Below are 461,373 nucleotides of genomic sequence, written 5' to 3' on the forward strand. Positions count from 1 at the left end.
ATGAATAATTTTTGGTTGACATTTATTGCTCAAATGGAGAAGGATTTGCCTCCTCAACAAATAAATGCATGGATTAAACCATTAGAGCCACTTTCTTTTAATGAAGCAGAAAACATCTTGACTATTTTAGTCCCAAATAGGTTTAAGTTAGATTTAGTTAGGAAAAAATTTAGTAATCAAATAGAGAAAATTGCTTATGAATGGTTTAAGAAACCAATAAAAATTATATTTGAATTACCATCCAGTGATAGATCAAAATCTTTTCATGAAAGTGATCCTGTTTCTAAGGACAAAAATGTTAATAGTGATTTAAATAGCATTTATTTAACTGGAGAAACCACAAGTGTTTCACAAATTGATAACAATACATTAAACACAAGAAATGTTTCGGAAAATGTAGGAATTTATTATGAAAAATCAAAGTTAAATTCTATCCTTACATTTGATAATTTTGTTACTGGCAAGGCAAATCAATTAGCTAGAGCTGCCGCATTGCAGGTTTCTGAAAATCCTGGTATATCCTATAATCCTTTGTTTTTGTATGGAGGAGTTGGTCTAGGTAAGACCCATTTGATTCATGCTGTTGGTAATTCAATGATATCTGATAAATATAGTGTGAAAGTTAGATATGTACATGCCGACCAGTATGTTTCAGATGTTGTGAAGGCTTATCAAAGAAAGGCATTTGATGAATTTAAGCGATATTATCATTCCCTTGATTTGTTATTAATAGATGATATACAATTTTTTTCTGGAAAAAATAGGACTCAGGAAGAATTTTTCTATGCATTTGAGGCTATGGTAGCTCAGCATAAGCAGATTATTATCACGAGCGATACTTATCCAAAAGAACTGTCAGGAATAGATAGTAGATTAATTTCTAGATTTGATTCTGGATTAACTGTAGCAATAGAACCTCCTGAACTAGAAATGAGAGTAGCTATTCTTTTACGTAAGGCATCTACGGAAAATATTCCTATGCCAGAAGAAGTAGCTTTTTTTATTGCGAAACATCTTCGTAGTAATGTTCGTGAACTTGAGGGAGCATTAAGAAAAGTATTAGCATATGCACGTTTTCATGGTCGTGATGTATTAACTGTTGATGTTTGTAAAGATGCTCTTAAGGATTTATTATCCGTTTCTAACGGTCAAATTACAGTTGAAAATATTCAGAAGACAGTTGCAGATTTTTATAAAATTAAAGTTGCTGACATGTATTCTAAGAGAAGACCAGCTAATATTGCTATGCCTCGTCAAATTGCTATGTATCTTGCTAAAGAACTTACTCAAAAGAGTTTACCTGAAATAGGTGATTTGTTTGGAGGAAGAGATCATACTACAGTGTTACATGCTGTAAGGAAAATCTCAGAGGCTCGTATAAAACAATCTGACCTCAATCATACCTTACATGTTTTGGAACAAACCCTAAAGGGCTAGAGATGAAATTTTTACAAACAAATCGAGAACATTTAATAAAGACCCTATCTAGTATAGTTGGTATTGTTGAAAGACGAAATACTATGCCCATCTTATCTAATGTTCTTATGAAGAAAAATAGTAATAATTTATCATTTATTACTACAGATATAGATATACAAATGACAACTTATGCTGATTTTGGGGTATCTGGAGATGATGATAAAGCAACTACTGTTGGAGCTCGTAAGTTGCTAGAGATTTTAAAAGCTTTGCCTGAAATGAGCAAAGTCATTATTGAAATGCTTCCTGGAAAAATTAATGTTTTATCAGAGAAGAGTAGGTTTACTTTACAATCTTTGGATGCTAATGATTTTCCTGTTATGTATAGTGATGATAGTTGGGATATTTTTGTAAAGATGTCTCAGGTAGCATTAAAAAGTTTGTTAAATATGGTTTATTTTTCTATGGCTCAACAAGATATAAGATATTATCTTAATGGTATGTTGTTAGTTTTTGATAATGGTAAAATTAGTGCGGTGGCAACTGATGGACATAGACTTTCTTATAATTCTATATTGACAAATTCTTTTAAAGGTTACAAAGAAGTTATCATTCCTAGGAAAACAGTTTTAGAAATACAAAAATTGTTACAGGAAAATGATGAGGAACTGTCAATTGCTGTATCAGGTATGCAGATTAAATTTTGTTTCCGTGATATAGAACTTATATCAAAATTAGTAGAAGGTAAATTTCCAGATTTTGTAAAAGTAATACCCCAAGACTATACTAGACATTTTGAAATAGATAGAGATCTTTTTCATGGATCTTTACAGAGAGCTGCTATATTGACGAATGATAAATTTAAAGGGATTAGATTTCAATTTGCTTTAAATTCTTTCAAAATATCATCTTCTAATGCTGAACATGAAGAGGCTCATGAAGAGTTGGATATAGATTATCCATATGAACCTTTTGATGTCGGTTTTAATGTTAGTTATTTGCTAGATGTCATTTCTAATATTAAGTCAGATAGTTTGGTTTTATCAGTTAATCCTGATAGCAATTCTTCGATTTTGATTACTCTTCGTGGAAATGATAATTTTAAATATGTAGTTATGCCAATGCGTATTTAATTGTGTAATTGTCTATTATTGGATTATTTTAAATATTGGTTAAAGATATACAAATGTCAAAAATAAAAAAAGCTCATTTATCAGAAAATGATACTAGCTATAGTGCTAGCTCGATAAAAGTATTAAAAGGGTTAGATGCTGTTAGAAAAAGACCAGGGATGTATATAGGCGATACTTCTGATGGTACTGGATTACATCATATGGTTTTTGAGGTAGTTGATAATTCTATAGATGAAGCTCTTGCAGGATATTGTAATGAAATTGTTGTAACAATTCATCCTGATAATTCTATATCAGTATCTGATAATGGTCGTGGTATTCCTACTGGAATACATCAGGATGATGAATTCCATCGAAGTGCGGCAGAAATAGTAATGACTGAATTACATGCTGGAGGTAAATTTGATCAAAATTCTTATAAAGTATCTGGTGGATTGCATGGAGTAGGAGTTTCTTGTGTAAATGCATTGTCTGTTTGGTTAAAATTAACAATATATAGAGATCAATCTATACATCGAATAGAATTTGAAAAAGGTATTTGTACCAAACCTCTTAGTGTAATTGGCCATACTGATAAAAGTGGTACTGAAATACATTTTTTGCCTGATGCAGAAATTTTTTCTAATATAGAATTTCATTATGAAATTCTATCTAGGAGATTGAGAGAGTTATCTTTTTTAAATAATGGCGTCAAGATCAAATTAGTAGATTTGATTAAAAATAAAAGTGAAAATTTTGAGTTTTCTGGAGGAGCAAAAGGATTTGTTGGTTATATCAACCGTAACAAAACTGTAATTCATAATGGTATTTTTAGTGCTGTATCTGAGTCGTCTGCTGGTGGTGTTCCTGTTGTTGTTGAAGTAGCTATGCAGTGGAATGATTCTTATTCAGAAAATGTTCTATGTTTTACTAATAATATTCCACAAAGAGATGGAGGATCACATTTAACAGGTCTGAAAGCTGCTATGACTAGGGTATTGAATAAATACATAACAGATAATGAATTAGCAAAGAAAGCTAAGGTAGATACTGTTGGTGATGATATGCGTGAAGGTTTGGTATGTGTATTATCTATAAAAGTTCCAGAGCCAAAATTCAGTAGTCAAACAAAGGATAAACTGGTTTCTAGCGAAGTAAGGCCAGCAGTTGAAGAGGTTATTTATAAAACATTAGAATCATGGCTTTTGGAAAATCCTAGTGAGGCAAAAGCAATTTGTGGAAAGATTATAGAAGCCTCAAGAGCCAGAGAAGCAGCTCGTAAAGCACGTGAAATGACAAGACGCAAGGGTATTTTGGAAGGTAGTGGCCTTCCAGGAAAATTAGCTGATTGTCAAGAACGAGATCCTGCTTTGTCAGAATTATATATTGTAGAAGGTGATTCTGCAGGAGGATCAGCAAAACAAGGTAGAGATAGGAAATTTCAAGCAATTTTGCCATTAAGAGGGAAGGTTCTAAATGTAGAAAAAGCAAGGTTTGATAGATTATTAAATAGTGAACAAATAACAACTTTAATTACGGCCTTGGGCACAAGTATAGGTCCAGATTTTAATATAGAAAAACTCAGATATCATAGGCTTATTATTATGACTGATGCTGATGTTGATGGCGCTCATATTCGTACACTACTATTAACATTTTTATATAGACAGATGCCAGAATTATTAAATAGAGGATATATATATATAGCGCAACCTCCTTTATACAAAGTTAAGGTAGGAAGGGAAGAATTTTACTTGAAAGATGACGAAGAAGAATCCAAACTTATATTGGATCTAGCAATTAAAAACGCTGCAGTTTTTCCAGGGGAACATTCTGATCCGATTGAAGGAGAAAATCTATTAAAATTAGCTAATAAATATTATGAATCAGAAAAAATAATTAAACGTTTATCAAGGACATTTGATATTAATATATTGAATGCTATAGTTGATGGCATTGATTTAAATCTTGATAGTGAAGAAGCAGCTATGATTTCTTCAAAAAATTTATTTGAGAAATTAGATAGTGTAATAACATCAAATAATAATATATCTATAAAAGTTATTAGTGTTGATGGAAATAGTTATGGTCTTGAAATTTCAAGAAAATCATATGGTAATGAAAAAAGTTGTATATTAAATCAAGATTTTCTGAGAAGTAATGATTATATCGTTATGAAAAATACTTTCTATGAATTTAATAATATTTTGAGTGATAGTGCTATTGTGGCACGAGGAATTGGTGATAAAAGAAAATCAGAGAGAATATCTGATTTTAGAGAAGCTGTTAAGTGGTTAATAAAAGAGGCTGAACAATCAGTATCAAAACAACGATATAAAGGTCTGGGTGAGATGAATCCTGACCAGCTTTGGGAAACAACTATGAATCCACAGGCTCGTAGATTGTTGAGAGTCTGTATAGAAGATGCAATTGTTGCTGATCAAGTATTTAGCACTTTAATGGGTGATGAAGTTGCTCCTCGTCGCGAATTTATAGAAGAAAATGCACTTTATGCTAATAATGTTGATTTTTAGATTATATATTGGCTAGTTCTTCAGTCAATTGAATACTTTTAGATATAGTTGCTCCTTGTGCTTCTATTTCTAAAAGAAAGTCTTTTGTTTGTTTTTCGAAACCACTCACTGAGCTCATGCAATCATGTAAAATTACAATTTTTTTTATTTCTTTAGGATTAAGATATTTACAGAAATGTTCCAATGTTTTTTTTATGCAATGACTGCTCGCTTCACCAGCTATTATTAGAATATCGGATTCTTTTACAAATGATAAAACTTGGTTATTATCTATTTCTTTATTTGATAAAGTAGACATAAATATCCCTGATACTGCACTATATTGTTCTATTAATGGGTTTAATCCTTTCATTATGATATTGATATTTTTCAGGTTAGATCTTTCCCATTTCGTGTAGGCTTTGTTTATAGCATAATGAATATTATGTCCCCAAGTGCCTATTTGACAATGGACTGGCCAGGCAATTAGATTCTCTGAATAATGTTTTTCTAGATGTTTTAAATATTTGTAAGAATATTGTTGTAAATTATAATTTTTTGGTATAACAACTCCATTTTCTACATCTTCTGACTTTATAAGTTTAAATGGTTTAATCTCACTTCCATCCTCATTTTTCCAGAAGCTTGTAAGTGAGATATCTATTCCGTAATGACTATCCATAGTAATCATTATATCTGATATATTTCTGATATTATTCTCTATGAATATAGATAATCTTTCCATATCATAATATGCTCCTGGTACAGACAAAGAAGGTTTTTCTTTACTACTATTATAACCAGTTGGCAAAGCACAAAAATCATTTTGAGGATCTATTATTAACAAATGTATTTTTTTCATATAAAGTCCTCAGTTTTTGTTTTTGTTTGATTTCTCAAATTCAAATGCTACTTTATCTTTTTTTATAACGAGAAATGCTTTAAATTTTCTACGGGTTTTTGCGGAAATAAAACCATCTAGTAAATCTGTACGTTTTTCATTAAGCAATTTTATAACTTGATCTTTTGATATTTCTTGTTGAAGAATTTCTTTATTTAATTTGAAACTACAATGATTTACTTCTGATAAATAACCTTCGCATAAATAACTAGATTCATTTTCAAAAACAGGAAGATTACATTTGGGGCATTTTCCTAGAATTTTGCCTTCAGATTTATCAATAATAGAGTTTTCAATTTTTTGTGGTGTATTGTTAAATACGAATTCTAATTTATAATCCTCATTAATTTTTAATATGGCACTAAATGGTTTAAAGTTTTTGCTAATAAAATTATCTAAAGGTCCAATTTTTTTATTTCTTATTAGCTCTTCGACCTCTTCTAATTCAAAAGTTCTTCCACTAGGATATTTACTTATAGAAAAGTCACAACTGAGACATGAATATCTACGATAATTCTCTTTTATTACTCCATTACATTTAGGACAATTACTTTTTAATGTTGCATAATCTCCAGGAATATTATTATTTTCATATTCTTTTGCTTTTTTTACAATATTTTTCGTCATATTGATGATATCTGACATAAATTTTGAACGTTCTAATTTATTTTGTTCTATTTGTTTTAATTTATGTTCCCATTCTCCTGTTAACTCAGGAGATGTTAGTTCTTTAACTTCTAAACCAGATAAAAGAGTCATTAATTGAAATGTTTTTGATGTAGGAATAAGATCCTTACCTTCTCTTCGTAGATAATTTTCTGTTAATAAACCTTCTATAATAGAGGCTCTAGTTGCTGGTGTTCCTAAACCTCTTTCATTTATTGCTTCTCGCAATTCTTCATCGTTTATAAATTTACCAGCTCCCTCCATTGCTGACAATAATGTTGCTTCATTATATCTTGCAGGTGGTTTTGTATATAGCTTATTTAAGTCAATAGAATGAGTTAAAACATTTTCATTTTCTTGAATGGAGATTAATCTTTCTTTAGTTTCATTTTTACTTTTTTCATATATAGATAACCAGCCTGGTTTTGTTAGAATTTTTTCCTCAGTTTTAAAAGTATGCTCATTGACTTTTGTTAACCTTATAATATTTGTATATTCAGCTGGAGGAAAGAATATTGCTAAAAATCTTTTTAAAAGCAGAAAATATAATTTATACTCAAGTTCATTTAATTTATTTGGTATTTGTAGGGTTGGTATTATGGCAAAGTGATCTGATACCTTTTTATTATCAAAAATCCTTTTATTTGGCTGAATCCATTTGTTATTAGTAATTTGTAGAGCGCAATTAGTTAAATGATTTTCTATTAGTTTGGGTTTGTTTTCTACTATAGATTGCATAATATCATTTACAGTTTCTATATAGTCTTCTGGTAAATATCTAGAATCTGTACGTGGATATGTTATTGCTTTATGTTTTTCGTATAATGCCTGAGCTAAGCTGAGAGTTGTTTTTGCTGAAAAGCCGAAATTATGATTAGCTTCTCTTTGTAAAGAAGTTAAATCGTATAAAGAAGGTGGTAATTGTGATATAGATTTAGTTTTTTCATTTGCTACACCTAATTGATTAATGCATTCTTGTTTGATTCTTTCTGCTTCTAATTCAGTCCATATTCTAGATTCTTTATTCTCAGCATTAAATTCATCTTTTTTAAACTTTGTATTTATCCATTTTGCATTATAAAAGCCATTTTTTGTATTAAAAGTAGCTAATATTTCCCAATAATCTTTTGGAATAAATTTTCTAATTATATTTTCACGATTATTAACTATAGCTAACGTAGGAGTTTGCACTCTTCCAACTGTTGTTTTAAAGAAACCACCTTCCTTGCTATTAAAAGCAGTCATTGCTCTAGTGCCATTAATTCCCACTAGCCAATCAGCTTCTGCTCTTGATCTAGCTGCATATTCAAGAGGTTTAAGTAGCTCATCATTTTTCAGATTATTAAATGCTGTGCAAATAGCATTTTTAGTCATTGATTGTAACCATAGTCGAAATATTGGTTTTTTTGTTTTAGAAAACTGAATTATGTATTTGAATATTAATTCACCTTCTCTTCCTGCATCACATGCATTTATGATGGACTCAATATCTTTACGTTTTATGAGTTTAATAAGAGCTTTTAGACGTTCTGATGATTTTTTATCTGTTGGTACTAATTCAAAGCTAGTAGGTATAACAGGTAGATTTGTGAAACTCCATTTTCCTTTAATTGGATCATTAGATGCTGTTAAACTTAATAAATGTCCTATACTGGATGATATTACATAATTTGCATTTTCATATACATCAACATCACGTTTAAAATTTCCAAGCGATTTCGAAATATCAAGTGCAACTGAAGGTTTTTCAGCAATGATCAACTGTTTTTTCATATAAATCCAAATTAGTAAGTATAAATAATGAGCTATTTAACTATTTTAGTAAACAAATTATCGCTTGTTTTTGAGAAATGTCAGTTTACTATAATTTTTTGGAGGGTATAGTTCACTCTATTAATCTTTATTAACAAAATACATTATCTATGTTAACGTAATCTTCTTTTTAGTAAAATTAATTTTTTTATTATTTATTTTATGTAACTATATGTCTAACATTATTATAAATAATTTCAATTAACTATATAGTTACATTTTATAATTTTCAATGAAAATATATTGATTGAATTGTAACTTATTACATTATTAACTTTGTGGTAGAAATATTATGGAATTTAGTAAATTTGATGTTAGTTCTCTTATGGAAATAACTAAACGTCCAGATTTGTTATTTGTTAAGGGATCTGGATCTTGGTTAGAAGACCAAAATGGAAAACGTTACCTAGATTTTATACAAGGATGGGCTGTTAATTGTTTAGGTCATTCTTCTCCAGAAATGGTGCTAGCTTTAAGAAATCAATCGCAATTATTAATTAATCCTTCACCTGCTTTTTATAATATACCATCTATAAATTTAGCTTCTCGTTTAACTCATAATTCTTGTTTTGACAAAGTTTTCTTTGCTAATAGTGGAGCAGAAGCAAATGAAGGAGCTATTAAGCTAGCAAGAAAATGGGGGCAAATTCATAAGAATGGAGCATATAAAATCATTACTATGAAAGATAGCTTTCATGGTCGTACTATAGCTACTATGTCAGCATCAGGAAAGCCAGGATGGGATACAATTTTTGCACCTCAAGTAGATGGTTTTTTAAAGGCCGAAATAAATAATATATCATCTGTTGAATCCTTAATAGATGATAATGTTGTAGCTATTATGTTAGAACCAATACAGGGTGAGGCTGGTGTTATTCCTGCACATATTGAGTTTTTAAAAGATCTGAGAAATCTTGCTGATAAATATAATTTATTACTAATAGTAGATGAGGTACAGACTGGTATGGGTAGAACAGGTAAACTGTTTGCATACCAATATTCTGATATTGAACCAGATATTATGACGCTAGGTAAAGGTATAGGAGGAGGTTTGCCTTTATCAGCTTTACTAGCACGTGAAGAGGTTTGTGTATTTGCTCACGGTGATCAAGGTGGTACATATAATGGTAATCCTTTATGTACAGCAGTTGGATTAGCTGTATTTGATATTATAAGTAAGAAAGAATTTTTGGATTCTGTTTTGAGAAAAGCAGATAGATTATCTAATGGATTAATATATTTATCTCATAAATATTCATTATTAGGAGAAAGAGGTTTTGGTTTATTAAGAGCCTTAGTATTATCTAGTAATGATGCTAATAATATTGTTGAAGAAGCTAGAAATTTAACACCAGAAGGATTATTATTAAATGCTCCAAGACCTAATTTATTACGTTTTATGCCCTCATTAAATGTAACAGATGCAGAAATAGATCTTTTGTTAGAGAAACTAGACTATATTTTTCAAAAAATAATTAAAAAATAAAAAATTTTATTCATTATTTAAGAATCTAATACTTTTTTTAAGAAATAGTATTAGATTCTGAACGGTATTTATTAATTAAGTTGTTTATCTCTTCTATAGTATCAATATAATTATTACCAGCTAGTGTTGGTGATGTTAAATATTTCCCACCTATAATAAAAATAGGTATTTCTTTTACATTGCAAAAATGAAAAAGATTATTCGCTTGTTTCATTTTTATTTCAATTCCGAAAGAATTGAATACTTTATTAAATTTATTAATAGAAATTTGATGTTTTAATAACCAATTTTCTAGGTTCTTTTGTTTTTTAAAGAAAAATCTATCTTTTTTAGTAGTATTAAATATTTCTATATTAAGTTCTGTTCTATTAATAGATTCAATAGTAAAGTAAATTTTTTGTAATTGTTGCGTATAATTATTAGTAGCAATTGGTATTCTTATTATTTTTATATCATTCTGAATGTTTTTAGACCATTCATTTAAATATAGTTCTATTTCATTACAGTGTTTACACATATAAGAAAAAAATTCAATAATCTCTATTGAATTTTCTTGTGATATAGGTATTGTAAAATCTAATATTTCATATTTATTTTTAGCTGCATAGGAAATATTAGAAAAAATAAAACAATATAATACTATTGTTAGTATAATTAATTTTCTAAAAATAGATAATCTATTCATACTTTTGAAGTATTCATTTTAAATATTATTAGATATTTTTATAAATATAAACTTATATTTCAAGTAAATAGTTAGTAACAATTATTACATTTCTTCAGGTATAGATATCCCTAATAAATTTAGACCATTTCTTAATACTTGTAATATAGCGTTTATCAAACGTAGTCTAGCTAGTTTCAAGTTTTCTTGCTCTACGATAACATGTTCTGAGTTATACCATGAGTGACAATCTGCAGCACATTCTTGCATCCAGAATGCGATGAGATGTGGTGATAACTCATCAGCTGCTTGTTTTATTAAAGAAGGAAATTCAGATAAGCGTTTTATCAAATTTATTTCAGAAGAACTTGTTAGGAGATTAGTATCAGATTTTTGAATTAAAGCAAATTTTATATTTGCTTTTTTTAATATCGAATTTAATCTTGCATAGGCATATTGTATATAGTAAACAGGATTTTCTTCTTTTTGAGAAATTGCTAGATCTATATCAAAAATAAATTCTGTATCTGCACGACGTTGTATAAGAAAGTAACGTGCAGCATCACGACCTACCCAATTTATCAGATCTCTCATGGTAACGTATGTACCTGATCTTTTAGAGATTTTTATTTCTTCACCATTACTAATAATTTTTACCATTTTATGTAGAACATATTGAGGATAGTCCTTTGGTATTTTGTTTGATAATGCTTGTAATCCTGCACGCACACGAGAGACTGTTCCGTGATGATCGCTACCTTGTATATTTATTGCTTTATGAAATCCTCTATCCCATTTTGTTTTATGGTAAGCTACATCCGGTACAAAATATGTATAGCCACCATCATTACTTTTACGCATTACCCTATCTTTATCATCACCAGTAAGAGCAGTTGTTTTTAGCCAGAGAGCACCTTCATACTCATAAGTGTAGCCACTATTTATCAGTGCTTGTACAGTTTTTGCTACTTTGCCGGAAGTATATAAAGAACTTTCTAGGTAATAATTATCAAATATCAAACCAAAAGATTTTAGGTCTATATCTTGTTCTTTACGTAAGTAGGCAATAGCGAATGTTTGAATATCATTTAAGGAGTCTATGTTACCAGATGCTATAGTTTTTGAACCATCAATATTATCTATAGATTCTTTATTGATAAAAGCTTTAGCAATATCTATAATATACTCACCATGATATAGGTCTTTATTTTTAGGTTCTGTTATATCAAAATCTATATTTTTGGCTCTTAACTGTACACTTATAGCTAAATTATGTATTTGATTACCTGAGTCATTATAATAAAACTCACTGACGACATTCCATCCTACTGCTTTATAAATCTCGCAAATGGCACTACCTAATGCTGCTTGCCTTGCATGACCAACATGTAATGGTCCTGTAGGATTGGCTGATACAAATTCTACTAATACATTTTTGTCTTTTGAGTTATTTTTAGTGTGACCGTATTTGTCACCATTTAGCTCTATTTCAGCAAATACTTCCATTATGGCTTCTTTGCTAATATAAAAATTAATAAATCCAGGTTTAACAATTTCTATTTTAGAAATAATTTTTTTGCCATCTGGGTATTCATTGAATTTATCTACAATACTTTGTGCTATATCCATAGGATTTTTATTGATTTTTTTTGCTATGCGCATAGCTATATTAGTAGATATATCGCCATATAATTTTATCTTTGGTTTTTCTAAAATTATTTCTATACCACTATTAGGTACCAAATCATTAACTGTGGATTCAATGATATTTTTTAATATTTTTTTTTGATTTGGAAGCATAATCTATATTTTTTAATGCAAATTTATTATATGTATAGTTACATCATATAATATACAATAATCATAAACATCAAAATTTATGATTATTGTTAAAGTTAATTTATAAAGATGATTCAGTTGATTTTATATGTCTATTTATAGCACTTAGGACTGCTCTAAAGGAGGCTGTTACTATATCTCTATCTATACCAACACCAAATCCAGTATTAGAACCATCTATCCGGAGTTCAACATAGCAAGCGGCTTTGGTATTAGTATTAGCTCCTATAGAATGTTCATGATAACTCATGATTCTTGCAGGTATACCTAAAGAAGATATAAAGGCAGATATTGCACCATTGCCTTCCCCTTTTACTAGACGTTTTTCATTATTATACTCTAATTCAGCTTCAATTTTGAAATGCTTGGACTCAACTTCACTAGGATCTCCATCGATACGATGACGTATCAATTTCCATGGATTATCTTGATCTAAATATTCCTCTTTAAATGTTTTATAAACTTCTTCTGCTGTTACTTCTCTTCCTGTTTTATCAGTAATTCTTTGTATGTAACGACTAAATTCAATTTGTAGTCTTCTGGGTAAGGAAAGGCCATATTCACGTTCTAATAGATAAGATACTCCACCTTTGCCAGATTGACTATTAACTCTTATAACAGCATCATAACTACGTCCTAAATCTGCAGGATCTATAGGGAGATATGGCACTTCCCATACTTCATCAGACTGTTGTTTAGCCATTCCTTTTTTAATTGCATCTTGGTGAGATCCAGAAAATGCTGTAAATACCAAATCACCAACATAAGGATGTCTTGGATTTGTAGACATTTGTGTACAGTATTCTACACAACGTCTAACTTCGTCTATATCAGAAAAATCTAAATTGGGATTAATGCCTTGTGTATAAAGATTCAAAGCTAGAGTTAAAAGATCAACATTACCTGTACGTTCTCCGTGACCAAATAAACATCCTTCCACACGGTCAGCGCCAGCCATTAAAGCTAACTCAGCCGCGGCTACAGCTGTTCCTCTATCATTATGAGGGTGTACACTTATAATAACACTTTCTCTGTTGTTTATATTTCTATGCATCCATTCTATTTGATCTGCATATACATTAGGGGTAGATGATTCAATAGTCGCAGGTAGGTTAAGGATCATCTTATTAGTACTTGTTGGCTGATAAATATCAATAACTGTATTTGCTACATCTAAAGCAAAATCTAATTCTGTACTACTAAAAACTTCTATAGAGTATTCGTAACGCCAATTAGTTTGTGGATGTTGACTAAATAAGTCTTTTACAAGTGTTGTGCCATCGACAGCAATTTTCTTAATCTCATCACGGCTCATATTAAAAACTATCTTCCTAAAAGAAGGAGCACATGCATTGTACAGATGGATTATACCATTTTTAGCACCTGCTACAGCCTCTATTGTTCTTTTGATCAAATCTTCACGAGATTGTGTGAGAACTGAAATAGTGACATCTTCAGGAATATATTCATCATCTATTAATTTTCTTACAAAATCAAAATCAGTTTGGGAAGCTGAAGGGAAACCAACTTCTATTTCTTTAAATCCAATTTTGAGTAATTGTTCAAAAAAACTAATTTTTCTTTCAACATTCATAGGCTCTATTAAAGCTTGATTTCCATCGCGTAAATCAGTGCTTAGCCATATAGGTGCTTTTGCAATTGTTTTGCTAGGCCATGTACGATCTGAATAGTCTTTAGTAAATGGGCGAAATGGTACATATTTATTAGCTGGTTTGGCAAGCATAATATTAAAATCCGTAAGTCTTTAAATTGTTTTTACAAAAAATTAAATAATATTTACATATAGACGATTTTTGTGATATTACATATTCTATATGATCAAAATAATAATCATTATTACATTTTGTTATCTATATGTAAAAATAATGTATCTTTAATTTTATCTAAAGTTCTAATTTTACAAATCAAGATTGTATTTTAACATGTATTATAATAAGAGAACTATCTAGAATATAATATATTACTATAGAACCGTTATATTTTATTGTTTTGTTAGATCTAATAGAGGTATTTCAGTAATATTATTAGGATTTATAATCAATCTTTTTATCTCTGTTTCGTTAGTGTTATTTGAGTTACTGGTATTTTCTATATCATTTTCCACTAGAGAAATAGTATTTATTTGTTTTGTATTATTGATCGACAGATCAGGATCACCAAGAGTTCCATTTATTAGTGGTTGAGGAGGTTGCACTATAAATCTTTGACCATTCGCATTTAAAACTTCTTTTTGAGAATTATTATTAATTTTATTAACATTGAAAGTCATATCATGAAATAAGGTTTTCTCAATGAGAATTCCAATAATAATCATTATGGATATGAAAATTAGTATTTTTTTTGTAGCCATGAATTGTAAAAAGTTTTATTATAAATCATTACTAATAGAGAATTGTTTATTATACTCTCTTATTTTGTGGAACACTATTTCTGGATATAATTCCTGTGATATCTTTAATTGTGATTGTGATGTAGCTAGAAAAGTTATGTTTCCTAATGAGTCAAAAGCAATATTAGAAGCATTAGAATCCACAAACTTAGTTAGTGCTTTGTTATTTGTAGATGATATCCATCTTGCCAAGAGAAACTTAACTGGTAAAATATTTACATCAGCATTGTATTCTTGTTTTAAACGATGGGCTACTACTTCAAATTGAAGTTGTCCAATAGCTCCTAGAAGTAATGTATTGCTTCTATACAATTGAAAAACTTGAATTGCTCCTTCTTCTCCTAGTTGTTTTAACCCTGTATGTAATTGCTTGTTTTTTAAGGGATCTTTTATTTCAACAGATCTAAATATTTCTGGAGCAAAAAAAGGAAGACCTGTGAATTGTAAAGTTTCACCTTCTGTAAGCGCATCTCCAAGTTGTAAGACCCCATGATTAGGTATTCCAATGATATCTCCAGCAAATGCTTCATTTATTAAGTCTCTTTTTTGTGATAAAAAAGAAACTACATTATTTGTTTTTATATCTTTTTTAGTTCTAGAAATTTTTAATTTCATACCTCTTTTAAAGACCCCAGAACATATTTTAATAAAAGCTATCCTATCTCTATGGGATGGATCCATATTAGCCTGTATCTTGAATACAAAACCAGTAAATTTTTCTTCATCTGGAAAGACATGTCTTTGTATAGTAGGATGATAAGATGGTGGTGGAAAATATTCTATTAGAGCATTTAAAACTTCTTGTACACCAAAATTATTAATGGCAGAACCAAAAAAAACAGGTGTTTGTTCTCCAGAAATAAATTTCTTTATATCAAATTCTGGGGTTGCTTCTTTTATCAAAGCTACATCTTGTTCTATTTTGCTAAAAAGTTTTTCAAATAATAGATTATTTTTTTTATTTGATCCATTTTTAGTAAGGACATCAGGCATTTGATAACGATCTTGGCCTGCTTTGAATGATAGGATCTTATCTGTTTTTATTTCAAGAACACCTTCGAAAGACTTACCCATTCCTATTGGCCAAGTAAATGGAATGGCATCTATTTTTAAATGATCTTCTATTTCATGTAATAAATTAAAAGGATCTTTAACTTCCCTATCTAATTTATTTATAAAGGTTATTATAGGAGTTTTTCTTTTTCTACAAACTTCTAATAATCTTATGGTTTGTGACTCTATTCCATTGGCCGCATCTATAACCATTAGAGCAGAGTCGACAGCAGTTAATACCCTATATGTATCTTCAGAAAAATCTTGATGTCCAGGTGTATCCAATAAATTAATAATATGATTATTATATTCGATCTGCATAACAGATGAGGCCACAGATATTCCTCTTTGTTTTTCTATTTCCATCCAATCAGACGAGGCATATCTAGAGGCTTTTCTAGATTTTACTGTTCCTGCTATTTGTATAGCTCCAGCAAAAAGTAATATTTTTTCGGTTAAAGTGGTTTTTCCAGCATCTGGATGAGAGATTATTGCAAAAGTTCGTCTTTTTTTTACTTCTTGATGTATATCCATAATTTATTTAACAAATGTTATTTGATAAAATAGTATATATTTCTGTTGTTTTTATAATATAGAAATCAAATAACATTTAATCTACAGCATCAAAATATGAAGAACAGTCTAAGAGAATAGCTTGGCTCCCCGAGCTGGACTCGAACCAGCGACCTGCGGATTAACAGTCCGTCGCTCTACCAACTGAGCTATCAGGGAAAAGTATTATGATAAACAACACTCATTAAATGATATTTAGATTTAACAAATATGTCAATACTTATTAAGAATAAAAATGGTGCCGGCTAGAGGAGTCGAACCCCCGACCTTCGCATTACAAATGCGCTGCTCTACCAACTGAGCTAAGCCGGCTAAAAATATTATTATAACATGTATTGTATACTTATTTAACAATAGAAAAGGCTTTTTTTTCTATTTTAATTGCTTCTGTATTTTCTATCTGGAATTCCATACCATAACCAGTTTCTTTAGAAAAGATATACAATATCCTTTCCATAGGAATAAATATATCTTCTATAATACCGTTAAATCTTGCTTGGAATTTAATAAAATTATTATTTATTTCTATATTATTACATGCTTCTTGACTTATATTTAGTATTATTTTGTGATCTTGTACATAGCTTGTAGGAACTAATGTATTTTTGTCAACACTTACTAATATATGTGGTGAATAGTTGTTATCTGTACACCATTCAAATATAGCTCTTATAAAGTAAGGTTTAGTTGATATTTTATCCATATAATATTCTCATCTATTTACGCATAAGTTTTTCAGCTGGAGACAAGGATTCTATATAGGCAGAACGTGAGAATATTCTTTCAGCATATTTTTGTAACGGAGCTGCACTCTTAGGTAAAGATATTCCATAATGTTCTAAACGCCATAGTAAAGGTGCTATAGCTATATCTAGCATAGAAAAATCATCACCTAGTAGAAATTTATTTTTGGTTAATATTGGTGATAATTGTGTTAGGCGTTCTTTGATATTGTTTCTAGCTTCTAAAATATTTTTTTCATTAATGTTTGTATTTTGAGACTCAAGAATTTTTACTTGAGAAAACAGCTCTTTTTCAAAGGTATATAAGAATAACCGAACTCTTGCTCTGGTTAATGGGTCAGCTGGCATTAATTGTGGATGAGGAAATCTTTCATCGATATATTCGTTTATAATATTGGATTCATAAAGTATCAGTTCTCTTTCAGATAAGATTGGTACTTGGCCATATGAATTCATATCAAAAATTTCTTTTGGTTTGTTTTTCAAGTCTACATTATGAATTTCAAAATCCATCCATTTTTCAAATAAAACAAAACGACATCTATGTGAAAAAGGACAAGTTTCTCCAGAGTAAAGCACCATCATATTTAAATTTACCTTTATAAAAATATATATTGTATTTAAATGGGATTATTTATGTCTATAAAATCAACATCAATATCGAATTCTTTTTTTATAGCCAATCCTAAGGCTTTTATTCCATATCTTTCTGTTGCATGGTGACCTGCAGATATGAATCCAATATTTAATTCTTTAGATATATGAAATACTGGCTCAGAAATCTCACCTGTTATATAAACACTTGCTCCTTCATTATAAGCTTCTATAAATTTATTTTGAGCTCCTCCTGTACACCAAGCTATTTTATCTACAGTTTCATTAGGATTCCCTATTAATAAACTAGTTCTTTTCAGTTTATTGCTTATATGATTATTTAACTCTTGCATTGTGATGTTTTTTTTATATTTTCCAAACATTAGTAAGTAATCTTTGTTTTGTTGTTTTTCGATAGTATCAAAATCTAATATTTTACCTAATTGTACATTATTGCCAATGTTTGGATGAGCATCTAATGGCAAATGATATGCAAATAAACTTAGATCGCTTTGTAAGCATAATTTTATTCTATTCTTTAATATATCGCTTATAACATTATTTCCTTTCCAAAAAATACCATGATGTACAATAACCGCATCAGCTTTTTGATGAACAGCAATATTTAAAAAATCTAGGCTTGATGTAACTCCCACTATTATTTTTCTTATATTTTTTTTACCAGTTATTTGTAAACCATTAGGACAATAATCCACAAATTTTTCTGGCTCTAATAATTCATTTAACCATTGATTCAGGGTCTTTATATTGACAGATTTCATATTTAATTATTGATGTAATATTTAGTAAATTTTACATATAGATTGAATACTCATATATAATAAAAGAATCTGTATTTTAATTATAAATAGAATGATTATTATATCAGGAGTAGTAATTTATTTATGATAGTATGAATATAATTGTCAATATATTTTTTCTAGCAATTCTTAATTGGTTTATAGCAAAAAGAAACCTTTACCATTATTGCAAATCCAAATGCTATTTCTATATATGTTTTTATGTAGTTAGATATATAGAATTGTATTTTTGATAAGGAATGAGAAATGTCTAGTGGAAATAAGCATATTAAAATTATAAAGTCATGGTGTTAGTTAAGTTATAATTATTCATTAGTTTTAAATAGTAGTACACAGTACTTTAATTTCAAAAACACCAGAACAATATTAAATACAGAATTACATAACGATTACAATTATTTATTTGGTTGTAATACATAGTCTTTGAATTAATTTTGTGATGTATCAACTTATTATTTAAGTGTTATATATGTCCAATATTTTTTGTTTATTCTTTAATCTTTTGAATTATCAAAGTCACTTTTTTCCATTTTTAATTTTTTTAAAACAAGACCAAGTTTTTTTTTGATGCAATTCATTTTTTTTGAACCAAATAATATTAATGCCAACAATATTATTACTAACCAATGCCATATTCTAAAATATGCCATCTTAATCTCCATGTTTGCAATTTTTTATAGTTAAGTACCAAAGCCACCTAATATATGAAAATGTAAATGTGGGACCTCTTGTCCTGCAGCAGCTCCACAGTTATTTATTATGCGGAACCCCCCATCAATACCAGATTTACAACCATTAGCAAAAGCTATTTTGGGTATCAACAATAGCATTTTTCCTAACCATATTTCATCATTCTGATGAGTATTTTTGAGAGATTCAATATGTTTTTTTGGTATAATTAATAAATGTATTGGTGCTGCTGGTTTAATATCATGAAATGCCAGAAAATACTCATCTTCATATATTATATTTGCTGGTATTTTTTTCTCTATAATTTTACAAAAAATACAATCTTTCATTTTAAAAAATATTTAAGTTTTATTTAGATTTCTCATGTTTTTTTCTTCAATACCAGAAATTCCTTCTCTTTTTTCTAATTCAAGCATAACATCCTCAGGTCTAAGATTATAATAAGATAGGAGCACTAGACTATGGAACCATAAATCAGCTGTTTCACTTATTATTTTTTGTGGTATGCCATCTTTAGCAGCCATAACTAATTCAGTTGCTTCTTCTCCAATTTTCTTTAAAAAAGAATCTGGTCCTTTGCTAAATAATTCGCTAACATAAGATTTTTTATTTGAGATACCTTCTTTAGGTTTACGAGTTTCTAATATATTTGCTATTCTGCTTAATATTTCAGGATAATTGTGACTATTCATTTTTATACATAATTTTAGGATTTTTTAAAATTTCATCGACTGATGTCCAGATTTTGTTTTCCGAATCATTATTTTTTAGAACACGAAAAAAACAACTTTTTCTACCTGTATGACAAGATATATTTCCTAACTGATTAACCTTTAGTAAGATAACATCCCCGTCACAGTCTAGTCTAATCTCTTGAACTATTTGAGTATGACCAGATTCCTCACCTTTTTCCCATAATTTCTTGCGAGACCTTGACCAGTAAACAGCCTTACCTAATGATATTGTTTTTTGTAAGGCTTCTTTATTCATCCAAGCCATCATAAGAACATCACCATTCTTATAATCCTGAGCTATGACAGGGATTAAACCATCTTTGTCAAATTTTAATTCATCCATCCATGAAATGGTAGGTTTTTTATGATTCATAAATTCATCTTATTGATATGCCCAAATTTGATAAAAAATTTTTACATTCTTTAATAGAATATTCGCCAAAATGAAATATACTTGCTGCTAATACTGCACTAGCATGACCTTCTAAGATACCATCTGCCAAATGCTGTAAATTACCAACTCCTCCAGAAGCTATAACAGGTATAGGTATAGAGTCAGATATAAGTCTTGTTAATTCAATATCAAATCCAGTTTTTGTACCATCTCTATCCATACTAGTTAGTAATATTTCTCCTGCTCCATATGATGAAACTTGTTTTGCCCATTCTATTGCATCTAGACCTGTTGCATTACGTCCGCCTTTAGTGAATACTTCCCATTTATTTAATTCTCCTTTTTTAGATGTTTTACGGGCATCTATGGCTACTACTATACATTGAGATCCATAGTAGGATGAGGCTTCTTGAATTAATTTTGGATTACTGACAGCTGTGCTATTAATACTAATTTTATCTGCCCCAGCATTTAATAATCTTTGAATGTCAGCTAATTTTCGAACTCCTCCACCAACTGTTAAAGGAATAAATACTTGTGAGGCTACTTTTTCGATTACAGGTAATATAAGATCTCGTTCATCACTAGAAGCGGTTATATCTAAGAAGGTTATTTCATCAGCTCCTTGTTCGTCATATTTTTTTGCTATTTCGACAGGATCTCCAGCATCAGATAAATTAACAAAATTTACCCCTTTAACTACACGGCCTCCAGTAACATCTAGGCAAGGTATTATTCTTTTTGTGAGAGAGTTTTTACTTTTCATATTAATTTACTAGTTTTTCAGCTATTTTCAGTGCTTGTTGAAAATCGAGAGTGCCTTCATAAATACTGCGACCAAGAATGGCTCCAGAAATTCCCTCTTCAGCTACTTTACATAATTCTTCTATGTCTTTTATAGTTGCTATGCCACCAGAGGCATATACTGGTATTTTGACATTTTGTGCTAAATTAACAGTAGCTTCTATATTGACTCCGGAAAGCATACCATCTCTTCCAATATCAGTATATATTATTCCGTCACATCCATAATCTTCAAATTTTTTTGCAATATCTATGATATTATGACGTGTAATTTTACTCCATCCATCAGTAGCTATTTTACCATCTTTAGCATCTAATCCTACTATAATATGTCCAGGAAAAGCCACACAAGCTTCATTTAAGAAACCGGGGTTCTTAATAGCTGCAGTTCCAATTATTACATATGAAATGCCAGAGTCTAAATAATATTCAATTGTATTTAAATCACGAATACCTCCACCAATTTGAATTTCTACATCTTGGTTTACTGATTTTAATATACTTTTGATTTGATTATCATTTTTTGGTTTTCCAACTACTGCTCCATTTAGGTCAACTAAATGTATGCGTTTGGCTCCATCATTCACCCATTTTTTAGCTATTGTAGTTGGGTCTTCTGAAAAAACAGTAACATCTTCCAAGTTTCCTTGGCGTAATCTAACACATTTTCCATCTTTAAGGTCGATAGCAGGAATTAACAACATGATATATTATCAATTAATAATTAAAAAAAATCTAACATGAAATGTTAGGGTTTCCAATTTACAAAATTGCGATACAAAATTAAACCATTTTTAGAACTTTTTTCTGGATGAAATTGTACTGCAAATATATTGTTAGATATTATTGCACTAGCAAAAGATATCCCGTAGTCAGTTTCTCCCAATATAAGTCTAGAGTCAACAGGTTTTACGTAATAGCTGTGCACAAAATAAAAATGAGTGTTGTTTGGTATGTCAGTCCATAAATGATGATTTTGACATTGTCTTACTCTATTCCATCCAATATGTGGTACTTTCAGAAGCTGATTATTTGATTGTGAACAAATATTATTTTGTGCAAAAATTTTACCTTTGAATAAATATACATGACCTTTTATTAAAGAAAGACATTTAGTATTATTACCTTCCTCACTAGATTCGAATAGCATTTGTTGGCCAACACATATACCCATTACTGGTTTGTTATTAATAGTTTCTTTAACTATTTCTAGTAATCCAGATTTTTCAAGATTCATCATAGAATCAGACATAGCTCCTTGACCAGGAAGAATTATTCGATCTGCTTCAGATATATCCTTAGCTTTATTACAAATTTTTATGCTAGCTTCTGGAGCGGCATATTGCAAAGCACGAGCTACAGAATGAAGATTACTCATTCCATAATCAATAATAGCAATTTTTGTCACGACATAACCTTTAGTGAGTTATTTTTTGTTTATAAAATACCTTTTGTAGATGGTATTATACCCTTCATTCTTTCGTCTAAAGACGCTGCTTGTCTTAGAGCTCTGCCAAAACCTTTAAAAATTGATTCACATTGATGATGTGTATTTTGGCCTTTGAGATTATCTATATGTAAAGTCATAGACGCATGATTTACTAATCCTTGAAAAAATTCCCTTATTAGATCTATATCAAAATTTCCAACACGCGCTCTGGTATAATTTACATTATATTCTAGATGAGGTCTTCCAGAAAAATCTATCACTATCCTTGATAGGGACTCATCTAATGGAACATATACGTGGCTATAACGAGAGATTCCTATCTTATCTCCTAATGACTCTTTAATAGCCATTCCTAACGTTATTCCTACATCTTCAGCAGAATGATGGTCATCTATATAGTTATCACCTTCAGCTTTGATATACATATCAATAAGGCCATGTCTGGATATTTGTTCTATCATATGGTCAAGGAAAGGCATATTTGTTTTGATAGATTGTTTGCCTGTTCCATCAATATTTATATCTACATTTACCGTTGTTTCGTTTGTTTTACGACATACTTTAGATGTTCTCATAGTCACTACTAATTAATTAGGTTTTTTAGAATGTTTAAAAGAATTAAATTTTCTTCGAATGTTCCTATAGATATTCTCAAACAATTTTTTAACAAATTATGAGAGTTAGATAGGTTTTTGACAAGAACGCCTCCTTTCTTTATTTTTTCATATAAATCAGTTGCATCAAATTTATTGCAAATTTTTATGAGTATAAAATTTGCATGTGATGGAAATACAGTTAAAGTGCTAAATTTTTCTAATTCTGATTTCAAGAATTCTTTGTTTTTTAAAATTTCTTTGGTTTGTTTATCTAAAATATTTTTATTTGAGATAATCTCCAGAATAGCCTGTTCTGTAAGAATGTTTATGTTATAGGGAGGTCTTACTTTATTTATTTGATTTATCCAATCATGAGTTCCTGATAAATAACCAAACCTGAGTCCTGCTAAACCTATTTTTGATACAGTTCTTAAAACAAGAATATTCGGTAATTTAGTAATCATTTGCATCCATGTATGATCTGTAAATGCTTGATATGCTTCGTCAATAATAACTAACCCTGGTGCATTATCTATGATTTTTTGTACTTCATCATTATTCCATAGGCTACCAGTAGGATTGTTTGGCATAGCTAAAAAGATTACTTTGGGTTTATGCTTCTCTATTGCACTAAGCATATCTATAATATTTAGCTGGAAATTATTATTTAATGGTACATCTATAAATTTAGCATGATTAAATTTGGATGCCATTTCAAAATATACAAATGAAGGCGATGGGGATAAAACAACATCTCCTGGTGAGCAACAACTTTGAATAATGAGCTGTATTAATTCATCTGATCCATTACCAAATAAAACATCAGCTTCAAGTGGTATATCAAAAGCATGTTTGATGGTTTGAACTAGTTCTTTTTTATTTATTGAAGGATATCTATTAAATGATAATGAACTTATTCTTTTACTTATTTTTTCGCGCAGTTCATTCGGTAGTTCATATGGTGATTCCATTGCATCTAGTTTAATTAAACCAGATGCATCGTTAATTGGATAAGATGTAGTTTTTTGTATATCTTGTCTTATAGTATGGAAAATAAAGTCACAAGATTTTTGAAGCTTCGCTGCCATAATTATTCTCCATTAATACGATATTGAGCACTTGCTGCATGTGCTTGCAAACCTTCTCCCAATGCAAGATCAACGGCTATTTTCCCTAATTCTATAGCTCCTGTTTTAGATACATTAATTAAGCTAGAGCGTTTTTGGAAGTCATATACTCCAAGAGGAGATGAAAATCGGGCAGTACGTGATGTTGGTAATACATGATTAGGGCCAGCACAGTAATCACCAAGTGATTCCGAAGTAAATTTACCTAGAAATATGGCACCAGCATGTTTAATATTTTTTAAAACTATATTAGGGTTTTCTATAGAAATCTCTAAGTGTTCAGGAGCTATTTTGTTGGCTATATCACAAGCTTCTTCTAGATTTTTTACTTGAATTAGAATTCCTCTATTAGATAAGCTTTTTTTCAAGATTTCTTGTCTAGGCATTTCTGGTAGTAGTTTATTTATAGCTATTTCTACTTTTTTTATAAAAGATGCATCAGGGCATAGTAATATAGATTGTGCTAGCTCATCGTGTTCTGCTTGTGAAAATAAATCCATAGCTATCCATTCTGCTGGAGTTTTTCCATCACATATAATAAGAATCTCACTTGGTCCAGCTATCATATCTATTCCAACAGTACCAAAAACTTTTTTCTTAGCAGCTGCTACATAGGCATTTCCTGGTCCAACTATCTTATCAACTTGAGGTATAGTTTCTGTGCCATATGCTAGAGCACCCACAGCTTGAGCCCCACCAATAGTTAATATCAGGTCCACTTCACATATAGCGGCAGCAGCTAAAACAAGAGGATTCATATAACCATCGGGAGTTGGAGAGGTTATAATTAATTCTGGCACTCCAGCTACTTTGGCTGGTATTGCATTCATAAGAACAGATGATGGATAAGCTGCTTTTCCTCCAGGAACATACAAACCGACTTTATCTATTGCTGATATTTTTTGGCCTAGCGTTGTTCCATCACTTTCTGTGTATTGCCATGTCTCTATTTTTTGATATTCATGATATTTCCTAATTCTGGCTGCCGACAATTCTAAAGATTTTCTTTGATTTTTTGGAATACTATCTAATGCTTCTAGCCATTTGCTTTTAGGTATTTCTAGTTCCGTAGATTGTTTTACATTTATTCTATCTAATTTATTAGTATATTTTATTAATGCTTTATCACCTTGAGTTTTGATGTCTGACAATATAGAATCTACAGTTTGTTCTATAACTTTATCTTCTGTTGAGGTAAAAGATAACAGTTTAGAAAGTTTCATATAAAAATCTTCTTCACATGAATTCAGATAGTTAATTTTAATCATATTCACATATCCATTTATACTAAAGAATTAATATTTTGTAGTTAATTACTAGCTTTATAGAAAGCGTTCATCAATGGTTTTAGCTTATCTCCTCTATTTTTTAAAGAAGCTCTATTAACTACTAATCTTGAAGATATTTGCATTATATCTTCAACAGGAACTAAACCATTAACTCTTAATGTATCGCCTGTAGAGACAACATCAACAATTGCATCCGCTAATCCAACCAATGGAGCTAGTTCCATGGAACCATAAAGTTTAATTATATCTACATATACCCCTTTTGCAGCAAAATATTCTCTGGTAAGTTTAACATATTTTGTTGCTACTCTTAGCCTAGCTCCTTGTTTTACAGCATTTGCATAATTGAAATCTTTGCGAACAGCAACTGATAGTTTACATTTAGCTATATTTAGATCAATCGGTTGATATAAACTACCTGGATGTTGCGCAGAATGCTCTATTAATACATCTTTACCAGCTATTCCTAGATCGGCAGCTCCATATTGCACGTATGTTGGAACATCAGATGCTCTTAGTATCAAAAGTCTCAAGTTAGGGCTGCTAGTTGGTATAATTAGTTTTCTAGATTTCTCTGGATTTTCCATTACTTGTATGCCAGCATCAGCTAACAGAGGCATTGTTTCTTCAAAAATTCTACCCTTAGATAGAGCAAGAGTAATTTGTATATCTGAAGATTCTTTCATTCTTTATTCCTTTCTAGGTTTTCTTAGAATATTGGCTCCCAACATTCTAAGTTTTTCTTCCATTTTTTCATATCCACGATCTAAATGGTATATGGATTCTATTATTGTTGTTCCTTTGGCTCCTAAAGCAGCTATAACCAAACTAGCTGAAGCTCTTAAATCAGTTGCTTTTACAGTTGTACCATAGAGTTTATCAACGCCACGAACTATAGCTTTATTACCATCTATAGTAATGTCAGCCCCCATTCTTCTTAATTCAGGTACATGCATGTACCTATTTTCAAAAATATTTTCTGTTATTAAAGATGTGCCATTAGCTATAGTATTCATTGCCATAAACTGTGCTTGCATATCTGTAGCTAAACCTGGATATTCACTAGTGTAAATATTTACAGCATTAGGTTTTTTATTCATTTTGCATTTTAACCAATCATGTCCAATTTCTATTTCTAATCCGGCTTCTTTTAATTTTTTGAGAGTAGAGTTCATTTCATATGGTTTGACATTTACTAGGTTAATACATCCGCCAGTAGTAGCTAACGCACATAAGAATGTTCCAGCCTCTATTCTATCTGGAGATATTACATATTTAGCGCCATTTAAGTAGTTAACGCCTTCTATTTTTATGCGTCTCGTACCATGGCCAGTAATCTTAGCTCCCATTTGTATCAGAAAATTTGCTAAGTCTATAATTTCAGGTTCACAAGCTGCATTTTCTATTATTGTAGTTCCTTTTGCTAAAGAGGCAGCCATTATAAAATTTTCTGTGCCTGTGACAGTGAGCACATCAGGTTTTATGACGGTTCCTTGCAATTTTTTTGATTTGGCTATTATAAAGCCTTGTTCCATTCTAATTTCAGCACCTAAGGCCGATAAAAACTTAATATGTTGATCAACAGGTCTTTGTCCTATTGAACATCCTCCTGGTAAACTTATTCTTGCTTCTCCATATCTTGTTAGTAAAGGACCTAGAACCAATATGGAGGCTCTCATAGTTTTTACTAGATCGTAAGGAGCTTCAGTATTTTTTATTTTATCTGCTTGAATTTTTATGTGATTGCTTTCTTTTGAAGTTTTTGCACCAAGATGCTCTAAAAGTTTTAGAATAGTTTTTACATCATCTAATTCTGGAACATTTTTTAGAAGAATAGGTTCTTCAGTTAATAGTCCTGCGCATAGTATTGGCAAGGCAGCATTTTTTGCTCCAGATACATAGACTTCTCCATTTAAGAGTGATTCGCCTACTATATGTAGTTCTTCTGTGGAAATCATTTTCGAGTTGACTGCCTTTATAAATAATTATTTACAAAATAATTTAGTTCCTAATTTTATAGCCAATTGATAGTAAATATAAAGCATAAGATGCAAGTATGAAAAGCACAGAAATACTAATAATAAAGCTTTGCCAGGGAGAAACATCAGATATATCAAAGAAGCCAAAACGAAAACCGTCTATAACATAAAACACAGGATTGTATAAAGAGACTTGTTGCCAGAATTTAGGCAAATTATGTATAGAATAAAAGACTCCCGATAGAAATGTAGATGGAACTATTAAAAAGTTCTGGAATACTGATAATTGATCATATTTTTCAGAGTATAGTCCGGCTATTATTCCTAAAGAACCCATAATTCCACATGCAATAATAGAAAATGTTATGACCCATAACATATTGCTTGGAAAGATTGGGAATAGTATTAAAGAAATAATCCATACACTTGCTCCAACAAGTAATCCTCTTGCAACAGCTGCTATTATGTATGCAAAGAAAGTCTCCATAGGTGAAATAGGTGACATTAGCATAAAGATTATGCTGCCTGTCATTCTGCTTTGTACTAGAGAGGATGATGGATTGGAAAAAGCATTTTGTAGCATGCTCATCATCATAAGACCAGGTATGATAAAATGAGTATACGGAATAGCATCGTATGCTATTTTTTCGCCTAGCACCTGAGAAAAAACTAATAAATATAGTATAGCTGTTGTTACTGGAGCTGCAACAGTTTGAAAGAATACTTTGTAAAATCTTAATAACTCTTTATGCATAAGAGTTATAAATCCGGATTTCTTTGAATTTATTATTTTTGTTACAATTTCAAATTGTTTGTTTTTCACCCTATATCCTCTTAAGTGTTGCTATCAATGTTTTTCTCGTTCATTATTTTTACAAAAGCATCTTCTAGTCCTTGTCCTCCTGCCTTGGATAGAATTTCTTTCGTATAATCAAGAGCTACAAGTTTGCCTTCTTTTAATATTGCCAATCTTTTACAAAGAGCTTCAGCTTCCTCTAAGTAGTGAGTTGTTAATAGAATAGTATGTCCATAACTATTTAGGCGAGATATGAATTCCCATAAAGTGTGTCTTAATTCCACATCAACACCAGCTGTTGGTTCATCTAAAATTATAACAGGTGGTTTATGAACTAATGCTTGTGCTACTAAAACTCTTCTTTTCATACCACCAGATAATGTACGCATATTATCATTTGATTTGTCGCTTAGACCTAGGTTATGTAAAACCTCATCTATCCAATCATCATTTTTTCTAAGACCAAAGTAACCTGATTGTATACGTAGAGTTTCTCTTACTGTAAAGAATGGGTCATATAATAATTCTTGAGGAACAACACCTAATATTCTTCTTGTTTTATCGTAATCGCTGATTACATCAAAACCATAAATTTTTGCATGACCTGAACTGGGATAAGAAAGCCCAGATAGTATAGATATAAGAGTGGTTTTCCCTGCACCATTTGGGCCAAGTAGCCCAAAAAATTCACCTGGTTTTATTTGAAGGTCTATATTTTGTAGAGCTGGTTTGTTTATTACTGAATTTTCTTTTTTATTAAAAATAATACAATTTGTAGATTTTTTTTGATATGTTTTTGATATTTTTTCTAGGCTAATGGCTAACATATGCGTTTTTATTAAAAATATTTTGAAGTATTTTAATCAATTATCATTCAATTTTTTGATTAAGTTATCTATACCAGATTTGTTAATTTCTTTATTAAACTGTGATCTATAGTTTTCTACTAACCAAAGTCCTTCTATGCTTACGTCATATATTTTCCATTTGTTTTCAGTCATAGAAAGCCTATAACCTATTTGTATACTTTGTCCATTTGGTTCTTTTATAATAGACTTTGCTATTGTATTACTACAGTCAATCCCTGTCTTATTTACCTGAGTAGACATTGTGGCATTTGGAGAAATTTGTAATAAAGCCATTGAGTAGGTCTTTATTAATTTTTTACGGAACAGATCTATTAATTCTTCTTTTTGCTCGTTTGTAGCCGTTTTCCAATGACGTCCAGCAGTTAGCTTGGTCATTTTTTGAAAGTCTACGTGTGGTAGCATATAAATCTTGACGATTTCATTTAGTTTTAATAAGTCAACCTTAGCTGGATCCAATTCTTTTTTCATAGCAGATATAGCTTCTTCAGAAACTCTTAGTAAGAATTGATCAGGGGGTTCTAGATAACTAGATTGTGCATAAGCGTTGCAGAAAAAAACGACACTTAATAAACTATATAATAAACTTTTCAAGTATTTATCTGTAAACATGTTTGTTATACTCTTTTATATTCAAGTGTTTTATTATTCATCATCATATATAATATCTTCTAAGTTTTCGTGGATCATAATTTCTCTTTTTTTGGAGTAAGCATTTTTTATAAGAGAGTAATGATCAATCGAAATTTCCTTAATAAGATCTGTCATATGCATGATTTTAGCACGATAATTAATTATTGATAAAATTGATAGTAAATTATAGTGTTCTGAGTTATATTTTCTGAGAGGATTAAATATTTGATTAATACCCATACCCATGAGATCACGTGTGTTGCTTGGTCCTATAAAAGGAATAACAAGGTATGGACCAGGAGGTATGCCCCATTTGCCTAGAGTTATACCAAAATCATTTTGTATTTTTTCTGCACCAGACATAGATGCTACATCAAACAATCCAAAAACACCCATTGTTGAATTAAATAAAAATCTTCCAACAGTATTTATTCCATCCACTCCTCTTCCTTGAAGAAAACAATTCATAGCAGATTGTACATCGTCTACATTGCTAAAAAAATTATTTACAGATGATTGAACTGCTTTTGGTGTTATATAATTGTACGATTTTGCTGCAGGTAATAGGATTGCTTCATCTAAAGAAGAATTTATCTTGTGGGCTGTTCTATTTAGTCTTTCAATATTGTTAAGCACAATATTTTTCTGAAAAGAGTTAGTGGTATTACACCCAGATAGCATCAATGATAAGATGACTAACAAAATTTTTGTCATGAATAACTCACAGTAATTTGAGCAATTAATAGCTGTTATTAATATTGATTAGCGAAAATACTATTGGATTTGGTTACATCATCCTTTTCTACAAGAAAGTAAAGTAATTTGCTAACTAAATGTTCTATTGATAAAGCACTTTGAGTATTTATAATTACACCTTTATTTTCTAACATTGTTTCTTCAGCACCTGGAGTTAAGCCTATAAATTGCTCACCTAGAATTCCAGAAGTTAAGATTGAAGCAGTAGTGTCAATAGGAAATGGGATTCTTTTATCAATTTCTATAATAACATCTGCTAAAAGAGTTTTATCATTAAATTGTACCTTTTTTACCCGACCAACTTTGACCCCAGCACTTTTTACTGGAGCATTAGCTTTTAATCCTCCTATGTCTTCAAAATGTGTCGTAATAGTATAGACAGAAGAAAATGAAGTAGATCTGCTATTACTAGCATATAACGCTAGAAAAATAAAAGATATAACTCCTATAATAACAAATAGGCCAACCCATACTTCTATTTTATATTTTTTTGTATGCATAAAATTATTTCGTGAACATTATAATAGTTAATAGAAAATTTATTGCTAATACTGATAAATAACCGTTTACTACTGAATTAGTTATGGATTCAGAAACACCTTCTGGCGTAGAGCGAGATTCCCATCCTTCATATAGTGATATTAATGAAGCAACAATTCCGAAGATAATGCTTTTTATCAATCCATTTAGTATGTCATTTTTTAGACTTATACCATATTGTATTTGAGACCAAAAAACTCCTTGATCAATTCCAGATATAATCACTCCTATTATCCATCCTCCTATAATTCCTGATACAGAAAAAATTAATGATAATAATGGCACCGATATTGTTCCAGCCCAAAACCTAGGAGCTAAGATTATTTTTGCAGGATTTATAGCCATAATTTCCATGGCTATAATTTGTTCTTCTGCTTTCATAAATGCAGTTTCTGCTGCCATAGATGTACCAGCTCTACCTATGAATACCATTGCTGTTACAACTGGAGAAAGTTCACGAACTAGAGCTAGTGCTATTGTGAAACCAAGAACATCTTCTGCTTTATATTTATTGAGTATGCAATAACCTTGTAATCCTAGAATACATCCTATAAATAATCCAGAAATAACTGTGATTAATATGGATTTATTTCCGAGCACAAAAATTTGTTTTATTAATAGTTTAGGCCTTTGAAAAATTACGCTACTACAAGACAATATTTTAATAAAAAAACAAACGAACCTTCCTATGTTTGATGTTGTACGGTAGATCCAGTAAATTATTTTAGATATTGTAATCATATTTTTTTTCTTGCTCTTTTAGCCATTTCTTATATTCTTCTGTTTCTGGATAATGAAAGGCCACTGGCCCATCAATATTGCCCTGTATGAATTGTTGAACATAAGGATTATTTGAGTTCACTAGTTCTAATGGTGTTCCTGAGGCAGCAATCATACCATTATCTATTATATAGACTATATCAGATATTTTGAAAGTTTCTCTTACATTATGAGTTATTAGTAATGATGTACATTCATTTTTTTTTGATAGTGTTTTTATGAGGTCTGCTATTATCCCTGATGAAATAGGATCTAGTCCTGAAAAAGGTTCGTCATATAATACAAGTTTTGGATTTAATATTATTGCTCTCGCAAGAGCAACGCGTTTTGCCATTCCTCCAGATATCTTTGTTATTGGTAAGTGCGCTGCCGCTTTTAATCCAACACTATCAAGTTTTTCCAAGACTATTGTTGTTAATTCGCGATCGGATATAACACTAAGTTCGGTTAAAGGAAGAGCTATGTTTTCAAATATATTCAGGTCCGAGAATAACGCACCATGCTGAAATAACACACCCAAATTTTTCCGTAAATCTTTGAGATCTTTACTGGATATATTACCTAGATCTTTATCAAAAATATGGATACTACCATGTTTTATTGGTAATTGACCTGTTATTGTTTTTAATAAGGTTGTTTTGCCTGAGCCAGACCTACCCATAATTGCTATAATTTTGCCTTTTTCTGCTTTTAGGGAAATATTATTCAATATTATTCTATTTCCATAACCCGCAAATAGATTACTTAAAGTTAGAGCATTGTTAGTTTTATTCATAATATTACATGGTTTTATTATATTTTTTTATTTATAATTACATAATTAATTTATGGTTTCTCTCCATTTTTATTTTTCTAAGTGCTTCTAAATTTAAAGCATTATTTCATAAATTATATAGAGATGCTCATTTATAATGAATTATGTTGTCAAAACATGCTCACAAGAAGATATCATAGTTAATGCGACATATAGGTAAGATAGTACGATAAAGTGTAATATGTATACATTCATTTTGTTGCTCTGTTAATCAATATTGGATATAAAACAGGGAGTGCGATTGTGGATAAAACTAATAAATTTTTAGTTCCTTTTAAGAAAGATGTATCAATTCATGATGAATTTAATTTTGGTAATCTTGGTACTATAGAGGCTTATATATCAGCTGTAAATAAATTACCAATTTTATCTGCTGAAGCAGAGCTAGAATTAGCAAGAAATTTAAGAGATACTGGTAGTTTAGAAGCAGCAAGGAAGCTTGTTTTATCCCATTTGCGCTTAGTTGTTTCTATAGCTAGACAATATTTGGGTTATGGTCTGCCTCATGCTGATTTAATACAAGAAGGTAATATAGGACTTATGAAAGCTATAAGAAGATTTGATCCAGAACGAGGGGTTAGGCTTATGTCATTTGCAGTTCATTGGATTAAAGCTGAAATACATGAGTTTGTGATAAAAAACTGGCGTTTAGTAAAAGTTGCAACAACAAAAGCGCAACGTAAAATATTTTTTAATCTTCGTAGTATGAGTTCTAATAATTCTTCACTTGATTCTAAAAAGGTTAATAATATAGCTAATACTCTGAATGTTCGTGAAGAAGATGTACGTGAAATGGAAACAAGATTATATGGTAGTGATATTCCTCTTGATGGACCAGTACAGCAAGAAGATAATGTTAAAACATTTCCAATATATTATTTATCAGATGATAGACAGTGTCCTGATAATATATTAGATCAAAAATCTATAGACTTAATGCAAACTGAAGGTTTGCAAGGGGCCTTGGATATATTAGATGAGCGCTCTCGCAGAATTGTAGAGTCTAGATGGTTAAAAGATAAAGAAAATTTAACTTTAAGTGATTTGGCTAAAGAATTTGGTGTTTCTGCAGAAAGAATTAGACAAATAGAGTCTGCTGCTATGAAAAAAATGAGAAGTTTCTTGCTAGATTATTCTAAATAGCTAGAATATAAAATTTTAATTTGTTTTTTTAGGAAGTTTTTATGAATGTTGGTTTTATTGTTTTTGGATTAGCTGGTTTATTAACACTAGTCTGTTTTTTATCACCTATTGCTGTTCGCATAAAACTTCCTTATTCTGTATTGTTAGCTATAGTAGGTTTTTTTCTGGGAATAATAGTACATACTCATTCTTGGGCTCCTTTAGTTGTTTCTGATTTTTTAGAATCTTTAGGATCATTAAAGATTTCTTCAGAAACATTTCTAATGGTTTTTCTTCCAGTATTATTATTTGAGACTGCTCTATCAATGAGTGTTCGTAGATTATTAGATGATATTGGGCCTATTCTAATGATGGCTATTGTAGCTGTAGTAGTCTGTACTATAGTTGTAGGTTTTACTTTGAATGAAATTTCATCATATGGATTGGTTTCTTGTTTATTGCTGGGTTCTATTGTTGCAACCACTGATCCTGTCGCTGTAGTTGGTATATTTAGAGAAGTAGGGGCACCAAAACGCTTGACTACCCTAGTTGAGGGAGAAAGCTTATTTAATGATGCTGCATCTATAGCGTTATATACAGTATTACTAGTTGTGTTAGTAGGAAAAGCTGAGTTATCAATGCAAACTGTTATGAATGATTTCATTGCTTTATTTATAGGAGGAGGTATAGCTGGTTATATAATGGGTCGTTTTGCTTGCTTTTTATTTGCTTGGCTTAGAGATTTTCCTGCTGCAGAAATAACTCTGACATTAACTCTAGCATATCTATCATTTTTTATTTCTGAACACTATCTTCATGTTTCTGGTGTCGTTGCTACAGTCATAGCTGGTTTGGTTGTTGGCTCTACTGGAAGAACAAGGATGTCATCTACTACATCTAAATATTTATCAAAATTTTGGGGGCAAATAGGTTTCTGGGCTAACTCATTGATTTTTTTATTTTCTGCAATGTTGATACCTCGTTTCATGGGTACTTTAGATTTGCATATGTTAAAGTTAATTTTGATAGTTTTTGTTGTAACCTTATTAGCTCGTGCAATAGTTATTTTTGGATTTTTGCCAGTTTTAGGTATTACTAAGTTGGGAACAACTGTTAGTCTGCCTTATAAATGTGTAATGTTATGGGGTGGTTTAAGAGGGGCTGTTTCACTTGCTTTAGCTCTTGCTGTAACAGAAAATGCCTTAGTTCCTGAAGAAATAAGACATTTTATTGCAATAGTTACTACAGGTTTTGTTTTAATGACATTATTTGTTAATGGTATAACTCTCAGGCCTTTAATTAGAGTTTTAAAATTGAATGAATTATCTCCTATAGAAACTACAATAAGGAATCAAGTTTTAGGAGTAACTTTAGAAGAACTACAAGAACGTACGGAAGAAATAGCGCAAACAGAGCATATAGGTAAAGAGTCTTTGGAGCGAGTTCAAGCTGTTTTTAGATCTAGTCTTTCTAGATTGCATGATGTTCAATTAGCTCAAATGAACAGAGAAGAGAGAATATCAGCAGGTTTAGCTATTTTATGTCAACGTGAACAAGAGATGTTCCTTGATATATTAAAAGCTAAGTTAGTTGATGAGAAAGTTGCTGATACATTGTTGTCTAGAGCTGAACATTTAGAAGATGTTGTACGTAATAAAGGATTGTGCGGCTTTGAGTCTGCTATTGAGTATGATTTACATTATTCTATTTCTTTTAGAATTTCTTTATGGTTTCAAAGAGTTTTTGGTATTCAGTTTTGGCTTGCAAAGAATTTAGGCTATAGATTTATAACTTTGATGAGTAAAAGATCAGTAGCTCAACGTCTGATTTGTTTTGCTAAAGAGCAAGTTTCTCCAATATTAGGGAAAGAAATAACTGAAATTATTATTAATGCTCATAATAAACGTTTAAATTATATAGAAAATGCATTGCAGGCAATGATTTTACAATATCCTATCTATGCTATGTCTCTGCAAGAAATTTATCTTGGCCGTGCTGCCTTTGAGTTAGAGCGTGTTAGATATCTTGATATGCTAGAGAATTCATTAATAAGTGGAGAAATTTATGATGATTTAATTGCAAAATCTCAAAGTAGATGGAGTCATATAGATAAAAATCCTAAATTAGATATAGAATTAAGTTCTTCCGAGTTAATAAAAAAAGTACCGTTTTTTCATGAGCTAAGTCCCAAATCACTCAAAGCAATTAGTAGATTATTAAAGCCTATACTTGTTTTGCCTGATCAGATTGTTACAACTAAAGAAAAACATAGTGATAATATGTATTTTGTTGCTTCAGGAGCTGTAGCTATGCATTTGCCCGATGGTACTAAGATTGAGTTAGGAAGTGGTGAGTTTTTTGGCGAGTTAAGTTTATTTGGTCAAGCTCATTTAATATCAAAAGTAACTTCTTTAGGCTATAGTAAATTATTATTGTTGAGTGCAAAAGATTTAAAAGCTTTATTATCTAAGGATTTTGCTTTGCGTGAGCGAATAGAAGATGTTGCTAGACAAAGAATTTTAGCCATAGATGTTTGGAAAGAACATGGATCTATAATTCCTGATGAAGACTTAGACCCGTCTTAATTTTCTGTATTAAGTCTTTAATGATCACAAGTGATGATTCTTCAGTGATTTCATTTCTTTCAACTAATCTGATTATTTCTTCGATAGAATGGATTTTAATTATGTCTATTTCTCCATCTTTATTTGAAGGGATCATATTATTTAGTAAACATGAGCTTGAGAACAGTTCTTCGATTTGAAAACCATCACTTGTCAATTTATAGATATCAGTTATTTTTAGTAATTCTGATCGCTGGCTTACTGTTGATATATCTAAGTTGGCCTCTTCTATAGACTCTCTTGTTAATGCTTGGTTTATATCTTCTTTATAACTTACCAATCCCCCTACTAAGGTATTCCACTTACCAGGGTTGATAGCTTTTTTATTAGATCTTTTAGATATCCAGATTGAATTATGAGAATTCCATGCATTCAAATGTACAACTCTAGTTTGGAGTCCCAAAACTCTGGCAGCAGAACGTTCTATGTATCCAATTGTTTTTTGATTATTATCTACAATATCTAACAATTCATTATTCCATTTTTTTGTTAAGCATTTTTTTATTAAATTTGATATTTTATCTATGGAAGGATTAATATTTTTTAATGAAATATCACCAATATAAAGACAATTTCTTGTTATTTTTCCAAGCTTTTGATTTTCAATTTTTTTAGCAAGTTCTATATTTATATAACCATTTGCTTTCATAGCAATTTTTAATGGAATATAATTATTTGGTATTGGTTGATTCAGATGGTTTTTTATTTGTTGAAATACATACTCTAGTTTACTAAGTGTTATAAAAATACTCTTATTATTCATCATATTAATAATTATGCTGCGCATAAGTTGTGTAAGTTGGATTATTTATAACTAAAAGTGCTGTTTTAAAATTGCGCTCTTATAATATAATACTTTAAATTAAATTTATATATGGCTATATTTTATTATGCTTAATGTTGTTATTCTTGCTGCTGGATTAGGTACGCGTATGCAATCTAATATCCCAAAAGTGTTACATAATCTAGCTGGTCGTCCTATGTTAGGGTATGTGTTAGATAGCGCTTTAGCGCTGAATCCTAGTACAATAACTATTGTAGTAGGTAAAGAATCAGAACAAATAAAATCTTTTATTAGAAATTTTTCTAAAAAGATTAATATAGTAATTCAGAATGAACAGTTAGGCACTGGTCATGCATTTAAGCAATCTATTCCAAATTTGTTGGATTGTCCTAATAACTATAGTTCTACTCTAGTGTTATATGGAGATGTTCCATTGGTCAGAACTACAACAATGGATAGACTTCTAAAATCTTGCAAAAATGGATTAAGCATCCTTACTAGTTTTCTAAATGATCCTAGTGGTTATGGTCGTATAATTAGAGACCACAATGGTTGTATTAAAAAGATTGTTGAACATAAAGATGCTAATAATATCGAGCTTAATATTAAGGAAATTAATACAGGCATAATTTCAGCTCCAACTAGTATGTTAATAAAATGGATTAGTAAACTAACCAATAATAATATGCAAGGTGAATACTATCTTACAGATATAGTTGACATGGCTGTTTCAGAGGGTGTTTTTGTAGACTCAAGGTTTCCTGATGATTATTGGGAAATATTAGGTATAAATAATCATATTCAACAGGTAAAGCTTGAGCGTATTTGGCAAGAAGAACAAGCTAGGATTATTATGGATGCAGGGGTTACATTAGCAGATTATAAAAGGATAGATATTAGAGGATCTTTGAAGTGTAGCAAGGATGTTTTTATAGATGTTGGTTGTATTTTTGAGGGCAACATTAGATTAGGTAGTAATGTTAAAATTGGTCCTTATTGTGTACTTAAAGATGTAAACATAGCTGATAATGTGATTATAGAAGCGTATAGCCATTTATCTAGCGTTACTTTAGATAAAGGTGTTCAGGTAGGACCTTTTTCTAGATTATGTAAAGGTGTTAGTATTGGAAGTAATTCTAAAATAGGTAATTTTGTTGAAATTAAAAATAGTATTTTTGGTAAAAATACTAAATCTAATCATCTTACTTATATAGGTGATTCGCATATTGGTTCAAATGTTAATATAGGGGCAGGTACTATTACTTGTAACTATGATGGACTGAATAAACATCAAACAATTATTGAAGATAATGCCTTCATAGGTTCTGGTTCTCAGTTAGTTGCGCCAGTTAAAGTAGGGGCAAGAGCAACATTGGGAGCTGGAACAACTTTAACTAATGATGCTCCTGCAGATCAATTAACATTATCTAGAACACGCCAGTGCTCTATTGCAAATTGGAGAAGGCCAGATAAGGGCTTTTTAAAAAAGAGTTAATTTTTATTAGTTGTTTTTTATAATTTATATTATCCAATATAAATTAGCATTATTTTTCTTGTTGCTCATACTAAATTTTTTGTAACTCTATAAGTCATATGGTTTTATTATTCATTCATTTTATATTTTATAAAATAATGTTGTATAAAAAATTCTGAAACATTAAATTAATAAGGTTGTTTTGAGGGAGTTTGTATGTGTGGTATTGTCAGTGCTATTTCTTATCGTAACATAGCGTTCATACTTACTGAAGGATTATTGCGCTTGGAATATCGTGGTTATGATTCTTGTGGGATAGCTTTATTTAAGGATGGAGAATTAACTAGAGTTAGAAGTATGAAAAGAGTTGCTGATTTAGAAAAACAATTAATAGATTGTCAATTTGATGGATGTATAGGTCTAGCCCATACTCGTTGGGCTACTCATGGTATGCCTTCTCATTATAATGCCCACCCTCATTTTTCGAGAGATAAGTTCGGTAAACCTACTATAGCTTTGGTTCATAATGGTATTATAGAAAATTATGAAGAACTTCGTAATGGTCTAGATAAGGATAGTTATGATTTTGAGAGTCAAACGGATACAGAAGTTTTAGCCCATTTATTAAACGATCTTTACGATGGTGATATTTTTAGAACGGTACATAATGTTACTAAGCTTTTAAAAGGATCATATGCTATTGCTGTTTTTTGCTCGAATGAACCTGATAGGATTATAGGTGCTAGACAAGGATCGCCGTTAATAATAGGAGTAGGAGTTAATGAAAATTATCTTTCTTCAGATTCTTTAGCCATATCAGATAAAATAAAAGATCTAATATATTTAGAGGATGGTGATATAGTTGATTTAAGAAGTAAGTCTATTAATATTATTGATTCTGATGGTAATTATGTAGAAAGACATAGACATTCTGTGAATGATATTATAGCAACTCCGAATCTTGGTAAGTATCGACACTATATGCAAAAAGAAATTTTTGAACAACCAAGAGCTGTTGCAGATACATTACATAATGTTAATAATCTTTCTCACGACTTTTTTGATAAAGATTATTATGATTTATTTAATAAGATAGATTCTGTTTTAATAGTTGCGTGTGGAACTAGTTATTATGCAGGTATGACGGCTAAGTATTGGATAGAATCTTTAGCTAAAATAAGAGTTGATGTCGAAATAGCAAGCGAATATATCTATCGTGATAGTGTGCCTAATCCTAGGACGCTTGTTTTAGCAATTTCTCAATCTGGAGAAACAGCAGATACTTTATCAGCATTAAAGCATGCTAAGGATCTTGGTTTAAAAAATACTATGGCTATTTGTAATATGGATAATAGTGCAATTGTTAGAGCATGTTCTTTTAGCTATATTACGCAGGCTGGAATTGAAATAGGTGTTGCATCTACAAAAGCATTTACTACACAATTAACTGCCTTATTTTTGCTAACTATTGCATTAGCAAGATCTCGTTCTATTTTAGGAAAAGAACAAGAAATGGCTTATTGTAGAGATTTACGTCACTTACCTTCTGCTATTAGTTCTGTGCTTTCTTTGGAGCCTCTTATTATGGAGTGGGCTAAATATTTTGCCCACAAAGGTAATTCACTTTTTTTAGGTAGAGGTCGACATTATCCCATTGCTTTAGAAGGAGCTCTTAAGATGAAAGAGGTTACTTATATTCATGCAGAAGCTTATCCGGCTGGAGAGTTAAAGCATGGTCCATTAGCACTAGTATCTGAGCATATGCCTGTTGTTGTAGTAGCACCTAGTGATAAATTGCTAGAAAAATTAAAATCTAATATGCAGGAAGTAAGAGCTAGGGGTGGTAATTTATATGTTCTTGCTGATAAGGGTAGCGCAATTTCAGATGATTCTGGTATTAGGGTTATTCATATGCCAGAATGTTATGGTGTAATTTCGCCGATCTTATATACTGTTCCATTACAACTTTTGGCTTATCACACAGCATTAATATTAGGAACTGATATAGATAAGCCAAGAAATTTAGCAAAGAGCGTTACAGTTGAATAGATAACTTTCTAATTGGTTGTTGAAAACTAGATATATTTTCTTTTTTCAATATTACTTGATATTAGTGTCTTCAACTGTTTTCCTGGGTTATCCGATTTCATAAAATATTCTCCTATTAAGAAAGCATTAACTTTATTTTCCCTCATAAATTTTAGATCTTCTGGTGAGTTTATGCCACTTTCTGTTATTATAGTTTTGTTTTCTGGTATAAATTTAATGAGGTCTATAGTTGTTTTGATATTAGTTTCGAAATTTCTTAAATTTCTGTTATTAATGCCAATCAAAGGAGTTTTTAAATTTAAGGCTATTTCTAATTCTTTTAAATTATGTGTTTCTACTAAAACATCCATTCCTAGTTCTAGTGCTATATTCTCTAATTCAAAAAGTTCATTTTTTTCTAGTGCGGCTACTATTAGTAATATACAATCTGCTCCCATGGCTCTAGACTCTACTATTTGATACCTATTAATTATAAAGTCTTTTCTAAGTATCGGTAGTGAACAAGCTGATTTAACTTGTTTTAAGTATTCTGAAGATCCTTGAAAAAATTGTTGGTCAGTTAATACTGATATGCAGGCAGCGCCATTTTCTTCATAACTAGTTGCAAATAATGATGGGTTAAAGTTTTTACTTAAAAGGCCTTTAGAAGGAGAAGCTTTTTTAATTTCTGCTATAATAGCTGGATCTCCATTTTGGATTTTTTTATGAATAGCTTTTTCAAAAGATCTTATATCATTATTATTAATTTTTGATAATAGTTCTTGTTCACTACAATTTTTTTTAGATGCTAATATTTCTTCTTTTTTTACATCTATTATCTTTTTAAGAAGGTCACTCATTTTAAAATTTCCTCGTATAACTACAGAATTCTTCTAGTTTTTCTCTTGCTGAATTGTTCTTTATAGCTTCAAATGCCATATGGATACCATGTTTTATGTCGGATGATTTATTGGCAGTATATATAGCCAAACCAGCATTTAAGGCAACTATATCACGGGCAGCTCCTTCTTTATTATTTAGAGCTTCTAAGATTAATTCGCAAGATTCTATACTATTACTTACTTTAATATTCCTATTTGAAATCATTGCCATTCCAAAATCTTCTGGATGTATTTCATATTCTTGTATAGATCCATTTTTTAATTCTCCAACCATAGTAGAACTACCAAGACCAGCTTCATCCATACCTTCTTTTCCATATACAATTAAAACATGTTTCGATCCTAATTTTTGTAATACTCTTACCTGTATTCCTACTAGGTCTGGATGGAATACTCCCATTAATTGATTGCTAGCTCCAGCTGGATTGGTGAGCGGGCCAAGAATATTGAAAATAGTCTTGACTCCTAATTCTTTTCTTATACTCGCTATATTCTTCATGGCCCTTTGATGTAAAGGAGCAAACATAAACCCTATGCCTGTATTTTCTAGACATTCTATGACTTGTTGAGGATTTAATTCTATATTGGCTCCTAATTGTTCTAGAACATCTGCACTACCAGATGAAGAAGAGGCACTTCTATTCCCGTGTTTTGCAATCCTAACTCCAGCAGCAGCAGCTACGAACATTGCAGCAGTAGATATGTTAAAAGTATTACTATTATCTCCTCCAGTGCCACACATATCTAATATGTCATCTTTATTTTCAAAAGGTACCGATAGAGAAAAACTTCTTAGAGCTTGTGCTGCCGCTGTTATTTCATCAATAGTTTCTTTTTTTACACGTAAGCCTATTAGTAACGCACTTGCAATTTGAGGAGAAATTTCTCCTTTTATCATAAGTTGCATGAGATATAACATCTCATCATGAAAAATTTCACGATGTTCTATGCAGCGAACTAATGCTTCATTAATTGAAATAGTCACATTTATCACCAATATTAATTAATTTTAAGAAAATTTTGTAATAGCTCATACCCATATTCACTTAGAATAGATTCGGGGTGATACTGGACACCAAATACAGCTAGTTCTTTGTGGCATACTCCCATAATATCTCCATCATCGCTTCTAGCAGTTATTTCTAGACAATCAGGAAAAGTATTTGGATCTATAGTTAAAGAGTTATATCTTATAGCAGTATATGGTGAAGGAATTTTTTGAAAAATATTTTTCCCATTATGATTAATTTGAACAGTTTTTCCATGCATTACTTTTGGCGCTCTAACAATCGTTCCTCCATATGCCTCTCCAATTGCTTGATGTCCTAGACATACACCAAGTATAGGTATTTTTCCAGCAAATTCTAATATTGATGGAATTGATATGCCAGCTTGAGAAGGAGCACATGGGCCAGGAGAAATGCAAATTTTGCTAGGTTTCAAAGAATGTATTTCTTCTAAAGTAATTTGATCATTTCTAAAGACACAAACTTCTTCTCCTAACTCACCAAAATATTGAACTAGGTTATGAGTAAAAGAATCGTAATTATCAATCATTAATAACATATTTTTTCCATTTAATTAGAAGGGTTCATCTAATCCATTTTGGACTTGTTCAGCAGCGCGTAAAAGAGCACGTGATTTTGCTTCTGTTTCCGCCAATTCAAGTTCTGGATCAGAGTCTGCAACTATACCTGCAGCGGATTGTACATATAAAATTCCATTTTTTATTATTCCTGTTCTTATTGCTATAGCAAGATCCATTTCCCCACCATAGCTTAGATATCCAGCAGCTCCACCGTATATTCCTCTGCGTACAGGTTCCAATTCGTCAATTATTTCCATGGCTCTTATTTTAGGAGCCCCTGTTAATGTCCCTGCTGGGAAAGAAGCTTTTAATACATCCATACTAGTCATTCCAGGTTTTAAATATCCAGATACATTAGATACTAAATGCATAACATGAGAGTATCTTTCGACAGACATTTTATCAGTGACCTTCACAGAGCCAATTTCTGCGATTTTACCTATATCACTTCTTGCAAGATCTATTAGCATTACATGTTCTGCTATTTCTTTAGTATCTAACTTTAGATTTTTCTCTAGTTCAATATCTTGTGCTGGATTTGATCCTCGTTTTCTAGTGCCTGCCAGTGGTCTAATAGTAACTTGCGACTTATTTTTTCCATTACTGTCTGAAACATTTTCTTGTCTTACTAATATTTCTGGTGATGAACCTACTACTTGAAAATCATCAAAATTCCAAAAATACATATAAGGAGATGGATTCAAAGATCTTAGGGCTCTGTATAGAGATAATGGAGCATCTCTATAAGGTTTTGCTATGACTTTTCCTAGAACTATTTGCATAATATCACCTGCAGCAATATATTCTTTTGCTTTCTTGACCATTTCCAAGTATTTTTCTGATCCGAAGTCTCTTTCTTCGGATGTTTGCATACTACAAAGACTGTATGGTATTTCTACGTTTTTCTTAAGTTGTTGTTTTAATTCTTGCAATCTTTTTTGAGCTTTGGAATAACTTTCTGTTTTGTTGGTATCCGCATAGACTATTAGATATATACGACCAGCAATATTGTCTACTACCGCTAATTCGTCAACATGAAGTAGCATTATGTCTGGCGTACCTTCTTCCATTCCTGCTGGGAATGCTTTTGTAGGCATACCTAAACACGGTTCTATATGCCTAACTGTATCGTATCCAAAATATCCTGCTAATCCTCCACAAAAACGCAACATACCAGTTTGCAATGCTACTTTGAATCTAGATTGGTATTGTTCGATAAATTTGAGAGGATCTCCTTCATATGTTTCGACTACTTTGCCATTTGTAACAACCTCTGTAGTAGTTCCTCTAGATCTAATTATTGTTTCTGCAGGTAAGGCTATAAAAGAATATCTACCAAATCTTTCTCCTCCTATAACTGATTCCATAAGACAACTCATTTTTCCTGCTTTAGGTCCAGAATGGGCTAATTTAAGATAAAGAGATAGAGGAGTATCTAAATCTGCATATATTTCTGAAATAAGTGGTATTCTATTAAAGCCTTGGGCAACGAGTGACTTAAATTCTATTTCTGTCATAATTTTCCTTAAAATGAATAAAAAAAAACCCGGACAATTATTTAGTTCCGGGTTTTATATATTTGATAGCGCAAAAATACAGTTCAATTGTCCAAACAAAGACTAACCCGGGGAGTAGTACCACCAGAGCCAATAATTAGGATAGATATTTTGTTTGTGTTTGCAATTCATAATTTTGCTATTAAAGTATTCATAAATTGTAATAATTTAAATTGTTATAACAATGTATCCAATCAGATGTTTTTGTCAAGTCTTCTATTACATCATTTGCACATAATTCTAAAATATTTTTTTTATTATGATAACCATAAGGTACTACTAAAACTGCTGCTAAATTAGCAGCTCTAGCTGCCATGACATCATTACTAGAGTCTCCTATCATAATACATTCTTCTGGTGTAACATTAAGTTGTTTACATGCAAATAATATTTGATCTGGGGCGGGTTTACAACGTTGGCATGTATCACCACAAATTACATAAGAGAATAAATGAGATAGGTTTAGTTTTTGTAAAATTTGGAAAGTAGGTTTACTAGGCTTATTTGTTACTATAGATAGTGATAGCTGTTCTTTTCTTAGTTTATCCAAACCTTCTAAAACTCCTTGATATAAAACAGTTCTATTCCCGTTACAATTACAGTAATATTGGGAAAATAAATCTTTTGCTTTCTTGAAGAGTTTTTCTTTATCTAGCGTATTATTTTTACTGATTATGTAATCATATAATGATTTTTTGATTAAATTGTCAATGCCTTTCCCTATAAATCCTTTTATTATATGTTCAGGTAAACTTATTAAATCTAAATCTTTTCTCATATGATTAATAGAATCAGTTATATCTAATAATGAATCTATCAATGTTCCATCTAGATCTAGTAAAACTGATGAGATTTTATTCATAATTTAATTGTAAAGCATCAGATTTTTGAATTTCCATTCTCATGGCACTAATAGTTTTTTTATAGTTATCAGATTCGAATATCGCAGATCCTGATACAAAAGAATTTGCTCCTGCAGAACGAATTTTTGCTATATTATCAACATTAATTCCTCCATCAACTTGTAGCACGATGGATTTATTGCGATTTTGTAAAGACCATTCATTTATTTTCTTGCGAATATCTTTAATTTTTTGGATAGACATTGGTAGAAACTTTTGTCCACCGAATCCAGGATTTACAGACATAACTAGTATTAAATCAATTTTATCCATTATATAATCTAAAATCTGCAAATTACACGCAGGATTAATAGCTAACCCTACTTTACAGTTACAGTCTTTAATTAGAGACAAGGTTCTGTCTAGGTGTTTTGATGTTTCTGGATGTATTGTGATAATGTCAGCACCTGATTTAGAAAATTCAGGAATAAGTAAATCAACATTTTCTACCATAAGATGTACATCAAGTGGTATTGTTGCAATTTTTTTTATTGCTTTACAAACTATTGGTCCAATTGTTAGATTTGGTACATAATGGTTGTCCATAACATCTATATGGATCCAATCTGCCCCAGCATTTGTGACTTGTTTTATTTCTTCACCTATTGCTGAAAAATCAGCAGATAATATGCTGGGTGCTATCAAAGCAGATAGATTATTTGTATTCATTTAAGTCTCAAAATTATTATTTACAGTTTGCGTATAATGTTATACGGCAATTAGACAATATTTACATACTTGTCTATTATAAATTAATTAGGATTTAATTAATGGTATATTTTTTTAGTATTTGAGTATTTATATGATATATAACAAAAATTATCGAATTCTTGTAATTGTAATATTTTTTATAATTTTTGTAAGCAATGTGTTTGCAAAAGAAGAATTAATTTTAAGTGGTGACGGATATAATGGATCATCAGTCAGTTTTAAATCTGTATCTTGGGATCAAGTACCAAGTTGGTTTGATGATGATTTTATGACTGTTTGGGATGTTTTTTTAAAAAATTGTAGATTTATTATTAAAAACAAAGATTGTAAAGGAATACATAGAGTTGTGTCTTCTGAAGTATGGAGTCCAGTATGTAATGCAGCTTTTGATTATGAAAATTCTTCTAAAAATAAAGACAATAAATCTATTAGGGAATTCTTTCAAAAATACTTAGATCCATGGGCTTTCACCTCTAATAATAAATTGGTTAATTGTAAAATGACCGGTTATTGTGAACCCTTTTTCAAAGGATCTCGTCATAGAACTGATAAGTATCAATGGCCAATATTTGCTGTCCCAGATGACTTAGTAACTATTGATCTAGGACTGTTTAACTTAGATTTAAAAGGTATGATTATTAGAGGCAAATTATCAGGATCCAGGGTTATTCCTTACGATTCTAGAGAGAGTTTAGGAAATAGAAGTGAAGAATTGCCAATAATAGCTTGGTTAGATAATGCCTTTGACAGTGTTTTCCTAGGAACTCAAGGTTCTGGAAGAATTTTTCTGCAAGATGGTCCGGATAAAGGAAAACTTATCAAAGTTGGTTATGCATCTAGTAATGGATATCCATTTGTATCAATTGGTAAATGGTTGTTAGAGAATGAAGGAATTAATCCGTCATATAAGAATATAAAAAAATGGATGCTAGAAAATCCAACAAAGACAAAAGATTTGATTAATAAGAATCCAAGAGTAGTATTTTTCCATGAGGTTAATGAGCTAGATATTGCTGTTGGTCCTATTGGATCTTACGGAATAGAACTTACTCCTATGAGATCAATTGCAGTTGATAGTAATTTTATCCCTTTAGGGACGCCGATATTTTTTTCAACCAATAATTTATTAAATTCTAACGAATTGTTATATGGAACAGTGTTTGCTCAAGATACAGGATCTCTTATTAAAGGTGCAGATAGGTCTGATTTTTTTTGGGGTTCAGGATTTGATGCTACTGAGAAAGCAAATACTACAGACTATTCTTATAGAATGTGGATTTTATGGCCTAAGAACAAATGGTCTTCATTTTTTAATTAGTTTATAGTTCTTTCATTTTTAAGGGTAAGATATTTCTACTCCTATAGAACAATCTTGAAAAGCCATTGGTTTCTCAATTGTAATATTTAATGTTTCTATTTCTGGAAATTCTTTGATTATTCGATCTTTGATTTTATCTAAAAGGGTCTCTACCAATTTGATGTGTTGTTTGCTTGTTTCTTCTATTATTATATTTCTTAGATCTCTATAATCCAAAATAGATTTAATGTTATTGTCATCTAATATATTCTTATGTTTTATACTAAATTTGGCATTTATTACTATAGTTTGCTTTTTATTAATTTCATGTTCCAATATTCCTATATTGGTTTCTATAATTAAATTAGAGATAATAATTTTTCTATATGCCATTTATTGGTTTTCCTGTATTTTTTATCCTATAGAGTTTATCTGTAGTTGATAACCTGACTGTTACAGATGTTAATTCATTAAGATGAAATAAATGAACTAATATTTCATCTCCAATTTTATGTAATTTTACTATATCTATAAGGTCTTGAGTAGAATCTAATCTTAGGTTGTTGATTGCTATCAAGATATCACCAGAAGATATTCCAGCACTATATGCTGCTCCATTATCTATAACATTCTTTACTATAACCTTACCATCTTTATCAAATGTATTCATTTGTAGAGTGGGTTGTAATTTATTTATACATTCTAATTTCAATCCATAGTAATCTAACCATTGAGCGATTGGTATATCATCTATATCTTTTACATATTTATTAATTATATAACTAATATCTATTCCAGTAGCTTCTTTGGTATCTTTCACAAAATCGTCGTTAGATAGTCCTTTTTGTATTGTAATATAAAAATATTTTCCATATTTTTGCCATAAAAATCTCATAAGATCATCTAAGGAATATTTGTTTTCTGATTGTTTCCGAATTTCAGTATCTATTCCAAATGCGATCAAGGATCCTTTTTCATAATAGTTTACAGTTGAGTTTATAGAGTTTTCATTTTGTTTATAAAATTTAATCCATGCATCAAAAGAACTTTCTTCTAGGGTTTGTTTATATTTGCCGGGATAATTTATCGTTTTATTAATTCTTTCTGATAATATATTTAAATAATAATTTTGATTGATTAGTTTGCATCTCAATAGAAATATATACTCGTAATAAGAAGTAAAACCTTCAAATATCCACAATAGATTTGTTAGTGTTGGTTTTCTTAGATCATATTTTATGAAAGAGGCAGGTTTGATTCTCTTAATAAGCCAGGAATGAAAATATTCATGGCTTATTAAGCTTAAGAATTCGCTATATTCTTTTGGTTGTTTTTTGATATTTTCTGTAGGTAGAAATTTTCTTTTTGTGCTAATAACAGTTGATGATCTGTGTTCAATTCCTCCAAAATGTTTATCATTTATGTTTATGATAAAAATAAAAATATTTCCATTATCTATGAATGGGGGTATCTTGGTGTATGGATCAAAGAAAGAAATTTGCTCATCACAAATCTTTTTTATGTCAGTAGATATTCTATTTTTATCTATCTTTGATGAAAAGCCGGAGAAGACTATTTTATGTATTGTTCCAAAGGAAAGAAATTCACAGATGGTTGGAGTTCCAATTTCTACAGGGGAGTCAATCAAAGCATCATAAGAATTTGCAATATAGGTATTATATTCATTATCATTATTTTGTTCTTTGATAGAATTAATTTCTTGTAAGCTTGTGTATATTTGCCATTTTTTTTCTTTGCATTGGGTTGTTAATTGAATATTTATTATGCAAGGCAAGTTTTCTAAGTTATCTATGCATAAAAATACACTGGTTCCATTAAAAAAAGCTCTATTTATGTCAAGATATGCTCCTCTTACAGAATCGTCATAAGCATATACTATATACTCTATCTGGACAGGATCTTGACATTCATCTATTATCCAAGTGCTGTTATCTAATTTAGTTATTTGAATAGATTTTTTCTGAGAATAAGCTTTAATTTGTTCTATATTGCTAGAAAAATCTCTTATAACATAACTTCCAGGTATCCACGTTGGAATATATACGATCTGCTTATTATTTGTATTGTCTAGGTTTATTGTAACTTTGTATCTATGTCCATATAAGTCAAAAATTTCTATGTTGTATAATACAAAATTATCTGGTAATTTTTCATTTTTAATCATTAACATATTTAATTTAGTTTTCTATTTGTTATATACTTTCACAAATAATTTATTCAGAACTTATTAAGTGGAATATTATTGTTTAAAAGATTACTATTAGGTTATTTGTGAAATGAAGTATATAGAAAAATTTTCTATTGAAGAAATAGTTTTATTCCAATTGTTTTTTGCATTTTTTGTTGCTGTAAGTTTTTTTCTTAAAAGTGCTAATCTTGGTTTTTCGTCTATGCTTGGCGGACTGAGCTGTGTTATACCAAGTTTATTCTTTATGCTTTATTGTAACATTGTAAATAATTTTTTTTATATTTATTCTGATTATTTGTTTTTGCTTGGTCTTTTTATAAAAATGTTTTTCTCTGTTTTTTTGGTATGTATGTTTTCATATCTATTTTGTGATTGTTTAGTATGGTATGCTTACATTTTTAGTTTGTGGTGTGTTTCTAAAAGTTTTGTAGTGCAGATACTTTGTAAGTATTTGTATAGTTTATTAATTTAATTTTATCTTTTTAATAAGATTAATTATTTATAGAAATAATAAGGTTAGAATATGCTATCTGAAGGTGATATATCTCCACAATCTTTATATATTCAACATCATTTAGTTCATATGAATAGTATTGGGGAACCGCAGGGTTCTATAGTACAGTTTAATGTAATTAATTTTGATTCATTGTTCTGGTCTATTTTTATGGGTTTATTGGTAGTTGGTTTGTTGCTAGTGGTTGCAAAAAGAGCAACTTCTGGTGTTCCAGGTAGATTACAAGCTTTTGTTGAAATTATTTTAGATATGGTTGATGAGCAAGCGGTTTCTATTCTGCCAGATGAAAGAAGTAGGGCCTTTGTATCTCCGTTGGCTATGACTGTATTTCTTTGGGTTTTGATTATGAACTCTTTAGATTTTCTACCTGTCGATTTGATTTCAAGGATTTTTAATCTGATGGGTCTTGGTCTAAGTGAAAAAGATTTGTTTTATTATCATAGAATATTACCTACAGCAGATATAAATATTCCCATAGGGATGTCAATGGGTGTTATTTTGCTTGTCATATATTATAGTATTAGATTAAAGAGTTTAAGTGGCTTTATTAAAAGTATGTTTACCTCACCATTTCATGCGAGTGGTTTGGGTCTATTGTTTTTAGCTCCGGCAAACTTTTCATTAAATGTGATCGAATATCTCGCAAAGACAGTTTCTCTTGGAATGAGATTGTTTGGTAATATGTTTGCTGGGGAATTAATTTTTATGTTAATAGCTTTGTTAGGTGGTTCTTGGACTGGCTTAAATTTCATGAGTTGTTCTTTAGGTTTCGCTCATATATTAGCAGGTTCTTTATGGGCTATTTTTCACATACTCATAGTTGTTCTGCAGGCTTTTATTTTTATGATGTTGACGCTTGTTTATATAGGTCAAGCGTATGAAAATCATTAATAATGGGTTTGTTGCGTCGTTTTTATTTTTTATGAGTTTATTTTTTTTGTATATTAAAAAGGGGTTATCATGACAAATGGAGCTTTCGTTGCTATTTCTTGTGCTTTTATTATTGGAATGGGTGCTATTGGCGCTTGTATCGGAATTGCTATAATGGGTGGAAAATATCTTGAGGCATCTGCTAGACAACCAGAATTGATGAATGCTTTACAAACAAAGATGTTTTTGCTTGCTGGTCTTATAGATGCTGCATTTTTGATTGGTGTTGGTGTATCTATGTTATTTGCTTTTGCAAATCCATTTGTTTAAGTTTTAATTAAAAATTTTCCATTGCTAGTATTTTTGTTTAGCTATTTTATGTATTGTTTTTGGAGATGAGATAACGTGAATTTAAATGCGACGATTTTTTTCCAAATGGTTGTGTTTTTTATTTTTGGTTGGGTGACAATGCGTTTTGTTTGGCCTCATCTTATTAGTGCTGTTGATGAACGACGTCAAAAGATAGCAGATGGATTATTAGCTGCTGAAAAAGGTGTTAATAGTCTTTCCGCAATTAATGAGAAGGTTAAGCAAATATCTGATGAAGCAAAAAAAGAGGCTCAAACTCGTATTTCTAACGCTGAGAAGCAGGTCGCTAGAATATTAGAACAAGCTCGTAATGATGCTGAGTTAGAAAGAGCTAGGATTTTGTCTCAGGCACAAAATGATGTTGAGACTGTTTTGTGTCATGCTAAAGATGAATTAAGGAAGGATATTGCTCTTCTTTCTATAAAAGGGGTTGAGCAGATTCTGATGCGAGAAGTTAATATTGCAGAGCATAAAGAAATACTAGATAATCTTGAGGCTCGGCTTTAAATTTTAGGTTTTTTATGGCAGATTTTTCAATAACAGCAAAATCCTATGCTGAAGCACTTTTTGTCATAGCGCAAAACGACAATTCGTTAGAAGATTGGCTTGGTTTCCTTGAAGATATTTCTTCATTAATGTCCAATGATTATTTTTTTCTATTTATAGATCATCCTAATTTTGAAAAATCTATAAAACTTGATTTGTTTTTGGAGCTATTGTCACTAGAAAAAACAACGAAAAAAAGTGCTTTTATTAAAGTTCTTTTAGAAAGGAAAAGATTTGTTATTGTTCCTCAGATTCTATGCTTTTTGAAAGAGCTGAAAGACAAACATGAAGGGGTAGCATTAGCAAAAATTTTTACTGCTTTTCAAGTTTCTGATGAGCAAATTAATAATATGATTTCAATTTTTGAGGCAAAATTTAATTTAAAGTTAAGGCCTCAGGTTTTAATAGATAAATCTTTGATAGGTGGCGTGAAAGTTGTCGTTGGAGACAGGATTTTAGACGCATCTATAAAAAATAAGCTAGATGAGCTAAAAAATGTACTTTTAGCTATATAAAATAAATATTGATATATTCCAGGAGTTATTTATGCAGCTCAACCCCTCAGAAATTAGTGAGTTTATTAAAAACAAAATAGAGGGCATGGATGCTTCTATCAGCATCCGTACAAGTGGTACAGTAGTTTCCGTAACAGATGGCATAGCACGTGTTTATGGGTTGTCTGATGTTATGCAAGGTGAAATGATTGAATTTTCTAATAATATAGTTGGGTTAGCTCTTAATCTTGAAAGTGATTCTGTCGGTGCCGTAATTCTTGGTGATTATACCAAAATATCTGAAGGTGATCAGGTTAGAACTACAGGTCGTATCCTAGAAGTTCCAGTTGGTCCTGAACTGAAAGGAAGAGTAGTTAATGCATTGGGCGAGCCAATTGATGGTAAAGGACCCATAAATGCGTCTGAGACAGATGTGATAGAAAAAGTAGCTCCTGGTGTTATTGATAGATATACTGTTTCTCAACCTATGCAAACAGGTATCAAGTCTATAGATTCTATGGTTCCAATAGGTAGAGGACAGCGGGAACTGATTATTGGAGATAGACAAACAGGCAAAACAAGTGTTGCAATCGATGCAATTATAAATCAAAAAGATAAAAATGTTACCTGTGTTTATGTAGCAATTGGCCAGAAAGCATCTTCTATTAATAATGTGGTTCGAAAACTTGAGGAATACGGAGCATTAGAATATACAATTATAGTTGTTGCAACAGCATCAGATTCGGCTGCTATGCAGTATATAGCTCCTTATGCAGGTTGCACTATGGGGGAATATTTTAGAGATAGAGGCGAGGACTCTTTAATAGTTTATGATGATCTGACTAAACAGGCATGGGCTTATAGACAGATATCCCTTCTTTTAAGGCGACCTCCTGGCAGAGAAGCCTATCCTGGTGATGTTTTTTATCTGCATTCTAGATTGCTAGAAAGGGCTTCTAGAGTTAGGCCTGAGTATGTAGAAAAATTTACTAATGGTGTTGTAAAAGGTAAGACAGGTTCGTTGACAGCATTGCCTATAATTGAAACTCAGGCTGGTGATGTATCTGCTTTTGTTCCAACTAATGTTATTTCTATTACAGATGGTCAAATATTTTTAGAAACTGATTTGTTTAATTCTGGTGTAAGGCCTGCTATTAATGCTGGTATATCAGTTTCTAGAGTAGGTGGAGCAGCACAAACTAAGGTAATAAAGAAATTATCAGGTGGTATTAGAACTGATTTAGCGCAGTATAGAGAGCTAGCAGCTTTCTCCCAATTTTCTTCTGATCTTGATGAGGCTACTCGTAGACAATTGGAAAGAGGAAAAAGAGTTGTAGAAATATTGAAACAACAACAATATCAACCTTTTTCAATATGGGAACAGTCTGTTTCGCTATTTTGTGTAACTAAAGGTTTTCTAGATGATGTAGATGTAAATAGAGTTTTAACTTTTGAAAAATTATTGAAGGATTTTTTAAAAACTAACTTTGCTGACCTTATTAATCAAATAGAAAAATCTAGTGAATTGTCTAAGAATGATGAAGATGTTTTGACTGAGGCTATTAAAGAGTTCAAGCAAAATACTGTTTTTTAGCTATAAGAATTTTTTCTTGTAATTTAGTTTATATTTTAGATTGGAAGTTTTTAATGCCTGGAATTAAGGAAATTCGCACTAAGATTAAAAGTGTGCAAAATACTCGTAAGATTACTAGGGCTATGGAAATGGTAGCCGCATCTAAGATGAGAAAAGCTCAAGATAGGATGCTTATATTTAGGCCATATGCGAGTAAATTATGTAGAATTGCTGCTCATTTGATGCAGGCTAACCCAGAATATTCTCATCCATTTTTGTTAAATAGGGATGTTTCCTCTGTTGGTTTAATTTTGATTTCTACTGATAAGGGCTTGTGTGGTGGTTTAAATACAAATGTAGGTCGTTTAGTTTTATCAAAGATTAAAGAATTTAATCAGAAAAATATTGATATATACGCAACAGCTTTTGGTCAGAAAGGTCTTAATTTGTTGACTCGTATCGGAGTTAATCTTTTATCTCAAGAGGTGCAACTTGGAGATACGCCTGATTTAAATAGGTTATTGGGAGCTATTAAGGTACAAATTAGCGCTTATATGGAAGGTAAAATTGATACTTTGTATGTAGCAACTACTAAATTTGTAAATACTATGAGACAAGTTCCTGTATTTCTGAAACTATTGCCTCTAACTAATGATTTAAAAGATCCGTATGAGTTAGATTCGTCATTATATAACAACCAAAATAATAGCATTTATAATTGGGATTATATTTATGAGCCAGATATAAAGACCGTAATAGATGAGCTTTTAAATCGATATGTAGAGGGATTGATTTATAGAGCTGTTGTAGAGAATATGGCATCTGAACAATCTGCTAGAATGGTAGCTATGAAGTCTGCATCTGATAATGGTAAAAGAGTTATAGATGACTTACAGACTATCTATAATAAAACAAGACAAGCGGCTATTACTAAAGAAATATCCGAAATTGTCGGTGGTGCGTCTGCTGTCTAATGTATAAATGTTAAAATTAAGGAAGGATAATGAGCAACGGAATTGTCGTTCAATGTGTGGGAGCAGTGGTTGATGTCCAGTTTCCTAAAAATCAGATACCTGGTATATATGAAGCATTGGTTTTAATAGAAGAAAGTAATACGTTTATAGAAAATAATTTGACTTTAGAGGTGCAACAACAATTGGGTGATGGTATAGTTCGGACTATTGCTCTAGGGTCTAGTGATGGTTTGCGTAGAGGAATGAGATTTTCTAGGACTAACTCGCCTATTTCTGTTCCTGTTGGAGATGGCACATTAGGTCGTATTATGAATGTTCTTGGTGATCCAATTGACCAGGCTGGACCTATATCTCATGTAGAAAGACGCCCTATACATCGTGAAGCTCCTCTTTTTGAAGAATTATCTCCTTCAATAGAATTATTAGAAACAGGTATTAAGGTAATTGATTTGGTTTGTCCATTTGCTAAAGGGGGTAAAGTTGGTCTTTTTGGTGGAGCAGGTGTTGGCAAGACAGTTAATATGATGGAGTTAATTAATAATATAGCAAAACAACATAGTGGTTTATCTGTCTTTGCTGGTGTTGGTGAACGTACGAGAGAAGGTAATGATTTTTATCATGAAATGGAAGAATCTAATGTATTAGATAAAGTATCCATGGTATTTGGTCAGATGAATGAACCGCCTGGTAATAGATTAAGAGTTGCTTTGACTGGTCTTACTATAGCAGAAAAATTTCGTGATGAAGGGCGTGATATTTTGTTTTTTGTAGATAATATATATCGTTATACGCTTGCTGGAACTGAAGTATCAGCTTTGTTAGGTAGAATGCCGTCCGCAGTAGGGTATCAACCTACTCTTGCAGAAGAGATGGGTAGATTGCAAGAAAGAATAACTTCTACAAAAACAGGTTCTATAACATCTATACAAGCTGTTTATGTGCCTGCAGATGATTTAACAGATCCTTCACCTGCGACTACATTTCAGCATTTAGATTCAACAGTTGTATTATCAAGGGATATAGCAGCACTTGGTATTTATCCAGCTGTTGATCCACTTGATTCTACTAGTCGTCAGTTGGATCCTCAGATTGTTGGTGAAGAACATTACTCTGTGGCAAGAAGTGTTCAGCAGACTTTGCAAAGATATAAAGAGTTAAGAGATATTATAGCAATTCTTGGTATGGATGAGTTATCTCAAGAAGATAAAGGTATAGTTGCTAGAGCTAGAAAAATACAGAGATTTTTATCACAACCTTTTCATGTAGCTGAAGTTTTTACAGGTTCTCCTGGTAAATATGTACCTTTATCAGAAACAATAAGGGGTTTTAAAATGATAGTTAGTGGAGAATGTGATGCTTTGCCGGAGCAGGCATTTTATATGATTGGCTCTATTGATGAAGCTATAGAAAAAGCAGATAAATTAGCTAATCAATCTAACAAATAATTATGAGTTCATATTATGGCTAAATTAATGTATGTTGATATAGTTAGTGTTACAGAATCAATGTATGCCGGTCAGGCAAGCTTTGTTCTTTTGCCTGCTAATTCTGGCTCTATCGGAATATTGCCTGGTCATACACCACTAATTTCATTAGTTCGTCCAGGGGTTATCAAAATTGTTGATGAACATGGTAAAGAGCATAATATATTTGTTGCCGGAGGTATATTAGAAATTCAGCCTAATGAAATTACTGTATTGACTGATACGGCTATTAGGGCAAGCAACTTAGATGAAGCCAGAGCTACAGAAGCAAGGAAGAGAGCAGAAGAAACTTTGCGAAATGCTAAAAATAAATCAGATATTGCTGTTGTTGAAGCAGAGCTTAATGTTTTAGTTGCACAAACTCGTGCTGCTCGTATGTATGGTAGTAATAATTCTAACAAATATTGATTATAACATCTGTTCGTTAATTTGTTAATAATTCTTAAGGTATTAGATGATTTTGAAAAATGATTTCTTTTTACGCTCTTTACTGAGAAAATCTGTCCCTTATACTCCAGTTTGGTTTATGCGACAAGCTGGTAGATATTTGCCTGAGTACAGGAAAGTTCGTAAGCAAGTTGGTTCTTTTATGAATTTAGTGACGAATCCAGAGTTTGCTTGTGAAGTGACATTACAGCCTCTAGAGCGTTATCCACTAGATGCTGCTATACTATTTTCAGATATTTTAACTATACCTCATGCTATGGGTTTAGGTTTAAATTTTGTAGAGAATCATGGACCGATATTTTCTCATCCGATTAACAATGAAGAAGATATCATAAAATTGACAGTCCCTGATCTTAATGATTTAAATTATGTTTTTGATACAATAAATTTAGTTAATAAAGAATTAGATGGTAAAGTTCCTCTTATAGGTTTTTCTGGTAGTCCTTGGACTCTTGCTTGCTATATGGTTGAGGGTCAGAGTAGTAAAGAATATAAGACTATAAAAACTATGTTATATTCTAGACCGGACCTATTACATAAAATATTAGAAGTAAATACAGAGTCTATAATTCAATATTTAAATAGACAGATAGAGGCAGGTGTTCAGGCTATCATGTTATTTGATAGTTGGGGTGGGATATTATCTGATGAAGCTTTTAAAGTATTTTCATTAGATTATAATAAAAGAATTTTTTCAAAAATAAAAAAACAATATAATGGTAATATAATTCCAATTATTCATTTTACAAAAGGTGGAGCTGTTTGGATTAAAGAGATATCTAGTAGTGGTTGTGATGCTATTGGTGTTGATTGGACTATAAATTTACAGGAAGCTAGGGCTAAATCACAGGATAAGGTTGCTATACAGGGTAATATGGATCCTATGGTTCTGTTGGGTAGTCATAAGTTTATTATTTCTGAGGCAAGAAGAGTAATAGACTCTTTTGGAATTATTGGTAAATCTGCAGGTCATATATTTAATCTTGGTCATGGTATGAATAAAGATACGCCACATGAATTAGTATTAGATCTTGTTAATGAAATACATTCTTACAGCAGACAATATCATGTTTAATAGTTATAAGTATTTTGGAATTTATCCACAGATTGTTTTGCTTTATATTGCTTCTTTTTGAAATATAGCTTTATATAAAAATATATAACACTATGTTTTTCAATAGTTTTTTTAGAGTTATGTTTTTTGTATTATATATTTCCACATGGTCAACATATTTTCCACAAAGTTATTAACATATTTGTTAACATTGATTGTAATAATATAGGTTTGATCTTAAATAGAGATTTCTATAATAAAAATTAATTATATCTATGCAAAATAGTCAAGACTCTGATATTGGTAGTTATTTTTGGTTGAAAGTAGCTATTAGAGCTCCTATGGGTGGTGTTTTTGAATATAAAAGTAAGGAAAAAATACTATTAGGGTCAAGAGTGATTGTTCCATTTGGAAAGAGAACTGTAATAGGCATAGTATGTAGTTATTTATCAAAACCATCTTTTGAACTATCACAAATGAAGATGGTAATAGAAGTATTAGATGATTTACCTCCATTTAGTAGCGATTGGTTAAGGTTAATAAAATTTACTTCAGAATATTATCAAAGATCTTTAGGTGATGTTATCTATTCTGTCATTCCTGCTCCATTGAGAAATATTTCTGCTTACCAAGGTAAAAAAAAGGTTAAGTTAAGTCCTGTTGTTAGAGCTAACTTAAAAACTACGAAGTATAATGTTTGTTCAAAAGAGTCTACATATGATTTGAATAATCAGCAGCAAGAAGCTATAAATAAAATTATTTCATTAGATAATTTCAGGACTGTTGTATTGCATGGTGTAACTGGTTCAGGTAAAACAGAAGTATATCTTAATAGCGCAAAATCATTTCTTAATACTGAGAAACAAATTCTATTTCTTGTTCCAGAGATAAATCTTACTCCACAATTAGAAAATTCAGTAAGATCATATTTTAATAATTTAATTAAACAAGAAGAAATAGTTGTTATTCATAGCGGTTTATCTATTCAGGAAAGAGTCAAATCATGGTCTAAGATACAAAAATCACAAGCAAGAGTAGTTTTAGGAACGCGTATGGCTATATTTACTCCTATGAATAAGCTTGGATTAATAGTTATAGATGAAGAACACGATATATCATATAAACAGCAAAATGGATTAAAATATTCAGCTAGAGATATTGCTATATGGAGAGCTAAGGATTTAAATATTCCAATAATTTTAGGTTCTGCTACGCCTTCTTTAGAAACATGGAACCATGTTAAGAATAATCATTATTTACTAATATCACTAGACAAAAGAGTAAAAAATATAAAAATGCCTGTTATAAGGTTAGTTGACACTAAGAGCATATCATGTTCTAGTATTCTAACGGACGAGCTTATAGAAGCTATAAAAGTAAGAATGAGCAAAAAAGAACAATCTTTAATATTTATTAATAGAAGAGGTTATGCTCCAGTTTTCTATTGTTATGCCTGTAATTGGATTAGCAATTGTCCTAGATGTAGTGTGTATACTGTTATACATAGTTATTCCAATAACAATTATAAACTACATTGTCATCATTGCGGTTATCATACCCATATTCCTAATATTTGTCCTAGTTGTGGAAATCAAGACTTAAAAACCATAGGTTTCGGTACTCAGAAAATTGTAGAAACTCTTTTTTCAATTTTCCCAGAAGCTAGGATTGTTAGAATAGATTCTGACACAACAAAAAATAAGGGTAGTGCCAATTTATTATTATCAGCTGTTCATGGAGGGGAAGTAGATATTTTAGTAGGTACACAAATGGTTACAAAAGGCCATGATTTTTCTATGGTTAGTCTTGTTGGTGTTATTAATTCTGATTCGATGCTATTTTCACAGGATTTTAGATCGCCAGAACGTTTATTCTCGCAGTTAATGCAGGTTTCAGGAAGGGCAGGTCGTCATATTGATGGTTCTGAAGTTATTATACAAACATCTTTTACAGATCATATAGTATATCAGTCATTAATTAAACATGATTACGTCGGTTTTGCCGATGTTCTTTTAGAGGAAAGAAAGAAAACTTTATTGCCACCATATGTTTTTCAAGCTCTGTTAACTGCTGAATCTAAAAAAATTGATATTTCAATGAGTTTTTTAGAAAAAATCAATTTTTCCATTAAGAATGATATTCTTCAACAATTTAAAAAAAGAAATCAAATTATTTGTTATGAGCCATTGCCAGCAAGAATTGTTAAGCTTTCTAATGTAGAGAGAGCTCAATTATTAATAGAAAGTAGCAGTAGATCTACCTTATTAAGTTTTTTAAGATTATTAATATCTAATATTTCTGTTAATAAAATCAGTAAAATTAGATGGTCTTTAGAAGTTGATCCTTTAGAAATCTAGTTTTTATAAATATATTGATTAAGTATTTCGCGTGCTGCTTCAGCAAGTTCGCTAGCTGTCATTCCGATAGGTCCTTTATTTATAGTAGCTAAATATTCTGCAGCTTTACCATGTAACCATACAGCTCCAGAAATTGCTTGCTGTATATCATCAGTTTGTCCTAAAAAACTTCCTATCATTCCTGCTAAGACATCACCTGTCCCAGCAGATGCCAATCCTGGATTACCACTAGTGTTAATTAATATATTTCCATTTGGACTAGATATAATTGTTTCAAATCCTTTTAATACAGTCCATGATTTATATATTTCACTAATTCTTCTAGCTGATTTTATCCTATTTATTTGGATTTCTTTCGTAGTACATTTTAATAATCTAGCTGCTTCACTAGGATGAGGTGTCATAATTATAGTATTAGAAGAATTTTTGAATATTTTGTTTTGTTTAGCAATAATATTAATGGCATCTGCATCTATAACAATAATTTTATTTTTTATACAATATAGAGCTTTATGAAGAATAATATTGGAAATATTATTTTGCCCCATACCACATCCTATAATCCATATATCAATTTTTGTTAAAAAATATTTTAGTATCTGACTAGCAGTTTGTAGCATAAGTTCTGGTTGAATTAAATCAACAGTTATAGGTATGTTTTCTTGAGTAAAACCTATTAAAACTTTGCCTGACCCTATTTTTATAGCTGTTCGTGCAGCTAATAATACTGATCCTTCCATTCCACGGTTTCCTCCTATTATTGATATAGTTCCAAAATCTCCTTTATGGCTATTTTTTTCTCTTTTTTTTAAAATGCTTTGTAGATTTTTAGGTTCTACATATTTAATAATTATTTCTTTAGAGGAAATATTATTCATAATAGTGATAAAATATAAATAATTTTAAAAAGGCATCCGTAGTTCAAAGGATAGAATGAGGGCCTCCGAAGCTCTTGATACAGGTTCAATTCCTGTCGGATGCGCCATATTGCTTAGAATATAGTTAATTTAGCAAAGCTCCAAGCTATTTAATATATAATTTTCTAGACTTTCAGATTCATTTTTCTCGATATTTTTTTGTAATTCAATTGAATTTTCAGAATGGTAATGATACTCAGCCAGAGTTTCTTTGCTTATCTTATGCTTCATTATATTCTCATAATGTTGTTTGCTTTTATCAAGAGTATAGTCATGTAAGTTTTTCTTATTTTTCTGTATCTGATTTAATATATCGAAAGAAGGAGTTAGTTCTACATTATTAATTTTTTTAAGTTGTGTTTGTAGCGCTTTACTATATGGTTCACCTATATTATTTTTGTCTAATAGCTTAGCATAAGGTTTTATTTTATCTATTATTTCATTTCCCCATTCTACTAATGAAATACTGTTTTTATTGTTTAATAGAAGATTAGGTTTTCTGCCATGTGTAGATACTTTTATAAAATTATCATAGTAATGTTTATAGTCACTATCATTATAAAAATTTGGACTTTCATTTACAGCACAGAATAATAAAAAAGAATCTAGAAATAAACAAGTATCTTTTGATATGCCTATGCTGGAGTTAGGATCTATATCAAGACATCTAATCTCTATATATTCTACACCTCTTTTTTTTAGTGCATTTATTGGTCTTTCGCCATTTTTAACGGTGCATTTTGGTCTAATACTAGAATAATATTCATTTTCTATTTGCAAAATATTAGTATTTAATTGTAACCATTCGTTGTTTTTATATGTTCCTATTAATTCATATTCTGGCCAGGATGTTTTTAAACCATAAGTAATTTTTTCAATAAACGTATCTAGGTCGTTATAACATATTTTTAATTGTTTTTGCACATTGCTTTGATAACCTATATCACTCATTCTTAAACTTGTTGCATAAGGCATATATAGTGTTTCATTATCTAGAATATCTAATTTGCAAGTATGATTTGGTTTAAAAAATGTTTTTGATATTGCTGGTGATGATCCAAAAAGGTATAGTATTAGCCAAGAATATCTTATAAAATTTCTTATTAAAGAAAAATAACCATATGATCTAATAGAATCCATGGTTATTTTAGAACTATCATATATTTCTTGCCAGATATCATCATTAATTGAAAAGTTATAGTGCAAACCAGATATGCATTGCATTGTTTTTCCATAGCGATGAGCTAACCCTTTGCGGTAAATATGTTTTAATAAACCAGCATTAGATTCTCCATAATAGGCTATAGGTATATCTTTTTCATTTGGCATTAGCAATGGAGGCATTGAGTTATGCCATAGTATCTCTTCTTCTAAGGATTCATAGACGAAATGATGAGTATCTAATAATTCTTTGATTAATTTATCTATATTATCATTTGTACCAGTAATAAGTTCTAACATAGATTCAGAATAATCAGTAGTTATTTTATCATTTGTAAGAGGAGAACCTAGTTTTTTAGGATGTTTTTTACAAGATAACTTGCCAGTATTATCTACACGCAATCCCTCTCGTTCAATACCTCTTAGTATTTTATTTGAAATATTAGATATGTTTCTAAGCCTATCTAGTTTATTTAAAAATGGTTCTTTAAAAGATATATTTCTTGAATTATGCATTATTAGATTGTTTTCTTATAATATATTCGTTGTTTATGATTGACTTTAGGAAATTAGGTGATAAAGACAGTAATCCTATAACTTTCTTATCATATAAGACTTGTAATTATATTAATAGTTGTATCTAAGTTATCGAGTTTGAAATTATACAATATACATGTATATTATATTCATAGCAATATTTGAAAGTAATTAATAGAGATTTTAACTTTATTATATTTGATTAATATTTTGCATTAATTATTGATAATAAGTAGTAATTGTAATTGTTTTCTTCAAAGTTCCAAAAGTTATTTTGGTTAGATTATTTGACAATTAGCTTATTATATTTATATTGTATAATAACTCCTTAGTTTATTATGTATATATTGTAAATAGAGCATAATATTTCATTATAAGAATGAATTTCATCATTTTGGGTTTTTAGGATATTTTATGCATAGATTAACTTTAAATAAATTTATGTTTGTAATTATAATTAGTTTGTCAATTTTTTCAATTTCTTTTAATGCTGATGCAAGACGTATAGGTAATGGAGGATCTTATGGTAGACAATTTTCAAATATGAGTAAAATACGGAATAATAATTATTATTCTAATAAATCTAATCATAATAAATCTTCATTAAAGAAAGAAGCTATAAATAAAAAAGATAGAAGTATGTTAGGTGCAGTTTTAAGTGGTTTATGGTTAGCTACTATTTTTTCATTTTTTGGCGTAAATAATTTATTTTTTAATTTTTTCACTAATTTATTTATTTGGTTTTTTATTGTAGGAATTATAATTTATATTATTAGGAAATATGCTTTATCAGAATTTTCTGTAGACTCATTAGGGGTAAATTCTAAGTTTGTAAATAAATATAAATCTCCTTATGGAGAAACAAATAATGAAGATATATCAGAAGCTAAGATTATATCTGAAGATTTTTATAATATTCCAAATGATATTGAATTTAACAAAGATAGTTTTTTAAATGAAGCAAAAAGAATTTTTATTTATATTCAAGAAATATGGAATAAAAGAGATAAGGATAATTTAAAAGAATATTTGACAAAGGAATTATTACTAGAGCTTCAAAATCAATTTGATTCTAATTCAGATATTAATACTAGAGTTTTAGAAGTAGAAGCTCAACTTTTATCAATAAGCAAGTTGGATGATTGTTATTTAGCTAGTATTTGTTTTTCTGGTACTATTGATTATGCTAATAATTCGAGGCCTTTATCTTTTGAAGAAATATGGAATTTTCAGAAATATGATGGTACAGGATGGTTGCTATCAGGAATTCAACAAAAAACCATATAATTATTTTTATTTTACTTCATATATTTAAGTAGTATTTATTAAAGATAATTTATGGTTAAAACCATTTGTGGAAGTGATGTAATGGACCATAACCTTGACCAACTTTTAGTCTGTTCGAGTCTATAATAGAATTAGTTAAAAATAATTTTGCTTTTTCTGCTGCTGATAATACATTTTCTCCTCTAGCTATAAAGGCTGTTAAGGCTGCTGATAAAGTGCATCCGGTACCATGTGTATTATTAGTATGTATTTTTTCTCCAGGTATTTCTATAATATTTTCACCATCAAAAATCATATCAACCATTTCATTTCCTGGTAAATGACCTCCCTTAAGAATTACCCACTTATTATTAGAATTGTTAGAAATCATCTTACTATGTAATTTTTTTATAGTAATTTTCATATCTGCTAAGTTTTGTGCTGGTGGTTCTCCAGTAATTATTGCTGCCTCAGGTATATTAGGAGTTATTACTGTAGATATTGGTAACAGGTGATCTACCAGGGTTTTCGTAGCATTAGACTTGAGTAAATAATCACCATGTTTAGATATCATTACTGGGTCCAATATTATGTGGGCAGGTTTCCATTTTATAAGACTTTCTTTTACAGCCAATGTAATTTCAGAGTTTCCAAGCATTCCTACTTTAACTGCATTGATATTGATATCTTGGAAAATAACATCAATTTGTTTGGAAATAAAATCTGTAGGCATATATGATATCCCATATACACCAGATGTATTTTGTGCTGTAACTGCTGTTATTACAGCACAAGCATAGACGTTTAGAGCACTCATGGTTTTTACATCTGCTAGAGTACCAGCTCCTGCAGATGTATCAAAACCTGCTATACTTAGAGTATTAACTATATCTATCTTATTCATTTAGGTCAGTCGTTTTTACTAGTATGAATTAATCCTTCACGAGGAGAACTAGGAGAACTTTCATATGTTTTTTTAGGCATACGTTTTGCTAAGAAAGCTTCTCTACCAGATTCTACTGATTTTTTCATTGCACTAGCCATCAAAATAGGATTGCCAGCACATGCTATAGCAGTATTCATTAATACACCATCACATCCTAATTCCATTGCAATAGCAGCATCTGATGCTGTTCCAACTCCTGCATCTACTAATACAGGTATTTTCACATTATCAATAACTAACTGTAAATTCCATGGGTTTAGGATTCCCATCCCAGATCCTATAAGTGATGCTAGTGGCATAACGGCAACAACACCTATATCTTCTAAAATTTTACATTGTATTGGATCATCAGTACAGTATGCCATTACTTGAAATCCTTCTTTAACTAAAATTTCAGCAGCTTTAATTGTTTCTGGCATATTTGGGAATAATGTTTTTTCATTTCCTAGAACCTCTAGTTTTACTAAATTGTGACCATTAAGCAATTCTCTAGCTAATCTCAAAGTTCTAATTGCATCTTCTGAGTTATAACATCCTGCTGTGTTAGGTAAGAGCGTAAATTCAGATGAAGGTATGAATTCTAATAGATTAGGAGCTTCTTTATTTTGACCAATATTAGTCCTTCTAATTGCTACAGTTACAATTTCAGCACCACTTGCAACTATCGCTTGTCTTGTCTGTTCAAAATTTTTATATTTGCCAGTACCTACAAGTAGTCTAGATGTAAATTTTCTATCAGCAATACAAAAAACATCTTCATTATTCATATTAATTTCCAGAATTTATATATTAATAAGGTTATATAGTTATTGGATGAGTTATAATAATTAATTATAAGATGATTTTTATGTTATTGATGATTTAGACTACCAATACTATATAACAGATTTATTTATAAGATAATTATAATATTACACCTATTTATGATATATGTGAATTACTCGTTAGGTTTTAATAAATTTATTTTATTTAAGTATATATTAGAGATTAAGGATTATTAATTTTGTGTTTAAAGTTGGTCTAACTGGTGGTATTGGTTCTGGTAAAACTCTAGTTTCTAATTATTTAAAACAAATAGGGGTTTTTATTATAGATACTGATCAAATAGCTAGGGAATTAACTAGTGTTGGTGGAAAAGCTATTCAACATATTAGGAAAGCATTTGGTTCTGAATCTATAAATGATAAAGGGGCATTAAATAGAATATGGATGAGGAATAGAATTTTCTTAGATTATTCAGAAAAAATAAAACTTGAGAATATTTTGCATCCATTGATTATGGAGCTTGCTTTTTTAAAAGCAGCCAGTTTCTATGGAAATTATGTAGTCTTTGTTGTTCCTTTATTAATTGAATCAAAAGATTGGATTAATAAGATTGATCGTATATGTGTAGTTGATTGCAATATTTGTGATCAAATAAAACGGGTTAGGGATCGTGATTGTATTGAAGTAGATTTAATTATGAGGATAATTAAATCTCAGTCACCTAGGTTTATGCGTTTAAAATATGCAGACGATGTTATCTATAATGGTGATAATATTTCTACTGACGAGTTATATAGGCAAGTTTTGATTAAACATAAAAATTGGTGTTTGTTGTCCCAATAATGTTCAGTAATTTTATTGTAATAAATTTTTTAATTTTATAACTGGATTTTTATATAACGTGATTTTTTTTGAACATCCTTTTAATGAGCATATTCGAGCATATTTGCGTTTAGAATATTTGTTTGATAGGTTGCTTTTTGCAATAAATAGCAATGATATTAGATTACATCAGTTAGCAGTCTCTTCATTTTTTGATATTATTGATCTTATTGAGCGGTCAGATATTAAAGGTGCTATTCTGCAAGATTTAGAGAAGCAACGTTTATCTTTTTTACGTTTTCGTGAACATAACGCGGTTAATCAAAAAGCTCTCGAGGGTACACTGACTGAAATAAAAAACATTAGTGCTAGATTAATAACATCAGGCAGACCAGGTAATATTTTGAGAGATAATGAATGGTTAAATAGTGTGAGAAGTAAACTCTTGGTCTATGGATGTGCTGCACAGTCTGATATGCCTTCATATCACTTTTGGCAACATAAACCAGATGAAGAAAGAAGAAATGATTTATTGTCTTGGTTTTCTCATATTAGCCCTTTATTCGATGCTTTGAAAATAGTTCTTGAATTGTTAAGAGAGTCGGGAGAATTTTCAGAATTTTTAGCAGAAAAAGAAGGATATAAACAAATGTTAGGTGGGAAAATATATCAATTATTAAGGGTTGGTGTAGATAGGAAAGCTGGAGTTTTTCCAGAAATAAGTGCTAATAAACATATGATTTGGATAAGGTTTTCTCTTCAAGATGAAAATTTTAAGTCTAAATATGTAAAAGAAAATATTGTATTTGATATGGCTTTATGTAAATAAAATATTTTTATATAAAAGCTCGGATCCCTGCTATTCCATGAGCTCCATGTTGGTATGCTAATTCTCTGCAATTTTCTGATTGACCACCTAGAGAAAATACTGGTAGTTTTGCTTCTTTAACTAATCTTTTAAAATTACTCCATCCTATCCCCAATTCGCCAGGGTGTGTTAGGGTATTATTTACAGGTCCTAGCACAGCGAAATCTGCATTTAATTTGCTAAAGGCAAATTCTAAATCATTGCTATTATGTGTTGATACAGCTGTTAAAAAATTAGATTTAATTTTATTAGACTCATAGGAAAAATTTTCCATATCTATAGAACGTAAATGTACTCCATTTGCTTCTTTCCACCATGACTCTGGATGAGAGCTGTTTATTAATAATCTAGCATTGTATTTTTTGCAGATACTTAATACTAGATTCATTGCTTTATATAAAGATTTTGATGATAGCCCATCTGGCCAATTTGGTTCTCTAAATTGTACAAGAGATAGTCCTTTACTAAGAGCAGCATCTAGTCTAATTAAGAATGACTCGATATTTTTTTCGTTCTGAATTGAAGTTATTCCATATGTATTAGGTATTTTTAACCATTTTATTGGGTAGGAAGCACTTGGAAGCAGATTATCAATTTTGTTAATTTGATTTATATTTGTCCATTGTAGATTTTGTTTTTCTTTACCATAAATATTTCCTTGCCATTGAATTACTCTGTAGAATAATAAGTGATATTTTATATTCTGTTTGTAGAAGATATGATTTACCCATGGATAAGATTTTATTATATCTATGTCTAATTCTTCTTTAAGTTCCCTATTTAGGGTTTCATTCGGAGATTCATTTTTTTCAACTTTGCCGCCAGGAAATCCCCAATAAAATGGATAGGATTCATTTTTAGGCCTTTGTTCTAGCAAAATTTCATTATGTTCATTTAATATTATTCCTATAGATACTTTTATAGTTATATTATTTGCCATTTTTTGATACCCAATGACGTGCAAATTGATTTGCTATTCTTCCAGAACGTGACCCTCTTTCTAATGCCCATTGTAAAGCTTCTAAACGGAATTCATTTTGCTCTATTTGTTTTGTTCCAATTTTGTTTATCCAATATTGAACTATATCTAAGTAAGTGTCTTGATTGAAATTATAAAATGAAATCCAAATTCCAAATCTTTCTGAAAGAGATGTTTTTTCTTCTATAGTTTCTCCTGGATGTATTTCTCCATTAATATCGTTAGTAGTTTGTAAATTTTCTTTAAAATATTCTGGAATTAAATGTTTTCTATTTGAGGTAGCATATATTAATATATTATTTCCAGTCGACAAGATTGAGCCATCTAGGAATGACTTCAGTGCCTTATATCCAATTTCCCCTTCTTCAAATGATAAATCATCACAAAAAATAATAAATTTTTCTGGTCTATCATTTAATAATTCTACTACATCGAATAGGTCTCCTAAATCTGATTTGTCAATTTCAACTAACCTCAGATTTTTTTTGCTATATTTATCAAGCATTGAACGTACTAATGAACTTTTGCCTGTTCCTCGAGCCCCGGTCATCAATACATTGTTAGCAGGACGACCATTTACAAATTGATAAGTATTATCATCTATAATATTCTTTTGTCTTTCTATATGAGATAAATCATCTACACTTATTTTAGAAAAATTAAATATAGAGTGTAAATGGCCTTTAGGACCTAACTTTCTCCATTTGTATGCACTAGCACTCCAGTCTACTTCTTTTGGTACAGGAGGAAGCCAGTTATGGATTTGAAGTAGTACTTTTTCAGCCAAAGCGTATAACTCGTTAATGTCAATATTTTTCATGCTATCTCACTAAGAACGGTAATCTGCATTTATCGTTATGTATTCATGGGAAAGATCACAAGTATAAATAGTTTCATGAGCTTTTCCTTGGTTAAGTGATATTCTGATTATTATTTCTTTTTGTTGTAGTACATATTTCCCATCATATTCTATGTAGTCTGGATTTATTTCTCCATTTTTAACAATAAGAACATCATTAAGCCATATGAATAAATTATTAATTGATATCTTTACATCTGAGTATCCAACTGCAACTAGAATACGTCCTATGTTAGGATCAGATGCATAAAAGGCTGTTTTAACAAGAGGTGAATGAGCAACTGCATATGCTACTTTAAGTGCTTCTTGTGAATTGGTTGCTTTTTCTACATTTATAGTAATGAATTTTGTTGCTCCTTCAGCATCTCTAACAATTTTCTGTGCTAAATCTATTGCGGCCTTTTTTAATAATTCAAAAACTTTTTCATAGCTAGGGTCATTTTCATCGTTAATTTCTAGGCCTGATTTGCCTGTACACATTATTATGAAAGAATCATTTGTTGAAGTATCACCATCTACTGAAATACGATTAAAAGAGAAATCTGCAATTTTTTTAATCATATTATCTAACAATGATTTTTCTATTTGAATATCTGTACCAATAAAACCTAGCATTGTCGCCATGTTAGGGCAGATCATACCAGCCCCTTTGCTTATGCCGGTAACTGTTATTTCTTTCCCATTAATATCTAACTTTTCGGAAAATATTTTTGGTTTTGTATCAGTTGTCATGATACTGTAAGCAGCATCTTTCCATGTATATTTTCCAAAATTACTCAAAGTTTTGGGTAGGGCATTTATTATTTTATCTTCAGGAAGTTGTTCCATTACTACTCCTGTGGAGAAAGTAAGTATTTCCTGTGGATCTATTTGTAAGTGTTTTCCAAGTTCAGTACATATTTTTTGTGTTTTTTCTATTCCCGTGGATCCAGTTCCTGCATTTGCATTGCCAGTATTAATAATTAATGTTTTTATTTGTTTTTTATTTGCTAAATTTTTTTCAGAAATTATAACTGGGGCTGCTTTAAATAAATTCTTTGTAAATATTCCAGCTACATTAGTTCCCGGTGATAATTTAAATATTGTGAGATCTTTTTTGTTATTTTTTTTTATGCCAGCTTCTCCAATTGCTATTTCTATTCCATTAATTGGAAAAATTTTATTGTCATCTGGAATATTTAAATTGACAGCCATATCACTAAACTCCAATATAGGTAAAAGTATAAACTTGTTGATTAAGCAATATACTTAGTAATTGATTACTATAATAACTTTTGTTTTTAGAACTAAAGCTATTATAAGTATAATCGTAATTATAGATATGATTCGTAATATAAATTATTAATAAAGAAATAATTTGCTATTTAATCTTGTGGGATTACTAAATATGTAGATTAAGGAAATTTAAGATTTGATTTAAAAATGGTGGCCTGGGGCGGAATCGAACCACCGACACAAGGATTTTCAGTCCTCTGCTCTACCGACTGAGCTACCGGGCCTTATAATCTAGTAACTATATATAAAAAAATGTAATATAACAATACCAATTGCAAATAATCGGTTGTTAGTTCATCATATATCTTGCAAGACACTGGATCTATGACGATTCTAAAACAATAAATGTTGCTTTTTTAACACTAAATTTTTACAAATGATAATAGTTCCTATTGTTATTGGCTTGAATCATACGTCAGCCCCTCTCGTAATTCGTGAGCAAATTAGCTTGTCTGTTGATGTTATAAGAAAGGCACTATCTGACTTGCCGATGTTGACTGATGATAAGATTAATGAGGCAGTGATTCTTTCGACTTGTAATCGTACAGAATTATATTGTGTTGCTAATCCTAAATTTCTTAATAAATTATTTTTATGGTTTGCAGAAATAGGTAGTATAGATCCAGATGTTTTTAGAAAACATAGTTACTATTATATTGATTTTGAAGCTGTACATCATATTTTTAGAGTGTCTAGTGGTTTGGACTCAATGGTTTTGGGAGAGCCAGAAATTCTTGGTCAAATGAAGAAAGCAGTAGTAATTGCTAATGAGACTAAAAGTATAGGTTTTTTCTTTCACCGTCTGTTCCAGGATGCTTTTTCTGTAGCTAAAACTGTTCGTACTCAAACTGATATAGGTAGAAATTCCGTTTCAATTGCTGCTTCATGTTTAAAATTGGCTAATATTAACATGAATAATGTAATGCAAAATGCCAAAGTTCTATTTATTGGAGCAGGGGAGATGATAGAACTCTGCATAAAACATTTTAGTTCTGTAAATTTTAGAGGGATGGTAATATCAAATAGAACTTTGGCAAAATCTAAAAATCTTGCTGATAAGTTTTCTATTGATCTTATTCCTTTCGAACAAATATATGATTATATATCAGATTTTGATATTGTTATTTCATGTACTGCAAGTAATAAATTCATCATCGATAATTCATATATTGAAAAGATATCTTATGGCACAAATAAATTAATGATAGATTTAGCAGTTCCCAGAGATATAGATCCTATAATAGGCGATTTAAGCAATGTTAACTTATATTCAATTGATGATTTAGCAGGTATTATTCAAAAAGGCTTGGAAGCTAGGAGAGCTTCTATTCCTAAGGCTGAGCATATTATATTGGAAAAAGTAAAGATATTTATGAAGTGGGCTCATCAAAGAGATTTGACCTTAACAATAACTAATCTTATTAATAAAATTGAAAGTATTAAGCTTTTAGAAATAGAAAGAGCTAATAATATGATTCATAAGAATTTTAATAAAGAATATGTTATAAGTGTTATGGCTCATAGGATAACTAAAAAGTTCTTGCATGGGTTAATAATTGCTATGAAAAATAGTGAAGAAGAAGATTTTTCACATATCCATAGATATTTGTCTAAAGTAATAGATAGTCAAGATAAATAATTTATTTAATATAACAGTATTTTTGTAGTGTGATTTTCATGAAGCAATCGATGCGTAAGAGATTGGAAGAGTTATCTGATCGTTTAAAAGAAATTGATCTTATGCTTGCTGAGTCAAGTGTATTTACTAATATTGATGATTTTCGTAAGTTGTCCTGTGAAAGGTCAGAAATAGAACCTGTAGTCAACAAGTTTGCTGAGTTAGTTTCTATTGAAAACTATATTGCTGAAGCATATGAAATGATTTCTGATCCAGAATTAAAGAATCTGGCAGAAGAGGAGATTAAATCAAATAAGCAAATTTTGGAAGAATTGGAAAGTGCATTACATATTTTATTACTACCAAAAGATCCTAATGACGATCGTAGTTTTTTCTTAGAGATAAGGGCAGGAACTGGTGGTGATGAAAGTACTTTATTCGCTGCTGATTTATTGAGAATGTATATTCGTTATGCGGAGCGTAAAGCTTGGAAGACTGAATTGATTTCTGAAAGTCTATCAGATTTTGGGGGTTATAAAGAAGTTATTATCAGAATTGATGGTCGTTCTGCTTATGCTCATTTAAAGTTTGAATCTGGTGGACATAGAGTTCAGAGAGTGCCTGATACAGAGACTCAAGGTAGAATACATACTTCTGCATGTACTGTTGCCGTTATGTTAGAGGCAGATACAGTTAGTGATATTGTGATAAATAATAATGATATAAGAATTGATACTTTTAGAGCTAGTGGAGCTGGTGGGCAACATATTAATAAAACAGATTCTGCTGTTAGAATTACTCATTTGCCTACTGGTCTTGTTGTAGAGTGCCAGGATGACAGATCACAGCATCGTAATAAAGAGAAAGCCATGCGAGTATTGGCTGCAAGGTTAAAAGATAAAGAAATAAGAGATTTGCAAAATAAAGAAGCTGCTGAAAGAAAAAGCCTAGTAGGCTCTGGAGATAGATCGGAACGCATAAGAACTTATAACTATCCTCAAAGCAGAGTTACTGATCATAGAATTAATCTGACTTTATATAAATTATCACAAATTATGGATGGTGATATGGATGAAATAATAGAGAGCTTGCTTGCAGAATTTCAAGCAGAACAGTTAGCTAATATTAGCTTGTAGTTTTATAGGTATAATTATTGATGGTTTCTATTAAGAATTTAATAATTGATAGTGGAATCTCTAGATTAGAAACAATGATTTTGCTAGAAATGATATTACATAAATCTAGGTCATGGATTATTGCTCATGATGATGAAGTTTTATCTGATGAATTTGTAAATTCATATATGGAATTAAATCGAAGGAGGTTGAATGGTGAACCTATAGCTTATATAGTAGGTTATAAAGAATTTATGAATTATATGTTTATGGTGAATAGAAATGTTTTAATACCTAGACCTGAGACAGAATTAATAGTTGAGCATGGTTTGAAATTATTAAGAGATAAATACCTGAATCCTAGGGTTATAGATTTAGGTACTGGTTGTGGAGCTATAGGAATATCAATTGCTCTGAATAGGCCAGATATCAACGTTGTTGGTTGTGACCTGAGTTCTCAAGCGTTAGAAGTAGCTCGTCATAATGTCATTGCTTTGGGAGCTACAGTAGAGCTTATAGAAAGTGACTGGTTCAAGTCCATTAACCCGGAAGAGAAGTTTGATCTTTTATTAGCCAACCCTCCATATATTTCTAGAGAAGATAAACATCTTATGATGGGTGATTTAATTTATGAACCACGACTTGCCCTAACAGACGAATCTATAGATGGCTTGGGAAGCATTAGCAAAATTGTAGAGACATCTCCCGCTTATATGAAAGAGGGGGCATCTTTATGGATAGAACATGCCTGGAATCATGCTTCTAGCGTGAAGAATATAATGGAATCAGCAGGGTTTAAAAATGTTTATAGTTTGAGTGATTTGTCAGGTATTGAAAGAGTAACAGGTGGTTTTATATAGTATCTTTAGAAGAATTTATTATTTTTAATATATAGGTATTTTTATGAAAAGTATAGAGAAAGTTATAGAAGATATAGTAAGTAGTAATCGTGTAGTTTTATTTATGAAGGGAACAAGTAAATTTCCTCTATGTGGTTTTTCAGGTAAAGCTGTAAGAATATTGATTGATTGTGGTATATCAGATATTTTCACCGTCAATGTTTTAGAAGATGAGAATTTACGTCAAGCCATAAAAGATTATTCTAATTGGCCAACAATACCTCAATTGTATATAGATGGTGAGTTTATAGGAGGTGTTGATATTATGAGTGATCTTAACGATACTGGGGAATTAAAGGCTTTGCTTAATAAAAAGAAGTAGTATGAGTTCAATTTTGATTTTATTTCATAGTATTATTATAATTACAATGTAATATTATACTATACAATATATTCATTCAATTTTCATATCAAAAACATCAGTTTTGTAATTTCTTATTAGTAGGTCGCCAGTAGATATTAGGAAGTATGCTCCATGTACTTCTAATGATCCATTGTTTACTTTTGTTTTTATAGAAGGAAATGTTAGTAAATTATTAATGCTCTGTTTTATCACTCCTAGTTCTAATTTTTTGCTATTTTCTTTAGAATATTGGTTATCTATTTTTAGAGAAGAAGATACTGGTGCAATTTGGGACATCCATTTACCTATAAAGTCTACATTACTTAGAGGTTTTTTGTTTTCTATGAATGATTTTATTCCTCCGCATGATTCATGTCCCAGTATCACTATGTATTTTATATTAAGAGCGCTAACAGCATATTCTATAGCTGCACTAGTTCCATGGTAAGAAGAATTAGGATCTTTATCATATGGAGGGACTAAGTTAGCAACATTACGGACTACAAACATTTCTCCTGGTTTTGAGTCGAAAATTAATTCAGGAGATACTCTTGAGTCACAACATCCGATAATCATTATTTCTGGATTTTGACCAGATTTTGCTAATTCTTTATACCTAGTTTTTTCGTTAGCCAATTTTCCATTTCTAAATGAGAAATAGCCATCTAACAGTCTTTTGGGAAACATATTTATTTAAATTCATTTTTTAATTTATACAACAGTTTCTAATGTAGATAATAATTATAAACTGTTGTATTTATTTATAGAATAATTAAGAAATTATTATCCAGAATTTCTTAATCCTGCAGCTATTCCATTAATAGTTAGGTGTATAGCTCGTTGTATTTTCTCTATTTCATTAATTGATAAATAATCTTTTTGTGATCTATATCTTTTAATTAGCTCAATTTGTAGGTAGTTTAATGGATCAATGTATATAAATCTATCATTTAGTCTAGATAGCAAAGTAGGGTTATCTTCTAATAGATCTCTTTGTGTCAGTAATTGGAGCATTTTGATTGTTTTATTATGCTCAGTATTTATTTTATTAAATATACTACTTCTTAAAAATTCATTTTTAACTAGTTTTGAGTAGCAAGAAGCAATTTTAATATTTGATTTTACTAATACCATCTCCATGTTAGATAACAATGTTTTGAATGCTGACCATTCTTTGGTCATGGCTCTTAATTGATCAAGTCGTTCTTGTTTGGACTTTGTTGAGTTGTTACCAACTTCTATGTAATGTTCTATAGCAGACCCTATGCCATACCAGCTAGGTATCATTAGTCTACATTGAGCCCAAGAGAAACTCCAAGGTATTGCTCTTAGATTTTCTATATCTTGGTTTTTGCTACGAGAAGAAGGTCTTGAGCCTATATTAAGAGCTGATATTTCATTTATTGGAGTCGAGGAAAAGAAATATTCTGAGAAACCTGGATTAACATAAACTAAATCACAATATAGTTTTTGTGCATATTCAGACATATCTGACATGATGTCGCCAAATTGTTTAATATGTAAGTCTTCTTTAGAGGCAGTTTTTCTATCTATACATAAGCTTGACTCTAGAGTCGCAGATGTTAGTAGTTCTAAATGCCATTTTCCTACTTCTGCATTATGATATTTTCCTTGTATAACCTCTCCTTGTTCTGTCAACCTAATTTGACCTGATACTGTTCCTGGAGGTTGTGATATTATTGCATCAAAACTGGATCCGCCTCCTCGTCCAACTGATCCTCCTCTTCCATGGAATAGTCTTAGTTTTATGCCTCGAGCATTAAATACATTAACCAAGGATCTTTCTGCTTGATATAAAGACCAATTTGAGGTTAAATATCCTCCATCTTTATTACTATCAGAGTATCCTAGCATTACTTCTTGAGTATTATGTTGTGCATTAGTAATTCTTGTTTTTATTTCTGGGATATCTAACCATGCAGCCATAATTTTAGAGCAGTTTTGTAGGTCATTTATGGTTTCAAATAAAGGGACAATCATTAATCCATTGTCTTGTTCAATATCACTAAATATGGGTGGTATTAACCCAGTTTCTTTTTGTAGCAATAAAACTTCTAATAGGTCACTTAGTGTCTCTGTATGTGATACTACATAGTTTTGTATAGCTTGCTTACCAAACAAAGATCTAATTTCAGCAGCTGTTTTTAAAATGTTTAGTTCTTTGTTTGTTTCTTCGCTATAATTTATCCATGGAGATAATAGAGGTCTTCCTTGATTTAATTCTTTTATGAGAAGTTCTATTTTTAAATTCTCATCTAGTTCTGAGTATTTATTCTTGCCTTCTAGATAAACACCAGCTTTTTGAAAGAGTTCCTCAAGAACTCTTTCGTGTACATCTGAATTCTGTCTAAGATCTATGGTGCTTAGATGGAAGCCGAATACTTTGATGGACTGACGTAATTTTTTTAACCTTAGATCACTAATTGTTTTTCCATGGTTGTTAGCAAGTGATTTATGGATTACAGTTAGATCTTTATAAAACTCCTCGGGATTAGAATAGGGATGTGCTTGCATAATATCCCTTCTAGCAATATTTAATCCAATTAATTTTTTCGAAGTAAAAGCTAATCTTGAGTAAATCCCTATTAAAGCACGGCGATAAGGTTCGTCTATTAGATGACTAGATTCATCCCCGCTTCTATTAGCAAGGAATAAAAGTTCGTCATCTACTTTTATTAATAGGGAACTTATGGATAATTCTTTTTTTAATGCATACACTTCTTTTAAATAATACTCAAGAATGACAGTGGATTGTTTTGTTGCTGCTTGTTTTAATGTTTTTTCATCTACATAAGGATTTCCATCTCTATCTCCACCTATCCAACTACCCATTCTTAGAAAAGGATTAATAGAATCAGGTAGGACTGTTTTATTATATTTTTTGTTAATAATATTTATTAATTCATTGTATAGTTTGGGTATTGCAGACAAGAAAGTACTTTTGTAATAAGACAATGCATTTTCTATCTCGTCTATCACAGTTAGACTTGAATAACGAAGCATCCTTGTTTGCCAGAGCATTGAAATATAACCGTTAAGTTCATAATCTATATCATTTTTCTCTTCGTTTGTTTGAGCTAGGTAACGTTGAGATAGTTTATCTGCAATATGCAAGTGTAAATCTAGGATGCTTCTGCGTTGTATTTCTGTTGGGTGAGCTGTAAGTACAGGCATTATGCAAGAAGATTCTAATATTTCAGAAATTTCTGACGATTCTACATTATTAACTATAAGTTTTTGCACAATATCTTTTAAGCTTCCTCTTTGGATTGTTTTAGAAGAGACATCTATTTCTTTTTGTCTACGATTTTGATCTAAATCCTCAGATATATTCAATAATTGCAGTAAAAAACCAAAAGCTCTCGCAATATAATTTGTATCATTGCTATCTAATTCATTGATTAGTTTTTCTAACTTTTCATTATTAAGAACTGCATCATTTTCTTCTATATTTATAGCAACTTTTCTTATGGTTTCTATTGTATTAAAAAGTCTTTTGCCTTCGCATTCTTGTATAACATTTCCTAGGATCTTTCCTAATAATCTTATTTCAGAGTGTAGATATGATTTTCGAGATTCTTCAGAGTGCATTTTTAATAGTTTCTTTAGTTGTTTAATAAATAAAATACTTGTTTTTTCTTATTGTTTGATAGTACAAGTATAAGTGTTTTTGGTTTTAAAAAACATACAAATAATATTGAAAATAGATATAAGTTATTACATATAAAAAGGTAACCGATAATGAAAGTACATAATAAAGCATTAGTATTGTTTTCAGGAGGTCAAGATTCTACTACTTGTTTGGCTTGGGCTTTAAAAATTTATGATGAAGTTGAAACTATTTCATTTGATTATGGTCAGCGTCATAACGTTGAACTACTTGCTAGATCAAAAGTGTTAGAGTCTATTAGATCATCATTTCCAGATTGGGATAAGAAATTAGGTAGTTGTTATTTAGTTGAAATAGATTTCATAAAAAAAATTTTGGAAACATCTTTAACTAGTAATATTGATATTGACATAAAAGATGGAATACCAAATACTTTTGTACCAGGAAGAAATTTATTATTTTTTAATCTAGCTGCTACATTAGGCTATAAAAAAGGAATTGAAACTATAGTTGGAGGTATGAGTCAGACAGATTTTTCTGGATATCCTGATTGTAGAGATAACAGTATTAAATCACAACAGATAGCATTAAGTCTTGGTTTTGGTAAAGACTTTATCTTGGAAACGCCTTTGATGTGGAAGAATAAAAGTCAAGTATGGGCTTTTGCAAAAGATATAGGTGGTCATAAACTCATAGATATTATTATCAAAGATACTCATACTTGTTATGTTGGAGATCGTTCTAAATTAAACGATTGGGGATATGGTTGCGGAAATTGTCCATCATGTATTTTACGTAAAAGTGGTTGGGAATCGTGGATTAATGTAGAATGATTCCAAGTAACAATTTGTTTATTTTTTTAATATAAATATATTATAGGTTTGAGTCATGCCACATTATCGTTCACGTACTTCTACTTATGGTCGCAATATGGCTGGTGCTCGCGCTTTATGGCGAGCTACTGGGATGAAAGATAGCGATTTTGGAAAACCAATTATTGCTGTCGTAAATTCCTTTTCGCAGTTTGTGCCAGGTCACGTTCATTTGCGTAATTTAGGAATGTTAGTTGCAAAAGAAATTGAATCAAGTGGTGGGGTTGCTAAAGAGTTTAACACTATTGCTATAGATGATGGAATTGCTATGGGTCATGGGGGAATGTTATATTCATTGCCTTCTAGAGAATTAATAGCTGATTCTGTGGAATATGTTGTAAATGCTCATTGTGCTGATGCAATGGTATGCATTTCCAATTGCGATAAAATTACACCTGGAATGTTAATGGCTTCTATGAGGTTAAATATTCCTACAGTTTTTGTTTCTGGTGGTCCTATGGAAGCAGGTAAAATTGTTTCCGTTGTAAATAATGTTATATCTAAAATAGATCTTGTTGATGCTATGATAGTTGCTGGTGATTCGAATATCAGTGATGAAATTGTGGAAGAAACAGAGAGATCTGCTTGTCAAACCTGTGGATCTTGCTCTGGTATGTTTACAGCTAATTCTATGAATTGTTTAACAGAAGTAATTGGATTGGCATTACCTGGAAATGGAACATTATTAGCTACACATGCTAAACGAAAAGACTTGTTTAAGTCAGCTGGCCGTTTAATTGTAGATTTATGTAACCGTTATTATAAGAAAGAAGATTATTCTGTCTTACCAAGAAGTATAGCTACCAAAGAATCTTTTGAAAATGCTATGTCTCTAGATGTTGCTATGGGTGGATCTACTAATACTGTATTGCATTTGTTAGCGGCAGCAAGAGAAGCAGGTGTTGATTTCACAATGGTTGACATAGATAGGATATCTAGAAAAGTTCCATGTTTATGTAAATCTGCACCTGCTACTAGTAAATATCATATAGAAGATGTACATAGAGCCGGTGGTGTTATGGGAATATTAGGTGAGCTTTCCAGAGCAAATCTACTAGACTTATCTACAGTTAATATAAATGGTGGAACATTAGGTGATGTTATAAAAAAATGGGATTTAGCAGATTCTCCTTCTGAAGAAATAAAAACTTTTTATAAGGCTGCTCCTGGCGGTATAAGAACAACTGAAGCTTTTAGTCAGGATTCTTATTTTGATCATTTGGATACTGATCGTGTTTCGGGATGTATACGTAATTTAGAAAATGCATATTCTAAAGATGGAGGTTTAGCTGTTTTATATGGCAATATAGCAGAAAAAGGTTGTATAGTTAAAACAGCTGGTGTTGATGAATCTCAGTTAGTTTTCCAAGGGAGAGCTCGTGTTTTTGAGAGTCAAGATTCTGCAGTTGAAGCTATTTTGGGAGATAAGATCCTAGCGGGTGATATAGTTGTTATAAGATACGAAGGTCCTAAAGGAGGACCAGGAATGCAGGAAATGTTGTATCCAACTTCTTACTTGAAGTCAAAAGGACTGGGTAAAACATGTGCTTTATTTACTGATGGCAGATTTTCAGGAGGTTCATCAGGTTTGGTTATAGGACATGCTTCTCCTGAGGCAGCTGAGGGGGGTGCTATTGCGTTAATTGAAGAAGGTGATAGTATTTCTATAGATATACCTAATAGGAATATTAATCTTTTAGTTACTGATATAGAGTTGATTCGTCGTCGTAATTCAATGCTAGCAAAAGGTGATAAGGCATGGAAACCATTAAATCGTGATCGTTTTGTTTCTAATGCATTGAAAGCATATGCTTTACTTGCTACTTCAGCTGATTGTGGTGCTGTAAGGGATATATCTAAACTTGATAAGTGTTAATTACTCTGAAGTTAATAGCCTTACTTCTTCAAAGAAGTAAGGCATAGTGTTCATATTTTTTTAAGTTACCTTATGTCTCCAGTATTACCCCCATTTTTAATAGTTCGTTGGTTATTGTTATTGATTATAGTAACAGGACTTTATTTTATAAAAAGTTTTCTAATGCCTTCTTTGGCTGCGCTAATTATTGGTTTAGCTAGCTGGCCAATTTATCAGCGTGTTTTGTATATTTTTGGTGGTAGAAATACATTAGCTGCTTCCGTTTCCTTATTGTTTTTTTTATTGGTTTTAGTTATTCCCATTACATGGGCTTTTGCTTATACAGCCCATGAAGCTAGTATTTTCATCAAATGGGCAATTACAGCCAATAGAAATGGAATAGAAATTCCGACATGGATATCTTCTATACCTCTTTTAGGAGATAAATTATCAGATTATTGGAATTTGTATTTTGGTGAATCTTATGCTTTAGGTAAGACAGTACAAATGATAAGTGGAGAACATCTTGGTAATATATATCGTATGTTATTGTCTGCTACAGGAAATGTTTTTCATTCATTATTATCAGTCTTCTTTATGCTAATTACACTGTTTTTTGTATATAGGGATGGTAAGAATATTTTATCCCAGATAGATATTCTTGGGAAAAGCATGTTACCTGATAGATGGATTCAATTATCACGATTAGTGCCAGCAATGATTAGTTCCACAGTGACAGGAATGGCTCTTATTGCAATGGGTGAAGGGGTAATTCTTGGTTTTGCTTATTGGGTTTCTGGTGTGCCTTCATTTGTTTCATTAGGTTTAATCACATGTTTTTTAGCCTTAGTTCCTGGTGGAGCTCCTTTTATATTTACCATGGTTTCATTATATTTGTTAGCATCAGGAAGAGTATTTGCAGCTATAGGTTTATTTATTTGGGGCACTTTAGAATTATTTATTGTTGATAAGACTATTAGGCCTAAATTAGTAGGAGGTCCAGTGAAACTACCTTTCTTACCAACATTTTTCGGTTTGGTAGGGGGGTTAAAAACGCTTGGTTTGATAGGTTTGTTTATAGGTCCTGTGCTAATGGCATTGATAGTTTCTATATGGCGCGAATGGGTTTCAGATACCAAAAACAAAAACCAAAATCAGATAATTAATAATGATTAGAAGAGATATTGGTGCCCGGGGCCGGGTTCGAACCGGCATGCCTTTCGGCGGGGGATTTTGAGTCCCCTGCGTCTACCAATTTCACCACCTGGGCAACTTATGATCGATTATACACTCTCTTGAAAAATTATGCATCATCTCCATACTAAAATTATGGTTTTTTAAATTTTATTCTTTTAATTTAACTTTCATTTCTTAATTATGAATCAAAATAGTCAATCTGTACAATCTGAAAAAATGAGTTTTCAAGCTGAAGTAAAACAATTGCTTCATTTGATGATACATTCTTTATATAGCAATAAAGAAATATTTTTGAGAGAGTTGGTTTCTAATGCATCAGATGCATGTGATAAGTTGCGTTTTGAATCTCTAGATAATCCTGATTTGCTATCAAAAGATTCAAAGCTTAGTATAATTGTTTCTTATGATAAAGATAAACATATCATTACCGTTTCTGATAATGGTATAGGTATGTCTAGAGAAGAAGTTATTAATAATTTAGGAACTATAGCAAAGTCTGGTACTAAAGATTTCTTTAAAAATTTAAGTGGAGATAAACAAAAAGATGCTCAATTAATTGGTCAGTTTGGTGTTGGTTTTTATTCTTCTTTTATTGTTGCTGACAAGGTTAAAGTAACTACTCTTAAAGCTGGATTAGGCAAAGAGTCTTCTATTAGTTGGGAATCTGATGGATTAGGTGAGTTTATCGTATCTGATTCAAATCGCGATACACATGGAACTGATGTGGAATTACATCTAAAAGAGGATTCATTTGATTTATTGAATGGTTGGAAGTTGAGAGAAATTTTACAGAAGTATTCTGACCATATATCTTTGCCTATATACATGTATAAAGAAGAGTGGGATGATAATAAAAAAATACAAATTCAAACGAAAGATTTGGAAATAGTTAACAAATCTAATGCATTATGGGCAAGACAAAAATCTGATATTACTGAAAGTGAATACAAAGAATTTTATAAAGCTTTATTCCATGATTTTGAAGATCCGTTATTTTGGACTCATAATAAGATAGAGGGTCGTAGCGAGTATACTCAATTATTTTTCATTCCTAAACATGCTCCATTAGATATATGGGATAGAGATAGTAGTCATGGCATCAAGCTATATATACAGCGTGTATTTATTATGGATGACTCAGAACAATTACTTCCAAGATATCTACGTTTTGTGAGAGGTATTATAGATACAGCTGATCTTGAATTAAATGTCTCTAGAGAAATTTTACAAGAAAGTAAAGATTTATTTGCTATAAAAGAAGCATCTATTAAACGAATATTAGGTTTGTTAGATGATGCAGCAAAAAATAAAGCAGAAGATTATAAGATATTTTGGAATGAATTTGGTCAGATTCTTAAAGAAGGGATTGGAGAAGATTTTGCTCATAAGGAAAGAATTGCTAAATTGTTAAGATTTACCTCAACTTATGGAGAAGATGATAGTCAATCTACATCTCTTTCTGAATACGTATCTAGAATGAATTCTACGCAAGAAGGTATATACTATATTACAGCTGATTCTTTAATGGCTGCTAAAAATAGTCCTCATTTAGAGATTTTCCGCAAAAATAATATAGAAGTTTTATTATTGCCTGATAGAATAGATGAATGGATGATTTCTAATTTGAGGGATTTTGATGGAAAGCCTCTTATATCTATAGCAAAAGAAGGTTTTGATGTAAGTAAAATTGGTGGAGAAGCAGATATAAAGGATCCTGATGAGCTACCTGAATCTTCAAAATCAATAATAAAGAAAATAGAAAGTGTGTTGAAAGATCGCGTTAAATCAGTTAAAGTTTCTTCTCGTTTAGTAGATTCCCCTGCATGTGTTCTTGTAGAAAAAAATGAACTAAGTCCTCATATGGTTCGTATTTTAAAAGATGCAGGACAGAATCCGCCAGAATCTAAATTTATTTTGGAAATAAATCCTGAGCATGATTTTTTTAAGAAATTAAGTGATTTAGATGAGGCTGCTTTTGAGCAATGGTCAAACTTGTTGCTTGACCAGGCGATTTTGACTAGTGGAGGTAATTTAAAAGATCCAGCTGCTTTCGTGAGATGTTTAAATAGTATCCTTTTAAAAACTTAATAAATAGTTAAAAAGAGTCTGCAATATTATTTGCAGCTCTTGCTAGCTATTTGCTTCATGATTTAATAAATATATACGTATGCTAGATAATTTGACTAAGCGATTTTCAAAAATCATAAAGAAAATAAAAGGAGAGGCTCGTTTAACTGAAGCTAATACTAGTGATATGTTGCGTGAAATACGAATAGCTTTGTTAGAGGCCGATGTTTCTTTTGTTGTTGTTAGAGATTTTATAGATAGTGTTAAGAAAAAATGTCTTGGTGTTGAGGTTATTGATAGCTTAAATCCAGGTCAAGTTTTGGTTAGTGTTGTTCATAAAGAATTAGTTAGAGTTATCGGCGGAGACTTTGGAGAGTACTCGACAGAGATATCCTTAGATTCTAAACCACCTGCCATTATTCTTATGATTGGTCTACAGGGAGTAGGTAAAACTACTACTTCTGGAAAATTAGCATATTGGTTTAAAAATGGGCATCATATTAGAAATGGAAAATTAACAGGAAAGAAAAAGGTACTATTAGTTAGTACTGACATATACCGTCCAGCTGCAATAGAACAATTAAGAATTATAGCTGATCAGATAGATGTAGATTTTTTTGAGGTTAAAACATCTTTAAAACCATGTGATATAGCTATTGAAGCTTTAGATTATTCTCGTCGTCATTATTATGATATTGTTATTTTTGATACGGCTGGTCGTCTTGGTATAGATGATTTTATGATGAATGAAATAAAATCATTGCATAAAATAATTAGTCCTATTGAAACATTATTTGTTGTTGATTCTATGCAAGGTCAAGATGCTATAAATACAGCTAAAGCATTTTCTGAAGTTGTTCCGATCACAGGGATTGTTTTAACAAAGTTAGATGGTGATTCTAGAGGTGGTGTAGCCTTGTCTGTGAGTAAGATAACAGGAAAACCTTTAAAGCTTGTTGGTATATCGGAAAAAATAAATGGGTTAGAACTATTTTATCCAGATCGTATGGCTAGTCGCATACTAGGTATGGGAGATATTCTGTCTCTAGTGGAACAAGCTCAAAAGAATATAGATTTTGATAACAATAAAACTATAAATTTATTAAAATCTAAGGATAAATTTGATTTTAATGATTTTTATGCGCAAATTACTCAAATGAAAAAAATGGGTTCTATGAGTGAATTGTTAGATAAATTACCAGAAGGTTTACAGATTTCTGGCAAAGTTTTAGGAAATAATAATCCTGATAAAATGATCATAAAAACAGAGGCCATCATTAATTCTATGACTTTATTAGAAAGGAGCAAACCAGAAATAATCAAGTCATCTAGGAAACGTAGAATAGCCAAAGGATCAGGAACAACAGTTCAGGATGTTAATAATTTAATTAAACAGTTAGACCAAATGCAGTCAATAGTTAAAAAAATTAAAAAGAATGGTTTTAGTAAAATCTTTCGTTCTATAACCGGGGCTAAAAATTTTTTAAAATAGATTATTAATTAACCACCACCTATAGCTGATACTATTTCTACAATATCTTCGTTTTTTAAGAATGTTTCATGGTATCTATTTTTTTGTATTATATTTCCATTTAATTCTATTGCTATTTTCTTATTATCATGCTGTAAGCTTGATAGCAGTTCTGATATAGAAATATTGTTTTGAACGTCTAATTCTTTGCCATTAAGTTGAATTTTCATTTTTTGTACCTTTTTGTACCATTTAATATATATTATTGCAATTTAAAATTTGATTTTATCAGATGTATAAAATTTATCAAATCTATATTGCCTCCAGTAATTATTATTCCTATTCTTTTATTTTTAATTTCGTTCCTGATATTCTGTATCGCTGCAAATCCTAAACAACCTGTTGGTTCTGCAATAATTTTTAGTTTATTTGCCAGTGTGGACATAGAGTCAATTAGTTGTGAGTCGCTTACTGTTAAAATATCTTTCACATATTTTTGAATAATAAAAAAATTTTTTTCTCCTAGAGATTGGGTTTGTGCTCCATCCGCTATAGTTTGAGGAGTGCCTATTCTGGTTAGAATTCCTGTTCTTAATGATATTTGTGCATCATTAGCATTTATTGGTTCTACACCATATACGTTACAAAGTGGTTTTTTTTCTTTTATATATAATGATGAGCCAGATAATAAACCACCACCTCCTACTCCCATAAATACAGCATCTAAATCATAAACTTCTTCAAATAGTTCTTTTACTACTGTACCTGATCCAGCTATCACATCATTATTATTATATGAAGAAATTGGGATGGCTCCAGTCTTTTTTATTAATTGATCTAATATTTGTTCTCTATCATCATTATACCTGTCATATAGTATTATATTGCAATTGTTATGTTTTTTAGTATTAGATATTTTAATCTTAGGTGCATCTTTAGGCATGAGAATAGTTGATTTTATGCCCAATATTTCAGATGCTTTTGCTATTGCTTGAGCATGATTGCCAGATGAAAAGGTAATAACTCCTAATTTTTTTTCTTGTTCTTTTAAATTTACCAAAGCGTTAAATGCTCCTCTAAATTTAAATGCTCCTGTGATTTGTAAATTCTCACATTTGAAAAAAAAATTAGCATTAAATTTATCATTAATATCTGTAGATACTAAAACTGGTGTTTTACAAACATAACCAGCAATTCTTTTAGATGCTAGCGCAATATCTTCGGCATTTGGTAATGAAAGATTATTTTTCATGTTTGTTTAATAGGTTATATTTTTATTTAAACATTTTGCAGTTCATTGCTAAATCTTTAAGAAATTTAGCTTACTTTCATGCCAGGTAAAGCTCCACTGTTCGGTTCTATTAGATAGATTTTCTTATTTGGGTCTTCTTTATTGCTTGCTGCTAGGATCATCCCTTCTGAAATTCCAAATCTCATTTTTCTAGGCTTCAAATTAGCAACAAAAATTGTTAGCTTCCCAATGAGTTCGTCAGGAGTATACGATGATTTTATTCCTGAAAAAACATTTTTGGTGGAGTTATTATTACCTATATCTAAGGTCAATTGTAGTAGTTTTTCAGAATCTTTTACTTCTTCGCATTTAATAATTTTTGCTACTCTTAGGTCTATTTTCATAAAATCTTCTATGCTAATAGATTGGTTTTCTTGTTTATGGTCCATATTTTCAATTGTAGATTGATTATTTTCAAATAATTTTGTAAGTTGTTCTTTTTCTGCTCGTTGCATAAGATGTTCAAATTCGTTTATAGTTATTGGTAATTTTTGGATATCTTCCCAATTAAAATCTTTTGTCATGCCAAATAGTTCTCTAGCTATTTTTCTAGATGTTTTGGGTAATATAGGGCTTAACATTATGGATAAGGCTTTGAATCTAGCTAATGTGCAAGAGCAAATAAATTGTAGCTTTTTGTAATAACTACAATTATAGGATTCTATTTTCTTTGAGATTTCCCAAGGTTTTTCGTTATCAAAACATTGATTTGTGTAATCAGCATAAGACATTATTTCTTTAACAGCTTTGCTGTATTCCCGGTCTTCTAAGTTTTTTCTAACTGTTTCTGAGCGCAAGTATATTTCTTGTGATATTTCTTTTTCTTTTTCGTAATAGTTAAGTTTACCACCCAGATACTTTGTTGTTAATCGGCATGTACGACTTGCAATGTTAACATATTTACCTATCAAATCACTATTTATCTTCCTTATAAAATCATCAATAGTAAAGTCTATATCCTCTATCTTAGAATTTAATTTTGATGATAGATAATATCTTAGCCATTCTGGATTTAGGCCTAATTTTAAATATGATAACGGTGAGATTCCTGTGCCACGACTCTTAGACATTTTTTCGCCATTTATAGTAATAAAACCATGGACATTAATTTCATCAGGTGTTTTTCTTCCAGAAAATTTTAGCATAGCTGGCCAAAAAAGAGCATGAAAATATATTATGTCTTTGCCAATAAAATGAATTTGTTCTACATTATTATTAGGATCTAAAATTTCATCGAAATTAAGATTATGAGTTTTGCAATATGCTTTCATAGAAGCTAAATAGCCAATAGGTGCATCTAACCAAACGTAAAAATATTTTTTGGGAAAATCTGGTATTTCTATTCCAAAATATGGGGCATCTCTGGAAATATCCCAATCGTTTAGATTGACATTGGAAGGATCTGACCCCAACCATTCTTGTATTTTAGAGAATACTTGATCCTGTAACTTTTTTCTTCCTTGTTTATTTTTGCTCGTAGTCCAATCTATTAAAAAATCAACACATTCTTTGCTAGATAATTTGAAAAATAAATGTTCAGATGATTTGAATATTGGTGTTGCTTTTGTAAGAGAAGAATAAGGATTTATTAGATCTGTTGGTTTATATGTGGACCCACAAGATTCACAAGAATCTCCATATTGATCTTTAGCGTGACATTTAGGACATTCTCCTTTTATATATCTGTCAGCAAGAAACATTTTTTTTAATGGGTCATAGAATTGATTTACACTTCTTAATTCAATTAAATTATTATTTTTGAGGCAGTTATATATTTCTATGGCTAGCTCTTTATTTTCTTCTGAATCTGTTGAGTGCCAATAATCAAAAGCGATATGAAATCCATTCAGGTATAATGGTCTTTCTAATGAATAACGAGCTGTTAGTTCTCTTGGAGATATGCCTTCTGCTTCCGCTTTCAGCATAATAGGTGCTCCATGGGCATCATCTGCTCCAATAAAATATACTTTGTGTCCAGACATTCTCATAGATCTTACCCATATATCAGCTTGTATATATTCCATGATATGTCCAAGATGCAAAGAGCCGTTAGCATAAGGTAAAGCAGTGGTAACAAAGAGAGTACGTTGCATATAATTATTATAAATTTGAAGTGTTTCTTGTATTGCCTATGAATAGCATTCATACTTAATATATGATGATAATATATTTTATATTAGATCCTTTGTATTGTTAAATATTTGTTTGCTTAATCGTAGATATTTATTCTTATTATAATGATTATTTTTTTTTGAAATTGTGAGTTTATTTTAAATGAGTATAACTGCAGAACAAATTAGAGCAATATTACATGGTATAAAAGATCATAATGGTATAGATATTTTAAATAAATACTCTAAGGTTTTTATAGATATAAAAGAAGAATTGGTAATAATAAATTTAGAGTTAAATTATCTAGTTAATGAAGCTATAGATGTATTAATCAGAGAAAAAATTATTCATGCTCTTGGTAATTTAGGTGTTTTAAATACATCTATTAATATTAAATACCAAGTTATTGCACATGTAACTAGTAACTTACTAAAATCATATCCAGATGTTAAGAATATTATTGCAGTTTCTTCGGGTAAAGGAGGTGTTGGAAAGAGCACTGTTGCTGCTAATCTTGCTTATTCATTAAGCTTATTAGGAGCTAGGGTAGGCCTAGTTGATGCTGATATCTATGGTCCTAGTATTCCTATAATTTTAGGAGTTAATGATCAACCTGAAATTGTTGATAGTGATAGAATGCTTCCTATTTTAAAACATGGTATTCAAGTAAATTCATTAGGGTTCTTATTGGATTATGATTCGCCAGCTATATTACGTGGGCCAATGATTACGAAAATATTTGAACAGTTAGTCAGCAAAACCAAATGGTGTGATTTGGACTATCTTATTGTGGATATGCCGCCAGGAACTGGTGATATCGCACTCAGTTTGGCAAAAAATATTCCTACTGTAGGGGTGGTCATAGTTACGACACCACAAGATGTGTCTTTGATGGACGTTAGGCGTTGTATAAAGATGTATAAAAAAGTTGGAACTAAAATACTTGGAATTATAGAAAATATGTCTTCTTATATATGCCCTCATTGTATGAATACCAGTAATCTTTTTGGTAGTGGTGGAGGCAAGCGTATATCTAAGCAGTATGGTATACCATTAATGGGAGAATTGCCGTTTGATAATTATATTCGTAGTCAGTCTGATATTGGAGAATTTTTAATATTTCATAATCCATCAAATAATATTGCTAATAAATATTTAGATATGTCTATTAGACTATCAAGATATATAGCTCTTTTACCAAAGAATGATAGGAATGTTTTTCCACCTATAGTATCCAGATAATTATAAAAATATAAAATGAATCGTTTTATAATCAAAATATTTATAATTCTACAATTTTCAATGATGTTTTTTTCATATGCATTTTGTCATACTGAAATCTTAATTGAATCTGAAGATTTGCCTAGAGAAGTTGTAGATGCAACTTTGAATTCTGTTCGTTCTATTGCTCAGTTAATTGAAGATCAAGATGGAGGAGAGATTAATAGGCTACGACGTAGAGCTTATGATTCTGTTATGACATCTTTAGCATCTGAGGGCTATTTTTGCCCAATAGTAAATTTTGATATTAATAATGAAAGTTGTAATGAGAAATGGAAGATAAGTATTACTTCTGGCAAACGAGCTATAGTTTCAAAATTAAATCTAAGATTTACAGGTCGTATCAGTCATCATGATTATGAAGATCGTATAGAGAAATTAAAGAATAGTTGGGTTCTTCCAGTTGGTAATGTTTTTACAAATAATAACTGGGCTAGTGCTAAAAAAAAATTATTATACTCTATAACATCTAGAGACTTTTTATTAGCTAAAATAACTAATTCTGAAGCTAAAATAAATACAGAAACAGCAGAAGTGGAATTATCATTAGCAATAGATAGTGGCCCACTTGTTTTAACTGGTGCAGTTCACACTCATGGTTTTGTTAAGATTCCACCTAGTATAGTCTATAGGTACACAAATTATCAACAGAATCAACCTTTTAATCAGGATCTATTAGATGATTGGCAGCAGTATCTGCAGTCAACAAAATTTTTTAGTGGTGCATTTATAACTATTGACTCAATGCATGATAACCTTTTTAAGAAAAATATTTTTATTAATAGTCATGAAGATAAATACAGTTTATTTAATTTTGATAATAACCTAACGATCAATTCAAGTCAGCTTAATTTATCTAATTATGATAATAAAGAAGAGGTTACCTTACCAGTTCATGTAATAGTTATTGAATCACCATTAAAACAGATGGTGTCTTCTATTGGCATTGATGATGGTGCGGCAGGATTAAGGTTCGAAAGTGTTTATAAGCAAAACATGGTTAAAGATTTTCCAGTTACTTTGTCTTCTGGAGTTGGAATCGATAGGCTACATAAAAGATTTTTTGTTGATATCAATCTTTTACCACAAGCTAATGGAAAAAGGGATTCTTTTGGAATTTTGTGGGATACTTCTGATGCGCATGGCTTAAAAGTAACTCGTTCTGCTTTTGGTTTTACAAGATCAAATAATGGGTATAATAGCATTTATCAAGATAAAAATAGCATAAGTTATGAAACTAGTTATCACTCTTTATTGGCGTATGATTATATTGAGGTAAAGCATGACTGTAGTTTTTCTTTGCCGACAGTTACTAATACTTTTTCAGTGTCTCGTTTTAATGTAGATAGTAAATATAATCCTAAGCAAGGTAATATTTCAGCTATGAGTCTAGCTATAGGTTTGTCTTTAAATAAAATTAGTCCATATGCACGTATAAAATTTAGGTCTCAATATTGGTGGCCTATTTTTAGTAATGGTATTGCTACTTTGAGAGCTGAATTTGGTAAAATTTGGCCATCTAATAACCAAATATTAATCCCAGACGATTTTGGTTTTCGCATAGGTGGAGCTAGATCTATTAGGGGATATGCTTATCAAAGCATAGGATCTCAAAGAGAATTTGCCGTTGTTGGAGCTAGTATGATGTCTGTTGTAAGTGCTGAGTATAATCATTACTTTAATGAAAGATTTGGATTTAGTTATTTTATTGATTTAGGGGATGCTTTTAATTTTGTTAATCAGATGAGATTAGCTATGGGCTACGGTATTGGGTTGAGAATTCGGACTCCAGCTGGTCCATTATCATTAGATTTAGCTTATAGTCATAGGTATCATGATTTGAAATTACATTTTTCTTTAGGAATTGTATTTTGAGTGTTTTTCGCCAAAAAATCCGTAATTTTTTTAGTTGGATGCTACCGATATTTTCCATTTTTATAGCTGTTATATGTGGTATGGTTTTTTGGGTTGTTTGTTCTAACAGTGGTAGCAAAATGCTAGTCAACGTTGTTGCTAATTATTTTGGAGGTAGAGTATCTATTGTTAACGGTACAGTTGTTGATGGTTTGAATTTAAAAGACCTTCATTTAAATGTTTCAAATTCAGAATTAGAAATAGCAGACCTACATATTAATATAAAATTAGAGTCTTTGTTCAGAGGTATTTTTAAGATTGCTGATTTGTCAATTTCTTCCTTATGCGTAGAAGTATTGGAAGATAGACAAAATACAAGTAGATATAAACATATGTTTACATCAGATAACAAATTTTTTTTTCCTATAGAAGTAGATAATATTAGTATAGAAAATATTTTTTTTAAATATAGCAATCAATCTTTTGGTGATATTAAGTTAAGCAAACTATTTGCTAATTTTAAGATTGATCAAAAGAAATCATTATTTTCTATAAATAATTTAGAGCTTAAGACAAATAGATTTGATAGTGATTTAACTGGATATTTAGTATTTGAAAATCAAAAGTCTACCATATTTAATTCAGAATTTAGATTTAAAAATAAAAATAATAGTATTACGAGTACGGAGGATTATACGTATGGTTTTTTAAATCCTGCTTTATTCGATTCTTCAGTACAAGTGACAGCTAGTGGCTCTTTCGACCAAATTATTATTTCTATCAATGCTGAGAATAATGAGATGGTAGCTAATAGTGCAATTGTTTTACGAAAACAATCAGGTTTTGTAATTAAGAAAGTAAGTATTGATTTATATCAATTTAAGGATTCTGGTTCTGTTTCTTTGGTAGCAAATAATATAAACAATGAATTAGTAAATGTTAATCTTTCTCTATCTAGTTTAGATAGTAGTCTTTTTTTTATAGGAGATATTCCTAGAATCATAATAGGTCTTAATTCTGAGGTCAAAATAGATTTTAATAATAATGAAACAATAGATGTTAGTGTTGATTTTATAATCGATGATTACAGTAAATGGGGTGATAGCCCAATGAAGGGTTATTTCGGAATTGGATTTAAAATTTTTAATAATGTTAATTATCTTAATTTTTTAGATATTTTAGAAAGATATAGTCTTATTAATAAGCTGAAAGGTTCTATAACTATCGGGTCTAATAACGTAGAGATTAATAGTGATACTAAAATTAATAAAAATATTTTGAGTATTAGGGCTTTAATGCCTGATATTAAGAAAATCTGGTACAAGTTTAGTGGTGCTATTGATATGCAAATTAACTTGTCAGGAGACTTATCTAACTATCGTGGAGAAATTAAAGCTTATTTTGATAGAGTAAGATTTAGTGATTTTTATAAATGGAAAGATCTAGAAATACAAACAGATTTTAAAGGTGCTCGTAATAAAGCTAAGAACATAGATTGGGATCTAGATATTTCAAGATTAGATATTAAATTAGATAATGTTAAGGTAACTCTTATAGATGTATTAACTTTCAAGTTGTTTATTAAAAATTATTTAGAGTGGCATTGGTCAGTTGATCAATTCAATATGATTTTTGAATCTATTGGTAATGGCAAAATTCTTTTTAATAGCAAAAATTCTAGAGGTACACAGAATGGTTGGGAAACAATCGGACAATTTAAAAATTCAGTGTTTGATAGTTCTGTGTTTTTAGATCTTGCAAAAATTCTTGGTATAAGTCTCACTTTGCCTAAAATTGAAAGAGATATGCCTGATAATTCAAAGAAAATGTTTATGTATGGCAGTTGGAACGTTCAATATGGGCAGAATTTATCTGGTAGTATTTCTTTAAGGATTTATGAAAATGATGATAAAGAAAAATCAGATCAAGTATTTTTATTGGATATAAATCTAGAACATATCAAAAATATAACGAATAAATTTGATATGTTACTAAAAATACAAGATCCAAACATTGGAATATTTGATGGTTTTTGCTCTATGTTTTTTGATGTTGATTCGAGAGGTTTTCCAATTTTAGATAAAGAAAAAATTTTTGTAAAATTAAATGCTGATATAACAGATTTATCTATATTAAATTATTTTTTGAAAGATAATATAGAAATTGGCGGTGCCACAAAAAGCAATATAGAAATAAATGGTTTTGTTGATAAAGAATTAATTGTTAGTGGTTTTATTAATGGTGAGAAGTTAAAACTAATTAGGGTTGATGATGGAATCAGACTATTAGATGGTAGTTTAGATGCTGATTTATCAAATAGTCAGCTTATCATAAAGCGTCTTTTTTTTCCTGCTAATCATAGAGTGATACCGCAAGATATTCGTTTGCGTGACCATCTAACATTGATAAATAAGAATGTCACAGAAGGTTATATTTCAGCTAGTGGTAATGTAGACTTTTCTTCTAATTATAGTAGAGTAGAATTTGATGTGAAGCAATTTCCTATTTTGCAGCGTTCAGATTGTTATGCTGTTATTTCAGGTAGATTGTTTACAGATTTATTTTATAAAAAAATATATGTTGGTGGAAAGTTGCTAATTGACACAGGATTGGTATGCCTAGATTCTTTTAGAACCTATTCTTATTTAGATGATGATGTAAAATTAGATTCATTCGTAATTGAACCATATAAAGAGAATTCTAGAAATATAGAAGTAAAATCTGATCTAGTTCTTGATTTAGGAAATAGATTTTATTTGACAGGACTGGGGTTTGATACAGGTTTATTAGGTTCACTTAGATTATCTCTTAAAAATGATGGTCGTTTTTCTTGTTTGGGTACAGTTACGGCCTCGGAGAATGGGGTAATAGAAGTTTATGGCCAGAGATTAAGTTTTAATAGAGGAAATCTTACTTTCCAAGGACGCATAGATAATCCATTAATTGATGTTGAGGCTGTTAGATTAGGAAAACAAGTCGAGCCTGGTGTGAAAATATCAGGTACGTTACAACATCCCATTATAGATTTAATTTCTTACCCTAATGTTAGTGATGTTGAGAAAATTTCATGGCTGTTGCTTGGGAGAGGTCCGGATGAACAAACTATGGATATTAGTTTTTTGCTTTCGGTAGGAGCTGCATTTTTGAGTGGAGGGCAACCTTTTTATCGGCAATTTGGATTGAGTGGTTTTGATATCCGTAGCGGTTCAATTGGTAAATCTGGCAGTATTTTACCAGATCACATAGTAGCTGGGGGTATTAATAAAGATAATTATAATGATTTTCCAACACAGTTTGTTGTTCTAAGCAAACAATTTGCTAATGGTATAAATTTAAGTTTAGAACAATCTCTAGTTGCTAGTGAAACAGTTGCTAGGATTAGCTATAGACTTTCTCGTCGTTGGTCTTTTGATATGAAAGGCGGTTCTGTAAATGGAGTTGCTTTTATTTACCGAACTTTTTTTGATGACTAGTGTTCTTATTGTAATTAATACGATAAAGATATTTTGAATATTTTTTCTTGTTCAGATCAATAAGCTCACGAGTGTATAAATATATTTTAATAATTATGAGTATTAAGAGTGATCGTTGGATTCGTGCTGCTGGAAAAGAGGGAATGATTTGTCCATTCGAGCCTTATTTGGTAAACAAAAATCAAGGGCGTCGTATTGTTAGTTATGGCACTAGTAGCTACGGATATGATGTGCGTTGTGCAAAAGAATTTAAGATTTTTACAAATATTAATCATGCTATAGTTGATCCTAATGCTTTTGATGAGAAATCTTTTGTAGATTTTTATGGTGATGTATGTATTATCCCTCCTAATTCATTTGCTTTGGCAAGAACCATAGAGTATTTTCGTATTCCTCGTAACATACTTACTATATGTTTAGGTAAAAGCACTTATGCTCGTTGTGGAATTATCGTTAATGTAACTCCTTTAGAACCTGAATGGGAAGGGCATGTAACACTAGAGTTTTCTAATACTACTCCTTTGCCAGCTAAGATATATGCTGGTGAAGGTTGTGCCCAGATGTTATTTTTAGAAAGTTCTGAAACATGTGAAATATCATATGCTGATCGTAGTGGTAAATATCAGAAACAAACTGGTGTTACTTTACCTAGGTCTTAATTTTTTATTGTTTTTTGTGATTTGATTCATTAGTTAAATTGTTTAGGATATATTCACATGAAGTTCTTGTTTCCAATTTTTATCATAGATGAGGATTATCGGTCAGATAATGCTTCTGGTTTAGGAATCAGAGCATTGGCGGATGCTATTGAAGCACAAGGTATGCAGGTTATTGGCGTAACTGGCTATAATGATATAAGTTCTTTTGCGCAACAACAAAGTAGGGCAAGTGCTTTTATTCTTTCTATAGATGATGAAGAGTTTGATGTCGATTCGCCAGAAGATGTGGCGACTGCTATAAAGAAATTGAGAGTATTTATAGGGGAAGTAAGGTTCCGTAATTCTGATATTCCAATTTATTTATATGGAGAAACAAGAACATCAGAACATATTCCTAACGATATATTGCGAGAGCTACATGGATTTATTCATATGTTTGAAGACACACCAGAATTTGTTGCTCGTCATATTATTAGAGAAGCTAATAGTTATGTAGCTAGTCTTGCTCCTCCATTTTTTAAAGAATTGGTTAAATATGCTCAGGATGGTTCTTATTCTTGGCATTGTCCTGGACATTCTGGTGGTGTAGCTTTCCTGAAAAGTCCTGTAGGCCAGATGTTTCACCAATTTTTTGGTGAAAATATGTTGCGTGCAGATGTTTGTAATGCCGTTGATGAGTTAGGTCAATTACTTGATCATACTGGTCCAATATCTGATTCTGAAATTAATGCTGCTCGTATTTTTAATGCAGATCACTGTTATTTTGTCACTAATGGTACTTCTACATCAAATAAAATAGTATGGCATGCAAATGTTGCAGCAAATGATATAGTGCTAGTTGATCGTAATTGTCATAAATCTATATTACATGCGATAATTATGACTGGTGCAATTCCTGTGTTTTTAAAACCTACTAGGAATAATTTTGGCATTATCGGGCCAATAGCTCTAAGTGAATTTGATCCAGTAAATATTAGAAAGAAAATAGAAGAGAATCCTCTTACTAAAAATCTTAAAAATAAAAATCCAAGAATTTTAACTTTAACTCAAAGCACTTATGATGGTGTGATATACAACGTTGAAATGATTAAAGAGTATTTAGATGGTTATGTTGATACCTTGCATTTTGATGAGGCATGGTTGCCACATGCATCTTTTCATGATTTTTATCGCAATATGCATGCTATAGGACAAGAAAGACCACGTAATGTAAATTCAATTGTTTTTGCTACTCATTCAACACATAAATTATTAGCTGGAATATCGCAAGCTTCTCAAATTATTGTGCAAGAGTCAAAGAATAGTAAATTTGATCATGCTTCTTTTAATGAAGCTTATTTGATGCATACATCTACTTCGCCCCAGTATGCAATTATTGCATCTTGTGATGTTGCTGCTGCCATGATGGAACCGCCAGGAGGAACTGCCTTGGTTGAGGAAAGCATAAGAGAAGCTATGGATTTTAGGCGAGCTATGCGTAAAGTTGAATCAGAGTATGGCAAGGATGATTGGTGGTTTAAAGTATGGGGTCCAAATAAAATAATGCCTGATAGAATAGGTAGTCAGGATGATTGGATGCTCGATTCAGATAATCAGTGGCATGGATTTGGACAGCTAGCTGATAATTTTAATATGCTTGACCCAATTAAAGTTACAATAATTACACCTGGATTAAGTATGTCTGGTAGTTTTGATGCAACAGGTATTCCTGCTTCTCTAGTATCTAAATATCTTACAGGGCATGGTGTTGTAGTAGAAAAAACTGGTCTTTATTCTTTTTTTATTTTATTTACTATTGGAATAACTAAAGGACGTTGGAATACTTTATTAACTGCTTTACAACAATTTAAGGATGATTATGATCGTAATCAACCAATGTGGAGAATATTACCTGAGTTTTGTAAAATAAATAAAAAATATGAAAAACTTGGTTTAAAAGATTTATGTGATCTTATACATGAAGACTACCGTAAATATGATGTAGCAAGATTAACTACTGAAATGTATTTAAGTGATATGGTTCCTGTTATGAAGCCATCTGATGCTTTTGCTAAAATTGCTCATCGTGAGGTAGAAAAGGTTGAGATTTCTCAATTAGATGGTCGAGTTACAGGTGTCTTACTAACCCCATATCCGCCAGGTATTCCATTACTAATTCCTGGGGAAAGGTTTAATAAAATTATTATTAAATATCTAGAGTTTGCTCAGATTTTCAATAATAATTTCCCTGGTTTTGAAAACTATATACATGGTTTAACAATTGATAACAATACTAAACAATACTATATAGATTGTTTAAAATAGTTATTCCATAATAATCCTCTTGCTATTTTTTTATATATTACAAAATCATATTTGAGACCATTTTCTGGTAGTTGATGGTCTCTTTTTTCTTCTAACCATAACTCTTTATTGATCTTTGGGAAGAAGGCATCGCCATGAAATTCATGATGAATTTCAGTAGCTATGATTTTAGAAGATAAAGGCAGGAATTGTTTATATAATTGTTCTCCTCCTATAATAAATACTTTCTGTGTAAAATTACATTTCTGAAGGGCGTCATATAAAGAATATGCTGTTATTCCATCACTGAATGTAATATTAGTATTATTAGTTATAATAATATTTTTTCTATTTGGTAATGGTTTTGTTTTTAGTGATTCCCATGTTTTCCTACCCATTATTATTTGATTATTAATAGTTGTTTTTTTAAAATGTTTCATATCCCCAATTAGATTCCATGGAATGGTATTTTGGTATCCTATAACTCTATTTTGTGAATATGCTACTATTATAATTATTTCCATAAAGTAAATTTTGTTGTTTATTAAACTGCGACTGTAGCTTTTATGTGGGGATGATGTTTGTAATTATTTATTTCAAAGGATTCATACCTATATTGAAATATAGAATCTGGATTTTCCTTAATCTTTAATGTTGGCATAGCTAAAGGCGAACGAGCTATTTGTATTTTTGCTTGTTCAATATGATCTTTGTATATGTGACAATCACCACCAGTCCATATTAACTCAGATGCTTCTAGATTACATTGTTGAGCAATCATATGTGTTAGTAAAGCGTAACTTGCTATATTAAATGGTACTCCTAAAAAAACATCGGCACTTCTTTGATATACCTGGCAGGAAAGTTTATTATGTGCAACATACATTTGGAATAATATATGGCAGGGAGCTAATGCCATTTTATTAATATCAGATACATTCCAGGAAGAGACAATAAGTCTTCTAGAATTAGGGTCATTCTTAATTTGATCAATAAGATTGCTTATCTGGTCTATGTGTCCCCCATCACTAGTAGGCCATGATCTCCATTGGACTCCATAGATAGGGCCTAAATTACCATTGTCATCGGCCCATTCATTCCAAATTCTTACTCCATTTTCTTTTAGCCATGATATATTATTATCTCCATTTAGAAACCAGAGCAATTCTATAATAATACTTTTCATATGTATTTTTTTTGTTGTGACCAGAGGAAATCCTTTCATTAAGTTAAATCTCATCTGATAACCAAAAATTGATATTGTACCGGTTCCAGTTCTGTCTGCTTTTATAGATCCATTATCCAAGATGTACTTTAATAGTTTCGTATATTGATACATATATAGTTTTATTAAATTTGGTGAAAGATATTTTATGAAAATTATTATGTAATTTATATAATACTCTCTGAGTATAAAGTTTTATAAAGAATAAATATTATTGAAATTTTTTAGATTTATTTTTGTTCTAATTTTTAGTAGTAAATTATATTCTATAAATATATTGATTATAATACTATAAACAATTGTGTATTGTAGTAGATCTGAGAATTTATTATTTATGTTCTGTGAGTTTTTTAAACCTATATTTCCATGTCATCATTAATGCAATATAGATTGGATGTTTAATACTAAGATATTATGAAATATTTGGGGAATCTTATAAGAATAATTAAATGAATTACTCGCCCTATAATTAATCTTTAAGAGAAAAGTATACCAATGAGCTTTTTAAACAGTCTAGCATCAATAGTTGGATCTAATTATGTATTGACAGGAGAAAATGCCATACCTTTTTTATCTGATTGGCGTGGTCGTTATAAAGGTGATGCTATAGCAATAGTTCGTCCTAGTAATATTCAGAGTGTTATAAAAATTGTACAATTATGTAAACAATACAATATTGCAATTGTTCCTCAAGGAGGAAATACTGGATTGTGTGGTGGAAGTATACCTAATAGCAATTCGAAAGATTCTATAATAATATCTACTACTAGACTTAATCAAATTAGAGATATAGATCTATCAAACAATTCTATAGTTGTAGAAGCTGGTTGTACCTTACATAAACTACAATGTATATCTTTAGAAAATAATAGGTATTTTCCATTAAGTTTGGCTTCTGAGGGAACTTGTACTATTGGTGGTAATTTGGCAACAAATGCTGGTGGTACACAAGTTCTTAGGTACGGAAACATAAGAGAATTGACTCTCGGTATAGAGGTTGTTAGCCCTGATGGAGATATTATTGATTTGCTAAGAGCACTTAGAAAAGATAATACTGGTTATAGTTTGAGGGATTTGTATATTGGGAGTGAAGGAACTCTTGGTATTATTACTGCAGCAACATTAAAATTATTTCCTATTCGTGATAAAAAATGGGCTATTTTAGTTCCTTTATCTTCTGTAGAGGATGCTATTATATTATTGACGGAGGCTCGTTCTGTTTTCGATGCTTCTCTAACTGCTTTTGAATTAATTAGTCAATTTTGTTTAAGACTATCGTTGAATTTCTTAAATGACAAGAAATATAGATTAGATAGTAATTTTATTCATCATCCATGGTTTGTTTTATTGGAAATATCAGCTATCGGTGATATTAGAGAAGTTGATGATTTTATGTCTAATAGAATTAAATGTTTCTTGGAGAAGTGTATTGATATTGGGTATATAGATGATGCCATTATTTCATTTGATAACTTACATTTTGCATCTTTATGGCATTTAAGAGAAAGTATACCTTTAGCAGAAAAAGATTTTGGTAAAGGAATTAAACATGATATATCTTTGCCTATTTCTTTAATACCAAGTTTTATTAGTGATATGGAAAAATCTCTTGATTTATATTTCAGTGGTGTACAAATAGTTGTCTTTGGCCATCTTGGCGATGGTAATCTACATTATAATGTTTTCAGATCTATTAATCAGTCAGAGGAGGATCTTTTATCTTTACAGTCTCAAATTTATGATTTAGTGCATAGCAAAGTGCATGCCTTGGGTGGATCTATTAGTGCTGAACATGGTATAGGTCAATTAAAAGTTAGTGAGTTACAAAAGTATAAGAACCTTAGCGCTTTGGATCTAATGCTTAGATTGAAGAAATCTATAGATCCAAATAATATAATGAATCCAGGTAAAATATTAGATATCTAAATAATTAGTTTTGACAATTTGGGCAATAATAAGTTGACCTTTTGTTTTGAAAAATTTTTATGATGTAGTTTTTATGACAAGCAACACATTTTTCACCTTCTTTATTATATACACAAGCATGTTGCTCTATATATCTACCAGATATACCATTAGTATTTACAAAGTTTTTTAAAGAACTACCTCCTGAGTCTATCGCAATATAAAGAATATTTTTTATTGCGTTTGCGAGTAAGTCGCATTCTTTGAAAGAAAGTGTTCTAGCTATTTTCATAGGATTGATTTGTGCTTTGAATAAACTTTCGGATGCATAAATATTGCCAGTTCCTACTACAATTTTTCCGCTAAGTAGCGCTTGTTTTATTGAGCAATTACGTTTTTTTAATTGATCGAACAAATATTGTCCATCTAATTCTTTAGAAAATGGTTCTAGCCCTAGGTTTTTTATTAGAGGATGTTCTTCTATGGAACCATCTTCTTTAGAGTGCCATATAACAGCACCGAATCTTCTAGGATCATTTAGCCTAAGAGAAAAATTTTCAAAAAACCATTCTATGTGATCATGTTTTGCTAAAACATCATTCTCTTTGCTAAGTTTTAATGATCCTGACATTCCCAGGTGTATTAACTGTATTCCATGTTCAAAATGAATTAATAAGTATTTGCCTCTTCGTGTGCAATTTATAATTAACTTGTTTTCTAAGATCTTATTTAAATCTTGTCTGACAGGCCAACGAAAACGGTTTTCTCGAACAACAATTTTTTTTAATTGTTTATTTGTAATTTTATTGTGTAATTCTTGTTTTATTATTTCTACTTCTGGTAATTCTGGCATCTTTAATCTACTTGATTTAACATTATAATAATTAATTTACTTAGGAATAATATATGTAATTTATATTATCTTTATTTAAGTAAAAAATAATTAATATTTATATAATTATGAGTTTTTAACATAATCTTATTAATGTTTTATAATGTATTTTGCTATTATAATCTATGGAGTATAATTCCTATATGCTAGATATAACCTATACCTATAGATTTTGCAAATATAAAATATGCCTTTTAGATACTAGAGTTATTCTATGATAAGACAGAAATTATTTGAGATATAGTGATAATGTTATATAAGTATTGTTTCATATTAAAAAATTATATTTAATTTGAAATTCATGTTTATTATGTTTAATATAATTTTTGTAAATTATATTATTTTTTAAGTTATTTGATGTAATAGGAAAAAGCATGGCTAATTTTTTATTGATAAAACTGATTTATGGTATATCCACTAGTTGAGTCAAATATTTACATAAATATAAGAATATTTAGTCAATTTTCTTTGAAAAAAAAATTAAATCAGGTTACAATTATGAAGCTTATGAAGCTTTAAGTTTTTTAGCAAGGATGATTTATGGTATGTCATTCATAATAGTTTTCCTGTAGTCAGAAAAAGAGTCGATTTTGTAAAAAGTGTGGTTTTATTTGGACGTTTGTTCTTGGTCATATATTTGTAAAGTATAATATACTTGGTAATGCCTTTTTGGCAGAAAGGAAAATAAATACTATAATGAATATAGGAAATGGAATCTTAAAGAATTTGAAGTTTATTTTTTTGTAGGTCTTGTTCTAGTCTTGATATTCATTCACTATAAAGAATTGGTTACTATTTAAATTATTGGGGAGTCGCCAAGTTGGTTAAGGCACCGGATTTTGATTCCGGCATTCGAAGGTTCGAATCCTTCCTCCCCAGCCAATAAATAATTGGTTATAGTAGGAGCCATTTTTCAAAAACTATTTCTACGAACTTTGTTATGACAAAACATAATTTTATGGTTTTTACAGGCACAGCTAATAATAAATTGGCTATGGATGTTGTTAATTACTTAGGTTCTTCTTTGGGAAATATGACAATAGGTCGTTTCTCAGATGGAGAAGTTATGGTTGAAGTAGAGGAAAATGTTAGAGGTCAGGATATATTTGTTCTGCAACCTACATGCGCTCCAACTAATGATAATTTGATGGAAATTATGGTTATTGCTGACGCAATGCATAGAGCTTCGGCTGGTCGTATTACAGCGGCTATTCCTTATTTTGGCTATGCTAGACAAGATAGAATTTCTAGATTTGCCAGAGTAGCTATAAGCGCTAAGGTAGTTGCCAATATGTTGCAGAGTGTTGGAGTAAACCGTGTATTGACTATGGACTTACATTCCGAGCAAATTCAAGGTTTTTTTGATATTCCTGTTGATAATATTTATGCTGCTCCTATCTTAATAGAAGATATAAGAAAAAAAGATTTAACTGATATAGTTGTTGTTTCTCCAGATATAGGAGGTGTTGTTAGGGCAAGAGATTTAGCAAAGCATTTAAATGCTGATCTTGCTATTATTGATAAACGTCGTCCTAGTCCAAATGTTTCTGAAGTAATGAATATTATTGGTGAAGTTAATAATAGAAATTGCATTCTTGTGGATGATATGGTAGATACTGCAGGAACTTTATGTAAAGCTGCTTTTGCGCTAAAAGATCATGGGGCGAAATCTGTTTATGCATATTGTACACATCCAGTTTTATCTGGAAATGCTCCATCATTAATAGACTCATCTGTTTTGGATGAGTTGGTAGTTACTGATACAATACCTTTGTCTAAAGAGGCAAAAGATTTTAGCAAAATAAGGCAGTTATCATGTGCTTCTCTTTTAGGTAAGACTATATTGAGAATTTGTAATGCAGAATCTGTTGGTTCTTTGTTTTCGTAGTTAGTTTTATGATTTTACATGTTGGTCGCGATATATAAAATCTTTTAAATTTTTTATAAATATTTATTCGGAGTTTTTTGTGAAATTTGATGCCACATTACGTAGCGTTCATGGTACGAGTGCGAGCCGCCACCTGCGCAATAAAGGACGTATTCCTGCAATAGTTTATGGTAAAAATTCATCGCCATTAAACATAGAACTCGATCATAATTATATATATCATGCATTGCGCAAGGAAGAGTTTCATTCTTCCATTTTGAATATGAATATTCTTAATAATAAGAAAGTTCAACAGGTAATACTGCGCTCTGTCCAATGGCATCCTTATAAACAACAGGTTTTACATGTTGATTTTCAACTTGTAAGTGCAAATCAGAATATTAATACTAAGGTTCCTTTACATTTCTTGAATGCAGAAATATCTCCTGCTGTTAAATTAGGAGGAGCGATAATCAATCATGTTGTGACTGAATTAGAAATTTCCTGTTTGCCTGCGGTATTACCACCATACATAGAAATTGATTTATCAAATATTGAGCTAGGAAATTCTGTCCATTTTTCTGATCTTGTCTTACCTGATGGGGTCTCGTATAATGGTAGTGATCCAGATCCTTTGTTAGCAACAGCATTTGTTAATGAGAATATTGATGATGAAGAACAAAAAGTTGAAGAGAATAAGAGTGAATAACTTTAAATTTGCTTTGAGTTAATTGTTTTTACAAATGAATACAACTTTGCGTTTAATTGTAGGTTTAGGTAATCCTGGTCCTGAGTACCTAAATACTCGTCATAATGCTGGCTTTTGGTTACTAGATATTTTTGCGGAAGCGCTAAAAGTTAATTTTGTTTATGATAAATATTTTGATGGCTTGATTTCTAAGACTTATCATAATAGTAATAGCATTATATTTTTTAAACCTTCTACATATATTAATAATTCTGGGGTTGCTCTTCATAAATTAGTTAATTTTTATAAAATCAATCCAGAAAGTATATTAGTTATCCATGATGAGCTAGACCTTCAGCCTGGTGATATTCGAGTGAAATATAATGGGGGAAGTGCTGGTCATAATGGTCTAAGATCAATACAGAAGGTTATGGGTAGTGAATTTTGGCGTATTCGTATTGGTATAGGTCATCCTAGATCTTCAAATAGTAAACAGTTAGTCTCAGATTTTGTGCTTGATAAGCCGAATTCTTTTGAGAAAAATCAAATAGATATAGCTATGGATTGTTGTCTAAATTGTATGTTTGATATATTGGATGGTAATTTTGAATTAGTAAGGAATAAATTAAAAAACAGTTGATAAATGTTTAATAGGAATAGTGTATTTTTAAAGGAAGTCCTATTATTCTTTGCTTTTTTAAAAAAACCAAAGAATTATTTAAATACTCATAAAGATTATAATTGTGATATAAATATATATAATTTTTTTTGTATCAAGTTTAAAATCTTATCGTTTTGGACTACTTTATTACTGATCGTTAATATTTTTTTATTAGGTCCAATATCTTATAATGTTGCAAAAATTATAGGAGCTCATCACAAAACAGAAGTTATAAATATTCCAATATATATCGGAATATTGTGGGCTCCGTTAATAGAAGAAATGTTATTTAGATATATTCTTTTATGCAATCCTGTTCAGTTTCTTGTAACATTGCCTTTTTTTCTTTTTTTATTATTAACTGGTCCTAGTTATTATAATTTGTTGTTGCTATCTTTATTGATTTTGATTTGTGTATATTTTCGTGTGAGGAATTCATTTTCAATTATATTCAATTGGGATTGCTATGTTTTATATTATCAAATAATTTTTTATCTATCTAGTATTTTGTTTGCATTCATACATGTTTTCAATTTTTCATTTGATAATAATAAATTTAATTTGTTTTTTATTCCATTTTTATTGCTGCCACAGTTATTATCTGGTTTAGTTCTAGGTTGGATAAGGGTCAGTAGTGGAATATTTTCATCGATAATTGTGCACGGATTATTTAATACTGGAGCAATTTTATTAATATGGATTTTGTCTAATAGAACTTGTGTTTGAATTATATTAATTGGAATTAATTATGGCGTTACGTTGTGGTATAGTTGGTTTGCCAAATGTTGGGAAGTCAACATTGTTTAATGCTTTGACTAAAGCTGGGATAGCTGCTGAAAACTATCCTTTTTGTACTATAGAACCTAACATTGGAATAGTAGAAGTTCCTGATTGTCGTTTGCATAACTTAGCAGAAATAGCGAAACCTGAAAAGATTATACCTGCAACTGCAGAATTTGTTGATATAGCTGGATTAGTAGCTGGTGCTAGTAGTGGTGAAGGATTAGGTAATAAGTTCTTATCTCATATACGTGAGACTGATGCCATAATCAATGTTATTCGTTGTTTTGAAAATACTGATATAATCCACTATGCAGGAAAGGTAGATCCTATTCATGATATAGAGGTTATAGAGACAGAGCTAATTTTAGCTGATTTAAGTACTGTTGATAAAGCATTGAGCAAATATAATAAGCTTGCTGTCAATGATAAAAGTAATACTAATATAATAAATGTGCTTAAGTTATGTTTGAGTCATCTTAATAATGGAAAATCTCTAAGAACTTTACAATTATCTGAAGAAGAAATAATAATAATAAAGAAATTTTCTTTTTTAACATATAAACCTATTATGTATGTGGCTAATGTTGATGAAAAAGGTTTTCTTGAAAAAAATAGCTTGTTGACTTCAGTTAGTAATTATGCAGCTGATAATAATATTCCATTAGTATCTATTTGTGCTTCTTTAGAAGAAGAAATAGGAGACTTATCATTAGAAGATAAAAAAATCTTCTTGCATGATTTTGGCGTAGAAGAAGCTGGATTAGATAGGCTAATACGTTCAGCTTTCTTGTTATTAGGATTGCAAACATATTTTACAGTAGGGGTTAAAGAGGTCCATGCTTGGACTATTCCAATAGGAGCTACAGCAGCTCAGGCTGCTGGTGTAATACATACTGATTTTGAAAAAGGCTTTATTAGAGCTCAAACAATTTCTTACGAAGATTTTATATATTTCAGAGGAGAGTTGAAGGCAAAGGAGGCAGGTAAAATGAGGTCAGAAGGCAAGGATTATATTGTTCAAGATGGAGATATAATTAATTTCTTATTTAATGTTTAATATACTAATTTTTTTTGAAAATATTCTTCAACAGCTGGAACTACGAATTTGCTGATATCTCCACCAAGGTATGCTATTTCCTTAACAACAGTGCTAGAGATAAATTTAAATTGATCTGAAGATGCTAAAAAGACTGTTTCTGCACTGTTTATTAATTGTTTATTAATACTTGCCATTTTGCATTCATATTCAAAATCTGAAAATGTTCTGAGACCCCTGATTATTATTCTAGCTTCGTGTTTCTCTACAAAATTTTTAAGTAGTCCATCAAAACTATATATGCTTACATTTTTGTATTTAGCTAATATTTTTTTAGCCATATCGACACGTTCATTAATAGTGAAAAGAGGTTTTTTCTTATTATTATGTGCTATTGCTATAAAAACTTGATCAAATAGATATGAAGCCCTTTTAATTAGATCTTCATGTCCATTGGTTATTGGGTCAAAAGTTCCAGGATATACAGCAATTATCATATGCGTCTTTATACAATACATAGTAGCAGAAAAGCATAACTTGTTATAATATAGCAAGTTATGCTTTTCTTTAAAGCAAATTAAGTAAGGGTTTTTAGAAATCCATACCACCCATACCACCCATACCACCCATACCACCCATACCTCCAGGCATAGATGGTGCTGATGGTTTATCTTCTGGTAATTCTGCTATTGCAGCTTCTGCTGTTAATAACAGACTAGCTACAGAAGCAGCATTTTGCAAAGCAGTTCTAGTAACTTTAGTAGGGTCAAGAACTCCTTGTGCAACTAGATCAGTATACTCACCAGTAGCAGCATTGTATCCATAACTACCTTTGCCATTTAGAACATTATTTACTACTATACTGGCTTCTTCTCCCGCATTGGAGACAATAGTACGTAGAGGTTCTTCTACTGCTCTGAGGATTAACTGTATACCAGCATTTTGGTCTGGAGTATCTCCTTTAAGGTTAGAGATAGCTTGTTTAGCACGAAGTAATGCAACTCCGCCGCCGGCAACAACGCCTTCTTCAACTGCAGCACGAGTAGCATGCAAAGCATCTTCTACACGAGCTTTTTTCTCTTTCATTTCAACTTCTGTTGCAGCTCCAACACGTATGACTGCTACTCCACCGGCCAATTTTGCTACACGTTCTTGAAGTTTTTCCCTATCATAATCTGATGTTGATTCTTCTATTTGAACTCTAATTTGTTTGACTCGAGCTTCTATAGATTTAGTGTCGCCTGCTCCATCTATAATAGTAGTATTTTCTTTTCCTATCTCAACTCGTTTGGCTTGACCAAGATCGTTAAGTGTAGCTTTTTCTAGAGTCATTCCAGTCTCTTCAGATATGACTACACCACCTGTAAGAATTGCAATGTCTTCTAGCATAGCTTTTCGGCGATCACCAAAACCAGGAGCCTTAACAGCAGTTGTTTTTAGTATTCCTCTAATATTATTTACTACTAAAGTAGCTAGAGCTTCTCCTTCTACATCTTCTGCTAGAATTAGTAATGGTTTGCTAGATTTTGCAACTTGTTCTAACAATGGTAATAAATCTCGAATATTACTAATTTTCTTATCATATATGAGAATATATGGGTCATCTAAAGCTGATACCTGTTTGTCTGGATTATTAATAAAATAAGGTGATAAATAACCCCTATCAAATTGCATACCTTCTACAACATCCAACTCATTTTCTAATGATTTTCCATCTTCTACTGTTATTACACCTTCTTTACCAACTTTGTCCATAGCTTTTGCTATTATATCTCCTATAGAGCTATCGCTATTGGCAGAGATGGAGCCTACTTGTGCAATTTCTTTGTTTGTAGTAATAGGTTTCGATTGTTTTTTCAGTTCTTCTACTGCTGCAGCTACTGCTTTATCTATTCCTCTTTTCAAGTCAATAGGATTAAATCCAGAAGCAACATATTTTATACCTTCCTGCACTATGGATTGAGCAAGAACTGTTGCAGTAGTTGTTCCATCTCCAGCGCTATCAGAGGTTTTTGAAGCAACATCTTTTACAAGTTGAGCGCCTATATTTTCTATCTTGTCTTTTAGTTCTATTTCTTTAGCAACCGACACACCATCTTTGGTGACAGTAGGTGCTCCAAATGAACGTTCAATTACAACATTTCTTCCTTTAGGACCTAAAGTTGTTTTTACAGCATTAGCAAGAGTATTGACACCGCGTACAATTCGTACTCGAGCATCATCACCAAATAAAACTTGTTTGGCTGTCATTTTAACCTTCCTTGAATATAAGTTTATCTAATTAAAGTTAACTACTAAATTAATTAATTAATTACTGCTAATACTTCATCTTCACGTATTACTAGTAGTTCTTCTCCATCTACTTTAACTGCTTGGCCGGCATATTTACCGAACAAGATTTTATCTCCAACTTTTAAATCTATTGGTAATATTTTACCATCTTCAGTTTTTTTTCCTGGACCGACAGAAAGTACTTCACCTTGATCAGGTTTTTCTGCTGCGCTTTCTGGAATAACAATGCCAGAAGCGGTTTTTCTTTCATTGTCCAAGCGTTTGACGATTACACGATCGTGCAGAGGACGCAAAGCCATAAGAAACTCCTGTTTTAAATTAGTATAAAAACTATAAAAACTGGTTTATAAAAACAAATTATACCAGCCATCGTGAAAGATATATATGGTCTAAATTTTTCTGTTCAAGAGGGTCTAGAAAAATAATTAATAATAGAAAATATATAATTCACAACAAGATTTTATAAATACATATATCTAAATGTTATGCTATAATGATTTAATGGGTTGTTAGCTCAGTTGGTAGAGCAGCGGACTCTTAATCCGTAGGTCGAGTGTTCGAGTCACTCACAGCCCACCATTCATTGTAAATTATTATAATAGATTGGATCTTATTGAAGTTTATATAGATATGTTACATATATTAATTTTTTAAAACTTTTGGTTAATATAGCATATATTGATTGTGCATAACTGTATGTATACATCAATTTTTGTGAACACCAGATTTTATGGTTGTAGGGTTTGCAATATTGTTGGCGATAGAGGCTGTGTGCAAGTATTTAGTTTTTTTAATATACACATTATTTTCTTTTTATAGTAGCGATGTTCTATCTTTATCGTCTGATGAGGCGATAGCAATTAATTTCTATAGAACCAATATAAGCAAGCATAAGCAATTAGGGCTGAATCTTCCAACAGAATTTCAGAAACTGTCTATTTTAATAGAAGCTGATGATATAGTTATAGATGGTACTTATTTAACTTTAAAGTCCAATGCCAGAATTACTAGTAATAAAAATATTTTTACGGGAGATCTGGTTACTATTAATAGGCTAGAACGTAATTTGTATATATATGGATTTTCAACTATTTTGAATAGAGAGAATTTTTTTATTGGTCGTGATCTTTTTTTTGATTTTAAAAGATCCATAGGTGAATTAAAAGATGCAAAATTATGGATAGAATCAAATAAAAGTTATCTTGAATCTGCTCAGGTTGATTTGCTTGCCTCTTCAAAAATTAAACTAAGTAATCCTATATATACTAGTTGTTCTTGTAATAAAAGAACTTGGTATACCAAGTCTGATTCTATTTATCTAGATTTTCGAAAAAATGAGGCGATATCTAGAAATAGTTTTTTATATTTTTATAATATTCCAATTCTATTTTTTCCTTATCTAAATCTTCCTTTAGAGAAGGAATCAAAATCTGGTTTTTTATTCCCTACATATGGCATTACATCTGTTGATGGATTAGATATTAGTTTGCCGTATTATTTTAGTTTTAGTAATAGATGTGATATGACAATAGGGCCAAGAATTATGTCAAGAAGAGGACTAATGCTTGAGAGTGAATTAAGATATTTACATAAGGATACATCAGGTTATTTTACTGCTAATTATATGCATTATGATAATTTGATTCATAAACATAGATGGTTTTATAGTTGGAAAAGTGATGCTTTTATTTCAGAAGTTGCTAATCTTAGTATTAATTTCTCAAGAGTGTCAGATGCAGATTATTTTAATGATTTTGATTATATATGGTCGAATAGATTTTTTCCAAAAAATTTATTACAAACTTGTCAGTTGAGTTTAGATGCTAATAATTTTAAAGGGAAAATCAGGATTTTAAAAAATCAAATTTTACAAAATCGAGAATTATCTAATACAGATTTATTTGATAAATTGCCAGAAATTGCTTGTTGTGGAAATTTGTGTAGTTATAAACAAAGTAATATTAGAATTTATTCTAATATTACAAATATTAGAAGAGTTAATTCTACTAGAGGGAATTTTGTTACAAGGTTACAAATATATCCTTATGTTTATTGTAATCTACATAAGAACGAATACTATATTAAACCTAAAATTGGAATACATCTTTCTAGATATTGGGTTAATAAGGATGTAGATGTAAGGCATAGAATAATATCTAGAAGTCTTCCTATTATTTCTTTAGATGGAGGTGCTAGTTATTATAGGAATATTTTTTTATTTGGACAGAATAATAAACAAATAATAGAACCTAGATTTTTCTATTTGTATGTGCCATATAAAAACCAATCTAAGATCCCATGTTATGATACTTTCTTGTCAAATTTTGATTTTTCTAGTTTATTCAAAGAAAACATATATTCTGGAGGCTGGGATCGTATATCCAATGCTAATAATATAACAGTTTCTATTACAACAAAGTTCTTAGAATCTCAAAATGATCTAGAGAGAATTTCTCTTTCAGGAGCAAGAATATTTTTTTTTAAACCAAGAAGTATTTCTATTCCTGGTGAACATATTAATAGTGATTATGAGAAAAAATTTTTATCCTCTATGAGAATCTTATTAGCAGAGAATCTTAGATTGGAAGGACAAGTCCAATATAATTATATTAATAATAGATTATGTGAATTGTCGCTTATAACAAATTACTTTCCTAATGCTCTTAAAAATATATATCTATCTTATAATTATAACCTAAATAGAATAGATTATATACCATATATTAATCATAAAAATAATATTAGTTTAGCTCTTCAATGGCCCATAAATGGATCTTTTTATAGTATTTGCAGGTTTGATTATTTACTATTTATTGAGAAAAATAATAAGACTAATTCTCATAAAGTTTCTTCTGAGATGGTACAATCAATACTAGGTATTGAATATAAGAAAGGTAATTGCTGGGTAGGTAGAGTAGTTGCTCATTCTAAAAAACATCCTACTAGGTATAATACAGCTTTATTTTTGCAAATAGAATTTACAGGTCTAGGTTCTTTAGGCGTGAACCCTATTAAGTTATTGAGGGAAAACATACCTGGTTATCATACTACGAGTTAATAAGCTTGGCGATATTTTTGAGATAAATAAATATGCATAAAGTAAAAAAAATGGTCATTTGGTATTTTTCTATAATGTTTATTACATTAGTAAATTATTCTGCTATGGCAATAGATAAAAGTATTGATTGTAAATCTTCTTTTAGCGATAAAATTGCACTTGTTGTTAATGATCAAATTTTTACTTTGAGAGATCTATTAAATGAAGAGCATAATCTTCTTATAGAATTAGAGAAAAAAGGAATTAAGAAAGATAAGAAAAATCTTAGAGAAGATACCATAAATCGGATTATTGAAAAAGCATTGATAGTTCAAGAATCTAATAAAAAAGGTATTTTTGTAAATAATAGCGATCTTAATAGTGTTATAGATAATGTACTTATACGTAATAATCTTAACTTGGATCAGATGCGTTTGCAGTTAGAACGAGAGCATATAAGTTGGGATTCATACTTAGAAATGTTACGTTATGACATATATAAAAACTATTTATGTCAACATATAATGGATGAGAAAAGAGTTATTACTAATAGTGATATAGATATTTTTTTAAAAAAATCAAAATTTGTTAATAAAAAATATTTAGGTATGAGTAATAATAAGAATAATCAAGTTCTTTCTTTAGCTCAAATTTTAATCAGAGTTCCAGAGAATGCTACATCTGAAGATGTTCAGGATCTTTATAATAAAGCTAAATTTTTACGAAACAAATTACTTGTTGGTGATAATTTTTCTGATATTGCTAGAGAATTCTCTGATGGACCTGAATCTTCTATTGGTGGTTTTTTAGGCAAAAAAACATTATATTTTTGGCCTGATTTGTTTATTGAAAATATTAATTTTTTATCTGAAGGTCAGATTAGTGAAATTTTTCGTAGCAAAAATGGATTTCATATCCTAAAAGTTCTTAGTATAGATCTTGATTCTGATATGGAATCAGCTATTTCTGGCAATAACTTAATAGAACAAGTATATCTAAAACAAATACTAGTGAAGAAAAATTTTGCTACAGCTACTGAGGATGCTATTTTATATTTGTCTCGTATTCGTGAGGCAATTGTATCCGGGAATATTAGTTTTAAAGATGCTGCAAAACACTATTCTCAAGATATTAATGCTTCCCAAGGTGGTGATATGGGTTGGGTTGATATCGATAGTTTAATTCCAGAGTTTAAAGAGGCTATTAAGGATTTAGGTAATAATAATCTTACAGATGTAATTAATTCACCTGAAGGTTATTGTTTGTTAAAATTTTGTAAGAGAAGGATATTTGATATTACGGAAAGAAACAAACGTAATTATGCTTATCAGTACTTATTTGATTTACAAGTTGATTCTGTATTTTCAAATTGGTTTGAATTTATAAAATCAAAGTCACAGATAGATATCAAATTTTTATAATTAATACTTAGTTTAAAATATATTATAATTATGGTTTTTCATAAAGCTAGGAAGAGGTTTGGGCAGAATTTTTTGGTGGATAATAATGTAATACACAATATTATATCAGTTTTTAAACCTACTAAACATGATTATGTTGTTGAGATTGGTCCTGGATTATCGGCAATAACAGAACCATTAATTCATTCAGTAGGTAATTTATTGTGTATAGAAATAGATCGTGATTTAGTGAAAATATTAAAACACAAATTTTCTAGATATCATAATATTAGAATAATTGAGTCTGATGTTCTAAATTTTGATTTTAAAACTTTGAGTATAGGAATAAGGCTTATTGGTAACTTGCCTTATAATATTTCGACACAATTTTTATTTAAAATTATGGATTTTAGTGATCAAATTATTGATGCTCATTTTATGTTACAAAGAGAAGTTGTTGACAGGATGATTGCGCAGCCATCTAGTTCAAATTATGGTCGGTTATCTGTGATGCTACAAGAGTGTTATGAAATTGAGAGATTATTTGATATTAAACCTGACTCATTTAATCCTATTCCTAAGGTATTTTCATCATTTGTTCGTATTAAACCTTTGCCTTTGGACAGAGTTAGGCCCAAAAACTATAATATATTTAAACAATTAGTAACTAGAGCTTTTTCACAAAAAAGAAAAATTTTAAAAAATTCTTTAGGAGAATGGTCTAAATACCTTGATTGGGAAATTTTAGATCTTAATTCTCAAATAAGGGCTGAAAATCTTTCTGTAAATAAGTTTATAATGATTTCAGATTTTTTACACGATAAAAATATTATATAATCAACAAGGTATTTTTATATAAGGAAAATAGTTGATAAACCTAAGAATATTAGAAATCCTAGGGAGTCTGTTGCAAAAGTTAAAAGTACTGATGATCCTATTGCAGGATCTTTTCCAAAACGAGATCTTAGTACTGGTACTAAGACTCCAACTAAAGTCCCTATTAACACGTTACATATAATAGCTCCCATCATTACTAAGGCAATCATTATTGATTTAGACATGGCCCATGCAAAAATAGCCGCTACTATTCCTCCACAACTACCTACTAATGAAGCTACTAGCATTTCTCTTTTTAATAATTGCCAAAGATCTCTTTCAGTAATATGACCAGTAGCTATTGCTCTTATTACCATTGTCATTGTTTGATTGCCAGAATTACCACCTATGCCTGCTACTATTGACATAAGGAAAGCTAGTATTACTAGTTTACTCACAGTTCCTTCAAATCTAGACGCTATGAATGAGGAAATAGATGCTGTAAATAAGTTGGCTAGTAACCAAGGAGCTCTATTTATTAATGCTGTAGTTAGATTAGAAAATATATCTTCTTCTTGTAGTCCAGCTCTGGATAGTTCTTGCACTTGTGAGTTTTCTTGTATGACATCGACTACATCTGCAATAGTTACTCTACCAATTAGTTTTCCACTTTCATCTATTACAGGAGCAGATACAAGATCATATCTTTCAAAAGCTCCAGCTGCATCTATATCAGAATCCAATGGGTTTAATGTGAGGAAATCACTACTCATTAATGTTTTTACTTCTGCATCAGGTTCGCTTACTAATATAGTAGTTAGCGCCAAAACACCTTGTAATTTATCTTGTCTATCTACAACAAATATTTGGTCTGTGTGATCTGGTAGTTCTTGTAGTCTGCGTAAATATCGTAAAACAACTTCTAGAGTTATATCTTCTCTAACCTTTATTAATTCAAAATCCATCAAAGCGCCGACGCTTTCTTCTGGATAACCCATAAGTGCTATTAATTGTGAACGCTCATAATCGTTCAGTTTTTTTTGAACTTCAGCAATAGCTTCTGGTGGCAAATCAGGAGATATATAAGCTAATTCATCAGTATCAAGATTACTAATGGCTGCAACAAGTTCACTTATAGACATAGTCTCTATAAGTGAACTTCTAACCCAGCTTTCTACTTCTATAAGAATATTTGCGATATAGTCCTTTCTTACTATAGACCAGATTAGTTGTCTTTTATCGGTAGGCAGTGCTTCTAATATAAATGCAATATCTGCTGGATGCAGATTATTTATAAAATCTTCTAAATTATTTATATAATCTTTTTCTACAGACAGAATTGTTTTGTCTGATTCTATTTCTGATATGAATGAATATTTTTTTAAATACTCCTGAATCTTTAATAAAGCTTTTTGTGCATCTTCTGTATCAAGTCGGCGTAATGATGCATCATTAGGTGTTCTATTTTTTAAATTGTTATTTTGTGTCATTTTGATTTTCAAATGATGGTAATACACGGCTTTTACCATTGTTATCTGTAGCTACAAATGTTAACACGGCTTCGGCTGATTTAATTAGATTATTTTGAAAAGGTCTTTTTTCTGTATAAACGGTTACCGATACTGTCACAGATGTTCTTCCTGTTTTTATAACGCGTGCAAATATATTAACGAGATCGCCAATTTTTATTGCGCTGATGAATTGCATGGAATTTATGGCAACGGTAGATACTCTTCCTGATGCAGCTTGAGTAGCAGGTACGGAAGCGGCTAAATCTATTTGTGACATTATCCATCCTCCGAATACATCACCGTTAACGTTAGCATCAGCAGGCATAGGCATAATTTTTAAGATTAATTCTTTATGATTTATTTGTTCTATTTTTAATGTTTCCATCATCTCAACATATAGTAGTTTGTTTTATTAAAATTACATGATAGTTAACTAGGGTTTATAATGTTTGCATCAATAGACCCTAAAAATCAAGGTATTTAGTTTTTATTTTATCAAATATTGTAATATGATTTATTACAATATTTCTTGCAGTTCTGTTTTGATATTTTTATATAATTTAGGATTGCTTGCTAGAATCCATCCATTACTTGGCCATGGTTTTTGTTGTAATATATCTTCACATATACCATTTGCTTCTCTTAATATAATAGTTCCAGCAGCTGTATCCCAAGGAGATAAATCTAATTCTATATATCCATCATACCTACCACAAGCTACCCATGCTAGGTCTAAAGAAGCGGAACCCATTTTTCTAATGCTACTTGATAGTTTTGTAATTTTCTGAGCTATTTTTGTTTGAATTGTTTGATGAGTATAATTATTAGAAGGTAATCCTATAGCTATTATTGATTTGTTTAAATTATCTTTATTACTACACAATATTTTTTGTTTATTAAGAAAAGAACCAAATCCGAACAATGAAGTGAATAACTCTTGTCGACATGGGTCGTATATTACACCTAAAATTGGAGTTTCTCTTGATAGAACAACATTATTTATAGTAGTTCCTTTTTTAGCCACTAGGGCAATTGAAATTGCATAATGCGGTATTCCATGTAGAAAATTAGTAGTTCCGTCTAATGGGTCTATATACCATGTAACAGATGCTTCATTATATTTTCCAGATTCTTCAGCTAAAAAACCTAAATAATATTCAGTATTTGATTTTAATTTAGTAATTATAGCTATTTCTGATTCATAGTCTGCTTGGGTTACTATACTATTATTCTTCTTAGTGATAATAAGTTTTGTTTTTTTTAGAGAGTAACTTCTTAAAATCTCTGCTCCTGCTAACGCGGCTTCAGTAGCTAGGTTAAGTAGTTTGATAAGATCTATTTCTTGGAAATTTAAGCTTATTTTTTTGGTATGATTATTCATATACAAGGTTTGTTACTTTTAGACATTATTTAAGAGCTTATTTTGAAATTTTTAGATGATTATTAACACTATAAAATAAATATTCAACATAATTATATATTAGATTACGATATAGTAAAGTGAGTGATATGTTAGATCTTAACAAGAAATTATTGTTTGCTTATCATGTGTTTATTGTTGGGAATAGACTTCCATGGAGATGGCAATTTAAGGATTGCTTTACAATATGTCAGACTAATTTCAATTATGGATTAGATTTTTTAGTTACATGGGATACTTGGAAGAATGATGTATATAGATGCTCTCATTTACATTATGTTGTGCTTGAATCAAATAGTTATTGCAAAAAGCATTTGAGAAATATTTATGATAATTTACCAAATAAATTACTTAATTATGCTGATTATTTGTTATGTAAATTGCCTAATTATTGCTCTGGAATTTATAGACTGGAATTTGAACATTGTAATTTAACTTTGACTTTATATTTTGGAGTTAAACATTTGTTTTCTCAACAGATAGTCGCTACGTTTGATGCATATTTTTTAAGTTATCCGACTACAGAAGAGCAAAAATATTTTAAAAGAACAGTCTTAAATCTATCTAAACTAGCAGCTAAAAAAGCTACTATAGCTATAATTAAAAGAGATAATTATGTATTAAATATTCTATATGAAATTGGTTTTGAAGTTTTTATAGAAGATAGTAGTATTAGAGATCTATATAGAATTGTTGGGGTATGGTCACGTCTATGGTTCTCAGAATATAGGCCTTTGGTACAGAGTGATAAAAACATTGTTATTATTGGGGCAGGGCTTTCAGGTATTGGTATAGCTCATGCATTAAGTATTAGAGGTTTAGAATCAAGCATTATAGATATTGATATTACTGGGGATAATCATATAGGTCATTTAGCAGCTTCTTTAAGTCCTTATCTATCAGCTGATGATAACATTTTATCTCGTCTAGTACGATTTGGTATAGAACGAGCCTCGATAAGATGGTCTAATTTAATGCCGAATGTTTTTTTAGATCGCTGCGGTTCATTGCAGTTAGATATAAGATTTAAAAATGATAAGATATTTAATCTTATCAATAATGATCTTTCATTAAGTAATCTATATAGATATGTTGATAGGATAGAAGCAAGTGATATAGCAGGTATGAGAGTTTCCAGTGGTGGTATTTTTTGCAAAAATAGCATGATGGTATCTCCTAGAATTCTCATAAATAGGATATTAAAGTCATCAAAAATTAATGTAATTAAACAATTTATAGAAAAATTAGATAAAAGAGAAAATAAATGGATTCTCTTTGGTAAAGATGGTAAACAATTGATTAGTGCTGATATATTAATACTAGCAAATTCATATAATTCTTTGAGTTTGTTAAATAGTATTAAATCAGAACATTCTCTTAGATATTTGTTCAAGGCAAGAAAAATATTAGGGGAAATAGCATTAATTAAAGATATTTATTTACAAGGTGGTCCTAATTGTATTATAGAAGGGCAATGTTATATTTTACCATCAAAAAATGGATATTGTATTGTAGGAGGTACATATCTAAGTGATTTTAGAAATGATATTATAGTAAATAAATCCAGGTTTAATAATTTGTGCAACTTAACAGAATCAGTGGAGGTTGTACATAATATTTATCATAAATATATATCTTATTGGAATGGAGAAAGAATGGTTTTACCTAGCAGAATGCCCATGATAGGCAATGTTGTTGGTAATGATAATCTTTTTTTAGCTGTTGGATATGCATCTAGAGGTCTATGTTGGTCATCTCTTGGTGGTGACATAATAGCTTCCCAAATTTGTGGTGAGCCATTATTAATAGAGAAACAAATGATGAATATTTTGAAACCAAAGTAAAAATTGTTATTGATATTAATTTATTTAATATGATAGAATAAAATCTATCTTTCAATGATGGGGTGTTAGCTCAGCCGGTAGAGCAGTTGACTTTTAATCAATTGGTCGTGGGTTCGATTCCCGCACACCCCACCAAACATCTATTTAGGAGTTCATTTTATAGGACTCAAAGAATTTGCAAAAATTTTTATTTCTGGTTTTAAATAATAAAATGTAATTCTATACAGATATTTTCAATTATTTGAAAATTAATTCATCTATAAAGCATCGTTGACAGTCAATAGAAGCTAACTAATATTGTTAGCTGTTAGTTGGCGGAGCGGACGGGACTCGAACCCGCGACCCCCGGCGTGACAGGCCGGTATTCTAACCAACTGAACTACCGCTCCGAATTAACAATTCTCTGGCGTCCCCTAGGGGATTCGAACCCCTGTACTCACCGTGAAAGGGTGATGTCCTAGGCCTCTAGACGAAGGGGACAAATAATTTGGTGGAGATAAGCGGGATCGAACCGCTGACCTCTTGCATGCCATGCAAGCGCTCTCCCAGCTGAGCTATACCCCCTACACAAATTTTTGCATATACATCTAAAAATTATCTTCACATTATGACCTATATTTCATCTATATGCAAGCTTATAGATGAAATATTTATTTTTTTATTTAATATTTTTTTAAAAATATATTAAATTATTCTTGAATGCGTTTGACTCTAAGCCATAAAGCTTTTCTTGTGTTTGCTCTGATAACTTCTAATTGTAAATCTCCATATACAGACTTATCACCACATTGTGGTATTTTATTCAATTCTCCTACTAGCCATCCTCCAACGCTATCATAGTCAGTATTTGGTAAATTTGTTTTTATATAATCATTAAAATGATTTATATCTGTAGAAGCCATTACTATCCATTGGTTTGGTCCATCTGCAAATATAGAATTATTTTCAGTATTATCAAATTCATCTTCTATGTTGCCAACTATTTGCTCTAAAACATCTTCCATAGTAACAAGCCCTGATATTCCGCCATGTTCGTCTATGACTATGGCCATATGATTGCGACTTATTCTGAATTCTCTAAGAAGTATATTAAGTTTTTTTGATTCTGGAATAAAAACTGCAGATCTAATTAATGATTTTAATTTTATTTCTGGATCAGAAATGTAACGTAATAATTCTTTTGCTATAACTATTCCTATAACATTATCACGTTCTCCTTCAAATATAGGGAAACGTGAATGGGTGCTTTCTAGTATTAGATTAACCATTTCAGATATTGGTGTTGAAACTTCTAGCATATGCATTTTTGAACGAGGAACCATTATCTCTCCACTTGTTTTATTGGATAATAATAAGCTGCCATCTATTATTGATAATACATCACAATCTATAATTCCTTTTGTATTTGCTGAATTTAGTATTTTTTTTAGATCATCTAAGTTATTAGGTGTATGTCTAAATTTAGACATAAGTAGTTCTATCATAGACTTTATAGAGGGTTTATTAATTTTATATTTTGGTTTTATATAGTCATTCACGTTTATGTTACCAAGTTTTATCTCATAGGATGATAATAAAATCGTAGAAAATTTGGTGGAATCAAAATTTAATAGTTAAATACATAATAACATTGATATGTTATATATATTATAGGAACTTATTGTTCATAAGGATTTTTTATTTTTAGACTTTTAAGTATTGAAATTTCAATGCCTTCCATTTCCAGTGCTTCTAAATGTTTTTTATGATCAAATCCTAACGCATGTAATGCCCCATGTATTACTATGTGGGCTGCATGTTCAATTCTGTCTTTATTTTGTTCTGTTGCTTCTTTATATATTATAGGTAGACAAATAACTATGTCAGCAGTTAATAAATTCTCATTTTCTCCATACTCAAATGTTAAAACATTTGTTGCATAATCTTTTTTCCGAAATAATTTATTTAATAATCTACCTTCTTCTTCTTCTACTATTCTCACTGTCATTATAATTGATTTGATTTCTTTTGATATGAAATTAGTTGTGAATTCAATTGTTCTGCAAATCCATTGTCTTATTTTCCATCTAGGAATTTCACAATCTTTATTAGTATATTGCACAGATAGAGAAAGTTTAGCAGGTGGATCAACTTTTATCATAAGCTTCTACTATTTTTGATACTAAAGGATGCCGCATTATATCTTTTTGTGTAAATCTTGTTATAGAAATTCCATCTATATTATTTAAAATTGATATAGCATGGTTCAGACCACTTTTCTGACCTTTTTGTAAGTCTATTTGTGATGGATCTCCAGTAATAACTGCTTTACTATGGAAACCTATTCTTGTAAGAAACATTTTCATTTGTTCCGGAGTAGTATTTTGAGACTCATCTAGTATTATGAAAGAATTGTTTAATGTTCTACCTCTCATATATGCTAGTGGAGCTATTTCTATAATTTGTTTTTCTACTAGTTTTTGAACTTTTTCTGCTCCAATGAATTCATATAAAATATCATATAATGGTCTAAGATATGGGTCTATTTTTTGTGTTAGATCTCCCGGTAGGAATCCTAATTTTTCTCCTGCTTCTACTGCTGGACGTGTTAATAATATTTTTTTTATTATACCTAGTTCTAGATACCTTATTGCACAAATTATTGCTAGCATTGTTTTTCCAGTGCCTGCAGGTCCAATGCTAAAATTAATGATGTTTTTATAAATATTATCTAAACATTTATATTGTTGAGTGCTTTTAGGTTTAAATTTGTTAAAGTTGAAAAAATCGTTATAGCAATTTTGATCATTTATTTCTGAATTGTTATTTATAGGTTCATTTTCTCTAATTTCTTTTATGCCTAAGAATATGTCTTGTTCCATTATCTCCTGTGTTTTTGCTTGTTCATAGAACGAATATAAAGCTTTCTTTGCTAATAAGAACTCTTGTCCTTGTATTTTGAATATATTTCCAACTCTTGTTATAGAAGTATTTGTGTTATCAGATAATATCTTGATGTTTATGTCTAAAGGACCGCATAGTCTTGAGATAATAAAATTAGCATTTGTTTCTTCAAATATTATTTGATCAAAATCTGTTTGTTGTTTGCTTATATTATTTTGCATTATTTTAATTAACTTGTTGCTATACAGTTAATTTCACCTCTTAATGTATTACTGTTTATTTGTGTTATTTTGATATCTACTAGGTCACCTATATTGTTGTTATTATTATTAGCAAAATTAACAACTCTGTTATTTTCAGTTCGTCCCATTAGTTCATTTATGTTATTTTTTGAAACTCCTTCTATTAAAATTCTTTGTGTAGAATTAAGCATAGATTCGGAGATATCTTTTGCTTGATCATTAATTAATCTTTGCAATCTTTGTAATCGTTGTAATTTTATTTCATGACTATTTATGTCTGGTATATTAGCTGCTGGAGTACCTGGTCTTGGAGAGTATATAAAAGAAAATGATGTATCAAAACCTATATCTTCTATTAATGCTAGAGTCTTTTTAAAATCGTCTTCAGTTTCTCCAGGAAAGCCAATTATAAAATCTGATGATACTTTTAATCCTGGTCTTGCTGTTCTCAAATTTCTAATAATTGATTTATACTCAAGAGACGAATAACCTCTCTTCATTGCAGATAAAATCCTATCACTACCAGATTGAACTGGCAAATGCAAGAATGATACTAATTTTGGCAAATCAACATAAGCGTCATACATTCGTTTTGTCATTTCTCTAGGATGTGATGTTGTATATCTAATCCTTTCTATACCTGGTATTTCATGTATATATTCTAAAAGCATTGCAAGATCTGCTATTTCTTTGCCCTTTCCTATTATTCCTCTATAAGCATTAACATTTTGACCTAACAGAGTAATTTCTTTGATACCATTATTTGCAAGATCTGCTATCTCTAATAATACGTCCTCAAATGGTCTTGATACTTCAGTCCCTCTAGTATAAGGGACAACACAAAAACTACAATATTTGCTACAACCTTCCATTATAGAAACGAATGCTGTTGGTTTAGTGATTTTTGGTAGTGGTATAGAATCAAATTTTTCTATTTCTGGAAAACTTATATCGATTTGTGGTTTCTTATTTAAGATTCTTGAATCTATTAATGTAGATACTTTATGAATGGTTTGTGGTCCAAATACTATATCTACATAAGGAGCTCTTTTTATTATTTCATGGCCTTCTTGACTAGCTACACATCCTCCAACTCCTATAATAATATCTGGATCTTTTTCTTTAAGTTCTTTTATTCTTCCTAAATCTGAAAACACTTTTTCTTGGGCTTTTTCTCTTATTGAGCAAGTATTTAATATGATGATATTAGCATTTTCAGCTTGTTTTACTATTTCAATTTGTTTTTTTGTTCCTAGTATATCAATAATTTTCTCTGAGTCATATTCATTCATTTGACAGCCAAAAGTTTTAATATAAACATTATATTTTTTTGTTTTTTTGTTTTCTAAGTCTTTTTTATCCATTGGTTTTGATTAAAAATTAAAGAATTTAATAATTATATTTTGTTATATTCAGATTAATCATGTAGTTCTGAATGAAATGCTTTTTTTCCAAATCTCATCAGCAAAGCTAGTGAAGATGAAATAAATATAGAAGAATAAATACCAAACCAAATTCCTATAGTGAGAGCAACAGCAAAATAATGCAAAGATGCACCTCCAAATAGTAATATTGATAAAACCATAAATTGGGTTGAGCCATGGGTTATTATTGTTCTAGATATAGTTTGAGTGATTGATTTATTAATCAAAATTTTTATATTTTTTATATTTTTAGGGCCTGTATATTTCAAATAATTTTCTCTTACTCTATCCATTACAATTACTGATTCATTAACAGAATATCCTAGTGCAGCAAGTGTTCCTGCTAACACAGAAAGGGAAAATTCCCATTGAAAAAAAGCAAAAAATCCCAGAATAATTACGACATCATGTAAGTTTGCTAAGACAACAGAGGCAGCAATTATGAATTCAAATCTAATGCTTAAATAAAATATTATTCCTATAACTAACAAAATTAAAGATAGCAACATATCTTGTAGTAATTTTTCTCCTACTTGTGGTCCTATAAATTCTGTTTTGTTTATATTAAATGAGTCATCATATTTTTTCAGTTCATTCAATATATTAGATGTAGTAGTTTCTAGAGATAAACTTTCTAAATTTGGTAATCTTATGATTATTTCTCTAGATGATCCAAGGTATTGAACTTGTATATGTTCTATACCTTGAATATTTAATAGAGATGACTTAATTTCATCAGGGTATAGTATTTTTTCCCCAGAGTAACAGGCTTCTATAACTGATCCACCAGTGAATTCAGTAGATAAATTAAATCCTTTATTACATATAAAGAACAAAGATATAGAAAATGTTACTAAACTTACTATATTTAGTAAAACAGCATATTGCATAAAATGTATAGTTTTACTAATGCGGAACAGTTCCATTGTATATTACCTAATAAATCTTATTAATTGCTAATCTAAATTTTTTGGCTTCCAAATTTGACCAATATATATTTTTTTTATATTTTTTTTATTTCCATAGAATAAATTAATTAAAAATTTAACAAATATTACAGAAGAAAAAATTGACGATAATATGCCAATACAATGTACCACAGCAAATCCTTTTATGGATCCTGATCCTAAGATTAATAAAGATAATCCGACAATAAAGTTAGTTAGGTTTGAATCTAAGATAGTATTCCATGCTTTTTCAAAACCATCTTCTATAGATTTTTTTGGTGAAATTGATCCATTTCGTAATTCTTCCCGTATGCGTTCATTTATTAAAACATTAGCATCTATTGAAATTCCTATTGTTAGTGCAATGGCTGCTATTCCTGGTAATGTAATTGTTGCTTGCAATATTGATAATGCTGAAATTAATAGAATTATGTTCAACGCTAAACCAATGGAAGCAAATATGCCAAAGAGTTGATAATATAACGTCATGAAAATTACAATGGCAGAAAATCCATAAAATATAGATTTGACTCCTTTGTCTATATTGCTGGATCCTAAGCTTGGTCCTATAATTTTTTCTTCGATTATGCTCATAGGAGCAGATAATAATCCTGAACGAAGTACTAAAGATATATCAGCTGCTTCTTGATAGTTCATGGATCCAGTTATTTGTATATTTCCATTAGGAATTTCACTTCTTATTATTGGTGCTGTTATAACTTCTCCTTTTCCTTCTTCGTATATTAATATTGCCAATCTTTTATTTATGTTATCTCTTGTTATGTCTTTGAAGATCCTAGCTCCTTTATTATCCAAGGTCAAATTGACAGATGGTTGACCAGTTTGTGGATCTCTTCCAGGTTGTGCATTATATATATTTGCACTATTAATAATAGGTTGGGCATGTACAATTATTTTAGTATTGTTTTTATCATAAAAAAGTTCTTTACCAATTGGGATTATTCCTTGAGATATTGATAATTGTGTTGATTTTGAGTCATCTACCAACTTGAATTCTATTGTTGCAGTTTTTCCAAGAATTTCTTTGGCTTTCATAATATCTTGTAGACCTGGTAATTGAACTATTATTTCATCAAATCCTTGTCGTTGAATTATAGGTTCAGACACGCCTAAAGCATTTATGCGATTATTTAGTGTTAGTAGGTTTTGTTGAATAGCTTGTTTTTTTATTTCGGATATTTTAGAAGGGTTGAATTTACACTCAAGTTGATTACCTATGATATGAGTAGTAATTCCATGGATAGAAGAGTTTATTTTTTTGTTAAGTTTATTAATATCCTGATTATTTGCTAGACATATATATATGCTTTTGCTGTCGTTGTATATTTTTCTAACATCTAACTTATCTTTCTTTATTATTGTTTTGATATCCATTAATAAATTATCATAATTAGAGGATATAGCTTTATCTAAATCAACCTTAATTAAAATATGAATACCACCTCTTAAATCCAAACCAAGTATGATTGGCTTAGGTGTGAATGGTCCTAATTTTTTCATCCACTTTGGAATATTGGAAACTATATTAGGCGTAACAATATAGGGTTTAGATTTGTATGTATTATTTAGTAAATTTTCTATTATGTTAGTGGATATTATTTGATCATCAGGATGTAACAACAGAATTTCTATAAAAGATAGATCTCCTTTTTTCACAAGTGAACATTTTTTATATGGAATGTTCACTTGTTTCATTGATGTTTCAATTTTTGCTACTAAAGAATTATCAACTTGTATATTTTTTTTTACACTTTTAACCTGGATAGATGGAGACACTCCATATAGGTTAGGTATGAAATACAGTACCCCTATCAAAACTGTTAGTATTATAAGAATGTTTTTCCATCTTGGGTAGCAGTTCATATATATTTATATAAAATTAATAATGAAAAAGAATCAAGCGAGCTTTGTGATTATAATGATTTTATTGTTCCTTTAGGCATTGTACCAATAACAGCATTTTTTTGAACAATTATTTCCACTGGTTGATTATTTGAACGGGAAATTTCAAGAAATATATAATTATCTTGTATTTTGCTAATTATTCCCATTATTCCTCCAGAAGTAGTAATTTCATCACCTTTAGATAAGGACAAAATTAAATTTTTATGCTCTTTTTGGCGTTTTATTTGTGGTCTAATCATTAAAAAATACAAAACTACAAACATTATTATTATAGGAAGCATACCTATTACTGTATTGTTTTCTGCAGAGGTTGCATTTGCAACAATGAAATTTGAAGAGTTTATAAAATTCATTTTTAAATTCCTTTATTTTCTAGATTGCTAATATAACAGTAAATTGTTTATTTTATATTAATTTACTGAGTCTGTTGTTTATAAAATTTGTTCGCCATTTATCAAAATTTTCATTATTTATTTCTTCTCTAATTTCTTGCATCATTTTTAAATAAAAGTATAAATTGTGTATAGTATTCAATCTTGCTCCATTTATTTCTTTTGTTATTTGTAGATGATGCAAATAAGAACGTGAAAAATTTAGACAAGTATAGCATTGGCAAGATTTGTCTAAGGGAGATGAGTCTTTTTTATATTTGCTATTCTTTATTTTGATATCTCCATATCTTGTAAACAACCAACCATTACGAGCATTTCTTGTTGGCATTACACAATCAAACATATCTATGCCATTGGTAACTCCATGTACAATATCTTCAGGAGTTCCTACACCCATTAGATATTTTGGTGTCTTCGATGGTAGTTTACTAGCAGTGTATTCTAATATTCTTTTCATATCATCTTTTGGCTCTCCAACAGATAGTCCTCCTATAGCATATCCATGAAACCCTATTTGGGAGAGTCTATCTATTGATTCCTGTCTTAAATCCTCATGCATTCCTCCTTGTACTATACCAAAAAGCATGTTTTGATTTTTTTGATTATTAAATTCAATAGAAGATCTTTCTGCCCACCTAGCTGACAATAGCATTGAATCCAGTACTTCTTTTTTGCTTATAACTTTTTCTCCAATTTTATAAGGAGTGCATTCATCAAAGACCATAGATATATCAGATTGTAAATAGTTTTGTATTTGAATTGATTTCTCAGGTGTTAAGAATAATTTCTCACCATTTATAGGGGAGGAGAAAGATACTCCGCTTTCCGTAATCTTTCGGTTTTTGCTTAAACTGAATACTTGAAATCCTCCTGAATCTGTTAATATAGGCTTATCCCATTGCATAAAATTATGCAGTCCATCATGGATATTTATTATGTCAACACCTGGTCTTAGCCAAAGATGAAAAGTATTAGAGAGAATTATTTGAGCTCCTATATTCTTAAGCTCATCTGGAAGTATTGATTTAACGCTGGCATATGTCCCAACAGGCATAAAAATTGGAGTTTGGACTACTCCATGTTTAAGTTTTAGATAACCTGTTCTTGCCATATTATCATTTTTAATGATTTTAAATTCTGTTTTGTTCATTATATCGACGGCTCTATAAACATCGCATCACCATAACTAAAAAAACGATATTTTTTTTTAATTGCATGTTGATAAGCTGCATAAATAGTATTTTGTCCAGTTAGTGCTGCTACTAATAAAAGCAAAGTTGATTTTGGTAAGTGGAAATTTGTAATTAAGTTATCAACTATTCGAAATTTATATCCTGGTCTTATATATAATTGTGTTTCACCTTTTGTTTCTTCTAAAATAGTTTTATTTATACAATCATAATTATCATTAACTAACGCTGCTGATTCTAAAGCTCTTGCAGTAGTGGTACCTACTGCAATTATTTTATTTCCATTAGATCTTGCTTTTTTTATTTTTTCTACTGTATCTTGTGGAACATGATATTGTTCTGAATGCATAATATGTTGCTCAATATTACTTGTTCTTATAGGCTGAAATGTTCCAGCACCGACATGTAGTGTTATGAAAGATGTTTCTATACCAAGTATTTTGAAATCATCCATCATGCTATTGTCAAAATGTAGTCCTGCTGTTGGAGCTGCTACAGCTCCTGATAGTTTTGCATATACTGTTTGATACCTTAACTCATCAATTTCATCAATGTTTTTTTTGATATATGGTGGTAAAGGTATTTTGCCATATTGATCTAGTATTGTATGTATATAGGTTGAAAACTTTAACTCAAAAAAATTATCATGACGTTTATCAACAATGGCATATATGTCATTAGAAATAAATATCTTTGTATTGTTCTTTATTGGTTTATTAGATTTTATTTGTACTAAAGCTTTACTGTTATTTAATATACGTTCAATCATTACTTCTACTTTGCCACCACTTTCTTTATTTCCAGATAATCTTGCTTTGATAACTTTTGTATTATTAAATACAACAAGATCTCCTTTCTTAATTAAGTTAACTATATTGTAGAAATATAAATCATGCATCTTTTTATTATGATCTACATATAATAGCCTACTAGAAGATCTTTCTTTAGAAGGATTTTGTGCAATAAGATCTTCTGGTAATGTATATTCGAAGAATTCTTTCTCTAATGATAATGGTTGCATTTTAATGTATATTAAACTAGTAAAATTGACATTATTATATTTTAGCTGTTATTTGATAAATAATTCAAAATTATTAAGTATTTTCTTTTCTACTAATACCAATTCATCAGGCTAATAACAGCTGCTGTTATCGTGATACCTGCTGTTTCTGTACGTAATATCCTATTGCCAAAATTAACAAATTTGATATCATGTATTTTTTTTACTTGAACACATTCTTGATCAGTCCATCCTCCTTCTGGTCCTATCATTATAGATAATTTCTTTATGTCAATTTGTTTTTTTAAAACTTCTGTCAAAGTTTGACTATTAGATAGATGACAAAATAGATGTATTTGGTTTGATATTTTTTCTAAGTACTGATCCAATGATATTGGGTTTTCTATAGTCATAAGTTGGTTGCGACCACATTGTGAACTAGCAGATTCTATGATCTTTTTCCAATGCATTATCTTATTCTGTAATTTTTCATTAGTTAATTGGACTATACTTCTGTTTGTTTTTAATGGAATTATTTTTTGCACTCCTAACTCAACAGCTTTTTCTATTATAAGATCCATTTTATTGTTAGTTGTCAAAGACTGTATAAGTGTAATTGAACCTTGAAGTTCTATTTCCTTAGAATTGAATGATAGTATTTTTGCATAAGCAGATCCTTTAGCGAACGTTATTGTCGCATTATATTCTCCATTTTTTCCATTAAACAATATAATATTATCATTGTTTTGTAGTCGTAGGACTTGTTTAGCGTAATGTGTTATTTCCTTTGGCAATAACACCTCTATGTTTGAGGATAAATAATTTTCTAAAAAGAAACGAGGACGACGCATATTTATTAATTTCTAATCAAGAATTTATTAATTTCTAATCAAGAATGAAATATTCTAATATAAACTTGCTGGTTTTTTTAAGATATTTTAATAAGTTTTATAATAGTAATAGATATTTATTATAAGAATTTTATCTTTATCTTTTTTCTAAGTGTTAGAATTATAATTTTTAATCAATGAAATCAAAGAGCCTTTATATGAACAAAGATATATATAAATCTAAAATTGTTTTGGCTGATGCTATTCGCGTTTTATCAATGGATGCGGTGCAAAAAGCTAATTCTGGGCATCCTGGAGCCCCTATGGGTATGGCAGAGATGGCGCAGGCAATATGGAAAGATAATTTAAAACATAATCCAAATGATCCCAGATGGATTAATAGAGACCGTTTTGTTTTATCAAATGGTCATAGTTCTATGTTGCTTTATGCTGTTTTACATTTAACCGGCTATGATGTTTCTATTGATGACATCAAAAAATTTCGTCAGCTACATTCTAAAACTCCAGGGCATCCTGAGGTTGGAATTACTCCAGGTATAGAAACAACAACAGGTCCTCTTGGTCAGGGTTTAGCAAATGCAGTCGGTATGGCATTAGCAGAATCTTTGTTAGCAGAAGAGTTTAATAAACCAGGTTTTGATATAATAGATCATAACACATATGCAATGGTAGGAGATGGTTGCCTTATGGAAGGTATTTCTCATGAGGTTTGTTCTCTTGCTGGCACTTTAAAATTATCTAAATTAATAGTTTTATATGATGATAATGGCATTTCTATAGATGGAAATGTAAAACATTGGTTTAATGATGATACTGCAGGGCGATTCAGAGGATATGGCTGGAACGTTATTACAGATATCAATGGTCATGATGCTTCTGCTATAAATGCAGCTATCAAGTTAGCTCGTTCTCAATCTCAAAAGCCAACAATAATTATCTGCAAAACGACCATTGGTAAAGGTTCACCAAACATGGCAGGTACTCATAATGTACATGGATCCCCATTAGGTAAAGATGAGATACTAGCATCTAGAGAATTTCTTGGGTGGCCTCATGATCCATTTGTAATTCCTCAAGAAATGTATGATGCTTGGGATGCCAGGGAAACAGGTGAAAAATCACAAGCAATATGGAAATCTAAATTTGATTCATACGCGATTGAATATCCAAGTTTTGCTAATGAGCTTAAACGCAGAATGAATGGTGAATTACCAGGTAATTTTGATGAATTTACTAAAAACTTTATAAAAACAACGGTTGAAAAAGCAGAAACTTTAGCTACTAGAAAAGCTTCTCAGCTTGCAATTGCAGAAATAGCTAAGGCATTGCCGGAGTTCTTAGGAGGCTCTGCTGATTTGACAGGATCTAATTATACAGACTGGAAAGGAGTTGTTCCTGTTAGGGCAGCTAGTGATGATAGAGGTATATCATTTGGAAGGCATATTAATTATGGTGTCCGTGAATTCGGCATGGCTGCTATTATGAATGGTATTGCATTGCATGGAGGTTATTTACCTTTTGGTGGAACATTTTTGACTTTTTCGGACTATTCCCGTAATGCTATTCGTATGGCTGCTTTAATGAGGCAAAGGGTTGTACATGTATTTACCCATGATTCTATAGGATTAGGAGAAGATGGTCCCACACATCAGTCTATTGAGCATGTGGCTAGTTTGCGTCTTATTCCAAATTTATCAGTGTGGAGACCTTGTGATACTGTAGAGACTATGGTTGCTTGGGCATATGCGATTAAAAGACCAGCTAGTGTTGGTATGGATGTTAAGGATGGTGGTCCTACCGCATTATTGCTTTCTAGGCAAAATTTGCCTTTCGTTGAGCGTGATTCTTCTACAATTAGCTCTATAGAAAAAGGTGGTTATATCTTAAAAGATGGTAATAATGCACAAGCTATAATTATCGCTACAGGTTCAGAAATTGCTATAGCTTTGGATGCTCAGAATAAATTAAACGAATTAGGCATTGGAGTTAGGGTAGTTTCTATGCCTAGTACTGATGTTTTTGATAAACAAGATGATAGTTGGAAAAATATGGTTTTGCCAGTAAATATTCCAAAAATTGCGATAGAAGCTGGTGTAACTTCTGGTTGGTATAAGTATGTTGGCTTAGATGGTTTGGTTTTAGGAATAGATCGTTATGGAGAGTCAGCTCCAGCTGGAGAATTATTTAAATTTTTTGGATTGACATCAGATAACGTCGTTATGTCTGTGAAAAAGATTTTATCATTGAAAGGGGTTTAGTTATGTCTATCAGAGTTGCTATTAATGGTTATGGGCGAATAGGTCGAAATATTTTAAGAGCTCATTATGAGGGTGGAAAAAAACATGATATAGAAATTGTTGCTATCAATGATATGGGAAACGTCCAGTCTAGTGCTCATTTAACAAGATTTGATACTGCTCATGGAAAATTCACAGGAACGGTTTCTGTAGAAAAAGATTGTATGGTAGTGAATGGTGACAGAATTAGAATGTTTTCTAATAGGAATCCAGAAGAACTCCCTTGGAGAGAATTAGGTATTGATGTTGTTATGGAGTGTACAGGTATTTTTACATCTAAATCCAAGGCTATGGTACATATTAATAATGGAGCTAAGAAAGTTGTTATATCTGCTCCAGGTGGTAATGATGTGGATGCAACCATTGTTTTTGGGGTTAATGATAATTTACTTAAACCAACTCATACGATTATTTCTAATGCTTCTTGTACTACAAATTGTTTAGTGCCTTTAGTTAAACCTCTGCATGATTCTATTGGTGTAGAAACAGGTCTTATGACAACAGTACACTCATATACCAATGATCAAGTTTTAACAGATGTCTCGCATAATGATTTGCGTAGAGCAAGATCTGCAACCATGAATATGATTCCAACAAAAACTGGAGCAGCAGCTGCAGTAGGTCTGGTACTTCCTGATTTAAAAGGTAAATTGGATGGTTACTCAATAAGAGTACCAACTATTAATGTTTCATTGGTGGATTTGTCTTTTATTGCGAAACGAAATACATCTGTTGATGAGGTTAATGAAACCATTAGGTTAGCCTCTGAAGGTTATCTAAAGGGTGTTTTAGAATTTAATAAAGACTTATTGGTTTCTAGTGATTATAATCATAACCCTGCTTCAAGTATTTTTGATTCTACATTGACAAAGGTTTCTGGGCGACTTGTTAAAGTATTTTCATGGTATGACAATGAATGGGGATTCTCCAATAGAATGTTGGATACTACTATGGCATTAATGCTTGCAAAATAGTTCTATTTTAATTTTTTATGGGCTATTACATCTAGAGTTGATTATAACAACTCTAGATGTGTCCATTTATTATATGTAGGTTATCAAGGAGATTTTTAGATGACCAAAGTAAAAACTCTAAGAGAGTTATCAAAATCAGGTTTTTTGCTAAATAAAAAAGTTTTTATTAGGGCTGATTTGAACGTACCTTTTGATAATGAAGGTCATATAACAGAAGATACTAGGATAAGAGCTTCAGTGCCAGGAATTAGAATGGCTTTGGATGCAGGTGCTGCTGTGATGGTTACATCTCACCTAGGTCGCCCTAAGGAAGGTATGTTCACTAAACAAGATTCTTTGGTAAGGGTTGCACAACGTTTATCAGAAATTTTGGGAATGCAGATTGAGTTAATTAAAGATTGGATTGATGGTGTTAAGGTTGATCCTGGTCAGGTTGTTTTGCTAGAAAATTGCCGTGTAAATATTGGTGAAAAAAACAATGATGAAAATCTATCACGTAAAATGGCTGCGTTATGTGATGTTTATGTAAACGATGCTTTTGGAACAGCTCATAGAATTGAAGCTAGTACTTATGGTATTGCTAAATTTGCTCCTGTAGCTTGTGCGGGCCCATTATTAGAGCAAGAACTAAATGCTCTTGGAAAGGTATTTTCTCAACCTAAAAAACCATTAGTTGCTATTGTAGGCGGATCAAAAGTTTCTACAAAATTATCTGTTTTAAAGTTTCTATCTGAAAAAGTAGATTACTTGATTGTTGGAGGTGGAATAGCTAATACTTTCATGATGGCAACGGGATTATCTATTGGAAAATCATTAGTAGAGTCTTCTGAGTTGGATAATGCTAATATTATAATTAATAGCATGAGAAGTCGAGGAGCTGATGTTCCAATACCAGTGGATGTAGTGTGTGCTAAATCTTTTAGTCCAGAATCTTCAGGTGTTTTAAAAAAGGTAGAAGATGTGGTAGAAGATGATATGATTTTAGATATAGGGCCGGAAACATCTAAGATGTTCGGCTCTATTATAGAAAAAGCTGGTACTATAGTCTGGAATGGACCAGTTGGTGTTTTTGAATTTAAAAATTTTGCTAGTGGTACAGAATTTATATCTAAAAAAATAGCAAAAACTAGCGCTTTTTCAGTTGCTGGGGGTGGAGATACATTGGCAGCCATAGATAAATTTGGAGTTCTCAATGAAATTAATTATATTTCAACAGGTGGCGGAGCTTTTCTGGAATTTCTAGAAGGGAAGAAACTGCCTGCTCTATCTATATTAGAAGAGCGAGCTAATGATTAGAGTTTTGTTACAAATGTTCCAAGTAAGAATAAGATAGCAGATAAAGAAATTGCTGCTGGCAAAGTTAGGATCCATGCCAGCAGTATTTGTTTGACTGTGTTTTTTTGTAGAGTAACTTTATTAGCAACTATTGTTCCAGCTATTCCTGATGATAGTACATGTGTAGTTGAAACAGGTAAATTTAATAAATTAGCTGTTCCTATTGCTAAAACAGCTGTAACTTGGGCAGATGCTCCTTGAGCATAAGTCATTCCTTGAGTACCTATCCTTTCTCCAACTGTCATTACAACTCTTTTCCATCCTATCATTGTTCCACATCCAAGAGCTGTTGCTACCGCGATTACAACCCATAGGGGGGCATACTCGATTGTTGATGTTATGTCAGCTCTAAGTCTTTCTAAATCTTCTGCTTCTGATATTGGTAGTTTTTGTCCTCTCATAATATTTTTAGCTATGTCATCAAGGCAAAGCAGATTTTTTCTCGTGTCTATTCTCTGTTTAACAGATAAAAGTTCGTATTTAGATAGATTTTTTAGAGTTGTATCAATTTCATTAATAGTTTTTTTTGTCATTTTTGGATTACAACTTAATTGTGTATTTATATCAGTGTTAGTAATCTGGTCATTTATATCTAAGTATTTATTTATGTAAATATAATTTCTACTGTAAAAGTCATTTAAATGAAGCGTTGCATTTCTTGTTCTGTCAATTTGATATGAAGTGCTATTTAAGTTGAGAGCATAATTTGCCGGTACTATTCCTATTAATACTAACATTACTAGTCCTATTCCTTTCTGTCCATCATTTGAGCCATGTGCGAAACTAACTCCCATGGCAGATATAACAAGTATTAAACGGTTCCAGAATGGAGGGTGTTTTTTTGCCTCTAAAAGCCGTCTTTGTTTAGGAGTGTAATGCATGTTTGAGTTTGGTCTCCAATTTTTTAATAGGAAAAATATCCATCCTGCTAATATGAAGCCTATAATTGGAGATATTATCATGGATAATCCTACATCTATAGCTTTGTCCCAGTTAACTCCATCTTGGATCGGTATGCTATTTTCCCATGCATTTGCTAGGCCAACACCTAGGATTGATCCAATAAGAGTATGAGAACTAGAGGCTGGTATACCAAAAAACCATGTTCCAAGATTCCAAATTATTGCTGCAGATACCATGGAAAAAATCATTATTAGACCACGTGTACTGTTTACGTTTAATAATAATTCTACTGGAAGCAAGTGTACTATGGTGTAGACTATTCCCACTCCTCCAGTTAGGACTCCTAAAAAATTGAATATTCCTGCGAGTAGAACTGCTAGCCTAGGAGGCATAGCCTTTGTATATATTACTGTAGCAACAGCATTTGCTGTGTCATGAAATCCATTTATAAATTCATAAATGAGCACGAATGCTAGAGCCATAATAAGGCCAAAACAAACCCAAACACTTAAACCAGAGAATATATTTAGCATAGGGGACAATATTTTAAAATAGGCATTTTAAATTTTATTCATAAATAAAGATAACAGACTACTATTTATAATACATAATATGAAATTATGTATTATAAATCTAAACTTTACTAATATAGTTTTTTAGATTACAAAATCATACTAAGCCTGATTAGTATGAAACAAATAATGTTTTTTTTAAAGAATTAAATAAAGTTTTTCACAAAAATAATTTTACCCTATAAAAATGGTAACATTAATATTTTACATATTTCATATATATTTGATTTAATCTTATTGGGGGTTAGCTCTTTATGTCTTTGGTATCTATGCGTCAATTGCTTGATCATGCAGCGGAGAATTGTTATGGCATTCCAGCTTTTAATGTTAACAATTTAGAACAAGTACAGGCTATTATGGAAGCTGCTCATGAAACAAATAGTCCAGTAATAATGCAAGCTTCTGCGGGGGCAAGAAAGTATGCAGGCGAATGTTTTCTGAAAAATCTTATAAAGGCAGCAATTGAGTCTTATCCTCACATACCAGTGGTGATGCATCAAGATCATGGCCAATCTCCCAGTATATGTGAGAGTGCCATAAATATGGGTTTTTCTAGTGTTATGATGGACGGATCTCTTAAAGAAGATGGAAAAACAGTTGCTGATTATGAATATAATGTTAGGGTTACAAAAAAAGTTGTAGAGATGTCACATAAAAGAGGTGTTACTGTCGAGGGAGAGTTAGGATGTTTAGGCTCGTTAGAAACATTAGAAGGTGATAAAGAGGATGGTCATGGAGCAGATGGTAAATTAACTATTGAACAATTATTGACAGACCCTAATCAGGCTGTAGATTTTGTATCTAGAACTCAAATTGATGCTTTGGCTATTGCCATAGGGACTAGTCACGGTGCTTATAAATTTACTAGGAAACCTACTGGAGATATCCTATCTATTAAGCGCGTAAAGGAAATACATTCAAGATTACCTAATACACATTTAGTTATGCATGGTAGCTCTAGTGTTCCTCAAGATATTTTGGCAGAAATAAGACAGTTTGGTGGTGATATAAAGGAAACATATGGGGTGCCAGTAGAGGAGATACAAGAAGCTATAAAATATGGTGTTCGAAAAATTAATATAGATACTGATATTAGGTTAGCTATGACGGCAGCTATACGGAAATTTTTCGTGGAGAATCCAAGTAAATTTGATCCTCGTGAATATTTGAAACCTGCTCGTTCTGCTGCTAAAGAAATATGTATTAAAAGATATATACAATTTGGTTCAGCTGGTTATGCTGATAAAATAATCCCTATAAGTTTGGATAAAATGGCTAGGTATTATATGAACGGAGATTTGGATCAATAATTTGAGTGAGTTTTTTTATTAGAGAGGTTCATTATGAATGCATTATTGCAATCTGGTATAAAATCATTGCCATTAATTTCTAGAGGTAAGGTACGTGATATTTATGCTGTTGATGATGATAAGTTATTAATTGTTGTAACTGATAGAATTTCGGCTTTTGATGTTGTTTTAGATGATCCAATTCCTGGTAAAGGTTTAGTATTAAATAAATTGACGGAATTTTGGCTTAATAAACTACAACATATAGTACCTAATCATTCTACCGGAATTGCTCCAGAAACTGTCGTTTCTATTGATGAGGTAGAGTTTGTTAAAGATAGGGCGGTAGTAGTAAAAAGATTGAAGCCAATAATGATTGAAGCTGTTGTTAGAGGTTATTTAATTGGTTCTGGTTGGCATGAATATCAGAAAACAGGATCTGTGTGTGGAATTAAACTACCTGGTGCCTTAAATAAGGCAAGTAAACTTGAAGAAGCTATTTTTACTCCTGCAGCAAAAGCTGAGCAAGGTTCACATGATGAGAATGTTAGTTTTAGTTATGTTAAAAGTTTGGTTGGTAATGAGTTAGCTAATAAAATTAAAGATATTAGTATACAGCTATATAAAGAAGCTTATGGTTTTGCAATAGCTAGAGGTATTATAATTGCTGATACCAAGTTTGAGTTTGGATTAGACCAGAATGGTGTTTTGTGTTTGATGGATGAAGTACTAACACCTGATTCTTCTCGTTTTTGGCCTCTTGATAGTTATGAGGAAGGATCTAGTCCAGTATCATTTGATAAACAGTTTGTAAGGGACTGGTTGGAGTTGCAAAACTGGAATAAAATTGCTCCTGCTCCTAAGTTGCCTAAGGATATTATTCAGAAAACTTCAGATAAGTATTATGAAGCTCTTGATAGATTCACTAGTTAAATAAATTTTGGTTTTATTTCATCGAGATACTTTATGCAAAAATCAAATATTCCTATTATTGGATTGGTTATGGGCTCATCAAGTGATTGGGAGATTATGAAGCACTCAGCGAAAATTTTGGATGAGTTTAATTTGTGTTATGAGGCTAGAGTGGTTTCTGCTCATAGAATGCCTAAGGAAATGGTGGATTATTCTGTCTCTGCAGTTAGTAGGGGTTTGAAAGGAATAATTGCTGGGGCTGGTGGAGCAGCCCATTTGCCTGGAATGATTGCTGCTTTAACAGAGTTGCCTGTTTTTGGTGTCCCTGTACCATCTAAGTATTTATTAGGAGAGGATTCGTTGCTATCGATTGTTCAGATGCCGAAAGGTATTCCAGTAGCTACATTTGCTATTGGAGAAGCAGGGGCTATAAATGCTTCTCTACATTTAATTGCAAATTTATCTGTGCATGATGAAGCATTAAGGAGTAAATTGAAAAAATATCGCCAACATCAAAATGAATTGGCATGTAGTATGAAGCTCTCTTCTTAAATTGTTCAAATACTTGTAAGTTATTTTTAGGAATAATGTGATATGGTTTTATTTGATTATAATAGTTTTATTAAACCTGGTTCATGGCTTGGTTTGTTGGGTGGTGGTCAATTAGGCAAAATGTTTTGTAATTCAGCACAACAGCTAGGTTATAAAGTAGCTGTTATTGAACCTAGTAATGATAGTCCTGCATCTTCTGTATCTGATTTACATTTGCGGTCATCTTATGATGATGAAGATGCTCTTAATCATTTTGCATCTATATGTAAATCTGTGACTGTAGAGTTTGAAAATGTACCAGTTCATAGTTTGAGTTTTTTAGCTAAAAAAAAAGTTAGAGTTTGTCCATCATACGAGTCAATTGCTATTGCTCAGAATCGCATATTAGAAAAGGAATTTATAGGCTCTTTAGGTATTGATTTAGCCCCCTATAAAGTTTTGTATGATTATGAAGATTGCGATAGTATAAGTGAGAGTTTATTCCCAGGTATTCTAAAAGTTGCTCAATTGGGATATGACGGGAAAGGTCAGATTAGAGTTAAAGATAAAGGACAGTTAAAAAAAGCTTTTGATGATTTAGGTAAAGTACCATCAGTTTTTGAAAAAATGTTATCTTTAGACCAAGAATTGTCTATTGTTGTAGCTAGAGATTTTAATGGAAACATTAAAGAATTTCCTCCATCTATAAATTTCCATAATTTAGGAATTTTGTCTAGTTCTATTATTACTAGTGTCAATCATGAAATATACAGTAATATTGACATTTCTAGAGTTAGTTTTATTGCAAGAAAAATTATCGAATCATTAAAATATAGTGGGGTTTTATGTATCGAGTTTTTTATTATTGGAAATAGGATCATAGTTAATGAAATAGCTCCTAGACCACATAATAGTGGACATTACTCTATAGAGGCTTGTGTTACAAGTCAGTTTGAACAGCAGGTTAGAGCAATGGTTGGATTGCCATTAGGAGATACGTCATTGATGTCTTCTGCCATTATGATTAACTTATTGGGCGATATATGGTTTGATAAATCCAGTGGATTGCAAAGAGAACCAGATTGGATGAAGGCATTAAATATCCTAGGAGCTAAGTTACATCTGTATGGTAAAAATGAAGCAAGGATAGGTCGCAAGATGGGTCATATTACATTGCTAGGCAATGATGTATATGAGTTAAATAAAAGAGCTTATGATCTATGTTCAATAATTGGAATAGATTACGAAAGTGTTTAGTCAAAAAATTATTACAATGGATTATAGAAATTGGATGTTATAGATAGGGCATTACAATATCTTCTAGCTAGCAAGGTTATTGTTTTTCCAACAGAGACTGTATATGGACTTGGCGCTGATGCTGAAAATATAGAAGCTGTTAAACGGATTTACTCAATTAAGAATCGTCCATTGAATCATCCTTTGATTATTCATGTACCTAAAACAGATGATCTTGTTTATTGGGCAGATTATATTCCTGATGAGGCGTATAAATTAGTTGATATTTTTTGGCCAGGGCCTTTAACTTTAGTTTTAGAAAAGTCTTCTAATGTTCCAGATATAGTGACTGGGGGGCAGAATACGGTTGGAATAAGATGTCCATTGCACCCAGTAGCTCAAGAAATTCTTATTGCTTTTGCAAATAGCAAAAACAATAAGAAAGGAGCTTTAGCGGCTCCTTCTGCTAATATGTTTGGTAAGATATCTCCTACTTGCTCTAGTCATACATATAATGAATTCAATAAAAAATCTTTGAACGATATTTTTATTGTAGATGGAGGAGTTTCAGATATAGGTATTGAATCTACAATTATAGATTTATCTGGCATAAAAGAAGGAAAAAAACCATCATTATTGAGACCAGGGCATATAACAGAATTTGATATTGCGAAAATTATAGAATTAGAATCAAGAAATTTATCTAACAATTCAATTATTGTTTCTGGTTCTCTAAAATCACATTATGCTACTAATACTCCCATAACTATTATTGAGGATATATTTTTTTCTAACAACTTGGCAGATTTTGCGCAAAATCTTGATAGATTAGCTGTATTATATTATGGAGATAAACCTATTAATATTCAAGAAAATATAGATTTGTACCATATGTCTTCTGATCCGGTAGTTTATGCAAAACATTTATATTATATTTTGAGGGAAATCGATTCTAAAAAATATTCTAGAATATTTGTTAAAGAATTGCCTTTTTTACCTGAATGGAATGCTATTAGAGATAGATTATATAAAGCGGCTGCGGCTTTTAATTAATATGTTGCCAGATTTTATCGTATGAGTAATCAAACAAATGAGTTGGATGTTTCTTCTTGCTTTATATCGAAGTTTCTAAATTCAATCTGGCTGGAAGAAGGTTTATCTGATAATACAATTATTTCTTATAAAAATGATTTGAATTCATTTGCGGCATGGATAGAAAAAAATACTGCTAAGAATATTATTGATAATATTAGTGTTGAAAGAATTGAAGAATGGTTTGCTCAAGATATTTCAATGATCAAGTCATCTACATCTAATAGACGTTTAGCTTCTTTAAAGCGATTTTATTCATGGGCTACGAGAGAAGGTTTAGTTTCATGTAATCCTTGTTTAAATATAAAAATGGCTAAATCCTATAGGAATATTCCTAGTACGTTATCAGAAGAAGAGGTAGAGAAATTGATTACATCTCCAGATGTGAGTAATGCCAGAGGTCTGAGAGATAGAGCTATGTTAGAGATTTTATACTCAACGGGTCTGAGAGTATCAGAGTTAGTTAGTTTAAAATTAAGAGATATTAACCTTGATGATGGCGTAGTACATGTAGTTCTTGGTAAGGGAGGTAAAGACAGATTAGTTCCTTTAGGGGAAGAGTGTATTTTCTGGGTATCTAAATATTTGCAGGATTCACGTAGTTATATTATAAAGAATAAAACTAGTGAAGTTTTATTCGTTACAAATCAATTGAGATCGATGTCTAGACAGGCCTTTTGGCAATTGGTTAAAAAATATGCTTTGTTAGCACAAATTAACATCCCTATTTCTCCACATGTATTACGTCATGCTTTTGCTACACATCTACTAAATCATGGGGCTGATTTGAGGGTAGTACAATTATTATTAGGTCATTCTGATATTTCTAGCACACAGATTTATACACATGTAGCAAATGAAAGATTGAAGACTCTACATTTAAAACACCATCCTCGCGGCTAAAACATCTTTGTTCAAAGATGTTGATTATATATGGCCTCGCCGAGTGGAATTGAACCACTAACTGACCCTTAGGAGGGGTCTGTTATATCCATTTAACTACGGCGAGTGTATTTTTCTATTCGACTATTAATCGCTTTTATTCGTATTTTTAGTGCTATGCAGAACCCAATTTTCGAAAAAATTAATATTTATGATATTTGTAGTATTCCAGCAAATGAAATACTGATTCTGACTTCTAGTAAGCGTCAAGCTAATCGTTTGAAGAGTGATATTATAAATCAAGTAAGAAAAATGGAAACAACACAAGAACTACCAGAGATTTTGCCATTAAACTCCTGGATTGTAAAGGTTTTTGATGATATATCTTTTCGATTTAATCATAAAAATGACATTGTTTATGTTTTAAATCAAGTCTGTGAGCAAATGCTGTGGGATAAAGTAATTAAGAAGGAAGAGTCTGAGAATTATTTGTTAAATTTTAATCAAACCGCTATTTTGGCTATGGAGGCAAAACAATTAATTAATGAGCTATGTTTGGATATTTCTAGTGCTCAGTCAAATGAAGAATATAGAAGATTTGTATACTGGAAAAATTGTTATTACAATGAATTAGAAAAAATAAATGCAGTAGATTTTGATTATATATATGAATATATAATCAACTCTATTGATCAAAAAGATAATATATTTCCCAAATATGTGGTTTTATTTGGATTTATAGAAATGTCTCCAAGATTATCAAAGTTGGTAAAAAAAATATTACATTTTGGCTCATTTGTAAGATTATTTTCATACCCTGTAGTTCGTCGTAATGATAGTTATATTTGTGCTTGCGATAATGTTCAGGACGAATGGAGACAGTCAGCAATTTGGATTGCAGAAGAAATCATGAAGAATCCTAATGGTAAATATGCAATTGTTACTCCAAGGCTTGAGAAACAAGTACCTATGGCTAAACGTATATTAGAAAATTATTTGAGTATTAACAAACCCTTAAAATTTAATGTCTCATCAGCTAGGTCTTGTATTGATTGGCCTATTACTAGTATTGCTATATCTTGGTTGGATTTTTTTTCTAATGTTTCTTTTTATAAAAATTGTGAATCTGCTCTTTTCAGTTCAGTCTTATTAAGAGGATGTTATATTGATGATGTTAATTTTTCTAACATATATTCTTCTATAGAGCTTGAAATAAGAAGTAAATATTATTTAAATATAACAATGGATAATATTTTAAGAGAATTACAAAACACTAAATTAGGGAAATGTATATCTACTGTATTACCTAGATGGATTAATCAATATTTAAGGATAGAAGCTTGGGTGAGAGTAATCAGATCATCACTTGATGATATTCATTTTCCAGGTGATAAAAAGATAGATAGTGAGACATATCAGACCATAGAAAATCTCGATGATTTATTTGATAAGTTTACTCTACTAGATCCTTTGTTCGGGCATTTAAATGCTATTGAAGTAATAAAATTATTTAAAACTTTTGCTCGAATTAATCGTTTTCAAATAAAAGATAGTTGTGCTTCTGTTTTTGAAGTTCTTGATATACAAGATGCTATTAATGTTCAGTGGGATGCTTTGTGGGTTATAGGAATGGATCAGGAGAATTTCCCTTCAGCTCCAAATCCTAATCCTTTTTTACCTTTATCAGTTTTAAGAATGAATAATGTTCCTAGGGCAACTCCAGAGAGAGAATTTATTTGGGCACAAAAAATATATAGTGGACTTATTACATCAGCTAGTAGGGTTATATTTAGTTATTCAAAAATAATAGATGAACAAATAATGGAGCCTTCATTTTTGATAAGTAAAGACTCTAAAGATAGAGTTCATAGAGGTTATAAAGATATCTCTAAAGTTCATATTGATATGATTGATGATTCAAAAGGTCCTGAGATTGATTCTAATGAGATCAATGTTATTAGTGGAATTGGTTTGCTGGAAGCACAATCACGATGTCCATTATGGGCATTTGCAAAATATAGATTAGGAATTTCTAGTTTGCCTTCTTACGACATAAATAATAGTTATTATAGTCTTAAAAGAGGAATTTTAATACACGATTCATTATCTGAATTTTGGGCAACAGTCAAAGATCAAGTAGTTTTTTTAGAAACTCCTACATACACATTAGAAAAAATATTACTAAAGTGTATTCATAAAGTGTCACGAAAGAGCTTGTTTGTTTATGGGAGTACTTTGCTAAATTTAGAAGTTGAACGAACATTTGCAATAATAAAGAAATTACTAAATCTTGAAAAAGATCGATTGCATTTTAGGATTATGTTTTTAGAACAAGATATTAATTGGCAATATAAGAATATATCTTTAAATGTAAGGCCAGATAGAATTGATCTCTTATCAGAAGATACGATATTAATCATAGATTATAAGACAGGTAATTCAATCTTTTTCCCAGAAAAAGATTGGGTTCGAGTAAGGCCTATAAATTTGCAACTTCCTATATATTCACTAGCTTGTCTTAATACATTACATTTAGATACTCAAGGGTTAGCTATTTATTTTATAAATGCTAAAGAATTATCTATTAAGGGTTTATCTATTAAAAATATTGGGTTGCCAGGGATTACTTTACTTAATGATGTTCTATGGAATGATGTGATTACTAAACTATATAATAAAATTACTTTTATTTTAGATGAATATATAAATGGAATTGCTGATAACCACTATTTTTCTGAGGAAGACCTAAGATTTTGTGATGTCATGCCTTTTTTACGTTTAAATCTTGATGAGTAGTATATATGTCTGAAAATATAAAAGATTTTAAAGTTAGGGAAGAGGCTTTAAATATTCACGAGTCTTTCATCGTGCAGGCTCCTGCTGGATCAGGTAAGACAGAGCTTTTAACAAATCGTTTTTTATCATTATTATCAAATGTTGTTGCTCCAGAAGAAATTGTGGCTATTACATTTACACGTAAAGCAGCTAATGAAATGAGGCGTCGCATTATAGATAGATTACAAATAGCTAGAGACACAGAAATTTATAATGATGATTCTTCTAGCTTAAAATTATCTAGAGAAGTTTTGAAAAAGGACTCTTTGTTTGGGTGGAATATTTTGCAGCATCCAGCAAGGTTAATGATAAAAACATTTGATTCTTTTTGTGCTCAAATTGTTTCAACTTTGCCTTGGTTGTCAAGAATGGGTGGAGTGCCAATCATTTCTAATGATGTGCAGTTTCATTATGATTCTGCTGCTAAATCAACAATAGACCTAATAGATAAATTTGATGAGGTCAAAAACTTATTGTTAAATCTAGATTTAGATATAAATTTTGCTACAAGACTTATATCAGATATGCTAAAAAAACGAGACCAGTGGTTACCAATTTTGCGATATGGTCTTGATAAAGAATTGATAGAAAGAAATTTAAGATTGACAATAGAAAATGATATCTCCAGATTATTGAAAGAAATGCCTGAAAATTGGCAAAATTCTATACAGGAACCCATAAGAATAGCTGCAAAAAATTTGCATAAAATTAATCCAAATAATGTTTTAGAGCCATTGTTGGATTGGGAATATCCTATTAGTAATAAAATTAGTGATTTACGAAAATGGAAGGCTATTGCATCTTTATTTTTAACAGCAAAAAAAACATTACGTAGTGTCAAATCTTTTAATAAGAGTCTTGGTTTTGAGCCCGGATCTTCTTACAAACAAATTTTAATAAATTGGTTGAATTCAATCGATCCAAATTCTTCTTGGGTTTCTCATCTTGCTATGATTAGTTATGCTCCTGATCCTTATTTTACCGATAAACAATGGAGCGATTTAACAATTCAATTAAAAACTTTATCTTTGTCTGTTGCGAATCTTATATTACGGTTTAATAATCTCTCCGAAGTAGATTTTATAGAAATAACACAGAGAGCCTCGATAGCTTTAGGTAGTGATGATTATCCGAATGATCTTTTATTAAAATTAGATAATAAAATTAATCATATACTGATAGATGAGTTTCAAGATACCAGTAGAGTTCATTTTGATATTTTAAAAAAAATAATTTCTGGTTGGCAAAATAATGACGGAAGAACATTATTTCTGGTAGGTGATCCAATGCAATCAATTTATAGCTTTAGAAAAGCTGAAGTTGGTCTTTTTTTACATGTTATAGAATATGGTGTTGGTTGTATTAAACCTAAACATTTAAAGCTTGTAAATAACTTTCGTTCACATCCGACAATTGTTAATTGGATCAATAGAGTTTTTAAAGAAATTTTCCCTAATAAAAATGATGAGGATCTAGGAGCTGTATCTTATACAGATTCAGCCACTTCTCTTCATGATGCACCAGATTCATCTATTAAATTTTATTGTGTTAAAGGAGTAGAAAATAGAGATACTAGGTTAGCGCAGACAACAATAAACATTATCAAAGAAATAATTAATAACTATGGTGTTAATCATACTATTGCAGTATTAGTGAGATCTCGTAGTAATATTAATTATCTAACTTCTTTAATGAGTCAGAATGGCATTGGATTCAGGTCTGTGGATATAGTACCATTATCTAATAAGCCAGTTGTATCTGATTTGTTGCAGCTTATAAGAGCTCTAAAACATCCAGGTGATAGACTTGCCTGGTTGTCAATACTAAGGTCTCCTTTTTTTGGTTTAACATTAGATAGTATGCATAAGTTATTTGGTGCTGATCATAGGACACCGATTCCTTTTATATTAAATAATTTTTTTGGAGAAAATGATTCAGAATTTGAATTGAAAACACAATGTCTTCTTAAGTTTGGGCTAACTGATTTAGATTGTATGCGATTATTTAGATTGAAAGATTTATTATGTTCTTATAGTTATTTTCATAATATGTCATCGGCATTATTTATACAATCTTTGTGGAATAATTTAGGAGGGTCAAGTGTTTATAGTGATAAAGATGCATCAAGTGATGCAGAGCTTGTTTTTGATTTAATAGATGAAGTTTTTCCTTATGGTGAAATAGATATAGAACAGCTGGAACGCAAAGTTAGTAATTTGTATGCCTCATCTAATAATGGATGTAAAGATGCGGTTGTTGATATTATGACTATTCATAAAGCAAAAGGCTTGGAGTTCGATACAGTTTTGTTATATGGCTTGCATCAATCTGCGAAAAGTGATAAAGAGCCTTTAATAAGATTTGAGTCGAATTCAAGTGGAGTGTTATTTTCTCCAGCAAAACCTAAGACGGATCTTGAACTTGATGAAATGTCTAGTTATTTGAAGCACCGTAGTAAGGTTAGGATTTCATATGAATTAGATCGTTTGCTTTATGTCGCTGCTACTAGATCAAAAAAAAATTTGTACTTAATTTTTAACATTGTGGTAGATGATAATGGAAAAATTATACCTCCTGTTTCAGATAGTTTATTAAGTAGATTATGGAATAAAATTGATATGCATAATACTATTATGACTAATGATATTATAGATGATAGCCAAAATTTATTTGTTTCAAAAAATAAATTATTACATAGAGTTTCTATAGAGGGAATTTCTATATTGAATCAAGATAGAAAAGATTTATTTTTTGAATATAATGATGCAGCATATAGTAAAGAATGGAGCCGTAAATATGATTACAGTCCTATTTTAGGAACAGTTATGCATTTTTGGTTGCATAGGATTGGAAGTGATGGCTTGAATTCATGGAATATTGTTAAATTAAAATCTTATAGAGAATTTATACATAGACAGTTAATAAGGAGCGGTATCCCGTATGCTAAGGCTGATGGATATACATGTATAGTTCTCCATGCTTTAGAGAATACAATGACAGATGATAGGGGTATATGGTTGTTATCAAATCATAATAACTCACATAGAGAGTGGTCTTTGGTAGATAGCAATGGAATAATTTCAATTTTAGATCTTGCAATAGATCTAGGAGATAAATGGTTAATTGTTGATTATAAACTATCAGATATAAAAGAAAATGAGACATATAATGGTTTTGTTAATAGAATAAAACAAACTTATACATCCCAGTTAATAAGGTATTGTAAAGCATTAGATAAGTTTGATGGTAGAAAATCTTATGCAGCTATATATTGCCCATTACCTAGAATATGGATTGAATGTAGCTAGATTTTGTTACTTTTTATTACTATTTTATAGCTAATAATTTTGGTTGAACATTTTATTATGTTAAAATTTAGTTGGGCGGTATCATCGTTGCATGATGATGTAGTAAAATTGGTCAGATTGGGAACAAAGCAGCCATAGCTACAGATATTTCAGTGCAAAAGATTTTACCGCCTTATTTTCTTAATTTAATTAGGCATTAGTATTTGATGAGTTATTTAGTTTTAGCTAGAAAATGGCGACCTAAGTCTTTTGATGAGGTTGTTGGACAGGATCATGTTGTAAAAGCTTTAGTAAATTCACTTAATTCTCAGCGTTTGCATCATGCTTGGTTATTTTCAGGGATAAGAGGAGTAGGAAAAACTTCTTTAGCTAGAATATTAGCGAAATCATTAAATTGTGAAAAAGGCATTACATCAAAACCATGTAATAAGTGTTCTTCTTGTAATGAAATTGATTCAGGTGGATCAATAGACTATGTAGAGTTAGATGCTGCTTCTAATAGAGGAGTAGATGAAATGTCTAATCTTCTTGCTCAAGCGAACTATACCCCTGTTGTTGGTAGGTTCAAAGTGTTCCTAGTTGATGAAGTGCATATGCTTACTAACCATGCTTTTAATTCTATATTAAAAACATTAGAAGAACCGCCAGATCATGTGAAATTTATTTTTGCAACAACTGATCTTCATAAGATTCCAATAACAGTGCTTTCTCGTTGTTTATGCTTTAATTTGAGAAAGATGTCAGATAATTATGTAATAAAACAATTGTCGATAATATTATCAAATGAAAAAATATCGGTCGACGCTGCATCATTAGCAATGATCGCGAGGTTAGCGAAAGGTTCTATGCGAGATGCGTTGTCGTTAACTGATCAAGCTATATCTTATGGAGATGGTGTAATCAATATAGTTGCTTTAAGAGAAATGTTCGGTATGGTGGATTCAGCAAAGGTTATTCATCTTTTGCAATCTATTTTATCTAATGATGTGAAGTCATTAATAAATATAGCTGATAATGTAATTGATAGTGGCTTTTCATATGAAATTTTTTTGTCAGATTTAGCAATTTTGTTATCTAAGGTTGCTATTGTGCAACATTTTTCAGAGTCAGAAATTAATGATCAAGATTTAATTTCTTTTAAAGATAATATTCCTCCAGATTTGATTCAACTATTATATACAGTAGTAAATCATAGTTTTCAAGAATTGACACAATCTCCAGATCAATATGCTGGTTTCTTGATGATTTGTTTTAGATTGTTATCTTTAGCATCACAATTTAGTGAAAGTTTTATTAATGAATCATTACCAGAATCGAATAAAAAGGGTGAAATTTATAACAACTCTAGACAAGAATCTTCTAATGATATTTCTATTAATAATCAGAATGATTTGTCTTCATTGAAAAATATTACGGATCTTCAGATTGTTGAAGATAAAAATTCCAGAAAATTAGAAAAAAGAAATATAAATGTTGATTTAACATCATTTACTAATAATGACTGGTTAGATCTTGTTCCTACTTTATCTCTTCATGGTTTTGCTCTTGAGTTGGCTAGACAAAGCGAATTTGTAAAGGCATTTGATAATAATTTTAAAATTAGAGTTTCTATTCCTACATTAGCTAGCCATGAAAATAAATTACGTTTACAGGCAGTTTTAAGTGAATATTTTGATATGTCTATCAAATTAGATATATTGGTTGGTAATACTGGAAATGAAACAGTACATGCTTACTCTCAGGCAAAACAGCTTTATAAAAAAAAACAACTAGAACAACTTGTTAATAATGACTCTTTTGTAAACGAAATAGTTACAACTTTGGATGGTGACATTATTGTTGATTCTATTTCTAAGTTAGATTAACGTTTTTATAATGACAATATTAAATATTAACATGTCAATTTTAAGGTCTATATATTATGAAAAATCAAATTGCAGGATTGATGCGACAGGCACAGCAAGTACAAGAAAATATGAAAAAAGTGCAAGATTCTTTAGCTGAGATAGAAGTTGAAGGATCTTCTGGTGGTGGGTTGGTAACTATTTGTATGACTTGTAAATATGATGTTAAGAAAATTAAAATAGATCCAATTTTGTTGTCTGAAGATAAAGATATGCTCGAAGATTTGTTAGCAGCTGCTTTTAATGATGCTGTACGTAAAGCAGAGCAATTATCGCAAGAAAAAGTTTCTGCTATTACTGCAGGTTTTCCAATGCCAGCTGGTATGAAATTTCCTTTTTAGGATAATTATTTATTAAATAGTCGTATTGGTTTATGAGATATATTTATGGAAGAGCATCAAACAAGTGAACCTGAGCCTTTAATTAATCTAATTAAGGCTTTAAAACGGCTTCCTGGAATAGGAATCAGGTCAGCAAGGAGAATAGCTTACCATTTGATGCAATATGACTTAAAAGGTGCAAATTTACTGAGTATTGCTTTGTCAGAAGCTGCTAGTAATTTACAGCATTGTGTTAGTTGTAATAGTTTTTCTGAAACAGACTTATGTGTTACATGTTCTAGTTCTTTCAGAGATAAAAGTTTATTGTGTATAGTTGAAACTCCGTCTGATCTTATAAATCTAGAAGCAAGTCATGGTTATAAGGGTTTATATTATGTGCTAATGGGTAGAATATCGCCATTGGATGGTATTGGTCCAAAAGAATTAAATTTTCATAAAATTTCTGAAAGAATAAATAAAGGTGGCATAGAAGAAGTTATCATTGCTACTGGATTTACTGCTGAAGGTGAAACCACAGCACAGTTTTTAATTGATATGTTGCTACCTTTTGGTGTCAAGACTAGTCGTTTGGCAAGAGGAGTTCCTGCAGGTAGCGAATTGGAATACATAGATGCAGGAACTATAGCTTGGGCCTTAATGGATCGTAAATCTAATTTATAAATATCTTTTTATTGCAAATTTTTTTGAATTATTTCTTCAAGAGAAAGAACATCTTTGATAAAGATTCTTATTCCTTCTGATAGTTTCTCGGAGGCCATTTGATCTTCATTAATCATCGATCTAAATTCAATTTCAGAAATATATTTTGTATTGAGTGGTTTGATAAGATTATCTGATTTTAGCTGAGGAATAGTATTTCCTGGAGTATTTTCTAATTTTGTAATCAATTCTGGACTTATTGTTAAGAGATCACAACCAGATAAAGCTAAAATTTGATGGATATTTCTAAAACTTGCACCCATTATTTCTGTTTTGATTCCTAGAGATTTATAATAATTATAAATTGTTACAACTGATTTTACTCCAGGATCATTTTGGCCCTGATTTTTTTCTTCATTCCAATTAGATCCAGTATGGTTCTTATACCAATCATAAATCCTACCAACAAAAGGAGATATTAATGTTACTTTTGCTTGTGCACATGCTATTGCTTGTGTTAAAGAAAAAAGTAGCGTTAAATTGCAATGTATGCCTTCTAATTCAAGAATTTCTGCTGCTTTAATACCTTCCCATGTTGCGGCAATTTTTATTAAAACTCTTTCTTTTTTAATACCTGCTTTTTCATATAGATTAATCAAGTAACGAGCTTTTTCTATGGTTGCTTTTGTATTGAAAGATAGTCTTGCATCCACTTCTGTAGATACTCTTCCAGGTATTATTTTTAATATTTCTCTACCAAAAGATACAGTTATGTTGTCAGCTATCTCGGATAAAGACATATGTTTACAATGTTTAATTGTATTTACTAGGACATGATTATATTCTTCTTTTTTTATTGCTTTTAATATTAATGAAGGATTTGTTGTTGCATCAATTGGTTTCAAAGTTTTTATTTCTTCAAAGTTTCCTGTGTCAGCAACAACTACAGTATATTTTCTTAGTGATTCTAGTTGATTATGCATGATAATAAATTTCAAAAAGTAGTTTTTAAATTAAAATTAGAATAATATATAAAGAGATGTTAAAAATTATGTTGTTTTTATAAATATTAAGTGAATGTACAACAGTAATAGCTGATTGTCGATACTAAAAATACTAGGGTTTATCGTGTTTTCTCAACTTTTTAAATATAGAAGTAAGTTTTCACCAGCAATATTGGCTTTATCTTGTGGTGAAGTTTTTAAAGGTATATCTATAGGAGCTCCTGGATATGCAGTTGCAGAAGTTGTTTTTAATACATCTATGACTGGTTATCAAGAGATTCTTACAGATCCTAGCTATAAGGGCCAAATAGTCACTTTAACTTATCCTCACATAGGGAATACTGGAGTTAATAATGAAGATGTTGAATCAAGTCAAATACATGTTTCAGGTTTGATCATACGTAGTTGCCTTAATAGAGTTTCTAACTTTCGATCTAAGCAGTCGTTGCCTGACTATTTGAAAAACAATGGAATTGTTGCTATTTCAGATATTGATACTAGAAAATTAACTCGTATTCTGCGAGATGGAGGTTCTCAGGGTTCATGTATTCTTGTTGGGGATGATGTTGATAAAGCTATCAAATTAGCTAAAAGCTTTTCTGGTATGGAAGGCCAAGACTTGGCTAAAACTGTCTCTAGAAAAACAAAAGAGTCGTGGAATGAAAGTGTTTGGCAGTTAGGAAAAGGTTTTTCTAATATTAGCCAATCAAAATTTCGAATTGTTGCTTATGATTTTGGGGTTAAAAGCAACATTTTAAGACTTTTGGTAGATCGTGGTTGTGATGTTACTATAGTTCCAGCACAAACTAGTGCATCAGATGTCATCAATTTAAACCCAGATGGAATATTCTTATCAAATGGGCCAGGTGATCCAGAGCCTTGTGATTATGCAATAGAGTCAATCAAAGTATTTCTAGACAAAAAGATACCAGTATTTGGTATTTGTTTAGGGCATCAATTAATGGCATTGGCTTTAGGAGCGAAGACTATCAAGATGAAGACAGGGCATCATGGGGCTAACCATCCTGTCCAAGATATTCAGTCAAAGAAAGTTTTTATTACTAGTCAAAATCATGGTTTTGCTGTTGATGCTGATACATTACCAAAAAATGCTAGAGCAACTCATATTTCATTATTTGACGGATCTTTGCAGGGCTTTGAGTTACTAGATCGTCCTGCATTTTGTTTCCAAGGTCATCCAGAGGCTAGTCCTGGACCTGTAGATATTGCTATTTTATTTGATAAATTTATTACTCTAATGTCCTCAAGAAAATAAAGGTTGTAAAATGCCAAAGCGTAAAGACCTAAAAAGCATTCTTATTATTGGAGCTGGCCCTATAGTTATAGGACAAGCTTGTGAATTTGATTATTCTGGAGCGCAAGCTTGTAAAGCGCTTAAAGCTGAAGGATTTCGTACTATTTTAGTTAATAGTAATCCTGCCACTATTATGACAGATCCAGAGACTGCTGATGTAACTTATATAGAACCTATAAATTTTCAAGCTCTAGAAAAAATTATAGAAAAAGAAAGACCTGATGCTTTGCTACCTACTATGGGTGGTCAGACAGCATTGAATTGTGCTTTAGATTTAGCGCATCATGGTATTTTAGATAAATACAATGTTGAGTTAATTGGAGCAAATGCTGCTGCAATTGAAAAAGCTGAAGATCGTCAAAAATTTAAGCAAGCCATGACAAATATAGGGTTAGAATCTGCTAAATCAGGTATGGCCCATAGTATGGAAGAGGCTTGGAATATTCAACGCAATATTGCCTCATCAGGTACTTCTGCTTTTCCTGTTGTAATACGTCCTAGTTTTACAATGGGAGGTTCAGGAGGTGGTATTGCTTACAATGCAGAAGAATTTGAAGATATTTGTCTTAGAGGTCTAGAAGCTTCTCCTACGAATGAACTTTTAATAGAAGAATCTTTGCTTGGTTGGAAAGAATTTGAAATGGAGGTAATTCGTGATAAGGCAGATAATTGTATAATAGTATGTTCCATAGAAAATTTGGACCCAATGGGTGTTCATACTGGTGATTCTATTACAGTGGCTCCTGCACAGACGTTGACAGATAAAGAATACCAAATTATGAGGAGTGCTTCTATCGCGGTTTTGCGTGAAATAGGAGTGGATACAGGTGGATCTAATGTGCAATTCGCTGTAAACCCTAAGAATGGTCGGATGGTTGTTATAGAAATGAATCCTAGAGTTTCAAGATCATCTGCTTTGGCTTCGAAGGCAACAGGTTTCCCTATAGCTAAAATCGCTGCATTGCTAGCTGTTGGGTATACTCTTGATGAGTTGAAGAATGATATAACTGGTGGTTTAACTCCAGCTGCATTCGAGCCTTCTATTGATTATGTTGTAACAAAGGTTCCACGATTTGCTTTTGAGAAGTTTCCAACAGCTAATTCCAGATTGACAACACAGATGAAGTCAGTTGGTGAAGTTATGGCGATTGGTAGAACTTTTCAGGAATCATTCCAAAAAGCTCTTAGAGGTTTAGAGGTTGGTGTAGATGGTCTGAATCAGAAAACAGTCGATTGTGAAACCTTACAAGTAGAACTTGGAGAGCCTGGTCCTGAAAGGATATGGTATGTTGCTGATGCTTTCGCTCAAAAATGGACAGTAGATGAAGTACATAATATCACGAAGATAGATCCATGGTTTTTAGATCAAATAAAAGAAATAGTGGATATAGAACTATCACTAGAAAATTATAATCTAGCTGATTTAGATTATAATACTTTATTTGAATTAAAAAGGCGTGGTTTTTCTGATTCTCGTATAGGTTACTTACTAGATTCATCTGAGTATGAAATAAGAAAATTACGTCATGAATTAGGAATTATTCCTGTATATAAAAGAGTTGATACATGTGCCTCTGAGTTTTCTACAAATACAGCCTACATGTATTCTACTTATGAAGACGAATGTGAATCTAATCCTTCAGTTGATAAACAAAAAGTTATCATTTTAGGAGGTGGTCCTAATAGAATCGGTCAAGGTATTGAATTTGATTATTGTTGTGTACATGCTTCTCTTGCTTTAAGAGAAGATGGTTATGAAACAATAATGATTAATTGTAACCCTGAGACTGTTTCTACAGATTATGACATTTCTGATAGGCTATATTTTGAGCCTTTGACATTAGAAAATGTGTTAGAGATTGTTAGTAAAGAAAATCCTATTGGTGTAATAGTTCATTATGGTGGGCAAACTCCATTAAAATTAGCGAAAGCTTTAGAAGCTAATGGTGTTCCAATAATTGGCACAAGTCCAGAATCTATTGATATAGCAGAAGATAGGGAAAGATTTCAAAAATTGTTAAATAAAATTAACTTAAGGCAACCTCCAAATCGTACTGCTAGAACCGAATCTGAGGCTATAGCTTTAGCTGTAGAAATAGGTTATCCATTAGTTGTTCGTCCTAGTTATGTTCTAGGAGGAAGAGCTATGGAAATTGTGCATGAGCAAAATGATCTTGAGAGATATATGAGAGACGCAGTAAAAGTCAGTAATGATTCTCCAGTATTATTAGATAGGTTTTTAAATCATGCTACAGAAGTAGATGTAGATTGTTTATCTGATGGATCTAATTTTTTTATAGCCGGGGTAATGGAGCATATAGAACAAGCAGGTGTTCATTCTGGTGACTCTGCATGTAGTTTACCTCCTTATTCTCTTTCAGAAGAAATAATTTCTGAGATAAAAGCTCAAACTGGATTAATAGCTAAATCTTTAAATGTTAAAGGATTAATGAATATTCAGTTTGCAGTACAAGATGGTGATGTCTATGTATTAGAAGTAAATCCTAGAGCTTCTCGTACAGTTCCTTATGTATCAAAGTCTACTGGGTTACAATTAGCTAAAGTGGCCGCTAGAGTAAAAGTTGGTAAGAGCTTAGTGGATCAGAATGTTTTAAATGAAATTAGTCCTGATTATTTTTCTGTAAAAGAAGCGGTTTTCCCATTTGCTAAGTTTCCTGGAGTAGATACTATTCTTGGTCCTGAGATGAAGTCAACAGGTGAAGTTATGGGTGTTGGCAAAACATTTGGCGAGGCTTATGTAAAAGCTCAGTTAGGAGCTGGGGTAAAATTACCTAATTCTGGTAGTGCATTTATTAGTGTTAGAGATCAGGATAAAAATATAGTTGTTGAAATCGCTAAGGGTTTATATCAGCTTGGTTTTCAGCTATTAGCTTCTAAGGGTACTGCTCAAAAAATAATTGATGCTGGCCTACCTGTCAAAATCGTAAATAAGGTTAATGAGGGTCGTCCTCATATTGTAGATATGATTAGAAATGGTGAGATTTCTTTAGTTGTTAATACAGTAGAAGAAAGGAGAAATGCTATTGCCGATTCTAGAATGATTCGTATTCAGTCGTTAGCTAATAGAGTTACATGTTTCACAACGGTATCTGGAGCTAGAGCAGCTGTTCAGGGTATGCATTACCTAAGAGGTTCTTCAGGAATGCAAGTTTATTCTTTACAAGAATTACACGCTTCTTTGCTAAAATAGCTATATTTCATATGGACCTATTGTAAACAATTTATTGCAATAATATTTAAAATTGTAGATAATAGTAGGCAAAACCCCGGTTCTTATATGAATCGGGGTTTTGTATTTATGATGATTTATGTTCATAAGTTAATAATTTTATAGGAAAATATATATGTCTACGATTCCTCTTACAGTGAAAGGGGCAGAATCTTTGCGTAAAGAATTACATAAATTGAAAACAGAGGAAAGGCCATCAGTAATTAACGCAATAGCTGAGGCTCGTTCACATGGAGATCTTTCAGAGAATGCAGAATACGATGCAGCTCGTGAACGTCAAGGTTTTATTGAAAGTCGTATTGCTAATTTAGAATCAATTATTTCGAATGCTCAAATCATTGATCCTACAAGCATTATATCAGAAGGAAGAGTGGTTTTTGGAGCTACTGTTTGTATCGAAGATACGGCTTCTCATAAAAGACATTCTTATCAAATAGTTGGTGATGCTGAAGCTGATATTAAATTAAATTTAATATCTATTTCTAGCCCAATGGCTAGAGCAATGATAGGTAAAGAAGAAGGAGACATAATCTATGTAAAAGCGCCATCTGGAGATTATGAATATGAGATTATAGAAATCAATTATGTTTAGATATAAATTTTTCTTGCAAATAAAATTTATATCTAATTTTGAGGCAAAAGTATATTTCTAGTTTTAGAAATTTTTTTGCCATATTTTATATGGAAGATTGTTCTTTTAAGTTATTTTTTTTATAAATAACACAAGTTTTTCCTACTTGTTGAATTAGTTGGCATTGAATATTTTTGCATATGGCATCTATAATTTGGAGCCGTTCTGGTTTTTCTTTCCCATGTATTTTTAATTTTATAAGCTCATGTGCTTTGATTGTAGAGTTAATTTCTTTCAGAACTTCTTGTGTAATTCCTTTGTATCCTATTATTACTGTAGGTTTTAATTTATGGGCAAGATTATTTAATTTGGTTTGTTGAATGTTAATGGAATTTTTATTCATATATGTTTGAGGTCTTATAAAATAATGTCAAAATATAAATCATCTAAGAAATGGGTAAAAGAGCATATTGCAGATCCTTATGTAAAGCTTGCACAAAAATTTGATTATCGAGCACGTTCAGCATTCAAACTAATCGAGATAATAGAAATACTAAAAATAAATTTTGCAAGTAATAAGGTAGTAGTAGATTTAGGCTCTTCTCCAGGCAGTTGGTCTCAGGTAATGCGTAACAAGATGATTCTACCAAATGGTAACATAAATGGAAGAATTATTGCATTAGATATATTGGCAATGGATCCGATTCCTGGTGTTGATTTTGTACAAGGAGATTTTAGAGATATAAAAATCCAAGAAATATTAAAAAATACTTTATATAATCAATTGGTGGATATTGTAATTTCTGATATGGCCCCCAATTTAACAGGTATTGCTAGTGCAGATAGTGCAAGAATTCAAGATATTTGTGAATTGGCTATGAGTTTTTCTTTGGATAATTTAAAAAGTAATGGTCTTATGATAGTCAAAACTTTTCATGGTTCTGGTTTTTCACAAATTGTGTCTTTATACAAGAAGTTTTTTAAAAAAGTTATGGAGTTTAAACCTAAAGCTTCTCGTGATAAGTCATCAGAAACTTTTTTAATAGCACAAAATCTCAAGTAAGCAGATTAATTATTTAAAAAAAACATTAATTTTTAATTAAAACCATTATTCCTATATGTTTTGAATGATATAATCATAACTAGTATAATATATCTGATATGTTTGTTTCTTAATTTTTAGAATTTTTATTTTATATTGAATCTCTCTTAAGAGGTTTAATGTAGCTAATTTTGTAATTGTAAGCAGGAGTTCTACTTTGAATAGTTCTTTTTCAAAAGTTACAGTATGGATAGGAATAGCCCTAGTACTTTTTACTGTATTTAAACATTTTGACGGACGTAGTAGGTTTCAAGAGAACTATACCTATACTCATTTTATGGATGATGTTCGTTCAGGACATATTAAAAAAGTCGAAGTACAAGGAGATATTTTACGTGTGTTGTCTGACAATGGAAGAATATACTCTCTAGTATCTCCTGGAGATTTATGGATGGTCTCTGATTTATTGAAAAATAATGTTCAGGTTGTGGCTAAACCTAGAGAAGAACCTTCATTTCTAGTAAGTGTTTTTGTTTCATGGTTTCCTATGCTTTTATTGATAGGTATTTGGGTATTTTTTATGAGACAAATGCAAGGTGGTGGTAAGGGAGGGGCTTTTAGTTTTGGTAAATCTAGAGCAAAAATGCTAGACGATTCTAATAATAATACTACATTTGCTGATGTGGCTGGATGTGATGAAGCAAAGGAAGAGGTTCAGGAATTAGTTGATTTTTTAAAAGAACCAACTAAGTTTCAAGTTTTAGGAGGACGTATTCCTAAAGGTGTTTTAATGGTTGGTTCTCCTGGAACTGGAAAAACATTATTGGCTAGAGCGATAGCAGGTGAAGCTAAGGTTCCGTTTTTTAGTATTTCTGGATCAGATTTTGTCGAAATGTTTGTTGGTGTTGGTGCTTCTCGTGTAAGAGATATGTTTGAAAATGCGAAAAAGCATGCTCCATGCATAATTTTTATTGATGAAATAGATGCAGTAGGCAGACAACGAGGTGCAGGTGTAGGTGGTGGTAATGATGAAAGAGAACAAACTCTTAACCAAATGTTGGTTGAAATGGATGGATTTGAAACAGGTCAAGGTGTTGTGGTTGTCGCTGCAACTAATAGACCTGATGTTTTAGATCCAGCACTACTTAGACCTGGTCGTTTTGATAGACAGGTAGTTGTTCCTTTGCCTGATATTAGAGGTAGAGAGCAAATATTAAATGTACATATGAAACAAGTTCCTTTATCTGATGATGTAGATTCTTCTATTATAGCTCGTGGAACACCAGGTTTTTCGGGCGCTGATTTAGCTAATTTAGTTAATGAGGCAGCTTTATTTGCAGCTAGAAGAAATGCAAAAAAAGTAGAAATGCAGGATTTTGAAAAAGCCAAAGATAAAATAATTATGGGTTCAGAAAGAAAATCTATTGTTATGCCAGAAGATGAACGTCGCAATACTGCTTATCATGAATCTGGTCATGCTGTTGTAGCAAAATTTTTGCCAAAAACAGATCCCGTCCATAAAGTTACCATCATTCCTAGAGGTCTAGCTTTAGGAGTAACTATGCAATTGCCAGAGCAAGATCGTTATAGTATGGATAAAAATCGTTTGTTGAATATGATTTCAGTATTATTTGGTGGTCGTATTGCTGAGGAAGTATTCATGAATCAAATGACTACAGGAGCATCTAATGATTTTGAAAGAGCCACCTCTATTGCCAGAGATATTGTTACTAGATATGGAATGTCTAAAGAATTAGGCCCAATGATATATGCTGATAATGAAAATGAGGTTTTTTTAGGTCGTAGTGTTACTAAGACAATACATGTTTCTGAAGCTACTATGCAAAAAGTTGATAATGAGATTAGAAAGATTATAGATGAACAATACAATGTTGCAAGAAGTATTATAGAGTCTAATCATGATGTTGTAGAAAATATGGCTTTAGCATTGTTAGATATGGAAACAATTAATGCAGATCAGATTGATGCGATTGTTTCTAGAAAGGTAACCAAGAATGATAGTGGCAAGATTGTATTTATTGATTCTAGTAAAGATAATTCTTGATGTTTTTTATTAATCTATAGTTTTTAGTTTATTTTTATGAGCTTGACTGATAAAAAAATTAGGTGCGGGCGTTTTATTATTGATTATTCAAATCCTGTTGTTATGGGTATCTTAAATGTTACCCCTGATTCTTTTTCTGATGCTGGTAAATATTACTCGTATAAAAATGCTATATCTCATGCTGAAAAAATGATTGATGAAGGGGTAGATATAATAGATATAGGAGCTGAATCGACAAGGCCTGGTTCTTTGCCAGTGCCAAAAGATGAGGAACTAAGACGTTTATTGCCTGTAATTAAGTGTTTGTTGAAATATAATATTCCTTTGTCTATAGATACTTATAAACCAGAAGTTATGCAAGTTGTCTTGGATGAAGGAGTGGATTTAATAAATGACGTATATGGTTTTTGTTCATCCAAGGCTATGGATGTAGTTTCATCTTATGATTGTGGCCTTTGTGTAATGCATATGAAAGGAGATCCTTTTAATATGCAGGACAATCTTCTCAACATTGATATCGTTAGTCATATTTATAACTTTTTTAATAGAATTATTGATAAATTCATTAGTAAAAAAATAAGTTTGGATAGAATAATATTAGATCCAGGCATAGGATTTGGTAAAGATTTTTATCAAAATCTTATCTTGATAAAACAACTAGAGAACGTTCGTTATAATAGTTTACCTATTTTGGTAGGTTTGTCGAGAAAATCATTTATAGGTAGTATTACAGGTCATGACTCATCAAATCGTTTAATCGGTAGTATATCAGCTATGTTAGCATCTATTGTATATGGGGCGAATTTCGTGAGAGTTCATGATGTTGCTGCAACTAGAGAAGCTATTAAAGTGTGGCAAGCTATAAATCAGAGTTCTTGATTTATGTATAAAAATAAATATTTTGGTACAGATGGAATCAGAGGCCTAGTCGGTGGTTCATTGATAAATATTGAGTTTGCTTTTAAACTAGGTTTTGCTGCTGGTATCGTTTTTGCTGATAGGTACAATAATTGTAATAAGGCAGTTGTTATTACTAGAGATACTAGATCTTCTAGTAATATGTTGGAATCTGCTATACAAACTGGTTTTTTAGCTTCAGGTATAGATGTTCTGGTAGCAGATTCAGATCCTATGCCTACTTCTTCTGTATCTTTTCTTGTAAAGTCTTTAAATGTTTTAGCTGGTGTTGTTGTCAGTGCTTCCCATAACCCATATTATTATAATGGATTTAAATTTTTTTCCTATGATGGTTTTAAAATTTCGGAAGAAATAGAGATAGAAATAGAGCGTAGAATAGATGAATGTAAACCAGAACTTAATCAGAATAATAAATTTGGACAATTGAGATTTCTAAAAACTTCTGTAGATCAGTATATTCAATTTTGCCAAGCAAGTTTTCCTGATAATCTAAGTCTTAGAGGATTGAAGATTGTTGTTGATGCTGCAAATGGTTCTGCTTATAAGATAGCGCCAACTATATTTAAAAGTCTTGGTGCTGAAGTTTATTCGGTAGGAGTAGCTCCTAATGGTTTTAATATAAATGATGGAGTAGGCTCTTTATCTACACAACTTCTATCAGATACAGTGATAAAAAATAAAGCAGATTTAGGGATAGCTTTAGATGGTGATTCAGATAGAGTAAAAATTTTGGATTCAAAAGGTACTGAGTTTGCTGGAGATGAACTATTGTATGTAATAGTCAAAGATCGTTTGTTTTTTAATAAAGTTGAAGGTGTAGTTGGAACTTGTATGACTAACTATGGCTTTGAATTACAGATGAAGAAATTAGGTATTGGTTTTGCTAGAGCAAATGTTGGTGATCGCAGTGTTACTGAACAGTTGAAGAAGAGAGGCTGGTTATATGGTGGGGAGAATTCTGGCCATATAGTTTGTTTGGATTGTCATACTACCGGAGATGGGATAATAGCTGCGTTGCAAGTACTGGCTGCTATAGTAAGATCACAGAAAGATTTATCGAATATACTATCCGATTTATATATGTATTCACAAAAAATTATCAATATCCCTTGGGATACTACTCTTGATTGGGAAGAACATAATTCTTTAAAATCTATTTTTGAAATAGTTAAGAAGGAATTAGATGGAAGAGGTCGAATTCTGATAAGGAAATCTGGAACAGAACCGGTTTTGCGTGTTATGGTAGAGGCTGAAGAAATGAATATTGTGGAAGAAAGTATTTCCAAAATTATTTCCTATATCTGATGCTATTTTTAGATATATTCTGATATTAATAATTTTAAATATTATTGTTTAAAGTTTATCAAACGAGCTATACTCGTAAAATTAATCGTAATGATTGTTCTGTAAGAAATATATGCTAAATTCTTTTTCTAAAGATTCTTTATTTTTGAATAGAGATCTATCATTTTTAAAATTTAATTCACGTGTTCTTCATCTTGCAGAAAGCTCAAGTTACCCTCTTCTAGAACGTTTGAAATATGTTTGTATAGTCAGTCTAAATTTGGATGAGTTTTTTGAGATAAGGATAGCCTCATTAAAGGAGCAGCAAAGATTACATTCAGATTTGGATAGTAGTGATGGACTAATGTTATTTGAAGATTTTTTTAGAATACAGCAAGAAATTCATTCTATAGTAGATAAACAATATGATATTCTTCAAAATTATATTGTGCCTGAATTATTATTAAATGATGTCTCTATTCCGTATATTTTTGATTGGAATGAAGATCAAAGAAAATGGGCAAAAGAAGTTTTTATTAAAGAAGTAATGCCTTTATTAACTCCAATAGGTTTGGATCCTGCTCATCCTTTTCCTATGGTTTATAATAAAAGTCTTAATTTTATAGTTTCATTATCAGGGATAGATGCATTTGGTAGGCAAGCTTCTATCGCTATTGTACAAATGCCAAAAGCATTGCCAAGATTAATAAAAATGCCTATAACTATATCTAATTATAAATATAGTTATGTGATGCTGACATCTTTATTGAAAGCGTTTATAGGGGAGTTATTTCCAGGATTGGTAATTAATGGTTGTTACCAATGGAGGGTCACAAGAAATAGTAATTTGTTTGTTGATGAAGAAGAAGTGACTAATCTAAGATTAGCATTACAAGGTGAGTTATCTCAAAGACATTTTGGAGCTGCAGTAAGGTTAGAAATAGATGAGTCAACTCCTGATTTTTTAAAATCTTTTTTACAAAAAGAATTCTCTTTATCTTCATACGACCTTTATAAAGTGAAAGGACCAGTTAATATTTCTAGACTTATTCAAATTTGTAGTATAAAAGAACTACAGCATTTAGCATTTAAAGCGTATGTTCCGTCTATACCTACTCCATTTCGCTTAGCAAAAGATAAACCTAATATATTATTCAATTTTTTGAAAAAACAAGATGTTTTACTTCATCATCCATATCAATCTTTTCAACCCGTTATTGATTTTTTAACAGCAGCTTCCTTAGATCCTGAAGTCGTTGCTATTAAACAAACTATCTATCGTACAGGTGAAGATTCAGAATTAATGAAAATTCTATTATTAGCTGCTCGTATGGGCAAGGAAGTAACAGTAGTGGTGGAGTTGATGGCTAGATTTGATGAGCAGACAAATATTAACTGGGCAGCTAAGTTAGAAGAGGTCGGGGCTCATGTCGTTTATGGTGTTGTTTCTTATAAAACTCATGCTAAAATGGCCCTGGTTTTACGTAGAGAAAAAGGTCTATTGAATAGATACGCTCATTTGAGCACAGGTAACTATCATCCTCATACATCTAATTCATATACAGATTTTGGTATTATTACATCTGATCCTAGATTATGTGAAGATGTTGATAAAGTTTTTTTTCAACTTACAGGACTTGGATCACGTTTGCCAATGAATTATCTTTTATGTTCTCCTTTTACTTTGCATGATGGAATTATTTCGATGATAAGAAAGGAAACTGAAATATCAAATAAAGGTAGAACAGCAAAAATAATGGCTAAAATGAATTCTTTATTGGAGCCAGAGATAATAAAAGAGCTTTATAAAGCTAGTGAATCTGGCGTTCAAATAGATTTAATTGTTAGAGGAGTATGTGCTTTAAGGTCTGGTGTTCCAGGTTTATCTGAAAATATAAGAGTTCGTTCTATTTTAGGAAGATTTTTAGAACATTCTAGGGTTTTTTATTTTTATTCAGATGGTGAGGAAAAGTTATTTTTATCATCTGCAGATTGGATGGAAAGAAATTTTTTCAGAAGAGTAGAAGTTGCATTCCCGATTATGAATGTTAGTATAAAGAAAAGGATTATAGAAGAAGCTTTTTCTTATGGATTAAAGGAGAATGAATTTGCTTGGGAGCAGTGTGATGGTGAGTATTTTAAAGTATTAAATCATGAAAATGAATTAAGCTTTAGCTCTCAAAATTATCTTATGGATATTTTTAGGTCATAAAAATATGTTTTTATAAAAAATTTGACATTTTCATTAAATATTGAGATAATTAAAATTGATGATATTTTCGGGGCGTAGCGCAGCCTGGTAGCGCATCTGCTTTGGGAGCAGAGGGTCGTGAGTTCGAATCCCACCGCCCCGACCATATTTTTAATTTATTAAATCTTTAAATTTTTGGCCGTTTTTGTCTTTTTCTGAAATAATAGGATATTCATTAATTGGCCAACTAATATTTAATGTCTCATCATTCCAAACAATACATCTTTCTAAATTAGGTTGATAAAATTCAGTTGTTTTGTACAGTATTATGGCTTTTTGAGATAGAACTAAAAAGCCATGAGCAAATCCTTCTGGTATCCAAAGTTGTTCTCTGTTTGATGATTTTAATATAGTACTTTCCCATTTTCCAAATGTTGAAGACTTAGTTCTCAAATCAACTACAACATCAAATATTTTGCCATGTAGAACTTGAATAAGTTTCGCTTGTGGTCTTATAGTTTGAAAGTGTAATCCTCTTAAGACATTATGTTTTGATATCGAGCAATTATCTTGAACAAAACTATAATCTTTATTCACAAGTTTTTGAAATTTTAATGAATTAAAACTTTCAAAAAAAGATCCTCTTGTATCTCTAAAAATTTTTGGTTTTATAATTAACAAATTTTTTATAGTTAATGATTTAGTGATCATGTTTTTTACTGTATGAAACTATTTCTTCGACAGTTTCATCTAGACAATTATTAAAGATAGGTAAATGGCTTGATAATTTATTAATATTTTTATTTTCTAATAAATAAGAGTGTTTTGGTCTAAGGACTCCATTATGAAATATGCTTTTTATTGGTATTATTTTGTTGCATTTTATATTAAATAATTTTTGCTTAGCTTTTTTTAAGAAAAGAAAGGCCAAGTCGTATCTATTAATAATATTGTTAATGCTTACATTATAAATTTCTGCTCCGTTTTTTTTATATAACTTCATTATTGCATTTACAGTTATTTCTGCTATTACTTTTGCCGATAATGGTGATCCATATTGATCATTTACTACTTCTATAGATTCTTTAATTTTGGATAACTTTAAAATTTTGTTTAGGAAATTGTTACCTTTTGCAGAAAAAATCCAGCTTGTTCTAAATATTAATGAATTGCAAGAACTATTAAGGATATATAAATCAGCTGCTAGTTTTGAATGTCCATATATATTTAAAGGGTTAGTAGAATCATATTCGCTATATCTTGCATTTTTTCTACCGTCAAAAACATAGTCACTGGAAAAATGAACTAGTAAGGATTTTTTATCTTTTATATATCTAACTATGCTTTTGACAGATTCATAATTTATTTTATATACTAATTCTGCATTTTGTTCTGCTTTATCTACATCTGTATATGCTACAGCATTTATTACTATATCTGGACAGATTGTTAGAAGTTTATAATAAATAGCTTCTGTGTAGATGAAATCTATATCTTTCCTATTCCAGTAAATTAATTCTATATTATCTATATTTATGAATTTCTTAAGTAATTCTTCTCCGAGTTGTCCTTTGCTGCCAATAATTATAACTTTCATATAATTTATTTAAATATGTTTCATTTTTTTTAAGTACCAATTTACAGTTTTATATATTCCAGATTCTGTTTTCTCTATAGGTTTCCATTGCATTGTCGTTTGAATTTTTGTTGAATCAAGCGAGTATCTTGTATCATGTCCTGGACGGTCATTTATAAATCTAATATTTGTTTTATAAGATTTACAATTTTTATTAGGATATATTTTATCTAAAATTTCGCATAATAAAATAGCAAGTTCTAGATTGGTTATTTCGTTATTAGCGCCAATATTATAGCTTTCTCCAGGAATGCCATATTTGATTATTTTGATTAGTGCATTGCAATGGTCTTTTACATATAGCCAATCCCTAATTTGTTGACCATCACCATATATTGGTACAATAGTATTTTGTATTGCTGATTTAATTATTTTTGGTATAAATTTTTCTGTATGTTGATATGGTCCATAATTATTTGTGCTAATAGTTATTATTATTGGAAAGTCGTATGTTTGGAAAAAGGACTGTGCTATATGATTGGCTGATGCTTTGCTGGCTGAATATGGATTGTTTGTTTTGTATCTACTATTTTCTGTAAAAGGTTTTTCATTTTCTTTTAATGATCCATAAATTTCATCTGTAGATATTTGTATAAATCTAAATTTTTCTTTTTTATCTTGGTTAGTATTTTCCCAATAGCATTTACAAGTTTCAATGAAATTGAGAAAATCCATTATATTGTTTTGAGCGAATATTTTTGGATTTGAAATTGATGTGTCCACATGAGTTTCTGCTGCAAAATTGATGATTACATCTGGTTGATATTTGTATAGTATCTTCTTTACCAGATTAATATTACCAATATTACCTTTTATAAATTTATAGTTTTTTGTAGGAAGATTTTGTATATTGTTGGAGGCATAACTTAATTTATCTAGATTTATTATTTTGCGAGTTTTAAAATTATTTATCCATATTTTTATAAAATTAGATCCTATAAATCCAGATCCCCCTGTAATTAATATAGTCATATTATTGATATAATTTATATATTTTTTAGAGTAAATTAAAGAATTTATTTCTACAACACTATCTTTTAGTTTTTTATTTTGTTAAAATTCTAATGTTTTATCAGATTATTGTGTATAGATTAAAGAATTAGCGGTAGTAGCTCAGCAGGATAGAGCACGAGCCTTCTAAGCCCGGGGTCGGGGGTTCGAATCCCTCCTACCGCGCCATATTTTATTATAATTATAAATTAGTTGTATAGGAATAGGTTTCTATAAATTTTTTACTTATATTTTTAATTCTGATAAGTGGTATTTTTGCTATCTATTGTTTTATTCAAGTTGGAATATGCTAATATTTTACTCTTGATGCAGAGGTGGTCGTAGCTCAGTTGGTAGAGTCCCGGATTGTGATTCCGGTTGTCGTGGGTTCGAGCCCCATCGACCACCCCAATTTGTATTAGAAAATTTTGGAGCCTTTGATGATGGCAAACCATGCAAATCCTATTTTTAGTGGTAGTATTGTAGCTTTAGTTACTCCTATGTTGCCTGATGGCACTTTTGATTTTGATTCATATCGTTCTTTGATTGATTGGCATATATCTGAAGGTACTGATGCTCTCGTTGTTGTTGGTACAACTGGAGAGTCTCCTTCTGTGTCTTTTGATGAGCATGCTGAATTGATTAAAGTTGCTGTAGAGCATTCTAATGGTCGCATACCTGTAATCGCTGGAGTCGGTGCTAATTCTACAAGTGAAGCTATTTATTTAACAGAACATGCCAAAAGAGTTGGTGCTCATGCTGGTTTATCGGTTGTTCCTTATTACAATAAACCTTCTCAAGAAGGAATATATAGACATTTTAAGATGATCGCAGAGTCTGTCGATTTACCTATTATTTTATATAATGTACCAGGAAGAACTGTAGCTGATATTAGCAATGAGACTGTTGTTAGATTATCTGAAATACCAGGTATTATTGGATTGAAAGATGCAACTGGGGATATAGCTAGGGGAGTGTTGTTGTTAAGAGAAATCCCTGATGGTTTTCAAGTTTTTAGTGGAGATGATCCTACTGCGGCGGCATTTATTATGTTAGGAGCGGCTGGAAATATTTCTGTTACAGCTAATATTGCTCCTAGACTTGTGCATGATTTATGTGAGGCAGCAAAAGCTGGGAATGTTGCTATGGTACGTCAACTTAATATGAAGTTATCCTTGTTGAATAAGGCTTTGTTTGTAGAGGCTAATCCCATACCTGTTAAATGGGCCTTGAGTGAGCTTGGTCTTACATCTTTAGGTTACCGTTTACCTTTAGTACCTTTGAGTGAATCAAATCATGCCTTTGTCAGAAAAGCAATGAAAGTAGCAGGTCTTATTTAGAAGAAATATCTAATTAATTTAATTGCTTTAGTTCAAAAAACTTATGATGGTCAATAATATCATAAGTTTTTTTGTTTTTTCTTATATGTTTAGTGATATATATTATTATGCTATGTATCACTGGTAATTATTTTTTGTATATTTTTTAGTTTGTTCAAGCTTTCTAATGGAGTTGTTTCATCTATATTTATATTTAAAATGATTTTTTTGAGTTTTTCATATTGCTGTATATCATAGTTAATAGTACTTGAACTTGGTTGTATATTATTTTTAGTGCTTGGTTTTTTTATTGAATTAAGTTTTTCTATAGATTTTCGTATTACTTCTCTTGGTAAGCCTGCTTTTTTTGCGACTTGTATCCCATAACTTTGATTTGCTGGTCCATTTTTCAGCTCATGTAAAAATACTAGGTTATCATCTGTTTCTATAGCACTCATGTGTACATTAGTTGCTTGTTTATAAACATGAGGTATTTTGGTTAATTCAAAGTAATGAGTTGCAAAAACAGTGAAAGATTTATTATGGTTTAATAGATAGTCAGCTATACCCCATGCGAGTGATATGCCTTCATTTGTAGACGTACCTCTACCTATTTCATCTATTAGTACCAAGCTGTTTTTATTGCTAGACGAAAGTATTACTGATGTTTCTGTCATTTCTACCATAAAAGTAGATTTTCCTCCTGATATGTCATCTGAAGCTCCAATTCTTGTAAAGATTCTATCAATTTTGCCAATTCGTGCTTTAGCTGCAGGTACAAAACTTCCTGCTCTTGCAAGAAGAGAGATCAAAGCGATTTGCCTCATATATGTAGATTTGCCGCCCATATTGGGCCCTGTTATTATAAGCATTTTTTGTTCATCATTAAGAACACAATCATTCGGAACAAATGTTTCTATATGAGCTTCTACTATTGGATGTTTTCCTGATTTGATTATTATTTCATTTTCATTACTTATAGTAGGGCATGTCCATTCATATATAAAGGCATGTTCTGCTAGAGCAGACAATACATCAAGCTCAGCAATTGCTTTCGCACATTCTATTAGATCTTTTATGTAGTTATTCAATTTATTTATTATTTCTTCATATAAATACTTTTCTCTAGATAAGGACTTTTCTCTGGCTGATAATATTTTGTCTTCCCATATTTTAAGTTCTGGAATAGTAAATCTTTCCACATTTTTTAGGGTTTGGATTCTTTTATAATGTGATGGAGCTTTTTCAATTTGACCTTTAGTAATTTCTATATAAAAACCATGTATTCGACTGAAAGATAATCTTAAATTATTAATGCCTGTCTTGATTTTTTCCCTTGATTCTAGCTCTTGCAAATATGTGCTTTCATTTTGAGAAATAGATCTTAATGTATCTAGTTCTTGATCAAAACCATCTGCTATTACATTTCCATCTTTTATAGAGTATGCTGGTTCAGGGATTATTGATTCATTTATTAAATCATATATTGATGTATCTATTATCAACTTTTCTTTGAGACTTATAATCTTTGCTGATTTTCTAATTGTAATTAATATGGAATTAATATGTGGTATGATTTTTATAGCATTTTTTATATAGATTAATTCTTTAGGACGAATTGATTTTAATGCTATTCTTGAGGTTATTCTTTCTAAATCTGGTATTTCTTTTAATAGATTATTAATTTTTTGTATAATACTATTATTTTCTGATTTATCTGTATTATTTCCCGATAGTAAACTATTTATACCTTCTTGCCTTAGTTGGATTTCTTTGTTATCAACCAGTGGGTTATGTAACCATTTTTTTAATAGTCGACTACCCATAGAAGTGTTACATCTATCTAAGTGAGAAAAAAGTGTTGGAGATTTTTCTCCATAGATAGTTTGAGTTATTTCTAAATTTTTTCTTGTGAATGGATCTAGAAAAACAAATTGTTTTGAATGTTCTATCTGTATTGTTTGGATATGTGATAAATCGTAAAGAGATTGCGCTTTATAAGCATATCTTAGGATGGCTCCAGCTGCTCCTATATATGATGAATTTGTTGATAAGCCAAAACTATCAAGTGACAATATTTCAAAATGATCTAATAGATGATTTAAGGCGTTTTCATAATCAAAATGCCATTTAGGGACTCTAGTATACGTAGCTTTGAAATCTTGAGTGTCAGTTAAATTATATTCTTCAGGTATAATTATTTCAGTTGGTGATAACCTATGTAATTCTGATTTTAGTTCTTGTAATGATTGACATTCTATTACCTTAAAATCACCATTTGCTAGGTTTAAATAAGAAATCCCTATTTCTTGTTTATTATGTTTATATGGATTAATAGCAACCATGGCGCTATCTGATTTAGATGGTAGTAGAGATTCTTCTGTTATAGTTCCAGGAGTTACAATTCTAACTATTTTTCTTTCAACTAGATTCGTTTTAGAATTGCTAAAATCGTTTATTTGTTCACAAATAGCTACAGATTCTCCTTGTTCTATAAGCTTTCCTAGATATTGCTCTAACGAGTTTGCTGGAATTCCTGCCATGGGTATAGGCATACCATTTATAAACCCCCTTTTTGTTAAATTAAGATTTAATAAAATGGATCCTTTTTCAGCATCTTCGTAAAACATTTCATAAAAATCTCCCATTCTGAAGAAAAGCAACATGTTTCCTGCTTCTTTTTTTATGGAAATATATTGTTGCATTAGTGGGCTTAACCCTTCTATTATGGTCGGCATTTTCATATAATGTATTTCGTAAGTGCTATTTCTGTTTATTTAATAATTTTCTCTTTTCATATAAATTTTTTTAACCAATTAGTATATTGATTAACCCATGATTCTATAAAATTCAAAGTATGTTTTTCATTAACTATGGATAATTCTGGATCAAAGATATTGTCATGGCATTGCAACATTAATTCTGGTGTTGGCATTATGATAACGCCTAATGATGATAGTATCTGTCTTAGATGATATTGTGCACAACATGTTCCAGATTTGCCAATAGATCCTCCAATGATAGCTGCTTTTTTATTTTTCCAAGAGTTTTGACCGTATGGTCTAGATATCCAATCTATTGCGTTTTTTAATGCTGCTGGTATAGATCTATTATGTTCAGGTGTTATAAATAGCACAAAATCTGTATTTATAATTTCATTTTTCAGTTTTGATATTTTTTCTGGAAATTGTTTCTCATAGTCTTCATTATATAAAGGCAAATCAGAAATTTTTATATATTTGAATATTAAATCTTTATATGAAATTTGTTCTACAGTTTTAGCTATTTTAGAATTTATAGAGTCTTTTTTTAAACTTCCTATGAAGACTGCTACTGTTATTTTTTGTGTGGTCATAATTAGTTATTTCATTTGTTTTTAATGATAGTTTATTTGTATAATTTGTAATTTTATCATGACTATAGATATTTCTGATAATACATGAGAAATCGATGATATGTCTTATTATATTGGTAAGAATAATTTTCAGGAGCTTTGTATGCTTATAATCAAATATTTTATGCTTAATTTGTTATTTTCGGCTTTTATTTTAGTTTTCGGTTGGTGGATTTCTTCAGTGATAGGTCGTTGGTTTGAAAGAGCAGTGGATCTATCAACTCATATAGATACTACTGTTGTTCCAATGTTAAAATCTTTGATTGTTTGGAGCATTAGAATATTTACATCAATTGCTGTTCTTTCTAGATTTGGGGTTCAAACTGCTAGTATAATAGCTGTTTTGGGAGCTGCAGGTTTAGCTATAGGACTTGCTTTGCAAGGAACATTACAAAATATAGCAGCAGGTATTATGTTGTTATTGCTTAGACCTATCAGAGTTGGAGAGTATATTTCTTTGAAAACCTCTGAAGAAGGAGTTATTCAAGAAGTAGGTTTATTTTTGACTAAAATTATTCAACCAGATGGTATTCATTTATCTTTGCCAAATAGCATGGTTTGGAACTCAACAATTACTAATTTTAGTCGTAATGCTACACGAAGATTAGATATACCAGTCTTTTTAAGATATGAGGATGATATAGAACTTGCTATTAAACTAATTATGGATGTTGTTTTATCGAATAAATATTTACTAAATGATCCAGAACCTTTAGTTAAAGTTGTCGATTTTAGAGAACTAGTAATTGTTGTTAAAATAAGAGCATGGTCTAATTCTACAACTTATTGGGATTTTCGATGGAGTTTATATAATGAAGTATGGAAAGTTTTAGGAAATAATGGCTTTAAATCGCCAATTGTTATTAAGGAATTAAGTAATTAATGATTTTTGATAATAGACTCCAAAATACCATGTAAAATATTTATTTCATTTTTTTTGATATTCGATCTTAATGCTAACTGTGTTAATTTAAGCATAAGATGTTTTGGTTTTAATGGGTTAAGAAAATTTATTTTTATAAGCACATTTTCTAATTTTTCTAAAAGAGTAATTATTTCTGAAATAGATGCTGGGTCATTATTTTTTTTATATGGAACTTGTTTTGTGATGTTTATATTTTGTTTCATAATTGTGTAATATGTTTCCCATGCAACTATTTGCAATGCATGTGATATATTTAGAGACTGGTATTCTGGATTAGATGGTATAGTACTAATACAATTGCATAGTGATATTTGTTGATTAGTTAACCCATGATTTTCTGATCCGAATACAAATGATATTTCTCTATTTGAGTTTATCAAATGTGAAATAGCTACTTTTATTGCATCTCTAATTTCATAAGAGTATAGATCAATTTTTCTATTATTTCTTGCTGTTAATGCTACTGAAAAAGATGTATTTGAGAGTGCTTCTTTTAGATTTTTACAAATTGCGATGTTTTTTAAAACATCCTGAGCGTTGCTTGCAAATTTAATAGCTTCATTATTTTCTGTAATTTTATAATTGTTAGTTCCTACAATTATTAACTTTTGAAAATTCATGTTTTTTAAAGCTCTTGCGGAAGATCCTATATTACCAGGATGACTAGGGTTAACTAATATGAAATTTATTTTTGAAAACATCTTGATTATTTATGTTATGGCTGGTTTTTTTGCATATACTATCTTATTTATATATGCTTGATAGGTTATTACATATATTATGTTTGTTTATTATAAAATCTATAGATTTTCTATATTAGCATTTATTAATTTAATTATGAATCCAATTTTAAATATTGCAATTAAGGCAGCTAGAAAAGCCGGTGCTATAATAAATCGTTCAAGCTTAGACTTGGAGAGAAATAATGTCTCTTCTAATTTACTTAATGAGTATGTAGCAGAAACTAGTCGTTTATCAGAACAAGCAATATCAGAAGTTTTATTGAATGTTTATCCAGATCATGATTTTATTGGTAAAAATAATAGTTTTGATCTCAATAAAGAGTTTAAATGGATTGTATGTGGATTAGATGGTTTAGAAAATTTTATTCATTGTTTTCCCTTTTATTCAATTTCTATAAGTCTTATGCACTATAGTAATATTGTGCAATCTGTTGTTTATGACCCTATTCGCAATGAACTGTTTACAGCAAGTAGGGGTGCAGGAACATTTTTGAATGATAGACGTGTTAGAGTGTCAGGAAAAAATCGTTTTAGTAAGTCCTTAATTTCTGTTCAAGATAATTTTGTAACTAATGATTCTCTTGGTTTTTTGCATAAAGCAATACAAAACTTATCTATTAGAAAGATAAATTCTTGTTCTTTGGCTCTTGCTTATGTTGCTTGTGGCAGGTTAGAGGCTTTTTTAGGTTCTAATTTAAGTATTTTTGATATGGCTGCTGGTGGATTATTATCCTCTGAATCTGGAGGATTAGTAGCTGATCATTATGGAGAACAAAATTGGTTTTATTCTGGTCAGATGTTGGCAGCAACACCAAAAATATTTGCTAAGATAGTTAATGCTCTACAAACACAAAATATAAATTATGACTAAGCATTTGGTTTCTTGTTTTGTTATATAATCTTATATTTTTAGTTGAAGTTAGAATGTTGATTTTAAGGAGGAAGATCTAATGGATTGGCTGCTGGATCCAACAGCATGGGTCGGCTTGCTTACATTGATAGTACTAGAAATTGTTTTAGGGATAGATAATCTAGTTTTTATTGCAATTTTAGTAGATAAGTTAACGCCTAAAGAACGAGATAAGGCACGTATCATAGGTCTTGGTATGGCCTTGTTTATTAGAATAATCTTTCTATCATGTATGTCATGGTTATTAACTTTAACAAATCCTATATTTCCAAATAGTTCATTTTCGGGTCGTGATTTGATTATGCTCATAGGCGGAATAGTTTTGTTATTTAAAAGTACAATAGAGCTTCATGAACGTATCAATGGCGATAACAATTCCTCTACCTATTCAAAAGAATATGCCAGTTTTTGGGTAATTGTTGCACAGATTGTTGTTTTAGATGCAGTGTTTTCATTAGATTCTGTAATAACAGCTATAAGTATGGTTGATCAGTTGGCTATTATGATGATTGCTGCAATTATAGCTACCTGTGTAATGATGATTGCCTCAAAACCATTGACTACATTTGTAAATAATCATCCAAGTACTGTTGTTCTTTGTTTAGGGTTTTTACTTATTATAGGTTTCTCTTTATTAGCAGAAAGTTTTGGTTACAAAATACCTAAAGGATATTTATATGTTGCCATAGGTTTTTCGATATCTATAGAAGCTTTAAATTATATATCAAGAAGAAATTTTTTGATGATCAATTCCAGAAGACCTATGAGAGAAAGAACAGCAGAGGCAGTTCTCAGAATGTTTGGTAAGTCATACTCTAATGATTCTCCTAAATCTTCAGATAATCAACATGTTAATGTTAAAACATTTGGTATCGAAGAAAGAAACATGGTTAGTGGTGTCTTGGCTTTATCTGATAGATCTATTTTATCTATAATGACACCAAGAACTGATATTTCCTGGATTAGCATTACAGATTCTCCACAAGAAGTACATAGGCAATTAATAGAAGTTCCACATAGTTTTTTTCCAGTTTGTAAAGGTTCACTAGATGAAATTATTGGTATTGGTAGAGCTAAAGACTTAATATCATATCTAACAGAGAATAACGATCTATCGAAAGCTAATTTAAGAGATCCTGTTATTGTTCATGAGTCTATAAGTATTTTGAAATTGATAGAAATTTTAAAAGTCTCAAGAGGACAGTTAGTTTTGGTTGCTGATGAATTTGGTGAAATTGAAGGTCTTGTTACACCTATTGATGTTTTAGAGGCAATTGCTGGCGAGTTTCCTGATGAAGATGAACTACCTGCAATTATTAAGGAAAATGATTCTATATGGAAGATTTATGGGTCTGCTGATCTTCATCATGTAGAACAATCTTTAGAAATTGAAGGTCTTGTAGATGAATCTCAAGATTATTCAACAATGGCTGGATATTTATTATCTAAATTTGGAGAGCTTCCTGAAATAGGAGATATTTGGGATCATTACTATTATGGTAATTTATTTTGTTTTGAAGTTTTAGAATGTGACGGTCGTAGGATCTCTTTAGTTAGAGTGACTAAGAAAATTGTAGATAAAATTGATGTTTCATCTAATGAATAATTATAATTGGATAATATAGTGTTTAGTAATTTTGATTATTTTGTTCAAACTTGCTTTCTAGGCATAGTAGAAGGAATCACCGAATTTATTCCAGTATCAAGTACTGCTCATTTAATATTCCTAGGTAAAATCATAGGATTTCATTCTGAAGAAAGTAGAGTATTCGAAGTTTTTATTCAGGCTGGTGCTATGTTTGCTCTTTTAGTGTTTTTTAGAGAAAAAATAAAAGATTTAGTTTTGGGTATAATATATTTGGATTCTAAACAGATATTGTTTTTACGTAATTTGTTGGTGTCTATTACGCCATCTGTGTTGATAGGTTTTTGTTTTATTAGAACGATAAAAGATATTTTTAATTATGAAATTGTTATTTCTATATCTTTAATATTAGGTGGGTTTATTATAATAATTGTAGAAAACAATTATTATTCTAATAATCATAGAGAAAGTTCAATATATAAAATATCGTTAAAACAAGCTTTGTTTATAGGTTTATTACAGTGTTTGGCTATGATTCCAGGGGTTTCTCGTTCAGGTGCAACAATAGTAGCTGGTATTGTAGTTGGGTTAGATCGTAGAAATGCTACTGAGTTTTCGTTCATGATGGCTATACCTACGATTATTGGTGCAGCTGTGTACGATGTATATAGTAATATAGGTTTATTATCGTCTAAAATTTGTATAGGAATGTCAATAGGTTTTATAGCTTCATATATTAGTGCTATGTTTATAGTGCATTTTGTTGTTGAATTTGTTGCAAATCATTCATACAAAATATTTGGATGGTACAGAATAATTATTGGATTATTAATGTTATTGATGATTATGCAATAAGTGTATGTGCATTATATTAAGAAAACCTTATTCCACTAGAGTCTAGTATTTATTTTCCTTGCTTAGTTACTTTATCATCTAAGTTCCATTCTGGCAAAACCCATCTTTCACAAAGATTTTTTTAAATCGTAAGTTATTTTTGCTTTTTTATGAATATGTCTATGAATCATTATGTTTGCTTTATGACTATCAAAAATTTTCAATAATTCAGATTTATTTACATCCATTATACTATTTTTTTTCAACTTGTTATTCATACATATTTTCTTATATTGGAAGCTAATACTAGACGTTCTGCGATTGGCTTGCAAAGGAATTGTTTTTTTTAATTTTCATTATTAGTTATCATTTTGAATTTTTGATATTCTAGATCATCTGTACATAATTCATCTCCATGAGTAATAATAATTGTTTTAAAATCTGTATTTATAACTGTTTGAGATTCTATTAATTGTATTACTGTAAAGCGTGAAAACTCTTCTCCTAATAGGAAATCTCTATTGCCCCTAACTAGAAAAATAGGAATTTTTCTAGTTGCTTGCTTCGTAGTAAGTAAAATATCTTTTAACAATTCTTGAGCGATATTTATTATATTATCGCCAATCCATATATCAAAAATATCTCCTAATATATGAAGCATCTGAAAAAGAAGATGCTTCATATATTAGTCTTTTGAAGGCTTCTAATGTTGCATAATGATTTCAGAAAGATGAAAATCAGAAGCAAACCATAATCTGCCTTTTAACATTAGATTACTCAACTATTTCTACTTTTTTTATTATTATATCTTCTATGGGAACATTCTGATGAAATCCTTTGTTACCAGTCTTGCTATTTTTTATTTTATTGATTGTTTCTTCTCCTTCAACTACTTTCCCAAATACTGCATATCCCCATCCATTTTGTGTAGGAGATGAGTAATTTAAAAAATCATTATCTGCTACATTTATAAAAAATTGACTAGTTGCAGAATGAGGGTCATTAGTTCTTGCCATTGCAATTGTATATTTATCGTTTTTTAAGCCATTATTTGCTTCATTTTCAATAGGTTTTTTTTCAGAGGTTTTATTTTCCAGATTTTTTGTTAAGCCTCCACCTTGTATCATGAATCCATCAATTACTCTATGAAACAATGTATTATCATAAAATCCTGTATTGACATAGTGTAGAAAGTTATCTACTGTTATTGGTGCTTTATTTTTATCTAAGGCAATAATAATATCTCCGATATTGGTTTGTATTTTTGCTTTGATCATGATGCTTTGTTTAACTCCATTTGATAAATTATAGTTATATAACTTTTATTAAAAATATATAACTATAATGCCATTAAATTCATTTTTTGTTAATTGTTAATCATAACTCTTATTTTTAATAGAACTAATAACTACAGTTGTTAGTTCTGCTGATCTACTGATCTATTTATTTGTTTTGACCTGAAGGTTAAAATCTATATAATTAATATTATTAATCTCATAAACTAGTTTTATTCCCACAGCATTATTAGTTGATGCTAAATTTTGTAAATATTTTTATATAACATAACTATATTTTAGTGATTTATTTAATAAGAACTAAATTGACTCGTAGATTTATCTATTACCTACTCTTTAAGATGCTAGTATTTGTTGGTAATTTTTAATACCTTAAACTTTTGATTTTTTGATATAAATTCTATATGTTGCACATATATAATACTTTGACCCGTACTAAAGAAAAATTTCGACCATATAATAAAGGTTTTGTTAAAATGTATGTTTGCGGTATGACCGTATATGATTTTTGCCATCTTGGTCATGCTCGTGTGATGATTGTATTTGATATTGTTCAGCGCTGGCTACGCAATATTGGTTTCCAAGTAGAGTATGTTAGGAATATAACTGATATAGATGATAAAATAATAAAGCGTTCTTTAGATCTGAAGAAAGAAATTAGTGAAATTACTAATTTTTATATATCAGCTATGCACGCTGATGAGAGGGCGTTGTGGGTAAATAGTCCAAATAAAGAACCCAGAGCTACCCATTACGTAGATCATATGATTGAGATGATACAGCAGTTAGAGAAAAAAGGTCTTGCTTATCAGGCTGATAATGGTGATGTGAATTTTAAAGTCAGATCTTTTTCATCTTATGGAAAGCTTTCTAGAAAAAATTTGGATTTCTTGCGTTCTGGAGAAAGAGTTCCTATTTTATTGGATAAACATGATCCACTAGATTTTGTCTTATGGAAACATTCAAACGATAATGATCCAGATGATAGCAAATGGAATTCTTGTTATGGAATTGGTCGTCCTGGATGGCATATAGAATGTTCTGCAATGAGTCATTCTATATTGGGATTACCGATTGATATTCATGGTGGGGGGCCAGATCTTATTTTTCCTCATCATGAGAATGAGATAGCACAAACTGAAGGGGCGTATGGTGGAGTTTTCTCTAATAATTGGATGCATTGTGGTCCCCTTATGGTTAATGATAATAAGATGTCTAAGTCACTTAATAACTATTGCACAATAAGAGAGGCAATTGGTTATGGTAATTTATCAAATGATGAATATTGTGTGAATAAAAGAGAAGCTGAAATGCTTAGATTTTTTATTATTAGAAATCATTATCGAAGTAAACAAAATTATGTGATATCTAATTTAATAGATGCTCAAAGTTCTTTGGATAAGTTATATTCTGCTATCATTAACTATGATTTTGATAGTAATTGTTGTGTAGATTGGTCAGATCCAAGTGCTATAGAGTTTGCTGCAGCTATGAATGATGATTTTAATACGCCAAAAGCAATTGCTATTTTATTTGACCTGGCATCTAAGACCAATAGAGATAACTGTATTCATAGTGCTAGACAACTTAAGAGTTTGTCTAGTATTTTAGGGTTGTTAAATCAAAATCCTGAGGATTATTTTAAATCGAATACTAGATATGGAAATACTAGTGCTAAATCATCATATTTGTCTGACGAGGAAGTCGAGTTACTAATTTCTAGAAGATTACAAGCTAAAAAAAATCGTGATTATAAAGAATCTGACTATATTAGAAGTTTGTTAAAAGAATCCGGTATAGATTTGGAGGATTTGCCAAATTATTCAACACGTTGGCGTCGTTTCTAATTATTTAAAGGGAAAAGGTTTTTGATGCCTAATAATAAAAACATAGTTCAGCCTGATTATTGGGAAGAAGCGGTTTCTCAATTGAAAAAGAAGGATAGAATTCTAAGAAAAGTAATACCACTTTGTGAAGATAAAGTTTTATTATCTCCGGGTCCTCCATTTTTAACGCTTATTCGCCTAATTTTAGCTCAGCAAATTTCTGTCAAAGCAGCTGCTACTATATGGAATAGATTTATTAATCTAGTAGGAGAGTCTCCTACTCCCAAACTAATTTCTAGTATGTCTGATGATTTGTTAAGAAATATAGGTATTTCAAAAAGAAAAATTGACTATTTAAAAGATTTAGCTAATTATTTTATTACTAACAGTAGTGTTTGCCCTGAGAAATGGCTTAAAATGGATGATGAGTCTATAATTGCTGAATTATCTAAAATTAGAGGGATTGGTCGATGGACAGCAGAAATGTTTTTGATATTGAATTTGCAAAGACCTGACATAATGCCGCTAGATGATTTCGGCTTATTAAAAGCAATATCTACTCATTATTTTAGTGGAGAGCCTGTCTCCCGTTTTGAAGCTAGAGAGGTATCTGTAGCATGGCGTCCCTGGCGTACTGTAGCTACTTGGTATTTATGGCGAAGTATAGAATAGACTGATTACTCTTATTAGAAAACTGGTATAAAAATTATAAACATGAGAAATATTTTTTTAGAATTTGAGCAGCCAATTGCTGAGCTTGAAGAAAAAATAGAACAGCTTAGGTATGTCCAGTCTGATTCTGCTTTAGATATTTCTGATGAGATAGATAGGTTGCAAAAGAAAAGTGAACAGTTAACTAAAAAAATTTATTCTAAATTAACACCTTGGCAAGTGGCTTTAGTAGCAAGACATCCTCAGAGACCTTATACATTGGATTATGTTAATGAGATTTTTACTGACTTCCATGAATTACATGGGGATAGAATGTATGCTGATGACCAATCGATTGTTGGAGGGTTAGCTAGGTTTAATGGTGTGTCTTGTATGATTATAGGTCATCAAAAAGGAAGGGATACGAAAGAAAGAGCTAGGCGTAATTTTGGCATGTCAAAACCAGAAGGATATAGAAAAGCTTTGCGATTAATGCGTTTAGCTGAAAAATTTAACATGCCTATTTTTACTTTTGTAGATACTCCTGGTGCCTATCCTGGAGTAGGAGCAGAAGAAAGAGGCCAATCTGAGGCAATAGGTCGTAATTTATATGCGATGGCTGAGTTAAGGGTTCCTATTATCTGTACAATTATTGGAGAAGGTGGATCTGGAGGAGCTCTTGCTATTGCAGTTGGAAACGATGTTTTGATGTTGCAATATTCTACATATTCTGTGATCTCGCCTGAAGGATGTGCTTCTATATTATGGCGCAGTTCTGGTAAAACTCAAGAGGCAGCAGAAGCACTGGCCATAGTTGCTAGTCGTTTAAAAGAATTAGGTTTAATAAATAAAATAGTTAGTGAGCCATTAGGTGGAGCTCATAGAGAACCTCATGTTATGGCTCAAACTTTAAGAAAATCACTACTAGAATCCTTTAATGAAATCAATAAATTAAATACTGAGCAATTAATAGAACAAAGGGTATCTAATATATTATCGTTTGGTTCTTTTAAAGAGGAGTCTTAGGGATTAAGTTTTATGAATGATTCTTTTGTTATTTTGTATAATAGTTTTGTCAAATCATTGCTTGAGTTGGTGGAAATGCCAAAGACTATTGCTATAGCTGTTAGTGGTGGAGTTGACTCTTCAACTATGTCTTATATAGCTAAAAAAGCAACAGAAAAATTTAATATTTCTATAATACTGTTTCATGTTAATCATGGGCTGCAGGAAACTGCTGATAGTTGGTCTCGACAAGTTCATTTTTTAGCTGAGTTGTTAGATGTGGAAATATATGAAAAGAAAATATTAGTGGATTCTATAAAAAAGAAAGGGACTGAAGGAGCTGCTAGAGATGCAAGATATAGAGCTTTTTATGATTTATCAAAGGAACATGGAGTGCATCATATTTTCTTAGCTCATCATCAAAAAGATCAAGCAGAAACTTTATTATTACGTTTGTTTCGCGGTTCTGGTGTGAAGGGTATGGCTGGCATGAAAAAAGTATCGAAAGTTAATCATATTTTTTATATTAGACCTTGGTTGGATATAGATAAAAGTTATATTGATATTGAAAGTAAGAAATTTTCACTAGAGAATGCCTGGTCACCTATTAATGATCCTACTAATAAAGATCCAGCTTATTCTAGAGGGGTAATAAGATTTTTTTTAGAACCTGTTCTTAATAAATATTGGCCTCAATGGAAGAAAACATTAAGTAGACATGCTCTTAATATGAGAGATGCTGATGATATTATTGAGGTTTTTGCTAGCAACCATTTGAAAATGCTAGATTTTGATAATGATAGTTTCAGTTTTTCATTGTCAAAATGGAGATTGATTACATCTAAACCAATACAAATGCAAATTCTGAGACATTGGATTATGTTGCATAATATCAACTTACCTAGTCATGCAGTATTAAATGAGATTTATAAACAACTTTCTCAATTGCATGCGTTAGGTTATGATCGTTGTATGACTATTCATCATGATAATCATTTGATATTATGTAGAAGAGGCAGAGTATACATAGAACATAGATAAATAATTACTAATGTAATATTGTTTAGTATAAAATAAGACTTGGTGATTATTATGCAATATGGTTAGTATTTTTTTTTTGATATTTTATTAGAGTAAGAAATGTCGTTATTCGTTCATAAATATGGTGGGACATCGATGGGCTCTATTGAGCGCATCAGAAATGTAGCTTGTCGAGTTGCAAAGTGGCATAGGGCTGGTCATCAGGTTGTAGTAGTTCCTTCTGCGATGTCTGGTGAAACTAATCGTTTGTTAGGTCTTGCGAAAGAATTAACTCCTTTTCCTGATACTAGAGAATTAGACATGATAGCAGCTACTGGCGAGCAAGTTAGTAGTGCCTTGCTAGCAATTGCATTGCAATCTGTAGGTATATCTGCTAGAAGTTACGCTGGATGGCAAGTGCCTGTCAAGACAGATTCTTCTTATGGTAAGGCAAGGATTATGTCGATAGATGGAGACCATATTCTTTCTGATTTAAAGCAAGGTCGTGTTGTAGTAATAACAGGTTTCCAAGGTGTTGATCAGGAAAATAATATTACAACTTTAGGTCGTGGAGGGTCTGATACATCAGCAGTTGCTATTGCTGCAGCTTTAAAAGCTGATGAGTGTTTAATCTATACTGATGTAAATGGTGTTTATACAACCGATCCCAGGGTTGTTCCAGAAGCAAGATGTATGCCTAGGGTATCATTCGAAGAAATGTTGGAAATGGCGTCTCTTGGATCTAAAGTTTTACAAATACGTTCTGTTGAGTTTGCTGGCAAATATAGTGTTCCAATAAGAGTCTTATCATCATTAACTGATGCTAATATTTCTTTAGATGAAGAAATGTATTCTGGAACACTAATAAATTTTGAGGAAAATAATAATATGGAAGCTGCTGTAGTGTCTGGTATAGCGTTTAGTAGAGATGAGGCTAAGATTACATTAATAGCAGTACCTGATACTCCAGGTATTGCTCATTCTATACTTGGCCCTGTTGCTGCGGCTAATATAGAAGTTGATATGATTTTGCAAAATCAATCTGTTGCAGGATGTACTGATTTTTCTTTTACTGTGAACCGTTCTGATTTTAAACGCACATTAGATCTTTTGGAAAATGATGTTGTTCCTGCTGTGCAAGCAAGAGAGATAAGCACAGATGATAAGGTAGCTAAAGTATCTATAGTTGGTGTTGGAATGCGTTCTCATGTAGGTGTTGCTAGCTTGATGTTTAAAACATTGTCTCAAGAAGGCATAAACATTAAAATGATAAGTACCAGTGAAATCAAAACTTCTGTTATAATAGATGATAAATATATGGAATTAGCCGTACGTTCTTTGCATAAAGCATTCGGTCTAGAACATGGTTCCGATAGTAGTGTAGCATAGAGTTATTTTGGAGGCGTGCCCGAGTGGCTGAAGGGGCTCCCCTGCTAAGGGAGTGTGTGGCAAAAACTGCACCGTGAGTTCGAATCTCACCGCCTCCGCCAGGTTTTTTTTGATGCTGTTTTTTTTATTGTAATTTATTTAGTTATTATTTATAATATATCATCCGATAGTTATTATACTGTTGGTATAATACAGCTAGTCAAAAGCTAGCTGTATTATATTTGTTTTGCAGATATTTTTTATTAAATGCGCCCGTAGCTCAGTTGGATTAGAGTACTTGGCTACGAACCAAGGGGTCGTGGGTTCAAATCCTGCCGGGCGCACCAGTATTTTTTAAAGTCTAGGAATGTGTCTTTGCCATCCTAGACTTTTTTATATTATTTGGTTTAAAAATTAAACAGTTTATATAAGAACTTGTTATTATTAAACTTTTCCATGATGTTCATTGAATTATTAATAAACTTGTCCACAATTTATGTTAATAAGTTTATTGTAGTAGATCATCGTCAAGAAAACTAGGTATTGGAATAATGTTGATTCCTTCTTCTTCTAGCTCTTTTTTTTCCTCAAGTGATATGTTACCTTTTATTGAAGTTTTTTGAGATTCTCCAGAATGTATCATTCGAGCTTCTTCTGCAAAGTTGTTTCCAACATTTTCTGCTTTATTTATAATTTGACGTAGATTTTCTATAGTTTTAGCTTGCTGTTCTAATGATTTATCACGGATATCATTATTGGATTGTGTTTTTTCTAAAGCAATTGATCCTTTTTTTCCTATATATGGTGTTGATAGTAGTTTTGATATTGTCGATGAAGAACAAATAGGACATGTTATAAGATTTTTGGATATTTGTTCTTCGTATTCATTATGAGAACGAAACCACCCTTCAAACATATGGTCATTATTGCAATGCAAATTAAAAACTTTTATAGTCATTATATGATACTGTTAATTAGTATAGACATAAATGAATTTATGTCTATAAAGTTAATTTACTATTTTTCTATATTCATCTGTTCTAGTGTCAATTTCTATTTTATCACCTATTTTACAGAATAAAGGAACGCTTATTTCAAATCCGGTATTAAGTTTTGCTGGTTTCATAACTTTTCCAGAAGTATCTCCTCTAACTGCAGGTTCTGTATAGACTATTTCTCTTACTACTATTGTAGGTAAATCGACTGATATTGCTTTATTATTGTAAAAAACTACCTCTACCTGCAAATCATCTTGAATGTATTTAAGTACATTTTCCATACACTCTTTTTCTATTTCATATTGGTTAAATTCATTATCCATAAATACATACATAGGGTCACTATAGTACGAATATACACATTCTTTTTTTTCAAGTTGTACTATTTCGAATTTTTCATCGGCTTTATATACTGATTCACTAATGGATCCAACAAGTAAATTTTTGAATTTCATTTTAACAACAGCAGAATTTCTGCCTGATTTGTTATATTCAGTACGTTGTACTACAAGAGGCTCTCCTCCGATCATTACAACATTTCCAGTTCTTAGTTCCTGGGCAGTCTTCATTAAAAAACTCCGATATTATAAATTTATTAATTAAATATTTTCCTTGTTTGAAAAATATAACATTCTATATTTTGTTTGACTAATCTTGAAAAGATTAAATCTTCTTAAAAAGGTTATAAGATTTTAACTTTTTTAAAATGTTTTGTGCAGAATTTTAATAGTCTATAGGATAATGAGCTTTGTTGACTTTGATTATCTGACCAATTTTTAGCATGTTCTTGCCATTTTATCCAGTTTTGGTCTGAAAACGATTCTTGGACGCTTTTAATTAGAGGATTTGAATTATTTTGATTCCAAGAGTATATTAATTGTTTAACAGAAGATGGTGGATTATAAATATCTATCCAGCAATCTAATTTGTTAATATGAATATTATCTTTTTGTTTATATATATTCCAAACCAAAGGGCGACCAGACCATATAGCTCTTATGAAAGAATCTTCTCCTCTAACAAAATTTATATCCATACTCCAAAGTAGTTTATCAAAATCATTTTGGTTAACAAAAGGTATTTTAATAATCTTTATCATTTCATTATTATAGTATTTTGCAAATTCAAGTATAGGATTTCCTAGATTTGCAAGAATAACTATTTCTTTATATAGTTTTTTGAATCCTTTTATTATATCTGTAATTGGTGTTGTATTATAGCAGAATAGATAGCAAAAAATTTTGTTAGATCTTTCTTCTAATAAGCTATTATCTAGCCCCAATGTTTTTAAAAAAGATATTTGAGATGATAAAGATTGTTGAAAAACGTTTCTTGTTTTTATTAGATTAGGTTCTAAAATTAGTCCTCCAGTTTTATTATTAAAGCCAGGGAAGAAGAAAAATTTATCACTGTTGTTTGATGTTTTAGAGGGAAGCAAATGATAATCCTCTATCCAAGATTCAGCTGTTAGATATTCTATAGTTAGCCAACAAGATTTGTTCTTTATAATTTTTTGCATATATGCATCTGGAATATTACAACTAAATGTTTCTATAATTAATTCTGCTGGTTTAATTTTTAATACATGATCACTATTCCAATCTAATATTGTTATGTTATCGATTACCTGATATTTGGAACTCGGGTTTATTTCGGATCTTATTGATGAAAATGTTGTTAAATTATCTACAATTAATCTTACGACGCAGTTATAGTTATTAGCTAAATCATTAGCTAATCTCCAAGAAAATCCTATATCTCCATAGTTATCTATAACTTTACAAAAAATATCTATTTTCATTATTGCATATCTATAATTAATGTTATTATAATATCAAGGATAGTTAGCATACTTTAAGAATATAAATTAGTCTTAATGTTGCTATTGAGATATTTTATTTTTTGATAAAAATGTTGACATTGTCTTCTTTATATTAGACAATAGTCATCTGTTTCGCAAATAATTGAGTTTGTGAATTTAAGTGATCTTTAACAATTGAACAATCGATAATTGTGGGTACTTGATAGTAGTTTTTAGACATATAATATATGTCGTGCTAAAAACAAACAAGTAAGTACTCATTAAATTATAACTTTTTTCTCAGAGAGATCTGAGAGACCTGTTTATTTTTTTGAGTGAATCGTAATTTCAAATTATTTTGAATTTGCGCAATACAGAGATTAAACTGAAGAGTTTGATCCTGGCTCAGATTGAACGCTAGCGGAATGCTTTACACATGCAAGTCGAACGGCAGCACGAACTTCGGTTTGGTGGCGAGTGGCGGACGGGTGAGTAATATATCGGAACGTGCCCAGTAGAGGGGGATAACTACGCGAAAGCGTGGCTAATACCGCATATTCCCTCAGGGGGAAAGCGGGGGATCTTCGGACCTCGCGCTACTGGATCGGCCGATATCGGATTAGCTAGTTGGTGAGGTAATGGCTCACCAAGGCAACGATCCGTAGCTGGTCTGAGAGGACGACCAGCCACACTGGGACTGAGACACGGCCCAGACTCCTACGGGAGGCAGCAGTGGGGAATTTTGGACAATGGGGGAAACCCTGATCCAGCCATTCCGCGTGTGCGATGAAGGCCTTAGGGTTGTAAAGCACTTTTGGCAGGGAAGAAATAGCATCGGCTAATATCTGATGTGAATGACGGTACCTGCAGAATAAGCACCGGCTAACTACGTGCCAGCAGCCGCGGTAATACGTAGGGTGCGAGCGTTAATCGGAATTACTGGGCGTAAAGAGTGCGCAGGCGGTTCGGAAAGAAAGATGTGAAATCCCAGGGCTTAACCTTGGAACTGCATTTTTGACTACCGAACTAGAGTGTACCAGAGGGAGGTAGAATTCCGCATGTAGCAGTGAAATGCGTAGATATGCGGAGGAACACCTATGGCGAAGGCAGCCTCCTGGGGTAACACTGACGCTCAGGCACGAAAGCGTGGGGAGCAAACAGGATTAGATACCCTGGTAGTCCACGCCCTAAACGATGTCAACTAGCTGTTGGGATCTTCGGATCTTAGTAGCGCAGCTAACGCGTGAAGTTGACCGCCTGGGGAGTACGGTCGCAAGATTAAAACTCAAAGGAATTGACGGGGACCCGCACAAGCGGTGGATGATGTGGATTAATTCGATGCAACGCGAAAAACCTTACCTACCCTTGACATGTCTAGAATCCCGAAGAGATTTGGGAGTGCTTGCAAAAGAACTAGAACACAGGTGCTGCATGGCTGTCGTCAGCTCGTGTCGTGAGATGTTGGGTTAAGTCCCGCAACGAGCGCAACCCTTGTCATTAGTTGCTACGAAAGGGCACTCTAATGAGACTGCCGGTGACAAACCGGAGGAAGGTGGGGATGACGTCAAGTCCTCATGGCCCTTATGGGTAGGGCTTCACACGTCATACAATGGTCGGGACAGAGGGCTGCCAACCCGCGAGGGGGAGCTAATCCCACAAACCCGATCGTAGTCCGGATCGTAGTCTGCAACTCGACTACGTGAAGTCGGAATCGCTAGTAATCGCGGATCAGCATGTCGCGGTGAATACGTTCTCGGGTCTTGTACACACCGCCCGTCACACCATGGGAGTGGGTTTTACCAGAAGTAGTTAGCCTAACCGCAAGGAGGGCGATTACCACGGTAGGATTCATGACTGGGGTGAAGTCGTAACAAGGTAGCCGTATCGGAAGGTGCGGCTGGATCACCTCCTTTAAGAGCATATAAACTACATATTAAGTTCCCACAATTATCGATTGTTATTTAGCTGAGATTGGTAGTAAGCAGGGTTGTGACAGATTCTTCATTGGGGTTTGCCCAAAGTTATGCTAACCCTATAAATGCATGGGTCTGTAGCTCAGCTGGTTAGAGCACCGTCTTGATAAGGCGGGGGTCGTTGGTTCAAGTCCAACCAGACCCACCATCTGTTTGAGCGATACCTTTCTGTAGTACTATGGGGGTGTAGCTCAATTGGGAGAGCGCCTGCTTTGCAAGCAGGAGGTCATCGGTTCGATCCCGTTCACCTCCACCAAGTTAGAATTTAATCTTTAGGCTTGTTTCAAGTTTAAAAATTAAGTTTTATTAGCTGATTGTTCTTTAAAAATCTAGAAGAGACGCAACATAAATATGTATATATTATATATTTTGTATAATATATATAATTAGGGTTGTGATTGCATTAATTATAATTATGTTCTTTGAGAGTAAAATCTTTAGAATATTTATGAACAGCACAAACATGTAGTTAACTTTAATTCATATAGCCTTTAGTGTTATAGGATCAAGTGAATAAGTGCATATGGTGGATGCCTTGGCGATCACAGGCGATGAAGGACGTAGTATCTTGCGAAAAGCTGCGGGGAGTTAGAAAACAAACTTTGATCCGCAGATCTCCGAATGGGGAAACCCACCCTCTTAAGAGGGTATCACTGACTGAATATATAGGTCAGTAGAAGCGAACCGGGTGAACTGAAACATCTAAGTAACTCGAGGAAAAGAAATCAACCGAGATTCCGAAAGTAGTGGCGAGCGAAATCGGATCAGCCTTTACGTTATAGCGTTATTGATAGTCGAAAAAGATGGAAATCTTTGCCATAGTAGGTGATAGCCCTGTAGACGAAATCTTTGATGTGGAACTAAGCGTAAGAAAAGTAGGGCGGGACACGCGAAATCCTGTTTGAATATGGGGGGACCATCCTCCAAGGCTAAATACTCGTGATCGACCGATAGTGAACCAGTACCGTGAGGGAAAGGCGAAAAGAACCCCGGGAGGGGAGTGAAATAGATCCTGAAACCGTATGCATACAAACAGTAGGAGCGGATTTATTCCGTGACTGCGTACCTTTTGTATAATGGGTCAGCGACTTACATTCAGTGGCAAGCTTAACCAAATAGGGGAGGCGTAGCGAAAGCGAGTCCGAATAGGGCGATTTAGTCGCTGGGTGTAGACCCGAAACCAGATGATCTATCCATGGCCAGGTTGAAGGCACGGTAACACGTGCTGAAGGACCGAACCCACTAATGTTGAAAAATTAGGGGATGAGCTGTGGATAGGGGTGAAAGGCTAAACAAATCTGGAAATAGCTGGTTCTCTCCGAAAACTATTTAGGTAGTGCCTCACGTATTACTGTATGGGGTAGAGCACTGTTATAGCTAGGGGGTCATGGCGACTTACCAAACTATGGCAAACTCCGAATACGTACAAGTACAGCGTGGGAGACAGAGCACCGGGTGCTAACGTCCGGACTCAAAAGGGAAACAACCCAGACCGCCAGCTAAGGTCCCAAATTATTGCTAAGTGGGAAACGAAGTGGGAAGGCATAGACAGTCAGGAGGTTGGCTTAGAAGCAGCCACCCTTTAAAGAAAGCGTAATAGCTCACTGATCGAGTCGTCCTGCGCGGAAGATGTAACGGGGCTAAGCAATAAACCGAAGCTGCGGGCGTGTTTTATTACACGCGGTAGGAGAGCGTTCTGTAAGCCTGTGAAGGTAGCTTGTAAAGGCTGCTGGAGGTATCAGAAGTGCGAATGCTGACATGAGTAGCGATAAAGGAGGTGAAAAGCCTCCTCGCCGTAAGTCCAAGGTTTCCTGCGCAACGTTCATCGGCGCAGGGTGAGTCGGCCCCTAAGGCGAGGCAGAGATGCGTAGCTGATGGGAAACTGGTTAATATTCCAGTACCATTGTACAGTGCGATGGGGGGACGGATCGTGGAAAATCATCAGGGTGTTGGATATCCCTGTTGCTGCATTATAGATGGTGATTAGGCAAATCCGGTCACGTAATTCAAGGGTGTGGCACGAGCGGATAAATTTCGCGAAGTGATTGGAAGTGGTTCCAAGAAAAGCCTCTAAGCTTCAGCTGTACAAGACCGTACCGCAAACCGACACAGGTGGACGGGATGAATATTCTAAGGCGCTTGAGAGAACTCAGGAGAAGGAACTCGGCAAATTGATACCGTAACTTCGGGAGAAGGTATGCCTCATTATTGTGATGAGCTTGCGCTCAAAGCATGAAGAGGCCGCAGATAATCGGTGGCTGCGACTGTTTATTAAAAACATAGCACTCTGCAAAGACGAAAGTCGACGTATAGGGTGTGACGCCTGCCCGGTGCCGGAAGGTTAAGTGATGGGGTGCAAGCTCTTGATCGAAGCCCCGGTAAACGGCGGCCGTAACTATAACGGTCCTAAGGTAGCGAAATTCCTTGTCGGGTAAGTTCCGACCTGCACGAATGGCGTAACGATGGCCACACTGTCTCCTCCTGAGACTCAGCGAAGTTGAAGTGTTTGTGATGATGCAATCTACCCGCGGCTAGACGGAAAGACCCCATGAACCTTTACTGTAGCTTTGCATTGGGTTGTGAATAATCTTGTGTAGGATAGGTGGGAGGCTTTGAAGCATGACTGCTAGGTTATGTGGAGCCAACCTTGAAATACCACCCTGGATTGTTTGCGATTCTAACCTTGATCCGTTATCCGGATTTGGGACAGTGCATGGTGGGCAGTTTGACTGGGGCGGTCTCCTCCTAAAGAGTAACGGAGGAGTTCTAAGGTACGCTAGGTACGGTCGGAAATCGTGCTGTTAGTGCAATGGCATAAGCGTGCTTAACTGTGAGACTGACACGTCGAACAGATGCGAAAGCAGGACATAGTGATCCGGTGGTTCTGAATGGAAGGGCCATCGCTCAACGGATAAAAGGTACTCTGGGGATAACAGGCTGATACCGCCCAAGAGTTCATATCGACGGCGGTGTTTGGCACCTCGATGTCGGCTCATCTCATCCTGGGGCTGTAGTCGGTCCCAAGGGTATGGCTGTTCGCCATTTAAAGAGGTACGTGAGCTGGGTTTAAAACGTCGTGAGACAGTTTGGTCCCTATCTGCCGTGGGCGTTGGATACTTGACAGAGCCTGCTCCTAGTACGAGAGGACCGGAGTGGACGTACCTCTGGTGTACCGGTTGTCATGCCAATGGCATAGCCGGGTAGCTAAGTACGGAAGAGATAACCGCTGAAGGCATCTAAGCGGGAAACTCGTCTGAAGATAAGGTATCCCGGGGACTAGATCCCCCTAAAGGGTCGTTCAAGACTAGGACGTTGATAGGTCGGGTGTGTAAGTACAGTAATGTATTAAGCTAACCGATACTAATTGCCCGTGAGGCTTGATCCTATAACTCTACAGGTTATTAAGATAATTATATGTTATGTTATTAATTAAGGTTCTTACATCCTAATTTATATTTTTGTTGCTTCTTCTAGATTGTTTTTATGTTTGTTATTTTTTTAGACAAACAGTGTACAGGTTATGCCTGATGACTATAGCAAGGTTGTTCCACTCCTTCCCATCTCGAACAGGACAGTTAAACGCCTTTGCGCCGATGATAGTAGACTTTTAGTCTGTGAAAGTAGGTTATCGTCAGGCTATTATTTAAAACCCTACAGATAAAAGTCTGTAGGGTATTTTTGTATCTAAAATTAATTCTTAATAATTAATCTCTATGATATTTTATATGTGGCTATATTTATGGCTATATTTATGAGTTCTGCCCATAAATTTTTTGAATTTCCTGCTTCATCTATGCCTTTAATCCTTAAATCAATATTATGTAGTTTATTTATTATTGTATATAAGAAATTCTTGTTGATATGTAGACTATAATTTTCGATTAAATTCCTATGATTTCCGAAAATTTTATTATTATTAAAAATATTGTGGATTTGTTCTTTAGGTGCTTCTATTAAAAGACCTATAATTCTGATGTCTTCATAAATTGCCCATAAAATTAAAGCAGGATGTATATTTTCTTCTTGTAAATATAATATTATTTCTAATATTTTAGGTATTTTTTTTTGAAAAATAGATAATCTAAAGTCATATATATTATATTTTGAATTATTAGATACAATGCTATTTTTTATAGACTCTTCATTTATATATCCTTCTCCAAATATTAAACCTAGTTTAGTAATTTCTTGGTTGGCAAGAACTAAATTATTATCAACCTGATTTGCTATCCAAAATAATGAACTGTTATCAATATACTGTTTTTGTAATAATAATCTTTCTTTTATCCAAAATGGTAATTCATTACTCTTGATGTTGGGTATATTAATTGTGATTCCTAATTTTGTTAGAGATTTCATCCAACTGCTATTTTTTGTATTTATATCTTTTTTGGGTACTTGAATAATCAGGATAGTATCTTTTTGTTCTGCTAAAAAATTTGCTATTTTGATTATATATTCAGAACCTATTTTTCCTGGGGATGCATTTGTTATATCTATATTAAATATTCTATATTTTTCAAATAAAGATATTGATTTTATGTTTTCCATGAATTCACTCCAATCACTATGTGAATCCATGGATGAATTATAAAAATATATAAATCCTTGTTTCTTAAACTCGGATATAATATTAAATTTGCATTCATTTACTAAAAGTAATTCATTACCTAATAGTATATAAATCGGTGAAAAATATTCTTCTTTCTTTAAGAATTTAGTTATATCTTTATATTCAATATATTTATGCATTTTTTATAAGTTTAATATTTCAAAAACAATTGAAATATTAAATAATTATTATCTATATAATATTTTAATTATTTTCTAATACTATATTTATTAGTTTATTAGGTACAACAACAATACGTTTAATAACATTACTATTAATATATTTTAAAATATTGGGTTGTGCTAAAACTATTTTTTTGATTTCTTCTTCATCTTGATTATAAGCAACATTTACTGAGCCTCTTAGTTTGCCATTAATTTGTATTACTATTTTTGCATCAGTTGTTACAAGAGCTTCTTTTCGTATCTTAGGCCATGGTGCATCAATTAAATCGCCATGAATATTTTTATATCCAAGTTCATTCCAAATTTTCCATGTTATATGAGGAGCTATTGGATATAATACTCTGAGAATTACACCTAAAGACTCTGATATTGCGATATTATAAGTTGTATCTATAATTGTATTTACTTGCAAAAATTGCTCGATAGAATTCAACATTTTCATGGAGGCAGATACAACGGTATTATATTGCAATCTGTCGTAATCATGATTAATTTGATTTAACAGAGAATATACATTGAAATATAATTCTTTTATAGATTCATTTTTACTTATATCTATATTATTTTTCTCTTTGCAGGAATTTATATAACTAATGTTATCTTTATTGTTGTAACAAACTCTCCATAGTTTACGTAAATAACGATTAGCACCTTCTATCCCTGCATCAGACCATTCTAGTGTTTGCTCTGGTGGGCTCGCAAATATAATAAATAAACGAGCTGTATCTGCACCCCATTTTTCTATAATTAATTGAGGATCAACTCCATTATTTTTTGACTTAGACATTGTACCAATGCCATTATAGGTAACTGAGCTAGAATCTTTTTTTAGCAGGTAATTAGTTGCTATACCATTTTCATTATATATAGTTTCAATATCATCTGGTTTGAAATATTCTATTCCTCCATTTTTTGTCTTTCTAGAAAAAATATGATTCAATACCATACCTTGACATAATAGCTTGGTGATAGGTTCATCAAAGTTGATTAGATGCATATCTCTCATGACTTTGCACCAAAATCTTGTATATAATAGGTGTAGAACAGCATGTTCTATACCACCAATGTACTGATCCATTGGCATCCAGTAGTCATTTCTATTATCTACAGGTAGATTGTTATTATCAAAAGATGTGTAGCGCATAAAATACCAAGAAGAATCTATAAAAGTATCCATGGTATCAGTTTCTCTTTTTGACCTGGCACCACATTTTGGACATATGCAATTTATGAAATCTTCATTTTTATCTAAAGGATTACCATTCCCTTCAGGAGTAAGATTTTCTGGTAAAACTACTGGTAAATTATCATAAGGTACAGGTACTGAGCCACAGTTATTGCAATGAATAATAGGTATAGGTGTTCCCCAGTAGCGTTGTCTAGATATACTCCAGTCTCTTAGTCTCCACATAACTTTGCTTTGACCTAATTTTTCGCTTATGAGTCTGTTACTGATAGTATTTGCCGCTGATTTGCAGTCTAAACCATTATATGGTCCTGAATTAATAATATATCTATCTTTTGTTTCCTTATACCAGTCATACCATATTTTTGAATCAAACTCTTTATTTTTTGGAGATGATACTACTTGTTTAATATTTATTTCATATTTCTTAGCAAAAACAAAATCCCGCTCATCATGAGCTGGCACTCCCATGATTGCTCCATCACCATAGTTTATAAGAACATAATTAGAAATCCATATTGGAATTTCTTCATTTGTAATTGGATGTATAGCATTAAATCCAGAATAAATACCTTGTTTTTCCTTGGTTGATATCTCAGCTTCTGTAGTAGTACCCAATTTATTTGATTTAATAAACTTTTCTATAGAACTATTATTTTTAGAAGCATAAATAGATATTGGATGTTCTGTTGCTATTGCACAAAATGTTGCTCCAATTATAGTTTCTGGACGAGTTGTAAAGACATAAAGATTTCCATCTTGGATTAATTTATTATTTATATCTTTTATTTGATGCTTGAATGCAAAACGTAAACCTTCAGATTTACCAATCCAATTGGATTGCATTGTTTTTACTTTTTCTGGCCACAATTTTAGTTTATCTTCTAAGTCACTCAGTAACTCTTCAGCATAATTTGTTATTGACAAATAATAACCAGGTATTTCTCGTTTTTCGATTAATGCTCCAGAACGCCATCCATGACCATTTATAACTTGTTCATTTGCTAAAACAGTCTGATCTACAGGGTCCCAATTTACTATTTGAGTTTTGCGATAAACTACACCATACTCCAACATTTTTAAAAATAGCCATTGAGTCCATTTATAATAGGAAGGATTGCAAGTACATATTTCTCTTGTCCAATCAATAGATAGACCAATGCTTTTCATTTGATTTTTCATGTAATCAATATTATCATATGTCCATTTTGCTGGAGGTATTTGTGATTTTATAGCTGCATTTTCTGCTGGCATGCCAAAAGCATCCCATCCCATTGGCATAAGTACATTAAATCCATTCATGCGTTTATGGCGAGCCATAACATCATTAATAGTATAGTTGCGAACATGGCCCATATGTAGTTTGCCACTAGGATAAGGCAACATAGAACATGCATAGAATTTAGGTTTTAACGACCCATCTTTATTTTTAGTATTTTCATGTACTAAGTAGGTTTTGTTGGATTGCCAAAATTCTTGAGATTCTGATTCTATAGTTTTGTGATTATAATGTTCTTGCATAATAGGATAGCGCTATTTTAAATTATAGAAACTTTTATAATATTATATTTATAATACACAGTTTTTAACTGATTTATAAAAGACAAGTAGTAAATTTAAAAAAGTGACGTTTATTTAGATAGTAAAATTGAGCTATATATTATATAGCTCTAGGGGCATGATTTTTTGATTAATACCATGCCCTTTATATTAATGATATACTGCTTATACAATAAAGATACTGATTAATATATTGCTTATTTAAGTTTGATTTCTTTATATTCAACATGTTTACGAGCAACTGGATCAAATTTTTTTAGTAACATTTTATCAGGAGTGTTACGTTTGTTTTTTGTTGTTGTATAAAAATGACCAGTGTTAGCAGTTGATTCCAATTTAATCTTTTCTCTCGCTCCTTTTGCCATACTATATTCCTATTTTATTTTGGTTAATGCCATTTTATGATTGTTTTTGATTTAAAACACTTAGTACAGATTCTATTCCATACTTATCTATAGTTCTTATGGCCTTGGTTGAAACTCTTAAACGTATCCATCTATTTTGATCTTCTAACCAAAATCTACGAGATTGTAGATTTGGTAAGAATCTGCGTTTTGTTTTATTATTAGCATGGGATACATTATTTCCCACCATAGGTCCTTTACCAGTTATCTGACACATTTTTGTCATGGAATCACCTTATATAGGAGAATTTATTTTGAAGAATACTATTAATGAAATGATAAAGTTTTTCTATTTATAGGCAAAGCATATCAAATACAGTTCTCTTAAAAAGAAATAAATATTAATTCGAAAAGGAAACATTATATAATGCCTGTATTATAATGCAATATATTTAATGAGAACATAAACGATATTTTAACTTAAAATTTTCTAATATATAAAAATCAAAAATTAATTCTGAATCATTTACACTGTTATTCTAGTTAGTTAATCATATAACGTCAATGTGCTGTTTTTTATTTTTGTTCAATTTATTATGATCTTGGTACTTATTAGTTATTAATAATTAAATTGCGTATGCAATGATCGATTATGTTTATGTTCCATATCATATATAATAACATCTAATTGATGCATATTTTTATAGTAAACATTTTATAAGTAGATAATAACTAATATCTTTTTATGAAAACATACAAATAGAGAAATATTATGATAGAACTGGGTATTAATATTGACCATGTTGCTACTTTAAGACAACAAAGAAATACTTATTATCCTGACCCTTTAGCTGCTGCTTTATTAGCAGAAAAGGCTGGAGCTGATTTGATTACTCTTCATCTAAGAGAGGATAGAAGGCATATACAAGATAAGGATGTTTTTAATATTCGTGCCAATATAGTTGGCAAAATGAATCTGGAGTGTGCCATTACTAAAGAAATGCTAAATATTGCTGTTAAAGCACGACCAGATATAGTTTGTCTTGTTCCGGAAAGAAGGCAAGAGCTAACAACTGAAGGTGGATTAAATATAATAAACTCATCAGAAGTGGTTTTTAATGCAGTTAAATTTCTTCAATCCAATGGAGTAAGAGTTTCTATATTTATTGATCCAGATATTAATCAGATATATGAAGCAAAACGGATAGGAGCTGATGCTGTAGAGCTACATACCGGTAGATATGCTGAAGTTTGTAATTGTAATGAGAGAGATAGGGAAATAGATAGATTGAAAAAGTCTGTAGATATGGCTTTAAGTTTAGGATTAAAAGTTAATGCTGGTCATGGTTTGCATTATGATAATATCAAGAATATTTTAATAATAAATGGAATTAGTGAATTTAATATAGGACATTCAATAATTAGTAGAGCAATTTTTAATGGATTATTTTCTGCTGTTAAAGAGATGAAAGATCTTATAAATACTATTAAATTTTGATTAAATTTATGATTTTAGATTCTAATTATATATCTGGAATTGGTATAGATATTTTATCAGTTAAGAGAGTAAATTCACTTTTTGTGAAATATAAGTATAAATTTTTAGATAAAGTTCTGGGTTCTCTTGAGAGAGATTGTTTCAATAAGCGCTTTGATGCGAATTATCATAGAGGCATAAGATATATTGCAACTAGAATTTCTGCTAAAGAAGCTCTTTCAAAAGCTATGGGTATTGGAATGACCTTTCCTCTATCTTGGTCTAGTATTGAAATACTTAACTCATTTAATGGTAAACCTTATTATTTTTTTTCTTCGGATTTAGATAAATGGATTAAAGAAAGATATGGTGTTATACATATTTCACTAAGTGATGAGCATGATTTGGTTATGTCTAATGTAATCATAGAGAATAAGAAGATTTAATATTTGATATTTTTGTATAGCATATTAGAATATAATGACAGCTTCTTTTAATTTTAGCGCTTTTTCAAAAAATATTCCTCATTTACCTGGTATTTATAAGTATATTGATATTGAAGGTAATGTAATATATGTTGGTAAAGCTCGTGATTTAAAAAAGAGAATTTCTTCATATTTTAGCAAAAACTTACCAAGTATTAGAATAGAGAAGATGGTTTCAAGAATATCAGATATAGAAATTATAGTTACTAAATCTGAAATAGAGGCTTTGATTTTAGAGAACAATCTTATTAAATCTCTAAAGCCAAAATATAATATATTATTTCGTGATGATAAATCGTATCCTTATCTTAAAATATCTTTGCATGAATATCCTCGTTTACATATTGTTAGATTGAAACCAATTGTTGACCATAAAAAACTAGAAGGCCAATATTTTGGGCCATTTCCAGATAGTTATGGGGCTAGAGAAACTATCAAGATTTTGCAAAAAATATTTCGTTTGCGTACTTGTGAAGATTCAGTTTTTTTACATAGGTCTCGTCCATGTTTATTAGGTCAAATTGGTAAATGTTCTGCTCCTTGCACTAATAATATTAGTTTTGAAAATTATGACAAGAATATAAAAGAGGCGTCATTATTTTTAAATGGCAAGGCCACAACGGTTTTATCTGATCTTAAAGAAAAAATGCAAGTAGCTGCCAATACTATGAATTTTGAATTAGCAGCTACATTGAGAGATCAAATAACAGCGCTAAAAAGCGTTCTTCATAAACAAACCATGGAGAATATCGGAGTAAAAGATACTGATATTATATCGGTATTAAGAGAGTCAGGAAAAACATGTATTAATGTTGTTACGATTAGAAATGGTCGTCATATAGGAGATAAGAACTTTCTTATAGAAGTTGGAGAAGAAGAGATAAATTATGTACTAGAATCTTTTGTTACACAGTATTACTCTACTAGAGTTTTGCCTGATATTATTGTTTCTTCACATAGATTTTCTACATTAGATAATATAGATTTAATTAGTTGCCAACAGGGTAAAAAAGTTACTTTGTCTTTTAAACCAAGAGGTCTAAAGGCCTCTTGGTTAAAACAGTCTATAGAGAATTCTAAAATTTTTTTAGCAAAAAATATAGATTCACAATATTTAAGAAAATTTCGGATTAAAAATTTATTAAATGAATTAGATATTTGTGTGGAAAGTTATGAAAAATTATATATAGAATGCTTTGATATTAGTCATTATTCAGGAGAGTCAACCCATGCATCGTGTGTTGTTTTTGATAAGTGCGAAATGCAGCCTTCACTTTATAAACTTTATAAGATAGAAAATATAGCTCCAGGAGATGATTATTCTGCTATGAGTCAGGTATTATATCGTCGTTTTTCTAAATTTGAAAATATAGATATGCCTAATATAGTTCTAATAGATGGTGGTCCTGGTCAGGTTGAGGTAGCAAAAAAAATTTTTATTCAATTAGGATTGGATATAAAATTAATAATTGGAGTCTCTAAGGGAGAGGGGAGAAAAGTTGGGTTGGAGACATTGCATTTTGCTGATGAAAGATTAGCTATTTCTCTTGGTGCTAATTCTCCGGCCCTTATGTTAATTGCTTATATAAGAGATGAAGCTCATAGATTTGCTATAGAAGGGGTAAGAAATAAGATTGCTAAATTAAGAAATACGTCTTTAATAATGAATGTTGAAGGTATTGGCAAAAAAAAATCTCAAGCATTACTAAAGCATTTCGGTAGTTTACAGGATATTTCTTGTGCAACAATAGAGGAAATAATGTCTGTTGAAGGTATATCTAGATCTTTAGCTGAAAAAATATATTATTTTGTAAGGTCGTAATGTAGTATATATATTATAATTTTTTAGAAGCAGCCAGTCATAGTATGTTAATAAATATACCAATTGCCATTACTTGGATTAGAATTCTATTAGTACCATTAATGGTTTGTTTTTTTTATTTTTTTGATTATTATCTTGGAGATTTAGCACGAGATGTTGTATCTTTGATATTATTTATACTTGCTGCATTGACTGATTGGTTAGATGGTTGGTTAGCTCGAAGGTTAAATCAAACAACTTCTTTCGGGGCTTTTTTAGATCCTGTAGCCGACAAACTAATGGTTTGTTCTTCTTTAATCATTCTTTTAAAACTTGGTCGAGTAGATATACTAATAACATTGATTATTATAGGTAGGGAAATAACAGTTTCTGCTTTAAGAGAATGGATGGCAATAATGGGTGCGAGGGCTAGTGTAGCTGTAAACAGAATGGGGAAGATTAAGACACTTTTTCAAATGATAGCCATTCCATGTTTGTTATATGGTAGAGTTTTTTTAGGTATGAATTTTATGTGTATAGGTACTTGGCTAATTATTATGTCGTCAATTTTAACAGTTTGGTCTATGCTTTATTATATAAGACGTTCGTGGTATGTTTTAAAACACGCAAAATAAATTATTTTTATTTGCAAGTTTTGTAGTGTAGGGAATATATTTTAATTAATTTTGTTTAACATAGTGTGATTACAAATGGTTTTTTCTTCACAGAATTTTTTACCTGAAGACAATGAGTCTATCAGAAAAGATTGGATGATTATAAGTTTAATTACTTTTATTCATGCTTTATCACATTTTTTCCAACTAGTTTTGCCTTCATTATATGTGGCGCTTGGGTTGGAATTTGATTTAGATTTTGCTCAACTTGGCTTGTTAGCGACTATATTCTATGTGGTTTCTGGAGTTGGTCAAGTTATTTCTGGAGTTGCTGTAGATCGATTCGGACCTTTCAAGATTCTTTTATTGGGTTTAGTTTGTTTCTTATTATCTAGTTTAATGATTGCTTGTTCTTATGGCTATGTTTTTTTGATGTTCTCGGCTTTTGTTGGAGGCATAGGTAACTCAGTATTCCATCCAGCTGGATATTCAATAATTAATCAAATGGTTAGTCCAAAGAGATTAGGTTATGCTTTCAGTATTCATGCTATTGCTGGTAGTTTTGGATGGGCATTAGCTCCTATTTTTATTACTGTAGTTACTGTATTAACTAGTTGGAGAGTTGCTGCTTTAAGTGTTGCTCTTCTATTTGTTTTATCATTTTTTTTAACAAAGTCATTGAAGGCTTATATTTCAGAGTTCGAGAAAAAGAAGAATGATGAACTGAATGATTCAAATTCACCCAATATATTAAAGAAAGATTATGTTAATTCTATATTAAGACTTCTTGCTAACCCTGTTATGTGGGGTGCGTTTTTATTTTTCACAGTTACTTCATTTTCTACTTCATCTATTCAAAATTATACAATTCCACTGCTAGGTAAATTATATAACTTTAATGAATTGTTTGCTAGTTCTAGGCTTTCTGTTTATATGATAGCATCTGCTTTTGGGATGTTAATAGGAGGATGGTTATTATCAACAGCTAAGTTCAAAGAAAATAATATATTAATTTCACTAGTTATATCGGGTATATCTTTTATATTTATAGCTACCGGTGTTATTTCTGATGGTTTTGTTACATTTTTTATGATAATGGCTGGTTTTTGTTTTGGAGTTGCTGTTCCATCTAGAGATATGTTGGTTAGGAAAATTGCTAATAAACATTCTACTAGTATTGTCTATGGGTTAGTTTACTCTGGAATAGATGTTGGTTCAGCTATCGGTCCTGTCTTATTTGGGGTTATGATTGATGCTAAATTGTATAGCCTGCCATGGATAATAGCAGGACTAATGTTAATTATATCTTCTTATTTAGCAAAATGGTTAGCTGATAAACAGGCAAATAATTAGATTAAAAATCAACATGTTAGTTAGAGTGATATAACTCACTGACGTGTTGATCTAGATAAGTTTCTTATAGGGTTATATTCTGTCAAGTCTGTTGATCTCCATGGATTTATATCTATTCCGCCTCTTCTTGTATATTTACCATATACGCTTAGATACTCCGGTTTACATCGTTCATGTATATCTAGAAAAATTTTTTCTATGCAATTTTCATGATATTCAGCGTGGTTTCTGTAGGATATTATATACTTCAGAATAGATTCATGATTTATTTTAAATCCTCGATACCTTATTTGAATAGAAGCCCAATCTGGTTGCATAGTAATAGGACAATTGGACTTTAATAACCTTGATGTTAAGGTTTCTGTTATTTTTTTTGTATTTATTTTTTCATTTTCTAACAAATTTGGATCAGGATTATATATATCTGTTTTTATTTGTAAATGGTCTATACATAACCCATCTAATTCTTGAATATATATTTTTTTGAAATCTTGTGGCATTATAATATTTACTAGCACATCACTGTTAGTAGCTGATGATAAATCATTGCATATAAAATGTGTTAAATCACTGTGATTATCAAATTTCTTTTGATTAAGAGAGTTTAAGTAAATCTTTAGAGATTTTGATTCTATAATATAGTTGCTATTTGCTGGTATTTGAAATCTGCCAATTGCTATTTCTGGTTTGCCAGTTTTGTTAAGCCATGATATTTCATAGGCATTCCATATATCGAAGCCTTTGAATATTTTGTTATTTTTTAAGTATTTCCTTTTTAAAGGAAATAGTAAATTTGGGTTGTATTCTAATGGGTAGTTAGTTTGTCTACCTAAAGGGTTTTCTATTTTTTTCATTTTATATTCTTTAAATTGTTTTTATAAACATAAGTTCATTAGAGTATATATTGCGAATATGTTATTTATAATAGCTTTTTCTTGCTAATTATGTTTGTATTTTTGAATATATTTTATTGCATTCAACTCATTTTTGAGGGATTATTATGACCTTATTTGAAGGTACTGGAGCGCTACTTTCTTTGATTGCTATGTTTGGTTATATCAATCATAGATTTATAAAGTTGCCTGATATGTTAGGCATAACAGCAGTTGGCTTAGTAGTTTCTGTTTGCTTATTATTATTAAGTCTTTTTTTTCCTGAAATGGCTATAGAAGCACAGTATTTAGTTGGTATGATTGATTTTTCTGAATTAGTATTTCATGGTCTTTTGGGTCTGTTGTTATTTGCAGGAGCTTTACATGTTGATATTTCAAAAATGAGACGTTTGAAGATGCCAGTTTTTTTATTGGCTACTATTGGAGTATTAATATCAACTGCAGTTGTTGGACTTGGTTTCTTTTTAGTTACCAGTTTTTGTAATGTACATATAAGTTTTTTATGGTGTTTAGTGTTTGGTGCACTTATATCACCCACTGATCCTATAGCAGTTCTTGCTGTATTAAAAAATGCTAAGGTATCTCCTGATTTAGAAACTCAAATTGCTGGTGAATCATTGTTTAATGACGGAACGGCTGTTGTAGCTTTTATGACTTTATTAGGATTAGCTACTGGAAATACAGAATTTTCTCTTTTATCTGTTTTAATAACTCTTATACAAGAAATATTTGGTGCTGTTGTATTTGGTTTGGTGATTGGATATGTAGCTTCTTTAATGTTAAAGGATTTGGATAGTTATCCTGTAGAAATATTAATTACTTTAGCTTTGTCTACAGCTGGCTATAGCATAGCTGAACACCTACATGTTTCTGCTCCATTATCAGTAGTCGTTATAGGATTAGTAGTAGGTTATAATAGTAATTTATCAAAGGGTCATAAATCAAAAAATAGAGAATATCTATTTAGTTTTTGGGGATTGCTGGATGAGTTATTAAATCTTATATTATTTGGTTTGATAGGATTAAAAATTGTAGCTTTATCATTTAGTATAAAGAATCTATGGCTTGGTATCATAGCAATTTTTGTTGTTCTAATAGCTAGATATATTAGTGTAGCAGCTCCTATAAATATGCTTCATTACATGAAAGATAATAGGCATGCCGTAAAAATTATGACATGGGGAGGTCTGAGAGGAGGAATATCTATAGCATTATCATTGTTACTACCTTCTTTTGAAGGAAGGGAAATGTTTATTGGTGTTACTTATATTGTTGTTATTTTTAGTTTATTGGTGCAGGCTACTACTTTAGGTCCACTAGTAAAATTTTTAGACAAGAAAAATTAGTTTTTTATTATTAATATAAAAAGATTAATTTCTTAATTCTGGTGCTATTTAAATTATGATTTTTCGTTATCTTTATTTTTCTGTAATATTTATTTATAGTCTAGTTTGTTTTGATATATATGCGTCAGATTTGGAATTGTATAGAGAATTTGAGTCTTTACCTAGTTCTTTATGTGATGATTGTTTAGTTGCTCTAAGGAATAATGCTCCTGCTAATGGAATATCTTTTGAGGATTTTGACAAATTTACTAATGACATTAGACTTTTAAAAAAAACTTTTGTTCTAGCACGAAATCAGAAAGATTTACAAGAAGATTGGAATTCATATATATCAAAAGTAATTAATAAAAAGAAATGTATTGATGGTATAAAAATATTAAATGAATTTAGAGATCAATTGGTAGAAATAGGAAATACTTATCAGGTTGATCCTGAGTTATTAGTTGCTATTTTAGGTATTGAGACAAATTATGGAAAAATTTTAGGAAATACTAATGTTCTCAATGCTTGGTTTACAAGAGCTTGTACAGAAAATAATTTGTTGTGGAAGAAGAATTTTTATGCGTCAATTAAATTGTTGCGAGATGGTATAGTTAAGCCTGATAAATTCTTAGGATCTTGGAGTGGTGCTTTTGGAATGACACAATTTATACCTACATCTTTTTATGAATTAGCTGTTGATGGTGATGGTGATGGTGTTATAGATTTATATAATTCTTTTATTGATGCTATTGCTTCTACTGCAAATCATTTGAATAAACGCAACTTCAGTTGGAAATATAATATTCCAGCTGTTATAGAAGTTTCTTTACCAGAGTATTGGTTGGATAGCATAAATCTTGAAAAAGATAAAACATATTTACATATATCTGAAAAACGCAATCTTCAAGATTGGTCTATTATAGGTGTTTGTAGAATTGGTAATAGAGAATTATGTGACGAATTAACAGATAGTGAGTTGGAAACAGTCGTTTTTGCTCCAAATGGGTCTTCTGGACCATTTTTTTTAGTTACTGAGAATTTTTATTCTATATTAAACTATAATAGGTCGTATAGATATGCTCTGGCTGTTTCATTATTATTTAATTTTTTAAAGTTTGAGAATGATATTTTTAGTTCTTGGGCCATAAATAATTAGATATTATAAATTGTTAATTATTTATACTATTGTTCTGACTATTTTTTAAAGAACATTTCTTTTTTTTTCATAAGAATTATTTTATATTCCATTGTTTGATTTAAAATTCGACTGTCCATTTCTATATTAATATCAAGAATAATTTTATATGAATCTTAATTTTTTAATATCTACTAGATATCTTTAATAAGAATTCTATAACCATTTTTCTGAAATCATAAGATTTTATATCGTAATATTGTTTATTATTTCGTTAAATTATTTTTGTAACTTGTGGTTTATTTTATGAAGAATGATTTCAAACTGTGTTGAATATAGTTAGTTCTTTCTACTTGATTTATTTAATTCAATGTTATCAAAACCTGTTGTAATACATATATAGAAACCAGATATAAGACAGAAAACTTACAATGAGTTGTAAATAATTTTGATTTTTTCATATGGCGTAGATCTTCCATATTAATATATATTTATTGATACTTGATTTATTGCTTACTAAATCATATATATTAGCTAATAATTTAGCTGGCAAATGATGTTTATTGATAACCTAGATAAATTGTATAAGTTTCTAATTCTATAATTAGAGATAATAATAACTCATATTATTATCTCACAATATTGTATGGAGTGTTTTTGATATGAGATTTGATAAACTCACTGCAAAATTTCAACAAATATTTGTTGAAGCTCAAAGTCTAGCAATAGTAAATGAACATCAGTATATAGAACCTATGCATCTATTAAGAGCTTTGTTGAATGATGAGGATGGAACTAGTAAAAGCTTGATTGCTAGGTCAGGAGCATCTATAGATAAGCTTAATAAGCTTTTAGATGAGTCATTAAACTCATTGCCTAAAGTACAAAATATAGACAATATACAAATAGGAAGAGATTTACAGAGTTTGATGATTCGAATGGAAAAAGAATCATATAGATTAAAAGATAGTTATATCTCTAGTGAGATTTTCCTGTTAGTAGCTTCTTCAGATAATGGCGAAATAGGTCGTATTCTGAAAGAATCTGGGTTAAACAAAAATTTATTGGAAACTGCTATTAAGGAACTACGAGGTTCAGAAAATGTAAATAATAGTGATGATGAGTCTAATAGGAAGTCTCTATCTAAATATACTACGGATATTACAGCTAGGGCTATTAATGGAAAATTAGATCCAGTTATAGGAAGAGATGATGAAATCAGAAGGACAATTCAAATTCTACAACGTAGAACTAAAAATAATCCTGTTTTAATTGGTGAGCCAGGTGTCGGTAAAACTGCAATCGTAGAAGGTTTAGCTCAGAGGATAGTAAATGGAGAAGTTCCTGACAACTTAAAAGGTAAAAAGGTATTATCTCTAGATATTGCTTCTTTAATAGCTGGTGCTAAATATCGTGGAGAATTTGAGGAAAGGTTAAAATCTGTTTTAAAAGAATTGTCTATTAACGGTAATGATAATATTTTATTTATTGATGAGCTTCATACTATTATGGGTGCTGGTAAAACTGAGGGTTCAATGGATGCAGGTAATATGTTGAAACCAGCTTTAGCGAGAGGTGAGTTACATTGTATTGGAGCTACGACATTAGATGAGTATAGAAAATATATAGAAAAAGATGCTGCTTTGGAAAGGCGTTTTCAAAAGGTATTAGTAGAGGAACCAGATGTTGAGTCGACTATAGCTATTTTACGGGGCTTACAGGAAAGATATGAAATTCATCATGGGATTGAAATTACTGATCCAGCGATAGTTGCAGCTGCTGAGTTATCTAACAGGTATATTACAGATCGTTTTCTGCCTGATAAGGCAATAGACCTAATAGATGAAGCTGGTGCTCGTATTAGAATGGAAATAGATTCTAAACCAGAAATAATGGATAAGTTAGATAGAAAGATAATTCAATTAAAAATAGAAAAAGAAGCTGTTAAAAAAGAGAAAGATGAAGCATCTAAGAAACGTTTCCTTTTAATAGAAGAAGAATTAGATAAGTTACAAAAAGAGTACCATGATTATGATGAGATTTGGAAGTCTGAGAAAGCAATCATACAAGGGACAAAAGCTATTAAAGAAGAAATAGATAATACAAAAATAAGAATGTCAGAATTACAAAGAACTGGACAATATGATAAGTTAGCAGAAATTCAGTATTCTATTTTACCTGAATTAGAGTCTAGACTAAAATTTGCTGAAGGGAATGTGGATAATGATAGTAAACAACATAAGTTTAAATTATTGCGCACACAGGTAGGTGCTGAAGAAATTGCTGAAGTTGTTTCTAGGAGTACTGGTATACCTGTATCAAAAATGATGCAAGGAGAGAAAGATAAATTATTAAATCTTAGTAATTTTTTGTCATCTCGTGTTATAGGTCAAGAAGAGGCTGTACAAGCTGTTTCTGATGCTATTATACGTTCTAGAGCAGGTCTTTCTGATTCAGCAAGGCCTTATGGTTCTTTCCTATTTTTAGGTTCTACTGGAGTAGGAAAAACAGAATTAGCTAGAGCACTTACTGAGTTCTTATTTGATGCTACTGATCATATGGTTCGTATAGATATGAGTGAATTTATGGAAAAACATTCCGTATCTAGATTGATAGGTGCTCCTCCTGGTTATGTTGGATATGAAGAAGGTGGTTATTTAACTGAAGCTGTTCGTAGAAAACCTTATAGTGTAATTTTGTTAGATGAAATAGAAAAAGCTCATCCTGATGTTTTCAATATATTGTTACAAGTATTAGATGATGGAAGACTAACAGATGGCCAAGGTAGAACTGTTGATTTCAGGAATTCTGTAATTATTATGACATCTAATCTTGGTTCAAGTGAAATTAATAATATGGAAGATAAGCCTTATGACAAAATTAAAGAGATTGTCCTAGGAACGATACGTCAAGTATTAAGGCCAGAATTCCTAAATCGTATTGATGAAATTGTAGTATTTCATAATTTAGAACAAAAACATATGGAATCTATAGTTAAAATTCAGTTAGATAGATTGAATCTTCGTATTCAACAAAAAGATATGAGTATTGATGTAACGAATGCAGCTATTAGTGCATTATCTCATATTGGGTTTGATTCTAATTTTGGAGCTAGGCCTCTTAAGAGATTAATTCAACAAAAAATTGAAAATCCATTAGCTAAATTAATACTAAGAGGTGACTATTCATCAGGTGATACTATTTGTGTAGATTATAGGAATAATGAATTTTCTTTTAACAAGTAAATTCATATATGCAGTTTGTTATTCAAGTAGTTATGGTTATTGTATAAACATCATGACTACTTGAATAATTATGTATCCAATTTAATTTTTCGTAAAAGTTTTCTGCCATGTGTTTTTTTAGATAACCATGAAATCCAAAATTTTCTAAATGGAGATAGAGTGATGTACTGGTCTAATATTAATTGTTTTTTTTTGCTGAGCTCTTCTAGAAGTTCATAATATACAGCTGTGGTTGATATATAGAACTTATTTGGATCTATTTCCGAAGATAATAAAATAGTAGGTATTTGTTTATATAATTGGTATGTTTTTTCTATTTGAACGTTTATTAATTCTAGCATTATGTTTGATTTGGCTGGTTCCAAAAAATCTTTTGCTTCAATATTAAATTGTTTGAGTTCACTAATTGGTATATAGAATCTCCCAATTCTAGCATCTTTTCCTATGTTTCTAATTATTTTTGTCATCATGATAGCAGTGCTAATTTCTATATCTGCTATTGTATATTGATATTCTATGTGATTAATTTCTTGATATATTTTATGTACTAATCTATCTGACTGCCAGTAAACCTTATTAAGTTCATCAAAATTATAAAATTGTGTTTTTTCTATTAAAATTTCATTGTGATTGATAAAATCGATAATTATATTTTGTATTTTTGGATATATATTTATTGCTACTTTTAATACTTGTATTATTGGATGCTGAATAACAATACTATTATCACTCATAATTTCAGTTATTTGATAGCGCCACCATGATAACTGTGCATATGCTGTTATGCTAGTTTTTGATTTTGATACTATAAATTCTATTTTTTTGCTGAAAAGATATATAGCAGACAATATATTTTTTTGATTTTTTTCTAGTGATAGAATGTTATAGTACAAGCTGGAATTACTTTGTTTTAATTGCATAGTGCAATATTCATATGGATTCATACTTTTTTATCAATATAAATTTTTAGTTTCAATAATATTATTATAAATAAAATTATTGTTTCATTTTGGTGATTTGAAAAATTTATAAAATATTTCTTAAATATAAATTATTTATTTTTAAATTTAAATATAGAAAAATGGCTAAATCAAAAAATACATATGTATGTTTGCAATGTGGTATAAAAAGTTTGAAATGGCATGGGAAATGTCTATCGTGCAATTCTTGGAATTCTTTTTCTGAAGAAATTGTTGATGATAATTCCTTTCAAGAATCATGGGCTGTTCCATCCACAGTTAAAAGTCTTGCCGAAATAGATGCGCAGGAAGTTACTAGAATTCCGACTGGTTTTAATGAGTTCGATAGAACTTTAGGAGGAGGTTTGGTTGTAGGATCAGTAATTTTATTGGGAGGAGATCCAGGTATAGGTAAATCAACATTGTTATTGCAATCTTTATCAGTTTTATCAAATCAATATAATGTTTTATATGTTACTGGTGAGGAATCTGCAGAGCAAGTCGCTTTGAGAGCAAATAGGCTCGGATTAACATATGATAATCTAAATTTGTTAGCTGAAACTAAACTTGATGAAATTATAAATGTAATTGTTTCTCATAAGCCATTAGTAGTTGTAATTGATTCTATACAAACAATTTATAGTGCTATATTGAGTTCATCACCAGGGTCATTATCTCAAGTTAAAGAATGTGCTACACAGTTAACTAGAGTTGCTAAGAGGCTAAATATCATTATATTTATGATAGGACATATGACTAAGGATGGATTGATTGCTGGACCTAGGGTTCTAGAACACATGGTAGACACAGTTCTATATTTTGAAGGAGATCATAATTCATCATTTCGTTTAATAAGATCTTTTAAAAATAGATTCGGTGCTGTGAATGAATTAGGTGCTTTTGCTATGACAGATAGAGGATTGCGTTGTGTTCCTAATCCATCAGCATTGTTTTTATCTAATCATAATAATAATGTTTCAGGTTCTTGCGTTATGGCAACGCAGGAGGGATCAAGGACACTGCTTATTGAGATACAGGCTCTGGTCAATAAATCATATGGTTCTACGCGTAGAATATTGTCTGTTGGAATAGATGATAATAGATTAGAAATGCTATTAGCAGTGCTTCATAAACATGCTGGAGTTCCAACTTTTGATAAAGATATATTTGTGAATGTTGTTGGTGGCGTAAAAATATCAGAACCAGCTTCAGATATAGCTGTATTGTTAGCTATATTTTCTTCTTTGTTGAACAAATCAATACCATCAAGATTATTTGCCTTTGGAGAAATAGGTCTTTCAGGTGAAATTAGGCCGTCAATTAAAGGTCAAGAACGTTTAAAGGAAGCAGTTAAATTAGGATTTGAAATTGCTTTGATTCCTAATCAAAATGTACCTAAACAGAAAATATTAGGTCTAAAGACTATCAAGATGTTTAATTTAAAAGATGCTTTAGATGCAGTTAAACAGCTATTCCAACATTCATAGAAAATACCCAAACTATTAAATATATTTATAATAGTTTGGGTATTTGTTTAGAACAGATTATTCAAAATTTCTTTGGAAAGGTATTGCATCTATTATTTTTCTATCAAATTTTTTATAATATTCCGAATAGACTGGAGCCATTGCTGTTGCAAAATCAGCTCTATCTACTTCTGCAATTTGAATTCCACATTCTCTGAGTTTTTCAACGCCATTTTTTTCAACGTTGTCTACAAACTCTCTCATTTTAGTACTAGCTGCTTTTCCTGCTTTATCAAAAAATGTTCTATCTATTTTAGGTAGTTTCTTATAAAGTTTTTCAGATGCAAGTATTAATGCTGGAGCATATACGTGTCCAGAAAGAGATAAATATTTTTGTGTTTGGGATAATTGGGTTAATAAAATAACTGCTAAAGAGTTTTCTTGTCCATCAATTTCTCCTTTTTTAATGGCATCAAAAGCCTCAGTAAGTGTCATTGGGACGGGATCTATTCCTATATATCTAAATCCATCTATATGAATGGAATTTTTAGGTGTTCTTATTCTTAATCCTTTTGCATCTTCTGGTGTTAGTACCGGTCTAACATTATTTGTTAAATGACGGAAACCTTGTTCTCCCCATGCTAGGGCAACTAGTCCTTTTGATGGAAATTTTGCTAATATATTTCTACCTACAGGTCCATCTAGAACATTTCTAGCATGAGTTAAATCATGCATTAAAAATGGAATATCAAACATTCCTACTTCTGGAATGATATCCATAATTGTGCTTGTAGATACAATGGCTAGATCAATTGTACCTTCTTGAAGGCCCTCAATGACATTCCGTTCAGATCCTAATTGATTATTTGGGAATGTAATTACTCTATATTTACCCTTGCTACAGGTTTTTAGAGTTTCAGCAAACGCATTAGCTGCTGTGCCGTAGTGTGATTTGCTGTGAAGAGAGTGAGCCATTCTCAAATGAATATCAGCTGGCGCTGTAATATTCTCAGCCAATGCTGGGACAGATGCTATTATTGCTGATAAGGCTAACGCAATACTGGCAAGCCAAACATTACGCATTCGTCTACTCCTGAAAAATCAAAAGAAATATTCTAAAAATAATCAAATATAATTAGAAGACATATACTAATATTTATACAAATTAGGGTTGCTAACCCAGTTTGCATTCAAAATTATTTATAAATTAACAAATGTATATCCTTAATCCTTAAAATTTTGCTATATGATTTAGAATTTTACAAGTTTTTTTAGAAAGTCTTAAAATCAATGTGGATTTTTAAGAAGATATTTTTAAACATTTGATGATTATAAACTATAAAACGTCGATAATTTTCAATTATTTGTTCACTATGGTATATCGTTATTCTAAAATAGCCAACCAAAAATTCTTATATGTTTGTTTATAATCATATATTAGTTGTTGATTTTAATATTTTTGTAAATAGTATTTACATCAAAACAAGCATATTTAAATAACTATATTTATGATTTAGTTATTATTTTAATATATAAGAAAGAAGCTTAATCCAATTTCATAATATACCTATATTATGTTGTAGGATAGCAATTAGTTGACATTTATCGAGAAATATTGGAAGACGCATATGTTTGATAAAATTGTTGAATTTTAGTAAGAAAATCTTTATTTAATATTATAACTATTGGAATAGTGGAATATTAATAGATGTTTTCTTAAAAGAAATCTTTTTTAGTTTTTAAGCATAATTGATTATTAGTTATAGAAATTTGAATCATCTAAAACATTATATCTGTTACAGCGGCAAGATTTGCTTAAGATAATAATGTTTTATTAATTATTATTAATAAATAAATTTATATTAAGTTATCTTTTTTGGAAAGATAGAGGAATCTTTTGATTCTTTATTCATAATATTTTAAATTTAATTATGAGTTACCAGGAAATGGTTAATGTGATAATTCATTTTTATGATATAAAATATACGAGTTATTATAGGAAATATTGTGTTTATGATTTTGATTTTTGGTTTTCTTTTATCTATTTTTATATTAAACATTTTTATCTTGAATATAATCAGAAAGATTAATCAAGAAGATAACTTTAATTCTTATTTAGATATTTTAAATGAAGCAACATTAAAAATACATAATGATATTATTGAAACTCAAAAGATTCTTCGTAGTGATTTTTTGGAAGCAATTCGTTCATTTCAGATAGAATTAAAAGACTCTCATGATAAATTAAAAGATTCTCTCACTAGAGATTCTTTTAATAACCGTTCTGAACTTGCCTCTTCTCTAGCAAGTTTTTCTAGTGGTTTTAGTGATAAACTACAAGGAATGATCGAGATTAATGATAGAAGATTGTTAGAAATAAGAAATACTTTAGAAAATAGATTAGATATTTTGCAAACTAATAATGCTTCAAAACTAGACGAAATGCGTTGTATGGTTGAAGAAAAGCTACATGCTACCCTAGAGCAAAGATTAGGTGAGTCTTTTAAAATTGTTTCTGAGCGTTTAGAAGCTGTACACAAAGGTTTGGGTGAAATGCAGACCTTAGCAGTTGGTGTGGGGGATTTAAAGAGAGTTTTGAGTAATGTTAAGTCTAGAGGTACATGGGGTGAAGTACAGCTTGCTAGATTAATAGAAGATGTTATGACTGATGATCAGTATGGGAAGAATGTGAAATTAATACCTAATAGCGACTCAATAGTTGAGTTTGCTATTAAATTACCAGGTAGAAGAGATGATAATGATCCTGTATGGTTGCCTATAGATTCTAAATTTCCTAAAGAAGAGTATGAAAGATTAATGGAAGCTAATGATGCAGGTAACATTGAATTGTCGAAAGCTGCTTCCTCATCATTAGCTAAAGCAATAGAGTTACAGGCAAAGATGATATCTTCGAAGTATATATCACCACCGTATACAACTGAGTTTGCTATTATGTTCTTGCCTACAGAAGGACTATATGCAGAGGTTATGAGATATCCGGGTTTATTTGATAAGTTGCATAATTTGCGTATAACTGTTACTGGTCCTAGTAATTTATCTGCCTTACTTAATAGTTTGCAGATTGGTTTTAGAACGATAGCAATTGAGAAGAGATCTTCAGAAGTATGGAATATATTGCGTGCAGTAAAAACTGAATTTTTTAAATTTGGAGAGTCCTTAGCTAGTGTAAAAAAAACATTGGATAATGCTAGTAACAAGTTAGGTCAAACAGAAGTTAGATCTAGAGTTATGTTACGTAATTTAAAATCTTTAGAAGTTCTTCCTGAGCAGGAATTAGAAAAGATCTTGTTAGATGATGAGTAAATAGTATTTGTATCTTAATATATGGTTTTATTATGAAAAAACAAAATGAATTAAAAAAAATGGCAGCTATAGAGGCAATGAGTTTTATAAAAAATATCATGTCGAAGAAAAATATAATAGGAGTTGGAACTGGATCTACAGTTGATTATTTTATAGAAGAGCTATCTAGTTTTAAAGAAAATTTTTTGGGAGCTGTGGCTAGTTCAAAAAGAACAGAGTTTTTGCTGTCTAAACATGGAATAAAACTTTTTGATTTAAACGAATTATCAGAATTAGAATTTTATGTTGATGGTGCTGATGAAGTAGATTATTCTTTATCTATGATTAAAGGAGGAGGAGGAGCATTAACAAGAGAAAAAATTATAGCTTCTGTAGCAAAAGAATTTATATGTATTGCGGATGAATCAAAATTATCTGGCAATAGTTTGGGAAAATTTCCTCTTCCTGTGGAAGTTATACCCATGGCTGCATCAGCTGTTTCTAGGTATTTTATAGAATTAGGGGCTAGTCCTATTTTGAGAAAAGATTTCGTGACAGATAATGGTAATTCGATTTTAGATATTCATAACTTTAAAATTGAGAGCCCTGTAGAGATGGAAAAGAATATAAATAATATACCAGGTGTTGTAACCTGCGGTTTATTCGCTATTAAAGGTGCAAATAAACTTATTGTTGCAACTTCAAAAAATGGCATAAAATATTTTACAAAATAATTTATTCTTTTGTTTTATTAAAGAGAAATAATTCCATTTGTTCTTTTAGATATTTTCTTGCTTTTATATCTGCTAAGTTTAATCTTTTTTCATTGATCAATATAGTTTGATGTTTCATCCAGTCTTCCCAGGCACTTGTAGAGATATTATTCCATATATACATACCTAGATCTCCTGGGAATGGAGGCTTATCTAATTTTGCTAGCTCACGTTTTAGTTTTATGCAATAAATTTTTTCTGACATTTTAAATCCTTTAACAAATAATTATTTTATATTTTTTATAAAAATTAGGCTATTTCGAGATCGGTTATAATTAATTTGTTTTTCTTTTGGTAAGTCTTGAACCTTTCCTCTTACAAATCCTCTTTTTAAAAACCAATGTGACGTTCTTGTTGTTAACGCAAATAGACGATCTATTTTCATATTTTTAGCACGAGATTCTATATGCCTTAAAAGCAATTCTCCTTCACCAGAACTTTGCCATTCGGGATGCACAATCAAACAAGCTAACTCAGCCATATTTTCCATTGGGAAAGGGTATAAAGCAGCACATCCGTATATTACTCCATCATGCTCTAAAACTGTAAATTTTTCCAAGTCTCTTTCTATTAAGCTTTTTGGTCTTGGTACAAGAGTTCCATCAGCTTCGAGGGGTTCTATAAGACTAATTATAGCACCAACATCATCTATAGATGCCTCTCTTAGATCATCTAAATTATCTTCAACAACCATGGTTCCAATGCCACCATGTGTAAATATTTCTAGTAATACGCTTCCATCTATTCTATATGGCAAAATATGAGTTCTAGCTACTCCTTTTTTTACAGCCATTACAGAGTTTTTTAGAAATTTTTTGGTTGTTGTATCAATATTATTATTTTGTAATAAAATTTCAGCTCTGGCTCTAGCTATTTCTGGATTTATTGAGCCATCTATGTTTTTAACACCTTCTGATGTTGAAAGAAATATTAATTTTTCTGCTCCTATAGCAATAGCTGTACTTGTAGCTAATTCTTCCATTTCTAGATGAAAAGCATCCCCTGTTGGGGAGAATCCTATTGGAGATAATAAAACTACTGAGGTTCCTTTTTCTATAGCAAATTTAATGGCTTCTGTATCTATTTTTCTTACTTTTCCTGTTAGTTGGAAATCAATTCCATTTAAGACACCAACAGGGCTAGCGGTAATAAAATTGCCTGATATAACTTTGATTTGAGAGTGAGACATTGGTGTATTAGGTAACCCCTGGCTGAATGATGCCTCTATATCTAATCTTATTTCTCCAGCAGCTTCTTTTGCGCATTCTAGTGCGGCATTATTAGTTGGAACTACTATTCCGTTATTAAAGTTTTGAGGCAATCCTTTCAAACGTAACTGCTCATTAATTTGAGGTTCCGAACTATATACCAGTACTAAGCGAATACCGAGAGCCGATAGTAATGATAGGTCTTGCACTAAAGTATTTAGTATTCCATCTTGGATAAGTTCACCTTCGAAAGCAACTACAAAAGTTTTGCCTCTAAAAGCATGTACATAAGGAGCTACATCACGAAACCATCGCACGAACTGTGATTTTGAATTTTCGTGTTCTTCAACGGAAGATTTGTCTATTTCCATATACTCTATAATTAATAATAAGTTAATAAGACGGTGAATTTAATTATGCTTATTATAACTAAATCTAATCTAACGATTATATATATATTATACTAGTAAGTTAAAGTAATTATTTACAACTATTGGTCATGTATTTTTTGTAATACTAACCGTTCTTTTACTAGGATATATTATCCAAGATATAAAACAAATTTATTATTTATGACAGCAATTTCAAATAATTTTCCGTCTTTTATTAATTTACGTGTTCATTCAGAATTTTCTATAGCTGATGGATTAATAAGAGTTAGAGATCTTGTGGATAATGTTATTAAGCTACAACAGCCTGCTGTAGCTCTAACAGATATGTCTAACCTTTTTGGAATTTTAAAATTTTATAAATATGCTCGTGCTAGTGGTATAAAACCAATTATTGGTTGTGATTTATGGTTATCTAATGATGAGGACCTAGATGATCCATTTAGAATATTAATTTTAGTATGTAATGAAGTTGGATATTTAAATTTATGTGAAATTATTACAAAATCTTATTTGATAAATCAAAGAAATAATAGGCCTGAAATACGTAAGGAATGGTTATTTTCTAAAAAGGGTTTAATAGTATTATCTGGAGGTATAAATGGTGATATTGGTTATGCAATAAAACGTGGCAAGATAGATATTGCTTCATCCTTGGTCAAGGAATGGAAGGAGATGTTTCCAGAATCTTATTACTTGGAAATTCAAAGAGCAGGGTTTGATGGTGAAGAAAATTATATACAAGCTGTATTATCTATCGCTACTGATACAAATACTCCGGTTGTCGCAACTCATCCCGTTCAGTTTCTTAAAAAAGAGCATTTTCAAGCTCATGAAATTAGAGTTTGTATTTCTGAAGGGAAGCATTTAACTGATATTCATAGGAAACATAATTTTACAAAAGAGCAATATTTAATTAGTTCTGAAGAAATGGCAAGTTTATTTGCTGATATACCTTCTGCTTTGTCTAATACTATTGAAATATCAAAACGTTGTAATCTAACCATAAAAACTGGTCAAGCAATGCTTCCAAAGTTTGATGTCCATGAAGGAATTTCTTTAGGAGATTACTTAAGAGAGTTATCAAATAAAGGCCTATATAATAAGATTAATAATCTATATCCTGATTCAACGGAATTATTTAAATCAAAGTATTATGAACGTTTAGAGAAGGAATGTAAGACTATTATACAGATGGGCTTTGCTGGATATTTTCTTATAGTTCAAGATTTTATTAATTGGGGTAAAAACAATGGTGTTCCTGTAGGACCAGGACGTGGTTCTGGTGCTGGTTCATTAGTTGCTTATGCCCTTGGTATAACGGATTTGGATCCAATCAAATATGATCTTCTTTTTGAGAGATTCTTAAATCCAGAACGTGTTTCAATGCCTGACTTTGATATTGATTTTTGTCAAGATAATAGAGATCGTGTTATAGATTATGTAAAGAACAAATATGGTACTGAATCTGTTAGCCAAATAGCAACTTTTGGAACTTTTGGTGCTAAGGCTGTAATTCGTGATGTGGGCAGAGTTTTAGGTTTGCCTTACTCCTTATGTGATTCTTTATCTAAATTGGTTCCTTTTAGTCCTATGGAACAATGGACTCTAGAAAAAGTATTGAATTCTGACCCTATATTTAGATCTCGTTATGAGCAGGAAGAAGAAGTAAAGTTATTAATAGATTTAGCCAGACATTTAGAAGGATTAGTGCGGAATGTTGGTATGCATGCAGGTGGAGTGCTTATTGCTCCAGGAAAACTAACAGATTTTTGTCCTCTTTATTGCCAGCCAGGCCAAGAAAATACATTGATTTCTCAATTTGATAAAGATGATGTTGAGTTAGCTGGTTTAGTAAAATTTGATTTTTTAGGTTTGAGGAATTTAACAGTTCTTGATTGGACTCTACGTTATATTAATTACTCTAGAAACGAAAATGATTTTTTTGATCTTTCTTCTTTACCATTAGAAAATGAAGAAACATTTAAGTTATTGTGTGCTGGTAATACAACTGCAGTTTTCCAGCTAGAATCTAGAGGCATGAAGGAATTGCTAAAAAAATTACAACCTAGTACCTTTGAAGATATTATTGCTGTTCTAGCTTTATATCGTCCTGGTCCTTTAGAGTCTGGAATGGTGAATGATTTTGTGAATCGTAAACATGGTTTATCAAAAATAAATTATTTTCATCCTGTATTAGAAAGTATTTTAAAAAGCACTTATGGAGTAATAGTTTATCAGGAACAAGTAATGTTAATTTCTCAAGTAATTGGAGGCTATTCTTTAGGTAGTGCTGATTTGCTTCGTAGAGCAATGGGAAAAAAAGATCCTGACGAGATGTCTAAGCATAGGGTGTTATTTGAGAAGGGTGCTATTAGCAATGGTTATAGTTCTCAATTAGCTATTAAATTATTTGATTTAATGGAGAAGTTTGCTGGTTATGGGTTTAACAAGTCACACTCTGCTGCTTATGCCTTAATAGCATACCAAACTGCATGGTTAAAAGTTCATTATTGTGCGGAATTTTTTGCTGCAGCTATGTCTTCTGAAATGGATGATACTGATAAAATACAAATTTTATTTAACGATGCTAAATATAATAATGTAAAAATTTTGCCACCAGATATTAATTTGTCTAATTTTAGATTTGAACCTGTGGTTTCTAAAATGAATAATAGTAAATCATACGAAATTAGGTATGGATTAGGAGCTATAAAAGGAACAGGTAAATTTGTTATAGATGAAATAGTAAAGATAAGGAATCAAGGAGGTCCTTTCAAGAGTATTTTTGATTTTTGTTTTAGAGTTTCAAAACTGGTTAATCGAAGAACTATAGAATCACTAATAAAATCAGGTTCTTTTGACTCTATTGAGTTAAATAGAGCTTATTTATTATTTTCTCTAGATAAAGTTATTGATTCTGTTGAACAGAAACAACGAGATATTTACCAAACTTCTTTATTTAGCAATAGTGAAGAATCTTCTTTTTTAGATTTGCCTGTTGGTGATGAAGTTATTCCATCATGGGATTTACATAAAACACTTATAGAAGAAAAATCTGCCCTAGGTTATTGTTTTAGTGGGCATATGTTTTCTTGTTGGGAAGATGAAATTAGAAAATTATTTCCTAAAAAATTAATTGATATAGACCATAATAGCAAATCACAATGGATCTGTGGAGTTTTAGTTCGCCTTCGTAGTTTATTTACTCGTCGAGGAAAGATTACCATCATTTTGCTAGATGATGGCAGCAAACAGCTTGAAGTTGTTGTTTATAATGAGCTTTATACAGAAATAAAAAATCTTTTAAAAGAAGATAATCTACTAATAATCAAAGGAATGGTTAGCAAAGATGACTATTCTGGTAATCTAAAAATTATTTCAGAACAGATATATGATTTGCAATTTATAAGAAAAACAATGGCAAAATCTTTAAGATTATATATAAATAACAGCAATGTTTCTTTATCCTCTTTTAAGGATATATTAGAAAAATTTAAGAATTTTTCTGATGTAAGATTTTCATCAGTGCCATTATTCATCTTCTATAAGAACGAAGATAAAAATTTTTTTTGTAAAATTAAATTAGATGATAAATGGAATATGATAATTACTAATGAATTAATATTAGAATTGCAAAAACTTATAAGCCATAATGGGTCAATAGATATTGGATATTGATACCAACATTTTTACAAAAATTTTTTTCAATTTTTTATTTTAATAATGTTAGGTTACTATGTTGAAACTAAAATTAGACTAATTAATATAGATAGTTTATATAATTTTATATTTGTTGAAAAACAATGCTTAATTAGATGTTTACAACAGTTTATACTTAAAACATTATGAAAATAAAATTTTTTAGATATATATTTTGTGCGTTCATAAAAAAATAAAAATTATCTTCATGATAAGAAACTCTTACTAAGAATTTTTCGTAGTGTAAAAATATATTGGTTGACAATATATTTTGCAGTTACTTTAATGATTTGTGGTACTGCAACGCAACCAGCATTAGCACTTATTATGAAACCTTTATTAGATAATGGTCTTTCTTTGAGTAATGATAATAATAAATTGTCTATACCGTTGATTCTGGTAATGCTAGCTATTCTTAGGAGTTTTTGCTATTTCTTTAGCGATTATCTGTTCGCATTAGTATCAAACACCATTTTAGATACGATATGTATAGGAAATTGTTAGGAGCGCCTGATTTATATTATTTAAATATTGATACTGGGAGATTATTAAATAAATTCACGATAGATGCAAATAACATTACAAATTTGTTTGCTGATGTTATAACAACTTTAATTCGAGAGTCAATAATTGCCATAGCGTTATTGGGAGTATTATTTTATATATCATGGTTATTAACCTTGATTGTTATTATTACCTTATTTTTTTATAAATAAAATAAGGTAATAAGTGAAAATATTTTAAATATGAATTCTGAACTCATAAAATTAGTCAGTAATTCTATAAAGGGTCAGAGAATTATTAAATTATTTAATGGCTATGATATATAAAAAGAACGTTTTGATTTTGTTAATAAGAGTCTTAAGCATTTCAGTATGAAATGCTGCTTTGGCTGATTCTGCGCTTTCCCAGTTAAGTATATTTTTGTATTATTTCAATACTATCTATTATAATAGTAGTGTCTTTAAGAATGAATTGATGTTAACAATAGGTGATTTTGGTGTATTTATAGCAGTGCTAGCGCAGATGCCAGATCCTATAAAAAAGTTGACTAATGCTCTTTGTGAATTACAAAAAATCTTGATTTCAGCAGATAGTGTATTTTCTTTAATTGATGCTGAAGAAGAGTATGATTCTGAATCGATCATAAACAATTATTTAGCAAAAGGAGGTATAGTTTTTTAAATGTGAAATTCAATTTTTCCGGAAATGATAGTCCTATTATAAAAAAATATATCCTTTCGTATAAAAGCGGGAGAAGCTATAGCTTTTGTCGGTCGTTCAGGTAGTGGAAAGACTACTTTAATCAATATGTTATCCAGATTTATAATTCCTGATTCAGGTAATATTTTATTGGATGGTTTTGATATTAATAAAATAACTTTGAAAGCTTTGAGGTTACATATCTTTTGTAGGATATGATCTAATACTTTTTAACGATACAATTATTTCTAATATTTGTTATGGGTTACATAACATCAGTACGGGAATAGTAGAGGAGGCTTTGAAGGCTGTTAATTTATTAGATTTTGTTAATAATTTACCAAATGGTTTATATACTAAAGTAGGTGAAGGTGCTGTGTTTTTATCTAGTGGTCAGTGTCAAAGATTAGTCATAGCAGAGCTTTTATAAAAAATCTCCAATTCATCGTTTATCTGCTGTAAGGAAGGTTAATCAAATTTTTGTTGTAGATTCATGGAAAATTGTAGAATCAGGTTCCTATGACTATTTATTAAGTAAGAAAGGTTTGTATTCTTTTTTCATAACATTCAATTTAGGGATTGATTATAAAAGTGCGATATCATACTGTTCTTGGTAATATCCATTATCTACTATTAATGATATTGGTTTTTTTATTTGATCTTCTATAATGGTCAAATAGTGACTTTCTTCTAGAAACATATCTATTATTTTTTGTGATGCAATTATTCTAAATTCTTTTGGATTAAATTGTTTTGATTCTTTTACTATTTCTCTCAAAATTTCATAGCATATTGTTCTAGATGTTTTAATCATTCCTCTAGATTGACAAACATTACAAGGTTCACACAATTGGTTTGTTAGTGATTCTCTAGTTCTTTTTCTTGTCATTTCAACTAAACCTAACTGGCTAAATTCGCTTAAAGTAATTTTTGTCCTATCTTTTGATATGGATTTTTGTAATTCTTTTAGCACTGCTTTTTTATGATCTTGGTCATCCATATCTATAAAGTCAACTATTATTATGCCTCCTAGATTTCGTAAGCGTAATTGCCTTGCAATAGCCTGTGTTGCTTCAAGATTTGTTCTAAAGATTGTATCTTTAAAATTTTTACCACCAACAAAACCACCTGTGTTAACATCAATGCTAGTTAAAGCTTCTGTTTCTTCTATTATTAGGTATCCACCTGATTTTAGCTCTACTTTTTTTGATAATGCTGTGTTGATTTCTTGATCTATGTTTGCAACTTCAAATATAGACCTTTCTTTGTCATAGTGATGAATTTTTTCTATAATAGAAGGATTAAATATCTTTGCCCAATTCAGTAGATTATCTGCAACTTGACATGAATCAATATTGATTGCTCTTGTTTTTTGGGTCACCATGTCTCTTAATGTTTTGTGAGGTAAATCTAAGTCTTTATATATTAAGGATGGCGACCTATTGCTTTTAGCTATTTCGATTATGTTTTTCCAGAGTTTATTTAAATATTTTAAATCAGCAGATATTTCTTCATTGGTCGCTTCCTCAGCCTGAGTTCTAATTATGAAACCTCCTCTATTATGTATGATTAGAGATTGAACTCTTATTTTTATTTTTTCTCTATCTATTTCTGATTTTATCTTTTGAGATACTCCTAGACAGTTATCAAATGGTAAATATACCAACATTCTTCCAGCTATGCTAATTTGTGTTGATACACGTGCTCCTTTTGTTCCTATCTGATCTTTTATTACTTGTACTAAAATTGTTTCTCCAGGAAAAATAAATTTTTCTATAGAAGGGGTCATAATATTTTCATGTCGATTTTCTCGAAAATCTGATATGTGTATAAATGCAGCTTTATCTAATCCTATATCTATAAAAGCACTTTGTAATCCTGGTAGCACTCTAATTACTTTACCTATAAATATATTCCCAACAATATTTCGTTGCATATTATGTTCGATATGTAATTCTTGTATTACACCATTTTCAAGCACAGCTACTCTTGTTTCAAAACATGTAGTACTTATGAGTATGTCTTCGTATTGTTTAGTGTTATAATCCATGGTGTTTATTATTAAGTAATGATATACTATTTTGATATAGTTACATTATACGAAACATTTTATATATTAGTTGCTATTGAGATATTTTATTTTTTGATAAAAATGTTGACATTGTCTTCTTTATATTAGACAATAGTCATCTGTTTCGCAAATAATTGAGTTTGTGAATTTAAGTGATCTTTAACAATTGAACAATCGATAATTGTGGGTACTTGATAGTAGTTTTTAGACATATAATATATGTCGTGCTAAAAACAAACAAGTAAGTACTCATTAAATTATAACTTTTTTCTCAGAGAGATCTGAGAGACCTGTTTATTTTTTTGAGTGAATCGTAATTTCAAATTATTTTGAATTTGCGCAATACAGAGATTAAACTGAAGAGTTTGATCCTGGCTCAGATTGAACGCTAGCGGAATGCTTTACACATGCAAGTCGAACGGCAGCACGAACTTCGGTTTGGTGGCGAGTGGCGGACGGGTGAGTAATATATCGGAACGTGCCCAGTAGAGGGGGATAACTACGCGAAAGCGTGGCTAATACCGCATATTCCCTCAGGGGGAAAGCGGGGGATCTTCGGACCTCGCGCTACTGGATCGGCCGATATCGGATTAGCTAGTTGGTGAGGTAATGGCTCACCAAGGCAACGATCCGTAGCTGGTCTGAGAGGACGACCAGCCACACTGGGACTGAGACACGGCCCAGACTCCTACGGGAGGCAGCAGTGGGGAATTTTGGACAATGGGGGAAACCCTGATCCAGCCATTCCGCGTGTGCGATGAAGGCCTTAGGGTTGTAAAGCACTTTTGGCAGGGAAGAAATAGCATCGGCTAATATCTGATGTGAATGACGGTACCTGCAGAATAAGCACCGGCTAACTACGTGCCAGCAGCCGCGGTAATACGTAGGGTGCGAGCGTTAATCGGAATTACTGGGCGTAAAGAGTGCGCAGGCGGTTCGGAAAGAAAGATGTGAAATCCCAGGGCTTAACCTTGGAACTGCATTTTTGACTACCGAACTAGAGTGTACCAGAGGGAGGTAGAATTCCGCATGTAGCAGTGAAATGCGTAGATATGCGGAGGAACACCTATGGCGAAGGCAGCCTCCTGGGGTAACACTGACGCTCAGGCACGAAAGCGTGGGGAGCAAACAGGATTAGATACCCTGGTAGTCCACGCCCTAAACGATGTCAACTAGCTGTTGGGATCTTCGGATCTTAGTAGCGCAGCTAACGCGTGAAGTTGACCGCCTGGGGAGTACGGTCGCAAGATTAAAACTCAAAGGAATTGACGGGGACCCGCACAAGCGGTGGATGATGTGGATTAATTCGATGCAACGCGAAAAACCTTACCTACCCTTGACATGTCTAGAATCCCGAAGAGATTTGGGAGTGCTTGCAAAAGAACTAGAACACAGGTGCTGCATGGCTGTCGTCAGCTCGTGTCGTGAGATGTTGGGTTAAGTCCCGCAACGAGCGCAACCCTTGTCATTAGTTGCTACGAAAGGGCACTCTAATGAGACTGCCGGTGACAAACCGGAGGAAGGTGGGGATGACGTCAAGTCCTCATGGCCCTTATGGGTAGGGCTTCACACGTCATACAATGGTCGGGACAGAGGGCTGCCAACCCGCGAGGGGGAGCTAATCCCACAAACCCGATCGTAGTCCGGATCGTAGTCTGCAACTCGACTACGTGAAGTCGGAATCGCTAGTAATCGCGGATCAGCATGTCGCGGTGAATACGTTCTCGGGTCTTGTACACACCGCCCGTCACACCATGGGAGTGGGTTTTACCAGAAGTAGTTAGCCTAACCGCAAGGAGGGCGATTACCACGGTAGGATTCATGACTGGGGTGAAGTCGTAACAAGGTAGCCGTATCGGAAGGTGCGGCTGGATCACCTCCTTTAAGAGCATATAAACTACATATTAAGTTCCCACAATTATCGATTGTTATTTAGCTGAGATTGGTAGTAAGCAGGGTTGTGACAGATTCTTCATTGGGGTTTGCCCAAAGTTATGCTAACCCTATAAATGCATGGGTCTGTAGCTCAGCTGGTTAGAGCACCGTCTTGATAAGGCGGGGGTCGTTGGTTCAAGTCCAACCAGACCCACCATCTGTTTGAGCGATACCTTTCTGTAGTACTATGGGGGTGTAGCTCAATTGGGAGAGCGCCTGCTTTGCAAGCAGGAGGTCATCGGTTCGATCCCGTTCACCTCCACCAAGTTAGAATTTAATCTTTAGGCTTGTTTCAAGTTTAAAAATTAAGTTTTATTAGCTGATTGTTCTTTAAAAATCTAGAAGAGACGCAACATAAATATGTATATATTATATATTTTGTATAATATATATAATTAGGGTTGTGATTGCATTAATTATAATTATGTTCTTTGAGAGTAAAATCTTTAGAATATTTATGAACAGCACAAACATGTAGTTAACTTTAATTCATATAGCCTTTAGTGTTATAGGATCAAGTGAATAAGTGCATATGGTGGATGCCTTGGCGATCACAGGCGATGAAGGACGTAGTATCTTGCGAAAAGCTGCGGGGAGTTAGAAAACAAACTTTGATCCGCAGATCTCCGAATGGGGAAACCCACCCTCTTAAGAGGGTATCACTGACTGAATATATAGGTCAGTAGAAGCGAACCGGGTGAACTGAAACATCTAAGTAACTCGAGGAAAAGAAATCAACCGAGATTCCGAAAGTAGTGGCGAGCGAAATCGGATCAGCCTTTACGTTATAGCGTTATTGATAGTCGAAAAAGATGGAAATCTTTGCCATAGTAGGTGATAGCCCTGTAGACGAAATCTTTGATGTGGAACTAAGCGTAAGAAAAGTAGGGCGGGACACGCGAAATCCTGTTTGAATATGGGGGGACCATCCTCCAAGGCTAAATACTCGTGATCGACCGATAGTGAACCAGTACCGTGAGGGAAAGGCGAAAAGAACCCCGGGAGGGGAGTGAAATAGATCCTGAAACCGTATGCATACAAACAGTAGGAGCGGATTTATTCCGTGACTGCGTACCTTTTGTATAATGGGTCAGCGACTTACATTCAGTGGCAAGCTTAACCAAATAGGGGAGGCGTAGCGAAAGCGAGTCCGAATAGGGCGATTTAGTCGCTGGGTGTAGACCCGAAACCAGATGATCTATCCATGGCCAGGTTGAAGGCACGGTAACACGTGCTGAAGGACCGAACCCACTAATGTTGAAAAATTAGGGGATGAGCTGTGGATAGGGGTGAAAGGCTAAACAAATCTGGAAATAGCTGGTTCTCTCCGAAAACTATTTAGGTAGTGCCTCACGTATTACTGTATGGGGTAGAGCACTGTTATAGCTAGGGGGTCATGGCGACTTACCAAACTATGGCAAACTCCGAATACGTACAAGTACAGCGTGGGAGACAGAGCACCGGGTGCTAACGTCCGGACTCAAAAGGGAAACAACCCAGACCGCCAGCTAAGGTCCCAAATTATTGCTAAGTGGGAAACGAAGTGGGAAGGCATAGACAGTCAGGAGGTTGGCTTAGAAGCAGCCACCCTTTAAAGAAAGCGTAATAGCTCACTGATCGAGTCGTCCTGCGCGGAAGATGTAACGGGGCTAAGCAATAAACCGAAGCTGCGGGCGTGTTTTATTACACGCGGTAGGAGAGCGTTCTGTAAGCCTGTGAAGGTAGCTTGTAAAGGCTGCTGGAGGTATCAGAAGTGCGAATGCTGACATGAGTAGCGATAAAGGAGGTGAAAAGCCTCCTCGCCGTAAGTCCAAGGTTTCCTGCGCAACGTTCATCGGCGCAGGGTGAGTCGGCCCCTAAGGCGAGGCAGAGATGCGTAGCTGATGGGAAACTGGTTAATATTCCAGTACCATTGTACAGTGCGATGGGGGGACGGATCGTGGAAAATCATCAGGGTGTTGGATATCCCTGTTGCTGCATTATAGATGGTGATTAGGCAAATCCGGTCACGTAATTCAAGGGTGTGGCACGAGCGGATAAATTTCGCGAAGTGATTGGAAGTGGTTCCAAGAAAAGCCTCTAAGCTTCAGCTGTACAAGACCGTACCGCAAACCGACACAGGTGGACGGGATGAATATTCTAAGGCGCTTGAGAGAACTCAGGAGAAGGAACTCGGCAAATTGATACCGTAACTTCGGGAGAAGGTATGCCTCATTATTGTGATGAGCTTGCGCTCAAAGCATGAAGAGGCCGCAGATAATCGGTGGCTGCGACTGTTTATTAAAAACATAGCACTCTGCAAAGACGAAAGTCGACGTATAGGGTGTGACGCCTGCCCGGTGCCGGAAGGTTAAGTGATGGGGTGCAAGCTCTTGATCGAAGCCCCGGTAAACGGCGGCCGTAACTATAACGGTCCTAAGGTAGCGAAATTCCTTGTCGGGTAAGTTCCGACCTGCACGAATGGCGTAACGATGGCCACACTGTCTCCTCCTGAGACTCAGCGAAGTTGAAGTGTTTGTGATGATGCAATCTACCCGCGGCTAGACGGAAAGACCCCATGAACCTTTACTGTAGCTTTGCATTGGGTTGTGAATAATCTTGTGTAGGATAGGTGGGAGGCTTTGAAGCATGACTGCTAGGTTATGTGGAGCCAACCTTGAAATACCACCCTGGATTGTTTGCGATTCTAACCTTGATCCGTTATCCGGATTTGGGACAGTGCATGGTGGGCAGTTTGACTGGGGCGGTCTCCTCCTAAAGAGTAACGGAGGAGTTCTAAGGTACGCTAGGTACGGTCGGAAATCGTGCTGTTAGTGCAATGGCATAAGCGTGCTTAACTGTGAGACTGACACGTCGAACAGATGCGAAAGCAGGACATAGTGATCCGGTGGTTCTGAATGGAAGGGCCATCGCTCAACGGATAAAAGGTACTCTGGGGATAACAGGCTGATACCGCCCAAGAGTTCATATCGACGGCGGTGTTTGGCACCTCGATGTCGGCTCATCTCATCCTGGGGCTGTAGTCGGTCCCAAGGGTATGGCTGTTCGCCATTTAAAGAGGTACGTGAGCTGGGTTTAAAACGTCGTGAGACAGTTTGGTCCCTATCTGCCGTGGGCGTTGGATACTTGACAGAGCCTGCTCCTAGTACGAGAGGACCGGAGTGGACGTACCTCTGGTGTACCGGTTGTCATGCCAATGGCATAGCCGGGTAGCTAAGTACGGAAGAGATAACCGCTGAAGGCATCTAAGCGGGAAACTCGTCTGAAGATAAGGTATCCCGGGGACTAGATCCCCCTAAAGGGTCGTTCAAGACTAGGACGTTGATAGGTCGGGTGTGTAAGTACAGTAATGTATTAAGCTAACCGATACTAATTGCCCGTGAGGCTTGATCCTATAACTCTACAGGTTATTAAGATAATTATATGTTATGTTATTAATTAAGGTTCTTACATCCTAATTTATATTTTTGTTGCTTCTTCTAGATTGTTTTTATGTTTGTTATTTTTTTAGACAAACAGTGTACAGGTTATGCCTGATGACTATAGCAAGGTTGTTCCACTCCTTCCCATCTCGAACAGGACAGTTAAACGCCTTTGCGCCGATGATAGTAGACTTTTAGTCTGTGAAAGTAGGTTATCGTCAGGCTATTATTTAAAACCCTACAGATAAAAGTCTGTAGGGTATTTTTGTATCTAAAATTAATTCTTAATAATTAATCTCTATGATATGGATGATTATTTAATATGCTATATACTCTGTATAGTTGTTCTATTAATAGAATTTTTACTATATGATGGGGAAATGTTAGAGAAGATAATTTTATTTTTTTGTTGCATATTTTTTTCACATTGTTATCAAGTCCATCAGTTCCACCTATAATAAATGTTATATCTTGATCAGATATCTTATTAAAGTACATAGCGAATTTTTTCGTATCATAATCCTCACCTTTTTCATCAAGGACAATTATATAAGAGTTAGTAGGTATAGCTAGAATTATTTTTTTGCCTTCTGCTAATATTGATTGGTTAGTAGTTTTATTTTTATTTCTTTGTTCTGGCTTTATTTCTTTGAGTTCGATTTGATAATTTTTATTAATTCGTTTTCTATATTCTTCCCAAATAGAACTAATTGCTTTTGGCATAGTATTGCTTACTGTAATTATTGTAATTTTTGTCATTTATAATTCTATACTATTCCAATAATCTTCTAGATTATAGAAACTTCTGATGCTTGTTTGCATTATATGGACTATTATGTAATTTAAATCAATGATAATCCACTCTCCATTTTCTATTCCTTCAATATGGCCTTTATTTTTTTTATATTTGAATGTTTTTTGTAATTTAGAGATATTTTGTCCTATTGCTCTAGCGTGTGTATTAGAAGTAGCAGTGCTTATTATGATTTTATCAAATAACACTGTTGATTTTGATGTGTCTATGATTTTTATATCTTTAGCTTTTAGATCATTTAATAATGATATAACAGATTTCTCTAAGTTTTTGATTTCGTTCATATTTAAAATAAATAATTATTATTTATATAGATTATTTTCTAGAATATATCTTAATACTTTATGATTTAGCAAATCGCTAACATTGATGGATGTTTTTATGCATTTTCTTATATATGTAGAAGAAATATTACTTAATTTTAATGGTATTATTGTGATTATTTTTTTGTTTTCATTTAATTTATCCAATACTATTTCTGGTATTAGTATTGGATAATTATGCCTTGGTGCTATAGCTAGATTTACTATGTCTAAGATATCTTGCCATTTATTCCAACTGGAAAAATTATTTAATTGGTCAGATCCTAGTATCAGAGTATAAATATTATTATTTGGTATTTTTTTTATTGTTTCTATGGTATAGCTTATTTCATTTTTTTTTATTTCTATTTCATTTATTTTAATTTTATTATTTTTGCAATCATTTACAGCTAGTCTAAGCATATCTAATCTTTCTATTTTTGATGCATAGAAAGATTTTTTCTGTCCAGAGATTCCAGTTGGAATTAAATGTACTTCATCTAGATGTAATGTGTCTAATGCAATATTAGCTATATCAATATGAGAAATATGTATGGGATCAAAGCTTCCGCCTAATAATCCTATTTTTTTCATAACCATTCTCTTGGCTGAAGATATTGATTTAATAGAAATTCTGGGCTTCCTTTAGCTGGAGTGTAGTTATAGTACCATTTAACTGTCGGAGGCATTGATAACAATATTGATTCAGTTCGACCTTCTGATTGCAAACCAAATGACGTTCCCCTATCATAGATTAAATTGAATTCAACATATCTGCTTCTTCTATACAACTGAAAATCTCTTTCTTTTTCGCTGTATTCTATGTTATAACGTTTTTTTACTATTGGTAAATAAGCATTAATAAAGTTATTTCCAACTGATTTTACAAGATTAAATGACGTTGCAAAATCAGGCTCATTCAAATCATCAAAGAAAATACCCCCAATTCCTCTAATTTCGTTTCTATGTTTTATAAAGAAATATTCATCACACCATTTTTTATAATTTTGGTAAAAATTACTTCCAAATGGTTTTAGAGATTGATAGCAAATATTATGAAAATGTTTGGCATCTTCTTCAAAAACATAATATGGAGTTAGATCCATTCCTCCTCCAAACCAAAAAACATCATTGCCTTGATGATTTTTTGCCATAAACAATCTTACATTCATATGAGTTGTTGGAACATAAGGATTTTTAGGATGAATTACAAGAGAGACACCCATCGCTTCCCATTTAGAATCATGTAAATCAGGTTTTTTTTCACTTGCTGTTGGTGGTAATTTCTTTCCTTTCACATTGCTGAATAGAACAGCGGCTCTTTCAAATACTCTGCCATTCTCTATTAAGCAAGATAATCCTTGTCCTTTCTCATTACTCCATGAATCATATAGAAATTTTTGACATTCGATTTCCTCTAAAGAAGAAACTATATTTTTTTGCAAAGAAGTAAAATATTCTTTTGTTTTAAAATTTAGATGAATTGGCATGAATTTCCTTTATCCAGATTTATTAGATGAAGTAGATTTTAAAGATCTCCATCCTATATCAGATCTATATTGCATACCATCAAACTTAATATTTGATATTGCCTTGTACGCAATTTCTCTAGCTATTCTAACAGAATCTCCTAGTGTGGTTATGCATAGTACACGTCCACCGTCAGTTTTATATTTTCCAGAAGAAATTTTGGTCGCAGCATGAAAGACGACACAATCTTCTTTGTCATTAGGTATTCCATTAATAATGTCATTTTTTCTTGGAGATTCTGGGTAATTATAAGATGCAAGAACAACTCCTAATGCAACTCTTCTATCCCATGTAATAGTAGCTTTATCTAATGAGCCATTTAGAGCATGTTCAAGAACATCAACAAAGTCACTTTTTATTCTCATCATAATTGGTTGTGTTTCAGGGTCTCCCATTCTGCAGTTAAATTCTAATGTTTTTATTGGTCGTTCAGGGTCTTCTCCAGGAGATATCATTACACCAGCATAAAGAAATCCAGTGTACGGAATTCCATCTTTTGCCATTCCCTGAATAGTAGGAATAATAATCTCTTTCATAATTCTATTATGTAGATCTGGAGTTACAATATTAGCAGGTGAATAAGCACCCATGCCTCCAGTATTAGGACCTTGATCTCCATCTTTGAGCCTTTTATGATCTTGGCTTGTAGCTAATGGCATAATGTTTATACCATCTGACATTACAATAAAAGAAGCTTCTTCTCCAGTTAAATACTCTTCAATTATGAGTTTAGTAACATTTTTCCTATCCATCATATCAATTACGGCTTCTTTAGCTTGTGCTAAGGTTTCAGCTACAACAACTCCTTTACCAGAAGCTAGTCCATCTGCTTTGATAACTATAGGGGCCCCTTCTTTTTCTAAATAAGAAATAGCTTCTTCTCTATTAGTAAAAGTAGCATATTTAGCTGTAGGTATATTATGTCGAGACATAAAATCTTTAGCAAATTTTTTAGAACTTTCTAGTCTAGCTGCAGATTTTGTGGGACCAAATATTCGTAGATCTTTACTCATAAATTTATCTACTATTCCATCTGCTAAAGGAGCTTCAGGACCAACAACTGTTATTTTTATATTATTTTCTTCGGCAAATTTTGCTAATTCATCTATATTTTCGATTTGGATATTTTTTATGTTGTTTGCATTGGATGTTCCAGCATTTCCGGGAGCTACATATACTTGGGTTATTTTTGAAGATTGAGCTATTTTCCATGCCAAAGCATGTTCACGACCACCAGAACCAATTATTAATATTTTCATTTTTTCGCGCTTTATTAATTAAGGTTGTTTCAAATAATTTATAATAAAAATTATTTGAAAAATCATTATTCTATAACAATATACTATATTGTTTTAAATTGTTAAGATGGCATTAGTATATGTAGATTGTATATCCTCCAAATTTTCTAAATCTAAAAGTAATTTGTTCATTTTTATTGATTCTTCTTGGTTTAGATGAACTAAGCTTAAAGGTTTCATTATTATATCATTACTAAATTTTAGTTCATTAAATGTGCTTTTAAAATAGTTATATAATTCAGTACAATATTCTATATTGCATAGTACTTCTGTAGAAGTATCTTCTAATGTTTCTATTTCTTCTATATTAAAATTTAATGCAGTTTCAAATATTTTTTCTGTATTATGTCCTGGTGGAAAAATAAATCTTCCATATTTTTTGAACATAAAAGATACAGAACCATCTTGTCCTAAACTGCCATTATTCTTTGTAAAAATATGACGAACTTCTGATGCAGTTTTAGTTCTATTGTCAGTCATTGCATGGGCAATAATAGCAGAGCCATTAATTCCATATCCTTCATAATAAATTTCTTCATATTTTACTGTATCAGATTCTTTTGAGCCTTTATAAATTGCTCTGTTTATATTTTCCTTTGGAATATTTGCGTTAGATGCTTTTTCCAAGGAAGATCTTAGTTGTGGGTTTGTATCTGGATCTGGTCCACCATTTTTTGCTGCAATTGTTATTTCTCTGATTATCTTAGTCCATAAACGGCTTTTCCTGTCATCCTGCCGGTTTTTTCTATGTTGAATATTAGCCCACTTACTATGTCCTGCCATAGTTCACCTGTAAAGTTTAATAAACTAAATAAATATATTAAGATATAACATATTTATTTATCTCTTAGCCATAGTAAAAAGCATATAAGATCTAATGGAGCTTTATGCTAATGCTATTTATTGACCATTGTTAATTATTGCCCAAGTTAATTATAACAATTTGAATTTTATTAAATATAAATATTTGTTGCAAAAACAATGTAATATAAAAAATATATTTATTATATTGTATTGTATTAATTACATACAACGTATATAATCAAAAAATCAGTAGCGGGGTGGAGCAGTCTGGAAGCTCGTCGGGCTCATAACCCGAAGGTCGTAGGTTCAAATCCTGCCCCCGCAACCATGATGGTATCTACTATATTCTCAAAATTCATTCTTTATATCTTAAATCTTAATTAATTTTTATATTATTCATTCTTTTTTTATATAATTGATAGACATAAATTTATTTTTCTATTATAGACATATAATTTTCTTTATTATTGTTTTTTGCAAAAGAGATATAAAATCATGTTTTATGTTATTTCTTAAATTTAAATCTTTGATTTAAAGCTATATGTCAATGTTAATGAGGTTATTTGTAATGTCTAATATGTCTCAGCAGATGCTTTTGCAGGAAATGATAGATAAATTTGGTTTGAAGAAAGAAATTCTTGCTGCTTATTTGGGAGTAAATGTTGATATTCTAAATTCTTGGTTTGCTTCTAGTCTAAGTTCAGAATATATACCTATGCCTAATGCTGTGTTTAACTATATATCTGAGTTTATTGAAAAAAATTCTTTTTCTGGGATATACAATCTTCCTTTGCGTAATAGAATTTCTTTTTGCGGTAAAAACCATCTTTTATCAGTAGAACAGTTTGATCGTAATTCAATAGAAGAATTATTCACTATTGCTGATCTAATGGTTCCAATAGCTCGTCGTAAAAAAATTTCTAGAGTTTTGGAGGGAGCTGTATTAGGAAATCTTTTTTTTGAAGCCAGTACTCGTACTAGAGTTAGTTTTGGAACAGCTTTTTGTAGGCTAGGTGGTTCTGTATGTGATACAACTGGTTTTACTTTTTCCTCTATGGCAAAAGGAGAGTCTATCTATGATACCAGTAGGGTAATTGCTGGTTATGTTGATATAATGGTTGTTCGTCACCCTGATCGTGGGTCTGTGTCAGAGTTTGCTAGAGCATCTAATATTCCTGTTATAAATGGTGGTGATGGTCCTGGTGAGCATCCTAGTCAGGCCTTACTTGATTTATATACAATAAAAAACGAATTCAATAGGTTAAATAAATCATTAGATGGATCTCATATATCTTTAATAGGTGATTTAAAATATGGAAGAACTGTGCATTCACTTATTAAACTGTTGTCTTTATATAAAGATATAAAAATTTCTTTAGTTTCTCCTATCGGTTTAGAAATGCCTGAAAGCATCATAAATTATGCTTCTAGAAATGGTAATATTGTGAGTATTGAGCCTTCTGTAAAGAAAGGATTGAGTGGAGCAGACGTTGTATATGCTACTAGAGTGCAAAAAGAAAGATTTGAATCCGAATTTGAATTCCAGTATGAAAGCGATTTTCATATTAATAGCGAAAAGATAAATGCTTTTTGTAAAAAAGATACCATCATAATGCATCCATTACCAAGAGACAGTAGTGTAGGATCGAATGACCTAAGTACAGATTTGAATAATGATTATCGTTTGGCTATTTTTAGGCAATCTGATAATGGCATACCAATTAGGATGGCTATTTTCGCTATTTTGCTTGGCGTTGAAGATATTGTTCATAGGAATTTAAAGGATGTAGAGTGGAGTCGTCCTGTCTATATTAGTTTTGCTGATGCAGCATTTCATAATTTATAAAGTTTTTATCATAAACTTTTTCTAGGTTATAGTAATAGTAATTTTTTATGATTTAAGTTTATTTCTATAGAAATAAACGGTTGGAGAATCAACTAATTATTTGTATTAATTTTCTTGATTGTGCCATGATTGGTGTGTTATAGGATTAGTTATGAGTGAACAAAAGACCAAAGTTGATAAATCTGATAAAGAAAAGGCTTTGTCAGCTGCAATTTCTCAAATTGAAAAACAATTTGGAAAAGGCTCAGTAATGCGTTATGGAGATAATGATGTTCAGAATGATATTCAAGTAGTATCAACCGGTTCATTAGGCCTTGACATAGCTTTAGGTGTTGGAGGTTTACCAAGAGGTCGTGTGATAGAAATTTATGGTCCAGAGTCTTCTGGAAAGACCACTCTTACTTTGCAAGTTATAGCTGAAATGCAAAAAATAGGCGGAACTTGTGCTTTTATCGATGCGGAACATGCTTTAGATGTTCAATATGCGTCTAAACTTGGTATTGTGCTTTCTGACTTATTGATTTCACAACCAGATACCGGTGAGCAGGCTTTAGAGATTGCTGATGCTTTAGTTAGGTCTGGCTCTGTAGACTTAATCGTTATTGACTCAGTGGCTGCTTTGGTTCCTAAGGCCGAAATAGAAGGTGATATGGGTGATTCTCTACCTGGATTACAAGCTAGGTTGATGAGTCAAGCCCTTAGAAAATTGACGGCTACTATTAAAAGAACTAACTGCATGGTTATATTTATCAACCAAATAAGAATGAAAATAGGTGTGATGTTTGGCAGTCCTGAGACAACAACTGGAGGTAATGCCTTAAAATTCTATGCATCTGTTCGTTTGGATATTAGAAGGGTTGGTTCTATTAAAAAGGGTGATGAAGTTATTGGCAGTGAAACAAGAGTTAAAGTAGTAAAAAACAAAGTAGCTCCTCCTTTTAAACAAGCCGAATTCGATATAATGTATGGCAAAGGCATCTCAAGAGCAGGGGAGATTATTGATTTAGGTGTATTAAGTGGATCCATTGAGAAGTCGGGGTCATGGTATAGTTACAAGGGCAATAAAATTGGTCAAGGTAAAGATACTGTTCGAGATTTTTTAAATACAAATGTTGATATATCTAAAGAAATTGAGGATTCTATTAGAGAGAATCTTATTCATGGAAATCATTCTTTTCCTAGGACTTTAGAAAACAAGCAATCAGATTAATATATTTAAAATTTTATCATTGAGATATTTTCTTTGAAGAAAACATTAATTTCAATCGCTATAAAACTCTTGAGTAAAAGAGATTATTCTTGTCATGAGCTTTCTAAAAAATTATTGACATTTTGTGAAAATCGATCAGAGATAGACTATACAATTGCACTTTTAAAAGAAAAGAAATTTCTTTCTGACGATTATTTTTCAGAGCGTTTAGTAGCTAAATATATTAGCAATTATGGAAGTAATTTCATTTTTTTGAAAATGAAATCATATGGTTTAGATATAGAAATTATAGAAAAAAATATTTTTGCAGTTAAAGAGACAGACTTTGATAGAGCTGTTTTATTATGCGAAAAAAAATTTGGAGGCTATTCAAATCAAGAGGTTTCTTATAGTAAAAAAGCTAGATTTTTAGCATCACGTGGTTTTCCTAGTGATATAGTTTATAAAGTTCTAAATGAATCATGATCTATATGAATATATTTCATAATTAGATAATTATATTTTTATATTCATATAGATAATTATTGTATAATTTAGAAGCATCTAACAATTGTTGCAAAAAAGTAGGTTTGTCTCTTTTTATTCTCATGTTAGAATACAATAAATATAGATTTTTTTGTTGCTTATTGTGTGTAGTATTCTTATTGTGTTTATATTTATGGTTTTTAGATTATTTTAAAATCTAGGGGTTTACTAAACTTTTAAGAAGTCAGATAGTAACGTTTTTTCTCATTTAATTAAGTTCAGACAGGTAATACATGAAGATTCACGAGTATCAAGGTAAAGAACTGCTTAGACGGTTTAATGTAACTGTACCACGTGGCATTCCAGCTTTTTCTATTGATGAAGCTGTATCTGCTGCTGAAAAGCTTGGTGGTCCAGTATGGGTTGTTAAGGCTCAAATTCATGCAGGAGGTCGAGGCAAAGGAGGTGGCGTTAAATTAGCACGCTCTTTAGACGAAGTAAAAAAAATATCCTCAGAAATATTGGGTATGCAGCTTGTAACTCACCAGACAGGTCCTCAAGGACAAAAAGTCCGTCGTTTATTAATTGAGGAAGGTGCTGATATAAAAAAAGAATACTATTTTGGCATAGTAACTGATCGAGGAACACAAAAAATTTGTGTCATGGCTTCTAGTGAAGGAGGTATGGACATAGAAGAAGTTGCAGCAAAAAGTCCTGAGAAAATAATAAAGGTATTTGTTGACCCTACGGTTGGTCTATCTAATGAAGAAGCTAAGAGTTTAGCAAGAAGTATAGGTATTCCAGAGCAATCAGTCGAAAAAGCATCTTTGGAATTTATCAAGTTGTATCAAGCCTATTGGGATACTGATGCCTCATTGGTTGAAGTTAACCCTTTGATTTTGACTGGTGATGGAAATATAGTTTCATTAGATGCTAAGTTTAATTTTGACTCTAATGCTCTTTTTCGTCATCCTGATATTGTTGCCTATCGTGATTTGGATGAGGAAGATCCAGCAGAAGTAGAAGCTAGTAAGTTTGATCTTGCTTATATACAACTTGATGGAAATATAGGTTGTTTAGTAAACGGAGCTGGTTTGGCAATGGCTACGATGGATACTATTAAGCTGTTTGGTGGAGAGCCTGCTAACTTTCTTGATGTAGGTGGTGGGGCTACAGCTTCTAAAGTAACAGAAGCATTCAAAATAATGCTTAAGAATAAAGAAGTGAAAGCTATTTTAGTTAATATCTTTGGCGGTATTATGAGGTGTGATGTTATTGCTGAAGGTGTAATATTAGCTTGTAAAGCAGTAGACCTTAAAGTTCCATTAGTTGTTAGAATGAAGGGAACTAATGAAGAGTTAGGCAAGAAAATGTTGTCTGAATCTGGTTTGCCAATTATAAGTGCAGATACTATGGCTGAGGCTGCTACCAAAGTCGTTGCTGCTGTTAAATAATAATTACAATTGCCAAGGATTTATAAATGTCGATTTTGATAAACAAAGATACCAAGGTTATAACTCAAGGTATTACTGGTAAAACTGGCCAGTTCCATACTCGTATGTGTAGAGAGTATGGAAATGGTAAATCTGCTTTTGTGGCTGGAGTTAATCCAAAGAGAGCTGGTGAAGATTTTGAAGGTATTCCAATTTTTGCTTCTGTAAAAGATGCAAAGAAACAGACTGGGGCTACTGTTTCTGTAATTTATGTTCCTCCTGCTGGAGCTGCATCTGCTATTTTAGAAGCAGTTGACGCAGATTTGGATTTGGTAATTTGTATTACAGAAGGTATACCTGTAAAAGATATGTTGGAAGTTAAGAGCAAAATGGCTTCTTGTAAGAGTAGGACATTATTGCTTGGACCTAACTGTCCTGGTTTAATTACTCCTGATGAAATAAAAATAGGTATAATGCCTGGTCATATACATCGTAAGGGTCGTATTGGAGTTGTAAGTAGGTCAGGTACTTTGACTTATGAGGCTGTAGCTCAGGTTACGGAATTAGGATTAGGACAATCTGGTGCAGTTGGTATTGGTGGTGACCCTATTAATGGGTTGAAGCATATAGATGTTTTGAAGTTGTTTAATGATGATCCTAATACAGATGCAGTTATTATGATAGGTGAAATAGGAGGTCCAGATGAGGTAAATGCTGCTTTATGGGCTAAGGACAACATGAAAAAACCAGTTGTTGGGTTTATAGCTGGTGTTACAGCCCCAGCAGGTAAACGTATGGGTCATGCTGGCGCCTTGATTTCAGGTGGTGCTGATACTGCTGATGCCAAACTGGAAATCATGGAGAGTTGTGGAATACGTACTACTCGTGATCCTTCAGAAATGGGCAAGCTTTTAAAATCTGTCTTGTAATAATAATCTTTTATGGTAGAGGCTAGAATCATATGGTTGATATTAGCCTCTTTTTATATATTTAGGTTGATTTATGAAAACGAATAAATGTGCTTACAAAAGAAAACTTCATTGTGGTCGTCCATTATTGAGAATTCTTTTTATTTTAGCTATGTTTGGTATCGCTATTAGAATTATTTTTAAATTTTTTTCATAAAATTTTATAGATGTCTTCATCAAAAAAAATAGTTATTGCAACTCGTGCAAGCAAGCTTGCGCTTTGGCAGGCTGAGTATGTTCGTAATAATTTGTTAATGTTTTATCCAGAATATTCCATAGAGCTTTTAACAATTATTACGAAGGGAGATAGGTTTCTTGATACACCTCTTTCGAAAGTTGGTGGTAAAGGTTTGTTTGTTAAAGAAATTGAAAAATCTTTGTTAGATGGTGTAGCTGATTTAGCAGTACATTCCATGAAAGATGTGCCAGCAGATATACAAGATGATTTAGAAATATGTAGCATAATGCATAGAGAAGATCCAAGAGATGCTTTTGTTTCCAATATTTGTTTTTCTATCGATGAGTTGATGCCTGGATCAGTTATTGGAACATCAAGTTTACGTAGAGAATCTCAAATAAAAAATGTATTTCCTAAGTTGATAGTTAAATCTCTTAGAGGAAATTTAGACACAAGACTAGATAAGTTGGATAGTGGTTATTATGATGCTATCATTTTGGCTTCAGCTGGTTTAAAACGTATAGGCTATGATACCCGTATAAAACAATATATTGATACAGAGGTCATTTTACCTGCTGTTGCCCAAGGAGCCTTGGGTTTACAAATTAGAAGTGATAGGGATGATATACGCACCTTATTAAGTGTTCTATCTTGTAGTGATACTACAGCTTGTGTTTCGGCTGAAAGGTCTTTTCTTAGAATGCTTGGCGGTTCATGTCAATTTCCTATAGCAGCTTATGGGAGTTTGATTGGCAATAATTTGTTATTAAAGGCATTGGTTGCTTCATTGGATGGAGGTAATATTATTAAATCTGAAATTTCTGGTCCAATAAATATTGCTGTTGATTTAGGTAAAAATCTAGCTCAGGAAATTTTATCTAAAGGTGGGGATAAAATATTAAATTCTTTATCTTTCTAAAATTTAACTATCATAGTTGTATATATTGTTTATGATTTTATCTAAATCAGTTATATTGACAAGACCTGATGGTCTAAATGATGCTTTAGAAAAAAAAATAAAAAAAACAGGAATTAATACTTATTCTATTCCTTTGATATCAATTATTCCTTTAGAAAAATTTGATAAAGTTTTTTTGCCTAGCAATTATGATTTTGTGATTTTTGTAAGCGGTAATGCTGTTAGATTATATTTAAAAGAAGTTTTTGAAAAAAAATATGTATCATTCTGGCCTCCAAATTCAGTAGTTGCTACAGTTGGACCTGCCACAGCTAAAGTTTTTAAGTCTTCGAAATATGTTCTTCCTAATATAGATAAAATTCAGATTTTATTTCCAAATGAATTTGGTTGTCTCTATGATTCAGAATCCCTATTCTTGTTGTTAAAAAAGAATTATTCTTTGCTAGGAAAGAGAGTTCTTATAGTGCGAGGTGTTAGTGGAAGAAATTGGTTATTAGATAAATTAAAAGAGTCAGGATGTTTTGTAGAAATATGCTCCATTTATCTTAGAAAAAAAGAATTGCTATTACATAGTCAATTATCTACCATTAGTAAAGTATATAGTGAGTCTAAAGAGGTTATTTGGATTTTTACTAGTAATGAAATTGTTTCATCATTTTTTCTGAATTTAAAATATTTTCAGCATAATGATTTTTTTTCGAAATCTTCTTTTATAGTAATACATTATAAAATTAAAGAGTTTTTAGAAAGATGTTTTTTGGAAATAGGACTGAAAAACTTTAATATTAAAATTTGTGAACCTATAGAAGAATCAATTTTTTTTGCTATTACTAGTGATTAAATATATTATCTAGATTATCTGTATTAATGTTTTTCTGTGCATGTAGAAGAAAGAGATATGCGTTATTTTAAAATAATTTTATATTTATCTGGACTGTCTTTATTATCTTTATTTTTTGTTTTATTAACTATGAAATTAGTTCATCTTTCTAATATGGAAAGAGATTTAGTTGCTAGATTAGAATTGATGGAATCAAAAAATATTAGCTTGAATAGAAAACTAATAACATCAGTTAATAACTCGTTTGATGCTTTAGAGCAAAAATATAATTCAATACATGAATTTATTGCAGCATCATCGAAAAAAGATTTATCATTAGATTCTATAGAAATTTTGGTGAACATGGCTAATCAATATTTGTTGACTACAGGTAATTGTAATAGAGCTATCGTTCTTTTGGAAAAAGCAAGATCATATCTAGATTTAATCGATGAAAATGAGCAAGTGCATGTTTTGAAAACCAGTATTAATAATGATATTAGTAAATTAAGAAAAGTACCGTCACCAGATATTAGTAGTTATTTAATTTCTTTAAATAAATTATATGATTTATCAGAATTATTGAATCATAGTAATAATACTAATGATAGTAATACTATTGATAGTAATGATAGTATTAATTCTTTAAATAAAGATAATATATCTTTCCCATATTTAAATAATTTTATTTCTTATGTAAAGAATACCTCATTAAGTATATATCAAACTCTTAGTAGTTGCATTAGAATTAATAGGATAAAGAATAACTCTTTTTTGAAAGATGATAGTATACATATTATGTTACAGCAACAAATATTAATGGCTAAGTTTGCTTTGGTGACTCATCAATATGAATTGTTATCTTTTAATATTAAAGTGATAAAGGATATTGCATCTAATTATTATGATCCAAACTCAAAGTTTATTTCTGATGTAATAGAGGTAGTTTCTTGTTTTAATGATCTTGTTTTGTTTAATGATTTTTTAGATATTTCTGATACATTGAATAGTATGAAATATTTACGTATTTCTCATTCTCAAGAATGATATTAATTAGGAAATAAATTGAATATGTCTTATTATTTTCGATTATTTTGTATAGTTATCTTTATTATTGTTGCTGCTGTTTTTCTTAAACAGTTCGATACTTCTGAAGTAACATTGATAATAGGCTCTTGGCATTTAAATATGTCTTTAATGACAGCAGTATTTATATTGTTAATATTTATTTTGTCATTATATCTTCTATTTAAGATTCTATCTTTCTTGTTTTCTATAAAAAAGAGAATTAGCAATTGGCGTAGAAATAGAATCCTTGATAAGGAAAATAGGCTTTTTAAAAAAGGTTTATTATTTTTTCTGGAAGATAAATACATGGAATCTAACAAGATATTTTCTAGCTTACTTGCGGATAGTAATACTTATCAAGATAGATTCTTATTATTTATATTGTCAGTAAAAAGTAATTTTTCAATAGGAGACTATGATAGTTGCTTAGGAGATTTAGAAGGTTCTTTAAATTGTTTTGAATCAGATCCTCCTTCATTAGAAGCGTTTCTAGTTCTAAAAATTAAAGTTCTAATTGCAAAAAAAACACCTGAAAAAGCGTTAGTTTTTTTACAAAAACTTAATTCATTAGTTGGAGAAAATAATTTAAATGTATTAGAACTATCTCTTAATATACATGTTATGTTGGAAGAGCATCTAAAAGTAATAAATGTTGCTAGATTGCTTTTAGATAGAAATGGGGAATCTTATTCTAATCTAGATAAAATTATAGATGAAGCAGGATCTAATTTAATAAATGAATATAGTGCAAAAAATGAATCATGTTATCCATTATGGAAATATTTTAAATCACAAGAACGCTTGTTGCCTAAAATATCATTGTATTTTTCTAGATATTTAGTATCTTGCAATCAATATGAAGAAGCATCTAAGGTTTTAGAGAAATCTATAAATAATTCATTAGAACAAAGACTAATATATGAATATGCAAATAATTGTGATGAGCAACAGCTTTCTTCAAGGATAAAAAAAGTTGAATTATGGTTAGAGAAAAATGAAAATAATTGTGATTTGCTTAATGCTTTAGGTATTTTATGTTTGAAGTATAAATTATGGGGTCAGGCGGAATTATATCTTTTGCGTAGCTTAAATATTGAGGATAAACAACCTTATCCTTATTTATTGCTCATTAGCTTATACAGCCATTTATCTAGAACTGAGGATGTTGAGTTGCATTGGGAGAAATATCTTTCAATATCTGATTATGTAGTTCCTACCTTAGAAAAAGAATTATCTTTCGATTCTAATAATATAGATATTAAAAATTTTTCTGACCCAAAAGTGGCTGATTTTTCTAGCAATGCTTTAAGAAATGAAGAAGATGAGTATTTTGATAGTGCTCCTATGCCGTTTTCCATTTTTGGTAATGATATAGAAAATGATCGATCATAGTTTGATATAAAAAAACACTTACTAATTTATTTATAGGAAAATAGTTATGAGTTTAAATAAAGTTGGTTCAGGTGAGAAAAGCCCACAAGAATTTAATGTTGTGGTAGAGATTTCTGCAAATTCTATGCCAGTTAAATATGAGGTTGATAAGGACTCTGGAGTTGTTTTTGTTGATCGTTTTGTTCTAACTTCTATGCATTATCCTTGTAATTATGGTTATGTTCCCAATACTCTATCTCAAGACGGAGATCCAACTGATGTCTTAGTTATAACTCCATTTCCTGTACAAGTAGGTTCTGTTATTAAATGTCGAGCTATAGGAATTCTGGAAATGGAAGATGAATCTGGTTTTGATAATAAAATTTTAGCTCTACCTGTAAATAAAATTTATGCTCCTTATAGTAGGATAAAATCTTATGAGGATATAGGAATAGAAGATTTAAACCGCATAAGACACTTTTTTGAGCATTACAAAGATTTAGAACAGGGCAAATGGGTTAAAGTAATAGGATGGAAAGGAATTGAAGCTGCGCAGGCAGAATTGCTGAGATCTTTGGATGCTTATAATAAGCTTCTTTAATTTATTTCTTGAAAAAATCTAAATACATTGGATATAGACTGGCATAAAAAATTGAGTTACTAATTATTTTTGTAATTAATTCTAAAATAATTGGGTCTATTTCTATTAATAAAATAGTAAATATGAAATTAATTAGAATTTCTATTACAAAAAAGATTGTCACTAATGAAGTTAAATATATTGCTAATGGTTTGATATTATGCAATATACTAATTGATGAGAAAAATAAAGATTTTAATAATGTAGTTTGATTCCAAATAGTAATTGGCATACAGAATATTGATAATATATTAAATACTAGCAGAGCTGTTGTAGTTATAATAGTTGGTATCTTTAGAAGTTTTTCTAGATTAAAAATAGATTCTTTTGATATTCCGAAAGAATCTATTTTTTCTAAAAGAAAGTATATTTCCTTAACAAAAGGAAGCATTGACAATAGACTTATTAGCACACATATTAAACTAACTAAGCATCCTATTATAAGCCCTTTTTTTATGGTTTGAATATTTGTTACATCTTTTAAAAAGATATTTTTATCATTGTGTAGTATTGTTTTGCCTAAAGACATTGCCATAAAAAAATAATATGATTTGATATTATTTTTATCAAAACTCCAAATATAAATAATCTTGCAGTAGAAATAGTGATAAATTGTATGCTTATGCTGAATAAAATTATGATAGTAGGAGCTCGAGTGAAAACGCCAATTCCATCAATTATCCATTTTATTCCACTATTTGCTGGTAGTTCATTTAATTTCATTGTTATCAAATAAAAATTTGGATTGATGAATGTTCATATATTTAAAACATTCATGATATAAGAATGGCATTCTATCATGTATATTAATTAATATTTTTAATTTAGTTATTCAATTACATTTTAGTAGATTTATATATGAAGAAGCAATGTAGGAAATTTAGTGTAGCCCCTATGTTAGGAATTACAGATAGGCATTGTCTTTTTTTCTATAGTTTATTATCGCCTAATGTTAATTTATATAGTGAGATGATAGTTACTTCTGCTTTAATAAATAATGTAGAAAATTTGCATAAATATTTATATTTTAATCATATAAAAAATCATACCGTTTTGCAGTTGGGTGGAAATATTCCAATAGATTTAGCTAGATGTGCAAGTTTTGGTGAGTTTTTTGGTTATAAAGAGATTAATATAAATTGTGGTTGTCCATCTGATAGAGTGTTAAAAGGTTCTTTTGGAGCTTCTCTGATGAATAAACCTTTATTGGTAGCTGATTGTATTAAAGCTATACAAGATACTGTTTCAATACCTGTATCTGTAAAACATAGGCTTGGTCTGAATGATAATGTTTCTTATGGTTTTCTAAGAGATTTTGTAGGTATTATATATGATGTTGGATGTAGAGTTTTTGTAGTACATGCAAGAAATGCTATTTTAGGAAAACTAAATCCTAAAAATAATCGTACTATTCCAGCATTAAATTATGAATATGTTTATCAATTGAAAAAAGATTTTCCTGATGCCGTGATTATTTTAAATGGTGGTATTTTAACTTTAGAAATTGCTAATAGTGTTTTGCAAAAAGTAGACGGGATCATGATTGGACGTGCAGTTATGAATAATCCTTTGATTATTTCAAGTATATCTAGTGTTTTATGGCCTGATTATATTCCATATAAGGTAGATAGAATTATTAATATAATGATTGAATATGCAGAAAAAGAAGTATCTAATGGAGTACCTATTGGATCAATAGTGCGGCCAATGTTAAATATGTTCAAAGGCTTTAAAGGTGCTAAAATATGGAGAAATATGCTATCTGATCAAAGTAAATTAAAAAAAAATAATCCTGAAATAATAATGTCAGCATGGAAAAATATTTCTGTTTTTCTTAATGATAATATTGTTTGATTTTTGATAAAAATTGTAATTTGTTATTAATTGTTAACGTATCTTTTAGGATATGTTAGAATATATGCTCTTTGAGGCATTATAATAATATTTATGTGAAAGATTTTAGTTTATACAGTTGCTTATTTTTATTGGGTCTGTTAAGTAAGATTTTTACATTTATTGAATAATGTCTTTATTAAAATGTTAAATTCAAATTTTGTGATCTTATATGTCTGGTAATTCTGTAGGTAAATTATTTTGTGTTACTAATTTTGGAGAATCACATGGTCCTGCTATTGGTTGCGTGGTAGATGGATGTCCTCCAGGAATGAAATTAGATCGTCTTGATATCCAGTCTGAACTCGATAGAAGAAAACCAGGTACTTCTCGTCATGTTACACAGAGACAAGAAAAAGATGAAGTTGAAATATTATCAGGAGTCTATAATGGAGAAACTACTGGAACTCCAATATCTTTATTAATTCGTAATACTGACGCTCGTAGTAAAGATTATTCAAATATAGCTGAAGCATTTCGTCCTGGACATGCCGATTATTCTTATTGGCATAAATATGGAATCAGAGATCCTAGAGGTGGTGGTAGATCATCAGCTCGTCTAACTGCACCTACAGTGGCTGCAGGTGCGATAGCCAAGAAGTGGCTTTTTGAAAAATATAGTGTATCTATATCTGCTTATATGAGTCAGTTAGGTAAAATTTTTATTCCATTCATTTCTTATGACAATATTGATAAGAATCCTTTTTTTTCTCCAAATATGGAAATAGTTCCAGAACTAGAGAATTATATGGATTTATTGCGTAAAAATGGAGATTCTATAGGTGCTCGTGTTGAAGTTGTTGCTAATAATGTACCTGTTGGCTTAGGAGAACCTATTTATGATAGGTTAGATGCTGATATTGCGCATATAATGATGGGGTTGAATGCAGTTAAAGCAGTATCTATTGGTTCTGGTTTCGAGTCTATAAGTCAATTGGGTTCAGAACATGGTGACGAAATTACACCAGAAGGTTTTAAATCTAATAATTCTGGTGGGATATTAGGAGGTATATCAACAGGACAGCCTATTACTGTATCATTGGCAATTAAACCAACTTCCAGTATCAGAGTTGAAAGAAATTCTGTTAATAAAAATAATGAATCTGTTGTTGTTCAAACCTTTGGTCGTCATGATCCTTGTGTTGGTATAAGAGCTATTCCAATTGTTGAGTCTATGATGGCAATAATTCTTATGGATCATGCCCTTAGATACCGAGGTCAGTGTGGTATTAAATAAGTTGTTTTTTATTAAAATCGTTTCTACTATCTTTTAGTAGTTTAATTTAAATAGTTTTTAAAGAGTTCTTTTATGGCAAAAACCCTATATGATAAACTTTGGGATGCCCATGTCGTACGTCAAGAATCCGATGGGACTTGTTTGATTTACATAGATCGTCATTTGCTTCATGAGGTAACTAGTCCTCAAGCATTTGAAGGATTATCTTTAGCTAATCGTAAACTGTGGCGTATTGGAGCAAACCTAGCTGTAGCAGATCATAATGTTCCTACAGTAGATCGATCAAAAGGTATAGATGATCCAATATCAAAATTGCAAGTCGATACTCTTGATAATAATTGTAAGAATTATGGTGTTTTAGAATTCCGTATGAATGATTTACGTCAAGGTATAGTTCACGTTGTTGGTCCTGAGCAAGGTGCTACTTTGCCAGGAATGACTGTTGTTTGTGGTGACTCTCATACTAGTACTCATGGTGCAATAGGAGCTTTATCTTTTGGAATAGGTACTTCAGAAGTTGAACATGTTCTTGCTACTCAAACATTGCTAATGAAGAAAAATAAGAATATGTTAATCACTGTGGAAGGTCAACTTCCTTACGGATGTACTGCTAAGGATATTATTTTACATATTATTGGTGTTGTAGGGACTGCTGGAGGTACTGGCTACGCTATAGAATTTGCTGGTGAGGCAATACGTTCTCTTTCAGTAGAAGGTAGAATGACGGTTTGTAATATGGCTATAGAGGCAGGTGCCAGATCAGGATTGGTAGCAGTGGATAATAAAACCATCGAATATTTCAAAGGTAGACCATTTTCTCCAAAAGGTGAACTCTGGTCTGAGGCATGTAAATATTGGAATAATCTTCACAGTGATGATGGAGCTGTATTTGATAAGGTTATAAAAATTAATGCTTCTGATATACATCCTCAAGTAACTTGGGGAACATCTCCAGAAATGGTATTGCCTATTAATGCTAGAACGCCTGATCCATCAAAAGAACCAAACCAAGTAAAACGTAATAGTATAGAAAGAGCTTTGTCTTATATGGGGTTGGGTCATAATTTTCCATTAACTGATATTAAATTAGATAAGATATTTATTGGTTCTTGTACTAATTCAAGAATTGAAGATTTGAGAGATGCAGCTAAAGTTTTAAAAGGCAAGCATATTGCTCCTAATATTATTCAAGCAATTGTTGTTCCTGGGTCTGGGTTAGTAAAAAAACAAGCTGAAGAAGAAGGACTTGATCAAATTTTTATTGATGCTGGGTATGAGTGGAGAGAACCCGGTTGTTCTATGTGTTTAGCTATGAATGCTGACAGACTTGAACCTGGAGAAAGATGTGCTTCTACCTCAAATCGTAATTTTGAAGGTCGTCAAGGACAAGGTGGTAGAACTCATTTAGTTAGCCCTGCTATGGCAGCAGCAGCTTCAGTTGCTGGCCATTTTGTAGATATTAGAGATTTTAACTGAGTTATTTAATATGCAACCGTTTACTATTCATAAAGGTCTAGTAGTTCCATTAGACCGAGAAAATGTTGATACAGATCTAATAATACCAAAACAGTTTTTAAAATCGATAAAGAGAACTGGGTTTGGTCCTAATTTATTTGATGAATTAAGGTATTTGGATCATGGTGAACCTGGTATGGATAATAGCAAACGTCCTATAAATCCCGATTTTGTTTTAAACCAAAAGCGTTACGCTGGTGCTTCTATTTTGTTAGCTAGAAAAAATTTTGGTTGTGGTTCCAGTAGAGAACATGCTCCTTGGGCTTTAACACAATATGGTTTCAGGTCAATTATTGCTCCTTCTTTTGCTGATATATTTTTTAATAATAGTTTTAAAAATGGTTTACTTCCAATAGTATTATCTGAATCTGATGTTTCTATGTTGTTTGAAAAGGTAGAAAAAACACCTGGTTATAAAATTACTATAGATTTATATAAACAGAAAATTACTACAGATGATGAATTAACTATTAGTTTTAATATTGAATCTTTTAGGAAGCATTGCTTATTAAATGGATTTGATGATATTAGTTTAACCCTTCAATATTCTAGCGAAATTAAAGAATTCGAAAATAAACATTTGCTTAGTAATCCATGGTTGGAAGCTATTTGAATGTAATTTTATTTTAATTTTTTATTATTTATGTTTTTATAATTGGACAAAAAATGACTAATGTTGTTGCGGTTTTAGCTGGTGATGGTATAGGTCCAGAGATTGTAGAGCAGGCTGTTCGTGTTTTAAAATTTTTAGATAATAATATTATTATCAAAAATGCCTTGGTAGGAGGAGCAGCTTTTGATCAATTTGAACATCCTTTGCCTACTGAAACACTTAATTTAGCAATTGATTCTGATGCTGTTTTATTTGGAGCTGTTGGTGATTGGAAGTATGATAGTTTACCTCGCGAATTACGTCCAGAACAATCGATTTTAGGTCTTCGCAAATCGCTTGGTTTGTTTGCTAATCTTCGTCCTGCTTTTTTATATTCTGACTTAGCAAATGCATCTACTTTAAAGCCTGAAGTTGTTTCTGGCCTAGATTTATTAATAGTTCGAGAATTAACAGGTGATGTATATTTTGGCCAGCCCCGTGGAACTAGAATATCTAAAGATGGTCATTTTATAGGAGAGAAGGAAGGTTTTGATACTATGCGTTATTCTGAATCAGAAATTCGTAGAATAGCTCATATTGCATTTCAGTCTGCACAAAAACGCAATAAAAAACTTTGTAGTGTTGACAAAGCAAATGTTCTGGAAACTTCTCAGTTTTGGCGAGATATTGTTATAGATGTATCTAAAGATTATAAAGATGTTGATTTGACACACATGTATATAGATAATGCAGCTATGCAATTGGTTAAAAACCCATGTCAGTTTGATGTTATTGTTACTGGAAATTTATTTGGTGATATACTGTCTGATGAAGCAGCTATGCTTACAGGATCAATAGGGATGCTTCCTTCTGCATCATTAAATTCTAAAAACCAAGGTTTATACGAACCAAGTCATGGATCTGCACCAGATATAGCTGGTAAAAATATAGCTAATCCTATAGCGACGATTTTATCTGCAGCTATGTTGCTTAGATATTCTTTGAATATGCCTATTCAAGCTGACTTGATTAATACTGCTGTTGAAAATGTTTTATCGCAAGGTTTTCGTACTTCTGATATATTTGAGCAAGGTATGATCAAAGTTAGTACTTCGGAGATGGGCGATGAAATTCTAAAGGAATTGAATAGAAAAATTTAGTTATTAAATTTATTAATACTTATTTTATTAGAGTGACATAATATGATTAAATCAGTAGGTATAGTTGGTTGGAGAGGAATGGTTGGTTCCGTTCTAATGAAAAGAATGCGTGAAGAAAATGATTTTTCTTTGATTAATCCTGTATTTTTTTCTAGTAGCAATGTTGGTGGAGATGCTCCTGATTGGGCTGATGGAGCTGACAAGTTAAGAAATTCTTATGATATCAATGAATTAAAAAAATTACCTATTATTCTGACTGCTCAAGGTGGTGATTATACTACAGAAATTCATACAAAACTTAGACAAATTGGATGGGATGGAATATGGATAGATGCTGCTAGTTCTTTGCGAATGGAAGATAATTCCGTTATAGTTCTTGATCCAGTTAATCGTTCAGTTATTGATAATGCCTTAAGGAAAGGTATTCGTGATTTTATAGGTGGTAATTGTACTGTTAGTTGTATGTTAATGGGGTTAGCTGGATTGTTTAAGCATAATCTTGTAGATTGGATTTCATCTATGACGTATCAGGCTGCCTCTGGTGGTGGAGCTCAGCATATGAGAGAACTGCTTAACCAATTTGGAATAATTAATAATTCCGTAAGTGAGCTTTTACAAGATACAGCATCCGCTATTTTAGAAATTGATAGAGAAGTTTTGAATATTCAAAAATCTTTTGATTTTCCGAGTCCTCATTTTGGAGTCCCTCTAGGAGGTAGTTTAATACCATGGATTGATAAAGATCTTGGTAATGGCATGTCTCGCGAAGAGTGGAAAGCAGAAGTTGAAACTAATAAAATTCTAGGTAATGAAAAAAATAGCAAAGACTCAATACATGTAGATGGTATATGTGTGAGGATAGGTGCTATGAGATGTCATAGTCAAGCTCTTACTATTAAACTAAAAAAAGATATTCCTATCAATGAAATAGAAGAGATTATTGATAGTGGCTCTTCTTGGTCTAAGGTAATACCTAATAATAAAGAGGATAGTGTTAATAAATTAACTCCTATTGCGGTTGCTGGAACACTAGATATACCGGTTGGACGTCTACGTAAATTATCTATGGGTCCTAATTATCTTAGTGCTTTTACCGTTGGGGATCAATTGTTATGGGGTGCAGCTGAACCTTTGCGTCGTATGCTAAGAATAGCTTTGGGTCAAGCCTAGTATTATATTATTTTTCTATAAATTGAGGAGTGTGTAGTATGCACTCCTCAATTTTTTATTACATATTATTAACGATTAACATAGTTGTTTTACTGTTTTAGTAATGAATAGAATAGCTTTGGGCTTATCTTATAATGGCTCTTTTTTTTATGGATGGCAATCACAGCCTAATTGTCATTCTATACAAGATATACTGGAAAGTGCAATATCAAAATTTGCATCTGTTAATGAAAAAATTAAGACTATATGTGCTGGTCGTACTGATCGTGATGTTCATGCTATTTCACAAATTGTTCATTTTGATACTAAATTAGAGAGAAATATGATTTCATGGGTAAGAGGAGTAAATGCTTTTTTACCAAAAAATATTTCAATACATTGGGCTAAGAATATAACAACAGATTTTCATGCTAGATTTAGTGCTATATCTAGAACTTATACTTATGTTTTATACTGCGGTAGTATTAGACCATCTATATACCATGATTTGGTTGGATGGTGTATGTATGATTTAAATATAGATAAAATGATAGAAGCATCTAGTTATCTAATTGGTTTACATGACTTTTCAAGTTTTAGGGCATCTAGATGTCAGTCTAATACATCTGTTAGAGAAATATATCGCTTTGATATAAAGAAAAAGGGTTCTTTTATTATTTTTACAATAGAGGCAAATAGTTTTTTATATCATATGGTTCGCAATATAGTAGGAGTTATGATCGAAATAGGTAGATCTATTAAAAATATAGAATGGATGAAAGAATTATTAGAAATGAAAAATAGATCTTTTGCAGCTCCAACTTTTTCTCCTAATGGATTGTATTTGCTTTCTGTTAAATATCCTGATTATTTTAATTTGTCTTCTGACATTTTCAAAAGTAGCGTAATTTTTCCATTTTGATAGAATAAAGTGAAAGTTGTATGATTAATAAAAGAACTAGAGTAAAGATTTGTGGTTTTACTAGGGTAGAAGATGTTATTTCTGCTATTACTCTTGGAGTTGATGCCATAGGTTTAGTATTTTATAAAAATAGTAAAAGATTTATATCTATAGAACAGGCTATTAATATAAGGAAAGAAATTCCTCCATTTGTGGATTTAGTTGCTTTATTCGTAAATGCTACAAAATCAGAAATTCATCTTGTTCAAGATAAAATTTCACCAGATTTTTTGCAATTTCATGGAGATGAGTCAGAGGATTTTTGTTCTATGTTTAAACAAAAATTTTTAAAAGTATTTAGAGTTGGAGCTCCTGGCTTAGAAAATAGTAATAATCTGGAACGTGCATGTAAATCCTATTCTTCTGCTTCAGGTTGGTTATTTGATAGTTATACAGAAGAATATGGTGGTAGTGGTATCTCTTTTAATCATAATGTTTTAAATTCTTTGTGTAGAAATTTTATCAAGAATCGTGTAATAGTATCAGGTGGAGTGAATGAAACTAATGTTGAAAATATAATTAGATATTTAGATCCATTTGCTTTAGATTTTAGCAGTTGTGTTGAGGTTTCTCCTGGTATTAAATCGTTAGAAAAGATGTCTAATATTTTAAGTATTATAGAAAAAACAAAAAATTGTGTTTCCATAAATACAAAATTATAAATTTACATCATAATAACTATGATTATATTTGCAGATTTTCTAAAGGAGAGTTAAGATATACAATCTATAGGCGGTTAGCTCAGATGGTTAGAGCGCTACGTTGACATCGTAGAGGTCGTTGGTTCGAGTCCAATATCGCCTACCAAATCAATAAATATTGTAATTAATAATTAGTTTATCTCTGTGTTTTTGTGATAATTTCAGCATAATTTATGCTGCTTTCTTTTTTGTCGGTATATCATATTTAGATTTCTAGATATGATTTTTCTGTCTGGAAGAACTAATTTTTTAAATTTAATTAATTGTTTCCATAGTATTTAATGGCATTAAGGATCATTAACGTAAATTTTATTGGTTTTAGTTTGATTTGATAATTCAATATTTATAAAATTTAGGGAATATTAAGTAATGATTTTAGTTACCTTGCCAGATGCTTCTCAATTAAGATATGAAACTAGCATTAGCATTTCAGAAGTTATAAAAGATATTGGCTTGGATAGTAGTATAGCCCTATTTGCATATGTAACCGATAAAAATGGTATTCCTAAGTGCGTAGATTTAGATTTCCTAATCTCTGAAAACATCAGTCTTAAGATAATAACCATATATGATAAAGAGGCATTAGAGGTAATTAGACATTCTACTGCACATTTATTAGCATATGCTGTGAAGGAATTGTATCCTGATTCTAAAATAGCAATAGGTCCAGTTATAGATAATGGTTTTTATTACGATATTAGTTGCAAACATACTATTACTTTGGAAGATTTGGTCGTAATAGAGCAAAAAATGCATGAATTGGCATTAAAAAATGAGCCTATAGTCAGAGAGCATTATAGTAGAGATAATGCAATAGAGTTATTTACGACTTTGGGTGAGGACTATAAAGTAGAAATAATTTCTCAAATACCAGAAGATGAAAATCTGACTTTATATAGAGAAGGGCAGTTTGTTGATTTATGTAGAGGTCCTCATGTACCATCGAATGGTTTTTTGAAACATTTTAAGTTATTAAAAGTATCAGGTGCTTACTGGCGTGGTAATAGTAAAAATGAAATGTTGCAGAGAATATACGGCACAGCATGGTTGACTAAAGAACAACAAGATGATTATTTAAATATGCTGCAAGAAGCAGAGAAAAGAGATCATAGAAGAATATCCAAGGAATTAGATCTATTCCATATTCAAGAAGAAGCTCCTGGATTGGTTTTTTGGCATCCTAAAGGTTGGGTTATATGGCAGGAAATTGAGAAATATATGAGATCTATATATTTAGAAAATGGTTATAAAGAAATAAAAAGTCCGCAAATATTAGATATTTCTCTTTGGAAAAAAACTGGTCATTTGGATAACTATAGTGAGAATATGTTTGTAACACATTCAGAGAATAGAGACTATGCTTTGAAACCAATGAATTGTCCAGGTCATATACAAGTATTTAATTCTGTTTTAAGGTCATACAAAGATTTACCAATTAGATATGGGGAATTTGGTCAGTGTCATCGTAATGAATATTCTGGGTCTTTACATGGATTAATGAGGTTGAGAGGTTTTACTCAGGATGATGGTCATATATTCTGCACAGAAAAAGATTTACAAAATGAGTGTATAGATTTTACAAAATTATTACAAAAAGTATATAATGACTTTGGTTTTAAGGACATTATATATAAAATTTCAACTCGTCCTAAAAAAAGGATTGGTGATGAGGATGCTTGGGATTTAGCTGAGAAAGCTTTGATGAATAGTCTTAGTGAACTTGGTTGTGATTTTGAGATTAGTCCAGGTGATGGAGCTTTTTATGGTCCTAAAATAGAGTATATGTTAAAGGATGCAATAGGAAGAAATTGGCAATGTGGTACTATACAGGTAGATTTTTTTATGCCATCTAGACTAAATGCTGAGTATGTTGATTCATCTGATAAAAGACGTGTTCCTGTTATGTTGCATAGGGCTATTCTAGGTTCTATAGAGCGTTTTATAGGAGTTTTGATCGAACATCATGCCGGTTCTTTGCCAATATGGTTATCTCCTATACAAGTTGTTATTTGTTGTATTTCAGAGCAGTCTGAAGAATATGCAAAATTTGTAATGAATGATCTCAAAGATAGAGGTTTTCGTGCTATTGTTGATTTGCGAAATGAAAAAATCAATCGTAAAATTAGAGAACATAGTTTGCAAAAAATACCGTATGTTTTAGTTGTTGGAGAGAAAGAGAAAAGTAATTTAACTATTTCAGTTCGTAAATTAGGATCAAATCATTCGATTCTTATGAATAATGATGATTTTGTGATGCAATTGAAAAATGAAATTAAATTACATAAAAATATCTCTATTTGATTTTATTTTTTGAGGAGTTGTTAATATCGCTACCGAAAAAACTAGTCGCATTAATAATGAAATTCGTGTTCCCGAAGTGCGTCTTATAGGTATAGAAGGGGAACAGTTAGGAATAATGAAGATTTCTGATGCTTTGCGTTTATCAGAACAGAATGAAGTTGATTTAGTTGAGATAGCTCCTAATGCTGTCCCTCCTGTTTGTAGATTAATGGATTATGGTAAATTCAAGTATAAAGAACAGAAAAGGTTAGCTGAAGCTAGGTCAAAACAAAAAACAATTCAGGTAAAAGAGGTTAAATTTAGGCCATCTACAGACGATGGTGATTATAATGTCAAGTTAAGAAATTTACGTAAATTTTTGGATGATGGAGATAAAGCTAAAGTTTCTTTGCGTTTTCGTGGAAGAGAAATGGCGCATCAAGATTTAGGTATGCGTGTCTTAGAAAGAATACGTAATGATTTGTCCGATCATGCTGTTGTAGAGTCAATGCCAAGGCTAGAAGGAAGACAAATGGTTATGATGCTTTCACCAAAGAAAAAAAGTGCTTAGACTATATTATATTTTTTAATATTTTGCTTTTATAGTAGTTATTTTTTTACAATTTATTTTTAATTTTATGCATGTATTATTCATTATAGATCCATTGACTTCTCTTGTTGCTTATAAAGATACTTCTGTATCTATAATGGCTTCTTTAATTTCACGTGGGTATGATGTTAGTGTTGCTACTCAAACAGATTTATTTATAGATCCTAATGGTGAAGTTAAGGTTAGTGCTAAAAAATTATTCTTAAAAAATCATATGAATCTAAGTAGTACTGATTGGTTTATCACTGATCATGTATGTACAAATATTATTAATATTTTCGATATTGTTTTGGTTAGAAAAGATCCTCCTTTTGATATGGAGTATTTTTATTTAACTCATATATTAGATATAGCTAAGAAAAAAGGTGTAAAGGTTATTAATGATCCTACATCTCTTAGGAATTATTCTGAAAAATTATCTATTTTAAATTTTCCAGAATTTATTATGCCAACCCTGGTATCTAGCAATATTAATGAATTGAAAGATTTTTGTTTTTTCTATAATGATATTATATTAAAACCGTTAGATGGCATGGGAGGATCAGGAATATTTAGATTAAAAAAAGATGATCCTAATTTAAATGTTATATTAGAAAATTCTACTAATAATTCTCAACGTACTGTAATGGTGCAGAAATATATTCCTGAAATATCAAAAGGCGATAAAAGGGTAATTTTAATCAATAGTCGAATAGTTCCTTATTGTCTAGCTAGAATTCCTAAAAAAGGTGAGAGTAGAGGGAATTTAGCTGTTGGTGGTCATGGAATTGCACAACCTGTTTCTGAAACTGATATTAAAATAGCCAAAGCAGTTGGGTCTTTTTTGGAAGATAAAGGATTATCTCTCGTTGGTCTAGATATTATAGGTGATTATCTTACAGAAATTAATGTCACTAGTCCTACATGTTTTGTCGAAATTACTAATAGTACTAAATTTGATGTTGCTGGAATGTTTATAGATTATTTAGAGAATACTTTATAATCTATTTTAATAGATTTAGATGGATTTTAGAATTCAATCTTAACATATGGTAATTTATTTTATGACAATTATTAAAAGCATAGTTCTAAATAAAAAAAATGGTTTAGATGTTTCAGAAGCTTCTAAATTGACAAAAATTGCTAGTCAATTTAGGAGTGAAGTTTTTATTTCTTGTGATGCACGTAAAGTAAATGCAAAAAGCATTATGGGTATAATGATGCTAGCTGCAGGAACAGGAAAACATATTACAATAGAAGTTTCTGGTCCTGATTCTGAAGAAGCTATAAAAGCTTTAGATCTGTTTTTTTGTGATATATAAGAACACATTTAAGTATAATTTATATTCCAGTAGAACCAAAACCTTTATCACCTCTATTATTTTTTTTTGAAAAATTCTCTACTATATTGAAAGTTGGTTTTAATATAGGTAAAAATATCATTTGTGCTATTCTTTCGCCAGGATTTATAAAAATTGAATCATTGGACATAATATTATTTCTGTTATATACACTTACAAATATTGTACCTGAGTAATCTGCATCTATAACGCCAGCAGTATTTCCTAAAACCAATCCTTTCTTATGACCAAGACCAGATCTTGGAAGTATAATAGCCATCATATTTGTATTATTCATATGAATAGCAATACCAGTAGATACTAATATTGCTTTGTCATTTGGTTTTATTTCGATTGATTTTTCTATACATGCATATAAATCAATACCAGCAGCAAGTTCACTCTGATATTTAGGTATATTTAATTTTTCTTTCAAAAAATTATCGGTAATTTTAATTTCTATTGACGGTGATAATAGATTTTTAATCTGATCTAAATATTTATTTTCCATTTGATTGCTTATTATAAAATCTTGTTGAAATTTCTTTTATAAGAATTCTTGATATTTCAAGTTTGCTAGCTTTAGGTATATTATATGAGCCATTTACATCTATTAACATTACTTCAGAGTCATCAGAGCACATGGCATCTGTAGCAATATTTGCTATTATTATATCTAAATTTTTATTAATTAGTTTTTTTTGAGCATTATTTTTTAAATCTTCGGTTTCTGCTGCAAATCCAACACAGAATGGTTTTTTCTCTAAATGAGTAACTTCAGCTAATATATCATAGTTATATTCTAATTGTATTTCTGGTATATATTCACTATTTAATTTTTTGATCTTTTTTTGTTTATAATTTTTTACTTTCCAATCAGAAACAGCAGCAACAGATATAAATATATCTATATCTATATCATTTATTATCTTCATGACCATATTATACATTTCGTCAGCTGTGTTTATGTTATAAACATTTACATAATTTGGTGCTTCTATTTTAGTTGGTCCTGTTATTAAAGTAACATTTGCTCCTGATTCATAGGCAGATCTTGCTATAGCATATCCCATTTTCCCAGAAGATTTATTACTAATAAAACGTACTGGGTCTATTGGTTCTATAGTTGGTCCAGCTGTTATTAGTATATTCTTATCTGCTAATAATTTTTCTTGAAATATTGATGTTATTTCAATTAGCAAATTTTCATTATCTGCTAATTTTCCATAACCTTCTTCGCCACAAGCTTGTATTCCATATGTTGGACTAATAACCTTTATTCCATCATAAATAAGTTGTTTAACATTTCTCTGGATAACAGGATTATTCCACATTTCTTTATTCATTGCAGGAGCGACATATAAAGGACATTTTCTTGCTAAACACATTGTTGATAAAAGGTCATCGGCTATACCAAGTGCTAGTTTTGATATAAAATTAGCACTTGCCGGTATTATAATCAGTAAAGCAGCTTCTCTTGTTAAGTTTATATGATCCATAGCATTATTTGACTGATTATTAGATTCATCAAATACTACTCTTCCGGATAAAGCTTGCATTGTAGTTTTAGTTATAAAATTTTGTGCTGATTTTGTCATTACAATATCAACTAAGATATTTTCCTTTATAAGACTTCTAACCAAATCGGCTACTTTATAACAAGCTATACTACCTGTCATACCTATAATGATTTGTTTTTTAAAAAGTTTAGACATTTGAATATATTTTTTAACAACCTATAATTTTTTTGTCATAGAAAGATTTTTATTTTTTAATGATCTTATCTCAACAAAACAAACTAATATTACTCCAGTTGAAATATAGAGATCTGCTAAATTAAAAACTGGAAAGAAAAAATTATTCCAATACAACAATAAAAAATCAATAACGTATCCATTACAAAAACGATCTATCATATTGCCGATAGTTCCTGCAATGATCATTACAAGAGCTGTGTTATGTGTTTTTGTCATATTATAGGAATTTAATATTGTAAGCATAAAACAAGATACAATAATACCAATTAGGATAAACAAGTATTTTTGATTTCCTTCTGGATTAGATAGAAAACTAAAGGCTGCACCCCAATTGTATGCTAGTGTTAAATTAAAATATGAGGTTATGTATATTCTATGTCCATATTCTATCGTTTTATCTATATATAATTTACTTAATTGGTCTAATAGAATTAATATTAGTATTAATAAAAAATAGATTTTTTTAATATGCATCTTCTTATTATGCGTACAAGAGAAATATACCATAGATTAGGCTTTATTACGTTTTTCACCATTTTCAAATTTGGTCTAATAGAATTAATATTAGTATTAATAAAAAATAGATTTTTTTAATATGCATCTTCTTATTATGCGTACAAGAGAAATATACCATAGATTAGGCTTTATTACGTTTTTCACCATTTTCAAATAGATTTTGAATACATCTATTACAAATAGTTTTATATTTATTATTATTGCCAACCTCTTCTCTCCAGTGCCAACAACGTTCACATTTTTTATGTTTAGATGCATGGACAATTATTTTTGTTTCTTTTTCTAGAGAATCTATAAGATTAGTTTTGGATACAATAAATATAAAATGTAGGTCAGATTCTAAGCTCTCTAATATTTTTTTATCATGATTATTTGCATATATATCTATTTCTGCTTGTAAAGATGATCCTATTTCTCCAGCAGTCCTAGCTTCTTCTAATTTTCTTTGAACATTATCTCTAATTTTTCTTATAGAGAACCATTTGTCATAGAGATAGTTATCTTTTTCTATATTTAATTTTTGAAATAATTGTGTAAATATAGTTGTGGTATTATTTTCATTTCTTAATGAAGGTATTGTTTTTACTAATTCTTGCCATGCTTCTTCAGATGTAAATGAAAGAATTGGTGCTATGACCTTTAGAAGAATTTGTGTAATCTCCAATAATGCCGTTTGAGCTGACCTACGTGCTAAACTATTAACAGGAGTTGTATATAACCTATCTTTCAATATATCTAAATAGAAAGAGCCTAAATCTTCTGAACAAAATTTTTGTATTTTTGAAACTATCTTATGGAATTCATATTTTTCATAATATTGCAAAATTTCCTCTTGAATTTTTGATGTTAGAACTAAGGCATATTTATCTATTTCAAACATATTTGAATATTCTACATAGTTATTCTTATGATCAAAATCAGATATGTTTAATAGTAAGAACCTAATTGTATTTCTTATTCGTCTATAACCTTCTACTGTTCTATCAAGAATTTCTTTAGAAATTGATAATTCGCTAGAGTAATCTGTACTAGCTATCCAAAGCCTTAGTATATCAGCACCTAGTGAATCACATATTTTTTGGGGAGAAACTATATTCCCCAAAGATTTACTCATTTTTTTTCCTTGACCATCTACGACAAATCCATGAGTTAGTAGAGCTTTATAAGGAGCTTGCTTATATAGCATACATCCAATCAATAAGGAAGAATGAAACCATCCTCGATGTTGATCAGATCCTTCTAAATATAGATCAGCTGGCCATTCCAATTCTTGAGAATGAGTTCCATTAAATTCATTTTCCTTACCACCTATAACAGTTAAATGAGTAGATCCAGAATCGAACCAAACATCTAAAGTATCATTGCTTTTTTCATATTGTTCAGCAGTTTTTTTATCAATTAGACTATTGCAAGCAATGTTTTGCCATTCTTCAATTCCACCTTTTTCTATTTTCTGTGCTATTACTTCCAATAATGGTATGGTATCAGGGTGTATGTCCTTAGAATATTTATTTAATAATAAAGCCATAGGTACACCCCATTGTCTTTGTCTTGAAATTGTCCAATCAGGTCTGTTAGTAATCATTGCTTTCAGTCTATCTTTACCCCAAGATGGATAAAAAGTAGTTTTTTCAATGTTATCTAAAGCAATTTCTCTTATAGTCTTGTTATTATCTGATTTGATATCTAGTCCAACGAACCATTGATTAGTAGATTTGAAAATAATCGGTGTTTTGTGACGCCAGCAATGCATATAACTATGTTGATATATTTCTTGTTTTACTAAAGTGCCAGTTTTTAGTAACATTTCAATGATTTTTTTATTTGCATCCCAAATTGATATATCTTCTAGCAAAGGTACTTTAGACATAAAAGCACCAGATTCTGTAATAAGATCGAGAATATCTGAGTTTAAGAATCCATTTTTTTTAAAGACATTAAAATCATCTAAGCCATGTGCAGGCGCAGAATGTACAATACCAGTTCCGGTATCTGTAGTTACATATTTACCCATTAGTATAGGTGATGTTCTATTATAAGAATCATGTAAACTAAAAAAGGGATGTAAAAAAGTGTGTCTTTCTAATTTCACGCCCTTTATTACTGATAATATCTTTCCTTCTAGATTTGTTTGTTCTAGAAAATAGTTAACTCTATCCTTTGCTATTATTATGTTTGATAAAATCTTCTTGTCTGAATTTGTTTTTATTAGTGCGTAATCTATATCAGGATTAACACTGAGAAATTGATTTGCAGGTATTGTCCATGGTGTTGTAGTCCATATTATGGCGGAACATATATTAATATTATAACTAAATATGTTAGATATTTTTTCTGTATCAACAGCTTGAAACGCTACGTATATAGCATCATCTTTCCTATCATAATATTCTATTTCAGCTTCTGCTAAGGCTGATTTACAATCAAAACACCAGTTTATAGGTCTTAAGCCTCGAAAAACAAATCCTGATTCCATTATTTTTTTTAATACACGAACTTCGTTTGCTTCATTTTTGAAATTCATAGTCAAATATGGATTGTCCCAGTTTCCAAGTATTCCTAAACGTTGAAATTCTTGTTTCTGTTTTTCTATCTGTTCTTTGGCGTACAATCGAGCTTTTTTTTGAATATCTTTAGTAGATAGATGTTTGCCAAATTTTTTTTCTATTTGTATTTCTATGGGCATACCATGACAGTCCCAGCCTGGAATATAATGAGCATCATATCCCAACATTGTTTTGCTTTTGATTATTATGTCTTTGAGAACTTTGTTGACAGCGTGCCCTAAATGGATGTTTCCATTTGCATACGGTGGTCCATCGTGCAATGTGAATTTTTGTCTTCCTTGACAAGATTTTCTAATAATATTATATATATTTTGTTCTTCCCATTTTTTTAGCCATTCAGGCTCTTTTTTTGGTAGATTACCACGCATTTGGAAAGATGTATCTAATAGGTTAAGTGTATTTTTGTAGTCCATTGTTAGCAAAGTAAGAACGTGCGTTTTTTATATCATTTGAAATTGCATTTATCAAAGATTGGATTGTAGGAAATTTTTCTTCATCACGAATTTTTTTTAAAAACTCTATATAAATAATTTTTCCATAAGCATCTATATTATCATCTATAAGATGAATTTCTAATAATAAAGATCCATTTATTTCTATGCTTTCTCGTACACCAAGATTTGCAACTCCTGGTAAAATTTTATTTTTTAGGCCATATACTCTGACAATATATACTCCTTTATCTAAGGCATAATTTTGAGGAACAGTTATGTTCATTGTTGGAAATCCTAGTTTTCGTCCTATTTTTTTTCCATGTATCACATGACCACTGATTCCAAATGTCCTGCCTAATAGACTTTTAGCTGCTTCTAGATCAGATTTTCTTAATAAATCCCTTAATTTTGAACTGGATATGATGTTTCCAGTCGTATTATTTACATTTTCAATGTTATATAGTTGAAAACCATATTTTATGGATGCTTTTTTTAATAACTCTAAATCACCTTGACGTTTATAGCCAAATCGAAAGTTTTCTCCTATTATAAGTAGTTTCATATTAAACTTTCGTATTAAAAAATAATCTATAAACAAATCTGCTTCAATATTAATTATATTGTCAAATCTTTGAATCATTATTTGATTCATGCCATGCTTTGTTATAAGCTTTATTTTATCTCTAGTTTTATAGATTCTCGATGTTTGTTTTTGATTAAAATATTCACGAGAATGAGGATGAAATGTAAGCACAGAAGGTATCATATTGCTAATAGAAGCTTTTTGTACTAGTCTCTGAAAAAGTTTTTGATGACCTAAATGAACTCCATCAAAGTTTCCGATTGTAATTGCGCATGCTTGGTTCACGCAGTTACATTGTTTGTTTTTGTAGGTATGCAAGATTATTTTCACAAATAAGAAAGTAATTATTATAGTCTAACTAAATTTTACATTAAATGGGGATGTTATTACCGTGAAAACATATCATAAAAATTGTCGTTTTGTTATTTTAATTTCAGGACGTGGTAGTAATATGCAGAAAATAATTGAGTCATGTGTTGCAGAAAAATGGCCTGCAATTATTTGCGCTGTAATTTCTAATGATCCTAGTGCGAAAGGATTAGAATGGGCTAAATCTAGAGGCATAGATTCTATTTCTTTAAATCATAAAGATTTTCATAGTCGTGAGCTTTTTGATCAATGTTTAATTGATAATATAGATAAATATGATCCTGATTACGTTTTATTAGCTGGCTTTATGAGGGTTTTAACAAAAGATTTTGTTGAACATTATAACGATAGACTAATAAATATCCATCCATCTTTGTTACCTTCTTTTCCAGGATTAAATACTCATTCTAGGGCCCTAGAAAAGGGAGTACTTGTTCATGGTTGTACTATTCATTTTGTTAATGCCAATTTAGATGATGGTCTAATAATAGCACAAGGTTGTCTTCCTGTTTTGTCTGGTGATAATGAGGTTAGTCTATCTGAAAGTGTTTTAAGTATTGAGCATAAGCTTTATCCATTGGTTGTTAAATGGCTTTCTATGGGTAAAATTAATATAGATGAATCAAGAAAGGTAAGTGTTGTAGGAGAGAAACGTTTTATCTTTATTGAAAGATAATTAATTTATAAGAAGATTAGTTGTTTTTTTGCTACACTAGTATTATCATTGACGCGAAGGTTTATAAATCTTTCATTATTAATTAATTAATATTTTAATTAGAATATCTTTTCTGTGGTTTGTTGAATTAACTCAATTATAAATTTCCAATGATTTTTATTGATGGAGTATATCATAGTGGTAAGTTTTTTATTTCTATAAGTAAGAATATATGGACAAAATTATTTCATTTATTGCATCTGGATTTACTCAGGCTTCTGCTTTGCAGATTTTGCTATTTACTCTAATTGTTACTCATATAACAATTATTGGTGTTACTGTTTTTTTGCATAGAAGTCAGACTCACAGAGCTCTAGATCTTCATCCAGTTATAATGCATTTTTTTCGTTTTTGGTTATGGATGACAACTGGAATGATCACAAAGGAATGGGTTGCAATACATAGGAAACATCATGCAAAGTGTGAAAGGGAAGGTGATCCACATTCACCTATGATATATGGGATATGGAAAGTATTTTTTCAGGGAGCTGAATTATATCGCGAAGAGGCCGCTAATATTGATACTTTGTCTCGATTTGGGAGAGGTACTCCTGATGACTGGGTTGAAAGAAATATTTATTCAAAACATAGTAGTTTAGGTATTTTTATTATGTTGATTATAGATATTTTTCTATTTGGAGTTATTGGTTTATCTGTATGGGCCATCCAAATGGCTTGGATACCATTTTGGGCTGCTGGTGTTGTTAATGGAATGGGTCATTATTTTGGCTACCGCAATTTTGCTTCTCCTGATACTAGCACTAATTTATTTCCACTAGGTTTTATAATAGCTGGTGAAGAATTACATAATAATCATCATGCTTTTGCTACCTCAGCAAAGTTTTCTTCCAAGTGGTATGAATTTGATTTGGGCTGGTGTTATATAAATATAATGAGGTTTTTTCGTCTAGCAAAGATAAAAAAAATAGCTCCTAAATTAGTTTTAAGTAATGATGATCGTCATATTGATCTTTCTACACTTCATGGAGTAATAATGCATAGATATGAATTAATGACTCAATATGCCAAGATAATCAAAGATGTTGTTTATCAGGAACTTAAGGAATTAAAAAAATACTCATGCAGCGATCCTCGTTATGATCGTCTAAAAAAGATTAATGGTTACTTATATAAGCATGAATCTATAATGCAGTCTAAACAAATTGCAGAAGTGGATAATGTTATTTCCTCAAGTAAATCTCTATTCGTATTAATACAAATGCGTAGGGACTTGGGTCGTATTTGGGAAGGTTCTTCCTTAACCAGTGATCAACTTGTTTTACATTTAAATTCTTGGTGTGATCGTGCCCAAAATAGTGGGGTTTATGGATTACAAGAATTTGCCTCTAAATTAAACCGATATAGTATTGTATGAATTTAGATGATTTAAATAATGCTCAAAAGAAAGCCGTGACTACAGATAGTTCCCATTCTTTGGTATTGGCTGGTGCAGGTAGTGGTAAAACAAAGGTGCTTTCTTCTAGAATAGCCTGGCTTATTAATACTGGGCAGGTATCTTTTAGCGAGATTCTAGCTGTTACTTTTACTAATAAAGCTGCTCGTGAAATGTTGTCTAGAATATCTATGATGTTGAATAGAGATATGAAAGGTTTCTGGATTGGTACTTTTCATGGCCTATGCCATAAAATGCTTAGATTAAATTGGCGTGAAGCTAATTTAATACAAAATTTTCAGATTATAGATATGTCAGATCAGTTGTCTTTGATAAAACGTTTAATAAAATCTGCAAATGTTAATGAATCGAAGTATTCAGCAAGAGATTTGCAAAAAATTATAAATTCTTATAAGGAAACTGGTCTTAGGTCTAATGAGATAGAGGTGTATGACTCATACAATAAATATATTGCTGAGTTTTATCACCTTTACGAAAATCAATGTATTCGTAATGGTTTGCTTGATTTTGCAGAATTATTGCTGAAATCTTATGACCTTTTAAAAAATAATGAAACAATTAGAAATTATTACCAAGAACGTTTTAAACATATTTTAGTAGATGAATTCCAGGATACTAATAGCTTGCAATATGAATGGTTACGTTTATTGATAGGTAGTTCTACTTCAGTATTTGCGGTAGGTGATGATGACCAATCCATATATGCATTTCGTGGTGCAAATATAGATAATATGTCTTTATTTGATAAGGAATATGCCAAAGGTAATATAGTGCGATTGGAACAGAATTATAGATCAATGGGTCATATATTGGGCGCAGCCAATTCTCTGATTCGATATAATAATGGGCGTTTAGGTAAGAAATTGTGGACACAAGAAGGGGATGGAGAAAAAGTATTAATAGTTGAAAAGCATAATGATTTGTTAGAGTCACAATGGATCGTTGATGAAATTAAAAATCTTGTCAAAAGTGGTATTAAACAAGATGATATAGCTGTGTTGTACAGAAGTAATGCTCAGTCAAGAGTTCTAGAACATGCTTTATTTTTAAGTGGTATTTCTTATAAAGTTTATGGTGGGTTAAGATTTTTTGAAAGACAAGAAGTTAAGAATGTATTAGCCTATTTGAGGCTTATTGTGAATCATAACGATGATTCTGCCTGGCTTAGATCAGTCAATTTTCCAATTAGAGGAATAGGTGCTCGTACTATAGATTCGTTATCGGAAATAGCAAAAAAAAATAATATTAGTTTGTATGATGCTGTTGCACATTATTCTGGCAGAAGTAGAAATAATTTATTAATGTTTAATAATATTATTTCTAGTTTAGAAGAATCTTCAAAAAAATTAACTCTTGTTCAATTAATAGAATACATTTTAGAATTTGCTGGAATCAATGCTTTTTATAAAAATGAAGAAGAAACTGATCGTTTAGATAATTTAAAGGAACTGGTTACAGCTGCTGCTATTTTTTCGACTGAAAATAATTTTTCTGAAAGTCCAGCAAATCTTTTAATTGATATTTTGAAAGAAGACCTAGAGACGAATTTATATAATAATATTTATTTAGAACAAGAAAAAATTACTCCTTTATCATCTTTCTTATCACATGCTTCTTTAGAAGCTGGAGATAATCAATTTGAATCTGAACATCAATCATCTGTGCAATTAATGACAGTTCATGCTGCAAAAGGATTGGAATTTAATGTTGTTTTTATTACAGGTGTTGAGGAAGGATTATTCCCACATGAAAACAGTATGTCTGATAACTCTAGTATTGAGGAAGAGAGACGTTTAATGTATGTTGCTATTACAAGAGCGAGAAAAAGATTGTATATTACAATGGCAAATAGTCGTATGTTAAGAGGCCAAGTAAGGTATTCTGTTAAATCTCGTTTTATTTCTGAAATTGGTGAGGATAATGTAGTTTTTATAAAAAATAAAGAGAAAATATTATCAAGTCACTATTTAAAAAGTAATTCTAAATTTGTTCAAAATACTCATTCAAATAAGTTATCTGCTGTTAATAGTAGTTTTGTTGATATTAATGGAAAGAAATTTGTCATTGGACAAAACGTTAAACATAAAAAATTTGGTATTGGTACGATTATTAAGTTAATTGGTCATGGAGAAGAGTCGCAAGCACAGATAAATTTTGATAACTTTGGTGTAAAGACTATTATGCTAGGAATAGCTAGATTTGAATAAGCTTTTATGAGATATTTTTTTGTAAAAGCAATACACTATTTTCTGTTGTTGCTGTTGTTAGCCAAATTGGGTATAAGTTAGGAAACCTTTGTTTAAAATGTTTATATTCATTTCCTATTTCCATTAAAAGTATTCCGTTATTATTTAAATATTCATTATATTGATTAATAATTATATTTATAAGATCCATGCCGTCACTACCGCCATACAAAGCTATCTTTGGTTCATGTTTGTATTCTTCTGGTAAATTTTCCATAGATATTTTATTTACGTATGGTGGATTACATATAATTAAATCATATTTTTTATTGTTAATTTCTTCAAAAAGATTACTTCTTTTTATAGATATTCTATTTTGCAAGGCATAAGAATCTATATTTTTTTTTGCAATTTGTAAAGCAGAATCTGAAATATCAGATGCTAATATTTGAGCATCTGGGAATATAAATGATGATATTATTGCTAGACAAGCAGATCCAGTACATAAGTCCAATATATTTTTTATGTTTTCAGGTTTTTGTATCCAAGGGTATATTCCATTAATAAGTATTTCTGATATAAAAGATCTTGGTATAATTGCTCTTTTATCAATATAAAAATTATATCCTTGTAACCAAGCTTCGTTAGTTAAATAAGCTGTTGGAATGTGTTTTTTTATCCTTTTTTCTAAAATTTCCAGAAATTTTAGAAAGTTTTCAGTAGATAATGTTGAATTTAAGTAGTTATCTACTCCATCTGGTGTTATTTTTAATATATTGGCTATAATACAAATAGCCTCATCTAAAGAATTATTACTACCATGTCCAAAAAATAAATTTTCTTTATCAAAACAATAAGTAGCATATCTAATTAATTCTTTTATTGTTTTTGATTCAGATATAGCATTGTTAATAGACATAATATTTATTATTTTGTTAACAGTTTTTCTATGATTTTTCTGTAAATATTTTTTAATTTTACTAGATCTGTTATTTTTATACATTCATTTACTTTATGTATAGTGTTATTGCAGGGGCCAAATTCTACTATTTGTTTGCTTATTTTTTTAAGAAATCGACCATCTGAAGTACCTCCAGAAGTGGACATTTTGCTTGTTATGCCAAGTTCTTCTTTTATAGACTCAGACAATGTATTTGTCAAAGTTCCTGCTCTCGTCAAAAAAGGATCTCCATTTAAAATCCATTCTATATTGTAATTTAAATTATGTTTTTCTAATATAGAATGGATTTTTGTTTTCAAAGATTCAGGGGTATTTTCAGTAGAAAAACGTAGGTTAAATTTTATTTCTAATTCCCCTGGAATTACATTTGTAGCTCCATTCCCAGAATGAATATTAGAAATTTGAAAGGTTGTAGGAGGAAAATATTCATTTCCATTGTCCCAATTAGTATTAATAATTTCTAAAAGTACCTTTGGTGCTAAATGTATTGGGTTATTAGCTAGATGAGGATAAGCTACATGGCCTTGTATTCCATTTATTGTTAGGTTGCCTGACAGAGAGCCTCGACGTCCATTCTTAAACACATCACCTAGTTCTCTTTCTGATGTTGGTTCTCCTACAATGCAATAATCTATTTCTATATTTTTGCTCTTAAGATAATCGCATACAATTTTAGTTCCGTAATCTGCGGGTCCTTCTTCATCGGAGGTTATTATAAAAGCTATAGAACCATTATGATAAGGATTTTTTTCTATAAATTCTATAGTAGCTACTAAGAATGCAGCTATAGAACTTTTCATATCAGAAGAGCCTCTACCATACAAGAAACCATCCCTTTCTGTTGGAATGAAAGGATCTGTTTTCCATTGATCTAGGTTTCCTGCTGGAACAACATCTGAATGCCCAGCAAAAGCTAGTAATGGGCCTTGTCGCTCTCTAATCGCAAAGAGATTTGTTACCCCGTTTTTAGAAATGGTTTGAATTTGAAAATCAAATTTTTTTAGTTTTTCTATTAACAAGTTTTGACATCCAGCATCTTCTGGAGTAACTGACTTGCATTCAATAAGTTTTTTTGCAATTTGTAAGGTTGATAGGCTCTTTTCTGACATTATGCTCTCAATAAATCATTAATACTTGTTTTTGACCTAGTTTTTGCATCTACTCTTTTTACAATTACAGCACATGCCAAACTATAAGAGCCATCAGCAGAAGGAATGGAACCTGGTACGACAACTGAACCAGAAGGTATTCTGCCATAGGTGATCTCTTTAGTTGTTCTATCTAGAATCTTTGTGCTTTGTGATAAGAATACCCCCATTGCTAAAACAGAATTTTCCTCTACTATTACACCTTCAACTACTTCTGATCTTGCTCCAATGAAGCAGTTGTCTTCTATAATTGTTGGATTTGCTTGTAATGGTTCTAGTACTCCACCAATACCTACTCCACCTGACAAATGTACGTTTTTACCAATTTGAGCGCAAGAGCCAACGGTAGCCCATGTATCTACCATGGTACCTTCTCCTACATATGCTCCGATATTTACATAAGAGGGCATGAGAACTACATCTTTTCCTATAAATGAGCCTTTTCTTGCAATTGCATGAGGAACAACCCTATAACCGCCATTTTTAAACTCATTACTATCAAATTTACTAAATTTTAAAGGAACTTTGTCATAAAAGACCAAAGGATTTTCTCCAATTATCTGGTTATTTTTTGTTCGGAAGGATAAAAGAACAGCCTTTTTTATCCATTGGTGGGTAATCCATTCACCATTAATTTTTTCAGAGACTCTTAGTTTTCCCGTATCTAGTAGATCTATTGTTGTTTGAATAGCATTATCTAGATCTTTATCTATATTTGATGGGGAGATATTATTCCTATCTTCCCAAGCTTTTTCGATTTTATTTTTTATTTCTGAATTCATAATTTTTAGTTTATAGTTGGTTATTAGTAGTGTGTTTGTACAAATTTAGCAATTCTGTTAGCAGCTTCTATGCATTCCTCTAATGAGGATACTAGAGCAATTCTTATTCTTTTATTTCCAGGATTTACTCCTAGATATTCACGCGCTAGGAAACTACCTGGAAGAACAGTAATTGATTCTTCTTGGTATAATTTTTTCGTGAATTCTATATCTGAACCAGGAGTTTTTGCCCATATATAAAATGATGCTTGAGGTTTAGTTACTTCTAAATATTTATTTATTTTTGAATAGAAAACCTCTATTTTATCATTATATAGTTGACGATTTGCATAAACATGTTTTTCATCGCTCCATGCAGCTATGCTTGCTGCTGATATTAGTGGACTCATTGCACTGCCATTATAAGTTCTATAAAGCAGGAATTTGTTCATTATTTTTGAATCACCAGCAACAAATCCAGATCTTAATCCTGGTACACTAGATCTTTTTGATAAACTAGAAAAGACCACCAGGTTATTATAATCTTTTATTCCCAAAATGTTCGCAGCTTGTAATCCTCCTAATGGTGGGTTAGATTCTTCACGATAAATTTCTGAATAACATTCATCAGATGCAATAACAAAATTATATTTTTGAGATAACTCAAATATTTTTTTCCATTCTTCTAAATCTATAACATTTCCAGCAGGATTTCCAGGAGAACATACGAATACTAGTTGAGTTCTATCCCAGATTTCTGTTGGTACATCATCCCATTTGCAAGAAAAATTATTTTCTGGATCTAGATTAACATAATAAGGCTCAGCTCCAGCTAATATCGATGCTCCTTCATAAATTTGATAAAATGGATTAGGGCATATTACAACAGGATTTCTAAAAGAATTATCTATAACAATTTGTGTGAAAGAAAATAACGCCTCTCTCGATCCTAAAACTGGTAATATTTGAGTATTAGGATCTATTTTTGTTGCAGTGTAACGATTTGATATCCAATTTGCTATCGTCTCTCTTAATAGTTCTTCTCCTTTTGTTGCTGGGTAATGTGATATGCTAGAAATATTGTCTTTTATAGCATCAGCAATAGATTTTGGCGATGGATGTTTTGGTTCACCTATTGATAAATTTATTGGTGTTAATTGTTCTTTTTTATAACTAATTCCTGACAAAAGACTTCGAAGTTTTTCGAAAGGGTAGGGATTTAATTTATTTAGCCTAGGATTCATGGTTTTTTTATAAGTAAAATGATATAATGACAAAACGTTGCGAAGGTGGCGAAATTGGTAGACGCACCAGGTTTAGGTCCTGGCGCCGAAAGGCGTATGGGTTCGAGTCCCCTCCTTCGCACCAATATACGGTTTCAAATTATTTTATACTTTTATTGTAAACATAATTTGTTTTGTCGTATAGTTTATATTGGTTCTATTTTAGTAAATTGAGTTATAGTTTGTTAATTGATATATTTTTATATTAAATATTTGATGTTGCTAAATTGTGAGTTTTCAATAATTACTTTATTTAGAATCATTTTAATTTTTATTTTGGGCTTTTAGTTTGTTATTACGTTAGTATGTTGCTTTGTGTAGCATTACTAACACACGATCTCAGGTGTTGAGATTTTTCGTTCAGTACTTTGTGTCTTTTTTGGATATAGTTATTGTTCTATTGCTCTCTCCTTAAGTGGTTGTGTTTTCGGCTATATGCCTATATCTTTAAGGAAATACAATATGTTGGAAACTGGTGTTGTTAAGTGGTTTAATACTGAAAAAGGATATGGTTTTATTTCTCCAGAGTCTGGAGGCAAAGATCTATTCGTACATTTTTCAGAAATTCAAGGTTCAGGATTTAAGTCACTTGAGGAAAATCAGAGAGTCAGTTTTGTTGTTACTACAGGCCCAAAAGGTTTGCAGGCTACTAAGATTCAGATAATACAATAATTTTTATTTTTGTAAAAAAACCACTCTATAAATGAGTGGTTTTTTATTTTTCATAGTGATTTATGTTTTGTAGAAATACATATATTGATGATTATTTTTTTGTATCAACAACTAGAAAATTTGTATTTTCAAAATTTTAGTTGTCATTTAATGTCAAGATTATTTTAAATAATCAAATTGTTCTATAATCTCTTATAATATTTACAAAATATTAATTTGTTTAACTGTTTATTTGGATATTTTTTAAATGCAACCCATCATTGAATCTCTTTCTAGTTTGAAGCGTCGCGCTGTTTTGAAAATTTCTAATTCTTGTATTGAAAGCGAATTAGAGAAGGAGCTACTGAGTTTATCAAAGAATACTAAAATTTCTGGTTTTAGGCCTGGTAAGGCTCCTATTAGTATTGTTAAACGTACTTATGGACATAATGTTCGTCAAGATATTGTTACCAAAATTCTTAGTAATTCATTTAGTGAATTAGTAAAAGAAAATAATTTATTAGTAGTTGGTTATCCAAATATTAGACCTGATAATTCCATTAGCAATTCTGATGATTTATGCTTTATAGCTGAATTTGAAATATATCCTGAAATTTCTATTCCTCCATTTGAGAGTTTAGAAGTTAAATGTTATAGGCATAATCTTACAGAAGAAGATGTAAAAAAAACATTGCTTATTTTGCAAAAACAGAAGTCTATTTTTGAGAAGAAAGATGGTCATTGCGCTGAGATTGGAGACAAAGTCATCCTTAGTTATGATGCTACTATAGATGGTGTTTCTTTTGAAGGCAGTAATTCTGAGTCTCTTTCTGTTATTCTTGGTAACAATCAATTGTTGCCTGATTTTGAAAACTCTTTAATTGGCATGAAAGAAGGTGATACTAAAGAATTAGATTTAAAATTTCCTGATAATTATCATGATTCTAAAGTTGCAGGTAAAGAAGCTAAATTTTTTATTAAAGTAAAGGAAGTATTTATAGGAACCTTGCCAGATTTAGATGATAATTTTGCCAAATTGTTTAGTAATGAAGATAATTTTAATTTGGAAAAATTATCAGAGAATGTGAAGGCTAGTATAGAAAGAGAGATTAGCAATAGACTAAAAAATTTAAATAAAGATAGTGTAATGGGAGTTTTAATTAAAAATATAGAATTTGAAATTCCCGAGGTATTAGTAAGAAACGAAATGCAATTAAGATTACATTCTTTAAAAAATAGATTGAAAGATGGCAATATAAAAGATATAGAGAGTCTATCTAAGGATATTTTGCTTGAAGAAGAATCTAAAAAGATGGTTAAGTTAGGACTCATTATTTCTGAAATATCTAAGAATAATAATATTAAAGTTGATGACGAACAGATTTTGTCTTATTTAAGTAATTTTGCTAAAAATTATGAAGACCCAGAAAAATTTGTGAGTCATTATATGTCAGACGCTAATAAAAAATCAGAGGTAGCATCATTAATTCTTGAAAATAATATCGTTGATCATATTTTAAGTAGAGCTAATGTTTCAGAGGAAGAACTAACATTTGAAAATTTAATGGGATTAGAATGACTAATAAAAGAATAATTGCAAATTTGAATAATAATCAAACAGCTGATTTTTCATTTAATTATGTTCCGATGGTTGTAGAAAACTCTGGAAAAGGTGAGCGTGCTTATGATATTTATTCTAGATTATTAAAAGAAAGAATTATATTTTTAGTAGGTCCCATTGATGATAATATTGCCAATCTAGTAGTTGCTCAAATGTTGTTCTTAGAGTCAGAAAATCCTAATAAAGATATACATTTATATATAAATTCTCCTGGTGGCTCTGTTTATGCTGGTTTAGCTATTTTTGATACCATGAAATTTATTAAACCTGATGTTTCTACAATGTGCACTGGCATTGCTGCTAGTATGGGTGCTTTTTTATTATCGGCTGGAGAAAAGGGAAAACGTTTTAGCTTGCCTAGTTCATCTATCATGATACATCAGCCATCAGGAGGAGCAAAAGGGCAGTCATCTGATATCCAAATTCATGCAAAAGAGATTCTGAGATTGAGAGATATGCTGAATGCTATTATGTCACATAATACAGGTCAAAGTATAGAAACCATCATTAAAGATACAGATCGTGACTATTTTATGTCTGCCCAGGAGGCTTTGTCTTATGGTTTAGTGGACAAGGTTTTAACAAGTCGTTAAGTTTTTTACAATTTTAAAAATATTTAAGTGATCTTTATGTCTGATAATAATAATTCTAATACTCATGCAGGTAGTGAAAACTGCTCATTTTGTGGCAAAAATAAAAAAGAGGCTATCAGGTTAGTAGCTGGTCCTTCGTTTCTTTTTATCTGTGACAAGTGTATTGAAGAATGCAATAATCTCCTTAAGGAGAATGATTTCTCTGAAGATAAATCCACAGTTGTTTCTAAAAGAATACTCAAACCCAGTGAAATAAAAAAACATTTAGATCAGTATGTTATAGGACAAGATTCTTCTAAAAAAATATTATCTGTTGCTGCCTATAATCATTATAAACGTTTATCTTATTGTAAATTAAATGAAAGCGATATAGAGCTAAATAAAAGCAATATACTGCTTATAGGGCCAACTGGTTCAGGTAAAACTCTTTTGTGTCAGACATTGTCAAAAATTATGGATGTTCCTTTTGTTATAGCTGATGCTACTACATTAACTGAAGCTGGTTATGTCGGTGATGATGTTGAAAACATGCTACATAAATTATTGCAAAGTTGTAATTTTGATATAGATAAAGCTCAAAAAGGTATTATTTTTATTGATGAAATAGATAAAATTTCACGTAAGTCAGAGAACCCTTCTATAACTCGGGATGTTTCTGGGGAAGGAGTCCAACAGGCATTATTGAAAATTATTGAAGGTACAATTGCAAATATTCCAGCCGATGGAGGAAGGAAAAATCCTAGTCAAAAATCAATTCAAATAGATACAAGCAATATATTGTTTATAGTAGGAGGTGCATTTGATGGTATCAAGAAAATTATTATGAATAGAACTAGTAGGAATAGTATTGGTTTTAATGCAAATATTGTTGATATAGAAAGTAATAGTACTGCTAATATATTTTCTGAGGTAGAAGCAGATGACTTGATCAAATATGGCCTCATACCAGAATTGGTTGGTCGAATACCGATTATATCTTCATTAGAAGAATTAAACGAAGATGCTTTGCTAAAAATACTTACTGAGCCAAAAAATGCTATCATAAAACAATTTCAGAGGATTTTCTCTATTGATAATGTAGAACTCAATTTTACAGAAGCATCTTTAAAAGTTATTGCTAGAAAAGCATTAGAATATAAAACAGGAGCACGTGGTTTGCGATCTATCGTAGAGAATCTTTTATTCGATGCGATGTATAGTATTCCAGATGATGAAAATATTTCCAAGGTAATAGCAGATGTTGTTGATAACTCTGATGAAATAAAAATTTCTTATTTTAGAAATTAGTTTTGATAATGGTGATTAGGGATTTAATATTGTAATATTGGACTAAGAATTGATAAAATTCTTTTTATCAATGATATTGAATTGTTGATTATTGATACCAAATATATGTTCATATGAATTTGGATATGCGTATTTTAACTTTGTGCCTATTAAATTGAGGATTTGCTTATGTCTGCAAGCCAGACTGTTCTTTCTGAATCAGTATATTTGCCGTTACTGCCACTGAGGGATATTGTTATATTTCCTTATATGACAGTTCCTTTGTTTGTTGGTAGATCTCGTTCCATTAGAGCGCTTGAGATAGCTATGGAAGGTGATAAAAATGTTGTTCTTGTTACTCAGAAATCAGCTGGTAAAGATGAGCCTGATGCTAGTGATTTATATCATGTTGGTTGTGTGGCTAATATTTTGCAAATGTTAAAATTGCCTGACGGCACTGTGAAAGTATTAGTGGAAGGTGTTGGCAGAGTTGCAATTAATTCTGTGGAAAATTTAGAGTCACATTTTATGTGTTATGTAAATGATATAAAAAATGAACAACAAGATGTTTCTGATATAGAACTAGAAGCATTGAAAAGAGCTCTAATAGAGCAATTTGATCAGTATTTAAAATTAAACAAAAAAATTCCTACAGAGGTTTTAACATCGTTATCAGATATAAATGATATTTATCGATTTGTCGATACTATATCTGCTCATCTACCCATAAAACTTGAATATAAACAAAATATTTTAGAAATGGGATCTATAGTTGAAAGAATGGAATTTTTATTATCTCAAATAGATAGCGAAATAGAAATTTTACAAGTAGAGAAAAAGATCAAAACAAGAATAAAAAAACAGATGGAGAAAAGCCAAAGAGATTATTATCTTAATGAGCAATTTAAAGCTATACAAAAAGAGTTGGGTGAGAATGATGATAATTTAGGTTTAGATGAATTAGAAAACAGAATATCATCTACTTATTTGACAAAGGAAGCTCGTAAGAAGCTAGAGTCAGAATTTTTAAAGTTAAAGATGATGTCTCCTATGTCTGCAGAAGCTAATGTTATAAGAAATTATATTGATACAGTTCTTAGTTTGCCATGGAAGAAAAAAACTAAAATAAACCTAGATATAGGTATGGCTGAAGATGTTTTGGATGCTGATCATTATGGTTTGGATAAAGTAAAAGAGCGTATTTTAGAATATTTAGCGGTTCAAAAAAGAGTTCAGAAGATTAAATCTCCAATTTTATGTTTAGTTGGTCCTCCAGGAGTTGGTAAAACATCATTAGGTCAATCTATTGCTATGGCAACAAATAGAAAATTTGTTAGAATGGCTCTTGGTGGAGTTAGAGATGAAGCTGAAATTCGTGGTCATCGTCGCACTTATATAGGATCTATGCCTGGTAAGATTTTGCAAAATATATCTAAATCTGGTGTTCGTAATCCACTATTTTTGCTTGATGAAATAGATAAAATAGGTATGGATTTTAGAGGTGATCCTGCATCAGCATTGTTAGAAGTTTTAGATCCTGAACAAAATAATTCATTTCAAGATCATTATATCGAAGTTGATTTTGATCTTTCTGATGTTATGTTTGTTGCTACAAGTAATACTATGAATATACCTCCAGCTCTATTGGATCGTATGGAGATTATCAATTTATCTGGATATACTGAACATGAAAAGCTACATATAGCGAAACAACATCTAGTCCCAAAGTTGTTCAAGAATAATGGTTTGCTAAAGAATGAATTAGAAATTACTGAAAATGCTATATTAGATATAATTAGGTATTATACAAGGGAAGCAGGAGTTCGTTCTTTAGAAAGAGAAATTAGTAAAATTTGCAGGAAAGTTGTTAAAAATTCTTTAAAAAATAGTGAAAATGGAAAATATTCTGTTTTATCTTCAATAACTGTTGATAGTGAAAATATAGGTGATTATCTTGGCGTTCGTCGTTATGATTTTGGTTGTGCAGAAAAAGATAACAGAGTTGGGCAAGTTACTGCCTTGGCTTGGACTGAAGTTGGTGGAGATTTATTAACAGTAGAAGTAGCAGATATCCCTGGTAAAGGTAATATTTTACGAACTGGTTCTTTAGGGGATGTTATGAAAGAATCTATAGAAGCGGCTCGTACTGTTGTAAGATCAAAGTCAGAGGATTTTAATTTTTCAGAAGACATGTTTAATAAGAGAGATATGCATATTCATGTCCCAGAAGGAGCTACACCAAAGGATGGTCCTTCAGCTGGTATAGCAATTACAACAGCTATGGTATCAGCATTGTCTAAAATTGCTGTTAGATCTGATGTTGCTATGACAGGAGAGATTACTCTGAGGGGAGAGGTATTGCCAATAGGTGGACTTAAAGAGAAAATATTGGCAGCACATCGTGGTGGCATTAAAACTGTTATTATTCCAGAAACAAATGTTAGAGATTTGACTGATATACCAGATTTTGTTAAGCAAGATATTGAAATAGTCCCCGTTAAATGGATAGACAAAGTATTTGATGTTGCTTTAGAGCACCCTGTTAATTCTTCTAGTAAAAAAATATCAACAAATAAAAAACGCAGTATTAAGAAAAAAAATCAGGATAGTACAGATAGTGGTTTATTAAATCATTAGTTAAAATTAAAGGGATGATATTTTCATCCCTTTAATTTTTTAAAGACTATTTATTTAGAACTTGTGCTATGCTATAAGCTACTGTATCAACATTTCTATTATTCAATGCAGCTACGCATATTCTACCGCTAGAAACTGCATATACTGCAAATTTATCTTTTAAATTTTCTACTTGTTCTTTATTTAGTCCTGAATAAGAGAACATACCTTTCTGATTTAAAACGAAACTAAAATCTTGATTTACGCCATGTTCTTTTATCTTATTTACTAATGTTTGTCTCATGATTTTGATTCTTTGGCGCATAATGGATAGTTCTTCTTCCCATGTTTTGAACAACTCATTTGAATTTAATATAGAGCTTACAATAGTTGCTCCATGTGTTGGTGGGTTAGAATACGTTGTTCTAATAATTCTTTTGATCTGACTTAATACTTTTATTGATTCATCTTTTTCATTGGTAGTTACAGTTAAAGCTCCTATTCTTTCTCCATAAAGAGAGAATGATTTAGAGAATGATGAACTAATAAAGCAAAGAATATTCATCTCAGTAAACATTCTTATTACTTGTGCATCTTCTTCCAATCCATTGCTAAAGCCTTGATAAGCTATATCTAAAAATGGAATTAGGTTTCGATTTTTAATTATTTCTGCAATTTGTTTCCACTGTTCTTGGGTAGGATCAATGCCAGTAGGATTATGACAGCAGGCATGTAATACAATAATTGATTTTTGTTCTGCATTTCTTAATTTTGAAAGCATATTTTCAAAATCTAGTCCATGAGTAATTGGGTCATAATAAGGATAATTTTCAACATCAAACCCAGCTCGTTCGAATAATGCTTTATGGTTTTCCCAACTTGGATTGCTAATAAGAACTTTTGAATTTGGTAATAATTCTTTAAGAAAATCCGCTCCAATTTTAAGAGCTCCAGTTCCACCAAGAGTTTGCACAGTTACACTTCTATTTTCTGACAAAACTTGAGAATTTGATCCTAATAGTAATTTTGCAGCTGCTTTGTTGTAGTTAGCTATTCCGTCTATTGGTAAATATCCTTTTGGCATTACTTTTTCTATATATGATAATTCTGCTTTATATACAGATTGCATCAAAGGAATTTTTCCATTTTCATCATAATAAACGCCTACTCCTAAATTAACTTTTTCTGGTCTGTTATCAGAATTAAATTGTTCGTTAAGACCTAGTATTGGGTCACGAGGAGCTAATTGGACATGTTTAAATAAATCATTCATAATTTTAAGTACCAATAAAAGTATTTATAATATATATTTCGAAGAAATATTCTTTCAAACAGAGTTTAGCATGACATTTTGTAAATTTGTAAATTTTCCAAATAGTCCTTTTAATCTTCATAAGCCTTACGAGCCTGCTGGTGATCAGCCAAAGGCTATTGAAAGTTTGTTGAAAGGTTTGGATCATGGATATAAATATCAAACTCTTTTAGGTGTTACTGGTTCAGGTAAAACTTATACTATGGCCAATGTCATAGCTAGATCTGGAAAACAAACGCTTATTTTAGCTCCTAATAAGACGCTTGCTGCTCAACTATATGCTGAAATGAGAGATTTTTTCCCTAGTAATGCAATAGAATATTTTGTTTCTTATTATGATTATTATCAGCCAGAGGCTTATGTTCCTTCTCGTGATACCTTTATTGAAAAGGATGCACAGATTAATGCTCATATAGAACAAATGAGACTCTCAGCTGTCAAAAGTTTGTTAGAACGAAAGGATACTATAATAGTTAGTACTGTCTCATGTATTTATGGTATTGGAGATATCTCAGTTTATAATGATATTGCTCTTACTCTTAGAATAGGTAACCATATCCTGAGAGATAAGATGTTTGAACAACTAGTTTTGATGCAATATATCAGAAATGACATAGATTTTTCTAGAGGTACTTTTAGAGTTAGAGGAGAATATATTGATATATTCCCAGCTGAGAATTTTGATATGGCATTGCGAGTAGGCTTGTTTGATGATGAGATAGAATCATTAGAAATGTTTGATCCTTTGACTGGAAGTTGTATACAGAAGATTTCACGTTTTGTTGTTTACCCAGTATCTCTTTACGCTGTTCCTAGATCTAAAATCATGAATGCTATTAAAACTATAAAAGAAGAACTGGTAGAACAGTCAAATTTTTTAATAAAAGAAGGAAAAATTTTAGAGTCTCAAAGACTGGAACAACGCACAAGATTTGATCTGGAAATGTTACAAGAAACAGGCTTTTGTAAAGGTATAGAAAACTATAGCAGACATTTAAGTGGTTCTTTGCCAGGTGAGCCTCCAAGTACAATAATAGATTATTTGCCAAATGATTCATTAGTTTTTATTGATGAAAGTCATGTTACTATTGGTCAGTTATCAGGTATGTATTTTGGAGATAGGTCGAGAAAAGAGAATCTAGTGAGTCATGGTTTTCGGTTGCCGTCTGCTTTAGATAATAGACCTTTGCAATTTAATGAATTTGAAAAAAGAATCAAACAATGTATTTTCGTATCTGCAACTCCATCAAATTATGAGATAGCTAATTCTAGTTCTATAGTAGAACAATTAGCAAGGCCTACAGGCTTAGTAGATCCTGAGGTAGAAGTTAAGCCAGCTAGAACACAGATTGATGATCTATTACATCAAATAAAAAATCGTGTTAAGAAAAAAGAAAGAGTTTTAGTAACTACTTTAACAAAACGTATGTCAGAGAATTTAACAGATTTTTTGAGTGAAAATAATATAAAAGTTAAATATCTTCATTCTGATATAGATACTGTTGAGAGATCTGATATATTAAGAGATCTTCGTTTAGGTGTTTTTGATGTCTTGGTTGGTATTAATTTGCTAAGGGAGGGTTTAGATATACCTGAAGTTTCATTGGTTGCTATCCTTGATGCTGATAAGGAAGGTTTTCTGAGATCAGAGCGTAGTTTAATACAAACAATAGGGAGAGCAGCAAGAAATTTAAATGGTCATGCTATCTTATATGCAGATAGAATTACTAATTCCATAAGAAAAGCTATAGATGAAACTTATAGACGCCGTGAAAGACAGATAGAATTTAATAAAATTCATGGTATTGTAGCTAAAGGTATAAAAAAGGATGTTCGTGAATTAATAGATGGTTTATTAGTTAATAATAATTTTAATAGATCAGATAGTTCTTTGGAAAAGATAGATCGTTCTTTATTAAATAATCAGAAAAAATTATCTAAGGAAATTTCTAGGTTAGAAAAATTAATGATTAATTATGCTAATAAATTAGAATTTGAAAAAGCAGCAAATGTTAGAGATTCTTTAAATAATCTAAAACAGATGTTTTTATTTAAAAGTTAAGTTAATAAATAATTTCGTATGGCTAAAAATATATTATTTGTTTGTATGGGAAATATTTGCAGATCTCCTACAGCTGAAATTGTATTTAAACAAATTGTTCATGATTCCGGTATGAATAAGCATATTAATATTGATTCTGCTGGTACTCATGCTGAGAATAATAGGTTAGCTGATCATAGGTCTATCACCGAAGCTAAGAATAGAGGGTTTGATATTTCATCTCATAAATCACGTTCTCTCAATATTAGAGATTTTTCATATTTTGATTTGCTAATTGCTATGGATTTTGAAAATATGAGATTTATGAGAGAAATTTGTCCTCCCAAATATCTTCATAAATTAAGTATGTTGATGTGTTATTCTACAAAATTCATCGCAGATGAAGTTCCTGATCCATATTATGACGACTTGCATGGGTTTAGCATAGTATTTGAATATATAGAAGATGCTTGTAAAGGTTTGTTTAATTTTATATATGAAAATTATTCTAATGAATTCATTTTTGATAAGTGAATATATTTTTAATTGATTCCCTATTAAGTTAGTAGGATTATTGTTATAATGAGTGACCTATATAATTTATGATGGTGTAAAAACGTATGAGGTTGACAACTAGAAGTCGTTTTGCTGTGACTGCTATGCTTGAATTGGCTATAGAGTATGGTTTGTCAGAAAGTGTTAGTTTAAGTTTGATTAGTGAGCGTCATAATCTCTCTGTATCTTATTTAGAACAGTTGTTTTTGAAATTAAGAAAAAAATCTTTAGTTAGTAGTGTACGTGGCTCTAATGGCGGTTATTATTTATCACGATCCCCTAATGAAATAGTTGTAGCTGATATTATTTTTGCTGTAGATGATATTTTAGATGCTACAGCTTGTAAAGGTATGGCTAATTGTAAAAAAGATAATAATGGTAATTTTAGTAAGTGTATCACACATGATTTATGGTCTTCACTAAATCAAAAAATGTTTGAATATTTAAGTTCAATTTCATTACAAAATTTGTTAAATGCTAAGAATTTTAATAATCAAAAACCTGATTCTTTAAATTACTTGAGCCATCGTGATAATTGTATAAATGAAATAGTGTTTTTATAGATTTAAGAATTAGGATATGAGTTATATGTCAAATAAGTTGAAACCCATTTATATGGATTATTCTGCTACTACACCTGTGGATCCGAGAGTTGTGGATAAGATGATTCCATGGTTATATGAAAATCCTGGTAATCCTGCTTCTCGTAGTCATGCATTTGGATGGAAGGCTGAGGAAGCTGTAGAAAATTCTAGAAAGGAAGTAGCTAAGCTTGTTAATGCTGATTATCGTGAGATTATATGGACTTCTGGAGCTACAGAATCTAACAATTTGGCTATAAAGGGAGCCGCCAATTTTTATTCGAATAAAGGCAAGCATATTATTACTATTAAGACAGAGCATAAGGCAGTTTTAGATACTTGTAGAGAATTAGAACGCAAAGGTTTTGAGGTCAGTTATCTAGATGTACAAGAAGATGGTATTTTAGATATAGATTACTTGGGTTCTTGTATAAGAAAGGATACTATTTTAGTATCCGTTATGTTAGTTAATAATGAAATTGGTGTAATACAAGATATTAAATCTATTGGGAATTTATGTAGATCAAAAGGTGTTTTATTGCATGTGGATGCTGCTCAGGCAACTGGTAAAATTGAAATTGATTTGAAAGATTTACCAGTTGATTTAATGTCATTTTCAGCTCATAAAACTTATGGACCTAAAGGCATAGGAGCTTTGTATATATCACGTAAACCAAGAGTTAGGCTTGAGTCTCAAATGCATGGTGGAGGGCATGAGAGAGGTATGAGATCTGGCACTTTGCCAACACATCAAATAGTAGGTATGGGAGAAGCCTTTCGTATAGCTAGGGAAGAAATGTCTTTAGAAAACGAGCGTATTAAATTACTACGTGATAGATTATATCAAGGAATATCTAGTATAGAAGATACTTACATTAATGGAAGTATGGATAAGAGGATTCCTCATAATTTAAATGTAAGTTTTAACTATATAGAAGGAGAATCTTTAATGATGGCTCTGAATGGATTAGCAGTCTCTAGTGGCTCTGCTTGTACATCAGCTAGTTTGGAGCCTTCTTATGTTTTAAGAGCTCTTGGTCGTAGTGATGAATTAGCACATAGTTCTATTCGTTTCAGTTTAGGGAGATTCTCTACTATGGAAGATGTGGAGTATGCTATCGAACTACTAGAAGTAAATGTTGCTAAATTAAGAGAGTTATCTCCTTTATGGGAAATGGCTAAGGAAAATATTGATATTAGCAAAGTTCAATGGTCTGTTAATTAAATTAATTGAGTAGTTATAAAGGTAAATATATGGCTTATAGTGATAAAGTTCTAGATCATTATGAAAATCCTCGTAATGTAGGGTCATTAGATAAAAATGATAAATCTGTAGGAACAGGTATGGTAGGAGCTCCAGCTTGTGGCGATGTGATGAAATTACAAATTAAAGTAAGTAGAGATGGTTTAATAGAAGAAGCAAAATTTAAAACTTATGGTTGTGGATCTGCAATAGCTTCAAGTTCATTAGTTACTGAGTGGATAAAAGGAAAATCTGTTGATCAAGCTTTGACTATACGTAATACTGATATAGCAGAAGAACTTGCTTTACCTCCTGTGAAAATACATTGTTCTATTTTAGCAGAAGATGCTATTAGATCTGCTATAAGAGATTACAAGGAAAAAAATAAAGCATAAATGGAGCCTTATTTCATGTCTATTTCGCTTACTAAGCATGCAGCATTGAGAGTTTCTGATTTGTTATCTCAAAGAAAATCTGGTATAGGTCTTAGAATTAAAGTTAAAACAACTGGTTGTTCTGGTTTATCTTATAAACTTGAGTATGTTGATGAAAGTAGTTTGGAAGATCTTGTTTTTGAGAGTTTTGGAGTTAAAATATTTATCAAAAAAGATCATCTTATATATTTAGACGGAACTGAGATAGATTATGTAAAAGAAGGATTTAAAGAAGGTTTTAAATTCCTTAATCCTAATGAGAAGGCTAGGTGTGGTTGTGGAGAATCTTTTACAATATAAATGAATAATAATGATAGATTATCAGAAAAATTATTTTAGTTTATTTAATCTTAATGTTGCTTTTAGCATAGATGAGAGTTATCTAGATAAGACATGGAGAGAACTGTCAAATTTAGCTCATCCTGATAGACACGTAGGGTTTACTAGGATGGAGCAGTCTGCGTCTGTCAAGCTAATGTCGTTTATTAATGAAGCATATTATACTTTGCGAGATCCGATAAAAAGAGCTCGCTATATCTGTGAGATTAATGACATAGTTTTTAATAATACTAATTCTTTTAATGATTCCAATTTTCTTTTAGAACAGATGGAATTGAGAGATCGTCTTGCGTATATTATTGAACAAAAAGATATTAAAGTTTTGGATATTTTTATCAAAGAGTTACAAAATAAAAAAAATGTTCGTTTTGAATTATTATCATTTTTTTTAGATGAATCTTCGGATTATCTTAAAGCTAGTATTGTTATTAAAGAATTGATGTTTCTTGATAAAATCATGCAAGAAGCTTTGGATTATAAGTAATTGTAGTATTTTAATTTTTTTAAGTATTTATAATGACATTATTACAAATTTTAGAACCGGAAAGTCAAGATGATAAGATCTTGAAAAGAAATTTATCTATAGGTATTGATTTAGGTACAACGAATTCATTGGTTTCTTTTGTAAACGATAATTTAGAGCCAGAAATTATTTGTGATTATAACGGTTATTCTTTAATCCCATCTATCGTCAATTATAGTAGTAAAGAATGTGTTGTGGGACAAGATGCTCTTAAATTACTAGATGATGTAAGTACAATTTCTTCATTTAAAAGATTTATGGGAAGATCAATTGAAGAAATAAATGAGAATTTTCCTAACTATAATTTTGTTAGTGAAAATAATATATTAAAAATACATACTAAAAGTTGTAATATTACTCCTGTAGAGATTTCTGCGGACCTCCTTTCTTACTTAAAAAAATTAGCAGAAAATAGACTACATGAGAAAATTAGTGATGCTGTTATTACGGTTCCTGCTTACTTTGATGAAAGACAACGGCAGGCCACTAGGGATGCAGCAAATTTAGCTGGTCTAAATGTTTTGCGTTTATTAAATGAGCCTACTGCAGCAGCTATTGCTTATGGTTTAGAGAATTCTGCTGATGGCATACATGTAGTTTTTGATTTAGGAGGGGGAACCTTTGATATTTCTATTTTAAAATTGCATGATAGTATTTTTGATGTTTTATCAACATTTGGTGATACTACTCTAGGTGGTAATGATTTTGATGAGATAATAGCTAATTATATTACTGGTTTAACTCTTAATAAGAATATTTCTTTTAAAGACAAAAGAAATATTCTTATTAAATCTAAATCCATTAGAGAATTTCTGACAAATAATGAAAATTGTGAATTTAATATAGTTCTCGAAAATGGACATGTAATTTGTGGTTCTATTGATCATTTTCTTTTTAAAAAAATGTCAGAGTCTTTATTAAATAAAATTAAAATATGTGTATACCAGGCTGTAAAAGATTCAAAATTAGATATTAAAGAAGATATTCTTAATATAGTAATGGTTGGTGGAGCTACGCGTATGCCAATTATCAGAGAATTAGTTATTAATATTTTTGATAAAGAGCCATTAATCAATATTGATCCAGATAAAGTAGTTTCTTTAGGGGCTGCTTTGCAAGCAGATAGATTAGTAAATAACTATGAGAATAATTGGTTATTACTTGATGTAACTCCTTTATCTCTAGGAATTGAAACTATGGGAGGTCTTTTTGAAAAAATTATACCACGAAATAGTAAGATCCCTATATTAGCAAAACAAGAATTTACTACTATGAAAAATAATCAAAGGTCTATGAGTATTCATGTTTTGCAAGGTGAAGGTGATTTAGTTACAGAGTGTCGTTCTCTGGCTTATTTTGAATTGAATGATATTCCGCCAATGTTGTCGGGTATTCCTCGTATTGAGGTTGTATTTCAGATTGATGCAGATGGGTTATTACAAGTTTCTGCAAAAGAAACTACTAAAAATATAGAATCTAGAGTGGTAGTTAAACCATATAATGGTTTAACTACTGAAGAGATAAGGTTAATGATTCAGAAAAAAAATCTATCTAATGATAATGGTTCCAATCGTTTTTTATTAGAAAAACAACTGGAACTGCAAAAACTAATTGCAACGATTGAGGATGCTGTGAACCAAGATCCATTTGTTATTAGTGATGTTGAACTATCAAACATAAAGAATTTATTAATTGAGGCTAAGCAATATATACATGACTCAAATATTAATTTGTTAGAATCAGTTATAAATAATTTATCTACTAAAACTGAAAATTTTGCTATTTTAAGAATGAATTACCACATAAAGAAGTCTTTATTTAAAAAGAATATTATAGATATTTAATATAATACTTATTATGCCTAAAATTACAATACTTCCTCATCCAGATATTTGTCCAAATGGTAAAATTATAGAGAATGTGCCAGAAGGTTCTTCTATTTGTGAAATATTATTATCTAATGATATAGATATCGAACATGCTTGCGGTCTTGTTTGTGCTTGTACTACTTGTCATATTATTATCAAAGAAGGGTTTTCTTCTTTGAATGACATAGATGAAATAGAGGAAGATATGCTAGATAAGGCTTGGGGGTTAACATCTTTTTCTCGTTTGTCTTGTCAAGCTATAATTATGAAAGATGATCTGGTAATAGAGATACCGAAATATAGTATTAATCATGCTAAAGAATGATATTAAAAAAACTAGCACTTTTTTATTCTATTTATGTGCTAGTCTTTTGGTTTTATTCTGGCCTCATGTGAGGGAATAATATTACATCTCTAATGTTATTTTTATTAGTCAATAACATTAGCAATCTATCTATTCCTATTCCACATCCTCCAGTTGGAGGCATACCATACTCTAGTGATTTAACATAATCAAGATCTAAAAATAGTGACTCTTCTTCTATATTTATATTTTTCTTGTTAACCTGATCAAGAAATCTTTGTAATTGTTCTTCTGGATCATTTAATTCTGAAAATCCATTTGCTATTTCACGTCCTGCTATGAATAATTCAAATCTTTCTGCAATATGAGGACGTGAGTTTGACTGTTTGGCAAGAGGTGATGTTTCAGTCGGATAATCAATTATATATGTAGGTTCCCAGATTTTGGCTTCCGTAGTTTCTTCAAATAAATATAATTGTAAATATCCTAATGATATTGTTTGTAGATCTTCTATATTGGTTTTATTATTTAATTTTATTATTTCATTATATAAATAATCTTTATTATTTAGAGAATTATAATTATATTGAGGATTATACTTACATATAGCTTGACATATGCTGATTTTTTCAAATTCTTTAGAAAAATCTAATTGTTTACCTTGGTATTCTATTTTAGATTCTTTATGTATTAAGACAACTGTGCTTTTTATCAAATCTTCAGTAAAATTCATTAGCCAATTATAATCAGTATAAGCAGCATAGAATTCCATCATGGTGAATTCTGGATTATGTCTAGGGCTTACACCTTCATTCCTAAAATTACGATTTAGTTCGAAAACTCTTTCAAAACCACCAATTACTAGTCTTTTTAAGTATAGCTCTGGGGCTATTCTAAGATACATATCCATATTAAGAGAATTATGGTGTGTAACAAAAGGTTTAGCCGCAGCCCCACCTGGTATTATATGTAGCATCGGAGTTTCTACTTCCATGAAGCTACATTTATGCATATGTTGTCTAATATAATTGATGACATCACTACGTATTTTAAAGGTTTTGCGAGTGTCTTCTGATATTATTAAATCAAGATATCTTTGTCTATATTTTATATTTTGATTAGCTATGCCATGAAATTTATCAGGCATAGGTCGTATAGCTTTAGAGATTATTTTTATGGAAGAAACATTCACAGATAATTCATCTTTATTTGTTTTAAACATTATTCCTTCGACATATACTATGTCACCTATGTCAAATTGTTTAAACTCTTGATATATATCGTTACCGATTTTTTTCTTATCTAAGTATAATTGTATTCTAGCAGTGCTATCTTGTAGACTTGCAAAACTGGCTGCTCCCATAATTCTTTTGAGCATTATGCGTCCAGCAATCTGTACTTTAATATTAGATTCTTGAAGTTTTTCTTTGCTTAAATTTTTATATGCATTTATTAATTCTATATTTTTATTGCTTGGTATAAGATTATTCGGATAGTTAAAACCTGCTAACCTATTTTTTTCTAATTTAGAACGTCTTTCATCTATTAGCTTATTGTGCTCTATATCTTCAGAATTATTGTTCGTATGCTCATTCATAGTATTGTTTGTTATATATAAATTATTGATTAATTAATGTAATATTCCGCTATCTTTAATTATTTATAATGTATCTCTTTATATTCCCTGTTTAAGGCTTGATTGAATAAATATATCTAAATCACCATCTAAAACTTTTTGTGTATTAGATACTTCAACATTTGTTCTGTTATCTTTAATTCTACTTTGATCTAATACATATGACCTTATTTGATGCCCCCAGGCAACATCGGTTTTCGAATCTTCTAATAATTTTTTTTCATGTAGACGATTTCTTATTTCTAAGTCGTATAGTTTGGATTTTAATATTTGTAAAGCTTCGGCTTTATTTCGATGTTGGGATCTATCATTTTGACATTGCACTACTATTCCTGTAGGGTTATGCGTTATTCGAACGGCAGAATCAGTTTTATTTATGTGTTGTCCACCAGCACCACTAGCTCTATATGTATCTATTCTTAAATCAGACTGGTTTATTTCTATTTCAAATGAATCATCTATTTCTGGGTAAACAAATATGCTAGCAAAAGATGTGTGTCTACCATTGGAAGAATCAAAAGGGCTTTTTCGTACAAGTCGATGTATTCCTGTCTCAGTTCTTAGATAGCCATATGCATAGCTACCAATTATTTTTAATGTAGCAGATTTTATTCCTGTAATTTCACCTAATGATTCTTCTATAATTTCAATTTTAAATCCCTTTTTTTCCGAATACCTGATGTATTGTCTCATTAACATAGAAGCCCAGTCCTGAGCTTCTGTACCACCAGCACCAGATTGAATATCTAAAAAACAATTGAGAGAATCAGTCTTATTTATGAACATTCTTTTGAATTCTAATGATTCTATTGTTTCTTTGAATAAAATAACATTGGATTCTAAGTCTTTTATTAATTGATTATCATTATCTTTTTGTGCTAAATAGAATATTTCTATAGAGTCTTTAATATCATCATATATTTTAGTTAGTTCAAATACTGTTTCTTCTAATATTTTTTTTTCTTTGCTAATTTTTTGTGCATAATGATGATCATTCCATAGATCAGGATTTTCTAATTCTGCTTCAATAATTTTTAATTTCTCTATTTTTTTATCATATTCAAAGATACCTCCGTAATTCTAGTACTCTTCTTAGAAAATCTTTCATTGTAATTAGTATATTATTTTGGCCTTCTATATTCATATTTTGCTATTCATTAAATTTATATTTTCATTTATTACTAAAATTTTTTGGATATCTTTGACAATTGCAGACATATTAACCATACCAATCAATGTTTTTTTACAATTTTTGTTATTTTTCAATAAAAACTTTGTTATTGATCCCTTTTGCATTAACAAATGAAACGGCATTATTGATTGCTTGATTTATCTCTTCATCGGAGGTTTGATTTAGTAACAATTCGTCGAGAATTAAAATTTCATTTTTTTCTTGTATGAGACTCTAAGTTCTTTGTTTACTTTTGTGGATTCTAGAATTGATTCTAACCTTTTATTGATTCGTTTTTCAATTGTATAAAGTATATCAATATTATTGACTTGTGTCTTTCCTTCTGTTTTTTTCTTTGATTGCTGTAAACACAAGTTTTAAAGTACTTGATTTTTCTGTTTGACGACTTTTCAATAAAGTTATTAATTTATCATGTATAGTATCTTTAGTATTTATTGAGTTCATGAGCTAATCTTAAAAAAGTATAGTATATTTCGATATATTAAATGATTTATAAAATATTTTGTACTATATTAGTGGTCTTATTATTTTTATATTATTATTATTATTATTATTATTATTATTATTATGTCTTATTCTGTAAAAGAAATATTCAAAACATTACAAGGTGAGGGTTTTCATTCTGGAAGGACTGCAGTTTTTTGCAGATTTGCAGGATGTAATTTATGGAATGGTTTGGAAAAAGATAGATTATCGTCAGAATGTAAATTTTGTGATACTGATTTTATTGGAACTAATGGTGTTAATGGAGGTAAATTTAAGGATGTTGATTTATTAGTGCAAAGCATTTCAAAAGAATGGGGTAGTGAGAATTATAAAGATCGTTATGTTGTTTTAACTGGTGGTGAACCATTACTTCAAGTTGATATGAAATTAATTAATGCATTACATAATTCTGGTTTTTTTATTGCTATTGAAACAAATGGTACTATTATTCCTCCTGATGGCATAGATTGGATTTGTGTAAGTCCTAAAGTCTCAAGAGATATAATTTTAAAATCTGGTAATGAAATCAAAGTTGTTTACCCACAGTTAAATATGGATATGGAAAATTTTCTACATATGGATTTCGAACATTTTTTCTTGCAGCCTTTATATGATAAAAACTTAAAAGATAATACTAGACTATCTATTGAATATTGTATTGCACATCCAAAATGGCGTCTTAGTCTCCAAACTCACAAATATATAGGTATTCCATGATTTCAATTACTAGGAAGTTAGAGTTTGACGCAGGTCATAGAATTCCTAATCATAAAGGTCAATGTAAAAATATACATGGTCATAGGTATGTATTAGAAATTACTCTGGAAGGTTTTTTGTCTAAAGTTGATAGTGAATGTGATTATGGTATGGTTATGGATTTTGCTGATGTAAAATCCATTGCTATGGAATATATTGTTTCAAATTGGGATCATGCGTTTTTAGTATATGATCAAGATCTATTGGTCTTAAATTTTTTAAGTACATTACCTAATCATAAAACCGTAGTTTTAGATAGAGTTCCAACAGTAGAAAATTTATCATTAATTGCTTATAACATTTTATTTCCTATTTATAAAAAAGTTTATGATAAAAGTTTAATTTTAAAAAAAATACGTATTTATGAAACTCCTAATTGTTGGGCTGAGTATCATGGAACATGACCATATGATGTTGGAATTAGCATTAAAAGAGGCTGAAAATGCTTATAAAATTGGAGAGGTTCCAGTAGGTGCTGTTATAGTTGATGGTTTTAGAAATCCTATTGGTTATGGATATAATAGGACTATCATCGATAACGATCCTACAGCTCATGCTGAAATAGTGGCCATTCGTTCTGTTGCAAAAAATATAAATAATTATAGATTTCCTGGAATGAGTATATATGTAACTTTAGAGCCTTGTCTTATGTGTTTGGGTGCTATTTTTAGTGCTAGAATAACAAGAGTGATCTTTGGAGCAAAAGATTATAAAACAGGAGTTTGTGGTAGCGTTATTAATTTACCTTCTTTTAGAAAAATAAATCATCACACTAATGTTTTACAATTTAATGGTGATATAGTGTCAAATTGCAGCCATATTTTAAGTAAATTCTTTAAGAGTTTACGTACTACTAACATTTCCTAAAATATTGTTATTTATTATTTTTATTGCAATTATTTAGAAGCTTAAATGTATGAAATCTTTGGTTGGAAATTGTATATATGAATGTTTTATTAAAAAAAGTCGTTTTTTAACTAAGGCCTCGTACGTTGATAGCTGTAAAGAAGCTGAGTTTTTTTTTGAACAACATTTTTCTAGAACAGCAACTCATAATTGTTGGGCATTTAGAGTTGGTAGTATAGCTCGTTTAAATGATGATAAAGAGCCGAGTGGAACAGCAGGAAAATCTATTTTTGATGTTATAGAAATGAACAACTTAGATAGAATAGCTATCCTTGTATCACGTTGGTATGGTGGAGTAAAATTAGGAAGTGGTGGGTTAGTTAGAGCTTATCGTTTTTGTGCTTCTGAATGTGTAAGTACAGGGATACTAGTAGATATTCTCAATTACTCATCTTTAAAATGTAAACTTGAAATTAGATATTTTGCTTTGTTGAATAATAGACTAAGACAAATAGATTATGTTGAGTTGTTATCAGAGGAGTTTTACGGTAAATTTGTCGTTATTAAAATAAAAATACCATCTAATAATACTAATTTAGTTACTAATATAGTGAACGATATTACTAAAGGTAGTGTTATATGGTTATAAATTAGTAATATCGTCTCAATAGTTTACTGTTTTGCTGTATTAATTATTTCTTCTAGTTGTTTTGCTGATAAAGATCCTGGTTTTGAATATACAATTTCTTGATCTTTGTATATTAAAATTGTTGGTATAGATCTGATATTTAACGATGATGCTAACTTAGATTCATTATCTATATTTATTTTGACAAATAAAATATCTTTATATTTTTTTGAAGTTTCTTCAAAAATAGGAGCAAAATTACGACAAGGGCCACACCAGGGGGCCCAAAAATCAACTACAATAATACCATTTTTTTTAATGGTTTCATTAAATGATTCTTGATCTAGATTTAGTAAATTCATTTTTACCTCGTAAATTTATAGAGATTTTTTAGTATTAATTCAATATATTGTTTTCGATAGAAACATTTTTATTTTACCATTAAGTTTATTTTATATTATAAATAATATTACATTATTAGAGATTTTTAATGATTGTTCTAGGATTCGAAAGTTCTTGTGATGATACTGGAGTATCAATATTCTGTAGTGATCGAGGTGTTATTGTAAATTTAGTGAATAACCAATCTACCACCCATAAAGATTATGGAGGGATAGTTCCAGAATTAGCATCTAGAGATCATATAAATAAAATTTCTCTTTTGACGAAAAAAGCTTTTGAAAAAAGTGGTTTATCTTTTTATGATATAGATGCTATTGCCTATACTCTTGGTCCTGGATTGAGTGGCTCACTTTTAATTGGATCTAGTTTTGCACAAACTGCAGCCTGGTCTATGAATATACCTGCTATTCCAGTACATCATTTAGAAGGTCATTTACTGTCCCCATTGATTTCTAATGAAAAGTTAGATTTTCCATTTATTTCTTTATTGGTTTCAGGTGGGCATACTCAATTAATGGTAGTTAATAAAATTGGTGATTATAATATTATAGGGGAGACTTTGGATGATGCAGCTGGTGAAGCTTTTGATAAAACTGCTAGGTTAATGGGCTTAGAATATTGTAATGGAGCTGAAATTGCAAAATTAGCTGTTAATGGTGACTCTGATGCTTTTCAAATTCCAAAACCTATGTTTAATAGTGCTAGTCTAGATTTTAGTTTTAGTGGTCTAAAAACAGCAGCGATGATTAAAATAAAAGAACTACAGTCGAAAGAAATATTTGATAATAAAGCTCAAGCAAATATTGCGGCATCTATTCAAAAATCAATAATAGATATATTGACTCATAAGAGTTATTTAGCTGTAAAGAGAACAGGTATTAAAACAGTAGTAGTTGCCGGTGGTGTAAGTGCTAATAATTTATTACGTACTAGTATGTTAGAGTCATTAAAGTCTTTATCTTGTGAAGTTTATTTCCCACCATTAGAGTTGTCTACTGATAATGCTGCTATGATTTCTTTTGCTGCATATTTAAGAATCAAATATAACTTAATTAATATTGACAATCTTAAATATAATTTTTCAGTGAAACCAAGATGGAATTTAAAAGATGTAAATAATATATACATATGATATATATTATTTACATCTTATTTTCTTTGTTTTCTAGTAGTCTGATGATATTGTTTTTGTGTCTATATAATAAGGTAATACATATTATTAATAATAATATAAAAAAAGGTTTTTTTGTTTCCCATAATATTTTATCAAATATTAAATAATATATTGGTGTTAGTAAGCTAACTATAATTGAAGAAAGAGATGAATATTTATAAATTTTTGCTATTGTTAACCATGTTATAAAAGAGATAAAAGCTAGTATAGGTTCTATATTTATTAAAATTCCAAAGAATGTAGCCACACCTTTACCACCTGTAAATTTTGTAAATATAGGATATATGTGTCCTAATAATATAGCAATTGCACTAAGACATATTATTTCTATTGGTGGGTTATAGCATAATTGTACTATTTTCAAACCTATATATCCTTTTGATATGTCTCCAATAAGAGTTAATATAGCTGCTGATTTATTTCCAGTTCTTAGCATATTAGTAGCACCGGGGTTTTTTGATCCAAATGTTCTCGGATCTTCTAGATGCATAATCTTACTGATTAAAATGGCAGAAGGAATTGATCCAATCAAATATGAAATTAATATTAATGACAAATAGTTTTTATTTAGTATCTCTGTATACATAATACGCCTCCATAACTATGTGGTATAGTTTTAATATTATAATTATTAATTAATTTATATATAGGTTTTTAATGCGTATTCTTCTATCTAATGATGATGGTTATCATGCTAAAGGTTTAAAAAAGTTAGCTTACTCTTTGCAAAACATAGTGGATTTGCAAGTTGTCGTACCTGAATCTAATTGTAGTGGTGTATCCAATTCACTAACTCTTAATAGACCATTGAATGTTCATGTAAATTGTGATGATTTCATGATAGTGAATGGTACTCCAACAGATTGTGTTCATTTATCTTTAACAGGCTTGCTAGATAAAAAACCAGATTTAGTTATATCTGGAATAAATAATGGAGCAAACATGGGTAATGACGTTCTATATTCAGGAACTGTTGCTGCTGCAAGAGAGGCCTTTGTCCTTGGTATTCCTGCTATAGCTTTTTCTTTAGTGGGTAAAGGTTGGAAACATATTGATAGTGCAGTTAAAATAGCTAGTATTTTTACCAAAAGCTATATTGATTATAGAATAAAAGATCTTTTTTTATTAAATATAAATATACCTGATGTTAGTTTAAATTCTATAAAAGGAATTTTGATAACAAAATTAGGTAAAAGGCTGCCTTCTAAAAATATGATGAAAAGTTATAATCCTTATGGAGAACCAGTTTACTGGATAGGTCAATTAGGGCCATCTGTTGATGATATTGAAGGAACTGATTTTTGTGCAATTTCTAAAAATTATATATCAGTTACATTATTATCAAATCTTAATAATGATATTTCATTTCTAGAAGAATGGGTTTCAAAAATAGTTATTTAAATTTTAATTGTTATGAATTTATATAATATTTTTTATGTTTTTCAAATATTATTTTTAGCATATGATTATTTTTGTTTTACTTTTTAGTAAATTGAAACAAAAAATTTATGATTTTTTGTTTCTATTCGTCATAGTTTTGTCTTTTTGTCTATATGGCTGCAATAGTTGTAGTCACAATATGGCTAGAATCACAGATATCTCAGTCGTTAATGATGATTTGCGCTTATTTAATTTCTATATAGTTCAATCAGGCGATAGTTTATTCAAAATAGCTAAACAGTACAATGTTGACATTGGTACTATCAAGGAAATTAATAAAATTAGTAATGATATTATTAAAATTGGTGATACGCTATATATACCATCTTCTGTTCATGATAATACACAGAGAAGATTATCGAATTTAACTATTGGTAAGTCTGTAAAATCTACTAAAAAGATACATAAATTTAGTACAAAAGAAATAAAAAAAACTGTGGATAATGGTTCTTGGATTTGGCCTTGTAATGGAGATATTATAACTAAATTTGATTCTTATAATAGAGGCATAGATATTTCTGGCAATATTGGAGATTCTGTTGTAGCAGTTTCTGATGGGAAAGTTGTATATAGTGGGAACGGAGTTCGTGGTTTTGGCAACTTATTAATTATAAGTCATAATGATGGATTTATAACAGCTTATGCTCATAATAGTAAACTTTTGGTAGTTACTGGTGATATAGTTTCTAAGAATATGAATATTGCTGAAATGGGGAAAAGTGATTCAGATTGTTGTAAATTACATTTTGAAATTAGAAAGAATGGTGTTCCAATAGATCCATTAAAAGTTCTTCCTGTAAGATGAAATCAATATTAGTATTTGACATTGAAACCATACCTGATATAGATGGTTTAAGAAAACTTAATAGTTTTGATAATAGTCTTTCTGATTTTCAATTGCTTGAGATAGTAAAGCAAGAGCGTATAAAAAAAAATGGTCATGATTTTCTACCACTACATTTACATCGAATAGTTTCGATTAGTTGCCTATTTAGAAATAATGATGTAATAAGCATAAAAACATTAGGCCAAGAAGATGATTCAGAACAATCAATGCTGTTATTATTTTTTAAAATTATAGACCGTTATATACCTAGATTAGTTACTTGGAATGGTTCTGGATTTGATTTGCCTGTTATCCATTATCGCAGTTTAATTAATAAAGTTGTTTCTGGTAAATATTGGGATTTAGGTGAGTACAGTAGAGAATTTAAATTCAATAATTATATAAATCGTTATCATAATAGACATATAGATTTGATGGATGTATTGTCAAAGTATAATGCACGTGCTAGTGTCCCTATGGATGAATTAGCAAAATTATGTGATTTCCCTGGCAAGATAGGAATGGATGGCAGTATGGTATGGGAGGCTTGGTGTAATGGCGATATAAAATCTATTAGATCATATTGTGAAACAGACGTTGTAAATACCTGGTTGTTGTATTGTAGATTTTGTTTATTTGAAGGTTCTTTAAATATTGATTCTTATCAAAAAGAAGTTTCCTTTATAAAAAAATATATTTCAAATCTTGAAGATGACCATTGGGTTAGATTTATTGCTTCTTGGAAGGATATATTGAGTGAGTGATGTTTTAGAGATTAATTCTGTTGATTTAAATGCTAGAGGTATATCTCGCTATAATAACAAAGTTATATTTGTTGATGGTGTTTTGCCTGGAGAAAAAGTATTAGTTGATATCGTTAAAAAAACAAAAAAATATGATTTAGCAATATTAAAACAGATATTAATGCAGTCAAATTTTAGAAGAAAACCTTTTTGTGAGTATTTTGGTACATGTGGTGGTTGTATTATGCAACATATAGATACGAGGTCACAGGTATCTATTAAACAACGTATATTAGAAGATAATTTATTTCATTTAGGAAAAACAAATCCGAGTTTTATTCTACAGGCTGTCTATGGATTAGATCATCAATATAGATGTCGGGCTAAATTTTCTGTCAAATTAGGAGCAAAAAAATCATTTGTTTTACTTGGTTTTCGCGCGCGTCATAGTATATTTGTTACTGACATTAATTATTGTCCAATTTTGCATAAAGATATTAGCAAATTAATTTTGCCGTTGAAAGAGGTTGTTTCTCAACTTTCAATTTCGAAAAACATATCTAATATAGAAGTGTCTATAGGAGATAATTTAGTAATTCATTTTTTGATTTGTACTTTTGATCAATTAAGTTATAGTGATAAAATTATTTTATTGAAATTTGAGGAAAAACATAATACCAAATGTTGGATTCAAAGAGCTAGGAATCAAGAAGTCTATCAGATAAGTAATAACTATAGAGAATTATATTACTCACTACCTGAATTTGGATTTCTAATGCATTTTAATGTGAATGATTTTACGCAAATAAATCATTCAGTGAACAGGATAATGGTATCGAGAGTTTTGTCATTGTTAGATATTAAGGCATCAGATGTAATATTAGATTTGTTTTGTGGTTTAGGAAACTTTACTTTGCCATTAGCTACAAAGGCTAAGAAAGTTATAGGTATAGATATAAATAATGATTTGATTGCGAGAGCTTCAAATATATCAATGTTTTATAAATTAGATAAAATTATAAGTTTTAAGGTTTTAAATCTATTTAAAATAGGAATTAATTGGTTTTCTAATATCGAAGCTTTCGATATTTTAATACTAGATCCTCCTCGTGAGGGAGCATTTTCTATAGTTAAATCGTTGTCTGCTTGTAAAAAAAAATTGCCAAGAAGAATTGTATATGTTTCTTGTAATCCTTCTACTTTATCTAGAGATGTTAATGTATTAGTATATGAGTGTGGTTATGTCTTAAAATGTTCAGGAATTATAAATATGTTTACTCATACAGGACATGTTGAATCTATAACAGTACTCGAATTATAGTATTTTTTGATTATCTTTTTATACTACTATTATTATAATAATTATTTTTTATTGCTGCATATTATGTTTGAATTTCTTAGAAAAAAATCTCGGTGGATAGTTTTAATAGCAATAATTTTCATTACACCAGCTATTTTTTTTTCTGGGATAATGATGGGAAACAAGTCCCATAAAGATAAAAAAATAGTTTCTATAGGTAATTCTAATATAACACTTTTTGATTTTGAAAAAACTTATTCTAGTTTTATAAGGAAAACCATTTCAGATACGAAGTATGAGATAGATATATCTTTAGTAGATACACCTAAAATGAGAAAATATTTTTTAGAAGAACTAATAAATTCAAATATTTTAAATCAAACAGCACTTGATCTAAAAATATCTGTATCTGATGATGTTCTTTATAAATATATATCTTCTTTAGATTGGGGCAATGGTTACAATAATTTTTCTAAGTCTAACTATCTAAGTGCTTTGCGTAGTGCAGGAATTACACCAAGAAAATTTGAAGAAGATCAAAGAATATATTTATCAGGACGAAAATTAATAAATTTTATTAGTATATCTCCTATATTTCCTGAAAAATCATTAGACTATTTTATCAAATCTTCTTTACAAAGAAGAACTGCACGTTTCATCTATTATAGATATAAAGAATTTGAAGATAATATATCAGTTCAAGAAGAAGAGACCTCAACATGGTATAAGAATAATAATGAATTGTTAGAAATTCCTTTTAATATAGATCTTGATTATATGATTTTAGATCAAGATAATATTTCTTTTGATATTAATATAACAGATGATGATATTAATAATTTCTACAATAAAAACATTTTGCCTAATAATGAAATGCGTTCTTTCGATTATATTTATATAGAAAAGAAAGATGGTGGATTATTAGATATAGATAAAGCTTCAAATATATTGGAAATTGTAATTAAAGATCCAAATAAATTCAAGTCTTTTGCTATTAGCAAAGTAGATAATAGTCAGATAAATAATTTTTATACTAAAGATCATTTGTTAGATGATTATGGATCTGAGTTTTCTGAGATTGTGTTTAATCTAGAGGAAGGCAAAATATCTAACATAATAGAAACTAATAATGGTTTTTATATCGTTAAACTTATAAAAATAGCTAATAATACTAATTACACTAAAGATCAAATAAAAGATGTTATTTTTAAACAAAAGAAAAATTTAAATTTTTTGGATTTAATATCAAAAATTAGAGATTCTATTTATTATGATAATAAAGATTTAAATGATATTTCTACGGAATTATCTTTAAATATTGAAAGTTTGTATGGATTAACAAGAGATGGTAGTGTAATTAATTCTTATGATAATAAAAATTATTACTTCAAAGATAGAAAAATATTAAATATGCTATTTAATGATTTTCTATACAATGAACGTAATTATAATATTGTCCAGCTTTCCTCTACAAAATTTGTTATTGTTAGAATCAATTCTTCACATGACGCTTATATTCCATCATATGATTTGGTTAGAGATTCTATAAAGAAAATTGTTATATCTGATAAAAGTAGAGATTTAGCAATAAAAAATGCTAAAGAACTTATAGTTTCTTTAAACGATGCTAATTCTTCTAAAAATTTATCAAATAAATTTTCTAAACCAATAGAATTTATGCGTAATAAAGGAAATATTGATATTCCAGTAGAAGTTTCTGATTTTATTATGAAAATGGCTCATTTTAAGTTGCCCTCATATGATTTTATTCCCCTAGATTCTGGTCTTTACATCATTAAATTAGAAAAAATTGATGAATGTAATAATTACGATGATGTAAATAAAGATTTTAGAAAAATATTTTTTGAGAGTTACGGTACATCTGAATCTATGGCATTTATTAGATATTTGAGAGATAAATATAATTTAAAATTATTTAATAGTATTAATGAGATTCTGAATTTTAAAATAGATTAGATCTTATATTCATAAAGATTGAAGTAAACTTGTCCAGCTTTTTTGGTGCGTATTAAATTTAGATAGTTTGGTATTTTTATAATTGAATTTGATTCGATATAAACTATACTATTATTATTTAGTACTCTTGGTAAATAAGGCCATATTTTTTCAAGTTCATTATTTTGAAATGGAGGATCTAATAAAATTAGATCAAATTGTTTTGTTTGTTTTTGTTGAAGAAAATCTATAGCTTTTCCTGAAAATATTTTTACTTGGTCAAGTGATATTTTTTTACATATAAGTTGAATTGATTTTGTAGCTTGTTTATTATACTCTACCATTTGTATGAAACTAGCACCTCTGGAAGCGGCTTCAAATCCTAATGATCCACTGCCAGCAAATAAATCAAGTATGGTTTTATTTGTAAAATTATTGTTCCATTTGTTATTTAACCAATTAAATAATGTTTCTTTAACTCTATTCGGAGTTGGACGTAATCCATTAATTTTAGGAAATGTAATCTTGGTGTTTTTATATATCCCAGAAATAATATAAACAGAGTTATTAGTCATGTTTGATTTTTTTAAAAGTAAATTTAGTAAAAAGATTAATTCTAATAATAGTACATTAGAATCAGAAGAAAAAATATCAAAAGAATATTCTATAAATGAACAGCATCAAGAAAATATTAATTCTGAAAAACATAATGATGATAATAAATATTCTATTTTTAAATTACTTAGGAAAAGTTTATCTAATACAAGTAACAATCTAACCAGATTTTTTAGAAGATCAACAATAGATGAAACTATTTTTGAAGAGTTAGAGTCTATTTTAATAATGTCAGATGTAGGATTTGAAGCATCTAGCGATATAATAAATTTATTAAAATCGAAATTTTTAAAAAGAAATACATTTGAAATTAAAGAAGTAGAAAATGAATTATATACAATATTAACCGATCGTTTAAAAGTTTTAGAAAGTAAAATTCATATTAATTATAAACCTAGTATTTTTCTAATAGTAGGAGCTAATGGAGTAGGAAAGACTACATCAATTGCTAAAATAGCTTCCTATTTCAAGTCTTTAAACTTGACAGTATTATTAGTGGCAGCAGATACATTTCGTGCTGCTGCTGTGGATCAATTGCAGAAATTGGGAGATAATAATAATATAATGGTATACTCTAAAGCAGGGGTACGGGATCCTTCTTCTGTAGTTTTTGATGGTATTAATTTTGGTAAAGCTCAAAATGTTGATGTTATTATTATAGATTCTGCCGGAAGATTGCCTTCAAATATAAATTTGATGAATGAATTAACAAAAGTAAAAAAAGTTATATCTAAAGCAAATAATGGTGAGCCTTATGAAACCATATTAGTTATAGATGCTAACTCAGGTCAGAGTAATATTGCACAAATATCATCTTTTGATAATTATGTAGGTATATCTGGTTTATTTATCGCTAAGTTAGATGGGACGGCTAAAGGTGGCATCCTAGTTTCTGTCGCTTATGGTAAAAATAATATTCGCAAAATTCCTGTTTATTGGATAGGTATAGGAGAAAAGAAGGATGATATGTTATCTTTTGTAGCTGAAGATTTTGTAGAGGCTATGTTAGATAAATAAAAAATATTTTTTATTTGAATTTAAAAATTAACACTATTATTAATAATCTATTATATGTCTAATTCCTCCATTGCAAATATACAAAAATATGGTGTCATATCATCTGTTGATGATATTGTTAATGAACTGAAATCTGGTCGTATGATTATCTTGATTGATGAAGAAGATAGAGAGAATGAGGGTGATTTATTAGTAGCTGCTGATTTTATCTCTTCTGAGAACATCAATTTTATGATAACACATGCTCGTGGGTTAGTATGTCTAACTTTGACAGAAGATCATTGTCAAAAGCTAGGTTTAAGCATGATGACAGAAAATAATAGTTCTCGTTATGGTACTAATTTCACACAATCAATAGAGGCAGCAAGCGGTATAGGAACTGGTATTTCTGCTTTTGATAGGGCGCATACTATAAAAGTAGCTACTGATAAGGATGTCGTTCCAGAAGACTTAGTTCAACCTGGTCATATATTTCCAGTTAGAGCTGTTAAAGGTGGAGTTTTAGCTAGGGCAGGTCATACTGAAGCAGGATGTGACTTAACAAGAATGGCTGGCCTTACTCCTGCTGCAGTCATTTGTGAAATAATAAATAAAGATGGTTCAATGGCTCGATTACCAGATCTATTAGAGTTTTCTAAAGAATTTAATTTAAAAATAGGAACTATAGCTAGTTTAATAAAATATAGAAGTAAGAAAGAAACTCTGATTAAGATGTATAGTAGTTTTATGATAAATACCGTTTATGGTGATTTTAAGGCTCTTTGTTATCAGGATGTTATAAACTCCTCAACTCATATTGCTTTAGTACATGGCAATATTGATTTTTCTAAAGAAACTTTAGTTAGCATACAAACACCTTCTTCTATTTTAGATATAATTAGAACAGATGATAATTTGGGTCTATTGACAATTAATAAGGCTTTAGAGAGAATTGTGAAATCTCCTTCTGGAGTTTTGTTATTAATAAACTGTCATGTTTCTTCTGATGATGTTTTCAGAAACATTAATGAATTTAATAAACTCCAGCCATTCTTAGATAACTGTAATTATAATTTAGCTACGCATGGAGTTATTTCACAGATACTTTGTAATATAGGTATTGGTAATATTATATTACTAAAAGAGAAAAATTCCCCTAATAAGTTTGATTTTGGTCTTTCAATTTCGGGGTATGATTTTATATAGAGTTGTATTTTTATAAGAAAATTATTATGAATATTAATAGTATTAATCAAAATCTAGATGGCAAAGGTCTGAGTATTGGTATAGTTGTATCAAGGTTTAATGATGAGATAGGACAGATAGAATTAGATTATTGTTTAGAGGAGTTATTATCTTTAGGTGTTTCTGAGTCAGATATTATTCTGATGACAGTTCCTGGAGCTTTAGAAATAGGTGTAACTATGTTACATCTTATTGAAAATCGGGAAATTGATGCTTTAATAGCTCTTGGGGCTGTGATTAGAGGTGAAACTTTTCATTTTGATATAGTCAGTAATGAGATGGCTTCTGCAATCTCGACACTATCGCTACAATCTGGTATTCCAATAGCAAACGGTGTTTTAACAGTAGATAGTTACGAACAAGCAAATGTTAGGGCGGCTGAAAAAGGACGTGATTGTGCTGATGCAGCTGTGGAAATGGCTAATTTGATTCAAATGCTTAAATCTTGAATAATTAATATCTGTTTATCTTAGTAAAATATATTACATGACATATATATGAGAAATAATAAAATAACAGCAAGAAGAAAAGCAAGAGAATTCGCTTTGCAATATATTTATTCATGGATAATTACAGGATCTAATCAAGAAGATATTTTTAATGATGTTCTTTATAATTTTTTTGAGATAAATAATTTTAGAGAGGTAGATAAAGATTGGTGTAAAATGCTAATTTCAGGTGTTTTAAAAAATTGTGAAAATCTAAGAAATAATTTTACACCATATTTAGATAGACCACTAAGATCTATTTCTCCGATTGAACATGCTATTTTGCTAATAGGAACTTTTGAATTAATTGAACATATGGAAATTCCTTATAGAGTCATAATTAATGAATCGGTAGAATTGGCTAAATCTTTTGGTGGAACTGATGGTTTTAAATTTATCAATGGTGTTTTAGATAAAATGGCTAATAGTGTTCGTACTAATTAATTATCTTTAATCTTTATAATTTATTATATTCTTATAGTGAATATGTCAGAGTTCGACATTATTAGAAAATATTTCTCCAAATCCATAGTACAAAAAAATATTTTAGGAATTGGTGATGATTGTGCTTTATTTAGAGTTCCTCGTGGAAATGAAGTTGCTATTAGTAAGGATTTATTAATAGAAGGAAAGCATTTTTTTTCCCATGTTAATCCTGTTTCATTGGGACATAAGTCTTTGGCAGTTAATTTATCAGATTTAGCTGCAATGGGAGCTCAGCCTATTGGATGTTTGCTTGGGATTGCAATTCCAACATTAGATCATCAATGGTTATCAAAGTTTTCAAAAGGTTTTTTTAAATTATCTAATGAGCTTTCATGTCCTTTGTTGGGTGGAGATACTGTAAAAAGTTCTTGTGGAATATCAATAAGTATAACGGTTTTTGGGACAGTGCCAGTATCACAAGCTATTCGTAGAAATGGAGCTAAGTTAGATGATGAAATTTGGGTTTCTGGAAATTTAGGAAGTGCTGATATTGCATATCGTATTATTACAAAACAAATTATAGGCAATAAATCTTTATTAAGAAGAACTATAAATGCTTTAGATTGGCCTAATCCAAGAATACATCTAGGTCGTTGTCTATTGGGAGTAGCTAATTCTGCTATTGATATTTCAGATGGGTTTCTACAAGATTTAGGTCATATTACTAGGTCTAGTAATTTAGGGGCTAATATATATTATGATGAAATTCCATTTGATAAATATTTAGAAGGAAGAGTATCACAAGAAGACATTAAAAGAGCTATTTTAAATGGTGGAGATGTATATGAATTATGTTTTACAGCACCAAAAAGCAATCATAATGCTATTAGGGACATATCTGATAAAACCGGTGTTGTGTTACATATGGTAGGTAAGATAGTTAGTGAAAAATCTATAAAAATTCTTTTTCCTGATAGCTCTATGTCATATGATATCAATGGTTTTAATCATTTTTAAAAAATAATATATTTTATAAGAGATATAATTAATGCAAGATCTTTATAATACTAGTTTTCCAAGTTTTTCTTGGATCTGTAAAAGTCATAGTAGATTTTTCGCTTTTGGTTTTGGCAGTGGATTAATAAGACCAGGTTCAGGTACTTGGGGAACATTAATGGCTTGGTTGCTATGGTTTAGTTTTTTAAGATATTTTGATAATTTGACTATGATCTGTCTACTAATTATTGGATTTTTTTATGGTTGTTGGATTTGCCAATCTATGGAGATTGAATTAAATACAAATGACCATATTGGAGTGGTTTTTGATGAGATGCTTTCTTTTATATTTATTTTATGGGTTTTAAAGGGCTCTTTTCTTATAGAGTTATTATCATTTATCATATTTAGGTTTTTTGATATACTAAAACCACCGCCTATTAAGTATATAGATAGAGTATTTAAGAGTGGATTTGGTGTTATGTTGGACGATTTGATGGCTGCTATTTATACTATATTTGTAGTTTTATTAATTAATAGAATTATATAGTTGAATGTTCATGATTTAAAAAACTATTTATCAGATTATTTAATGATTTTGCTGATTCTGTTGCTGCTTCTCTCCAATTATCATGCTTAGATGAGTATAATATCGATCTAGATGAATTTATCATAATACCTTTATTTATTTTATTTATGCCAGATAAAACAGTATTTTCAATATCACCCCCCTGAAATCCTATTCCAGGTATTAGTATTGGCATTCTTTCTCCTACTATTTTACGAACTATAGATAACTCTCTTGGATATGTAGCTCCAACAACTAAACCAAATTGATCATTTGTATTCCATTTTTTTGATACTATTTCAGCTATATATTCATATAGCATCATACCATTCTTTAATTCCAAAAATTGGAGATCTGATCCACTAGGATTTGATGTTTTACATAATATTATTATGCCACGATCTTTCCATTCCATATATGGTAATATAGAGTCTAATCCTAAAAATGGATTAATTGTAACTGCATCTGCATTATATCTTTCAAAAGCTTCAATTGCATATTGTTCGGCTGTAGCTCCTATGTCTCCTCTTTTGGCATCTAATATAATTGGTAGTAATGGATATTTATCTTTTATATATGAACATAATTCCTCTAATTGTTCTTCTGCACGTAATGCAGAAAAATATGCTATTTGAGGTTTAAAACTGCATGCATATTGAGCAGTTGCCTTTACTATTTCAATACAGAATTCCAAAATAGAATTTTTTTTATCTTTTAATTCATAAGGAAAATTCTTAGGATTAGGATCTAATCCTATTTGCAGTAAAGAATTACTTTGTTTCCATGAATTTTCAATTTTTTCTATAAAATTCATTTTGTTTTTATGACACCTTTTTATCTATATATTAAGTTTGATATTTCTTAAATTTGCTAGAAAAAATATATTTAGTTCTAATCTCTCATAATTGTTTGCTTATATATACCATCTATCTATTCTTAAATATATAGCCAAGTTTATAGATTTAACAGGATTGTCATAACTATATCTATTTGTTTTTCAAGTTTATTTCAGTTTATTTTTTCTATAAAATACTATTTATAATAATTTTACCCAAGTTTAAATTTTACGACTTACTATTATTAGCATTAGATTTTACTTTAATTTTTAAATAATTTTAAAATCAATTTAATATGGTCTATGTTTTTAAATTAGAATTTTATTAAAAGTTATCACCACAATTTAACCAGGTACTTTAAGAAGCATTTCTATTCCGGACAATCCTTTGCTGATTTCACGTAAAGCCAAAACTGTAGGTTTATCATTTGATTCAACTTTAGGCATATGGCCTTGAGATAATTCTCTTGCTCTATATGCTGCTGCTAAAGTTAGGTCAAATCGGTTATTAATATTTTTTAAACAATCTTCCACTGTTATACGAGCCATTTTATTCTCAATATCATAAAAGTTATAAATGACTTAATCCTATCATTTATCTATTCAGTTGTAACTCCTAATTTAGTAAAAAGCTCTATATTTCTGCTGGCTTGTACTTCAAATTTTAATTTTGTTGCATTAATAATATTAATTAAATCATTTAGTGCTTTATCAAAATCACTGTTTACAATAATATATTCGCATGTTTTTGCATATTTAATTTCTGTAGTTGCGGCATCTATTCTTCTGGTAATAGTGCTTAAATCATCTTGTGCTCTTTTTATTAGTCTTTTTTTCATTTCTTCAATAGAAGGTGGTAATATAAATATAGTAGTTGCTTCTGGATATTGTAATTTTATTTGTTTTGCTCCTTGCCAGTCTATCTCTACTATTATATCTTTTCCTTTACTAAGTTGATTATTTATAAAATTTTTGGATGTTCCATAGAAATTGCCATGTACATTAGCTGATTCTAAAAAAACTTGATCATCATGCATTTTCTTAAATTCATTTGTTTCTATAAAATGATAGTCAAAACCATTTCTTTCGGTTGGACGAGGCTTTCTAGTTGTATATGATATAGATACAGATATATCTTTATGTAAATTAGTTAATGCTTTTATTAAACTAGATTTGCCAACTCCACTAGGAGCTATTATTATAAATAAATTACCATAATTCATATTATTTTCTTTGAAAAATCGTATTAAAATTAAATTTATAATTTATTATATAATTATTATAGTTTTCAATGAATAAAATAAATTTTCCTTTTTAAAGATAATTTGATTTTTGTATGCTGTAAGGTATAGTTGTTAAAGTTAAATATTTATTAGTATGGCCTTTATTTTTTATGGCTGTCTGTAATTAATAACAAATTAAAATTTGAGGTGAGATGCATGGATTCTACTTTTATTTCAAGAATGGACAGACAAAAGATAAAGACGCCAGAGCCGTTATCTTTTGTTTCTTTTGAAAATGCTGAAAAGGCTGTTGATTATCTAATAGAGATATATGAAAGGAATACAAATTTTTTGCGTTCATCTTTCATGGAAGAAATGAATTATAAAGATCAGGTTGCTAATCATAGATTTAGGGCGTTCTATCCAGCTATAAGAATTGCTGTTTCTACTCACGATGCTATAGATTCAAGAATTTCTTATGGTCATGTTGCAGAACCTGGATTTTATCAAACGACTATTACTAGACCTAAACTCTTCAAATCTTATTTGATTGAACAAATTAGTCAGCTTATGAGGAATCACAATATTCCTGTTTGGATTGGTGAATCTAATTCTTCTATACCAATACATTTTGCTTTTATAGATACTAATATAAAATTTCAAGAAAATGATATTGCTAATACCTTATTAAGAGATATTTTTGATGTGCCTGATTTATCTGTTACAGATGATTCTATAGTTAATGGAACGTGGAAAGCAAAAGATAAGGAACCAAAACCATTAGCTCCTTTTACTGCAGAACGTATAGACTATTCTCTACAAAGACTTCAACATTATACTGCAACAGCACCAGAATTTTTCCAAAACTATGTTTTATTTACAAATTATCAGTTTTATGTTGATGAATTTTGTAATATGGCAAAGAAATTAATTTCTCAAGAGAACGGTGGTTATACAGCCTTGGTTGAACCAGGTAATAATATCTTAACTAAGGATAATTGTAATAATTCTAGAAGTGATGGATTTAAAATTCCTCAAATGCCTGCTTATCATTTAGTCAGGCCTAATCATTCAGGTATTACTTTAGTTAATATAGGTGTTGGACCATCAAATGCAAAGACAATAACTGATCATATTGCTGTTTTAAGACCTCATGTTTGGTTAATGTTAGGCCATTGTGCTGGTTTAAGAGATTCTCAACGTTTAGGTGATTACGTTTTAGCACATGGTTATGTAAGAGATGATCATGTTCTTGATATAGATTTACCAACTTGGGTTCCTGTGCCTGCATTAGCTGAAGTTCAAGTTGCTTTGGAGCGTGCTGTTGAAGAAATATCTGGTCTTGAAGGATGGGAATTAAAACGAATTATGAGAACTGGTACTGTTGTGACTATAGATAACCGTAATTGGGAATTACATAGTCAAGTAGAACTAGTGAAACGTTTTTCTCAATCTCGGGCAATTGCTTTAGATATGGAATCTGGCACAATAGCAGCTAATGGTTTTAGATTTCGTGTGCCTTATGGTACTTTATTATGTGTTTCTGATAAACCATTGCACGGAGAATTAAAATTACCTGGTATGGCTACTGCTTTTTATAGAACTCAAGTTAATAAGCATTTAGAAATTGGCATTAAAACATTGGAAATTCTACGTGGTATGCCATCTGAAAGACTTCATTCAAGGAAATTAAGAACATTTATGGAAACTGCATTTCAATAATATTATTTGGTGGTGGAGCGAGGGAGAATCGAACTCCCGGCCTTCGCATTGCGAACGCGACGCTCTTCCTACTGAGCTACCGCCCCAATATTTGATAATTTTTTATGTGATTTTCAGACCTATTGATACAGGAGCATGGTCTGATGGTCTTTCTTTTTTTCTCATTTCTACGTGTATCTTGAATGATTCACAGATTGATTCAACAGCATTAGATGCTAATATATGATCAATTCTTAAACCATTATTTTTGATAAAACTATAATTTCTATAGTCCCACCATGTAAATGATTTTGGTGGATGATAGAATTTATTGAATAAATCATTTAGTCCAAGATTAATCAAATTATTAAATGCTTTTCGTTCATCTTCAGAGACCAGGATTGTATTTTGCCAAATTTTTTTGTCATATACAGCATCATCATCAGGTGCAATATTATAATCACCTAATAATATTAGATTTTTATGATTTGACAATTCATTATAGATAAATGTGTTTAAATGGAACAACCATTCCATTTTATATTGAAACTTATCACTTTCTAACGATTGCCCATTAGGGCAATAGATACAAATTACTCTTAAATTAGAATTATTCACATTTAAAGATATAGATATTACTCTTTTTTGTGCATCCATGTAATTTTTAATGCCATAAGAAATCTCAATTGCTTTATGCTTACTTATTATTGCAACTCCATTATAAGTTTTTTGACCATAGCAATATGATTGATAACCTAATCTGCCAAACTCTTCATGAGGAAAATTATCATCTACAATTTTTGTTTCTTGTAGACATAATACATCTATATTATTTTCTACGATGAAATCAAGAACTTGATTTAATCTGACCTTAAGAGAATTAACATTCCATGTAGCAATATTCATTGGATATTACATGCTATATAAATCTTAAAATTTAAAACAAATCTATAAAACGAGGAATTAATAGAATTATTACTTGCTTTATAGATTTGTTTATATATCAAATAAAATTTTTATTATTTTTACATTTTTTTTATTGCACTAGAAAGGCGACTTTTATGCCTAGAAGCCTTATTTTTATGAATTATGCCTTTATCAGCTATCCTATCTATAATACTAACAGTTTTTTTAAAAGTTTCTTCCGCAGAAACCTTATCAGTATTTTTAATAGCTTGAATTACTTTCTTTATAGCAGTACGACACATTGATCGTAAGCTAGAATTATGTTTATTACGTTCTACTGACTGCCTAGAACGTTTGCGAGCTTGTGCTGTATTTGCCATCTTACTCCAACTCAATAAAATATTTGATTATAAAATAAAAACTAATGAAGCTAAAAAGCAGCTTGATAATTGCATTTTAAACTATTTAATTTTGCTGTCTAGTATGATTTATATAATTTACGTTTGTGTTTTTGTAAAATTATTAGGTCTCATGCCAAACAAGAATAATACCATTAAATATGAAAGCATTGCTAATAATATTATATGAATAAATATAATAAATCTGTATATAAAATGCTCTTGTAGTCCAATCCAATCTATTCTATTATCGAAGTAATTAAAAATTATTGCAACAACTACAGAGGCGGGTATTATTTTAAATAAAAATTTACCCCAGTTGTTATTCTTATAATCAAAAAAATTTCTTTTTATTAGGATTGTTAACATCAGTAAAGAATTCGTTAATGCTCCCATACTAATACCTAGTGCTAATCCTATATGAGAATATATTGGAACAGCTATAAAGTTTACAATTTGTGATATTACCAGGCCAAATAAAAATATTTTAGTTGGTGTTATTGTATCTTGCATAGCATAGAAAGCTGATGATAATAATTTAGATGACATTAATCCTATCACACCCAATGAATAAGCCATAACTGCATATTTTGTTTGATTAACATCTACGTTATTAAAGGCACCAAAATGAAATAGTGTTGCTACCAAGCCAGTTGGGAAAGTTGCCATACATATTGCGGATGGAATACCGAATATAATTACAAGTTTTAAACCATTATTTAATAATTTGTTGTATTGAATAGTATTTTGAGTTGCAAAATTTTTTGATAACTCTGGTAACATTACTGTACTTAGAGCCATACCTAATAATGAAACTGGAAGTTCCATTATTCTATCTGCAAATGTTAGCCATGTAAGACTTCCATGTTTTAACCATGTTGCTATATTTGTATTTATAAGAAGTGAAACTTGTGAAATAGTCATTCCTATAATGGCCGGAATCATTTTTTTTATTATTTTTTGCACATCTTTATCATTCCATGCTTCCATGAAATTTGTCGACCATTTGGGAGCAAAACCTATTTTTATTATGGCTATCCACTGTATTATTAGTTGAATTATTCCTCCCAATATTACACCTATAGATAATGATAATACAGGTTGTTGTAAATGTTTCGAAAGAAATATACATGAGAATATCATGGATATATTTAGCAATGCTGGCGTAAAGGCTGGTATAGAGAATATTTTCCAAGTATGTAATATGCTGGAAGCAAATGATGTAAGAGATATTAGAACAATATAAGGAAACATAATTCTTGTCATTCTAACAGTACATTCAAATTGTTCTATATTATCAGTTGAATTGCATATCCCACTTGCAATAGTTTTTATAATTAGTGGAGATGTTATGATTCCTAATATGCTTATAACACTTACACTTAATGTAAGTACGATAACTGTTTTATTGATTAAAGATCTTGTTTTTTTGTAATTACTGCAGTCATTATTATATATGTTATTTAGTATAGGAATAAAAGCTTGAGAAAAAGAACCTTCTGCAAATATTTTCCTCAACATATTAGGCACTCGGAATGCAATCCAAAAAGAATCACTGATGTGGTTTGCACCTATAGTTTTTGCAATAAGAACATCACGTGCTAATCCTGTAACTTTGGAAAAAAATGTAAAAATACTTACAGTTAAGATTGAGCGAATAATTCTTTTTAGAATCATATTGTTTCGAGGTTATGTTGATTCATTATTAATATCTTTAATGAATCAACTATTAAAAAATTACGATTGCGACTTCTATATAAGATAAATATTATATAGTTTTTTATATTACAATTATTTATTATACATTGATTCTAAAATTCTATTTTTAATCTCTTCTACAGACCCTAGTCCTGATATTTTTCGATATTTTGGTGCTAAATCTGGTTCTTTTTTTGCCCATGACGAGTAATAATCTACTAATGGTCTAGTTTGTTCTTCATAGATTTTTAGGCGATTACGTACCGTGTTTTCGTGATCATCCTCTCTTTGGATAAGGTCTTCTCCTGTTATATTATCTTTGCCTTCAAGTTTTGGGGGGTTAAATTTTATATGATAAGTACGCCCACTAGGTATATGTATACGACGTCCACTTATTCTTTCTATAATATTTTCTTCTGGCACATCTATTTCTATAATATAATCTAGATTTATATGAGCTGCTTTTAGAGCATTTGCTTGATTAATATTTCTAGGAAATCCATCAAGTAGATATCCATTATGGCAATCATTATGTGCTAATCTGTCACTGACTAGTTTAAGTATGATAATATCGGGAACTAGTTTACCAGCATCCATTATTTTTTGAACCTCAGAACCCAAAGAAGATCCATTTTTAATAGATGTTCTTAACATATCTCCTGTTGAAATTTGAGGTATATTAAAATGCTCAGTTAATAATGAGGCCTGGGTGCCTTTGCCAGCTCCTGGAGGTCCGAGCAAGATTAGACGCATGAGTACTCCTAATTAAAAAATATTTTTGGAAAAATCGAAGTTTTAATGTAATAATTATGTACAGGTTTTTTTATAATTTATCATTGCAATCGGTATATATATTTCTAATTTTTTGATAATCATCAAATATGTCAATTCCTATATTATAACAATTCCTAAAGTTCTTAACTGTTCTATGAACTGCTGATATCTTAATTTACAAAAGATATATGAAAACAATGCATAATGGATATATATATCATAGCCTTTATTATGACTATTAGATTCCTTATCGTTACTATAATATTTTGTTTTTCTAAAATAAATAGGAAAGTATGATATTTTATCAATTAAAATATTTAAGTTTTTTATGATCCTAGTATTTAATACTTTTTTATAACATGTTTTCCAGCTTGAATAGTTTGTATTATCGTAATTTTGATATTTGATAATTGGCGTTCTGCTGGTTATCATTATTACAATTGGAAAATAGGTTATATTAGCTATCATTTTTTGAAAATTATTCTGAGTTAAATTTAATTGAAATTACAGTGATGAAAATCACTTCATTATTCCAATAACATCCGAGTTTTTTATAAATCTTTTTGCTAATCAGTAAGACTTAGAAATTTTTAAATAAAATTTACATAATATATTCTTAATATTTTGATAATAATAAATTTTTTACATATAAATATATTAAGTTAACATTTTTGGTAATATATCATTCATTTTTTGGTCATAATTTGTTTTAATATTTCAATTCATCTTAGCAATCTTAAAAGATAATACAATTTGTTAGAGATATAGGCTAGACAATATTTAACTAAATGTCTTAATAAGATCACTTTTTATTTGTGCTAGAAATTGTATATATTCAAATATTTTTATATAAGTATAATATGAAAATTTTGCTATTAGAGGGTGTTTTCTAAAACACTACACTGATTTAACTAAATTTTTTTGTTACTACATTACAATTTTTATTCTTAGTGCTTCTTATATATTGAAAATATCAAAGGAATAAGTTTTCTTCTTTGATAAAATCTTAGGATGATTTCCACAGGACCTTATTAAGGAAATCCTTTTGATTGATTTTGCATGGTAATTATTCAAATAGTTTGTATTAATCCATTTAATACAAACATAGATTTTAGCAAAATTAATATTATATATAATTTCATTTCTTATAATTTTTGTATTAAATATTATGTTTTTATATATCCACAGAAATTGTGGATAATTGTGTGTGTAACTTCTGAGATATAATGTCTTGCTTAGCCTAAGAGTGGATTGTATAGTTTTTATACAGCTTTATATAAAAGACTTGATTATTCAAATAGTTATGACCATATGTCTTGATCTTATGGGATATTATGGTTTGTTTGCTATGTAAATTACTGATTTTTATAAGTGTTTTAATTCTGTGGATAGTTTTTAATTTTAGCGTTGATTATATGAGTAAAGATAAATTATTTGAATTAAGAGATAGCTTTAATGAAGTGTTGAGTGTTTTTGAATTGAATAAATTTGTAAGTAATTTTTTTGAAAAGGAATTGCCTTTTATTTATGTAAAAGGAGAGATATCTAATTTTATTATTGCTTCGTCTGGGCATTGGTATTTCACATTAAAAGATAATCAAGCATCAGTAAGAGTAGTGATGTTTAAAGGATATTCTTCAACAGTATTATTTGTACCAAAAAATGGTGATCAAGTAAGAGTTTATGCTAAATTATCTTTATATACGCCAAGAGGAGATTATCAATTACAAGCTACTGGTCTCGTTATATCTGGCACAGGAAATCTACATGAACAATATTTGATGATAAAAAATAGATTAGCTCTTGAAGGTCTATTTGAAAAAGCAAGAAAAAAAAATATTAAAACTATTCCTAGTTCAGTTGGAATTATTACTTCATTAAAAGCAGCAGCTTTAAAAGATGTAATTGCAGTTTTTAAAAGAAGGGCCCCTCATGTTAAACTGATAATTTATCCCACGCCAGTACAAGGTGAGCTTTCTTCTTATAAAATTATCGAACAATTGAAAATTGCAAATAAAAGGTCAGAAGTTGATACATTACTTTTGGTTAGAGGTGGTGGTAGTTTAGAGGATATGTGGTGTTTTAATAATGAGGACCTAGCACGTGCTATTAGTGATAGTTTAATTCCAATTATTAGTGGTATTGGACATGATATTGATTTTACAATTGCTGACTTTGTAGTGGATTTACATGCCCCAACACCAACAGCTGCTGCTGAATTAGCTTGTATAGCTAAAAAAGATTTAGAGAGTAAATTATATTGGTATCAAAACAGTATTAGGAAATCTCAAACAAATCTTATGAGAATTTTTGAGCAAAATCTTGATAAACTTTCATTCAGAATAATATCTCCAGAAATAATCTTAAATCGTAAGAAAGATGTAGTTTTATATTTTCTGAAATTATTATCATCAATGGTTAAGGAGCCACAATTTAGATACTCTAAACAAATAACAGTTTTAAAGAATAATTTATTCAATAATAAACCAACTTTAGACAGTTATTTAAATTTTATTGAGTTATCTATTGATAAATTATTTAGAATGCAAAAGTCTATTTTGTTTCTTAAGAAAAAGAATTTAGAACATTTGGAATCTAGATTGGATTTATTAAATCCAGATAATATTTTATTGCGAGGATATTCTTTCGTTAGAAATAATGAAGGCGAAATTGTAAAAAGCTCTAAAGGGTTAGTTTATAAGCAAAGATTGGAAATTCAATTTTCTGATGGTAAAGTAGAAGTATTAGTAGATTCTTGAAATAGAATTAGTTAATTTGTTTTTATTATTATAGGAGTTTAAACCAAAATGATTCATGTTTTGCCAGATTTGCCATATAAAATAGATTCTTTGAGTCCTTATATTTCCAAAGAAACCATAGAATTTCATTATGGGAAACACCATCAAACTTATATTAACAATCTCAATTCTTTAATTCAAAACACAGAATTTCAAGAAATGTCATTGGAGGAGGTAATAAAAAAATCTTCTGGTGCTATATTTAATAATGCAGCACAGGTGTGGAATCATAATTTTTATTGGAATAGTATTTGTCCTGATTCTACAGTAAAACCATTAGGAGGTTTAGCTGAGGCTATTAACCAAAAATGGGGTGGTTTTGAGTCATTTAAAGTAGAATTTAATAAACAAGCTGCAAGTAATTTTGGATCTGGTTGGACTTGGCTAGTAAAGAAAGAAAATGGAGCTCTAGAAATTTTAAATACTAGCAATGCTGGAACTACTGTAAATAGTAATGATAAAGCTATAATTACATGTGATGTTTGGGAACATGCTTACTATATTGATTATAGAAATGCAAGAGTTAAATATTTGGAAAATTATTGGTCAATAGTTAATTGGAAATTTGCTGAGAAAAATTTCTCATTATAAATAGATAATCAACTATGAAGCCCAGTTTATATTAATATAAACTGGGCTTCATAGTAATCTATCTTTCTTAATATAAATACATCTTCTATGTAATAAAAGAATCATCAATATTTATACTATGAAACATAATCATATTTATGGTTTGGTTATATTTAGTGCTTGTTTTCCCTTTGGTCCTTGTGTGAGTTCATATGAAACTTTTTGTCCTTCTTTTAGGGTTCTGAAACCATCCATTTGAATAGAAGAAAAATGTGCAAATATTTCTTCGCCTCCATCATCTGGAGTGATAAATCCAAATCCCTTAGCATCATTAAACCATTTTACTGTGCCAGTTGATTTCATTTTTTGATCATTATTATTCATTTCGTTTATACTAGACATGTATACTGCCTCTTAAAATCACATGCTTGCAGGTAAATTATTAATCATTTCAAAATTGTTATATTCAAGAGTAATAAGAATATTGAACAATTTCTGTTTATAATAATGCTATGCTTTCCTTTCTTTAGTCAAGTAAGCTTTATAATACTTTTATTAATTTATATTTATTTTTATGTTCTAGAGCACAATATCTTTATAAGCTGTTGTTTCATTAACAATAATAATTATATAATTTTGTTGGTTATATTAATAGTTTCTAATTATTTTGAATCTGGTTTTTAGAAATGGGTTATATAAATAGTAGCATTCTGACTCTTTCAGACTAATTTGTATTTAAAATTGCATTTTTTCTTAAGTAATGATCGACAAAATAGTAAAAAAAACACTACAATATGATATACTTCGCAAGTAGTTTTATTATGTGAATTAAAAAAGATCATTGGTTAAAAAGTTTTGTTGGTGTTTTCCAACATTCACCATATATCATCTAAAACAATATATTAATTATTTAGGAAATTATATGCCTAAAATGAAAACTAAAAGAGGTGCTTCTAAGCGTTTCAGGTTTCGTAGTGATGGTTCTGTAAAACGTGCTCATGCCTTTAAAAGGCATATTCTTACTAAAAAAAATACTAAAGTAAAACGTCAATTGCGTGGCTCTACTGTAGTTCATAGTTCTGATATGGCTTTGGTAAGAGCGATGATGCCTTATGCTTAATAATAAAAATAATGGAGAATTATTATGCCTCGTGTAAAACGTGGAGTGACGGCTCATGCTCGTCATAAAAAAATTATCGATTCAGCTAAAGGCTATCTAGGACGTCGTGGTAATGTTTTTAGGATTGCTAAACAAGCTGTCATGCGTGCTGGTCAGTATGCTTATCGTGATCGTAGAAATAAGAAAAGGACTTTTCGTTCTTTATGGATTACTCGTATTAACGCAGCTGTACATGAATATGATTTGAATTATAGTGTTTTTATAGCTGGTCTTAGAAAGGCTATGATTGAGATTGATCGTAAGGTTTTAGCAGATATGGCAGTTCGTGATAAGAATGGATTTGCTTGTATTGTGCAAAAAGTTAAAGAAAGTTTATAACCATATTTTACACGGATACTATTTATAATAGTATCCGTGTTTTTTTATTAAATATATAGATGATTCATTCATTAGACGATATTATTGAAAATGCAGAAAAAGAATTTGCATCTGTAACAGATTTAGCTTCCCTGGATAGAGTAAAGGCGCATTTTATTGGAAAACATGGTGTCTTAACAAAGTTATTTAAACAGTTTTCTGATCTTGATATAGATACAAAACGTCAATATGGAAAATTAATAAATGAAGCCAAGAATAAAATAGAAATTTTATTGGCTAAGAAAAAATCATATTTGCAGGATGTTAATATTTCTTTAAGTATTTCCTCTGGGCTAGTTGATGTTACTCTACCTGGTAGAGGTAAAGCATTTGGTAATATACATCCTATTATTAGAACTCAAGAAAGAATAGAGAAGATTTTTCGCTCTATAGGGTTCGATGTTATAGATGGGCCTGAAATAGAAACAGATTGGAATAATTTTACTGCATTAAATAGTCCGGTTGGTCATCCTGCTCGCTCTATGCAAGATACATTTTATTTAGATCTAAAAGATCAGAATGGTCTACCACTTTTATTAAGAACTCATACAAGCCCTATGCAGGTTCGTTATGCTGCTGCTAATAGTCCTCCTATTAAAATTATAGCTCCTGGTAAGACATATAGAATTGATAATGATGCAACACATTCACCTATGTTTCATCAAGTTGAGGGTTTATGGGTTTCTAAGGATGTTTCATTTGCTGATTTGAAAGGTATATATACAGAATTTTTAAAATGTTTTTTCGAAACTGAAAATCTTTTGCTGCGTTTTAGACCATCTTTCTTTCCATTTACAGAACCATCTGCTGAAATAGATATGATGTTTACAAATGGATCAAATAAGGGTAAATGGTTGGAAATATCAGGGGCTGGTCAAATTCATCCTAATGTTATTAGAAATTTTGGTTTGAATCCAGAAGATTATATGGGTTTTGCTTTCGGTTCTGGATTAGAACGTTTAACTATGTTGAGATATGGTATTACTGACTTACGTCATTTTTATGAAAATGATTTGCGTTTTTTAAATCAAATTAGAAATTAAAGTTGGTTATTTATAATGCAATTTCCTGAATCTTGGCTATTTTCTATGATTGATCCTCAAATTACTTCAGAGGAGCTGTCTGATAAGCTTACAATGTCTGGATTAGAAGTAGAAGAATTATATCCTTTTGTTGAGCCATCTCAATATAAAATGATTGTGATAGAGGTCTTGGATTTAATTTTTTATGATGATTCCAGTGGAATATCTATTTATTCAATAAATAATGGTATTAATGCCAATAGTTGGGCCTACTGTATAGGTTTAAAAACTATTGAATATAGTTCTAAAGCTATAGTTATTAATAACAAGAGTATACCTAGTAATTTTGATACTAATAAAAAATCAAACTTATTTAGCAAAGGTATATGTTTTGGCGAGATTCTTTTATTTAAAGATTTAGTCTTACTAGATTCTTTAAAAAAAGAAATTGAATGCAATTCAAGATTGGGTGATGATATATATAGCAAATTTAATTTAGGAGAGAATATTTTTAATATTAAGTTGACTCCTAATAGAGCGGACTGTTTATCTATCTTAGGTATTGCTCGAGAAGTTGCTGCTTTAACAAAAAAATCTATTTCCATTCCGAAATATAATCATATTCCTGATGTTATTCAAGATACTATAAAACCTAATATAATTGCGGATGATTTATGTGGTCGTTATTCTGGAAGGATAATACGTAACCTAAATGTTAACGTTGAATCTCCTAAATGGATAAGGGATCGTTTAATTAGATCAGGATTAAATTCTATTTCTGTTTTGGTGGATATATCTAATTATGTAATGTTAGAACTTGGTACTCCTTCTCATATCTATGATTTAGACAAAATTTCTGGAAATCCACAAATTAGATGGTCTAAAAAAGGTGAACAGGTAACTTTATTGAATGGTAGTTTAATTAAATTGGATGATCATATAGGTGTTATAAGCGATGATTATGGTATATTAGGATTAGCTGGAATTATGGGTTCTAAAGTTTCTTCAGTTACAGAAGAAACTAAAAACATTTATATAGAATCAGCCTTTTGGAAACCTGATGCTGTATCTGGTTTATCTCGAAAATTGAAATTGAATTCAGAAGCTGCCTATCGTTATGAAAGAGGGGTTGATTATAATGCAACTAAAGAATGTTTAAGCTATATAACTAGTCTAATTGTAGATATTTGCGGTGGTAATGTAGGACCAATCGAAGATGTGATAGTAGACTTACCTGAGTCTAATGTTATATGTATGCGTCTTTCTAGGTGTACAAAAGTTTTGGGAGTAAAGATAGAGCATGAAGACGTTCGTTCTATTTTTAATCAACTGAAAATGAAATTTGAAGAAAATAATGATTGTTTTTATGTTATTCCACCTAGTTATCGTTTTGATTTGAAAATAGAAGAAGATCTAATTGAGGAAGTTGCTAGGTTATACGGTTATGAAAATATTCCATCTACTCCTCCAGTGACACAATTAAATATGTTGATGTTTCCTGAGTCCGTTTTAGATAGACATGATATTAGAAAAATGATGGCTTCTAGGGATTATCAAGAAGTGATTAATTATAGTTTTGTTCATCCTGAATTAGAAGAAAAATATTGTAATAATATAAATCCTATTAAATTAGAGAATCCAATTTCTGCTAATCTATCTGTTATGAGATCTAGTATTATTTCTAGTTTAGTTAGAAATGTTTCTTATAATATTAATAGACAATTTTCTAGAGTAAGACTATTTGAGATTTCACGGGTTTTTTTAAAAGATGATAATATTATTAATGATAATGTAAATGTTTTAGGAATCAATCAGCCTGTTTTGTTATCTGGTATAGCTTATGGTAATCTTTTAGAAGAACAGTGGTCTGAAAAGACGCGTTTGGTAGATTTCTATGATGTGAAAGGTGATATTGAAGCTCTATTTGGTAATAGATATTCAGATCTTGTTTTCGAATCTAAACATCATAAAGCGTTACATCCATCTAGTAGCGCTTGTATAAGCATTTATGGTCGTCAAATTGGATGGATTGGAGAATTAAATCCCAGATTAGTTTTAGATGCAGAATTACCTTATGCACCAATCGTTTTTGAATTGGAATTGGATGCTTTGTTATTTGTGCAAGTACCTGAGGCAAAATTTTTATCAAAACAGCCAATAGTTGTCAGAGATATTTCTTTGTGGATTGATAAAAATATACAATTTCAAATTGTTAAGGATAAAATCAATAATTTTATTAAAATAGATAAGAATTTTTTTATTATAAAAGATTTTAAATTATTTGATGTTTGGTTTAATGAAAAAGTTAATAATGGTTTAGAAGAAAAAAGTATAGCAATGAGATTTTGGTTCCAAGATGAGGTAACTTTAGATGATGATAGGGTAAATGTTTGTCTCAATGCAATTATAGAATACCTTGTAGAATCAATTGGTGCACGTCATCGTATTTAAATTATTTGTATGGATTATTAATGAGTAGTTCTAATACAGTTACTAAATCAGATTTGATTGATTTAATTTTTGAAAGAGTTGGATTAAATAGGTCAATTTCTAAAAATATTGTAGATTCTTTTTTTGAAGAAATTCGTAAGTCGTTAGCTAATGGCCAAGAAGTTAAATTATCTGGTTTTGGTAATTTTAGTTTATTAGATAAAGAACAAAGACCAGGTAGAAATCCTAAAACTGGAATTCCCACTGTTATTTCTGCTCGTAGAGTTGTAACGTTTCGTCCAAGTAAAATATTAAAAAGGAATATAAATATATAAATATTTATAAACAATCTTATTTAATTTATTATGCCGTGTCGTATTTTTAGGATTAATATATTATGTCTAGAAATTTACCTCAATCAATACCTTGCAAAAAATTTTTTGACATATATGAAGTATCTAAACTTTGTAATGTAGAACCTCATGTTATTAGGTATTGGGAAAGAGAGTTTGTGAGGAATAGATTTGGGTTGAAGGCTATAAATCGGAGATATTATAAACATCATGAGGTCTTAGTTCTAAGAAGAATATATTCTTTGATATATGAGAAAGGGTTTACTATTAATGGTGTTCATAGCATCTTAAATGGTATAAAGGATTTCAACTATTTTTATTCAAATAATGTTGTTCAGTTTACTGGAAAAGATGTTAATGAATTAAATAATGAAGTAGAAGAAATTATAAATTATTTTCTTGGAGTTATTAATGATTGATCTTTTTATTAACTTTGATGAGCACAATTTGGTAGGGCGCTTATACATGTGGTACAAGTGGTTGTAAATTCGAATCCCACCGTCCATATCATGGTATTGTTTTTTTATGTTTTAAATAAATAAAATTTATAGTTTTTTATAAAAATATTTAATTGAAATTTATTAATGGGGTAACTTTCTATGCAGTTTTGTGATCAAGAGATTTTAGTAGATGTATCTACAGCTGCAATTGATACTGGTGGGTACGGTGTTTTTTTGACAGTGACTTCCGAAAGTGGTACTGAAGTTGATAACGTTTTTTCTTATCTTGGAGACTGTTCTTCTTTGTTTGAAGCAAGAAATTTAGCAGAGATTTTTGCAAAAAAATGGATAGACGAAAATATATTCCCTTAGATCTATTTCATACACAACCTTCATATTTAAGTATTTAATTTTTACAGATCAATAAATTACAATTTTTATTGATCTGAATTTTTGTACATTGAATTCTATTTATTAAAGCAATGTTCTTTCTGCTGCTTCTACAGCATTTGTTAATAACATAGCTATTGTCATAGGTCCTACTCCACCAGGAACTGGAGTTATAGCACCCGCGATTCCTATCGTTGAATCATAATTTATATCACCACAAATTTTATTATCTTTATTTCTATTAATACCAACATCAATCAATATAGCGCCTTTTTTAATCATAGATCCTTCTACTATGTTTTGTTTGCCTGTAGCAACTATTAGAATATCTGCTTTTTTTGTGTATGATGATAAATCTCTTGTTTTAGAATTGCATATTGTTACTGTCGCACCTGCTTGTAGTAACATGATAGCGATTGGTTTTCCTACTATGTTGCTAGCCCCGATAACTACTGCTTCAGCACCTTTTATGTTTACTTTTTCTGATTCTAACAGTTTCATTATTCCATAAGGAGTACATGGTAAAAACATAGGTTTTCCTATCATTAATAAGCCTGCGTTTATAACATGGAATCCATCAACATCTTTTATAGGATCTATAGTCTTTATAACTTTATAAGTATTTATATGTGAAGGTAGAGGTAGTTGAACTAAAATACCATGAATTTTTTTATTTTCATTCAATTCTTCAATTGTTTTTAAAAGATCATCTTCATTTATATTTTCAGGATATTTTTTTTCAATAGAGAGAATGCCAGTATTTTCGCATGCCTTAATTTTGTTTTTTACATATACCTGAGATGCTGGATTATCTCCAACAAGTATTACAGCCAATCCAGGAACTATGTTTTTTGAACGCAGATTATTTACTCTATTTTTTAAATTGGAATGTATTTCTTTTGATAGTTTAAGTCCATCTATAATCTTTGTATTCATTTATTAAGCCTGTATTAAAAAATTATTTAAATATTTCAATCGACAACAATAATTTTTTATATCATGTTTGATATGTATTTTGATAACATATTATCTTTTTTATAAGTTTGTCAATGATAAATAATATTTAATTATTTAAATTGCAAAAATAAGATAATATTTTTTGTTTGCTTAATGTTAATATTGTTAGCTTGATGATAGTTTTAAAATAATGGTAATAATGGGGGGTACGTTATATGATTTCTTTAGATAGTAGTCCTAGTAATATAGATAATGATGATATACAAGAACAACAAGAATGGTTAGAATCATTAGAAGCTGTTTTTAATAATAAAGGTTCAAATCAGGTTTCATTTTTATTAAAAAGTTTGATAGAAGATGCTCGCCGATTAGGTGTAGAAATACCATTTCCCTTAAATACAGATTATGTTAATACAATACCACTATCATCACAACCGATCCATCCTGGCAATCTAAAGATAGAGTCAAGAATTAATGCGTATGTTAGATGGAATGCTATGGCGATGGTAGTAAAGGCTAATTGTCATAATCCAGATGATGGTGGTAGTTTAGGAGGCCATATTTCCACATTTGCATCTTTAGCTACGATGATAGGGTGTGGTTATAATCATTTTTGGAAAGCTTCTAATGGCGATAATGAGGGCGATTTAGTTTATTTTCAAGGTCATGCTTCTCCAGGTATTTATAGCCGGGCATATTTAGAAGGTTTTTTATCTGAAGAACAGTTGGATAATTTTCGTCAAGAAATTGATGGCAATGGTCTTCCTTCTTATCCTCATCCACGATTAATGCCTGATTTCTGGCAGTTTCCAACTGTTTCTGTTGGACTTGGTCCTATTATGGGCATTTATCAAGCAAGATTTTTAAAATATTTGCATGCTAGGGGTATAGCTGATACTAAAAATAGAAAAGTATGGGTATTTTGTGGTGATGGTGAGATGGATGAAGTCGAGTCTTTAGGTGCTATTTCACTTGCTTCTAGAGAACACTTGGATAATTTAGTATTTGTTGTCAATTGTAATTTGCAGAGATTAGATGGCCCAGTAAGGGGTAATGGCAAAATTATACAAGAATTAGAAAGTATATTTCGTGGATCTGGTTGGAATGTTATAAAATTAATATGGGGTGGTTATTGGGATTCTTTACTATCTAATGATAAAAATGGAATACTAAGACGTATTATGCAAGAAACAGTGGATGGTGAATATCAAGCATATAAGGCTAATGACGGTAAATTTGTTAGAGATAATTTTTTTGCTAAACATCCTCAATTACTAGAGTCTGTTTCACATATGAGTGATAGTGCTATTTGGCGTTTAAATCGTGGTGGTCATGATCCAAACAAAGTTTATGCTGCTTTTGAGGCTGCTAGCAAACATCTTGGACAGCCTAGTGTAATCTTGGCTAAAACAATCAAAGGTTATGGATTAGGGCATTTTAGTCAGTCAAAAAATTCTACACATCAACATAAAAAATTGGATATGGATTCTATTAGGGAATTTAGAGATCGTTTTGGTATACCTATACCAGATGATAAATTAGATTCTTTACCATATTTTAAACCACCTATAGATTCTCCTGAGATGAAATATCTGCATGAACGTAGGCAATCACTAGGTGGTTATTTACCAAGACGCCGTCAAAAGTCTGATGAAATATTTAATATTCCTTCACTAGAAATGTTTAGGTCTATTTTGGAACCTACTTCTAGTGGCAGAGAAATCTCAACTACGCAAGCTTTTGTTAGAATTTTAAATCAAATATTGAGAGATAAGTATATCGGTCCTAGATTAGTACCAATACTAGCCGATGAGTCTAGAACTTTTGGTATGGAAGGTTTATTTAGGCAGATAGGTATATATGCTCCTGACGGACAGAAATATACTCCTGTAGATAAAGATCAAGTCATGTACTATCGTGAGACTGTTGATGGTCAATTATTGCAAGAAGGTATTAATGAAGCTGGTGCAATTAGTTCATGGATTGCAGCTGGTACTTCTTATTCCACAAACAATCGCATTATGATACCTTTTTTTGTCTATTATTCAATGTTTGGGTTTCAAAGAGTTTGTGATTTAGCATGGGCTGCAGCCGATATGAAGGCCAGAGGTTTTCTTATTGGAGGAACATCAGGACGCACAACATTAAATGGAGAAGGCTTGCAACATGAGGATGGTCATAGCCATATACTAGCATCAACTATACCTAGTTGTGTATCTTATGATCCAGCTTTTGCTCATGAATTAGCAGTGATCATACATGATGGTCTAAAAAGAATGATAGAAAATCAAGAAGATATCTATTATTATATTACAGTTATGAATGAAAATTATATACAACCAGGTTTAATAGATGGTGATGAAGAAGGTATAATTAAGGGAATATATAGATTCAGATCAAGTTCTTCGAAGTCTGTAAATCATGTTCAATTATTAGGGTCTGGTGCTATATTGAGAGAAGTTCTTGCAGCACAAGAATTATTGGAATCTGATTGGAAAATATCTTCTGATGTTTGGAGTGTAACAAGCTTTAACGAGCTACGTCGTGATGGTTTAAATGTAGACCGTTATAATCTATTGAATCCAACAAGCGAACAAAAAGTTCCTTATGTAACTGAAAAATTATCATTTTCTGAAGGACCAATCATAGCTTCTACTGACTATATGAAGTCTTATGCGGATCAAATAAGACCTTTTATTCCTAAAAATAGAGAATATCGTGTTTTAGGTACAGATGGATTTGGAAGGTCAGATTTTAGATTTAAATTGCGTAATTATTTTGAAGTAGATCGTAACTTCATAGTATTAGGTGCTTTAAAAGCTTTGGCTGATTCTGGTAAGATTTCTTCAGATATGCCTTCTAAAGCAATTGAAAAGTATAAGATTAATTCAAATAAAACTAATCCTCAGGATATATAGGATAATAAAACATGAATGAAATTATAGAATTTAATATGCCATCAGTTGGAGATTCAAAGGAATTTCGGGTTATAGAAGTTTTAGTTTCTATAGGGGATGAAATAATTGCTGAACAAGGGGTCATTACCATAGAATCAGATAAAGCTTCTATAGAAGTTCCTGCTCCTTGTGGTGGTAAAGTTAAATCAGTTAATGTAAAGGTTGGCGATAAAATTTCTGAAAATTTTCATTTGCTATCTATAGAAAAAAATAATACTGATGTTGTTAGTAGAGTCGAAGAAACATCAAATATAAATAATACTCCTATAAAAGATATTCCTATCAGTAATATAAAGAGTGAAAAAGTATTAGTTAATGATCATGATAATACTGATAGTATTCCATCTTTTAATAATAGAAATGTAGTAAAAAAATTTGCTTATGCTTCTCCATCTATAAGAAAATTTGCTAGAGAATTAGGTGTTGATGTTTCTTTAGTACATGGGACAGGTAAAAAGGGTCGTATTACTGTAGATGATGTTAGTTCTTTTGTTAAAAATAATTTGAATAATCCATCTGTAACTAGTGGTGCTGAATTATTTAACTTACCTCCTTGGCCCAAAGTAGATTTTGCTCAATTTGGTGAAATTGATAGTAAGCCGTTAAGTAGAATTCAGAAAATATCTGGTTCAAATTTGCATCGTAATTGGATGATGATACCTCATGTTACTAATAATGATGAGGCTGATATTACAGATTTAGAAGATTTTAGAATTAAGATAAATCAAGATTTATCTAAAACCAACATAAAAGTTACTATATTGTCTTTTTTAGTTAAGGCGTTAGTTTCTTGCTTAAAAAAATTTCCAGATTTTAATGCTTCTTTGGATGATGATAAATTAATACTTAAAAAATATTATAATATAGGATTTGCTGTAGATACTCCCAATGGATTAATGGTTCCTGTAATACATAATGTTGACAATAAGGGTGTTATTGAAATTGCATCGGAAATAAAAAAATTATCTCAAAAGGCAAGGGAAGGCAAGTTATTTTCTAAAGAAATGCAAGGTGGATGTTTTTCTATTTCCTCTTTAGGAGGAATAGGTGGAGTTTCTTTTACTCCAATAGTTAATGCTCCAGAAGTGGCTATACTAGGAGTATCCAAATCTACCTTTAAACCACTGTGGAATGGTAAAGAATTTATACCAAGATTAATTATGCCGATTTCTCTTTCTTATGATCACAGAGTTATTGATGGAGCAATGGCTGCAAATTTTAACAAATATTTGTGTCAAATTATGAATGATTTTCGTCTTATTTCTTTGTAAGTGATAAATATGATAAATAATGTTTATAAAGTAGCAGTTCCAGATATTGGTGATATAAAAGAAGCTAAAGTTATAGAAATTTTAGTTTCTAATGGTGATTTTGTTAAAAAAGAACAAAGCTTAATTACTGTTGAATCTGAAAAGTCTGTTATGGAAATACCATCAGATATTGATGGGGAAATAATCAATATTTGCGTCAAAGTTGGAGACAGTATATCTTCAGGAACTATTTTAGTCGAGATAAATGCTAGTGATTCATGCTCAGATTCATGTGCATCTTTGAATAATAATGTAGATAACGATATTGTTAATTGTCAAGTAGTTATTCTAGGCTCTGGTCCTGGAGGTTATTCTGCTGCTTTTCGTGCAGCAGATCTAGGATTGGATACTATCCTAATAGAAGAACATTCCAAATTAGGAGGTGTTTGTTTGAATGTTGGATGTATTCCAACAAAAGCTTTATTACATGATGTATCTATCATTGAAAGAGTAAAGAAGTCTTTTAATTGTGGAATAGAATATCAGGAAAAGCCGAAGATAGATTTAAATAAATTAAGAAATTCTATTGACTCTAAAGTTTCTAAACTAACCAATGGTCTGAGTAGTATGGCTAATGCAAGAAAGGTTAGAGTTATTAATGGATTTGCTAAATTTTTAGATAAGAATAGTCTTTCTGTGAAATGTTCTAACAATTTAGAAAAAATTGTTAACTTTAAAAATGCTATCATAGCTACAGGAAGTCATGCTGTGCATCTACCTTTCTTACCTATAGATGATAGAATTGTTGATTCAACTGGAGCTTTAAAATTACCTGTGATACCTAAAAAAATGTTATTAATAGGTGGAGGTATTATAAGTTTAGAAATGGGAACAATATATTCTGCTCTAGGTTCTGAAATAGATATAGTCGAAGTATCCAACGGTTTAATTTCTGGTGCTGATCGTGATTTGGTTAAAATATGGTCTAAATCGAATGAAAATCGCTTTAATAATATAATGCTGGAAACTAGAGTTATTGGTGCCGAGTCTAGAAATGATGGTATATATGTTAGTTTTGATGGAAAAAATGCTCCTAATATACCTCAATGTTATGATATGATTCTGCAGGCTGTAGGTCGTAAACCTAATATTGATAAACTTAATCTGGATAAAGTTGGCATTGTGTTAAGTCATGATGGTTTTATTAAAGTAGATCAACAGATGAGAACAAATATTTCCAATATATTTGCAATTGGTGATGTAAGTGGTAATCCAATGCTTGCTCACAAAGCTGTTCATGAAGCTCATGTCGCTGCTGAAGTCATAAATGGAGAAAAATCTTTCTTTGATGCTGCTGTTATACCGTCAGTAGCTTATACTAATCCAGAAATTGCTTGGGTAGGTATTACTGAATCAGAAGCAAAAAAAAGCAATATTAATATAAAAACTGGGTTATTTCCATGGACTGCTTCAGGGAAAGCTATTGCAACTAATAGTGAGAATGGTTTTACCAAACTTATATTTGATGTTGATAGCAAAAGAATTATTGGTGGTGGTATTGTAGGATCTCATGCTGGCGACTTAATTGGAGAAGTAGCACTTGCTATAGAAATGGGAGCAGATATGTTTGATATAGCAAAAACCATTCATCCTCATCCAACCCTATCAGAATCAATAGGTATGTCTTCAGAGGTAGCTCTGGGAATTTGTACTGATTTACCGTAGTTTAGAATCAATAATGTAATAATATAAAACTTAGGGGGTTAAATGAAGCTTGATGAGATAATTAGAATGGTTGAGTTTTATATTCCTACATTAGGATTAATTAAAGTAATTTCATGTTTTTTTTGTTTAATTATTATTTCATTGTTAGTGCAATGGGTTATATCTCGTTTATTAGTTTGGTTAACAAATAAAGTTATTATTAATATTGATGGTTATGCAGAATGGCATCATGAATTACATAGGTATAATGTATATAAAAATATTTTGCGTTCTGTGCCATTTTTTGTCATTTCTGAAGGAATTAAATTTGTTTACCATATCGGTAATATTGCTGAATATGTTTCTAGATTTGCTAGTGCAATTGTATGGATTTATATATTTGCAGCGCTTATTGGTTTATTAAGTGTTATTCAGAGTATCTATTCTGCTAGAGCTAGGTCTATCAAAGTTTATGTACAGGTAGGTAAATTACTATTAATTGTTATAGGTATAGTGTTAGTATTATCTGTTCTTATAAATCGTTCACCATTATGGATGATTTCTGGATTAGGTGCTTTATCTGCTGTTCTTTTGCTTGTATTTAAAGATACTCTTTTATCTTTAGTAGCAGGTACTCAATTAACAACAAATGATATGCTGAGGATAGGAGATTGGATTGAAATGCCTCAATCTAATGCAGATGGATATGTTAGAGATATAGCTCTACATACTGTAAAAATTCAAAATTGGGATAATACGGTTACTACTGTACCTACATATAAGTTGTTTTCAGAAAGTTATCGTAATTATCGGCAAATGTTTGAATCTGGTGGAAGAAGAATAAAAAGGGTTATGTATATAGATATATCAAGTCTTAAAATTATGAATGAGGTTGAAATTAGTGAACTAATGAAAATAACGTTATTGTCTAATTATTTAGAATTAAATCACAAAGACCAAGATCATTTTATGAATATATCTTTGTTTAGATATTATATAACTGCTTTTTTAAAGAGTCATGATGAGTTACGACAAGACATGCCAATGTTAGTTAGAATGATGGAACAAATAGCTGAAGGTATTCCGATAGAAATATATTGTTTTACTGCATTAACAGCATGGGCCGAACATGGTCGTATACAAGGAGAAATTTTTGATCATATTAATTCTATGATGTATAAATTTCAATTACGTCTTTATCAAAAACCATCAATATATAACTTTATGCAATGTAATTAGAGTTTAATATCATAATGAGATTCTTTAATGAGTAATATTAAAATTGCAATAGCTCAAATAAATTCAGTGGTTGGAGATATAGAAGGTAATACCATTAAACTAATAAAAATTATAAATGAATCCTATAATAATGTTGATTTATTAGTTACTCCAGAACTTGTGATAACAGGTTATCCCCCAGAAGACTTATTATTTCATCATTCATTTATAAAATTACAAAATTTAAATTTGGAAAAACTTCGTCAGGCAACTATTGGTCTTAAGAAAGTATTTATTTTAGTGGGACATGTTTATCAAGAATCCAATAATTTATATAATGTAGCAACATTATATAATAATGGATTAATTATAGGTCGATATTATAAAAATCAATTGCCTAATTACTCTGTCTTTGATGAAAAGAGATATTTTTCTATTAAGAAACAAGCATTTACTTTTAATATTAAAAGTAAAAAATTTGGCATCATGATTTGTGAAGATTTATGGATAGATACATCTGTTGAACTGTATCAAGATTTAGATGTTGATATAATAGTTAGTCTTAATGCTTCTCCTTTTTTTATTGGTAAGGATGAGTTACGTTATTCAATTTGTAAAAAATTAGTAAATAAATTACATTGTGGGTTAGTTTATGTTAATGCTGTAGGAGGGCAAGATGAATTAATATTTGATGGTGGTTCTTTCTTTATGAATTCACGTGGCCTATGTAGCAACAAACTTCTTTCCTGGAAAGAAGATTTAGCTTATTTTGATATAAGCATAAGTGAGAAATCAAATGTTGATTATTTTGTTAATGTACAAAATTCTAATATAGAATTACAGTTATGGAATGCCCTGGTTTTAAGTTTAAGAGATTATGTAAATAAGAATAATTTTCCTGGAGTTATTATTGGGTTGTCTGGTGGTATAGATTCGGCTCTAGCTCTTACATTAGCGGTAGATGCCATTGGCTCTAATAGAGTGCAAGCAATTATGATGTCTACTTGTTATACATCGGAAATATCTATTATAGATGCTGATATTTTATCTAGAAGATTGCATGTTGAATATAACAAAATTGATATAAACACGATAATGTATTCATACAATAGCATTATAAATGAAATTTTAAATACATCTGAAATAGCAAAAGAAAATATTCAAGCTAGAATACGAGGTAATTTATTAATGGCTATTTCAAATACTAATGGTAAATTAGTTGTGACAACAGGGAATAAATCTGAAATATCTATGGGATATTGTACCCTTTATGGAGATATGGTTGGTGGTTTTGCTTTGCTTAAGGATGTAAGCAAAACAATGGTTTATAAACTATCGAAATGGCGAAATGGAATATCTAATATTATTCCTGATCGAATAATTTCGAGAGCTCCTTCAGCTGAATTAAAATTTAATCAGACTGATCAAGATACTTTACCTCCTTATTATTTATTGGACGCGATCTTAGAGTTATATATAGAAAAAAAATTAACAATAGAACAAATTGTAGATCGTGGTTATAATGTTGATATTGTTAATAGAGTATTAGGTCTTTTACATAAAAATGAATATAAAAGATCTCAATCTTCAATAGGTCCTAAAGTTACTTTTTGTTCATTCGGTCGTGATTGGCGTTATCCTATTACTAATTTATTTTGTGAAAAATTATAGTTTAATAGTTTGCTATTATTAATTGTATAATTATCTGTAATGATTTTTTATTGTTCCATAAGTTATTTTCTATTTTATATACAGCCTTAATATTTTTGTATTCTACTTTTTGATGGTTAAAATATATAGCATCGAACACTAATTTCTCACGCTGTAATACTAGTTTTAAATGTTTATTTTTTAGTATTTTTTGAGAAATAATTTCAAATTGATCTATAAATAATGGTTCATCAAATCCTGATCCCCATACTTGTTGATTTAGCAAATCAGCAAATTCTGTATTAGCATACTTTATTTCAAGAGAACCATCAGTTTCTAATGTTTGTCTTATATCATTATTGCCTATTATATTTTTTGATGTTTCTTCAAATGCTGATTTAAATTTAATATAATTGTTTTTCGTAATTGTTAGTCCAGCAGCCATTGCATGACCTCCAAATTGTTGGATTATATTAAATTTTTTTGAAATAGCATCTAATATTTCTTTTATATTTATTCCAGGAATTGATCTTCCTGATCCTCTTAATTCATTATTTTTCGAAGGAGCAAATGCAATAGTTGGTTTCCAATATTTCTCTTTTAATTTAGATGCGATTAATCCTACTATGCCATGATTCCAATTTTCTTGATAAATACATATACTATTGTTTGACTCATACCCATATTTATCAATTTCTAATATAGCTTGTGAATTGCTTTCTTCTTCTATTTTTTTTCTTTTATTATTAATATCATTTAATTGTTGAGCAATATATAACGCTTCTTCATAGTTATCAGTTATAAGACAACGTATTCCTATGCTCATATCAGATAATCTTCCAGCAGCATTGATTTTTGGTGCTATTGAAAAACCTAAGTCATTACTGTTTGCTTTATTCATATCTTTATTAGATATATTAAAAAGTGCTTGTATTCCTACTATTGTTTTGTTAGTTTGTATTCTTTTTAAGCCTTGGGCAACTAATATCCTATTATTAAAATCTAACTGAACGAGATCAGCTACAGTCCCTAGAGCTACTAAATCAACTAATTCATTAAGTTTAGGTCCTTCATTTTCCTTATAAATACCATGGATACGCATTTTTGATCTTAATGCAATCATTAAATAAAATATAACTCCAACACCAGCTAAATTTTTAGATGGAAAATTACAACTAGATTGGTTCGGATTAATAATTGCTAAAGCTCTTGGTAATATTTTACCTGGTAGGTGATGATCTGTTATAATGACTTCTATACCCATTTGCCTAGCATATTCTACTCCTTCAACGCTAGAGATTCCGTTATCTACAGTTATTATTAAATCTGGTTTTTCTATAGATTGTTCATAAGCTTGTTTAATAATATCAACTGACAATCCATAATTATTATGAAATCTATTAGGTACTATAAAATTAACATTAGCTCCCATTGCTTTTAAAGCTCTGATACCTACGGCACATGCTGTTGCTCCATCACAATCATAATCAGCTACAATGAGAATTCTTTTCTTATTAATGATTGATTCTAGTAAATAGTTTGTTGCTTGTTCTATCTGACTAAGATTATTTGGATTAATTAGATTAGGCCATCTGTATTGTATTTGAGATACTTCTGTTACTCCTCTGGAGGAGAGTAATTTAGCTAATAATGGATTTATGCCATGTTTTAATAGGAGATCATAATTTTTTTGTTGTATTTTTCGTATATGTATTTTATAAGAAGAGTTCATTTTTAAAGATATTAAAACGTTTAAATATATTTATATCTTTGTGAATCAGATATTCTTTACATTTCTCAGTACCTAAAAGTACTAGATTTATGTCATTTTTTGGTAATTTATTGCTTTTCGATAAAGTTTTAAATAAATTTTCTAGATTTTTAAATTCATTGATCCACATATCATAGTCCAAGCTTCTAGAAGCTTCATGTAATTTTGTAAATAATATATCCGGTTTTTGTTGTTTCGGACTCCAATATTTTGCACCACCATAAAGCCATAAAAAGTTTATTGGTTTTAATCCTCGACTTTCCCTACATATATTTACCTTATGATTATGGAAGAACATTTGTACTTCATTTAGTAATTTATTTAATTGCAATATTTCTATTTTAATATGTGAAAAAACATTGATTTTTTTTTCAAAGATGAAATAGGGGCTTAGGGAGATTTGATGAAAACTGTCTGGTAAAAATATACGCCATCTTTGTGGTGAAATAAATTCAATTTTAAACTTATAATCATGTAAGATATGTTTTATGCTATCTAATAAACATAAACTTTCTGCATATTCTAAATTTGTATTGTATGGGTTCGATAAGCTAATTCCAGATGTATTAATTTCTATATTTAATAATTCTAGTAGCCATATTGGGTAATTATCTTGTTTTTCAAAATTTGTGAAAAATGGACCTAAAGCAGAACTTATTGTTTGATTATCATTAGGAATAAATCCTGTATTTTTAATTTGCCATGCTTCAAAAGCAGTGCAACCATAGTTTAGTGATTGATCATCTATATAATTTATAGAGGCATGTTGAAGCCATTTAAAAATATATGGAGTTTCTTTTTTTATAATGTTATTAATATTGATATTAAATTTATTTGGAGGAAAAAAACCAGGTATTACAATAAGCATTTTATTCTTTGTATGATATATTTTATTAGTATCTTCGTATTATTATATTTTTAACTTTATTGGTAGTAGATTGTGTTTATGATGCCTTATGAAGTTTGGTTAGCTATTAAGTATAGTGGTTTATTAAATTTTAAGAACAAAAAAAATAAAATAATATCCTTCATTACTACAACTTCTATTTTAGGTATAGCTATTGGAGTAGCTGCTTTAATTGTAATACTGTCTGTAATGAATGGTTTTCAAAAGGAAGTTCGCAATAGAATGTTAGATATAATTCCTCATATGGAAATTTCTGTTCCAGGGGTAGATTATAATACTTTTATGAGTTCTTATAAAAAATTTAAATCATTAATTGATAAAGATTCAAATATAGAATCTAGTGCATCTTTCTCTTTATCACAAGCAATAATAATAAAAGATTCTAATATAGTTGGCGTACAGATTCAAGGAATTGATACTGATTTTATCAATGTGTATAGATTAGATAAAAATCTATTTTGTGGTGACCTAAAATCTTTAAAAGATAATAAATTTGGTGTGATAATAGGTTTGGAATTATCAAAATTAATAAATGCAAACATTGGTGATAGTATTGCGATTTTAGCACCTAATGCATCTTCAAATATTATTGGTTTTACGCCTAGTTTAAAACAATTCATAGTACAGGGTATATTTTCATCAGGGTATTATGAATATGATGCCAATATGGCATTCATTAATATTAATGATGCAAATAATTTTTTCTTAAACAATACGAAGAATGGCATAAGATTCTGTGTCAAGGATATTTACTCTACTCATATAAGTATTAAAAACATAAGAAGTATTTTGCCTGATTATTTTTCTGTAGAGGACTGGTCTAATACTAATAAATTTTGGTTTAACGCAGTGCAAACAGAGAAAAGGATGATGTTTTTAATACTATCTGTTGTTATAGCTATTGCTTCATTTAATTTATTCTCATCTTTAACGATGTTAGTATCTGAAAAAAAATATGATATTGCTATCATGAGGACATTTGGTGTTAGTCACATAAATATTTCTTTAATATTTTTATTAACCGGTTTAATTATAGGTTTAGTTGGAACGATTATTGGTGTTATATCTGGAATTATAATGACACATAACATAGACCTAATTGTTAGATTACTTGAGAAAATATTTATGGTCAATTTTTTTCCAGTAGATTTATATGTTATAGGTAAATTACCATATTATATAAATTATTTTGATATATTAAATATTGCTATTGTATCAATCTCCCTATCTCTTATAGCAACTATATATCCTAGTATTAAATCATCAAAATATATCCCTGCAAGGGTTTTGAACAATGTCAGATAAGAAGAATTATATAATTAAAGCAGATAATATTTGTAAAAATTATTATGATCAAAATGGAAAAATTGAGGTATTAAAAAATATAGACTTTTATCTTAACACTTCTGAAATTGTAGTTATAATGGGATCTTCTGGTTCTGGCAAGAGTACTTTATTACATATACTTGGTTTATTAGATACAGCATCTAGTGGTCAATTAATTATTAATAACCTAAACACTTCTATTTTATCAGAGAATCAGAAATGTAATTTACGTAATAGAAATCTTGGTTTTATATATCAATCACATAATCTTTTACCAGAGTTATCTGTTGTGGATAATGTTTCAATGCCATTAATCATAAGACGATATAGGTATGATCAAGCACGCTTAGAGGCTAATTTGATAATTAATTCTATTGGTTTAAATTCTAAACAAGATAGTATGATTTATAATTTATCAGGAGGTGAGCGTCAAAGAGTCGCTATAGCTAGATCAATTATTACAAATCCTGATTGTATTTTGGCTGATGAACCAACTGGAAATTTAGATAAGAAGAATGCTTATAAAATATTTGATTTATTTATTAAGCTAAAAAATGAATTTAATTCTTCTTTTATAATAGTTACGCACGATGTTGAATTAATGTCTATCGCAGATAGAAAGTTTCTTATGAAAGATGGTGGCTTATTAAGGATCTAATATTATATGTTTTTAGTAGATACACATTGCCATTTGGATGATTATCGATTCGATAAATATAGGTCTTTAATTATTAGAGAAGCCTTTTATAAAGGAATTAAAAAGATTATTGTTCCATCTGTTTCTGTAAATAATTTTGATAAGGTATCTAGTTTATCTATAAACCAAGGATTGTTTTATACACTAGGAATACATCCTATGAGCATTAGTCAAGAAAATTTTGATAATGATTTATTGGTTTTATATAATTATGTAAAGCATTCTAAGAACACTCATACTAATTTCGTTGGCATTGGAGAAATAGGGTTAGATTTTTATTATTCTATGGATGATCGTTATGTTGATCTGCAAAAGAAATTTTTTATAGAGCAGTTACATATTGCAGAAGAATTTTCTTTACCTGTTATTCTTCACGCAAGAAAATCTCATGATGTTATGTTGAAAATATTAAGATCAAGAAAAAAAATATCTGGGGGAATAATTCATGCATTTAATGGCAGTTACCAACAGGCTAATTGTTTTATAAAATTAGGTTTTTTATTAGGGGTAGGAGGTTCAATTACTTATAAAAAACATTCAAAAATTAGACAAAATGCATTAGATATTTCTTTAGAGAATTTAGTTCTTGAAACAGATTCTCCCTATATGGAACCATGTTGGAAATCTTCTTATGATTGGAGTATAAATAGTCCATGCGAATTGTTTAAGATTGCGCTAGAGCTTTCTGATATCAAAAAGTGTAGTATTGATAAAATCATTGGATGTACAACTCAAAATATACTTAGAATAATTCCTCAAATGACCTAAAAAATAACATCTAGTGAATATAAAATTGAATAATAATTTATTGGTTGATCTTCATTGTCATTCGAATGTATCAGATGGTTTATTATCTCCTAAGGATGTGGCGTATGCAGTTCATTATTCTAATATAAGCAAATGGTCATTAACTGATCATGATACTATTGCTGGTTTATCAGAAGCACGGCAGGAATCAAAAAAATTAAGTCTTGATTTTATAAATGGGGTTGAAATTTCTGCTGATTGGAAAGGAAGAACTATACATATAATAGGATTATATGTTGACTATGATAATAATGGTTTACTAGAAGGTTTAAAAAATAATATTAATTTTAGGAAAGCAAGAGCATTTAATATTGTTAAGCATTTGGATAGTTTAGGATTTTATGGATCTGAAAGTGTTCTTTATTCTCGATTAAATAATAAGCTAGGAATAGTAGGCAGACTTCATTTTGCTAGATTTTTAGTTGAAAGTGGTTATTGTCAAAGTATTAATAAAGTTTTTCTAAAATATTTATCTGATGACCTGTTTAATAATTCTGACATGGGGTATGCTCCTTTGCAGGATGTGATCTTATGGATTAAGAATGCAGGAGGTATAGCTGTAATGGCTCATCCTTTAAATTATAAATTCTCAAATCAAGAACTTAATAAACTTATGGAGAGATTTGCCGATTTAGGAGGTGAATGCATTGAAATCCCATTATTTCCAAACCATAGAAACTATGAATTAATTCTCTATTTAATTAAAAAATATAATTTTTATATATCATGTGGATCAGACTTTCATTCATTTAAAGACAATTTAATAACAAAAGAAAAGTTTTCTAAAATACCAAGAGACTTAAAGAAAGTATGGTGTGATTTTTTGTGAAAATTATTATTATGGTATTAATAATTTTCTTGTTAAATTGATTATTTTGCTATATCTTATGAATAAAGTTATCTATTTCAATAAGTAGATAGTCATTCCTACAATTACAATCTTTTGCATGTTTTTGTCAGTAATGATTGTTTAGTTTGCTTTTAGGATATATCGTCGTGCTAATAGTTCAAAATTTTTCAGGTTCGTCTGCTATTTCTGATTTTCGTCGTCAAAATCTATTGGCTAAGCTGGGTGCTTTTGGTATTAAATTATCAAACATAGATGCTTATTATGAACATTTTGTATATTTAGAGCGTTCTTTAGAGGACAGTGAAAATTGTATTTTGTCAAAATTATTGGAATATGGTTCTATAGATTTTTCTAAATCATCTGATAATTATAAAATAGAACTATTGGTAATTCCTCGTCTAGGAACAGTTTCTCCGTGGTCTAGTAAAGCTACAGATATAGCTCATAACTGTGGTTTGAGTGTTGTCAAAAGAATTGAAAGAGGTATCAAATATATTCTTTCTTATAAAGAACCTTTAGTTGATGATCAACTTCCTAAAGAAGCACTAGATACATTATTGGATTTTATACATGATTGTATGACAGAAAGTGTTGTTAATGTTGATTTTGATCCAAAGCTTTTATTTAATAATACAGAAAAAAAAGATCTAAAGACCATCTCTCTTATAAAAGATGGACGTATTGCTTTGGAAAAAGCTAATAAGGACTTAGGTCTAGCATTATCTAATGATGAAATCGAGTATCTAGAAAAATCATTCAAGTCTCTTCAAAGGGATCCTACTGATGTGGAATTGATAATGTTTGCACAAGCTAATAGTGAACATTGTCGTCATAAGATCTTTAATGCTCAATGGATTATAGATGGGAAACAAAAAAAAGATACTCTATTTGATCTAATTAAACAAACGCATTATAGTCAACCAGTTGGTACAATAGTAGCTTATTCTGATAATTCAGCTATTATGGAAGGTAGAATTTCTAATAGTTTTCATACAAACAAATCTTCTATAAATGGTATGTTTGTCTATGGTAGAAATAGTGCTATTTTTCATAATATAATGAAGGTAGAAACTCATAATCATCCAACTGCAATTTCTCCTTTTCAAGGAGCTGCTACTGGTTCCGGAGGAGAAATAAGAGATGAAGGTGCAACTGGTCGTGGTTCTAAACCTAAAGTAGGTCTTACTGGTTTTTCTGTTTCGCATTTGAGATTTGAAGATAATATACGTCAGTGGGAGGATGATTACTATAGTATACCTTCTCGCATGGCATCACCTTTATCTATAATGGTTGATGCTCCATTAGGTAGTGCTTCATTCAATAATGAATTTGGTCGACCTAGTGTTTTAGGTTATTTTAGATCATTTGAGCAAACTATAGATAATATTCATTGGGGTTATCACAAACCAATAATGTTGTCTGGTGGTCTAGGTATTATAGATTCTAGATTAAGTAAGAAAAAAAGTATACCTGAGGGAGCCTTGTTGATCCAATTAGGGGGACCAGGTTTTCGTATAGGAATGGGTGGAGGAGCAGCCTCTAGTATTACTATAGGTAGTAATACAGCAGAGTTAGATTTTGATTCAGTTCAAAGAGGGAACCCAGAAATAGAAAGAAGAGCTCAAGAAGTTATAGATAGATGTTGGCAACAAGGCGATAATAATCCTATATTATCTATTCATGATGTAGGGGCTGGTGGATTATCTAATGCTTTTCCAGAGTTGATAAATGATTCTAAAATGGGAGCTATATTTAATTTAAATAAAATTCCAGTAGAAGAGTATGGGATGTCTCCTGCTGAAATATGGACTAATGAGTCGCAGGAAAGATACGTGTTAGCTATTTTACCTGATAGTCTAAAAAAATTTGATGAGATAGCAGTTAGAGAACGTTGTCCTTATTCAGTTGTAGGAATAGCCATTAATGATAGACATTTATATCTTATAGATGGTAATGATGCTGATTTTGATATGAATGGTTTATTAAATATAGCCAAATCAGAAAATGTCAAAAAACACCCGGTAGATCTGCCTCTTGATATTATTTTAGGAAAATCGCCGCGTTTGATTCGTGATGTTAAAAGTTATAATCATAGAAGTGATGTTGTAAAATTTGATAATATGGTCTTGTCAGATGCTATATCTAGGGTTTTAAGTCACCCTACCGTATCTAGTAAATCATTTCTTATTACAATAGGTGATCGTTCAGTAGGTGCTTTAGTTGCTCGTGACCAAATGGTTGGTCCATGGCAGGTGCCAGTTGCTGATTGTGCGGTGTCATTGGCAAGTTATGATAGTTTTTTTGGTGAGGCAATGTCAATAGGTGAGCGAGCTCCTATTGCAGTAATTAGTCCTGCAGCCTCTGTTCGTTTGGCAGTTTCTGAAGCTTTAACCAATTTAGTAGCTTCTGATGTAGAAAAAATAGAAGATATAAAATTGTCTGCTAATTGGATGGCTGATTGTAGTAGTAGTGGCATTCAAGATGCTAATCTCTACCAGGCTGTTTCGGCTGTTAGTAAATTTTGTAAAGAACTTGGCCTTTCTATACCTGTTGGAAAAGATTCTTTATCTATGAAAACAATTACAGATGATGGAAAATATATTGTTTCACCAATATCTTTGGTTGTTTCTGCTTTTTCTCCTGTTAAAGATGTTCGTAAGACGTTAACACCTCAATTAATCAAAAATATTGATAGTAAATTAATTTATATAGATTTAGGTTTTTCTAAAAATAGGATTGGTGGTTCTATATTAGCGCAAGTTTATGGTCAATTTGGTGACATAGTGCCTGATATGGATGATCCTGATAAATTGCAATGCTTCTTTTATGCGATAAGACATCTTGCTAATGAAGACATGATATTAGCTTATCATGATAGATCAGATGGTGGGTTGTTTACAACTATAGTAGAAATGTCTTTTGCTGGACATATTGGGGTTTCTATAAATTTGGATAATTTAATAACTGGTTCTCTGGATAATGAAAATCTTATAAAAACTTTATTTTCTGAAGAGTTAGGAGCTGTAATTCAAGTTGATAATAAAGTTTATGATTATGTTATTAATTGTTTTGAAAAAAATAATATTTCTAACTATTGCCATACAATAGGTTCAGTAAATACATCTGATATTATCGAAATAAGTCATAATAGTTCTTCTCTATGGAAACAGAATCGTTCCGATTTAGGAATAATATGGAGTGATGTAAGTTATCGAATTTCATCTATAAGAGATAATCCTTCTTGTGCTTCTGAAGAGTTAGATTTATGGAAAGATGTTAATGATCCAGGTCTTAACCCAGTATTATATTTTGATCCAAATATTGATATTTCTGCTCCATATATAAATAAAAATGTCCGTCCTAAAATTGCTATTTTGAGAGAACAGGGATGTAATAGTCATGTGGAAATGGCTTGGGCTTTTGATCAAGCAGGTTTTTCTTCTATAGATGTACATATGACTGATTTATTAAATAAGAGCATAAATCTTTCTGAAATGCAAGGTTTAGTAGCTGTAGGTGGTTTTAGTTATGGCGATGTTTTAGGAGCAGGTGAGGGTTGGGCCCGAACAATTTTATTTAATAGTTTTTTATATGATCAGTTTTCTGATTTCTTTGCCAATAAGAATAGTTTTTCGCTTGGGGTATGTAATGGTTGTCAAATGATGAGTTCATTATCAACTATAATTCCTGGAGCTTTGAATTGGCCTAAATTTACAAGAAATAAATCAGAAAAATATGAGTCTCGTTTATCAACTATTAAGATAATATCTTCTCCATCAATATTTTTCTCAGGAATGGAAAATTCTAGAATTCCTATTGTTGTTGCTCATGGGGAAGGATATGCTGATTTTTCTAAACATGGCAATATCGATCTTGTTAATACGTCAGCTTATTTTGTAAATAATTATGGTGATATGACAGAGTCTTATCCCCTTAATCCAAATGGCAGTCCAAAAGGAATAACAGCTGTTACAACAGATGACGGTAGATGTACTATAATGATGCCTCATCCAGAAAGAGTTTCTCGTAATGTTTTATTTTCTTGGCATCCATCAGAATGGGTAGAAAATTATAGTCCATGGATGCGCATGTTTAGAAATGCACGAGCATGGCTTGGGTAATAATTTTTGCAAAAAAAAACATCATTGATTTATTTCGTTTAATGATGTTTTTTTTATTTTTTATTCTATATTTTGTGATTGTTCTCTTATTTTATCTATTAATAATTTTATTTCGATAGCAAGATGCGATATCTCTGTAGCATTAGTTTTTGACCCTATTGTATTTATTTCTCTATTCATTTCTTGAGTTAAATATTCTATTTTTTTTCCTAAACTGCCTTTTTCCTCGTTTATTGTTTTTCGCATTTCTTTCAAATGTATATTTAGCCTTTCTATTTCTTCTGAAATATCAACTTTTAAAACATTAGAAATTATTTCCTGAATAAACTTATCTTTGATTTCTTGATTATCAAATTTGTTAGATAATATTTCTATAAAATTTTTTTCTATTTTTTTAAATAACTTGTTTTTGAAAAAGTCAATACTGGATTTTGAATTTAGTTCTATATATTTTAGTATTTCTCCAATATCATTTATATAATTTAGAATTATTTTTAAAAGATCTTCTCCTTCTCTTTTTCGATCCTTTTTTAAGTTATTAATAGCTATTATAATTGATTCAAAAATTATATTTTCATTTAAAGAACATGAAGTATTTATTATGTGATCCTTATTTTTATAGAAAAGGTTAATAAGCTCTGCTGATGTAGGAGTTCTAATATCAGGCATTTCTTGTTTTATAAGTAATATTTTATTAGAAATATTACTTATAAATTCCTGGAATGAATAATCTATTATATTTTTGTTTGATTGTTTAATTATTTTTATTTCAATTTTTCCTCTTGATATATTTGTTATTATTAGATTTCTGATATTTTTTTCTAGACTTTTATATTCTTCTAAAATATTCATTTTAATGTCTAAAAATCTATTATTAAAACTTCGTATTTCAATAGATAAGATTTCATCTTCATTAATATCTATTTGTGAACAACCAAAACCTGTCATACTATTCATAGTTATAATCTCATTTATTAAATAAATATTGATAATATGGTTATATTATCAATATTTATTTAAATATAATAAATTTTAGGATGTTATGATAATTGAACGTTTATTCGGAAGGCCTTTTGATCAAATTAGACCTTTCAAGATAGTTAAGCAATTTACTAGTAATTCTGATGCCTCAATTTTGATTAGCATGGGAAATACTATAGTTCTTTGTAATGCTAATGTTTTAGATGGTGTTCCTGACTTTATGAAAGGTACAAATAGTCCTTGGATTACAGCAGAATATAGTATGTTACCAGGTTCAACAAGAACTCGTACAACAAGAGAATCAGTAGTAGGAAGACAATCTGGTAGAACACATGAAATACAAAGATTGATTGGTCGTAGTTTAAGAACAGCTTTCGATATAAGATTTAGTGGTGAATTTACTATTAAATTAGATTGTGATGTGCTACAAGCTGATGGTGGTACAAGATGTGCAAGTATTACAGGATCCTATTTAGCTATTATAGATATTCTTCCTATTTTATATGAAAAATATTCTATTAGATATGATAAAAAAATAGAGAAAGTAGCAGCCATTTCTGTTGGCCTTATTAATAATAATATATTACTTGATATGAACTATGAAGAAGATTCTAATTGTGATGTAGATATGAATGTTGTAATGGATGATAGTGGTAATTTTATCGAAATACAGGTTACAGGAGAAAAAGCAAAATTTAATAAAGAAAAACTTGATTTGATGTTATCTACTGCTAGACATGGTATTTTACAATTAATGTCTTATTATTGATAAATATTTTTTGGATCTTTGTTATGAAGCCTGATATTACAACTTCTTTAAGTGCTTGGTTAGAATATTTAGAAATGATTCATCCAAAAAATATTGATTTAGGACTGGATCGAGTTAATAATATTTTTAGAAGAATGAATCTTAAGATTGATGGAGTTAAATTTATTGTCGGAGGTACTAATGGTAAAGGATCTACCTGTGCTTTTTTAGAATCTTTCTTATTGGAGTCTGGTTATTCAGTTGGTTTATATACATCTCCACATATAATATCTTTTAATGAACGCATTCGTGTTAATGGTAGTAATATTAGTGATCAAGAAATAGTAGATAGTTTTTCTTTTATAGAAAATATTCGTAAAGAAATATCATTAACTTATTTTGAATATGCAACACTAGCAGCATTAAATATTTTTTCTAATAAGAAACTAGATGTTCTCATACTGGAAGTGGGATTAGGAGGAAGACTAGACGCTGTAAATATTATAGATGCTGATTGTTCAATTATTACCAGTATAGGCATTGATCATGTAGAATGGTTAGGTAGTACTAGAGATTCAATAGCTAAAGAAAAGTCATATATTTATAGAAAGCATAAATCAGCCATATGTGGAGATACTAATCCTCCTGATTCATTACTGAAATATGCGTATGGAATAGATGCAAATTTAAAATTAATTAATAAAGACTTTAGTTTTATAGTCAATCAGAAAAATAAATCTTGGTCTTATTTTGGCAAAAATTATAATTTTAGAGATTTACCAATGCCGAAATTATTTGGTAATTGTCAAATAATTAATGCTACTATAGCTTTATCAGCTTTAGATTCGATATATCCAATATTATCAACTAATTATGAGATTATATCATTTGCGATTGAGAAGGTTTTTATACCAGCTAGATTCCAAGTTATCTCAAATAATCCAAGTTTAATAATAGATGTATCACATAACTCACATGCAGCAAGGGTGTTATCTGCTAATTTACAAAAAAGCAATAATTTTCATAAAACATATGCCATTATAGGAATGTTAAAAGATAAGGATATAAGAGAATTTATTAGAGTATTATCAAAAGATATAGATTATTGGTATTGTGCTAGTACATATGGAGCAAGAGGTTTATCTGCTATAGAGTTAGCAAATATTATAAAAATATCAATAAATATTGATGATAGTGCAGTTCATACTTTTCTGAATCCATATTATGCACTAAATGTAGCTTTAAGAAATTGTTCAAAATTAGATAGAATTATAGTATTTGGTTCCTTTGTTACAGTATCGGAGATATATAAAGCATATATAAATAAGTTATGATATTTTATTAATTATAAAATTTGATCAAAAATTCATATTTATTTACTATTAGAATTTCTGATTTATTTTAAACTTGGTGTAGCATCCTTTTCGTAAAAATTTTATTATTTAATTTTTATTTAAAACTGTGAATTATTTTGACTTTCTTGTATTATTTATTTTGATTATTTCTTCTTTTATAGGATTTTATCGTGGTTTTATAAAAGAAGTCATATCTTTATTTACTTATATAATCTCATTCTTAATTACTGATTTAATCGGTGATATTTTATCGCCTTTTTTTGATTGTTATACAGATTCTATTTTACTGAAAGATGGTTTATCTTATTTAATAGTTTTATTTTTATCATTATTATTTTGTTCTTTGATTGCGAATATAGTGTCTTTTTTTATAAATAAAACAGATATTTCAAATATAAATAGAATATTTGGGGCAATATTTGGTTTTTTTAGAGGTCTTTTTCTAGTATTATTAATAGTTGTATTTTTTTGTTTTACCAATTTATCGCAAGAATTATATTGGATTGATAGTATTTTTATAGATACTATTATGATTTTAATTGAGAATATTAAATTATATTTACCTTATTCTTCCAAATTAAAAGAGTTGTTGCCTTAATAATTATCAAGGGAAATAATTATGTGTGGAATTGTTGGTGTTATTGGACGTAGCCAAGTAAATCAGCTTATATATGATAGTCTTTTGCTGCTGCAACATAGAGGTCAAGATGCAGCTGGTATTGCTACATCTAATAATGGTTTATTTAATCTTCATAAATCACATGGACTCGTAAGAGATGTATTTAGATCTCATAACATGCTTTCTTTGCCAGGATGTCAAGGTATAGGGCAGGTACGTTATCCTACTGCAGGTTCTAACAATAGTGAACATGAGGCTCAACCTTTTTATGTTAATGCTCCTTTTGGTATAATGTTTGCTCATAATGGTAATTTAACAAATTGGAAAGAATTAAGAGAATCTTTGTTTAAAGTAGATCAAAGACATATAAATACTAATTCTGATTCAGAAGTTTTATTAAATATATTTGCACATGAACTACATTCAGTTTCAAGTGGAGTTTCTTTGGATGAAAATGCTATTTTTAAAGCAGTAGAAAATCTACATAAACGCGTACGTGGTGCTTATGCTGTAGTTTCATTAATATCAGGCTATGGTTTAGTTGCTTTTCGTGATATATATGGTATTAGACCTTTATGTATAGGTCGTCAAGATACAGATAAAGGTGTTGAGTGGATGATAGCATCTGAATCTGTAGCATTGGAAGGGAATGGATTTAAATTTATAAGAGATGTAGCACCAGGAGAAACTATATTTATAGATTTAGATGGTAATTTTTATAGTAAAGTTTGTTCTGATAAAAGTGTATTGACACCTTGCATATTCGAATATATTTATTTTGCTAGACCTGATTCTTTTATAGATGGAGTATCTGTTTATGATGCTCGTTTGCGTATGGGTGAATATCTAGCAGCAAAAATTGCAAAGGAAATCAAGTCAGGTGATATAGATGTTGTTATTCCAATACCAGATTCATCTCGTCCTGCTGCTATGCAACTTGCTGATTGTTTAAATTTAGATTATAGGGAAGGTCTTATTAAAAATAGGTATGTAGGTAGAACTTTTATAATGCCTGGACAATCTGTACGTAGGAAGTCTGTAAGACAAAAATTAAATACCATTGCTACTGAGTTTAAAAATAAAAATGTACTTTTGGTAGATGATTCAATAGTTAGAGGAACTACAAGCAAGGAAATAGTAGAAATGGCTCGTTCTGTTGGTGCAAGAAAAGTTTATTTTGCATCTGCAGCTGCTCCAATTAGATATCAAAATGTTTATGGTATAGATATGCCTACTCCAAATGAGCTAGTTGCTTCTAATCGTACTGAAGAAGAGGTAGGAAAATTTATAGGAAGTGATTATTTAATATATCAGAATATAGAAGATATGGAACAGTCTGTAAGATGTATAAAGCCATCATTAACTAATTTTGAGGCTTCTTGTTTTAATGGAATTTATATTACAGGAGATGTAAATTCAGAATATTTATCTAATTTGAGTAATACTAGGACTTCTTAACTATAAGAAATAAACAACGCATATGCATATGCGTTGTTTATTATATTTAGTTATTCTTTTTTTAGAAAAATAGAAAGGGATATGAATGTTAATAAAATAAAAATAGATAGACTAAAAATAAAATATTCTATTCCAAATAATGTAACAGGATCATCTGCACATGATGCATATATATTAAATAACCATGGTATAGCAGAATCAAACCCACTGTTACTAATTATTTTATCCGCCGCTGTTGATGTTGTGCATGATAAGTCATCTGAAGAAAATATTTTTTGAAGACAAGCTGCTAAAATACCTAATATTCCAAGAGCCGAAATCGAAAGTGCTGATATCCTGGATATTATTACTTTATTTAGAAAAAAACTAATTAAAGAAATTATGCCTATTAAGAAAAATAATAATCTTTGGATAACACACCATGCACATGGTTGCATATCAAAAAAATGTTGCGATATTAAAGCAATTAGTATTGAAAAAAAACTTAATATAAAAATTATAAGAAAAAGCTTATTTCTAAAATGATTTTGCTTTATTTGCTTGTTCATAGTGCTATTTTCATTCTATGCAAATTAAATTAATTACAAAATCTATTTTTATAAAAAAGTATTAACTAGACCTTGTATGCCAACCCAACATATTTGTACTCCTAGGCATAACATAATGAATGCAGATAATCTCATAAATACAGCAGTGCCACTTTTACCAAGTTTGTTAAGCATTTGAGCAGAGAATTTCATACATATGTAGAGAGCAAAAGTAGCTAATAAAATGGCTGGAATTGCTCCAGATAATCTTAAAAGTATTATTGATGGTTGTTCGTCTATTAATGAAACACCAACAGTTATGGCTCCAGCAATTGCACCAGGACCAAATGTTACAGGAAAAGTTAGAGGATAAAATGACCTGGAATTTGCCATTTCCAAAGACATGGATTTTGTTTGATCAGATTCACCTGAAGAGTTGTCATCATTTGCAGTAACTAAATTCCAGGCACTATACATTATAAGCATACCACCACCTAAACGAACTATAGGTAGTGAAATACCAAATAACATTAATATGCCATTGCCTACCAACATAGTGGATATAAGCATAATAGTAACATTTATGCCAACTTTTTTTGCTAGCATTAATCTAGTTTCTGGAGATGCTCCTTCTGTCATAGAAAGAAATATAGGTGCGATGGCAGGTGGGTTTAGAAAAGGCAATAAAGTAGCCAATGTGAAAAGAAAACTTTTTATTAATGGATCTATCATAATTTTTACAAATAAAAATATAATTGGTTAGTGTTTGTTTATTAAAAACTTACATTTTACTATGTAAGAAAAACATATCATTCTGTGATAAGTTTTTTTCTTAGTGATTATAATTATATACTAAGTTAGTAGTATTGCTCCTTTAGATGCACATATAGACTTCTCCTAATTAAGGTGATAATACATGGCAATATAACAATAACATAATTATTATATTTTAAGAAAATACTTATATAAATACTATTAATATATCTTTTAAAATTCTTTTTTCACAAAAGAAGGAACTTTTTCCATACCTGGTGATTTTGTTAATATTTCATAGCCATCATCTGTGACAAGTATAGTGTGTTCCCATTGTGCCGATAAACTATGGTCTTTTGTCACAACAGTCCATCCGTCTTTGAGATGTTTTATTTCTTTACGACCTGCATTTATCATCGGTTCTATAGTTATCAACATTCCTGTTTTTAGATATTCTCCTGTATTAGGTCTACCATAGTTTAATACTTGTGGATCTTCATGAAAATTTCGTCCTATCCCATGTCCACAATATTCTCTTACAACTGAGAAACCAGATGATTCAGCATGTTTTTGTATTGCATAACCTATATCTCCAAGTCTGGCTTCATTACGAACTTGTTCTATTCCTTTCCACATGCATTCGTGAGTAATATCAGCAAGCCTTTTGCCCAATATATTAGGTTCTCCTACATGATACATTCTACTTGTATCTCCATACCAGCCATCTTTTATTATTGTTACATCTATATTTAGTGAGTCTCCATCCTTTAAAATCTTTTCACCAGGTATTCCATGACATACTTGGTGATTTACTGAAGTACATATTGAACCAGTAAAAGGCGTATATCCTTCTGGAGCATAACCTATAGTTGCTGATTTTACATGTAATTCTTCAGTCATATACGTAAAACATAACTTATCTAATTCCCCAGTAGTTATACCTGGCCTAATATAGGGGTGTATAAAATCAAGTATTTTTGCTGCAGCTTTACATGCAGCACGCATTTTTTCTAGATCATTAATGTTTGTAATTATTCCCATTTTAAACTTTATAGTTATCTTATTTAGTTAGTACAATATGTATGTAAAGTTATTTATTTACAACGTAATAAATATGCTAATTATATAATAATATTAATTATAATTTTTTTTACAAAATAAGCTTTATATATAAAGCTTATTTTTGCATTATACTCTACATAGATTTTTTGATTAATGTATAATTAATAAATATTTTCATAGAATATATTCTATGTAATTAATAATTATATTTGCACAACACATTATCCAGGGTGTCATTTTGATGCTTATGTGTTGTAAGAAACTAACCCTTGGAGTTTTGTATGTCTATAATGCGTGAAATGTTAGAAGCTGGTGTCCACTTTGGCCATCAAACTCGTTATTGGAATCCAAAAATGTCTCAGTATATTTTTGGACAAAGAAATAAAATACATATAATTAATTTAGAAAAAACTGTAGAAAAATATTTAGAAGCTGTTGAATTTGTAAAGAAATCTTCTGCATCTGGTTCTGTAATACTATTTGTTGGAACAAAAAGAGCAGCTCGTGAATTTATTGCTGCGGAATCCATTAGATGTGGAATGCCTTATGTTAATCATAGATGGCTTGGAGGAATGCTTACAAATTTTAAAACTGTTAAGTCTTCTATCAAGCGTCTAAAAGAAATGGAAAACATGCTTGAAAATGGCGATATAGAAAAAATGACTAAAAAGGAATCGCTTTTATTTCATCGTGAACTTGAAAAATTAAATAGAGCTATAGGTGGCATTAAGAATATAGGTGGTTTGCCTGATGTTCTATTCGTCGTTGATGTTGGTTATCATAAAATTGCTATAGCTGAAGCTAAAGCTCTTGGAATAAAAGTAGTTGGGGTTGTTGATACAAATCATTCACCTGATGGTGTTGATTATGTTATTCCTGGTAATGATGATTCAGCAAAAGCCATATCTTTTTATGTTAAGGGTATTGCTGATGCTGTACTGGATGGACGTAAAAAGAAATTAGATAATACTGTAAATGAAATTAGAGATGATTTAGAAGAATTTATAGAAGATAAGTCTTAATTTACTTTATTAATTATATTTTGAGAAATTTTATGACAAAGATTAATGCTTCCCTTGTGAAAGAGTTAAGGGAAAAAACTGATGCTCCTATGATGGAATGTAAAAAGGCTCTCATCGAATCTGAAGGTGATATTACTAGGGCTGAAGAAATATTGAGAGTAAAGTTAGGAAGCAAAGCTAGCAAGGTTGCTTCTAGATTGGCTTCTGATGGATTAATTGGAATATATACATGTATTGAAAATGGTATGAGTATAGGAGCATTAGTAGAAGTCAATTGTGAAACAGATTTTGTTGCTAAAAATTCTGATTTTATTGATTTTGTTGATAATATTGCAAGAATTATTACTAATAAAAATCCAGAAAATATTGATGCCTTGTTAAATTTACAATATAAAAATGATACTGTTGATGCTTTTAGATCAGCATTAGTAGGAAAAATTGGTGAGAATATTTCTATTCGTCGTTTTGATAGAATATGTTCTAGTAATAAGTTATCTAGTTACAATCACAATGGCAAAATTGGTGTTTTGGTTGATTTTGATGGAGAGCCTTCTCTTGGTAAAGATTTGGCCATGCATATAGCTGCTACAAGGCCTAAGGCAATTGATGAGAATGGTATTAGTCAAGAAGATCTTGCAGTTGAAAAATCTATTGCTAAAGAAAAAGCTATAAATTCTGGCAAATCTAAAGAAATAGTGGAAAAAATGATAGAAGGTTCTGTCCAGAAATTTCTTAAAGAAGTTACATTATTATCTCAACATTTTATAAAGAATGATAAGCAGACTGTTAAGCAAATGCTAAAAGAGAATAATAGTAATATTAATAATTTTATCTATTATGCTGTTGGAGAAGGTATAGAGAAAAAAGATGTTGATTTTGCAGCTGAGGTAGCGGCAATGAGATCAAATTAATATCAATTTTTTATGCTTTTGTAATTTCAATAATGTTATTGATTTTTTAAATTTAATTTAAGAATGCGGAATATATTATTATGAATAATAAGCCATACAAAAGAGTTTTATTGAAGCTTTCTGGTGAAGCTTTGATGGGAAACGATTCTTTTGGTATTAATAGATCTACTATATCAAATATAACATCAGAAATTTCTAAGGTCTTTGATTTAGGTATAGAAATAGCTATTGTTATAGGTGGTGGTAATATATTCCGTGGAGTAGCACCAGGTGCGCAAGGAATGGATAGGGCGACAGCTGATTATATGGGTATGATGGCTACAATTATGAATGCCCTTGCTTTACAAGATTCTTTAAAATGCATTGGTTTAGATGCTAGAGTACAATCTGCCTTAAATATAGATCAAGTTGTAGAGCCATATATTAGACCAAAAGCTTTGCGTTATCTTGAAGAAGGAAAAATTGTTATATTTGCAGCTGGAACGGGCAATCCATTTTTTACCACTGATACAGCTGCGGCTTTGCGTGGTGCCGAAATAGGTGCTGAAATAGTTTTAAAAGCTACTAAAGTAGATGGAATATATAGTTCTGATCCTAAAAAAGATCCATCAGCTACTAAATATTCAAATATTTGTTTTGATGAAGTGATTGTTCGTAGAATAGAAGTTATGGATGCTACAGCTTTTGCTTTGTGTCGTGATCATAATTTGCCAATAAATGTTTTTTCAATTTATAAAGAGAACGCATTGAAAAGAGTTGTTAGTGGTGAAAATGAAGGAACTTTAGTGCATATTTAAAAGGGTATTTTATGGACTTAGATAGTGTTTGCAAATCAGCTGAGATAAAAATGAGTAAATCTGTTGATATGCTTAAATCAAATTTAGCAAAAATCCGTACTGGTCGTGCTCATACAGGTATATTAGATCATATAAAAATTGATTATTATGGGTCGCCTTCTTTAATCAATAAAATAGCAAATATAAGTTTAACAGATTCGAGAACTATATCAGTTACTCCTTATGAAAAAAATATGTTTTCCAGTATTGAAAAGGCAATTAGAGAATCTGATTTGGGTTTAAATCCTATATCAATGGGTGGTAATTCAATTAAGGTACCAATGCCTCCTTTAACAGAAGAAAGACGTAAGGATTTAGTAAAAATATCAAAATCAGAAGGAGAAGAGTCTAAAATAGCTGTGCGTAATATACGTCGAGAATGTAATGAAATAGTTAAGAAAATGTTAAAAGAAAAAGAAATATCAGAGAATGATGAAAGAAGAATTCAGGATTCTATACAGAAAATTACTGATGCAAAAATATCTGAAATAGATAAAATAATAACTCAAAAAGAATCAGAGATAATGGTTATTTAATCCAAATTATTTTGATAATAAAATTCGTAAAATTTCAATTATGTCAACTAATTTATCAATACCAAAGCATGTTGCTATTGTTATGGATGGTAATGGTCGTTGGGCTAGTAGTCGCTTTTTGCCAAGAAGTTCAGGTCATTTAAAGGGAATAAAATCAGCTGTTAGTATTATTAATAAAAGTATGCAGTTAGGTACTAAGTATCTAACATTATTTGCTTTTAGTTCTGAAAATTGGAATCGTCCTCCTGAAGAAATATCTAATTTAATAAATTTATTTACTAGAACTTTAGAAAATAAAGTTGATAGATTAATTTCTGAGGGTATTTGTTTTAATGTAATAGGAGATTTAAAAGCTTTTAATTATGATTTGCAAGAATTAATTAATTATGCTGTACAAAAAACTTCTGATAATAAAAGATTTTATCTTACTGTTGCTGTAAATTATGGTGGGCGTTGGGATATTCTGCAGGCAATTAAGTTGATGTTTATTGATAAAGATAATTTCTCTTTTCAAAGAAATCTTCATGATTTAAATATAAATAATTTTAGTCATTATTTATCTATGTCTTGGGCTCCTGACCCTGATCTTCTTATTAGAACAGGAGGTGAGAAACGTATATCTAATTTTTTAATATGGCAATTAGCATATACTGAACTTTATTTTACTGATATATATTGGCCAGATTTTACTCCATTAGACTTAGAAAAAGCTTTTGAATGGTATAAAACAAGAGAAAGAAGGTTTGGTAAGATTAATAGTTAATTATTTGTAAATTTTTTAAGTGATATTGTAGTGTTAGCCAAAAGATTATTAACTGCATTTATTATGCTTTCTATATTTTTATTATCATTATCATTGGATAATAAGATCTATTTTATATCTCTATTCACATTTTGTGTTTCTATGGTTTTTTTAGAATGGATGCAATTTTTTTTAGAAAAAAAATATAACAATTATTTATATATATTTTCTTTAATTATATTTATTTTTTTAATTTTTTTCTCAGATTTTTTATTTCAAAATTTATATATTAAAAATACTAGACTATTTAAATTTTTAATATATTCTGTTGTTCTTGTATGGGTATCATTTGCGGCTATTTCAATAATTTTTTATCGTGATTTTTCTAGTTTAGAAAAGAAGTTTTGGTTATTTTTTTCTATTCCTGCTTGTTTCTCTGCTTGGTGTGCTTTTATTTTTTTTTATAAAATATATGGAGATTGGTTTATTATTTCTTTGTTGATGCCTGTATGGATACTTGATACATCAGGTTATATTTTTGGTAAATATATAGGCAGAACGAAATTAATTCCTAAAGTTAGTCCAGGAAAAACATTAGAAGGAGCTGTATTTGGAATATTTTTTTCTGTATTATTCTATATTGTAAGTAGTTCTTTTAAAGGAAGTTTTGCCAGTCTTATTTTAGAAAAATATAGCATATTTGTTTCATTGTTTTTGTTTTTTTTTCTAAGTATGATTGCTATATTAGGTGATCTTTTTGAATCTTTATTAAAACGTAATTTTGGAATAAAAGATTCTGGTTTTTTACTTCCAGGTCATGGTGGTTTTTTTGATAGGTTAGATTCTCTTATCCCTTTTATTCCGACGGCTATCATATTGTCTGGAGTGATAAATTGAGAGAGATAAGGCGGGTTTTTATATTTGGTTCGACTAGCTCAATTGGAGAAAAATCTTTAGAAGTTATTAGTATAAATAAAGATCGTTTTGAGATATTTGGTCTTAGTGCTAACAGTCAAATAGAGCGTTTAGCAAAACAAGCTATAAGTTTTAATGTAAAAGTAGTAGTAGTGCCTAATAAACAGGCAAAAGAACGTTTTTATAAATCTATACCTATTTGTTATAATTTTCCTAAAGTTTTAATAGGTAACGATGCCTTAATAGATATAGCCTCTTCAGAATTATATGACATAGCAATAATTGCTATGTCTGGAGTAGCAGCGTTATATTCTGCATTAGAAGCAGCTAAAAATGGAAAACGTATTTTATTAGCTAATAAAGAGTTATTAGTTATTGCTGGTCATTTATTTATGGATGCTGTTTCTTTAAATAAAACAGAGATAATACCTATAGATAATGAAAATAATTCTATTTTCCAGTGTCTTCATAGAAACATTTATTTAGATAAAACAAAAAATGAATTGCCAAGTAATTATATAAATAAAATAATTCTTATGGATTATGGAGGACCTTTTAGATGTATATCTGTAGATCAGTTGGAAGATGTTGCTCCTCTTCATATTTATAAGCATCATAATTGGCAAATTAGTCAGAAAATCTCTGTTGATTCAGCAACAATGATAAATAAGGGGTTTGAAATTATACAGACTTTTTGGTTGTTTTCTATGCCAATAGAATCTATAGATATATTAATACAGCCTCAAAGTATAGTGCATTCAATGATAGAGTATTCAGATGGTTCAGTTATAGCTAATCTAAGTAAACCAAATATGGAATTACTTATATCATATGCATTGGGTTTTCCAGAAATTTTAGAAAATAATGTTGGTTTTTTAGATTTTTCCAAAGTATGTTCGTTAGATTTTTTTAAACCTGATTTAGAAAAATTTCCATGCCTTAGTCTAGCTTTTGAAGCTTTAAGTTCTGGTCCAGGTTATTGTGTAGTATTAAATGCAGCTAATGAGGTTGCTGTGGAAGGATTTTTATCAGGTCGTTTAAAATATACATGGATTCCTAGAGTAATTGAAGCCTCTTTTGAATGGTATTCAAGTAAATTATCCAAAAAGTTATTAAGTTTAGATGAAATTATTGATCTTGATATCGAAGCTCGATATTTCGCTGCTAATCTTGGGATAGAATTAGCCTAATTTTATAAATATGAAAGGTTTTTGTAATGTCTTCTATAATTAGTTTATATAAATATTGGAAATATATATTTTTTTTTATATTAATTACAATTTCAAATTTTAGTTATGCTTTTGATTCTTTTACTATAGAAGATATTAAAATAAATGGTATCACTAATGTTGATAAGGTTTGTATCATAAAAGCATTGCAGGTAAAAGCAGGTGATGTTTTTGAAGAGAAAGATATTAAACAGTCTATAAAAAAAATCTATGATTTAGGATTTTTTGAACAGGTTAGTATTGATATAGATAATAATACTATTATTCTAAATGTTGAAGAAAGACCAATAATTCATTCATTTGTTATTAATGGTATGTCAATTTTGAGTTCTAAAGATTTTTTGAAAATTTTAGAAAAATATGGGTTAGTTGTTGGAAATTATTTTAATAAGAATTTATTAGAAAAATCTGTTAATGCAATGAAGGAATGTTATGAATTAAAGAGTTTTTATAATACATACATTAAATATAGTATTAATTATTCTTCTGCAAACTTTATAGATATAGAATTTAATGTGGAAGAATCTAATATATCAAAAATCAAATCAATAAAAATAATTGGAAATGATATTTTGTCTGAAAAACAAATATTACAATTATTCCAGTCGAAATCTTCAAATTTTTTTAGCTGGTATAGTAAGTCTGATTATTTTCTTGTTGGAAAAATTGAGTATGATATTGAACAACTAATATCATATTATATGGATTTGGGTTATTTAGATTTTTCAATTGTAAAGAAGCAGTTCAATTTTTCTAAAGATAATAATGTTGATATAGTAATAGTAGTAAAAGAAGGCGAGAAATATAAAATAAACGATATAAAACTACGTGGAGACCTAAATGGTTTAGATGAACTAATAAGTGAATTATTAAAGACTAGAAAAGATGAATATGTTTCTTTAAGTACCATAAATAGTATTGTAGTTGATATAAAAGAATTTTTAGGAAATTATGGCTATGCGTTTGCACAAGTTTCTCCAACTACAAAAATAGAACATGATACACATACCGTAGATATTATTATTAATATAGATTGTGGTAAGAAAATTTATATTAATAACATAAATATTACTGGTAATAGACGTACTAGTGATTATGTTATAAGACGAGCAATAAAACAATATGAGGCATCTTTATATAATTTTGATAATGTTAATTTATCTAAAAAAAATATAGATAGATTAGGTTTTTTTGAAGAAGTAAATTTTAGCTTAAATAAGCATATGGATCATGCTGATCTAGCAGATCTAGAAGTAGAAGTTATAGATAAACATACTGGTCTTGCAAATTTTGGTATGGGTTATAGTGCCTCTGAAGGTCCAATAATATCAGCTAGTGTTAGTGAAGATAATATTTTTGGTACAGGTAATGATTTATCTCTTGATATAAATGCAAGTAAGATTGGTAAAAATATGACTATTTCCTATCATAATCCATATTTAACTAATGATGCAATAAGCGGTATATTTTCAGCTTTTTATAAAATAAATAACCCTATAAAAGGTTCTAACAAATATGAGATTAATTCTAGTGGATCTAGCATTAATATAGGATTTCCAATTACAAAAGATAATAGAGTTTTTCTAGGTTTATCTTTTGAGAAAAACAAGATATGTTTTCATAAAAATTTACCATATATTTACAATAAATTTGTAAATGAATATGGTAATAATACTAATTCTTTTATTATAAGTACAGGATGGTTTAAAGATACAAGAAATAATAATATTCTTCCTAGTTCTGGTAGTTATTCTAAATTTTCAGTAGATGTATCTACAAATGATTTGCAATATGTTGCTATTAAATGTCAAAGCCAATATTATATCGATTTTATGGATAAATATATTTTATCTTTCAATGGTGCAGTTGATTATGGTTTATCTTATGGAAAAAAATCTTATCCTACTATAAAAAATTTATATGCTGGTGGTGTCGGAACAGTTAGAGGGTACATTGGATCTTCTATAGGTCCAAAGCATGTTATTACTGGAGATTATTTAGGAGGGTCAGTAAGAATTGTAGCAAATGCTCAGGTTTATTTTCCTTTTCCTGAAATGATTAATAATGATAAAAAGATAAATTGGTTTTTATTTAGTGATATAGGCAAAATATTTAGTGATAAAGTAAAATCAAATACTTATAAAAATGATAATCTATTAATAGACAATAATGGTTATTGTTATTCTACTGGTGCTGGCTTGTCTTGGCTGTCTCCCCTTGGGTTAATGCAAATTTCTTATGCAATACCATTAAATATTTCAAGACCTGATGATATTCAAAGATTGCAATTTCATGTTGGTAGTAGTTTTTAGTTTTATAAAAAATTCTTTGTTAGTTTTAAACTAGCTCTTTAAAGGTTAAGTAATATGTTTCCCCACAACTATTTTTTCTTAAAATTTTCTATGAAAAGAAATAATCTTAAATTCATTAGTTTTATTAATTTTTTCCTTATATTTGTATTATTTTCTTCTTTTAGTTTATATGCTCAAGATTTAAAAATTGGTTTTGTTAGTACTGAGCGTATTTTAAAAGATTCTGATATAGGAAAATCTGCTCAATCTAAAATAGAATCTGAATTCACATCCATAAATCATGATTTGCATAACTTAGAATTAGAATTACGATCTCTTGTCAGTAACTTTGAAAAGGATAGCCCTATTTTGTCTGAGAATGATAAATTAAAAAAACAAAGAGATATAGAGGATTTGGATCTTGATCTTAAACGTAAGCGTCGGGTATTTCAAGAAGATTTTAATAGACGTAGAAATGAGGAGTTTTCTATTATTATTTCTAAGGCTAATGAATGTATTAAAAAATTAGCAGAAGAGGAGAATTATGACCTTATTGTTGAAGATGCAGTAGTAGTTAATCCACGTATTGATATCACAGATAAAATTATAAAAAATTTAAATAGGTAAGATTATTCATGCCTGTAATTTTAGATGAACATAATGCAATATCTATTATTAAATTGATGGAATTTATTAATACTAGAGGGATAAAATGGCATATAATTTCAAAATCTGCACATAATACTATATTTGTTAGAGGTATTTCTACTTTACGGTTAGCTTCGTCTTATGATATTAGTTTTTTACAAATTATAAATATCTAAACGATATTCATAATACTACTGATGCACATGTAGTTATTGTAGAAGAGGAGCTTTATAAATATGTGAAAAATATTCAGTGTTTTATTGTAAGTGATAATGCCTATTTATTATATACAAGAATTGCCCAATGGTTTAATAATTTTATTGTCAATAGTTGTAGTATAGAAAGAAATATTGATCATACTTCTATCATTTCTAGTAAAGTATCCATAGGTAAAAATGTTACAATAGGTTCTTATTGTGTAATAGAGGAAAATGTAGAAATAGGGGATAATAATACTATTAGTGCTTTTTCTTTTATAGGATCTGGAGTTCAAATAGGTAACAATGTTGAAATAGGAGCTAATACTACGATAGATAGAGGTTCATTAGACAATACTGTTATCTCAGATGGAGTAAAAATAGATAATCAAGTAATGATAGGACACAATGTTACTATAAATGAATCTACAGCTATTGCAGCTTGTGTAGGTATAGCAAGTTCCACTACAGTTGGAAAAAGATGCACAATAGGGAAGCTGCTATTATATCTGGTCAATATAAATATTGTAGATGATGTTCATATAGCCGTGGTGGTACAGCTGTTATCTCAAATATTACTAAAGCAGGCAGATATGCTGCTATATATCCCTATTCTAGTTATGTTAAATGGCAAAAAATGCTCCAATTATATCGCATTTAGCAAAACTAAGAAAAATGATAAGGTTCCCTCATAGTGATAATTAATTCACTCATTATTTTATTATATAATAGCATTAGAGGAACTTATAAAAATGAATTTAAATATCAAAGAAATAATGGAACGTTTGCCTCATAGATATCCTATGTTATTAGTAGATCGTGTGCTAGAAATGATACCAAGAAAATCTATAGTTGCTATAAAAAATGTTTCTATAAATGAACCTTTCTTTGAGGGCCATTTTCCTCATATACCTATTATGCCTGGGGTTTTAATTGTAGAAGCTTTAGCTCAGGCTGCAGCACTTTTTTCTTTTGTTAGCAATTCTAATGATATCGAATCTAAAAATAATACTGTTTATTATTTAGTAGGAATTGAAAATACTAGATTTAGACGTCCAGTAGTTCCAGGAGATCAGTTGCGTCTTGAGGTTTTCGCTGATCGTTTAGGAAATTCTATATCTAAATATAAAGCAAAAGCTTTGGTTGATAATCAAGTTGTGGCTCAAACAGATTTAATGTGTGCTATGCGTGCTTTAGAAAAAAAATAATGCAACAAAGTATTAAGATATACCCTACATCTATAATAGATGTAGGGTGCTGAAATTGATAGTTCTGTTGTAGTTAGTCCTTATGTAATAATAGGTTCTGGAGTTTCTATAGATTCTGGTACAATAATTGGTCATTATTGTCATATAGATGGAAATACAACTATCGGTAAAGATAATATTTTTTATCTTTTTTGTTCTATTGGTTTTTTGCCTCAAGATAAAAAATATAATGGTAAAAAAAACCTATCTGAAAATAGGTTCGCGTAATACTATTAGAGAATTTACTACTTTTAATTTAGGTACCTCACAAGGTGGATATAATACTTTAGTTGGTAATGATAATTGGATAATGGCTTATGTTCACATAGCTCATGATTGTATTGTAGGAAATAATATGACATTAGCTAATTCCGTACAATTGGGTGGTCATGTTACAGTAGGAGATTGAGTAGTAATAGGTGGTTTAAGCGGAGTTTACCAATTTTCAAAGATTGGTAAGTATACTATGATAGGAGCTAAAAGTTCTCTAAAGCAAGATGTTTCACCGTTTATTCTGTGTAGAGGAAATTCAACTCGTCCCTTTGGTATCAATTCAGAAGGATTAAAACGTAGAGATTTTGCTAAAGATGTAATTTTAGAAATTAAAAGGGCTTATATAATAATTTACCGACAAAGTCTTTCTTTACGAAAAGCTTGTCATTGTTTAAGCAGTTATAGTTATAAGAATAAAGATGCTACAGATTATATAAAATTAATTATTGATTTTTTACAAAATTCTGAACGTGGCATAATTAGATAATGAAATTACATATTGGGATAGTTACTGGAGAACCTTCAGGTGATTTATTATCTAAGCAAATTCTTGAAGGAATCAGAAATAAATATCTTAAAGAAGTAATTTATGATGGTATTGGCGGAACGGAATTATCTAGTATAGGTTTTAATTCTTGGTATTCCATGGATGAATTATCTGTTTTCGGATATTTAGATGCAATACTTGCTTTTCCTAGAATCTTTAACAATATATAAAAATGTAAAGAAAAGATGGCTTGCCAATAAACCTGATGTTTTTTAGGAATTGATTTGCCTGATTTTAATTTGAGATTAGAGTCTAGTTTAAGAAAAAATAATATAACCACCATACATTTTATAAGCCCTTCAATATGGGCATAGAGATTTGAGAGAATTAAAATGATTAAAGAGGCTGTATCTCTCATATGTTAGTAGTTTTTCCTTTTGAAGAAGAAATATATCGTAGGGAAAATATTCCTGTTACCTATGTAGGTCACCCATTAGCAAGTGTTATTCCGTTAAATCCTTCCCAAGAATCTGCTCGTAGATTTTAAATATTGATCCAAAAACTGAATTAATTGCTGTTTTACCAGGCAGCAGGGCATCTGAAATAAGTAATTTAGGTCCTGTATTTTTGCAAACAGGTAAATTGCTAAATAAAATAAGACCTAATTTGCAATTCATAGTACCAATGGTCAATGAATTAATACGTTCTGAGTTTGAAAGTTTATTGTCTTCTATTGAAATATCTAATCTTCGTTGTATTAGTAGAAGTGATTATAAAAATAACATTTTGATCAATAAACCATTATCATGTTATGCTATGAAAACTAGTAATATTGTGTTATTGTCTAGTGGTACAGCAACTTTAGAAGCAGCTCTATTTAAAATGGCCTATGGTAATATCTTATGTATTATCGCCTTTAGTTAAAAAAATCATGATATGGCAATTAGGTCAAAAGGAACTATATTTACCATGGATTTGCCTTCCTAATATTTTAATTAATAGATTTGTAGTTCTTGAATTTGTGCAAGATAATGCTACTCAAAAAAAAATTGGCTGAAGCAATTCTAAATATATTGCTAGATAAAACGTATTGCCAGTCTGTAAGCGATTGTTTTAAAAAAATGCATAAAGATTTGAAATTAGATACTCCAAAATTTGTGGCAGAAACCATTATGGAAATTGTTCGAAAAACTATGTGAGACATCTTGAATTAATATATGAGTTTAGATTTTACAGTTATTTCAGCTGGAGTAGATGAGTCTGGCCGTGGTTCATTAGCTGGTCCAGTATATGCTGCTGCAGTGATATTAGATGATAAATATCCTATAAAGGGATTAGCTGATTCCAAATTATTAAATAAGAATAAAAGAGATCAGTTATCTGTCATTATCAAAGAAAAGTCATTGTCATGGGCTATAGGTATATCTACTGTTGAAGAAATAGATAGTTTAAATATATTACAGGCTACTTTGTTAGCAATGAGAAGAGCTGTGCTAGGATTAAATAAAAAACCTAGTATTGCTTTAGTAGATGGTAATATGTCACCACATTTAGATTGTCTTGTTAAGACAATCGTTAGTGGAGACAGATTAGTACAATCCATATCTGCTGCTTCTATTCTAGCTAAAACAGAAAGAGATGTTGAAATGTTAAGATTACACTCACAATATCCTCTTTATTGTTTTGACCAGCATAAAGGTTATTGTACTTCTCAACATCTAAGATTATTGCGTTTATATGGTCCATGTATTTTTCATAGGCGAAGTTTTTCGCCAGTGAGAGAAGTTATAAGTTTATAGTATGTCTATGCTAGAGTTCTAGATAAACCTATTTCTTGTAAGACAGTAGTCGATATTTCTTCTATTGATTTTGTTGTAGTGGATAGCCATGATATTCCTTCTCTTCTCATCATTTTTTCAGATTCACTAACCTCATATCTGCATTGTTCTAGAGTAGCGTATTTGCTATTTGGACGTCTTTCATTTCTTACTTCTGATAATCTTTCTGGTAATATAGATAATCCAAATAGCTTTGATTTAAATGGAACAATAGTAGCAGGTAATGTATTTCTTTCAAAATCATCTGGAGTTAAAGGAAAATTAGCTGCTTTTATTGCATATTGCATTGCAAGATATAGACTAGTTGGTGTTTTACCACAACGAGAGACTCCTATAAGGATGACATCTGCTTTATTTAGTTGGTTAACAAATTGACCATCATCATGAGACAGGCTAAAATTAATTGCATCTATACGGTTTCTATATTTTTCAGAATCTGAAACCATATGTGATCTTCCTATAGAATTATTTGCTTTATGACCAATTGCTTGTTCTATATGGTTTATAAATGTTCCAAATAAATCTATAAATATGCAGTTAGCAGTTTTTAGTAAATTCATTATATCTATATTTACTAATGTACTAAAAATAATTGGTGGATATCCAGTTTCATTCGCAGTGTTATTGATTTTGACTACAGCTTCTTTGGCTTTTTCTATGGAACAAATAAATGGTAAATGTATTTCTTTAAATCTTACTTGATCAAATTGAGAAAGAACTGCATTACTAAAAGTTTCTACTGTAATTCCAGTTCCGTCTGATACCAAATATACAGTTCTTTCTGCTAGTAATTGATTATTCATATATTAATCCTTTTTCTTAAATTAATTTTGTTTATTAATGATAAATTGTATAATCTTAAAGAGTGTATTATCCATTTTTTTGAATAATTTGATCAATACATTATTTTCGAGTGTATTTATCAAATTGTTTTTTTATTTTTATAAAGGATAGTAATATGTCTTATGTAGTTAGTTTTGAAAAGCTACGAATGTCTGATGTTGATTCTGTGGGTGGCAAAAATGCATCTCTCGGTGAGATGATTAGTCAATTATCCAATGCTGGTGTTAGAGTTCCAGGTGGATTTGCTACAACAGCTCAAGCATTTCGTGATTTTTTACATTATTCTGATTTAGATATAAAAATAGCTAATAGATTAGCGAGTTTAAATCCTGATGATATACAAGAGTTATCTATTGTTGGAGCAGAAATTAGACAATGGATAATGAATGCCCCTTTTTCAGAAAAACTTGAGAAAGAAATTAGGGATGCTTTTTCTATTCTAGATATTGATGGTAATAGTTCATTTGCTGTTAGATCTTCCGCGACAGCAGAAGATCTACCTGATGCTTCTTTTGCAGGACAACAAGAAACATACCTTAATGTTTCTGGTATAGAAAATATTTTAGATAAGATAAGACATGTTTTTGCTTCTCTATACAATGATAGGGCTATTTCTTATAGAGTTCATAAAGGGTATCACAATACTGAAGTAGCTTTATCAGCTGGTATACAAAGAATGGTAAGATCTGATAAAGGTAGTGCTGGTGTTATGTTTACAATAGATACAGAATCTGGGTTTCCAGATGTTGTATTTATTACATCTTCATATGGCTTAGGAGAAACGGTAGTACAGGGTGCTGTAAATCCAGATGAATTTTATGTTTTTAAACCTACTCTTTCTAAGGGGTATGATGCGATAATAAGTCGTCGTATTGGATCTAAACTTATTAAAATGGAATTTAATGAAGATCATAGTTCAGATGAAGCAGTCAAGACAGTTAATGTTGATTTATCAGATCGTAATAAATATTCATTGAATGACTCTGAAGTATTAGAACTAGCAAAATACGCTATGATTATAGAAAACCATTATGGACGCCCTATGGATATAGAATGGGGTAAAGATGGTATAGATGGTAAGCTGTATATACTGCAGGCACGTCCAGAAACTGTAAAATCACAACAAAATCATAAGGAAGTTCAACAAAGATATAAGTTGAAGGCCAGCGGAACTGTTCTCATAACTGGTAGATCTATAGGTCAAAAAATTGGCTCTGGACCTGTTAGAATTGTTGCAGATACATCTGAAATTAATAGAGTAAAACCAGGAGATATTTTGGTAACTGATATGACAGATCCTAATTGGGAACCTGTTATGAAAAAAGCATCTGCTATAGTTACTAATAGGGGAGGGAGAACTTGTCATGCAGCTATAATCGCCAGAGAACTTGGAATTCCTGCAGTTGTTGGTTGTGGTGATGCTACAAGTGTTTTAGTAGAGGAGCAGTATGTGACAGTATCTTGTTCTGAAGGAGATGAAGGTAGAGTCTATAGCGGAATTATAGAAACAGAAATAGAGGATGTTCATCGTGGTGAAATGCCAGAAATAGATATTAAAATTATGATGAATGTTGGTAATCCGCAACTTGCTTTTGATTTTTCACAATTACCAAATTCTGGTGTTGGTTTAGCACGTTTAGAGTTTATTATTAATAATAATATAGGGGTGCATCCTAAAGCAGTATTAGAATATCCAAATATTGATCTCAATTTAAAAAAGGCAGTTGAATCTGCAGCACGTGGTTATGTTAGCCCGCGTTCATTCTTTGTAGAAAAGATGTCTGAAGGAATATCTACAATAGCTGCTGCATTTTGGCCAAAACCAGTAATAGTGCGGTTATCTGATTTTAAATCTAATGAATATAGAAAATTAATTGGAGGTTCTAGGTTCGAGCCAGAAGAAGAAAACCCAATGCTAGGATTTAGAGGGGCATCAAGATATATTTCTAAAGATTTTAGCGAATGTTTTCGTATGGAATGTGATGCCTTTAAAAAAGTTCGTAATGAAATGGGTTTAACTAATGTTGAAATCATGGTTCCTTTTGTTAGAACTATTTCTCAAGCTAAGAAAGTTATTGATTTATTGTCAGAACATGGTTTGAGAAGAGGAGAAAATGGTCTTAGAATTATAATGATGTGTGAAGTTCCTAGTAATGCAATTCTTGCAAAAGAATTTTTGCAATATTTTGATGGGTTTTCTATTGGATCAAATGATATGACTCAATTAACATTAGGTCTTGATAGAGACTCTGGAATGGAACTTTTAGCAGCAGATTTTGATGAAAGAGATCCAGCCGTAAAGTTTATGTTACAAAGAGCAATAAAGGCTTGTTTAGATGAAAATAAATACATAGGTATTTGTGGCCAAGGACCTAGTGACCATCCTGATTTTGCTAAATGGTTACATAAGGAAGGAATTATATCAATTTCCTTGAATCCAGATACAGTAGTAGATACTTGGAAACGTTTGGCTGACTAATATTTTTACAAATCATTGTTTTCATATGTTTCAAAAATTATGTTTGATCATGTGAAAACAATGATTTCTAATCTTTGTTTTGCGAATAGGTTTTTAATTTACTTTTTAAAAATCTTTCTTGTTCTTTTTTATATTCTTTTTCTTTGGAATCATTACGTTTGTCGTACATTTTTTTACCTTTACACAAAGCTATATCTAGTTTAATTAAGTTATTTTTATAATGTAAATTTAGTGGAATTAAAGTAAATCCTTTTTGATCAACCTTCCCAATTAGTTTTTTAATCTCATTTTTATTAAGCAATAATTTTCTTGTTCTATAAGGATCAGGAGTTATATGATTAGAAATAGTTTTCAATGGACTTATATGCATTCCAATTATATATATTTCTCCGTTTTTTATAACTATATATCCTTCTTTTATGCTTACATTTTTACTTCTAATTGCTTTAACTTCCCATCCTTGTAATATAATTCCAGCTTCAAATTTATCTTCTATAAAATAATCATGGTAAGCTTTTCTATTTTCTGTTATTTTCATATAAATTATTGATAATTGTTGTCTTTAATTCTTAAATTATATTTTTATGATTTGTATTAATTATATATAAGAACTATAATTGTTTATTAGTTCTTATATATAATTAATATTATATGCCTCTAGTTTTAAAATTATTTATTTTTTAGTTTTAAAAAATAGTGAATTTTCTATGTCAGATAATCTTATTAATCAAAATATTAATATTACCATAGTGTATATTGATGAATCAGGTTCTTTGTACAATGAAGAAATTATTATGTCAAAAGGATCTACGATAAAAGATGCCTTATATACTTCTAAACATATATTGAATATCAAAGATATTGATTATTTATCAGATAATACAGGAGTATTTGGTAAATTAAAAAAAATAGATAGTGAGTTATATGATAATGATAGAGTGGAAGTATATAGAAAATTATTATGTGATCCTAGAGATTCTAGATTAAGAAGGTTGACAAAACAAAAAAGTAAAAAATTGTTATAATTGATTAGGTTAATTTAGTATATTATTTTATGCCAGCAAAAGAACATCACAAAATTTTTAGATCAGCTTGGTTAAGAGCATCTGTATTAGGAGCTAATGATGGTATTATTTCTACTTCTAGTTTAATAATAGGTATAGCATCAACTAGTTATGATTATTTTACAATTATTAGTGCAGGAATAGTAGGATTAATTGCAGGATCTTTATCTATGGCTGTTGGTGAATATGTATCAGTACAATCTCAAGCAGATATAGAAAATGCTGATTTACAGATGGAGCAATATTCGCTAAAAAAAAACCATGAAGAAGAGTTGGAAGAATTAATATCAATATATGTTGATAGGGGTGTGTCATATGAGCTGGCTACTCAAGTAGCAAGCCAATTAACAGATCATAATGCTTTAGATGCTCATGCTAGAGATGAATTAGGTATATTAATACATAATAGAGCCCGTCCATTACAGGCTGCTTTTGCTTCATCCATATCATTTGCCTTAGGGTCTATACTTCCAATAATGATTTCTGTTATAGTCCCGATAGCATTTCTGATTCCATCAATTATAGTTGGTTCTGTTATCTGTTTAGCTGTTTTAGGGGCTATTTCTGCTATAACAGGAGGTGCAAAAGTTTGGCCAGCTGTAAGAAGAATTTCTATATTAGGCGCTATATCTATGATAATTGCATCTTTTGCTGGAAGCATCTTTGAATTTATTTTATAAAAATTTGTGAAATATTTTGCAAGTCAAAATTTTGACTTGGGTATTTTATATATAGTTCTATATTTTTATTATGAAAATTGATATCTAATTCCAATAGAATGAATATTTTGTTATCTAAAGTTACATGATCTATAATACGTCCGCATTCTATTGAATTATCTTTATTAAAAACATCATGTCCTATCAAATTTTTATCTATTATAGAATCATTTAAATAGCAGAAACCAAGAGTCATTCTATATTTTATTTTATTTTTATAGTGTATTCTTGCAATAACTTCTTGTCCAGGATAACAACCTTTATTAAAGCTAATCGCTCCTATTAAATCTAAATTAATGCTTTGTGCTATAAATAAATTACTATTTTGTATTCCAATAAATGGAAGATTACTGCAGAAATCATTATAGTGCCAAATATTTTGATATAAAACTTCTGTTTTTTTTATTTGAAAAATATCACTTCTGATTAATTTATTACAACTAATATTATTAGTAATTAGCCAAAATCTATTAATATCATTATTGTTAGAAGGTGCAGAAATCCAAGTTCCAAATTCATTATAGGAAATCTCAAATTCTTTATGATTTAAATGAATAGAATTTTTTTCTTCAAATATAGTCCTATCATTTATTGCAAAATAAATTCCTAATAGTTCTTGTTTATGAATTTTTATAGCAACATCAGATTTTAGTATAAATAATTGTAATCTTTTAATAAAATATTGGACAATATCATTTTTTATGATGCAGTAAATATTTTTATTATTTTTATCAAATTCTTTCCATAGTATGGTAGTAAATAAAACTTTTCCATTATGAGAACAATACCCAGAAAAGCAAGCTTTATCTTTTGATAAATTTATAATATCTTGAGTGTATTGTCTTTGTAAAAAAGATTCACTATCTTTACCAGTGATATTGATAATACTAAAATTATTTAAATTTGTGTAAAACGAAAAATCTGTTTTCATGGTTTTTTTATATTGATAACTTCATGATAGTTAAATATTGAAAAATATAGTTAATTTATCAAGAAATTTTTATAATAGGATCAAAGATTGTTTACAAATAAAATTAAAAAACTTATCTATTTGCTATTTATAATTGTAACATTTGTTTTTTATTTTTTATTTATGTTATTTATCTTATGGACTAAGAAACCAATATCATCTTCTAAAAACGACAATGTTAGAATTATCATTAAAAATGGCTATACAACTAAAAAGGTAGCTAAGCTAATTAATGAAAAATTCAATATAAATGTTAGAAATTTTGTTTGGATGACATATATTTATAATAATGATAAATCTTTTAAAGCCGGAGAATATAAATTATCAAGTATTGATACTCCTTTTAATATCATGAATAATTTTGTATTAGGCAAATGCTGCTATAATCAGATAACTTTTTTAGAAGGTTGGAATTTTAATCAATTTCGTGAAACATTAGAGAGTAATATATATGTCAGGAAAACTATAACTAACATTAGTGACTCTGATTTAATGAAATTATTAGGATCTCAAATACTAATACCTGAAGGATTATTTCATCCAGATACATATTTTATATCTTTTGATACTACAGATTTTGATATCTTAAAGATGGCATATGAAAAATCAAATGAAATTGTTAGTAAATTATGGAAAGAAAGAAAAGTTAGTACAACTATAAATACTCCTTATGAAGCTATTATTCTGGCTTCTATTATAGAGAAAGAAGCAAGTAATTATATGGAAAAAGCAACTATTAGTGGGGTACTGAATAATAGATTAAAGTTAGGTATGCGTTTACAGTCAGATCCTACAGTTATATATGGTATTGGTAAGAATTTTTCAGGAAAAATCAGTAAATTTGATTTAAAAAAAGATACTCCATGGAATACATACACTAGATATGGCTTACCTAGATCTCCAATTTCATCAGTTAGTGAATCTTCTTTATGGGCTGCTTTAAATCCAGAATTGCATAATTATATATATTATGTAGCTAGAGGTGATGGAACTACAGTTTTCTCCATAAATTATGAATCTCATAATAGTAAAGTAAAAGAATATTTATTGAAGTCAAAGGAAAATAAATGATTATTCCTGGAAAATTTATAACATTTGATGGGATAGATGGAGCTGGTAAGAGTACTCAAGCTTATTTATTATCTACTTATTTAAAGTCTAAGGGTATTGATTTAATCCTTACTAGAGAGCCTGGAGGAACTAAATTAGGAGAAAAAATAAGGGACTTAATTCTGAGTATCGATATGTTTGTTGAAACAGAAACATTATTATTATTTGCAGCTCGTTTCGAGCATTTTAAAACAATTATAGAGCCATCTTTATTGAGTGGAAAATGGGTTATATGTGACAGATTTATCGATGCTACCTATGCATATCAAGGTTATGGTAAAAAGTTAGATTCAAATCTAATTAAGGACCTAGAATCTTGGGTGAACTTTTCTTTTAAACCAGACATAACTTTTTTATTTGATATTTCTTTTGAGCTTATGAATACAAGATTTGCAAATAATAAAAAATTAGATAAATTTGAAAAAGAAGATAAATTATTTTTTGATAATACAAGGAAAGGTTATATACAAAGAGCTGAAATGGATAGTAACAGAATTAAAATTATAGATGCAACAAATTCTATTGATGATATACAAACAGAAATAATTAATTACATTAATTTTGATAAAAAACTATGATTGAAAATTCGTTCTTTCCTTGGCAAATAGAAATCGCAGATAAATACTTGGGAAAATCTGATAAAATACATCATGCAATTATTTTATATGGCTTAAAAGGTATAGGTAAATTTGAATTTTCTACTGCATTTGCTGCTTCTTTTTTATGTGAAAATCATGATAGTAAATTTGCTTGTAAAAAATGTATTTCTTGCAATCTAATAGAAAAAAATAATCATCCTGATTTTAAGTTATTAATTCCAAATTCAATAGCTGATGAAAAAAAAATTAGTATGTCTTTTGATGAAAAGAAGAATACTTCGTATTCTTCTAATGAAATCCGTGTAAATCAAATAAGAGATATAATTCCATGGGTTAATATCAAGTCATATCGTAATAATAAAAAGATTGTTGTTATATATAAGGCTGATTATTTAAATACTATTTCTTCCAATGCTTTATTAAAAATGTTAGAAGAACCTAGTGATGATATTTTTTTTCTTATAGTATCTGATTGTCTGGATAAATTGTTACCAACAATAGTATCTCGTTGTCAAATTTTGCATTTACCAATTCCTGATTATCAAATTGCTTTAAGTTGGCTTAAAAATAATAATGTAGATAATTCTAATCATTGGTTAAGTTTTTCTAGTAATGCTCCAATAGATGCATTGCATTATAGTATGAGAAGAAAAAATCCTTGTCCATCTTGGGTATATAATTTTTTAGAATTGTTATCTAATAATTTAGATGTTAATGTTTTTTCAATGCTAGATAGTTATCCTGATGATATTTTTATCAATGAATTAATTGATATTTTTCAGAAATTATTTTTTGATTTAATTTTAGTTTCATATAAATTTTATCCCAAATATTTTATTGATATGAAAAATATTTTAGATAAATTAAGTATTAGATCAACTACCGCTATTTTAATAAATAATTTTATTTGGTTAAATAGGAAAAAGAAGTTATCTGATCAGCAAGTTAATAAAAAAATTTTTTTAAATAGTATTTTAAATAAAGTAATCGTATCTTTTACATAATAAAGGATTTCATAATGTTTGTAGATTCACACTGTCATTTAGATTTGCAAGAATTTGATAAAGACATAGATCTTATAATGGAACAAATGTCTAATGCAAGAGTTGATTACGCTTTGGTTGCTGGTATAGATAAAAAAAATTTTAATAATATATTAAAATTAATATCAAATTATGATAATTTATATGCTTCTGTAGGAATGCATCCTGAATGTTCAAATAATGAAGATTTTTCCATAGAAGAGCTATGTTTCTTAGCAAAACATAACAAGAAAATAGTTGCAATAGGAGAAACAGGTTTAGATTATCATAGAAATGATTATAAATGTTTAGATTGGCAAAGAAATCGTTTTCGCAAACATATAAGAGCGGCAAAGATATCTATGCTACCTCTAATAATACATACTAGATCTTCAATTGTAGATGTATTAAATATTTTAAAAGAAGAGGGTGCTAGTGATGTTGGTGGTGTAATGCATTGTTTTACTGAGAACTGGGATGCAGCAAAATTAGCAATGAATTTAAATTTTTATATATCTATATCTGGAATAGTAACTTTTAAAAATGCTAGAATAGTTCATGAATTAGCGAAAAAAGTTCCTTTAGATAGGATTCTTATAGAGACAGATTCACCGTATTTATCGCCAGAGCCATATAGAGGAAAAATTAATAATCCCGCAAATGTTATTTATGTAGCCAATAAAATAGCAGAATTACGTAAGATCACAGTTGAGGAGGTTGCTTATGCATCAAAAAGAAACTTTTTTTCTTTATTTACAAAAATAGGTTTGTAATATTTAAGGAACTATATTTATCCAAGATTCTGTTGAGAATTTTTCTCTAGATATTTTTTTTGCTAAATTTATAGTTTTTTTGTCTAATTCAATTTTTTCAACGTGACACATTTTAGAAAAGTGGTTTATCATATTTTTAATAAACTCTAATCTGGATAATCCTGTACTAGTAAGAGTAGTATTATCTACTCTTTTATTTGCACTTTCTATGCCTTTATCAGATATTTTTTCTTTGCTAATACGTAATACTTTTGCCATTTTTTCCTGATCTATAGAGTAAGCTATAGTAGTATGATGAAGTATTGCTTTAGATAATCTTGCTTGAGCTGATCCTCCTATTTTTTTCCCATTTTCTGATTCTATGTCATTTAGTGGTTTATATTTTACGGGCACACCTAATTCCCTAAAAGAGTCTACTACCCAGCTGTCTAGAAACTTATACGATTCTTGAAATGTTAAATCTAAAATTAATTCTTTAGGAATGCTAAGAGAATATGTAATAGTATTTCCTGGTTCTATAAACATAGCACCACCACCGGTTATTCTTCTCACTATTTTTAAATTATATTTATCAGCATATAGTTTATTCACTTCATTTTTTACCGATTGAAATCGTCCCAACACAACAGCAGATGAATCCCATTCCCATATTCTTAGAGTAGGTAATCTTATGCCTAGATTAACTTCTTCTGTAATTTGTTGATCCAAAGCCATATGTACATTTGGCTCTTGATGAGCACCGTATATCAATTGCCATCTATAATCATTCCATTTTCTTATAGACATAATAAAGCCCTTTTTATTGTCATTACAATATCTGTAGTTGAGAATCCTATAAATTCTGTATTTTCAGGTAAATTTCTTTCTATTATTTTTTTTATAACTTCATCATTTGAGTCAATTGGTAAACCATTTAGAGATTCATTCATAATATTTAATGCTTCAGATGGCTCAAGAAAAAAATCGCCGCTGATTTGTACGTCATATATTGTATTGTTCTTATAATTAATTTCAAAATCTATCATTACTAATTTATTTCCAGGTGCTTTATATTCTCCATGCATTTTATATTAATTTCCTTAAGTAATTATTTATTTGTATAGGATTAAATATTGTAATACTTTACATAATATATATTATGCGTATATTTATTTTATTCCCATTCTATGGTGGATGGAGGTTTATTAGAGATATCATAAACTACTCTATTAATGCCAGGAACTTCATTAATGATTCTAGAAGAAATTCTTGATAATAAAGGTGTAGGTATATCTGACCAATTTGCAGTCATGAAGTCTGAAGTATCTACTGATCTTAATGCTATAACATATTCATATGTACGTCCATCACCCATAACTCCTACAGATTTAATAGGTAAAAATACGGCAAAAGCTTGAGAAACAGAATCATACCAACTTTTATTGGTTAGAGTATTTTTATTATTTTTTAGTTCTTCTATAAAAATATTATCGGCACTTTGTAAAATACTGATAAATTCTTTTTTAATTTCTCCTATTATTCTAACAGCTAAACCAGGCCCAGGAAAAGGATGGCGACATATCATATCATATGGAATTCCAAGTTCTATTCCTATCTTTCTTACTTCATCTTTAAAAAGATATTTTAATGGTTCTAATAAAGAAAGTTTCATTTTTTCAGGAAGACCTCCAACATTATGATGAGATTTTATAATATTAGATATGCCATTTTTCCCTTTTGAAGACTCTATTACATCTGGATATATAGTTCCTTGAGCGAGCCACTTCACATTTCCAATTTTTTCAGCTTCTTCTTGAAAAACATTAATAAATTCATTTCCTATTATTTTTCTTTTCTTTTCAGGATCAGTAACACCATTTAATCTTTTTAAGAATAAATTTGAAGCATCACAATAAATAACATTTATATCCAGTGAGGAAAACATTGCTTTTACTTGCTCTTTCTCATTTAATCTCATCAATCCATGATCTACAAATATACAAGTTAATTTTTTTCCAATTGCTTTATTTATTAAGGCAGCAGCAACAGATGAATCTACTCCACCAGATAGCCCGAGTATTACTTTATCATTACCAACTTTAGATTTAATGTCTATAATTGCTCTTTCAATATAATTTGGCATATCCCAGTTATAGTCGCAATTACAAATATTTATTACAAATGTTTCAAGAATTTTTTTACCAAATTCAGTATGAGTAACTTCTGGGTGAAATTGTAATGCATATAATTTCTTTTCATTGTTCTCCATTCCAGCAATTGCAGAATTTGTATGTGCAATTTTTTTAAAGCCATCTGGTAACTTCGTCACTGTATCACCATGACTCATCCAAACTTTTAAAGAGCTATTATGATTAGCTTTTTGAATATCACCTAATAATTTACTCGTATTCGATATTATAATTTCAGCATTCCCATATTCTCTATTTGTTGAAATACTTACTTCTCCTCCTAACTGAGCAGCCATAGATTGCATGCCATAACAAATGCCGAGAACAGGAATACCTAATTCAAATACATATTTTTTAACTTTATTAGGTAATTCTTTATTAATTGATTCATGACTACCAGATATTATAATTCCAGCTAATCCCTGCTTTATTTGTTCAATTAAAGCATTTTTTTCTACATAACTATGATCAATTACTGTTGTGTATACACCTATTTCTCTTATCCTACGAGCAATCAGTTGAGTAACTTGAGAACCACAGTCAACAATTAGTATGTTTTTATTCATAAATTATTCTGACCTATAATTGGGAGCTTCTTTGGTTATATGTACATCATGAACATGTGATTCACTAACCCCAGCGGAAGTAATTTCGACAAACTCGGTTTTAGTTCGTAAATCATTTATTGTTGCACATCCACAATAACCCATGGCAGCTCTTAAGCCACCTATTAATTGATATATTATCGATATTACACTACCTTTGTAAGGTACTCTTCCTTCTACTCCCTCTGGAACCAATTTATCAGCTGTTTTGTAATGTCCTTGGAAATATCTATCAGCCGACCCTTTTTCCATGGCTCCAATACTTCCCATACCTCTATATGATTTATAGGTTCTTCCCTGAAATAAACTTTCTTCTCCAGGAGCTTCTGATGTTCCAGCAAAAATACTTCCCATCATACAGGAATGAGCACCAGCTGCTATAGCTTTAGCAATATCACCAGAGTATCTGATACCCCCATCGGCTATTACAGCAACATCTGTATTATTTAAAGCTTTTGCAACTTCGCTTATGGCTGTTATTTGAGGGACACCAACACCGGAAATGATTCTAGTTGTGCATATAGAACCTGGACCTATACCTACCTTTACTCCGTCAACTCCATGTTCTGCTAATACCTTAGCTGCTTTTGCAGTAGCAATATTACCTCCTATAATATCAATCTGAGGGTAACTTGATTTTATGCTACTTATAGTTTTTAATACCCCTAGAGAATGACCATGAGCAGTATCTACAACTATAACATCAACACCAGCGCGAACTAATTTTTCAACACGTTCTATTGTTTCGTTACCTATTCCTACAGCTGCTCCCACTCTTAATTGACCACGAGAATCTTTATTAGCTGTTGGATGCTCTGTATTTTTTACTATATCTTTAACAGTAGCCAAGCCCCGTAATTCAAAATCAGAATTTACTATAAGAACTCTTTCTAATCTATGCTTATGCATTAAAGCTTGTGCATCCAATAAAGTTGCACCCTCCTCCATTACCACTAAACGTTCTTTAGGAGTCATGATGTTTTTTAATGGTTGATTCAAATTAGTTTCAAAACGCAAGTCTCTATTAGTTATGATTCCTACAACTTTACCATTTGCAACAACTGGTAAACCAGAAATTCCAAATTTTCGTTGTAAATTTATGGCTTCTGAAACATTCATTTCTGGTGTTACAGTTATAGGATCTATAACAATTCCAAATTCATGCCTTTTGACTTTTGATACTTCATGAGCTTGTTGATCAGGAGTAAGATTCTTATGTATTATTCCAATTCCCCCCTCCTGTGCTAGGGCAATTGCTAATCTAGATTCCGTTACTGTATCCATTGCGGCTGATACAAAAGGTGTTTTTAGTTCAATATTTTTTGTAAGTTTTGTTATAAGAGAAGTGTTTTTAGGTAAAATTTCTGAATATGCAGGAACTAACAACACATCGTCAAATGTGAAAGCCTTTTTCAAAGTAAGCATTGTTAATATCTAATAATTTTATATGAAACATCTATTATACTTTTTTTATAAAAATAAATAATGGTGTTTTGTTAGATAAGCAACATAATTATAATTATTATTTAACAATATTTCATAAAAAAATAGTATTAGAGTTACCAGAAAGCAACCCTAATACTATTATCAGGTTTTATTATTGATACCCTATTTTAACAACATTTAATGTTTCCATTGGCACCATATTTAGAATCTTGGCATGCCTTAAAAAAATCTTCATAACTTAATGGAGATTTATCAGGATGATTTTTTTTCATGTGGTTAATATATTGATCATAGTCTTGTATACCCACCATTAATCTAAGTGTTTGACCTAGATATTTGCTAGCTACAGAAGCTTTTTTGTTTAACATGCTAAATATCATTTTAAAACCCATCCTATAAAAACTATATGCTTAAACAGCATTAAAATCTGATTCGATGCAAGTAGGTTTTGGATTTTTTCTAGCTGCAAATATAGAACGAATTCCATATAAAGCTATGCCTAATACAACAAACATGAATAATGAACATAGAGATGCATTTATATAGTCATTTTTTATGACCATTTGCATTTCAGATATTGTTTTTGCTGGAGAAAGAATAAGTCCCTGTTTAATAGCATCCTTATACATGTTGGCATGTGCTATAAATCCGATATTTGGATTGTTATCAAATAATTTATGATAAGAGGCTGAAAAAGTACATATTAATAACCATATAGTCGGTATTATTGTAACCCATGCATACTTATCTCTTTTCATCTTGAATAATACTACTGTGCTTAGTATTAGTGCTATGGCAGCTAACATTTGATTTGCCATTCCAAATAGAGGCCATAGTGTATTTATACCTCCTAAAGGATCTACTACTCCTTGGTATAGAAAGTATCCCCAGGCAGCTACACACATGCTAGTAGCAATAATACTTGATGCTAATGAATCTATACGTTTAAAAGAAGGTATGAATGCTCCTATAAGATCCTGAAGCATAAATCTACCTGCTCTAGTTCCTGCATCTACAGCTGTTAATATAAAAAGAGCTTCAAATAATATGGCAAAATGATACCAAAAACCCATCATTCCTGAACCACCAACTACTTGATGAAATATATGGGCCATACATACAGCTAATGTTGGAGCTCCTCCAACACGAGAAATAATACTACTTTCTCCAACTTCATCAGCTACTCTTATTAAATCTTCTGGTGTTATAACAAACCCCCAACTTGAAACCACACTAGCTACTTCTTCTGGAGTTGTTCCTATCAATGCCGCTGGACTATTCATAGCGTAATAAATACCTGGATCTATTATGCTTGCAGCTATTAATGCCATAATAGCTACGAATGATTCCATCAACATACTACCATAACCTATATATCTAGTCTGAATTTCATTCTCTATAAGTTTAGGTGTTGTTCCTGAAGCAATAAGAGCATGAAATCCCGATACAGCTCCACATGCTATTGTTATAAAAAGAAATGGAAAAAGTTGCCCAGACCATACAGGACCATTTCCATCTGCAAATTGAGTAACTATTGAAGGCATTTTTATTGTTGGAGCAACTATTATTATACCAACTGCTAAACCTATTATAGTTCCTATTTTTAAAAAAGTAGATAAGTAATCACGAGGTGCTAATAGTAGCCATACAGGTAATACAGATGCTATAAATCCATAACCTATTAAGATCCAGGTTAATTTTTTTCCATCTAAATCAAATAGAAATAATAATATATCATTATTAACAGCTTCTTGACCAAAAACGATAGCTGCCATTAGCAATACAAAACCAATAATAGATATCTCGCCTATTCTGCCTGGTCTTAAATACCTTAGATAAACACCCATGAAAATAGCTATTGGAACTGTTGCCGCAACAGTAAATGTTCCCCATGGAGAATGTGTTAATGCTTTTACAACAATTAAGGCAAGAACTGCTAATATAATTACCATTATCATGAAAGTGCCAAATAATGCTAATAAGCCAGGAGCATCTCCTAGTTCTGATTTTATTATATCTCCAAGAGACCTTCCATCTCTTCTAGTTGAAATAAACAATACAACAAAATCTTGAACAGCTCCTACAAAAACTACTCCAGCTAAAATCCATAACATTCCTGGTAAATAACCAATTTGTGCAGCTAAAACTGGACCAACTAGGGGGCCAGCACCTGCTATAGCTGCAAAATGATGGCCAAATAACACATGTTTATTTGTTGGGACATAATCAATTCCATCATTATGTTTCCAAGCTGGTGTTATTCGTTTAGCATTTAGTTGGAAAACTTTATTTGCTATAAATCTACTATAATAACGATATGCTATAAGGTATACACAAATTGAGGCGACTAGAATCCATAAAGCATTTATGCTTTCTCCCCGATTTAAAGCGATAAAACCAAGAGCAAAAGCTCCGATAATTGATATTAATATCCATATTAGGTGCTGACGACAGCTCCTAGTACTACTTTGCATAATAAGTAACTCCTCTCGTATGAAGTGATTTACGAGCCCGTAATAATTTGAGAATAATAATTCACTAAATACTATTTTTAGAATCTAAATGAAAAAAAATAGCTATAACCCATAATTTCAGCTATGTATGCTGATTTAGCTATATGTCTTTATCTGTTAATTTATGATATTAAATAATCATATAACTACTAAAATGATAATTTGATAATAATTATATTTTTATTAAATATAATTACTTAACATATTATTGCTACCCCCTAAAAACTTATAGTAAATAACGAGCAATTATATGGCACTGTGAACTTGATTGCACGGTTTTTTTAATTTGTTTTCTTGTTGTAGGAAAATAAATTTATCTTTGTATGTATGTATTATACAATTGTTTGAATATTTTAGGATCATTTAATTATTTGTATTCTATTTATAATATTGTGTTAAAAATAATTAATATATAAAACTATACTGTATTATGCGAATTAAAAATATTTTTTTATTAATAGCCCAATTTCTACTGCCTCATCACCTTTTTTCTAAAATTTTTTTCTTTGTTGCAAATAGTCGAGTGGTTTGGTTTAAAAATTGGATAATACGCAGCTTTATAAAAAAATATGATATCGATTTAACAGATTGTAATATAAAAAAATATTATGATTATACTTGTTTCAATGATTTTTTTACACGTTCTATAAAAATACAAAATAGATTATTAGATAAAAAAAATAATCTTAATTCAATACTATCTCCAGCAGATGGTTTTATTAGTCAATTTGGCAAGATATATAATAATTCAATTATTCAAGCTAAAAATCACAACTATAGCATAGTTAATCTTTTAGGAAATGATTTGCTAGACTCAGATCAATTTACTGATGGTAATTTTATAAATATATATTTATCACCGAAAAATTATCATCGTGTTCACATGCCAGTTAATGCGACATTAATAAAAATTAAATATATACCTGGTAAGCTATTTTCTGTTAATCCAGTAATAGTCAAACATATTCCTAATTTATTTGCACGAAATGAAAGAGTTGTTTGTTTATTTGATAGCATAAATGGTCCTATGGCTATAGTATTAGTTGGTTCTATGATAGTATCTTCTATTGAAACTGTATGGACGGGTTTAGTTAAAAATAAGTATTTATTTGCTAAACCATTTATATTTGATATACAAGATTTAATCAAACCTCTTTTTCTAAATAAAGGAGATGAGATGGCTAGGTTCAAATTAGGATCTACTGTAATAGTTCTATTTGGACCAAATGTAAGATGGAATTACTCTCTTTCTAAAAAACAGGAAGTTTTATTTGGTCAAGAAATAGGTAATTTTATTTTTTAATTATTATTAGTATTAAGTTTGAGATTTTTATGAAATGTTACTGTCTTAATAATTTTTTATCATCTCTACAAGAAAAGGATATAGACTTGCCTATTCCTCATAAAAATCAGGTGTTGTTAAAAGTAAAAGCATCTGGAATATGTCATAGTGATATACATTTATGTAATGGTTATTATGATATGGGTATGGGTAAAAGGTTTGAATTAAAGGACAGAGGGATTGAGTTACCTTTAGTTTTGGGTCATGAAATAGTTGGGAATGTTATTGCCAAGGGAGAAGAGGTCCAGGAAATAACAATAGGGGATAATTATATAGTATATCCATGGATAGGTTGTGGAATTTGCGAAAGTTGTAAAGCATCAAATGAAAATTATTGTTTAAATCCTCAATATCTTGGTATAAATAAACCAGGAGGATTTGCAGAATATGTTCTAGTTCCAGATCAGAAGTATCTTGTAAACATCAAAAACATGGATCCTGCTATCGTAGCTCAATATGCTTGTGCTGGATTAACTACATATTCGGCAATTAACAAGATTGAGAAAAATATTTATAAGAATAAGCCTGTAGTAATTTTTGGAGCAGGTGGTTTAGGATTAATGACAATTTCTATTTTGAAAGCTCTTGGTGCTTATGGTAGTGTTGTTATAACAAATGATTTAAATAAAAAAAATGCTGCTTTAGAAGCAGGTGCTTTAGCTGTTTTTGATTATAATGATAAGAATTTAGTAAAAGAATTGCTGAATTATAATTTTAATAATAAGTATTATGCTGTAATTGATCTAGTTGGAAATACTATCACTACAAAAGCATCTTTTGATATCTTAGAAAAATCAGCTTCGTTAATTATAGTGGGTATGTTTGGTGGTTTATCAAATTGGCCATTGGCTTTCATTCCAATGAAAGCTTTAAAAATAATAGGAAGTTATGTTGGTAATTTATCTGAGTTTAATGAATTGATGAAATTGGTTGTTGATCAAAAATTAGAGCCTGTACAAATTACAAAATATAGTTTTGATAAAGTTAATGAAGCATTATCAGATTTAAGAGCAGGCAGAATTGTTGGTAGAGCTGTTATTACTAATGACAATATTTAAAAATTTTGCTTAAAGGTAGTTGTCGTTTTTCTTCCATCTGTTAATATGTGGATTTATACATTCTGGGTTATACTTTTTTATCATTGAAGCAGCTTCTTTCGATTTTTCCAATATATCTTGATCAGTTTCTATGTTTGCAAATCTAAACAAATTAACTCCAGATTGTTTGGTTCCTAAAAAATCTCCTGGACCCCTTATTAATAAATCATATTGTGCTATTTTAAAACCATCTAGTGTTTTAAAGATAGCTCTGAGTCTTTTCTTTGCTATCAAAGACAATGGTTTTTGATAAAGAAGTATGCATATTGATTGGTTAGAGCCTCTGCCAATTCTTCCTCGCAATTGATGTAATTGCGCTAGTCCGAATCTTTCAGAATGTTCTACAACCATTAAAGATGCATTTGGAACATCAACTCCTACTTCTATTACCGTAGTCGCAATTAACAAATTTATATCTCCATTTCTAAAAAATTGCATAATTTCATTTTTTGCAGTATTAGTTAGATTGCTATGGATTAAACCAATTTTTAAGTCAGGGAATCTGTTTTTTATATCTTCAAAAGTATCAACTGCATTTTGTAAATCAATTTTTTCATTTTCTAATATCATTGGGCATACCCAATAAGCTTGGCATCCACTTCTAATAAATTTTACTATTTTTTTCAATACTTCTTCTCTTCTATCATCAGATATCAATTTTGTAATTATTGGTTTTCTATCTTTAGGTAATGATTTTATTGTTGATATATCCATATCATCTAATAAAGTCATAGCTAGTGTTCTAGGTATTGGTGTAGCACTCATGGATAGCAAATGAGGATATATTATAGAATTTTTATCTATGTATACACCTTTATTATAAAGAATTGATCTTTGTTCTACCCCAAAACGATGTTGTTCATCAATAATTAATAGACCTAAGTTATTAAAATAAATATGTTCTTGTATAAGAGATTGAGTTCCTATTATAAAATTTATTTCTCCTGAAACAACTCTTTCTTTAATGCATTTTTTATCTTTTATTGATTTATTACTACTAATATATTCAACAATAATTTCTAATTTTCTACAATATTCTTTTATCTTATAAAAGTGTTGTTCTGTTAAAATTTCTGTTGGGGTCATAAGTGCAACTTGTTTATTAGAACTTATTGCTTGAATAGCAGCAATAATAGCAACAACAGTTTTACCGCATCCAACATCACCTTGTAATAATCTATTCATAGGAAAACTCATGGATAAATCATTCGAAATTTCATTAATTACATTTTTCTGAGAATCAGTAAGGGTAAATTCTAAATTTTCTATGAAAGTGGTTAATTTTTTTATAAAATTAGCATTTTTAGGTAAGGAATAAGCTTTTTTTTGCATCCTATTTTGACGTATTATTCCAATGGAAAGTTCATGAGCTAGTAATTCATCAAATTTTACTCTAGTCCAAGCAGGATTGTTTTTTTCAGGTAATAAGCTTAAAGAGTTATCAGGTGGAGGATAATGTAAATATTTTATGGCTTCATCAAAAGTCATTAGATTGAAATGTTTTACTATATTACTTGGTAAAGTATCAGTTATTTTTTTTGTTATTTCTTCTAAAATTATTCTTCTTATTTTTGTTTGACTTAACCCCTTTATAGTAGAATATATAGGAGTTAAGTTTTTTGGCAATTCAGAATTAATATTGTAAATTTTAGGATGTATAATTTCTAATCCAGATTGTTTTCTTTTTGCTTCTCCCCCTACTCTAATTTTATTACCTATAATAAATTTCGTTATTTGTGAATTATAAAAATGTAGCCACCGAAGTTGAATGCAGCCGGTATCATCTTTAATACTAACAACTAGAACTTTATTTTTAAACCTATTATCCAATATATCAACATTAATGATGGTGCCTTCTGTTAAGATATATTTTGATAACGGTATATCTATAATTTTTGTTAATGTAGTTTCATTTTCATATCTTAACGGTATATGAAATATATAATCATTTGGTGTATATAGCTTTAACTTTATCAGTTTATTTTTAATAGATTTTTCAGTTTTCTTATCCATATAAGAAATTAACTAAAATATAAATAAGAAATCTGAATAGATCTTTATCATTATAAAACTAATATTGCTTCTACTTCAAATTCAGCAGATTTTGGTAAGTTTAATACTCCAACTGTTGATCTTGCAGGAAATGGTTTTGGAAATATTTCAGACATAATTTTATTAACAACATCAAATTTTGTAAGATCTGTTAAAAACAAATTCATCTTCACTACATTAGATAAAGTAGCATTTGAAGCTTCTATAACAGCTTTCATATTATTAAAAGATTGACGAACCTGTAATTCAAAATCACCTTCTACAAGTTTTCCTGTATTAGGATCGAGTCCTATCTGACCTGATAAAAAAACAATTTTATTACCAGAACATACTACTGCTTGTGAATATGGTCCAACAGCTTCTGGAGCTTTGTTTGTATGAATAATTTCCTTGCTCATTGATAATCTCCTAAATTTTTTAATTAATTTACAAAAGCCTTTTCTAAAACGTAATCACCAGGTTTATTAATTCCTAATGATGCTCTAAATCCAATATTATTTAAAATAATACTAATGTCAATTAAAGCTTCAGAATTACCACAGATCATAACACGATCATTCTCTGGATTAATTTTTGGTAGTTTTATATCCAAAAAAAATTCATCTGATAATAGTAGACTAGTAATTCTAGAATTATTATAGAATTTTTCACGAGTTACAGTAGGATAATATATAAGTTGTTTTTCTACTGAACATCCCAGTAATTCATTATTATCTAAATTGTTTTCTATATAGTTTCTATATGCTAAATCACTTTTTTGACGCACACTGTGGACTAGTATAATTTTTTCAAATCTTTCATAGACGGAAAAGTCTTTAATTATGCTCATAAATGGAGCTAAACCTGTACCAGTAGCAAGTAAATATAAATTTTTTCCTTTATTTAAACTATCTAAAACTAGAGTTCCTACAGATTTATTGCTTATTAAAACTTCATCTCCATTTTTTAATTTTTTTAGGTGAGAAGTTAATCTTCCATTAGGTACTTTAATGCTAAAAAATTCTAAATTTTCTTCATAATTAGCACTAACTATGCTATAAGCTCTCATAATAGGTTTGTCTTCTATTTTAATACCTAACATAACAAATTGACCATTTTCAAATCTAAAAGATTTATTTCTTGTTGTTATAAAAGAGAATAAATTTTCATTCCAGTGATATACTTTTAATATTTTTTCTACATTAATGCTTGCCATAATTTGAATTAATCTTTTATAAAAAATTAATTTTATAAAAAAATCTCCTGTAAGTTATTTAGAAACCTCCATCCTAAATCTGTTGCTTTTATAGTATTACAGTTTTCTTCTAGAAGTTTTTTTTCATAAGCTATTTTTAATTGTTTATTTATCGCATTAATAAATAATCCAGTACGTTCTTGAAATAAAGATTTTTTTACACCATTCTTTAATCTTAATGCATTAAGCATGAATTCAAATGGTATTTCATTTATTTGTAATGTTTTTTTATTGATTGATTTTCTTTCATTTTGCATTGTAGTTTTTATCCAAAGATTTGGATTATATATTCTTTTCATTCTTATAATATGATCTTGGAAAGAAATTTTACTATGTGCTCCAGGACCTATTCCTAAATAATCTCCAAAAGTCCAATAATTTGTATTATGAACTGATTGAAAACCATTTTTAGAATATGCTGAAACTTCGTATCTTATAATGTTTTTATCAAATAAACTTTTTTCTATTATATCTTGCATTATAGCGCTATCATCTTCATTTGGAAGATTTGCAGGAGTATGTTTTGCAAATAATGTGTTTTTTTCTATTGTTAGATTATACATGGATATATGATTGACTTCAGATAATATGGGTTCTTTCAGATCTGTTAAACAATCCTCAATATTTTGTCCTGGTAGAGCAAACATTATATCTATATTAATATTATTTATTAATGATTGAGCTGTTTGAATAGTTTTAATAGCATCTGATTTATTATGAATCCTTCCAAGAATTTTTAATTTATTATTATTAAAACTCTGTACTCCGATAGAAATTCTATTTATTCCACTAGAGGTAAATTCTTTGAGTTTATTAGCATCTATGGTCCCAGGATTGATTTCTATAGTTATTTCAACTTGGTAGCTTAAATGAAAAAATGTTCTAATCAATTCAATAATTTTATCTATGGAACTAGCTTTTAGAAGGCTTGGAGTCCCTCCCCCTATATATACTGATATTATTTTTCTACCCCATACCAATGGTAATGATTGCTCTATTTCTAGTTTTAAAGCTTTTATATATTCTTCTTCTGGTATTGAATTAATGTTTTTTATAGAATGTGAATTAAAATCACAGTAAGGACATTTTCTTACACACCATGGTATATGTATGTACAAAGATAATGGTGGAAGTTTTGAAAAAAAAACATTATTTTTTATATTATCTTTATATTCCATATCTAGAATATCTTTTTTTTTATATATATTTATTATTTTTTCATGCGCCATGTTAGTAATTTGTTAATTTTAATTTTTGAATCATTTTTTCAAAAGCTTTTGCTCTATGACTAATTTTATTTTTTTCAGATAATTTAATAGAAGCAAGTGTTTTACCTATACTAGGTATAAAAAAATGAGGGTCATATCCAAAACCATTATTTCCAGATGCTTTTTCTACAATCTCGCCTTGTAATATACCCTCTGTTATCAATGGTCTATTATCATTAGCAGTTCTTAAAATAACAATTATACTAATATAGTATGCTCTTCTATCTTTGACTCCTTTTAAATTTTTTATTAGTAGTTCATTATTTAATTTACTATCAGAATTTTCTTTTTTCGAAGTAGAAGAATATCTAGCAGAAAAAATTCCTGGTGCTCCTGATAAAGCATTTACACATAATCCTGAGTCTTCAGCCAAAGAAGGTAGTCCAGTGAGTCTACTAACATGCCTAGCCTTATTTAGAGCATTTTCAATAAAAGTATTATTACGTTCTTCATTAGTATGTATACCAAAATCGCTCTGCAAAAATATAGATAAATTAAAATTTTTTAAAAAACTTGTAATTTCTATTAGTTTTTCTTTATTGCTAGAGGCAATTACTAATTTGTTATTTATAGGATCAATTTTATTCATAGTATAGCGATAATAATTTTAGTATGAAAGTTTTAAAAATATTTTGTGAATATTTAGTTTCTTTATTAAATTTTCTTTATTAAGTATAATTGACATAGTTTTTTATGCTTTCAAGTATACATGTGATACTCGTATAAAGTAATAATAGTTATTGTTGATAACAATTAATGGAGATATACAAATATGATTAATTCTTCAAGTAATAAACAAACAAACATTCGTCATTTTTTAGAATTAAAAGATTTTAGCAAAGAAGAAATTATTTATGTATTAAATAGGGCTATTTTTATAAAAGATAAATTTAAAAAATATGAACCACATATGCCACTTCATGATAGAACTTTAGCTATGATTTTTGAAAAGGCTAGTACTCGAACAAGGGTATCTTTTGAAGCTGGGATTTATCAAATGGGAGGATGTGCAATTAATTTAACATCTAATGACTCTCAATTAGGAAGATCAGAGCCTATAGAGGATACAGCTAGAGTAATATCTAGGATGGTTGATATTGTAATGATTAGAACATTCGAACAAGAAAGACTAAAGCGTTTTTCTGAACATTCTAGAGTTCCTGTTATTAATGGTTTAACTAATGAATTTCATCCATGTCAGATATTAGCTGATATTCTTACATTTATAGAACATCGAGGTTCTATAGAGAATAAGAAGGTTGCATGGATAGGAGATGCTAATAATATGTCTTATACATGGTTACAAGCAGCAGAAATACTAGGGTTTACTCTTCATATTTCTGCACCTAATGGTTATAAAATGGAAAAAACTCGCATAGGTAATGTCTCTGATAAAATTCTAAGACAGTTTGATGATCCTTATGAAGCTTGTAAAGGAGTAGATCTTGTAACAACTGATGTTTGGACAAGTATGGGATATGAAGAAGAAAACATTATCCGTCATAAAGCTTTTGCTGATTGGTGCGTTAACTCAAAAATGATGTCCTGTTCTAATACAAACGCTTTATTCATGCATTGTTTACCAGCACATCGTGGAGAAGAAGTAACGAATGATGTTTTAGAAGGACCACAAAGCGTAGTATGGGACGAAGCTGAAAACCGTCTACATATTCAAAAAGCTCTAATGGAATTTTTACTTTTAGGAAAGCTATAATTTAAATTAATATAAAAACAGCTTATTAAATCTAATAAGCTGTTTTTATATTAATTGGTGGGTGCTACAGGGATCGAACCTGTGACCTACGCCTTGTAAGGGCGCCGCTCTACCAGCTGAGCTAAGCACCCAGAAATCTAAACTTAGATTTTATAGTAGCATAAATAATATTATATTTGTAATAAATATAATAAATATAATAAGTAACGTTGTTAATTTACAGCTTCTTTTAATGTTTTTCCTGGTCTAAATTTAGGTACTCTAGTTTTTTTGATTTTAATAATTTCTCCAGTTCTGGGATTGCGTCCGTTACGAGCTGCCCTAGTTGATACAGCAAAAGAACCAAATCCAACTAGAGTAAGAGTATCTCCCTTTTTCATGGTTTCCTTGATTACGTTTATGAAAGCATCAATCGCGCGATTTGCTGCGGCCTTAGAAATATCAGCACTAACAGCTATTTGGTCGATAAGCTCGGTTTTATTCATATAAATATCCCCTAAGAATTGTTTCTAATTTTATAAAAAATAAATTGTTTATAACGAATTATATATCAACATTAAGTCTGTTACTAAAGATGTGTAATTAATAAAACTAAAGTGTTGTTTGGATAAACATATAAGCGTACAATTAGTCTATTTGATAAAAGTTTCTTTGACGCACGCTTTCGTATAAACATATAGAACTAGCTACACTTACATTTAAACTTTCTACTGACCCTAACATAGGTATGTTAACTAGATAGTCACATGATTCTCTAGTTAGACGTCGCATACCTTTACCTTCAGACCCTAGTATCCAGGCTATAGACTCTCTAGCATTTACTGTATATATATTATTTACAGCATTTTCATCTGTACCAACTAGAGATACATTCATATCTTTTAAGTCTCTCAAAGTCCTAGCAAGATTAGTTACCATGATGTATGGTGTAATATCTGCTGCTCCAGATGATACTTTATAAACAATATCATTTATACTAGCTGATCTATTACGAGGAGCTATAACAGCATGTACACCAGCTGCATTAGCAGTTCTTAAACAGGCTCCTAAATTATGAGGATCAGTAACTCCATCAAGTATCAACAAAAAAGCAGGCTCTTGAAGATCATCTAGAATTTCTTCTATATCATTAGGTAATTTAACATCATTACATATAGCCACTACCCCTTGATGTCTCATACCACCAGTTATATTATCTAACCTATTTGTTTCAACATAGCAAACTTTACATCCAATAGTATTTATTTTATCTAACAAATTAATACTTCTTTTATCATGACGTTTAGCGTCAATATATACTGTTTTAATAGATTCTGGATAATGATGTAATCTGGCAAGAATAGCATGGAATCCAGATATAGTCTTTGTAGATGACATTAAAAATTGTCCTTATTTATTAATAATATTATTTATAAGCCCAATACAACCTGCCCTTGTTCTATATTTACAAGCTTTATAAGCACCCTAATTTTACCACCTAGCTTATATGATATTTTTGATTCTTTATTATAAAAACTGTTTGCATCTTTATTATATTTAAATTGTTCTTTTTTTAATTCTGATATATGAAGCATTCCATCTATGAATATATCTTCTAGATTTACAAACATACCATAGTTTAGAATATTCGTTATAGTTCCATTGAAAAATTTACCTTCATATTTTTTTAAAAAAGTTAATAATATCCAATTATTAGCATATCTAGAAGCATCATCTGCATAGCGCTCACGAATAGACATATCATTGCCAAACTTTATAAGTTCGTCACTAGAAATTCCATGTAAATTATTTTCACAATTTGAGTTTATTATTTTCTTTATTATCCTATGATTAAATAAATCTGGATATCTTCTGATTGGAGATGTGAAATGAGTATATAATTTATAAGATAATCCGAAATGACCTATATTATGAATACTATAAGATGCTGGCTGCATTGCCTGTAAACAGGCTAATTGTATAATATAAAAGTTATTTCTATCTCTTATGTCATCTAGAAAATTATTTATTCCCTGTGATGTAGAAAAATTATAATTACCTATTTGAAGTTTTTGACTTATTAGAAATTTAGTTAAATTATTAACTGAGTTATTAGAAGGTTTATCATGTATTCTATATAAACAAATATTTTTATTTATATAGATAAAATGTGCTGCGCAACTGTTAGCAGCTAACATACATTCTTCTACTATTTTATTTGCAATAGATCTTTCTTTTTTTACTATTTTTTCAATGCGCCCATTTTCTGCAAAAATTATTTTGTTTTCTAATATTTCAAAAGCTATAGATCCCCTAAGTTTTGAAGCTTTAGATAGAATTTTACATGTCTCGTGAAGATTATTAATATTAATTTTCACATCATTACTAATATTACTATTATCCTCCTTGTAAGATATAAATTTATCTATAATATTATAGCTCATTCTTGCTTTTGATTTAATAATTGCTTGGTAAAATGAGTAATCCTTAACTATATGATCTTTATCTGATAGTATGTTTTCAGATACTATAAATTGACAAATAAGTACTAGTCTTTCTTCTTCTGGTATTAAAGAACAAATATCATTTGATATTTGTTCTGGCAACATAGGTACAACATATTCTGGAAAATATATACTTGTACCTCTTTCTAATGCTTCTTGATTTATTTCAGTATCAGGTTTCACATATTCTGATACATCTGCAATTGCTACAAAAACCTTCCATGAAATGATTCCATTTTCATCAATTATTTTTTTGCAAAATAATGCATCATCAAAATCACGAGCATCTTCATCATCTATTGTAATAAATGGTAAGTTAGTTAAGTTAACTCTATTAGAATAATTTGTATTATTTGTTATGGTTTTTAATTCTTCATATATTTTGTCATTGAAAGAATTTCTAATATGAAATTTTTCTAAAGAAACTTTAGTTCCTATCTTAGGATCATTTATATTACCGATATATTCTTTTATATTTCCTACAGCTAATGAGTAAATTGTTGGTTGTTTTATTATATTAATAATAACTACTTGTCCATCAGATAAATTTTTATCAAGTAATATAATTTTATTATTGTATTTTGGTTCTATAGGTATTAAATAAAAATCATCTTTTATTTTTATAATTTTGCCTATTATATCTTTAGATGAGCGTTCTAAAACTTCTATAATTTTTCCTTCTGAACAATTTAATGTTTTGTTATATTTTATTTTTTTTACTTGCACATAATCGCCATGAAAAACTTTTCGCATTTCTTTATGGCTTATAAATATTTTTTCATAGTTTGTTGACAGAATACCAGTACCATCATTTTTAAGTATGATTTTTCCTTTTAAAAAAATATTGTCTATATTTAGTGATATGTACCCTAACTTGTCAATAATAATCTGTTCATCTTTCTGCATAGCAGCTATACGTTTTTTTAAACTTATAATAGTTTTCTTTTGTTTTATTTGTAATAAGCTTGCTATATCTATTTCATTCAATTTCGTATTATTTTTTCTTATGCAATCAACAATTTCTTCTCTCGAAGGTAAATCATGATCAAACCAATTTGGAATTGATTCATTCAATTTAATATTATTTTTTTCTAATTTTGCCAAAGTAATTATTTCCGTATATAATCCGTAACGTTATGTGTAACATATATCAATATTGATCTAAAATAAATTTTATGCCCAGATGGCGAAATTGGTAGACGCGCATGGTTCAGGTCCATGTACTTACAAGTATGGAGGTTCAAATCCTCTTCTGGGCACCATTATTATGTTAATGTTTGTAATATATAATGTTTCATTATAAGATAATTTTTCAAAAAAAAGTTATCAAAACTATCTTATTTAGCTATATTATCAAATCTTCTATTGATTTTAATATTGTTTTTGCTTAGACTATCTGAAATATCATAAGATGGCGCATTAGCTCAGTCGGTTAGAGCGACGGAATCATAATCCGCAGGTCCCCTGTTCGAGTCAGGGATGCGCCACCATATCTTTTTATTAATTATTCAATACTTTACTAGACACAGTTTCTAAAGATAGTGATTCTGAAAGACCTAGGTATTTTCTTGGTTCAAGTGCTAATAAATATGATTTTTCTGCTTCTGGCAAGTCAAGATTTTTAATAAATTCTCTTAGAGACTCTTTATTAATTCCTTTTCCTCTAGTTAGAGATTTTAATTGTTCATATGGCTTAGGTAAACCATATTTTCTCATTATTGTTTGTATTGGTTCAGCCAATATTTCCCAACAATTATCTATGTCATTGTCAATATTAGTTTTATTAATTTCTAATTTATTTAAACCTCTTATGCATGACTTCCAAGATACTAAACAATACCCTAATGCTACTCCTATATTTCGAAGTACAGTAGAATCCGTCAAATCTCTTTGCCATCTAGATACCGGTAATTTATCTGACATATGTCTTAAAATACAATTTGCCATTCCTATATTACCTTCTGAATTTTCGAAATCAATAGGATTAACTTTATGAGGCATAGTTGATGAGCCAACTTCACCTTCTTTTAAAATTTGTTTAAAATATCCTAAAGATATATAACCCCAAATATCTCTATCTAAATCAAGTATGATGATATTTATTCTGCTAATACTATCAAATAACTCTGCTATCCAATCGTGAGGTTCTATTTGTGTTGTATGAGTGTTTTGTATTAAGCCTAATTTATTTATAACATCACAACTTAAATTAGGCCAATTTATATTGGGATATGATGCTACATGGGCATTATAATTACCAGTAGCTCCATTCAATTTAGCTAATATTTTTACAGATTTTATCTTTGTTAAAGCTATTTTTAATCTTATTACAACGTTTGCAAATTCTTTTCCTATTGTGGTAGGACTTGCTGGTTGTCCATGTGTTCTAGAAAGCATAGGTTGCTTAGAATATTTTTTTGCTAATTTTTCTAAGTTATCTATTAGGTTTTCTAAGACAGGAATTAATATTTTATCTCTAGTTCTTAGTAACATTAAGGCATGAGATGTATTGTTAATATCCTCAGATGTACATGCAAAATGAATAAATTCTGAAATTTTATCAAAATTTGTTATAAAAGATATTTTTTCTTTTAACCAATATTCAACTGCTTTTACATCATGGTTGGTAGTTTTTTCTATTTTTTTTATATCATCAGCATCTTTCACTGAAAAATTTTTTATTAAATCATTCAGTTTTTTATATTCTTCATCTGAAAAGGGCTTTATTTCTGGTAAATTATATTTTGACAAAGCAATTAACCAATTGATTTCTATTTCTACCCTATGTGCCATGAAAGCATATTCAGAAAGAAATGGTCTTAACTCATCTACAGAAGAAGCATATCTTCCATCTAGTGGAGATAAAGCATTAAGTTTTTCTAACATAGTCATTAACTCTCTTATTGAATAACTAAATACATTTAAGAAATACTACAATTATATAACATACAACTTATTAACAAATGATGCCTCCACCTAAGCATACATCATTGTCATACACAACTAAAGACTGCCCATTTGTTATAGCCCATTGTGGTTCATAAAAAGTAATTAATGCCTTTTCATTATTATTAATAAATTCAATTTTGCATTTAGATTCAGATTGTCGATATCTAGATTTTGATGAATAATACTTTTGTTCTATTTTATATGGAGGGAATCCATTTATCCAACTAATATCATTTATTTCTAATATTTTGGAGTAAAGTAATTCATTATCATGATCTTGTACAACATAAATAATATTTTTATCTAAATCTTTTTTTACTACATACCAAGGATTTTCTTGTGAAGAGAATCCTTTTACTCCACCTAATCTTAATCCTTTCCTCTGTCCTATAGTATAAAAATATACGCCTTTATGAGTTCCTATTTCTTTTCCATCAAGCGTTAATATTGGACCTTCTTTTTCTTTTATATATTTACTCAAAAAATCCGAAAATGGCCTTTCTCCAATAAAACAAATACCAGTAGAATCTTTTTTAGAAGCATTATGCAAACCTATTTCTTTTGCTATTTCTCTAACTTGAGTTTTATATAGGTTTCCTATGGGAAAAATAGTATTAGCAAGTTGCTTTTGATTTAATCTATATAAAAAGTAACTTTGATCCTTATTTGAATCAATAGCTTTTAATAATTGAAACTTATTATTTTCATTTTTTATTCTGGCATAATGTCCAGTAGCTATTTTTGTAGCACCAATTTTAAAAGCATGCTCTAAAAAAGCTTTGAATTTTATTTCTGAATTACATAGAATATCTGGATTAGGGGTTCTCCCCATAGAGTATTCCTGAAGAAATATAGAAAAAACTTTTTCTTTATACTCTTTAGCAAAATTTATATATTCAAAATCTATTCCAATTAAATCAGCTACACTTGCTGCGTCTAATAAATCTTGTTTTATATTACAAAAAGAGTCGTTGTTATCATCTTCCCAATTTTGCATAAACAAACCAACTACTTTATAACCTTGTTCTTTCAAAAGAAAAGCAGCAACAGAAGAATCAACTCCGCCAGACATTCCGAGCACAACAAATTCTTTATATGTTTTTTTTACCATAGAGCCTTTAGTTAAAAGCTATTTAAATAATTCGTTTAAAAAACAAAGACATAGAGAATGCCTTTGTTTTTTAAATTATAAAAAACTAATCATGTGCTTGTGATAAGCATTGACGACGAGCACGAACTGCGCTAGCTAATCTATTAAGAACTTCAACAGTAGTATCCCATCCTATACAAGCATCGGTAATACTTTTTCCATAAACTAAATCTTTTCCAGGTATAAAATCTTGACGCCCAGACTCTAAATAACTCTCAATCATAATTCCAAATATTCTTGATTCGCCATTTTCAAGTTGTTTACATATATCTTCAATTACTAATGGTTGATTTTCTGGTTTTTTATTACTGTTTGAGTGACTTGCATCTATCATTAGTCTAGAAGCTAAACCAGATTTTCCCATTTCTTCACTTGCTTTTTGCACACTAACAGCATCATAATTTGGTTTTGTACCTCCTCTCAAGATTATATGACAATTTTCATTGCCATCTGTAGATACTATTGCAGAATGCCCTCCTTTAGTAACCGAAAGAAAGTGATGTGGTTGAGAAGCTGTTTTAATTGCATCAATTGCTATTTTAATATTTCCATCAGTACCATTTTTGAATCCGACTGGACAAGACAATCCAGATGCCAATTCACGATGAACCTGACTTTCAGTGGTTCTTGCTCCTATTGCACCCCAAGAAACTAAGTCTGCTATATATTGTGGTGTAATCATGTCTAGGTATTCACATCCAGCTGGTAAGCCTAAGGAATTTATTTCTAATAATAAAGATCTAGCCAAACGTATACCTTTATTAATGTTAAAACTAGAATCTAAATCAGGATCATTTATCAATCCTTTCCAACCAACTGTAGTACGTGGTTTTTCAAAATAAACTCTCATCACTATTTCAAGTTCTGATTTTAATTTTTTTCTTATTTCACTTAGTTTTTTTGCATATTCAGTGGCAGCTTTTACATCATGAATTGAACAAGGACCTACTACAATAACTAGTCTATCATCAACACCATACAATATCTTATGAATTGCATTTCGTGCAGAATGAACTGTTTCTGAAGCTTCACGAGTACATTCCAGTTCTTTCATTACATTTGCAGGTGGATTTAATTCTTTAATTTCACGTATACGAATATCATCGGTATTATAAGTCACTATGGCTACCTCACAGAACTGTTATATAATTTCAAAGGTCAAATAAATTTTTTATCTAACCGCTAATACAAAAATAATTAAATATTCTTTCTTATATAAATAAAAGTTTTTGATTAAATAAATATTTATGGGATCGATAATAAGCAATATAATTATTTTTTGCAAATCTTTGATGTTAAGAATTACTTGTGCCACCTACTGTTAACTTGTCTATAAGTACAGTTGGCATCCCAACTCCAACAGGAACACTTTGGCCATCTTTACCACAAGTACCAACCCCAGAATCAAGCTTTAAATCATTTCCAATCATCGATATCTTATTCATTACTTCTGGACCACTACCTATTAATGTTGCTCCTTTTATAGGCTTAGTAATTTTTCCATCTTCTATCATATAAGCTTCGGATGCAGAAAAAACAAATTTACCACTAGTTATATCTACTTGACCACCAGAAAAATTAGCAGCATAAACCCCATAATTTACAGATGAAATAATTTCTTCAGGATGAAATGGGCCAGATAACATATAAGTATTTGTCATTCTTGGTAATGGTACATGAGCAAAAGATTCTCTTCTGCCATTACCTGTTGGTTGCATTTTCATCAATTTTGCATTCATTATATCTTGCATATAATTACACAAAATTCCATCATCAATTAAAATATTGCTTTTTGTAGAGTTCCCTTCATCATCAATATTTAAAGAACCTCTTCTGCCTTCGATAGTGCCATTATCTATTATAGTGACTCCTTTACTAGCAACTTTCTCACCAATTTTTCCAGAAAAAACACTTGATCCCTTGCGATTGAAATCTCCTTCTAGTCCATGACCTACTGCTTCATGTAATAAAATACCTGGCCATCCATTTCCTAATACTACTTTCATTTCTCCAGCAGGAGCTTCTTTAGCTTCTAAATTTGTCAAGGATTCTTTTGTTGCTTGATCTACATAAGAACTTAATATTTCATCAGAGAAAAAAGAAAAATCAGATCTGGCACCACCTCCAGCATGTCCTATTTCTCTACGACCATTCTCTTCGGCAATTACATTTAACGATAATCTAACTAATGGTCTTACATCAGCAACAAATTTTCCATCGCTCGCTGATACAAGTATAACTTCATACATAGCTGATAAATTAGCCATAACCTGTGTTATTTTATGGTTACTCTTTTTAGCCATCTTTTCAATTTTTTCTAGAAGATATACTTTATTATCCGCTGTTAATGTATCTAAGGGATTTATGGATTGATATAAAGCATGTTGATATTTATATGGTGAATTTATCTTTTCATGATGCATTGATCCAGATTTAGCAATATTACTAACTATTTTTGATGATTTTATAAGAGAGTCTAGTGAGATTGAATCTGAATATGCAAAAGCAGTTTTTTCTCCACTAATAGCTCTAACGCCAACTCCTTGATTAATCGCAAAATTGCCATTTTTTACAATTCCTTCCTCCAAACTCCAACTTTCTTTGATAACATATTGAAAATATAAATCAGCATAATCAACTTTATGAGAAAGTATAGTCTCCATAGCCTTACTTAAACTTGACTCATTAAGGTCAAATGGATCTAAAAGAGTTTTTTGTGCAATATGTAAATTATTGTTTCGAAGATTATTTATTTTCATATATGATTCTTATCTATGTATTGTATTTGTCACAATTGATAGTTTTATTTTACTATAAAAGACTAGTAAACTATTTTTAGTTTGGCTAGCAAAATTCTAGAATCAAAACTCCGTTCTAAGTTATAAAATTGTGATTATTAAATACTCTTACCTTTAAATAAAGCTAAATAGTTTAAAATTTAATTATTTAATAACTCAATAGATTTACAAAAAGACTAAATTTTCTAACTTAATAGGCTAATCATGTTATTAATTACTTATCAGTAATAACCTAGAATTGTTATTGATAATAATATTTCATTGAAGATTTCACTTTAATTAACGATAAACAAAATAAATATGCTACCAATAAAAAAAATTAAAAAACCAATAACTATAAATCGTTTTGATTACAAAGAATTTCCTTTTTTTTTTAAAAAAGTTGATTTGCAAATAAATCTTGATGAAAATTGTACTATAGTTACAAACACAATGGAAATACAAAGAAAAATAAAATTTCAGGATGATTTTTTATATTTAAATGCAGATTTTAATGAGTTAGTATTAATAGATGTTATTTTGAATAATAAAAAACTAAATAATAATAACTATATAATACAAAAGGATTTTTTGCTTATTAAAAAATTTCCTGATACTGGAATTTTAACCATAGTAACAAAATGTTTTCCATCAAAAAATTTAACTATGATGGGATTGTATTTATCTAATAAAAATTTTATCACTCAGTGTGAACCAGAAGGATTTAGAAAAATAACTTGTTTCCCAGACAGGCCTGATGTAATGTCAAAATATTTAGTTACATTAATTGCAGATGCAAAATATTCTACATTACTTTCTAATGGCAATTTAATAAGCACTAAGATATTAGCTAATGGAAAAAAGGAAAACATTTGGGAAGATCCTTTTCCAAAGCCTAGTTATTTATTTGCATTAGTTGTTGGTGAATTTTCATGTTTAGAAAAGAAAATAAAAACGATAGATGGTAAAATAGCGACTTTACAAATTTATAGCGATCCAAAATTCCAAAATCAAACAGAATGGGCAATGTATTCGCTAATTAAAGCTATCAGATGGGATGAATATAGATATAATTTAAAACTAGATTTAGATCAATATATGATAGTAGCTGTCAATGATTTTAATATGGGAGCCATGGAAAATAAAGGTTTAAATATTTTTAATTCATCATACATATTAGCAGATGAAAATACAGCTACAGATTCTGATTATGAAAATATAATTACTGTAATAGGTCACGAATATTTCCATAATTGGACAGGAAATAGAGTTACATGCAGAGATTGGTTCCAATTAAGTTTAAAAGAAGGTCTTACGGTTTTTCGTGAACAAGAATTTTTTAGCGATGTAATATCTGACTTGGTTACAGACGCAGAAACAAAACTAACGGTAAAAGCTGTAAAACGCATTGATGATACTATTAATTTAAGATCAAATCAATTCCCAGAAGATTCTAGCCCTATGGCACATCCTATACGTCCTGATAATTATCAAGAAATAAGTAATTTTTATACTTCTACTATCTATGAGAAAGGAGCAGAAATAATCAGAATGCTAAATAATGTTTTAGGTGATGAAAATTTTTTAAAAGGTATAAATAAATATTTTAGTCTTTATGATGGTAAAGCTATAACTTGTGACGATTTTTTAGATGTTATGCAACCTATATATTATGAAATGAGCTTTAATTCAATCAATGATAGAGATTGCGATTTTAACATATTCAAGAATTGGTATAAACAAGCAGGAACTCCTATTGTTAGTGTATCTATAAAATATGATCAAAATAAAAACATATGCATAGTTACACTTACACAAGAATGTGATTTTGTCGGTATAGAAAATAATAACCAGTTTTTTTTGAAAGAAAAAAAACCTTTTTATATACCTTTTGCTATTGGTTTTTTAGACTATAATGGAAATAGTATAGATCTAGTAGTAGAAACTGATAATAAAGATTATTATCATGCTAAAGATACTATTATTCTTGAACTATATAAAAAGACTCAAATATGGACTTTTAAATATATAGAGAATCAGCCTATTCCTTCATTATTAAGAAACTTCTCAGCACCAGTTAAAGTAAATTATAGTTATAGTAACAATGAACTATATATACTAGCTAACCATGACAAAGATTATTTTGCTCGATGGGAAGCGCTACAAGAATTAAGTATTCGCCAAATATTAGAAAATGTTAGCAACAAAAGTTCTGTTTTAGAAATAAATGAAGAATATTTTGAAACTTTAAAAAAAATAATATTAAATAAAAATTTAGATAATTCCTATTGTGCAAAACTCTTAACTATTCCTAATGAAAGCACATTATTTAACCATGTAAAAATTATAGATCCTATTTTAATAACAAATACTCGTTGGGCTTTAATTAAAAAAATAGGATCTGAATTGTCAGACTGTTTTTTATCTAAATTCGAACAGCTTAAAAATGCAGAATTAGTTACTTCAGAAATATATAATCCTAGCTTAGCAAATAATCGTTTATTAAGAAATTTAATTTTAAAATATCTTATAGCAGGAGGAAATAATTATATTGAAGATAAAATTGAAAACTACTTCTATAGTTCTAAAAATATGACAGATTCTATTGCTATGCTCTGGAAATTATTAAATTTTGGAGATAAAAATAAAGCAAATAAAGCAAAATTATATTTTTATAACAAATGGAAAAACAATAATTTAGTAATAGATAAGTGGTTTGCAATACAATCCTCCTCTAGATATACTGGACTTAAAGAAATTAAATGCTTGATGGAGCACCCTGATTTTGTTCCCCAAAACCCAAACAGAGTAAGATCATTAGTTTTTCAATTTTGTTTCAAAAATTATTTGCATATGCATAAACATGATGGCTCAGGATATCGATATTGGGCTGAACAAGTCATTAGCCTGGATAGGATAAATCCAGAAGTTGCCGCTAGGCTAGCTAGAGCTTTAGATAATTGGCATTGTTTTGTTCCTGAGTTAAAATCTCAAATGCATGATGCAATTGAGATTGTTTATAAAAATAATAATTTATCAAGAAATACTTTTGAAATTGTTTCAAAAGCCTTGAATATTTTTTAAGGAGAATTATTTGAATAATATAACTCTATCAACTTTTTTAAAAAAACAGCTTGATTGTTATAAGATAGATAGAAATTTATTGATTTTATTAAATACAATTACTAATTCTTGCAAAAAGATTAATTCTATTATTAGAAATGGGAATGAATCTGATATTTTTTCTGAATCCAATACTATTAATATTCAAGGAGAACAACAAAAAAAATTAGATATTATTGCTAATGAATTAATTATAAAAGATGCGGAATGTATATCTTGTTTAGCAGGTATAGCTTCTGAAGAAATAGAAACAATACATGAAATACCAAATTCATATACCAAAGGTAACTATCTGCTATTATTTGATCCTTTAGATGGATCATCAAATATAGATGTAAACATATCTATTGGCACAATATTTTCTATATTAAAAACTGATTACAATGATAATCCTATTACAGAAAAAAATTTTCTACAAAAAGGAAAAAAACAAATTGCAGCAGGTTATATAATATATGGGCCACAAACTAATTTAGTTTTATCTCTTGGAGAAGGAGTTTTATTTTTTATTTTAAATCATGATAATGAGTGGATTCTGAAAGAAGAAAAAATGACTATACCTCCAAATAGTTCAGAATTTTCAATTAATGCCTCTAATATGAAACTCTGGGATTCTAAAATAAAACAATATATAGAAGACTGCCTTACTGGAACTGATGGACCATTAAATAAGAAATATAATATGCGTTGGGTTGGATCAATGGTTGCTGACATTCATAGAATCCTAAAAAGAGGTGGAGTCTTCCTATATCCTAAAGACTTAAATTCAATTAACGGCAAGCTTAGACTTATGTATGAAGTTAACCCAATGAGTTTTTTAATTGAACAAGCCGGAGGATTATCAACCAATGGTATAGAATCTATTTTAGAAATAGAACCAAAGAAATTACATGAAAGAATTGGGGTAATTTTAGGTTCAAGAATAGAAGTGGAAATTATAAAAAAATATTATCTATAATAAAAACAAGTAGCGTGATATTTCACTATATAATATATTAAATATTACACTACTTGCTTGTTATATATAATTAATTAATGCTTTCTATTCTTAATCTAGTCACTTTTGATTGTACTACAGGTAGGGATTCGATTTGTTTAATAGCTTGATTAATATTTCTCTCTATAGATTCATGAGTTATAAATATTATATCTGCTTCATTTTTACTATTAGAGCATATTTCTTGTATCATAGAACCAATAGATATGTTAGAAACAGCTAAGATTTTCGATATTTCAGATAGAACCCCAGGCTGATCTATAACCCTTAGCCTTAGATAATATGATGTAGAAATTAACTCTATTGGTAAAATACGTGCGTCTGATAGAGCATCTGGCTGAAATGCTAAATGAGGAACTCTATTACCTGGGTCTGCTGTTTGAAGACGAGTTACATCTACTAAATCAGCAATAACTGCTGAAGCTGTAGGCTCACCACCTGCTCCTTGACCGTAATATAGTGTTGGTCCAACCGCATCACCTTTTACAAATACTGCATTCATAGCACCTTCTACATTAGCTAATAAACAAGATGATGATATTAAAGCTGGATGTACTCTTAATTCAATACCATCTGCTCTATATTTAGTTATCGCTAATAACTTTATGCGATAACCTAATTTTTCCGCATAAGTTATATCATCTGAAGAAAGTTGAGAAATACCTTCAATATAAGCACTCTGGAATTGAACAGGAATGCCAAAAGATAATGAAGCTAATAATGTTAGTTTATGAGCAGCATCTACTCCTTCGATATCAAAAGTTGGGTCAGCCTCTGCATATCCCAGTTTCTGAGCTTTAGATAATACTTCTTTAAATGGCAATCCTGTATTCCTCATTTCAGATAATATAAAATTAGTAGTGCCATTAATGATACCAGCTATAAATTTTATACGATTAGCAGTTAAACCTTCTCTGATTGCTTTTATAATTGGTATTCCACCAGCAACAGCTGCTTCAAAAGCAACTATTACTCCTTTCGATGAAGCTTTTGCAAATATCTCATTACCATGTTTTGCTAACATGGCTTTATTGGCAGTAACTACATGTTTACCATTATCAATAGCTTCTTTTACTAAATCTAAAGCTATAGTATCACCACCTATCAATTCAACAACTATATCAATATTAGGATCTCTTACTATATCGTAAGCATTTTCAATAACTTCAGTTTTACCATTGACTAAAGAACGAGCATGATCTACATTCAAAGTAGCAATTTTAGAAATTTCTATATTTCTACCAGCACGTCTTGCTATTTCTTTTGCATTTCGGTCTAAAACAGTCCAAGTGCCACTACCTACAACACCCATACCAAGCAGGCCAACTTTTATAGAATCCATTAACACCACCATTTTGTTAAAATATATATAACTACATCAATTTAAATTAAATAATAACATGAGCTTATTCATATTGTAATATACTTATCAAAGACATAATTATTATTTAGCATACATAAAAATACATACTTGTTTAACTTTATAATTAAATTACAGTTTTTATAAAAAATAATTAAAAAAATACTGCTTAATAAAAAAGGATTTGAAGTTGAAGTTGCATTTAGAAAATATGGAATCCGTAAATATAATTGATTCTTATGGTAATGGTTTTATAACTGTTAATAAAGAAAAATATATTGGCTCAATTTTCTTTGGAAAAATAGGAAATATACAAAATTGGGAGGTAGGTAAATATAGTGATATAACATCAGAAAAAATTATGTTGTTATTATATAATTTTTACAACGATGTTGCTAAACAAGGAAAATTAGAAATAGAACGTAAGAGATATTTGCCTGAATTTCTATTAATAGGAACTGGAAATTCCTATGAGGTTATAGATAATGATGCATTATTGCCACTATATAAAAAAGGTATTGGTGTGGAAATCATGAATACTAGATCAGCAATATATACTTATAATATGTCAATATTAAATAATAGAGAGGTCATTTTTGCTGCTATTCCTATGAGTGATGATATTTAATCATGAATAATTTTATTATTAAACCAGCTCCAAAATTTCAAGAATATAGCACAATAGGTTTAATTAGACTAGATGATTATATTCATAAAAAAAATTTAATACTTTTTTTTTATCCTAAAGACAACACACCTGGATGTACTAAGGAGAATCTAGAATTTAAAGATTTATATGAAGAATTTTCGCTAAGAAATACAGAGGTTTTAGGAGTATCCAGAGATAGTATTAAATCACATGAGAATTTTAAATCAAAATTCTCATTACCATTCCCTCTTATATCTGATCAAAACCAAAATATATGTTCTTTGTATAATGTTTTAAAAAAGAAAAATATATGTGGTAAAACTGTACATAGTTTAGAAAGAAGCACTTTTCTAATCAATATTGAAGGTAATATTATAATGGAGTGGCGTAAAATAAAAGTTGATAATCATGCTATACAAGTATTAGATTTTCTAGATAAAACATTTAATAATTAATAGTCTTTATATCATTAATATGAAACTACCAGTTATAGGAATAACTATGGGCGATCCATTTGGAATCGGTCCTGAAATTATTGTAAAAGCATTTCTAGCCAAATTTTTGGTGCCAACAATTGTTTATGGCGACCCTTACATTATTAATAAGGCAGCTAAACTAATAGGAAAAAAAATAAACATTAGATTATTAAATTCTAAAGAAGCATTTTCTAATAATTTCATTGATGATAATTCTTATCTAAATATTATTAATTCTTATGAAATAAAACCAAATGATTTTAAACCATCAATAGTTAGTGAAATAGCAGGAATTTCTTCATATAATTTTATTAAAAATGCAGTTAATGATGCTCTATCTGGGAAAATACAGGCAATAGTAACATGCCCTATAAATAAAGAATCTTTTGCTAAAGCCAATATAAATTTTCCAGGACATACAGAATTATTAGCTAAATTAACTAATAGCAAGAAATTCAATATGATGATGATTAACGATTCCTTAAGAATCATATTGGTTACAATCCATATACCTTTATCTCATGTAAGTAATAACATAAGCATTCTATCAGAATTAAATTCTATAAAAATGGCATATCACGCATGTCAAATGCTTGGCATCAAAAAACCTCGTATAGCTGTATCTGGTCTTAACCCTCATGCTGGAGAAAATGGTAAATTCGGCACTGAAGAAATTAAATTTATTATTCCAGCTATAAATAAAGCAAGAAGTGAAGGCATAAATGTATCTGGTCCATTGCCAGGAGATACAGTCTTTATGCAAGCAAGAGCTGGAAAGTTTGATATAGTAGTTGCGCAATACCACGATCAAGGATTAATTCCAATAAAATATTTAGGCATAGATAGTGGTGTTAATATAACACTAGGATTGCCAATAATTAGAACTAGCGTTGATCATGGAACCGCATTTGATATTGCTTGGAAAAATGGCACAGCAAACCCGGATTCTTTATTAACTGCTATTAATACAGCAATAGATATATTTAAGCATAATATTAAATAGCTGATGCATTAGCAAAATTTAAAAATCTCGTTGTAGGTCCTTGGAATGTTAACTTAATAGTACCAATAGGACCATTTCTTTGTTTTCCTATAATAATTTCTGCTATTCCTTTTTCTTGTGAATCAGGATTATATATTTCATCTCTATATATAAACAAAATCAAATCAGCATCTTGTTCTATTGCACCTGATTCTCTTAGGTCACTCATAACTGGTCTTTTATTTTGTCTTTGTTCTAAACTACGATTTAACTGTGATAAAGCTATCAAAGGACAATTTAATTCTTTTGCTAGACCTTTCAATGAGCGACTAATTTCAGAAATTTCTGTAGCCCTATTCTCTTCTCCATTACCAGACATTAACTGCATATAATCTATTATAACTAAGCCTAGCTGTCCACATTGGCGTGATAATCTTCTAGTTTTTGCTCTTACTTCCATCACATTTAATGCAGGTGATTCATCTATATAAAGTTGAGCATCTTGCATATTTTGTATAGCATTAGTTATCTTTGGCCAATCTTCTTCAGTTAATCTGCCTGTTCTAATTTTATGTTGGTCTATTACTCCAATAGATCCGAGCATTCTCATAGCTAATTGAGTAGCACTCATCTCCATAGAAAAAATAGCTACTGGTAAACCATGTTCTATTGAAACATATTCTCCTATATTCATAGAAAAAGCAGTTTTGCCCATAGAAGGACGACCAGCCACAACAATTAGATCTCCTGGTTGTAAACCAGATGTCATTTTATCTAAATCTATAAAACCAGTAGGAACTCCTGTAATATCAGAATCGCTATCTCGACTATACAATTCGTCTATTCTTTCTACTACTTGAGATAATAAAGGTTGTATTTCTTGAAAACCAATAAAATTAGATATTCTGTCTTGTGCTATTCTAAAAACCTTCGCTTCTGCTTCATCTAATATTTGTTTCGCATCCTTTCCTTTTGTATTTAAAGCATTCTCTGATATTTCTTCTGATATAGTAATTAGTTTTCTTAAAATAGCGTGTTCATGAACTATTTCTGCATATCTACGTATATTTGCGGCAGAAGGTGTATTGTGAGCTAATGCATTAAGATATTCTATACCACCAACATCTTCTGATTTTCCTGAATTTAACAACGAATCATTAATTGTAATAATATCAACTGGGCGATCAGCACCGATTAATTTTTCTATATGCTTCCATATGATTTTATGCTCATTTTTATAAAAATCTTCTTCTTTTATAACATCAGATACTTTATCCCAAGCACTATTATCTATAAATAATCCACCCAACACAGATTGTTCTGCTTCTATTGAATGAGGTGGAGTACGTAGATAATCTAAATCTTTTGATTTATTAATCATCATTATTTCATTGAAATCGTATTACTAATTATGGTTTTTGAATTAAAAATTTCAATGTATAAGAATTTGATTGAAATCAAATTCTTATACAAGAAATAAATTAAGAATTTTCTTTAGAAACTAATATAGTTATTTCAGCAACCACATCAGGATGCAGTTTTATTTTAGCTGAAAATTCACCAATTGTTTTTATATGTTGAACTGATAAAGTTATTTGAGATTTATTAATATTAAAACCAGATTTTTTTAAATTTTCAGCTATATCAAAATTAGTAACAGAACCAAACAGTCTACCGTCAACACTAGATCTTTGATATATAATTAATTGGAAACCAGATAATTTATTACTAATATCCATTGCATTATTAAATTTATCTAATTGTATTTGTTCCAATTCTATTCTTTTATCTTCAAATTCTTTTATAGCATTTTTTGTCGCACGACGCGCTATCTTCTTAGGAATTAAGTAGTTCCTTGCATATCCATCTTTAACACGAACCACATCCCCTAAATTACCTAGCGATGACACTTTTTCTAATAAAATAATTTCCATATTAACTCATATTTATTTATGATTATCTGTATAAGGCAATAAAGCTAAAAAACGAGCTCGTTTAATAGCAATCCCCAATTGACGTTGATATATAGCTTTTGTGCCAGTAAGACGTGCTGGAATTATTTTGCCATTTTCTTGTATAAAATCTTTTAAGATGTCTACATCCTTATAATCTATTTCATCTACTTTAGCAGCTGTAAATCTACAAAATTTACGACGTTTAAATAAAGGATTTTGTTGGACAAATTTGCGTTTTTCCTTAGGTTTTCGATAGAAAGACATTTTAATACCTTTAAATTATTTTGCAAATTATAAATAATTTTACAAATAAAAATTTTAATTATAACTAATATTTAGTTTAGTCGTCACTATTTGTTATTTTTTGCAAGTGAAATCTTAGAATTACTGAGTTTTTGTATATTGGGGCCAAAAAACCAGTTGCATAAAATTCCTTATCATATGGAATTTTATCTAAAGATATCGCTAAGGTTCCCAAAGCAAGAGCCTTAATTGTTAAGCTTATATTACGCTCAACATTAGATTCCAATACTTTAGAAAAGCTACTTAAGGTCATCTCTAATACCGGAATCCCAGTATAATTATACCTTATAGAATCTCGATTTAGAATCCTTGCATTAAGACTAAGAAGATTCATAGTAGATAATAAAAACTACTCTTCTATTACTTCTAATTCTTCTGTTGAAGAATTAGAAGATTCTTCTTTATTAACTGTTTTCATCATAATAGATGCTTCTGTCTCAGAATTTTTCTTTTTAATTATCATATGTCTTAAAATAGCGTCATTATAGCGAAAAGAATTTTCCAATTCATCTAGGATGCTTTGTGAACATTCAATATTTATACAAATATAATGTGCTTTTACTATTTTATTTATTTGATAAGCTAACTGACGTCTACCCCAATCTTCTACTCTATGAATAGTACCATTGGCTTCAGTAATAACAGAACTATATCTCTGTATCATCGCAGGAACCTGTTCACTTTGGTCTGGATGAACTATAAAAACAATTTCGTAGTGTCTCATTAATAAAACTCCTTATGGATGTTTAGAAAGTACCTTATGCAGTAATTCAAAACAGCTAGACAAAAATATCTAGCAAGTAATAACAAACAGATAAAGCAATAAAAATAATAATTATTTAAAAAATATATCTACCTTATATTATACACTTTTTTCAACTACAGCGTATGCTGAATGATTATGTATTGATTCAAAATTTTCGGCCTCTATTCTATATTTTTTTATATTTAAAAATTTACTATTTATGCTAGCAGCTAGATCACGAACTAAATCCTCAACAAATTTAGGGTTTTCATAAGCATATTCTGTTACATATTTTTCATCAGGCCTTTTTAATAAAGACCATAATTCACAAGATGCTTCTTTTTCAGCTAACGTAATAAAATCTGACATCTTAATATCAGAATAATCATTAAAAACAAGTGATATAGTAATATTAGACCTCTGGTTATGAGCTCCATATGAAGAAATAGCTTTTGAACATGGGCATAAACTTGTGACTGGAATTTGAATAATAAGTTCAAATTCAGTGTTTATTTTTTCAGTAACTCTAACTATCCACTCAACCTTATAATTCATTAAACTTTTAGATTTGGATATAGGGGCCGTTTTTTCTATAAAAAAAGGAAATGATAATGATATATCACCGTTAATAGCATTCAATAATGTTAACATTTCCAAAGACATATTACCCAATAGATTGGGAGTCAGTGCTTTAGTTCTATAATTTTCTAATAAAACTAGAAATCTAGACATATGAGTTCCTTTATCATTTTCTGATAATGAAACAGTCATAGTCCAATTAGCTATGGTATTTTGAATTACAGAACTAGCATCTGAAATATTAGTTGGCACACAAATATCACGAATCCCAACACGCTTTATAGGGATTTGTCTAGCATCTATTAAACTTTGTATATCTGGTATCTCAGAATTTGTATTTATTTTTTCCATGTATTTATATAATCAGTTAATTAATTGTTAATATAAAAAAATATCATAATAATTTATGAAAAGCATCTTTAATAGAAGATTCTATTCCATTACGATCTAGCCCTATTTCAGTAATTAATTGTTTAATATCACCATGATCAATAAATCTATCCGGTATACCCAATTGAAGAACTGGAATGTATAAATTATGTTTATGCAAAACTTCTATTACTGCACTACCAGCTCCTCCCATTATAGAGTTATCTTCTAAAGTAACAATAGCGCTATGAGTTTTAGATAAACTAATGATTAAGTCTTTATCAATTGGTTTAACAAATCTCATATCAGCAATAGTCAAATCCATCGAATCTGCAACAATATTTGCAGTATTAAATAAAGTACCAAATACAAGAATAGCAATATTTTTGCCGAATCTTCTTACTATTCCTTTACCTATATCTAAAGAATTTAATTCTTTATCAATATTTGTATCGAACCCTTCACCTCTAGGATATCGAACAATCGCAGGTCCATTATATATATAACATGTAGTTAGTAATAGACGTTGTTCATTTTCATCTGAAGGTGTAGCAATTATTAAATTTGGAATGCATCTTAGAAAAGATATATCATAGTTACCAGCGTGTGTTGCTCCATCAGCTCCCACTAAACCAGCTCTATCAACTGCAAAAGTTACATCTAGATTTTGAATAGCAACATCATGTATTAATTGATCGTAACCTCTTTGTAAAAAAGTAGAATAAATTGCTACTACTGGTTTTAATCCATCACATGCCATCCCAGCAGCAAAAGTAATTGCATGTTGTTCTGAAATTCCAACATCAAAGTATCTACTTGGGAATTTTTTTTCAAATTCTACTAACCCACTACCTTCTCTCATAGCAGGAGTAATTGCTATTAAATTAGCATCATAACTTGCCATATCACAAACCCAATTGCTAAAAACTTGAGTAAAAGTTTTATGGGAAGCTTTTTTTGATGTTAAGATGCCAATATCTAAATCAAATTTACTTGGTCCATGATATAATATTGGGTCTTTTTCAGCTAATTTATAACCTTTGCCCTTCTTTGTTACAATATGCAAAAAATTTAATCCAGATTCTTTTTTTATATCCTGTAAAACATTGGCTAAAGTAGTTACATTATGACCATCAATTGGTCCATAATATTTAAAACCTAACTCTTCAAAAAATGTCAAAGAACCATTTTTATAACTTTTTTGATTAGCAGTATTTGTTATATTGTCAATATTAGCATAAAAAAGACCTTGCATTAAATTATTGAAATATTGATTTAAAGATCCTACTGCTGGCGAAATAGACATGTGATTATCATTCAGAATAACCAAAAGATTAATATCTTTCATTACCCCTGCATTATTTATAGCTTCAAAAGCCATCCCAGCAGAAATCGAACCATCACCAATTACTGCTATATGCTGTCTATTTTTTAATTTTTTTTTGCTAGCTGCATAAGCCATTCCTAATGCAGCAGATATAGAGGTGGAAGAATGAGCAGTACCAAAAGCATCATAACAAGATTCAGATCTATTGGGAAATCCAGATATTCCATATCTCTGACGTAAAGTACCCATTTTTTCTCTTCTTCCAGTTAATATTTTATGGGGATAAGACTGATGTCCTACATCCCAAATAATAATATCATTTGGTGTATCAAATACATAATGTAAAGCTATAGTTAATTCTATAACTCCTAAACTAGATGAAAGATGTCCTCCTGTTTTAGAGACAATTTCTAAAACTTCTTGTCGTAATTCCTCAGATAATTTACTAAGACAATTAAAATCTAATTTTCTAAGATCAGATGGTAAATGAATCTTATCTAATAATTTGGAAGACATAAATTTATTCTATAATAGTTTCTGGATTTTTATTAAAAATATGTTTTAGTGGGAATAAATAAAACAAATATATTATATTTTGAGAAATAAATTCCATTAACTACAACAATATGCAAAGCACAACAATATACAGAATTACTAATCTTTTCAGATATTTTGCAATAAAAAAACAAATTTGTCTTTTTAATAAAATTAATTATATATTATTGCTAATAAGCAAAACAAATTTAATATCTAATTATGAGTCTCTAGATAGGAATCAAAAAGCACTGATAACAATTTAATTATCCATAGTTATAAGATATATATACAAATTTATTCTTCATTCAGTTGATTAATATCTAAGGGCTTAAGTAATTCACCATCTAATACTTTTATAGTCTCTTCAGCTTTAGCTATATAATTTTGACAAAAACGAACTAAATTTACACCACGACGATATAATGATAACGAATCCTCTAGAGTTATATTTTCTTGCTCCATACTAGAAACTAGTGTTTCTAACTCAAGAAGCGCTGTCTCAAAATCTAAATTTTTCATATTTTCTGATAAATTTAATGTATCATTTTTCATAGTAAGATCCATAGTATTTTTAACTTCAATATTTGATTAATATTTTTAAATATTATAAACACTAAAAAAATTATGTAATATAAATAAAATTTTAGAAAAAGAAATACGAATAATTAATTCGAAATTATGAATTTTAGAAGTTCGGCATATAATAAACTGTATCCTATAGTTTTATCTAAACTAAAAGAAGAAATTATCAACCTCTAATAATTCTTAAATCAGCAACGTAGCCGTTTCTTGAAAAGATTAAGAAGTATAACTTAACAAAACTAGAATTATACGATAAGAAAATTATATAAAGATTAAATCTGGTGGGCCCCCCGAGAGTCGAACTCGGCACCAACGGATTATGAGTCCGCTGCTCTAACCAGGCATGAGCTAGAGGCCCAGATACACAACTATAAGGTATTTTTTTTAATTTTGCAATAAAAAATTTAACTTAATTATTATCTAAAAAACTTTTTAATTTTTCAGCTCTACTAGGATGTCTTAATTTTCGTAATGCCTTAGCCTCAATTTGTCTAATTCTCTCTCTTGTAACATCAAACTGTTTGCCTACCTCCTCCAAAGTTTGATCTGTATGCATTTCAATACCAAATCTCATTCTTAAAACCTTAGCCTCCCTAGGGGTTAAAGAATCCAATACTTCTTTAACAATATTCTTCATAGAGCTATGCAAAGCAGCATCAGAAGGTGCTAAAGTGTTAGTATCTTCTATAAAATCACCTAAATGAGAATCATCATCTCCTATTTGAGTTTCCATAGATATAGGTTCTTTAGCTATTTTAAGGATTTTTCTAATTTTATCCTCAGGAATATCCATTTTTTGGGATAAAATCGAAGGATCTGGTTCTAATCCTGTTTCCTGCAAAATTTGACGGCTAATACGATTCATCTTATTTATTGTTTCTATCATATGGACAGGAATTCTAATGGTTCTAGCTTGATCTGCTATAGAACGTGTTATAGCCTGTCTTATCCACCAGGTAGCATATGTAGAGAACTTATATCCTCTACGATATTCAAACTTATCTACTGCCTTCATTAGACCAATATTGCCCTCTTGTATCAAATCTAAAAATTGTAAACCACGGTTCGTATATTTTTTCGCTATAGAAATAACTAAACGTAAATTAGCTTCAGTCATTTCTTTTTTAGCCTTAAGAGATTTATTCTCTCCAGTTGTCATTTGTTTATTAATTTCTTTAAATTCTTGAATTGGTAATACAATTTTTTCTTGAATTTCCAATATTTTTTTTTGCTTATTCTGTATAAGTAAAATCAACGGTTCTAATGATTGGAAATATTTGCTATTAAATATAGGTTCTTCAAACATCCATTGAGGATTAGATTCATTTCCTATAAAACACTGGAGAAACAGTTCTCTTGGCATGCCAGCTTTATCTACACATATATTTATTATAGATTTTTCTATATCCCTTATTTCTTGCATATGATATCTAATTGAATCAGCTAACTTAGCTATCATTTTCGCATTAAATCTTACACCCATTAATTCTTGTTGTATCAAATTTTTTGCTTCCAAGTACTCTTCAGAGTTGTATCCGTTCTCTAAATAAGCTTTTTGCATGTTTTTGAAATAACTAGTAACCGCTGAAAATTTTTCTAAGCTTTTTGTACGTAACTCTTCTAATTGTTTTGGAGACATTATGCCAGATGACATATCTAGCAATTCTTCATTTTCCGAAAAATTAAAATTTATGTTAGGATCATCACAATCTGAATTATCGATAAGCGCATCTACAATTTCATCTATTTGAAGTTGATCATTATTTACTTTTTCTATATCTAATAAAATTTCATTTAATGTTGTAGGACAAGCAGAAATAGCAGATATCATAAGACGCAAACCCTCTTCAATCCTTTTTGCTATTTCTATTTCCCCCTCTCTTGTTAAGAGTTCAACAGTGCCCATCTCACGCATATACATACGTACAGGGTCTGTAGTTCTACCAAAATCAGAGTCAACAGTCGTGAGAGCAGCCTCTGCTTCATCTTCAACATCATCATCATTAGATATTACAGTATTATTTTCACTCATCAATAGTGTATCTATATCTGGGGTTTTATCATAAACAGCAATCCCCATATCACTAAAAGTAGTAACTATTGTATCAAATACGTCATCATCTGCTAAATCATCAGGCAGACTATCATTAATTTCACCAAATGTAAGGTATCCTTTTTCTTTTCCTAATCTAATAAGATTTTTAAGGTTATTACGACGATTTTCATATTCCTCTTGGGAAATTGGTCCTTTTAAAATTAAATCTTTAGGATCATTTTTACTACGTCTACTTCGTTTGCTAGGTTTAGAATAAGTTAACATATCTACATTATTATCAACAGATAAACCATCGAAAAGCTCATCATCACTCTCAATAACATTATCATTAATTACAGTGTTAGATTTTTTAGTTAATTCACTCACTTTGATCGACATTAATAATTCATCTCTATTTATTAAGTTCTCATTATTGATATCTTTATTGGATTTTAATATTTTCTTTTTAACGACCTTCTTAGATTTTTTTAGATTATCTAATTCGTTAAATTCTTCAGAAGATAAAATATCACTACTATCATCACTATGATGATTTAAAGTATTATTTTTATTATTTTTATTTTTTTTTAAAACATTTTTATCTTTTTCTTTAGCCCTTGTAATCATACCTTTCCCACAATATTAAAATTTATTAATAAAGATCTAAAATTATAAAATTAAGAAATAAGAAATAAACATTTAATAAATAAGATATTATATATATAAAAAGCATAATTAATATTACGAATAAACATAACAATTTTAATTTAAATTACCTTTTTTAATTAAAAATAATTTATTAGACAATTCTTTATACTTATTTATATCGTTATCGGAGGTTAAACCTTGCTCAACAAGCAAGTTAATTTCTTTTTTCAAATATTCATTTTCTATTAATAATAAAGCATCTTCCCATTCTTTGACTGGGTCTGGTAGTAAAACTTCTTTTTGATTAGTGTGATTACTAATATTAGAAACCACTTTATACAATTCAGAATCTTTTGGTAAGGATTCTTGTAATGTTTCTAAAGTTTTAATATTTTTTTCTTGAATAATTAAAATTAAATCCTTTATATATTTTAAGTCAGGTTGTTTTTCTAAAATTTCTAATTGTTGAATACCAACCATATCATCAATATATTGTAGATTAAATATTATTAAATTTAGTAAATGTTTAGCAAGAGATGGAACCTTTTGACTATTACTAGTAGAATTATGAGGGTTTGCCTTTTTTTGAATTTGATGAAAATTTGTATTGTTTTTATTCTTAAAATAAAAATTGTTTAAATTTCTATTTTTAATAGAAGATAACAATTTGATATCGTTATTATTAAAATTCAATAAATTCGCAATCTCTTTCTCAAGCTGTATACGAAAAGCATTAAGAGGCATAGAACTTAACAAAGAAAGAGACTCGTTCCAGCAAGATACTCTACCTTCTGCCTCTAAAATATTATGTTTTTTCTGCATTTCATTGATAAAAAATTTTGATAAAGAAATAGAATTATCTATGATTTCTTTAAATTTATTAATTCCGTATTCTAAAATATAAGAGTCAGGATCATGGTTCTCTTTTAAAATTAAGAACCGTATTTCATAATTATCTTTTAATTCTTTTAAACAGATTAATAATGCTTTCCATGCGGCCCTATGACCAGCATCATCTCCATCAAAACTAAAAATTATTTTATTAGTTAGTGAAAATAATTTCGTTATATGGTCAGAACTTATTGAAGTTCCTAGTGTAGCCACTACATTAGGAACACCATATTGAGTTAGAATAATGACATCAAAATATCCTTCAACAACTATTGCAAATCCTTGCTTTTTTATGCTTTTTCTAGATTCCCACAAACCATACAATTCTTTTCTTTTAGAAAATAAGGTGGTTTCTGGAGAATTTAAATATTTTGGAAGCTTTCCATCGATTGCCCTTCCTCCAAAACCGACGACATTACCATAATAATTTCTTATTGGGAACATGACCCTTTGTCTAAATCTATCATATCTTCTTGTTTCATCTATAACAAGACCTACTTCTTTAATACAAGGATCATTATAATTATCAAAACATTTAGATAAAAAATTAGCCTCAAAACCTGACCAACCAATTCCAAAAAAATCTATAGTATCTTTATGAATTTTTCTTTTTGACAAATAATTTAGAGCATTAGATGATTTCGATAGACATGAATGATAATACTCCTGAGCTCTATTCATTATGCTCAATAACTCTCTTTCCTTTTTTTGTTTTTTAGACAAAAAATTAGTATTTTTACCTTCGTCAGGAATCGTTAGACCAACAGATGATGCCAATTGTTTTACGGCATCAGAAAAACTAAGAGCAAGATATTCCATTATAAATGTAATGGAATCACCATGAGCTCCACAACCAAAACAATGATATATTTTTTTTGTCTGACTTACAGTAAAAGAAGGACTTTTTTCAGAATGGAATGGGCAAAGACCAACTAAATTAGACCCCGTTTTTTTCAAAACAACATAAAAACCTATAACTTCTACTATATCTAGTCTAGACAATAAATCTTGGATAAAATATTTTGGAATCAAATAAAAACAATTGCTAGTACATACGAGGAGGTAATTGTTGACTGCGTATACGTTTATAATGACGTTTCACAGCAGCAGCAAGTTTACGTTTTCTTTCAGCTGTTGGTTTTTCATAGAATTCTCTAGAACGTAATTCTGTCAACAGTCCAGTTTTTTCAACTGTGCGTTTAAAACGACGCATAGCTGATTCAAAAGGTTCATTTTCTTTAAGCTTAACAATAGGCATAATCAATATTTTAATTTAAAAGAATATTTATAATCAAATTTCACTCTACAGCAACAAAAAATTAATACCGCGAGTTAACCCACTTAATTCTACATTAAAACAATGCTTTTAGACAACTGTTTTAATCAAGATAAACATATATTTATCTTGATTAAAACACATACAGAATTAGATTATATATAATCTAATTCTGAAGTATTATAATTTCTAAAACAAATGTCTTAAAACTATGGTTTCATTACGATCAGGGCCTGTAGATACTAAATCTATTGGCACACCAGATACTTCAGCTATTCTTCCCAAATAATGTCTAGCTTCTAATGGTAGTTGATCAAATTCTTTGATACCAAAGGTTGAGGACTTCCATCCAGGCATTTCTTCGTATACAGGCTCTAATCTTGAAACAATTTCAGAACCATATGGCAATATATCAAGAAATTCATTACCTAAACGATAGCCAACACAAATCTTTAAATTTTCAATTCCATCTAAAACATCAAGTTTTGTGATGCAAAGACCAGAAACGCCACTTAACCGTACAGATCTTTTAAGTGCAGCTGCATCTAACCAACCGCAACGTCTAGGTCTACCAGTAACAGAACCAAATTCCTTACCAACATTAGCTAAATGAATTCCTAGCTCATCATCTAGCTCAGTAGGAAATGGACCTGAACCGACACGAGTAGTATACGCTTTTGTAATACCTAAAACATAATTTATAGATTGAATACCTACTCCAGAACCAGCAGAAGCTGAACCAGCAATACAATTACTACTAGTTACGTAAGGATATGTGCCGTGGTCAATATCCAATAAAGAACCCTGAGCTCCTTCAAATAAGAGTTTGCCTCCAGATTCTTGCAAAGAATATAAACTGTTAGATACATCAGTAACCATAGGAGATAATACATCTGCTATTTTTAAATAGCTATCTAATATCTCATTAAAGTCCAAAATTGATGCATTAAAGTAATTTTTAAGGATAAAATTATGATATTCTAGCGATTCTGATAATTTTTGAGAAAATAAATTATAATTAAAAATATCTTGAAGCCTTATAGCTCTACGAGCTATTTTATCTTCATAAGCAGGACCAATACCCCTTCCTGTAGTACCAATTTTTTCTTTTCCTTTGCTTTGTTCTCTTGCCTGATCAATTGCCACATGATACGGAAGTATCAAGGGACATATTTCAGAAATTTTTAAACGAGAACGAACATCTATACCAACAGACTCTAACTCACCTATTTCTTTGAGTAAATTTTCTGGAGATAAAACTACACCATTCCCAATAAAACATGATACATGAGGTCTCATTATTCCAGAAGGAATTAACCTCAGGACAGTTTTTTTACCATTTATCCAAAGAGTATGACCTGCATTATGACCACCTTGAAACCTTACTACAGCATCAACAGATTCAGTAAGCCAATCTACAATCTTACCTTTACCTTCATCACCCCATTGAGTGCCTATTATTACTATATTTTTGCTCATATTAATCAACTTAATAATATAAAAATATCAAATCGAATGATAAATAAAATCATTTACTATTAATATTTAATATAAATAATTTTATAAATCATTAACTTGCCATATGCCATCAAACAAAACAAGTTTGCGATCAAAAACAAATTCATCTTGAGATGGATAACCTCCTGGTAACATTTGAATTACTATTTCACCATCTTGACGTAATTTTTTTATACAATTTAATAAATCTTTATCACGGCCCCAAGGAGCTAAAATAGCACTTGGTTTTTCCATTCTAAAAAGACCTCTAGCTAATTTACGTAAATCTAAACTAAAACCTGTCGCAGCTCTAGCACGACCAAATGCAATACCAACATTATCATACCTGCCACCTTTAACCAGTGTATCACGCCAACCTTCAGCATATAAAGAAAAAGTTACTCCAGAATGATAACCATAACCAGAAACATCAGCTAAATCTATTCCTAATTCAACATCATCTAATGAATGAATCAAAATTTGCAACGCATCAAGAGCTCCTATAATACCAGGATTAGATGGTAGAGATTTTCTAGCTAAAGAAATAACATTTTCTGTGTCTCCATATAAAGAAGATACTATCTTTAAAGACTCCAATGTATCACTTCTTATATTTTTAACGAAATTGGATAATTCTAAAATACCAGCGACATCTTTTTCTTTCAATAAAGAAAGAATCAAATCAACATTAGCAGAAGCAGCATGATCTGAGTTTATTATACTACGTATAACACCAGGATGACATAAATCTAGTTTATAACTACTGATGCCAGCTAATTTAATAGTATCAATAGCCAATTGAATTATTTCAAAATCAGCCTCTACTCCAGCATGCCCATATATTTCTGCTCCAATTTGCAATAATTCTCGACTAGACAAAAAATCATTAGGTAAAGCATGAAAAACATTTCCACAATAACATAATCTTGTTATGCCATCTCTGTTTAATGAGTGAGCATCTATTCTACTAATTTGTGGAGTCATATCTGCTCTTATACCTAATGTCCTACCTGATAATTGATCTACAAGTTTACAAGTTTGTAAATTCAAATCACTACCAGTACCTGACAGTAAAGAATCTATATATTCTACTAATGGTGGACAAACAAGCTCAAAACCATAAGTTTTGTATAAATCAAGTAATTTATGACGTAATCCCTCAATATGTCTAGCTTCAATTGGCAAAATATCAGCAAGATTTTCTGGTAGTAACCAATTACTCATTAGCTATATTTCCTAAATAAAATTTATCAAATCTATTTCAAATCATTTTTTTTCATAAACTGAAAAAAATCAGAACTTGTATCTACTACTAATGTATCATCCTTATTAGAAAAAGATTTTTTATAAGCTTCTAGACTCTTGTAAAACTTATAAAAACTATGATTTTTACCAAAAGATGAAGCATAAATTGCACTTGCAATAGCATCACCTTCTCCTTTAATTGCTTCTGCTTGAGCATTGGCTTTAGCTAATATTTCCTCTCGAGATCTATCTGCCTCTGCTCTAATTTTTTCACTTTCCGCTGCCCCTATGGATCTTAATTCATTAGCAACTTTTGTACGTTCAGCTTCCATTCTTCTATATACTGACTTAGAAATTTCAGGTGCAAATTCAATTCTACGTAATCTTACATCAACAATTTCAACACCCAACGGGGCTGCTCTAGATGCTACGTTATTAAGAATTTCCGTCATAATTTCACTTCTTTCTACAGAGACAACTTCTTTTACTGTTCTAACATTGACTGAGGCATTCAAGGCATCTCTAATTTGTGCTTGTAATTTTTCTTGTGCAGCCCTTTCATTACCCTCAAAAGTTACATAAAATAATTTTGGATTAGCTATTCTCCATTTAACAAAAGAATCAATAGACAAATTCTTTTTTTCTGATGTTTGAATTCGCTCTGCATCCTTTGATTCAATTGTAAGTATTCTTTTATCAAGAAACTCAATATTTTGAAATGGCGCTGGTAATTTGAAATATAAACCAGGAGAACTAATTTCCCTACTAATTTCACCAAGTGAGAAAACTAATGCATAACTACGCTCATTTACGACAAACATTGTAGAACAAGCTAATACAAATAAAACAAAACAACTAGATAGTATTAAAAATATACGTTGCATAAAAAATCTTTTCTATTAGTACAATGAACGATCACGCTTTATTTTATCCGATGATTTATTAATAGTTTTAAAATTATTATTTTCATCAATATCATAAAGTTTTTTTTCTACTTTTTCTTCTAATAAATCATTTTTCTTAGTTGTAAAAGAATCATTGATTTTATTATTTAAGGAGTCTAAAGGTAACAACAAAACATTACTATTTTTAGAATCAATCATCAACTTGTTAGATTTAGAAAAAATACTTTCCATAGCCTCTAGATATAAACGAGTTCTTGTTATATCAGGCGCCTTTTCATATTCTTTTAAGATACTACAAAAACGAGATGACTCACCTTTAGCTTCGCCTATTACTGTAGCTTTGTAGGCCTCTGCTTGCTCTAAATATCTAGAGGATTGACCACTAGCTAATGGTATAACCTGATTTGCATAGGCATATCCTTCATTAATTTTTCTTTCCCTATCTTGTCCTGCCTTCACTGCATCATCAAAAGCAGCTTGTACTTGTTCTGGCGGTTGAACATTTTGTATAGCAACTGCAGTTATCTGAATACCAGTACTGTAATTATTTAAAATATTTTGCATAAGCTTTTGAACTTCAAAAGTAACAGCAGTACGACCTTCATACAAAACAAAATCCATATTTTTCTTACCTACTATTTCTCGCATAGCAGTTTCAGCAGCTTGTTTAACAGATTCATCAGGATCTCTTATTTTAAATAAATAATCAACAGCTCCATTTATGCTCAAGCGATATTGAACAACAAATTGCATATCTACAATATTCTCATCTGTTGTAAGCATTAAAGATTCAGATAGAACTTTATTTTGAGAATTCCCACGAAACCCTACCTCAAAAGTACGCAACTGAGATAAGTTTACCATTTCATGATGTTCTATAGGGAATGGTAAATGCCATCTAAAACCTGGTTGCGCTGTTCTATAATATTTTCCAAATCTAGTAATTACAGAAACTTGACCTTCTTTAACAACAAAAAAACTACTAGATAGCCAGATAATAGAACAAAATGCAATGAATAAAAAAAAGAAAAAACCAGAATTTTTAAAATTAAAATATGGCATTTTATCACTATTATTTTTTCCATACTTTCCAAAAACATTAGAAAAACGTTTACTTAAATCATTCCAAACATCATCTAAATCTGGTGGATTATTATTTTTTTTAGACTCATCAGAAAAATCTTTGTTTTTTCCGCGCCCCCAATTAGAATCATCAAAATTAAATATATTAAAAATTCTCAATATCTTGCCCCATTGTATTACAAGCATTAATTATCGCTTCGGTTAAACCATTTATTCCAGTTTTTTTGAGTGCGCTCAAAAAAACACTATCAATAATATTATTTAAACCATATTCTACCCTAGGTTGTACATTAGATAAATCAATCTTATTGTAAATCATAATTACTGGTATATCAGATGCCCCTATTTCTTTAATAACATTATTAACATTATCTATTTGTGCTTGATAATTTTCATTCGAAAAATCAACCACATGAAGTAATAAATCAGCGCTTACAGCTTCGTGTAGTGTTGCGTGAAATGAATCTATCAAATTATGCGGTAAATCTCGTATAAAACCTACTGTATCAGAAATAACAATATCTTTATTAGAATTATTTATCCATATACGGCGAGATGTTGTGTCTAATGTTGCAAATAGTTGATTAGCAACATAAGTTTTTTCTTTTGTTAATAAATTAAATAATGTAGATTTTCCTGAATTTGTATAACCAACTAAAGAAATTGAAAATACCCTATTATGCTCACGAAGAGTTCTTTGTGCCACCCTTCTAGATTTTATTTTCTTTAAACGCTCTTTTAAAAGCTTAACTTTGCTAGATATAATACGTCGATCAATCTCAAGCTGTGACTCACCAGGACCCCTCATACCAATTCCACCACGCTGACGCTCCAAATGAGTCCATAACCTAGTTAATCTTGTAGATAAATATTGTAATTGTGCTAATTCAACTTGAAGCTTACCTTCATGACTTTTAGCTCTTATAGCAAAAATATCTAAAATTAAAGCAACTCTATCAACTACTCTAACCCCCCATCTTAACTCAAGATTTCTTTGTTGTGATGGAGATAATGAAGCATCAAATAAGACTATTTCTATAGAAAGCTCTGTTATTAAATATGATATTTCTTCTACTTTTCCAGAACCTATAAAAAATTTTCTATCAGGAATATCTCTCTTAACAACTATATGATCTGCTATGGAAGCTCCAGATGATTGGGCTAGCATGAAGAACTCTTTTAAATTATCATCAAAAAAAACATCACCTAAATTGACTCCAACTATTAAAGATTTCATACAACAAATTCACCGTGTTAATAAACGACAAAACAGCATAAAAATTATAATATTTTTTAAACTATTCCGCTTCAAAATCTTCCTGAAAACTTATAGCTCTAGAAGGAACCACAGTTGATATGGCATGTTTATATACCATCTGTGTTACTGTATTTCTTAATAAAACAACATATTGATCAAATGCTTCTATTTGCCCTTGCAGTTTTATTCCATTAACCAAATATATAGATATTGGCACATGATCTTTACGCAATTTATTTAAAAATGGATCTTGTAGAGTTTGACCTTTATTATTCATTATTTATGTTCCATATGTTTGTTATAAATATTTGTCTATTACGAGTTCAACTGACATAAAATATGCTAAATCAATAGAAAAGCTAATTCAAATTAGACTATTTCTTATTTAATTTTAATAAAATATTGATTTAAATTATATTTAACACTAATGAAAATTGAATTCTAAATAAAATTAAGTGTAAGTAATATTTTATATAATACAACAACAAATAATTAGTTATGTTTTTTATTGCACTTTAACATATATAAATATTTTATATCTTCATAAAAGATGTTGTGTATATACATACTCAAAGATATCAAAAATCTAAATATATGGATTTTTTGATGACTTAAATTCAATTCTTAACGGCGTACCTTTTAAAGATAATTCTTTTCTGAAAAATGATTCAAGATATCTTATATAAGAACTAGAAATATGTTCAAGAGAATTTCCATGAATTACAATAATTGGAGGATTTTGCCCACCTTGATGAGCATAACGCATTTTTGGTCTAATTATATTTTTTTTAGGAGGAGGTTGTTTAGTAATCGCTAGTTTAAGTAGCTTATTAAGCTTGGGAGTAGATAATTTAGCAAAAGAAGAATCATAAGCCTCATTTACAGATAAGAAAATGTCATTAATATGATGTTTTTTTAATGCTGAAATCATATGTAACTTAGCAAATGACAAAAAATGTATTTTTCTTCTAAAAGATTTTTCTATATTTTTTATTTTTTCTTTTTCTAAAATATCACATTTATTAAAAGCTATGACAATTGCTTTGCCTGATTCTAAAATAAAACCAGCCATGTGAGCATCTTGATCAGAAATATCCTCATTTGCATCTATAACCAATAAAACAACATCACTAGATTCAATTGCCTGAATGGTTTTTATTACTGAAAATTTTTCAATATGATCGATTACCCTACTTTTACGACGCATACCAGCAGTATCTACCAATGTATATTTTCTACCATCAAAATTAAAATCAACATTTATAGAATCTTTAGTTGTACCAGGCATATCAAAAGCTATTAGCCTCTCTTCTCCTAGAAACGAATTAATTAATGTAGATTTTCCAACATTTGGTTTGCCAATTATAGCCAATTTAATAGAAGAGTTAGATTCTACAATATTCTGCCGTTCATCAAAATTATGTTTTGTAAATCCACTTAATGCATCTTCAATTAAATGATAAATACCATCGCCATGAGATGAAGAAATCAAATATGGTTTACCCAATCCTAATTCATAAAAGTCATTACCAAAATTACTTAAATTCATTCCTTCTGATTTATTAATAGCTAGTAATATAATTTTATTAGAAAATCTACGCAACAACTTAGCAATTTCATAATCTTGCGAACATATTCCCGAACGACCGTCAAGCAAAAATATAACAACATCAGATTCCAATATAGCTTGATTGGTTTGAGAAGCAATTTTCAAAGAGAATTGATCTTTAGAATGAATATCAAGACCACCAGTATCAATCACAATAAAATTATATGATGCAAAATGAGCTTCTCCATAATGTCTATCACGAGTGAGACCTGAAAAATCAGCAACTAACGCATTTTTTGTTTTTGTCAAACGATTAAACAAAGTAGACTTACCTACATTTGCTCTTCCTACTATCGAAACTATTGGTTTATAATACACGGTAACAACTTAAAAAATGAAAATTAAATATCTATTATATAAATACCATCTACGGCATTAACTATAATTTTATTATTACTAAAAACAACCGAAGATAATATACTATTCTTGCTAATCTTAACTTTATAAAATGTAGAACCATCATCAGAGGAAATAAAATATAATTGACCAAAAGAATCACCACAAACTATTAACTTATTTACTGCTAAAATAGTTCTAAATTTGCAATTTTTTATAATTATTTTCTTCCAAATAACACTTCCATCTATGGCATCAAACTTAACCAACTCTCCTTCATTACTTAAAGCATAAATAAACCCATCAGACATGCACATAATATTACATGATGAAAACAGTTTACTCCATTTAACATTAACTGTATTTGTTATATTTAGACAAGTAATATAATTTTTACTAGTAGAAAAATAAATATTATCTTTATATATTAAAAAAGCACCATTAATACCTAATAAATGATTGTTTATGTTACCTAAAAAAATTGGAATTTTCCATTCTATAAAACCAGTATTAATATCGATTGATGAAATGCTATTATTTGTGCTATATGTTATGAGAGACTTATTAAAACATAACATGGGAGAATAAATAGAAGAAGATACTGAAAAAAAATAATTATTTAATGACCAAATTACTTCTCCATTATTAATATAAAAAGCATTAATAGATAAATCACAAGTCCTAATTATAAGAATATTTTTATATATAACTGGTGGAGTATCAATTACATTGTTTACTAATGACGACCATTTTTGATTTCCGTTACTATCCAATACTAGGATATCCCCTTTTTCAGAAACAACCACAACATTAGCAGCATCAGCAACTATGGATACTACATGATCAATAGATCTTTTTCTTTGCCATAAACATTTATGATTAACAACATCTAACTTGGCAATATTTCCATCTAAAGAAGCTACATATATGTAATCACCTATTACCTTTGAAATTAAATCAATTGTAAATTCAGAGAATAAATTTTCATAAGACAAATAGCTATTATGATATGTTATTTGTGGCTCATCAGCATCTGTAACTGCAAGAGACTTATTATGAATACTTATAAAAAGCAATAAAAAACAGATTACTTTTTTAAATAAAAAAACAAATTTATAAGAAATCATATAATTCTAATTATAAGAATCAATTTTTAACTGAATTATTTTAAATAAAGGATCATTTTTATCCATATGATTTAAAGATAATTTCCAATTTTCTATAGCTTTACTCAAGTTACCTTGTGCAAAAAAAACATCACCTCTACTATTATCAAATAAACCTTCAAAAGATTTTGGAGAATGCTTCAAACATTCTAATGCCCTATCATATTCACCAATATTTATAAATACATTAGATAAACGCAGTTTCGCAATATGTTGAAACACGTTATTCTTTTCAATATTAGATAACCATATTAATTCAGTTTTTGCTTCATCAAATAACAATTTTTCTTGAAATACATTAGCAGCAATCAGCGAAGATAACTTAGAATAAGAATCATTAGTATTGTTTTTTTTAATTGTATCTAATAATTCTTTCATTTTTTCAATATTAACAGGATTTGTAGTTACCACTTGTTCAAATAATTCAAAATCTCTCATATTATTAATAGTTGTTTTCTTAAAGAAAAAATATTTTATTAAAAATATAGAAAAAAAAACTATCAATAAAAATATTATTTTTTTTCTCGTTATAAGAAATAATTTATTCATAATAAAACCTAAAATTATTTTTTTATTTTATCTTTTAAAAAAGGTATTAATAGTTCTATAGAGATTTTTTCCTGATTAACTTTATAATTATGAGGCACACGTAATAATTTTATGCTTGCAAAATTATTTGCAACCTCATCTTCTCCAAAAACTATAGCTAGTGTAGCGTTACTCAAATCAGCCATTCTAAACTGGCGTTTTAAACTATCATTTAAACCACAATGAACTATTACTTTAAATCCAGCATCACGTAATTTTTCAGCATAATTAAATGATAACTTTTGAGCTATTAAACCACGATGAGTAATATAAATATCACATTCTTCAATTCTAGAAGGATTTTTATAAAAATTCCATAATTCTATTAGTCTTTCAAATCCTATAGCAAAACCAGCAGCAGGAATATCCTTACCTCCAAGCATGCTAAATAAATTATCATACCTACCACCACCACAAACTGTACCTTGAGAACCCAATTTATCTGTAGTCCACTCAAAAACTGTCAAATTGTAATAATCCAATCCTCTTACTAAGCGGTTATTAATATAATATTGAATATTATTAGACTTTAAAAAATCACATACAGAATCAAAATAATTTAATGATTTATCTGATAAAAAATCCAATAAAACTGGAGCTTCCTTCATTAAAGAAGATATAACTGGATTTTTACTATCTAAGATCCTTAATGGATTAGAATATAAACGTTTTTTGCTAATCTCATCTAAATGATCTATATTTTTTTCAAAAAAACTTAATAATACTTCTTTATAATTCAATCTATCTTGATAAGAACCAAGACAATTAACTTCTAATCTAACATTTTTAATACCTAGAATTTCCCATAGCCTAGACACCATAATCATTAATTCAGCATCTAAATCAGGGCCTTCAAAACCAACTGCTTCTACATCAACTTGATGGAATTGTCTATATCTTCCTAACTGTGGACGCTCATGCCTAAAAACTGGCCCAAGAGAATATAATCTACGAGGTCTTTCATACAATATATTATGTTCTATAGTAGCTCTAACTATTCCTGCTGTAATTTCTGGACGCATAGTTAAAGAGTCGTTATTATAACTATCTCTAAAAGAATACATTTCTTTTTCTACTATATCAGTTACCTCACCTATACCTCTTTGAAATAAGCTAGTTTGCTCCAGGATAGGAACTCTGATATTAGAATATCCATAACTATGGAGCCAATCAAATAAAATATTTTCTAAACGAAACCAATCAAAACTTCTTGAAGGAAGGATATCATTCATTCCTCGTATCGCTAAAATTTTTTTAGTATTTTTATTATTTACCATACTTTTTTCTTAAAAAGAATTCTTGTGAGAGCATTAAAAACTAAAATAAATAATATACTTATGAAAATTGAAAAACTACTCTTTTTTTAATGTAATCCCATAACTAGAAAACCGGAATAACATTATCATCATATATCCTAAAAAGCATAAAAAACTCAAGATTTATACAAATACTATTTATCATAAATATACAAGACTAGTTTAACATTTCATAAAACTTATATAGTAAAAATTTTTATGTTATGAAAAATCACTAATAATTTTTCATATTTATAGTTTAATAGATTCATTAACCTTGATCTTAGTAATATTTTTAATACTACCAGCCAATTGACCACATGCTGCATTTATATCATCACCTCTCGTTTTTCTTACCGTAGTAATAATTCCTTGAGAATTTAATATTTTTACAAAAGATAAAATTCTACTTTGTGTAGATCTTTTCAACTTGGAATTAGGAAATGAGTTAAATGGTATTAAATTTATTTTACATTTAATATTTCTTACTAACTCAACCAATTCAAAAGCATGTGTATCTGAATCATTTATATTATCTAGCATACAATATTCAAATGTAATAAAATCTCTAGGTGCATAAGACACATAATTCTTACAAGAACTAATTAGTTCTTGTAGTGGGTATTTTTTATTTATTGGTACTAACCTATCCCTTAGTTCATCATTAGGAGCATGTAAAGAAATAGCCAAAGAAACAGGACAATCATTAACCAATTTATCAATCATAGGAACTATACCTGATGTAGATAAAGTTATTTTTCTTTTTGATAATGCATATGAATTTTCATCTATCATCAAACGTAAAGCAGGAAGAACCTGTCCATAGTTTAATAAAGGCTCTCCCATTCCCATCATTACTATATTAGTTATTTTAGGAGAATTGATAATGGATTTATCTATATTTCCAGAAAAAAAATCATTATTTATATTTTTTTGTGCCCACCATAGCTGACCAATAATTTCACTAGTAGTCAAATTACGATTAAATCCTTGTTGACCAGTAAAACAAAAACTGCAATTTACAGTACAACCTGCCTGACTAGATATACAAAGAGTATTTCGATTGCTATCAGGTATAAAAACTGTCTCAACTGCATTATCAAAACCAACATCAAATAACCATTTTCTAGTTCCATCTATAGAAAAATACTGTGTTTTTAATGGCATTGCTTCTATTTTAGCTACTGCTTTCAAATAATTACGTAGTTTTATAGAAAGATTAGTCATATGATCAAAACAATCAACTTGATCTTTATGAATCCATCTCTTCAATTGAGAAATCCTGTAATTACTATAACAATCACACTCTTCTAGAATTTTTCTTAAAGATAGATCATCCATACCTAGCAGGTTAATAAAAAGATTATCTCCCATAAAAAACTATAATTTACGAGAATGGATTTCCATTTCAGAAAAGAAAAAAGCTATTTCATTCTTTGCATTTTCTTCTGAATCAGAACCATGTACAGCATTAGCATCTATATTATCAGCAAAATCAGCCCTAATTGTTCCTTTCTTTGCTTTTTTTGGATCCGTGTCACCCATAATATTACGATTAATTTGAATAGCATTTTCTCCTTCTAAAACTTGAATAAATACAGGTCCTGAAATCATAAAATTTATTAAATCTCTAAAAAAAGGCCGTTCTTTATGAACAGAATAAAATGACTCTGCCTCATAAGTAGATAATTTATGAAAACGCGAGGCTACTATAAATAAACCATTTTCTTCAAAACGAGATATGATTTTCCCAATACAATTTTTAGACACTGCATCAGGTTTTATTATTGATAAAGTACGTTGAATAGCCATTTAAATTCCTATTTTTTAATTTAGTAAAAGCAATAATATACAATAAAATAACAATCTAATTATTTTTGATTTATCGTTATACTATAAAATAAAAACAAATTAAACCAACCATAATTAAAAGTTATTAAATTAGTAGTTAAACCTATATAATATAAGGTCTAATTTATTATACACATTTTAAGTTGAAATAAGCATTATCGGAATTATATTCAATGATTACAGAATCAAAAAAAATTATTATTAATAATATGCTAAATAAAAGTTTTGAACCATCAGAAATAGAAAACAAATGGTATACAAAATGGTATAGAAATGGATGTTTTGAAGAAAAGAATAATTTAGATAAACTAAATGATACAAAAGATAACTATTCTATACAATTTCCTCCTCCTAATGTAACAGGGACTCTACATATGGGTCATGCTTTTAACCAAACCATAATGGATTGTTTAATAAGATACAATAGAATGTTAGGTAAAAATACTATTTTTGTACCAGGTACAGATCATGCTGGAATAGCAACGCAATTAGTGGTAGAAAGACAATTAGAGAAAGAAAATAAATCCAGATACACTATAGGTAAAGAAAAGTTTATTAAAGAAGTATGGAAATGGAAAGAAAAATCTGGAAACATCATTACCGATCAAATAAAGCGTCTTGGGATTTCTGCAAATTGGGATCGTGAATATTTCACTATGGATGAAGATATGTCCATTGGAGTTATAGAAACTTTTATACGACTTTATGAACAAGGCTTAATATATAGAGGACAAAAACTAGTCAATTGGGATCCAAAACTTCTTACAGCTGTATCAGATTTAGAAGTTGAAATGCAAGAAACAGATTCTTTTATGTGGTATATAAAATATAACATAGTAGAACAAGATATAGATAACCCTACACATTTAGTTATAGCGACAACTCGTCCAGAAACAATATTTGCAGACAATGCTATATGTATTCATCCTGACGACAATAGATATAAACATTTAATAGGAAAAAATGTTTATATACCTATTACTGATAGACAAATTCCGATTATATCAGATAATTTTGTTGATATTAATTTTGGTACTGGTTGTGTAAAAATAACTGCTGCCCATGATTTCAATGATTATCAGTGTGCTATTAGGCATAATTTACCATTAATTTCAATTTTTACCAAAGATGCCCATTTAAACGAGAATGTTCCTGAAGAATTTCAAGGATTAGAACGTTACAAAGCAAGAGAATTAGTAATAAAAAAATTGGATAATACAAATTTTTTGATAAAAACTGAACCACATAAGATTGTCCAACCAGTAGGAGATAGAACTGGGGTTGTTTTAGAACCTATGTTGACTGATCAATGGTTTGTATCTACTACTAAGTTAGCTCCAAATAACAGTATAAATCCTGGTAAAAGTCTTTCAAAAATAGCTCTAGAAGTTATAGAAAAAGAAGAAATAAAATTCTATCCAGATAATTGGAAAAATACTTATAAACAATGGTTGGTAAATATACAAGACTGGTGTATATCTAGACAACTATGGTGGGGGCATCAAATTCCAGCATGGTATTCAGAAGACGGCCAAATATTTGTAGCTCATAATGAAAAAGAGGCCTATAAAAAAGCATCTATAGCTGGAGTTAACGGAATTCTAAAACGAGATGAAGATGTATTAGATACATGGTTTTCTTCTGGGTTGATTCCTTTTACTACTATGGGCTGGCCTAACGAAACAAGTGATATGCAAAAATATCTACCTTCGAATGTATTAATCACTGGTTTTGATATTATATTTTTTTGGGTTGCTAGAATGGTAATGCTTACAAAGCATATGACAGGTAAAATACCATTCAAAAATATATATGTCCATGGATTAATTAGAGATTCCGAAGGCAAAAAAATGAGTAAATCTAAGGGTAATACTTTAGATCCACTCGATTTGATAGATGGGATAGAACTAGAAAATTTGATAAAAAAAAGAACATCAGGTTTATTAAATCCAAAACAGGCTGAAAAAATAAAACAACTTACTAAAAAACAATTCCCACAAGGAATAAAAGGAGTAGGAACAGATGCATTAAGATTTACAATGTCATCTTATGCAACATTAGGACGTGATATAAATTTTGACATAAAAAGATGTGAAGGTTATAGAAATTTCTGTAATAAATTATGGAATGCAACAAGATTCGTATTACTAAATGTAGAAGAAGATTATAAGATCTCAAAAAATGATATCGATGATTCTCAATACCTCTCTTTTGCTGATCACTGGATTATTTCAAGATTACAAAATACTATTATAGAAGTAAAAAAAGCATATGATGAATATCGATTTGACAATGTAGCTAATACTATATACAAATTTTTTTGGGATGAATTTTGTGATTGGTATTTAGAAATAGCCAAAGTACAAATAAAACAATTTTCAGAAAAAGAACAAAATAGCACTAAAAAAACATTATTGATTGTATTAGAAGAAGTGCTGAGATTAGCACATCCAATTATCCCATTTATCACAGAAGAATTATGGCAAAAAGTATCATTATTTTTCAATGATTATGTTAATAATAACTTTATAAGTATTTCTACACAAGAATATCCAAAAGAAAATAGAAATAAAATAAATTTAGCAATAGAAGAAGATTTTATTGAACTCAAATCTCAAATTGAAGCAGTAAGAACACTCAGAGGGGCGATGAATCTATCTCCAGCTGATAAAATTCCTTTATTAGTAAAAGGAAATATTACAAAATTAAAACGTAATTCACCTTACATAATCCACTTTGGAAAGCTAAGAAGTATAGAAATAGTACATGATATTCCTAAATTAGAAGCCCCTGTGCAAATAGTAGGTGAAACATATTTGATGTTAGATATAAAAATAGATATCAACTTAGAATTATTAAGATTAGAAAAAGAACAAAATAAGATAATGGAGGAAATTAATAAATGCAACCTAAAACTTCAAAATAATAATTTTATACAAAATGCTCCAGAAAACATTATAAATCAAGAAAAAAATAGACTAGAAAAATTTCAACTGACCATTACTAATATTAATAGTCAAATTGATAAAATAAAAAAAGCACTATAATATATAAATTAAAAAGGATTATATATCTATTTGATTATAATCCTTTTTTTTTGATAAAAAATCTGACATTGTTTTCTCATCATCATAAGATAGCAAACCCTTATCACGTGCTTTTTCAATTAAATCAGGACGACGCAACATAGTAATTTCTAAAGCTCTTTTTCTGCGCCATATATTTATTTTTTTATGATCTCCATTTATAAGAACATTTGGAACAAAATCACCCTTATAATCATAAGGACGCGTATAACTATATGGCTCCAATAAACCATCATGAGCATCACTAAAAGACTCATATAGAATTGAATCTCTATTATTAAGAGTTCCTGGCAAAAGCCTTATAACAGAATCAATTAAAGCAAGAGCAGCTATTTCGCCACCTGATATTATAAAATCACCGATAGATATTTCATCTGTAACAAATCGATCTATAAACCTTTTATCTATCCCTTCATAACGACCACAAATTATAATAAATCCATCGGTCTTAGAAAGTTTTTCTGCATCTTTTTGAGTAAAAATATTTCCTATCGGAGTTAATAAAATAACTGTTGATGAATCTTGATCTTTCAAATTGCGTTTCTTATTTATAGCATTTAAAGTATTTTCCAACGGAATTGGTTTCATAACCATACCAGGGCCACCACCATATGGTTTGTCATCCACACTCCTTCTTTTACTATCAGAAAAATCCCTAGGATTCCAAGTATGAATATTACATATATTGTTTTTACAAGATCTTCCAACAACACCTGTATTATTTACAATATCAAATATCTCAGGAAATAAAGTTATAATATCTAACCGCATTAATATTCTAATGACCAACTAGTAAAAATTTCGTGATTAAATAAGTCTACTTTATCTATATAAAGTTTCACAAAAGGAATCAGTATTTCTTTATTTTTATCTTCATCAGTATTTAAAACACACAATATAGGATGAGCACCATTTTCAAAAATATCAGTCACCATTCCAATGAAAACAGATTCACAATTTGAAATACCATACAATTTACAACCTATCAAATCAACCCAATAATACTCATCTTCTTTTAGGTTTGGAAATAAATTTCTAGACACATAAATTCTACTATTACGAAATTTATCCGAGTCATCTCTTGTACTCACGCCTAATATATTTATTATAATAAAATTATTATATTCTTTTGAACTAATTATCTTATAATGGTTATATGTAGGGTTACATTGACATTGTTTATATTGGCAATTACAAGAAGAAAACCACCAATCAGAAACAGATAACAAAGTTTCTTTGTTATCTGAATATGGGTAAACCTTTAATGAACCCCTAATGCCATATGAAGATACAACTTTACCAAGCTCTATCAAATCACTAGGAATAGAATCATCAAACATTAATTAACTCTATATTAGAGACTTGAAGTCTGTGTCTTAGAATATTCTTTTACCAATCTTGAAACAACAGAAGATAATTCTGCACCATTATCTTTCCAATACTTAATTCTATCTAATGAAATTCTAATTTTATCAGGACCTTCAACAGCAACAGGATTATAAAATCCTAAGCGTTCTATAAATCTTCCATCTCTACGATTTCTAGAATCAGTAGCGACTAAACTATAAAAAGGCCTTTTTTTTGATCCACCACGAGCCAAACGAATAACTACCATAACAATTTAAATCCTAATTAATTTAACTATAAAAATAGTTTGTAATTTTAACAATCATTCAGGCAAATTTGCAAAATAAAATTTATCTTTTTTGTAAAAAATGCTCTGTAACTTCCAAATTATCTATAAAACTCTTGCGTTGCATAATAATAATATTTCCAGTTTGTTTAGAAAAAATCTTAAAATCATCATTTGCATTAACATCTGTGGTTATTATACGCAAAATTTGCCCACTTTTCATTTCTGATAAAGCTTTTTTTGTCTTTAATATAGGTAATGGACAATTCAAACTTCTTGCATCAATACAAGAATCAAATTCTAACTCTTTATTTTCTTTAGAATTCATAGCATTATTAAATCCTACTCAATATCCATTTTTTTGTATTTTCAATACCATTAGGCAACAATTCAATATAATTAGTGCTTCCAGTAGCAGTATTTGCACGCCCCCCACCTTTGCCTTTAACACAAGATGCAAAAAAATTCATTATCTCACTAGCCTCTATAATTTCTTTAATATTGCTAGAAACACCACAAACCAAAATCCCCTTTCCGCTAGATACCTCATTAGTACTCAGTACAACTATTACTTTTTCAAATCTATTTTTTATAAAATCCATAATATCTAATAATATTGACTTATCAAGATCCGCAAAAAAATAGGAAATAATATTGATATCATCTTTATTATCAATATTATCTATACAAATATATTCTACAATACTAGCAGCCAATTTTTTACGCAAAGAAAGATTTTCTTTTTCCTTATGTTTAACATAATCATTATGTTGGGATATTCGATCTAATAGTTCACCATGACTCGAATTAAACATTTTGGAAATATCATGTAAAAGTAAACTTTGTTTGCTAGCAAAATTTACAGCTTTTAATGCAGTACAAGCTTCAATTCTTCTGACACCATTAGAAATAGAACTTTCAGTAATAATTTTAAAAAAACCAATATCACCAGTTTTAACAACATGTGTTCCACCACATAATTCGACAGAAGGACCAATAGAAACAACTCTTACTTTACTAGAATATTTTTCATTAAATAAAGCTATAGCTCCACTACTTATAGCTTTTTCATATGGAATGATATCAGTAAGCACATCACTATTTAAAATAATATAATAATTAACTATTTCTTCTATTTGAGAAATTTGTGAATAAGAAAGTGCGTAATCATGTGTAAAATCGAATCTAATTCTCTCATGATCTACCAATGAACCTTTTTGCTGAACATGAGAACCTAATATTTCCCTAAGAGCGAAATGCATTAAATGTGTTGCAGAATGGTTTTTAGAAATGTTCAAACGTCTTGTCCTATCAACGCTAGAAGATACTATATCACCAACTTGTAATATACCATTTTCTAAAATACCACTATGAACAAACACATTTTTATTTCCAAGAAATGTATTATTAACTATGAAAACGGCTTCATTGTTTTTTAAGACACCAGAATCGCCTACTTGGCCACCTGATTCTGCATAAAATGGCGTTTTATCCAAAATAATACAAACTTCCTCTTGAATCTTCTCTACCTTCTTTACAAGAATACCATTTACATAAATAGCTAATATTTTTGAATTCTCTAATTTATATTTTTCATAACCGTAAAATTCGGAAACAAAATCACCATAATCCAAACTACTATAAATATTTAATTTAAATTTACCTGATGATCTAGCTTTATTACGTTGAGAATTCATATGTTTATCAAAAGAATTTAAATCGATTGAAATACCTTTTTCTCTACATACATCTGCTGTTAAATCTACAGGAAATCCATAAGTGTCATACAAAGAAAACACAGTATCATCATCTAATTTATTTCCATAACTAATTTTAGAAATAGCAGAATTCAATATCTTCATTCCATGAATAAGTGTATCACTAAAACGATCTTCCTCTTGCAAAATAATTTTAGAGACATAATCAGATTTCTTACTTATCTCAGGATAAGCATCACTCATTTCTAAAATAAGATCAGGAACAAGTTTATATAGAAAAGAACCAGTATGCCCTAATTTATAAGAATGTCTCAAAGCTCTTCTTATAATGCGTCTTAATACATAACCACGACCATCATTGCTTGGTAATACTCCATCAACAATCAAGAAAACAGCTGCACGTAAATGATCAGATATAACCTTCAATGAATTATTAGAATGATCTTTAATTCCAATTTTTGAAGCAGTTGCAGATATCAACTTTCTAAAGGAATCTGTATCATAATTTGAATGAACATTCTGTAGAACAGCTGCAATTCTTTCTAAACCCATACCAGTATCTATACATGGAATCTGTAAACGAGAAATTTTCTGCGCCTTGTCGATATAAAATTGCATGAAAACTAGATTCCATATTTCAACATACCTATCACCTTCTACGTCACTAATACCTGGAGGATCACCATGAAATTTAGGTCCATGATCATAAAAAATTTCTGAACAAGGTCCACAAGGGCCAATATCAGACATTTGCCAAAAATTGTCAGATGCAAATTTTGATCCCTTATTATCACCAATTCTAGATATTAAACTATTAGGAACACCTATTTCACTATGCCAAATATCATAAGCTTCATCATCATCATGATAAACAGTGATAAATAATTTATTAGATGGTAGTTTATATACTTTTGTAAGCAATTCCCATGCATAATGAATTGCTTCACGTTTAAAATAATCACCAAAACTAAAATTACCTAACATCTCAAAAAATGTATGATGTCTAGCTGTATAGCCAACATTTTCAAGGTCATTATGTTTACCCCCTGCTCTAAAACAACGCTGAGCAGTCACTACCCTCTTGTACTTAGTTTTCTCTTTTCCAGAAAAAATATCTTTAAATTGCACCATTCCTGAATTTGTAAACAATAGAGTTGGGTCATCAATAGGTACTAAAGAAGAAGAAGGCAAAATAACATGATTTTTCGATTCGAAAAATTTTAAAAACTTAGTCCTGATTTCTGATGTTTTCATTAAAAAATAAAAATATTAAGAAAATTTAATTAAGCTATAATATATGGCTGAAAAGTCAATTTTTAATAACTTAATAAGAATAATAAAAATAAAATATAAACCAATTTATTTATAATGAATAGATTATTATAAATAAATGGCTCAATATTATAATATTTTTATTGCAAAGTACCATTTTAATTATATTAAATGCCTAAAAATGGAAATTTAAAATTAGGTTTTTTACCATTCACTATATCTGACAAAGCTTTACCTGAACCCATTCCCATAGTCCATCCTAAAGGCCCATGTCCAGAATTTATATACAAATTGTCAATTTTAGTTTTACCTATAATAGGGACATTAGATGGAGTAGCAGGTCTTAATCCTGACCAATAAGATACGTTTTCAAAATCCAATGAATTAGGAAACATCTCCATTGCTTTTTCTAATAAAAAATTGCAATCAATATTATTTAAAGATCTGGAATAACCTGAAAAATCTACTGAACCAGCTATACGCATACGATCACCTAAACGAGAAAATACTAATTTATCAGCATTGTCTATCAAACTAACATATGGAGCTTTTTCTTTATCTATAACAGGGAAAGTAGCAGAATAACCCTTAGCAGGATAAATATTAAGTTTAATTCCTAACGGTTTTAATAAAATTGGACTATAGCTACCTAAAGTAACCACAAATATATCAGCATCTATATTTTTGAAATATCCATCTTGATCTACTAATTCAACGCTAGTTATTCTACCATTATTATATATAAGTCTATTTATATTGTGATTATATTTAAACTGCACTGATCTTTCTGAACACAAATCTGCTAATGATTGTGTAAATTTACGTGCATCACCACTTTCATCATCTTCTGTAAAATAACCACCAACTAGACTATCTTTAATACTAGATAAAGCTGGTTCAATATTAATAATTTCATCAACAGATAATGATTTTCTATGCACCCCCATTTTTTGCATAATATCGGCTGTTTTCTGGGCTTTTTTGAATTCATTTTGATTAGTATAAAAACTCAAAATACCTTTATCAAGATAATCATATTCTATATGTAACTCATCACGAACATTCTTAAGAACATCTCTACTATATTTTGCCAAATTAATCATATATTCCATATTACGAATAACATTATGAGGCATACATTCTTTAATAAAATATAGAAACCATTTCCACTGATTAACATCAAGATTAGGTCGAAAAGTTATAGGGCTACGCTTTCTAAGAATCCATTTTAGCGATATTAATAAATTACTAAAATTTGCCCAAGGCTCTGCATAAGAAACAGAGATTTGACCTCCATTAGCAAAACTAGTATCCAAAGCAGATTTAGAAAGCCTATCAATAACTACTATTTCCTTAGAAATTCCAGACTGAGATATCCACCATGCACTAGACACACCGTGAATCCCACTACCTAATATAGCTACTTTCATACAAAAGAAATTCTCCTAATAAATATTTAGGTTGAAATGAATGCATCTGAATAAAACTCATTTACTGGCAATCTATATTTCATAACAAAATCTTCCTTTGCAGACTCAATCATGATATTAGAACCACATGCATATACTTGAAAATCTGATAAATCTTTAAAATCTTGCATAACATATTTAGAAATATGAGCCATAGATTCCGATTTTTGATCTATGAAGATAGGACTATATTTAAAATTTATAATTGAAGAATCCCAGTATTTTGCCAAATTATGCATATATATCTCTGATAATTTTCTAGCACCCCAATATAAATATATAGATTGAGAAAAAATATTTTCTCTTATGAGATACTCCATCATTGATTTTATTGGAGCAAAACCTGTCCCACTTACTAAAAAAATAATTGGACTCTTCGATTTGTCTTGAAGAATAAAACTTCCAAAAGGCCCCTCTAAACAAATATTATCATCTTCTCTCAAATGACTACTAGTTAATCCAAATAACTGATCAGTAAAAAGACCACCGAAAAAATGTCTTATATGAAACTCTAGATATTTATCTATAAAAGGAGAATTTGCTATAGAATAACTGCGTTTTTCGCCATTCTTTAATATAAAATTTACATATTGTCCTGGTTTAAATAAAAACCGTTCTTCCAATGGAATTTTGATTCTAAGAATTATTACATCAACAGTCTTTTTTTCTATAGAAATCACCTTCCCTACAGTTTTAAAAGATGAAGACTTGTCAATTAGACTATCATATTGTATAACCATATCTGATAATGGATATGTTTTACACGTTAGAATCATGTTGTTTGATTTTTCTTGTTCAGTTAATGCCTTACTTAAATAATTAGATATTTCAAAGGAACCAGATAAAACTTTACACTTGCATCTAGAACATTTTCCATTACTGCAACTATGTGGTAATGTAATTTGTTGCTCCTTAGCTGCATCTAGGATTGATTGATTCTTTTTTACTACCAAATATTCTTTTCCAGGCTTTATCGAAATATAAAAACTCATGCCACAAAACTCACTGTAAAATATACAATAATTATGAAGATATTAAGAATCAATAATTAATGTCAATAAGATTTATTTGAATCTAAAATCATAATCTAAAACAAGCACTAGAATAATATTTTATTAGTAATGCCAACAAAAAAAACAACTATTTAAATAAAAAGAATAGACTATTATGGCAATTTAATAATATTTTACAATTAAATATTATTAACATAAAACAACAGTAATATATATGCCGTGTTTTATCATTATAATAGTCAAACATAGGTTACTTATTAATTGTAATAATCATTCTTTATTATATATAAGTATAGTAGAGCATCAAATAAGTTTTAAAATTTATCATAGTAAATTATTGACTATGAATAAAATACTGATAAAATTTCATTAAACATAAGTAATGTCAAAATATATTGAATTATGTAGTTTTATAGATTTTTATAAAAATCTAAACAAATCAAAAAACTTAATAACCACAAATATTCTTATTAAAAATCAAACTCAGACTCTTTTATTTATTATCAATATTAAAACGTAAAAAATTCAAGTTTTTTATGAAAATACATAGAAAAGCAGAGAAAAACACTCAAATAATCAAAAAAATGCATTTAAATGAACTAAAGACTTTGCATGTATCACAGCTATTAGAAATTGCTTCCAATTTAGAAATTGATAATGCCAATCGTCTACGAAAACAAGAATTAATGTTTGCTATAATGAAAAAAAGAGCAAAACAAGGTGAACAAATTTTTGGAGATGGCGTATTAGAAGTACTTCCAGATGGTTTTGGGTTTCTAAGATCACCAGAAACATCATATTTAGCAAGCACAGATGATATATATATATCACCTTCTCAAATTAGAAGAATGAACTTACATACTGGTGATTCTATAGAAGGTGAAGTAAGAACACCAAAAGAAGGTGAAAGATACTTTGCATTGGTTAAAGTTGAAAAAGTTAATGGTGTATCACCAGAAATTGTAAAACATAGAATTATGTTTGAAAATCTTACTCCACTTCATCCCTGCCAAAATATAAAATTAGAAAGAGAAATAAGAAGTGAAGAAAATCTTACAGGAAGAATATTAGACGTATTCTCACCTATAGGTAAAGGACAAAGAGGATTAATAGTAGCAAGCCCTAAATCTGGAAAAACTATAATGATGCAACATATAGCTCATGCTATTGCATCAAATATGCCAGAAGCAACTTTAATAGTCTTATTAGTAGATGAGCGGCCTGAGGAAGTAACTGAGATGCAACGCACAGTCAGGGGTGAAGTGGTAGCTTCAACTTTTGATGAACCTGCAAATAGACATGTACAAGTAGCAGAAATGGTAATTGAAAAAGCAAAAAGACTTGTAGAAATGAAAAAAGATGTGATTATATTACTAGATTCTATTACTAGATTAGCTAGAGCATACAATACTGTAATTCCTTCTTCGGGAAAAGTTCTTACAGGCGGTATAGATGCCAATGCTCTACACAGACCAAAAAGATTTTTTGGAGCAGCTAGAAATATAGAAGAAGGTGGTTCTTTAACTATACTAGGAACGGCCTTAATAGATACTGGAAGTAGAATGGATGAAGTAATATATGAAGAATTTAAAGGAACTGGTAATGCTGAAATTCATTTAGAAAGAAGAATGGCAGAAAAAAGAGTTTACCCTGCTATCAATCTAAATAAATCAGGAACAAGAAGAGAAGAACTATTAGTTAAACAAGATATACTACAAAAAATATGGGTTCTAAGAAAATTTATTCATGATATGGATGATATAGAAGCAATAGAATTTATTCTAGATAAAATGCGCTCCACAAAAACAAATTTAGATTTTTTTGAAATGATGAAAAGATAAAAAATTAATAATATATAAAATAAAAATTTATGGAATTTATACCAAGACCTATAATAGATTTACCTTTAAACTGTAATAAAGTTTTATTACACTCATGCTGTGCTCCATGTTCATGTGAAATAATGGAGGCAATGATTGAGTCAAATATTAAATATTCGATATTTTTTTATAATCCGAATATACATCCAAAAAAAGAATATGAAATTAGGAAACAAGAAAACATAAGAATAGCTAATAAATATAATATAGAAATTATAGATGCTGACTACGATACAGACAATTGGTTTCTAAGGGTTAAGGGATTAGAACATTGTCCAGAACGAGGTGAGCGTTGTACAGTATGTTTTGATATGCGCTTCGAAAGAACAGCTTTATATGCTTATGAGCATGGATTCGATACTATTACCAGTTCTCTAGGAATTTCTCGTTGGAAGGATTTTAATCAAATAAACAGATCAGGAATAAAAGCTGCTTCTAAATATGATATTACTTATTGGGATTATAATTGGCGAAAAAAAGGTGGATCACAAAGAATGATATTCATAAGTAAAAGAGAACAATTTTACCAACAAGAATATTGTGGTTGTGTATATTCATTAAGAGATACTAACAAAGCGAGAAGAGAACATGGATTTGATAGAATAAAAATAGGTGAGAAATTTTATAAAAATTAAAATAATACATATTTCTAATAAATAGAGTTTTATAAGTTAGCAATGGTAATAATGACTTACTTTTGTTAAGTAAAATATAAATAATATACCTATAAAAATCAATGATAGTTCAATAATATGATTCATAAGGCTTTTTTTATAAGTATGTTCATGCATCTGAGGAATAAGATCAGATATAGCTATATATATAAAACTACTAGCAGCAATTACTAAAGCAAAAGGTGTAAATTGCCTCGCAGAATGCAAAATAAAATATCCAGTAAATCCACCAATTGATGAACAAAAACTAGAAGTTAAAATCATTATTAATGCTTTAGACCTGTTAATTCCAGAATTTCTTAAAACAACAAAATCACATAATTTATGAGGAACCTCATGCACTGTTATTGATAAAGAAGTAATAATGCCAAGTAATGGGTTAGTTAAAAAAGAAGCAGCAATTACTATACCATCAGAAAAATTATGTAATGAACTACCTATCAATATAATAATTCCTCCACTACCAGCCTCATTTTTATCATGACCATTTCCATGAAGGTGACCATCACCTTCATAGTGATGATTATGTCTTAATAATGATACTTTTTCTAAAATTACAAAACATATTATTGATATTAACATAGTAATAAAAATAATATTAGCATCATTATTTAGATGATCATAAGCTTCAGGCAATAAATGCAAAAAAGCTACTGACAAAAAAATACCTACTGATATACTAACAATACTATCAAGATATTTAGAAAAAAAATTATATGTTAACCAATTTGCTATACCAACAGCAATTAAACCACTGGAAAGGGTAGAAATCAAAATATATAAAAATATCATAAATAAATCTTATTAAGATAATTAAGAAATTAGTGAGCTTCTGACCAATTATAACCAATACCTAAATCAACTATTAAAGGAACATCAAATTCAGTAACATTACACATCAAAGTAGGCAACATCTCTTTTACAATTAAAAGTTCTGAGTTTGTAACTTCTAAAATCAATTCATCATGTACTTGCATAACTAATTTAGAAGTTAACTTCTCATAGGATATCCAATCTTGGACTGAAATCATAGCTTTCTTTATCAAGTCTGCTGCTGTACCCTGTATAGGAGCATTAATAGCAGCTCTATCTGTAGCTTTCCTGTTACTAAAAGATTTATTAGATAAAGATGAAAGATATAGTCTTCTTCCAAAAACAGTTTCTACATATCCTAGATCATTATATTTTTCTTTAATTAAATTAATATAATTTAATACTCCAGGATAACGATCAAAATATCTATTAATATAATTCTGTGCCGAGATACGATCAATATTTAGATTAGATGCAAGACCAAAAGCACTCATGCCATAAATTAATCCAAAATTAATAGTTTTGGCTATTCTTCTTTGTTCTTCAGAAACATTATCAACAGAAATACCAAATATCTCAGATGCTGTAAATATGTGAACATCCTTCCCTTCTTGAAAAGCCAATTGTAGATTATAATCCTTTGACACATGAGCCATTACTCTAAGTTCTATTTGAGAATAATCAGCTGAAACTAATATATTATTATTCTCAGCTATAAAAGCCTCCCTAATTAATTTACCTTCTTCTGTACGAATAGGAATATTTTGTAAATTAGGATTGAAAGAAGATAATCTACCAGTAATTACAGAAACTTGAGAATAAGTAGTATGCAACCTACCAGTTTCTCTATTTATCATTTTTGGGAGTTTGTCTGTATATGTTGATTTTAATTTAGCAAGAGTACGATAATCTAAAACTAATCTAGCTAGTCTAAAATCTTTCGAAAGTTTACTAAGAACCTTTTCATCTGTAGAAGGGATTCCTGCATTTGTTTTACTAATAATAGGTAGACCAACAAATTGGAAAAGCACTTCTCCTAATTGTTTAGGAGAATTAATATTAAACTTACATCCAGATAATGAATATATTTCGTTTTCTAAACTTATAATTTTTTTTCCTAAAAAATTACTTTGGTTTTGTAAATTCAAATAGTCTATCTTTACACCATAAGTTTCCATAATTTGCAAAATGACAGCTATTTTTTTTTCTATATCATAAATTTCTTCTAACTTCGAGTCTTGGGATAATTTATGCTTAAATAAAGAATTTAACTGACTAATAGAAGTAACTCTTTGAGAAAAAAAATTAACAGCATCTTCTATTGGAATATCTTCTATTAATTTTAATTTCGAACCTTTACCAAATATTTCATCATAAGTAATACATTTATAATTTAAAAAATTATCTATTAATTTATATAAATTATCATTATTACGTGAATCTAAGACATAAGCTTCTAGCATAACATCATCTACTACACCTTTTAGATGAATATTTTCTTTATATAAAAAATGTAATACTTTTTTTAAATCATATGTCACTTTATATTTATTAGGATCTTCTAAGAAAAATTTTAATTTTGATATAAGATAATCTTTAGTTATACAGCCTGATAATAATTTATATAAAGGTATATAGTAAACTACTGAATTAACTAAAAAACAAATTGTTTGTAATGATGAAATATCATTACCATGAAGGTCAATAGTAATAATTTCTGATTTACTTAATTCTTTTATTAACAAAGATAAATTATTTTCAGAATCCACTATACATTTTTTTAACTCAATTTCTGTATCTTTTAAAGAACTACCTAATAGATTTTCTTTATGCTCCAAATCAGATAACCAATAAACAAAATCAAGACTCTCGTATAACTCTTTTAAAGAATTAGTATCTACATCTTTTTTTTTCAAGTCTTCTATTTTTTCAAAATAAGGATATAAATTACAATCACGTTTTATTGTCAGTAATTTTCTCGTAGTAGTAAAATTAGGGATAAAATCTCTAATATTCTTACCAATAGCACCTGTAATTTTGTCAGCAGAAGCAATAATATTTTCTACAGTACCAAATTCTGATAATAATTTTAATGCAGTTTTGGGACCTATTTTTGCGACCCCAGGTATATTATCAACAGAATCACCTACTAACATTAAATAATCTACAATTAAAGAAGGTTCTACACCAAATTTTTTTAAAACACCTAATTCATCTAGAATCTCTTCATTCATTGTATTAACTAATCGAACTTTTTTATTTACTAATTGAGCTAAATCTTTATCACCGGTAGCAATAATAACTTGACAATCATACTTTTTAGAAAACAAATCTGATATTGTACCAATCACATCATCAGCTTCAACACCTTTTATACTAATAATAGGTAATCCTAGGGATTGAATTATTTGATAAATCTTATCTATTTGACTTATTAAATCTTGAGGCATTAATGGACGATTTGATTTATATGTACTACATATATCATGTCTAAAATTTTTACCCGGAGCATCAAAAACACAAGCAAAATAAGTAGTTTCATATTTTGAAAGCAACTTTTTGAGCATGCTAACTATCCCATATATAGCACCTGTTTGATCTCCTTTAGAATTTCTTAATTCAGGCAAAGCATAAAAGGCCCTATATAAGTAACTAGAACCATCAACTAATAATAAAGATTCACTCATAAATTCTTATAGTCTATTAAGATACAATATCTAATGCTTGATCAAACATTTCTATTACGTCTTCTTTCATGTTCTTGTAAATATCTTTTTCTTAAACGTATAGATTTTGGAGTGATTTCCACTAATTCATCATCTTCTATAAATTCTATTGCATATTCTAAAGTTAGATTAATTGGAGGCACTAGACGTATAGCTTCATCTGTTCCAGAAGCTCTTATGTTAGTTAATTGTTTTTCTCTGACTGGATTTACCACCAAATCATTATCTCTACTATGGATACCTATAATCATACCTTCATATAAAGACTCTCCTGGTTTGATAAACATCCTTCCTCGATCCTGTAATTTCCATAAAGCATAGGCAACAGACTCGCCAGCATATTGGCTAATTAGAACACCATTTCTTCTATTGCTCAAAGAACCTTCATAAAATGGTGCATACTCTCTAAAAACATGACTCATTAAACCACTACCTCTAGTAATGCTCATAAAATCATTCTGAAATCCTATGAGTGAACGAGCTGGAATCACATACTCTAAGCGTGTTCTACCGTGATTATCAGGTATCATATTCTGTAAATCACCTTTGCGCCTTCCTACTTCTTCCATAACAGAACCCTGATAAATATCATCAACATATAATGTTAAATCTTCAAATGGTTCATGTTTTATTCCATCAATATCCTTATAAACAACACGTGGTCTTGAAACTGATAATTCATATCCTTCACGACGCATAGTTTCAAGCAAAATAGTCAAATGTAATTCACCACGCCCAGAAACTTCAAATACAGTATCATCATCGGTTTCACGCACTTTAAGAGCTACGTTAGATTTTAATTCTAAATCTAACCTATCACGTATTTGCCTACTTGTAACAAATTTACCTTCTTTACCAGCTAAAGGAGAAGTATTTACCATAAAATTCATGGTAAGCGTTGGCTCATCTATTTTTAGCACAGGCAAAGCATCTATATTTAAAGGATCAGCAATAGTAATTCCTATTTCTAAATCTTCTATTCCATTTATAAGAACTATATCGCCTGCTTCCGCTTTTTCAACAGCAACTCTATCTAAACCTGAAAATTTTAAAACTTGATTAATACGAGCTTTTATAGCTGATCCAGATTCACCCATTTTAAGAATAACATCCATAGATGGGTATAATACACCTCTATGAATTTTGCCGATCCCAATTTTTCCTACATAAGAATTATAATCCAATGAAGCAATTTGCATTTGTAAAGGCCCATCTGAATCATTGTGAGGTTCTGGTACGTATTTAAAGATAGTTTCAAATAAATATGACATATCACCAGAACGTACATTATGATCACTACTTGAATATCCAGAAAGACCAGAAGCATATACTACTGGAAAATCTAATTGTTCCTCTGTAGCTCCAAGACGATCAAACAACTCAAAAACTTCATTAATCACAAAATCTGGACGAGCTCCTGGTTTATCAATTTTATTTACAACAACTATTGGTTTTAAACCTAAACTTAACGCTTTTCTTGTTACAAATACTGTTTGAGGCATTGGTCCTTCTACAGAATCTACTAAAAGTAAAACCCCTTCTACCATTGACAATACACGTTCTACCTCACCTCCGAAATCAGCATGTCCAGGAGTATCAATAATGTTTACATATGTGTCATTGTATTCAACAGAACAATTTTTAGATAAAATTGTTATTCCTCTTTCTTTTTCAAGAACATTAGAATCCATAACTCGCTTTGTTACAGTCTGGTTATTTCTAAACACACCAGATTGGCGTAACAATTGATCAACTAAAGTTGTTTTTCCATGATCAACATGAGCTATTATGGCAATATTGCGCAAAGCTTTAGCCATACAAAATCCTTATTTATAATTTAAAAAAATGTAGATATTTTATTCTCATCAAGCATAGCATTCTTTGGCTCTTCCATTAATAACAAAGAATTCAAATCAATTGCCTGATTTATGCAAAATGGACCTACAGATAACCTTCTTAATTCTACTAAATGTGCAAAAAAACCAGATTTTCTACCGATATCCTGAGCTAAAGTTCTAATATAAGTTCCTTTGCTGCAAAAAACCTCAATAACTATATAGTTACTTTTTAATGATAATAATTTTATATTATATATATTAATATTTCTTGGTTCTCTATTTATATCAATGCCTTTTCTTGCATATTTATATAATGGAATACCTTTATATTTAATAGCAGAATACATAGGCGGAATTTGTGTAATCTCACCAATAAATGAATTTAAAATATTTATAATAAAATCTTTATTTATTAAAATATCATCTTCAAATCTATACAAAACATTACCGGTAAAATCACTACTATCTGTTTCTTCTCCAAATTTCAAAGTTGCTATATATGATTTGGAAGAATCGATTAATTTAGATGAAAACTTAGTATATTTTCCAAAACAACAAACAAGCAAACCTGTAGCAAAAGGGTCTAATGTACCTGCATGACCTGCCTTAGAAGCTTCAAGAGCATGCCTAACTTTTTGCAATGCAATATTACTTGATAATCCTGATGGTTTATCAAGTAATATAAAACCATCAAGATTACGAAAAACTTTTTTGGACATATTTATTGTAAAAGTAAACTGAATAAAAAACTAAGAATCAATATTAGCTTTTTTTATCAAATCTAATAAATTATTAGCTTTTTCTATATGAGAGTCATGCAAAAATAACAAAGTTGGAACTGTATGTATATGTAGTCTTTTATAAAGATAGGAATGAAACCAACCTGATTTTTTATTCAAGAATTCCTCTACTATCTTAGGATCAACACCAAATACAGTAAAATATATCTTAGCATATGCATAATCAACTGAAAGATCCACCTTCGAAATAGTAACAATGCCAATTTCCTTTATAGTAAATTTTTGGCTAATTATTTTTGATAAATCCTTCTGAATTTGTTTAGAAATACGAGTATTTCTACCTGACACTTTGTCAATATCAATCATTTTCATAAATAGAAAACGTTCCCAATATATTATAATGTTCTAGCTATTTCTTTAATTTCAAAAATTTCTAACTGATCATTAGGAATAATTTCTGGATTTCCTTTCAAGGTAATACCACAATCAAATCCAGATCTTACCTCTTTAACATCATCTTTAAATCTTCGTAAAGAATCTATTTGTCCGGTCCAAACTAATACGTTATCCCTAAATAATCTTACTTTTGAATCTTTTTTTACTATACCTTCAGTTACCATACAACCAGCGACACTACCAATTTTTGATATTACATATACTTCACGAATTTCTACAGTACCAATAATGTCTTCTTTCTTCTCTGGAGCTAACATACCAGACATAGCAGATTTAATATCATTAATTGCATCATAAATAATATTATAATAATTCATTCTAACATTATTTAATTCTGCATTCTTTTTGGCTATTGCATCTGCCTTAACATTAAAACCTATTATAAAAGCATTTGAAGCAATAGCTAAATTAACATCATTATCAGATATTCCACCTACAGCTGCATGAATAATGTTTACCTTTACTTCATCAGTAGATAGTTTTATCAATGAATTAGCTAAAGCTTCTTGAGAACCTTGGACATCTGCTTTTATAATAATAGATAGCACCCTAGATTCTACAGCATCAGCCATATTATCAAACATAGATTCAAAATTTGCAGCATGTTTTTTTGCTAATTTTGAATCTCTAAACTTACCTTGCCTAAATAAAGCTATTTCTCTGGCTTTACGCTCATCAGTTAATGAAACTAGAATATCTCCGGCAGAAGGAACATCAGTAAGACCATGTATTTCCACAGGAGTTGAAGGCCCAGCTTCTTGCAAAGCAATTCCTCTTTCATCCAACATTGCTCTAACACGACCAAATGTAGCTCCCACAAGAACAATATCACCTTTTTTTAAGGTCCCATTTTGGATTAGAACAGTAGAAATAGGACCTTTGCCCTTATCAAGACTTGCCTCTATAACTACACCTTTGGCATTAACATTTGCGGAAGATTTAAGTTCTAAAATTTCTGCTTGTAATAATATATGTTCTAATAAACTATCTATTCCAGAACCAGTTTTAGAAGAAACCATTATAAATGGGATATCACCACCATATTCTTCTGGAACTATACCCTCTGATATTAACTCTTGTCTTACTTTATCTAAATTAGCAGATTGTTTATCAGATTTTGTTAATGCAACAATCATAGGTATAGAAGCTGATTTAACATGACTTATAGCTTCTTTTGTTTGTGGCATAACTCCATCATCTGCAGCAACTACTAAAACAACAATATCTGTAGCCTTTGCTCCTCTAGCCCTCATGGAAGCAAAAGCTTCATGTCCTGGAGTATCAAGAAAAGTTATCGAACCCAAAGCAGTTTTTACATTATAAGCACCTATATGTTGAGTTATACCGCCTGCTTCATTACTTGCAATATTAGCTTTTCTTATATAGTCAAGCAAAGAAGTTTTACCATGATCGACATGACCCATAACAGTAACTACAGGAGCTCTTGTAATATAATCAGATTGATTAATAACCTTAGATTCATCTAAAAAAGTTTCAGGATCATCTGTCTTTGCTGCAATTGCTGTATGACCAAGATCTTCAACGACTATCATAGCTGTCTCTTGATCTAGTACCTGATTAATAGTAACCATTTGACCAAGTTTCATAAGATGTTTTATTACTTCAGCCGCTTTGATAGACATTTTATGAGCTAAATCTGCAACAGTAATAGTCTCAGGGACATGTATTTTTTTAATTATAAACTCTTGTTGCTGGTTAATAGAATCTTTTGAGAAATTATTAAAGTTATGTTTATTATTTTTCGAAGATTTATTAGTTTTTATTCCAGAAACCTTCCATCCATCAACATCATTTAATAATGTCGAACGCTTATCTCTATCTAAATTTTTCCTACGAGAACTCTCTTCACTCCAAGCTGAAGAAACATCAGATGATTTTAGTGACTTTTTTGAAGAAGTATTACTCTTATTATCTTTTTTTACAGAAATATTTTTATTGTTTTTAGAATTGACAGGATTTTCGGTTGTTTTTGCAACTTTACGTGGACGATTCAACATATTTTGCAAAGCAGCAGCTTCAGCTTCAGAAGTTTTTTTTGCGTTTTCCCTATCATTGATAAATTTCTCAGATTTTTTTTCTGTCTTTGTAATTAGATTTTGATTTGCACTACGATTATTTATTACATTCTTAGGATTTTTCATAATTTGAGACTTAGAAGAAGGCTCCATCTTATTTGAATCTTTATTGTAAGATTCAATATTATTATCAATAATATCGATAGATGCCTTTAATGGCATATTAATACCATTTTTTAGTGAATTTTTATGCTCTATATCTTCATTTTGAGATTTTAAAAGATTCTCAGCATCAACTTTTCCAATATTTTCATTAAAATTTACAGAAGAATCTTCCTTAGACAAATGCTCATTCTTAAATAAATCTGTATCTTTAATAGAAATTTTAGATGGAGATTCATCAATATTTTCATTTATTTTATTAATAACATTATTATTAATTCCAACTTTTTCTTTTTCTATATCTTTATTAAAATTTTCATTTTTTTTAACAAAAGTACGTTTTTTCAGAATTTTCACTTGAATAGTTCTAGATCTGCCCCTGGCATCAGCCTGATAAATTTCACTAGTTTCTTTTTTAGTCAAAACTATCTTTTTATCCTTATTATCCATACCATGAGCTTTACGCAAAGATTCTAATAGTTTAATTTTATCGCTATTAGTAACAAAGTCTTTTACTGAACTAACACTAGCACCAGCAGATCTTAATTGATCCAATAACACATCAGCAGACATATTAAGCTCAACAGCAAACTGAGCTACAGTTATAATCGACATCAAGACATATTCCCTGTATAGCTAAAATAAAAAAATAAAAAATAAATAATAAATAATATATAAAAATTCTAATTTAAATAATTATTTAAACCAATCTTCACGTGCTAGCATTATCAATTCACTAGCCTCATTAAAATTTAAACCTGATATCTCAGATAATTCCCCAGCATCCAACTCTGCTAAATCTTTTTTAGTAAAAATATTATTTGATCTTAAAGATTCCAAAATATTACTATCAATATCTCTACTATCTAACATGGATTTTAAACCTAAATTTTCTTCCTTAACTATAGCCTCAGTTAATAAGGCATTTCTAGCAGATAATCTCAAATTATTCACAAAATCTTCACTAAAAGATTTTATATCTAATAACTCTTGCAATGGAACATATGCTATTTCTTCTATACCAGAAAATCCATTTTCTATCAAAATATCAGCCTCACTATTACTGATATTTAATTTATCTACAAAATAAGATGTCAGTCTCAATTTTTCAGTTTCCTGTCTCTTCAAACTTTCATCAGAAGTCATTATGTTTATTTTCCAACCAGTTAAATCTGATGCAAGTCTAACATTTTGGCCTTTAATTCCGATTGCTTTGGGTAAATTATCATCATCGACAACTACATCCATAGAATGATTATTTTCATCGACAACTATAGATTCAACATTTGCAGGAGACAAAGCACCGATTACAAACTGTGCTGGATCTGGTGACCATAAAACTATATCTACTTGTTCCCCACCTAATTCATTCCGAACAGCCGTTACTCGTAAACCTCTCATTCCAACACAAGTTCCAATAGGATCTATACGTTTATCGTTGGCTACTACTGCAATTTTAGCTCTTATTCCTGGATCACGAGCAGCTGCCTTTATTTCTAATAAACCTTGTTCTATTTCTGGAACTTCATTTTCAAACAAATATTTTATAAAATCAGGTGCTGTTCTTGATAATATAACTCTCTGACCACGAATATTACGATCAATTTTTAATACCAAAGCTCTGACTCTGTCACCCATTCTCAAATTTTCCTTAGGAATCATTTCAGAACGCGGTAACCTAGCTTCTATTCTACCTATATCTACTATTGCATCACCTTTATCAATTCTCTTTATTATGCCAGATATTATATTTTCTCCACGACTAAGAAAATCATTCAATATTTGTTCTTTCTCTGCATCTCTTACTCGTTGTAGAATAGCCTGCTTAGCAGCTTGAGCACTAATCCTACCAAATTCAGACTGATCTAGAGGTTCTTCCAAGTAATCTCCGATATCAATATTAGGATCTATATCCCTAGCATCTAACAACATCTCTTGCTTATCAGGATCCTGTAATCCATCTTCATCAGGCACAACAAGCCATCGACGGAAACCTTCATATTTACCCGTATCTCTATCTATAGAGACCCGAATATCAACATCCTCTTTAAATTTTTTCTTCATAGCAAAGGCAAGAGCACCCTCTAAAGCTGAAAAAATAACTTCACGGGTAACATTTTTTTCACGTGCCAATGCATCGACTAACATAAGAATTTCACGACTCATCGCCATTTGCCCTTGAAATCTATAATAGGATCTAATTTTGCTCGATCCACATCATTAAGAACGAAATCAATAGTTTGAATATTTTTTTTATCATCCAAACTATCAATATTTATTCCAAACGTAATATCACAGTAATCTGCTTCATTTACCTTATATTCATAAGGTAAATCACTTTTTAAAAACAAAACACCTCTAAAAATTTTTCTACCATTAAGCGCATTATGAAATTTAATTTCAACTCTTTCACCAATAAAACGCAAAAAATCAGAAAACTTACGCAATGGTCTATCTATTCCTGGAGAACTAACTTCAAGATTACTATAATTAACATTTTCTACAGTGAACACATGAGATAAATGACGAGATACTTTTTCACAATCATCTATACTTATGCCTGATACTTTATCAATGGTAACACGCAAAACACCAGCAGGAAGAATCTCTACATCAACAAGTTCAAAATCACTTGACAATCCTTGTAATGCATTTTCTGCAATAGAAAATAAATCAATCATATGTAAAATTTATAAATGGATAAAATCCAATAAAGATAAAGAATAAAAAAGAGCCTGTTCAGCTCAAAGAAGCTTAATACGAAAATAGAACAACCTCACTCATTCATGGTAAACCAGTGTCCATCTGACAATTTTAACAGACATTTGATCAAAATTATACTATAAGTGTAAAAGTATACAAAAAAATCAATTTAAATGTCTTCTTTTTCTACTAAGAACTCCTAAATTAGATTCATGGGCACTTGGATTACTAGGCTGCCAATCATCATTAGGATTAGTAATTGTATTAACTAAGGCCTTTTTTCTTTTAGAAAAAGTATCTTTATTTTTATTCGAGGAATTTAGATTATTATTTCTTTTAAAAACAACTTTGCTATCATAAGCTTTATGAGAACTAGATCTATTAAGGGAGTCGTTAAGTGAAGGAGAATTTATAGATATTGCATTATTTTCGTTAGTTTTAACATTTATATCATTCTTATTAATTGAATAATTATTAGAATAATTGTTATTGCGCTTAAATGTTTTAGATTCCTTTTGATATGAAGAACGAGAATCGATTTTATTTTTCTTGAATAAATCAATTCTATTAGGTTCTCTAATAGAATTTGAAGGACTAATAAAATCCTTTGTATTTGAAAACCCACTATTAAGCATAATTGCCATTACAGATGAATCATCGAATTCATAATAATTACCACGGCGCAAATTACGTGGTAATGATATATCGCCATATCTTACCCTAATTAACCTACTTACCATAATACCTATACTTTCAAACATTCTTCTAATTTCGCGATTTCTACCTTCTTTTATAACTACCTTATACCAACGATTTGTTGACTCACCGCCTAAAGATTCTAAGGATTCAAAACGAGCAATGCCATCGTCTAAAGATACTCCTTCCTTCAAAGATTTTCTTTGTAGATCTGTAAGTTCACCAACAACTCTTACTGCATACTCACGCTCAAAATTATATCTTGGATGCATAAAGTAATTTGCTAAATCCCCAGAAGTTGTAAAAATGAGTAGACCCTCTGTATTTATATCTAATCTACCAACAGATATCCATCTACCTAATTCTATTTTCGGCAGATGAGCAAAAACACTTTCCCTGCCCTGAGGATCTTTACTGCTTACTATTTCTCCAGAAGGTTTATGATATACCAAAATTCTTGGAGACTTACGAATATTTGCTCTACGAATTAACTTTCCATTTAGACGGATAAGATCGCTTGGTTTTACCCTTTGACCAATATGAGCTGGAGCTCCATTAACAGATATTCTACCAGCAACTATAAGGTCTTCCATCTCCCTTCTAGACCCAATTCCCAATTCCGCAAGAACTTTATGTAATTTAGGATTAAAATCATTATTACTTAAAGTTCTCTTTAATTTATTCGCAATACGGTCTGATTTTTCTAAAAAAGGAAAATCTAGATTATCAACATTATTAACAGATTCATTATTAGCAACATGTATACTAGAATCACTAATATTGTCTCTATGACGCCTAAATGGAGTGCGTAGTTTACATCGTTTATTACGAGATAAATTTACTTTATTTTCGCAATCACAATCTGATTCTGACAACTTATCACCATTACAAATACTGCTTGGTGTAGCTTTATTATTAGTCACCTAAACAACTCCAAACCATAAACTCCTGGAAGGTTTACTAACAGCAGTAGATATTCCCAAATAAATTTTATTTTAAAATATAAAACTAGAAAACTTCAGGATTGAATAAAAGAAAGATATTAAACACAAATAAAATTTGTGACACTGTTATCTAAATAATTCTATTAGAAAACATAAATCATAAGCAAACATAATATATAAAAATGCTTATTTAATTCTACATTATATAAAGAAAATATGTAAATAGGTAATTAAAAATTATTGATTAATTTTAAATAAACATTATTATACAATAATGGTTCTTATAAAGAAACTCGAAATAAAGCCATAAGACATAATAAATAAGCCGGTATAGCTTAGATGGTAGAGCAGCGCATTCGTAATGCGAAGGCCAGAGGTTCGACTCCTCTTATCGGCACCAAAAATTTATTCCTATATACAAATTCGGCTATAATCATATAGATAACCACATAATAATGCAACTTTCGATAGTTTATTATTAACCCTAAGCATATTTTATTAGAATCTGTTTAGAAAAATATAAGTTGTATTCAAACAATCAAATACAAGTTATCTATAATGAAATATGGCATTACAAAAACAATAGCATTACAATGTTATTTTGTTTAATAATTATAACATAATGATTGGAATTCGCTTATTATGAAACCAAATATACACCCAGAATATCGTGATGTTGTTTTTCTAGATATACAAACTGATCATAAACTCATTGTTAGATCAACTGTAAAAACTAGGGAATCTATTAAAATAGAAGGCAATGAGTATCCTTTGTTTAAATGTGATGTTACTTCAAAATCACATCCATTTTACACAGGAGCACAAACTAGACTGGTTGAAACCGGTAGAGTTGAAAAGTTCAGAGCACGCTTTTCTCGCACTGCTACACCTAAAACCAAGCAATAAAATACTATATTTTTACCTAAATTATATCTACAACAATTGAATATTTTAGGTAAAATTTTCTTAATTAGTATTGATATAATTTTTATATTATTTGTTAAAATATTATAAAATCAACATAAAATAGATAAAAAATCATAAAAAATCATAAAAAATCTCAAGATAGTTTCTTTTCCATTAAATAAGAAAATATAGAAATAAATCTTATCCTTGTAAATTATTAACTAAACAAGAAAACATGATTATAGAAAAAAAAAGAACTATATCGAAAGAAATATTAAGTCAATTCTGGCCAATATTAATCACCCAAATTGTATCTGTATCCTATGGTTTAATTGATACAATTATGAGTGGACATTCGAGCAAGGAAGACTTAGCAGTTGTTGCATTATCAAGCTCTATATATATAACAATATTTGTAAGTTTGATAGGAGTCATTAACTCCTTAATACCTATAATAGCGAATAATTTTGGCAAAAAAAAATATGAAGCAATAGGTATCTACTGGTGTCAAGGAGTTTGGATTGCAATTCTCTTATCTTTTATAGGTTCTATCTTTCTATATTTTCCAAATATATGGTTTAGTTTTTTTGAAGATATGGATGAGAATATTTATTCTAATATATCTTCCTATTTAAATATATTAATATTTGCTTTGCCAGCATCCTTAATTTTCAGAACTATATATAATTTATGTGCTTCATTATCTAGGTTTAAAAAGTTAATGATTATAAGCATATTCTCCATAATTCTTAAAATTATATTTAATTGTATATTTATATTTGGATATAAATATATTCCGAAAATGGGCGCAACTGGAGCAGCATTATCAACTGCTATCGTAACTTGGATAAATCTTATAATTGCTTTTTATATTATAAAAACAGATGTTTTTTTCTCTAAATTCCAACTAACCATATATAAACCTAAATTAACAGAAATGAAAGAACTCCTAAAAATTGGTCTACCAATGAGTGGTTCTTATTTAGTAGAAGTAGTAACATTTACATCCATGGCAATATTAGTTGCTCAAGAAGGACTTATAGCCATTGGAGGACATCAGATTATTGCTAATATAGCAGGAGTGACATATGTTTTTCCAATCGCTTTAGGAATAGCAACATCTTCAGCTGTTGCACAAGCAATTGGAGCAGAAGATTATAAAC

The 461,373-nt window shown here is 30.1% G+C and carries 388 protein-coding genes, 30 tRNA genes, 6 rRNA genes, 1 other RNA gene and 8 pseudogenes (1 of these 433 only partly in view); 230 read left to right on the forward strand and 203 right to left on the reverse strand.

Annotated features, from left to right (window positions below):
* The 3 genes from dnaA to gyrB are packed head-to-tail and all read left to right on the forward strand — an operon-like array spanning position 1 to position 5,065.
* Positions 1 to 1,437 carry a chromosomal replication initiator protein DnaA gene (gene dnaA, locus I1N47_00005; protein WBF65558.1) on the forward strand — a complete coding sequence of 479 codons (1,437 nt, stop codon included), beginning with the start codon at positions 1 to 3 and terminating at the stop codon, positions 1,435 to 1,437.
* A gap of 2 nt (positions 1,438 to 1,439) precedes the next feature.
* Entirely contained in the window at positions 1,440 to 2,552 is a 1,113-nt protein-coding gene (locus tag I1N47_00010; protein WBF65559.1) for a DNA polymerase III subunit beta, read from the forward strand.
* A 53-nt stretch (positions 2,553 to 2,605) separates the two neighbouring features.
* Entirely contained in the window at positions 2,606 to 5,065 is a 2,460-nt protein-coding gene (gyrB, locus tag I1N47_00015; GenBank protein WBF65560.1) for a DNA topoisomerase (ATP-hydrolyzing) subunit B, read from the forward strand.
* Between the two features lies 1 nt (position 5,066).
* Here gyrB and I1N47_00020 read toward each other — a convergent pair whose 3' ends face one another.
* On the reverse strand, positions 5,067 to 5,906 hold the full coding sequence (locus tag I1N47_00020) for a nicotinamidase (protein WBF65561.1): 840 nt from the start codon (positions 5,904 to 5,906) through the stop codon (positions 5,067 to 5,069).
* Positions 5,907 to 5,915: 9 nt separating this feature from the next.
* The gene (locus I1N47_00025) at positions 5,916 to 8,384 is read right to left on the reverse strand and encodes a DNA topoisomerase III (protein WBF65562.1); all 2,469 of its coding nucleotides are present in this window, start codon (positions 8,382 to 8,384) and stop codon (positions 5,916 to 5,918) included.
* 331 nt (positions 8,385 to 8,715) lie between these two features.
* Between I1N47_00025 and I1N47_00030 the strand changes: the two genes are divergently transcribed.
* Entirely contained in the window at positions 8,716 to 9,909 is a 1,194-nt protein-coding gene (locus I1N47_00030; protein WBF65563.1) for an acetylornithine transaminase, read from the forward strand.
* Positions 9,910 to 9,946: 37 nt separating this feature from the next.
* Here I1N47_00030 and I1N47_00035 read toward each other — a convergent pair whose 3' ends face one another.
* From I1N47_00035 to I1N47_00175, 29 genes are all read right to left on the reverse strand, one after another.
* Positions 9,947 to 10,594: a thiol:disulfide interchange protein DsbA/DsbL gene (locus tag I1N47_00035; protein WBF65564.1), complete on the reverse strand. Its 648-nt coding sequence runs from the start codon at positions 10,592 to 10,594 to the stop codon at positions 9,947 to 9,949.
* Between the two features lie 84 nt (positions 10,595 to 10,678).
* Positions 10,679 to 12,373: an arginine--tRNA ligase gene (locus I1N47_00040; GenBank protein WBF65565.1), complete on the reverse strand. Its 1,695-nt coding sequence runs from the start codon at positions 12,371 to 12,373 to the stop codon at positions 10,679 to 10,681.
* Between the two features lie 100 nt (positions 12,374 to 12,473).
* Entirely contained in the window at positions 12,474 to 14,156 is a 1,683-nt protein-coding gene (leuA, locus tag I1N47_00045) for a 2-isopropylmalate synthase (protein ID WBF65566.1), read from the reverse strand.
* A gap of 258 nt (positions 14,157 to 14,414) precedes the next feature.
* Positions 14,415 to 14,702, reverse strand: coding sequence for a hypothetical protein (locus I1N47_00050; protein ID WBF65882.1), 288 nt, complete (start codon positions 14,700 to 14,702; stop codon positions 14,415 to 14,417).
* A 99-nt stretch (positions 14,703 to 14,801) separates the two neighbouring features.
* A complete protein-coding gene (locus I1N47_00055) occupies positions 14,802 to 16,409 on the reverse strand; it encodes a peptide chain release factor 3 (GenBank protein WBF65567.1) in 1,608 nt (535 codons plus the stop codon).
* A gap of 122 nt (positions 16,410 to 16,531) precedes the next feature.
* Positions 16,532 to 16,607 (reverse strand) — tRNA-Asn (locus I1N47_00060).
* A gap of 77 nt (positions 16,608 to 16,684) precedes the next feature.
* Positions 16,685 to 16,760, reverse strand: a tRNA-Thr gene (locus I1N47_00065).
* 31 nt (positions 16,761 to 16,791) lie between these two features.
* Positions 16,792 to 17,151, reverse strand: a complete 360-nt coding sequence (locus I1N47_00070; protein WBF65568.1) for a ClpXP protease specificity-enhancing factor — start codon at positions 17,149 to 17,151, stop codon at positions 16,792 to 16,794.
* A 13-nt stretch (positions 17,152 to 17,164) separates the two neighbouring features.
* Positions 17,165 to 17,776: a glutathione S-transferase N-terminal domain-containing protein gene (locus I1N47_00075; protein WBF65569.1), complete on the reverse strand. Its 612-nt coding sequence runs from the start codon at positions 17,774 to 17,776 to the stop codon at positions 17,165 to 17,167.
* A 35-nt stretch (positions 17,777 to 17,811) separates the two neighbouring features.
* Positions 17,812 to 18,567, reverse strand: a complete 756-nt coding sequence (locus tag I1N47_00080) for a Nif3-like dinuclear metal center hexameric protein (protein WBF65570.1) — start codon at positions 18,565 to 18,567, stop codon at positions 17,812 to 17,814.
* A 533-nt stretch (positions 18,568 to 19,100) separates the two neighbouring features.
* Entirely contained in the window at positions 19,101 to 19,268 is a 168-nt protein-coding gene (locus tag I1N47_00085) for a twin-arginine translocase TatA/TatE family subunit (GenBank protein WBF65571.1), read from the reverse strand.
* 18 nt (positions 19,269 to 19,286) lie between these two features.
* A complete protein-coding gene (locus I1N47_00090) occupies positions 19,287 to 19,625 on the reverse strand; it encodes a histidine triad nucleotide-binding protein (protein ID WBF65572.1) in 339 nt (112 codons plus the stop codon).
* Positions 19,626 to 19,637: 12 nt separating this feature from the next.
* Positions 19,638 to 19,988 (reverse strand): phosphoribosyl-ATP diphosphatase, encoded by a 351-nt coding sequence (locus tag I1N47_00095; protein ID WBF65573.1) that lies wholly within the window; start codon positions 19,986 to 19,988, stop codon positions 19,638 to 19,640.
* Positions 19,981 to 20,403 (reverse strand): phosphoribosyl-AMP cyclohydrolase, encoded by a 423-nt coding sequence (gene hisI / locus I1N47_00100; protein WBF65574.1) that lies wholly within the window; start codon positions 20,401 to 20,403, stop codon positions 19,981 to 19,983. Before hisI ends, I1N47_00095 begins: the two co-directional genes overlap by 8 nt.
* A 4-nt stretch (positions 20,404 to 20,407) precedes the next feature.
* Positions 20,408 to 21,190, reverse strand: a complete 783-nt coding sequence (gene hisF, locus I1N47_00105) for an imidazole glycerol phosphate synthase subunit HisF (GenBank protein WBF65575.1) — start codon at positions 21,188 to 21,190, stop codon at positions 20,408 to 20,410.
* Between the two features lies 1 nt (position 21,191).
* Positions 21,192 to 21,932 (reverse strand): 1-(5-phosphoribosyl)-5-[(5-phosphoribosylamino)methylideneamino]imidazole-4-carboxamide isomerase, encoded by a 741-nt coding sequence (hisA, locus tag I1N47_00110; protein ID WBF65576.1) that lies wholly within the window; start codon positions 21,930 to 21,932, stop codon positions 21,192 to 21,194.
* A 44-nt stretch (positions 21,933 to 21,976) separates the two neighbouring features.
* Positions 21,977 to 22,636 carry an imidazole glycerol phosphate synthase subunit HisH gene (gene hisH / locus I1N47_00115; protein ID WBF65577.1) on the reverse strand — a complete coding sequence of 220 codons (660 nt, stop codon included), beginning with the start codon at positions 22,634 to 22,636 and terminating at the stop codon, positions 21,977 to 21,979.
* A gap of 29 nt (positions 22,637 to 22,665) precedes the next feature.
* Entirely contained in the window at positions 22,666 to 23,253 is a 588-nt protein-coding gene (gene hisB / locus I1N47_00120; GenBank protein WBF65578.1) for an imidazoleglycerol-phosphate dehydratase HisB, read from the reverse strand.
* An 8-nt stretch (positions 23,254 to 23,261) separates the two neighbouring features.
* Complete coding sequence (locus I1N47_00125; protein WBF65579.1) at positions 23,262 to 24,362, reverse strand: histidinol-phosphate transaminase; 1,101 nt, start codon at positions 24,360 to 24,362, stop codon at positions 23,262 to 23,264.
* Positions 24,363 to 24,364: 2 nt separating this feature from the next.
* Positions 24,365 to 25,669: a histidinol dehydrogenase gene (gene hisD / locus I1N47_00130; protein WBF65580.1), complete on the reverse strand. Its 1,305-nt coding sequence runs from the start codon at positions 25,667 to 25,669 to the stop codon at positions 24,365 to 24,367.
* A gap of 41 nt (positions 25,670 to 25,710) precedes the next feature.
* Positions 25,711 to 26,376 carry an ATP phosphoribosyltransferase gene (locus tag I1N47_00135; GenBank protein ID WBF65581.1) on the reverse strand — a complete coding sequence of 222 codons (666 nt, stop codon included), beginning with the start codon at positions 26,374 to 26,376 and terminating at the stop codon, positions 25,711 to 25,713.
* 3 nt (positions 26,377 to 26,379) lie between these two features.
* Positions 26,380 to 27,648: a UDP-N-acetylglucosamine 1-carboxyvinyltransferase gene (gene murA / locus I1N47_00140; protein ID WBF65582.1), complete on the reverse strand. Its 1,269-nt coding sequence runs from the start codon at positions 27,646 to 27,648 to the stop codon at positions 26,380 to 26,382.
* 43 nt (positions 27,649 to 27,691) lie between these two features.
* On the reverse strand, positions 27,692 to 28,492 hold the full coding sequence (locus tag I1N47_00145) for an ABC transporter permease (protein WBF65583.1): 801 nt from the start codon (positions 28,490 to 28,492) through the stop codon (positions 27,692 to 27,694).
* Between the two features lie 11 nt (positions 28,493 to 28,503).
* Positions 28,504 to 29,292, reverse strand: coding sequence for an ABC transporter ATP-binding protein (locus tag I1N47_00150; protein WBF65584.1), 789 nt, complete (start codon positions 29,290 to 29,292; stop codon positions 28,504 to 28,506).
* A 36-nt stretch (positions 29,293 to 29,328) separates the two neighbouring features.
* A complete protein-coding gene (locus I1N47_00155; protein ID WBF65585.1) occupies positions 29,329 to 29,943 on the reverse strand; it encodes an ABC transporter substrate-binding protein in 615 nt (204 codons plus the stop codon).
* Positions 29,944 to 29,976: 33 nt separating this feature from the next.
* Entirely contained in the window at positions 29,977 to 30,678 is a 702-nt protein-coding gene (locus tag I1N47_00160; protein ID WBF65586.1) for a VacJ family lipoprotein, read from the reverse strand.
* A gap of 38 nt (positions 30,679 to 30,716) precedes the next feature.
* Positions 30,717 to 31,220: an outer membrane lipid asymmetry maintenance protein MlaD gene (gene mlaD, locus I1N47_00165; protein WBF65587.1), complete on the reverse strand. Its 504-nt coding sequence runs from the start codon at positions 31,218 to 31,220 to the stop codon at positions 30,717 to 30,719.
* A 4-nt stretch (positions 31,221 to 31,224) separates the two neighbouring features.
* Positions 31,225 to 32,001, reverse strand: a complete 777-nt coding sequence (gene mlaE, locus I1N47_00170; protein ID WBF65588.1) for a lipid asymmetry maintenance ABC transporter permease subunit MlaE — start codon at positions 31,999 to 32,001, stop codon at positions 31,225 to 31,227.
* Entirely contained in the window at positions 31,985 to 32,815 is an 831-nt protein-coding gene (locus I1N47_00175; GenBank protein WBF65589.1) for an ATP-binding cassette domain-containing protein, read from the reverse strand. Before I1N47_00175 ends, mlaE begins: the two co-directional genes overlap by 17 nt.
* Before the next feature lie 330 nt (positions 32,816 to 33,145).
* Here I1N47_00175 and rpoH point away from each other — a divergent pair, with 330 nt between their 5' ends.
* Entirely contained in the window at positions 33,146 to 33,997 is an 852-nt protein-coding gene (gene rpoH / locus I1N47_00180) for an RNA polymerase sigma factor RpoH (protein WBF65883.1), read from the forward strand.
* Between the two features lie 41 nt (positions 33,998 to 34,038).
* Complete coding sequence (locus I1N47_00185; protein WBF65590.1) at positions 34,039 to 36,561, forward strand: cation:proton antiporter; 2,523 nt, start codon at positions 34,039 to 34,041, stop codon at positions 36,559 to 36,561.
* On the opposite strand, the gene I1N47_00190 is transcribed toward I1N47_00185, so the two are convergent.
* Positions 36,527 to 37,366: an NUDIX domain-containing protein gene (locus I1N47_00190; protein WBF65591.1), complete on the reverse strand. Its 840-nt coding sequence runs from the start codon at positions 37,364 to 37,366 to the stop codon at positions 36,527 to 36,529. The genes I1N47_00185 and I1N47_00190 overlap by 35 nt on opposite strands.
* Before the next feature lie 124 nt (positions 37,367 to 37,490).
* Here I1N47_00190 and glmU point away from each other — a divergent pair, with 124 nt between their 5' ends.
* Positions 37,491 to 38,879: a bifunctional UDP-N-acetylglucosamine diphosphorylase/glucosamine-1-phosphate N-acetyltransferase GlmU gene (glmU, locus tag I1N47_00195; protein ID WBF65592.1), complete on the forward strand. Its 1,389-nt coding sequence runs from the start codon at positions 37,491 to 37,493 to the stop codon at positions 38,877 to 38,879.
* Positions 38,880 to 39,074: 195 nt separating this feature from the next.
* Complete coding sequence (glmS, locus tag I1N47_00200) at positions 39,075 to 40,907, forward strand: glutamine--fructose-6-phosphate transaminase (isomerizing) (GenBank protein ID WBF65593.1); 1,833 nt, start codon at positions 39,075 to 39,077, stop codon at positions 40,905 to 40,907.
* 26 nt (positions 40,908 to 40,933) lie between these two features.
* On the opposite strand, the gene trpC is transcribed toward glmS, so the two are convergent.
* From trpC to rpe, 6 genes are all read right to left on the reverse strand, one after another.
* The gene (gene trpC / locus I1N47_00205) at positions 40,934 to 41,746 is read right to left on the reverse strand and encodes an indole-3-glycerol phosphate synthase TrpC (GenBank protein WBF65594.1); all 813 of its coding nucleotides are present in this window, start codon (positions 41,744 to 41,746) and stop codon (positions 40,934 to 40,936) included.
* Position 41,747: 1 nt separating this feature from the next.
* Entirely contained in the window at positions 41,748 to 42,773 is a 1,026-nt protein-coding gene (gene trpD / locus I1N47_00210) for an anthranilate phosphoribosyltransferase (protein ID WBF65595.1), read from the reverse strand.
* 14 nt (positions 42,774 to 42,787) lie between these two features.
* Positions 42,788 to 43,354, reverse strand: coding sequence for an aminodeoxychorismate/anthranilate synthase component II (locus I1N47_00215; protein ID WBF65596.1), 567 nt, complete (start codon positions 43,352 to 43,354; stop codon positions 42,788 to 42,790).
* A gap of 15 nt (positions 43,355 to 43,369) precedes the next feature.
* Positions 43,370 to 44,893 carry an anthranilate synthase component I gene (locus I1N47_00220; protein WBF65597.1) on the reverse strand — a complete coding sequence of 508 codons (1,524 nt, stop codon included), beginning with the start codon at positions 44,891 to 44,893 and terminating at the stop codon, positions 43,370 to 43,372.
* 190 nt (positions 44,894 to 45,083) lie between these two features.
* The gene (locus I1N47_00225) at positions 45,084 to 45,794 is read right to left on the reverse strand and encodes an HAD-IA family hydrolase (protein ID WBF65598.1); all 711 of its coding nucleotides are present in this window, start codon (positions 45,792 to 45,794) and stop codon (positions 45,084 to 45,086) included.
* The gene (gene rpe, locus I1N47_00230; GenBank protein WBF65599.1) at positions 45,787 to 46,503 is read right to left on the reverse strand and encodes a ribulose-phosphate 3-epimerase; all 717 of its coding nucleotides are present in this window, start codon (positions 46,501 to 46,503) and stop codon (positions 45,787 to 45,789) included. Before rpe ends, I1N47_00225 begins: the two co-directional genes overlap by 8 nt.
* A gap of 133 nt (positions 46,504 to 46,636) precedes the next feature.
* Here rpe and I1N47_00235 point away from each other — a divergent pair, with 133 nt between their 5' ends.
* The gene (locus tag I1N47_00235) at positions 46,637 to 47,863 is read left to right on the forward strand and encodes a murein transglycosylase A (GenBank protein ID WBF65600.1); all 1,227 of its coding nucleotides are present in this window, start codon (positions 46,637 to 46,639) and stop codon (positions 47,861 to 47,863) included.
* Between the two features lie 18 nt (positions 47,864 to 47,881).
* Here the strand turns inward: I1N47_00235 and I1N47_00240 are convergent, their stop codons facing one another.
* Together I1N47_00240 and I1N47_00245 are read right to left on the reverse strand one after the other, a co-directional pair.
* Positions 47,882 to 48,235, reverse strand: coding sequence for a dihydroneopterin aldolase (locus I1N47_00240; GenBank protein ID WBF65601.1), 354 nt, complete (start codon positions 48,233 to 48,235; stop codon positions 47,882 to 47,884).
* A complete protein-coding gene (locus tag I1N47_00245) occupies positions 48,225 to 50,033 on the reverse strand; it encodes a M61 family metallopeptidase (protein ID WBF65602.1) in 1,809 nt (602 codons plus the stop codon). The genes I1N47_00240 and I1N47_00245 overlap by 11 nt, the downstream gene beginning before the upstream one ends.
* Positions 50,034 to 50,574: 541 nt before the next feature.
* Here I1N47_00245 and atpB point away from each other — a divergent pair.
* The 10 genes from atpB (at position 50,575) to priA (ending at position 60,733) form a co-directional block, all read left to right on the forward strand.
* Positions 50,575 to 51,456, forward strand: coding sequence for a F0F1 ATP synthase subunit A (atpB, locus tag I1N47_00250; protein WBF65603.1), 882 nt, complete (start codon positions 50,575 to 50,577; stop codon positions 51,454 to 51,456).
* 69 nt (positions 51,457 to 51,525) lie between these two features.
* Positions 51,526 to 51,765, forward strand: a complete 240-nt coding sequence (gene atpE, locus I1N47_00255; GenBank protein WBF65604.1) for a F0F1 ATP synthase subunit C — start codon at positions 51,526 to 51,528, stop codon at positions 51,763 to 51,765.
* Between the two features lie 75 nt (positions 51,766 to 51,840).
* Positions 51,841 to 52,311, forward strand: a complete 471-nt coding sequence (locus tag I1N47_00260; GenBank protein ID WBF65605.1) for a F0F1 ATP synthase subunit B — start codon at positions 51,841 to 51,843, stop codon at positions 52,309 to 52,311.
* A 14-nt stretch (positions 52,312 to 52,325) separates the two neighbouring features.
* Positions 52,326 to 52,865, forward strand: coding sequence for a F0F1 ATP synthase subunit delta (locus I1N47_00265; protein WBF65606.1), 540 nt, complete (start codon positions 52,326 to 52,328; stop codon positions 52,863 to 52,865).
* Positions 52,866 to 52,896: 31 nt separating this feature from the next.
* Entirely contained in the window at positions 52,897 to 54,438 is a 1,542-nt protein-coding gene (locus I1N47_00270) for a F0F1 ATP synthase subunit alpha (GenBank protein ID WBF65607.1), read from the forward strand.
* Positions 54,439 to 54,491: 53 nt separating this feature from the next.
* Complete coding sequence (gene atpG, locus I1N47_00275) at positions 54,492 to 55,391, forward strand: F0F1 ATP synthase subunit gamma (protein ID WBF65608.1); 900 nt, start codon at positions 54,492 to 54,494, stop codon at positions 55,389 to 55,391.
* A 29-nt stretch (positions 55,392 to 55,420) separates the two neighbouring features.
* Positions 55,421 to 56,836 carry a F0F1 ATP synthase subunit beta gene (gene atpD / locus I1N47_00280; protein ID WBF65609.1) on the forward strand — a complete coding sequence of 472 codons (1,416 nt, stop codon included), beginning with the start codon at positions 55,421 to 55,423 and terminating at the stop codon, positions 56,834 to 56,836.
* A 15-nt stretch (positions 56,837 to 56,851) separates the two neighbouring features.
* Positions 56,852 to 57,283, forward strand: coding sequence for a F0F1 ATP synthase subunit epsilon (locus I1N47_00285; protein WBF65610.1), 432 nt, complete (start codon positions 56,852 to 56,854; stop codon positions 57,281 to 57,283).
* Positions 57,284 to 57,329: 46 nt separating this feature from the next.
* Positions 57,330 to 58,397 carry a uroporphyrinogen decarboxylase gene (locus I1N47_00290; GenBank protein WBF65611.1) on the forward strand — a complete coding sequence of 356 codons (1,068 nt, stop codon included), beginning with the start codon at positions 57,330 to 57,332 and terminating at the stop codon, positions 58,395 to 58,397.
* Between the two features lie 254 nt (positions 58,398 to 58,651).
* A complete protein-coding gene (gene priA / locus I1N47_00295) occupies positions 58,652 to 60,733 on the forward strand; it encodes a primosomal protein N' (protein ID WBF65612.1) in 2,082 nt (693 codons plus the stop codon).
* Here priA and I1N47_00300 read toward each other — a convergent pair.
* Entirely contained in the window at positions 60,730 to 61,611 is an 882-nt protein-coding gene (locus I1N47_00300) for an NAD(P)H-hydrate dehydratase (protein WBF65613.1), read from the reverse strand. The two genes, priA and I1N47_00300, sit on opposite strands and share 4 nt — an antisense overlap.
* Positions 61,612 to 61,643: 32 nt before the next feature.
* Here I1N47_00300 and I1N47_00305 point away from each other — a divergent pair.
* A tRNA-Arg gene (locus I1N47_00305) sits at positions 61,644 to 61,718 on the forward strand.
* A 22-nt stretch (positions 61,719 to 61,740) separates the two neighbouring features.
* Here the strand turns inward: I1N47_00305 and I1N47_00310 are convergent.
* Positions 61,741 to 63,327 carry a glutamate--cysteine ligase gene (locus tag I1N47_00310; protein ID WBF65614.1) on the reverse strand — a complete coding sequence of 529 codons (1,587 nt, stop codon included), beginning with the start codon at positions 63,325 to 63,327 and terminating at the stop codon, positions 61,741 to 61,743.
* Positions 63,328 to 63,789: 462 nt separating this feature from the next.
* Here I1N47_00310 and I1N47_00315 point away from each other — a divergent pair, with 462 nt between their 5' ends.
* On the forward strand, positions 63,790 to 64,635 hold the full coding sequence (locus I1N47_00315; protein WBF65615.1) for a Tim44 domain-containing protein: 846 nt from the start codon (positions 63,790 to 63,792) through the stop codon (positions 64,633 to 64,635).
* Between the two features lie 55 nt (positions 64,636 to 64,690).
* Here I1N47_00315 and thiD read toward each other — a convergent pair whose 3' ends face one another.
* Together thiD and I1N47_00325 are read right to left on the reverse strand one after the other, a co-directional pair.
* Positions 64,691 to 65,518: a bifunctional hydroxymethylpyrimidine kinase/phosphomethylpyrimidine kinase gene (gene thiD, locus I1N47_00320; GenBank protein WBF65616.1), complete on the reverse strand. Its 828-nt coding sequence runs from the start codon at positions 65,516 to 65,518 to the stop codon at positions 64,691 to 64,693.
* Positions 65,519 to 65,523: 5 nt separating this feature from the next.
* Positions 65,524 to 66,327, reverse strand: a complete 804-nt coding sequence (locus I1N47_00325; GenBank protein ID WBF65617.1) for a thiazole synthase — start codon at positions 66,325 to 66,327, stop codon at positions 65,524 to 65,526.
* Between the two features lie 238 nt (positions 66,328 to 66,565).
* Here I1N47_00325 and I1N47_00330 point away from each other — a divergent pair, with 238 nt between their 5' ends.
* On the forward strand, positions 66,566 to 67,168 hold the full coding sequence (locus I1N47_00330) for a dephospho-CoA kinase (protein WBF65618.1): 603 nt from the start codon (positions 66,566 to 66,568) through the stop codon (positions 67,166 to 67,168).
* Between the two features lie 58 nt (positions 67,169 to 67,226).
* Entirely contained in the window at positions 67,227 to 67,976 is a 750-nt protein-coding gene (gene zapD, locus I1N47_00335) for a cell division protein ZapD (GenBank protein ID WBF65619.1), read from the forward strand.
* Between the two features lie 7 nt (positions 67,977 to 67,983).
* Here the strand turns inward: zapD and I1N47_00340 are convergent, their stop codons facing one another.
* The 4 genes from I1N47_00340 to I1N47_00355 all read right to left on the reverse strand — a co-directional run bounded on the left by I1N47_00340 (position 67,984) and on the right by I1N47_00355 (position 71,352).
* A complete protein-coding gene (locus I1N47_00340) occupies positions 67,984 to 68,955 on the reverse strand; it encodes a Nudix family hydrolase (GenBank protein ID WBF65620.1) in 972 nt (323 codons plus the stop codon).
* Positions 68,945 to 69,814, reverse strand: a complete 870-nt coding sequence (locus tag I1N47_00345) for an ATP-binding protein (GenBank protein WBF65621.1) — start codon at positions 69,812 to 69,814, stop codon at positions 68,945 to 68,947. The genes I1N47_00340 and I1N47_00345 overlap by 11 nt, the downstream gene beginning before the upstream one ends.
* A gap of 9 nt (positions 69,815 to 69,823) precedes the next feature.
* Positions 69,824 to 71,047: a bifunctional glutamate N-acetyltransferase/amino-acid acetyltransferase ArgJ gene (gene argJ / locus I1N47_00350; GenBank protein ID WBF65622.1), complete on the reverse strand. Its 1,224-nt coding sequence runs from the start codon at positions 71,045 to 71,047 to the stop codon at positions 69,824 to 69,826.
* A 229-nt stretch (positions 71,048 to 71,276) separates the two neighbouring features.
* Positions 71,277 to 71,352: transfer RNA gene (locus I1N47_00355), tRNA-Phe, on the reverse strand.
* Between the two features lie 152 nt (positions 71,353 to 71,504).
* Between I1N47_00355 and I1N47_00360 the strand changes: the two genes are divergently transcribed.
* The 4 genes from I1N47_00360 to grxD are packed head-to-tail and all read left to right on the forward strand — an operon-like array spanning position 71,505 to position 75,082.
* Complete coding sequence (locus tag I1N47_00360; protein WBF65623.1) at positions 71,505 to 72,767, forward strand: glutamyl-tRNA reductase; 1,263 nt, start codon at positions 71,505 to 71,507, stop codon at positions 72,765 to 72,767.
* Between the two features lie 38 nt (positions 72,768 to 72,805).
* Entirely contained in the window at positions 72,806 to 73,882 is a 1,077-nt protein-coding gene (prfA, locus tag I1N47_00365; protein WBF65624.1) for a peptide chain release factor 1, read from the forward strand.
* Between the two features lie 20 nt (positions 73,883 to 73,902).
* Entirely contained in the window at positions 73,903 to 74,721 is an 819-nt protein-coding gene (gene prmC, locus I1N47_00370; protein ID WBF65625.1) for a peptide chain release factor N(5)-glutamine methyltransferase, read from the forward strand.
* A 43-nt stretch (positions 74,722 to 74,764) separates the two neighbouring features.
* Positions 74,765 to 75,082 (forward strand): Grx4 family monothiol glutaredoxin, encoded by a 318-nt coding sequence (gene grxD, locus I1N47_00375; GenBank protein ID WBF65626.1) that lies wholly within the window; start codon positions 74,765 to 74,767, stop codon positions 75,080 to 75,082.
* Between the two features lie 72 nt (positions 75,083 to 75,154).
* On the opposite strand, the gene I1N47_00380 is transcribed toward grxD, so the two are convergent.
* Together I1N47_00380 and ppc are read right to left on the reverse strand one after the other, a co-directional pair.
* Positions 75,155 to 75,790 carry a carbonic anhydrase gene (locus tag I1N47_00380; protein WBF65627.1) on the reverse strand — a complete coding sequence of 212 codons (636 nt, stop codon included), beginning with the start codon at positions 75,788 to 75,790 and terminating at the stop codon, positions 75,155 to 75,157.
* 96 nt (positions 75,791 to 75,886) lie between these two features.
* Positions 75,887 to 78,715: a phosphoenolpyruvate carboxylase gene (gene ppc / locus I1N47_00385; protein ID WBF65628.1), complete on the reverse strand. Its 2,829-nt coding sequence runs from the start codon at positions 78,713 to 78,715 to the stop codon at positions 75,887 to 75,889.
* Between the two features lie 150 nt (positions 78,716 to 78,865).
* On the opposite strand from ppc, the gene queC reads away from it, so the two are divergent.
* The 3 genes from queC to I1N47_00400 all read left to right on the forward strand — a co-directional run bounded on the left by queC (position 78,866) and on the right by I1N47_00400 (position 82,637).
* Complete coding sequence (gene queC / locus I1N47_00390) at positions 78,866 to 79,567, forward strand: 7-cyano-7-deazaguanine synthase QueC (GenBank protein WBF65629.1); 702 nt, start codon at positions 78,866 to 78,868, stop codon at positions 79,565 to 79,567.
* Positions 79,568 to 79,622: 55 nt separating this feature from the next.
* Entirely contained in the window at positions 79,623 to 81,482 is a 1,860-nt protein-coding gene (ilvD, locus tag I1N47_00395) for a dihydroxy-acid dehydratase (protein WBF65630.1), read from the forward strand.
* A 72-nt stretch (positions 81,483 to 81,554) separates the two neighbouring features.
* Positions 81,555 to 82,637: an AI-2E family transporter gene (locus I1N47_00400; GenBank protein WBF65631.1), complete on the forward strand. Its 1,083-nt coding sequence runs from the start codon at positions 81,555 to 81,557 to the stop codon at positions 82,635 to 82,637.
* A 9-nt stretch (positions 82,638 to 82,646) separates the two neighbouring features.
* Here the strand turns inward: I1N47_00400 and I1N47_00405 are convergent.
* Positions 82,647 to 82,731: transfer RNA gene (locus tag I1N47_00405), tRNA-Leu, on the reverse strand.
* 107 nt (positions 82,732 to 82,838) lie between these two features.
* On the opposite strand from I1N47_00405, the gene htpG reads away from it, so the two are divergent.
* Together htpG and ffh are read left to right on the forward strand one after the other, a co-directional pair.
* A complete protein-coding gene (htpG, locus tag I1N47_00410; GenBank protein WBF65632.1) occupies positions 82,839 to 84,746 on the forward strand; it encodes a molecular chaperone HtpG in 1,908 nt (635 codons plus the stop codon).
* Between the two features lie 79 nt (positions 84,747 to 84,825).
* A complete protein-coding gene (gene ffh, locus I1N47_00415; GenBank protein WBF65633.1) occupies positions 84,826 to 86,217 on the forward strand; it encodes a signal recognition particle protein in 1,392 nt (463 codons plus the stop codon).
* 8 nt (positions 86,218 to 86,225) lie between these two features.
* On the opposite strand, the gene thiS is transcribed toward ffh, so the two are convergent.
* From thiS to metG, 3 genes are all read right to left on the reverse strand, one after another.
* On the reverse strand, positions 86,226 to 86,426 hold the full coding sequence (thiS, locus tag I1N47_00420; GenBank protein WBF65634.1) for a sulfur carrier protein ThiS: 201 nt from the start codon (positions 86,424 to 86,426) through the stop codon (positions 86,226 to 86,228).
* A gap of 32 nt (positions 86,427 to 86,458) precedes the next feature.
* Positions 86,459 to 87,448 (reverse strand): pyridoxal-phosphate dependent enzyme, encoded by a 990-nt coding sequence (locus I1N47_00425; GenBank protein WBF65635.1) that lies wholly within the window; start codon positions 87,446 to 87,448, stop codon positions 86,459 to 86,461.
* Between the two features lie 65 nt (positions 87,449 to 87,513).
* Complete coding sequence (gene metG, locus I1N47_00430) at positions 87,514 to 89,580, reverse strand: methionine--tRNA ligase (protein WBF65636.1); 2,067 nt, start codon at positions 89,578 to 89,580, stop codon at positions 87,514 to 87,516.
* Between the two features lie 181 nt (positions 89,581 to 89,761).
* On the opposite strand from metG, the gene I1N47_00435 reads away from it, so the two are divergent.
* From I1N47_00435 to I1N47_00455, 5 genes are all read left to right on the forward strand, one after another.
* Positions 89,762 to 90,841 (forward strand): Mrp/NBP35 family ATP-binding protein, encoded by a 1,080-nt coding sequence (locus I1N47_00435; GenBank protein ID WBF65637.1) that lies wholly within the window; start codon positions 89,762 to 89,764, stop codon positions 90,839 to 90,841.
* 63 nt (positions 90,842 to 90,904) lie between these two features.
* Complete coding sequence (locus I1N47_00440; protein ID WBF65884.1) at positions 90,905 to 92,755, forward strand: BamA/TamA family outer membrane protein; 1,851 nt, start codon at positions 90,905 to 90,907, stop codon at positions 92,753 to 92,755.
* A gap of 38 nt (positions 92,756 to 92,793) precedes the next feature.
* A complete protein-coding gene (locus tag I1N47_00445) occupies positions 92,794 to 96,207 on the forward strand; it encodes a translocation/assembly module TamB domain-containing protein (protein WBF65638.1) in 3,414 nt (1,137 codons plus the stop codon).
* 95 nt (positions 96,208 to 96,302) lie between these two features.
* The gene (locus I1N47_00450; protein ID WBF65639.1) at positions 96,303 to 96,866 is read left to right on the forward strand and encodes a dCTP deaminase; all 564 of its coding nucleotides are present in this window, start codon (positions 96,303 to 96,305) and stop codon (positions 96,864 to 96,866) included.
* Between the two features lie 57 nt (positions 96,867 to 96,923).
* A complete protein-coding gene (locus I1N47_00455) occupies positions 96,924 to 99,170 on the forward strand; it encodes an arginine/lysine/ornithine decarboxylase (GenBank protein WBF65640.1) in 2,247 nt (748 codons plus the stop codon).
* Here the strand turns inward: I1N47_00455 and I1N47_00460 are convergent.
* Both I1N47_00460 and I1N47_00465 read right to left on the reverse strand, forming a co-directional pair.
* A complete protein-coding gene (locus I1N47_00460; protein WBF65641.1) occupies positions 99,149 to 99,673 on the reverse strand; it encodes a dihydrofolate reductase in 525 nt (174 codons plus the stop codon). The genes I1N47_00455 and I1N47_00460 overlap by 22 nt on opposite strands.
* 20 nt (positions 99,674 to 99,693) lie before the next feature.
* Positions 99,694 to 100,488, reverse strand: a complete 795-nt coding sequence (locus tag I1N47_00465; GenBank protein WBF65642.1) for a thymidylate synthase — start codon at positions 100,486 to 100,488, stop codon at positions 99,694 to 99,696.
* A 381-nt stretch (positions 100,489 to 100,869) separates the two neighbouring features.
* Between I1N47_00465 and I1N47_00470 the strand changes: the two genes are divergently transcribed.
* Positions 100,870 to 102,300, forward strand: a complete 1,431-nt coding sequence (locus I1N47_00470; GenBank protein ID WBF65643.1) for an FAD-binding oxidoreductase — start codon at positions 100,870 to 100,872, stop codon at positions 102,298 to 102,300.
* Between the two features lie 4 nt (positions 102,301 to 102,304).
* Here the strand turns inward: I1N47_00470 and mutM are convergent, their stop codons facing one another.
* Positions 102,305 to 103,132, reverse strand: coding sequence for a bifunctional DNA-formamidopyrimidine glycosylase/DNA-(apurinic or apyrimidinic site) lyase (gene mutM, locus I1N47_00475; protein WBF65644.1), 828 nt, complete (start codon positions 103,130 to 103,132; stop codon positions 102,305 to 102,307).
* Positions 103,133 to 103,976: 844 nt separating this feature from the next.
* Between mutM and I1N47_00480 the strand changes: the two genes are divergently transcribed.
* The 6 genes from I1N47_00480 (at position 103,977) to ychF (ending at position 108,227) form a co-directional block, all read left to right on the forward strand.
* Positions 103,977 to 104,053: transfer RNA gene (locus I1N47_00480), tRNA-Gln, on the forward strand.
* 58 nt (positions 104,054 to 104,111) lie between these two features.
* Complete coding sequence (locus I1N47_00485) at positions 104,112 to 105,059, forward strand: ribose-phosphate pyrophosphokinase (protein WBF65645.1); 948 nt, start codon at positions 104,112 to 104,114, stop codon at positions 105,057 to 105,059.
* A 79-nt stretch (positions 105,060 to 105,138) separates the two neighbouring features.
* Complete coding sequence (locus tag I1N47_00490; GenBank protein WBF65646.1) at positions 105,139 to 105,747, forward strand: 50S ribosomal protein L25/general stress protein Ctc; 609 nt, start codon at positions 105,139 to 105,141, stop codon at positions 105,745 to 105,747.
* A 34-nt stretch (positions 105,748 to 105,781) separates the two neighbouring features.
* A complete protein-coding gene (pth, locus tag I1N47_00495; protein ID WBF65647.1) occupies positions 105,782 to 106,366 on the forward strand; it encodes an aminoacyl-tRNA hydrolase in 585 nt (194 codons plus the stop codon).
* A 3-nt stretch (positions 106,367 to 106,369) separates the two neighbouring features.
* Positions 106,370 to 107,113 carry a CPBP family intramembrane metalloprotease gene (locus I1N47_00500; protein WBF65648.1) on the forward strand — a complete coding sequence of 248 codons (744 nt, stop codon included), beginning with the start codon at positions 106,370 to 106,372 and terminating at the stop codon, positions 107,111 to 107,113.
* A gap of 22 nt (positions 107,114 to 107,135) precedes the next feature.
* Positions 107,136 to 108,227: a redox-regulated ATPase YchF gene (gene ychF / locus I1N47_00505; GenBank protein WBF65649.1), complete on the forward strand. Its 1,092-nt coding sequence runs from the start codon at positions 107,136 to 107,138 to the stop codon at positions 108,225 to 108,227.
* On the opposite strand, the gene coaD is transcribed toward ychF, so the two are convergent.
* The 3 genes from coaD to I1N47_00520 form a co-directional block, all read right to left on the reverse strand.
* Complete coding sequence (gene coaD / locus I1N47_00510) at positions 108,224 to 108,703, reverse strand: pantetheine-phosphate adenylyltransferase (protein WBF65650.1); 480 nt, start codon at positions 108,701 to 108,703, stop codon at positions 108,224 to 108,226. The genes ychF and coaD overlap by 4 nt on opposite strands.
* Positions 108,704 to 108,797: 94 nt before the next feature.
* A complete protein-coding gene (gene groL / locus I1N47_00515) occupies positions 108,798 to 110,456 on the reverse strand; it encodes a chaperonin GroEL (GenBank protein WBF65651.1) in 1,659 nt (552 codons plus the stop codon).
* Positions 110,457 to 110,509: 53 nt separating this feature from the next.
* A complete protein-coding gene (locus I1N47_00520; protein ID WBF65652.1) occupies positions 110,510 to 110,797 on the reverse strand; it encodes a co-chaperone GroES in 288 nt (95 codons plus the stop codon).
* Positions 110,798 to 111,001: 204 nt separating this feature from the next.
* Here I1N47_00520 and I1N47_00525 point away from each other — a divergent pair.
* The 4 genes and pseudogenes from I1N47_00525 to rsmA all read left to right on the forward strand — a co-directional run bounded on the left by I1N47_00525 (position 111,002) and on the right by rsmA (position 115,772).
* Positions 111,002 to 111,077 (forward strand) — tRNA-Lys (locus I1N47_00525).
* Positions 111,078 to 111,228: 151 nt separating this feature from the next.
* Positions 111,229 to 113,596, forward strand: a pseudogene (locus tag I1N47_00530) (LPS-assembly protein LptD).
* Complete coding sequence (locus I1N47_00535; protein ID WBF65653.1) at positions 113,589 to 114,956, forward strand: peptidylprolyl isomerase; 1,368 nt, start codon at positions 113,589 to 113,591, stop codon at positions 114,954 to 114,956. The pseudogene I1N47_00530 and the gene I1N47_00535 overlap by 8 nt, the downstream one beginning before the upstream one ends.
* Positions 114,957 to 114,986: 30 nt before the next feature.
* Positions 114,987 to 115,772, forward strand: coding sequence for a 16S rRNA (adenine(1518)-N(6)/adenine(1519)-N(6))-dimethyltransferase RsmA (gene rsmA, locus I1N47_00540; GenBank protein ID WBF65654.1), 786 nt, complete (start codon positions 114,987 to 114,989; stop codon positions 115,770 to 115,772).
* Between the two features lie 14 nt (positions 115,773 to 115,786).
* Here rsmA and mgtE read toward each other — a convergent pair whose 3' ends face one another.
* The 3 genes from mgtE to I1N47_00555 all read right to left on the reverse strand — a co-directional run bounded on the left by mgtE (position 115,787) and on the right by I1N47_00555 (position 118,643).
* Entirely contained in the window at positions 115,787 to 117,241 is a 1,455-nt protein-coding gene (gene mgtE / locus I1N47_00545; GenBank protein ID WBF65655.1) for a magnesium transporter, read from the reverse strand.
* Positions 117,228 to 117,647, reverse strand: coding sequence for an acyl-CoA thioesterase (locus I1N47_00550; protein WBF65885.1), 420 nt, complete (start codon positions 117,645 to 117,647; stop codon positions 117,228 to 117,230). The genes mgtE and I1N47_00550 overlap by 14 nt, the downstream gene beginning before the upstream one ends.
* A gap of 132 nt (positions 117,648 to 117,779) precedes the next feature.
* A complete protein-coding gene (locus I1N47_00555; protein ID WBF65656.1) occupies positions 117,780 to 118,643 on the reverse strand; it encodes an inositol monophosphatase in 864 nt (287 codons plus the stop codon).
* Positions 118,644 to 118,741: 98 nt separating this feature from the next.
* Between I1N47_00555 and I1N47_00560 the strand changes: the two genes are divergently transcribed.
* Both I1N47_00560 and I1N47_00565 read left to right on the forward strand, forming a co-directional pair.
* Positions 118,742 to 120,526 (forward strand): FAD-dependent oxidoreductase, encoded by a 1,785-nt coding sequence (locus I1N47_00560; GenBank protein ID WBF65886.1) that lies wholly within the window; start codon positions 118,742 to 118,744, stop codon positions 120,524 to 120,526.
* Between the two features lie 59 nt (positions 120,527 to 120,585).
* Positions 120,586 to 120,661 (forward strand) — tRNA-Lys (locus tag I1N47_00565).
* A 177-nt stretch (positions 120,662 to 120,838) separates the two neighbouring features.
* On the opposite strand, the gene I1N47_00570 is transcribed toward I1N47_00565, so the two are convergent.
* The 13 genes from I1N47_00570 to I1N47_00630 form a co-directional block, all read right to left on the reverse strand.
* Positions 120,839 to 120,915 (reverse strand) — tRNA-Asp (locus I1N47_00570).
* Positions 120,916 to 120,930: 15 nt separating this feature from the next.
* Positions 120,931 to 121,006, reverse strand: a tRNA-Glu gene (locus I1N47_00575).
* 8 nt (positions 121,007 to 121,014) lie between these two features.
* Positions 121,015 to 121,090: transfer RNA gene (locus I1N47_00580), tRNA-Ala, on the reverse strand.
* Positions 121,091 to 121,215: 125 nt separating this feature from the next.
* Positions 121,216 to 122,064, reverse strand: coding sequence for a CBS domain-containing protein (locus tag I1N47_00585; GenBank protein WBF65657.1), 849 nt, complete (start codon positions 122,062 to 122,064; stop codon positions 121,216 to 121,218).
* Between the two features lie 119 nt (positions 122,065 to 122,183).
* On the reverse strand, positions 122,184 to 122,666 hold the full coding sequence (ybeY, locus tag I1N47_00590; GenBank protein ID WBF65658.1) for an rRNA maturation RNase YbeY: 483 nt from the start codon (positions 122,664 to 122,666) through the stop codon (positions 122,184 to 122,186).
* On the reverse strand, positions 122,653 to 123,630 hold the full coding sequence (locus tag I1N47_00595; GenBank protein ID WBF65659.1) for a PhoH family protein: 978 nt from the start codon (positions 123,628 to 123,630) through the stop codon (positions 122,653 to 122,655). Before I1N47_00595 ends, ybeY begins: the two co-directional genes overlap by 14 nt.
* Positions 123,631 to 123,638: 8 nt before the next feature.
* Positions 123,639 to 125,015 (reverse strand): tRNA (N6-isopentenyl adenosine(37)-C2)-methylthiotransferase MiaB, encoded by a 1,377-nt coding sequence (gene miaB / locus I1N47_00600; protein ID WBF65660.1) that lies wholly within the window; start codon positions 125,013 to 125,015, stop codon positions 123,639 to 123,641.
* Between the two features lie 53 nt (positions 125,016 to 125,068).
* Positions 125,069 to 126,001, reverse strand: coding sequence for a protein translocase subunit SecF (gene secF, locus I1N47_00605; protein ID WBF65661.1), 933 nt, complete (start codon positions 125,999 to 126,001; stop codon positions 125,069 to 125,071).
* A gap of 30 nt (positions 126,002 to 126,031) precedes the next feature.
* Entirely contained in the window at positions 126,032 to 127,906 is a 1,875-nt protein-coding gene (secD, locus tag I1N47_00610) for a protein translocase subunit SecD (protein ID WBF65662.1), read from the reverse strand.
* 50 nt (positions 127,907 to 127,956) lie between these two features.
* Entirely contained in the window at positions 127,957 to 128,301 is a 345-nt protein-coding gene (gene yajC / locus I1N47_00615) for a preprotein translocase subunit YajC (GenBank protein ID WBF65663.1), read from the reverse strand.
* A 52-nt stretch (positions 128,302 to 128,353) separates the two neighbouring features.
* The gene (gene tgt / locus I1N47_00620) at positions 128,354 to 129,490 is read right to left on the reverse strand and encodes a tRNA guanosine(34) transglycosylase Tgt (GenBank protein ID WBF65664.1); all 1,137 of its coding nucleotides are present in this window, start codon (positions 129,488 to 129,490) and stop codon (positions 128,354 to 128,356) included.
* Entirely contained in the window at positions 129,490 to 130,551 is a 1,062-nt protein-coding gene (gene queA, locus I1N47_00625) for a tRNA preQ1(34) S-adenosylmethionine ribosyltransferase-isomerase QueA (protein WBF65665.1), read from the reverse strand. The genes tgt and queA overlap by 1 nt, the downstream gene beginning before the upstream one ends.
* 92 nt (positions 130,552 to 130,643) lie before the next feature.
* Complete coding sequence (locus I1N47_00630) at positions 130,644 to 131,381, reverse strand: 16S rRNA (uracil(1498)-N(3))-methyltransferase (protein WBF65666.1); 738 nt, start codon at positions 131,379 to 131,381, stop codon at positions 130,644 to 130,646.
* A gap of 197 nt (positions 131,382 to 131,578) precedes the next feature.
* Here I1N47_00630 and tkt point away from each other — a divergent pair, with 197 nt between their 5' ends.
* The 3 genes from tkt to I1N47_00645 all read left to right on the forward strand — a co-directional run bounded on the left by tkt (position 131,579) and on the right by I1N47_00645 (position 135,948).
* Complete coding sequence (tkt, locus tag I1N47_00635) at positions 131,579 to 133,639, forward strand: transketolase (GenBank protein WBF65667.1); 2,061 nt, start codon at positions 131,579 to 131,581, stop codon at positions 133,637 to 133,639.
* A gap of 2 nt (positions 133,640 to 133,641) precedes the next feature.
* Complete coding sequence (gene gap, locus I1N47_00640; GenBank protein WBF65668.1) at positions 133,642 to 134,652, forward strand: type I glyceraldehyde-3-phosphate dehydrogenase; 1,011 nt, start codon at positions 133,642 to 133,644, stop codon at positions 134,650 to 134,652.
* Positions 134,653 to 134,751: 99 nt separating this feature from the next.
* The gene (locus I1N47_00645) at positions 134,752 to 135,948 is read left to right on the forward strand and encodes a phosphoglycerate kinase (GenBank protein ID WBF65669.1); all 1,197 of its coding nucleotides are present in this window, start codon (positions 134,752 to 134,754) and stop codon (positions 135,946 to 135,948) included.
* On the opposite strand, the gene I1N47_00650 is transcribed toward I1N47_00645, so the two are convergent.
* Positions 135,945 to 137,423, reverse strand: coding sequence for an anion permease (locus I1N47_00650; GenBank protein WBF65670.1), 1,479 nt, complete (start codon positions 137,421 to 137,423; stop codon positions 135,945 to 135,947). The two genes, I1N47_00645 and I1N47_00650, sit on opposite strands and share 4 nt — an antisense overlap.
* Positions 137,424 to 137,716: 293 nt before the next feature.
* On the opposite strand from I1N47_00650, the gene I1N47_00655 reads away from it, so the two are divergent.
* The 6 genes from I1N47_00655 to xerD are packed head-to-tail and all read left to right on the forward strand — an operon-like array spanning position 137,717 to position 143,425.
* Positions 137,717 to 138,772, forward strand: a complete 1,056-nt coding sequence (locus I1N47_00655; protein ID WBF65671.1) for a fructose-bisphosphate aldolase class II — start codon at positions 137,717 to 137,719, stop codon at positions 138,770 to 138,772.
* Between the two features lie 30 nt (positions 138,773 to 138,802).
* Complete coding sequence (locus I1N47_00660; GenBank protein WBF65887.1) at positions 138,803 to 139,684, forward strand: phosphoribosylaminoimidazolesuccinocarboxamide synthase; 882 nt, start codon at positions 138,803 to 138,805, stop codon at positions 139,682 to 139,684.
* A gap of 33 nt (positions 139,685 to 139,717) precedes the next feature.
* Entirely contained in the window at positions 139,718 to 140,215 is a 498-nt protein-coding gene (gene purE / locus I1N47_00665; GenBank protein ID WBF65672.1) for a 5-(carboxyamino)imidazole ribonucleotide mutase, read from the forward strand.
* 42 nt (positions 140,216 to 140,257) lie between these two features.
* Positions 140,258 to 141,451 carry a 5-(carboxyamino)imidazole ribonucleotide synthase gene (locus I1N47_00670; protein WBF65673.1) on the forward strand — a complete coding sequence of 398 codons (1,194 nt, stop codon included), beginning with the start codon at positions 140,258 to 140,260 and terminating at the stop codon, positions 141,449 to 141,451.
* 30 nt (positions 141,452 to 141,481) lie between these two features.
* Positions 141,482 to 142,483: a threonylcarbamoyl-AMP synthase gene (locus I1N47_00675; protein ID WBF65674.1), complete on the forward strand. Its 1,002-nt coding sequence runs from the start codon at positions 141,482 to 141,484 to the stop codon at positions 142,481 to 142,483.
* A gap of 21 nt (positions 142,484 to 142,504) precedes the next feature.
* The gene (gene xerD, locus I1N47_00680; protein ID WBF65675.1) at positions 142,505 to 143,425 is read left to right on the forward strand and encodes a site-specific tyrosine recombinase XerD; all 921 of its coding nucleotides are present in this window, start codon (positions 142,505 to 142,507) and stop codon (positions 143,423 to 143,425) included.
* A gap of 31 nt (positions 143,426 to 143,456) precedes the next feature.
* Here the strand turns inward: xerD and I1N47_00685 are convergent.
* A tRNA-Arg gene (locus I1N47_00685) sits at positions 143,457 to 143,531 on the reverse strand.
* 50 nt (positions 143,532 to 143,581) lie between these two features.
* Between I1N47_00685 and I1N47_00690 the strand changes: the two genes are divergently transcribed.
* From I1N47_00690 to recR, 6 genes are all read left to right on the forward strand, one after another.
* The gene (locus I1N47_00690) at positions 143,582 to 146,200 is read left to right on the forward strand and encodes a PD-(D/E)XK nuclease family protein (GenBank protein ID WBF65888.1); all 2,619 of its coding nucleotides are present in this window, start codon (positions 143,582 to 143,584) and stop codon (positions 146,198 to 146,200) included.
* 5 nt (positions 146,201 to 146,205) lie between these two features.
* Positions 146,206 to 149,547, forward strand: coding sequence for a UvrD-helicase domain-containing protein (locus tag I1N47_00695; protein WBF65676.1), 3,342 nt, complete (start codon positions 146,206 to 146,208; stop codon positions 149,545 to 149,547).
* A 77-nt stretch (positions 149,548 to 149,624) separates the two neighbouring features.
* Positions 149,625 to 149,716: signal recognition particle sRNA small type (ffs, locus tag I1N47_00700), an RNA gene on the forward strand.
* Between the two features lie 37 nt (positions 149,717 to 149,753).
* Complete coding sequence (gene dnaX / locus I1N47_00705) at positions 149,754 to 151,412, forward strand: DNA polymerase III subunit gamma/tau (GenBank protein ID WBF65677.1); 1,659 nt, start codon at positions 149,754 to 149,756, stop codon at positions 151,410 to 151,412.
* A gap of 53 nt (positions 151,413 to 151,465) precedes the next feature.
* Positions 151,466 to 151,792 (forward strand): YbaB/EbfC family nucleoid-associated protein, encoded by a 327-nt coding sequence (locus I1N47_00710; protein ID WBF65889.1) that lies wholly within the window; start codon positions 151,466 to 151,468, stop codon positions 151,790 to 151,792.
* Positions 151,793 to 151,837: 45 nt separating this feature from the next.
* Positions 151,838 to 152,452 carry a recombination protein RecR gene (recR, locus tag I1N47_00715; protein ID WBF65678.1) on the forward strand — a complete coding sequence of 205 codons (615 nt, stop codon included), beginning with the start codon at positions 151,838 to 151,840 and terminating at the stop codon, positions 152,450 to 152,452.
* Between the two features lie 8 nt (positions 152,453 to 152,460).
* On the opposite strand, the gene tal is transcribed toward recR, so the two are convergent.
* Entirely contained in the window at positions 152,461 to 153,414 is a 954-nt protein-coding gene (gene tal / locus I1N47_00720) for a transaldolase (GenBank protein ID WBF65679.1), read from the reverse strand.
* Positions 153,415 to 153,559: 145 nt separating this feature from the next.
* On the opposite strand from tal, the gene carA reads away from it, so the two are divergent.
* The 3 genes from carA (at position 153,560) to greA (ending at position 158,592) form a co-directional block, all read left to right on the forward strand.
* Positions 153,560 to 154,711, forward strand: a complete 1,152-nt coding sequence (gene carA / locus I1N47_00725) for a glutamine-hydrolyzing carbamoyl-phosphate synthase small subunit (protein WBF65680.1) — start codon at positions 153,560 to 153,562, stop codon at positions 154,709 to 154,711.
* 10 nt (positions 154,712 to 154,721) lie between these two features.
* The gene (carB, locus tag I1N47_00730; GenBank protein ID WBF65681.1) at positions 154,722 to 157,961 is read left to right on the forward strand and encodes a carbamoyl-phosphate synthase large subunit; all 3,240 of its coding nucleotides are present in this window, start codon (positions 154,722 to 154,724) and stop codon (positions 157,959 to 157,961) included.
* 154 nt (positions 157,962 to 158,115) lie between these two features.
* Complete coding sequence (gene greA / locus I1N47_00735; GenBank protein WBF65682.1) at positions 158,116 to 158,592, forward strand: transcription elongation factor GreA; 477 nt, start codon at positions 158,116 to 158,118, stop codon at positions 158,590 to 158,592.
* An 85-nt stretch (positions 158,593 to 158,677) separates the two neighbouring features.
* Here the strand turns inward: greA and I1N47_00740 are convergent, their stop codons facing one another.
* Positions 158,678 to 158,974, reverse strand: coding sequence for a YhbY family RNA-binding protein (locus I1N47_00740; GenBank protein ID WBF65683.1), 297 nt, complete (start codon positions 158,972 to 158,974; stop codon positions 158,678 to 158,680).
* A gap of 24 nt (positions 158,975 to 158,998) precedes the next feature.
* On the opposite strand from I1N47_00740, the gene I1N47_00745 reads away from it, so the two are divergent.
* The 6 genes from I1N47_00745 to I1N47_00770 all read left to right on the forward strand — a co-directional run bounded on the left by I1N47_00745 (position 158,999) and on the right by I1N47_00770 (position 166,237).
* Positions 158,999 to 159,634 carry an RlmE family RNA methyltransferase gene (locus tag I1N47_00745; GenBank protein ID WBF65684.1) on the forward strand — a complete coding sequence of 212 codons (636 nt, stop codon included), beginning with the start codon at positions 158,999 to 159,001 and terminating at the stop codon, positions 159,632 to 159,634.
* A gap of 196 nt (positions 159,635 to 159,830) precedes the next feature.
* Entirely contained in the window at positions 159,831 to 161,678 is a 1,848-nt protein-coding gene (gene ftsH / locus I1N47_00750; GenBank protein ID WBF65685.1) for an ATP-dependent zinc metalloprotease FtsH, read from the forward strand.
* 36 nt (positions 161,679 to 161,714) lie between these two features.
* On the forward strand, positions 161,715 to 162,557 hold the full coding sequence (folP, locus tag I1N47_00755; GenBank protein WBF65686.1) for a dihydropteroate synthase: 843 nt from the start codon (positions 161,715 to 161,717) through the stop codon (positions 162,555 to 162,557).
* A 3-nt stretch (positions 162,558 to 162,560) separates the two neighbouring features.
* Positions 162,561 to 163,901: a phosphoglucosamine mutase gene (gene glmM, locus I1N47_00760; protein ID WBF65687.1), complete on the forward strand. Its 1,341-nt coding sequence runs from the start codon at positions 162,561 to 162,563 to the stop codon at positions 163,899 to 163,901.
* Positions 163,902 to 164,013: 112 nt separating this feature from the next.
* On the forward strand, positions 164,014 to 166,092 hold the full coding sequence (gene ppk1, locus I1N47_00765; GenBank protein WBF65688.1) for a polyphosphate kinase 1: 2,079 nt from the start codon (positions 164,014 to 164,016) through the stop codon (positions 166,090 to 166,092).
* Between the two features lie 68 nt (positions 166,093 to 166,160).
* A tRNA-Pro gene (locus I1N47_00770) sits at positions 166,161 to 166,237 on the forward strand.
* Positions 166,238 to 166,242: 5 nt separating this feature from the next.
* On the opposite strand, the gene rfbC is transcribed toward I1N47_00770, so the two are convergent.
* Genes rfbC through rfbB form a run of 3 tightly spaced genes read right to left on the reverse strand, consistent with a single transcriptional unit; the run spans position 166,243 to position 168,679 of the window.
* A complete protein-coding gene (gene rfbC / locus I1N47_00775; GenBank protein ID WBF65689.1) occupies positions 166,243 to 166,782 on the reverse strand; it encodes a dTDP-4-dehydrorhamnose 3,5-epimerase in 540 nt (179 codons plus the stop codon).
* Complete coding sequence (gene rfbD, locus I1N47_00780) at positions 166,772 to 167,668, reverse strand: dTDP-4-dehydrorhamnose reductase (GenBank protein WBF65690.1); 897 nt, start codon at positions 167,666 to 167,668, stop codon at positions 166,772 to 166,774. Before rfbD ends, rfbC begins: the two co-directional genes overlap by 11 nt.
* Positions 167,669 to 167,677: 9 nt before the next feature.
* The gene (gene rfbB / locus I1N47_00785; GenBank protein ID WBF65691.1) at positions 167,678 to 168,679 is read right to left on the reverse strand and encodes a dTDP-glucose 4,6-dehydratase; all 1,002 of its coding nucleotides are present in this window, start codon (positions 168,677 to 168,679) and stop codon (positions 167,678 to 167,680) included.
* 130 nt (positions 168,680 to 168,809) lie between these two features.
* Here rfbB and I1N47_00790 point away from each other — a divergent pair.
* The 3 genes from I1N47_00790 to I1N47_00800 all read left to right on the forward strand — a co-directional run bounded on the left by I1N47_00790 (position 168,810) and on the right by I1N47_00800 (position 170,037).
* Positions 168,810 to 168,886, forward strand: a tRNA-Arg gene (locus I1N47_00790).
* A gap of 146 nt (positions 168,887 to 169,032) precedes the next feature.
* Positions 169,033 to 169,108 (forward strand) — tRNA-His (locus tag I1N47_00795).
* Positions 169,109 to 169,140: 32 nt separating this feature from the next.
* A complete protein-coding gene (locus I1N47_00800) occupies positions 169,141 to 170,037 on the forward strand; it encodes a 4-hydroxy-tetrahydrodipicolinate synthase (protein WBF65890.1) in 897 nt (298 codons plus the stop codon).
* Positions 170,038 to 170,147: 110 nt separating this feature from the next.
* Here the strand turns inward: I1N47_00800 and mutS are convergent, their stop codons facing one another.
* Both mutS and I1N47_00810 read right to left on the reverse strand, forming a co-directional pair.
* Positions 170,148 to 172,760: a DNA mismatch repair protein MutS gene (gene mutS / locus I1N47_00805; protein ID WBF65692.1), complete on the reverse strand. Its 2,613-nt coding sequence runs from the start codon at positions 172,758 to 172,760 to the stop codon at positions 170,148 to 170,150.
* A 50-nt stretch (positions 172,761 to 172,810) separates the two neighbouring features.
* Positions 172,811 to 173,371 carry an NAD(P)H-dependent oxidoreductase gene (locus I1N47_00810; protein ID WBF65693.1) on the reverse strand — a complete coding sequence of 187 codons (561 nt, stop codon included), beginning with the start codon at positions 173,369 to 173,371 and terminating at the stop codon, positions 172,811 to 172,813.
* A gap of 100 nt (positions 173,372 to 173,471) precedes the next feature.
* Between I1N47_00810 and I1N47_00815 the strand changes: the two genes are divergently transcribed.
* Entirely contained in the window at positions 173,472 to 174,293 is an 822-nt protein-coding gene (locus tag I1N47_00815; GenBank protein WBF65694.1) for a mechanosensitive ion channel, read from the forward strand.
* On the opposite strand, the gene I1N47_00820 is transcribed toward I1N47_00815, so the two are convergent.
* Complete coding sequence (locus tag I1N47_00820) at positions 174,290 to 175,036, reverse strand: TrmJ/YjtD family RNA methyltransferase (protein WBF65695.1); 747 nt, start codon at positions 175,034 to 175,036, stop codon at positions 174,290 to 174,292. The two genes, I1N47_00815 and I1N47_00820, sit on opposite strands and share 4 nt — an antisense overlap.
* Before the next feature lie 136 nt (positions 175,037 to 175,172).
* On the opposite strand from I1N47_00820, the gene I1N47_00825 reads away from it, so the two are divergent.
* From I1N47_00825 to I1N47_00835, 3 genes are all read left to right on the forward strand, one after another.
* Positions 175,173 to 175,949 carry an inositol monophosphatase gene (locus I1N47_00825; GenBank protein WBF65696.1) on the forward strand — a complete coding sequence of 259 codons (777 nt, stop codon included), beginning with the start codon at positions 175,173 to 175,175 and terminating at the stop codon, positions 175,947 to 175,949.
* A 79-nt stretch (positions 175,950 to 176,028) separates the two neighbouring features.
* Entirely contained in the window at positions 176,029 to 177,594 is a 1,566-nt protein-coding gene (locus I1N47_00830; GenBank protein WBF65697.1) for a TerC family protein, read from the forward strand.
* An 18-nt stretch (positions 177,595 to 177,612) separates the two neighbouring features.
* A complete protein-coding gene (locus I1N47_00835) occupies positions 177,613 to 178,428 on the forward strand; it encodes an undecaprenyl-diphosphate phosphatase (GenBank protein WBF65698.1) in 816 nt (271 codons plus the stop codon).
* A gap of 49 nt (positions 178,429 to 178,477) precedes the next feature.
* Here I1N47_00835 and I1N47_00840 read toward each other — a convergent pair.
* Positions 178,478 to 179,188: pseudogene (locus I1N47_00840) on the reverse strand (UDP-2,3-diacylglucosamine diphosphatase).
* Positions 179,181 to 179,684 carry a peptidyl-prolyl cis-trans isomerase gene (locus I1N47_00845; protein WBF65699.1) on the reverse strand — a complete coding sequence of 168 codons (504 nt, stop codon included), beginning with the start codon at positions 179,682 to 179,684 and terminating at the stop codon, positions 179,181 to 179,183. Before I1N47_00845 ends, I1N47_00840 begins: the two are co-directional and overlap by 8 nt.
* A 422-nt stretch (positions 179,685 to 180,106) precedes the next feature.
* Here I1N47_00845 and I1N47_00850 point away from each other — a divergent pair, with 422 nt between their 5' ends.
* From I1N47_00850 to I1N47_00880, 7 genes are all read left to right on the forward strand, one after another.
* Complete coding sequence (locus I1N47_00850; GenBank protein WBF65700.1) at positions 180,107 to 181,549, forward strand: cysteine--tRNA ligase; 1,443 nt, start codon at positions 180,107 to 180,109, stop codon at positions 181,547 to 181,549.
* Between the two features lie 24 nt (positions 181,550 to 181,573).
* Entirely contained in the window at positions 181,574 to 182,200 is a 627-nt protein-coding gene (locus I1N47_00855; GenBank protein WBF65701.1) for a DNA-3-methyladenine glycosylase 2 family protein, read from the forward strand.
* A gap of 42 nt (positions 182,201 to 182,242) precedes the next feature.
* Complete coding sequence (locus I1N47_00860; GenBank protein WBF65702.1) at positions 182,243 to 183,205, forward strand: acetyl-CoA carboxylase carboxyltransferase subunit alpha; 963 nt, start codon at positions 182,243 to 182,245, stop codon at positions 183,203 to 183,205.
* 12 nt (positions 183,206 to 183,217) lie between these two features.
* The gene (tilS, locus tag I1N47_00865) at positions 183,218 to 184,225 is read left to right on the forward strand and encodes a tRNA lysidine(34) synthetase TilS (protein WBF65703.1); all 1,008 of its coding nucleotides are present in this window, start codon (positions 183,218 to 183,220) and stop codon (positions 184,223 to 184,225) included.
* A gap of 99 nt (positions 184,226 to 184,324) precedes the next feature.
* A complete protein-coding gene (locus tag I1N47_00870) occupies positions 184,325 to 185,593 on the forward strand; it encodes an aspartate kinase (GenBank protein WBF65704.1) in 1,269 nt (422 codons plus the stop codon).
* Between the two features lie 9 nt (positions 185,594 to 185,602).
* A tRNA-Ser gene (locus I1N47_00875) sits at positions 185,603 to 185,694 on the forward strand.
* A gap of 147 nt (positions 185,695 to 185,841) precedes the next feature.
* Positions 185,842 to 185,919 (forward strand) — tRNA-Arg (locus tag I1N47_00880).
* A 161-nt stretch (positions 185,920 to 186,080) separates the two neighbouring features.
* Here the strand turns inward: I1N47_00880 and I1N47_00885 are convergent.
* The 3 genes from I1N47_00885 to earP all read right to left on the reverse strand — a co-directional run bounded on the left by I1N47_00885 (position 186,081) and on the right by earP (position 188,371).
* Positions 186,081 to 186,530: a DUF1178 family protein gene (locus I1N47_00885; protein ID WBF65705.1), complete on the reverse strand. Its 450-nt coding sequence runs from the start codon at positions 186,528 to 186,530 to the stop codon at positions 186,081 to 186,083.
* A 51-nt stretch (positions 186,531 to 186,581) separates the two neighbouring features.
* On the reverse strand, positions 186,582 to 187,139 hold the full coding sequence (gene efp, locus I1N47_00890; GenBank protein ID WBF65706.1) for an elongation factor P: 558 nt from the start codon (positions 187,137 to 187,139) through the stop codon (positions 186,582 to 186,584).
* Positions 187,140 to 187,252: 113 nt separating this feature from the next.
* Positions 187,253 to 188,371 carry an elongation factor P maturation arginine rhamnosyltransferase EarP gene (earP, locus tag I1N47_00895; GenBank protein ID WBF65707.1) on the reverse strand — a complete coding sequence of 373 codons (1,119 nt, stop codon included), beginning with the start codon at positions 188,369 to 188,371 and terminating at the stop codon, positions 187,253 to 187,255.
* A gap of 382 nt (positions 188,372 to 188,753) precedes the next feature.
* Between earP and I1N47_00900 the strand changes: the two genes are divergently transcribed.
* From I1N47_00900 to rrf (I1N47_00920), 5 genes are all read left to right on the forward strand, one after another.
* Positions 188,754 to 190,284 (forward strand): 16S ribosomal RNA (locus I1N47_00900).
* A 131-nt stretch (positions 190,285 to 190,415) separates the two neighbouring features.
* A tRNA-Ile gene (locus I1N47_00905) sits at positions 190,416 to 190,492 on the forward strand.
* Between the two features lie 32 nt (positions 190,493 to 190,524).
* Positions 190,525 to 190,600 (forward strand) — tRNA-Ala (locus tag I1N47_00910).
* Between the two features lie 247 nt (positions 190,601 to 190,847).
* Positions 190,848 to 193,729 (forward strand): 23S ribosomal RNA (locus tag I1N47_00915).
* A 138-nt stretch (positions 193,730 to 193,867) separates the two neighbouring features.
* Positions 193,868 to 193,981: ribosomal RNA gene (gene rrf, locus I1N47_00920) — 5S ribosomal RNA — on the forward strand.
* Together the 16S, 23S and 5S rRNA genes with 2 tRNA genes alongside form the textbook arrangement of a ribosomal RNA operon.
* Before the next feature lie 74 nt (positions 193,982 to 194,055).
* On the opposite strand, the gene holA is transcribed toward rrf (I1N47_00920), so the two are convergent.
* From holA to rpmB, 4 genes are all read right to left on the reverse strand, one after another.
* Complete coding sequence (gene holA / locus I1N47_00925) at positions 194,056 to 195,096, reverse strand: DNA polymerase III subunit delta (protein ID WBF65708.1); 1,041 nt, start codon at positions 195,094 to 195,096, stop codon at positions 194,056 to 194,058.
* 64 nt (positions 195,097 to 195,160) lie between these two features.
* Positions 195,161 to 197,848 carry a leucine--tRNA ligase gene (locus tag I1N47_00930; protein ID WBF65709.1) on the reverse strand — a complete coding sequence of 896 codons (2,688 nt, stop codon included), beginning with the start codon at positions 197,846 to 197,848 and terminating at the stop codon, positions 195,161 to 195,163.
* 236 nt (positions 197,849 to 198,084) lie between these two features.
* Positions 198,085 to 198,252: a 50S ribosomal protein L33 gene (rpmG, locus tag I1N47_00935; protein ID WBF65710.1), complete on the reverse strand. Its 168-nt coding sequence runs from the start codon at positions 198,250 to 198,252 to the stop codon at positions 198,085 to 198,087.
* 34 nt (positions 198,253 to 198,286) lie between these two features.
* Positions 198,287 to 198,517 (reverse strand): 50S ribosomal protein L28, encoded by a 231-nt coding sequence (gene rpmB / locus I1N47_00940; protein WBF65711.1) that lies wholly within the window; start codon positions 198,515 to 198,517, stop codon positions 198,287 to 198,289.
* A 486-nt stretch (positions 198,518 to 199,003) separates the two neighbouring features.
* Here rpmB and I1N47_00945 point away from each other — a divergent pair, with 486 nt between their 5' ends.
* The 5 genes from I1N47_00945 to I1N47_00965 all read left to right on the forward strand — a co-directional run bounded on the left by I1N47_00945 (position 199,004) and on the right by I1N47_00965 (position 203,961).
* Complete coding sequence (locus tag I1N47_00945) at positions 199,004 to 199,729, forward strand: pyridoxine 5'-phosphate synthase (GenBank protein WBF65712.1); 726 nt, start codon at positions 199,004 to 199,006, stop codon at positions 199,727 to 199,729.
* 8 nt (positions 199,730 to 199,737) lie between these two features.
* A complete protein-coding gene (gene acpS, locus I1N47_00950; GenBank protein WBF65713.1) occupies positions 199,738 to 200,154 on the forward strand; it encodes a holo-ACP synthase in 417 nt (138 codons plus the stop codon).
* 34 nt (positions 200,155 to 200,188) lie between these two features.
* Positions 200,189 to 202,015, forward strand: coding sequence for an excinuclease ABC subunit UvrC (gene uvrC / locus I1N47_00955; protein WBF65714.1), 1,827 nt, complete (start codon positions 200,189 to 200,191; stop codon positions 202,013 to 202,015).
* Positions 202,016 to 202,059: 44 nt separating this feature from the next.
* Positions 202,060 to 202,629 (forward strand): CDP-diacylglycerol--glycerol-3-phosphate 3-phosphatidyltransferase, encoded by a 570-nt coding sequence (gene pgsA / locus I1N47_00960; GenBank protein ID WBF65715.1) that lies wholly within the window; start codon positions 202,060 to 202,062, stop codon positions 202,627 to 202,629.
* A 75-nt stretch (positions 202,630 to 202,704) separates the two neighbouring features.
* Positions 202,705 to 203,961, forward strand: coding sequence for an MFS transporter (locus I1N47_00965; protein ID WBF65716.1), 1,257 nt, complete (start codon positions 202,705 to 202,707; stop codon positions 203,959 to 203,961).
* Between the two features lie 35 nt (positions 203,962 to 203,996).
* Here I1N47_00965 and queF read toward each other — a convergent pair whose 3' ends face one another.
* The gene (gene queF / locus I1N47_00970) at positions 203,997 to 204,815 is read right to left on the reverse strand and encodes an NADPH-dependent 7-cyano-7-deazaguanine reductase QueF (GenBank protein ID WBF65717.1); all 819 of its coding nucleotides are present in this window, start codon (positions 204,813 to 204,815) and stop codon (positions 203,997 to 203,999) included.
* A gap of 146 nt (positions 204,816 to 204,961) precedes the next feature.
* Here queF and I1N47_00975 point away from each other — a divergent pair, with 146 nt between their 5' ends.
* From I1N47_00975 to clpB, 3 genes are all read left to right on the forward strand, one after another.
* Positions 204,962 to 206,200 (forward strand): sodium:proton antiporter, encoded by a 1,239-nt coding sequence (locus I1N47_00975; protein WBF65718.1) that lies wholly within the window; start codon positions 204,962 to 204,964, stop codon positions 206,198 to 206,200.
* A gap of 55 nt (positions 206,201 to 206,255) precedes the next feature.
* Positions 206,256 to 207,338: a lytic murein transglycosylase gene (locus I1N47_00980; protein WBF65719.1), complete on the forward strand. Its 1,083-nt coding sequence runs from the start codon at positions 206,256 to 206,258 to the stop codon at positions 207,336 to 207,338.
* Between the two features lie 641 nt (positions 207,339 to 207,979).
* Entirely contained in the window at positions 207,980 to 210,562 is a 2,583-nt protein-coding gene (gene clpB, locus I1N47_00985) for an ATP-dependent chaperone ClpB (GenBank protein WBF65720.1), read from the forward strand.
* 68 nt (positions 210,563 to 210,630) lie between these two features.
* On the opposite strand, the gene I1N47_00990 is transcribed toward clpB, so the two are convergent.
* A complete protein-coding gene (locus I1N47_00990) occupies positions 210,631 to 211,506 on the reverse strand; it encodes a squalene/phytoene synthase family protein (GenBank protein ID WBF65721.1) in 876 nt (291 codons plus the stop codon).
* A 137-nt stretch (positions 211,507 to 211,643) separates the two neighbouring features.
* Between I1N47_00990 and radA the strand changes: the two genes are divergently transcribed.
* Complete coding sequence (gene radA / locus I1N47_00995; GenBank protein WBF65722.1) at positions 211,644 to 213,008, forward strand: DNA repair protein RadA; 1,365 nt, start codon at positions 211,644 to 211,646, stop codon at positions 213,006 to 213,008.
* A gap of 57 nt (positions 213,009 to 213,065) precedes the next feature.
* Here radA and dctP read toward each other — a convergent pair whose 3' ends face one another.
* On the reverse strand, positions 213,066 to 214,070 hold the full coding sequence (dctP, locus tag I1N47_01000) for a TRAP transporter substrate-binding protein DctP (GenBank protein WBF65723.1): 1,005 nt from the start codon (positions 214,068 to 214,070) through the stop codon (positions 213,066 to 213,068).
* Between the two features lie 930 nt (positions 214,071 to 215,000).
* Here dctP and rmuC point away from each other — a divergent pair.
* Both rmuC and rpiA read left to right on the forward strand, forming a co-directional pair.
* Positions 215,001 to 216,311 carry a DNA recombination protein RmuC gene (gene rmuC / locus I1N47_01005; protein ID WBF65724.1) on the forward strand — a complete coding sequence of 437 codons (1,311 nt, stop codon included), beginning with the start codon at positions 215,001 to 215,003 and terminating at the stop codon, positions 216,309 to 216,311.
* A 32-nt stretch (positions 216,312 to 216,343) separates the two neighbouring features.
* Entirely contained in the window at positions 216,344 to 217,024 is a 681-nt protein-coding gene (rpiA, locus tag I1N47_01010; GenBank protein WBF65725.1) for a ribose-5-phosphate isomerase RpiA, read from the forward strand.
* Position 217,025: 1 nt separating this feature from the next.
* Here rpiA and I1N47_01015 read toward each other — a convergent pair whose 3' ends face one another.
* Complete coding sequence (locus I1N47_01015; GenBank protein WBF65726.1) at positions 217,026 to 217,268, reverse strand: oxidative damage protection protein; 243 nt, start codon at positions 217,266 to 217,268, stop codon at positions 217,026 to 217,028.
* Between the two features lie 21 nt (positions 217,269 to 217,289).
* On the reverse strand, positions 217,290 to 218,651 hold the full coding sequence (argA, locus tag I1N47_01020; GenBank protein WBF65891.1) for an amino-acid N-acetyltransferase: 1,362 nt from the start codon (positions 218,649 to 218,651) through the stop codon (positions 217,290 to 217,292).
* Between the two features lie 192 nt (positions 218,652 to 218,843).
* Between argA and dnaE the strand changes: the two genes are divergently transcribed.
* Both dnaE and I1N47_01030 read left to right on the forward strand, forming a co-directional pair.
* Positions 218,844 to 222,341: a DNA polymerase III subunit alpha gene (gene dnaE, locus I1N47_01025; protein WBF65727.1), complete on the forward strand. Its 3,498-nt coding sequence runs from the start codon at positions 218,844 to 218,846 to the stop codon at positions 222,339 to 222,341.
* Positions 222,342 to 222,647: 306 nt separating this feature from the next.
* A pseudogene (locus tag I1N47_01030) lies at positions 222,648 to 224,182 on the forward strand (ATP-binding cassette domain-containing protein).
* On the opposite strand, the gene I1N47_01035 reads toward I1N47_01030, so the two are convergent.
* A complete protein-coding gene (locus tag I1N47_01035) occupies positions 224,149 to 225,615 on the reverse strand; it encodes an Rne/Rng family ribonuclease (GenBank protein WBF65728.1) in 1,467 nt (488 codons plus the stop codon). The pseudogene I1N47_01030 and the gene I1N47_01035 sit on opposite strands and share 34 nt — an antisense overlap.
* Positions 225,616 to 225,989: 374 nt before the next feature.
* Between I1N47_01035 and I1N47_01040 the strand changes: the two genes are divergently transcribed.
* From I1N47_01040 to rrf (I1N47_01060), 5 genes are all read left to right on the forward strand, one after another.
* Positions 225,990 to 227,520: ribosomal RNA gene (locus I1N47_01040) — 16S ribosomal RNA — on the forward strand.
* A 131-nt stretch (positions 227,521 to 227,651) separates the two neighbouring features.
* Positions 227,652 to 227,728 (forward strand) — tRNA-Ile (locus I1N47_01045).
* A 32-nt stretch (positions 227,729 to 227,760) separates the two neighbouring features.
* Positions 227,761 to 227,836, forward strand: a tRNA-Ala gene (locus I1N47_01050).
* Between the two features lie 247 nt (positions 227,837 to 228,083).
* A 23S ribosomal RNA gene (locus I1N47_01055) occupies positions 228,084 to 230,965 on the forward strand.
* A gap of 138 nt (positions 230,966 to 231,103) precedes the next feature.
* Positions 231,104 to 231,217: ribosomal RNA gene (gene rrf / locus I1N47_01060) — 5S ribosomal RNA — on the forward strand.
* Positions 231,218 to 231,284: 67 nt separating this feature from the next.
* On the opposite strand, the gene rlmH is transcribed toward rrf (I1N47_01060), so the two are convergent.
* The 6 genes from rlmH to I1N47_01090 form a co-directional block, all read right to left on the reverse strand.
* On the reverse strand, positions 231,285 to 231,752 hold the full coding sequence (rlmH, locus tag I1N47_01065; GenBank protein ID WBF65729.1) for a 23S rRNA (pseudouridine(1915)-N(3))-methyltransferase RlmH: 468 nt from the start codon (positions 231,750 to 231,752) through the stop codon (positions 231,285 to 231,287).
* Entirely contained in the window at positions 231,753 to 232,091 is a 339-nt protein-coding gene (gene rsfS / locus I1N47_01070) for a ribosome silencing factor (GenBank protein ID WBF65730.1), read from the reverse strand.
* Positions 232,092 to 232,109: 18 nt separating this feature from the next.
* Entirely contained in the window at positions 232,110 to 232,703 is a 594-nt protein-coding gene (nadD, locus tag I1N47_01075; protein WBF65731.1) for a nicotinate (nicotinamide) nucleotide adenylyltransferase, read from the reverse strand.
* Complete coding sequence (gene hemF, locus I1N47_01080) at positions 232,700 to 233,599, reverse strand: oxygen-dependent coproporphyrinogen oxidase (protein WBF65732.1); 900 nt, start codon at positions 233,597 to 233,599, stop codon at positions 232,700 to 232,702. The genes nadD and hemF overlap by 4 nt, the downstream gene beginning before the upstream one ends.
* 9 nt (positions 233,600 to 233,608) lie before the next feature.
* Complete coding sequence (purD, locus tag I1N47_01085) at positions 233,609 to 234,898, reverse strand: phosphoribosylamine--glycine ligase (GenBank protein WBF65733.1); 1,290 nt, start codon at positions 234,896 to 234,898, stop codon at positions 233,609 to 233,611.
* A 93-nt stretch (positions 234,899 to 234,991) separates the two neighbouring features.
* A complete protein-coding gene (locus I1N47_01090) occupies positions 234,992 to 235,720 on the reverse strand; it encodes a YebC/PmpR family DNA-binding transcriptional regulator (GenBank protein WBF65734.1) in 729 nt (242 codons plus the stop codon).
* Positions 235,721 to 235,992: 272 nt separating this feature from the next.
* Here I1N47_01090 and I1N47_01095 point away from each other — a divergent pair.
* The 11 genes from I1N47_01095 (at position 235,993) to ppa (ending at position 246,620) form a co-directional block, all read left to right on the forward strand.
* Positions 235,993 to 236,069 (forward strand) — tRNA-Met (locus I1N47_01095).
* A 249-nt stretch (positions 236,070 to 236,318) separates the two neighbouring features.
* Positions 236,319 to 237,587 (forward strand): aspartate carbamoyltransferase, encoded by a 1,269-nt coding sequence (locus I1N47_01100; protein ID WBF65892.1) that lies wholly within the window; start codon positions 236,319 to 236,321, stop codon positions 237,585 to 237,587.
* A 151-nt stretch (positions 237,588 to 237,738) separates the two neighbouring features.
* Complete coding sequence (gene recA, locus I1N47_01105; GenBank protein WBF65735.1) at positions 237,739 to 238,797, forward strand: recombinase RecA; 1,059 nt, start codon at positions 237,739 to 237,741, stop codon at positions 238,795 to 238,797.
* A 33-nt stretch (positions 238,798 to 238,830) separates the two neighbouring features.
* Positions 238,831 to 239,262 (forward strand): RecX family transcriptional regulator, encoded by a 432-nt coding sequence (locus tag I1N47_01110; protein WBF65736.1) that lies wholly within the window; start codon positions 238,831 to 238,833, stop codon positions 239,260 to 239,262.
* 293 nt (positions 239,263 to 239,555) lie between these two features.
* The gene (gene sucC, locus I1N47_01115) at positions 239,556 to 240,716 is read left to right on the forward strand and encodes an ADP-forming succinate--CoA ligase subunit beta (GenBank protein WBF65737.1); all 1,161 of its coding nucleotides are present in this window, start codon (positions 239,556 to 239,558) and stop codon (positions 240,714 to 240,716) included.
* Between the two features lie 26 nt (positions 240,717 to 240,742).
* Positions 240,743 to 241,624: a succinate--CoA ligase subunit alpha gene (gene sucD, locus I1N47_01120; protein ID WBF65738.1), complete on the forward strand. Its 882-nt coding sequence runs from the start codon at positions 240,743 to 240,745 to the stop codon at positions 241,622 to 241,624.
* 206 nt (positions 241,625 to 241,830) lie between these two features.
* On the forward strand, positions 241,831 to 242,760 hold the full coding sequence (gene hemC, locus I1N47_01125; protein WBF65739.1) for a hydroxymethylbilane synthase: 930 nt from the start codon (positions 241,831 to 241,833) through the stop codon (positions 242,758 to 242,760).
* A gap of 31 nt (positions 242,761 to 242,791) precedes the next feature.
* Positions 242,792 to 243,601: a uroporphyrinogen-III synthase gene (locus I1N47_01130; GenBank protein ID WBF65740.1), complete on the forward strand. Its 810-nt coding sequence runs from the start codon at positions 242,792 to 242,794 to the stop codon at positions 243,599 to 243,601.
* A gap of 93 nt (positions 243,602 to 243,694) precedes the next feature.
* On the forward strand, positions 243,695 to 244,627 hold the full coding sequence (locus I1N47_01135) for a uroporphyrinogen-III C-methyltransferase (GenBank protein WBF65893.1): 933 nt from the start codon (positions 243,695 to 243,697) through the stop codon (positions 244,625 to 244,627).
* A 24-nt stretch (positions 244,628 to 244,651) separates the two neighbouring features.
* Complete coding sequence (locus tag I1N47_01140; protein WBF65741.1) at positions 244,652 to 246,040, forward strand: hypothetical protein; 1,389 nt, start codon at positions 244,652 to 244,654, stop codon at positions 246,038 to 246,040.
* Positions 246,041 to 246,086: 46 nt separating this feature from the next.
* Positions 246,087 to 246,620 (forward strand): inorganic diphosphatase, encoded by a 534-nt coding sequence (ppa, locus tag I1N47_01145; protein WBF65742.1) that lies wholly within the window; start codon positions 246,087 to 246,089, stop codon positions 246,618 to 246,620.
* A gap of 1 nt (position 246,621) precedes the next feature.
* On the opposite strand, the pseudogene I1N47_01150 reads toward ppa, so the two are convergent.
* Positions 246,622 to 247,382 (reverse strand): annotated as a pseudogene (locus tag I1N47_01150) (hypothetical protein).
* 117 nt (positions 247,383 to 247,499) lie between these two features.
* Between I1N47_01150 and dusA the strand changes: the two are divergent.
* From dusA to I1N47_01215, 13 genes are all read left to right on the forward strand, one after another.
* Entirely contained in the window at positions 247,500 to 248,513 is a 1,014-nt protein-coding gene (dusA, locus tag I1N47_01155; GenBank protein ID WBF65894.1) for a tRNA dihydrouridine(20/20a) synthase DusA, read from the forward strand.
* 211 nt (positions 248,514 to 248,724) lie between these two features.
* Positions 248,725 to 249,789 carry a chorismate synthase gene (gene aroC, locus I1N47_01160; protein ID WBF65743.1) on the forward strand — a complete coding sequence of 355 codons (1,065 nt, stop codon included), beginning with the start codon at positions 248,725 to 248,727 and terminating at the stop codon, positions 249,787 to 249,789.
* Between the two features lie 72 nt (positions 249,790 to 249,861).
* A complete protein-coding gene (gene leuC, locus I1N47_01165) occupies positions 249,862 to 251,265 on the forward strand; it encodes a 3-isopropylmalate dehydratase large subunit (GenBank protein ID WBF65744.1) in 1,404 nt (467 codons plus the stop codon).
* A 10-nt stretch (positions 251,266 to 251,275) separates the two neighbouring features.
* A complete protein-coding gene (gene leuD / locus I1N47_01170; protein WBF65745.1) occupies positions 251,276 to 251,917 on the forward strand; it encodes a 3-isopropylmalate dehydratase small subunit in 642 nt (213 codons plus the stop codon).
* Positions 251,918 to 251,970: 53 nt separating this feature from the next.
* Positions 251,971 to 253,056 (forward strand): 3-isopropylmalate dehydrogenase, encoded by a 1,086-nt coding sequence (gene leuB / locus I1N47_01175; GenBank protein WBF65746.1) that lies wholly within the window; start codon positions 251,971 to 251,973, stop codon positions 253,054 to 253,056.
* Positions 253,057 to 253,098: 42 nt separating this feature from the next.
* Complete coding sequence (gene asd, locus I1N47_01180; protein WBF65747.1) at positions 253,099 to 254,226, forward strand: aspartate-semialdehyde dehydrogenase; 1,128 nt, start codon at positions 253,099 to 253,101, stop codon at positions 254,224 to 254,226.
* A 103-nt stretch (positions 254,227 to 254,329) separates the two neighbouring features.
* Entirely contained in the window at positions 254,330 to 255,127 is a 798-nt protein-coding gene (truA, locus tag I1N47_01185) for a tRNA pseudouridine(38-40) synthase TruA (protein ID WBF65748.1), read from the forward strand.
* 20 nt (positions 255,128 to 255,147) lie between these two features.
* The gene (locus tag I1N47_01190) at positions 255,148 to 255,828 is read left to right on the forward strand and encodes a phosphoribosylanthranilate isomerase (GenBank protein WBF65749.1); all 681 of its coding nucleotides are present in this window, start codon (positions 255,148 to 255,150) and stop codon (positions 255,826 to 255,828) included.
* 68 nt (positions 255,829 to 255,896) lie between these two features.
* Positions 255,897 to 255,973 (forward strand) — tRNA-Val (locus tag I1N47_01195).
* 263 nt (positions 255,974 to 256,236) lie between these two features.
* Complete coding sequence (gene thrS / locus I1N47_01200; protein WBF65750.1) at positions 256,237 to 258,168, forward strand: threonine--tRNA ligase; 1,932 nt, start codon at positions 256,237 to 256,239, stop codon at positions 258,166 to 258,168.
* A gap of 25 nt (positions 258,169 to 258,193) precedes the next feature.
* Entirely contained in the window at positions 258,194 to 258,718 is a 525-nt protein-coding gene (infC, locus tag I1N47_01205) for a translation initiation factor IF-3 (protein ID WBF65895.1), read from the forward strand.
* 67 nt (positions 258,719 to 258,785) lie between these two features.
* Positions 258,786 to 259,739: a glutathione synthase gene (gene gshB / locus I1N47_01210; GenBank protein WBF65751.1), complete on the forward strand. Its 954-nt coding sequence runs from the start codon at positions 258,786 to 258,788 to the stop codon at positions 259,737 to 259,739.
* Positions 259,740 to 259,800: 61 nt separating this feature from the next.
* Entirely contained in the window at positions 259,801 to 260,058 is a 258-nt protein-coding gene (locus I1N47_01215) for an HPr family phosphocarrier protein (GenBank protein WBF65752.1), read from the forward strand.
* A 19-nt stretch (positions 260,059 to 260,077) separates the two neighbouring features.
* Here I1N47_01215 and dut read toward each other — a convergent pair whose 3' ends face one another.
* The 5 genes from dut to I1N47_01240 all read right to left on the reverse strand — a co-directional run bounded on the left by dut (position 260,078) and on the right by I1N47_01240 (position 266,263).
* Positions 260,078 to 260,587 carry a dUTP diphosphatase gene (gene dut, locus I1N47_01220; protein WBF65753.1) on the reverse strand — a complete coding sequence of 170 codons (510 nt, stop codon included), beginning with the start codon at positions 260,585 to 260,587 and terminating at the stop codon, positions 260,078 to 260,080.
* Positions 260,577 to 261,791, reverse strand: coding sequence for a bifunctional phosphopantothenoylcysteine decarboxylase/phosphopantothenate--cysteine ligase CoaBC (gene coaBC, locus I1N47_01225; protein WBF65754.1), 1,215 nt, complete (start codon positions 261,789 to 261,791; stop codon positions 260,577 to 260,579). Before coaBC ends, dut begins: the two co-directional genes overlap by 11 nt.
* A 21-nt stretch (positions 261,792 to 261,812) precedes the next feature.
* The gene (locus tag I1N47_01230; protein ID WBF65755.1) at positions 261,813 to 262,340 is read right to left on the reverse strand and encodes a lipoprotein signal peptidase; all 528 of its coding nucleotides are present in this window, start codon (positions 262,338 to 262,340) and stop codon (positions 261,813 to 261,815) included.
* A 130-nt stretch (positions 262,341 to 262,470) separates the two neighbouring features.
* Entirely contained in the window at positions 262,471 to 265,329 is a 2,859-nt protein-coding gene (ileS, locus tag I1N47_01235) for an isoleucine--tRNA ligase (protein WBF65756.1), read from the reverse strand.
* Positions 265,307 to 266,263 carry a bifunctional riboflavin kinase/FAD synthetase gene (locus I1N47_01240; protein WBF65757.1) on the reverse strand — a complete coding sequence of 319 codons (957 nt, stop codon included), beginning with the start codon at positions 266,261 to 266,263 and terminating at the stop codon, positions 265,307 to 265,309. The genes ileS and I1N47_01240 overlap by 23 nt, the downstream gene beginning before the upstream one ends.
* Positions 266,264 to 266,324: 61 nt before the next feature.
* On the opposite strand from I1N47_01240, the gene I1N47_01245 reads away from it, so the two are divergent.
* From I1N47_01245 to I1N47_01255, 3 genes are all read left to right on the forward strand, one after another.
* The gene (locus tag I1N47_01245) at positions 266,325 to 266,978 is read left to right on the forward strand and encodes a phosphoribosylglycinamide formyltransferase (GenBank protein WBF65758.1); all 654 of its coding nucleotides are present in this window, start codon (positions 266,325 to 266,327) and stop codon (positions 266,976 to 266,978) included.
* A 211-nt stretch (positions 266,979 to 267,189) separates the two neighbouring features.
* Positions 267,190 to 268,392 carry a fatty acid desaturase gene (locus tag I1N47_01250; protein WBF65759.1) on the forward strand — a complete coding sequence of 401 codons (1,203 nt, stop codon included), beginning with the start codon at positions 267,190 to 267,192 and terminating at the stop codon, positions 268,390 to 268,392.
* Positions 268,389 to 270,638 carry a UvrD-helicase domain-containing protein gene (locus I1N47_01255; protein ID WBF65760.1) on the forward strand — a complete coding sequence of 750 codons (2,250 nt, stop codon included), beginning with the start codon at positions 268,389 to 268,391 and terminating at the stop codon, positions 270,636 to 270,638. The genes I1N47_01250 and I1N47_01255 overlap by 4 nt, the downstream gene beginning before the upstream one ends.
* 4 nt (positions 270,639 to 270,642) lie before the next feature.
* Here the strand turns inward: I1N47_01255 and prmB are convergent, their stop codons facing one another.
* From prmB to I1N47_01275, 4 genes are read right to left on the reverse strand one after another with little or no spacing between them, the layout of a single operon-like run.
* The gene (gene prmB, locus I1N47_01260; GenBank protein WBF65761.1) at positions 270,643 to 271,536 is read right to left on the reverse strand and encodes a 50S ribosomal protein L3 N(5)-glutamine methyltransferase; all 894 of its coding nucleotides are present in this window, start codon (positions 271,534 to 271,536) and stop codon (positions 270,643 to 270,645) included.
* 8 nt (positions 271,537 to 271,544) lie between these two features.
* Entirely contained in the window at positions 271,545 to 272,687 is a 1,143-nt protein-coding gene (gene dapE, locus I1N47_01265) for a succinyl-diaminopimelate desuccinylase (protein ID WBF65762.1), read from the reverse strand.
* Positions 272,687 to 273,508 carry a 2,3,4,5-tetrahydropyridine-2,6-dicarboxylate N-succinyltransferase gene (gene dapD / locus I1N47_01270; protein ID WBF65763.1) on the reverse strand — a complete coding sequence of 274 codons (822 nt, stop codon included), beginning with the start codon at positions 273,506 to 273,508 and terminating at the stop codon, positions 272,687 to 272,689. Before dapD ends, dapE begins: the two co-directional genes overlap by 1 nt.
* A 23-nt stretch (positions 273,509 to 273,531) precedes the next feature.
* Positions 273,532 to 274,731 (reverse strand): succinyldiaminopimelate transaminase, encoded by a 1,200-nt coding sequence (locus tag I1N47_01275; GenBank protein WBF65764.1) that lies wholly within the window; start codon positions 274,729 to 274,731, stop codon positions 273,532 to 273,534.
* Positions 274,732 to 274,770: 39 nt separating this feature from the next.
* On the opposite strand from I1N47_01275, the gene I1N47_01280 reads away from it, so the two are divergent.
* The 6 genes from I1N47_01280 to lon all read left to right on the forward strand — a co-directional run bounded on the left by I1N47_01280 (position 274,771) and on the right by lon (position 281,538).
* Positions 274,771 to 274,855: transfer RNA gene (locus I1N47_01280), tRNA-Leu, on the forward strand.
* Between the two features lie 377 nt (positions 274,856 to 275,232).
* Positions 275,233 to 275,442: a cold-shock protein gene (locus I1N47_01285; protein ID WBF65896.1), complete on the forward strand. Its 210-nt coding sequence runs from the start codon at positions 275,233 to 275,235 to the stop codon at positions 275,440 to 275,442.
* A gap of 247 nt (positions 275,443 to 275,689) precedes the next feature.
* Positions 275,690 to 277,000: a trigger factor gene (locus I1N47_01290; GenBank protein ID WBF65765.1), complete on the forward strand. Its 1,311-nt coding sequence runs from the start codon at positions 275,690 to 275,692 to the stop codon at positions 276,998 to 277,000.
* Positions 276,997 to 277,635 (forward strand): ATP-dependent Clp endopeptidase proteolytic subunit ClpP, encoded by a 639-nt coding sequence (gene clpP, locus I1N47_01295; protein ID WBF65766.1) that lies wholly within the window; start codon positions 276,997 to 276,999, stop codon positions 277,633 to 277,635. Before I1N47_01290 ends, clpP begins: the two co-directional genes overlap by 4 nt.
* A gap of 36 nt (positions 277,636 to 277,671) precedes the next feature.
* Positions 277,672 to 278,922 (forward strand): ATP-dependent Clp protease ATP-binding subunit ClpX, encoded by a 1,251-nt coding sequence (clpX, locus tag I1N47_01300; protein ID WBF65767.1) that lies wholly within the window; start codon positions 277,672 to 277,674, stop codon positions 278,920 to 278,922.
* A 168-nt stretch (positions 278,923 to 279,090) separates the two neighbouring features.
* Positions 279,091 to 281,538, forward strand: a complete 2,448-nt coding sequence (lon, locus tag I1N47_01305; GenBank protein ID WBF65768.1) for an endopeptidase La — start codon at positions 279,091 to 279,093, stop codon at positions 281,536 to 281,538.
* Between the two features lie 46 nt (positions 281,539 to 281,584).
* On the opposite strand, the gene I1N47_01310 is transcribed toward lon, so the two are convergent.
* Entirely contained in the window at positions 281,585 to 282,790 is a 1,206-nt protein-coding gene (locus tag I1N47_01310) for an aspartate/tyrosine/aromatic aminotransferase (GenBank protein WBF65769.1), read from the reverse strand.
* Positions 282,791 to 282,860: 70 nt separating this feature from the next.
* Here I1N47_01310 and uvrB point away from each other — a divergent pair, with 70 nt between their 5' ends.
* From uvrB to fdx, 9 genes are all read left to right on the forward strand, one after another.
* The gene (uvrB, locus tag I1N47_01315; protein WBF65770.1) at positions 282,861 to 284,891 is read left to right on the forward strand and encodes an excinuclease ABC subunit UvrB; all 2,031 of its coding nucleotides are present in this window, start codon (positions 282,861 to 282,863) and stop codon (positions 284,889 to 284,891) included.
* An 18-nt stretch (positions 284,892 to 284,909) separates the two neighbouring features.
* Positions 284,910 to 285,404: a low molecular weight phosphotyrosine protein phosphatase gene (locus tag I1N47_01320; protein ID WBF65771.1), complete on the forward strand. Its 495-nt coding sequence runs from the start codon at positions 284,910 to 284,912 to the stop codon at positions 285,402 to 285,404.
* Between the two features lie 86 nt (positions 285,405 to 285,490).
* On the forward strand, positions 285,491 to 285,988 hold the full coding sequence (locus I1N47_01325) for an Rrf2 family transcriptional regulator (GenBank protein ID WBF65772.1): 498 nt from the start codon (positions 285,491 to 285,493) through the stop codon (positions 285,986 to 285,988).
* Positions 285,989 to 286,013: 25 nt separating this feature from the next.
* Positions 286,014 to 287,231, forward strand: coding sequence for an IscS subfamily cysteine desulfurase (locus I1N47_01330; protein WBF65773.1), 1,218 nt, complete (start codon positions 286,014 to 286,016; stop codon positions 287,229 to 287,231).
* A 29-nt stretch (positions 287,232 to 287,260) separates the two neighbouring features.
* Entirely contained in the window at positions 287,261 to 287,644 is a 384-nt protein-coding gene (iscU, locus tag I1N47_01335) for a Fe-S cluster assembly scaffold IscU (GenBank protein WBF65774.1), read from the forward strand.
* A 15-nt stretch (positions 287,645 to 287,659) separates the two neighbouring features.
* Positions 287,660 to 287,983 (forward strand): iron-sulfur cluster assembly accessory protein, encoded by a 324-nt coding sequence (locus I1N47_01340; protein WBF65775.1) that lies wholly within the window; start codon positions 287,660 to 287,662, stop codon positions 287,981 to 287,983.
* A gap of 10 nt (positions 287,984 to 287,993) precedes the next feature.
* Positions 287,994 to 288,506, forward strand: coding sequence for a Fe-S protein assembly co-chaperone HscB (hscB, locus tag I1N47_01345; GenBank protein WBF65776.1), 513 nt, complete (start codon positions 287,994 to 287,996; stop codon positions 288,504 to 288,506).
* A 32-nt stretch (positions 288,507 to 288,538) separates the two neighbouring features.
* On the forward strand, positions 288,539 to 290,389 hold the full coding sequence (hscA, locus tag I1N47_01350; protein WBF65777.1) for a Fe-S protein assembly chaperone HscA: 1,851 nt from the start codon (positions 288,539 to 288,541) through the stop codon (positions 290,387 to 290,389).
* Between the two features lie 13 nt (positions 290,390 to 290,402).
* Positions 290,403 to 290,738, forward strand: a complete 336-nt coding sequence (fdx, locus tag I1N47_01355) for an ISC system 2Fe-2S type ferredoxin (protein WBF65778.1) — start codon at positions 290,403 to 290,405, stop codon at positions 290,736 to 290,738.
* 52 nt (positions 290,739 to 290,790) lie between these two features.
* Here fdx and lysS read toward each other — a convergent pair whose 3' ends face one another.
* The 3 genes and pseudogenes from lysS to I1N47_01370 form a co-directional block, all read right to left on the reverse strand.
* A complete protein-coding gene (lysS, locus tag I1N47_01360; protein ID WBF65779.1) occupies positions 290,791 to 292,314 on the reverse strand; it encodes a lysine--tRNA ligase in 1,524 nt (507 codons plus the stop codon).
* Between the two features lie 78 nt (positions 292,315 to 292,392).
* Positions 292,393 to 293,497, reverse strand: a protein-coding gene (gene prfB / locus I1N47_01365) for a peptide chain release factor 2 (protein ID WBF65780.1) whose coding sequence is annotated in 2 segments (ribosomal slippage) — positions 292,393 to 293,415 and positions 293,417 to 293,497 — 1,104 coding nt in all. Because the reading frame shifts where the segments join, the coding sequence is not laid out codon by codon here.
* A pseudogene (locus tag I1N47_01370) lies at positions 293,494 to 293,989 on the reverse strand (GatB/YqeY domain-containing protein). The gene prfB and the pseudogene I1N47_01370 overlap by 4 nt, the downstream one beginning before the upstream one ends.
* A gap of 123 nt (positions 293,990 to 294,112) precedes the next feature.
* Here I1N47_01370 and queE point away from each other — a divergent pair.
* Genes queE through I1N47_01390 form a run of 4 tightly spaced genes read left to right on the forward strand, consistent with a single transcriptional unit; the run spans position 294,113 to position 296,282 of the window.
* The gene (gene queE / locus I1N47_01375) at positions 294,113 to 294,748 is read left to right on the forward strand and encodes a 7-carboxy-7-deazaguanine synthase (GenBank protein ID WBF65781.1); all 636 of its coding nucleotides are present in this window, start codon (positions 294,113 to 294,115) and stop codon (positions 294,746 to 294,748) included.
* Positions 294,745 to 295,191, forward strand: coding sequence for a 6-carboxytetrahydropterin synthase QueD (gene queD / locus I1N47_01380; GenBank protein WBF65782.1), 447 nt, complete (start codon positions 294,745 to 294,747; stop codon positions 295,189 to 295,191). Before queE ends, queD begins: the two co-directional genes overlap by 4 nt.
* On the forward strand, positions 295,181 to 295,654 hold the full coding sequence (locus I1N47_01385) for a nucleoside deaminase (GenBank protein WBF65783.1): 474 nt from the start codon (positions 295,181 to 295,183) through the stop codon (positions 295,652 to 295,654). The genes queD and I1N47_01385 overlap by 11 nt, the downstream gene beginning before the upstream one ends.
* Positions 295,655 to 295,703: 49 nt before the next feature.
* Positions 295,704 to 296,282 carry a YigZ family protein gene (locus tag I1N47_01390; GenBank protein WBF65784.1) on the forward strand — a complete coding sequence of 193 codons (579 nt, stop codon included), beginning with the start codon at positions 295,704 to 295,706 and terminating at the stop codon, positions 296,280 to 296,282.
* A gap of 23 nt (positions 296,283 to 296,305) precedes the next feature.
* Here I1N47_01390 and trxA read toward each other — a convergent pair whose 3' ends face one another.
* Positions 296,306 to 296,623: a thioredoxin gene (gene trxA, locus I1N47_01395; GenBank protein ID WBF65785.1), complete on the reverse strand. Its 318-nt coding sequence runs from the start codon at positions 296,621 to 296,623 to the stop codon at positions 296,306 to 296,308.
* Positions 296,624 to 296,751: 128 nt separating this feature from the next.
* On the opposite strand from trxA, the gene tsaD reads away from it, so the two are divergent.
* A complete protein-coding gene (gene tsaD / locus I1N47_01400; GenBank protein WBF65786.1) occupies positions 296,752 to 297,795 on the forward strand; it encodes a tRNA (adenosine(37)-N6)-threonylcarbamoyltransferase complex transferase subunit TsaD in 1,044 nt (347 codons plus the stop codon).
* 10 nt (positions 297,796 to 297,805) lie between these two features.
* Here the strand turns inward: tsaD and plsY are convergent, their stop codons facing one another.
* The gene (gene plsY, locus I1N47_01405) at positions 297,806 to 298,423 is read right to left on the reverse strand and encodes a glycerol-3-phosphate 1-O-acyltransferase PlsY (GenBank protein ID WBF65787.1); all 618 of its coding nucleotides are present in this window, start codon (positions 298,421 to 298,423) and stop codon (positions 297,806 to 297,808) included.
* Positions 298,424 to 298,494: 71 nt separating this feature from the next.
* Between plsY and surE the strand changes: the two genes are divergently transcribed.
* The 5 genes from surE (at position 298,495) to I1N47_01430 (ending at position 304,123) form a co-directional block, all read left to right on the forward strand.
* Complete coding sequence (gene surE / locus I1N47_01410) at positions 298,495 to 299,238, forward strand: 5'/3'-nucleotidase SurE (protein ID WBF65788.1); 744 nt, start codon at positions 298,495 to 298,497, stop codon at positions 299,236 to 299,238.
* A gap of 61 nt (positions 299,239 to 299,299) precedes the next feature.
* Entirely contained in the window at positions 299,300 to 300,082 is a 783-nt protein-coding gene (locus tag I1N47_01415; GenBank protein WBF65789.1) for a peptidoglycan DD-metalloendopeptidase family protein, read from the forward strand.
* Positions 300,079 to 300,867: a 3'-5' exonuclease gene (locus I1N47_01420; protein ID WBF65790.1), complete on the forward strand. Its 789-nt coding sequence runs from the start codon at positions 300,079 to 300,081 to the stop codon at positions 300,865 to 300,867. Before I1N47_01415 ends, I1N47_01420 begins: the two co-directional genes overlap by 4 nt.
* Positions 300,860 to 302,167 (forward strand): 23S rRNA (uracil(1939)-C(5))-methyltransferase RlmD, encoded by a 1,308-nt coding sequence (gene rlmD, locus I1N47_01425; GenBank protein WBF65791.1) that lies wholly within the window; start codon positions 300,860 to 300,862, stop codon positions 302,165 to 302,167. The genes I1N47_01420 and rlmD overlap by 8 nt, the downstream gene beginning before the upstream one ends.
* Positions 302,168 to 302,230: 63 nt before the next feature.
* The gene (locus I1N47_01430) at positions 302,231 to 304,123 is read left to right on the forward strand and encodes a SurA N-terminal domain-containing protein (GenBank protein WBF65792.1); all 1,893 of its coding nucleotides are present in this window, start codon (positions 302,231 to 302,233) and stop codon (positions 304,121 to 304,123) included.
* Here I1N47_01430 and rsmD read toward each other — a convergent pair.
* Positions 304,120 to 304,677 carry a 16S rRNA (guanine(966)-N(2))-methyltransferase RsmD gene (gene rsmD, locus I1N47_01435; GenBank protein ID WBF65793.1) on the reverse strand — a complete coding sequence of 186 codons (558 nt, stop codon included), beginning with the start codon at positions 304,675 to 304,677 and terminating at the stop codon, positions 304,120 to 304,122. The genes I1N47_01430 and rsmD overlap by 4 nt on opposite strands.
* Between rsmD and ftsY the strand changes: the two genes are divergently transcribed.
* From ftsY to I1N47_01465, 6 genes are read left to right on the forward strand one after another with little or no spacing between them, the layout of a single operon-like run.
* Complete coding sequence (gene ftsY, locus I1N47_01440; protein ID WBF65794.1) at positions 304,676 to 305,734, forward strand: signal recognition particle-docking protein FtsY; 1,059 nt, start codon at positions 304,676 to 304,678, stop codon at positions 305,732 to 305,734. The two genes, rsmD and ftsY, sit on opposite strands and share 2 nt — an antisense overlap.
* A gap of 54 nt (positions 305,735 to 305,788) precedes the next feature.
* Positions 305,789 to 306,919, forward strand: coding sequence for a 3,4-dihydroxy-2-butanone-4-phosphate synthase (ribB, locus tag I1N47_01445; GenBank protein WBF65795.1), 1,131 nt, complete (start codon positions 305,789 to 305,791; stop codon positions 306,917 to 306,919).
* A gap of 26 nt (positions 306,920 to 306,945) precedes the next feature.
* Positions 306,946 to 307,407 carry a 6,7-dimethyl-8-ribityllumazine synthase gene (locus I1N47_01450; GenBank protein ID WBF65796.1) on the forward strand — a complete coding sequence of 154 codons (462 nt, stop codon included), beginning with the start codon at positions 306,946 to 306,948 and terminating at the stop codon, positions 307,405 to 307,407.
* Between the two features lie 48 nt (positions 307,408 to 307,455).
* Positions 307,456 to 307,890: a transcription antitermination factor NusB gene (gene nusB / locus I1N47_01455; GenBank protein WBF65797.1), complete on the forward strand. Its 435-nt coding sequence runs from the start codon at positions 307,456 to 307,458 to the stop codon at positions 307,888 to 307,890.
* Positions 307,891 to 307,932: 42 nt separating this feature from the next.
* Entirely contained in the window at positions 307,933 to 308,889 is a 957-nt protein-coding gene (gene thiL / locus I1N47_01460) for a thiamine-phosphate kinase (GenBank protein ID WBF65798.1), read from the forward strand.
* A gap of 31 nt (positions 308,890 to 308,920) precedes the next feature.
* Positions 308,921 to 309,418 (forward strand): phosphatidylglycerophosphatase A, encoded by a 498-nt coding sequence (locus I1N47_01465; protein ID WBF65799.1) that lies wholly within the window; start codon positions 308,921 to 308,923, stop codon positions 309,416 to 309,418.
* Here the strand turns inward: I1N47_01465 and pyrF are convergent.
* The 3 genes from pyrF to gmk form a co-directional block, all read right to left on the reverse strand.
* Positions 309,411 to 310,250, reverse strand: coding sequence for an orotidine-5'-phosphate decarboxylase (gene pyrF, locus I1N47_01470; protein WBF65800.1), 840 nt, complete (start codon positions 310,248 to 310,250; stop codon positions 309,411 to 309,413). The genes I1N47_01465 and pyrF overlap by 8 nt on opposite strands.
* Before the next feature lie 366 nt (positions 310,251 to 310,616).
* Entirely contained in the window at positions 310,617 to 310,820 is a 204-nt protein-coding gene (locus I1N47_01475) for a DNA-directed RNA polymerase subunit omega (protein WBF65801.1), read from the reverse strand.
* A gap of 50 nt (positions 310,821 to 310,870) precedes the next feature.
* A complete protein-coding gene (gene gmk / locus I1N47_01480; GenBank protein ID WBF65802.1) occupies positions 310,871 to 311,494 on the reverse strand; it encodes a guanylate kinase in 624 nt (207 codons plus the stop codon).
* 216 nt (positions 311,495 to 311,710) lie between these two features.
* Here gmk and I1N47_01485 point away from each other — a divergent pair, with 216 nt between their 5' ends.
* Positions 311,711 to 313,216, forward strand: a complete 1,506-nt coding sequence (locus tag I1N47_01485) for an AMP nucleosidase (protein WBF65803.1) — start codon at positions 311,711 to 311,713, stop codon at positions 313,214 to 313,216.
* A 10-nt stretch (positions 313,217 to 313,226) separates the two neighbouring features.
* Here I1N47_01485 and I1N47_01490 read toward each other — a convergent pair.
* The 5 genes from I1N47_01490 to adk all read right to left on the reverse strand — a co-directional run bounded on the left by I1N47_01490 (position 313,227) and on the right by adk (position 316,950).
* Positions 313,227 to 313,302 (reverse strand) — tRNA-Ala (locus tag I1N47_01490).
* Between the two features lie 16 nt (positions 313,303 to 313,318).
* The gene (gene xth, locus I1N47_01495; GenBank protein WBF65804.1) at positions 313,319 to 314,101 is read right to left on the reverse strand and encodes an exodeoxyribonuclease III; all 783 of its coding nucleotides are present in this window, start codon (positions 314,099 to 314,101) and stop codon (positions 313,319 to 313,321) included.
* 119 nt (positions 314,102 to 314,220) lie between these two features.
* Positions 314,221 to 314,481, reverse strand: coding sequence for a 30S ribosomal protein S20 (gene rpsT / locus I1N47_01500; GenBank protein WBF65805.1), 261 nt, complete (start codon positions 314,479 to 314,481; stop codon positions 314,221 to 314,223).
* A gap of 117 nt (positions 314,482 to 314,598) precedes the next feature.
* Positions 314,599 to 316,176: a murein biosynthesis integral membrane protein MurJ gene (gene murJ / locus I1N47_01505; protein ID WBF65806.1), complete on the reverse strand. Its 1,578-nt coding sequence runs from the start codon at positions 316,174 to 316,176 to the stop codon at positions 314,599 to 314,601.
* A 114-nt stretch (positions 316,177 to 316,290) separates the two neighbouring features.
* On the reverse strand, positions 316,291 to 316,950 hold the full coding sequence (gene adk / locus I1N47_01510; protein WBF65807.1) for an adenylate kinase: 660 nt from the start codon (positions 316,948 to 316,950) through the stop codon (positions 316,291 to 316,293).
* Positions 316,951 to 318,386: 1,436 nt separating this feature from the next.
* Here adk and xseA point away from each other — a divergent pair.
* Together xseA and I1N47_01520 are read left to right on the forward strand one after the other, a co-directional pair.
* The gene (xseA, locus tag I1N47_01515; GenBank protein WBF65808.1) at positions 318,387 to 319,730 is read left to right on the forward strand and encodes an exodeoxyribonuclease VII large subunit; all 1,344 of its coding nucleotides are present in this window, start codon (positions 318,387 to 318,389) and stop codon (positions 319,728 to 319,730) included.
* Between the two features lie 48 nt (positions 319,731 to 319,778).
* Positions 319,779 to 320,360 (forward strand): superoxide dismutase [Fe], encoded by a 582-nt coding sequence (locus I1N47_01520; protein WBF65809.1) that lies wholly within the window; start codon positions 319,779 to 319,781, stop codon positions 320,358 to 320,360.
* Positions 320,361 to 320,495: 135 nt separating this feature from the next.
* Here the strand turns inward: I1N47_01520 and I1N47_01525 are convergent, their stop codons facing one another.
* On the reverse strand, positions 320,496 to 320,702 hold the full coding sequence (locus I1N47_01525) for a cold-shock protein (protein WBF65897.1): 207 nt from the start codon (positions 320,700 to 320,702) through the stop codon (positions 320,496 to 320,498).
* Positions 320,703 to 321,261: 559 nt separating this feature from the next.
* On the opposite strand from I1N47_01525, the gene rpmI reads away from it, so the two are divergent.
* The 7 genes from rpmI (at position 321,262) to I1N47_01560 (ending at position 326,493) form a co-directional block, all read left to right on the forward strand.
* Positions 321,262 to 321,459: a 50S ribosomal protein L35 gene (gene rpmI, locus I1N47_01530; GenBank protein ID WBF65810.1), complete on the forward strand. Its 198-nt coding sequence runs from the start codon at positions 321,262 to 321,264 to the stop codon at positions 321,457 to 321,459.
* A gap of 24 nt (positions 321,460 to 321,483) precedes the next feature.
* Entirely contained in the window at positions 321,484 to 321,837 is a 354-nt protein-coding gene (rplT, locus tag I1N47_01535; GenBank protein WBF65811.1) for a 50S ribosomal protein L20, read from the forward strand.
* Positions 321,838 to 321,896: 59 nt separating this feature from the next.
* On the forward strand, positions 321,897 to 322,919 hold the full coding sequence (gene pheS / locus I1N47_01540; protein ID WBF65812.1) for a phenylalanine--tRNA ligase subunit alpha: 1,023 nt from the start codon (positions 321,897 to 321,899) through the stop codon (positions 322,917 to 322,919).
* A gap of 15 nt (positions 322,920 to 322,934) precedes the next feature.
* Complete coding sequence (locus I1N47_01545) at positions 322,935 to 325,349, forward strand: phenylalanine--tRNA ligase subunit beta (protein ID WBF65813.1); 2,415 nt, start codon at positions 322,935 to 322,937, stop codon at positions 325,347 to 325,349.
* Positions 325,350 to 325,369: 20 nt separating this feature from the next.
* A complete protein-coding gene (locus I1N47_01550; protein ID WBF65814.1) occupies positions 325,370 to 325,663 on the forward strand; it encodes an integration host factor subunit alpha in 294 nt (97 codons plus the stop codon).
* Between the two features lie 62 nt (positions 325,664 to 325,725).
* Positions 325,726 to 326,100: a MerR family transcriptional regulator gene (locus I1N47_01555; GenBank protein WBF65815.1), complete on the forward strand. Its 375-nt coding sequence runs from the start codon at positions 325,726 to 325,728 to the stop codon at positions 326,098 to 326,100.
* Positions 326,101 to 326,280: 180 nt separating this feature from the next.
* The gene (locus I1N47_01560; protein ID WBF65816.1) at positions 326,281 to 326,493 is read left to right on the forward strand and encodes a hypothetical protein; all 213 of its coding nucleotides are present in this window, start codon (positions 326,281 to 326,283) and stop codon (positions 326,491 to 326,493) included.
* A gap of 102 nt (positions 326,494 to 326,595) precedes the next feature.
* Here I1N47_01560 and folD read toward each other — a convergent pair whose 3' ends face one another.
* Positions 326,596 to 327,447 carry a bifunctional methylenetetrahydrofolate dehydrogenase/methenyltetrahydrofolate cyclohydrolase FolD gene (gene folD, locus I1N47_01565; GenBank protein ID WBF65817.1) on the reverse strand — a complete coding sequence of 284 codons (852 nt, stop codon included), beginning with the start codon at positions 327,445 to 327,447 and terminating at the stop codon, positions 326,596 to 326,598.
* Positions 327,448 to 327,683: 236 nt separating this feature from the next.
* On the opposite strand from folD, the gene aceE reads away from it, so the two are divergent.
* The 5 genes from aceE to I1N47_01590 are packed head-to-tail and all read left to right on the forward strand — an operon-like array spanning position 327,684 to position 336,268.
* Positions 327,684 to 330,386: a pyruvate dehydrogenase (acetyl-transferring), homodimeric type gene (gene aceE, locus I1N47_01570; protein ID WBF65818.1), complete on the forward strand. Its 2,703-nt coding sequence runs from the start codon at positions 327,684 to 327,686 to the stop codon at positions 330,384 to 330,386.
* A gap of 11 nt (positions 330,387 to 330,397) precedes the next feature.
* A complete protein-coding gene (locus tag I1N47_01575) occupies positions 330,398 to 331,696 on the forward strand; it encodes a dihydrolipoyllysine-residue acetyltransferase (protein ID WBF65819.1) in 1,299 nt (432 codons plus the stop codon).
* A 12-nt stretch (positions 331,697 to 331,708) separates the two neighbouring features.
* Positions 331,709 to 333,400, forward strand: a complete 1,692-nt coding sequence (gene lpdA / locus I1N47_01580; GenBank protein ID WBF65898.1) for a dihydrolipoyl dehydrogenase — start codon at positions 331,709 to 331,711, stop codon at positions 333,398 to 333,400.
* 42 nt (positions 333,401 to 333,442) lie between these two features.
* Positions 333,443 to 334,618 carry a mechanosensitive ion channel gene (locus I1N47_01585; protein ID WBF65820.1) on the forward strand — a complete coding sequence of 392 codons (1,176 nt, stop codon included), beginning with the start codon at positions 333,443 to 333,445 and terminating at the stop codon, positions 334,616 to 334,618.
* A 27-nt stretch (positions 334,619 to 334,645) separates the two neighbouring features.
* Positions 334,646 to 336,268, forward strand: coding sequence for an NAD+ synthase (locus tag I1N47_01590; protein ID WBF65821.1), 1,623 nt, complete (start codon positions 334,646 to 334,648; stop codon positions 336,266 to 336,268).
* A gap of 1 nt (position 336,269) precedes the next feature.
* On the opposite strand, the gene recJ is transcribed toward I1N47_01590, so the two are convergent.
* A complete protein-coding gene (recJ, locus tag I1N47_01595; protein ID WBF65822.1) occupies positions 336,270 to 337,979 on the reverse strand; it encodes a single-stranded-DNA-specific exonuclease RecJ in 1,710 nt (569 codons plus the stop codon).
* Complete coding sequence (locus I1N47_01600) at positions 337,963 to 338,886, reverse strand: hypothetical protein (GenBank protein ID WBF65823.1); 924 nt, start codon at positions 338,884 to 338,886, stop codon at positions 337,963 to 337,965. The genes recJ and I1N47_01600 overlap by 17 nt, the downstream gene beginning before the upstream one ends.
* Before the next feature lie 78 nt (positions 338,887 to 338,964).
* Between I1N47_01600 and I1N47_01605 the strand changes: the two genes are divergently transcribed.
* The 5 genes from I1N47_01605 to purL all read left to right on the forward strand — a co-directional run bounded on the left by I1N47_01605 (position 338,965) and on the right by purL (position 346,726).
* Positions 338,965 to 340,230 carry an ABC transporter permease gene (locus I1N47_01605; GenBank protein ID WBF65824.1) on the forward strand — a complete coding sequence of 422 codons (1,266 nt, stop codon included), beginning with the start codon at positions 338,965 to 338,967 and terminating at the stop codon, positions 340,228 to 340,230.
* Entirely contained in the window at positions 340,220 to 340,909 is a 690-nt protein-coding gene (locus I1N47_01610; protein WBF65825.1) for an ABC transporter ATP-binding protein, read from the forward strand. Before I1N47_01605 ends, I1N47_01610 begins: the two co-directional genes overlap by 11 nt.
* Before the next feature lie 6 nt (positions 340,910 to 340,915).
* On the forward strand, positions 340,916 to 341,716 hold the full coding sequence (locus I1N47_01615) for a TatD family hydrolase (GenBank protein WBF65826.1): 801 nt from the start codon (positions 340,916 to 340,918) through the stop codon (positions 341,714 to 341,716).
* 25 nt (positions 341,717 to 341,741) lie between these two features.
* On the forward strand, positions 341,742 to 342,584 hold the full coding sequence (locus tag I1N47_01620; GenBank protein ID WBF65899.1) for a PHP domain-containing protein: 843 nt from the start codon (positions 341,742 to 341,744) through the stop codon (positions 342,582 to 342,584).
* A 167-nt stretch (positions 342,585 to 342,751) separates the two neighbouring features.
* Entirely contained in the window at positions 342,752 to 346,726 is a 3,975-nt protein-coding gene (gene purL / locus I1N47_01625; GenBank protein WBF65827.1) for a phosphoribosylformylglycinamidine synthase, read from the forward strand.
* A gap of 60 nt (positions 346,727 to 346,786) precedes the next feature.
* On the opposite strand, the gene I1N47_01630 is transcribed toward purL, so the two are convergent.
* Positions 346,787 to 347,674 (reverse strand): DUF1732 domain-containing protein, encoded by an 888-nt coding sequence (locus I1N47_01630; protein WBF65900.1) that lies wholly within the window; start codon positions 347,672 to 347,674, stop codon positions 346,787 to 346,789.
* Between the two features lie 94 nt (positions 347,675 to 347,768).
* On the opposite strand from I1N47_01630, the gene rph reads away from it, so the two are divergent.
* The 4 genes from rph to purF all read left to right on the forward strand — a co-directional run bounded on the left by rph (position 347,769) and on the right by purF (position 351,887).
* Positions 347,769 to 348,476 (forward strand): ribonuclease PH, encoded by a 708-nt coding sequence (rph, locus tag I1N47_01635; protein ID WBF65828.1) that lies wholly within the window; start codon positions 347,769 to 347,771, stop codon positions 348,474 to 348,476.
* A gap of 23 nt (positions 348,477 to 348,499) precedes the next feature.
* Positions 348,500 to 349,789 (forward strand): bifunctional tetrahydrofolate synthase/dihydrofolate synthase, encoded by a 1,290-nt coding sequence (gene folC / locus I1N47_01640; GenBank protein WBF65829.1) that lies wholly within the window; start codon positions 348,500 to 348,502, stop codon positions 349,787 to 349,789.
* Between the two features lie 127 nt (positions 349,790 to 349,916).
* A complete protein-coding gene (locus I1N47_01645) occupies positions 349,917 to 350,408 on the forward strand; it encodes a CvpA family protein (protein ID WBF65830.1) in 492 nt (163 codons plus the stop codon).
* A gap of 21 nt (positions 350,409 to 350,429) precedes the next feature.
* Positions 350,430 to 351,887 carry an amidophosphoribosyltransferase gene (gene purF / locus I1N47_01650; protein ID WBF65831.1) on the forward strand — a complete coding sequence of 486 codons (1,458 nt, stop codon included), beginning with the start codon at positions 350,430 to 350,432 and terminating at the stop codon, positions 351,885 to 351,887.
* Positions 351,888 to 351,937: 50 nt separating this feature from the next.
* Here the strand turns inward: purF and I1N47_01655 are convergent, their stop codons facing one another.
* The 3 genes from I1N47_01655 to map all read right to left on the reverse strand — a co-directional run bounded on the left by I1N47_01655 (position 351,938) and on the right by map (position 354,208).
* A complete protein-coding gene (locus tag I1N47_01655) occupies positions 351,938 to 352,435 on the reverse strand; it encodes a disulfide bond formation protein B (GenBank protein ID WBF65832.1) in 498 nt (165 codons plus the stop codon).
* Positions 352,436 to 352,483: 48 nt separating this feature from the next.
* Positions 352,484 to 353,146, reverse strand: a complete 663-nt coding sequence (locus tag I1N47_01660; protein ID WBF65833.1) for an NAAT family transporter — start codon at positions 353,144 to 353,146, stop codon at positions 352,484 to 352,486.
* Positions 353,147 to 353,401: 255 nt separating this feature from the next.
* Positions 353,402 to 354,208 carry a type I methionyl aminopeptidase gene (map, locus tag I1N47_01665; GenBank protein ID WBF65834.1) on the reverse strand — a complete coding sequence of 269 codons (807 nt, stop codon included), beginning with the start codon at positions 354,206 to 354,208 and terminating at the stop codon, positions 353,402 to 353,404.
* A gap of 302 nt (positions 354,209 to 354,510) precedes the next feature.
* Between map and rpsB the strand changes: the two genes are divergently transcribed.
* The 14 genes and pseudogenes from rpsB to rnhB all read left to right on the forward strand — a co-directional run bounded on the left by rpsB (position 354,511) and on the right by rnhB (position 367,362).
* Positions 354,511 to 355,251 carry a 30S ribosomal protein S2 gene (rpsB, locus tag I1N47_01670; GenBank protein ID WBF65835.1) on the forward strand — a complete coding sequence of 247 codons (741 nt, stop codon included), beginning with the start codon at positions 354,511 to 354,513 and terminating at the stop codon, positions 355,249 to 355,251.
* Positions 355,252 to 355,283: 32 nt separating this feature from the next.
* Positions 355,284 to 356,162: an elongation factor Ts gene (locus I1N47_01675; protein WBF65836.1), complete on the forward strand. Its 879-nt coding sequence runs from the start codon at positions 355,284 to 355,286 to the stop codon at positions 356,160 to 356,162.
* Positions 356,163 to 356,242: 80 nt separating this feature from the next.
* Positions 356,243 to 356,959 carry a UMP kinase gene (locus tag I1N47_01680; protein ID WBF65837.1) on the forward strand — a complete coding sequence of 239 codons (717 nt, stop codon included), beginning with the start codon at positions 356,243 to 356,245 and terminating at the stop codon, positions 356,957 to 356,959.
* A gap of 11 nt (positions 356,960 to 356,970) precedes the next feature.
* Complete coding sequence (gene frr / locus I1N47_01685; protein ID WBF65838.1) at positions 356,971 to 357,534, forward strand: ribosome recycling factor; 564 nt, start codon at positions 356,971 to 356,973, stop codon at positions 357,532 to 357,534.
* 40 nt (positions 357,535 to 357,574) lie between these two features.
* The gene (gene uppS, locus I1N47_01690; protein ID WBF65839.1) at positions 357,575 to 358,297 is read left to right on the forward strand and encodes a di-trans,poly-cis-decaprenylcistransferase; all 723 of its coding nucleotides are present in this window, start codon (positions 357,575 to 357,577) and stop codon (positions 358,295 to 358,297) included.
* Between the two features lie 30 nt (positions 358,298 to 358,327).
* A complete protein-coding gene (locus I1N47_01695) occupies positions 358,328 to 359,173 on the forward strand; it encodes a CDP-archaeol synthase (protein WBF65840.1) in 846 nt (281 codons plus the stop codon).
* Complete coding sequence (locus I1N47_01700) at positions 359,170 to 360,381, forward strand: 1-deoxy-D-xylulose-5-phosphate reductoisomerase (GenBank protein ID WBF65841.1); 1,212 nt, start codon at positions 359,170 to 359,172, stop codon at positions 360,379 to 360,381. The genes I1N47_01695 and I1N47_01700 overlap by 4 nt, the downstream gene beginning before the upstream one ends.
* A 26-nt stretch (positions 360,382 to 360,407) precedes the next feature.
* Positions 360,408 to 362,732, forward strand: a complete 2,325-nt coding sequence (gene bamA, locus I1N47_01705; protein WBF65842.1) for an outer membrane protein assembly factor BamA — start codon at positions 360,408 to 360,410, stop codon at positions 362,730 to 362,732.
* Positions 362,733 to 362,786: 54 nt separating this feature from the next.
* Positions 362,787 to 363,338 (forward strand): OmpH family outer membrane protein, encoded by a 552-nt coding sequence (locus I1N47_01710; GenBank protein WBF65843.1) that lies wholly within the window; start codon positions 362,787 to 362,789, stop codon positions 363,336 to 363,338.
* Between the two features lie 56 nt (positions 363,339 to 363,394).
* A pseudogene (locus I1N47_01715) lies at positions 363,395 to 364,261 on the forward strand (UDP-3-O-(3-hydroxymyristoyl)glucosamine N-acyltransferase).
* Positions 364,262 to 364,308: 47 nt separating this feature from the next.
* A complete protein-coding gene (gene fabZ, locus I1N47_01720) occupies positions 364,309 to 364,764 on the forward strand; it encodes a 3-hydroxyacyl-ACP dehydratase FabZ (GenBank protein ID WBF65844.1) in 456 nt (151 codons plus the stop codon).
* Positions 364,764 to 365,563 (forward strand): annotated as a pseudogene (lpxA, locus tag I1N47_01725) (acyl-ACP--UDP-N-acetylglucosamine O-acyltransferase). The gene fabZ and the pseudogene lpxA overlap by 1 nt, the downstream one beginning before the upstream one ends.
* A pseudogene (lpxB, locus tag I1N47_01730) lies at positions 365,563 to 366,762 on the forward strand (lipid-A-disaccharide synthase). Before lpxA ends, lpxB begins: the two co-directional pseudogenes overlap by 1 nt.
* 18 nt (positions 366,763 to 366,780) lie before the next feature.
* On the forward strand, positions 366,781 to 367,362 hold the full coding sequence (gene rnhB / locus I1N47_01735; protein WBF65845.1) for a ribonuclease HII: 582 nt from the start codon (positions 366,781 to 366,783) through the stop codon (positions 367,360 to 367,362).
* Between the two features lie 5 nt (positions 367,363 to 367,367).
* Here the strand turns inward: rnhB and I1N47_01740 are convergent, their stop codons facing one another.
* Entirely contained in the window at positions 367,368 to 368,204 is an 837-nt protein-coding gene (locus tag I1N47_01740; GenBank protein ID WBF65846.1) for a kinase/pyrophosphorylase, read from the reverse strand.
* Positions 368,205 to 368,359: 155 nt separating this feature from the next.
* On the opposite strand from I1N47_01740, the gene ppsA reads away from it, so the two are divergent.
* Positions 368,360 to 370,723: a phosphoenolpyruvate synthase gene (gene ppsA, locus I1N47_01745; GenBank protein ID WBF65847.1), complete on the forward strand. Its 2,364-nt coding sequence runs from the start codon at positions 368,360 to 368,362 to the stop codon at positions 370,721 to 370,723.
* Between the two features lie 67 nt (positions 370,724 to 370,790).
* Here the strand turns inward: ppsA and smpB are convergent, their stop codons facing one another.
* Positions 370,791 to 371,261 carry an SsrA-binding protein SmpB gene (smpB, locus tag I1N47_01750; protein ID WBF65848.1) on the reverse strand — a complete coding sequence of 157 codons (471 nt, stop codon included), beginning with the start codon at positions 371,259 to 371,261 and terminating at the stop codon, positions 370,791 to 370,793.
* A 169-nt stretch (positions 371,262 to 371,430) separates the two neighbouring features.
* On the opposite strand from smpB, the gene I1N47_01755 reads away from it, so the two are divergent.
* Together I1N47_01755 and I1N47_01760 are read left to right on the forward strand one after the other, a co-directional pair.
* Positions 371,431 to 371,748, forward strand: coding sequence for an RnfH family protein (locus tag I1N47_01755; protein ID WBF65849.1), 318 nt, complete (start codon positions 371,431 to 371,433; stop codon positions 371,746 to 371,748).
* Positions 371,749 to 371,777: 29 nt separating this feature from the next.
* Complete coding sequence (locus tag I1N47_01760; protein WBF65850.1) at positions 371,778 to 372,467, forward strand: VIT family protein; 690 nt, start codon at positions 371,778 to 371,780, stop codon at positions 372,465 to 372,467.
* Here I1N47_01760 and I1N47_01765 read toward each other — a convergent pair.
* Complete coding sequence (locus tag I1N47_01765; GenBank protein ID WBF65851.1) at positions 372,457 to 373,437, reverse strand: folate-binding protein YgfZ; 981 nt, start codon at positions 373,435 to 373,437, stop codon at positions 372,457 to 372,459. The genes I1N47_01760 and I1N47_01765 overlap by 11 nt on opposite strands.
* Positions 373,438 to 373,551: 114 nt before the next feature.
* On the opposite strand from I1N47_01765, the gene mltG reads away from it, so the two are divergent.
* Genes mltG through I1N47_01785 form a run of 4 tightly spaced genes read left to right on the forward strand, consistent with a single transcriptional unit; the run spans position 373,552 to position 376,980 of the window.
* Positions 373,552 to 374,547: an endolytic transglycosylase MltG gene (gene mltG / locus I1N47_01770; GenBank protein ID WBF65901.1), complete on the forward strand. Its 996-nt coding sequence runs from the start codon at positions 373,552 to 373,554 to the stop codon at positions 374,545 to 374,547.
* Positions 374,544 to 375,164 carry a dTMP kinase gene (locus I1N47_01775; GenBank protein ID WBF65852.1) on the forward strand — a complete coding sequence of 207 codons (621 nt, stop codon included), beginning with the start codon at positions 374,544 to 374,546 and terminating at the stop codon, positions 375,162 to 375,164. Before mltG ends, I1N47_01775 begins: the two co-directional genes overlap by 4 nt.
* Positions 375,161 to 376,189, forward strand: coding sequence for a DNA polymerase III subunit delta' (locus I1N47_01780; GenBank protein WBF65853.1), 1,029 nt, complete (start codon positions 375,161 to 375,163; stop codon positions 376,187 to 376,189). Before I1N47_01775 ends, I1N47_01780 begins: the two co-directional genes overlap by 4 nt.
* Positions 376,190 to 376,203: 14 nt before the next feature.
* Positions 376,204 to 376,980 (forward strand): TatD family hydrolase, encoded by a 777-nt coding sequence (locus I1N47_01785; GenBank protein WBF65854.1) that lies wholly within the window; start codon positions 376,204 to 376,206, stop codon positions 376,978 to 376,980.
* A gap of 3 nt (positions 376,981 to 376,983) precedes the next feature.
* Here I1N47_01785 and I1N47_01790 read toward each other — a convergent pair whose 3' ends face one another.
* The 6 genes from I1N47_01790 to I1N47_01815 form a co-directional block, all read right to left on the reverse strand.
* Positions 376,984 to 377,766 carry a lipoate--protein ligase family protein gene (locus I1N47_01790; protein ID WBF65855.1) on the reverse strand — a complete coding sequence of 261 codons (783 nt, stop codon included), beginning with the start codon at positions 377,764 to 377,766 and terminating at the stop codon, positions 376,984 to 376,986.
* Positions 377,757 to 378,044, reverse strand: a complete 288-nt coding sequence (locus I1N47_01795; GenBank protein WBF65856.1) for a biotin--protein ligase — start codon at positions 378,042 to 378,044, stop codon at positions 377,757 to 377,759. Before I1N47_01795 ends, I1N47_01790 begins: the two co-directional genes overlap by 10 nt.
* A gap of 89 nt (positions 378,045 to 378,133) precedes the next feature.
* The gene (gene guaA, locus I1N47_01800) at positions 378,134 to 379,714 is read right to left on the reverse strand and encodes a glutamine-hydrolyzing GMP synthase (GenBank protein WBF65857.1); all 1,581 of its coding nucleotides are present in this window, start codon (positions 379,712 to 379,714) and stop codon (positions 378,134 to 378,136) included.
* A 3-nt stretch (positions 379,715 to 379,717) separates the two neighbouring features.
* A complete protein-coding gene (gene guaB / locus I1N47_01805; GenBank protein WBF65858.1) occupies positions 379,718 to 381,178 on the reverse strand; it encodes an IMP dehydrogenase in 1,461 nt (486 codons plus the stop codon).
* 188 nt (positions 381,179 to 381,366) lie between these two features.
* Positions 381,367 to 381,567: a YbdD/YjiX family protein gene (locus I1N47_01810; protein ID WBF65859.1), complete on the reverse strand. Its 201-nt coding sequence runs from the start codon at positions 381,565 to 381,567 to the stop codon at positions 381,367 to 381,369.
* Positions 381,568 to 381,609: 42 nt separating this feature from the next.
* Complete coding sequence (locus tag I1N47_01815) at positions 381,610 to 383,673, reverse strand: carbon starvation protein A (GenBank protein ID WBF65860.1); 2,064 nt, start codon at positions 383,671 to 383,673, stop codon at positions 381,610 to 381,612.
* A 469-nt stretch (positions 383,674 to 384,142) separates the two neighbouring features.
* Here I1N47_01815 and psd point away from each other — a divergent pair, with 469 nt between their 5' ends.
* Positions 384,143 to 385,015 carry a phosphatidylserine decarboxylase gene (gene psd / locus I1N47_01820; GenBank protein WBF65861.1) on the forward strand — a complete coding sequence of 291 codons (873 nt, stop codon included), beginning with the start codon at positions 384,143 to 384,145 and terminating at the stop codon, positions 385,013 to 385,015.
* A 29-nt stretch (positions 385,016 to 385,044) separates the two neighbouring features.
* Complete coding sequence (locus tag I1N47_01825; protein WBF65862.1) at positions 385,045 to 386,112, forward strand: alcohol dehydrogenase catalytic domain-containing protein; 1,068 nt, start codon at positions 385,045 to 385,047, stop codon at positions 386,110 to 386,112.
* Between the two features lie 9 nt (positions 386,113 to 386,121).
* On the opposite strand, the gene recG is transcribed toward I1N47_01825, so the two are convergent.
* Genes recG through rdgB form a run of 5 tightly spaced genes read right to left on the reverse strand, consistent with a single transcriptional unit; the run spans position 386,122 to position 391,294 of the window.
* Positions 386,122 to 388,164 (reverse strand): ATP-dependent DNA helicase RecG, encoded by a 2,043-nt coding sequence (gene recG / locus I1N47_01830; protein ID WBF65863.1) that lies wholly within the window; start codon positions 388,162 to 388,164, stop codon positions 386,122 to 386,124.
* A gap of 50 nt (positions 388,165 to 388,214) precedes the next feature.
* Positions 388,215 to 388,601, reverse strand: coding sequence for a RidA family protein (locus tag I1N47_01835; protein WBF65864.1), 387 nt, complete (start codon positions 388,599 to 388,601; stop codon positions 388,215 to 388,217).
* 23 nt (positions 388,602 to 388,624) lie between these two features.
* On the reverse strand, positions 388,625 to 389,398 hold the full coding sequence (locus I1N47_01840; GenBank protein WBF65865.1) for a ferredoxin--NADP reductase: 774 nt from the start codon (positions 389,396 to 389,398) through the stop codon (positions 388,625 to 388,627).
* Between the two features lie 32 nt (positions 389,399 to 389,430).
* Positions 389,431 to 390,666 (reverse strand): oxygen-independent coproporphyrinogen III oxidase-like protein, encoded by a 1,236-nt coding sequence (locus I1N47_01845; GenBank protein WBF65866.1) that lies wholly within the window; start codon positions 390,664 to 390,666, stop codon positions 389,431 to 389,433.
* 1 nt (position 390,667) lies between these two features.
* Entirely contained in the window at positions 390,668 to 391,294 is a 627-nt protein-coding gene (rdgB, locus tag I1N47_01850) for an RdgB/HAM1 family non-canonical purine NTP pyrophosphatase (protein WBF65867.1), read from the reverse strand.
* A gap of 183 nt (positions 391,295 to 391,477) precedes the next feature.
* On the opposite strand from rdgB, the gene argF reads away from it, so the two are divergent.
* Positions 391,478 to 392,419: an ornithine carbamoyltransferase gene (argF, locus tag I1N47_01855; protein WBF65868.1), complete on the forward strand. Its 942-nt coding sequence runs from the start codon at positions 391,478 to 391,480 to the stop codon at positions 392,417 to 392,419.
* 55 nt (positions 392,420 to 392,474) lie between these two features.
* Here argF and I1N47_01860 read toward each other — a convergent pair.
* The 4 genes from I1N47_01860 to rnr form a co-directional block, all read right to left on the reverse strand.
* Positions 392,475 to 392,550: transfer RNA gene (locus I1N47_01860), tRNA-Val, on the reverse strand.
* A gap of 81 nt (positions 392,551 to 392,631) precedes the next feature.
* The gene (locus I1N47_01865) at positions 392,632 to 392,904 is read right to left on the reverse strand and encodes an HU family DNA-binding protein (GenBank protein WBF65869.1); all 273 of its coding nucleotides are present in this window, start codon (positions 392,902 to 392,904) and stop codon (positions 392,632 to 392,634) included.
* Positions 392,905 to 393,046: 142 nt separating this feature from the next.
* The gene (gene rlmB, locus I1N47_01870) at positions 393,047 to 393,796 is read right to left on the reverse strand and encodes a 23S rRNA (guanosine(2251)-2'-O)-methyltransferase RlmB (GenBank protein ID WBF65870.1); all 750 of its coding nucleotides are present in this window, start codon (positions 393,794 to 393,796) and stop codon (positions 393,047 to 393,049) included.
* Positions 393,797 to 393,828: 32 nt separating this feature from the next.
* Positions 393,829 to 396,006 (reverse strand): ribonuclease R, encoded by a 2,178-nt coding sequence (gene rnr / locus I1N47_01875; protein WBF65871.1) that lies wholly within the window; start codon positions 396,004 to 396,006, stop codon positions 393,829 to 393,831.
* Positions 396,007 to 396,079: 73 nt separating this feature from the next.
* Between rnr and I1N47_01880 the strand changes: the two genes are divergently transcribed.
* Positions 396,080 to 396,164: transfer RNA gene (locus I1N47_01880), tRNA-Leu, on the forward strand.
* Between the two features lie 151 nt (positions 396,165 to 396,315).
* A tRNA-Met gene (locus I1N47_01885) sits at positions 396,316 to 396,392 on the forward strand.
* 10 nt (positions 396,393 to 396,402) lie between these two features.
* On the opposite strand, the gene purB is transcribed toward I1N47_01885, so the two are convergent.
* The 4 genes from purB to tldD all read right to left on the reverse strand — a co-directional run bounded on the left by purB (position 396,403) and on the right by tldD (position 401,760).
* Positions 396,403 to 397,788, reverse strand: a complete 1,386-nt coding sequence (gene purB / locus I1N47_01890) for an adenylosuccinate lyase (GenBank protein ID WBF65872.1) — start codon at positions 397,786 to 397,788, stop codon at positions 396,403 to 396,405.
* Between the two features lie 70 nt (positions 397,789 to 397,858).
* Positions 397,859 to 398,962 (reverse strand): tRNA 2-thiouridine(34) synthase MnmA, encoded by a 1,104-nt coding sequence (gene mnmA / locus I1N47_01895; protein ID WBF65873.1) that lies wholly within the window; start codon positions 398,960 to 398,962, stop codon positions 397,859 to 397,861.
* Between the two features lie 85 nt (positions 398,963 to 399,047).
* Positions 399,048 to 400,121, reverse strand: a complete 1,074-nt coding sequence (gene aroG / locus I1N47_01900; protein WBF65874.1) for a 3-deoxy-7-phosphoheptulonate synthase AroG — start codon at positions 400,119 to 400,121, stop codon at positions 399,048 to 399,050.
* Positions 400,122 to 400,296: 175 nt separating this feature from the next.
* Positions 400,297 to 401,760 (reverse strand): metalloprotease TldD, encoded by a 1,464-nt coding sequence (gene tldD / locus I1N47_01905; protein WBF65875.1) that lies wholly within the window; start codon positions 401,758 to 401,760, stop codon positions 400,297 to 400,299.
* A gap of 339 nt (positions 401,761 to 402,099) precedes the next feature.
* Here tldD and pepN point away from each other — a divergent pair, with 339 nt between their 5' ends.
* Positions 402,100 to 404,862, forward strand: coding sequence for an aminopeptidase N (pepN, locus tag I1N47_01910; GenBank protein ID WBF65876.1), 2,763 nt, complete (start codon positions 402,100 to 402,102; stop codon positions 404,860 to 404,862).
* Positions 404,863 to 404,872: 10 nt separating this feature from the next.
* Positions 404,873 to 405,859 (forward strand): class 1 fructose-bisphosphatase, encoded by a 987-nt coding sequence (locus I1N47_01915; protein WBF65877.1) that lies wholly within the window; start codon positions 404,873 to 404,875, stop codon positions 405,857 to 405,859.
* A 70-nt stretch (positions 405,860 to 405,929) separates the two neighbouring features.
* Here the strand turns inward: I1N47_01915 and I1N47_01920 are convergent, their stop codons facing one another.
* The gene (locus I1N47_01920; protein WBF65878.1) at positions 405,930 to 407,240 is read right to left on the reverse strand and encodes a homoserine dehydrogenase; all 1,311 of its coding nucleotides are present in this window, start codon (positions 407,238 to 407,240) and stop codon (positions 405,930 to 405,932) included.
* Positions 407,241 to 407,448: 208 nt separating this feature from the next.
* Between I1N47_01920 and I1N47_01925 the strand changes: the two genes are divergently transcribed.
* The 3 genes from I1N47_01925 to pdxA are packed head-to-tail and all read left to right on the forward strand — an operon-like array spanning position 407,449 to position 409,386.
* Complete coding sequence (locus I1N47_01925; GenBank protein WBF65879.1) at positions 407,449 to 407,886, forward strand: Mth938-like domain-containing protein; 438 nt, start codon at positions 407,449 to 407,451, stop codon at positions 407,884 to 407,886.
* A gap of 2 nt (positions 407,887 to 407,888) precedes the next feature.
* Positions 407,889 to 408,362, forward strand: coding sequence for a peroxiredoxin (locus I1N47_01930; GenBank protein WBF65880.1), 474 nt, complete (start codon positions 407,889 to 407,891; stop codon positions 408,360 to 408,362).
* A 19-nt stretch (positions 408,363 to 408,381) separates the two neighbouring features.
* On the forward strand, positions 408,382 to 409,386 hold the full coding sequence (gene pdxA, locus I1N47_01935) for a 4-hydroxythreonine-4-phosphate dehydrogenase PdxA (GenBank protein ID WBF65881.1): 1,005 nt from the start codon (positions 408,382 to 408,384) through the stop codon (positions 409,384 to 409,386).
* On the opposite strand, the gene dnaB is transcribed toward pdxA, so the two are convergent.
* The 24 genes from dnaB to ndk form a co-directional block, all read right to left on the reverse strand.
* Entirely contained in the window at positions 409,379 to 410,746 is a 1,368-nt protein-coding gene (dnaB, locus tag I1N47_01940) for a replicative DNA helicase (protein WBF65902.1), read from the reverse strand. The two genes, pdxA and dnaB, sit on opposite strands and share 8 nt — an antisense overlap.
* Positions 410,747 to 410,846: 100 nt before the next feature.
* Positions 410,847 to 411,299, reverse strand: coding sequence for a 50S ribosomal protein L9 (gene rplI / locus I1N47_01945; protein ID WBF65210.1), 453 nt, complete (start codon positions 411,297 to 411,299; stop codon positions 410,847 to 410,849).
* A gap of 12 nt (positions 411,300 to 411,311) precedes the next feature.
* A complete protein-coding gene (locus tag I1N47_01950; GenBank protein ID WBF65211.1) occupies positions 411,312 to 411,584 on the reverse strand; it encodes a 30S ribosomal protein S18 in 273 nt (90 codons plus the stop codon).
* A 76-nt stretch (positions 411,585 to 411,660) separates the two neighbouring features.
* Positions 411,661 to 411,957: a primosomal replication protein N gene (locus I1N47_01955; GenBank protein ID WBF65212.1), complete on the reverse strand. Its 297-nt coding sequence runs from the start codon at positions 411,955 to 411,957 to the stop codon at positions 411,661 to 411,663.
* A 15-nt stretch (positions 411,958 to 411,972) separates the two neighbouring features.
* Positions 411,973 to 412,347, reverse strand: a complete 375-nt coding sequence (rpsF, locus tag I1N47_01960) for a 30S ribosomal protein S6 (GenBank protein ID WBF65213.1) — start codon at positions 412,345 to 412,347, stop codon at positions 411,973 to 411,975.
* 138 nt (positions 412,348 to 412,485) lie between these two features.
* On the reverse strand, positions 412,486 to 413,298 hold the full coding sequence (locus tag I1N47_01965) for a GTP cyclohydrolase I FolE2 (protein ID WBF65214.1): 813 nt from the start codon (positions 413,296 to 413,298) through the stop codon (positions 412,486 to 412,488).
* A 43-nt stretch (positions 413,299 to 413,341) separates the two neighbouring features.
* Complete coding sequence (dxs, locus tag I1N47_01970) at positions 413,342 to 415,159, reverse strand: 1-deoxy-D-xylulose-5-phosphate synthase (protein WBF65215.1); 1,818 nt, start codon at positions 415,157 to 415,159, stop codon at positions 413,342 to 413,344.
* Between the two features lie 315 nt (positions 415,160 to 415,474).
* Positions 415,475 to 415,732 (reverse strand): exodeoxyribonuclease VII small subunit, encoded by a 258-nt coding sequence (gene xseB / locus I1N47_01975; GenBank protein WBF65903.1) that lies wholly within the window; start codon positions 415,730 to 415,732, stop codon positions 415,475 to 415,477.
* 309 nt (positions 415,733 to 416,041) lie between these two features.
* Positions 416,042 to 416,120: transfer RNA gene (locus I1N47_01980), tRNA-Ile, on the reverse strand.
* A gap of 51 nt (positions 416,121 to 416,171) precedes the next feature.
* Positions 416,172 to 418,424: an RNA polymerase sigma factor RpoD gene (rpoD, locus tag I1N47_01985; GenBank protein WBF65216.1), complete on the reverse strand. Its 2,253-nt coding sequence runs from the start codon at positions 418,422 to 418,424 to the stop codon at positions 416,172 to 416,174.
* Between the two features lie 135 nt (positions 418,425 to 418,559).
* The gene (locus I1N47_01990; protein ID WBF65217.1) at positions 418,560 to 420,368 is read right to left on the reverse strand and encodes a DNA primase; all 1,809 of its coding nucleotides are present in this window, start codon (positions 420,366 to 420,368) and stop codon (positions 418,560 to 418,562) included.
* Positions 420,369 to 420,381: 13 nt separating this feature from the next.
* On the reverse strand, positions 420,382 to 420,594 hold the full coding sequence (locus tag I1N47_01995) for a 30S ribosomal protein S21 (GenBank protein WBF65218.1): 213 nt from the start codon (positions 420,592 to 420,594) through the stop codon (positions 420,382 to 420,384).
* 207 nt (positions 420,595 to 420,801) lie between these two features.
* A complete protein-coding gene (locus I1N47_02000; GenBank protein ID WBF65219.1) occupies positions 420,802 to 422,091 on the reverse strand; it encodes an adenylosuccinate synthase in 1,290 nt (429 codons plus the stop codon).
* A gap of 81 nt (positions 422,092 to 422,172) precedes the next feature.
* Positions 422,173 to 423,333 carry an ATP phosphoribosyltransferase regulatory subunit gene (locus I1N47_02005; protein WBF65220.1) on the reverse strand — a complete coding sequence of 387 codons (1,161 nt, stop codon included), beginning with the start codon at positions 423,331 to 423,333 and terminating at the stop codon, positions 422,173 to 422,175.
* 32 nt (positions 423,334 to 423,365) lie between these two features.
* Positions 423,366 to 424,238, reverse strand: a complete 873-nt coding sequence (hflC, locus tag I1N47_02010) for a protease modulator HflC (protein ID WBF65221.1) — start codon at positions 424,236 to 424,238, stop codon at positions 423,366 to 423,368.
* Positions 424,239 to 424,253: 15 nt separating this feature from the next.
* Complete coding sequence (gene hflK, locus I1N47_02015) at positions 424,254 to 425,528, reverse strand: FtsH protease activity modulator HflK (GenBank protein ID WBF65222.1); 1,275 nt, start codon at positions 425,526 to 425,528, stop codon at positions 424,254 to 424,256.
* The gene (gene hflX / locus I1N47_02020) at positions 425,488 to 426,579 is read right to left on the reverse strand and encodes a GTPase HflX (GenBank protein ID WBF65223.1); all 1,092 of its coding nucleotides are present in this window, start codon (positions 426,577 to 426,579) and stop codon (positions 425,488 to 425,490) included. Before hflX ends, hflK begins: the two co-directional genes overlap by 41 nt.
* 61 nt (positions 426,580 to 426,640) lie before the next feature.
* A complete protein-coding gene (gene hfq, locus I1N47_02025; protein ID WBF65224.1) occupies positions 426,641 to 426,877 on the reverse strand; it encodes an RNA chaperone Hfq in 237 nt (78 codons plus the stop codon).
* A gap of 309 nt (positions 426,878 to 427,186) precedes the next feature.
* Positions 427,187 to 428,527: a ribosome biogenesis GTPase Der gene (der, locus tag I1N47_02030; protein ID WBF65225.1), complete on the reverse strand. Its 1,341-nt coding sequence runs from the start codon at positions 428,525 to 428,527 to the stop codon at positions 427,187 to 427,189.
* 23 nt (positions 428,528 to 428,550) lie between these two features.
* A complete protein-coding gene (locus I1N47_02035) occupies positions 428,551 to 429,672 on the reverse strand; it encodes a PQQ-binding-like beta-propeller repeat protein (GenBank protein WBF65226.1) in 1,122 nt (373 codons plus the stop codon).
* A gap of 6 nt (positions 429,673 to 429,678) precedes the next feature.
* A complete protein-coding gene (locus I1N47_02040; GenBank protein ID WBF65227.1) occupies positions 429,679 to 430,260 on the reverse strand; it encodes a tetratricopeptide repeat protein in 582 nt (193 codons plus the stop codon).
* Between the two features lie 14 nt (positions 430,261 to 430,274).
* Entirely contained in the window at positions 430,275 to 431,576 is a 1,302-nt protein-coding gene (gene hisS / locus I1N47_02045; GenBank protein ID WBF65228.1) for a histidine--tRNA ligase, read from the reverse strand.
* A gap of 270 nt (positions 431,577 to 431,846) precedes the next feature.
* Positions 431,847 to 432,968, reverse strand: a complete 1,122-nt coding sequence (gene rlmN, locus I1N47_02050; protein ID WBF65229.1) for a 23S rRNA (adenine(2503)-C(2))-methyltransferase RlmN — start codon at positions 432,966 to 432,968, stop codon at positions 431,847 to 431,849.
* Positions 432,969 to 432,974: 6 nt separating this feature from the next.
* Positions 432,975 to 433,406 (reverse strand): nucleoside-diphosphate kinase, encoded by a 432-nt coding sequence (ndk, locus tag I1N47_02055; GenBank protein WBF65230.1) that lies wholly within the window; start codon positions 433,404 to 433,406, stop codon positions 432,975 to 432,977.
* A 212-nt stretch (positions 433,407 to 433,618) separates the two neighbouring features.
* Between ndk and I1N47_02060 the strand changes: the two genes are divergently transcribed.
* Entirely contained in the window at positions 433,619 to 436,492 is a 2,874-nt protein-coding gene (locus I1N47_02060) for a valine--tRNA ligase (protein WBF65231.1), read from the forward strand.
* Between the two features lie 18 nt (positions 436,493 to 436,510).
* Here the strand turns inward: I1N47_02060 and trmD are convergent, their stop codons facing one another.
* From trmD to I1N47_02095, 7 genes are all read right to left on the reverse strand, one after another.
* Positions 436,511 to 437,302, reverse strand: coding sequence for a tRNA (guanosine(37)-N1)-methyltransferase TrmD (trmD, locus tag I1N47_02065; GenBank protein ID WBF65232.1), 792 nt, complete (start codon positions 437,300 to 437,302; stop codon positions 436,511 to 436,513).
* On the reverse strand, positions 437,302 to 437,871 hold the full coding sequence (gene rimM / locus I1N47_02070) for a 16S rRNA processing protein RimM (GenBank protein ID WBF65233.1): 570 nt from the start codon (positions 437,869 to 437,871) through the stop codon (positions 437,302 to 437,304). The genes trmD and rimM overlap by 1 nt, the downstream gene beginning before the upstream one ends.
* Before the next feature lie 14 nt (positions 437,872 to 437,885).
* Positions 437,886 to 438,146 (reverse strand): 30S ribosomal protein S16, encoded by a 261-nt coding sequence (gene rpsP, locus I1N47_02075; GenBank protein ID WBF65234.1) that lies wholly within the window; start codon positions 438,144 to 438,146, stop codon positions 437,886 to 437,888.
* An 82-nt stretch (positions 438,147 to 438,228) separates the two neighbouring features.
* Positions 438,229 to 438,492, reverse strand: a complete 264-nt coding sequence (locus I1N47_02080) for a sulfurtransferase TusA family protein (protein ID WBF65235.1) — start codon at positions 438,490 to 438,492, stop codon at positions 438,229 to 438,231.
* 7 nt (positions 438,493 to 438,499) lie between these two features.
* Entirely contained in the window at positions 438,500 to 441,136 is a 2,637-nt protein-coding gene (alaS, locus tag I1N47_02085) for an alanine--tRNA ligase (protein WBF65236.1), read from the reverse strand.
* A 185-nt stretch (positions 441,137 to 441,321) separates the two neighbouring features.
* Positions 441,322 to 442,584 carry a D-amino acid dehydrogenase gene (locus I1N47_02090; GenBank protein ID WBF65237.1) on the reverse strand — a complete coding sequence of 421 codons (1,263 nt, stop codon included), beginning with the start codon at positions 442,582 to 442,584 and terminating at the stop codon, positions 441,322 to 441,324.
* Positions 442,585 to 442,610: 26 nt separating this feature from the next.
* Positions 442,611 to 443,615 (reverse strand): 2Fe-2S iron-sulfur cluster binding domain-containing protein, encoded by a 1,005-nt coding sequence (locus I1N47_02095; protein ID WBF65238.1) that lies wholly within the window; start codon positions 443,613 to 443,615, stop codon positions 442,611 to 442,613.
* Positions 443,616 to 444,220: 605 nt separating this feature from the next.
* On the opposite strand from I1N47_02095, the gene rho reads away from it, so the two are divergent.
* The gene (gene rho, locus I1N47_02100) at positions 444,221 to 445,477 is read left to right on the forward strand and encodes a transcription termination factor Rho (GenBank protein WBF65904.1); all 1,257 of its coding nucleotides are present in this window, start codon (positions 444,221 to 444,223) and stop codon (positions 445,475 to 445,477) included.
* A gap of 29 nt (positions 445,478 to 445,506) precedes the next feature.
* Complete coding sequence (locus tag I1N47_02105) at positions 445,507 to 446,151, forward strand: epoxyqueuosine reductase QueH (protein WBF65239.1); 645 nt, start codon at positions 445,507 to 445,509, stop codon at positions 446,149 to 446,151.
* A 36-nt stretch (positions 446,152 to 446,187) separates the two neighbouring features.
* Here the strand turns inward: I1N47_02105 and I1N47_02110 are convergent, their stop codons facing one another.
* The 9 genes from I1N47_02110 to I1N47_02150 form a co-directional block, all read right to left on the reverse strand.
* Positions 446,188 to 446,982, reverse strand: a complete 795-nt coding sequence (locus tag I1N47_02110) for a ZIP family metal transporter (GenBank protein ID WBF65240.1) — start codon at positions 446,980 to 446,982, stop codon at positions 446,188 to 446,190.
* Positions 446,983 to 447,011: 29 nt separating this feature from the next.
* Positions 447,012 to 449,690 carry a DNA polymerase I gene (polA, locus tag I1N47_02115; protein ID WBF65241.1) on the reverse strand — a complete coding sequence of 893 codons (2,679 nt, stop codon included), beginning with the start codon at positions 449,688 to 449,690 and terminating at the stop codon, positions 447,012 to 447,014.
* 41 nt (positions 449,691 to 449,731) lie between these two features.
* On the reverse strand, positions 449,732 to 451,546 hold the full coding sequence (typA, locus tag I1N47_02120; protein ID WBF65242.1) for a translational GTPase TypA: 1,815 nt from the start codon (positions 451,544 to 451,546) through the stop codon (positions 449,732 to 449,734).
* 20 nt (positions 451,547 to 451,566) lie between these two features.
* Entirely contained in the window at positions 451,567 to 452,286 is a 720-nt protein-coding gene (gene truB / locus I1N47_02125) for a tRNA pseudouridine(55) synthase TruB (protein WBF65243.1), read from the reverse strand.
* A gap of 30 nt (positions 452,287 to 452,316) precedes the next feature.
* Complete coding sequence (rbfA, locus tag I1N47_02130; GenBank protein WBF65244.1) at positions 452,317 to 452,679, reverse strand: 30S ribosome-binding factor RbfA; 363 nt, start codon at positions 452,677 to 452,679, stop codon at positions 452,317 to 452,319.
* Positions 452,680 to 452,702: 23 nt separating this feature from the next.
* Positions 452,703 to 455,576: a translation initiation factor IF-2 gene (infB, locus tag I1N47_02135; protein WBF65245.1), complete on the reverse strand. Its 2,874-nt coding sequence runs from the start codon at positions 455,574 to 455,576 to the stop codon at positions 452,703 to 452,705.
* Between the two features lie 81 nt (positions 455,577 to 455,657).
* The gene (nusA, locus tag I1N47_02140; GenBank protein WBF65905.1) at positions 455,658 to 457,127 is read right to left on the reverse strand and encodes a transcription termination/antitermination protein NusA; all 1,470 of its coding nucleotides are present in this window, start codon (positions 457,125 to 457,127) and stop codon (positions 455,658 to 455,660) included.
* Complete coding sequence (gene rimP / locus I1N47_02145) at positions 457,124 to 457,642, reverse strand: ribosome maturation factor RimP (GenBank protein ID WBF65246.1); 519 nt, start codon at positions 457,640 to 457,642, stop codon at positions 457,124 to 457,126. Before rimP ends, nusA begins: the two co-directional genes overlap by 4 nt.
* Positions 457,643 to 457,828: 186 nt before the next feature.
* Positions 457,829 to 459,283: a pseudouridine synthase gene (locus I1N47_02150; protein ID WBF65247.1), complete on the reverse strand. Its 1,455-nt coding sequence runs from the start codon at positions 459,281 to 459,283 to the stop codon at positions 457,829 to 457,831.
* A gap of 345 nt (positions 459,284 to 459,628) precedes the next feature.
* On the opposite strand from I1N47_02150, the gene I1N47_02155 reads away from it, so the two are divergent.
* The 3 genes from I1N47_02155 to I1N47_02165 all read left to right on the forward strand — a co-directional run.
* Positions 459,629 to 459,704 (forward strand) — tRNA-Thr (locus tag I1N47_02155).
* 242 nt (positions 459,705 to 459,946) lie between these two features.
* The gene (locus I1N47_02160; protein ID WBF65248.1) at positions 459,947 to 460,210 is read left to right on the forward strand and encodes a type B 50S ribosomal protein L31; all 264 of its coding nucleotides are present in this window, start codon (positions 459,947 to 459,949) and stop codon (positions 460,208 to 460,210) included.
* A 235-nt stretch (positions 460,211 to 460,445) separates the two neighbouring features.
* Positions 460,446 to 461,373 carry the 5' portion of an MATE family efflux transporter gene (locus I1N47_02165; GenBank protein ID WBF65249.1) on the forward strand. It continues 470 nt past the right edge of the window, so the window shows 928 of its 1,398 coding nt (coding positions 1-928); its start codon is at positions 460,446 to 460,448; its stop codon lies beyond the right edge, outside the window.

It is taken from the genome of Candidatus Kinetoplastibacterium crithidii (genome assembly GCA_027557655.1).
Classification (GTDB): domain Bacteria; phylum Pseudomonadota; class Gammaproteobacteria; order Burkholderiales; family Burkholderiaceae_B; genus Kinetoplastidibacterium; species Kinetoplastidibacterium crithidii_C.

Excerpts from the sequence above, each read along its gene's own strand:
- dnaA (WBF65558.1), top strand. The coding sequence starts at position 1 with ATGAATAATTTTTGGTTGACATTTATTGCTCAAATGGAGAAGGATTTG.
- I1N47_00010 (WBF65559.1), top strand. The coding sequence starts at position 1,440 with ATGAAATTTTTACAAACAAATCGAGAACATTTAATAAAGACCCTATCT.
- gyrB (WBF65560.1), top strand. The coding sequence starts at position 2,606 with ATGTCAAAAATAAAAAAAGCTCATTTATCAGAAAATGATACTAGCTAT.
- I1N47_00020 (WBF65561.1), bottom strand. The coding sequence starts at position 5,906 with ATGAAAAAAATACATTTGTTAATAATAGATCCTCAAAATGATTTTTGT.
- I1N47_00025 (WBF65562.1), bottom strand. The coding sequence starts at position 8,384 with ATGAAAAAACAGTTGATCATTGCTGAAAAACCTTCAGTTGCACTTGAT.
- I1N47_00030 (WBF65563.1), top strand. The coding sequence starts at position 8,716 with ATGGAATTTAGTAAATTTGATGTTAGTTCTCTTATGGAAATAACTAAA.
- I1N47_00035 (WBF65564.1), bottom strand. The coding sequence starts at position 10,594 with ATGAATAGATTATCTATTTTTAGAAAATTAATTATACTAACAATAGTA.
- I1N47_00040 (WBF65565.1), bottom strand. The coding sequence starts at position 12,373 with ATGCTTCCAAATCAAAAAAAAATATTAAAAAATATCATTGAATCCACA.
- leuA (WBF65566.1), bottom strand. The coding sequence starts at position 14,156 with ATGCTTGCCAAACCAGCTAATAAATATGTACCATTTCGCCCATTTACT.
- I1N47_00050 (WBF65882.1), bottom strand. The coding sequence starts at position 14,702 with ATGACTTTCAATGTTAATAAAATTAATAATAATTCTCAAAAAGAAGTT.
- I1N47_00055 (WBF65567.1), bottom strand. The coding sequence starts at position 16,409 with ATGGATATACATCAAGAAGTAAAAAAAAGACGAACTTTTGCAATAATC.
- I1N47_00070 (WBF65568.1), bottom strand. The coding sequence starts at position 17,151 with ATGGATAAAATATCAACTAAACCTTACTTTATAAGAGCTATATTTGAA.
- I1N47_00075 (WBF65569.1), bottom strand. The coding sequence starts at position 17,776 with ATGATGGTGCTTTACTCTGGAGAAACTTGTCCTTTTTCACATAGATGT.
- I1N47_00080 (WBF65570.1), bottom strand. The coding sequence starts at position 18,567 with ATGAAATCTGTCAATATAAAGACCCTGAATCAATGGTTAAATGAATTA.
- I1N47_00085 (WBF65571.1), bottom strand. The coding sequence starts at position 19,268 with ATGGAGATTAAGATGGCATATTTTAGAATATGGCATTGGTTAGTAATA.
- I1N47_00090 (WBF65572.1), bottom strand. The coding sequence starts at position 19,625 with ATGAAAGATTGTATTTTTTGTAAAATTATAGAGAAAAAAATACCAGCA.
- I1N47_00095 (WBF65573.1), bottom strand. The coding sequence starts at position 19,988 with ATGAATAGTCACAATTATCCTGAAATATTAAGCAGAATAGCAAATATA.
- hisI (WBF65574.1), bottom strand. The coding sequence starts at position 20,403 with ATGAATCATAAAAAACCTACCATTTCATGGATGGATGAATTAAAATTT.
- hisF (WBF65575.1), bottom strand. The coding sequence starts at position 21,190 with ATGAAAAGTAAAAACTCTCTCACAAAAAGAATAATACCTTGCCTAGAT.
- hisA (WBF65576.1), bottom strand. The coding sequence starts at position 21,932 with ATGTTGTTAATTCCTGCTATCGACCTTAAAGATGGAAAATGTGTTAGA.
- hisB (WBF65578.1), bottom strand. The coding sequence starts at position 23,253 with ATGAGAACATCTAAAGTATGTCGTAAAACAAACGAAACAACGGTAAAT.
- I1N47_00125 (WBF65579.1), bottom strand. The coding sequence starts at position 24,362 with ATGGCAGCGAAGCTTCAAAAATCTTGTGACTTTATTTTCCATACTATA.
- hisD (WBF65580.1), bottom strand. The coding sequence starts at position 25,669 with ATGATTAAAATTAACTATCTGAATTCATGTGAAGAAGATTTTTATATG.
- I1N47_00135 (WBF65581.1), bottom strand. The coding sequence starts at position 26,376 with ATGAAAGAATCTTCAGATATACAAATTACTCTTGCTCTATCTAAGGGT.
- murA (WBF65582.1), bottom strand. The coding sequence starts at position 27,648 with ATGATTTCCACAGAAGAACTACATATAGTAGGCGAATCACTCTTAAAT.
- I1N47_00150 (WBF65584.1), bottom strand. The coding sequence starts at position 29,292 with ATGTTAGCCATTAGCCTAGAAAAAATATCAAAAACATATCAAAAAAAA.
- I1N47_00155 (WBF65585.1), bottom strand. The coding sequence starts at position 29,943 with ATGTTTACAGATAAATACTTGAAAAGTTTATTATATAGTTTATTAAGT.
- I1N47_00160 (WBF65586.1), bottom strand. The coding sequence starts at position 30,678 with ATGACAAAAATTTTGTTAGTCATCTTATCATTGATGCTATCTGGGTGT.
- mlaD (WBF65587.1), bottom strand. The coding sequence starts at position 31,220 with ATGCATACAAAAAAATATAAAATAGAAGTATGGGTTGGCCTATTTGTT.
- mlaE (WBF65588.1), bottom strand. The coding sequence starts at position 32,001 with ATGATTACAATATCTAAAATAATTTACTGGATCTACCGTACAACATCA.
- I1N47_00175 (WBF65589.1), bottom strand. The coding sequence starts at position 32,815 with ATGAATAAAACTAACAATGCTCTAACTTTAAGTAATCTATTTGCGGGT.
- I1N47_00185 (WBF65590.1), top strand. The coding sequence starts at position 34,039 with ATGAATGTTGGTTTTATTGTTTTTGGATTAGCTGGTTTATTAACACTA.
- I1N47_00190 (WBF65591.1), bottom strand. The coding sequence starts at position 37,366 with ATGATGAATAATAAGAGTATTTTTATAACACTTAGTAAACTAGAGTAT.
- glmU (WBF65592.1), top strand. The coding sequence starts at position 37,491 with ATGCTTAATGTTGTTATTCTTGCTGCTGGATTAGGTACGCGTATGCAA.
- glmS (WBF65593.1), top strand. The coding sequence starts at position 39,075 with ATGTGTGGTATTGTCAGTGCTATTTCTTATCGTAACATAGCGTTCATA.
- trpC (WBF65594.1), bottom strand. The coding sequence starts at position 41,746 with ATGAGTGACCTTCTTAAAAAGATAATAGATGTAAAAAAAGAAGAAATA.
- I1N47_00215 (WBF65596.1), bottom strand. The coding sequence starts at position 43,354 with ATGTTATTAATGATTGATAATTACGATTCTTTTACTCATAACCTAGTT.
- I1N47_00220 (WBF65597.1), bottom strand. The coding sequence starts at position 44,893 with ATGACAGAAATAGAATTTAAGTCACTCGTTGCCCAAGGCTTTAATAGA.
- I1N47_00225 (WBF65598.1), bottom strand. The coding sequence starts at position 45,794 with ATGAATAAAATCTCATCAGTTTTACTAGATCTAGATGGAACATTGATA.
- rpe (WBF65599.1), bottom strand. The coding sequence starts at position 46,503 with ATGAATACAAATAATCTATCTGCTTTGATAGCACCCAGCATATTATCT.
- I1N47_00235 (WBF65600.1), top strand. The coding sequence starts at position 46,637 with ATGATATATAACAAAAATTATCGAATTCTTGTAATTGTAATATTTTTT.
- I1N47_00240 (WBF65601.1), bottom strand. The coding sequence starts at position 48,235 with ATGGCATATAGAAAAATTATTATCTCTAATTTAATTATAGAAACCAAT.
- I1N47_00245 (WBF65602.1), bottom strand. The coding sequence starts at position 50,033 with ATGTTAATGATTAAAAATGAAAAATTACCAGATAATTTTGTATTATAC.
- atpB (WBF65603.1), top strand. The coding sequence starts at position 50,575 with ATGCTATCTGAAGGTGATATATCTCCACAATCTTTATATATTCAACAT.
- atpE (WBF65604.1), top strand. The coding sequence starts at position 51,526 with ATGACAAATGGAGCTTTCGTTGCTATTTCTTGTGCTTTTATTATTGGA.
- I1N47_00265 (WBF65606.1), top strand. The coding sequence starts at position 52,326 with ATGGCAGATTTTTCAATAACAGCAAAATCCTATGCTGAAGCACTTTTT.
- I1N47_00270 (WBF65607.1), top strand. The coding sequence starts at position 52,897 with ATGCAGCTCAACCCCTCAGAAATTAGTGAGTTTATTAAAAACAAAATA.
- atpG (WBF65608.1), top strand. The coding sequence starts at position 54,492 with ATGCCTGGAATTAAGGAAATTCGCACTAAGATTAAAAGTGTGCAAAAT.
- atpD (WBF65609.1), top strand. The coding sequence starts at position 55,421 with ATGAGCAACGGAATTGTCGTTCAATGTGTGGGAGCAGTGGTTGATGTC.
- I1N47_00285 (WBF65610.1), top strand. The coding sequence starts at position 56,852 with ATGGCTAAATTAATGTATGTTGATATAGTTAGTGTTACAGAATCAATG.
- I1N47_00290 (WBF65611.1), top strand. The coding sequence starts at position 57,330 with ATGATTTTGAAAAATGATTTCTTTTTACGCTCTTTACTGAGAAAATCT.
- priA (WBF65612.1), top strand. The coding sequence starts at position 58,652 with ATGCAAAATAGTCAAGACTCTGATATTGGTAGTTATTTTTGGTTGAAA.
- I1N47_00300 (WBF65613.1), bottom strand. The coding sequence starts at position 61,611 with ATGAATAATATTTCCTCTAAAGAAATAATTATTAAATATGTAGAACCT.
- I1N47_00310 (WBF65614.1), bottom strand. The coding sequence starts at position 63,327 with ATGCATAATTCAAGAAATATATCTTTTAAAGAACCATTTTTAAATAAA.
- I1N47_00315 (WBF65615.1), top strand. The coding sequence starts at position 63,790 with ATGTTTGTAATTATAATTAGTTTGTCAATTTTTTCAATTTCTTTTAAT.
- thiD (WBF65616.1), bottom strand. The coding sequence starts at position 65,518 with ATGAATAAGATAGATATAGTTAATACTCTAAGTATAGCAGGTTTTGAT.
- I1N47_00325 (WBF65617.1), bottom strand. The coding sequence starts at position 66,327 with ATGAATAATGAAGATGTTTTTTGTATTGCTGATAGAAAATTTACATCT.
- I1N47_00340 (WBF65620.1), bottom strand. The coding sequence starts at position 68,955 with ATGGCAAATAATATAACTATAAAAGTATCTATAGGAATAATATTAAAT.
- I1N47_00345 (WBF65621.1), bottom strand. The coding sequence starts at position 69,814 with ATGAAAAATATTGACATTAACGAGTTATACGCTTTGGCTGAAAAAGTA.
- argJ (WBF65622.1), bottom strand. The coding sequence starts at position 71,047 with ATGGCTGTCAATTTAAATATTCCAGATGACAATAAAATTTTTCCAATT.
- I1N47_00360 (WBF65623.1), top strand. The coding sequence starts at position 71,505 with ATGATAATAGTTCCTATTGTTATTGGCTTGAATCATACGTCAGCCCCT.
- prfA (WBF65624.1), top strand. The coding sequence starts at position 72,806 with ATGAAGCAATCGATGCGTAAGAGATTGGAAGAGTTATCTGATCGTTTA.
- prmC (WBF65625.1), top strand. The coding sequence starts at position 73,903 with ATGGTTTCTATTAAGAATTTAATAATTGATAGTGGAATCTCTAGATTA.
- grxD (WBF65626.1), top strand. The coding sequence starts at position 74,765 with ATGAAAAGTATAGAGAAAGTTATAGAAGATATAGTAAGTAGTAATCGT.
- I1N47_00380 (WBF65627.1), bottom strand. The coding sequence starts at position 75,790 with ATGTTTCCCAAAAGACTGTTAGATGGCTATTTCTCATTTAGAAATGGA.
- ppc (WBF65628.1), bottom strand. The coding sequence starts at position 78,715 with ATGCACTCTGAAGAATCTCGAAAATCATATCTACACTCTGAAATAAGA.
- queC (WBF65629.1), top strand. The coding sequence starts at position 78,866 with ATGAAAGTACATAATAAAGCATTAGTATTGTTTTCAGGAGGTCAAGAT.
- ilvD (WBF65630.1), top strand. The coding sequence starts at position 79,623 with ATGCCACATTATCGTTCACGTACTTCTACTTATGGTCGCAATATGGCT.
- I1N47_00400 (WBF65631.1), top strand. The coding sequence starts at position 81,555 with ATGTCTCCAGTATTACCCCCATTTTTAATAGTTCGTTGGTTATTGTTA.
- htpG (WBF65632.1), top strand. The coding sequence starts at position 82,839 with ATGAATCAAAATAGTCAATCTGTACAATCTGAAAAAATGAGTTTTCAA.
- ffh (WBF65633.1), top strand. The coding sequence starts at position 84,826 with ATGCTAGATAATTTGACTAAGCGATTTTCAAAAATCATAAAGAAAATA.
- thiS (WBF65634.1), bottom strand. The coding sequence starts at position 86,426 with ATGAAAATTCAACTTAATGGCAAAGAATTAGACGTTCAAAACAATATT.
- I1N47_00425 (WBF65635.1), bottom strand. The coding sequence starts at position 87,448 with ATGAAAAATAATCTTTCATTACCAAATGCCGAAGATATTGCGCTAGCA.
- metG (WBF65636.1), bottom strand. The coding sequence starts at position 89,580 with ATGCAACGTACTCTCTTTGTTACCACTGCTTTACCTTATGCTAACGGC.
- I1N47_00435 (WBF65637.1), top strand. The coding sequence starts at position 89,762 with ATGAGTATAACTGCAGAACAAATTAGAGCAATATTACATGGTATAAAA.
- I1N47_00440 (WBF65884.1), top strand. The coding sequence starts at position 90,905 with ATGTTTTTTTCATATGCATTTTGTCATACTGAAATCTTAATTGAATCT.
- I1N47_00445 (WBF65638.1), top strand. The coding sequence starts at position 92,794 with ATGCTACCGATATTTTCCATTTTTATAGCTGTTATATGTGGTATGGTT.
- I1N47_00450 (WBF65639.1), top strand. The coding sequence starts at position 96,303 with ATGAGTATTAAGAGTGATCGTTGGATTCGTGCTGCTGGAAAAGAGGGA.
- I1N47_00455 (WBF65640.1), top strand. The coding sequence starts at position 96,924 with ATGAAGTTCTTGTTTCCAATTTTTATCATAGATGAGGATTATCGGTCA.
- I1N47_00460 (WBF65641.1), bottom strand. The coding sequence starts at position 99,673 with ATGGAAATAATTATAATAGTAGCATATTCACAAAATAGAGTTATAGGA.
- I1N47_00465 (WBF65642.1), bottom strand. The coding sequence starts at position 100,488 with ATGTATCAATATACGAAACTATTAAAGTACATCTTGGATAATGGATCT.
- I1N47_00470 (WBF65643.1), top strand. The coding sequence starts at position 100,870 with ATGAGCTTTTTAAACAGTCTAGCATCAATAGTTGGATCTAATTATGTA.
- mutM (WBF65644.1), bottom strand. The coding sequence starts at position 103,132 with ATGCCAGAATTACCAGAAGTAGAAATAATAAAACAAGAATTACACAAT.
- I1N47_00485 (WBF65645.1), top strand. The coding sequence starts at position 104,112 with ATGACAAAACATAATTTTATGGTTTTTACAGGCACAGCTAATAATAAA.
- pth (WBF65647.1), top strand. The coding sequence starts at position 105,782 with ATGAATACAACTTTGCGTTTAATTGTAGGTTTAGGTAATCCTGGTCCT.
- I1N47_00500 (WBF65648.1), top strand. The coding sequence starts at position 106,370 with ATGTTTAATAGGAATAGTGTATTTTTAAAGGAAGTCCTATTATTCTTT.
- ychF (WBF65649.1), top strand. The coding sequence starts at position 107,136 with ATGGCGTTACGTTGTGGTATAGTTGGTTTGCCAAATGTTGGGAAGTCA.
- coaD (WBF65650.1), bottom strand. The coding sequence starts at position 108,703 with ATGATAATTGCTGTATATCCTGGAACTTTTGACCCAATAACCAATGGA.
- groL (WBF65651.1), bottom strand. The coding sequence starts at position 110,456 with ATGACAGCCAAACAAGTTTTATTTGGTGATGATGCTCGAGTACGAATT.
- I1N47_00520 (WBF65652.1), bottom strand. The coding sequence starts at position 110,797 with ATGGCTTTGCGTCCTCTGCACGATCGTGTAATCGTCAAACGCTTGGAC.
- I1N47_00535 (WBF65653.1), top strand. The coding sequence starts at position 113,589 with ATGCATAAAGTAAAAAAAATGGTCATTTGGTATTTTTCTATAATGTTT.
- rsmA (WBF65654.1), top strand. The coding sequence starts at position 114,987 with ATGGTTTTTCATAAAGCTAGGAAGAGGTTTGGGCAGAATTTTTTGGTG.
- mgtE (WBF65655.1), bottom strand. The coding sequence starts at position 117,241 with ATGACACAAAATAACAATTTAAAAAATAGAACACCTAATGATGCATCA.
- I1N47_00550 (WBF65885.1), bottom strand. The coding sequence starts at position 117,647 with ATGGAAACATTAAAAATAGAACAAATAAATCATAAAGAATTAATCTTA.
- I1N47_00555 (WBF65656.1), bottom strand. The coding sequence starts at position 118,643 with ATGAATAATCATACCAAAAAAATAAGCTTAAATTTCCAAGAAATAGAT.
- ybeY (WBF65658.1), bottom strand. The coding sequence starts at position 122,666 with ATGATAAAAGTTGATCCACCTGCTAAACTTTCTCTATCTGTGCAATAT.
- I1N47_00595 (WBF65659.1), bottom strand. The coding sequence starts at position 123,630 with ATGCAAAATAATATAAGCAAACAACAAACAGATTTTGATCAAATAATA.
- miaB (WBF65660.1), bottom strand. The coding sequence starts at position 125,015 with ATGGATAAAAAAGACTTAGAAAACAAAAAAACAAAAAAATATAATGTT.
- secF (WBF65661.1), bottom strand. The coding sequence starts at position 126,001 with ATGGAACTGTTCCGCATTAGTAAAACTATACATTTTATGCAATATGCT.
- secD (WBF65662.1), bottom strand. The coding sequence starts at position 127,906 with ATGAACTGCTACCCAAGATGGAAAAACATTCTTATAATACTAACAGTT.
- yajC (WBF65663.1), bottom strand. The coding sequence starts at position 128,301 with ATGAATTTTATAAACTCTTCAAATTTCATTGTTGCAAATGCAACCTCT.
- tgt (WBF65664.1), bottom strand. The coding sequence starts at position 129,490 with ATGAACAAAACAGAATTTAAAATCATTAAAAATGATAATATGGCAAGA.
- queA (WBF65665.1), bottom strand. The coding sequence starts at position 130,551 with ATGCAACCATTATCATTAGAGAAAGAATTCTTCGAATATACATTACCA.
- I1N47_00630 (WBF65666.1), bottom strand. The coding sequence starts at position 131,381 with ATGCGTCGTCCTCGTTTCTTTTTAGAAAATTATTTATCCTCAAACATA.
- tkt (WBF65667.1), top strand. The coding sequence starts at position 131,579 with ATGAACAAAGATATATATAAATCTAAAATTGTTTTGGCTGATGCTATT.
- gap (WBF65668.1), top strand. The coding sequence starts at position 133,642 with ATGTCTATCAGAGTTGCTATTAATGGTTATGGGCGAATAGGTCGAAAT.
- I1N47_00645 (WBF65669.1), top strand. The coding sequence starts at position 134,752 with ATGACCAAAGTAAAAACTCTAAGAGAGTTATCAAAATCAGGTTTTTTG.
- I1N47_00650 (WBF65670.1), bottom strand. The coding sequence starts at position 137,423 with ATGCTAAATATATTCTCTGGTTTAAGTGTTTGGGTTTGTTTTGGCCTT.
- I1N47_00655 (WBF65671.1), top strand. The coding sequence starts at position 137,717 with ATGTCTTTGGTATCTATGCGTCAATTGCTTGATCATGCAGCGGAGAAT.
- purE (WBF65672.1), top strand. The coding sequence starts at position 139,718 with ATGCAAAAATCAAATATTCCTATTATTGGATTGGTTATGGGCTCATCA.
- I1N47_00670 (WBF65673.1), top strand. The coding sequence starts at position 140,258 with ATGGTTTTATTTGATTATAATAGTTTTATTAAACCTGGTTCATGGCTT.
- xerD (WBF65675.1), top strand. The coding sequence starts at position 142,505 with ATGAGTAATCAAACAAATGAGTTGGATGTTTCTTCTTGCTTTATATCG.
- I1N47_00690 (WBF65888.1), top strand. The coding sequence starts at position 143,582 with ATGCAGAACCCAATTTTCGAAAAAATTAATATTTATGATATTTGTAGT.
- I1N47_00695 (WBF65676.1), top strand. The coding sequence starts at position 146,206 with ATGTCTGAAAATATAAAAGATTTTAAAGTTAGGGAAGAGGCTTTAAAT.
- dnaX (WBF65677.1), top strand. The coding sequence starts at position 149,754 with ATGAGTTATTTAGTTTTAGCTAGAAAATGGCGACCTAAGTCTTTTGAT.
- recR (WBF65678.1), top strand. The coding sequence starts at position 151,838 with ATGGAAGAGCATCAAACAAGTGAACCTGAGCCTTTAATTAATCTAATT.
- tal (WBF65679.1), bottom strand. The coding sequence starts at position 153,414 with ATGCATAATCAACTAGAATCACTAAGAAAATATACTGTAGTTGTTGCT.
- carB (WBF65681.1), top strand. The coding sequence starts at position 154,722 with ATGCCAAAGCGTAAAGACCTAAAAAGCATTCTTATTATTGGAGCTGGC.
- greA (WBF65682.1), top strand. The coding sequence starts at position 158,116 with ATGTCTACGATTCCTCTTACAGTGAAAGGGGCAGAATCTTTGCGTAAA.
- I1N47_00740 (WBF65683.1), bottom strand. The coding sequence starts at position 158,974 with ATGAATAAAAATTCCATTAACATTCAACAAACCAAATTAAATAATCTT.
- I1N47_00745 (WBF65684.1), top strand. The coding sequence starts at position 158,999 with ATGTCAAAATATAAATCATCTAAGAAATGGGTAAAAGAGCATATTGCA.
- folP (WBF65686.1), top strand. The coding sequence starts at position 161,715 with ATGAGCTTGACTGATAAAAAAATTAGGTGCGGGCGTTTTATTATTGAT.
- glmM (WBF65687.1), top strand. The coding sequence starts at position 162,561 with ATGTATAAAAATAAATATTTTGGTACAGATGGAATCAGAGGCCTAGTC.
- ppk1 (WBF65688.1), top strand. The coding sequence starts at position 164,014 with ATGCTAAATTCTTTTTCTAAAGATTCTTTATTTTTGAATAGAGATCTA.
- rfbC (WBF65689.1), bottom strand. The coding sequence starts at position 166,782 with ATGATCACTAAATCATTAACTATAAAAAATTTGTTAATTATAAAACCA.
- rfbD (WBF65690.1), bottom strand. The coding sequence starts at position 167,668 with ATGAAAGTTATAATTATTGGCAGCAAAGGACAACTCGGAGAAGAATTA.
- rfbB (WBF65691.1), bottom strand. The coding sequence starts at position 168,679 with ATGACTATATTAATTACAGGGGGATCTGGATTTATAGGATCTAATTTT.
- I1N47_00800 (WBF65890.1), top strand. The coding sequence starts at position 169,141 with ATGGCAAACCATGCAAATCCTATTTTTAGTGGTAGTATTGTAGCTTTA.
- mutS (WBF65692.1), bottom strand. The coding sequence starts at position 172,760 with ATGAAAATGCCGACCATAATAGAAGGGTTAAGCCCACTAATGCAACAA.
- I1N47_00810 (WBF65693.1), bottom strand. The coding sequence starts at position 173,371 with ATGACCACACAAAAAATAACAGTAGCAGTCTTCATAGGAAGTTTAAAA.
- I1N47_00815 (WBF65694.1), top strand. The coding sequence starts at position 173,472 with ATGTCTTATTATATTGGTAAGAATAATTTTCAGGAGCTTTGTATGCTT.
- I1N47_00820 (WBF65695.1), bottom strand. The coding sequence starts at position 175,036 with ATGTTTTCAAAAATAAATTTCATATTAGTTAACCCTAGTCATCCTGGT.
- I1N47_00825 (WBF65696.1), top strand. The coding sequence starts at position 175,173 with ATGAATCCAATTTTAAATATTGCAATTAAGGCAGCTAGAAAAGCCGGT.
- I1N47_00830 (WBF65697.1), top strand. The coding sequence starts at position 176,029 with ATGGATTGGCTGCTGGATCCAACAGCATGGGTCGGCTTGCTTACATTG.
- I1N47_00845 (WBF65699.1), bottom strand. The coding sequence starts at position 179,684 with ATGATCAAAGCAAAAATACAAACCAATATCGGAGATATTATTATTGCC.
- I1N47_00850 (WBF65700.1), top strand. The coding sequence starts at position 180,107 with ATGTTGCACATATATAATACTTTGACCCGTACTAAAGAAAAATTTCGA.
- I1N47_00855 (WBF65701.1), top strand. The coding sequence starts at position 181,574 with ATGCCTAATAATAAAAACATAGTTCAGCCTGATTATTGGGAAGAAGCG.
- I1N47_00860 (WBF65702.1), top strand. The coding sequence starts at position 182,243 with ATGAGAAATATTTTTTTAGAATTTGAGCAGCCAATTGCTGAGCTTGAA.
- tilS (WBF65703.1), top strand. The coding sequence starts at position 183,218 with ATGAATGATTCTTTTGTTATTTTGTATAATAGTTTTGTCAAATCATTG.
- I1N47_00870 (WBF65704.1), top strand. The coding sequence starts at position 184,325 with ATGTCGTTATTCGTTCATAAATATGGTGGGACATCGATGGGCTCTATT.
- I1N47_00885 (WBF65705.1), bottom strand. The coding sequence starts at position 186,530 with ATGACTATAAAAGTTTTTAATTTGCATTGCAATAATGACCATATGTTT.
- efp (WBF65706.1), bottom strand. The coding sequence starts at position 187,139 with ATGAAGACTGCCCAGGAACTAAGAACTGGAAATGTTGTAATGATCGGA.
- earP (WBF65707.1), bottom strand. The coding sequence starts at position 188,371 with ATGAAAATAGATATTTTTTGTAAAGTTATAGATAACTATGGAGATATA.
- holA (WBF65708.1), bottom strand. The coding sequence starts at position 195,096 with ATGCATAAATATATTGAATATAAAGATATAACTAAATTCTTAAAGAAA.
- I1N47_00930 (WBF65709.1), bottom strand. The coding sequence starts at position 197,848 with ATGCAAGAACATTATAATCACAAAACTATAGAATCAGAATCTCAAGAA.
- rpmG (WBF65710.1), bottom strand. The coding sequence starts at position 198,252 with ATGGCAAAAGGAGCGAGAGAAAAGATTAAATTGGAATCAACTGCTAAC.
- rpmB (WBF65711.1), bottom strand. The coding sequence starts at position 198,517 with ATGACAAAAATGTGTCAGATAACTGGTAAAGGACCTATGGTGGGAAAT.
- I1N47_00945 (WBF65712.1), top strand. The coding sequence starts at position 199,004 with ATGATAGAACTGGGTATTAATATTGACCATGTTGCTACTTTAAGACAA.
- acpS (WBF65713.1), top strand. The coding sequence starts at position 199,738 with ATGATTTTAGATTCTAATTATATATCTGGAATTGGTATAGATATTTTA.
- uvrC (WBF65714.1), top strand. The coding sequence starts at position 200,189 with ATGACAGCTTCTTTTAATTTTAGCGCTTTTTCAAAAAATATTCCTCAT.
- pgsA (WBF65715.1), top strand. The coding sequence starts at position 202,060 with ATGTTAATAAATATACCAATTGCCATTACTTGGATTAGAATTCTATTA.
- I1N47_00965 (WBF65716.1), top strand. The coding sequence starts at position 202,705 with ATGGTTTTTTCTTCACAGAATTTTTTACCTGAAGACAATGAGTCTATC.
- queF (WBF65717.1), bottom strand. The coding sequence starts at position 204,815 with ATGAAAAAAATAGAAAACCCTTTAGGTAGACAAACTAACTACCCATTA.
- I1N47_00975 (WBF65718.1), top strand. The coding sequence starts at position 204,962 with ATGACCTTATTTGAAGGTACTGGAGCGCTACTTTCTTTGATTGCTATG.
- I1N47_00980 (WBF65719.1), top strand. The coding sequence starts at position 206,256 with ATGATTTTTCGTTATCTTTATTTTTCTGTAATATTTATTTATAGTCTA.
- clpB (WBF65720.1), top strand. The coding sequence starts at position 207,980 with ATGAGATTTGATAAACTCACTGCAAAATTTCAACAAATATTTGTTGAA.
- I1N47_00990 (WBF65721.1), bottom strand. The coding sequence starts at position 211,506 with ATGAATCCATATGAATATTGCACTATGCAATTAAAACAAAGTAATTCC.
- radA (WBF65722.1), top strand. The coding sequence starts at position 211,644 with ATGGCTAAATCAAAAAATACATATGTATGTTTGCAATGTGGTATAAAA.
- dctP (WBF65723.1), bottom strand. The coding sequence starts at position 214,070 with ATGCGTAATGTTTGGCTTGCCAGTATTGCGTTAGCCTTATCAGCAATA.
- rmuC (WBF65724.1), top strand. The coding sequence starts at position 215,001 with ATGATTTTGATTTTTGGTTTTCTTTTATCTATTTTTATATTAAACATT.
- rpiA (WBF65725.1), top strand. The coding sequence starts at position 216,344 with ATGAAAAAACAAAATGAATTAAAAAAAATGGCAGCTATAGAGGCAATG.
- I1N47_01015 (WBF65726.1), bottom strand. The coding sequence starts at position 217,268 with ATGTCAGAAAAAATTTATTGCATAAAACTAAAACGTGAGCTAGCAAAA.
- dnaE (WBF65727.1), top strand. The coding sequence starts at position 218,844 with ATGACAGCAATTTCAAATAATTTTCCGTCTTTTATTAATTTACGTGTT.
- I1N47_01035 (WBF65728.1), bottom strand. The coding sequence starts at position 225,615 with ATGGATTATAACACTAAACAATACGAAGACATACTCATAAGTACTACA.
- rlmH (WBF65729.1), bottom strand. The coding sequence starts at position 231,752 with ATGACAAAAATTACAATAATTACAGTAAGCAATACTATGCCAAAAGCA.
- rsfS (WBF65730.1), bottom strand. The coding sequence starts at position 232,091 with ATGAACGAAATCAAAAACTTAGAGAAATCTGTTATATCATTATTAAAT.
- nadD (WBF65731.1), bottom strand. The coding sequence starts at position 232,703 with ATGAAAAAAATAGGATTATTAGGCGGAAGCTTTGATCCCATACATATT.
- hemF (WBF65732.1), bottom strand. The coding sequence starts at position 233,599 with ATGCCAATTCATCTAAATTTTAAAACAAAAGAATATTTTACTTCTTTG.
- purD (WBF65733.1), bottom strand. The coding sequence starts at position 234,898 with ATGAAAATATTAATAATTGGTTCTGGTGGTCGTGAACATGCTTTGGCA.
- I1N47_01090 (WBF65734.1), bottom strand. The coding sequence starts at position 235,720 with ATGGCAGGACATAGTAAGTGGGCTAATATTCAACATAGAAAAAACCGG.
- I1N47_01100 (WBF65892.1), top strand. The coding sequence starts at position 236,319 with ATGTCTCAGCAGATGCTTTTGCAGGAAATGATAGATAAATTTGGTTTG.
- recA (WBF65735.1), top strand. The coding sequence starts at position 237,739 with ATGAGTGAACAAAAGACCAAAGTTGATAAATCTGATAAAGAAAAGGCT.
- sucC (WBF65737.1), top strand. The coding sequence starts at position 239,556 with ATGAAGATTCACGAGTATCAAGGTAAAGAACTGCTTAGACGGTTTAAT.
- sucD (WBF65738.1), top strand. The coding sequence starts at position 240,743 with ATGTCGATTTTGATAAACAAAGATACCAAGGTTATAACTCAAGGTATT.
- hemC (WBF65739.1), top strand. The coding sequence starts at position 241,831 with ATGTCTTCATCAAAAAAAATAGTTATTGCAACTCGTGCAAGCAAGCTT.
- I1N47_01130 (WBF65740.1), top strand. The coding sequence starts at position 242,792 with ATGATTTTATCTAAATCAGTTATATTGACAAGACCTGATGGTCTAAAT.
- I1N47_01140 (WBF65741.1), top strand. The coding sequence starts at position 244,652 with ATGTCTTATTATTTTCGATTATTTTGTATAGTTATCTTTATTATTGTT.
- ppa (WBF65742.1), top strand. The coding sequence starts at position 246,087 with ATGAGTTTAAATAAAGTTGGTTCAGGTGAGAAAAGCCCACAAGAATTT.
- aroC (WBF65743.1), top strand. The coding sequence starts at position 248,725 with ATGTCTGGTAATTCTGTAGGTAAATTATTTTGTGTTACTAATTTTGGA.
- leuC (WBF65744.1), top strand. The coding sequence starts at position 249,862 with ATGGCAAAAACCCTATATGATAAACTTTGGGATGCCCATGTCGTACGT.
- leuD (WBF65745.1), top strand. The coding sequence starts at position 251,276 with ATGCAACCGTTTACTATTCATAAAGGTCTAGTAGTTCCATTAGACCGA.
- leuB (WBF65746.1), top strand. The coding sequence starts at position 251,971 with ATGACTAATGTTGTTGCGGTTTTAGCTGGTGATGGTATAGGTCCAGAG.
- asd (WBF65747.1), top strand. The coding sequence starts at position 253,099 with ATGATTAAATCAGTAGGTATAGTTGGTTGGAGAGGAATGGTTGGTTCC.
- truA (WBF65748.1), top strand. The coding sequence starts at position 254,330 with ATGAATAGAATAGCTTTGGGCTTATCTTATAATGGCTCTTTTTTTTAT.
- I1N47_01190 (WBF65749.1), top strand. The coding sequence starts at position 255,148 with ATGATTAATAAAAGAACTAGAGTAAAGATTTGTGGTTTTACTAGGGTA.
- thrS (WBF65750.1), top strand. The coding sequence starts at position 256,237 with ATGATTTTAGTTACCTTGCCAGATGCTTCTCAATTAAGATATGAAACT.
- gshB (WBF65751.1), top strand. The coding sequence starts at position 258,786 with ATGCATGTATTATTCATTATAGATCCATTGACTTCTCTTGTTGCTTAT.
- I1N47_01215 (WBF65752.1), top strand. The coding sequence starts at position 259,801 with ATGACAATTATTAAAAGCATAGTTCTAAATAAAAAAAATGGTTTAGAT.
- dut (WBF65753.1), bottom strand. The coding sequence starts at position 260,587 with ATGGAAAATAAATATTTAGATCAGATTAAAAATCTATTATCACCGTCA.
- coaBC (WBF65754.1), bottom strand. The coding sequence starts at position 261,791 with ATGTCTAAACTTTTTAAAAAACAAATCATTATAGGTATGACAGGTAGT.
- I1N47_01230 (WBF65755.1), bottom strand. The coding sequence starts at position 262,340 with ATGGTATATTTCTCTTGTACGCATAATAAGAAGATGCATATTAAAAAA.
- ileS (WBF65756.1), bottom strand. The coding sequence starts at position 265,329 with ATGGACTACAAAAATACACTTAACCTATTAGATACATCTTTCCAAATG.
- I1N47_01250 (WBF65759.1), top strand. The coding sequence starts at position 267,190 with ATGGACAAAATTATTTCATTTATTGCATCTGGATTTACTCAGGCTTCT.
- I1N47_01255 (WBF65760.1), top strand. The coding sequence starts at position 268,389 with ATGAATTTAGATGATTTAAATAATGCTCAAAAGAAAGCCGTGACTACA.
- prmB (WBF65761.1), bottom strand. The coding sequence starts at position 271,536 with ATGTCTATTAACAATGCTATATCTGAATCAAAAACAATAAAAGAATTA.
- dapE (WBF65762.1), bottom strand. The coding sequence starts at position 272,687 with ATGTCAGAAAAGAGCCTATCAACCTTACAAATTGCAAAAAAACTTATT.
- dapD (WBF65763.1), bottom strand. The coding sequence starts at position 273,508 with ATGAATTCAGAAATAAAAAATAAAATCGAAAAAGCTTGGGAAGATAGG.
- I1N47_01275 (WBF65764.1), bottom strand. The coding sequence starts at position 274,731 with ATGAATCCTAGGCTAAATAAATTAAATCCCTACCCTTTCGAAAAACTT.
- I1N47_01285 (WBF65896.1), top strand. The coding sequence starts at position 275,233 with ATGTTGGAAACTGGTGTTGTTAAGTGGTTTAATACTGAAAAAGGATAT.
- I1N47_01290 (WBF65765.1), top strand. The coding sequence starts at position 275,690 with ATGCAACCCATCATTGAATCTCTTTCTAGTTTGAAGCGTCGCGCTGTT.
- clpP (WBF65766.1), top strand. The coding sequence starts at position 276,997 with ATGACTAATAAAAGAATAATTGCAAATTTGAATAATAATCAAACAGCT.
- clpX (WBF65767.1), top strand. The coding sequence starts at position 277,672 with ATGTCTGATAATAATAATTCTAATACTCATGCAGGTAGTGAAAACTGC.
- lon (WBF65768.1), top strand. The coding sequence starts at position 279,091 with ATGTCTGCAAGCCAGACTGTTCTTTCTGAATCAGTATATTTGCCGTTA.
- I1N47_01310 (WBF65769.1), bottom strand. The coding sequence starts at position 282,790 with ATGAATGATTTATTTAAACATGTCCAATTAGCTCCTCGTGACCCAATA.
- uvrB (WBF65770.1), top strand. The coding sequence starts at position 282,861 with ATGACATTTTGTAAATTTGTAAATTTTCCAAATAGTCCTTTTAATCTT.
- I1N47_01320 (WBF65771.1), top strand. The coding sequence starts at position 284,910 with ATGGCTAAAAATATATTATTTGTTTGTATGGGAAATATTTGCAGATCT.
- I1N47_01325 (WBF65772.1), top strand. The coding sequence starts at position 285,491 with ATGAGGTTGACAACTAGAAGTCGTTTTGCTGTGACTGCTATGCTTGAA.
- I1N47_01330 (WBF65773.1), top strand. The coding sequence starts at position 286,014 with ATGTCAAATAAGTTGAAACCCATTTATATGGATTATTCTGCTACTACA.
- iscU (WBF65774.1), top strand. The coding sequence starts at position 287,261 with ATGGCTTATAGTGATAAAGTTCTAGATCATTATGAAAATCCTCGTAAT.
- I1N47_01340 (WBF65775.1), top strand. The coding sequence starts at position 287,660 with ATGTCTATTTCGCTTACTAAGCATGCAGCATTGAGAGTTTCTGATTTG.
- hscB (WBF65776.1), top strand. The coding sequence starts at position 287,994 with ATGATAGATTATCAGAAAAATTATTTTAGTTTATTTAATCTTAATGTT.
- hscA (WBF65777.1), top strand. The coding sequence starts at position 288,539 with ATGACATTATTACAAATTTTAGAACCGGAAAGTCAAGATGATAAGATC.
- fdx (WBF65778.1), top strand. The coding sequence starts at position 290,403 with ATGCCTAAAATTACAATACTTCCTCATCCAGATATTTGTCCAAATGGT.
- lysS (WBF65779.1), bottom strand. The coding sequence starts at position 292,314 with ATGAATGAGCATACGAACAATAATTCTGAAGATATAGAGCACAATAAG.
- queE (WBF65781.1), top strand. The coding sequence starts at position 294,113 with ATGTCTTATTCTGTAAAAGAAATATTCAAAACATTACAAGGTGAGGGT.
- queD (WBF65782.1), top strand. The coding sequence starts at position 294,745 with ATGATTTCAATTACTAGGAAGTTAGAGTTTGACGCAGGTCATAGAATT.
- I1N47_01385 (WBF65783.1), top strand. The coding sequence starts at position 295,181 with ATGGAACATGACCATATGATGTTGGAATTAGCATTAAAAGAGGCTGAA.
- I1N47_01390 (WBF65784.1), top strand. The coding sequence starts at position 295,704 with ATGAAATCTTTGGTTGGAAATTGTATATATGAATGTTTTATTAAAAAA.
- trxA (WBF65785.1), bottom strand. The coding sequence starts at position 296,623 with ATGAATTTACTAAATCTAGATCAAGAATCATTTAATGAAACCATTAAA.
- tsaD (WBF65786.1), top strand. The coding sequence starts at position 296,752 with ATGATTGTTCTAGGATTCGAAAGTTCTTGTGATGATACTGGAGTATCA.
- plsY (WBF65787.1), bottom strand. The coding sequence starts at position 298,423 with ATGTATACAGAGATACTAAATAAAAACTATTTGTCATTAATATTAATT.
- surE (WBF65788.1), top strand. The coding sequence starts at position 298,495 with ATGCGTATTCTTCTATCTAATGATGATGGTTATCATGCTAAAGGTTTA.
- I1N47_01415 (WBF65789.1), top strand. The coding sequence starts at position 299,300 with ATGATTATTTTTGTTTTACTTTTTAGTAAATTGAAACAAAAAATTTAT.
- I1N47_01420 (WBF65790.1), top strand. The coding sequence starts at position 300,079 with ATGAAATCAATATTAGTATTTGACATTGAAACCATACCTGATATAGAT.
- I1N47_01430 (WBF65792.1), top strand. The coding sequence starts at position 302,231 with ATGTTTGAATTTCTTAGAAAAAAATCTCGGTGGATAGTTTTAATAGCA.
- ftsY (WBF65794.1), top strand. The coding sequence starts at position 304,676 with ATGTTTGATTTTTTTAAAAGTAAATTTAGTAAAAAGATTAATTCTAAT.
- rsmD (WBF65793.1), bottom strand. The coding sequence starts at position 304,677 with ATGACTAATAACTCTGTTTATATTATTTCTGGGATATATAAAAACACC.
- ribB (WBF65795.1), top strand. The coding sequence starts at position 305,789 with ATGTCTAATTCCTCCATTGCAAATATACAAAAATATGGTGTCATATCA.
- I1N47_01450 (WBF65796.1), top strand. The coding sequence starts at position 306,946 with ATGAATATTAATAGTATTAATCAAAATCTAGATGGCAAAGGTCTGAGT.
- nusB (WBF65797.1), top strand. The coding sequence starts at position 307,456 with ATGAGAAATAATAAAATAACAGCAAGAAGAAAAGCAAGAGAATTCGCT.
- thiL (WBF65798.1), top strand. The coding sequence starts at position 307,933 with ATGTCAGAGTTCGACATTATTAGAAAATATTTCTCCAAATCCATAGTA.
- I1N47_01465 (WBF65799.1), top strand. The coding sequence starts at position 308,921 with ATGCAAGATCTTTATAATACTAGTTTTCCAAGTTTTTCTTGGATCTGT.
- pyrF (WBF65800.1), bottom strand. The coding sequence starts at position 310,250 with ATGAATTTTATAGAAAAAATTGAAAATTCATGGAAACAAAGTAATTCT.
- I1N47_01475 (WBF65801.1), bottom strand. The coding sequence starts at position 310,820 with ATGGCTCGTATAACAGTGGAAGATTGTTTAAAAAATATTAATAACCGA.
- gmk (WBF65802.1), bottom strand. The coding sequence starts at position 311,494 with ATGAATTATGGTAATTTATTTATAATAATAGCTCCTAGTGGAGTTGGC.
- I1N47_01485 (WBF65803.1), top strand. The coding sequence starts at position 311,711 with ATGGATTCTACTTTTATTTCAAGAATGGACAGACAAAAGATAAAGACG.
- xth (WBF65804.1), bottom strand. The coding sequence starts at position 314,101 with ATGAATATTGCTACATGGAATGTTAATTCTCTTAAGGTCAGATTAAAT.
- rpsT (WBF65805.1), bottom strand. The coding sequence starts at position 314,481 with ATGGCAAATACAGCACAAGCTCGCAAACGTTCTAGGCAGTCAGTAGAA.
- murJ (WBF65806.1), bottom strand. The coding sequence starts at position 316,176 with ATGATTCTAAAAAGAATTATTCGCTCAATCTTAACTGTAAGTATTTTT.
- adk (WBF65807.1), bottom strand. The coding sequence starts at position 316,950 with ATGCGTCTAATCTTGCTCGGACCTCCAGGAGCTGGCAAAGGCACCCAG.
- xseA (WBF65808.1), top strand. The coding sequence starts at position 318,387 with ATGAGTAAAGATAAATTATTTGAATTAAGAGATAGCTTTAATGAAGTG.
- I1N47_01520 (WBF65809.1), top strand. The coding sequence starts at position 319,779 with ATGATTCATGTTTTGCCAGATTTGCCATATAAAATAGATTCTTTGAGT.
- I1N47_01525 (WBF65897.1), bottom strand. The coding sequence starts at position 320,702 with ATGAAATCAACTGGCACAGTAAAATGGTTTAATGATGCTAAGGGATTT.
- rpmI (WBF65810.1), top strand. The coding sequence starts at position 321,262 with ATGCCTAAAATGAAAACTAAAAGAGGTGCTTCTAAGCGTTTCAGGTTT.
- rplT (WBF65811.1), top strand. The coding sequence starts at position 321,484 with ATGCCTCGTGTAAAACGTGGAGTGACGGCTCATGCTCGTCATAAAAAA.
- pheS (WBF65812.1), top strand. The coding sequence starts at position 321,897 with ATGATTCATTCATTAGACGATATTATTGAAAATGCAGAAAAAGAATTT.
- I1N47_01545 (WBF65813.1), top strand. The coding sequence starts at position 322,935 with ATGCAATTTCCTGAATCTTGGCTATTTTCTATGATTGATCCTCAAATT.
- I1N47_01550 (WBF65814.1), top strand. The coding sequence starts at position 325,370 with ATGAGTAGTTCTAATACAGTTACTAAATCAGATTTGATTGATTTAATT.
- I1N47_01555 (WBF65815.1), top strand. The coding sequence starts at position 325,726 with ATGTCTAGAAATTTACCTCAATCAATACCTTGCAAAAAATTTTTTGAC.
- I1N47_01560 (WBF65816.1), top strand. The coding sequence starts at position 326,281 with ATGCAGTTTTGTGATCAAGAGATTTTAGTAGATGTATCTACAGCTGCA.
- folD (WBF65817.1), bottom strand. The coding sequence starts at position 327,447 with ATGAATACAAAGATTATAGATGGACTTAAACTATCAAAAGAAATACAT.
- aceE (WBF65818.1), top strand. The coding sequence starts at position 327,684 with ATGATTTCTTTAGATAGTAGTCCTAGTAATATAGATAATGATGATATA.
- I1N47_01575 (WBF65819.1), top strand. The coding sequence starts at position 330,398 with ATGAATGAAATTATAGAATTTAATATGCCATCAGTTGGAGATTCAAAG.
- I1N47_01585 (WBF65820.1), top strand. The coding sequence starts at position 333,443 with ATGAAGCTTGATGAGATAATTAGAATGGTTGAGTTTTATATTCCTACA.
- I1N47_01590 (WBF65821.1), top strand. The coding sequence starts at position 334,646 with ATGAGTAATATTAAAATTGCAATAGCTCAAATAAATTCAGTGGTTGGA.
- recJ (WBF65822.1), bottom strand. The coding sequence starts at position 337,979 with ATGAACTCTTCTTATAAAATACATATACGAAAAATACAACAAAAAAAT.
- I1N47_01600 (WBF65823.1), bottom strand. The coding sequence starts at position 338,886 with ATGCTTATTGTAATACCTGGTTTTTTTCCTCCAAATAAATTTAATATC.
- I1N47_01605 (WBF65824.1), top strand. The coding sequence starts at position 338,965 with ATGATGCCTTATGAAGTTTGGTTAGCTATTAAGTATAGTGGTTTATTA.
- I1N47_01610 (WBF65825.1), top strand. The coding sequence starts at position 340,220 with ATGTCAGATAAGAAGAATTATATAATTAAAGCAGATAATATTTGTAAA.
- I1N47_01615 (WBF65826.1), top strand. The coding sequence starts at position 340,916 with ATGTTTTTAGTAGATACACATTGCCATTTGGATGATTATCGATTCGAT.
- I1N47_01630 (WBF65900.1), bottom strand. The coding sequence starts at position 347,674 with ATGACAGGTTTTGGTTGTTCACAAATAGATATTAATGAAGATGAAATC.
- rph (WBF65828.1), top strand. The coding sequence starts at position 347,769 with ATGATAATTGAACGTTTATTCGGAAGGCCTTTTGATCAAATTAGACCT.
- folC (WBF65829.1), top strand. The coding sequence starts at position 348,500 with ATGAAGCCTGATATTACAACTTCTTTAAGTGCTTGGTTAGAATATTTA.
- purF (WBF65831.1), top strand. The coding sequence starts at position 350,430 with ATGTGTGGAATTGTTGGTGTTATTGGACGTAGCCAAGTAAATCAGCTT.
- I1N47_01655 (WBF65832.1), bottom strand. The coding sequence starts at position 352,435 with ATGAACAAGCAAATAAAGCAAAATCATTTTAGAAATAAGCTTTTTCTT.
- I1N47_01660 (WBF65833.1), bottom strand. The coding sequence starts at position 353,146 with ATGATAGATCCATTAATAAAAAGTTTTCTTTTCACATTGGCTACTTTA.
- map (WBF65834.1), bottom strand. The coding sequence starts at position 354,208 with ATGGGAATAATTACAAACATTAATGATCTAGAAAAAATGCGTGCTGCA.
- rpsB (WBF65835.1), top strand. The coding sequence starts at position 354,511 with ATGTCTATAATGCGTGAAATGTTAGAAGCTGGTGTCCACTTTGGCCAT.
- I1N47_01675 (WBF65836.1), top strand. The coding sequence starts at position 355,284 with ATGACAAAGATTAATGCTTCCCTTGTGAAAGAGTTAAGGGAAAAAACT.
- I1N47_01680 (WBF65837.1), top strand. The coding sequence starts at position 356,243 with ATGAATAATAAGCCATACAAAAGAGTTTTATTGAAGCTTTCTGGTGAA.
- frr (WBF65838.1), top strand. The coding sequence starts at position 356,971 with ATGGACTTAGATAGTGTTTGCAAATCAGCTGAGATAAAAATGAGTAAA.
- uppS (WBF65839.1), top strand. The coding sequence starts at position 357,575 with ATGTCAACTAATTTATCAATACCAAAGCATGTTGCTATTGTTATGGAT.
- bamA (WBF65842.1), top strand. The coding sequence starts at position 360,408 with ATGTCTTCTATAATTAGTTTATATAAATATTGGAAATATATATTTTTT.
- I1N47_01710 (WBF65843.1), top strand. The coding sequence starts at position 362,787 with ATGTTTCCCCACAACTATTTTTTCTTAAAATTTTCTATGAAAAGAAAT.
- fabZ (WBF65844.1), top strand. The coding sequence starts at position 364,309 with ATGAATTTAAATATCAAAGAAATAATGGAACGTTTGCCTCATAGATAT.
- rnhB (WBF65845.1), top strand. The coding sequence starts at position 366,781 with ATGAGTTTAGATTTTACAGTTATTTCAGCTGGAGTAGATGAGTCTGGC.
- I1N47_01740 (WBF65846.1), bottom strand. The coding sequence starts at position 368,204 with ATGAATAATCAATTACTAGCAGAAAGAACTGTATATTTGGTATCAGAC.
- ppsA (WBF65847.1), top strand. The coding sequence starts at position 368,360 with ATGTCTTATGTAGTTAGTTTTGAAAAGCTACGAATGTCTGATGTTGAT.
- smpB (WBF65848.1), bottom strand. The coding sequence starts at position 371,261 with ATGAAAATAACAGAAAATAGAAAAGCTTACCATGATTATTTTATAGAA.
- I1N47_01755 (WBF65849.1), top strand. The coding sequence starts at position 371,431 with ATGTCAGATAATCTTATTAATCAAAATATTAATATTACCATAGTGTAT.
- I1N47_01760 (WBF65850.1), top strand. The coding sequence starts at position 371,778 with ATGCCAGCAAAAGAACATCACAAAATTTTTAGATCAGCTTGGTTAAGA.
- I1N47_01765 (WBF65851.1), bottom strand. The coding sequence starts at position 373,437 with ATGAAAACAGATTTTTCGTTTTACACAAATTTAAATAATTTTAGTATT.
- I1N47_01775 (WBF65852.1), top strand. The coding sequence starts at position 374,544 with ATGATTATTCCTGGAAAATTTATAACATTTGATGGGATAGATGGAGCT.
- I1N47_01780 (WBF65853.1), top strand. The coding sequence starts at position 375,161 with ATGATTGAAAATTCGTTCTTTCCTTGGCAAATAGAAATCGCAGATAAA.
- I1N47_01785 (WBF65854.1), top strand. The coding sequence starts at position 376,204 with ATGTTTGTAGATTCACACTGTCATTTAGATTTGCAAGAATTTGATAAA.
- I1N47_01790 (WBF65855.1), bottom strand. The coding sequence starts at position 377,766 with ATGTCTATAAGAAAATGGAATGATTATAGATGGCAATTGATATACGGT.
- I1N47_01795 (WBF65856.1), bottom strand. The coding sequence starts at position 378,044 with ATGCATGGAGAATATAAAGCACCTGGAAATAAATTAGTAATGATAGAT.
- guaA (WBF65857.1), bottom strand. The coding sequence starts at position 379,714 with ATGAATAAAAACATACTAATTGTTGACTGTGGTTCTCAAGTTACTCAA.
- guaB (WBF65858.1), bottom strand. The coding sequence starts at position 381,178 with ATGCTTACTTTGAAAAAGGCTTTCACATTTGACGATGTGTTGTTAGTT.
- I1N47_01810 (WBF65859.1), bottom strand. The coding sequence starts at position 381,567 with ATGTTAAACAAAAAAGCTTCTGTAGCTAGCAAATATCTAGGTCAAACA.
- I1N47_01815 (WBF65860.1), bottom strand. The coding sequence starts at position 383,673 with ATGCAAAGTAGTACTAGGAGCTGTCGTCAGCACCTAATATGGATATTA.
- psd (WBF65861.1), top strand. The coding sequence starts at position 384,143 with ATGCGAATTAAAAATATTTTTTTATTAATAGCCCAATTTCTACTGCCT.
- I1N47_01825 (WBF65862.1), top strand. The coding sequence starts at position 385,045 with ATGAAATGTTACTGTCTTAATAATTTTTTATCATCTCTACAAGAAAAG.
- recG (WBF65863.1), bottom strand. The coding sequence starts at position 388,164 with ATGGATAAGAAAACTGAAAAATCTATTAAAAATAAACTGATAAAGTTA.
- I1N47_01835 (WBF65864.1), bottom strand. The coding sequence starts at position 388,601 with ATGAGCAAGGAAATTATTCATACAAACAAAGCTCCAGAAGCTGTTGGA.
- I1N47_01840 (WBF65865.1), bottom strand. The coding sequence starts at position 389,398 with ATGGCAAGCATTAATGTAGAAAAAATATTAAAAGTATATCACTGGAAT.
- I1N47_01845 (WBF65866.1), bottom strand. The coding sequence starts at position 390,666 with ATGGCGCATGAAAAAATAATAAATATATATAAAAAAAAAGATATTCTA.
- rdgB (WBF65867.1), bottom strand. The coding sequence starts at position 391,294 with ATGAATAAAATTGATCCTATAAATAACAAATTAGTAATTGCCTCTAGC.
- argF (WBF65868.1), top strand. The coding sequence starts at position 391,478 with ATGATTAATTCTTCAAGTAATAAACAAACAAACATTCGTCATTTTTTA.
- I1N47_01865 (WBF65869.1), bottom strand. The coding sequence starts at position 392,904 with ATGAATAAAACCGAGCTTATCGACCAAATAGCTGTTAGTGCTGATATT.
- rlmB (WBF65870.1), bottom strand. The coding sequence starts at position 393,796 with ATGTCATCTACAAAGACTATATCTGGATTCCATGCTATTCTTGCCAGA.
- purB (WBF65872.1), bottom strand. The coding sequence starts at position 397,788 with ATGTTAGAAAAACTTAATGCTTTATCTCCACTAGATGGAAGATATGCT.
- mnmA (WBF65873.1), bottom strand. The coding sequence starts at position 398,962 with ATGGTAAAAAAAACATATAAAGAATTTGTTGTGCTCGGAATGTCTGGC.
- tldD (WBF65875.1), bottom strand. The coding sequence starts at position 401,760 with ATGAAAATAAATAATCTTCGAAACAATAATTTACATATTGCACAAAAA.
- pepN (WBF65876.1), top strand. The coding sequence starts at position 402,100 with ATGCTACCAATAAAAAAAATTAAAAAACCAATAACTATAAATCGTTTT.
- I1N47_01920 (WBF65878.1), bottom strand. The coding sequence starts at position 407,240 with ATGGATTCTATAAAAGTTGGCCTGCTTGGTATGGGTGTTGTAGGTAGT.
- I1N47_01930 (WBF65880.1), top strand. The coding sequence starts at position 407,889 with ATGAATAATTTTATTATTAAACCAGCTCCAAAATTTCAAGAATATAGC.
- pdxA (WBF65881.1), top strand. The coding sequence starts at position 408,382 with ATGAAACTACCAGTTATAGGAATAACTATGGGCGATCCATTTGGAATC.
- dnaB (WBF65902.1), bottom strand. The coding sequence starts at position 410,746 with ATGATTAATAAATCAAAAGATTTAGATTATCTACGTACTCCACCTCAT.
- rplI (WBF65210.1), bottom strand. The coding sequence starts at position 411,299 with ATGGAAATTATTTTATTAGAAAAAGTGTCATCGCTAGGTAATTTAGGG.
- I1N47_01950 (WBF65211.1), bottom strand. The coding sequence starts at position 411,584 with ATGTCTTTCTATCGAAAACCTAAGGAAAAACGCAAATTTGTCCAACAA.
- I1N47_01955 (WBF65212.1), bottom strand. The coding sequence starts at position 411,957 with ATGAATCTTCTTAGTCTTAATGCAAGGATTCTAAATCGAGATTCTATA.
- rpsF (WBF65213.1), bottom strand. The coding sequence starts at position 412,347 with ATGAGACACTACGAAATTGTTTTTATAGTTCATCCAGACCAAAGTGAA.
- I1N47_01965 (WBF65214.1), bottom strand. The coding sequence starts at position 413,298 with ATGGAAAAAATAAATACAAATTCTGAGATACCAGATATACAAAGTTTA.
- dxs (WBF65215.1), bottom strand. The coding sequence starts at position 415,159 with ATGTCTTCCAAATTATTAGATAAGATTCATTTACCATCTGATCTTAGA.
- xseB (WBF65903.1), bottom strand. The coding sequence starts at position 415,732 with ATGAAAAATGATACATTAAATTTATCAGAAAATATGAAAAATTTAGAT.
- rpoD (WBF65216.1), bottom strand. The coding sequence starts at position 418,424 with ATGATTACAAGGGCTAAAGAAAAAGATAAAAATGTTTTAAAAAAAAAT.
- I1N47_01995 (WBF65218.1), bottom strand. The coding sequence starts at position 420,594 with ATGCCTATTGTTAAGCTTAAAGAAAATGAACCTTTTGAATCAGCTATG.
- I1N47_02000 (WBF65219.1), bottom strand. The coding sequence starts at position 422,091 with ATGAGCAAAAATATAGTAATAATAGGCACTCAATGGGGTGATGAAGGT.
- I1N47_02005 (WBF65220.1), bottom strand. The coding sequence starts at position 423,333 with ATGAGTAATTGGTTACTACCAGAAAATCTTGCTGATATTTTGCCAATT.
- hflC (WBF65221.1), bottom strand. The coding sequence starts at position 424,238 with ATGCAACGTATATTTTTAATACTATCTAGTTGTTTTGTTTTATTTGTA.
- hflK (WBF65222.1), bottom strand. The coding sequence starts at position 425,528 with ATGCTTGTAATACAATGGGGCAAGATATTGAGAATTTTTAATATATTT.
- hflX (WBF65223.1), bottom strand. The coding sequence starts at position 426,579 with ATGAAATCTTTAATAGTTGGAGTCAATTTAGGTGATGTTTTTTTTGAT.
- hfq (WBF65224.1), bottom strand. The coding sequence starts at position 426,877 with ATGAATAATAAAGGTCAAACTCTACAAGATCCATTTTTAAATAAATTG.
- I1N47_02035 (WBF65226.1), bottom strand. The coding sequence starts at position 429,672 with ATGATTTCTTATAAATTTGTTTTTTTATTTAAAAAAGTAATCTGTTTT.
- I1N47_02040 (WBF65227.1), bottom strand. The coding sequence starts at position 430,260 with ATGAATAAATTATTTCTTATAACGAGAAAAAAAATAATATTTTTATTG.
- hisS (WBF65228.1), bottom strand. The coding sequence starts at position 431,576 with ATGGTAAATAATAAAAATACTAAAAAAATTTTAGCGATACGAGGAATG.
- rlmN (WBF65229.1), bottom strand. The coding sequence starts at position 432,968 with ATGGGAGATAATCTTTTTATTAACCTGCTAGGTATGGATGATCTATCT.
- ndk (WBF65230.1), bottom strand. The coding sequence starts at position 433,406 with ATGGCTATTCAACGTACTTTATCAATAATAAAACCTGATGCAGTGTCT.
- I1N47_02060 (WBF65231.1), top strand. The coding sequence starts at position 433,619 with ATGATTACAGAATCAAAAAAAATTATTATTAATAATATGCTAAATAAA.
- trmD (WBF65232.1), bottom strand. The coding sequence starts at position 437,302 with ATGCGGTTAGATATTATAACTTTATTTCCTGAGATATTTGATATTGTA.
- rimM (WBF65233.1), bottom strand. The coding sequence starts at position 437,871 with ATGTTTGATGATTCTATTCCTAGTGATTTGATAGAGCTTGGTAAAGTT.
- rpsP (WBF65234.1), bottom strand. The coding sequence starts at position 438,146 with ATGGTAGTTATTCGTTTGGCTCGTGGTGGATCAAAAAAAAGGCCTTTT.
- I1N47_02080 (WBF65235.1), bottom strand. The coding sequence starts at position 438,492 with ATGAATTCTAAAGAAAATAAAGAGTTAGAATTTGATTCTTGTATTGAT.
- alaS (WBF65236.1), bottom strand. The coding sequence starts at position 441,136 with ATGAAAACATCAGAAATCAGGACTAAGTTTTTAAAATTTTTCGAATCG.
- I1N47_02090 (WBF65237.1), bottom strand. The coding sequence starts at position 442,584 with ATGAAAGTAGCTATATTAGGTAGTGGGATTCACGGTGTGTCTAGTGCA.
- I1N47_02095 (WBF65238.1), bottom strand. The coding sequence starts at position 443,615 with ATGAGTTTTTATATTTCGATAAAGCCTGGAAAAGAATATTTGGTAGTA.
- rho (WBF65904.1), top strand. The coding sequence starts at position 444,221 with ATGCATTTAAATGAACTAAAGACTTTGCATGTATCACAGCTATTAGAA.
- I1N47_02105 (WBF65239.1), top strand. The coding sequence starts at position 445,507 with ATGGAATTTATACCAAGACCTATAATAGATTTACCTTTAAACTGTAAT.
- I1N47_02110 (WBF65240.1), bottom strand. The coding sequence starts at position 446,982 with ATGATATTTTTATATATTTTGATTTCTACCCTTTCCAGTGGTTTAATT.
- polA (WBF65241.1), bottom strand. The coding sequence starts at position 449,690 with ATGAGTGAATCTTTATTATTAGTTGATGGTTCTAGTTACTTATATAGG.
- typA (WBF65242.1), bottom strand. The coding sequence starts at position 451,546 with ATGGCTAAAGCTTTGCGCAATATTGCCATAATAGCTCATGTTGATCAT.
- truB (WBF65243.1), bottom strand. The coding sequence starts at position 452,286 with ATGTCCAAAAAAGTTTTTCGTAATCTTGATGGTTTTATATTACTTGAT.
- rbfA (WBF65244.1), bottom strand. The coding sequence starts at position 452,679 with ATGAAAATGATTGATATTGACAAAGTGTCAGGTAGAAATACTCGTATT.
- infB (WBF65245.1), bottom strand. The coding sequence starts at position 455,576 with ATGTCGATTATAACTGTAGCTCAGTTTGCTGTTGAGCTTAATATGTCT.
- nusA (WBF65905.1), bottom strand. The coding sequence starts at position 457,127 with ATGAGTCGTGAAATTCTTATGTTAGTCGATGCATTGGCACGTGAAAAA.
- rimP (WBF65246.1), bottom strand. The coding sequence starts at position 457,642 with ATGATTGATTTATTTTCTATTGCAGAAAATGCATTACAAGGATTGTCA.
- I1N47_02160 (WBF65248.1), top strand. The coding sequence starts at position 459,947 with ATGAAACCAAATATACACCCAGAATATCGTGATGTTGTTTTTCTAGAT.